This window comes from Vibrio misgurnus, assembly GCF_029635775.1.
In the GTDB taxonomy this organism is placed as follows: Bacteria; Pseudomonadota; Gammaproteobacteria; order Enterobacterales; family Vibrionaceae; genus Vibrio; species Vibrio chanodichtyis.
Map to the genome: position 1 here is coordinate 230687 of NZ_CP113241.1, position 461373 is coordinate 692059.

392 protein-coding genes, 31 tRNA genes, 3 rRNA genes, 12 pseudogenes and 1 riboswitch (2 of these 439 only partly in view) are annotated in these 461373 nt (G+C 47.3%); of the genes and pseudogenes, 291 read left to right on the plus strand and 147 right to left on the minus strand.

What is annotated here, in order from left to right:
- A protein-coding gene (rpoC, locus tag OOK74_RS01080) for a DNA-directed RNA polymerase subunit beta' (protein ID WP_274723605.1) crosses the window boundary here: on the plus strand, positions 1-510 show its final stretch. 3696 nt of this gene lie to the left of the window's left edge; 510 of the gene's 4206 nt are visible here — the last part of the coding sequence; its start codon lies beyond the left edge, outside the window; the stop codon is at positions 508-510.
- A gap of 93 nt (positions 511-603) precedes the next feature.
- On the opposite strand, the gene rsd is transcribed toward rpoC, so the two are convergent.
- Complete coding sequence (gene rsd / locus OOK74_RS01085) at positions 604-1092, minus strand: sigma D regulator (protein WP_274723604.1); 489 nt, start codon at positions 1090-1092, stop codon at positions 604-606.
- A gap of 177 nt (positions 1093-1269) precedes the next feature.
- Between rsd and nudC the strand changes: the two genes are divergently transcribed.
- The 4 genes from nudC to OOK74_RS01105 all read left to right on the plus strand — a co-directional run bounded on the left by nudC (position 1270) and on the right by OOK74_RS01105 (position 5168).
- Entirely contained in the window at positions 1270-2061 is a 792-nt protein-coding gene (gene nudC, locus OOK74_RS01090) for an NAD(+) diphosphatase (RefSeq protein ID WP_278182952.1), read from the plus strand.
- A gap of 263 nt (positions 2062-2324) precedes the next feature.
- Positions 2325-3395, plus strand: coding sequence for a uroporphyrinogen decarboxylase (hemE, locus tag OOK74_RS01095; protein WP_274723602.1), 1071 nt, complete (start codon positions 2325-2327; stop codon positions 3393-3395).
- Between the two features lie 95 nt (positions 3396-3490).
- Entirely contained in the window at positions 3491-4126 is a 636-nt protein-coding gene (locus OOK74_RS01100) for a TetR/AcrR family transcriptional regulator (protein ID WP_274723613.1), read from the plus strand.
- A gap of 82 nt (positions 4127-4208) precedes the next feature.
- Complete coding sequence (locus OOK74_RS01105) at positions 4209-5168, plus strand: DHH family phosphoesterase (protein ID WP_278182953.1); 960 nt, start codon at positions 4209-4211, stop codon at positions 5166-5168.
- Here the strand turns inward: OOK74_RS01105 and OOK74_RS01110 are convergent.
- From OOK74_RS01110 to rsgA, 6 genes are all read right to left on the minus strand, one after another.
- Complete coding sequence (locus OOK74_RS01110; protein WP_277208191.1) at positions 5165-6313, minus strand: murein hydrolase activator EnvC family protein; 1149 nt, start codon at positions 6311-6313, stop codon at positions 5165-5167. The two genes, OOK74_RS01105 and OOK74_RS01110, sit on opposite strands and share 4 nt — an antisense overlap.
- A 175-nt stretch (positions 6314-6488) precedes the next feature.
- Positions 6489-8021, minus strand: a complete 1533-nt coding sequence (gene gpmM / locus OOK74_RS01115) for a 2,3-bisphosphoglycerate-independent phosphoglycerate mutase (protein WP_278182954.1) — start codon at positions 8019-8021, stop codon at positions 6489-6491.
- Between the two features lie 155 nt (positions 8022-8176).
- Complete coding sequence (locus OOK74_RS01120; protein ID WP_278182955.1) at positions 8177-9064, minus strand: DMT family transporter; 888 nt, start codon at positions 9062-9064, stop codon at positions 8177-8179.
- Positions 9065-9208: 144 nt separating this feature from the next.
- A complete protein-coding gene (locus OOK74_RS01125) occupies positions 9209-10624 on the minus strand; it encodes an SLC13 family permease (RefSeq protein ID WP_274723597.1) in 1416 nt (471 codons plus the stop codon).
- 166 nt (positions 10625-10790) lie between these two features.
- Positions 10791-11648, minus strand: a complete 858-nt coding sequence (gene asd, locus OOK74_RS01130) for an archaetidylserine decarboxylase (protein ID WP_278182956.1) — start codon at positions 11646-11648, stop codon at positions 10791-10793.
- 95 nt (positions 11649-11743) lie between these two features.
- Positions 11744-12805, minus strand: coding sequence for a small ribosomal subunit biogenesis GTPase RsgA (rsgA, locus tag OOK74_RS01135; protein WP_278182957.1), 1062 nt, complete (start codon positions 12803-12805; stop codon positions 11744-11746).
- Between the two features lie 120 nt (positions 12806-12925).
- Between rsgA and orn the strand changes: the two genes are divergently transcribed.
- The 10 genes from orn (at position 12926) to OOK74_RS01185 (ending at position 15124) form a co-directional block, all read left to right on the plus strand.
- Positions 12926-13471 carry an oligoribonuclease gene (gene orn, locus OOK74_RS01140; RefSeq protein ID WP_278182958.1) on the plus strand — a complete coding sequence of 182 codons (546 nt, stop codon included), beginning with the start codon at positions 12926-12928 and terminating at the stop codon, positions 13469-13471.
- A 158-nt stretch (positions 13472-13629) separates the two neighbouring features.
- Positions 13630-13705: transfer RNA gene (locus OOK74_RS01145), tRNA-Gly, on the plus strand.
- Positions 13706-13868: 163 nt separating this feature from the next.
- Positions 13869-13945, plus strand: a tRNA-Met gene (locus tag OOK74_RS01150).
- A gap of 35 nt (positions 13946-13980) precedes the next feature.
- Positions 13981-14056, plus strand: a tRNA-Gly gene (locus OOK74_RS01155).
- A gap of 164 nt (positions 14057-14220) precedes the next feature.
- A tRNA-Met gene (locus OOK74_RS01160) sits at positions 14221-14297 on the plus strand.
- Positions 14298-14332: 35 nt separating this feature from the next.
- Positions 14333-14408, plus strand: a tRNA-Gly gene (locus OOK74_RS01165).
- Positions 14409-14572: 164 nt separating this feature from the next.
- Positions 14573-14649, plus strand: a tRNA-Met gene (locus OOK74_RS01170).
- A gap of 35 nt (positions 14650-14684) precedes the next feature.
- Positions 14685-14760: transfer RNA gene (locus tag OOK74_RS01175), tRNA-Gly, on the plus strand.
- Positions 14761-14917: 157 nt separating this feature from the next.
- A tRNA-Gly gene (locus OOK74_RS01180) sits at positions 14918-15006 on the plus strand.
- Positions 15007-15047: 41 nt separating this feature from the next.
- Positions 15048-15124: transfer RNA gene (locus OOK74_RS01185), tRNA-Met, on the plus strand.
- Between the two features lie 565 nt (positions 15125-15689).
- Here OOK74_RS01185 and queG read toward each other — a convergent pair.
- Complete coding sequence (queG, locus tag OOK74_RS01190; protein WP_278182959.1) at positions 15690-16799, minus strand: tRNA epoxyqueuosine(34) reductase QueG; 1110 nt, start codon at positions 16797-16799, stop codon at positions 15690-15692.
- Between the two features lie 197 nt (positions 16800-16996).
- On the opposite strand from queG, the gene tsaE reads away from it, so the two are divergent.
- The 9 genes from tsaE to OOK74_RS01235 all read left to right on the plus strand — a co-directional run bounded on the left by tsaE (position 16997) and on the right by OOK74_RS01235 (position 26287).
- Positions 16997-17461 (plus strand): tRNA (adenosine(37)-N6)-threonylcarbamoyltransferase complex ATPase subunit type 1 TsaE, encoded by a 465-nt coding sequence (gene tsaE, locus OOK74_RS01195; protein WP_274723647.1) that lies wholly within the window; start codon positions 16997-16999, stop codon positions 17459-17461.
- Complete coding sequence (locus tag OOK74_RS01200; RefSeq protein WP_278182960.1) at positions 17455-19176, plus strand: N-acetylmuramoyl-L-alanine amidase; 1722 nt, start codon at positions 17455-17457, stop codon at positions 19174-19176. Before tsaE ends, OOK74_RS01200 begins: the two co-directional genes overlap by 7 nt.
- Before the next feature lie 6 nt (positions 19177-19182).
- Positions 19183-21132, plus strand: coding sequence for a DNA mismatch repair endonuclease MutL (gene mutL / locus OOK74_RS01205; protein WP_278182961.1), 1950 nt, complete (start codon positions 19183-19185; stop codon positions 21130-21132).
- A complete protein-coding gene (miaA, locus tag OOK74_RS01210) occupies positions 21129-22076 on the plus strand; it encodes a tRNA (adenosine(37)-N6)-dimethylallyltransferase MiaA (protein WP_274723644.1) in 948 nt (315 codons plus the stop codon). Before mutL ends, miaA begins: the two co-directional genes overlap by 4 nt.
- Positions 22077-22246: 170 nt before the next feature.
- Positions 22247-22510 (plus strand): RNA chaperone Hfq, encoded by a 264-nt coding sequence (gene hfq, locus OOK74_RS01215; RefSeq protein WP_166013800.1) that lies wholly within the window; start codon positions 22247-22249, stop codon positions 22508-22510.
- A 32-nt stretch (positions 22511-22542) separates the two neighbouring features.
- On the plus strand, positions 22543-23844 hold the full coding sequence (gene hflX, locus OOK74_RS01220) for a ribosome rescue GTPase HflX (RefSeq protein ID WP_274723643.1): 1302 nt from the start codon (positions 22543-22545) through the stop codon (positions 23842-23844).
- A gap of 27 nt (positions 23845-23871) precedes the next feature.
- The gene (hflK, locus tag OOK74_RS01225; protein WP_278182962.1) at positions 23872-25059 is read left to right on the plus strand and encodes an FtsH protease activity modulator HflK; all 1188 of its coding nucleotides are present in this window, start codon (positions 23872-23874) and stop codon (positions 25057-25059) included.
- 2 nt (positions 25060-25061) lie between these two features.
- Entirely contained in the window at positions 25062-26042 is a 981-nt protein-coding gene (gene hflC / locus OOK74_RS01230; RefSeq protein ID WP_277208220.1) for a protease modulator HflC, read from the plus strand.
- Between the two features lie 56 nt (positions 26043-26098).
- Entirely contained in the window at positions 26099-26287 is a 189-nt protein-coding gene (locus tag OOK74_RS01235; protein ID WP_166013796.1) for a DUF2065 domain-containing protein, read from the plus strand.
- 39 nt (positions 26288-26326) lie between these two features.
- On the opposite strand, the gene OOK74_RS01240 is transcribed toward OOK74_RS01235, so the two are convergent.
- Together OOK74_RS01240 and OOK74_RS01245 are read right to left on the minus strand one after the other, a co-directional pair.
- On the minus strand, positions 26327-26554 hold the full coding sequence (locus tag OOK74_RS01240; protein ID WP_166013795.1) for a SlyX family protein: 228 nt from the start codon (positions 26552-26554) through the stop codon (positions 26327-26329).
- 3 nt (positions 26555-26557) lie between these two features.
- A complete protein-coding gene (locus OOK74_RS01245; protein WP_278182963.1) occupies positions 26558-27538 on the minus strand; it encodes a WD40 repeat domain-containing protein in 981 nt (326 codons plus the stop codon).
- Between the two features lie 140 nt (positions 27539-27678).
- Here OOK74_RS01245 and fkpA point away from each other — a divergent pair, with 140 nt between their 5' ends.
- The 13 genes from fkpA (at position 27679) to rplI (ending at position 36683) form a co-directional block, all read left to right on the plus strand.
- Complete coding sequence (gene fkpA, locus OOK74_RS01250; RefSeq protein WP_274723639.1) at positions 27679-28443, plus strand: FKBP-type peptidyl-prolyl cis-trans isomerase; 765 nt, start codon at positions 27679-27681, stop codon at positions 28441-28443.
- A gap of 191 nt (positions 28444-28634) precedes the next feature.
- Positions 28635-29351, plus strand: coding sequence for a helix-turn-helix transcriptional regulator (locus OOK74_RS01255; RefSeq protein ID WP_206212118.1), 717 nt, complete (start codon positions 28635-28637; stop codon positions 29349-29351).
- A complete protein-coding gene (gene tusD / locus OOK74_RS01260) occupies positions 29348-29743 on the plus strand; it encodes a sulfurtransferase complex subunit TusD (RefSeq protein ID WP_274723638.1) in 396 nt (131 codons plus the stop codon). Before OOK74_RS01255 ends, tusD begins: the two co-directional genes overlap by 4 nt.
- A complete protein-coding gene (gene tusC / locus OOK74_RS01265; RefSeq protein WP_277208230.1) occupies positions 29740-30096 on the plus strand; it encodes a sulfurtransferase complex subunit TusC in 357 nt (118 codons plus the stop codon). The genes tusD and tusC overlap by 4 nt, the downstream gene beginning before the upstream one ends.
- A 9-nt stretch (positions 30097-30105) precedes the next feature.
- Positions 30106-30381: a sulfurtransferase complex subunit TusB gene (gene tusB, locus OOK74_RS01270; protein WP_166013789.1), complete on the plus strand. Its 276-nt coding sequence runs from the start codon at positions 30106-30108 to the stop codon at positions 30379-30381.
- A gap of 184 nt (positions 30382-30565) precedes the next feature.
- Positions 30566-30940, plus strand: coding sequence for a 30S ribosomal protein S12 (gene rpsL, locus OOK74_RS01275; RefSeq protein WP_000201237.1), 375 nt, complete (start codon positions 30566-30568; stop codon positions 30938-30940).
- Positions 30941-31058: 118 nt separating this feature from the next.
- Complete coding sequence (gene rpsG / locus OOK74_RS01280; RefSeq protein ID WP_166013788.1) at positions 31059-31529, plus strand: 30S ribosomal protein S7; 471 nt, start codon at positions 31059-31061, stop codon at positions 31527-31529.
- A gap of 75 nt (positions 31530-31604) precedes the next feature.
- Entirely contained in the window at positions 31605-33701 is a 2097-nt protein-coding gene (fusA, locus tag OOK74_RS01285; RefSeq protein ID WP_274723635.1) for an elongation factor G, read from the plus strand.
- A gap of 121 nt (positions 33702-33822) precedes the next feature.
- On the plus strand, positions 33823-35007 hold the full coding sequence (tuf, locus tag OOK74_RS01290; protein WP_278182950.1) for an elongation factor Tu: 1185 nt from the start codon (positions 33823-33825) through the stop codon (positions 35005-35007).
- Between the two features lie 271 nt (positions 35008-35278).
- Positions 35279-35647 carry a 30S ribosomal protein S6 gene (rpsF, locus tag OOK74_RS01295; protein ID WP_001216670.1) on the plus strand — a complete coding sequence of 123 codons (369 nt, stop codon included), beginning with the start codon at positions 35279-35281 and terminating at the stop codon, positions 35645-35647.
- A gap of 7 nt (positions 35648-35654) precedes the next feature.
- Positions 35655-35957, plus strand: a complete 303-nt coding sequence (gene priB / locus OOK74_RS01300; protein ID WP_166014989.1) for a primosomal replication protein N — start codon at positions 35655-35657, stop codon at positions 35955-35957.
- A 15-nt stretch (positions 35958-35972) separates the two neighbouring features.
- On the plus strand, positions 35973-36200 hold the full coding sequence (gene rpsR, locus OOK74_RS01305) for a 30S ribosomal protein S18 (RefSeq protein ID WP_000090472.1): 228 nt from the start codon (positions 35973-35975) through the stop codon (positions 36198-36200).
- A 33-nt stretch (positions 36201-36233) separates the two neighbouring features.
- Positions 36234-36683 carry a 50S ribosomal protein L9 gene (rplI, locus tag OOK74_RS01310; protein WP_166013785.1) on the plus strand — a complete coding sequence of 150 codons (450 nt, stop codon included), beginning with the start codon at positions 36234-36236 and terminating at the stop codon, positions 36681-36683.
- Positions 36684-36735: 52 nt separating this feature from the next.
- Here the strand turns inward: rplI and OOK74_RS01315 are convergent, their stop codons facing one another.
- The gene (locus tag OOK74_RS01315) at positions 36736-37497 is read right to left on the minus strand and encodes a DUF481 domain-containing protein (RefSeq protein ID WP_406708015.1); all 762 of its coding nucleotides are present in this window, start codon (positions 37495-37497) and stop codon (positions 36736-36738) included.
- A 170-nt stretch (positions 37498-37667) separates the two neighbouring features.
- Between OOK74_RS01315 and OOK74_RS01320 the strand changes: the two genes are divergently transcribed.
- From OOK74_RS01320 to pgi, 3 genes are all read left to right on the plus strand, one after another.
- A complete protein-coding gene (locus tag OOK74_RS01320) occupies positions 37668-39074 on the plus strand; it encodes a replicative DNA helicase (RefSeq protein WP_274723651.1) in 1407 nt (468 codons plus the stop codon).
- A 13-nt stretch (positions 39075-39087) separates the two neighbouring features.
- Complete coding sequence (gene alr / locus OOK74_RS01325; RefSeq protein WP_274723660.1) at positions 39088-40173, plus strand: alanine racemase; 1086 nt, start codon at positions 39088-39090, stop codon at positions 40171-40173.
- A 339-nt stretch (positions 40174-40512) separates the two neighbouring features.
- Entirely contained in the window at positions 40513-42165 is a 1653-nt protein-coding gene (gene pgi, locus OOK74_RS01330; RefSeq protein WP_274723652.1) for a glucose-6-phosphate isomerase, read from the plus strand.
- A gap of 150 nt (positions 42166-42315) precedes the next feature.
- Here pgi and OOK74_RS01335 read toward each other — a convergent pair whose 3' ends face one another.
- The gene (locus OOK74_RS01335; RefSeq protein ID WP_166013781.1) at positions 42316-42777 is read right to left on the minus strand and encodes a chemotaxis protein CheX; all 462 of its coding nucleotides are present in this window, start codon (positions 42775-42777) and stop codon (positions 42316-42318) included.
- A gap of 9 nt (positions 42778-42786) precedes the next feature.
- Positions 42787-43251 carry a zinc uptake transcriptional repressor Zur gene (gene zur / locus OOK74_RS01340; protein WP_274723653.1) on the minus strand — a complete coding sequence of 155 codons (465 nt, stop codon included), beginning with the start codon at positions 43249-43251 and terminating at the stop codon, positions 42787-42789.
- A gap of 43 nt (positions 43252-43294) precedes the next feature.
- Between zur and OOK74_RS01345 the strand changes: the two genes are divergently transcribed.
- The 11 genes from OOK74_RS01345 to OOK74_RS01395 all read left to right on the plus strand — a co-directional run bounded on the left by OOK74_RS01345 (position 43295) and on the right by OOK74_RS01395 (position 55659).
- A complete protein-coding gene (locus OOK74_RS01345; protein ID WP_274723654.1) occupies positions 43295-43474 on the plus strand; it encodes a hypothetical protein in 180 nt (59 codons plus the stop codon).
- Positions 43475-43575: 101 nt separating this feature from the next.
- Positions 43576-44559 (plus strand): tRNA dihydrouridine(20/20a) synthase DusA, encoded by a 984-nt coding sequence (gene dusA / locus OOK74_RS01350; protein ID WP_278182966.1) that lies wholly within the window; start codon positions 43576-43578, stop codon positions 44557-44559.
- 120 nt (positions 44560-44679) lie between these two features.
- Positions 44680-45345, plus strand: a complete 666-nt coding sequence (locus tag OOK74_RS01355; RefSeq protein ID WP_274723656.1) for a TIGR04219 family outer membrane beta-barrel protein — start codon at positions 44680-44682, stop codon at positions 45343-45345.
- Positions 45346-45546: 201 nt separating this feature from the next.
- Complete coding sequence (locus tag OOK74_RS01360) at positions 45547-47364, plus strand: assimilatory sulfite reductase (NADPH) flavoprotein subunit (RefSeq protein WP_278182967.1); 1818 nt, start codon at positions 45547-45549, stop codon at positions 47362-47364.
- Positions 47364-49097: an assimilatory sulfite reductase (NADPH) hemoprotein subunit gene (cysI, locus tag OOK74_RS01365; RefSeq protein WP_278182968.1), complete on the plus strand. Its 1734-nt coding sequence runs from the start codon at positions 47364-47366 to the stop codon at positions 49095-49097. Before OOK74_RS01360 ends, cysI begins: the two co-directional genes overlap by 1 nt.
- A complete protein-coding gene (locus OOK74_RS01370; RefSeq protein WP_274723659.1) occupies positions 49090-49851 on the plus strand; it encodes a phosphoadenylyl-sulfate reductase in 762 nt (253 codons plus the stop codon). Before cysI ends, OOK74_RS01370 begins: the two co-directional genes overlap by 8 nt.
- 580 nt (positions 49852-50431) lie before the next feature.
- Positions 50432-51974 (plus strand): 16S ribosomal RNA (locus OOK74_RS01375).
- 67 nt (positions 51975-52041) lie between these two features.
- Positions 52042-52117: transfer RNA gene (locus OOK74_RS01380), tRNA-Glu, on the plus strand.
- Positions 52118-52418: 301 nt separating this feature from the next.
- A 23S ribosomal RNA gene (locus OOK74_RS01385) occupies positions 52419-55305 on the plus strand.
- A gap of 128 nt (positions 55306-55433) precedes the next feature.
- Positions 55434-55549: ribosomal RNA gene (gene rrf / locus OOK74_RS01390) — 5S ribosomal RNA — on the plus strand.
- Together the 16S, 23S and 5S rRNA genes with 2 tRNA genes alongside form the textbook arrangement of a ribosomal RNA operon.
- Positions 55550-55582: 33 nt before the next feature.
- A tRNA-Asp gene (locus tag OOK74_RS01395) sits at positions 55583-55659 on the plus strand.
- Between the two features lie 238 nt (positions 55660-55897).
- On the opposite strand, the gene OOK74_RS01400 is transcribed toward OOK74_RS01395, so the two are convergent.
- Positions 55898-57232 carry a cation:proton antiporter gene (locus tag OOK74_RS01400; RefSeq protein ID WP_274723509.1) on the minus strand — a complete coding sequence of 445 codons (1335 nt, stop codon included), beginning with the start codon at positions 57230-57232 and terminating at the stop codon, positions 55898-55900.
- 191 nt (positions 57233-57423) lie between these two features.
- Here OOK74_RS01400 and metH point away from each other — a divergent pair, with 191 nt between their 5' ends.
- Entirely contained in the window at positions 57424-61104 is a 3681-nt protein-coding gene (metH, locus tag OOK74_RS01405; protein WP_274723508.1) for a methionine synthase, read from the plus strand.
- A gap of 59 nt (positions 61105-61163) precedes the next feature.
- Here the strand turns inward: metH and lysC are convergent, their stop codons facing one another.
- The 5 genes from lysC to OOK74_RS01430 form a co-directional block, all read right to left on the minus strand.
- A complete protein-coding gene (gene lysC, locus OOK74_RS01410; RefSeq protein WP_274723507.1) occupies positions 61164-62516 on the minus strand; it encodes a lysine-sensitive aspartokinase 3 in 1353 nt (450 codons plus the stop codon).
- A gap of 110 nt (positions 62517-62626) precedes the next feature.
- A riboswitch (Lysine riboswitch) is annotated at positions 62627-62804 on the minus strand.
- A 161-nt stretch (positions 62805-62965) separates the two neighbouring features.
- Entirely contained in the window at positions 62966-64729 is a 1764-nt protein-coding gene (locus OOK74_RS01415; RefSeq protein WP_278182969.1) for a PglL family O-oligosaccharyltransferase, read from the minus strand.
- A 63-nt stretch (positions 64730-64792) separates the two neighbouring features.
- Positions 64793-67615, minus strand: a complete 2823-nt coding sequence (gene uvrA, locus OOK74_RS01420; RefSeq protein WP_278182970.1) for an excinuclease ABC subunit UvrA — start codon at positions 67613-67615, stop codon at positions 64793-64795.
- A 159-nt stretch (positions 67616-67774) separates the two neighbouring features.
- Positions 67775-68647 carry a UTP--glucose-1-phosphate uridylyltransferase GalU gene (gene galU / locus OOK74_RS01425; protein WP_277207138.1) on the minus strand — a complete coding sequence of 291 codons (873 nt, stop codon included), beginning with the start codon at positions 68645-68647 and terminating at the stop codon, positions 67775-67777.
- Between the two features lie 374 nt (positions 68648-69021).
- Positions 69022-69666, minus strand: a complete 645-nt coding sequence (locus tag OOK74_RS01430) for a LuxR C-terminal-related transcriptional regulator (RefSeq protein WP_278182971.1) — start codon at positions 69664-69666, stop codon at positions 69022-69024.
- Positions 69667-69956: 290 nt separating this feature from the next.
- Here OOK74_RS01430 and OOK74_RS01435 point away from each other — a divergent pair, with 290 nt between their 5' ends.
- From OOK74_RS01435 to OOK74_RS01570, 28 genes are all read left to right on the plus strand, one after another.
- Entirely contained in the window at positions 69957-70490 is a 534-nt protein-coding gene (locus OOK74_RS01435; RefSeq protein ID WP_274723504.1) for a single-stranded DNA-binding protein, read from the plus strand.
- Between the two features lie 124 nt (positions 70491-70614).
- On the plus strand, positions 70615-72627 hold the full coding sequence (gene csrD / locus OOK74_RS01440; RefSeq protein WP_274723503.1) for an RNase E specificity factor CsrD: 2013 nt from the start codon (positions 70615-70617) through the stop codon (positions 72625-72627).
- A 13-nt stretch (positions 72628-72640) separates the two neighbouring features.
- Positions 72641-74098, plus strand: a complete 1458-nt coding sequence (locus tag OOK74_RS01445; protein WP_278182972.1) for an MSHA biogenesis protein MshI — start codon at positions 72641-72643, stop codon at positions 74096-74098.
- Entirely contained in the window at positions 74095-74745 is a 651-nt protein-coding gene (locus OOK74_RS01450; RefSeq protein ID WP_274723501.1) for a type IV pilus inner membrane component PilO, read from the plus strand. The genes OOK74_RS01445 and OOK74_RS01450 overlap by 4 nt, the downstream gene beginning before the upstream one ends.
- A gap of 7 nt (positions 74746-74752) precedes the next feature.
- Positions 74753-75055 carry an MSHA biogenesis protein MshK gene (locus tag OOK74_RS01455; RefSeq protein WP_278183245.1) on the plus strand — a complete coding sequence of 101 codons (303 nt, stop codon included), beginning with the start codon at positions 74753-74755 and terminating at the stop codon, positions 75053-75055.
- Between the two features lie 14 nt (positions 75056-75069).
- A complete protein-coding gene (gene mshL, locus OOK74_RS01460) occupies positions 75070-76731 on the plus strand; it encodes a pilus (MSHA type) biogenesis protein MshL (protein ID WP_278182973.1) in 1662 nt (553 codons plus the stop codon).
- Between the two features lie 4 nt (positions 76732-76735).
- Positions 76736-77581: an ExeA family protein gene (locus OOK74_RS01465; protein ID WP_277207133.1), complete on the plus strand. Its 846-nt coding sequence runs from the start codon at positions 76736-76738 to the stop codon at positions 77579-77581.
- Positions 77578-78663, plus strand: coding sequence for a tetratricopeptide repeat protein (locus OOK74_RS01470; RefSeq protein ID WP_278182974.1), 1086 nt, complete (start codon positions 77578-77580; stop codon positions 78661-78663). The genes OOK74_RS01465 and OOK74_RS01470 overlap by 4 nt, the downstream gene beginning before the upstream one ends.
- Entirely contained in the window at positions 78653-80380 is a 1728-nt protein-coding gene (gene mshE, locus OOK74_RS01475) for an MSHA fimbrial ATPase MshE (protein WP_278182975.1), read from the plus strand. The genes OOK74_RS01470 and mshE overlap by 11 nt, the downstream gene beginning before the upstream one ends.
- Before the next feature lie 8 nt (positions 80381-80388).
- Positions 80389-81612: a type II secretion system F family protein gene (locus tag OOK74_RS01480; protein ID WP_278182976.1), complete on the plus strand. Its 1224-nt coding sequence runs from the start codon at positions 80389-80391 to the stop codon at positions 81610-81612.
- Positions 81612-82061: an MSHA biogenesis protein MshF gene (locus OOK74_RS01485; protein ID WP_274723495.1), complete on the plus strand. Its 450-nt coding sequence runs from the start codon at positions 81612-81614 to the stop codon at positions 82059-82061. Before OOK74_RS01480 ends, OOK74_RS01485 begins: the two co-directional genes overlap by 1 nt.
- Before the next feature lie 80 nt (positions 82062-82141).
- Positions 82142-82690, plus strand: a complete 549-nt coding sequence (locus OOK74_RS01490; protein ID WP_274723494.1) for a prepilin-type N-terminal cleavage/methylation domain-containing protein — start codon at positions 82142-82144, stop codon at positions 82688-82690.
- A gap of 53 nt (positions 82691-82743) precedes the next feature.
- Positions 82744-83187 carry a type II secretion system protein gene (locus tag OOK74_RS01495; protein WP_278182977.1) on the plus strand — a complete coding sequence of 148 codons (444 nt, stop codon included), beginning with the start codon at positions 82744-82746 and terminating at the stop codon, positions 83185-83187.
- A 69-nt stretch (positions 83188-83256) separates the two neighbouring features.
- Positions 83257-83745 carry a type II secretion system protein gene (locus tag OOK74_RS01500; RefSeq protein ID WP_278182978.1) on the plus strand — a complete coding sequence of 163 codons (489 nt, stop codon included), beginning with the start codon at positions 83257-83259 and terminating at the stop codon, positions 83743-83745.
- Positions 83742-84320: a type IV pilus modification PilV family protein gene (locus OOK74_RS01505; protein ID WP_278182979.1), complete on the plus strand. Its 579-nt coding sequence runs from the start codon at positions 83742-83744 to the stop codon at positions 84318-84320. Before OOK74_RS01500 ends, OOK74_RS01505 begins: the two co-directional genes overlap by 4 nt.
- Positions 84320-85024: a PilW family protein gene (locus OOK74_RS01510; protein WP_278182980.1), complete on the plus strand. Its 705-nt coding sequence runs from the start codon at positions 84320-84322 to the stop codon at positions 85022-85024. Before OOK74_RS01505 ends, OOK74_RS01510 begins: the two co-directional genes overlap by 1 nt.
- Positions 85014-85439 (plus strand): MSHA biogenesis protein MshP, encoded by a 426-nt coding sequence (locus OOK74_RS01515; protein WP_278182981.1) that lies wholly within the window; start codon positions 85014-85016, stop codon positions 85437-85439. The genes OOK74_RS01510 and OOK74_RS01515 overlap by 11 nt, the downstream gene beginning before the upstream one ends.
- Before the next feature lie 8 nt (positions 85440-85447).
- Entirely contained in the window at positions 85448-88963 is a 3516-nt protein-coding gene (locus tag OOK74_RS01520; RefSeq protein WP_278182982.1) for a DUF6701 domain-containing protein, read from the plus strand.
- A 151-nt stretch (positions 88964-89114) separates the two neighbouring features.
- Positions 89115-90158 (plus strand): rod shape-determining protein, encoded by a 1044-nt coding sequence (locus OOK74_RS01525; RefSeq protein WP_000473772.1) that lies wholly within the window; start codon positions 89115-89117, stop codon positions 90156-90158.
- Between the two features lie 56 nt (positions 90159-90214).
- Positions 90215-91102, plus strand: coding sequence for a rod shape-determining protein MreC (gene mreC / locus OOK74_RS01530; RefSeq protein ID WP_274723487.1), 888 nt, complete (start codon positions 90215-90217; stop codon positions 91100-91102).
- Positions 91089-91577: a rod shape-determining protein MreD gene (gene mreD, locus OOK74_RS01535; RefSeq protein WP_278182983.1), complete on the plus strand. Its 489-nt coding sequence runs from the start codon at positions 91089-91091 to the stop codon at positions 91575-91577. The genes mreC and mreD overlap by 14 nt, the downstream gene beginning before the upstream one ends.
- 59 nt (positions 91578-91636) lie before the next feature.
- Positions 91637-92137: a Maf family protein gene (locus OOK74_RS01540; RefSeq protein ID WP_274723510.1), complete on the plus strand. Its 501-nt coding sequence runs from the start codon at positions 91637-91639 to the stop codon at positions 92135-92137.
- Between the two features lie 25 nt (positions 92138-92162).
- A complete protein-coding gene (gene rng / locus OOK74_RS01545) occupies positions 92163-93632 on the plus strand; it encodes a ribonuclease G (RefSeq protein WP_166013751.1) in 1470 nt (489 codons plus the stop codon).
- An 8-nt stretch (positions 93633-93640) separates the two neighbouring features.
- Positions 93641-97516, plus strand: coding sequence for a YhdP family protein (locus OOK74_RS01550; protein ID WP_278182984.1), 3876 nt, complete (start codon positions 93641-93643; stop codon positions 97514-97516).
- Between the two features lie 8 nt (positions 97517-97524).
- A complete protein-coding gene (locus tag OOK74_RS01555; RefSeq protein ID WP_278182985.1) occupies positions 97525-98367 on the plus strand; it encodes a carbon-nitrogen hydrolase family protein in 843 nt (280 codons plus the stop codon).
- Complete coding sequence (tldD, locus tag OOK74_RS01560) at positions 98348-99793, plus strand: metalloprotease TldD (RefSeq protein ID WP_274723483.1); 1446 nt, start codon at positions 98348-98350, stop codon at positions 99791-99793. The genes OOK74_RS01555 and tldD overlap by 20 nt, the downstream gene beginning before the upstream one ends.
- 206 nt (positions 99794-99999) lie before the next feature.
- Positions 100000-100422 carry a ribonuclease E inhibitor RraB gene (rraB, locus tag OOK74_RS01565; RefSeq protein ID WP_274723482.1) on the plus strand — a complete coding sequence of 141 codons (423 nt, stop codon included), beginning with the start codon at positions 100000-100002 and terminating at the stop codon, positions 100420-100422.
- 146 nt (positions 100423-100568) lie between these two features.
- Positions 100569-101384 (plus strand): glycosyl hydrolase 2 galactose-binding domain-containing protein, encoded by an 816-nt coding sequence (locus tag OOK74_RS01570; RefSeq protein ID WP_278182986.1) that lies wholly within the window; start codon positions 100569-100571, stop codon positions 101382-101384.
- Between the two features lie 188 nt (positions 101385-101572).
- Here the strand turns inward: OOK74_RS01570 and OOK74_RS01575 are convergent, their stop codons facing one another.
- The 5 genes from OOK74_RS01575 to argR all read right to left on the minus strand — a co-directional run bounded on the left by OOK74_RS01575 (position 101573) and on the right by argR (position 107287).
- Entirely contained in the window at positions 101573-101956 is a 384-nt protein-coding gene (locus OOK74_RS01575) for a DUF2061 domain-containing protein (RefSeq protein WP_274723480.1), read from the minus strand.
- Positions 101957-102105: 149 nt separating this feature from the next.
- Positions 102106-102543, minus strand: coding sequence for a universal stress protein (locus OOK74_RS01580; protein ID WP_274723479.1), 438 nt, complete (start codon positions 102541-102543; stop codon positions 102106-102108).
- Positions 102544-102632: 89 nt separating this feature from the next.
- Positions 102633-105215: a TRAP transporter permease gene (locus OOK74_RS01585; RefSeq protein WP_278182987.1), complete on the minus strand. Its 2583-nt coding sequence runs from the start codon at positions 105213-105215 to the stop codon at positions 102633-102635.
- A gap of 308 nt (positions 105216-105523) precedes the next feature.
- Positions 105524-106492, minus strand: coding sequence for a TAXI family TRAP transporter solute-binding subunit (locus OOK74_RS01590; RefSeq protein WP_274723477.1), 969 nt, complete (start codon positions 106490-106492; stop codon positions 105524-105526).
- Positions 106493-106816: 324 nt separating this feature from the next.
- On the minus strand, positions 106817-107287 hold the full coding sequence (gene argR / locus OOK74_RS01595; RefSeq protein ID WP_274723476.1) for a transcriptional regulator ArgR: 471 nt from the start codon (positions 107285-107287) through the stop codon (positions 106817-106819).
- A 324-nt stretch (positions 107288-107611) separates the two neighbouring features.
- Between argR and mdh the strand changes: the two genes are divergently transcribed.
- Positions 107612-108547, plus strand: coding sequence for a malate dehydrogenase (gene mdh, locus OOK74_RS01600; RefSeq protein ID WP_278182988.1), 936 nt, complete (start codon positions 107612-107614; stop codon positions 108545-108547).
- Between the two features lie 180 nt (positions 108548-108727).
- Here the strand turns inward: mdh and ispB are convergent, their stop codons facing one another.
- On the minus strand, positions 108728-109699 hold the full coding sequence (ispB, locus tag OOK74_RS01605) for an octaprenyl diphosphate synthase (protein WP_274723474.1): 972 nt from the start codon (positions 109697-109699) through the stop codon (positions 108728-108730).
- A 266-nt stretch (positions 109700-109965) separates the two neighbouring features.
- Between ispB and rplU the strand changes: the two genes are divergently transcribed.
- The 6 genes from rplU (at position 109966) to folA (ending at position 113815) form a co-directional block, all read left to right on the plus strand.
- A complete protein-coding gene (gene rplU / locus OOK74_RS01610) occupies positions 109966-110277 on the plus strand; it encodes a 50S ribosomal protein L21 (protein ID WP_045569813.1) in 312 nt (103 codons plus the stop codon).
- Positions 110278-110297: 20 nt separating this feature from the next.
- Positions 110298-110558, plus strand: a complete 261-nt coding sequence (gene rpmA / locus OOK74_RS01615; RefSeq protein ID WP_166013735.1) for a 50S ribosomal protein L27 — start codon at positions 110298-110300, stop codon at positions 110556-110558.
- 201 nt (positions 110559-110759) lie between these two features.
- Positions 110760-111932, plus strand: coding sequence for an Obg family GTPase CgtA (gene cgtA, locus OOK74_RS01620; protein ID WP_274723473.1), 1173 nt, complete (start codon positions 110760-110762; stop codon positions 111930-111932).
- Positions 111933-112057: 125 nt separating this feature from the next.
- Positions 112058-112819, plus strand: coding sequence for a threonine/serine exporter family protein (locus OOK74_RS01625; RefSeq protein ID WP_277207115.1), 762 nt, complete (start codon positions 112058-112060; stop codon positions 112817-112819).
- Entirely contained in the window at positions 112819-113292 is a 474-nt protein-coding gene (locus OOK74_RS01630) for a threonine/serine exporter family protein (RefSeq protein WP_274723471.1), read from the plus strand. The genes OOK74_RS01625 and OOK74_RS01630 overlap by 1 nt, the downstream gene beginning before the upstream one ends.
- A gap of 37 nt (positions 113293-113329) precedes the next feature.
- Complete coding sequence (folA, locus tag OOK74_RS01635; RefSeq protein ID WP_274723470.1) at positions 113330-113815, plus strand: type 3 dihydrofolate reductase; 486 nt, start codon at positions 113330-113332, stop codon at positions 113813-113815.
- A gap of 89 nt (positions 113816-113904) precedes the next feature.
- Here folA and OOK74_RS01640 read toward each other — a convergent pair whose 3' ends face one another.
- The 6 genes from OOK74_RS01640 to lptD all read right to left on the minus strand — a co-directional run bounded on the left by OOK74_RS01640 (position 113905) and on the right by lptD (position 120670).
- A complete protein-coding gene (locus OOK74_RS01640; RefSeq protein WP_274723469.1) occupies positions 113905-114708 on the minus strand; it encodes a symmetrical bis(5'-nucleosyl)-tetraphosphatase in 804 nt (267 codons plus the stop codon).
- A 10-nt stretch (positions 114709-114718) separates the two neighbouring features.
- Positions 114719-115099: a Co2+/Mg2+ efflux protein ApaG gene (gene apaG, locus OOK74_RS01645; protein ID WP_274723468.1), complete on the minus strand. Its 381-nt coding sequence runs from the start codon at positions 115097-115099 to the stop codon at positions 114719-114721.
- Between the two features lie 71 nt (positions 115100-115170).
- On the minus strand, positions 115171-115986 hold the full coding sequence (gene rsmA, locus OOK74_RS01650; protein ID WP_166013728.1) for a 16S rRNA (adenine(1518)-N(6)/adenine(1519)-N(6))-dimethyltransferase RsmA: 816 nt from the start codon (positions 115984-115986) through the stop codon (positions 115171-115173).
- Positions 115983-116993, minus strand: coding sequence for a 4-hydroxythreonine-4-phosphate dehydrogenase PdxA (gene pdxA / locus OOK74_RS01655; protein WP_278182989.1), 1011 nt, complete (start codon positions 116991-116993; stop codon positions 115983-115985). Before pdxA ends, rsmA begins: the two co-directional genes overlap by 4 nt.
- The gene (gene surA / locus OOK74_RS01660; RefSeq protein ID WP_278182990.1) at positions 116983-118278 is read right to left on the minus strand and encodes a peptidylprolyl isomerase SurA; all 1296 of its coding nucleotides are present in this window, start codon (positions 118276-118278) and stop codon (positions 116983-116985) included. The genes pdxA and surA overlap by 11 nt, the downstream gene beginning before the upstream one ends.
- Before the next feature lie 49 nt (positions 118279-118327).
- Positions 118328-120670, minus strand: coding sequence for an LPS assembly protein LptD (gene lptD, locus OOK74_RS01665; protein ID WP_278182991.1), 2343 nt, complete (start codon positions 120668-120670; stop codon positions 118328-118330).
- A 160-nt stretch (positions 120671-120830) separates the two neighbouring features.
- Here lptD and djlA point away from each other — a divergent pair, with 160 nt between their 5' ends.
- Positions 120831-121697: a co-chaperone DjlA gene (djlA, locus tag OOK74_RS01670; protein WP_277207107.1), complete on the plus strand. Its 867-nt coding sequence runs from the start codon at positions 120831-120833 to the stop codon at positions 121695-121697.
- Between the two features lie 268 nt (positions 121698-121965).
- Here the strand turns inward: djlA and OOK74_RS01675 are convergent.
- The 13 genes from OOK74_RS01675 to mutY form a co-directional block, all read right to left on the minus strand.
- Positions 121966-122041, minus strand: a tRNA-Asn gene (locus tag OOK74_RS01675).
- An 18-nt stretch (positions 122042-122059) separates the two neighbouring features.
- Positions 122060-122135: transfer RNA gene (locus OOK74_RS01680), tRNA-Thr, on the minus strand.
- Positions 122136-122163: 28 nt separating this feature from the next.
- Positions 122164-122239 (minus strand) — tRNA-Asn (locus tag OOK74_RS01685).
- A gap of 18 nt (positions 122240-122257) precedes the next feature.
- A tRNA-Thr gene (locus tag OOK74_RS01690) sits at positions 122258-122333 on the minus strand.
- Positions 122334-122371: 38 nt separating this feature from the next.
- A tRNA-Phe gene (locus OOK74_RS01695) sits at positions 122372-122447 on the minus strand.
- A 242-nt stretch (positions 122448-122689) separates the two neighbouring features.
- A complete protein-coding gene (locus tag OOK74_RS01700) occupies positions 122690-124315 on the minus strand; it encodes a methyl-accepting chemotaxis protein (protein WP_278182992.1) in 1626 nt (541 codons plus the stop codon).
- A 221-nt stretch (positions 124316-124536) separates the two neighbouring features.
- Positions 124537-124612 (minus strand) — tRNA-Asn (locus tag OOK74_RS01705).
- A 15-nt stretch (positions 124613-124627) separates the two neighbouring features.
- A tRNA-Phe gene (locus OOK74_RS01710) sits at positions 124628-124703 on the minus strand.
- Positions 124704-124713: 10 nt separating this feature from the next.
- Positions 124714-124789 (minus strand) — tRNA-Thr (locus OOK74_RS01715).
- A gap of 48 nt (positions 124790-124837) precedes the next feature.
- Positions 124838-124913 (minus strand) — tRNA-Phe (locus OOK74_RS01720).
- Between the two features lie 108 nt (positions 124914-125021).
- Entirely contained in the window at positions 125022-126149 is a 1128-nt protein-coding gene (mltC, locus tag OOK74_RS01725; RefSeq protein WP_274723634.1) for a membrane-bound lytic murein transglycosylase MltC, read from the minus strand.
- Positions 126150-126250: 101 nt separating this feature from the next.
- Positions 126251-126523, minus strand: a complete 273-nt coding sequence (locus tag OOK74_RS01730) for an oxidative damage protection protein (protein ID WP_278182993.1) — start codon at positions 126521-126523, stop codon at positions 126251-126253.
- Complete coding sequence (gene mutY, locus OOK74_RS01735; RefSeq protein ID WP_278182994.1) at positions 126524-127597, minus strand: A/G-specific adenine glycosylase; 1074 nt, start codon at positions 127595-127597, stop codon at positions 126524-126526. It abuts the gene before it with no gap.
- A 183-nt stretch (positions 127598-127780) separates the two neighbouring features.
- On the opposite strand from mutY, the gene trmB reads away from it, so the two are divergent.
- Together trmB and glsB are read left to right on the plus strand one after the other, a co-directional pair.
- Entirely contained in the window at positions 127781-128500 is a 720-nt protein-coding gene (gene trmB / locus OOK74_RS01740; RefSeq protein ID WP_277208422.1) for a tRNA (guanosine(46)-N7)-methyltransferase TrmB, read from the plus strand.
- A 232-nt stretch (positions 128501-128732) separates the two neighbouring features.
- Positions 128733-129653, plus strand: coding sequence for a glutaminase B (glsB, locus tag OOK74_RS01745; protein WP_278182995.1), 921 nt, complete (start codon positions 128733-128735; stop codon positions 129651-129653).
- A gap of 121 nt (positions 129654-129774) precedes the next feature.
- On the opposite strand, the gene hemW is transcribed toward glsB, so the two are convergent.
- The 6 genes from hemW to OOK74_RS01775 form a co-directional block, all read right to left on the minus strand.
- Positions 129775-130950: a radical SAM family heme chaperone HemW gene (gene hemW, locus OOK74_RS01750; RefSeq protein ID WP_278182996.1), complete on the minus strand. Its 1176-nt coding sequence runs from the start codon at positions 130948-130950 to the stop codon at positions 129775-129777.
- Positions 130944-131546, minus strand: a complete 603-nt coding sequence (locus OOK74_RS01755; protein WP_278182997.1) for an XTP/dITP diphosphatase — start codon at positions 131544-131546, stop codon at positions 130944-130946. Before OOK74_RS01755 ends, hemW begins: the two co-directional genes overlap by 7 nt.
- An 84-nt stretch (positions 131547-131630) precedes the next feature.
- A complete protein-coding gene (gene yggU, locus OOK74_RS01760) occupies positions 131631-131921 on the minus strand; it encodes a DUF167 family protein YggU (protein WP_278182998.1) in 291 nt (96 codons plus the stop codon).
- Positions 131921-132478 (minus strand): YggT family protein, encoded by a 558-nt coding sequence (locus OOK74_RS01765; RefSeq protein ID WP_274723627.1) that lies wholly within the window; start codon positions 132476-132478, stop codon positions 131921-131923. The genes yggU and OOK74_RS01765 overlap by 1 nt, the downstream gene beginning before the upstream one ends.
- 56 nt (positions 132479-132534) lie before the next feature.
- Positions 132535-133353, minus strand: a complete 819-nt coding sequence (gene proC, locus OOK74_RS01770; protein WP_278182999.1) for a pyrroline-5-carboxylate reductase — start codon at positions 133351-133353, stop codon at positions 132535-132537.
- A 56-nt stretch (positions 133354-133409) separates the two neighbouring features.
- Complete coding sequence (locus tag OOK74_RS01775; RefSeq protein WP_274723625.1) at positions 133410-134117, minus strand: YggS family pyridoxal phosphate-dependent enzyme; 708 nt, start codon at positions 134115-134117, stop codon at positions 133410-133412.
- Positions 134118-134142: 25 nt separating this feature from the next.
- Between OOK74_RS01775 and OOK74_RS01780 the strand changes: the two genes are divergently transcribed.
- The 4 genes from OOK74_RS01780 to tyrS (OOK74_RS01795) all read left to right on the plus strand — a co-directional run bounded on the left by OOK74_RS01780 (position 134143) and on the right by tyrS (OOK74_RS01795) (position 138584).
- On the plus strand, positions 134143-135180 hold the full coding sequence (locus OOK74_RS01780; RefSeq protein ID WP_278183000.1) for a type IV pilus twitching motility protein PilT: 1038 nt from the start codon (positions 134143-134145) through the stop codon (positions 135178-135180).
- A gap of 13 nt (positions 135181-135193) precedes the next feature.
- Positions 135194-136300, plus strand: coding sequence for a PilT/PilU family type 4a pilus ATPase (locus OOK74_RS01785; RefSeq protein WP_274723623.1), 1107 nt, complete (start codon positions 135194-135196; stop codon positions 136298-136300).
- 78 nt (positions 136301-136378) lie between these two features.
- Entirely contained in the window at positions 136379-137176 is a 798-nt protein-coding gene (locus tag OOK74_RS01790) for a helix-turn-helix transcriptional regulator (protein WP_278183001.1), read from the plus strand.
- 121 nt (positions 137177-137297) lie between these two features.
- On the plus strand, positions 137298-138584 hold the full coding sequence (tyrS, locus tag OOK74_RS01795) for a tyrosine--tRNA ligase (protein ID WP_278183002.1): 1287 nt from the start codon (positions 137298-137300) through the stop codon (positions 138582-138584).
- A 57-nt stretch (positions 138585-138641) separates the two neighbouring features.
- Here the strand turns inward: tyrS (OOK74_RS01795) and ruvX are convergent, their stop codons facing one another.
- The 8 genes from ruvX to OOK74_RS01835 all read right to left on the minus strand — a co-directional run bounded on the left by ruvX (position 138642) and on the right by OOK74_RS01835 (position 144493).
- Positions 138642-139064 carry a Holliday junction resolvase RuvX gene (gene ruvX / locus OOK74_RS01800; protein ID WP_274723620.1) on the minus strand — a complete coding sequence of 141 codons (423 nt, stop codon included), beginning with the start codon at positions 139062-139064 and terminating at the stop codon, positions 138642-138644.
- 69 nt (positions 139065-139133) lie between these two features.
- Positions 139134-139697, minus strand: a complete 564-nt coding sequence (locus OOK74_RS01805) for a YqgE/AlgH family protein (RefSeq protein WP_278183003.1) — start codon at positions 139695-139697, stop codon at positions 139134-139136.
- A 34-nt stretch (positions 139698-139731) separates the two neighbouring features.
- Positions 139732-140688 carry a glutathione synthase gene (gene gshB / locus OOK74_RS01810; protein ID WP_166013706.1) on the minus strand — a complete coding sequence of 319 codons (957 nt, stop codon included), beginning with the start codon at positions 140686-140688 and terminating at the stop codon, positions 139732-139734.
- 13 nt (positions 140689-140701) lie between these two features.
- Complete coding sequence (gene rsmE / locus OOK74_RS01815; protein ID WP_278183004.1) at positions 140702-141433, minus strand: 16S rRNA (uracil(1498)-N(3))-methyltransferase; 732 nt, start codon at positions 141431-141433, stop codon at positions 140702-140704.
- Between the two features lie 93 nt (positions 141434-141526).
- Positions 141527-142222 carry an endonuclease I family protein gene (locus OOK74_RS01820; RefSeq protein ID WP_278183005.1) on the minus strand — a complete coding sequence of 232 codons (696 nt, stop codon included), beginning with the start codon at positions 142220-142222 and terminating at the stop codon, positions 141527-141529.
- Positions 142223-142377: 155 nt separating this feature from the next.
- Entirely contained in the window at positions 142378-142869 is a 492-nt protein-coding gene (locus OOK74_RS01825; RefSeq protein WP_278183006.1) for a SprT family zinc-dependent metalloprotease, read from the minus strand.
- A 135-nt stretch (positions 142870-143004) separates the two neighbouring features.
- Positions 143005-144162 carry a methionine adenosyltransferase gene (gene metK / locus OOK74_RS01830; RefSeq protein ID WP_274723615.1) on the minus strand — a complete coding sequence of 386 codons (1158 nt, stop codon included), beginning with the start codon at positions 144160-144162 and terminating at the stop codon, positions 143005-143007.
- Between the two features lie 151 nt (positions 144163-144313).
- A complete protein-coding gene (locus OOK74_RS01835; protein WP_274723614.1) occupies positions 144314-144493 on the minus strand; it encodes a hypothetical protein in 180 nt (59 codons plus the stop codon).
- Positions 144494-144528: 35 nt separating this feature from the next.
- On the opposite strand from OOK74_RS01835, the gene tkt reads away from it, so the two are divergent.
- A complete protein-coding gene (gene tkt, locus OOK74_RS01840) occupies positions 144529-146526 on the plus strand; it encodes a transketolase (RefSeq protein WP_278183007.1) in 1998 nt (665 codons plus the stop codon).
- An 87-nt stretch (positions 146527-146613) separates the two neighbouring features.
- On the opposite strand, the gene OOK74_RS01845 is transcribed toward tkt, so the two are convergent.
- Positions 146614-147510, minus strand: a complete 897-nt coding sequence (locus tag OOK74_RS01845) for a LysR family transcriptional regulator (RefSeq protein ID WP_278183008.1) — start codon at positions 147508-147510, stop codon at positions 146614-146616.
- 159 nt (positions 147511-147669) lie between these two features.
- On the opposite strand from OOK74_RS01845, the gene OOK74_RS01850 reads away from it, so the two are divergent.
- The 7 genes from OOK74_RS01850 (at position 147670) to OOK74_RS01880 (ending at position 156486) form a co-directional block, all read left to right on the plus strand.
- On the plus strand, positions 147670-149703 hold the full coding sequence (locus OOK74_RS01850; RefSeq protein WP_278183009.1) for a TonB-dependent receptor domain-containing protein: 2034 nt from the start codon (positions 147670-147672) through the stop codon (positions 149701-149703).
- A gap of 50 nt (positions 149704-149753) precedes the next feature.
- Positions 149754-150701, plus strand: coding sequence for a siderophore ABC transporter substrate-binding protein (locus OOK74_RS01855; RefSeq protein WP_278183010.1), 948 nt, complete (start codon positions 149754-149756; stop codon positions 150699-150701).
- Positions 150702-150813: 112 nt separating this feature from the next.
- On the plus strand, positions 150814-151839 hold the full coding sequence (gene epd / locus OOK74_RS01860) for an erythrose-4-phosphate dehydrogenase (RefSeq protein ID WP_278183011.1): 1026 nt from the start codon (positions 150814-150816) through the stop codon (positions 151837-151839).
- Positions 151840-151986: 147 nt separating this feature from the next.
- Positions 151987-153150 (plus strand): phosphoglycerate kinase, encoded by a 1164-nt coding sequence (locus tag OOK74_RS01865; protein WP_274722349.1) that lies wholly within the window; start codon positions 151987-151989, stop codon positions 153148-153150.
- 155 nt (positions 153151-153305) lie between these two features.
- Positions 153306-154382 (plus strand): class II fructose-bisphosphate aldolase, encoded by a 1077-nt coding sequence (gene fbaA / locus OOK74_RS01870; RefSeq protein ID WP_277208031.1) that lies wholly within the window; start codon positions 153306-153308, stop codon positions 154380-154382.
- 291 nt (positions 154383-154673) lie between these two features.
- Positions 154674-155537 (plus strand): small-conductance mechanosensitive channel MscS, encoded by an 864-nt coding sequence (gene mscS, locus OOK74_RS01875; protein WP_274722351.1) that lies wholly within the window; start codon positions 154674-154676, stop codon positions 155535-155537.
- A gap of 253 nt (positions 155538-155790) precedes the next feature.
- The gene (locus OOK74_RS01880; RefSeq protein WP_278183012.1) at positions 155791-156486 is read left to right on the plus strand and encodes an oxidative stress defense protein; all 696 of its coding nucleotides are present in this window, start codon (positions 155791-155793) and stop codon (positions 156484-156486) included.
- 112 nt (positions 156487-156598) lie between these two features.
- Here OOK74_RS01880 and pykF read toward each other — a convergent pair whose 3' ends face one another.
- Positions 156599-158011 (minus strand): pyruvate kinase PykF, encoded by a 1413-nt coding sequence (gene pykF / locus OOK74_RS01885; protein WP_166013691.1) that lies wholly within the window; start codon positions 158009-158011, stop codon positions 156599-156601.
- A gap of 428 nt (positions 158012-158439) precedes the next feature.
- On the opposite strand from pykF, the gene OOK74_RS01890 reads away from it, so the two are divergent.
- Both OOK74_RS01890 and glmS read left to right on the plus strand, forming a co-directional pair.
- Positions 158440-159210 (plus strand): DeoR/GlpR family DNA-binding transcription regulator, encoded by a 771-nt coding sequence (locus OOK74_RS01890; protein WP_278183013.1) that lies wholly within the window; start codon positions 158440-158442, stop codon positions 159208-159210.
- A 62-nt stretch (positions 159211-159272) separates the two neighbouring features.
- On the plus strand, positions 159273-161105 hold the full coding sequence (gene glmS, locus OOK74_RS01895; RefSeq protein WP_278183014.1) for a glutamine--fructose-6-phosphate transaminase (isomerizing): 1833 nt from the start codon (positions 159273-159275) through the stop codon (positions 161103-161105).
- 203 nt (positions 161106-161308) lie between these two features.
- Here glmS and OOK74_RS01900 read toward each other — a convergent pair.
- Positions 161309-161410, minus strand: a pseudogene (locus tag OOK74_RS01900) (IS3 family transposase); the annotation flags it as partial.
- A 409-nt stretch (positions 161411-161819) separates the two neighbouring features.
- On the opposite strand from OOK74_RS01900, the gene OOK74_RS01905 reads away from it, so the two are divergent.
- Genes OOK74_RS01905 through OOK74_RS01915 form a run of 3 tightly spaced genes read left to right on the plus strand, consistent with a single transcriptional unit; the run spans position 161820 to position 164456 of the window.
- A complete protein-coding gene (locus tag OOK74_RS01905; RefSeq protein ID WP_278183015.1) occupies positions 161820-162731 on the plus strand; it encodes an OmpG porin family protein in 912 nt (303 codons plus the stop codon).
- Positions 162732-162788: 57 nt separating this feature from the next.
- Positions 162789-164084 (plus strand): hypothetical protein, encoded by a 1296-nt coding sequence (locus OOK74_RS01910; RefSeq protein ID WP_278183016.1) that lies wholly within the window; start codon positions 162789-162791, stop codon positions 164082-164084.
- Positions 164085-164099: 15 nt separating this feature from the next.
- The gene (locus tag OOK74_RS01915) at positions 164100-164456 is read left to right on the plus strand and encodes a DUF2799 domain-containing protein (RefSeq protein WP_278183017.1); all 357 of its coding nucleotides are present in this window, start codon (positions 164100-164102) and stop codon (positions 164454-164456) included.
- A gap of 188 nt (positions 164457-164644) precedes the next feature.
- On the opposite strand, the pseudogene OOK74_RS01920 reads toward OOK74_RS01915, so the two are convergent.
- A pseudogene (locus OOK74_RS01920) lies at positions 164645-164984 on the minus strand (IS66 family transposase); the annotation flags it as partial.
- Between OOK74_RS01920 and OOK74_RS01925 the strand changes: the two are divergent.
- The 5 genes and pseudogenes from OOK74_RS01925 to OOK74_RS01945 form a co-directional block, all read left to right on the plus strand.
- Positions 164983-165281 (plus strand): annotated as a pseudogene (locus OOK74_RS01925) (IS66 family transposase); the annotation flags it as partial. The pseudogenes OOK74_RS01920 and OOK74_RS01925 overlap by 2 nt on opposite strands.
- 39 nt (positions 165282-165320) lie before the next feature.
- A pseudogene (locus tag OOK74_RS01930) lies at positions 165321-165524 on the plus strand (IS66 family transposase); the annotation flags it as partial.
- Positions 165525-165598: 74 nt separating this feature from the next.
- Positions 165599-166776 (plus strand): IS3 family transposase gene (locus tag OOK74_RS01935; protein WP_274723735.1). Its coding sequence is split into 2 segments (ribosomal slippage): positions 165599-165857 and positions 165857-166776, totalling 1179 coding nucleotides; the frame shifts between segments, so codons are not numbered across the junction.
- Positions 166777-166785: 9 nt separating this feature from the next.
- A pseudogene (locus OOK74_RS01940) lies at positions 166786-167178 on the plus strand (IS66 family transposase); the annotation flags it as partial.
- A 40-nt stretch (positions 167179-167218) separates the two neighbouring features.
- Positions 167219-167377: pseudogene (locus tag OOK74_RS01945) on the plus strand (IS5/IS1182 family transposase); the annotation flags it as partial.
- A gap of 95 nt (positions 167378-167472) precedes the next feature.
- Here the strand turns inward: OOK74_RS01945 and OOK74_RS01950 are convergent.
- On the minus strand, positions 167473-168981 hold the full coding sequence (locus OOK74_RS01950; RefSeq protein ID WP_278183018.1) for a glycoside hydrolase family 32 protein: 1509 nt from the start codon (positions 168979-168981) through the stop codon (positions 167473-167475).
- Positions 168982-169055: 74 nt separating this feature from the next.
- The gene (locus tag OOK74_RS01955; RefSeq protein ID WP_278183019.1) at positions 169056-170525 is read right to left on the minus strand and encodes a glycoside hydrolase family 32 protein; all 1470 of its coding nucleotides are present in this window, start codon (positions 170523-170525) and stop codon (positions 169056-169058) included.
- Between the two features lie 405 nt (positions 170526-170930).
- On the opposite strand from OOK74_RS01955, the pseudogene OOK74_RS15025 reads away from it, so the two are divergent.
- The 9 genes and pseudogenes from OOK74_RS15025 to cscK all read left to right on the plus strand — a co-directional run.
- Positions 170931-171044: pseudogene (locus tag OOK74_RS15025) on the plus strand (DDE-type integrase/transposase/recombinase); the annotation flags it as partial.
- Between the two features lie 4 nt (positions 171045-171048).
- A pseudogene (locus tag OOK74_RS01960) lies at positions 171049-171261 on the plus strand (transposase domain-containing protein); the annotation flags it as partial.
- 209 nt (positions 171262-171470) lie between these two features.
- Positions 171471-172460, plus strand: a complete 990-nt coding sequence (locus OOK74_RS01965; RefSeq protein WP_278183020.1) for a LacI family DNA-binding transcriptional regulator — start codon at positions 171471-171473, stop codon at positions 172458-172460.
- Positions 172460-173731 (plus strand): ABC transporter substrate-binding protein, encoded by a 1272-nt coding sequence (locus OOK74_RS01970; RefSeq protein ID WP_278183021.1) that lies wholly within the window; start codon positions 172460-172462, stop codon positions 173729-173731. Before OOK74_RS01965 ends, OOK74_RS01970 begins: the two co-directional genes overlap by 1 nt.
- Before the next feature lie 55 nt (positions 173732-173786).
- Positions 173787-174662, plus strand: coding sequence for a carbohydrate ABC transporter permease (locus OOK74_RS01975; RefSeq protein ID WP_278183022.1), 876 nt, complete (start codon positions 173787-173789; stop codon positions 174660-174662).
- 12 nt (positions 174663-174674) lie between these two features.
- Positions 174675-175499, plus strand: a complete 825-nt coding sequence (locus tag OOK74_RS01980) for a carbohydrate ABC transporter permease (protein ID WP_278183023.1) — start codon at positions 174675-174677, stop codon at positions 175497-175499.
- Positions 175500-175506: 7 nt separating this feature from the next.
- Complete coding sequence (locus tag OOK74_RS01985; protein ID WP_278183024.1) at positions 175507-176949, plus strand: glycoside hydrolase family 32 protein; 1443 nt, start codon at positions 175507-175509, stop codon at positions 176947-176949.
- Positions 176950-176964: 15 nt separating this feature from the next.
- Entirely contained in the window at positions 176965-178056 is a 1092-nt protein-coding gene (locus OOK74_RS01990) for an ABC transporter ATP-binding protein (RefSeq protein WP_278183246.1), read from the plus strand.
- 64 nt (positions 178057-178120) lie between these two features.
- A complete protein-coding gene (cscK, locus tag OOK74_RS01995; protein ID WP_278183247.1) occupies positions 178121-179038 on the plus strand; it encodes a fructokinase in 918 nt (305 codons plus the stop codon).
- 531 nt (positions 179039-179569) lie between these two features.
- Here cscK and OOK74_RS02000 read toward each other — a convergent pair.
- The 6 genes from OOK74_RS02000 to rpsU form a co-directional block, all read right to left on the minus strand.
- Entirely contained in the window at positions 179570-181330 is a 1761-nt protein-coding gene (locus OOK74_RS02000; RefSeq protein ID WP_278183025.1) for a bifunctional lysophospholipid acyltransferase family protein/GNAT family N-acetyltransferase, read from the minus strand.
- Between the two features lie 266 nt (positions 181331-181596).
- Positions 181597-181672, minus strand: a tRNA-Ile gene (locus OOK74_RS02005).
- A gap of 145 nt (positions 181673-181817) precedes the next feature.
- Positions 181818-183695, minus strand: coding sequence for an RNA polymerase sigma factor RpoD (gene rpoD / locus OOK74_RS02010; protein WP_274722356.1), 1878 nt, complete (start codon positions 183693-183695; stop codon positions 181818-181820).
- 98 nt (positions 183696-183793) lie between these two features.
- Complete coding sequence (dnaG, locus tag OOK74_RS02015) at positions 183794-185557, minus strand: DNA primase (protein ID WP_278183026.1); 1764 nt, start codon at positions 185555-185557, stop codon at positions 183794-183796.
- A gap of 91 nt (positions 185558-185648) precedes the next feature.
- Entirely contained in the window at positions 185649-186092 is a 444-nt protein-coding gene (locus OOK74_RS02020; protein WP_274722358.1) for a GatB/YqeY domain-containing protein, read from the minus strand.
- Between the two features lie 29 nt (positions 186093-186121).
- The gene (gene rpsU / locus OOK74_RS02025; protein ID WP_166013671.1) at positions 186122-186337 is read right to left on the minus strand and encodes a 30S ribosomal protein S21; all 216 of its coding nucleotides are present in this window, start codon (positions 186335-186337) and stop codon (positions 186122-186124) included.
- Between the two features lie 239 nt (positions 186338-186576).
- On the opposite strand from rpsU, the gene tsaD reads away from it, so the two are divergent.
- A complete protein-coding gene (gene tsaD / locus OOK74_RS02035; RefSeq protein WP_274722359.1) occupies positions 186577-187596 on the plus strand; it encodes a tRNA (adenosine(37)-N6)-threonylcarbamoyltransferase complex transferase subunit TsaD in 1020 nt (339 codons plus the stop codon).
- Positions 187597-187621: 25 nt separating this feature from the next.
- Here the strand turns inward: tsaD and plsY are convergent, their stop codons facing one another.
- Complete coding sequence (gene plsY / locus OOK74_RS02040; RefSeq protein ID WP_274722360.1) at positions 187622-188224, minus strand: glycerol-3-phosphate 1-O-acyltransferase PlsY; 603 nt, start codon at positions 188222-188224, stop codon at positions 187622-187624.
- 186 nt (positions 188225-188410) lie between these two features.
- On the opposite strand from plsY, the gene folB reads away from it, so the two are divergent.
- The 12 genes and pseudogenes from folB to rpoS all read left to right on the plus strand — a co-directional run bounded on the left by folB (position 188411) and on the right by rpoS (position 196151).
- Positions 188411-188764, plus strand: a complete 354-nt coding sequence (folB, locus tag OOK74_RS02045) for a bifunctional dihydroneopterin aldolase/7,8-dihydroneopterin epimerase (RefSeq protein WP_166013666.1) — start codon at positions 188411-188413, stop codon at positions 188762-188764.
- A complete protein-coding gene (folK, locus tag OOK74_RS02050) occupies positions 188761-189267 on the plus strand; it encodes a 2-amino-4-hydroxy-6-hydroxymethyldihydropteridine diphosphokinase (protein ID WP_278183027.1) in 507 nt (168 codons plus the stop codon). Before folB ends, folK (OOK74_RS02050) begins: the two co-directional genes overlap by 4 nt.
- Positions 189264-190067, plus strand: coding sequence for an undecaprenyl-diphosphate phosphatase (locus OOK74_RS02055; RefSeq protein WP_274722362.1), 804 nt, complete (start codon positions 189264-189266; stop codon positions 190065-190067). Before folK (OOK74_RS02050) ends, OOK74_RS02055 begins: the two co-directional genes overlap by 4 nt.
- A gap of 102 nt (positions 190068-190169) precedes the next feature.
- Positions 190170-190454 (plus strand): cell division protein FtsB, encoded by a 285-nt coding sequence (gene ftsB / locus OOK74_RS02060; RefSeq protein ID WP_278183028.1) that lies wholly within the window; start codon positions 190170-190172, stop codon positions 190452-190454.
- A complete protein-coding gene (ispD, locus tag OOK74_RS02065) occupies positions 190451-191149 on the plus strand; it encodes a 2-C-methyl-D-erythritol 4-phosphate cytidylyltransferase (RefSeq protein WP_278183029.1) in 699 nt (232 codons plus the stop codon). Before ftsB ends, ispD begins: the two co-directional genes overlap by 4 nt.
- Entirely contained in the window at positions 191146-191622 is a 477-nt protein-coding gene (ispF, locus tag OOK74_RS02070) for a 2-C-methyl-D-erythritol 2,4-cyclodiphosphate synthase (RefSeq protein WP_274722365.1), read from the plus strand. Before ispD ends, ispF begins: the two co-directional genes overlap by 4 nt.
- Positions 191623-191677: 55 nt before the next feature.
- Positions 191678-192763 carry a tRNA pseudouridine(13) synthase TruD gene (gene truD / locus OOK74_RS02075; RefSeq protein WP_278183030.1) on the plus strand — a complete coding sequence of 362 codons (1086 nt, stop codon included), beginning with the start codon at positions 191678-191680 and terminating at the stop codon, positions 192761-192763.
- Position 192764: 1 nt separating this feature from the next.
- A complete protein-coding gene (gene surE, locus OOK74_RS02080; RefSeq protein WP_274722367.1) occupies positions 192765-193517 on the plus strand; it encodes a 5'/3'-nucleotidase SurE in 753 nt (250 codons plus the stop codon).
- The gene (locus OOK74_RS02085; protein WP_277207482.1) at positions 193510-194136 is read left to right on the plus strand and encodes a protein-L-isoaspartate(D-aspartate) O-methyltransferase; all 627 of its coding nucleotides are present in this window, start codon (positions 193510-193512) and stop codon (positions 194134-194136) included. Before surE ends, OOK74_RS02085 begins: the two co-directional genes overlap by 8 nt.
- Positions 194136-194475: pseudogene (locus tag OOK74_RS15060) on the plus strand (LysM peptidoglycan-binding domain-containing protein); the annotation flags it as partial. The gene OOK74_RS02085 and the pseudogene OOK74_RS15060, both read left to right, overlap by 1 nt.
- A 98-nt stretch (positions 194476-194573) precedes the next feature.
- Positions 194574-195071 (plus strand): annotated as a pseudogene (locus OOK74_RS15065) (peptidoglycan DD-metalloendopeptidase family protein); the annotation flags it as partial.
- A 72-nt stretch (positions 195072-195143) separates the two neighbouring features.
- Positions 195144-196151 carry an RNA polymerase sigma factor RpoS gene (gene rpoS / locus OOK74_RS02095; RefSeq protein WP_277207478.1) on the plus strand — a complete coding sequence of 336 codons (1008 nt, stop codon included), beginning with the start codon at positions 195144-195146 and terminating at the stop codon, positions 196149-196151.
- A gap of 245 nt (positions 196152-196396) precedes the next feature.
- Here the strand turns inward: rpoS and mutS are convergent, their stop codons facing one another.
- Both mutS and cysM read right to left on the minus strand, forming a co-directional pair.
- Positions 196397-198982 (minus strand): DNA mismatch repair protein MutS, encoded by a 2586-nt coding sequence (mutS, locus tag OOK74_RS02100; protein WP_278183032.1) that lies wholly within the window; start codon positions 198980-198982, stop codon positions 196397-196399.
- Between the two features lie 151 nt (positions 198983-199133).
- A complete protein-coding gene (gene cysM / locus OOK74_RS02105) occupies positions 199134-200024 on the minus strand; it encodes a cysteine synthase CysM (protein ID WP_278183033.1) in 891 nt (296 codons plus the stop codon).
- Positions 200025-200229: 205 nt separating this feature from the next.
- Here cysM and cysP point away from each other — a divergent pair, with 205 nt between their 5' ends.
- The 26 genes from cysP to luxS all read left to right on the plus strand — a co-directional run bounded on the left by cysP (position 200230) and on the right by luxS (position 222589).
- Positions 200230-201231 (plus strand): thiosulfate ABC transporter substrate-binding protein CysP, encoded by a 1002-nt coding sequence (cysP, locus tag OOK74_RS02110; protein ID WP_274722374.1) that lies wholly within the window; start codon positions 200230-200232, stop codon positions 201229-201231.
- Positions 201232-201301: 70 nt separating this feature from the next.
- Positions 201302-202150, plus strand: coding sequence for a sulfate/thiosulfate ABC transporter permease CysT (cysT, locus tag OOK74_RS02115; protein WP_278183034.1), 849 nt, complete (start codon positions 201302-201304; stop codon positions 202148-202150).
- 11 nt (positions 202151-202161) lie between these two features.
- The gene (gene cysW / locus OOK74_RS02120; RefSeq protein ID WP_274722376.1) at positions 202162-203025 is read left to right on the plus strand and encodes a sulfate ABC transporter permease subunit CysW; all 864 of its coding nucleotides are present in this window, start codon (positions 202162-202164) and stop codon (positions 203023-203025) included.
- Complete coding sequence (locus tag OOK74_RS02125; RefSeq protein ID WP_278183035.1) at positions 203022-204152, plus strand: sulfate/molybdate ABC transporter ATP-binding protein; 1131 nt, start codon at positions 203022-203024, stop codon at positions 204150-204152. Before cysW ends, OOK74_RS02125 begins: the two co-directional genes overlap by 4 nt.
- Positions 204153-204266: 114 nt before the next feature.
- The gene (locus OOK74_RS02130; protein ID WP_274722378.1) at positions 204267-204773 is read left to right on the plus strand and encodes a CinA family protein; all 507 of its coding nucleotides are present in this window, start codon (positions 204267-204269) and stop codon (positions 204771-204773) included.
- A gap of 130 nt (positions 204774-204903) precedes the next feature.
- Entirely contained in the window at positions 204904-205965 is a 1062-nt protein-coding gene (gene recA, locus OOK74_RS02135) for a recombinase RecA (protein ID WP_278183036.1), read from the plus strand.
- A gap of 113 nt (positions 205966-206078) precedes the next feature.
- Positions 206079-206537: a recombination regulator RecX gene (gene recX, locus OOK74_RS02140; protein WP_274722380.1), complete on the plus strand. Its 459-nt coding sequence runs from the start codon at positions 206079-206081 to the stop codon at positions 206535-206537.
- 212 nt (positions 206538-206749) lie between these two features.
- Positions 206750-209332 (plus strand): alanine--tRNA ligase, encoded by a 2583-nt coding sequence (gene alaS / locus OOK74_RS02145; RefSeq protein WP_278183037.1) that lies wholly within the window; start codon positions 206750-206752, stop codon positions 209330-209332.
- A 204-nt stretch (positions 209333-209536) separates the two neighbouring features.
- Positions 209537-210724: an aspartate kinase gene (locus OOK74_RS02150; protein ID WP_274722382.1), complete on the plus strand. Its 1188-nt coding sequence runs from the start codon at positions 209537-209539 to the stop codon at positions 210722-210724.
- Positions 210725-210815: 91 nt separating this feature from the next.
- Positions 210816-211013: a carbon storage regulator CsrA gene (csrA, locus tag OOK74_RS02155; RefSeq protein ID WP_000906485.1), complete on the plus strand. Its 198-nt coding sequence runs from the start codon at positions 210816-210818 to the stop codon at positions 211011-211013.
- A 181-nt stretch (positions 211014-211194) separates the two neighbouring features.
- Positions 211195-211287: transfer RNA gene (locus OOK74_RS02160), tRNA-Ser, on the plus strand.
- A gap of 32 nt (positions 211288-211319) precedes the next feature.
- Positions 211320-211396: transfer RNA gene (locus OOK74_RS02165), tRNA-Arg, on the plus strand.
- Between the two features lie 22 nt (positions 211397-211418).
- Positions 211419-211511, plus strand: a tRNA-Ser gene (locus OOK74_RS02170).
- A 65-nt stretch (positions 211512-211576) separates the two neighbouring features.
- Positions 211577-211653, plus strand: a tRNA-Arg gene (locus OOK74_RS02175).
- A gap of 86 nt (positions 211654-211739) precedes the next feature.
- Positions 211740-211816: transfer RNA gene (locus tag OOK74_RS02180), tRNA-Arg, on the plus strand.
- 82 nt (positions 211817-211898) lie between these two features.
- Positions 211899-211975, plus strand: a tRNA-Arg gene (locus OOK74_RS02185).
- An 86-nt stretch (positions 211976-212061) separates the two neighbouring features.
- Positions 212062-212138 (plus strand) — tRNA-Arg (locus tag OOK74_RS02190).
- 82 nt (positions 212139-212220) lie between these two features.
- Positions 212221-212297 (plus strand) — tRNA-Arg (locus OOK74_RS02195).
- 443 nt (positions 212298-212740) lie between these two features.
- Positions 212741-212995 (plus strand): oxaloacetate decarboxylase subunit gamma, encoded by a 255-nt coding sequence (locus tag OOK74_RS02200; protein WP_278183038.1) that lies wholly within the window; start codon positions 212741-212743, stop codon positions 212993-212995.
- A 26-nt stretch (positions 212996-213021) separates the two neighbouring features.
- Positions 213022-214803, plus strand: a complete 1782-nt coding sequence (gene oadA, locus OOK74_RS02205; protein WP_278183039.1) for a sodium-extruding oxaloacetate decarboxylase subunit alpha — start codon at positions 213022-213024, stop codon at positions 214801-214803.
- 9 nt (positions 214804-214812) lie between these two features.
- Positions 214813-215943 (plus strand): sodium ion-translocating decarboxylase subunit beta, encoded by a 1131-nt coding sequence (locus OOK74_RS02210; protein WP_278183040.1) that lies wholly within the window; start codon positions 214813-214815, stop codon positions 215941-215943.
- Between the two features lie 120 nt (positions 215944-216063).
- Positions 216064-217014 carry an NADP-dependent oxidoreductase gene (locus OOK74_RS02215; protein ID WP_278183041.1) on the plus strand — a complete coding sequence of 317 codons (951 nt, stop codon included), beginning with the start codon at positions 216064-216066 and terminating at the stop codon, positions 217012-217014.
- Positions 217008-217469, plus strand: a complete 462-nt coding sequence (locus OOK74_RS02220; RefSeq protein WP_278183042.1) for a YqaA family protein — start codon at positions 217008-217010, stop codon at positions 217467-217469. Before OOK74_RS02215 ends, OOK74_RS02220 begins: the two co-directional genes overlap by 7 nt.
- Positions 217470-217478: 9 nt before the next feature.
- Entirely contained in the window at positions 217479-220334 is a 2856-nt protein-coding gene (locus OOK74_RS02225) for a M16 family metallopeptidase (protein WP_278183248.1), read from the plus strand.
- 110 nt (positions 220335-220444) lie between these two features.
- Positions 220445-222019 (plus strand): glutamate--cysteine ligase, encoded by a 1575-nt coding sequence (gene gshA, locus OOK74_RS02230; protein WP_278183043.1) that lies wholly within the window; start codon positions 220445-220447, stop codon positions 222017-222019.
- Positions 222020-222070: 51 nt separating this feature from the next.
- Positions 222071-222589 (plus strand): S-ribosylhomocysteine lyase, encoded by a 519-nt coding sequence (luxS, locus tag OOK74_RS02235; protein ID WP_274722389.1) that lies wholly within the window; start codon positions 222071-222073, stop codon positions 222587-222589.
- A gap of 87 nt (positions 222590-222676) precedes the next feature.
- Here the strand turns inward: luxS and OOK74_RS02240 are convergent, their stop codons facing one another.
- Together OOK74_RS02240 and OOK74_RS02245 are read right to left on the minus strand one after the other, a co-directional pair.
- Entirely contained in the window at positions 222677-223954 is a 1278-nt protein-coding gene (locus tag OOK74_RS02240; RefSeq protein WP_274722390.1) for an HlyC/CorC family transporter, read from the minus strand.
- A gap of 83 nt (positions 223955-224037) precedes the next feature.
- Positions 224038-224832: a cytochrome C assembly family protein gene (locus tag OOK74_RS02245; RefSeq protein WP_278183044.1), complete on the minus strand. Its 795-nt coding sequence runs from the start codon at positions 224830-224832 to the stop codon at positions 224038-224040.
- A 335-nt stretch (positions 224833-225167) separates the two neighbouring features.
- Here OOK74_RS02245 and ffh point away from each other — a divergent pair, with 335 nt between their 5' ends.
- The 5 genes from ffh to rplS all read left to right on the plus strand — a co-directional run bounded on the left by ffh (position 225168) and on the right by rplS (position 228782).
- A complete protein-coding gene (ffh, locus tag OOK74_RS02250) occupies positions 225168-226550 on the plus strand; it encodes a signal recognition particle protein (protein WP_278183045.1) in 1383 nt (460 codons plus the stop codon).
- 236 nt (positions 226551-226786) lie between these two features.
- A complete protein-coding gene (gene rpsP / locus OOK74_RS02255; protein WP_166013634.1) occupies positions 226787-227035 on the plus strand; it encodes a 30S ribosomal protein S16 in 249 nt (82 codons plus the stop codon).
- Between the two features lie 27 nt (positions 227036-227062).
- Positions 227063-227617 (plus strand): ribosome maturation factor RimM, encoded by a 555-nt coding sequence (rimM, locus tag OOK74_RS02260; protein WP_274722392.1) that lies wholly within the window; start codon positions 227063-227065, stop codon positions 227615-227617.
- A gap of 26 nt (positions 227618-227643) precedes the next feature.
- Entirely contained in the window at positions 227644-228387 is a 744-nt protein-coding gene (gene trmD / locus OOK74_RS02265) for a tRNA (guanosine(37)-N1)-methyltransferase TrmD (protein ID WP_274722393.1), read from the plus strand.
- Between the two features lie 41 nt (positions 228388-228428).
- Positions 228429-228782 (plus strand): 50S ribosomal protein L19, encoded by a 354-nt coding sequence (gene rplS, locus OOK74_RS02270; protein ID WP_274722394.1) that lies wholly within the window; start codon positions 228429-228431, stop codon positions 228780-228782.
- A 146-nt stretch (positions 228783-228928) separates the two neighbouring features.
- Here the strand turns inward: rplS and degS are convergent, their stop codons facing one another.
- The 3 genes from degS to zapG all read right to left on the minus strand — a co-directional run bounded on the left by degS (position 228929) and on the right by zapG (position 232112).
- Positions 228929-229990, minus strand: coding sequence for an outer membrane-stress sensor serine endopeptidase DegS (degS, locus tag OOK74_RS02275; protein WP_278183046.1), 1062 nt, complete (start codon positions 229988-229990; stop codon positions 228929-228931).
- A gap of 178 nt (positions 229991-230168) precedes the next feature.
- Entirely contained in the window at positions 230169-231536 is a 1368-nt protein-coding gene (locus OOK74_RS02280) for a Do family serine endopeptidase (RefSeq protein WP_166013629.1), read from the minus strand.
- A gap of 132 nt (positions 231537-231668) precedes the next feature.
- The gene (zapG, locus tag OOK74_RS02285; protein WP_274722397.1) at positions 231669-232112 is read right to left on the minus strand and encodes a Z-ring associated protein ZapG; all 444 of its coding nucleotides are present in this window, start codon (positions 232110-232112) and stop codon (positions 231669-231671) included.
- Positions 232113-232526: 414 nt separating this feature from the next.
- On the opposite strand from zapG, the gene rplM reads away from it, so the two are divergent.
- The 7 genes from rplM (at position 232527) to sspB (ending at position 237559) form a co-directional block, all read left to right on the plus strand.
- Positions 232527-232955: a 50S ribosomal protein L13 gene (rplM, locus tag OOK74_RS02290; protein WP_000847599.1), complete on the plus strand. Its 429-nt coding sequence runs from the start codon at positions 232527-232529 to the stop codon at positions 232953-232955.
- A gap of 15 nt (positions 232956-232970) precedes the next feature.
- Entirely contained in the window at positions 232971-233363 is a 393-nt protein-coding gene (gene rpsI, locus OOK74_RS02295; RefSeq protein ID WP_000829823.1) for a 30S ribosomal protein S9, read from the plus strand.
- A gap of 372 nt (positions 233364-233735) precedes the next feature.
- Positions 233736-234329, plus strand: coding sequence for a ubiquinol-cytochrome c reductase iron-sulfur subunit (gene petA, locus OOK74_RS02300; protein WP_274722398.1), 594 nt, complete (start codon positions 233736-233738; stop codon positions 234327-234329).
- On the plus strand, positions 234329-235591 hold the full coding sequence (locus OOK74_RS02305; protein WP_274722399.1) for a cytochrome b: 1263 nt from the start codon (positions 234329-234331) through the stop codon (positions 235589-235591). Before petA ends, OOK74_RS02305 begins: the two co-directional genes overlap by 1 nt.
- Complete coding sequence (locus OOK74_RS02310) at positions 235591-236328, plus strand: cytochrome c1 (protein ID WP_274722400.1); 738 nt, start codon at positions 235591-235593, stop codon at positions 236326-236328. Before OOK74_RS02305 ends, OOK74_RS02310 begins: the two co-directional genes overlap by 1 nt.
- A 98-nt stretch (positions 236329-236426) precedes the next feature.
- Positions 236427-237062 (plus strand): stringent starvation protein SspA, encoded by a 636-nt coding sequence (sspA, locus tag OOK74_RS02315; RefSeq protein ID WP_166013623.1) that lies wholly within the window; start codon positions 236427-236429, stop codon positions 237060-237062.
- 11 nt (positions 237063-237073) lie between these two features.
- Positions 237074-237559, plus strand: a complete 486-nt coding sequence (gene sspB, locus OOK74_RS02320) for a ClpXP protease specificity-enhancing factor (protein WP_274722401.1) — start codon at positions 237074-237076, stop codon at positions 237557-237559.
- 116 nt (positions 237560-237675) lie between these two features.
- Here the strand turns inward: sspB and OOK74_RS02325 are convergent, their stop codons facing one another.
- Genes OOK74_RS02325 through OOK74_RS02340 form a run of 4 tightly spaced genes read right to left on the minus strand, consistent with a single transcriptional unit; the run spans position 237676 to position 241002 of the window.
- On the minus strand, positions 237676-238245 hold the full coding sequence (locus OOK74_RS02325; protein ID WP_274722402.1) for a BON domain-containing protein: 570 nt from the start codon (positions 238243-238245) through the stop codon (positions 237676-237678).
- A gap of 2 nt (positions 238246-238247) precedes the next feature.
- Complete coding sequence (locus OOK74_RS02330; protein WP_274722403.1) at positions 238248-238838, minus strand: phosphoheptose isomerase; 591 nt, start codon at positions 238836-238838, stop codon at positions 238248-238250.
- A gap of 3 nt (positions 238839-238841) precedes the next feature.
- On the minus strand, positions 238842-239210 hold the full coding sequence (locus tag OOK74_RS02335; protein WP_166013619.1) for a YraN family protein: 369 nt from the start codon (positions 239208-239210) through the stop codon (positions 238842-238844).
- Complete coding sequence (locus tag OOK74_RS02340; protein ID WP_278183047.1) at positions 239197-241002, minus strand: penicillin-binding protein activator; 1806 nt, start codon at positions 241000-241002, stop codon at positions 239197-239199. The genes OOK74_RS02335 and OOK74_RS02340 overlap by 14 nt, the downstream gene beginning before the upstream one ends.
- A 65-nt stretch (positions 241003-241067) precedes the next feature.
- Between OOK74_RS02340 and rsmI the strand changes: the two genes are divergently transcribed.
- Complete coding sequence (gene rsmI, locus OOK74_RS02345) at positions 241068-241934, plus strand: 16S rRNA (cytidine(1402)-2'-O)-methyltransferase (RefSeq protein ID WP_278183048.1); 867 nt, start codon at positions 241068-241070, stop codon at positions 241932-241934.
- A 94-nt stretch (positions 241935-242028) separates the two neighbouring features.
- Here the strand turns inward: rsmI and OOK74_RS02350 are convergent, their stop codons facing one another.
- Positions 242029-242646, minus strand: a complete 618-nt coding sequence (locus tag OOK74_RS02350) for a LuxR/HapR/OpaR family quorum-sensing transcriptional regulator (RefSeq protein ID WP_274722406.1) — start codon at positions 242644-242646, stop codon at positions 242029-242031.
- Between the two features lie 312 nt (positions 242647-242958).
- Here OOK74_RS02350 and hpt point away from each other — a divergent pair, with 312 nt between their 5' ends.
- Positions 242959-243492, plus strand: coding sequence for a hypoxanthine phosphoribosyltransferase (gene hpt, locus OOK74_RS02355; RefSeq protein WP_274722407.1), 534 nt, complete (start codon positions 242959-242961; stop codon positions 243490-243492).
- Between the two features lie 70 nt (positions 243493-243562).
- Here the strand turns inward: hpt and can are convergent, their stop codons facing one another.
- Positions 243563-244231: a carbonate dehydratase gene (gene can / locus OOK74_RS02360; RefSeq protein WP_274722408.1), complete on the minus strand. Its 669-nt coding sequence runs from the start codon at positions 244229-244231 to the stop codon at positions 243563-243565.
- A gap of 253 nt (positions 244232-244484) precedes the next feature.
- Between can and OOK74_RS02365 the strand changes: the two genes are divergently transcribed.
- Together OOK74_RS02365 and OOK74_RS02370 are read left to right on the plus strand one after the other, a co-directional pair.
- Entirely contained in the window at positions 244485-245402 is a 918-nt protein-coding gene (locus OOK74_RS02365; RefSeq protein ID WP_166013614.1) for an ABC transporter ATP-binding protein, read from the plus strand.
- Between the two features lie 5 nt (positions 245403-245407).
- The gene (locus tag OOK74_RS02370; RefSeq protein ID WP_278183049.1) at positions 245408-246178 is read left to right on the plus strand and encodes an ABC transporter permease; all 771 of its coding nucleotides are present in this window, start codon (positions 245408-245410) and stop codon (positions 246176-246178) included.
- 80 nt (positions 246179-246258) lie between these two features.
- Here OOK74_RS02370 and panC read toward each other — a convergent pair whose 3' ends face one another.
- The 7 genes from panC to sfsA form a co-directional block, all read right to left on the minus strand.
- On the minus strand, positions 246259-247140 hold the full coding sequence (gene panC, locus OOK74_RS02375) for a pantoate--beta-alanine ligase (protein ID WP_278183050.1): 882 nt from the start codon (positions 247138-247140) through the stop codon (positions 246259-246261).
- Positions 247141-247150: 10 nt separating this feature from the next.
- Positions 247151-247945: a 3-methyl-2-oxobutanoate hydroxymethyltransferase gene (gene panB / locus OOK74_RS02380; protein WP_166013611.1), complete on the minus strand. Its 795-nt coding sequence runs from the start codon at positions 247943-247945 to the stop codon at positions 247151-247153.
- Between the two features lie 2 nt (positions 247946-247947).
- Complete coding sequence (gene folK, locus OOK74_RS02385; protein ID WP_278183051.1) at positions 247948-248451, minus strand: 2-amino-4-hydroxy-6-hydroxymethyldihydropteridine diphosphokinase; 504 nt, start codon at positions 248449-248451, stop codon at positions 247948-247950.
- The gene (gene pcnB, locus OOK74_RS02390; RefSeq protein ID WP_278183052.1) at positions 248448-249818 is read right to left on the minus strand and encodes a polynucleotide adenylyltransferase PcnB; all 1371 of its coding nucleotides are present in this window, start codon (positions 249816-249818) and stop codon (positions 248448-248450) included. Before pcnB ends, folK (OOK74_RS02385) begins: the two co-directional genes overlap by 4 nt.
- Positions 249819-249907: 89 nt before the next feature.
- Positions 249908-250798, minus strand: coding sequence for a tRNA glutamyl-Q(34) synthetase GluQRS (gene gluQRS, locus OOK74_RS02395; protein WP_278183053.1), 891 nt, complete (start codon positions 250796-250798; stop codon positions 249908-249910).
- A gap of 87 nt (positions 250799-250885) precedes the next feature.
- Positions 250886-251332 carry an RNA polymerase-binding protein DksA gene (gene dksA / locus OOK74_RS02400; RefSeq protein ID WP_166013607.1) on the minus strand — a complete coding sequence of 149 codons (447 nt, stop codon included), beginning with the start codon at positions 251330-251332 and terminating at the stop codon, positions 250886-250888.
- 124 nt (positions 251333-251456) lie between these two features.
- Positions 251457-252191 (minus strand): DNA/RNA nuclease SfsA, encoded by a 735-nt coding sequence (sfsA, locus tag OOK74_RS02405; protein WP_278183054.1) that lies wholly within the window; start codon positions 252189-252191, stop codon positions 251457-251459.
- A gap of 63 nt (positions 252192-252254) precedes the next feature.
- Between sfsA and hrpB the strand changes: the two genes are divergently transcribed.
- The 10 genes from hrpB to OOK74_RS02455 all read left to right on the plus strand — a co-directional run bounded on the left by hrpB (position 252255) and on the right by OOK74_RS02455 (position 268629).
- Entirely contained in the window at positions 252255-254717 is a 2463-nt protein-coding gene (gene hrpB, locus OOK74_RS02410) for an ATP-dependent helicase HrpB (RefSeq protein ID WP_278183055.1), read from the plus strand.
- A 10-nt stretch (positions 254718-254727) separates the two neighbouring features.
- Positions 254728-257061 carry a penicillin-binding protein 1B gene (gene mrcB, locus OOK74_RS02415; RefSeq protein ID WP_278183056.1) on the plus strand — a complete coding sequence of 778 codons (2334 nt, stop codon included), beginning with the start codon at positions 254728-254730 and terminating at the stop codon, positions 257059-257061.
- A 111-nt stretch (positions 257062-257172) separates the two neighbouring features.
- Positions 257173-259494 (plus strand): patatin-like phospholipase family protein, encoded by a 2322-nt coding sequence (locus OOK74_RS02420; RefSeq protein ID WP_278183249.1) that lies wholly within the window; start codon positions 257173-257175, stop codon positions 259492-259494.
- Positions 259495-259783: 289 nt separating this feature from the next.
- Entirely contained in the window at positions 259784-262381 is a 2598-nt protein-coding gene (gene acnB / locus OOK74_RS02425; protein WP_277206339.1) for a bifunctional aconitate hydratase 2/2-methylisocitrate dehydratase, read from the plus strand.
- A 157-nt stretch (positions 262382-262538) separates the two neighbouring features.
- Entirely contained in the window at positions 262539-262910 is a 372-nt protein-coding gene (locus OOK74_RS02430; RefSeq protein ID WP_274722418.1) for a YacL family protein, read from the plus strand.
- Between the two features lie 244 nt (positions 262911-263154).
- A complete protein-coding gene (glnK, locus tag OOK74_RS02435) occupies positions 263155-263493 on the plus strand; it encodes a P-II family nitrogen regulator (RefSeq protein ID WP_166013602.1) in 339 nt (112 codons plus the stop codon).
- 23 nt (positions 263494-263516) lie between these two features.
- Positions 263517-264746: an ammonium transporter gene (locus OOK74_RS02440; protein WP_274722419.1), complete on the plus strand. Its 1230-nt coding sequence runs from the start codon at positions 263517-263519 to the stop codon at positions 264744-264746.
- Positions 264747-264874: 128 nt separating this feature from the next.
- Positions 264875-265888 carry a Fe(3+) ABC transporter substrate-binding protein gene (locus OOK74_RS02445; protein ID WP_274722420.1) on the plus strand — a complete coding sequence of 338 codons (1014 nt, stop codon included), beginning with the start codon at positions 264875-264877 and terminating at the stop codon, positions 265886-265888.
- Between the two features lie 84 nt (positions 265889-265972).
- Complete coding sequence (locus OOK74_RS02450; protein WP_274722421.1) at positions 265973-267598, plus strand: ABC transporter permease; 1626 nt, start codon at positions 265973-265975, stop codon at positions 267596-267598.
- Positions 267598-268629: an ABC transporter ATP-binding protein gene (locus OOK74_RS02455; RefSeq protein WP_274722422.1), complete on the plus strand. Its 1032-nt coding sequence runs from the start codon at positions 267598-267600 to the stop codon at positions 268627-268629. The genes OOK74_RS02450 and OOK74_RS02455 overlap by 1 nt, the downstream gene beginning before the upstream one ends.
- Positions 268630-268868: 239 nt before the next feature.
- Here the strand turns inward: OOK74_RS02455 and OOK74_RS02460 are convergent, their stop codons facing one another.
- The 13 genes from OOK74_RS02460 to OOK74_RS02520 all read right to left on the minus strand — a co-directional run bounded on the left by OOK74_RS02460 (position 268869) and on the right by OOK74_RS02520 (position 289893).
- The gene (locus OOK74_RS02460; RefSeq protein ID WP_277206334.1) at positions 268869-270281 is read right to left on the minus strand and encodes a phosphoglucomutase/phosphomannomutase family protein; all 1413 of its coding nucleotides are present in this window, start codon (positions 270279-270281) and stop codon (positions 268869-268871) included.
- A gap of 113 nt (positions 270282-270394) precedes the next feature.
- Complete coding sequence (locus OOK74_RS02465; RefSeq protein ID WP_278183057.1) at positions 270395-272800, minus strand: glycoside hydrolase family 94 protein; 2406 nt, start codon at positions 272798-272800, stop codon at positions 270395-270397.
- Positions 272801-272945: 145 nt separating this feature from the next.
- A complete protein-coding gene (locus OOK74_RS02470; protein WP_278183059.1) occupies positions 272946-274862 on the minus strand; it encodes a beta-N-acetylhexosaminidase in 1917 nt (638 codons plus the stop codon).
- Entirely contained in the window at positions 274859-275743 is an 885-nt protein-coding gene (locus OOK74_RS02475) for a glucosamine kinase nucleotide-binding domain-containing protein (protein ID WP_274722426.1), read from the minus strand. Before OOK74_RS02475 ends, OOK74_RS02470 begins: the two co-directional genes overlap by 4 nt.
- Positions 275740-277461 carry a glycoside hydrolase family 9 protein gene (locus tag OOK74_RS02480; RefSeq protein ID WP_277206331.1) on the minus strand — a complete coding sequence of 574 codons (1722 nt, stop codon included), beginning with the start codon at positions 277459-277461 and terminating at the stop codon, positions 275740-275742. Before OOK74_RS02480 ends, OOK74_RS02475 begins: the two co-directional genes overlap by 4 nt.
- A 76-nt stretch (positions 277462-277537) precedes the next feature.
- Positions 277538-278533, minus strand: coding sequence for an ABC transporter ATP-binding protein (locus OOK74_RS02485; RefSeq protein ID WP_166013593.1), 996 nt, complete (start codon positions 278531-278533; stop codon positions 277538-277540).
- A gap of 42 nt (positions 278534-278575) precedes the next feature.
- Entirely contained in the window at positions 278576-279559 is a 984-nt protein-coding gene (locus OOK74_RS02490; RefSeq protein WP_274722429.1) for an ABC transporter ATP-binding protein, read from the minus strand.
- A gap of 2 nt (positions 279560-279561) precedes the next feature.
- Positions 279562-280587, minus strand: a complete 1026-nt coding sequence (locus OOK74_RS02495; protein ID WP_274722430.1) for an ABC transporter permease — start codon at positions 280585-280587, stop codon at positions 279562-279564.
- A 2-nt stretch (positions 280588-280589) separates the two neighbouring features.
- Positions 280590-281576: an ABC transporter permease gene (locus OOK74_RS02500; RefSeq protein ID WP_274722431.1), complete on the minus strand. Its 987-nt coding sequence runs from the start codon at positions 281574-281576 to the stop codon at positions 280590-280592.
- A gap of 185 nt (positions 281577-281761) precedes the next feature.
- Positions 281762-283432: an ABC transporter substrate-binding protein gene (locus tag OOK74_RS02505; protein WP_274722432.1), complete on the minus strand. Its 1671-nt coding sequence runs from the start codon at positions 283430-283432 to the stop codon at positions 281762-281764.
- 677 nt (positions 283433-284109) lie between these two features.
- Positions 284110-287502 carry a response regulator gene (locus OOK74_RS02510; protein ID WP_278183060.1) on the minus strand — a complete coding sequence of 1131 codons (3393 nt, stop codon included), beginning with the start codon at positions 287500-287502 and terminating at the stop codon, positions 284110-284112.
- A 208-nt stretch (positions 287503-287710) separates the two neighbouring features.
- Complete coding sequence (gene rsmC, locus OOK74_RS02515) at positions 287711-288733, minus strand: 16S rRNA (guanine(1207)-N(2))-methyltransferase RsmC (RefSeq protein WP_278183061.1); 1023 nt, start codon at positions 288731-288733, stop codon at positions 287711-287713.
- Between the two features lie 74 nt (positions 288734-288807).
- Positions 288808-289893 carry an AI-2E family transporter gene (locus OOK74_RS02520; RefSeq protein ID WP_278183062.1) on the minus strand — a complete coding sequence of 362 codons (1086 nt, stop codon included), beginning with the start codon at positions 289891-289893 and terminating at the stop codon, positions 288808-288810.
- Positions 289894-289928: 35 nt separating this feature from the next.
- Here OOK74_RS02520 and OOK74_RS02525 point away from each other — a divergent pair, with 35 nt between their 5' ends.
- On the plus strand, positions 289929-290084 hold the full coding sequence (locus OOK74_RS02525) for a hypothetical protein (protein WP_278183063.1): 156 nt from the start codon (positions 289929-289931) through the stop codon (positions 290082-290084).
- Between the two features lie 112 nt (positions 290085-290196).
- Here OOK74_RS02525 and hemL read toward each other — a convergent pair whose 3' ends face one another.
- Complete coding sequence (hemL, locus tag OOK74_RS02530; RefSeq protein ID WP_278183064.1) at positions 290197-291489, minus strand: glutamate-1-semialdehyde 2,1-aminomutase; 1293 nt, start codon at positions 291487-291489, stop codon at positions 290197-290199.
- Positions 291490-291767: 278 nt separating this feature from the next.
- Here hemL and erpA point away from each other — a divergent pair, with 278 nt between their 5' ends.
- Positions 291768-292109 (plus strand): iron-sulfur cluster insertion protein ErpA, encoded by a 342-nt coding sequence (gene erpA, locus OOK74_RS02535; protein WP_166013584.1) that lies wholly within the window; start codon positions 291768-291770, stop codon positions 292107-292109.
- A gap of 229 nt (positions 292110-292338) precedes the next feature.
- On the opposite strand, the gene shyC is transcribed toward erpA, so the two are convergent.
- Positions 292339-293637 carry a peptidoglycan DD-endopeptidase ShyC gene (gene shyC / locus OOK74_RS02540; protein ID WP_278183065.1) on the minus strand — a complete coding sequence of 433 codons (1299 nt, stop codon included), beginning with the start codon at positions 293635-293637 and terminating at the stop codon, positions 292339-292341.
- Between the two features lie 130 nt (positions 293638-293767).
- Between shyC and tyrS (OOK74_RS02545) the strand changes: the two genes are divergently transcribed.
- The gene (gene tyrS, locus OOK74_RS02545; protein ID WP_277206327.1) at positions 293768-294955 is read left to right on the plus strand and encodes a tyrosine--tRNA ligase; all 1188 of its coding nucleotides are present in this window, start codon (positions 293768-293770) and stop codon (positions 294953-294955) included.
- Positions 294956-295149: 194 nt separating this feature from the next.
- On the opposite strand, the gene dacB is transcribed toward tyrS (OOK74_RS02545), so the two are convergent.
- Together dacB and OOK74_RS02555 are read right to left on the minus strand one after the other, a co-directional pair.
- On the minus strand, positions 295150-296595 hold the full coding sequence (gene dacB / locus OOK74_RS02550) for a serine-type D-Ala-D-Ala carboxypeptidase (RefSeq protein ID WP_278183066.1): 1446 nt from the start codon (positions 296593-296595) through the stop codon (positions 295150-295152).
- A 97-nt stretch (positions 296596-296692) separates the two neighbouring features.
- A complete protein-coding gene (locus OOK74_RS02555) occupies positions 296693-297700 on the minus strand; it encodes a porin (protein ID WP_278183067.1) in 1008 nt (335 codons plus the stop codon).
- Between the two features lie 562 nt (positions 297701-298262).
- On the opposite strand from OOK74_RS02555, the gene greA reads away from it, so the two are divergent.
- Positions 298263-298736, plus strand: coding sequence for a transcription elongation factor GreA (greA, locus tag OOK74_RS02560; protein WP_274722524.1), 474 nt, complete (start codon positions 298263-298265; stop codon positions 298734-298736).
- Positions 298737-298798: 62 nt separating this feature from the next.
- Here greA and yhbY read toward each other — a convergent pair whose 3' ends face one another.
- Positions 298799-299095, minus strand: a complete 297-nt coding sequence (gene yhbY, locus OOK74_RS02565) for a ribosome assembly RNA-binding protein YhbY (RefSeq protein WP_274722442.1) — start codon at positions 299093-299095, stop codon at positions 298799-298801.
- A gap of 119 nt (positions 299096-299214) precedes the next feature.
- On the opposite strand from yhbY, the gene rlmE reads away from it, so the two are divergent.
- The 18 genes from rlmE (at position 299215) to OOK74_RS02655 (ending at position 319539) form a co-directional block, all read left to right on the plus strand.
- Positions 299215-299844: a 23S rRNA (uridine(2552)-2'-O)-methyltransferase RlmE gene (gene rlmE / locus OOK74_RS02570; RefSeq protein ID WP_278183068.1), complete on the plus strand. Its 630-nt coding sequence runs from the start codon at positions 299215-299217 to the stop codon at positions 299842-299844.
- A 109-nt stretch (positions 299845-299953) separates the two neighbouring features.
- Positions 299954-301909 carry an ATP-dependent zinc metalloprotease FtsH gene (gene ftsH, locus OOK74_RS02575; protein WP_278183069.1) on the plus strand — a complete coding sequence of 652 codons (1956 nt, stop codon included), beginning with the start codon at positions 299954-299956 and terminating at the stop codon, positions 301907-301909.
- A gap of 70 nt (positions 301910-301979) precedes the next feature.
- Entirely contained in the window at positions 301980-302813 is an 834-nt protein-coding gene (gene folP, locus OOK74_RS02580) for a dihydropteroate synthase (protein ID WP_278183070.1), read from the plus strand.
- A gap of 25 nt (positions 302814-302838) precedes the next feature.
- Positions 302839-304179, plus strand: a complete 1341-nt coding sequence (gene glmM / locus OOK74_RS02585) for a phosphoglucosamine mutase (RefSeq protein ID WP_274722445.1) — start codon at positions 302839-302841, stop codon at positions 304177-304179.
- Positions 304180-304435: 256 nt separating this feature from the next.
- Positions 304436-304771, plus strand: a complete 336-nt coding sequence (secG, locus tag OOK74_RS02590) for a preprotein translocase subunit SecG (protein WP_166014977.1) — start codon at positions 304436-304438, stop codon at positions 304769-304771.
- Positions 304772-304800: 29 nt separating this feature from the next.
- Positions 304801-304884: transfer RNA gene (locus OOK74_RS02595), tRNA-Leu, on the plus strand.
- A 53-nt stretch (positions 304885-304937) separates the two neighbouring features.
- Positions 304938-305014: transfer RNA gene (locus tag OOK74_RS02600), tRNA-Met, on the plus strand.
- Between the two features lie 207 nt (positions 305015-305221).
- The gene (gene rimP / locus OOK74_RS02605) at positions 305222-305677 is read left to right on the plus strand and encodes a ribosome maturation factor RimP (protein WP_166013575.1); all 456 of its coding nucleotides are present in this window, start codon (positions 305222-305224) and stop codon (positions 305675-305677) included.
- Positions 305678-305695: 18 nt separating this feature from the next.
- Positions 305696-307183 (plus strand): transcription termination factor NusA, encoded by a 1488-nt coding sequence (nusA, locus tag OOK74_RS02610; protein ID WP_166013574.1) that lies wholly within the window; start codon positions 305696-305698, stop codon positions 307181-307183.
- Between the two features lie 23 nt (positions 307184-307206).
- Complete coding sequence (gene infB, locus OOK74_RS02615) at positions 307207-309903, plus strand: translation initiation factor IF-2 (protein ID WP_278183071.1); 2697 nt, start codon at positions 307207-307209, stop codon at positions 309901-309903.
- A gap of 101 nt (positions 309904-310004) precedes the next feature.
- Positions 310005-310403, plus strand: coding sequence for a 30S ribosome-binding factor RbfA (rbfA, locus tag OOK74_RS02620; protein ID WP_166013572.1), 399 nt, complete (start codon positions 310005-310007; stop codon positions 310401-310403).
- A complete protein-coding gene (gene truB, locus OOK74_RS02625) occupies positions 310403-311341 on the plus strand; it encodes a tRNA pseudouridine(55) synthase TruB (RefSeq protein WP_274722447.1) in 939 nt (312 codons plus the stop codon). Before rbfA ends, truB begins: the two co-directional genes overlap by 1 nt.
- 443 nt (positions 311342-311784) lie before the next feature.
- Entirely contained in the window at positions 311785-313623 is a 1839-nt protein-coding gene (locus OOK74_RS02630) for a metallophosphoesterase family protein (RefSeq protein ID WP_278183072.1), read from the plus strand.
- 291 nt (positions 313624-313914) lie between these two features.
- Positions 313915-314184: a 30S ribosomal protein S15 gene (gene rpsO, locus OOK74_RS02635; protein ID WP_000055655.1), complete on the plus strand. Its 270-nt coding sequence runs from the start codon at positions 313915-313917 to the stop codon at positions 314182-314184.
- Between the two features lie 313 nt (positions 314185-314497).
- The gene (pnp, locus tag OOK74_RS02640; protein WP_278183073.1) at positions 314498-316627 is read left to right on the plus strand and encodes a polyribonucleotide nucleotidyltransferase; all 2130 of its coding nucleotides are present in this window, start codon (positions 314498-314500) and stop codon (positions 316625-316627) included.
- Positions 316628-316740: 113 nt separating this feature from the next.
- Positions 316741-317652: a lipoprotein NlpI gene (gene nlpI, locus OOK74_RS02645; protein WP_278183074.1), complete on the plus strand. Its 912-nt coding sequence runs from the start codon at positions 316741-316743 to the stop codon at positions 317650-317652.
- A gap of 97 nt (positions 317653-317749) precedes the next feature.
- The gene (locus tag OOK74_RS02650; RefSeq protein ID WP_277206318.1) at positions 317750-318163 is read left to right on the plus strand and encodes a MarR family winged helix-turn-helix transcriptional regulator; all 414 of its coding nucleotides are present in this window, start codon (positions 317750-317752) and stop codon (positions 318161-318163) included.
- 38 nt (positions 318164-318201) lie between these two features.
- Positions 318202-319539 carry an MATE family efflux transporter gene (locus tag OOK74_RS02655; protein WP_278183075.1) on the plus strand — a complete coding sequence of 446 codons (1338 nt, stop codon included), beginning with the start codon at positions 318202-318204 and terminating at the stop codon, positions 319537-319539.
- Positions 319540-319642: 103 nt separating this feature from the next.
- Here the strand turns inward: OOK74_RS02655 and OOK74_RS02660 are convergent, their stop codons facing one another.
- From OOK74_RS02660 to OOK74_RS02670, 3 genes are all read right to left on the minus strand, one after another.
- Complete coding sequence (locus tag OOK74_RS02660) at positions 319643-320521, minus strand: U32 family peptidase (protein WP_274722453.1); 879 nt, start codon at positions 320519-320521, stop codon at positions 319643-319645.
- A 12-nt stretch (positions 320522-320533) separates the two neighbouring features.
- The gene (gene ubiU, locus OOK74_RS02665; RefSeq protein WP_278183076.1) at positions 320534-321547 is read right to left on the minus strand and encodes a ubiquinone anaerobic biosynthesis protein UbiU; all 1014 of its coding nucleotides are present in this window, start codon (positions 321545-321547) and stop codon (positions 320534-320536) included.
- Between the two features lie 107 nt (positions 321548-321654).
- Positions 321655-323709: a bifunctional diguanylate cyclase/phosphodiesterase gene (locus OOK74_RS02670; RefSeq protein ID WP_278183077.1), complete on the minus strand. Its 2055-nt coding sequence runs from the start codon at positions 323707-323709 to the stop codon at positions 321655-321657.
- Positions 323710-324021: 312 nt separating this feature from the next.
- On the opposite strand from OOK74_RS02670, the gene ubiT reads away from it, so the two are divergent.
- From ubiT to rimI, 4 genes and pseudogenes are all read left to right on the plus strand, one after another.
- Complete coding sequence (gene ubiT, locus OOK74_RS02675; protein WP_166013563.1) at positions 324022-324549, plus strand: ubiquinone anaerobic biosynthesis accessory factor UbiT; 528 nt, start codon at positions 324022-324024, stop codon at positions 324547-324549.
- Positions 324533-325036, plus strand: coding sequence for a GNAT family N-acetyltransferase (locus tag OOK74_RS02680; protein ID WP_274722456.1), 504 nt, complete (start codon positions 324533-324535; stop codon positions 325034-325036). The genes ubiT and OOK74_RS02680 overlap by 17 nt, the downstream gene beginning before the upstream one ends.
- A gap of 119 nt (positions 325037-325155) precedes the next feature.
- Positions 325156-325560, plus strand: a pseudogene (locus OOK74_RS02685) (DNA polymerase III subunit psi); the annotation flags it as partial.
- 71 nt (positions 325561-325631) lie between these two features.
- A complete protein-coding gene (gene rimI, locus OOK74_RS02690; protein WP_278183078.1) occupies positions 325632-326081 on the plus strand; it encodes a ribosomal protein S18-alanine N-acetyltransferase in 450 nt (149 codons plus the stop codon).
- On the opposite strand, the pseudogene OOK74_RS02695 reads toward rimI, so the two are convergent.
- Positions 326070-328127 (minus strand): annotated as a pseudogene (locus OOK74_RS02695) (putative bifunctional diguanylate cyclase/phosphodiesterase). The gene rimI and the pseudogene OOK74_RS02695 sit on opposite strands and share 12 nt — an antisense overlap.
- Before the next feature lie 733 nt (positions 328128-328860).
- Here OOK74_RS02695 and OOK74_RS02700 point away from each other — a divergent pair.
- The 4 genes from OOK74_RS02700 (at position 328861) to prfC (ending at position 334054) form a co-directional block, all read left to right on the plus strand.
- Positions 328861-330471 (plus strand): methyl-accepting chemotaxis protein, encoded by a 1611-nt coding sequence (locus tag OOK74_RS02700; protein WP_278183079.1) that lies wholly within the window; start codon positions 328861-328863, stop codon positions 330469-330471.
- A gap of 147 nt (positions 330472-330618) precedes the next feature.
- The gene (locus OOK74_RS02705) at positions 330619-331698 is read left to right on the plus strand and encodes a porin (protein WP_274722459.1); all 1080 of its coding nucleotides are present in this window, start codon (positions 330619-330621) and stop codon (positions 331696-331698) included.
- Between the two features lie 12 nt (positions 331699-331710).
- The gene (locus tag OOK74_RS02710) at positions 331711-332121 is read left to right on the plus strand and encodes a type 2 periplasmic-binding domain-containing protein (protein ID WP_274722460.1); all 411 of its coding nucleotides are present in this window, start codon (positions 331711-331713) and stop codon (positions 332119-332121) included.
- A 343-nt stretch (positions 332122-332464) separates the two neighbouring features.
- Entirely contained in the window at positions 332465-334054 is a 1590-nt protein-coding gene (gene prfC / locus OOK74_RS02715; protein ID WP_278183080.1) for a peptide chain release factor 3, read from the plus strand.
- Between the two features lie 155 nt (positions 334055-334209).
- Here prfC and srmB read toward each other — a convergent pair whose 3' ends face one another.
- The gene (gene srmB, locus OOK74_RS02720; protein ID WP_278183081.1) at positions 334210-335460 is read right to left on the minus strand and encodes an ATP-dependent RNA helicase SrmB; all 1251 of its coding nucleotides are present in this window, start codon (positions 335458-335460) and stop codon (positions 334210-334212) included.
- An 87-nt stretch (positions 335461-335547) separates the two neighbouring features.
- Complete coding sequence (locus OOK74_RS02725; RefSeq protein WP_278183082.1) at positions 335548-336270, minus strand: tRNA1(Val) (adenine(37)-N6)-methyltransferase; 723 nt, start codon at positions 336268-336270, stop codon at positions 335548-335550.
- 307 nt (positions 336271-336577) lie between these two features.
- Between OOK74_RS02725 and brnQ the strand changes: the two genes are divergently transcribed.
- The 4 genes from brnQ to vpsR all read left to right on the plus strand — a co-directional run bounded on the left by brnQ (position 336578) and on the right by vpsR (position 342420).
- Positions 336578-337891 carry a branched-chain amino acid transport system II carrier protein gene (gene brnQ, locus OOK74_RS02730; protein WP_278183083.1) on the plus strand — a complete coding sequence of 438 codons (1314 nt, stop codon included), beginning with the start codon at positions 336578-336580 and terminating at the stop codon, positions 337889-337891.
- A gap of 170 nt (positions 337892-338061) precedes the next feature.
- Positions 338062-339160 (plus strand): peptide chain release factor 2 gene (gene prfB / locus OOK74_RS02735; RefSeq protein ID WP_166013554.1). Its coding sequence is split into 2 segments (ribosomal slippage): positions 338062-338136 and positions 338138-339160, totalling 1098 coding nucleotides; the frame shifts between segments, so codons are not numbered across the junction.
- Between the two features lie 31 nt (positions 339161-339191).
- A complete protein-coding gene (gene lysS / locus OOK74_RS02740; RefSeq protein ID WP_274722465.1) occupies positions 339192-340724 on the plus strand; it encodes a lysine--tRNA ligase in 1533 nt (510 codons plus the stop codon).
- 352 nt (positions 340725-341076) lie between these two features.
- Complete coding sequence (gene vpsR / locus OOK74_RS02745; RefSeq protein ID WP_274722466.1) at positions 341077-342420, plus strand: cyclic-di-GMP-binding transcriptional regulator VpsR; 1344 nt, start codon at positions 341077-341079, stop codon at positions 342418-342420.
- 167 nt (positions 342421-342587) lie between these two features.
- Here the strand turns inward: vpsR and mutH are convergent, their stop codons facing one another.
- A complete protein-coding gene (gene mutH / locus OOK74_RS02750) occupies positions 342588-343253 on the minus strand; it encodes a DNA mismatch repair endonuclease MutH (RefSeq protein WP_166013551.1) in 666 nt (221 codons plus the stop codon).
- A gap of 675 nt (positions 343254-343928) precedes the next feature.
- On the opposite strand from mutH, the gene rppH reads away from it, so the two are divergent.
- Genes rppH through OOK74_RS02775 form a run of 5 tightly spaced genes read left to right on the plus strand, consistent with a single transcriptional unit; the run spans position 343929 to position 349224 of the window.
- Complete coding sequence (gene rppH / locus OOK74_RS02755; protein WP_166013550.1) at positions 343929-344447, plus strand: RNA pyrophosphohydrolase; 519 nt, start codon at positions 343929-343931, stop codon at positions 344445-344447.
- Positions 344448-344452: 5 nt separating this feature from the next.
- The gene (gene ptsP, locus OOK74_RS02760) at positions 344453-346699 is read left to right on the plus strand and encodes a phosphoenolpyruvate--protein phosphotransferase (RefSeq protein ID WP_277206282.1); all 2247 of its coding nucleotides are present in this window, start codon (positions 344453-344455) and stop codon (positions 346697-346699) included.
- A gap of 9 nt (positions 346700-346708) precedes the next feature.
- Positions 346709-347503 (plus strand): sulfite exporter TauE/SafE family protein, encoded by a 795-nt coding sequence (locus tag OOK74_RS02765; protein ID WP_277206281.1) that lies wholly within the window; start codon positions 346709-346711, stop codon positions 347501-347503.
- A gap of 44 nt (positions 347504-347547) precedes the next feature.
- Positions 347548-348363, plus strand: a complete 816-nt coding sequence (lgt, locus tag OOK74_RS02770) for a prolipoprotein diacylglyceryl transferase (RefSeq protein ID WP_277206280.1) — start codon at positions 347548-347550, stop codon at positions 348361-348363.
- A gap of 9 nt (positions 348364-348372) precedes the next feature.
- Positions 348373-349224 carry a thymidylate synthase gene (locus OOK74_RS02775; RefSeq protein WP_278183084.1) on the plus strand — a complete coding sequence of 284 codons (852 nt, stop codon included), beginning with the start codon at positions 348373-348375 and terminating at the stop codon, positions 349222-349224.
- A 100-nt stretch (positions 349225-349324) separates the two neighbouring features.
- Here OOK74_RS02775 and OOK74_RS02780 read toward each other — a convergent pair whose 3' ends face one another.
- A complete protein-coding gene (locus OOK74_RS02780) occupies positions 349325-350473 on the minus strand; it encodes a Na/Pi symporter (protein ID WP_278183085.1) in 1149 nt (382 codons plus the stop codon).
- Positions 350474-350879: 406 nt separating this feature from the next.
- On the opposite strand from OOK74_RS02780, the gene nhaR reads away from it, so the two are divergent.
- The gene (nhaR, locus tag OOK74_RS02785) at positions 350880-351770 is read left to right on the plus strand and encodes a transcriptional activator NhaR (protein WP_278183086.1); all 891 of its coding nucleotides are present in this window, start codon (positions 350880-350882) and stop codon (positions 351768-351770) included.
- 132 nt (positions 351771-351902) lie between these two features.
- Here the strand turns inward: nhaR and rpsT are convergent, their stop codons facing one another.
- The gene (rpsT, locus tag OOK74_RS02790; RefSeq protein WP_166013544.1) at positions 351903-352163 is read right to left on the minus strand and encodes a 30S ribosomal protein S20; all 261 of its coding nucleotides are present in this window, start codon (positions 352161-352163) and stop codon (positions 351903-351905) included.
- Between the two features lie 257 nt (positions 352164-352420).
- Here rpsT and murJ point away from each other — a divergent pair, with 257 nt between their 5' ends.
- From murJ to ispH, 5 genes are all read left to right on the plus strand, one after another.
- Positions 352421-353983, plus strand: a complete 1563-nt coding sequence (murJ, locus tag OOK74_RS02795) for a murein biosynthesis integral membrane protein MurJ (RefSeq protein WP_319946305.1) — start codon at positions 352421-352423, stop codon at positions 353981-353983.
- A gap of 68 nt (positions 353984-354051) precedes the next feature.
- Positions 354052-355020 (plus strand): bifunctional riboflavin kinase/FAD synthetase, encoded by a 969-nt coding sequence (ribF, locus tag OOK74_RS02800; protein WP_278183087.1) that lies wholly within the window; start codon positions 354052-354054, stop codon positions 355018-355020.
- A 30-nt stretch (positions 355021-355050) separates the two neighbouring features.
- Positions 355051-357900, plus strand: a complete 2850-nt coding sequence (gene ileS, locus OOK74_RS02805; RefSeq protein ID WP_277206277.1) for an isoleucine--tRNA ligase — start codon at positions 355051-355053, stop codon at positions 357898-357900.
- A gap of 15 nt (positions 357901-357915) precedes the next feature.
- A complete protein-coding gene (lspA, locus tag OOK74_RS02810) occupies positions 357916-358431 on the plus strand; it encodes a signal peptidase II (RefSeq protein WP_278183088.1) in 516 nt (171 codons plus the stop codon).
- A 170-nt stretch (positions 358432-358601) separates the two neighbouring features.
- Positions 358602-359564 (plus strand): 4-hydroxy-3-methylbut-2-enyl diphosphate reductase, encoded by a 963-nt coding sequence (gene ispH, locus OOK74_RS02815; RefSeq protein ID WP_274722477.1) that lies wholly within the window; start codon positions 358602-358604, stop codon positions 359562-359564.
- A 76-nt stretch (positions 359565-359640) separates the two neighbouring features.
- Here the strand turns inward: ispH and OOK74_RS02820 are convergent, their stop codons facing one another.
- The 4 genes from OOK74_RS02820 to OOK74_RS02835 form a co-directional block, all read right to left on the minus strand.
- Entirely contained in the window at positions 359641-360840 is a 1200-nt protein-coding gene (locus tag OOK74_RS02820; protein WP_278183089.1) for an HD-GYP domain-containing protein, read from the minus strand.
- 86 nt (positions 360841-360926) lie between these two features.
- Complete coding sequence (chrA, locus tag OOK74_RS02825; protein WP_278183090.1) at positions 360927-362069, minus strand: chromate efflux transporter; 1143 nt, start codon at positions 362067-362069, stop codon at positions 360927-360929.
- Positions 362070-362177: 108 nt separating this feature from the next.
- Positions 362178-363116, minus strand: coding sequence for a CorA family divalent cation transporter (locus tag OOK74_RS02830; RefSeq protein WP_278183091.1), 939 nt, complete (start codon positions 363114-363116; stop codon positions 362178-362180).
- 103 nt (positions 363117-363219) lie between these two features.
- Positions 363220-364671 (minus strand): RimK family ATP-grasp domain-containing protein, encoded by a 1452-nt coding sequence (locus tag OOK74_RS02835; protein WP_274722481.1) that lies wholly within the window; start codon positions 364669-364671, stop codon positions 363220-363222.
- A 76-nt stretch (positions 364672-364747) separates the two neighbouring features.
- Here OOK74_RS02835 and OOK74_RS02840 point away from each other — a divergent pair, with 76 nt between their 5' ends.
- Entirely contained in the window at positions 364748-365848 is a 1101-nt protein-coding gene (locus tag OOK74_RS02840) for a GNAT family N-acetyltransferase/peptidase C39 family protein (RefSeq protein WP_278183092.1), read from the plus strand.
- A gap of 136 nt (positions 365849-365984) precedes the next feature.
- On the opposite strand, the gene dapD is transcribed toward OOK74_RS02840, so the two are convergent.
- The 3 genes from dapD to OOK74_RS02855 all read right to left on the minus strand — a co-directional run bounded on the left by dapD (position 365985) and on the right by OOK74_RS02855 (position 368855).
- Complete coding sequence (dapD, locus tag OOK74_RS02845; protein WP_278183093.1) at positions 365985-367016, minus strand: 2,3,4,5-tetrahydropyridine-2,6-dicarboxylate N-succinyltransferase; 1032 nt, start codon at positions 367014-367016, stop codon at positions 365985-365987.
- Positions 367017-367512: 496 nt separating this feature from the next.
- A complete protein-coding gene (locus OOK74_RS02850; protein WP_274722484.1) occupies positions 367513-367824 on the minus strand; it encodes a YebG family protein in 312 nt (103 codons plus the stop codon).
- Between the two features lie 104 nt (positions 367825-367928).
- The gene (locus tag OOK74_RS02855; protein ID WP_277206271.1) at positions 367929-368855 is read right to left on the minus strand and encodes a LysR family transcriptional regulator; all 927 of its coding nucleotides are present in this window, start codon (positions 368853-368855) and stop codon (positions 367929-367931) included.
- A 110-nt stretch (positions 368856-368965) separates the two neighbouring features.
- Between OOK74_RS02855 and OOK74_RS02860 the strand changes: the two genes are divergently transcribed.
- From OOK74_RS02860 to recD, 4 genes are all read left to right on the plus strand, one after another.
- Positions 368966-369934, plus strand: coding sequence for a TDT family transporter (locus OOK74_RS02860; protein WP_278183094.1), 969 nt, complete (start codon positions 368966-368968; stop codon positions 369932-369934).
- A 215-nt stretch (positions 369935-370149) separates the two neighbouring features.
- Positions 370150-373590, plus strand: a complete 3441-nt coding sequence (recC, locus tag OOK74_RS02865) for an exodeoxyribonuclease V subunit gamma (RefSeq protein ID WP_278183095.1) — start codon at positions 370150-370152, stop codon at positions 373588-373590.
- A gap of 282 nt (positions 373591-373872) precedes the next feature.
- Positions 373873-377532 (plus strand): exodeoxyribonuclease V subunit beta, encoded by a 3660-nt coding sequence (recB, locus tag OOK74_RS02870; RefSeq protein ID WP_278183096.1) that lies wholly within the window; start codon positions 373873-373875, stop codon positions 377530-377532.
- Positions 377529-379667, plus strand: a complete 2139-nt coding sequence (recD, locus tag OOK74_RS02875; RefSeq protein WP_278183097.1) for an exodeoxyribonuclease V subunit alpha — start codon at positions 377529-377531, stop codon at positions 379665-379667. The genes recB and recD overlap by 4 nt, the downstream gene beginning before the upstream one ends.
- A gap of 29 nt (positions 379668-379696) precedes the next feature.
- Here the strand turns inward: recD and OOK74_RS02880 are convergent, their stop codons facing one another.
- On the minus strand, positions 379697-379882 hold the full coding sequence (locus OOK74_RS02880) for a hypothetical protein (RefSeq protein WP_278183098.1): 186 nt from the start codon (positions 379880-379882) through the stop codon (positions 379697-379699).
- A 268-nt stretch (positions 379883-380150) separates the two neighbouring features.
- Entirely contained in the window at positions 380151-381488 is a 1338-nt protein-coding gene (gene argA, locus OOK74_RS02885; RefSeq protein WP_277206265.1) for an amino-acid N-acetyltransferase, read from the minus strand.
- Positions 381489-381768: 280 nt separating this feature from the next.
- Between argA and mltA the strand changes: the two genes are divergently transcribed.
- The 3 genes from mltA (at position 381769) to csdE (ending at position 384238) form a co-directional block, all read left to right on the plus strand.
- Positions 381769-382875: a murein transglycosylase A gene (mltA, locus tag OOK74_RS02890; RefSeq protein WP_278183099.1), complete on the plus strand. Its 1107-nt coding sequence runs from the start codon at positions 381769-381771 to the stop codon at positions 382873-382875.
- A 110-nt stretch (positions 382876-382985) separates the two neighbouring features.
- Complete coding sequence (gene tcdA / locus OOK74_RS02895; protein WP_277206263.1) at positions 382986-383810, plus strand: tRNA cyclic N6-threonylcarbamoyladenosine(37) synthase TcdA; 825 nt, start codon at positions 382986-382988, stop codon at positions 383808-383810.
- A complete protein-coding gene (gene csdE / locus OOK74_RS02900; RefSeq protein ID WP_278183100.1) occupies positions 383807-384238 on the plus strand; it encodes a cysteine desulfurase sulfur acceptor subunit CsdE in 432 nt (143 codons plus the stop codon). The genes tcdA and csdE overlap by 4 nt, the downstream gene beginning before the upstream one ends.
- A gap of 102 nt (positions 384239-384340) precedes the next feature.
- On the opposite strand, the gene csdA is transcribed toward csdE, so the two are convergent.
- From csdA to OOK74_RS02955, 11 genes are all read right to left on the minus strand, one after another.
- The gene (gene csdA, locus OOK74_RS02905; RefSeq protein ID WP_278183101.1) at positions 384341-385552 is read right to left on the minus strand and encodes a cysteine desulfurase CsdA; all 1212 of its coding nucleotides are present in this window, start codon (positions 385550-385552) and stop codon (positions 384341-384343) included.
- Positions 385539-386144 (minus strand): DJ-1 family glyoxalase III, encoded by a 606-nt coding sequence (locus OOK74_RS02910; protein ID WP_278183102.1) that lies wholly within the window; start codon positions 386142-386144, stop codon positions 385539-385541. Before OOK74_RS02910 ends, csdA begins: the two co-directional genes overlap by 14 nt.
- Before the next feature lie 2 nt (positions 386145-386146).
- A complete protein-coding gene (gene panE / locus OOK74_RS02915; RefSeq protein ID WP_278183103.1) occupies positions 386147-387031 on the minus strand; it encodes a 2-dehydropantoate 2-reductase in 885 nt (294 codons plus the stop codon).
- Positions 387032-387132: 101 nt separating this feature from the next.
- A complete protein-coding gene (locus tag OOK74_RS02920) occupies positions 387133-387891 on the minus strand; it encodes an outer membrane protein OmpK (RefSeq protein WP_274722498.1) in 759 nt (252 codons plus the stop codon).
- Between the two features lie 493 nt (positions 387892-388384).
- Positions 388385-391672: an ExeM/NucH family extracellular endonuclease gene (locus OOK74_RS02925; RefSeq protein WP_278183104.1), complete on the minus strand. Its 3288-nt coding sequence runs from the start codon at positions 391670-391672 to the stop codon at positions 388385-388387.
- A 24-nt stretch (positions 391673-391696) separates the two neighbouring features.
- Complete coding sequence (locus OOK74_RS02930; RefSeq protein ID WP_278183105.1) at positions 391697-392791, minus strand: porin; 1095 nt, start codon at positions 392789-392791, stop codon at positions 391697-391699.
- Between the two features lie 394 nt (positions 392792-393185).
- A complete protein-coding gene (locus tag OOK74_RS02935; protein ID WP_278183106.1) occupies positions 393186-395177 on the minus strand; it encodes a bifunctional metallophosphatase/5'-nucleotidase in 1992 nt (663 codons plus the stop codon).
- 131 nt (positions 395178-395308) lie between these two features.
- On the minus strand, positions 395309-396688 hold the full coding sequence (locus OOK74_RS02940) for an AmpG family muropeptide MFS transporter (protein ID WP_347403814.1): 1380 nt from the start codon (positions 396686-396688) through the stop codon (positions 395309-395311).
- Between the two features lie 64 nt (positions 396689-396752).
- A complete protein-coding gene (locus OOK74_RS02945; protein ID WP_274722499.1) occupies positions 396753-397301 on the minus strand; it encodes a peptidylprolyl isomerase in 549 nt (182 codons plus the stop codon).
- A complete protein-coding gene (locus OOK74_RS02950; protein WP_278183107.1) occupies positions 397294-397869 on the minus strand; it encodes a YajG family lipoprotein in 576 nt (191 codons plus the stop codon). The genes OOK74_RS02945 and OOK74_RS02950 overlap by 8 nt, the downstream gene beginning before the upstream one ends.
- A 40-nt stretch (positions 397870-397909) precedes the next feature.
- On the minus strand, positions 397910-399040 hold the full coding sequence (locus tag OOK74_RS02955) for a methyltransferase (protein ID WP_278183108.1): 1131 nt from the start codon (positions 399038-399040) through the stop codon (positions 397910-397912).
- Positions 399041-399204: 164 nt separating this feature from the next.
- On the opposite strand from OOK74_RS02955, the gene OOK74_RS02960 reads away from it, so the two are divergent.
- The 12 genes from OOK74_RS02960 (at position 399205) to OOK74_RS03015 (ending at position 410863) form a co-directional block, all read left to right on the plus strand.
- A complete protein-coding gene (locus tag OOK74_RS02960) occupies positions 399205-399537 on the plus strand; it encodes a BolA family protein (protein WP_274722502.1) in 333 nt (110 codons plus the stop codon).
- 484 nt (positions 399538-400021) lie between these two features.
- Positions 400022-401362, plus strand: a complete 1341-nt coding sequence (locus tag OOK74_RS02965) for a Na(+)-translocating NADH-quinone reductase subunit A (protein ID WP_277206254.1) — start codon at positions 400022-400024, stop codon at positions 401360-401362.
- 5 nt (positions 401363-401367) lie between these two features.
- Positions 401368-402615: an NADH:ubiquinone reductase (Na(+)-transporting) subunit B gene (locus OOK74_RS02970; protein ID WP_274722504.1), complete on the plus strand. Its 1248-nt coding sequence runs from the start codon at positions 401368-401370 to the stop codon at positions 402613-402615.
- On the plus strand, positions 402602-403375 hold the full coding sequence (locus OOK74_RS02975) for a Na(+)-translocating NADH-quinone reductase subunit C (RefSeq protein WP_278183109.1): 774 nt from the start codon (positions 402602-402604) through the stop codon (positions 403373-403375). The genes OOK74_RS02970 and OOK74_RS02975 overlap by 14 nt, the downstream gene beginning before the upstream one ends.
- Positions 403375-404007 (plus strand): NADH:ubiquinone reductase (Na(+)-transporting) subunit D, encoded by a 633-nt coding sequence (locus tag OOK74_RS02980; RefSeq protein WP_274722505.1) that lies wholly within the window; start codon positions 403375-403377, stop codon positions 404005-404007. Before OOK74_RS02975 ends, OOK74_RS02980 begins: the two co-directional genes overlap by 1 nt.
- Before the next feature lie 7 nt (positions 404008-404014).
- Entirely contained in the window at positions 404015-404611 is a 597-nt protein-coding gene (nqrE, locus tag OOK74_RS02985; protein WP_166013508.1) for an NADH:ubiquinone reductase (Na(+)-transporting) subunit E, read from the plus strand.
- Between the two features lie 33 nt (positions 404612-404644).
- Complete coding sequence (gene nqrF, locus OOK74_RS02990; RefSeq protein WP_166013507.1) at positions 404645-405871, plus strand: NADH:ubiquinone reductase (Na(+)-transporting) subunit F; 1227 nt, start codon at positions 404645-404647, stop codon at positions 405869-405871.
- Between the two features lie 148 nt (positions 405872-406019).
- A complete protein-coding gene (locus tag OOK74_RS02995; protein ID WP_277206252.1) occupies positions 406020-407024 on the plus strand; it encodes an FAD:protein FMN transferase in 1005 nt (334 codons plus the stop codon).
- Between the two features lie 20 nt (positions 407025-407044).
- A complete protein-coding gene (gene nqrM, locus OOK74_RS03000) occupies positions 407045-407278 on the plus strand; it encodes a (Na+)-NQR maturation NqrM (RefSeq protein WP_001091359.1) in 234 nt (77 codons plus the stop codon).
- 110 nt (positions 407279-407388) lie between these two features.
- A complete protein-coding gene (gene dinB / locus OOK74_RS03005) occupies positions 407389-408462 on the plus strand; it encodes a DNA polymerase IV (protein ID WP_278183110.1) in 1074 nt (357 codons plus the stop codon).
- Between the two features lie 99 nt (positions 408463-408561).
- The gene (locus tag OOK74_RS03010) at positions 408562-409305 is read left to right on the plus strand and encodes a DUF2884 family protein (RefSeq protein ID WP_277206250.1); all 744 of its coding nucleotides are present in this window, start codon (positions 408562-408564) and stop codon (positions 409303-409305) included.
- A gap of 202 nt (positions 409306-409507) precedes the next feature.
- Positions 409508-410863: a sodium-dependent transporter gene (locus OOK74_RS03015; protein WP_274722512.1), complete on the plus strand. Its 1356-nt coding sequence runs from the start codon at positions 409508-409510 to the stop codon at positions 410861-410863.
- Positions 410864-410991: 128 nt separating this feature from the next.
- Here the strand turns inward: OOK74_RS03015 and rimK are convergent, their stop codons facing one another.
- From rimK to OOK74_RS03030, 3 genes are all read right to left on the minus strand, one after another.
- Positions 410992-411897: a 30S ribosomal protein S6--L-glutamate ligase gene (gene rimK / locus OOK74_RS03020; RefSeq protein WP_166013502.1), complete on the minus strand. Its 906-nt coding sequence runs from the start codon at positions 411895-411897 to the stop codon at positions 410992-410994.
- On the minus strand, positions 411894-412337 hold the full coding sequence (locus OOK74_RS03025) for an ATP-dependent zinc protease family protein (protein WP_274722513.1): 444 nt from the start codon (positions 412335-412337) through the stop codon (positions 411894-411896). The genes rimK and OOK74_RS03025 overlap by 4 nt, the downstream gene beginning before the upstream one ends.
- Positions 412338-412571: 234 nt before the next feature.
- Positions 412572-414044, minus strand: a complete 1473-nt coding sequence (locus OOK74_RS03030; RefSeq protein WP_278183111.1) for an aminoacyl-histidine dipeptidase — start codon at positions 414042-414044, stop codon at positions 412572-412574.
- A 460-nt stretch (positions 414045-414504) separates the two neighbouring features.
- On the opposite strand from OOK74_RS03030, the gene vcdP reads away from it, so the two are divergent.
- The 15 genes from vcdP to pgpA all read left to right on the plus strand — a co-directional run bounded on the left by vcdP (position 414505) and on the right by pgpA (position 427374).
- A complete protein-coding gene (vcdP, locus tag OOK74_RS15145) occupies positions 414505-414594 on the plus strand; it encodes a small protein VcdP (protein ID WP_488356474.1) in 90 nt (29 codons plus the stop codon).
- 341 nt (positions 414595-414935) lie between these two features.
- Positions 414936-416228 carry an NCS2 family permease gene (locus OOK74_RS03035; RefSeq protein ID WP_166013499.1) on the plus strand — a complete coding sequence of 431 codons (1293 nt, stop codon included), beginning with the start codon at positions 414936-414938 and terminating at the stop codon, positions 416226-416228.
- A gap of 35 nt (positions 416229-416263) precedes the next feature.
- Positions 416264-416728, plus strand: coding sequence for a xanthine phosphoribosyltransferase (gene gpt / locus OOK74_RS03040; protein WP_166013498.1), 465 nt, complete (start codon positions 416264-416266; stop codon positions 416726-416728).
- Between the two features lie 106 nt (positions 416729-416834).
- Positions 416835-418082 carry an esterase FrsA gene (gene frsA / locus OOK74_RS03045; RefSeq protein WP_274722515.1) on the plus strand — a complete coding sequence of 416 codons (1248 nt, stop codon included), beginning with the start codon at positions 416835-416837 and terminating at the stop codon, positions 418080-418082.
- A gap of 102 nt (positions 418083-418184) precedes the next feature.
- Positions 418185-418574 (plus strand): sigma factor-binding protein Crl, encoded by a 390-nt coding sequence (gene crl, locus OOK74_RS03050; RefSeq protein WP_166013496.1) that lies wholly within the window; start codon positions 418185-418187, stop codon positions 418572-418574.
- Positions 418575-418733: 159 nt separating this feature from the next.
- The gene (proB, locus tag OOK74_RS03055; RefSeq protein WP_274722516.1) at positions 418734-419867 is read left to right on the plus strand and encodes a glutamate 5-kinase; all 1134 of its coding nucleotides are present in this window, start codon (positions 418734-418736) and stop codon (positions 419865-419867) included.
- A gap of 11 nt (positions 419868-419878) precedes the next feature.
- Entirely contained in the window at positions 419879-421129 is a 1251-nt protein-coding gene (locus OOK74_RS03060; RefSeq protein ID WP_278183251.1) for a glutamate-5-semialdehyde dehydrogenase, read from the plus strand.
- Between the two features lie 102 nt (positions 421130-421231).
- Positions 421232-421681 carry a transcriptional regulator NrdR gene (gene nrdR, locus OOK74_RS03065; protein ID WP_278183112.1) on the plus strand — a complete coding sequence of 150 codons (450 nt, stop codon included), beginning with the start codon at positions 421232-421234 and terminating at the stop codon, positions 421679-421681.
- A 12-nt stretch (positions 421682-421693) separates the two neighbouring features.
- Complete coding sequence (ribD, locus tag OOK74_RS03070) at positions 421694-422797, plus strand: bifunctional diaminohydroxyphosphoribosylaminopyrimidine deaminase/5-amino-6-(5-phosphoribosylamino)uracil reductase RibD (protein WP_278183113.1); 1104 nt, start codon at positions 421694-421696, stop codon at positions 422795-422797.
- Between the two features lie 4 nt (positions 422798-422801).
- The gene (locus OOK74_RS03075; protein ID WP_274722518.1) at positions 422802-423455 is read left to right on the plus strand and encodes a riboflavin synthase; all 654 of its coding nucleotides are present in this window, start codon (positions 422802-422804) and stop codon (positions 423453-423455) included.
- Positions 423456-423490: 35 nt separating this feature from the next.
- Complete coding sequence (ribBA, locus tag OOK74_RS03080) at positions 423491-424600, plus strand: bifunctional 3,4-dihydroxy-2-butanone-4-phosphate synthase/GTP cyclohydrolase II (RefSeq protein ID WP_274722519.1); 1110 nt, start codon at positions 423491-423493, stop codon at positions 424598-424600.
- A 267-nt stretch (positions 424601-424867) separates the two neighbouring features.
- On the plus strand, positions 424868-425338 hold the full coding sequence (ribH, locus tag OOK74_RS03085; protein ID WP_166013489.1) for a 6,7-dimethyl-8-ribityllumazine synthase: 471 nt from the start codon (positions 424868-424870) through the stop codon (positions 425336-425338).
- Positions 425338-425808, plus strand: a complete 471-nt coding sequence (gene nusB / locus OOK74_RS03090) for a transcription antitermination factor NusB (protein WP_166013488.1) — start codon at positions 425338-425340, stop codon at positions 425806-425808. The genes ribH and nusB overlap by 1 nt, the downstream gene beginning before the upstream one ends.
- 88 nt (positions 425809-425896) lie before the next feature.
- A complete protein-coding gene (gene thiL / locus OOK74_RS03095) occupies positions 425897-426871 on the plus strand; it encodes a thiamine-phosphate kinase (protein ID WP_278183114.1) in 975 nt (324 codons plus the stop codon).
- Entirely contained in the window at positions 426868-427374 is a 507-nt protein-coding gene (gene pgpA, locus OOK74_RS03100) for a phosphatidylglycerophosphatase A (RefSeq protein WP_274722521.1), read from the plus strand. Before thiL ends, pgpA begins: the two co-directional genes overlap by 4 nt.
- A 50-nt stretch (positions 427375-427424) precedes the next feature.
- Here the strand turns inward: pgpA and OOK74_RS03105 are convergent, their stop codons facing one another.
- From OOK74_RS03105 to map, 3 genes are all read right to left on the minus strand, one after another.
- The gene (locus OOK74_RS03105; protein WP_277206239.1) at positions 427425-427811 is read right to left on the minus strand and encodes a DUF3461 family protein; all 387 of its coding nucleotides are present in this window, start codon (positions 427809-427811) and stop codon (positions 427425-427427) included.
- 226 nt (positions 427812-428037) lie between these two features.
- The gene (gene glnD / locus OOK74_RS03110; RefSeq protein WP_278183115.1) at positions 428038-430668 is read right to left on the minus strand and encodes a bifunctional uridylyltransferase/uridylyl-removing protein GlnD; all 2631 of its coding nucleotides are present in this window, start codon (positions 430666-430668) and stop codon (positions 428038-428040) included.
- 104 nt (positions 430669-430772) lie between these two features.
- Positions 430773-431615, minus strand: a complete 843-nt coding sequence (gene map / locus OOK74_RS03115; protein WP_274722119.1) for a type I methionyl aminopeptidase — start codon at positions 431613-431615, stop codon at positions 430773-430775.
- Positions 431616-431979: 364 nt separating this feature from the next.
- On the opposite strand from map, the gene rpsB reads away from it, so the two are divergent.
- From rpsB to OOK74_RS03215, 20 genes are all read left to right on the plus strand, one after another.
- Positions 431980-432708 (plus strand): 30S ribosomal protein S2, encoded by a 729-nt coding sequence (rpsB, locus tag OOK74_RS03120; protein ID WP_166013482.1) that lies wholly within the window; start codon positions 431980-431982, stop codon positions 432706-432708.
- A 152-nt stretch (positions 432709-432860) separates the two neighbouring features.
- Positions 432861-433703: a translation elongation factor Ts gene (gene tsf / locus OOK74_RS03125; protein ID WP_274722120.1), complete on the plus strand. Its 843-nt coding sequence runs from the start codon at positions 432861-432863 to the stop codon at positions 433701-433703.
- A 184-nt stretch (positions 433704-433887) separates the two neighbouring features.
- Positions 433888-434619 (plus strand): UMP kinase, encoded by a 732-nt coding sequence (gene pyrH, locus OOK74_RS03130; protein WP_274722121.1) that lies wholly within the window; start codon positions 433888-433890, stop codon positions 434617-434619.
- A gap of 53 nt (positions 434620-434672) precedes the next feature.
- Complete coding sequence (frr, locus tag OOK74_RS03135) at positions 434673-435230, plus strand: ribosome recycling factor (protein ID WP_166013479.1); 558 nt, start codon at positions 434673-434675, stop codon at positions 435228-435230.
- A 91-nt stretch (positions 435231-435321) separates the two neighbouring features.
- A complete protein-coding gene (gene uppS / locus OOK74_RS03140) occupies positions 435322-436074 on the plus strand; it encodes a polyprenyl diphosphate synthase (protein WP_278183116.1) in 753 nt (250 codons plus the stop codon).
- Between the two features lie 17 nt (positions 436075-436091).
- Entirely contained in the window at positions 436092-436934 is an 843-nt protein-coding gene (locus tag OOK74_RS03145; RefSeq protein ID WP_274722123.1) for a phosphatidate cytidylyltransferase, read from the plus strand.
- A 48-nt stretch (positions 436935-436982) separates the two neighbouring features.
- Entirely contained in the window at positions 436983-438191 is a 1209-nt protein-coding gene (gene ispC / locus OOK74_RS03150; protein ID WP_278183117.1) for a 1-deoxy-D-xylulose-5-phosphate reductoisomerase, read from the plus strand.
- Positions 438188-439546, plus strand: coding sequence for a sigma E protease regulator RseP (rseP, locus tag OOK74_RS03155; RefSeq protein WP_278183118.1), 1359 nt, complete (start codon positions 438188-438190; stop codon positions 439544-439546). Before ispC ends, rseP begins: the two co-directional genes overlap by 4 nt.
- A 48-nt stretch (positions 439547-439594) precedes the next feature.
- Positions 439595-442009 carry an outer membrane protein assembly factor BamA gene (gene bamA / locus OOK74_RS03160; RefSeq protein WP_278183119.1) on the plus strand — a complete coding sequence of 805 codons (2415 nt, stop codon included), beginning with the start codon at positions 439595-439597 and terminating at the stop codon, positions 442007-442009.
- 14 nt (positions 442010-442023) lie between these two features.
- On the plus strand, positions 442024-442533 hold the full coding sequence (locus OOK74_RS03165) for an OmpH family outer membrane protein (protein ID WP_274722127.1): 510 nt from the start codon (positions 442024-442026) through the stop codon (positions 442531-442533).
- A 9-nt stretch (positions 442534-442542) separates the two neighbouring features.
- Positions 442543-443595, plus strand: a complete 1053-nt coding sequence (gene lpxD / locus OOK74_RS03170) for a UDP-3-O-(3-hydroxymyristoyl)glucosamine N-acyltransferase (protein WP_278183252.1) — start codon at positions 442543-442545, stop codon at positions 443593-443595.
- A 108-nt stretch (positions 443596-443703) separates the two neighbouring features.
- Complete coding sequence (gene fabZ / locus OOK74_RS03175; protein WP_206212105.1) at positions 443704-444135, plus strand: 3-hydroxyacyl-ACP dehydratase FabZ; 432 nt, start codon at positions 443704-443706, stop codon at positions 444133-444135.
- A 1-nt stretch (position 444136) separates the two neighbouring features.
- Complete coding sequence (gene lpxA, locus OOK74_RS03180) at positions 444137-444925, plus strand: acyl-ACP--UDP-N-acetylglucosamine O-acyltransferase (RefSeq protein WP_277206232.1); 789 nt, start codon at positions 444137-444139, stop codon at positions 444923-444925.
- A gap of 160 nt (positions 444926-445085) precedes the next feature.
- Positions 445086-446231, plus strand: coding sequence for a lipid-A-disaccharide synthase (gene lpxB / locus OOK74_RS03185; protein ID WP_277206231.1), 1146 nt, complete (start codon positions 445086-445088; stop codon positions 446229-446231).
- A gap of 18 nt (positions 446232-446249) precedes the next feature.
- Positions 446250-446870, plus strand: a complete 621-nt coding sequence (rnhB, locus tag OOK74_RS03190; protein WP_277206230.1) for a ribonuclease HII — start codon at positions 446250-446252, stop codon at positions 446868-446870.
- Positions 446871-447068: 198 nt separating this feature from the next.
- Complete coding sequence (dnaE, locus tag OOK74_RS03195) at positions 447069-450548, plus strand: DNA polymerase III subunit alpha (protein WP_278183120.1); 3480 nt, start codon at positions 447069-447071, stop codon at positions 450546-450548.
- 54 nt (positions 450549-450602) lie between these two features.
- The gene (accA, locus tag OOK74_RS03200; protein ID WP_166013468.1) at positions 450603-451562 is read left to right on the plus strand and encodes an acetyl-CoA carboxylase carboxyl transferase subunit alpha; all 960 of its coding nucleotides are present in this window, start codon (positions 450603-450605) and stop codon (positions 451560-451562) included.
- Between the two features lie 117 nt (positions 451563-451679).
- Complete coding sequence (gene tilS, locus OOK74_RS03205) at positions 451680-452984, plus strand: tRNA lysidine(34) synthetase TilS (protein WP_278183121.1); 1305 nt, start codon at positions 451680-451682, stop codon at positions 452982-452984.
- A 172-nt stretch (positions 452985-453156) separates the two neighbouring features.
- Positions 453157-453495, plus strand: coding sequence for a nitrogen regulatory protein P-II (gene glnB, locus OOK74_RS03210; protein ID WP_000717796.1), 339 nt, complete (start codon positions 453157-453159; stop codon positions 453493-453495).
- A gap of 192 nt (positions 453496-453687) precedes the next feature.
- Positions 453688-454557 carry an endonuclease/exonuclease/phosphatase family protein gene (locus OOK74_RS03215; protein WP_274722133.1) on the plus strand — a complete coding sequence of 290 codons (870 nt, stop codon included), beginning with the start codon at positions 453688-453690 and terminating at the stop codon, positions 454555-454557.
- Here the strand turns inward: OOK74_RS03215 and OOK74_RS03220 are convergent.
- Both OOK74_RS03220 and gloB read right to left on the minus strand, forming a co-directional pair.
- Positions 454554-456143, minus strand: a complete 1590-nt coding sequence (locus tag OOK74_RS03220; protein ID WP_274722134.1) for a LysM peptidoglycan-binding domain-containing protein — start codon at positions 456141-456143, stop codon at positions 454554-454556. The two genes, OOK74_RS03215 and OOK74_RS03220, sit on opposite strands and share 4 nt — an antisense overlap.
- A gap of 70 nt (positions 456144-456213) precedes the next feature.
- On the minus strand, positions 456214-456990 hold the full coding sequence (gene gloB / locus OOK74_RS03225) for a hydroxyacylglutathione hydrolase (RefSeq protein ID WP_274722135.1): 777 nt from the start codon (positions 456988-456990) through the stop codon (positions 456214-456216).
- Positions 456991-457026: 36 nt separating this feature from the next.
- Between gloB and OOK74_RS03230 the strand changes: the two genes are divergently transcribed.
- Complete coding sequence (locus OOK74_RS03230; protein ID WP_274722136.1) at positions 457027-457764, plus strand: methyltransferase domain-containing protein; 738 nt, start codon at positions 457027-457029, stop codon at positions 457762-457764.
- 50 nt (positions 457765-457814) lie between these two features.
- Here the strand turns inward: OOK74_RS03230 and rnhA are convergent, their stop codons facing one another.
- The gene (rnhA, locus tag OOK74_RS03235; protein ID WP_274722137.1) at positions 457815-458285 is read right to left on the minus strand and encodes a ribonuclease HI; all 471 of its coding nucleotides are present in this window, start codon (positions 458283-458285) and stop codon (positions 457815-457817) included.
- Positions 458286-458341: 56 nt separating this feature from the next.
- Between rnhA and dnaQ the strand changes: the two genes are divergently transcribed.
- The 4 genes from dnaQ to OOK74_RS03255 form a co-directional block, all read left to right on the plus strand.
- Positions 458342-459085 (plus strand): DNA polymerase III subunit epsilon, encoded by a 744-nt coding sequence (dnaQ, locus tag OOK74_RS03240; protein WP_274722138.1) that lies wholly within the window; start codon positions 458342-458344, stop codon positions 459083-459085.
- Positions 459086-459093: 8 nt separating this feature from the next.
- Positions 459094-460353: a TIGR03503 family protein gene (locus tag OOK74_RS03245; RefSeq protein WP_274722139.1), complete on the plus strand. Its 1260-nt coding sequence runs from the start codon at positions 459094-459096 to the stop codon at positions 460351-460353.
- Positions 460354-460660: 307 nt separating this feature from the next.
- Positions 460661-461236 carry a D-sedoheptulose 7-phosphate isomerase gene (lpcA, locus tag OOK74_RS03250; RefSeq protein ID WP_166013459.1) on the plus strand — a complete coding sequence of 192 codons (576 nt, stop codon included), beginning with the start codon at positions 460661-460663 and terminating at the stop codon, positions 461234-461236.
- 78 nt (positions 461237-461314) lie between these two features.
- Positions 461315-461373, plus strand: the 5' portion of a protein-coding gene (locus OOK74_RS03255) for a class II glutamine amidotransferase (protein WP_274722140.1). Its footprint extends 721 nt past the window's final position; the window shows 59 of its 780 coding nt (coding positions 1-59); it begins with the start codon at positions 461315-461317; its stop codon lies off the right edge, out of view.

Here is a 461373-nt window from a genome sequence, read left to right on the forward strand (position 1 = left end):
GCTAACGAAGTTCAGGAAGTTTACCGTCTACAAGGCGTTAAGATTAACGATAAGCACATCGAGACTATCGTTCGTCAAATGCTGCGTAAGTGTACGATCACCTTCGCGGGTGACTCAGAGTTCTTGCCTGGCGAGACACTTGAGTACTCACAAGTGAAGATCGCGAACCGTAAACTGGAAGAAGAAGGCAAAGAGCCAGCTCGTTTCGAGCGTGAGCTGCTGGGTATTACCAAAGCATCTCTGGCGACGGAATCCTTCATCTCGGCAGCATCGTTCCAAGAAACCACTCGCGTTCTAACGGAAGCGGCGGTATCTGGTAAGCGTGACGATCTGCGTGGCCTGAAAGAGAACGTGATCGTTGGTCGTCTGATCCCGGCGGGTACTGGTTTTGCCTACCACCAAGATCGTCAAGCTAAACGTGCACAACAACAGCAAGGTCCATCGGCTGAACAAGCCTCAGACAACCTCGCTGCACTGCTCAATGCAGGTTTCTCTTCTGACGACGAGTAAGTCATCAAACCATGCAAAAAGGCACCTTCGGGTGCCTTTTTTTATACGCTGGAGAACTATTTTAATATGGAGATGTGGATCTTTGCTGGGCGTTTACGCTCCGGGTGGTAGGGCGAGGCTATCTACGATTAACTGGATTAAACGATCTTCTAATGAAAAGCGTACTTCGAGCACTTCGCCGACTTTCGATAGATCACGATCCAATTCGAGCAATTCATCATATTCGGTTACGGTGGCGTATTGATCATTAAAATTGAGCAGCGGCTCAGTGGTAGCAATGATTTCCCGATACAGTTGATTGATCTCGTCGGTGGCTTTAAAGCCCGTCGCTTGCCATTGGTTCATTACCATGTGGTAAATTTTGAAATGGCCTTCAGAAATGTAATCTACTAACTCTTGGCAAAAATAGAGCAGTGCCTGCGGCGAGGGAAGTTCTGAGATGGTGGTTTTGGTCGAACAAGGTTGTAAGGCCGCCAGTTTACAATATTCCACGATGACATGCTGTCGGTTATCCAACCAATGATCAATGATATCGCTCGAACCACCCCATTGATCTTGGACGTGTTTAAATTTATTTAGCATGATCGTGTCCTCATGATCGGATCGTTAATGGCGATCTTTCATTTTCCAGTAATATCAATTAGATATCACAACTCCCTTCACAACAACGCTCGACAATAATTCTTATGTTGATAAATTGTGGTGAGAATTTAGATTGCCAGTAAAATGATTGGACTGCAAGTAATCAGGAGAAACAGAGTGGAAAAGAGTGACGGCAAGAACGCTTATTGGTGCGTTGTCTCAGGCAGCGACATTTGGTTGGTGGATGGGCAAATTCCTTACGGTACTGCACAGCAATGGCAGTTGCCATCCCGCCATGCGATCTTAGTTGATCACTACCAAAATTCTCCAGTCTATTGGTTGAACGCCGCGGATGTTGAGCAAGATCATCCTCTGAGTTCACTGCGAGAATTGATAAGTGTGGATCAAGCCCTATTCCTAGCGGCGAGCAAAGCAGTGCAATATGGTCACATGAGTCAAACCTTACGCTTCTGCCCACAGTGTGGTGGCCGAAATTATCTTAATCATCAAGAGTTGGCAATGCAGTGCCATGATTGCCGAACCTTGCATTATCCTCGTATTTTTCCATGCATTATTGTCGCAGTGCGTAAATCGCAGCAGATCTTACTGGCCCAGCATCCACGTCATCGCAATGGCATGTATACAGTGATAGCAGGATTTGTTGAGGTCGGTGAAACCCTTGAGCAGTGTGTAGCACGCGAAGTTTTGGAAGAAACCGGAATTGAAGTGATCAATATTCGCTACTTTGGCAGTCAGCCGTGGGCTTTTCCATCCAGTATGATGATGGCTTTTTTAGCTGATTATCACCGTGGTGAACTCAAGCCAGACTACAGTGAATTGAGTGATGCCAATTGGTTTGAACTTGATAAGCTACCACCGGTTGCACCATCAGGTACCATTGCTCGTGCTTTGATTGAGCAAACGCTAGCGGATATTCGTCACGAGATAACCGCCACCAATAAGGATTAAAAAAGATAAAAAAGGATAAAAAAAACCCTCCGGTGAAGGAGGGGGTAAGTAAGATGTCGTTATGAGATGTTGGGTCGTCGACCCAGTTTATGGTTATAGTTTTCGCTAGCGAACAAATTTTTAACACTGTTACGCGTTGGACGCAATTTAAGCATCCATTTAAACGTTAATAACTTGATCTCGCTTGCAAAGCCAACCGCTTTTGTCGTAAACGGTGTTAGAATAGCCGTCAAACTTAAGAAGCCAAATAAGTGGAAATCAGCATGACAGAATTAAAAAACGATCGCTATCTGCGTGCGCTGCTCAAGCAGCCAGTCGATTACACCCCTGTATGGATGATGCGCCAAGCGGGTCGTTATCTTCCTGAATACCGTGCTACTCGCGCTCAAGCGGGAGATTTTATGGCGCTGTGTAAAAATGCTGAGTTGGCTTCTGAAGTCACATTACAGCCGCTACGCCGCTTTCCGCTTGATGCAGCGATTTTGTTCTCCGATATTTTGACCATTCCAGATGCGATGGGGCTTGGGCTGCGTTTTGCCGCCGGTGAAGGCCCAGTGTTTGAGCGTCCGATCACCTGTAAAGCGGATGTCGATAAAATTGGCATTCCCGATCCGGAAGGCGAATTGCAGTATGTGATGAATGCGGTACGCCAAATTCGTAAAGATTTGCAAGGTGCCGTGCCACTGATTGGTTTTTCCGGCAGTCCTTGGACCTTGGCAACTTATATGGTGGAAGGCGGCAGCTCAAAAGCGTTCACTAAAATCAAAAACATGATGTACAGCTCACCTGCGCTGCTGCATACGTTATTAGACAAATTGGCCGATAGCGTGATTGATTATCTCAATGCACAAATCAAAGCCGGAGCCCAAGCGGTGATGGTGTTTGATACTTGGGGCGGAGTATTAACCCCACGCGACTACCAGCTATTCTCCTTGCAGTATATGCACAAAATTGTCGATGGCTTAATCCGTGAAAATGAAGGCCGACGTGTGCCGGTGACCCTGTTTACCAAAAATGGTGGCATGTGGCTTGAGCAGATCGCGGCAACCGGCTGTGATGCGGTCGGTCTCGATTGGACCATCAATATTGCCGATGCCAAAGCTCGAGTGGGTGATAAAGTCGCTTTGCAAGGCAATATGGATCCTTCGATTTTGTATGCTCCAGCACCACGAATTCGTGAAGAAGTGGCGAGTATTTTGGCTGGTTTCGGTCATGGCGCTACCGGACATGTGTTTAATTTGGGACACGGTATTCATCTTGATGTGCCACCTGAGAACGCGGGTGTGTTTGTCGAAGCGGTACATGAGCTTTCCAAACCTTATCACCAAGCATAATCCAGCACAGCGTCTGCATAGCAGGCGCTGTGCTCATTTTGCGCCAGTATGCTTTATACTTGGCGTATCTTAATCGATAGATGACCCCCATGATGATCAAAACCAAGGTTCGCATCGTGCATGCTGCGCTTGAGCTGTTTAATCAGCTTGGTGAGCGCAATATCACCACTAACCACATTGCCGCTCATATGGAGATCAGCCCTGGCAATCTGTATTACCACTTTCGTAATAAGCAGGAGATAGTGCGTGATATTTTTGCGCTCTACGCCACCGAGTTACTTGAGCGTTTTACCCCTGACCAAGGGCAATATGAGAGCCTCGCCCTACTGAAACGATATTTAGATTCCATTTTTACCTTGATGTGGAAATACCGTTTTTTTTACGCTAATTTGCCGGAAATTTTGCAGCGTGATGAAAAGTTGCACGACGAGTATATTCAGGTGCAAGAGCAGTTACAGACCAATTTAATTGATATTGTGCGCCATTTCGTGAATTTGCAGTTGTTGCAATTAAGCGAAGAGGAGATGCCTAAATTAGTGCGTACTTTGCATTTGATTGCCTCAAGTTGGCTTAGCTATCAAGCCGCGATGTCACACAAAACTCAAATCACCGAACAGGTGATCCATCAAGGTATGCTGCAGATGATCTCCGTGGTCAAGCCTTGCGCGACGAAAGCTGGACGTGAGCAACTGCAATGGCTCGAGGATGGCGTGCGCGCCATGCATGCTTGAGCATGAGTTATAACCAATCTGTCTTGGGCAAAATCCCGCTCACTTGCTAACGTCTTAGCGATTGTGCGAAGAGGCGAAGAGCATGGATTACGATGTGTTTAATGGCGATGCCGATGGCATTTTGTCACTGGTGCAGTGGCGTTTAGCCAATCCTAAATCAACTCGATTGGTGACCGGGGTGAAGCGTGATATTGCTTTACTGGATCGGCTTGATGTTACCCAAGGTGATGCGCTGGTGGTATTGGATCTCTCCATGGCCAAAAATCAGCGTGGTGTGCAGCGTGCATTGCAAGCTGGGGCGAGTGTGTTTTATGCCGACCATCATCAGCCCGGTGATATTCCTACCCATTCTGCCCTGCAAGCGCATATAGATACCGATGCCAATGTTTGTACCGCGCTGATCATCGATCGTCTACTGGCTGGACGTTTTCGAGAGTGGGCAATTGCCGCGGCGTTTGGTGATAATTTGCACCGAGTTGCGCAGGCTTTGGCCGAGCAAGTGGGATTGGATGCCGAGCAAACTGCAGCGCTCTGTGAGTTAGGAACGTTGATTAACTATAATGGCTATGGACGTAGGGTGTCTGAGCTGCATTTTGCACCAGATAGGCTATATCAAACCTTGCTCTCTTACCAGACGCCATGGGCGGTATTGGCCGATCTCAACTCGCCTTTCTATCAATTACGCAGCGCCTATCAGCAAGATTTGGCGTTTGCGCTGGCTCAGCCGATTTATGCACAGAGCCCAAACTTAACAGTGGTGGTGTTACCGGATTGTGCTGCAGCGCAGCGAGTCAGTGGTACTTTGGCCAATTATTTGGCTAATCAGGATGAGCAGCGTGCGCATTTGATCGTGATTGATGCCGATGAGCAGCACTACACGCTATCGCTGCGAGCCCCATTGGGTAATCAACGAGGAGCGGGAGCCTTGTGCGCGCAGTTTGCCTCAGGGGGAGGCCGCGAATCGGCTGGCGGTATTAACCAGTTGCCACATGCACAGTTGGATGAGTTTATACGGCAGATCACGCGCTATTACGCGCGTTAACGCACTAACCACTGAGTCGGATTTTCAGCGCGGCTATTGCGGCGAATTTCAAAATAGAGTGACGCGCGAGATTGGCCACCGGTATCACCCGCCAGGGCAATGGTTTCTCCCGCGATGACTTTATCGCCCTCTTTTTTGAGTAGAGTTTGGTTGAACCCATACAGCGTCATGTCACCTTTACCGTGGTCGAGCAGCACAACAAGACCATAACCACGCAGATATTCGGCAAACACTATGGTGCCGGGATACACGGCTTTGACTTCTTGACCATAGTTCGCTTCGATCACTAGGCCTTTCCAGTCGATTTGTCCGGTTTGTCGCTCACCAAAATGATGCAAAGGTCGGCCTTTAATTGGCCACGGCAATTTGCCTCGCTGATTGGCGATCCCATTCATCAGCACCGCATTACGTTTGGCGGCTTTGGCAATTTCGGCTTTTAAACGGGTTTCATTACGCTGCAGCTCCGCCAGATACACCTTATCACCAGAGATACTGCTCTCGATTTTTTTCACCGTCTGCTTACGTTCATTTTGGGTTTTGGCCAACTGATCTCTTTGCTGGGTTTGCTGCGCGAGCAATTTTTCGATTTGTTCACGATCACGTTGCCTTTGCTGCTGGCTGGCATTGAGTTCGGCTTGGGTTTTTTGGAGATCAGCGATGGCTTGGGTGCGTTTTTTTGCCAAGTGTTGATAGTACTGACTGATACGATCTTCATCCGCATTACGATGAAAAAACGGGCTACTACTGAGTGATCGCTTAGTGAGGTAATAGGTTTGCAATAGGTGCTCAAGTTGCTCGGCTTGTTGCTGTTGCTGAGTTTGCAATGCTTGGATGTTGCTGTTGATCTGAGCAATATTGCGATTGGTATTATCAAGATCGGTTTTGGTTTTACTGATCTGCCGTTCAATGCCGTTAATGCCAAGCTCTTGCTGCTTCAACGTTTGTTGTAATTGATCCAGTGATTTTTGTTGCTGGCTGAGTGCTTGTTGTTGGCGCGAAATTTCATTTTTGACACCAGACAATTCCTGATTGGTTGCGGCGGTAAGAGATGGTGTGACGATCAATAATAGACAAGCGAGCGCTCGACGGATCAAGCAGCGAGCTTGGAAGTCACGGAAAATCGCGGGCAGCGCAGTTGGTGTCATGGAGTGGGATCTGGCATTGGTGGATTGAGATTGATGACTCAGTATACCCAAAGCTAGGCATCAGGCGAGCCTGCGATGTCAAAAGTTTGCAATTCTGCGGGTAATTTCTATCGGCTTAATATGCAAAAACGCCCTGAAGATCCAGGGCGTTGAGGATTTTTGCTATCTGCTGTACTTAGCGGTACAGCACTTGGCCTGACATATCGGCCGGAATGTCCATCTCTAACAGAGACAACATGGTTGGCGCGAGATCTGACAGCTTACCGTTGTCTTTCAGGCTCAGCGTTTGATTACCCACATAGATCAGTGGGACAGGCAAGCTGGTATGCGCAGTGTGTACACCGCCGGTTTCTGGGTCGATCATCATTTCCGCGTTACCGTGGTCAGCGGTGATCAGCAGTTGACCATCCACTTCTTTGATCGCTTCAACCACACGGCCAATACACTCATCGACCGCCTCACACGCTTTCACCGCGGCATCATACACACCAGTATGGCCGACCATGTCGCCGTTTGGATAGTTACAGATGATCGCATCGTATTTACCCGATTTGATCGCCGCGACCAGTTTGTCAGTCAGCTCTTTTGAGCTCATTTCTGGTTGCAGATCATAGGTCGCCACTTTTGGTGAAGCCACCAATTGACGCTCTTCGCCTGGGAATTCGTTTTCTACGCCACCGTTGAAGAAGAAGGTCACGTGGGCATATTTCTCAGTTTCAGAGATGCGTAGCTGAGTTTTACCCGCTTTTGATAGCCATTCACCGTAAGTATTTTCCAGTGAGGCTGGGCCAAACGCACACTTCAGTGGAATGTCTGCGGCGTATTGAGTCAGCATCACAAAATTAAGCGCAGGGTAAGATTTACGGTTAAAACCAGTGAAATCAGGTACAAAGGTACGCGTGATTTGACGCGCGCGGTCAGCACGGTAGTTCATAAACAGCAGCGCATCGCCATCTTGCATCGCGGCGGATTCTTGGCCAGCCGCACGAATTTCAGTCGCTTTCACGAATTCGTCGTTTTCTTCACGAGCGTATGCTGCTTGTAGCGCTTCAACCGCAGAGTCACAAGTCAATTCACCTTGTGCCAGCGTGAGCAGATCGTAGGCTTTTTCCACGCGATCCCAGTTGTTGTCTCGGTCCATTGCGTAGTAACGGCCCACGATAGAAGCAATACGGCCTTTGCCTAGTTTGGCAAATAGATCTTGGAAGCGTTGCAGTGATGCTTGTGCGCTACGTGGTGGCGTGTCACGGCCATCAAGGAAGCAGTGCAGATAAATCTTTTCTGCGCCGCGGGCTGCTGCCATTTCTACGGCGGCATAGATGTGATCTTCGTGCGAGTGTACGCCACCTGGAGACATCAAACCCATCAGGTGAACGGCTTTACCTGCCGCGACCGCTTTATCAATTGCAGCCACCAGAACTTCGTTTTGTTGGAATTCACCATCCATGATCGCTTTGGTGATGCGAGTTAGGTCTTGGTAAACAATACGGCCAGCACCGATGTTGGTGTGACCCACTTCTGAGTTACCCATTTGACCATCAGGCAGACCTACGTCCATACCTGAAGCTGAAATCAGAGTGTGAGGGTTGTTGGCCATTAGGCTATCCATCACAGGTGTACGCGCATTGTTGATCGCATTATTTGCGTTGTCTTCGCGGTAACCCCAACCGTCTAGGATCACCAGAGCCATTGGCTTCTTAGCTGACATAGTTCTAACCTCGTCAAAATCAAAATAACTGAAACATAAAATTAGCGTAATTTTACTACAATTCAGGCGCTTTGCATCCCGTTAAGATCAATGATTCTCTCTATCATTGCAAGTAAATGTAGCCTATTGATCAATATGGACATTAAGTATCGACATTAGGTTACCAATAAGCCAGTGCCCGCTACGGCAATGATGGCGCCTAACCAAGCATAGCGGTTTGGGCGCTGTTTGCTGTACCACCACAGTAGTGGTAGCAACATTATGGGGGTGGTGGAAGAGAGTAACGCGACCATGCCGACGTTACCCTCACGCAAGGCATACAAGATCAACGTCATGCCGATTGCCATTGCCATCAAGCCGTTGAGAGCGGTGATAAGAAAAATTGAGAAGGTGATAGGTTGGCTCGGCCGAGCGATTGACACGCCAGTGAGGTAGAGTACTGTGTGCGCCGCAAAGGCGGTGATCATGCGTATTGCTGAGGCCGCGATTGGATCAATTGCGGTTTGCATCACCGGTTTGGCAATGATCCCGCCAAGGGCTTGGCATAGTGCGGCGATGAGCCCTAAGCTAATGCCAATCCAGAGAGGGCCATTAACATTATCGAGATGGGTGGCCGCTTGCTGACGGCGACCAAAGAAAATTGCCAGTAGCACCCCAGCAAATACTAGGCTTGAACCGAGCAACTCTTGCCCTGTCATGCTTTCGCTAAACAGAAAATACCCCAGTAGTGCAGAAAATACCGCATGACAGGAAAACAGCAGCCCAGATTGTCTTGGCCCCATGCGATTAAGGCAAGCGAACAGCGCGGTATCGCCGATAAAAATCCCAATCAATCCTGATAGCATCATTGCTGGGATCGCTTCGTGGGTGACTGTCGGCCAACCGCCGGAAAAGATGGCAAAGATAATCAGGATGATGGAGGTGCACCCCATCCGCCAACGGCTATAAGCAAATGGACCGAGATGTTTGGCGGGAGTGATAGAAAGTAAACTGGTGAGAGCCCAAAGCGCGGCGGCAGCCAGTGCCAGCCATTCGTAACCCATGACATTATCCTTAGCGGTTTTTGGGCTCTCAATATGCCATTTGCGATCTGTAAAACAAAGTGAATTTCAGCGTTGGCGGTACAGTATGACCTTGCTGCGTGAAGCGTTGCAGCAAGGTCTCCGTACCCGCGTTCTCTGTCATGCTTATCCGAGCATGAATGCCACCAGATAGACAATGCCCAGTCCAACGATACCGAGGATCAGCCCGGTTTTGGCCATATCTTTGCTTTCAATAAGACCGGTCGAATAGGCGAGCGAGTTAGGGGGCGTTGACACGGGTAAAATCATCCCAAGTGATGCGGAGAAAGCCACGACCACTAACAGCGCTTGTAGGCCGCCAATTTGCTCAAGACTGCTCATTGAAGTGCCAATCGCGGCCGCGATCGGCATGATCAAGTTGGCGGTGGCGGTATTTGACATAAAATTGGCCATTAGCCAACAGACCAGAGACAGCACAATCACAATCAGCATTGGAGAGAGTGATTGGTAGTCGATCGCGTGGGCTAACGCTTGGGCAAGGCCGGTTTGTTCAAGGCCGATGCCAATAGCGATCCCACCAGCCACTAACCACAAAACATCCCAGTTGATCTGTTTCAGCTCTTCTTTGCCCATAATGCCAGTCAGAGTAAACATCGCCAGTGGAATAATCGCCACCACATAAGTGTTCATGCCATGCCAGGTGGTGGTCATCCACAATACGATGGTGATGGCGAAGGTGAAGTACACCAGCATCGCACGCCAGCCACGTTGAAATTCACCTTTCAGCTTGAGCGTCATAGTGGCTTGTGAAGAGGGGAATAGCTTTTGGAGCAGGAACCAAGCAATGGTCAGTTGTACCAATACAAACGGTAAACCCATCATCATCCAAGATAGAAAATCAATGCTATTTTCACCGGTCAAATATTGCAGCGCAATCGCGTTAGGCGGGGTACCAATCGGGGTGGCAATACCACCGGTATTGGCGGCGATCGGAATGCACAATACCAGAGCTTTGATGCCTAAATCACCTTTCGGTGCTGAGGCGACGATCGGGCCAAGTAGCGCCAACATCATCACCGTGGTGGCGGTGTTGGACATAAACATTGAGAAAACAGAAGTGATCAACATTAAGCCGAGCATGATGTATTTCGGTTGGTGGCCAAACGGTTTCAGCAGTACCCGCGCTAAGTTGTTGTCCAATTCGTATTTGGATGCCGCGATGGCTAAGGCGAATCCACCCATGAACAGAATGATGATCGGTGAGGAAAAGGCGCTGAAAATGTCGGTGTATTTCAGCAATTCACCGAGTGGATGGGCAGGATCGGCGGCGCGAAATCCATGTAACCCTTTATCGGAAATCATGATCAGTTCTAGGGCAATGATCAGAATCGAAGTGGCAAAAACAGGAACCGGCTCTAACACCCACAGCAGGGCGGCAAGTAGGAAAATGGCTAATAAACGGTGCTGCACCAAGGTTAATTCTTGGATTGGAATGGCATCAATCGGCATCAGCAATACGCCAAGCGGCAGTAAGAAACAAATCAGCAGTTTGACGAGCAGACCTCGTTGCAGTGGCGGCATTGGCATTTCCTCTTAACTTAAGTTGAATGCCTAGAGTACGCGACGGTCATTGAGCGGTCTTAGAGGGGGGTTAAAATTTTGTCTTTTGCAGTCGACAACAGTGCAGATGTGTGGCGAACTTCAAAAGTCCACCCTCCTATCGAGGCAGGAAGGTGGAGAGATAAGATTAAGCTTGTGCGGCGTAAGGCTGACCCATCCGAGTCGTCACACCATGTGCCATACTCTCATCAAAGTGGATGGCTTGTTTGGCAAACAGGTTGATCACGGTTGAACCGAGTTTAAAGCGACCCATTTCTTGACCTTTGGTCAAGATCACCGCTTGATTACCCTCGGCTGGATAATCCCAACGGTAGACGCTGTTACCACGCGGTGGGGTGACCGTGCCTGCCCATACCAGTTCAATGCTGCCGACAATGGTCGCACCGACCAGTACTTGAGCCATTGGGCCAAACGCCGTATCAAAAATGCACACGACACGCTCGTTGCGCGCGAACAGATTGGGTACATTTTCTGTCGTCAGTGGATTGACAGAAAACAGATCGCCCGGCACGTAGATCATCTGACGTAACGTGCCATCACATGGCATATGGACTCGATGATAATCACTCGGTGATAGATACAGAGTCGCAAAATCCCCATCCTCAAACTCAGCAGCCAGCTCTGCATCGCCGCCTAATAATTCTTGGGCGGAGAATGTATGACCTTTGGCTTGGATCAGTTTACCTTCTTCGATAGGGCCAAATTGGCTGACACGCGCATCGGCAGGATGCGTGATCACTTGTTCGCCTTCTGCGATTGGGCGAGCGCCAGCTTTGAGCTCACGTACAAAGAAGTCATTAAACGTCTTAAAATAAGTGGGATCAGAGTGTAAAGCCTCGTCCATATTGACGTGATACTGTTTGATGAACCAGCGGATGATGGCGGTGGTTAGGCGGCCTGCACGCGCAGATGCCAGCTTACCGACCAAACGGGTCAGGCCATGTTGTGGGATCCAATATTGAAGTCCAACTTTTATCTTATCCATGGTTTACATTCCAATACGTGAGTGATGGGCGCAAGATGTTACTGAAAATCCGCGTGACTGTCAGTAGGTGCACTAAACTTACTAACAATTTGCCATTACAGATCGGCTTTTTTACTGCGCGAATACTGTCGATTGGCTTTATTTTCGGTCATGCTCTGTACGATACGGTGATAGTTTTCGAAACGTTGTGCACTGATTTCGCCTTTAGTCAGCGCAGCACGTAACAAGCAGCCTGGATCATCTCCATGTTTACAATCACGGAATTTGCAGCCACCTAAATAGGGCCGAAATTCGACATAGGCGGTGGTGACATCTTCGGTGGCGAGGTGCCATAGGCCAAATTCACGCACTCCTGGTGAGTCAATCAAATTACCACCACTAGGGATATGGTAAAGCCGAGCCGCGGTTGTAGTATGTTGCCCTAAACCTGATGTTGCAGAAATCGCGCCTTCTTCTACATACTCTTCTAGCTCCGGAAGCAGCGCATTGACCAGACTCGATTTGCCGACCCCCGATTGACCAACAAACACATTGGTGCGATCACGCAGTGTCGCTTCAAGATCAGTGATACCTTCACCGGTGACTTTACTTACGTACAGTACGTTATAACCAATGGCCCGGTAATCATTAAGCCAAGTGGTATATTGTGCACGCAGCTCAGGGCTGAGTAGATCGATTTTATTGAGCACAATTAATGGCGCAATGCCTAAGGTTTCGGCGGCAATTAAGTAGCGATCGATAATATTCAAAGAGAGTTCGGGCAACACCGACGAGACAATCACCATCTGATCGACATTCGCAGCGACGGGTTTGAGTCCATCATAATAGTCCGGGCGTACCAACACAGAGCTGCGCGTTTCCACCGCCTCAACCACACCAGAAATTCCGGCTAGCGTTTCTGCACCTGGCCGCCACAGTACTTTGTCGCCAGAGACTAAGCTTTCGATCCCACGTCGTAAATTGCAGCGGTGAATGACACCCGTTGCAGGATCTTCAATATCCGCATGTTGACCAAAGCGGGTGATCACTAACCCAGATTGAGCATTGCCGAGTAGCGTCTCATCCCAAACGATAGACTCTTCTTGCTTGAGTTTTTTGTGTTGGTTGCTTCTAACTCGGCGGACTTGGCCTTGAGTGAGCTTTTTCTTTTTTGCCACAGTGTTCTACTTACTCTCTGCTAGATAGGGGGTATCAAATCTCAATGTGATACGTATCCTGTCGATCGGAATTTGGGTATAGTACCTCTTTTGTGAATAAACCCCTATAGGCGCACTATTATGTCTTTTAGCGATCAGAATCTGATTTGGATTGATTTAGAAATGACAGGGCTGGATCCTGACAGCCACAAAATCATTGAGATGGCGACCATTGTGACCGATAGCGAGTTAAATATCTTGGCGGAAGGCCCGGTGATCGCGATTCATCAACTAGACGCAGAATTGGCCAAAATGGATGAGTGGTGCACCAGCACGCATACCGCGAGCGGTTTAGTGGCGCGAGTAAAAGACAGCCAAGTTAATGAACAGCAAGCAGTGGCGTTGACCATCGATTTTCTCAAGCAGTGGGTGCCGGAAGGCAAATCACCGATCTGTGGCAACAGTATTGGTCAAGATCGACGCTTCCTTTATCGCCATATGCCGGATTTAGAAGCGTATTTCCATTACCGTTATATCGATGTCAGCACGATTAAAGAACTGACTCGCCGTTGGCAGCCTGAGATCCTCAGGCAGTTCAGTAAAACGGGTAGTCACCTCGCATTGGATGATATTCGCGAGTCGATCGCTGAGCTTCAGTTTTACCGTAAAACGGTATTTCAGATTTAAAACTGCGTTTTTCGCCCCTCAAAGCGCATAAAACTTCAACGCTTTGTCTGCTTTTTCGGCGCTTGAAAAAAAAAAGAGTTTTTTTCTCAAGAAGCTCTTGCATCACCAGAAAATGCTCTTATAATTCGCAGCCCTAAACGACGGAAAACGTTGTTGATGCGACACTAGCTCAGTTGGTAGAGCGCAACCTTGCCAAGGTTGAGGTCACGAGTTCGAACCTCGTGTGTCGCTCCAAATTTAAAGTTGTCAGCGTACTTAACGATGAATGCGCCACTCGCTCAGTTGATGAGCGCAACCTTGCCAAGGTTGAGGTCACGCCTTTTGTTTTAAAGCAGTGAACCTCGTGTGTCGCTCCAAATTAAAGCTCTCACGGTGCTTAACGGTGACACAACATGGACGCGGGATGGAGCAGCTTGGTAGCTCGTCGGGCTCATAACCCGAAGGTCGTTGGTTCAAATCCAGCTCCCGCAACCAAATTCTAGCGCAGATGCTACGGCGTCTCGATGAATGCGACACTAGCTCAGTTGGTAGAGCGCAACCTTGCCAAGGTTGAGGTCACGAGTTCGAACCTCGTGTGTCGCTCCAAATTTAAAGTTGTCAGCGTACTTAACGATGAATGCGACACTCGCTCAGTTGATGAGCACAACCTTACCAAGGTTGAGGTCACGCCTTTTTGTTTTAAAGCAGTGAACCTCGTGTGTCGCTCCAAATTAAAGCTCTCACGGTGCTTAACGGTGACACAACATGGACGCGGGATGGAGCAGCTTGGTAGCTCGTCGGGCTCATAACCCGAAGGTCGTTGGTTCAAATCCAGCTCCCGCAACCAAATTCTAGCGCAGATGCTACGGCGTCTCGATGAATGCGACACTAGCTCAGTTGGTAGAGCGCAACCTTGCCAAGGTTGAGGTCACGAGTTCGAACCTCGTGTGTCGCTCCAAATTTAAAGTTGTCAGCGTACTTAACGATGAATGCGCCACTCGCTCAGTTGATGAGCGCAACCTTACCAAGGTTGAGGTCACGCCTTTTTGTTTTAAAGCAGTGAACCTCGTGTGTGACTCCAAATTAAAGCTCTCACGGTGCTTAACGGTGACACAACATGGACGCGGGATGGAGCAGCTTGGTAGCTCGTCGGGCTCATAACCCGAAGGTCGTTGGTTCAAATCCAGCTCCCGCAACCAAATTCTAGCGCAGATGCTACGGCGTCTCGATGAATGCGACACTAGCTCAGTTGGTAGAGCGCAACCTTGCCAAGGTTGAGGTCACGAGTTCGAACCTCGTGTGTCGCTCCAAATTAAAGCTCTCACAGTGCTTAACGGTGAATGTGCCACTCGCTCAGTTGATGAGCGCAACCTTACCAAGGTTGAGGTCACGCCTTTTTGTTTTAAAGCAGTGAACCTCGTGTGTCGCTCCAAATCTAAAGTTATCAGCGTACTTAACGATGAATGCGCCACTCGCTCAGTTGGTAGAGCGCAACCTTGCCAAGGTTGAGGTCACGCCTTTTTATTTTAAAGCAGTGAACCTCGTGTGTGGCTCCAAATTAAAGCTCTCACGGTGCTTAACGGTGACACAACATGGACGCGGGATGGAGCAGCTTGGTAGCTCGTCGGGCTCATAACCCGAAGGTCGTTGGTTCAAATCCAGCTCCCGCAACCAAATTCTAGATAAGAGACTGTGCTTTAAGCGCAGTCCTTTCTTTTTTAGGGTGTTAAGTTTTTGGCTAGCCCCCTTTTCTATAATGCTGAGAAGCATCATCTCAGATGAGGCCAATTGAACCATTGTTCAATCTAGTCACTCTCATCTCTTGAATAATTTTTTAAATCACCAGAAGTCTGTTGGATATCAGCAGATTCGGCCTACTTTACCTTATTCATTAACAGACTTATCCACAAAAATGAGATGTGGATAAAGTTGTTCATAAACTATCTATCATGACGTTTTCAGTTGACATCCTTAAGGATCTTTGATTGTTCAGTTGAAATCGACCCGATGAGCATTGCCTTAATTCATTGTTTTTATTTGATTTATTGTGGCTTTTGGCGATGGGTTATCAAATTTGAAGATCATTGCCGTATAAAAAGTTGATCCTGGTCATTTCCAAGAGCTGTGATTAACTTTATTTCGTGATAGAAAACGGCGTCTAATTAAAAATGTTGTCCACATTACGCAAATTGGGATGGGCATCAAACAATCATGGCTTTGATTGTTGGATTCACTCTATTTAGGCATCCCGTGGCAGGCCTTTTTCAATAATACGAATTAAACGTTGATATTGGCGTGAGGTTGATGTTTTTTGGCCCTGTTCAGCCAAAGCCCAAGCAATGTGTTCATCCAATAGTGGATTCTGTCCCTGATGTCGTTCTAATGTTTCCACAATACGTGGAGAATAAGGGGCATTGCCCATAGCAATAATTAAGTTGCGTCGCCATTGTTGATGGCCTATACGCCGGATGGCCGAGCCTTCCATTTGCTTGAGAAATGTCGCTTCATCCCACTCAAATAAGTTCACCAAGTCAGGTTCAATGAGGCTTGGCCGACGATGAAAATCACTTTGCTGAGTTAATGGTGCAAAACGATTCCAAGGGCAAACTAACTGGCAATCATCACAGCCATAAATTCGGTTGCCGATCGGACGGCGAAACTCAAGCGGAATCACACCCGAATATTCAATGGTGAGATACGAGATGCAGCGCCGTGCATCGACGACACCTTCTGCGATGATTGCGTTGGTCGGGCAACTGGTCATGCAGGCGGTGCATTTACCACACTGATTCTCGCTCGGTTGATCAACCGGTAAGGGAATATCGACTAACAGCTCACCGAGAAACGACCAAGAACCACTGTCTTTATCTAAGATCAGCGAGTGTTTGCCGCTCCAACCTAATCCAGCTTTTTGTGCCAATGGCCGTTCAAGGATGGGTGCAGAGTCAACAAAAGGGCGATAACTGAGTTGCCCTACTTCTTGTTCAATTTTTTCGCCGAGTTTTTTCAGTTGGTTGCGCATTAGCTTATGATAGTCGCGCCCGAGCGCGTAGCGGCTGATATACGCCTGAGAGGGATCGCGCAAGTTAGCAGCAAACTGTGCTTGAGGTGGCAAGTAATTGATCCGAGCGCTGATCACGCGCAGAGTACCAGGTAGTAATTCAGCTGGACGAGCGCGCAGCATACCATGTCTGGCCATCCAATCCATCTCACCGTGATACCCAGCATCGAGCCAAGCTTGTAGCGCGGGTTCATGCTCACGCAAATCGACATCACAAATCCCAACTTTTTCAAAGCCGAGTTGGATCGCCCATTGCTTGATTTTGTCTGCCAGTTGTTGGTAGTCCATCACGGGGTCTCACGATAAGGGCCGAGGATCTTAGCGGATCTTGTCCGCTTGTTCTAGCGTTAATCTCAGGTGCCCTAACCAGTATATTTTTCGGTTTGTTAACAGAACAGATCTTGTCTCTCAATTCCAACCCAGTTTACTATTCCGGTTCTTTTGATTTCTTTATAGTCAGTCATGACCTTGTTGAGAAAAGCGTAATGAATAGCAAGATTTTTCCCCTAAACGATGAGCAAGCTACATTGGAATTAGGTCGTGCGCTGGCCGCGCTCTGTTCACAACAAACGACGCTTTATCTGCATGGTGATCTTGGTGCCGGAAAGACTACCTTTAGTCGTGGTTTTATTCGGGCATTAGGCCACCAAGGCAATGTAAAAAGCCCTACCTATACTCTGGTGGAGCCTTATCAATTAGGTGAGTGGCAGGTTTATCACTTTGATCTTTATCGCTTAGCGGATCCAGAAGAACTCGAATTTATGGGGATCCGTGATTATTTTACTGACGATGCGATTTGCTTAGTTGAATGGCCAGAGCAAGGTTACGGGCTGCTCCCTAAGGCTGATCTTGACCTTGATTTACGTTATGACGGAGAGCGGCGCATTGCCACGCTGACGGCTAATAATGAATATGGATGTGACCTTTTGAGTCAGTTGGAGTTATGTTGAACGTTCGTCGTTTGGTTTTGCTACTGTGTGGATGGGTGTTATTCAGCATCGCGCCTCAAACTTGGGCTAATAGTCTAGAGGGGGTGCGAGTTTGGCCTTCGCCTGATGAAACGCGAGTAGTTTTGGATGTGACATCCGAAGCCGATTTTAGCTATTTTACTCTTAGTTCACCTGAGCGTTTGGTGATCGATCTCAAGCAGAGTTCTTCGCGTGCCAAGTTGCCTGTCAATGTGACGGACAGTGGCATTTTATCTCGGATCCGCGCCTCCACACCGCCAGAGAAAAGTTCATTTCGGTTGGTGTTTGAACTTAAGCAGAAAACAACTCCCAGTTTATTTAAATTAGCTCCAACTCCAGGTGGTCAGTATGGACATCGACTAGTGATCGATCTGCCACACGGAAAAGCCAATCAGGACCGTGTGGTTAGCACGCCGAGTACCACTGCGGTACAAGTGAGTAAAGATGCCTCTCAGCTGCTTGGTAATGAAGATATTGTGGTAGCGATTGATGCCGGTCACGGTGGTGAAGATCCAGGTTCCATTGGTCCAACTCGTAAATATGAAAAAAATGTCAACTTAATCATCTCTAAGAAGCTGGCCGATCAATTGAATACGGTGCCTGGCATGAAAGCGGTGTTGACCCGTCGTGGCGACTATTCGGTAAATTTAAATAAACGCACGGAAATCGCGCGCAGCAGCAAAGCGCATATTTTAGTCTCGATCCATGCTGATGCATTCCATACACCTCAGCCTCGTGGCGGTTCAGTGTTTGTGCTCAATACACGCCGCGCTAATACGGAAATTGCGCGTTGGGTTGAAAATCATGAGCAACAATCCGAGTTGCTTGGTGGGGCAGGGGAAGTACTATCGAAAACCAATAATGACCGCAACGTGAGTCAGACCTTGCTTGATTTGCAATTTAGCCATTCGCAGAAAGAGGGCTATAAGCTGGCGACCAATATTTTGCGTGAAATGGGTAAGGTCGCTCATCTGCATAAAACAGAGCCGGTGAATGCCAGCCTCGCAGTATTAAAATCACCTGACATTCCATCGGTACTGGTTGAAACCGGATTTATCTCTAATCCGGCCGAAGAGCAGTTGCTGTTCCAGCGTAGCCATCAAGATAAATTAGCTCGCGCGTTAGCTAAAGCGATTGTGCAGTATTTTGAAGCCAATCCACCAGAAGGTACGTTGTTTGCTAACCGTGGTAAAACGCAAATCCACCAAGTGCAGCGCGGCGAGTCATTAGGAGTGATCGCCAATCGATATGGTGTCACGGTAGATGCGCTCAAGCAGGCGAATAAACTTAAATCGGCAACGATTGCGGCGGGACAGAAACTGACGATCCCTGCGTCAGCCTCGGCAAAACCGATCGCTGTCCCAGTTGTGACCAATCCGGTCGAAACGGAAACCATTATCCATGTGGTGAAAGCGGGAGATTTTCTCGGTAAGCTGGCAAGCACTTATAAAGTGTCGGTTGCGGCGATTAAAAACCAGAATAATCTCAAATCGGATACCTTGGTTCTTGGCCAAAAGTTAAATATTACCGTGAGTTTACAAGATAAGCCGCTGCGTAAGCATAAAGTCCAGCGCGGTGACAATCTGAGTAAAATCGCTGACCACTATAACGTCAGCATTGCCAATATCCGCCAAGCTAATCAGTTACGCTCCGATCAACTGGCTGTGGGGCAGCAACTGATCATCCCGAATAAATAACTGATTATGACGATTCGTATTCTGCCCGCTCGTTTAGCCAACCAAATTGCCGCCGGTGAAGTGGTGGAAAGGCCCGCTTCCGTAGTCAAAGAGCTGGTGGAAAACAGCTTAGATGCTGGCGCAACCCGAATTGAGATTGAGATTGAGAAAGGGGGGGCTAAGCTGATCCGGATCCGAGATAACGGCTCTGGAATTGATAAAGAGGAGCTTGGCCTAGCGCTAAGTCGACATGCAACCTCGAAGATCCATACCTTAGATGATCTGGAAGCGATCATGAGTCTGGGATTTCGCGGTGAAGCATTAGCCAGTATCAGCTCCGTCTCCCGCTTGACCTTAACATCGCGGACTGAGGCGCAGCAGGAAGCGTGGGCGGCATACAGTGAAGGTCGAGATATGGCAGTGAGGTTACAGCCCGCCGCTCATCCGGTCGGCACAACGGTAGAAGTGTTGGATCTGTTTTTTAATACTCCGGCTCGCCGCAAATTTTTGCGCACAGAAAAAACCGAATTTACCCATATTGATGAGCTGCTCAAACGGATTGCGTTGAGTCGATTTGATGTGAGTTTTATGTTGCGCCACAACGGAAAAGTGGTGCGTCAATACCGCGCCGCCACCACTTTAGCCCAGCAGGAAAAGCGTTTAGCGGCAGTTTGTGGTAATTCGTTTGTGCAGCATATGCTGCGTATTGAGCTTGAACATCAAGGCCTTAAGCTACACGGTTGGATCGCCAGCCCACAGGGGGCTCGCCAGCAGAGTGATTTACAATACTGCTATGTTAATGGTCGCATGATGCGCGATAAGCTGATCAATCATGCGATTCGACAAAGCTACGAGACCAGTTTACGCGCCGATCAATTTGCAGCCTATGTACTGTTTATTGAGCTGGATCCTTTGCATGTCGATGTCAACGTGCATCCGGCCAAGCATGAAGTGCGTTTCCACCAAGCGCGTCTGGTGCATGATTTCATCTATCAAGCGTTAAGCAGCGCCTTAGTCCAAACCGCGCAAGTGATCGCCGCCTCGCTCAATGATGGCGCATTTCATGCGCCAAGTGCAGAAAAAACATCCCCGCAGATTGGACTCAACAGCGAAACTTCACTGACTGAAAGGGTTACTCAAGCAGTAGATAATGTGCCAAGTTATCCGCGTAAAGCAGTGCCAGAAGGTGAAAATGAAAGCCGGAGTAGCGCTTATCCGTTAAAAGAGCATGCTGTAGCCAATCCTTGGGTTATTGCATCAAATACTCGTGCTACACGGTTTGAGAAAAATCACCCGCCAACGGTAACTCAATCTGAAGTAGCGGTATATCAAACCTTGTTGCAAACGCCCAATTTAGCAGCCGAAGCCCACTCAGCGGCAACCAATGTGGATCCCTCTCAGGCGGCGGTGGCGATTGAAAAATTAGGTAAAGCGATCCAAGTGGTTGAAAGGCAGTATCTGCTGATGAATAGCCCTGTCGGCTGCGTGCTGGTTTCACTGGTTCAAGCCGAGCAGCTTAAGCTGCGTGGCTTACTCAATCCACAGTATGGAGCACTCAAAGCCCAGCCGCTGCTGGTGCCATTAGTGCTTAAATTAAATGACCTTGAATGGCAAGCGGTACAAACCTATTGGCAATCATTGCAGCAATTGGGCATTGAACTGAAAACACGCGCCCACCATTCGATTATGGTGATGGCGGTCCCTCAGCCATTACGCCAGCAAAATTTACAGCAATTACTGCCGGATCTGTTATCTTACGCGGCGAGCCGTCACCACAGCGAGCCTTTGCCATATCAAGCACTTGCTGAGTGGTTGGTCCAACGTATCGTGTTAGAAAAAACCGACTACACTTTAGCTGAGGCGATCAGCTTGATCGCCGAACTGGAACAGCTATGGCAAGGTGGCTTGCCTTATCATGACCCGCATTTTATTACGTTGGTGGACTTTTCCGCCTCAATTACAGCATTACATTCATGACTCAACAGTTACCCCTCGCCCTTTTTTTAATGGGTCCAACGGCTTCTGGTAAAACCGATTTAGCTATTCGCTTACGTCAGAAATATCCGGTGGAGATCATCAGTGTCGATTCCGCTCTAATTTATCGCGGAATGGATATTGGCACCGCTAAACCGGATGCAGCCGAGCTTGCACTGGCTCCACATCGCTTGATCGATATTCTTGATCCGAGTGAAGCCTATTCTGCAGCCGATTTTCGGCGCGATGCGCTGCAAGCCATGGCAGAGATTGTCGCACAAGGCAAAATCCCGCTATTGGTCGGGGGCACTATGCTCTATTTTAAGGCATTGATTGAAGGCTTATCGCCTTTACCTGCGGCCAACCCTGAAATCCGCCAACAGATCGAACAACAAGCCTTAACCTTAGGTTGGCCAGCCTTGCATGCTCAGTTGCAACAGATCGATCCAGTCTCAGCTGAGCGAATTCATCCCAACGATCCACAAAGATTGTCGCGGGCACTGGAAGTTTATCGAATTTCGGGTAAAACTCTTACCGAGCTAACGCAAACTAAAGGGGAAGCGATTCCCTATCGAGTGCTACAGTTTGCGATTGCTCCCAAGGAAAGAGCCGAACTCCATCGGCGGATTGAACTTCGTTTTGCGAAAATGGTCCAATCAGGGTTCGAAGACGAGGTTAAAGCTCTGTATGCAAGAGATGATCTGCATCCTGATCTTCCTTCGATCCGCTGTGTCGGCTATCGGCAAATGTGGGATTATTTAGACGGTCAGGCAACGCTTGATGAGGCGATTTATCGTGGCATCTGTGCCACCCGTCAATTGGCCAAGCGACAGATCACCTGGTTACGCAGCTGGGATGATTTAACTTGGTTAGATAGCGAAAACGTAGACCAAGCCGTTGAAACGCTCTCGAATGCGATAGCGTCCAACGAAATAAGCTGTGTATAATGTGATCGCTTTTGCGTGTGTACCCCGGAAAGGATCCGCTATTGGTACTCGATTGAGCATTGATAGCAACGGGAATTTTGATTGGTTTAGCTCAGATGCAAGGCTGCATATAATTCTGCTGCACCGCTAGCTAAATAATTACTAGAAAAGACAAAATAAGGAAAAATAAAATGGCTAAGGGGCAATCTCTACAAGACCCATTTCTGAATGCGCTACGTCGTGAACGCATTCCGGTCTCTATCTACCTTGTGAATGGCATCAAGCTGCAAGGTCAGATTGAATCGTTTGATCAATTTGTGATCCTGCTGAAAAACACCGTAAACCAAATGGTTTATAAGCATGCTATTTCGACTGTGGTTCCTGCTCGTCCAGTGAGCCACCACAGTGGCGATCGTCCAGCGACAGATCGTCCAGCTGAGAAATCAGAAGAGTAATTCTTTGCACCATTATTTAAGGAGTTGATCGCTTGTTTGACCGTTATGAAGCCGGTGAGCGAGCCGTACTTGTTCATGTCAACTTCACGCAACAGGGGGAAGATCTGAGCGAATGTAAAATGCTCGTATCTTCTGCAGGGGTGACCACGCTGCAAGTGGTAACAGGCAGTCGTCAAACCCCTCACCCTAAATATTTCGTTGGTGAGGGCAAAGCCCAAGAAATCGCCGAAGCCGTCCAACTCAATGAAGCCAACGTGGTCATTTTTAACCACGCGCTTTCTCCTGCTCAAGAACGTAACCTCGAAAGATTGTGTCAGTGTCGGGTCATCGATCGTACTGGCCTGATCCTCGATATCTTTGCTCAACGTGCCCGTACCCATGAAGGTAAGCTCCAAGTCGAGTTGGCGCAGCTGCGCCATATTTCAACGCGCTTAATTCGGGGGTGGACCCACTTAGAAAGACAAAAAGGTGGGATTGGTTTGCGTGGGCCGGGGGAAACTCAGCTTGAAACGGACCGACGTTTATTGCGTGAACGGATCAAAGCTATTTTGCGTCGCTTAGAAAAAGTGGCCAAACAGCGTGAACAAGGGCGTCGAGCGCGTAGCCGAGCCGAGATTCCAACCATCTCGTTGGTGGGATATACCAACGCAGGGAAATCGACCCTGTTTAATCGTATTACTGAAGCGGGTGTGTACGCCGCCGATCAACTGTTTGCCACCCTAGATCCAACCTTACGTAGAATAGATTTGGCGGACGTTGGGCCTGCGGTATTGGCTGATACTGTGGGCTTTATTCGTCATTTGCCACATGACTTGGTGGCGGCCTTTAAAGCAACGTTACAAGAGACGCAAGAAGCTGACATTTTGTTACATGTTGTTGATGCCAGTGATGAACGCTTTCGTGAGAATATCCAAGCGGTAGAGACGGTTCTACAAGAAATCGATGCGCATGACGTCCCCACGCTGTTGGTGATGAATAAAATCGATAACTTAGAACAAGCCACTCCGCGTATTGAACGGGATGACGAAGGAGTACCCAAAGCCGTATGGATTTCTGCCATGCAGGGATCTGGCATTGAGCTACTGTTTCAAGCATTGAGTGAACGTTTAGCCAGCCAAGTGGTGGAGCATCGTCTGCGTATTCCGCCACAACATCAAGGGCGTATCCGTAGCCTATTTTTCCAAATGAAGTGTATTCAACAGGAAGAATATGATCCGGAAGGCAATTTACTGATCACTGTTCGTATGCAGCAAGTTGATTGGGCTAAACTAGAGAAACGAGAGCAAGCAGACTTAAGTGACTTTATCGTCACAGAAAGGACTGCTAGAGTATAACGTCATATCAAATGATGGAGTTTTCTAATGGCGTGGAATGAGCCTGGTAATAATAACGGCAACAATGGCCGCGATAATGACCCATGGGGGAACAACAATCGCGGTAACAAAGGTGGCCGAGATCAAGGACCACCCGATTTAGACGAAGTGTTTAATAAAATCAGTCAAAAATTGGGCGGAAAATTTGGTGGTAAAGGCGGTAAAGGTCCTTCGCTGGCAGGTGGTAGTGCGATTGGTTTTGGCGTGATAGCGGCCATTTCTGTCGCCATATGGTTCTTTACCGGTTTTTACACCATTGGTGAAGCTGAGCGTGGCGTGGTGTCACGACTTGGAAAATATGATCGAATTGTTGATCCTGGCTTGAACTGGCGTCCACGCTTTATTGATGAAGTGACCCCAGTTAACGTGCAAGCGATTCGTTCACTGCGAGCATCGGGTCTTATGCTGACCAAAGATGAAAACGTGGTGACGGTCTCGATGGATGTGCAGTATCGAATTGCTGATCCCTATAAGTATTTGTACAAAGTGACCAATGCGGATGATAGTTTACGTCAAGCGACTGATTCAGCGCTGCGTGCTGTGGTCGGTGATGCACTGATGGACAGTATTTTAACCAGTGGTCGTCAGCAAATTCGCCAAAGTACTCAACAGACGCTCAATCAAATTATCGATGGCTATGATATGGGCCTGATGATTGTTGACGTTAACTTCCAATCTGCACGTCCGCCTGAGCAAGTAAAAGATGCGTTTGATGATGCGATTGCTGCGCGTGAAGATGAAGAGCGTTTTATTCGTGAAGCAGAAGCGTACAAAAACGAAATTTTACCAAAAGCGACTGGTCGTTCGGAGCGTTTGAAGAAAGAAGCGCAAGGTTATAACGAGCGTATCATCAATGAGGCCTTAGGTCAGGTTGCTCAATTTGAAAAGCTGTTACCTGAATATCTAGCGGCACCGAAAGTCACTCGTGATCGTCTGTATTTGGATACCATGGAAGAGGTGTACAGCAATACCTCGAAAGTGCTGATCGATTCTAAATCGAGCGGCAATCTGTTGTACTTACCGATTGATAAGCTTGTTGGACAAGAGACGAATAAAGCCGAGCCACGTGCCAGTAAATCGTCATCAGCGTACGATAAAATCGAGCTTGAGTCGCCAACGACGGATACCAATACCGACACTTCGTCACGCAGCACTACACGTCAAGGGAGATACTAAGAATGCGTAAGTTATTAATCCCTAGTATCGTTCTGATCATGGCGGCATTGTTAATGTCGATGTTCGTGATCCCAGAGGGAGAGCGTGGCATTGTGATCCGTTTTGGCCGAGTGTTGAAAGACACCAATGATATGTCAAAGATTTACGAGCCGGGCCTGCATTTCAAAATGCCAATGTTTGATCGTGTGAAAACATTAGATGCACGGATCCAAACCATGGATAGCCGTACCGATCGCTTTGTTACGTCAGAGAAAAAAGATGTGATCATCGATTCGTACGTGAAATGGCGTATTGAAGATTTTGGTCAATATTACTTGGCAACTGGTGGCGGTAATGCGTTAACGGCGGAAGCGTTACTTGAGCGTAAAGTCACCGATGTATTGCGTTCGGAAATTGGATCTCGTGAGATCAAACAAATTGTTTCTGGTCCGCGTAATGGGGCGATTTTACCGGAGAATCCTGATTCTTCTGAAATCACTACCGAAGCGGCGCGAGAAGCTTTGGAGATTGATGGTCAGCGTGATCAAATCATGGCTAACGTACTGCAAGATACACGACAAAGTGCGATGAAAGATTTGGGTGTGTATGTGGTCGACTTTAGAATGAAGAAGATCAATCTACCTGATGAGATCAGTGAATCGATTTACCGCCGTATGCGCGCTGAACGTGAATCAGTGGCTCGTAAACACCGTTCACAAGGTCGTGAAAAAGCCGAAGTGATCCGTGCTCAAGCCGAGCTTGAAGTGGCTACGATTCTCGCGGAGGCCGATAAAACCGCTCGTGTAACCCGTGGTGCGGCAGATGCAGAAGCGGCGAAGATCTACTCGGATGCCTATAAGAAAGATCCGGAGTTTTTCAGCTTCTTACGCTCATTACGTGCCTATGAAAAATCATTTAATAGCAAAAATGACATTCTGGTATTGGATCCAAGCAGCGAGTTCTTCCAATACATGAATAATGCGAAAGGCGCTGCTGCCAAGTAAGCATTCGCTAACTTTATTCAAGGCTCCGTAAGGGGCCTTTGTTATTTGGAGGCAATATGTCACAGACACTTTGGGTTGCACTGGGTTTAGTGCTGATTGTGGAAGGGTTAGGGCCATTATTAGCGCCGAGAGGATGGCGTCAGATGGTGGCACAATTGAGCCTACAATCCGATCATCAATTGCGCCGGATCGGCGGTTGTTTGGTGGTCGCAGGCACTGTGATTGCCTACGTTTTCGCTCGATAAGATCGGCGAATTACGTAGGCTGTAGCCAAGCTTATTGCATCAGTAGTGTGGTGGCGGTGTTTCTTGAGCGGGATCGGCCAAATTTGAGCTATCGATATTTTTCACTTTGCCGACCATATATTGCATCTGATCCTGCATCTTACTGATCAACAGTTGTTGTTGAGTCAGGGCATCATTTAGCATCTCAATGGTTTGATCTTGAAAGGCCAACTTGCACTCTAAATCTTCAATTTGTATTTGAAGTTGGGTTAGCGATGTCTGTTGCATTGATTAGTTCTCCACTCGCCAAGCTTGGGCGATGCCGGCTGAGCTGCCTGATACAGCACGTTGCTGGCGATCAAAACTGGCATCATACACGACAGCTTGAGCTGGTCCGCCATCTTTTTTGGCCTGTGAATTGAAGCTGGCGATTTTTTTACCATCTTGGGTATTCCATACTTCCACTTGCCCTGATGGGATTCCCGTGATCAGTCTTTTTCCATCATCGGCAAAGCGTGCGCTAGAAAAAATCAGTTGGCGGCGCAAACTGCGCAGCGCTATTGGTTCACGCTCGGTAGAGAGGTCCCAAATTAACGCTTGGTTGCCACTATCGGAAGTGAAAGCGAGCTTACCATCGCGTTGCAAAGTTACCCGATTGACCCGTTGTTGATGTTCAAATTGTCGAATAATTTGCCCGCTTTGGGTATCCCATAAGTAAGCGTGGCGATCATTGCCACCAGAAAGCGCATAGCGTCCGTTAGCGGAAAGCGCGACGGAATTGACTTTTTCGCGGTGGGCGAGGAACTCCATGCGCCGCCCAGTGACTAAGTCCACGTAAATGGCTTTGCCATTGGTTAAACCGAGTAGCACTTGTTCGCCATTATTAGCGATGTCGACATCACGGATCTGACCATCTGTAATAGACCAAAGCCCTTTGGCTTGAGCCCAGGCAAGATCCCATATGGCGAAGTTATTCTGACTGGCCGTGATGGCATAGCGACCGTTATCCGCGATGCGGATCACAGAAACGGGATTGGCTTGCGGATCTTGTGCGCCAAGCTTGGCGAGTAATTGTACTTGCTGCAGATCCCATAGCATCAGTTGTTGCTGTCGGGAATAAATCAGCGCGAAGCGGCCATCGCGGCTGAGGCCAAAGGCGGTGGCGCCTTCGGGGGCGAGGTTCCATTGCTGCTCGGCTTGGTTTGCAAAAAAACAACCGTTTAAGATAAGGATGATAAGTAAGGTGCCGAATGAGTGATAAATTCTTCGCATCAAGTTCGAATTATCCGTTTGTTGTGTAAAGACAATCATGCAACATATCGCTATATTGGTACAACTCTTAGTTGTACACCAGTGACTTACTGGTTTTTGTACACAATACCAAAACGAATACCTCACAATTGGAGAACCCGATGAAATCACTTTTTAAAGTGTCACTGCTGGCTGCGACCGTTATGCTCGCGGTTGGTTGTCAGAAAGAAGAAGCTGCAAAGACTGAGACGGCAGCCATCGTCAAAACGGTCGAATTAAAGTCAGAAGATGATAAAGCGGCTTATGCAATTGGTGTATCATTCGCCAATTACCTGAAAACCAGCATTGAAAAGCCAAGTGAAATTGGCATTGTACTTAACAAAGATTTGGTTCTTAAAGGTATTGAACAGGTGTTTACCGGTTCACCAGAAATGACTGAAGAAGAGACTCGTGCCGCGCTTGAAGCGCTGGACAAGCGTGTCGCGGAAACCATGCAAGCCAAAGCGGCTGAGAAAGCGGCTGAAAGTAAGCAAAAAGGTGATGAGTTCCGTGCTCAATTTGAGAAAGAGTCTGGTGTGGTAAAAACCGAATCAGGTTTGTTGTATCAAGTTCTGACTCCTGCTGAAGGTGACAAACCAAAAGATACCGATGTTGTACAAGTTCACTACAAAGGAACTTTGACCGATGGCACTCAATTCGACAGCTCTTATGAGCGTGGTGAGCCTGCGACTTTCCCGCTTAATCGCGTGATCCCAGGATGGACTGAAGGTGTGCAGCTCATGCCTGTGGGCTCGAAGTTCAAGCTGGTCATCCCACCTGAGATGGCTTACGGTGAGCAAGACACCCCAACCATTCCTGCCAACTCGACGCTGGTGTTCGAAGTTGAACTACTGAAGATTGAAAACGGTGCTAACGCAGCACAATAAATCGCTGTGTTCTGCTCGTGAGATCTATCTTATTAGGCCTGACTTTGTTCAGGCCTTTTATATGCGCTTAATCGAGTAATAATTTGTGCTAAATCACTTGTTGGTGATATTGCCGAATCGTAGTTTAAAATTTTCTGATAAACTTACAGCAATTTGTTGATTTTCCGTTCTAGGGTTTAAGCACAGTGACAATGACAGAAACCATGAATGTTGATTTATTGCTGGAGATGGAATCGGTGCACGTTAAGCCATTTAGCGAGCACGATAAAGTCATCCTGCGTTCTTATGAGGCGGTGGTCGATGGCATCGCGAGCCTGATTGGCCCATTTTGTGAAATCGTCCTGCATTCACTGGAGGATTTGAATACCTCGGCGATCAAAATTGCCAACGGTGAGAACACTGGCCGCCAAGTCGGTTCACCGATCACCGATATGGCGCTAAAAATGTTGCGTGATATTGAAGGTTCAGAGCGTAATTTTTCGCGTTCTTATTTCACGCGTGCCAAAGGTGGCGTGTTGATGAAATCGATCACGGTTGCGATTCGTAACGGTGATAATCGCGTGATTGGTTTATTGTGCATTAACGTCAATCTCGATGCGCCTTTTTCACAAGTGTTGAAATCGTTTATGCCGACTCAAGAAGCCCAAGAAGCGGCATCGTCTGTCAATTTTGCTAGCGATGTCGAAGAGTTGGTGGATCAAACGGTCGAGCGGACTATAGAAGAAATTAATGCCGATAAATCGGTGTCGAACAATACCAAGAATCGCCAAATTGTGATGGCGCTGTTTGATAAAGGTATTTTTGATATTAAAGATGCGATTAACCGAGTGGCAGATCGGCTCAATATCTCCAAACATACGGTGTATCTGTATATTCGCCAGCGTAAAACTGAGGATGATGAGAAGTGAAAGCGCTCACTTACACCTTAGTGGTCAACGGGCCACAATACGGTACTCAATCAGCGCGTAACGCCTATCTGTTCGCTCAAGCTCTGCTGGCGAAAGGGCATGTGTTAAAGAGCGTATTTTTTTACCAAGATGGGGTGCTGAATGGCTCAGCAACCCACGTTCCAGCGAACGATGAGTTTGATCTACTGCAAGCTTGGCAAAGCCTTGCTGTTGATCATCAAGTACAGTTAGAAACCTGTGTCGCTGCTGCGCTGCGTCGCGGGGTGGTGAGTGAGCAAGAAGCTTCGCAACACAGTTTAGCTAGCCATAACCTCGCCGCTCATTTCACTCAAGCAGGATTAGGTAGCTTGGCACAAGCTTTATTACAACAAGATCGAGTGGTGCAGTTTTGAATCATATCGCTTGGGTATTTCACACCGCCCCTCACGGTACTGCCGCAGGACGAGAAGGATTGGATGCTATTTTGGCGGCCTCTGCTTACAGTGAGCAGCAAGCCTTATTTTTCGTCGGTGAAGGGGTATTGCAGTTAGTTAAACATCAGCAACCGGAAGCGATTTTAAGCCGCGACTATATTGCCGCGTTTAAGCTATTGGATTTGTACGACATTGAAACACGTTATGTGTGCGAGCAGAGCTTGCAGCGTTGGGGGCTTAGCCCGCAAGATCTGCTGCTTGATGTGCAAGTGGTTGCGCCACAACAGTTGGCGTGTTTATTGCGTGGTTACCATCAACACCTGACTTTTTAAGGAACCTCAATGCTGCATATTATCAAGCACCTAGAAAAAATCCCCTTAGTCAGTGCGTACCTGTTACCGGGCGATGTGGTGATACTGACCGAAAACGCGGTTTACGCAGCGGCGCTGCAATCGCCTTATCGCGCCTATTTAATGCCTGAGATTCAATACTCAGCTCTGCGCGAGGATCTTGCGGCGCGTGGTTGGCAAACCAAAGTTGATGCTCATGTTGAGGTGATCACGATGAGTGATTGGGTTGATTTGACCGCAAGCCATGAAAAATCAATCACATGGTGATAACTTTATTATTTATGTTGCGCAGTTCAGTCTCACACTAGGTTGGACCGGAAAAAAGATCTGTATATTTCTTGACACCCCCCACACTACTGCATAGAATTTTGCGTCCCTATTTGTGCAATCTGTTTGTGCGGAAGGGATAGATTTTTCACAAGCTTACTTTAAGTCAATCAGGAGCTAGTTAATGGCAACTATTAACCAGTTGGTTCGTAAGCCACGTGCTAAGCAAGTTGTTAAAAGCAACGTGCCAGCACTAGCTGCGTGCCCACAAAAACGTGGTGTATGTACTCGTGTTTACACAACTACACCTAAAAAACCTAACTCGGCACTTCGTAAAGTATGTCGTGTACGTCTAACTAACGGTTTTGAAGTTACTTCATACATCGGTGGTGAAGGTCACAACCTACAAGAGCACAGTGTTGTACTGATCCGTGGCGGTCGTGTTAAAGACCTTCCAGGTGTTCGTTACCACACCGTTCGCGGCGCACTTGACTGTGCTGGCGTGAACGACCGTAAACAAGCTCGTTCTAAGTACGGTGTGAAGCGTCCTAAGTCTTAATGCCCCTCTTGTTACAAGAGAAGCGTTAAGTAAGGCCAAACACTAAAATTAAATTTTAATTTTGAAGAAACTGCAAAGTTTTGGATAACCTGAAGAATAAGACAACGGAGAATATTCCATGCCACGTCGTCGCGTCATTGGTCAGCGTAAGATCCTTCCAGATCCAAAGTTCAAATCTGAACTGCTGGCAAAATTCGTTAACATCCTTATGGTTGACGGTAAAAAATCTACTGCAGAGAAAATCGTTTACACTGCACTAGACACCATGGCTGAGAAGTCTGGTAAAGATCACTTAGCTGTATTTGAAGAAGCTCTTGAAAATGTTCGCCCAGCGGTAGAAGTTAAATCTCGCCGTGTAGGTGGTTCAACTTACCAAGTTCCAGTTGAAGTACGTCAAGTACGTCGTAATGCTCTGGCAATGCGTTGGTTGGTTGAAGCTGCGCGTAAGCGTGGTGAAAAATCTATGGCTGCTCGTCTGGCTGCTGAAATGCTGGATGCGTCAGAAAACAAAGGTTCTGCTGTTAAGAAACGTGAAGACGTTCACCGTATGGCAGAAGCGAACAAAGCGTTCGCTCATTACCGCTGGTAATACCTTCTGTGCTGCGAGGCTCTCTCGCAGCACATTTCTATTTTCTAAGGTTGACCTTAGTAAGAGGATACAATCGTGGCTCGTAAAACGCCTATTGAGCGCTACCGTAATATCGGTATTTGTGCTCACGTAGATGCAGGAAAAACAACCACTACTGAGCGTATTCTGTTCTACACTGGCCTCTCTCACAAAATTGGCGAAGTTCACGACGGCGCTGCGACTATGGACTGGATGGTCCAAGAGCAAGAGCGTGGTATTACCATTACCTCTGCCGCAACAACCACCTTCTGGCGTGGTATGGAAGCACAATTCCAAGAACATCGCATCAACATCATTGATACCCCTGGACACGTTGACTTTACGATCGAAGTAGAGCGTTCTCTTCGTGTGCTTGATGGTGCAGTGGTCGTATTCTGTGGCACATCTGGTGTTGAACCGCAGTCTGAAACCGTTTGGCGTCAAGCTGACAAATACGGCGTTCCACGCATGGTATTCGTCAACAAAATGGACCGTGCAGGTGCAGATTTCTTACGCGTAGTAGGCCAAATTAAACATCGTCTTGGTGCGAACCCAGTTCCAATCCAGCTTAACATTGGTGCAGAAGAAGAGTTCAAAGGTGTCATCGACCTTATCAAGATGAAAGCCATCAACTGGAATGAAGCCGATCAGGGCATGAGCTTCACTTATGAAGACATTCCGGCCGACATGCAAGAGCTTGCCCAAGAGTGGCGTAACCACCTTGTGGAAGCGGCTGCCGAAGCCAGTGAAGAATTGATGGATAAATACCTTGAAGATGGTGAACTCACTGAACTAGAGATCAAACAAGCTCTACGTCAGCGTACTATCAATAACGAAATTGTTCTTGCTACCTGTGGTAGTGCATTTAAGAACAAAGGCGTGCAAGCGGTTTTGGATGCAGTGATTGAATATCTACCGTCACCGACCGATGTACCAGCGATCAAGGGCACTGATGATCGAGAAAATGCGGTTGAGCGTCATGCTGACGACAATGAGCCATTTTCTTCACTCGCGTTTAAAATTGCTACCGATCCATTCGTTGGTTCACTGACCTTTATTCGTGTCTACTCTGGAGTGGTTAACTCGGGTGATGCGGTTTACAACTCAGTGAAGCAGAAGAAAGAACGCTTTGGCCGTATCGTACAGATGCATGCTAATAAGCGTGATGAAATCAAAGAGATTCGTGCAGGCGACATCGCAGCCGCCATCGGCCTGAAAGATGTCACCACCGGTGATACTTTATGTGATCCGAATCATGTTGTGATTTTGGAGCGTATGGAGTTCCCTGAGCCAGTGATCCAAATCGCGGTCGAGCCTCGCTCGAAAGCGGATCAGGAGAAGATGGGTGTTGCGCTGGGTAAACTTGCGGCAGAAGATCCATCATTCCGAGTGGAAACTGATGGTGAAACTGGTCAGACACTGATTTCTGGTATGGGTGAACTTCACCTAGATATTATCGTCGATCGCATGAAACGTGAGTTTGGTGTGGATTGTAACGTCGGCAAACCTCAGGTGGCTTACCGTGAAACCATTCGTGGTAAATCGGAAGTGGAAGGCAAATTTGTTCGTCAGTCTGGTGGTCGTGGTCAATACGGTCACGTATGGCTGAAAATTGAACCTTCTGAGCCTGGTCAAGGTTTTGTCTTCGTTGACGCAATCGCGGGTGGGGTGATTCCTAAAGAATTTATCAACCCTGTTGCGAAAGGCATCGAGGAGCAAATGAACAACGGTGTGTTAGCTGGCTATCCAGTTCTGGATGTTAAAGCGACCCTGTTTGATGGTTCATTCCACGATGTCGACTCCAGCGAAATGGCATTTAAAATCGCTGGTTCTATGGCATTCAAGAAAGGTACGCTTGAAGCGGATCCTGTTCTTCTTGAGCCGTTAATGAAAGTTGAAATCACCACGCCAGAAGATTGGATGGGTGATGTTGTTGGTGACCTAAACCGTCGTCGTGGCATCATTGAAGGTATGGATGACGGCCCTGCGGGACTGAAAATTATCCATGCTAAAGTACCTCTTTCTGAAATGTTTGGTTATGCAACTGACCTGCGTTCTGCCACACAAGGCCGTGCTTCTTACTCTATGGAGTTTGCTGAGTACGCTGATGTGCCGAAAAATATTGCCGATGCAATTATTGCAGAGCGTGGTTAACCGTTGTTTGGTTAATAACGAATCTATTGCGCTGATGTGAGTTGGCGCATAAAATAGCAATTTCTGGCGCGCCTTGGGTATGCTTACCCAAAGCGAATCATAACTAGGAAGGAACACGATCGTGTCTAAAGAAAAATTTGAACGTACGAAACCGCACGTAAACGTTGGTACTATCGGCCACGTTGACCACGGTAAAACAACTCTAACTGCAGCTATCTGTACTGTACTTGCAAAAGTATACGGCGGTAAAGCGCGTGACTTCGCGTCAATCGACAACGCACCAGAAGAGCGTGAGCGTGGTATTACTATCAATACTTCTCACGTAGAGTACGATACACCAAACCGTCACTACGCACACGTAGACTGTCCAGGACACGCGGATTATGTTAAGAACATGATCACTGGTGCTGCACAGATGGACGGCGGTATCCTAGTAGTAGCTGCGACAGATGGTCCAATGCCACAAACTCGTGAGCACATCCTGCTGGGTCGTCAAGTAGGTATCCCTTACATCATCGTATTCATGAACAAATGTGACATGGTTGATGACGAAGAGCTACTAGAGCTGGTTGAAATGGAAGTACGTGAGCTGCTTTCTGAGTACGATTTCCCAGGTGATGACCTGCCAGTAATCCAAGGTTCAGCACTGGGCGCGCTAAATGGCGAAGAGCAGTGGGAAGCGAAGATTGTTGAGCTAGCAGAAGCACTGGATTCATACATTCCAGAGCCAGAGCGTGCAGTAGACATGGCATTCCTGATGCCAATCGAAGACGTATTCTCAATCCAAGGCCGTGGTACTGTAGTAACTGGTCGTATCGAGCGCGGCATCCTGAAAGTGGGTGACGAAGTTGCGATCGTAGGTATCAAAGACACAGTAACGACTACCTGTACTGGTGTAGAAATGTTCCGTAAACTGCTTGACGAAGGTCGTGCAGGTGAGAACGTTGGTGCCCTGCTGCGTGGTACTAAGCGTGATGACGTAGAGCGTGGACAAGTACTGGCGAAGCCAGGTTCAATCACTCCACACACTAAGTTCGAGTCAGAAGTATACGTACTGTCAAAAGATGAAGGTGGCCGTCATACTCCATTCTTCAAAGGTTACCGTCCACAGTTCTACTTCCGTACAACTGACGTAACAGGCAGCATCGAGCTACCAGAAGGCGTAGAAATGGTAATGCCAGGCGACAACATCCAAATGGTAGTTGACCTGATTGCACCAATCGCGATGGACGAAGGTCTACGCTTTGCGATCCGTGAAGGCGGTCGTACAGTAGGTGCTGGTGTTGTAGCGAAGATCATCGCTTAATTGCGTTAATCTTGCCGCGCAATGCTGCATCGAAAAAGGGGAGCTTCGGCTGCCCTTTTTCATTTTTTGTGGTAACCATTTTATCGTTCACTCCTCCCGAATTTACGGATTGCATCACACCATCAAAACCACACATCAATTCCCTTGCTAAAGCTGCTTTCTTTCTGTACTATTCTCGCTCCTTAATTCTCGGTCAATTATCATTAGTTCCTTGCTTCCTCTGGATGACCGGGCCAACTCTGGAAGCTGAATAATCCGTAAGGAGCAAATAATGCGTCATTACGAAATCGTATTCATGGTGCACCCAGATCAAAGCGAGCAAGTTGCTGGCATGATCGAACGTTACACTGGTTCAATCACTGAAGCGGGCGGTAAAATCCACCGTTTAGAAGATTGGGGTCGTCGTCAACTGGCTTACCCAATCAACAAACTGCACAAAGCTCACTACGTTCTGATGAACGTTGAAGCTGACCAAGCAGTGGTTGATGAACTAGAAACTGCTTTCCGTTTCAACGATGCAGTTCTACGTAACATGATCATGCGTACTAAAGCTGCTATCACTGAACCTTCAATCATGCTGAAAGCTCGTGAAGAGCGTGTAAAGCGTGACGAAGTGAAATTCGACGCAGACGTTGAGTAATGATTCGCTGACCAATCGAATCGAGTTAAGTGGCATTGTCGCAAAAGCTCCGGTTCGAAGCCAAAGCCCATCGGGTGTTAAACATTGCCATTTTTGGCTAGAGCATCGCTCTACGATGGTTGAAGCTAACCTCCCAAGACAAGTGTTTTGTCGCTTGGCGGTGGTGGTCAGTGAGGCAGGGTCAACAACATTAACTCAAAATTTAGTACAAGGCAGTAGCATTTTGGTAAGCGGTTTTTTAGCTTACCAAACCAGCCGAAATGGCGTAGGTAAATTAGTGCTGCATGCCGACAAAATTTCTCATATATAGATCAGGAGATAGCCCATGGCTCGTTTCTTCCGTCGTCGTAAATTCTGCCGTTTTACAGCAGAAGGCGTACAAGAGATTGATTACAAAGACGTAGCAACTCTCAAGAACTACATCACTGAAGCTGGTAAAATCGTTCCTAGCCGTATCACTGGCACAAGCGCTAAATATCAGCGTCAGCTAGCTCGTGCGATCAAACGTTCTCGCTACCTAGCTCTACTGCCATACACTGACAAACATCAGTAATCGGCACCGTTTATTAAGAAAGAGGATTAAGCAATGCAAGTTATTCTACTTGATAAAATCGGTAATCTAGGCAGCCTTGGCGATACTGTAAACGTTAAATCTGGTTACGCTCGTAACTTCCTTATCCCACAAGGTAAGGCAGTAATGGCAACTAAAGCTAACGTTGCAATGTTTGAAAGCCGTCGTGCAGAGTTAGAAGCAAAAGTTGCTGAGCAACTGACTGCTGCTCAAGCTCGTGCTGACCAAGTTAACGCTCTGGAAGCAGTGGTAATTGCTTCTAAAGCTGGTGACGAAGGTAAACTGTTCGGTTCTATCGGTACTCGTGATATCGCTGATGCAATCACTGCAGCTGGCGTTAAAGTATCTAAGAGCGAAGTTCGCCTGCCTGAAGGCGCTCTGCGCAATGTTGGCGAATTCGAAGTTAGCGTTCAACTTCACTCTGAAGTGTTTGCAACTGCGAAAGTTCAAGTTGTTGCTGAGTAATTTCAGTTATTGACGAATATGAAAACACCAGCTTCGGCTGGTGTTTTTTTGCTTAAAATTGGAAACGTAGATTAACCGAAAATACGCTGTCCTCTTTACTCAATCCCTCTGGTACGCGGTTGTGAAATTGGCGGGACTGGCGAATTTTCAATGCGATATTGTCGGTGATTTTATTGGTGACACTCAGATCGCTATCGACGCTGGTGTTACTCCCTCCTGATACCATAGTCAATTCTGCCGCGAAGCATAAATTGGCTAATGCTTGCCATTCACTTTTCAAATTACCACGAAAAATCCCTTCATTGACTTGATCGGGGAACACGATATCGTTTTTATCAATCTCATCTTGGTTGGGTTTTTGATAGCGGAAACCGGGGCCGACTTCTACCTCTAGTGTAAAATCTTCTGTATAAACAAATTGATAACCGAGACCAGCCGAGAGCGTGTAGTCTTTGAAATAAGCACTATAACGTGAATCAGTGCCATAGAAGCTGGCGTATAAATAGGTTTTCGGACCCAGTTTATAGTCGGTTTGTAACGCATAAGTGGATTGGTGCTTATTGGCTTTACCATTTTTATCCAGCTTATAAAATTTCCATTCGCCATAGGTACGATGACGGCCTGAGGTATACTCCGATTTCACCCGAGAAGTTAATGATTGTGAATCGGTGTTGCCTGTATGGGCTTGATAGCCAAATTCAACATGGTGACTCCAAGGGGAGGGCAGTCTGATATCGCTGTTTGATTTAGCTGGCTCGGCGAGCGCAGGAAAGCAGAGTGCGAGACTCGTCCAAGTTAACCATTTGGGGAACACGATCACCTCTTCTACGTTTAGGGTGGTGGCATAGTAAAAACTCATGGTTGAGTTTGAGTCAACTCAAGGTCAATTCTGAACACTCGATACACAAACTTTCTTTGCCTTAATTACAAATCATGGATTCTCGTTATAATGACGGACATTCAAAAGTTACTTAAAGCGAAGTCATGGCAGATCCACGTACTGATAAACGAAACCGTAAAACTTCTGATGCACAAGTCGATGCTATCAAAGTTCCTCCCCATTCGTTAGAGGCAGAGCAATCCGTCATTGGTGGTTTGCTGTTGGATAATGAGCGTTGGGATACGGTCTCTGAGCATGTGGTGACGCAGGATTTCTATAGTCGTCCACATCGTCTGATTTTTGATGGGGTGAAATCGATTCTCGAGGCAAGCAAGCCGCTGGATTTAATCACGTTATCGGAATATCTAGAGCAACGCGAGCAATTAGAGGATGTCGGCGGTTTTGCTTATCTTGCCGATTTAGCCAAAAATACTCCAAGTGCGGCCAATATTAATGCTTATGCAGAAATTGTCGCTCAGCGTGCGCTGGTGCGCAATCTGATTGGAGTTGCCAATGAAATTGCAGATGCGGGTTACGATCCTCAGGGACGTAACGCCGAAGATCTCCTCGATCTCGCCGAAAGTAAAGTGTTTGCGATTGCTGAAGCGCGCACCAGTGAAAATGAAGGCCCGAAAAATGTCGATAGCATTTTAGAGCGCACCTTAGAGCGGATTGAGCTGCTGTATAAAATGCCACAGGATGGTGTGACTGGGGTGAATACCGGTTTTACCGATCTGAATAAGAAAACCGCTGGTTTACAAGGCTCGGATCTGGTGATTGTCGCTGCGCGTCCCTCAATGGGGAAAACCACTTTTGCGATGAACTTGTGTGAAAACGCCGCTATGGAGCAAGATAAGCCAGTGCTGATCTTCTCGCTGGAGATGCCAGCGGAGCAGATCATGATGCGGATGTTGGCCTCCTTGTCGCGCGTCGATCAAACTAAAATTCGTACCGGTCAGCTCGATGATGAAGATTGGGCTCGTATCTCGTCGACCATGGGTATTCTCATGGAGAAGAAGAATATGTACATTGACGACAGTTCTGGTTTGACCCCCACTGAAGTGCGTTCACGCGCGCGGCGTGTTGCTCGTGAACATGGTGGTTTATCGCTGATCATGGTCGACTATTTACAATTAATGCGTGTCCCTGCGTTAACCGATAACCGGACACTGGAAATTGCCGAAATTTCTCGCTCACTGAAGGCATTAGCGAAAGAATTGAATGTACCTGTGGTGGCACTCTCGCAGCTCAACCGTTCTTTGGAGCAACGGGCCGATAAACGCCCAGTTAACTCAGATTTACGTGAATCAGGTTCGATTGAGCAGGATGCCGATTTGATTATGTTTATCTATCGTGATGAGGTTTACCATCCTGATAGCCCATTAAAAGGCACTGCAGAAATCATTCTCGGTAAGCAGCGTAATGGCCCGATAGGCTCGGTGCGCCTTACTTTCCAAGGACAATATTCTCGCTTCGACAACTATGCTGGACCTGCATTTGACGATGAATAATTCAATGAACTACATGAAGGCGGCCACGGCCTATATCAATCTTGATGCGTTGCTGCACAATTTACAGCGTGTTAAGCAACAAGCTCCAACCAGTAAAATTATGGCGGTGGTTAAAGCCAATGGTTATGGTCATGGCTTGCGGCAGATTGCGCGATTTGCCTTAGGGGCCGATGCGTTTGGGGTCGCTCGGATTGAAGAGGCCTTACAACTGCGCGCCAGTGGTGTGGTTAAACCGATCTTGTTACTTGAGGGTTTTTATTCATCCGGTGATTTACCCGTATTGGTTACCAACAATATTCAAACCGTGGTGCATTGCGAAGAGCAGCTACAAGCCTTGGAACAAGCTCAGCTCGAAACACCGGTGATGGTGTGGCTAAAGATTGATAGTGGCATGCATCGTTTAGGGGTTCGTCCTGAGCAATATGCGGATTTTGTCGCTCGTTTGCATCAGTGCCAGAACGTCGCTAAGCCCTTACGCTATATGAGCCATTTCGGTTGTGCGGATGAGTTAGATCAATCGACCACTGCCGACCAAATTGAGCTGTTTTTAGCGCTTACCAATGGTTTCCGTGGCGAGCGATCACTGGCTGCCTCAGCTGGATTGCTTGCTTGGCCACAAAGTCAACTGGAATGGGTGAGGCCGGGAATCATCATGTACGGTGTGTCGCCTTTTGCGGAAAAGAGCGCTGCTGAGCTTGGCTATCAGCCAGTGATGACTTTAAAGTCACATTTGATTGCTGTTCGTGATGTCAAAGCGGGTGAAAAAGTGGGCTATGGTGGGATTTGGACCTGTCAGAATGATACCAAAATCGGAGTGATTGCGATTGGTTATGGTGATGGTTATCCACGTACCGCGCCCAATGGTACCCCGGTGGTGGTTAATGGTCGCCGAGTACCGCTTGCTGGGCGAGTTTCGATGGATATGTTAACCGTTGATTTAGGTGCGGATGCCACCGATTGTGTTGGCGATGAAGCGATACTATGGGGCAACGAATTGCCAGTTGAAGAAGTGGCGGCGCATATTGGTACCTTGGGTTATGAGTTGGTGACCAAGCTGACTTCGCGGGTAGAAATGTCTTATTTTGGTGCTGGCAGTTAGTGGCCGTTTTCAGCTTAGCGAGCTAGCCGAGTGAAGGCTTACCGACAGTGACTGAGTGTCTGTGAGTAAAGCGTATTGGCAAGGTATCCGTTTAAGGGTAAGGTGAGCAAAGCACAGCACCAGATAAAAATGAGCCATGGTCAGTGGTTACGTGACCTATCGCAAAGTGGGTGGCGATCACTTCACTCATAATCAGGCTCAAAAATAAATGCGCTATGATTCCTAAACGAAAAACGCATTTTTAACCTATTCTTTTTTTGCTTAAATCGGGGATTCCAGCGGTAGAGTGAAACCTGCCGTTCGATGGAATAAAACCACAGAAACATCGGGATAGATGCCATGTTGAAAAATATCAATCCAACGCAAACTCAAGCTTGGAAAGCGCTGACCGCGCATTTTGAATCCGCTCAGGATATGGACCTCAAAGCACTTTTTGCGCAAGACAGTGAGCGTTTTGCCAAATATTCAGCCTGCTTTGGTAACGATATTCTGGTCGACTATTCGAAGAACCTTGTCAATGCGGAAACCATGCAACACCTGTTTGCATTGGCCAAGCAAACCGATCTGCAGTCAGCCATTACCGCGATGTTTAAAGGTGAAGCGATCAACCAAACTGAAGATCGTGCGGTATTGCACACGGCACTGCGTAATCGCAGCAACTCTCCTGTGCTGGTGAACGGTGAAGATGTGATGCCAGCCGTTAATGCGGTGTTGGCTAAGATGAAAGCGTTCTCTGAGCGTGTGATTGGTGGCGATTGGAAAGGCTTTACCGGTAAAGCGATCACTGATGTGGTGAATATTGGTATCGGTGGTTCAGATTTAGGGCCTTACATGGTGACAGAGGCACTGGTGCCTTATAAGAATCATTTGACCATGCATTTTGTGTCTAACGTTGATGGCACACACATGGCGGAAACCCTGAAAAAAGTCGATCCAGAAACCACGCTATTTTTGGTCGCGTCAAAAACGTTTACCACTCAAGAAACTATGACCAATGCGCACACCGCGCGTGACTGGTTCTTGCAAGCGGCGGGCGATCAAGCCCACGTGGCAAAACACTTTGCGGCCCTGTCGACCAATGGTAAAGCGGTGGCTGAATTTGGCATCGATACTGACAATATGTTCGAATTCTGGGATTGGGTTGGTGGCCGTTATTCACTATGGTCAGCGATTGGTTTATCGATCGTGCTATCGATTGGTTACGATAATTTCATTGAGTTGCTGACTGGCGCTCATGAGATCGATCAGCATTTTGTCAATACTCCATTCGAAAGTAACATCCCGGTTATTCTGGCCTTGATCGGCATTTGGTATAACAACTTCCACGGTGCCGAGTCAGAAGCGATTCTGCCTTACGATCAATATCTGCACCGTTTTGCTGCCTACTTCCAACAAGGCAACATGGAATCAAATGGTAAATACGTTGACCGTGATGGCAATCCAGTGACATACCAAACGGGTCCAATCATTTGGGGTGAGCCAGGAACTAATGGTCAGCACGCTTTCTACCAACTGATCCATCAAGGTACTAAGCTGATCCCATGTGATTTCATCGCACCAGCGCTAAGCCATAATCCGGTAAGTGATCACCACCAAAAACTGATGTCCAATTTCTTTGCGCAAACTGAAGCGCTGGCATTTGGTAAGTCAGCACAAGCGGTACAAGCAGAACTGGAAAACAGCGGTAAATCGGCGGCTGAAATTGCGGCCTTGGTTCCGTTCAAAGTGTTTGAAGGTAACCGTCCAACCAACTCGATTCTGGTTAAACAGATCACACCTCGCACTTTAGGTAATCTGATTGCGATGTACGAACACAAAATCTTCGTACAAGGGGTGATTTTGAATATCTTCAGTTTTGATCAATGGGGTGTTGAGCTGGGTAAACAGTTGGCAAACCAGATCCTGCCAGAGCTGACCGACAATACTGCCGTCGCTTCCCATGACAGTTCTACCAACGGATTGATCAATGCATTTAAAGCGTTTCGTGCTTAAGATCGCGAATTAAATATTGATTAATGTTAAGGCCTTAGTTTGTGACTAAGGCCTTTTTATTGGAAGTCGCGATCGTTATCTGGTGCGTAGTACGTACTGCGTAATTGCTATGTTCGATAGGCTATTTTGAGTCATCCGTTCACGTTTTAATTATTCGAAACAGATCTCAATAAACGCATTACCCCAAGGTGAAGAAAAGGGCATCAGAATGATTGAACCCTCGCATTGATGGCAGATGGTATGGCCTCGGCCTGAAACCACCACCGGTGTTGCCATATCAAACTCAAAGCCGCTTTCAGCTAAAATTCGCTTGGCTCCACCCGTTACCATATTGGTGATTTCACCCACCATATCGGTCACCTCTTCATTGATACCATTTGGCCGTTCACCGAGCATATTGTGCATGATTTCCAGTGCCAGGCTTTCATCAAAGGTGATCGACATCGATCCACGGGTAGTTGGACCGATCATGCCGATCAGGCCCGAGACATCACCACGAGCAATTTCATCTTTCTTGATCCGTGGTTTTTGTGGCTTCAACTCAAGAGAGGCCATTGTTTTTAGCACATTCATTAAAGATGCTAAAAACGGGTTTACAAATTCAGCGCGCATAACTTTCTTCTACTGTGACTGATTTTCTTTTGAGAGACAGTTTTGACAAACTCCATGTGATTCGATGACATGGTTGCTTATTTTAAAACCGTGTTTCTCTGCATTATTCGCTAGCAAGGCGACTAGAGTATCATCTCGAGACTCAATCACGTTACCACACTGGTCACAAATCAATAGATGTGAAAAATGCTTATGGGCGTTACATGAACCGCAAGAAATAAAGCTATTGGTGGACTCTACTCGGTGAATAAATCCCTGGGCGAGCAAAAAATCCAATGCCCGATATACCGTTGGTGGTTTAGCTTGTGGCTCACTTTTCTTGAGATCTTCCAGTAGCTCATAGGCGCTGGATGAGCGTTTGCTGGCACAGATCAATTCAAACACGGTTTTCCGCTGTGCAGTCAAACGAACGCCTCTTGCGGCACATATTTCTTCAATTTGTTTGGTTAGCTTGTGCTCCAAAACCATCACCATTACTGTTGTGCGTTAGTCATTATGTACTCGATCGAGACGAAGCATGTTGAGCGGAAAAATAGCGGTTATACAAAATAAAGCGCTCAATCAACTCATCTTGTTGAATAGACGTAAATTACCCTATCTGGATAAAAAACGATACTGTAATCCCAGATTGATGGCGGTAAAGACAGTGTTGCTTATTGCCGATCTGGCAGTGAATGATGCTGGGTTGATTGTTTGAACAAGGCTTGGCACTTAGCCTAAGATACGATTAAAATGCCGGACTTTGATTTTTTGCCACCGTGCGGTGGTTATTTCTGACCGAAATGGGGACGTTCACCTATGACTCACTCATGCAGGCTCTCAGTTGCTCCGATGCTCGATTGGACCGATCGCCACTGCCGTTATTTCCATCGTTTGCTCTCTGCGCAAACCTTGCTGTACACCGAAATGGTGACGACGGGGGCGATCATTCATGGCCGTGGCGATTTTTTGGCTTATAACCAAGAAGAACATCCGGTAGCGCTGCAGTTTGGTGGCTCGAATCCACAAGATTTAGCGCAGTGTGCCAAGCTTGCCCAACAGCGTGGTTATGATGAAATTAACCTCAATGTTGGTTGTCCGTCTGATCGAGTGCAAAATGGTCGCTTTGGTGCCTGTTTGATGGCCGATCCGGATTTAGTTGCGGAATGTGTCGCTGCCATGCGTGCGGTGGTGGATATTCCAGTCACCGTCAAAACTCGAATCGGCATTGATGAGCAAGACTCGTATGAGTTTTTAACCCAATTTATTGCGACGGTGGCTGAAAAAGGTGGCTGTGAGCAGTTTACTATTCATGCGCGCAAAGCGTGGTTGAGTGGTTTAAGCCCCAAAGAGAACCGCGAAATTCCACCATTGGATTATTCGAGAGCGTATCAAATCAAACGTGATTTCCCACATTTGACGATTGCGGTGAATGGTGGGGTGAAAACCTTAGCGGAAGCACAGCAGCATCTGCAGTATTTAGATGGGGTTATGATCGGTCGTGAGGCGTATCAAAATCCGTATATTTTAGCTGAAGTGGATCAGCAGATTTTTGGTCTGGACACGCCAGTTAAAAAACGCTCACAAGTGATCCATGAAATGATGCCTTATATTGAGCAACAATTATCCCAAGGTACTCATCTTGGCCATATGACGCGTCATATGTTGGGGCTGTTTCAGAACATGCCGGGTGCGCGTCAGTGGCGACGTCATATCAGTGAGAATGCTCATAAGCCCGGGGCTGGATTAGAGGTCGTTGAGCAAGCGTTGGCGAAAATTCCATACCAAGAATTGGGCGTATAAAAACGTTTGATGGCAAACGATGTTCTTTTTTCGGCAGCCGTTTGGTTTGTGTTACCATCGCCAACCTTAACGATCTTTTAGCTTGATTATCTTTAACTGAAACATAACGGAGCATCGCTCATGAACCACACTGCATCGGTAGCGCTCGTCACGGGATTGATGATTGCGCCCATTTCGGCCTTTGCTGCTGACTCTTTCTATAAGACTTCAGTAGGCGCAGAGATGTGGCTAACCAGTACAAAAATTGATGATACTCGCCGTGATGATGCGAACGCGCCAAGTCTGCAGATTGCGTTTGAGCATGGTTTTCCATACTGGCCGAATGTCAGTTTACGTTATACCAACTTGGAGGCGGATTTCGTTGCTTTCGATAAGTTGGATTACACTTTCTACTATCGAGTGTTAAATCGCGAGCAGATGAAGTTTGATGCGGGTATTACGCTCAGCCAATATACCAACAGCGATTATCGCGCGCCGGATGTTCATCGTTACGATTTCGATCAAGTGAGTTTTAACTGGTACGCTAATGCGCAAATCGCGATTCCGCGCACGCCACTCGCGGTGATTGGTCAATTTGATTTTGGTAATAATAGCGATCTTAAATCCGCTGATGTGATGGCTGGATTACAGTACCAAGTGCCGATTGCGGCTGGCGATTTAGCCTTCAAAGCCGGCTATCGTGTGGTTGACCTTGAGTTTACTGAATTGGCCAAATCATCGGCCAATATGTCAGAATCGTTGGTGTTTGTGGATGGCTGGTTCCTCGGTGCGCAATTCAGTTTCTAATCAACACTAGAATAATTTGCCCGCTAATCTATAGTAAATGAGCCTTTCAACGGCTCATTTTTGCTGTTTACTCTCCTTCATTTTCAACCCTCCCTGCGATTTTTTAAGCCAAAAAGTTATAAAGCATTCATATCGATTCTTTCTTGTTATTAAAAACAGTGATTACTCTGTCGTCATATAATCAACAAGGAAGTGGTGACAATGTCGGTAGCCAATCTCTCTCCATCCCTTAAAGGGCTCGCGAGTCCGTTAAATGACTCACAACTCAATCAACTCCAACAAAGCGTGACCCAACTGAACTCTCAGCAATTAGCGTGGGTAAGCGGTTATTTGTGGGGATTGAGCCAATCCAATCCGCTTGATACGCGACCAATGTCTGCTGCGCCGACGACTCCGGTTGCAGTAGCGGCTAAGCTGACGATCATCTTTGCTTCGCAGACGGGGAATGCAAAAGGCGTTGCTCAAGCGCTGTTGAAACAGGCGCAAGCCGCAGGTATCCAAGCCGAGTTATTTGACGCGGGCGATTACAAAGGCAAAGACTTAGCCAAGGAAACCCATGTGATTGTGGTCGCCTCCACCAATGGGGAAGGCGAAGCTCCGGATAATGCACTAGCACTGCATGAGTTTCTCAAATCGAAAAAAGCGCCCAAGCTGGCTAATCTTAAATATGCGGTATTAGGACTGGGTGATTCGAGTTATCAGTTTTTCTGCCAAACCGGTAAAGATTTTGATCAGTTTTTAGCAAAACTGGGTGCACAACGTTTGGTTGAGCGCTTGGATGCGGATGTGGATTATCAGGCCGTGGCGACACAGTGGTGTGCTCAAGTTATTGCTGTTTTGCAGCAAGAAGGCTCTGCCGTGCCCGCCGAGAGGTCTAGTGCCGCCACGAGCCAAGTAGCCACGCATGATTACACCAAACAACATCCTTATCCGGCCAGTTTGTTGACCAGCCAAAAAATCACCGGTCGTGATTCGGACAAAGAAGTCCGTCATATTGAAATTGATTTGGCCGATTCAGGCATCACTTATCAACCGGGAGATGCGTTAGGCGTGTGGTATGAGAACCGTCCCCAACTGGTGAATGCACTGCTTGATAGCGTAGGGTTGTCTGGCCATGAACCCGTACAAGTGGACGGCGAAACGATGTCACTCCACTTAGCATTGACTCGGCATTATGAAATTACCGCCGCCAATCCGCAGTTGGTGGCGCAATATGCCGAGTTGGCGCAGAGTCCAAAGCTTCAATCTTTAACTCAAAATAAAGAGGCGCTGCGTGAATACGCGACTCGCACACAAGTGATTGATGTGTTGCGCGAAGAAAAAGTCACACTTTCTGCTACTCAGTTTCTCTCACTGCTGCGTCGTTTAACCCCACGGCTTTATTCGATTGCATCTAGCCAAAGTGAAGTGGGTGAAGAAGTGCATCTCACGGTTGGGGTGGTTGAGTATGAGCATGGGGGAGAGCTGCGTTTTGGTGGCGCATCCAGTTTCTTAGCGCATCAGTTAGAAGAGGGGGCGGCAGTGAAAGTCTTCGTGGAACACAATAACCACTTCAAGCTGCCGAGTGATGATCATGCGCCGCTGATCATGGTGGGGCCGGGGACGGGGATTGCGCCTTTTCGCAGTTTTATTCAAGAACGCGAAAGCCGTGGTGCAGCAGGGAAAAACTGGTTGCTGTTTGGCGATCGTACCTTTACCCAAGATTTTTTGTACCAAGTGGAGTGGCAAAAATACCTCAAATCTGGGGTGCTGAATCGGTTAGATGTCGCTTTTAGCCGTGATCAGCCGGAAAAAGTCTATGTACAGCATCGCTTATTAGAACAAGCTGAGCTGGTATGGCAATGGTTACAAGAAGGTGCTTACTTCTACGTGTGTGGTGACGCATCACGGATGGCGAAAGATGTCCACCAAACGCTGATCATTATTGTTGAGCAGCAAGGTGGCTTGAGCCGTGAGCAAGCGGAAGAGTATGTCAGTGAACTGCGTAAAGCAAAACGTTATCAAAGGGATGTCTACTAATGAGCGCAAATCAAAACCCATCAGTACAAGAGGTGCTTGGCGAAGTGCTCGGCCCATGGTCGGATAATGAACGCCTAAAGCGCGAGAGTCATTTTCTACGCGGGACGATCGAGCAAGATCTGCAAGATCGCATTACGGGCGGCTTTAGCGCGGACAACTTCCAGCTCATCCGCTTTCATGGCATGTATCAGCAAGATGATCGTGATATCCGTGCTGAGCGTAGCAAGCAAAAGCTTGAGCCTTTGCACAATGTCATGCTCCGTGCGCGTATGCCTGGGGGGATTATTACTCCTCACCAGTGGCTCGCGATCGATAAGTTCGCAACTGAACATACTCTGTACGGCAGTATCCGTTTAACCACACGACAAACGTTTCAGTTTCACGGTGTGCTTAAGCCGAATATCAAACTGATGCATCAAACCTTAAACAGCATTGGTATTGATTCGATTGCCACCGCTGGGGATGTCAATCGTAACGTATTGTGCACCTCTAACCCGGTGGAGTCTGAACTGCATCAACAAGCCTATGAGTGGGCGAAAAAGATCAGTGAGCATCTACTGCCGAAAACCCGCGCTTATGCTGAAATTTGGTTGGATGGTGAAAAAGTTGAAGGGCCGGATGAAGAGCCGATCTTAGGTGCAAATTATCTACCGCGTAAGTTTAAAACCACTGTTGTGATCCCACCACACAATGATGTGGATGTGCACGCCAATGACCTGAATTTTGTGGCGATTGGTGAACAGGGTCAGCTGGTGGGCTTTAACGTGCTGGTGGGTGGCGGCCTTGCCATGACGCACGGCGATACTTCAACCTATCCGCGTCGTGCTGATGACTTTGGTTTTATTCCTCTGGAGAAAACGTTGGCGGTGGCGGCGGCGGTGGTTAGTACGCAACGCGATTGGGGTAACCGTTCTAACCGTAAAAATGCCAAAACCAAGTACACCTTAGATCGCGTCGGGGTTGAGGTATTTAAAGCCGAAGTTGAAAAACGCGCGGGAATTGCGTTTGCGCCAAGCCGCGCTTACGAGTTTACCAGTCGTGGCGATCGGATTGGTTGGGTGGCGGGCATCGATGGTAAACATCATTTAACCCTGTTTATTGAGAATGGTCGTTTGTTGGATTTTCCGGGTAAGCCACTGAAAACCGGTGTAGCGGAAATAGCGAGGGTGCATCAAGGCGATTTTCGCATGACCGCTAACCAAAACTTGATAGTGGCTGGTGTGGCAGCGGATCAGAAAGCGCTGATTGAACAGATCGCTCGTCGTCATGGCTTGATCGACGATGGGGTCAGTGAGCAGCGCATTCATTCTATGGCGTGTGTGTCCTTCCCTACCTGTCCGCTGGCTATGGCGGAGGCAGAGCGTTTTCTTCCCTCTTTTGTCACCGAAGTGGAAGGGATTTTGGCGAAACACGCGTTACCCAAAGAAGAGAAGATTATTTTGCGTGTCACGGGCTGTCCGAATGGCTGTGGTCGTGCCATGTTGGCGGAAATTGGCCTAGTCGGTAAAGCTCCGGGGCGCTACAACCTTCACTTAGGCGGCAATCGAAATGGAACGCGCATTCCTAAGATGTATAAAGAGAACATTACCGACGTACAAATTCTTCAGGAAATTGATGAGTTGGTGGGACGTTGGGCTCGCGAGCGTCTTGATGGGGAAGGATTTGGTGATTTCACCATCCGCGCCGGAATTATCGCAGAGGTGATCATCTCGAAGAGGGATTTCTATGCCTAACTATACCGTTCCAACCCTAGAAGAGTTACTGACGTTAAATAAGGTGCAGCAAACGCTGCGCCTAACGCAAATCAATCAGGATTTAGAATCCCTAACCGCGCAACAGCGAGTCGTATGGGCACTAGATAATCTGCAAGGTAACTATGCGCTGTCATCAAGCTTTGGTATTCAAGCCGCAGTCATGCTGCATCTGCTGACCACAGTGAAAAGTGACATTCCTGTGGTCGTGACTGATACGGGGTATTTATTTGCCGAAACCTATCAGTTTATTGATCAGCTTACCGAACGCCTCAAACTGAACCTAAAAGTTTACTCCGCACCAATATCTGGCGCTTGGCAGGAAGCGCGTTACGGTAAATTGTGGCAGCAAGGCGTTGAAGGTATCGAGCGCTACAATCAGATCAATAAAGTCGAACCGATGCGCAGAGCGTTGGATGAACTTAACATAGGGACGTGGTTCTCAGGTTTACGCCGTGCGCAGTCACAGTCACGAGCAAGTCTACCGATCCTATCGGTACAAAATGGTGTATTTAAATTCCTGCCTGTGATCGATTGGACCAATAAAGAGGTGCACTATTATCTCAAGGATAATGATCTGCCTTACCATCCACTTTGGGACCAAGGTTATCTTTCGGTTGGCGATACACACACTACACAGAAATGGCAACCGGGGATGAGTGAAGAGCAAACTCGCTTCTTTGGTTTAAAGCGTGAGTGTGGTTTACACGAAGATAGCCACGATTCAAACCTATAGTAGGAGAGCAGATTAAGGTCGCGAATCAATTCAGAAAGACAATGGGGAGGTAAATCTACGTTTTATATCTCAGAAAAGCCCATGTTTGTGGATAACTTGTGTTTAATCTATGAGTAAAGTGGGATAAATAAGCCTTTGTGCGTAAGTTAAGCGCTTGAGCGTTATTTTTGTATTTTTTCTCAAAAAACACTTGCCAGTGTGAAGTTGATCTCTATAATGCGACCTCACTGACACGGCAGACGCCGCAAGGCTTCAGAGCCAGTCAGTGAGGTAAAACGCTTCGATGCAAAAAGATGAAAAAAGTGTTTGACACTGATGATTATCTCGCTAGAATGCACAGCCTCTTCGGTAAGAAAGCCGAAGCAGAACGCTCTTTAACAATATAAACCAATCAATCTGTGTGGGCACTCGTTGATGATAATCTCAAAAAGATTAATCGATGAACTGAGTGACCAAACGAGACGAAAGTCTTGGCACAGTCAATTCATTATCGTTCTGTTGGAGCGATAATAGCTTTGAATTACTAAGGTAATTTAAAGTCAGTATTCATTGAGCCGAAGCGAAAGCTTCAAAAAACTTTTAATTGAAGAGTTTGATCATGGCTCAGATTGAACGCTGGCGGCAGGCCTAACACATGCAAGTCGAGCGGCAGCACAGAGGAACTTGTTCCTTGGGTGGCGAGCGGCGGACGGGTGAGTAATGCCTGGGAAATTGCCCTGATGTGGGGGATAACCATTGGAAACGATGGCTAATACCGCATGATGCCTACGGGCCAAAGAGGGGGACCTTCGGGCCTCTCGCGTCAGGATATGCCCAGGTGGGATTAGCTAGTTGGTGAGGTAATGGCTCACCAAGGCGACGATCCCTAGCTGGTCTGAGAGGATGATCAGCCACACTGGAACTGAGACACGGTCCAGACTCCTACGGGAGGCAGCAGTGGGGAATATTGCACAATGGGCGCAAGCCTGATGCAGCCATGCCGCGTGTATGAAGAAGGCCTTCGGGTTGTAAAGTACTTTCAGTCGTGAGGAAGGTTGTAGTGTGAATAGCACTATGATTTGACGTTAGCGACAGAAGAAGCACCGGCTAACTCCGTGCCAGCAGCCGCGGTAATACGGAGGGTGCGAGCGTTAATCGGAATTACTGGGCGTAAAGCGCATGCAGGTGGTTTGTTAAGTCAGATGTGAAAGCCCTGGGCTCAACCTAGGAGTTGCATTTGAAACTGACAAGCTAGAGTACTGTAGAGGGGGGTAGAATTTCAGGTGTAGCGGTGAAATGCGTAGAGATCTGAAGGAATACCGGTGGCGAAGGCGGCCCCCTGGACAGATACTGACACTCAGATGCGAAAGCGTGGGGAGCAAACAGGATTAGATACCCTGGTAGTCCACGCCGTAAACGATGTCTACTTGGAGGTTGTGGCCTTGAGCCGTGGCTTTCGGAGCTAACGCGTTAAGTAGACCGCCTGGGGAGTACGGTCGCAAGATTAAAACTCAAATGAATTGACGGGGGCCCGCACAAGCGGTGGAGCATGTGGTTTAATTCGATGCAACGCGAAGAACCTTACCTACTCTTGACATCCTCAGAAGAGACTGGAGACAGTCTTGTGCCTTCGGGAACTGAGAGACAGGTGCTGCATGGCTGTCGTCAGCTCGTGTTGTGAAATGTTGGGTTAAGTCCCGCAACGAGCGCAACCCTTATCCTTGTTTGCCAGCACGTAATGGTGGGAACTCCAGGGAGACTGCCGGTGATAAACCGGAGGAAGGTGGGGACGACGTCAAGTCATCATGGCCCTTACGAGTAGGGCTACACACGTGCTACAATGGCGTATACAGAGGGCAGCGATACCGCGAGGTGGAGCGAATCTCAGAAAGTACGTCGTAGTCCGGATTGGAGTCTGCAACTCGACTCCATGAAGTCGGAATCGCTAGTAATCGCAAATCAGAATGTTGCGGTGAATACGTTCCCGGGCCTTGTACACACCGCCCGTCACACCATGGGAGTGGGCTGCAAAAGAAGCAGGTAGTTTAACCTTCGGGAGGACGCTTGCCACTTTGTGGTTCATGACTGGGGTGAAGTCGTAACAAGGTAGCGCTAGGGGAACCTGGCGCTGGATCACCTCCTTACACGATGATTATCGTGATGAGTGTCCACACAGATTGATATGGTTTAGATTAGAGAAGCAAACATAGTGTCCCGTTCGTCTAGAGGCCTAGGACACCGCCCTTTCACGGCGGTAACAGGGGTTCGACTCCCCTACGGGATACCATCTTTAAGCGTTTTCGCTGAGAATGTTTAAAAATGGTTCCTGTTTTCTTTTAGTAGAAAGCGAATCTTGCTCTTTAACAATTTGGAAAGCTGACAAAACAACAATTTATTGTTGTTTGTAAAGTTCTCAATGTTTATCGAAAGATAAACACCAACAACACATTCAAGTGTGCTTGGTATCGAATAAGACTTAGGTCTTGTTCAAATTTGAGTCCGGCAAAATCTGTCTCGCACTCATGAAAATTAAACGCGAGACAACTTAGGTTGTTTAAACAACAACCCGAAACTCCTTCGGGTTGTATGGTTAAGTGACTAAGCGTACACGGTGGATGCCTGGGCAGTCAGAGGCGATGAAGGACGTACTAACTTGCGATAAGCGCAGATGAGGCAGTAAGAGCCGTTTGAGTCTGCGATTTCCGAATGGGGAAACCCAGCTGCATAAGCAGTTATCACTAGATGAATACATAGTCTAGTGAGGCAAACCGGGGGAACTGAAACATCTAAGTACCCCGAGGAGAAGAAATCAACCGAGATTCCGGTAGTAGCGGCGAGCGAACCTGGATTAGCCCTTAAGCACTCGTTGAAGTAGGTGAACAAGCTGGAAAGCTTGGCGAAACAGGGTGATAGCCCCGTAACCGACGCTTCATCGAGCGTGAAATCGAGTAGGGCGGGACACGTGATATCCTGTCTGAATATGGGGGGACCATCCTCCAAGGCTAAATACTCCTGACTGACCGATAGTGAACCAGTACCGTGAGGGAAAGGCGAAAAGAACCCCTGTGAGGGGAGTGAAATAGAACCTGAAACCGTGTACGTACAAGCAGTAGGAGCACCTTCGTGGTGTGACTGCGTACCTTTTGTATAATGGGTCAGCGACTTATATTCAGTGGCAAGGTTAACCGAATAGGGGAGCCGTAGGGAAACCGAGTCTTAACTGGGCGTTCAGTCTCTGGATATAGACCCGAAACCGGGTGATCTAGCCATGGGCAGGTTGAAGGTTGAGTAACATCAACTGGAGGACCGAACCGACTAATGTTGAAAAATTAGCGGATGACTTGTGGCTAGGGGTGAAAGGCCAATCAAACTCGGAGATAGCTGGTTCTCCCCGAAAGCTATTTAGGTAGCGCCTCGGACGAATACTACTGGGGGTAGAGCACTGTTAAGGCTAGGGGGTCATCCCGACTTACCAACCCTTTGCAAACTCCGAATACCAGTAAGTACTATCCGGGAGACACACGGCGGGTGCTAACGTCCGTCGTGGAGAGGGAAACAACCCAGACCGCCAGCTAAGGTCCCAAAGTATTGCTAAGTGGGAAACGATGTGGGAAGGCTCAGACAGCTAGGATGTTGGCTTAGAAGCAGCCATCATTTAAAGAAAGCGTAATAGCTCACTAGTCGAGTCGGCCTGCGCGGAAGATGTAACGGGGCTAAGCAATACACCGAAGCTGCGGCAATATCTTTTAGATATTGGGTAGGGGAGCGTTCTGTAAGCCGTTGAAGGTGAACTGTAAGGTTTGCTGGAGGTATCAGAAGTGCGAATGCTGACATGAGTAACGACAAAGGGGGTGAAAAACCTCCTCGCCGGAAGACCAAGGGTTCCTGTCCAACGTTAATCGGGGCAGGGTGAGTCGACCCCTAAGGTGAGGCCGAAAGGCGTAATCGATGGGAAACGGGTTAATATTCCCGTACTTTTGACTATTGCGATGGGGGGACGGAGAAGGCTAGGTGGGCCAGGCGACGGTTGTCCTGGTTCAAGTGCGTAGGCTAGAGAGTTAGGCAAATCCGGCTCTCTGTTAGGCTGAGACACGACGTCGAGCTGCTACGGCAGTGAAGTCATTGATGCCCTGCTTCCAGGAAAAGCCTCTAAGCTTCAGATAGTCAGAAATCGTACCCCAAACCGACACAGGTGGTCGGGTAGAGAATACCAAGGCGCTTGAGAGAACTCGGGTGAAGGAACTAGGCAAAATGGTACCGTAACTTCGGGAGAAGGTACGCTCTTGATGGTGAAGTCCCTTGCGGATGGAGCTGACGAGAGTCGCAGATACCAGGTGGCTGCAACTGTTTATTAAAAACACAGCACTGTGCAAAATCGCAAGATGACGTATACGGTGTGACGCCTGCCCGGTGCCGGAAGGTTAATTGATGGGGTTAGCGCAAGCGAAGCTCTTGATCGAAGCCCCGGTAAACGGCGGCCGTAACTATAACGGTCCTAAGGTAGCGAAATTCCTTGTCGGGTAAGTTCCGACCTGCACGAATGGCGTAATGATGGCCACGCTGTCTCCACCCGAGACTCAGTGAAATTGAAATCGCTGTGAAGATGCAGTGTACCCGCGGCTAGACGGAAAGACCCCGTGAACCTTTACTACAGCTTGGCACTGAACATTGAACCTACATGTGTAGGATAGGTGGGAGGCTATGAATCGATGACGCTAGTTGTCGTGGAGCCGTCCTTGAAATACCACCCTTGTATGTTTGATGTTCTAACTTAGGCCCCTAATCGGGGTTGAGGACAGTGCCTGGTGGGTAGTTTGACTGGGGCGGTCTCCTCCCAAAGAGTAACGGAGGAGCACGAAGGTGGGCTAATCACGGTTGGACATCGTGAGGTTAGTGCAATGGCATAAGCCCGCTTAACTGCGAGAATGACGGTTCGAGCAGGTGCGAAAGCAGGTCATAGTGATCCGGTGGTTCTGAATGGAAGGGCCATCGCTCAACGGATAAAAGGTACTCCGGGGATAACAGGCTGATACCGCCCAAGAGTTCATATCGACGGCGGTGTTTGGCACCTCGATGTCGGCTCATCACATCCTGGGGCTGAAGTCGGTCCCAAGGGTATGGCTGTTCGCCATTTAAAGTGGTACGCGAGCTGGGTTTAGAACGTCGTGAGACAGTTCGGTCCCTATCTGCCGTGGGCGTTGGAAGATTGAAGGGGGCTGCTCCTAGTACGAGAGGACCGGAGTGGACGAACCTCTGGTGTTCGGGTTGTGTCGCCAGACGCATTGCCCGGTAGCTAAGTTCGGAATTGATAACCGCTGAAAGCATCTAAGCGGGAAGCGAGCCCTGAGATGAGTCTTCCCTGACGGTTTAACCGTCCTAAAGGGTTGTTCGAGACTAGAACGTTGATAGGCAGGGTGTGTAAGCGTTGTGAGGCGTTGAGCTAACCTGTACTAATTGCCCGTGAGGCTTAACCATACAACACCCAAGGGGTTTTGATGGACTCAAAGTTAAGCGCATAAGAATGTGTGTGAGAATGAAGACAGCTTTCCAGAATTGTTGGTTTTCACTTTTTAAGAAAAAGTGAAATCAAAAACAGAATTTTGCTTGGCGACCATAGCGTTTTGGACCCACCTGATTCCATTCCGAACTCAGAAGTGAAACGAAACAGCGTCGATGGTAGTGTGGGGTTTCCCCATGTGAGAGTAGAACATCGCCAGGCTTTTAATTTAGCACCAAGCGCTAACCAGACAGCGGAGCGGTAGTTCAGTTGGTTAGAATACCGGCCTGTCACGCCGGGGGTCGCGGGTTCGAGTCCCGTCCGCTCCGCCACTTATTATGAAACCCAGTCTTCGGACTGGGTTTTTTGCTATTGGCTCTCCACTATTTGGTCAGTGATGTATTGGGTTATCTGGCCTTATCTCCTTATTTTACCGCTCAGCTTCCCCTCCGTCAGTGCATCATGCGTGCCCCTTTCATCCGAGTAATAAAAAACCGATGCACAAGGCATCGGTTTGGTGGTGGGATGGTTTAATCCTGAGCTGGCTAGAGTATCTATTCAAGGATTCGCTCAGCCATGATGTTCCTGCTGAACAGATATCGGGGCATCTTCGCGATTGATTTCAGTTTGCATCGCTCGCTCTGCTTGCTTGGCTTGCTCAATCATTGGGGTAATGGTTGAACCTTGGATCAAGATTGAAAATACGACCACTGAGTAGGTCATGACCATGATCAGCTCTTTTACCTCAATCAATTTTTCTGGAATGACCAAAATACCCGATGGTATTGAAAGAGCCATCGCTAAAGCCAGTCCACCACGTAGGCCGCCCCAAGTTAGAATACGCACCGACCAAGGGTTGTAGTTGCGGTAGCGTTTAAAGCCGATATAAGGCACTAATACGCTGAGATAGCGTCCACACAGTACTAATGGAATGGCAAACACCATCAAAATTAAGTCTTCGCGGTGGAATTCAAACAGCAACATTGACATACCAATCAGTAGAAATAGCAGACCATTTAGAAATTCATCAACCAGTTCCCAAAAATGGTCGAGGTGATCGACGCTCTCTTTTGAAAAGCCAATAAAGCGTGTCCAGTTACCAATCATGATCCCGGAGACCACCATCGCCAGTGGTCCCGAGACATGGATGATATCGGCGAATACATAGCCAGCAGTAGGGATGCCAATCGTGAGCAGCAGTTCCATCGAATGATCATTGGTGGCAGAGATAAGATAGTGGAATACCAATCCTAATAATGCCCCGTAAATCATTCCACCAATCGCTTCTTGCACAAACAGCAAGCTAACACTGCCGATGGTTGGCGTTTGATCGCCAAAAGCGATGGTAAAAATAGTGACGAAGATAACCAAGCCAAAACCATCATTGAATAGCGATTCTCCTTCGATTTGGGTGGCTATTCGTTTGGGGGCTTTTAGCTTCTTAACAATAGCCAGCACTGCGATGGGGTCGGTGGGTGAAATGAGTGCACCAAACAAAAGGCAGTACACCAGATCAAGTGGGATGCCGATTAATCGGCAGAAGCCATATAAAGCGAAGCCAATAAAGAAGGTGGAAAATAGCGTGGCGCCGAGTGCGAGTATGGTAATTTCCCATTTTTGATCTTTAAGGTTGGGTAATTTAATACCTAAACCGCCAGCAAACAGCAGAAAGCCTAAAATGCCTTTGAGCAGAAAGTTCTCAAAGTTAATTTTGGTTACAATGTCGGTAGCGATTTGATTGAGATGAAACCAGTCGTTTTGACCGGCAATCAACAGCAGCAATGACAAAATCATCGAGCCGGCGGTGATCGCAATAGTAGTCTGCATTTTGCTGATCTTGCTATTTAAAAATGCGATCAGCATGGCGGCTGCAGAAAGGAAGCACAGGGTGTAGTAAACGGACATTTTGCTCTCAGTGTATGTAACAACTTGTAAATTAAATTGTGTTTCTGGGTTGGATAAATAGCAAATATTTTTTATCACTTAAGTTTTTACCCACCGTACACGCTATCTATTTTTTCTTAAGTTTTAGCCATCTAGATTTCTGAATTGTGTGTGATAGGATGTGATCACAGCATAAGGAATAGGGCGGTATTGTGGGACAGGAAGTAAGACAACAACTCGAGCAACAATTGAAGCAGCGTATCCTGATCATCGATGGTGGTATGGGGACGATGATTCAAAGCTATCAATTACAAGAGGCAGACTATCGTGGTGAACAATTTGCAAATTGGCACTGTGATTTAAAAGGGAATAATGACCTCTTAGTGCTGACCCAGCCGCAGATCATTAAAGAAATCCACACCGCGTATTTGGCTGCGGGAGCGGATATTCTGGAAACCAACACATTTAATGCCACTACGATTGCCATGGCGGACTATGACATGCAATCCGTTAGCGAAGAGATTAACTTCGCCGCGGCGCAATTAGCACGACAAGTCGCCGATGAGTGGACCGCACGACAGCCCGATAAGCCGCGTTTTGTGGCTGGTGTTCTTGGGCCAACCAATCGCACTTGTTCAATCTCCCCCGATGTGAATGATCCTGGTTTTCGTAATGTGACATTTGATCAGTTGGTTGAGGCGTATGCGCAATCTACTCGCGCGTTGATCAAAGGTGGTTGCGATCTGATTTTGATTGAAACCATTTTTGATACGCTCAATGCCAAAGCGTGTGCATTTGCCGTCGATAGTGTATTTGAAGAGCTCGCCATTACTTTACCGGTCATGATCTCCGGTACCATCACCGACGCCTCGGGACGAACCCTTTCTGGGCAGACGACCGAAGCTTTCTATAATGCGTTACGCCATGTGCGACCCATTTCGTTTGGTTTGAACTGTGCGTTAGGTCCAGACGAGCTGCGCCAGTATGTGGAAGAGTTGTCGCGCATTGCCGAGTGCTATGTTTCGGCACACCCGAATGCGGGTTTGCCTAACGCATTTGGCGAATATGATCTCTCGCCAGATGAGATGGCCGAGCATATTGTTGAATGGGCGCAAGCCGGCTTTTTGAACTTAGTTGGAGGTTGTTGTGGTACCACTCCGCAGCATATTGCCGCAATGGCTAAAGCTCTAGATGGTGTGAGACCAAGGGTTTTACCAGATCTAAAAGTGGAATGTCGCCTCTCGGGTTTAGAGCCGCTCAATATTGGCCCTGAAACCTTATTTGTGAATATTGGTGAGCGCACTAATGTCACTGGTTCGGCGCGTTTTAAACGTCTGATCAAGGAAGAACAATACGATCAAGCCTTGGATGTGGCCCGTGAACAAGTGGCAAACGGCGCACAAATTATCGACATCAATATGGATGAAGGTATGTTGGATGCGCAAGCCTGTATGGTGCGCTTCCTAAATTTGTGCGCGGCTGAGCCGGAAATTTGCAAAGTGCCGGTGATGGTTGACTCCTCGAAGTGGGAGGTGATTGAGGCTGGGCTGAAATGTATTCAAGGCAAAGGGATTGTGAACTCGATTTCGCTTAAAGAGGGCGAAGAAAAGTTTATTGCGCAAGCTAAACTGGTGCGTCGTTACGGTGCTGCGGTCATTGTGATGGCATTTGATGAAGTGGGTCAGGCCGATACTCGCGAGCGCAAATTGGCCATCTGTCGCCGTGCATATCGGATCTTAGTCGATGAGGTGGGCTTTCCTGCGGAAGATATCATCTTTGACCCCAATATCTTTGCTGTTGCCACTGGGATTGATGAACACAACAACTATGCGGTGGATTTTATTGAGGCGGTTGCCGATATCAAACGTGATCTACCCTATGCGATGATTTCTGGTGGCGTATCTAACGTCTCTTTCTCTTTCCGTGGCAACAACTATGTGCGTGAAGCGATCCATGCGGTGTTTCTCTATCACTGTTTTAAACATGGTATGGATATGGGGATTGTCAACGCCGGCCAGTTGGAAATTTACGATAACGTGCCGAGTAAACTGCGTAATGCGGTGGAAGATGTGATCCTCAATCGGCGTAACGATGCGACCGAGCGACTGCTGGAGATTGCTGAAGCGTATCGAGACAACAGTGTCGGCAAAGAGGAGGATAGTGCCGCACTGGAGTGGCGTAGTTGGCCAGTGGCTAAGCGTCTTGAGCATGCTCTGGTGAAAGGGATTACCGAATTTATTGTGCAAGATACGGAAGATGCCCGTCAGCAAGCAAGTAAGCCGATCGAGGTGATCGAAGGGCCGCTGATGGATGGTATGAACGTTGTGGGTGACTTGTTCGGCGAAGGAAAAATGTTCCTGCCTCAAGTGGTTAAATCCGCCCGAGTCATGAAGCAAGCGGTAGCTTACCTTGAACCTTTCATTAATGCCCAAAAAAATAGCAGTAGCTCGAACGGTAAAATCTTACTCGCCACGGTCAAGGGCGATGTGCATGACATTGGCAAAAACATCGTTGGAGTGGTTTTGCAGTGTAATAATTTCGAGATTATTGACTTAGGTGTGATGGTCTCTTGTGAGCAGATCCTCAAAGTCGCGCGTGAGCAGCAGGTCGATATTATTGGCTTATCGGGTTTGATCACACCCTCATTAGATGAAATGGTGCATGTCGCGAAAGAGATGGAGCGACAAGGTTTTACTATTCCATTGTTAATTGGTGGCGCAACCACGTCAAAAGCTCATACTGCGGTTAAGATTGAGCAGAATTATCATGCGCCAGTGGTGTACGTGAATAACGCATCACGCGCGGTTGGGGTGTGTACTTCGCTGCTTTCTGATGATCAGCGGGCTGGATTTGTTGAACGTTTGGATCTGGATTATCAGCGCACGCGTGAGCAACATGCACGCAAGATGCCCAAATCAGCGCCAGTGACCTTAGTACAAGCAAGGGGCAATAAGGCGCAGTTAGACTGGGCAAGCTACACGCCGCCAGCTCCCGCTAAACCTGGTGTGCATGTGTTTGAAAACATTGCGTTAGCAACGCTACGTCCTTATATCGACTGGACACCTTTCTTTATGACTTGGTCGCTGATGGGCAAATACCCTGCAATTTTGGAGCATGAAGAAGTCGGTGAAGAAGCGAAACGTCTGTTTCATGATGCCAATGCTTTGCTTGATACAGTAGAGCGAGAAGGGCAATTGAAAGCCAGTGGTATGTGTGCTCTGTTCCCTGCGGCGAGTGTCGGTGATGATATTGAGGTATATCATGATGAATCGCGCACCCAAGTGGCTTATCGACTGCATCACTTGCGCCAGCAAACGGAAAAGCCCAAGGGCGCGAATTACTGCTTATCGGATTACATTGCGCCGAAAGAGAGTGGTCAGCGTGATTGGATTGGCGCATTTGCGGTAACGGGTGGTATTGGCGAGCGAGCCTTAGCCGATGCCTATAAAGCACAAGGCGATGATTATAATGCGATCATGATCCAAGCGGTGGCCGATCGTTTGGCGGAAGCCTTCGCCGAATATCTGCATGAAAAAGTGCGTAAAGAGATTTGGGGTTATGCCAGCCATGAAAATCTCTCTAATGATGAGTTGATCCGTGAGCGTTATCAGGGCATTCGCCCAGCACCGGGTTATCCCGCTTGTCCTGAGCATACCGAAAAGGGCACCTTGTGGCAGATGTTGCATGTTGAACAAACCATTGGCATGTCACTGACTTCGAGCTATGCCATGTGGCCAGGTGCTTCAGTCTCGGGATGGTATTTTTCACATCCTGATGCGCGTTATTTTGCGGTGGCGCAGATCCAGCAAGATCAGCTACACAGTTATGCTGAGCGCAAAGGTTGGAGTTTACAGCAAGCTGAGCAGTGGTTAGCGCCTAACTTAGAGGTGTAATTAGCGAGCGGTTGAATTGTGAGAGGCCACCGGATGTGGCCTCTCATTTTTTTATGAGATTATTTTTCAAATAGCTCAGTGTGTAGTTTTTGCACCGCTTGCTTGGCGACGGCTTCAGGTAATAAGAAACACAGATTGTGTGCGCTGGCCCCGTAGCAGATCATACGCAAGTTATAATCTTCCAACACGCTGAACACTTGTTTAGCGTAGCCACGGCTCTCTTTCATCTTGTTGCCAATCAGCGCAATTAAACACAAATTGTATTCGACTTCGACGCTGCACAACGCTTCTAGCTCTGCTCGAACTGCTTCTGGTAGTTCAGGCGCGCCACCAGAGGTATCGGTTTTATCTAAGGTGAGTGACACACTGATCTCAGAGGTGGTGATCAGGTCTACCGACAGTTTATGTTTAGCCAGAATCTCAAATACCTTAGCTAGGAAGCCGTAGGCATGGAACATCTGCGCACTACGCAGCGTCACCATGGTTTGGTTGCAGCGCAGTGCCAGGGCACGATACAAGGGGGCGCTTGTTACCTGTTGCCGGATCCAAGTGCCGCCTTTTTCAGGCTCTTTCGACGAGCCTACAAATACCGGAATACCGTGCCGTACTGCGGGTAACAAGGTCGATGGATGCAGAATTTTTGCGCCAAAATTGGCCATCTCTGACGCTTCACTAAAACTGATCTCGGCAATCGGTGCGGCTTTAGATGCAATACGTGGATCGGTACTGTAGATCCCTGGCACATCGGTCCAAATTTCCAAGCCGCAAGCTTGCACCGCTTCCGCAATCAACGCGGCAGAGTAGTCACTGCCCCCGCGGCCTAAAGTAGTGGTATTCCCTTGTGCATCGGAGCCAATAAAACCTTGTGTGATCACCACATGTTGCTGACAAAGTGGGAGCAATTTTTGTTGAGCCAACGCAGCCATTTCCGTTAACTGTGGCTCAGCTTTGCCGTAGTGACTGTCGGTGCGTAGTACTTCACGAATATCAAAACGTACCGCATTGACACCCCGTTCGCACATCAATTGGGTCAAAATATAGGTGGAGATCAATTCACCACTGGCGACCAACTGATCGGTTAATTTTTTGTTGGGATGTGATGCCGCGGCTTCGGCGGCACTGGCTACCGTATCTAATACCTCTTTGACTTGTTGTTCGACCCGAGTGGGATCTGCCAGTTGGTCGATGATCACATAATGGATATCGGTCAGTTGTTGTAAAATCGCTCGACGGCGATCGGCGGATGCCACGCCATTGGCCAGCTCAACCAATAAATTGGTGACCCCAGAACAGGCACTACTGACCACTAAACGGGTTTGTGGATTATTTTCAATGATGGCCGAACAACGGCTCATCGCTTCAAAGTTGGCGACACTAGTACCACCAAATTTGGCGACGTTAAATGTGCTCACGGCAATTCTCCCAGACTTCCTGAAAAACGAGTTGTTGGTAAACCCAACGTCCAATGTTGTGAAGAGAGTGTTGTTATAGAGCAAAATAGAGGGGTGACAATAGAAAGGTGTCCCTTCGAAGCTCTTCATCAGATCCGAACTGATGACAGTTGAAGGGATTCAGCCCATTCAACCGATAAACCAAAGCCGCAACTTTGATTCACCTCGGCACTACTCCCCCTGAATGTTCTGTTTTGGAGTTGAGGCTCCACAAAACATCTGCCTGGGTAGTGCTCCTCTTCTGCTAGATAGCGCATTCATTGAACGGTGTTGGTCAAATATTGTCAACGATAAATTGTGCTTCAAGTGCAAATAAACATAACATTTCAGTGACAATGATTTGCCGTTTCAAGATGCTGCCAAGGTTTGCGGTGAGGTTATCACCGCAAGTTGGGATGGAGTGAAACCACTTATGGTGTTGCTTGTGATGGTGCGACTGTCGTTACTGATGAGCGATACTGAATATGACTGAAATCCTGATTGGGAAATAGAAACTCTGCCTCAGTACAGATTTGCTGAGCACGACTGTTATCACCTAATCCTTGGTAGGCCAAAATTAAATTACTGTAAAAAGTAGGGCGTGGTTGATGTTGAATCACTTGATGTGACCACTGCACATAAGGTTCAATCAACTGTGGTTTTTGTTCATGCAAGCCAATGTGCAGATAAGTACTGTAAATATCCCAGTCCAATCGGTCTTGCCAAACTATCGGATTGGTCACCAGCTTGAGTAGCTCGGGATCTCGCGGTTGCGATTGCTCAAATTGAGTAAGTATATAATTGGTTTGCAATGCGCTAACCATATACAAGCTGGTGATAATCGGCATCACTAAGCTCAGCATACGCAGTAGTGATTGACTGATAAGACTGAAATTGGCCAGTCGGTAACGCGCGACCCGCTGATCAACCCAATAGATCAAGATAATGAAAGTGATCCAGTGAATGGCCGAGTGATAAAATGGATACTCCAATTGTGCATGTAAAGTGATCGGCACCAACAGTGCCAGCATCGCTAAGCGCGTACCGCGTTTGGCGGAATAAATGCGCAGCATACACGCACAGGCTGCCAATAAAATCCCCAGAACTGGCAGCATTCCTCCTTCAACGCCCCAATACAACAGTTCATTATGTGGATGATCCATGGCGGCAAGGCCGGCTGGGTAGTGGCTATTAAGTTGATGCTGGCGAGCGGTATACAGCAGATATTGTGCTTCAAATTTTCCATAACCATAACCAGTGAAGGGTTTTTCGATGATCATATCGATGGCTTGTGGAAAGGTGTAACGGCGTGGGCTTTCGAGATCGGTTTTATTGGCTACCCAATCAGCGCTGTTTTGACTATGCATCGCCGCAAAGCCGGCGCATAGCCCGAGCCCAATCGCAAGTAACCAGAGAGTAAAGCGTTGGCGAGAGGCGAATCTGTATAGGTAAGCGGCGATCAAAATAATACTGATTAAACTGGCAATCCAGCCGGTACGCGAGGCCAGTACGAGTAATAACGGCACCGTGAGTATTGGTGTGATATACAACATTCCCATTTTACTGAGATGGGCGTCGTACTTCTCCGGTTGCCGTGCGAGTAGATAGCCTGAAAGCGCTAGCCCGGTCGCTAAAAAGCTCGCCATGACGTTGGGTTGTTGAAAAATACCATAAGGACGATTGGCCACACTGTCATAGCCAAATGGATTGCCGGGCGCTAAGTAAAAATATTGCACTAAACCAATCATGGCTTCAATGAGACTGGCGAGCAGAATAAACCACAGCAGTCGCTGCTTATGTTTATTGCTGAAGCGAAATTGTTGCAGTACCACAAATAGCAGTAATCCAGTCCACAGTCCGATCAGGCGGTTGATACTGTGTAATCCATCGGCATCGCTATAGGTGATCGGTAACGTCAGCAGCACACAACTGATAGTCAGGCCAATCGTCAGTTTTGAATAACGCAGTGCTTGATTATTGGCGAGTTGATATAAACCAATCGCGAGCGTAATACTGAGCGCAATCCAAGTGGTATTGTTAAACGCGAGCGCGAGTCCAACCCCTCCTGGATTGGGCATAAAGAAATGCATTGCGACTAGATAGACTAGCGCCAAACAAAATAGAAAGGGTTTATTGAGCGGCAGGCTAGGCGTGTGAGGCTCTAGCCGAGTGCCGCTTAACAGCAAAATTGCCATGCAGTTTACCTTAATAACAAACCAGCCCTGGATGGGCTGGTTTGGTTACTTTAGCTTTTTTTTCTAATTCAACAAAGGCTTGAGGAAGCGTGCTGTGTGTGAATTCTCGACCAAACTCACCTCTTCAGGGGTGCCTTGCGCAATAATTAGCCCTCCGCCTTGGCCGCCTTCTGGGCCTAAATCAACGATCCAGTCGGCAGTTTTGATCACATCTAGGTTGTGTTCAATCACCACGACTGTATTGCCGTGATCGCGTAAGCGATGCAGGACATTGAGCAGTTGTTGAATATCGTGGAAATGAAGACCAGTCGTTGGTTCATCGAGAATATATAAGGTTTGGCCAGTATCGCGTTTGGAAAGCTCACGCGCGAGCTTCACCCGCTGTGCTTCACCACCTGAAAGTGTGGTGGCCGACTGACCTAGCCGAATATAAGAGAGTCCGACATCGATCAAGGTTTGCAGCTTACGGGCAATTACAGGAACCGGATCAAAAAATTCCCGCGCATCTTCTACCGTCATATCCAGCACATGATCAATGGTTTTGCCTTTATAGTGCACTTCCAGCGTTTCACGGTTATAGCGCTTGCCTTTACACACATCACAAGGGACATACACATCCGGTAGGAAGTGCATTTCAACTTTGATCACCCCATCACCCTGACACGCTTCACAGCGACCACCCCGCACGTTGAAACTAAAGCGCCCCGGTTGGTAACCGCGCGCACGGGATTCTTGAGTACCCGCAAACAGTTCACGGATCGGGGTAAAGATCCCAGTATAGGTTGCAGGGTTAGAGCGTGGCGTTCGGCCGATTGGGCTTTGATCAATTTCGATCACTTTATCAAAATGTTCCAGCCCTTGAATCGAAGCATAAGCTGCCGGCATGGCAGTGGTTGCGCCATTGAGTGCGGTATGGGCAATCTTAAAGAAAGTGTCGTTGATCAGCGTCGATTTACCTGAGCCAGAAACGCCAGTTACACAGGTAAATAAGCCCACCGGGATCGACAGATCGACATTTTTTAAGTTATTGCCAGCCGCACCTTTTAATTCAACGGTTTTGCTCGCATCACGTGGCGTTCGCTGTGCGGGTAGCGCAATTTTTTTTGCCCCGCTGAGGTACTGGCCGGTGAGTGAATTGGGGTTAGCAATGATCTCATCCACATTGCCTTGTGCGACCACATTGCCGCCATGTACCCCCGCCCCAGGGCCAATATCAATCACATGATCTGCCATGCGGATCGCATCTTCATCATGCTCAACCACTAACACCGTATTACCTAGGTTGCGTAGATGAGTTAGGGTTTGCAGTAAGCGTTCGTTATCACGCTGGTGGAGGCCAATCGAAGGTTCATCAAGCACATACATTACCCCGACCAGCCCAGCTCCGATCTGGCTTGCCAAACGGATACGCTGCGCTTCACCGCCAGATAAGGTTTCGGCACTGCGTGATAGGTTTAAGTAATTGAGGCCCACGTTAACCAAAAATTGCAGACGATCATTGATCTCTTTCATCACTTTTTCGGCGATTTGCGCGCGTTGGCCTTCCAAGGAGAGTTGCTGGAAAAAATTCAGCGCATCGGCAATGCTGAACTCAACAATTTGTGGCAGCGCGGTATCATTGATAAACACATTACGTGCTTCGATTTTTAAGCGCGTACCGCCACAGCTACTGCATGGCTTATTGGCAATATATTTGGCTAAGTCTTCGCGTACCGAGTTGGATTCCGTATCGCGATAACGGCGTTCTAAATTGTGCAAAATCCCTTCAAAGGGATGCTTTTTCAGGCGGAGATCACCGCGATCATTAACGTACTTAAATTCAATTTCAGTACGACCAGAGCCATCAAGAATGATCGATTGAATTTTTTTGCTCAGTTTATTGAATGGGGTATGCAGATCGAAAGCGTAGTGTTCCGCGAGTGCGGTTAACATTTGAAAGTAATAGAAGTTCTTTTGATCCCATCCACGAATGGCACCTTGTGCCAGACTTAAATTGGCATCTTGCAGTACACGATCGGGGTCAAAATATTGTTGTACACCTAGGCCATCACATGTCGGGCAAGCGCCGGCTGGGTTATTAAAAGAGAACAGGCGCGGCTCCAGCTCGCGCATACTGTAACCACAATGTGGGCAGGCGAAATTGGCGGAAAAAATCTGCTCTTCACCCTCACCTTCCATTGGTGCGATGACGACTATGCCCCCAGACAGAGTGAGCGCGGTTTCAAATGATTCGGCTAAGCGCTGCTGTAGATCACTACGCACTTTAAAGCGATCAACAATCACTTCAATGGTGTGTTTTTTGTGTAATTCCAGCGCGGGGGGATCGGTGAGATCACAGGTTTCGCCATCAATCCGCGCACGAATAAAGCCTTGTGCAGCGAGATTTTCTAAGGTTTTTACGTGCTCGCCTTTACGCTCTTTGACTATGGTGGCGAGCAGCATCATTTTGCTGCCTTCCGGTAACTCTAACACCTTATCGACCATTTGGCTGATGGTTTGCGCTTTAAGTGGTACTTGATGTTCAGGGCAGCGTGGTTCACCGACCCGTGCATAGAGTAGACGCAAGTAGTCATAAATTTCAGTGATCGTACCGACGGTGGAGCGTGGGTTGTGTGAGGTGGACTTTTGTTCTATCGAAATCGCGGGCGATAATCCTTCAATGTGGTCAACATCTGGCTTTTCCATTAACGAGAGAAATTGACGAGCGTAAGCGGAAAGCGATTCGACATAGCGCCGTTGGCCTTCGGCATACAGCGTATCAAACGCGAGAGATGATTTGCCTGAGCCGGAAAGGCCAGTGATCACGATTAGCTTATCGCGAGGAATGGTCAGATTGATGTTTTTGAGATTATGGGTACGAGCGCCGCGTACTTCGATTTTGTCCATCAGGTGTGCTCTTTGCTTAACACGAAGTGCAGCAAGTATTGCATAGCGTGAACAAAGTGCAAGTGAATACTGGATAAAAAAACAGTCATGTATATCGTAAAAAAGCCTACTCATATTGCGGTGAGTAGGCTGACAATATTCGCGGTGTACTTGCTATAATTACTGCGCTTTTTGGGTCAGTTTTTTGGCTAGTTCAATTTTTTGTGCGTTTTGCTTATACATGTTTTCATAGCAGAAGTTGGTGGCCTCGATATAGCCTTCAACGCTACCGCAGTCGAAACGTCGACCTTTAAATTTATAGGCTAACACACAGCCGGATTTCGCTTGTTTGAGTAGGGCGTCAGTGATTTGGATCTCGCCGCCTTTGCCGGGTTCGGTTTGTTCGATCAGATCAAAAATATCTGGAGTCAGGATATACCGGCCGATAATCGCCAGATTACTTGGTGCGGTACCCGGTTCTGGTTTTTCGACCATATTATCGACTCGGAACAGATCATCTTTGATCATTTCGCCAGCGATCACGCCATATTTGTGGGTTTCATTTTCGGGTACTTCTTGTACCGCAACAATCGAGCAGCGGAACTGCTTGTACAGTGCAACCATCTGCATCAGTACCCCTTGCTGTTCATTGACACACAAGTCATCAGCCAGTACCACCGCAAACGGTTCGTCACCCACCAGCTCTTTACCGGTTAAAATTGCATGCCCTAAGCCTTTCATTTCACGTTGGCGAATGAAGGTAAAATTAGCACTTTCAATGATGTGACGGATATCAATTAGCAGATCTTCTTTATTGGTGCCGCGGATCTGATGCTCTAACTCATAGTTCATGTCAAAGTGATCCATGATCGATTGTTTACCTCGACCTGTCACAATACACATCCCCGTGATCCCGGCTTGAATCGCCTCATCAACCCCATATTCAATCAGTGGCTTGTTGACGATTGGCATCATCTCTTTAGGCATTGACTTAGTTGCAGGTAGAAAGCGGGTCCCGTAACCTGCCGCCGGAAATAGACACTTTTTAATCATAATTTCGATCCATGGTGTGCTAGGAAAAATAATTTCGACTCTACCATTTCTTATTCACCACTGCATTACGTTGCTGCGATAGGTGCCAAAAATGTGTGTAAAGTCTTACTGTTGCCACATATTATGCGTAGACTAACTGGTACGAAATATCAAATTACCGACTCTATCAAACTGTCCACTGTGGTTAATCCGCACATATTTGGGTATCCCCTTCCTACTTGAAGCTGCAGCGGTGTTGGCTAGGTTCGTTCACTCCAATCACATAGTTTGTCTATGCTCATAGGAATCAATCACTTGCCGCCTACCTGCAACTCGAAGTGGTTTGGGTATAGCTCTCGGCAGAGCCTCACATTCCTGATTGAATGAGATAAATATCACAATATATTTTGGTTCACCCAAGCAATTGCTTTGACGCGGTTTTTGACATTTAACTTCTTAAATATTTGATATAAATGTGATTTAACCGTGAACTCACTGATAAATAAACTTTCAGCAATTTGCATATTGGATGCACCAGTTTGTAAGCTGCGCAGAATTTGAATTTCACGAGCGGTGAGATCGACGGTCGCTTGTGTTTGATGAGTTTGGAATGCATAACGATAGTAGTGCAATAATTGACTGCTCACATGGCGCGGTAACCAATTTTGACCATTGATAATTTCACCTAGCCCATGGGCAATGAAATCAGTTTCATCACTGGCATAAAACAGCCCCTTCAAGTTACCAAAAGTTAGTAGTTCGTCAGTTTTTAAGCGCTTAGCTACGTTAAATAAAATCGTTTCAAAGTAGGGACTGGTGAGTTTCAGTGGTCCAAGTTGCTGGCGAATTTGGCCGCTCTGCCGATGGTCGAGCAGCAGAATTTTATGCTTATCAGATTGAAAGTCTTGCAATAAACGTGGTGGCTCAATAATAGGAATCGGCAAATCCAGTGTGGTGATTGCCGCCTGAATAGCAGGGTCTAAATCCTGTGGCTGAGGGGTGAGTAAGTAAATAGTGCGGGCGTAATTGGCTCGTTGCATGATGATTACCTACCTATACTGATATGAAATAGTGCCATTAATATGACCAAAAAAAGGTGCTGATGCTATGTGAACAGAGTAATTTGCGGAGCACCTCTATCGCGTAAGTAATCGATAGGTTTGTCAGTGAGTTGTTTTGGTGAAATGGTCTTAAGAAGCAAAATTTGTGAAACGGAGATTCATGTTGTGCTCAGCATAATCGGGGAATTCGATTGGTTCAGCCGACAAAACGGTGGTATCCTTGTCGACTACTTAAAATCAATAGATATGACCTGATTACGGAGCAAAACATGGCAAGCCGTGGCGTGAACAAAGTAATTTTGATTGGTAACTTAGGCCAAGATCCTGAAGTGCGTTATATGCCAAGTGGTGGCGCGGTAGCGAATATTACCATTGCGACTTCTGAAAGCTGGCGTGATAAAACGACCGGTGAACAGAAGGAAAAAACCGAATGGCACCGTGTGACGCTGTATGGAAAATTGGCAGAAGTTGCAGGTGAATATTTGCGTAAAGGCTCTCAAGTTTATATTGAAGGTCAATTGCAAACGCGTAAATGGCAAGATCAGAATGGTCAAGATCGTTACTCTACCGATATCGTGGTGCAAGGCTATAACGGGATCATGCAGATGCTTGGTGGCCGTGCACAACAAGGCGGTATGCCAGCCCAAGGTGGTATGAATCCTCCTGCGCAGCAAGGTAACTGGGGGCAACCACAGCAGCCGGTTAAACAGTCTCAACCGATCCAGCAACCTGCGCCGCAACAATATGCTCAGCCGCAATATAATGAGCCCCCGATCGATTTTGATGATGACATCCCATTCTAGGGGTGTGATTGACGAAAAAAGCCGCGAATTTCGCGGCTTTTTTATATAGTTATCTCAATTGGTTGTAATATAAATAGCTTGGGACTGGACTCCCAGTTGCAGCGCACAAGGAACATAGTACGAAATGAGGTATACACCGACATTAAAATTGAGTACTCGGCTCGTCGCGTTTGTGACCATGACGGTGATCAGCGCCATGTTTATCCTTTTTATTGGCGGGATATTATCTTTTCAGCGCCTCGGTCAGGAATATCTCAATCACTATCTGCAGGGTATTGTTGAGGTCGTCGATAAAGAGCTGGATGATCCTGATGCGCTACACGCTATGCCACATTGGATGCCGAAGATGCTGCAAGCCAGTGGCATTATTGAAATGCAACTTAGTTCTCAAACCACGGTTGTGTATCGTTTTAACGATGCAGATGCCAGTATTGACAGCACTCGTGTATCTCTAGTTACGCTGCCACTCAAACGCCACCCCGCTTATGTAGCACATTTTAAGGCTATTCCCCCCTATCTCAGTTATGCAGACTCTCCACAAGCGATGTGGTCGACTTCACTTGCCATCTTGTTGATTATATTGTTCCTACAGCGAGGGGTTAAGTGGTTAAAAGAACAACTATTCGGCTCCGAGCTTTTAGAAGAGCGTGGGCGAATGATTTTAGCTGGACGGGTTGAGCAGCATGCAAAAGGTGATCCTCGAGAATGGCCTTATACCGCTAGCGAAGCGATCGACCGCTTGATTGAAGAGTTGCAGGATGCTCGTCAAGAGCGTAGCCGCTTTGATACTTTCATTCGCAGCCAAACTTTTTTAGATCAATTAACCGGCACCGCGAATCGAGTGTTGTATGACAGCAAACTGGAATCCGCTTTGCTAGAGAGTGGCGCGCATGGTGGAGTGATGATGCTGCGGCTCGACGATCTAGAGTCGGCACGCGAAGATAGTTCGAAATTGTCAGTCGATGAGCTGATCGTAGAAGTCGGTCAGTGTTTGTCTAATATCGTACAGCGCTACCCAGATGCGATTTTATCTCGTTATTACGATGATGTATTCGCGCTGTTTATTCCTCATCAAGGGAGTAAAGAGGTGGCGCAGGTTGCTTCTCAAGCCGTCAAATTGATCGAGCGTCTTGTGCCACCAGAGCCGCTCAGTGAAGACAATTGGTTCCATATTGGTGTGACCATGTACCATGAAGGGGAGCGGCGTGGGCGGATCATTGATGAGATGGAGACCTCGCTTAAAAGTGCCCAATTACAGGGGGTTAATGCATGGAGTCGTTTTCAAAAACCGCAGCAGTTACCAGAAAGTCGCGGCAGTGTGCGGTGGCGTACTCTGTTTGAGCAAGCGCTGCAGCCTGATGCAATTTTATTATATCGTCAGGCCTGTTATCTCACTGCGGCTAATAGCGAACGTGAGTTGGTGCATTACGAATTGTTTGCCCGTATTCAAGATCCACAACATGGCATTCTGAAAGCTTCTCGTTTTAGTTCGGCGTTAGAAACGGTCGGTTATGAGGCGATGTTGGATCGCGCAGTTTTATGCAGCGTAGTGCATTTTATTAAGCAAACTGAGAACTGTGATCCTCTATCCATTAATTTACACGTTGTTCCATTTAGCAATAGAAGATATGCTCGCTGGATAACTAATGAACTGATGCAAATGCCATTTTCTTTGCGTTCGCGGCTCTCATTTGAGTTTTCTGAAGCGCACCTAATTAAGCATTTGGATTATATGCGCCCGATTGTGCGCATGTTAACTGGGTTAGGTTGTCAGGTAGTGGTTGGGCAAGCGGGCAGAACCATTGTTAGCACACACTACATCAAAGAGCTAAAAATTAATTATCTTAAACTGCATCGCAGTTTGATTAAAAAAATAGACCAACGTTACGAGAATCAACTGTTTATACGCAGTTTGGTTGGCGTGTGTAGTGGAACACAAACGGAGGTGATCGCGGTAGGGGTTGAAACACCACAGGAGTGGCAATCTTTACAGATGTTAGGAGTGAAAGGTGTGCAGGGACGACTATTTGATGAAGAGCGTCAGATGTTGCCGCTTCCATCGACAGAGCCAGCCAAATGCTCTCCTGCGATCTCTTTGACTCCCGTCAGTAAACGTAATCGATGGCGAATCAAATAACAGTGGCTGGAGAATGAAAATACCAAGCTGGACCAACCCATTAGGTTGGATAGGAAAATTATTTACTGCAAAAACGACTGCTCAGCAACTGTACGTCATGGTACAGCCAGAAAGTTTATTTTTTACCGCCGATGATCTGCCGCCGATCCCTGCTCAGCCGTTAAACCAGCAAAATTGGCAATCGGTGCTAGTGCAAACTTTACAGCAGCATGCGATTCATGATGTGCAAATACATCTGGTGCTTCATTCACAGCTTTATCAAACTTATCAAATCGATCAGCCCAATCTACCTCGTGAAGAGTGGTCTGCGGCATTGCCATTCTTGCTTAAAGACATGCTCAGTGAAAAAGTGACTGAGGTGGTGGCCGATGCGCATCTATTGCCTGATAGCGGTAAAGTACAGGCTTATGTGATCAATAAGCGCGTCATTCTGGAATTACAAAGCATGGCGCTAGCCGCGGGCTTAACGCTCGGCAAAATCATTCCCGAGCAAGCCATTTGGGGTTTAACGGGTGGCGAGCTTAGCCATTTTTTATTACTGCATCGAAGCTTAGGTGGCAGTTTTAAGCTGGATGCTTTTATTGATCGACAATGCAGCTTCCAGCGTACTTTGCGTGGAATTAGTGCACCAGTTACCGATAACGCGGCCAGCGCTTTGCAATTAGATAGTTTGGCGCTCGAATTACAACGCTCGATTGATTATCTGTCGGCGCAATTTAAAGGCGGTGCTTTACAGCAGCTCAAAGTGTGCTGCGATGGCGAAGATAGCCAAGCCTTACTCGCAGGACTGAATGAACGGTTAAGCGTTAGGGCTTCGGGGCTGGCAGGTGATGCCGCTTTATGCGGCGAGCAGTTAGCGCGTTATGTACGTCATGTATCGCAAGAATCGATCAATTTTTATCAATCGCATCTCAAACCTAAACGAGACCAATTTAGCTTAACCAACCTATTACTGGTTTGGTTGGCGGTCAGCACGCTGTGCTTATTTGGTTATGCCGGTATTGAATACCAAAATGCGCTAGCTCGCCAACAAGCACAAGCATTGTTGCAGCTAAATCAATCGTTGACGGAGCAAGCAGTGACCTTGCGTCAGCAAGCTGCAGCCCATCTTCCTTCGCCGGTGAAATTAGCGGCGATTGAACGGCTCAAAAAACAAATCACCGCCCAACAGCAAGTGCAACAAGCGATGGCGCAATTTGATGTGACCCAGCAAGCTGGTTACAGCGGAGTATTAAATTCGTTAGCGCAATTGGCTCGGCGTGATATCTCTTTAAACCGGATTGTGTTGGATGCTGTGCAGCTTAATGTGCAAGGATTAGCGCGCGATCCTGCGGCGATCCCTAATTGGATCAATCAGTTTAAACAAGAGGTAACCTTGTTAGGACGCAGCTTTGAACAATTGAAAATTGGCCGCAATGAGCAGGATATCATCACCTTTGAACTTAATTCTCAGCGCGGGGAGCGTAAATGATGTCTTATTGGCAAACCGTGGTGCGCCAGTTTTCAGCTCTTTCACTACGCGAAAAAGGCTTGATCGCGCTATGTGGTACGGTGTTGTTGGTGGTGGTATGGCTGATTGGATTGATTGAACCGGCTTTAAAGCAGGGACAAGCACACCAATTGCAGATGCAAAATTTACTCACCAATAACCAGCAACTGCAAAATGAAATGACGATACTGCAAGCCAAATTGGCGCGTAATCCAGATCACAATTTGGATCTGGAATTAGCCCAGCTGACGCGGCAAAGTCAAGATCTGGCTTTGCAACTTGCCGAGCAAATGACCGCTATGGTGGCGCCGTCCGAGATGCCGAATTTATTGGATAATGTGCTTAGGCAAAGCCAAGCGCTTAAATTGATCGCTTTAGAATCGTTACCAGCTGAACCGATCGTTCGTTCTAGCGATCCCAGTGTCAAATCAGACTACTATCTGCATCCGGTGCGCATGGAGTTGACCGGATCTTATTTTGCGATCCGTGATTATTTACAAGCTTTGGAAGCTTTGCCAGTCAAATATTATTGGCGCCGTTTTCACTATCAAGTTGAACGCTATCCACAAGCCAGGATGATCCTCGAAGTCTATACCTTGGGGAGTCGAGAGGAGTTTATTGGTGGTTAAATATGTAATGTTATTGGCGTTAATCGTGGTGAGTCAGAGTTATGCCAGCCAAGATCCCACTGCACCACTTGGTTGGCAGACGTCGAGCAAAGGAGATGCACTAACACCGCGTTATCGAGTACCAAGTCTGCAAAGTATTGTCTGTACTGAAGGAAAAAGTTGCTACGCAATTCTTGAGCAACAGGTGGTAGCTCAAGGGGATGTCTTGAATGGTTATCGGGTAGCGGCCATCCAACCCAATCAAGTCAAACTCACCCGAGAAGGGAAGGCTTGGCAATTAGCGCTCTTCGCTCTCGATATAAAACAATAAGGTAAGAAAGTCTTATGCGTAAAATCGTACTTGCTGCAGTGGTGACCTCGTTGATGGGATGTTCGATGGGACATCGCGATCCTATTGAAGCGAAGCAAGCACTAAACCAAGCTATTAACGAAACCAGCAGCCGTCAGATTGACCAATTACCTGCGTCAGTCGAAGCGGATCTGATGCCCAATATCGATTCAATCGCCGCTTTGCCTCCGAGAACCTTATCGCGCTTTCGGATCCAAGCCAAAGAAGTGGAAGCGAAAGCCTTTTTTACCAGCTTGATTCAGGGCACTGAATACAGCGCCGCGATCCATCCAGCGGTCACCGGGCGAATTACCCTCAATCTTAGTGATGTCACCTTAGATGAAGTGCTCGCTGTCATGCGTGATTTGTATGGCTTTGATGTGATTAAACAAGGCAAGGTGATCCAAGTTTATCCGGCAGGGCTTCGTACCGTGACCCTGCCGGTTGATTATCTGCAATTTAAACGTACTGGCCGCTCACTCACTGCGATCACGACTGGAACGACCACCAATACCGACACCAATAGTTCAGATTCCAACTCTTCGAACAGCCGTTACTCGGATAGTTATTCAAGAAACTCAAATTCAAGCCGAACCGATGCGCGTGGCGGCACTGAAATTGAAACGACCAATGAAAGTGATTTTTGGCCTCAGCTAGAGCAAGCGGTTGGTCAGTTGTTGGGGCGTCAAGCCGGACAAACGGTGATTGCGAATCCACAGGCTGGAGTGATCACTTTGCGCGCCTATCCTGATGAAATTCGTCAAGTTACCGAGTTTTTAGGTATCGCTCAGCAGCGTATGCAGCGCCAAGTGATTCTAGAAGCGAAAATTTTGGAAGTCACACTTAGTGATGGTTATCAACAGGGGATCAACTGGAGTAAAGCATTCTCTTCTAATGGCACCAATTACCAAATTGGCAGTGGTACGATTACGCAAGACAGTAATGGTAATCCGATCACTTCGGTGCTACCCGGTTTAGATACTATTGGCACTTTACTGGGCGGGCAGTCCAATGTGGTGGTCTCTAGTGGTAGTTTTGATGCGGTGATCAGCTTTATGGGTACTCAAGGTGATTTGAATGTACTTTCTAGCCCACGCGTAACCGCGGCAAATAACCAAAAAGCGGTGATCAAAGTCGGTACTGACGAATATTACGTGACCGACTTATCTAGCGTGGTGGGCAGTGGTGATAATGCTCAAGCTTCTCCGGATATTACTTTGACGCCATTTTTCTCGGGTATTTCATTGGATGTCACGCCACAAATTGATGATAGCGGCAATGTGTTGCTGCATGTCCATCCTGCGGTGATTGAAGTAGAACAGCAGACCAAACGTATTACTTATAACAACCAGCAAATTGAATTGCCGTTAGCCAAAAGTTCGATCCGTGAATCGGACTCGGTGATCCGTGCGAAAGACGGTGATGTGGTAGTGATCGGTGGCTTGATGAAGTCGCACACTCTAGATCGTGTTTCTAAAGTACCATTTTTCGGTGATGTGCCTGGCTTAGGTCATCTGTTTCGTAATACCTCGAAGCAAACTCAAAAGACCGAATTGGTGATTTTGCTTAAACCGACGGTAGTTGGGGTCAACACGTGGCAAAAAGAGTTAGAACGTTCACGCAGTTTGTTACAGGAATGGTTCCCAGATAACCAGTAACATTATGTATTTAAAACACTTTAATCTTGAACGTTTTCCGTTTCATCTCACTCCTGATACGCAGCTGTTTTTGGGGTTAGCCCCACATTTTGAAGCAATTCAAGTCCTCAGTGCTGCGATCACTATGGGGGAGGGGGTCACTAAGTTAACCGGAGAAGTTGGTACGGGCAAAACCATGGTATGTCGAATGTTACTGACACACTTAGGGGCTGATGTGGCACTGATTTATCTGCCTAATCCAATGCTGGATGCGATTGCGCTGCAGCAAGCGGTGGCGGCCGAATTACAGTTGGAGCTGTCGCCGAACGCACAAATGGTTGAGCAAATTCAAACCCGCTTGATTGAGTTACACCAGCAGGGGAAACGAATTGTGGCACTAGTTGATGAAGCTCAGGCGTTATCGGATGAGGCGTTAGAAACACTGCGGCTATTTGGTAATTTAGAGACTGAGCAGGCCAAATTATTACAGATTATTTTGATCGGACAGCCGGAGCTAGATACGCGTTTGGCTCAGCACCATTTGCGTCAATTTCGTCAGCGGATCACGTTTAATGTTCAGTTGCGACCATTGACCCAAGCCGAGACGATCATTTATATCGAGAGTCGTTTAAGTAAAGCTCAAGCACCTTGCTCTCTGTTTAGTGTCGCGCTGAAAAAAGCCGTTTGGCATGCATCACAAGGTATTCCGCGCTTGATCAATCAAATTTGTCATAAAGCTTTATTACTGGCTTGGTATGAATTAAGTCCAAGAGTTAAGCGGCACCATTTATTGGCGGCGATCGATGATACCTATGACAGTTGTAAACCGAGATTTAAGACCCCAGTCTTGTGGGGATGGAGTCAACCATGAGTGTGGTCAATCAAGCCTTGGCGCAAAGTGTTAAGCATAGCAAGTTAGGTCTGGATAATATCGAGCGGATCAAGGTCGAGCAACGCAAAGCTCGCCCGGCTTGGTTATGGGTGCTGGCAGGTTTTAGCGTTAGTTTGGCACTCGGTGGCTGGTCAGTTTCATGGCAATCTCCAGATCTGATGGCGACTTCACTTGATCTGCCGGTGCCACAAGCGAGGCCTTCTCCTACGCAAAAGACCACTCAGCAAGTGGTGGCTCTTTATAACGCGCCGGTCCTCAACTCCAGTGTAGTTAATCCGCCTGAGCTGTTGCCACCAGTTGAATCGCAGCCCTTGCCTGCGCTCGACGTGGTGCAAACATCGCCAGCTAAGGTGAAGAATAGCCAACCCTCGGTGCAATTGGCCGCGAATACTGCACCGCCTACTGTGGAGGCGTCTTCAGTTGCTGTGGTGACCAAACCGGTAATGATCGTACAACAAGTGGCACTGACCGCTGAGCAATTGGCCGAACAACAGGTGCAACGTGCGCAAAAAGCGTTAGCGAATCAGGACTTTCAAGCCGCCGTTAACGCTTATGCACAAGCGCTGCGTTATACCCCAAATGATGAAACCACGCGGCAAAAATTGGCGGCGTTGTATTATGGCAAAGGCGATGGGCGCAAAGCGTTTGATCTGCTGCAAGCGGGCATTGAACGTAACCCTGATGGTGAAATGCTGCGTTTAGCCTTGGCTAAGTGGCTGAGCAGAGAAAAGCAGGAGGCGGCTGCATTAGTGCCGTTGGCCTATTTACCCTCTCAGCCATCGGTCGAATATTTAGCCCTGCGTGCTGGATTAGCGCAGAAAACTAAACAAAATCACATGGCATTACAAAGCTACCAAAAGTTGACCGAACAAGATCCTAATAATGGGCGTTGGTGGCTCGGTTTAGCGATACAGCAAGAGCGAACCCAGCAGTGGGCTGCAGCGCAGTATGCCTATCAACAAGCGCTTAATAAAGTCGGCCTGTCTAGCCAATCTCATACATTTATTCATCAGCGTTTGCAGCAACTAAGTCGTGCCGAGGAGATGCCCAGTGCCCATTAATAAATTGCGTAAACGGCTTGGCGACTTATTGGTTGACGAGGGGATTATCAGTGAAGCGCAGCTTGAACAAGCGTTGAGTGCGCAAAAAAGCACTGGACGTCGTTTGGGTGACAATTTGATTGCGCTTGGTTTTTTAACCGAAAGCCAACTGCTGAACTTTTTGGCGCAGCAACTCGATTTACCGGTGATTGATTTAAGCCGAGCCAGTGTTGATATTGATGCGGTGCCACTACTGCCTGAAGTGCATGCGCGCCGTTTACGCGCACTGGTGATTGGTCGTCAAGGTGACACTTTGCGTATTGCGATGAGCGATCCGGCGGATTTGTTTGCGCAAGAAGCACTGCTCAACCAATTGCCTGAGTATCGTTTTGAGTTTGTGATCGCTCCTGAAAAACAGTTGGTTGAGGGGTTTGACCGTTTTTATCGGCGCACCAAAGAGATTATGTCATTTGCTGAGCAGTTACATGCTGAGCACCAAACTAACGATAGTTTTGATTTTGAAATCACCGATGCAGATAGCGATGAAGTGACAGTGGTCAAGCTGATCAACTCGCTCTTTGAAGATGCGATTCAAGTTGGCGCATCAGATATCCATATTGAACCGGATGCCAATGTACTGCGTTTACGGCAGCGGATTGATGGTATTTTGCATGAAACCTTGCTGCATGAGGTCAATATTGCCTCGGCATTAGTGCTGCGCTTAAAGCTGATGGCTAACTTAGATATTTCAGAGAAACGTTTGCCACAAGATGGACGCTTTCATCTGCGAGTTAAGGGGCAAGCGGTCGATATTCGGATGTCCACCATGCCGATCCAACATGGCGAATCGGTGGTGATGCGCCTACTCAATCAATCGGCTGGGGTACGTAAGCTAGAAGAGTCCGGCATTCCTGCACATCTGTTGCTGCGTCTTCGTCAACAGCTTAAGCGACCGCATGGAATGATTTTGGTGACCGGGCCGACGGGGTCAGGAAAAACTACTACCTTATATGGTGCTTTGAGTGAGCTGAACACCGCGGGCAAAAAAATCATTACCGCCGAAGATCCGGTCGAATATCGCATTGCACGGGTTAACCAAGTGCAGGTGAACCCGAAAATTAACCTCGATTTCTCAAGCTTATTACGCACTTTCCTGCGCCAAGACCCCGATATTATTTTGGTCGGCGAGATGCGCGATCAAGAAACGGTGGAAATAGGTTTACGTGCCGCATTAACTGGCCACTTAGTGTTAAGTACCTTACACACCAATGATGCGGTCGATAGTGCACTGCGCCTACTTGATATGGGCGCGCCTGGTTATTTGGTTGCCAGTGCGGTGCGCGCAGTGATTGCTCAGCGTTTGGTGCGCCGAATTTGCCCAGATTGCAGTCGGCCAGATGAGGTCGATGAGGCACATCGTCAATGGCTGGTGAGCCGCTTTCCTAATCAAGTCAATGCCAACTTTATGCGTGGTCGTGGTTGCCAAAACTGTAATTTAACCGGTTATCGCGGTCGGATCGGGGTATTTGAAATGCTCGAACTGGATCAGCCGATGATGGATTGCTTACGCGCCAATGATGCGGTGGCGTTTTCTCATACGGCACGCAGCAATGCCAATTATAAACCGCTGCTGGCCTCGGCAATGGAATTGGCGCTGCAAGGTACGGTCAGCTTGGATGAAGTGATGTCGCTGGGTGAAGGTGACTCTTCAGGCTTGATTGAACCGCTATATCTGTAGGAGCTGGCATGACGACTTTCTATTACCAAGGACGTGATACCAATGGCAGTAAAGCGGCTGGATTGCTGGAAGCTGCCAGTGAAGATTTGGCTGCGGACATATTGCTGAATAAAGGCATCGTCCCTACTTCGATTACTGCTCAAGCGGCCAAACGTGGTTTGAATGTCAATTGGCAAGTGTGGCTGACACCAGCGGTGCCGTTAGAAGTATTGGTGATGTTTTGTCGACAAATGTACAGCTTAACCAAGGCTGGAGTGCCGTTGCTGCGTTCAATGCATGGTTTAACTCAGCACTGCCATAATAAACAGCTTAAGCAGGCGCTGGAATCGGTGTGCCATGAGTTGACCAATGGTCGGAATCTTTCTGCATCGATGCAGTTGCACTCCGCTATCTTCAGTCCGCTGTTTGTGTCCATGATCCAGGTTGGTGAAAATACCGGCCGATTAGATCAAGCTTTGTTGCAACTGGCAAACTATTACGAGCAAGAGGTAGAGACTCGTAAGCGGATCAAAACTGCGCTGCGTTATCCGATATTTGTGATTAGTTTTGTGGTGATTGCAATGTTTATCCTCAACGTGAAAGTGATCCCGCAATTTACCAGTATGTTTAGTCGTTTTGGGGCAGAACTGCCGCTTGCGACGCGAATTTTGATCGCCACTTCCGATTTTTTTGTGAATTATTGGGGCTGGTTGTTAGCTGTTATCGCAGGATTGTTTTTGGTATTTCGCGGGTGGGTCAATACTCGTGAGGGACGAATTAAGTGGGATTCCATGCGGCTGCGCATGCCAATTGTTGGCGAGCTGGTTAATCGTGCTCAGTTATCGCGTTTTGCGCGCACTTTTTCACTGATGCTCTCCGCTGGCGTGCCACTCAACCAGTCGTTAGCCCTGTCGGCTGAGGCGATGGATAATAAGTTTCTTGAACAGTGTATCTTGGAGATGAAAAGCCAGATTGAATCCGGAGTTGCGATTTCAGCCACCGCCATTAACGCGAATATTTTTACTCCGTTAGTGATCCAGATGATCACGGTGGGTGAAGAGACAGGCCGCATCGATCAGCTATTGCTGGAAGTCTCCGATTTTTATGATCGCGAAGTGGATTATGACCTCAAAACCTTGACCGCAAGAATTGAGCCGATCCTGTTGGTATTGGTCGCAGGCATGGTGCTGGTGTTGGCGCTGGGCATCTTCCTACCGATGTGGGGCATGATGGATGCCATCAAAGGTCGCTGATGAAGCATGGCCTTCTGCGTGCTCGCTTAGTGGTTTGGTGGCTATTGCTGCTGATTTTATTGACGGCGTTGTTGGCGGCTTGGCGCGCGGTGTGGGTCGATACCGCACAAACCGCAATCGACATTACCCGCTTACGGATGATTGAACGGGCCAATCTTTATAAACAGCAGTGGCTGCTGCAAGGCCGGCCGAATAGATTGCCGATTGAACAGGATCAAATTGTTATCCAGCATGGATGGGTTTTCCCCAAGCGAGAGCAAACGGTGGATTGTGAAGCTGTGTTGAGCTTGCTCTATCCGCAGCGCACCTTGCTCAATCAGTGGCCGAGAGTAACCGGAATCGATTTAGCCGATGGTTATCGATGTCACTATCAATATGGTGAACGAGAGTACATCGAGGTCGAGTTGAACGGTCGTCACTTTGCGGTCGACATCAAACTTTTAATGTAGGTTTTTTCTTACATTGCCAGGTCTTATTGTTTAGAAAGGTGCGTATAATGTACGCCATACGTTGATAGTGAGTTAACAATATGCAGAAAATGCAGCAAGGCTTTTCATTAGTGGAGTTGGTAATCGTGATTGTGGTGGTCGGGTTACTGGCTGTCGCGGCTTTGCCTCGTTTTCTCGATGTCACTGATGAAGCGAAAAAAGCCAGCATTGAAGGAGTCGCCGGTGGTTTTGCAACTGGGGTGCTGTCGGCACGTGCGCAATGGGAAGCGAAAGCACGACCAACCGTCAACCAATATCCATCGATTAACTATGATGGGGTGGAATTTTGGTTAACCCGTTCAGCCACTGACGGCTATCGTGATGGTTACCCGCTTGGGCTCAATACCGATAATTCGAGCTACCCCACCACGATTACCGATCAAGCCTGTATTGATTTGATGGAGAATTTGCTGCAAAACCCGCCGCAAGTAGGAACCTCGGCGCAAGTGGCGGACAGTATTAATTATAAATATGCCGCGCTAGCCGATGCCAGTGCCGTGACTTGTACTTATCGGCAAAATGAGCGCGGCAGCCAACATCAATTTGTGTATGAAATTAAAACCGGTCGAGTGACCGTCACTTTGCAGTAATGCTTTAAGCATTCATCTTGAAATATTCACCTTTAAAAAGAGAGAGCGTAATAATGAAAAAACACAGTGGTTTCACCCTGATTGAATTGGTGGTGGTGATTGTCATTTTGGGTATTTTGGCTGTGACTGCCGCGCCCCGTTTCCTAAACTTGCAACAAGATGCGCGTAAAGCATCGCTGCAAGGCTTAAAAGGCGCGATTGATGGCGCAGCCGGGATTGTGTATGGCAAAGCGGCGATTGATGGTAAAGAGACGGCTTCAAATGAAAGCGTTGATAATATTAGTATTGTGTATGGTTATCCGGCAGCAACATCGACGGGTATTGGTAATGCGGTAGTGGGGCTCGATTCTGATTGGAAAATGAGTGTTTCTGGTGGAAGTGCCACTATTACCTTTAAAGATAGTACCAATGATAACTGCTATGTACAGTACACTCAAGCGACTAGTACTGCAGTGGATACTGCGGCTAAAGCTGAAGTATTTGCCACAGGCTGTTAATCACAGCAGCAAAAATAAAGTCAGCTTCGCTGACTTTATTTTTACGCAAACCTCGGTATGTCTTGAGCTATGACTCGCTATAAAGCCTTTACCCTGATTGAACTGCTGGTGGTGATTATTCTGCTCGGGGTACTTTCTGCCTATGCTGCCAGCCGCTTGATTGGGGTCGGCAGCTTTGCGGCGTTTACTGCCCAAGAGCAGGCGATCTCGATTATTCGCCAAATTCAAGTCAGTCGCATGCAATCCAATCTGGCCGACAGTGAGCTACTGGCCAATGGCCATTATGTGTTGGCGATCCATAGTCATTGTTTAGGCTCGGTCGCGGGCTGCAATAGTGCTAGCACTGAGCGGCGTAGTGATGTGCTGCGTGCCGAACCGCTCAGCTTTACCACCCAACCCAGCTTAATCAATCAAAGTTTAGCGTTTGATTTGCTAGGCAATCCACAAGATCCAGCGACACCGACATCGGGAGTGACGATTACTCTCCGTGCACCAGACAGCTCGGCCGCGTTATGCATTAACGCGCAAGGTTATATCGCCAAAGGGGCGTGCCAATGAAACATAGCAACGGCTTTACCTTGATTGAAAGCATAGTCGCGATTGTGATCATGGGCTTTGCCATGCTGGTGCTTACTAGTTTGTTATACCCACAGGTTGAACGTTCTGCCACGCCACATTATCAAATGCGTGCCGCCCATTTAGGTCAAAGCGTGATGAGCCAGATTTTGGCACGGGGCTTTGATCAGCAGAGTGATTTTGATGGCGGCGAGTGGCGTTGTGGTGAAACTAAACCGAATACCACTACTGTTAAGTTGTGTTCAGCAACGCTTGGTCGTGATGCCGGTGAGGGCTCGCCCGCCGAGTTTAATGATGTGGATGATTATATCGGCTGCTGGTACGCCGATGATGCGAGCCGCTGCGGCTCGCAAACACAGCATTACCCGATGAGCAATATTCTCGGTGATGAGATTATCGCTAACTATCGTCATTTTTCCGTGTTGATCGATGTCTCGTATGTCGATCAGGCCTTTGCGCCGGTCAACCAGATAACCGACCTGAAACGGATTGAGCTGGTGGTGGATACCGATCGTTACGGTCGGTATGCCTTTGTCGCTTATCGAGGGAATTATTGATGCCAACGCGCGGTTTTACCCTGATTGAAATGATCTTAACCATCATCATCGGTTCGATTTTAGTGCTTGGCATCGCCGGTTTTGTTGAGCTGGGCAGCCGAGGTTATGCCGATACGGTCGCTCGCCAGCGCATCCAAACTCAAGCCAAATTTGTGCTAGAAAAAATGACGCGTGAACTGCGCCATGCGGTACCCAATAGCTTTGCCATTACCCAAAGCAGCAGCCAGCAGCAGTGCTTAAGTTTTTATCCGATTGTTTATTCGGGTTTCTATCATTTAGAGGCCAAAGATAGCAAACAACTATCGTTTGTGGTTGGTAACCACACGGGCGGTAGTGCTGGGTTGGATTTTACTGGGCTAAAGATGATGATTAACCCGACCCATTACAGCGAATTTGATTCTGATACGACGATCACTCTGAGCGGTAGTGCAACCAAAATCAGTTTAGCGAAGCCGCTGGCCAGTCAATCGGTCGGTCAGCGTTTCTATCTGTACCGTGATGTGGTGGCCTATTGCCTTAACTTGACGACGAACATGATGACTCGTAATGGCATACCAGTGGCCGATAGTGTAGTTGCTGGTCAATTTAGTTACGCAGACCCAACCTTACAGCGCGGTGGCGTGGTGCATTTATCGCTTGGTATTGCGCAAAATGGCGAGCGCAGTGATTTTGAACAGGATGTGCAGGTACTCAATGTCCCGTAATATCAAAAAACAGGCTGGCAATTTGTACATTGTGGCGATCTTCGTGATTGTGGTGATGGGTTTGCTGGCGGCTGCGTTAAGCCGGATTGAGTGGTCAAATCAGGATGCTTTATCGCGCGATGTGCTGGGAACGCAGGCATGGTTTGCCGCCCATTCATTAAATGAGTTGGCGTTAACCCAATTTTATCCGCTCAATGCTTCATCGGCGGTGAGTTCGAACTGTGCCGATAACGCAGCGCTACAAACGGCAATGGATCGCTTGATTGCCGAGTATCCCGGCTGTTCGGTATCGGTGAGTTGTCGAACGCTAGGTGAACTGGATAACCAAAGCCTATTTCAACTCGAAAATCTTGTTCGCTGTGGCTCAGGACTGCATCAGGTTGAAAGAGCACAACAAGTGGTGGTGAAGGAGTGAGGATGTCAATGAAATGGATGATTGGTGGGTTAATTCTATTTTTGTTGTTACCCGTGACTTATGCCGCCGATGATTTCTCAGCACTAGAAAGAGCCTTTAATACCCCAGTGCAAACCTGGCGTAATGCGGAGATGGGAATATTAACCTTAGGTGGTGATACGCGGATTTATGGTTTCAATGATGAAGATAAGGATTCGGATGACCAAATTAAAATTAAACTAAACAGTATTGCTGATAATGATGCTTGGAAAAAGTTTTGTCATATTGGTTATGTGGAAAATAAGCCTCCAGGTTACCGATGTGAGACTGATGTAGTAGATAACATTATTAATTTCGATACGATACCTAAGTTTGATGTTGATTTTAATGATGTTGAAAATATAACAATGATTAATTCATCTATTATAGACAGAGAATTTACATCCATAATTGATGAGTTTGAATTGCCTATTGTTGCTGGTGATTATAATAAGATCAGCATTAGAGGTAGTGGTATTGTCACTTTTCCAATTGGTGATTTTAAGATAAAAAATCTTGAGTTGGGCAATGCAATAAAGGTTATTTTTCCTGAGGGTTCAAATTATGAGATTAATCAAATGTCCACTAGCTCATGGTCAGTTCAAGATAAAATATCACTCACTTCTTATGCCAATAGTTTAACAGTCAAAGATGTCACATTTTCTAATGCTGAACTTTATTTAGAAAAAGGCCATAATCGCTTTGAACGTTTAACTGTAACCAATAGCTCTATTTTAAAAGTGCATGCTGATGCGACTATTTTTTTAATGGAGTTAAATATTAGCAATAGCGCTAATGTTTTTTTCGATGGAAAGCGTAGTCGTCTAAACTTTAAAGCGAAACAATATACACTTTCTGATAGTGCGAGTAAGGTGTATTTTTCTAACGGCATATATCATATATACAATTACAATAATGGTAGTGGTCAAAATGAAAGTTTATATCAAGGTGATGTGACAATAGTTTCTAATCGAGTTAGGTTGTCTGGAAGCTATAAAAAAGAAATTCAGCGAATAAAAATATTTGCCCTAGATGATAAAAATGGTTCTGAGGCTAATTTTGAGATATTAGGTAGTGCAAATATATGCGTCAATGCTTTTAGTCGTAGACGTATTTCTATAACAGAAAATGGAGAGATTATTGGTTCGGTGATTGCCGATCAGATACAAATGGGTGGCAGTGGTAGAATAAGATACTATCCAGGTAGCGCTTGTTCAGAAGCGGAAGTGAATCCGAATAACTACCAACTGCAATTGACTCCTGTGGTGAATTACAGCTTAATTTGCCAGCCGCAGCAACTGCAGTTTCAGGTGCTCGATAGCAATAATCAACCGACCGGAAGCTTTACTGGCACCATTGATATCACCCCTAGTAACGCCAATTTAACCCCAGTGAGCGGTAAAGGCTCTGGCAGCGATGGTCGCTACACTCCCAACTCAGCGGGTGAATTGTGGCTAGATTTACGTGTTCCCCAAGGCTCAGGCAGTCAAACTCTGACCATTAGCGGCACGCTTAATCCGCAAGGGAGCAGCAATTCAGTGACCGGTACTTATCACTTTGTGCCTTATAAATTCGCTACCGAAGAGCAATATGTGATTGCCAATAAACCGCAAAAGGTCGAGGTGAAAGTACTGGCTTGCAATGATGATGGTGACGTGGTGGATGTTAACTACAGTGGCACGCCGCAAGTCAGTTCGGCTTGGGTTGCCCCGACATCTGATGTGGCGCAGGGAGATCTGACTTTCACACCCGTGTTTACTCAAGGGGTTGCCAATAGTGAACTGACGATGGAAGACTCAGGCCACAAAACGGTGGCATTGGAAGATGCCAGTTTTGATTGCTCAACGTTGGGAGATGATTGCCCAATCGAGGACAACACAACCCTAAAAGGCAGTTTTGAGGTTTATGCTCGCCCGTGGACCTTGGCAATTTGTTCACCGAGTGGTCATGAGATGAATGGCGATATTATTGATCAAGAGAGTGTCGGTTTTGCTGCTGCCGGTGCGGCATTTGATCTGCATCTTCGACCGCTGCGCTGGGTGAGTAATTCCGGCGATAAGAGTGATCCGCTAACCGGTGGCAATGCTATTGAAACGTCAGAATATTGTAACTCTCCCATCACACAAAACTTTTTTTCTGGTATGGCATCGTTAGAGACCAAAGTGCAACTCACTCATCAGGTGGCTCAACCTGAGGGAGGATATGATGGTGAGCTGAAGGGTACGCTTGAACAGTTCAATACCGCCGGAAAAGAGAATGTGCCATTTAATGGATTAAGCTGGAGTGAGGTGGGTGTTTTGCGGGTCAATGCTGATATTGATGGCACCTATCTTGGCATGAAAGTGAATCAAGGCTATCGCAATATTGGTCGTTTTTATCCGGCTTATTTCAAATTGACTGAATCGAAGTGGTGGATTGATGATCAGAATAATATCGCTTATCTATCTCAACCGTATAATAAAGCACAGTTTGTTATTGTTCCTTATGCTTTAGACGGCGGCAGGGTAAAAAACTATGCCGATTTTGGTAGTGAGGTTATCGCGCAAATTGATGGGTTAGATGATGAAAAATATCCGAGTCGATTGCTGGTCGATATTGCATCGGGTAAATGGTTGAAAGATGCTGATGATACCACACAATGGTCTGTTATTTTGGGTAAAGAATATAAGAATGCTGCAGTATTTAATCGTAAATATCAATTAACAGAATCTGGATCAGATAAATTAACGGTGGAAGGTAAACAGTTCTCTATGGTTGATGGTCCGTTTAATATTCCGTCGCAGTCTTTAATATTCGATGAACAATCAACACGCACACATTTTGGTTTAACAGTTGAAGGAGTTGATCCGGTCGAAGCGCGTGTGAATATTGAGCAACGTAAACCAGAGATTGAGTGTATAAACTATGTTGATGAGCAGCAGCTCAATAGCTGTCAGCTTACCTTTCCTGTTCAACCTCCTGCTCGCTATGGACGGATGGTGATGGATGATGTGGGCGGTACCTCGGTGAGTAAGATTGCTATCCCATTGCGGGTCGAATATTGGCAGGGCAGTCGATTTACCACTAATCTCGCTGATTCTGGATCGGTTTACGCCACGCTTGATAATTACATCTGTAAACAAACGCTGTGGCCGTCACCCAGTAGCCCGTCAAATGCCAAACTGAGCGGCTCCGATACGCAACCATGGACTAAGGTTTCGCAAGGGCAGAGTAAGCAGCTAGTGGCAGAACCTCATGCCACCGAAGATACTCAAGGGTTACGCGAACAAATCCGTTTTTGGCTGCGTCTGGATAATGATCAAACTAACCTTGAGGATAACAAGCGCTCTCCTCAGGTGGGAGAAGAGGGAGTCAACTGCGGCACGCAATACACTTCCCAACCTTGGCTACAGTATAACTGGTTTGCGCGTGGCGATGAGGATCCATCGGCAGTGGTCACATTTGGGATCCATCGCGGTAACGATAAGATCATTTTCCGTGGTGAAACACGACTGAGTGGTCAGTAATCGGTGATTTTTACTCACTCCAGTTAGGAATCTGTTAGAAATTGCGGGTTTCACTCCATGTTTATGGATCAACGCCTTGCTGTGATGGCAAGGCGTTGGTACATTTAGTGCAATTTTTATCTTCTCATTTCTTGCAGGACGAACGAAGAATATGTTCAAAAAACTTCGTGGCATGTTTTCTAACGACCTATCGATCGATTTAGGCACCGCCAATACACTTATTTATGTTAAAGGACAGGGGATTGTTCTTGATGAACCTTCTGTCGTTGCTATCCGTCAAGACAAAGGCCGTGGCGGTAAAACCGTTGCTGCTGTGGGGCACGCTGCCAAGCAAATGCTCGGTCGAACTCCTGGCAATATTTCAGCCATTCGACCAATGAAAGATGGTGTGATTGCTGATTTCTATGTCACTGAAAAAATGCTGCAGCATTTTATTCGTCAAGTACATGACAACAGCGTGTTGAAACCAAGCCCACGAGTTTTAGTGTGTGTGCCTTGTGGTTCAACTCAAGTTGAGCGTCGTGCGATCCGTGAATCGGCACTCGGTGCGGGTGCACGTGAAGTGTACCTAATTGATGAGCCAATGGCCGCAGCGATTGGTGCTGGTCTGCGTGTTTCTGAGCCAACCGGTTCTATGGTGATTGATATTGGTGGTGGTACCACTGAAGTAGCGGTGATCTCGCTAAATGGCGTGGTTTACTCATCATCAGTTCGTATCGGTGGTGATCGCTTTGATGAAGCGATTATTAATTATGTGCGCCGTAATTACGGTAGCTTAATTGGTGAAGCGACCGCAGAAAAAATCAAACACGAGATTGGTTCTGCGTATCCGGGCGATGACGTGCAAGAAATTGAAGTGCGTGGTCGTAACCTAGCGGAAGGTGTACCACGTAGCTTTACCCTGAACTCCAATGAAATTCTTGAAGCGCTGCAAGAACCTCTGACCGGGATTGTCTCTGCGGTGATGGTGGCATTAGAGCAATGCCCACCAGAGTTGGCTTCTGACATTTCTGAAAATGGCATGGTGCTGACCGGTGGTGGTGCGCTACTAAAAGATCTCGATCGTTTGCTGATGGAAGAAACTGGTATTCCCGTAGTGATTGCCGATGATCCACTGACTTGCGTTGCTCGTGGTGGTGGTAAAGCTTTAGAAATGATCGACATGCACGGTGGCGATCTGTTTAGCGAAGAATAAACCATAGTGTCGTGCCCACTGCATGGCACTTTGCTCAGCGCTAGGACGGTTATTGCATGAAGCCTATCTTTGGTCGAGGACCCTCTCTGCAGCTGCGGCTATTTTTTGCAGTTATGCTATCAGCCAGCCTTATGCTGGCTGATAGTCGTTTAGGTGCATTCTCTCATGTGCGCTTTCTGCTCAATAGTCTAGTTGCACCGATCCAGTATGCCGCGGATTTACCGCGGGTACTGTTTGATGATTTTTATGATAGTGTCAGCTCGCATCAGTTGTTACGGGAAAATAGCCAACGTTTGAAACGAGAAGTGTTGACCCTAAAAAGTGATTTGTTGCTGCTAGAACAGTACAAAGAAGAGAACCAACGGTTACGAAAGTTGCTTGGCTCATCATTTTCACGTGATGAAAAAAAAGTGGTGGCAGAAGTGATGGCGGTCGATACCACGCCTTATCGTTATCAGGTGGTGATCGATAAAGGTCGCGCCGACGGGGTATATGAAGGTCAGCCGATCATTAACGAAAAAGGCATTGTCGGTCAGGTCACGTTTGTGGCCGCACATAATAGCCGAGTCTTGTTGCTGATCGATCCGAATACCGCGATCCCAGTGCAGAATATTCGCAATGACATTCGAGTGATCGCTTCGGGTAACGGACAAATCGATCAGATCCAACTGGAGCATATTGCGACCAGTACCGATATTGAAGTTGGTGATATGCTGGTTACCTCCGGTTTGGGTGGGGTTTATCCAGAAGGGTATCCGGTAGCGATTGTCTCGCAAGTCGATAAAGATACTCGCCGCGAATTTGCTTCGATCAAAGCTAAGCCAGTGGTGGATTTTGATCGCTTACGTTATTTGCTACTCATCTGGCCAAACGAAGATCGTTTGCAGAAAGTCATGCAGGCTGATCCGCAGTTATTAGAGGAAGAGAGCCATGATCAGCAGTGATATTAAAGGCCGCATGGTCATCGTTATCTCATTTTTATTAGCGCTGATTTTACAAACCATACCATGGCCGGGAATGTTAGACCTATTTCGTCCGCCTTGGTTGCTACTGGTGTGCTGTTACTGGGTGCTGGCACTACCGTACCGAGTTAATGTGGGTAGTGCTTTGGTGATTGGATTACTGTGGGATCTGCTGCTCGGTTCAACATTAGGGATCCGTGGCATGATGATGGCGATCATCATCTATCTGGTGGCGATGAACTTTTTAGTGCTGCGTAATATGGCACTTTGGCAACAAGCGATAGTGATTGGCTTACTATCGGCTGGCTTGGAAACGTTGATTTTTTGTGGCGAATATATGATCCAAGACGTGACATTCAACCCCTTATCACTGTGGAGTAGTGTTGTCGCCTGTATACTTTGGCCGTGGATGTTTTTATTACTGCGCCGGGTTCGACGCCATTGGCATGTTAAATGATAAGTTCAAAATTAGTTCTAGCCTCGGCTTCGCCAAGGCGGCGTGAATTGTTAGCCCAGATCGGCTATCAGTTTGAGATTGTGCAGCCTGATGTCGAAGAAATACGTAGCGCAGCAGAGTCGCCAGCCCAGTATGTTGAGCGGCTATCACGCGATAAAGCATTAGCTGGTGCGGCGTTGGTGGAAGCGGGAGCATTGGTGATCGGTGCTGATACGATAGTGGTTAAAGATCACCAAGTGCTCGAAAAACCACGTGATTTCGCCGATGCGCAACGTATGTTACGGCTACTCTCGGGCAGTCAACACCAGGTATTGACCGCGGTGAGCGTAGCGCAAAATGGTGTCACCCATTCGGTGGTGGTCATCACTAATGTGTGGTTTAAAACTTTGTCAGAACCAGAAATACAAGCTTATTGGCAAAGTGGTGAGCCCTGCGATAAAGCTGGCAGTTACGGTATCCAGGGATTGGGTGGACGATTTGTTACTAGGATTGAAGGCAATTACCATGCGGTAGTGGGATTGCCACTCTACGAAACTGACCAGCTTCTGCACAAATTCTAATCATATTAATCATTGAGGTGCGCTCATGAGTGCAGAGTTGCTGTTAAACATCACCCCGAGTGAAACGCGCGTGGCGATGATTGAAGGAGGACTCCTTCAGGAAATTCATATTGAACGTGAAGCGAAACGCGGCCTCGTCGGCAATATTTACAAAGGCAAAGTCAGCCGGGTACTACCGGGTATGCAAGCGGCATTTGTTGATATTGGTCTGGATAAAGCGGCATTTTTACACGCCTCAGATATCGTTCCGCACACCGAATGTGTCGCGGAAAGTGAGAAGCAACAGTTTCAAGTACGTGATATTTCTGAGTTAGTGCGCCAAGGTCAAGATATCGTCGTCCAAGTGGTGAAAGATCCGCTCGGCACTAAAGGCGCACGTTTAACCACCGATATTACCCTACCTTCTCGTTACCTAGTGTTTATGCCGGGAGCCAGTCATGTTGGTGTTTCGCAGCGCATTGAAAGCGAAGTTGAGCGTGAACGGTTAAAGAAAATTGTTTCCCACTATTGTGATGAGCATGGTGGATTCATTATTCGTACTGCCGCTGAAGGTGCGAACGAAAAAGAGCTGACTCAGGATGCGGTGTTTCTTAAGCGTTTGTGGTCAAAAGTCATTGAACGACGTGGTAAATACAAAAACCGTTCAATGTTGTATGGCGAACTCGGCTTGGCACAGCGTATCTTACGCGATTTTGTCGGCACCGAAATTACCAAAATTTTGGTGGATTCGCGGCAAGAGTTCGAAAATCTCAAAGAGTTTACTTCGGAATACGTGCCAGAGCTGACCGCTAAGCTCGATCTTTATCATGGCGATAAGCCGATTTTTGATATGTACGATACCGAAAATGAGATCCAACGTTCCCTCGAACGTAAAGTCGAACTCAAATCTGGCGGTTATCTGATCATTGATCAAACTGAGGCGATGACCACGATTGATATCAACACCGGAGCGTTTGTTGGGCGGCGCAATTTAGAAGAGACGATTTTTAACACCAATGTTGAAGCGACTCAGGCGATTGCTCGGCAACTGCGTTTGCGCAATCTAGGTGGCATCATCATTATCGACTTTATTGATATGGCGTCGGATGAGCACCGTAAGCGAGTACTAACTTCTTTAGAAGCCGCACTGATCAAAGATCGGGTGAAAACCAACATCAATGGCTTTACTCAGCTTGGGTTGGTGGAGATGACGCGCAAAAGAACCCGAGAAAGTATTGAGCACGTGCTTTGTTCTGGCTGTCCAACCTGTGAAGGGCGTGGCAGTGTTAAAACAGTGGAAACGGTGTGCTTTGAGGTTCTGCGTGAAATTACCCGCGTCAACCGCGCTTACGATGCTGATCAATTTGTGGTTTATGCATCGCCGGCAGTGGCGGAAACCTTGCAAGGTGAAGAGTCACACGCATTGGCCGAATTGGAAGTGTTTATTGGTAAGGCGGTGCGGATCCAAGCCGAGCCGCTCTACAGTCAAGAACAGTTTGACGTAGTGATGATGTAGGGCATCGGGTGATTTCGACAGTAACCCGCTTTGGGCGGATTTTTATGTGGCTGCTGGTCAGCCTGCTGATTGTGCTCGCTTTGGCGGTCACTGCGCTGCGTATTTGCTTGCCGCAGATGAACCGTTTTCAAGCTGAGATCCAAGATTGGTTGAACCAAAACTCGTCAGTACAACTGGCAATTGCTGATGTACAGGGTTACTGGCGTAACACTCATCCTTCGCTATCTTTGCAAACCCTACAAGTCCACTGGCCGGATAGTAATGATATTCAGCTCAATGCGAGCAGTATTGAGCTTGAATTCGATCTGTGGCAATCGCTGTGGCAGCGTCAGCCAGTGATTGCTGAACTCACCATCAATGGTATGGTGCTTGATCTGCGGGCGATTGATTGGCTCGCGTTACAGCAAAATGCCAATCCTGAACAGTCAGCGCAAGGGCGTGGAATTCAGCAGTTGGATGATTTATTACTGCGCCAATTGGATGATTTCACTCTCAAAAATTCAGCGATTCTCTATCGTACCTTCGCTGGCGATTTGCGTCAGTTGGATATTGAAAAATTGCGTTGGCAAAATAGTGGCCAGCGTCATTTTGCCGAAGGTGAAGTCAGCATTGCTGGCACTAACATTAACTCCTTGTTAGTGAGTGCTAATTTTATCGATCACGGTTCACTGCGTGATATTTCCGGCGATTTCTATGCCAGTGCCGATAAAGTCCGCGTGTTGCCTTGGTTGACTCGCTATCTGAAAGATCAAACTGGGATTCAAAAAGGTCAGCTTAGTTTTCATGCGTGGGCAAGTTTAGAGCGCAGTCGTCCTGTCGATGGCTATCTGGAACTGAAACCTTCCGAATTACTATGGCATAACGGCGAGCAGCAACATGAACTGCTGCTTGAATCAGGCATTGTGCAATTAACTCCGAGCGAATCGGGTTGGCAAGTGAATGCCCACTCACTACGCTTGCGCAGTGATGATCAACCGTGGCCAGTGATGGATATGGCGCTCGATTGGCAGCCACAGCAGTGGCGGCTCAATCTCTCGCAGCTTAATATTGAGAGCTTATTACCGCTGGCTAAACTGATCCCTGAATCGACCACACTCAACCACTGGTTAGCGACGCTACAACCCAAAGGCGTGTTGGAAGATGTGCGAATTGCTAAACGCCAAACCTTGGAGTCGTTACGCTATTCCGCGACGCTTAGTGATGGTGGTATGGCGCAGTGGGATTTACTGCCGCAAGTGAATTTCCTGCAAGCACAGATCCAAGGCTCGCTGAGTGAGGCACGAGTACAGGCCACTTTGGTCGATGATGTTCTAGAGTATGGCGAAGTTTTTCAAGCGCCACTCAATATTCGCCAAGGTGAGGTGGATATTGTTTGGCAGCAGGGGCAACACGGTTGGTCGCTGTGGGCGGATAAAGTTACCGTGGCTACCCCAGATTTGCAGGCAATTGGCGAGTTTCGCCTCGATTTTCCAAATCAGGCAAGCCCATTTCTCTCTTTCTACCTTGAAGCGGATCTGTTCAATGCTGGCGAAACTTGGCGTTATCTGCCGACCTTGGCACTTGGTCAATCACTGACCGATTATCTCTCAAGTGCGATTCAAGCGGGGCGGGTCAATACGGCAAAACTGGTGTGGTATGGTGCGCTCGACCAATTTCCTTATCAAAAGAATAACGGTATTTTTCAGGCGTGGGTCGGTTTAAAACAGGCCAAATTTGCCTTTGATACTGCTTGGCCTGCGATCACCGATTTGCAGCTGGATTTGCTGTTTGAAAATGCGGCGATGCATTTGGACTCGCGCGCGGCGACCTTGATGGAGGTGAGCGCTGAGCGGGTCACCGGTCGGATCCCAGAGTTGGCCGAATTCGGACACATCGAAATTGAAGCGATTGCCAGTGCCAAACAAGGTAATGCGATCCGCGATTATATGATGGCGACCCCTTTAGTGGATTCGGTGGGGGCAGCATTGACCACGATTCAGATCAAAGGTCCGGTGCGATCACAATTTCAGCTCAATATTCCGTTTCATAGCGGAGCTGAGCCGCGAGCTTGGGGCTTTGCTGAGCTAGCCGATAATGCGGTGGATATTGAGACTCCACCCATGAGCTTAGAAGCGGTCTCTGGAAAAATTGAATTTGATAATGACCGAGTCAGTGCTGCGGGTCTGCAAGCGCGCTTACTCAATCAACCAGTATCGATTGATTTTAAAGGGGAAGAGGCTAAACGGGGTTATGCAGTCAATATTGATCTGCTCGGTGATTGGGAAGTTAAACCGCTGCGCCCGTTGGTTGGCGAACAGTGGTTGAGCCGAATTAAAGGCCATGCGCCTTGGCAGGCTAGTGTCGATATTCAGCTTAATGATGTGGGCTTTACCTATCAACTGGATGGCAAAGCGGATCTGAGACGGTTAGAAAGTCGCTACCCATTTCCACTCAACAAAGCGCTCAAAGCTAAGGGGCAAGCGTTATTGCAAGCCTCTGGTAACCAAGAAATGGTATCGGCAAGGCTGCAATTACCCCAAGCAAAATATCAGGCAGAAATTGACTTGACCCCAGCGGTTCCAGAGTTAAAAGCGACCAATTTAGTGCTGGGCCAAGGGAGTTTTAAAATCAGCCCAGTGGTAGGACACCATGTTCAACTGCGCAGTCAAAGTTTTAATCTTGATAAGTGGTTAGCCATTCTCAGCGAACAATCTGCAGTGAAAACGGCACCATCTAAGCTGGCCAGTTTAAATACCCCAACCATACCGATGCCAGAACGAATTGAAGCATCGGTCAGCGATCTGACCCTTGCGGGTTTAGAGTGGCATGATGTTGATTTCAATGCGCGGCGTAAAGATCTTGGCTGGCTGCTTGAGCTCGATAGCCAAGAGATCAAAGGTCAAGCCAACTACCTTGAACCCTACGATTTAACGATTGCCTTGGAGCGTTTACACCTGTTTTTACCTCAATTGGAGTTAGATAAAGAGCGGCTGCTGGTTGATGTTGAACGGCAGAAGTTACCGCTGATCTCAGATTTTGACCGCCAGTTCCATCAACTGATGCCGAACTTGACCCTGACCATCAAGGATTTTTGGTTGCAGGGCTATAAAATTGGTCAAGCCAGTGTCGATTTTCAGCGCCAAGGGGATACGCTGCTGTGGAAGAGTATTGACTTCACCAGTGGGGCTAACCAATTGCACGTGAATGGTACTTGGACATTGACCGAAAAAACCAGTCATACGCAAATGAATTTGGATATGCAAGGGGATAACAACAGCGATCTGATGGCACGGTTTGGAATTAACTCCGGGATCCAACGTGCCCCGTTTGAGATCAAGGCCAACACCCAATGGGATGGTGCACCGTGGTCAATGCAGATCCATACCCTACAGGGCAAAGTAGAGACTAAGCTTGGTAAAGGGGTGATTTCCGATGTCGGTGGCGCGGCAAGATTGCTGGGGTTATTTAGCCTAGATTCGATTTTACGCAAAATGCAGCTCGATTTTAGCGATGTATTTGATAAAGGGATGGCGTTTAATTCGATAACCGGCAGCGGTGACATTGCACAAGGGGTATTTGTCACCAATAACATTAAAATGGATGCTACGGCGGGAGAGATGAAGATCAAAGGCTTGGCCGATCTTAACTCCCGTACGGTAGATGCTGAAGTTAACTTCGTGCCGGATATTACCTCCGGGATCCCAGTGCTCACCGCTTTTGCGGTAACACCACAAACTGCGCTGTATGTGCTGGCCATTACTACAGTGATTTCACCCGTAGTGGAAGTGTTTACTCAGGTCAATTATCAAGTACAAGGGCCGCTCGATTCACCGACCGTGAAAGAGCTTTCGCGTAGTAAAGGTGAATTTAAGTTGCCAGAAACGCTACGTAACTTGGCGAAATAGGGAAATTTATGCAACGGGTTGGTCTGGTTCAAATGACCTCAGGATCAGAGGTCAGTGATAATCTGGGTTATCTGCACCAGCAGGTTGAACGGCTGGCCAGACAAGGTGCACAGTGGATAGTGACCCCGGAAAATGCACTGCTGTTTGGTCGGCGTGAGCAATATCATCAGCAAGCCGAACCGCTAGGCAATGGTCCAATCCAGCAGGCTGTAGCCGCTTTAGCGAAACAGTATGAGGTATGGCTGCTGATCGGCAGTATGCCAATTCGCCGTGCCAACGGGGTTACCACCAGTTGTCTGCTGTGGAATGCACAAGGTGAATGCGTGGCGGTTTACGACAAACTGCATATGTTTGATGTGGATGTTGCCGATGATCACCAGCATTATCGTGAATCTGAAACCTTTACCCCGGGGCAACAAGTGGTGGTCGCGCCAACGCCATTTGGTCAACTGGGCTTATCAATTTGTTATGATGTGCGGTTTCCGCACTTGTACCACGAGTTACGTCGTCAAGGGGCGCAGGTTTTATTGGTTCCTGCGGCTTTCACCGCGGTGACCGGTCAAGCGCATTGGCAAGTGTTGCTGCGCGCCCGAGCGATTGAAAATCAATGTTGGGTAATCGCAGTGGGGCAGACCGGCCGCCACCCTTGTGGGCGAGAAACCTGGGGTCATTCGATGGTGATTAGTCCATGGGGTGAAGTGATTGCTGATTTAGGTGCTGCGGCACACAGTAAAGTGGTAGAGTTCGATCTCGCGACACTCGATTCTGTAAGATGCACGATGCCGATCACTCAGCACACGCGTTTTACCCATCAATTAATAGAGAACACTGATGACGATCAACCAAATTGAAACGGCACTGCTCACCCCTGCTGGGCTGAGTGAACAAGATATTGCCGCTACGCTGTCCAGTATTGCGACTCGCCAGATTGATTATGCGGATATCTATTTTCAATCCAGCTGGCATGAATCGCTGGTGCTGGAAGACAGCATTATTAAAGATGGCTCATTCAATATTGATTGTGGCGTTGGGGTGCGTGCCGTCAGTGGTGAAAAAACCGGTTTTGCTTATGCGGATCAAATTCAGTTAGAAGGACTGAAACAGAGCGCGATTGCGGCGCGCGGTATTGCTCAGCAAGGGCAGAATTTAACGGTCCAAGCGTTCAAACGTGGGCCAAATCCGCAGTTTTATCAGGCAGAGAATCCGCTGGAAAGCTGGCATAAGCAGCAAAAAACCGAATTGCTACAACAGCTTGATGCTTATATTCGCAGCAAAGAGCCGTTGATCACTGAAGTGTCGATTAGCTTAAGTGGTGTACATGAGCAGATGCTGGTTGCTGCGACCGATGGTACTTACGCTGGCGATATTCGCCCCTTGGTGCGCTTATCGATTAGTGTGTTGGCGCAAAAAGGCGATCGCCGTGAGCGTGGTAGCGCTGGTGGTGGTGGCCGTTTTGGTTACGACTATTTCTTATCACAGCAAGCGGGAAAATCCATTGCGTTTGCTTTTGCCGATGAAGCGATCCGCCAAGCGTTGGTCAATCTTGAAGCGGTGGCGGCTCCTGCTGGCACTATGCCGGTCGTATTAGGCTCCGGTTGGCCGGGGGTGCTGCTGCATGAAGCGGTCGGTCACGGACTAGAAGGTGATTTCAACCGTAAAGGCTCGTCAGTTTTTGCGGGCAAAGTTGGGCAAAAAGTCACCTCTGATCTATGTACTATTGTCGATGATGGCACGCTCAAAGATCTGCGCGGCTCACTCAATGTCGATGATGAAGGGGTGAGTGGGCAATATAATGTGTTGATCAAAAACGGTATTTTGCAAGGGTATCTCCAAGATAAGCTCAATGCGCGCTTGATGGGCGTTGCCCCTACGGGGAATGGTCGTCGTGAGTCTTACGCGCATTTGCCGATGCCACGTATGACCAATACTTACATGCTGCCCGGTCAGCACACGCCAGAAGAGATCATCGCCTCGGTCAAAAAAGGCATTTATGCACCGAACTTTGGTGGTGGGCAGGTGGATATCACCTCCGGTAAGTTCGTGTTTTCGGCATCGGAAGCTTACTTGATTGAAAATGGCAAAATTACCCGTCCAATCAAAGGAGCCACGTTAATTGGTTCCGGCATTGAAGCGATGCAACAGGTGTCGATGGTGGGTAATGATCTTGCCCTTGATCGCGGGGTTGGTGTGTGCGGCAAAGCTGGGCAAAGTGTGCCGGTCGGGGTTGGTCAACCGACGCTTAAATTGGATTCATTGACGGTGGGTGGTACCGAATAGCTTTTACGATAACCGTTCACCTTGAAGTAGTGTTGGTGTGGGCTAGGTGATCTGGCCCTAATCACATTGTTTATCTAGGCTTATTTACTTGTTGTTCATCTGCAACTTCATGGGGTTTGCGGATAAATGCGGCTAGAAATTCGCATCAATCCATGCGATAGTGCGCCGCACAAATTTTTGATCCTTTTTACTATCTGGAGCACATTATGTCTCACCAAGATGATTATTTATCGGTAGAAGAGTTAATCGAGATTCAAAAGGAAGAGACGCGCGATATTATTCAAGCGCTGCTTGAAGATGGCAGTGATCCAGATGCCTTATATGAGATCGAGCACCATCTGTTTGCCGAAGAGTTCGATAAGCTAGAGCAAGCGGCAGTAGAAGCGTTCAAAATGGGCTTCGAAGTGGTTGAAGCGGAAGAAACCGAAGATGAAGATGGCAATAAACTGCTGTGTTTTGATGCCATGATGCAAACGGCGTTGGATGCGAATCTTATCGATGAACAAGTGGCCAAACTGGTTAATCTCGCCGAGAAGTTCGATATTATTTACGACGGTTGGGGCACCTACTATGAGGGCGAAGACGCTCTGTTTGGTGATGAAGACCAAGATGAAGATGATGAGAATTAAGTTTCAAATCACTGATACCAGCCGCATGGCTGGTATTTTTTTGACTGAGATAGCTTGCTGTGGGCGGTAATGGCTGTGCCACATCGGCGCGGCAATCGATTAAACTTCGGGTATAATACAAGCAAATCAACCGCAATTGGAACGCTATGCAATTCTCTCTCGCCGGCCCTTGGCAACTTTCCCCACTGACGGATCTCTCTATCCCCCAAGATGATATTACGTTTCCTGCTCCGTTAAGTCTTGTGTTACCCGCTACCTGCAGCGAGACCGAGATCGTTCAGCAAGAGTGGCATTTGATGCATGATATTGAGGTTGATGAGGCGCTACTGAGCTTTGTGGCGATTGATGTGGTATTAGCTGGGATTGAACACTATGCCGAGGTTCGTCTGAACGGCGTGGCACTGTTTGACTGTGACGGCTCACAAGCGGTATATCGTAAAGAGATTCGCCAATGGTTACAGTTGGGGCGTAACCGATTTGAAATTTTGTTTTTACACGCCGATGATGAGTCGTTGTTGGATGAACCGGTTGCGGCGCAATGTCGTTTGGATCAGCCAGCCAGCTTTGTTGAGCATCAGCCCTTAGTTCATGATCCGCGTGTTGGGATCTGGCAAGCGCCTTACTTACAAGGTTTGCGTCATTTGCGCCTAACCCATGTTTCTACTGAACAAGTTTGGCATCATGGCGGCTGTGAGTTGTTGGTCAACCTGTTTTTTACCACTTATGCCTCAGGGCTGGTGGCAGCGGCAGTTAAATTTGATGGGCGTACTTATCAAGTGCCAATTGATATGCGTAGCAATCATGCCAGCGTACTATTTCAAGTCGATGCACCGAAAATTTATGATCAAGCTCAGCCTAATGCACAAGATCTGTATTCGATCTCCGTGCAGCTCGATGGGCAAACCCAGCATTTTCAACTGGCGTTAAGTGAAGCGCATTGTGTGAGCCATTTTCCGTTATAACGATGCACGTTTGCATCTCGATTAAGGCTATCAACCCGATAGCCTGATATCCCCTTCCTACTTGAAGCTACAATGGTGTTGGTTAGGTTCGTTCACCCCAATCACATCGTTTGCCTATGCTCATGAGCACTCACTTGCCGCCTACCTGCGGCTCCAAGTTATTTGGGTATAAAACCTGTTCGTGTGATTTAATGCGAGCAGCCTAAATGCCGAGCATGTTTAGTTTGCCAAACTTTTTCGTGCAAGTAATAGGCACAAGTATTGATGCTAGGCTCAATCATCGCCATCACTCCACCCACCAACCAACTGCCGGTCAATAAATAAGCTACCCCAAACGCAACTGTAAAGTGAATAGCGGCAAAGCTGATGGTTTTGATGCGGGTATCCGCTGCAAAGCGCTGTAAAGTGACCGAGTTTAACCAAGTTTTTTCGTGGAAATAGAAGGCAACGGTATTGACCATCGGCTCTAACATTGCAATTAAGCTACCCAGTAGCACATCACCGGTCAGTAGATAGGCGACCGTAAATGCGATGGTAAAATGTATGGCGGCAAAACTTAAGGTCTTTTTCATAATCTCATCCACCTGATGTTGAGTGATGTAATAATTATTGATAACTATTCTCATTAATTCAAGGTGGAAAAACCAATCAATCTGATAGGTTTTGATCAATAAAAAAGGCGCATATTGCGCCTTGATTAAGCCGTGACATTCGGTGTGATTTAACCTTGTGGCTTGACGACCAACACATTGACGGGGGAGTGCTCAACCACTTTGCTCGCTACGGATCCGAGCATAACTTTATCAATTCGTGAGCGCTTGTGGCTTGGCATGACAATCAGATCCACGCCTAAACGCTCAGCGTAATCGAGAATAGTGGTGTAAGGTTTTCCTTCCGCGATATGCAGCTGGTAATGCTGTGACGGCTCAATATGCTGTTCAGCAAACGCTTTGAGTTGGTTATACACATCATGCTTCATCTGTGCTGCGGCATCTTTGGGAAAATAGGTTGCCACCATCGACATATGAATGCCAGGTAATACGTTGAGTAAGTGCAGTTCGGCATTAGCATGTTTAGCGTGCCAAAGAGCAAGTTGCAGCGCTTTATCGGCAAAGCCTTGTTCATTCAAATCCACTGGTACAAGAATATGTTTATACATGGCACTCTCTATGGTTTATGGCCGATCTTGGTCGCTTTGGCTGCCAAGATCGGGCTGCGCTAATGAATTAGCTGGTTAGGTGATCAGATTCAGGCATATTGCTGCTGATCCTGCCGCTTTAGCCGCCGTTTTTGATTCCATGCGAGCAGCATTGTCAGTAATAGTGCTGGAATAAAGACCCACTCTTTCATTGGGCGATCACTGGCGACCACCACTGAGCGAATTTCCCAATCAAAGTCGATGCCTGCCGCTTCCGCTGGACTGCCAAATTCGACCATTTCTACCAGCATGCGATTTTTCTGGTTAATCAGAGTCAGTCCCATTGAGGCGATCCGCTGCGGTGCGCCAACTGCGCGATCGTCAAACGGGAGTTGCACGGTTTTAGAACTGTATTCACCTTTAATATTTTCACCCGCCACCACCAGACGTATCGGTTGACCCACTGGTGCTTGCTCGACAATTTGCTCTAATTTGGTACCGGCATACATCACTTGAGCTGGATAGATCATGTCCCACCAGAAGCCAGGGCGGAAGAAACTAAAGGTCAGCACCAGCAAGGCGATCACTTCCCACCATTTGGTTTTGGTTAGCCACCAGCCTTGCGTCGCGGCGGAAAACAGCAACATCGCAGTGATCGAGGAGATAATCGTCAGTAACAAATGCCACCAACTATGGATTCCCATCAGCAGTAGTTGAGTGTTAAACACAAACATAAATGGCAGGATTGCGGTGCGAATGTCGTAAGTAAAGCCTTGAATACCAGTGCGGATCGGATCGGATTTGGCTATCGCTGCTGCGGCAAAAGCCGCTAAGCCGACCGGCGGCGTATCATCGGCCAAAATCCCGAAATAGAACACAAACAGATGTACGGCGATCAGTGGAATGATCAAACCATGCTCAGCGCCTAAGGTCACAATCACTGGGGCCATCAAGGTTGAAACCACGATGTAGTTGGCGGTGGTTGGCAGGCCCATACCTAAAATCAAACTGATCACGGCGGTAAAAAGCAGCATCAACAGCAGATTGCCACCAGAGATAAATTCAACAAAATCGGTCATTACCAGTCCAATCCCGGTGAGCGTGACCACGCCAACCACGGTTCCCGCCGCCGCGGTTGCCACTCCGATCCCAATCATATTACGAGCACCAGAGACCAAGCTTTCTAATAAATCGCTGATGCCTTGCTTAGCCGCGGCAGTTAGCTTACCGGTGCGGTTAAATAGTGCCATTAGTGGACGCTGGGTGAGTAGAATGAACACCATAAACATGCTGGCCCAGAATGCCGATAAGCCTGGAGAGAAGCGTTCGACCATTAAGCACCACACTAAAACCACAATCGGTAACAAGTAGTGCAGACCTGATTTGAGCGTGGGAGCGACATCGGGGACGAACTGTAAATCCTCATCAAGAGCTAAGCCTTGCTGGGCATAAGGCGCAGAGATTTTGACTAGCCCGACATAGGTGATGAGCAATACGATGGCTAGCAGCGGTGTTGCCGCCGCGCCAAAGGCTTGTTTGGTCCAGCCAATGCCGTAGTAAACTAAGCCGCTAATGAGGCATAAGCCGAGGATCGTGGCGCTCAATGCGAGCAGTTTTTCGGTGAGTGTGGATTGATGAAGGCGTGGTAGACCTTGCATCTGCGCTTTACATGCTTCGAGGTGCACGATGTAAATCAGCGCGATGTAGGAGATCAGCGCCGGTAGAATGGCGGCTTTGATCACTTCGACATAAGAAATACCGACATATTCCACCATTAAGAAAGCGGCAGCACCCATGATAGGTGGGGTGAGCTGGCCATTGGTTGAGGCCGCCACTTCGACCGCCCCTGCCTTACTGCCAGGAAATCCAACGCGTTTCATCAATGGAATGGTAAAGGTGCCCGTGGTCACCACGTTGGCAATTGAAGATCCTGAGACTAAGCCAGACAGGCCGGAGGCAACCACTGCTGCTTTAGCAGGGCCACCACGCATATGGCCGAGCATTGAAAATGCGACTTTAATAAAATAAGCCCCAGCGCCAGCTCGTTCGAGCATGGCGCCAAACAGCACAAACAGAAAAACAAACGAAGTTGAGACCCCGAGAGCGACGCCAAATACCCCTTCGGTGGTTAGCCATAAATGTGACATCGCTTTATTCAAGCTGGCTCCTTTATGCGCGACCACATCCGGCATATAAGGGCCAAAAAAGGTGTAGCATAAAAACAGGGCCGCCACCATCATCAGCGGTGGGCCTAACGCGCGGCGAGTGGCTTCCAGCAGCAGTAACATTCCGACTCCCGCCGTCAGTACATCCCATGAGGTTGGTGCGCCAGAACGGCCGGCTAATTGGCTGTAAAACAAATAGATGTAAGCGGCGGAGAAACTGCCGGCTAGCGCTAAAAGCCAATCGATCCACGGGATATGATCGCGCGGTGAGTGCTTCATCGCAGGGTAGGCAGTGAAAGCGAGAAACACCGCAAAAGTTAAATGAATCGATCGCGCTTGGGTATCGTTGAGGATGCCAATATTGAAGATAAACGGCAGCGGTGACGCGTACCAAAGTTGGAACAGCGACCAACTCAGTAGTACCAACCACAGCACTTTTCCGGCGAAGCCTCGTGGAGCTCTGGCTCCGGTTTCGGCTTGTGCCACCATTTGTTGCACCTCTGGTGACGGTGTTGTCGTTTGCATCATGCACCTTATCCTTATTCTTGATCTTCCATAAGCTTATGATCGGCACGGTGATGTATCCCCTTGCTACTTGAAGCTGCAGCGGTGTTGGCTACGTTTGTTCCCCCCAATCACATAGTTTGCCTATGCTCATGGGGACTCACTCACTTGCCGCCTACCTGTCACTCCAAGTTGTTTGGGTATAGTACCGAAAAGCTGCAGCACCAAAACAAAACGTGATGCTAATGAGGAGGCGATCGCCTCCTCTTTTTTATTGAAATTATGTCGGTGAAAGGTGGTGTTCGATTGCCATCGGCCACCACCGTAAAGGATTACTTCAGCAACCCAACTTCTTTGTAATATTTAATCGCGCCAGGGTGGAGCGGGATCGAGTTACCCGCCGTGACCATGTCCTCTTTTTTCAGGTTGGCAAACGCTGGGTGTAGACGAATAAAGGTATCGAAGTTGTCAAACACCGCTTTGGTCACGTTGTACACCACCGCTTCAGAGACATCTTCGCTGGTGACTAAGGTAGCGGCAACCCCAAAACTTTTCACTGCTTGATCGGTACCGTTGTACATACCCGCTGGCACTTCGGTGTAAGCATAGTAAGGGTTATTCGCGACGATTTTTTCGATTTCAGGACCAGTGGCGGGTACTAATTTTGCGCCACAAGAGGTTGCGGCTTCTTTGATCGATCCATTCGGGTGACCAACCATGTAAATAAAGGCATCAATCTTATTATCACACAGTGCTTGTGAGCGCTCAGAACCTTTCAATTCTGCTGCGAGTTTAAAGCTGTTATTGGTCCATCCAAAGGCATCCATCACCACTTGCATGGTGGCGCGATCGCCAGAGCCAGGGTTACCAATATTTACTCGTTTACCGGCCAGATCTTTGACATTTTCAATGCCAGAATCCGCACGAGCAATGATATTGAACGGTTCGGTGTGCAGTGAGAATACCGCGCGTAATTTTTTGTATGGGCCTTGCTCGGAGAGTTCACTGGTACCGTTATAGCCATGATACTGCCAGTCGGATTGAACAATCCCGAAATCTAACTCACCAGAGCGAATAGTATTGACGTTGTAGATTGAACCGCCTGTAGACTCTACCGAACAACGAATGTTGTGATCTTTACGATCCTTGTTGACCAATCGACAGATCGCGCCACCCGTTGGGTAATAGACCCCAGTGACTGAACCTGTACCTATGGTAATAAAATCTTGTGCGCAGGCGATCCCTGAGCCGATAACTGTGGCAGCGATTGCGCCAAGTTTGATGATATGAGTGAGTGACATGAATTTCCCTTCCTTGATTGGTGATATATCCCCAAGTGCCGCATGGCGATAGCTTTCCTGCCTGAGAAACCTTGCGTTATGCGACCAAAATCGTGCTAATGCTCTGGCAGCATACCAAAAAAACTACCGAGAATTACATTGTTGTTAAGAATTAGCGGGCGATTAACGTATTTATTGGTGAGCAAAATAGGCCATGAATTGCAGTTATAATTGTTTTATTTCATGTGGTTATGGAATCTTGTCGCTAAGCGAGAATGTTCCTAAGATGTGATTTTGGTCACATGGCAAAAGGTGACCAAAATCATCGGTTCAGTAAGCAGTGCGCTAGCCTGCGTATTCGAACAGTTCACACACTGAACGGAATAACTCTTGCACCGGAACATCAATTGTTGGGGTGATGAAAATGGTGTCATCACCAGCGACCACGCCAAGAATACCTTCTGATTTGCCTAATGAATCGAGTAAACGTGCGATCAATTGTGCAGCGCCAGGGCCCGTTCGGATCACTACTAAGGCATTGTTGTAATCGACATCCAGCACCAGCTCGCGTAGTGAGCTGCTCACCGTCGGTACACCCAGTTCAGCGGGTAAGCAGTAGACCATCTCCATCTTGGCGTTGCGAGTACGTACCGCACCAAATTTGGTTAACATACGTGATACTTTGGATTGATTGATATTTTCAAAGCCTTCATTTTTCAGCGCTTCGACAATATCGCCTTGTGAGCCAAAACGTTCTTCTTTTAATAGGGCTTTGAAGGCTCGAACTAGGTTATCTTGTTTATCTACGTTACGCATGATTCTTCTTAATAGAGTTAAATGACCGATTTGTGCATATTCTCGCATATCTATGCATGATATACCAAATGATGCGCTAAATTTGCCCTCTCTGTCACTGTAAATATTTTTTATATTGGGTTAAATCAGGCGATAACTCTTTGTGTAAGTTGAACATTGACTGATAATCGCCTTCTATGCTGACACATCTTTTAGCCGTGTTGCGTGAACTCGCAAAGCTGACGTTAAGTGATTGTAATCAGATAGTGGTTACTATAGCGTTTGATAGTCAGATACCGAATTACCCTACAAACTTATAAGAGATTACTCTCAAGGAGATTTACGATGAAAGTTGCTGTTATTGGTGCCGCTGGCGGTATTGGTCAGGCTCTTGCACTGTTACTCAAAAATCGTCTTCCAGCGGGCTCTGATTTGGCGCTGTACGATATTGCGCCTGTTACGCCGGGTGTGGCGGCGGATCTGAGTCATATCCCGACGCCTGTTACGGTGCAAGGTTATGCGGGTGAAGATCCTACTCCAGCGCTCGACGGAGCAGATGTGGTTTTGGTTTCGGCCGGTGTGGCGCGTAAACCTGGGATGGATCGTGCGGATCTATTTAATGTCAATGCCGGCATTGTCAGAGCATTGGCCGAAAAAATCGCAGTGGTGTGCCCAACCGCGTGTGTTGGCATTATCACCAATCCAGTTAACACCACCGTGCCGATTGCTGCCGAAGTGCTGAAAAAAGCTGGTGTGTATGACAAGCGTAAATTGTTTGGTATTACGACCTTAGATGTGATCCGCTCAGAAACGTTTGTCGCAGCTTTGCAGAACAAAGATCCAGGCCAAGTGCGTGTCCCTGTGATTGGTGGCCACTCTGGTGTGACCATTTTACCGCTGCTGTCACAAGTTGAAGGGATGAATTTGACTGAGCAAGAAGTGGCTGCACTGACCAAGCGGATCCAAAATGCTGGTACCGAAGTGGTAGAAGCCAAAGCGGGTGGCGGTTCTGCAACTCTTTCGATGGGGCAGGCAGCATGCCGTTTTGGTTTGGCCTTAGTGAAAGCGTTACAAGGTGAAGCTGATGTGGTTGAGTATGCGTATGTGGAAGGTAAGGGCGAGTATGCTCCGTTCTTTGCTCAACCGATCAAGCTCGGTAAACATGGCGTAGAGCAACTGTTAGACATCGGCCCATTGAGTGCGTATGAGCAAGCGGCGCTAGATGGTATGCTGGAGACGCTCAACAGTGATATTCAAATTGGGGTTAAGTTCGTTAAGTAAATAACACTCAGTGTCGATTGAACTTATTGATTGAAAATACCGCTCGTGATGAGCGGTATTTTTTTGTGCAAGCTTAATGTAGATGGTGCTTGACTCTGCAGCTCAGCAGCATTGAATCGCGCTTCGTCATTTCAATGTCACGTGAGCTTATCTCCTAGACAGGATGTGATAAACCACGCTTTATTTGCTGCGATTGACCGCCATATGCGCGAGCGCAATCAGCGCTTGCTTATACTCGCTGTCGGGTAACACGGCCAATTGTGCAATCGCTTTGTCCGCTTCATGTTGAGCTTTGCTGATGGTGTATTGCAAAGCGCCAGTTTGCTCCATTACCGCTAAAATTTGTTCGAGACGTGATAGACCATTGGCTTGTTCGATCGCGGCACGGATCATTGCCGCTTGCTCGGGCTCTGCGTGCTGCATCGCATACAGCAGTGGCAGCGTCGGTTTGCCTTCGGCCAGATCATCACCGACATTTTTACCCATCTCTTCACCGTCGGCGGTGTAATCCATCACATCATCAATTAATTGGAATGCAGTGCCGAGATACTTACCGTAATTTTGCATTGCCAGCTCTACTTGCGGTGAAGCATCACACAAAATCGCGCCAATTTGCGTTGCTGCTTCAAACAGACGGGCGGTTTTAGAGTAAATCACCTGCATATAGTTAGCTTCAGTGGTGTCAGGGTTGTTACAGTTCATCAATTGCTGAACTTCCCCTTCCGCGATCACATTCACCGCATCACTCATCAGCTTGAGGATCTTTAACGATCCTAATTCGGTCATCATCTGAAAAGAGCGGGTATAAATAAAATCGCCGACTAACACGCTCGCGGCATTGCCAAACGCCGCATTCGCGGTCGCTTTGCCACGGCGCAGATCGGATTCGTCAACCACGTCATCATGCAACAGGGTCGCAGTATGAATAAATTCTACAAAAGCGGCGGCGGTCGTATGATGAGAGCCTTGGTAACCGAGAGCTCTGGCGGATAAGACCGCTAACAATGGACGTAACCTTTTACCACCACCACTGATGATATAGAAACCAAGTTGGTTGATGAGGGAGACGTCAGAATTGAGTTGAGCGTGAATCGTTTCGTTCACTTTTGCCATGTCATTGGCAGTAAGCGCTTGGATAGCTTTAAAATCCATCGTAAATCCGGCTGATATAAGAGCGTATAAGGCATTTAGTCTTCTGGAATCGCTGCATAATACACTAAAAATTATTGATTAATACATGGCTTAAAGGCATGATTGCGGCACTTTTGTTTGGCGATTAGCTTTTCGCCACTTTTTTCAAAATATGGCTTGTCATAGGCACATCATTCACGTAGAATCTGCGCCCTATTGATGATTAGTTTAGCGCACACCCTTATCGCAAATGTAGCATAGGCTGTGCGGAAAGAGCGGAGTAAAATATGTACGCTGTTTTCCAATCTGGTGGTAAACAACACCGTGTAAGCGAAGGTCAAACCCTTCGTTTAGAGAAATTAGACGTTGAAACTGGCGCAACTGTAGAATTTGATAAAGTTCTGCTGGTTGCTAACGGCGAAGACATTAAAGTAGGTGCTCCTCTTCTTGAGGGCGGTAAAGTAGTTGCTGAAGTGGTACAACACGGTCGTGGCGATAAAGTAAAAATCGTTAAGTTCCGTCGTCGTAAGCACTCTCGTAAGCAACAAGGTCACCGTCAGTGGTTCACAGAAGTGAAAATCACTGGTATCAACGCTTAAGTTATTAGGAGAGTTCAACAATGGCACACAAAAAAGCTGGTGGTTCTACTCGTAACGGCCGCGATTCAGAAAGCAAACGTCTAGGTGTTAAGCGTTTCGGTGGTGAATCTGTACTTGCAGGTAACATCATCGTTCGTCAACGTGGTACTAAGTTCCACGCTGGTACTAACGTAGGCATCGGTAAAGACCACACTCTATTCGCTCTATCTGATGGTAAAGTGAAGTTCGAGGTTAAAGGTTCTAAAAACCGTAAATTCGTTAGCATCGAAACAGCTGAATAAGCAACGTTTCTTGATGAATTCAAAAGCCCTGCCGTTTGGTGGGGTTTTTTATTTATCAAAAGTGTGGTCGACCCTAGACCCTAGACCCTAGACCCTAGACCTGAATGCAGCCTGATCCAAGCAGGTGATTATTTTCTGGGATCTACGTTCTCAGGTTTACTAGACTGATTAAGATTTCCCACGACATTGAGTGGAGGAAAAATGAAATTTGTTGATGAAGCGGTAATTAAAGTCCAAGCGGGCGACGGCGGTAACGGTGTTGTTAGCTTTTGGCGCGAAAAATTTGTCACCAATGGCGGCCCTGATGGCGGCGATGGTGGTGACGGCGGCGATGTTTACATGCTGGCCGATGAAAACCTTAATACATTGATCGACTACCGTTTCCAGCGCTTCTATGAAGCAGAGCGTGGTAAAAATGGTGGCGGCGGTAACTGTACTGGCAAATGTGGTAAAGACAAAGTGCTACGCGTGCCAGTCGGTACTCGTGCGGTGGACATTCACACCAATGAAATCATAGGTGAAGTGGCTGAGCATGGCAAAAAAGTCATGATCGCGAAAGGTGGCTGGCACGGTTTGGGTAATGCCCGTTTTAAATCGTCAGTCAATCGCTCTCCACGCCAAAAAACCATGGGTACCAAAGGTGAAGTCCGCGATATTCGCTTAGAGCTGTTGCTGCTGGCGGATGTGGGTATGCTCGGTATGCCAAATGCGGGTAAATCGACCTTTATTCGTGCGGTTTCGGCTGCGAAACCTAAAGTGGCGGACTATCCGTTTACCACTTTGGTGCCAAGCTTAGGCGTCGTTAGCGTATTGCCAGAAAAGAGCTTTGTGGTGGCCGATATTCCGGGCTTGATTGAAGGCGCGGCAGAAGGGGCCGGTTTAGGTATCCGCTTCTTGAAGCACCTTGAACGCTGCCGAGTATTGCTGCATGTGATCGATATTATGCCGATTGATCAAAGTGATCCTGCGCATAATGCCTTGACCATTATTGATGAGCTCGAGCAGTACAGTGAAAAACTGGCCAGCAAACCACGTTGGTTGGTGTTCAACAAAGTCGATCTGATACCGGAAGATCAAGCCGACCAAATCATCCAAGACATCATTGATGCTTTGGCATGGGAAGGCGAATACTTCAAGATTTCAGCGGCTAACCGTCAAGGGACCAAAGAGCTTTGCATGAAGCTGGCTGAATTTATGGATACCTTGCCAAAAGAGACATCACAGCCAAGCGAAGCCGAAAAAGTCGATTTCACCTGGGATTATCATCAAAAAGATGGTTTGGCTGGTCGTGAAGTGATCACCGAAGATGATGACGATTGGGATGATTGGGACGACGAAGAAGATGACGGCCACGTTATCTATGTACGTGACTAAATCACCGAACGTTAATGCCGCAACTTTGTTGCGGCTTTTTTGTGTCTAAATCATATTTCTCGCTCGCCGTTTCAGGCACACTAAGTGCCACTTTTGGACGTTGTTAGGTGTTTAGGAAAGGAATCATGGAAGCCAAACAGAGAGCCGTTTCTCGTTTGATTGCCCAGGCAGGGCAGATGTTATTAGCGCATGGCGCAGAAAGTACCTTAGTCGGCGATATTATGCGCCGAATTGGTCTCGCCAGTGGTATGAGTGAAGTCGAAGTGTCTCTTTCGGCTAGCTCTTTGGTGGTCACCACCGTTTATCATGAGCATTGCATCACGACCACCAGACGTAGCCCAGATCGCGGCATCAACATGCGCGTGGTGACCCAGATCCAACGGATCTGCATCATGATGGAAAAGGGCGTGCTTGATTACCGTTTCGCTCAGAAAAAAATCAATCAAATTAGTCCGGCACGCTATAACCGCTGGTTAGTGGTGGTGATGATTGGTTTGTCATGTGCAGCATTTAGCCGTTTAGCGGGCGGTGATTGGATGGTATTTATGATCACTTTGATCGCATCCAGTGTTGGAATGATCGTGCGTCAAGAGATCGGGCATCGCCAATTCAACCCACTACTCAATTTTACTGCGACCGCTTTTGTCACCTCGGTGATTTCGGCGCAAGCGGTGGTTTATCAATTGGGTAATAAACCGACCATAGTGATGGCTTCGTCAGTATTGATGCTGGTGCCCGGTTTTCCTCTGATTAATGCGGTGGCTGATATGCTCAAAGGCTATATCAATATGGGGATTGCGCGCTTTGCGATGGCCAGTTTACTGACGTTAGCGACCTCACTTGGGATTGTGGCAGCAATGAGCGTGACAGGGATCTGGGGGTGGTAATGTTAAGTTGGGATCTAGGGTTGGGATTGCTCAACGATATGTTTTTTGCAGCAATACCAGCGGTTGGCTTTGCGTTGGTGTTTAATGTGCCGCAACCAGCGTTGAAGTACTGTGCTCTTGGCGGTGCACTGGGTCATGGCTCGCGCTACTTGATGATGCAGTTTGGGATGCCGATTGAATGGGCAAGCTTTTTTGCCGCGACCCTGGTGGGTATGGTTGGGGTTTATTGGTCACGGCGCTTTCTCGCTCACCCCAAGGTCTTCACAGTGGCGGCACTGATTCCTATGGTGCCAGGGGTGTTTGCTTTTAAGGCGATGATTGCATTAGTTGAAATGAATCAGCTTGGCTTTTCGGTCCAACTGATGGAAGCATTATCGGAAAATTTTCTCAAAGCGATGTTTATCATCGTCGGTTTAGCGATTGGCCTTGCTGTGCCTGGGCTACTTTTTTATCGCCGTAAACCGATTATTTAATGGCTAGTAGATTGCTAGCGTAAAAGGTAACCCAAAAATGATGATCAGTATGATTGCCGCCATGGCAGAGCAGCGCGTGATTGGTAAAGACAATCAGATGCCGTGGCATTTACCCGCCGATTTTGCTTGGTTTAAACGTTGTACTCTAGGCAAACCGGTGATCATGGGCCGTAAAACTTACCAATCGATTGGTCGACCTTTACCGGGGCGGCACAATATTGTGATTTCGCGCGATGCGAACTTACAGATTGAGGGGGTGGATGTGGTCACTTCAATCGACGCGGCATTAGCCAAAGCCGGAGCGGTTGACGAAATCATGATCATTGGCGGTGGCAGCTTATATGCAGCGTGTTTACCGTTAGCCGATAAATTGTATCTCACGCAAATTCATGCCGATCTCGAGGGTGATACGCAATTTCCAGAGTGGGGCAGTGAGTGGCTAGAGTGTTATCGTGAGCACTATGCGGCCGATTTAAATAATGCTTATGCGATGGATTTTGTGATTTACCAACGCAGATCTTGAGCCAGCTCAATCGCTAACCACCGGTTTATTAAGGGTTAATATTGATCGATTCAACTCCCCCCGCTGATGGGCGGGGGAAGAATTTGGCGTTAGCGCGCGGCTTGGGTAAAGTAGCGTTTATCTTCCCAGCGCAGCATGGTTAAACTGCCCCCCCATACGCAGCCAGTGTCAAGTCCAATCACCTCTTGGCTGGCATAGCCTTCCAAAGCCGCCCAATGGCCAAAAATCACTGTTTTTTCCAGCTTGATCCGTTGAGGTAATTGAAACCAAGGCAATAAGTGACCGTCAGTCACTTGTGAGGGAGGGAGCTTACAGTGCATATCTAACCGACCATCGGGGTAGCAAAATCGCATCCGCGTAAAGGCATTGATGATATAACGCAGGCGATCGAAGCCTTGTAACGCTACGTGCCATGCGTCCGGCTGATCGTGATACATCTGCGTAATCAGGTTAGGCCATTGTGGGCCGCGTAACACTTGTGCGACCTCTTGTGCGGCTTGGCGTGCCGTGGCTAAATCCCATTGTGGGGAAACTCCGGCATGGCACACCACAAATTCGGCATGTTCCGCTAGTAATGGTTGTTGGCGTAGCCAATCGAGTAATAATGGCGCATCTGGTGCAGCAAAAATCGCTTGAGTTTGATCGCGGCGTTTAGCGGGGTGATTGCCGAGCGCCACCGAAAGCAAATGCAAATCATGATTGCCGAGCACGACTTGCGCGGCCTCACCTAATTGGTAGGCGAAGCGTAATGTCTCGAGTGATTTCGGCCCTCTAGCCACTAAGTCACCCGCAAACCATAGTCGATCTTGGCTTGGATCAAACTGGACTTGATCGAGTAGCAGTTGTAGCTCGTCAAAACAGCCTTGAATATCTCCGACGATGTAATTGGCCACACAAACTCCGTTAATTCAATACATGAGGAACCGCGAGGCGAAAGGGTTCAATCTCGACCGTGAACGATTCACCTTGTGCATCGACCATTAAATAGTGCCCCTGCATCACCCCGATAGGCGTCTCTAATACAGTGCCACTGCTATAGGTGTATTCATCATTGGTGGCAATATAGGGCTGTTCGCCAACCACCCCTTCACCTTCTACTGCAATCTGTTTGCCATTGGCATCGGTGATCAGCCAACGACGACCTAATAGCTGTACCGTTTGCGGGCTGAGATTTTTAATCGTGATCAGATAAACAAACACAAAGCGTTGATATTCAGGGTTAGACTGCTGCTCAACGTAGCGAGTCTGAACCTGAATTTTGATGCAGGGAAGCGAAACATCCATGAGCGATTCCTCGGTTGAGTGGGATCTCTACGCTGATAAAGCAAGGACGACTAATGTCGTCCTTGCTTTAATTATGCGTGAGTTGACGGCTGTGCATCAAGCCAGTTGGCGAGTGCCACAAACTGGGCCAAGGTCAAATTCTCAGGTCGCATACTCGGCTCGATACCGAGTTGTTGCAGGGTTTCTGGTTCGACTAAGCCTTTGTAGCAGTTACGCACGGTTTTACGACGTTGGTTAAAGCCTTCACGCACTACCCGATCTAGCCAAGTTAGGCTGGTCGCTGGGTGTGGTAAATCTTCATACGGCACTAAGCGCACCACCGCAGAATCAACTTTTGGTGGCGGTACAAACGCGGTAGGTGGCACTTCAAGTACTGGCACCACTTTGCAGTAGTATTGCGCCATCACTGTTAGGCGGCCATACGCTTTACTGTTTGGGCCTGCAGCTAAACGGTTGACCACCTCTTTTTGCAGCATAAAGTGCATATCTTGAATATCACGATGGAATTCAAAAAGGTGGAACATCAGTGGCGTTGAGATGTTGTATGGCAAGTTACCAAAGATACGCAGTTTATGGTTAGGTTTAACCAATTGCTTGAAGTCGAAACGCATCGCATCGCCTTCATGGATGGTCAGTTTGCTCGCCAACTCAGGGTGATTGCGTAAACGCTCTGCCAGATCGCGGTCAAGTTCGATCACGGTGAACTTATCGACTTCACGCCCTACTGGCTCTGTGATCGCTCCCAATCCTGGGCCGATCTCTACCAAGTTTTGTCCAGGCTGTGGATTAATTGCCGACACAATTCCATCAATGATGTAAGGATCATTAAGGAAGTTTTGACCAAAGCGTTTGCGCGCTTTGTGCCCTAAGTGGACATCATTTCTCATAGTGTTCTCGAAGTTATTGCGCTTTTTTTATCAACTAATTCAATTGCGTAAGCTAATGCCGTCCATAAGCTTCCTGTATCAGCTTGTCCGGTGGCGGCCAGATCGAGCGCCGTACCATGGTCAACTGATGTGCGGATAAAGGGCAGACCTAAGGTAATATTTACCGAACGACCAAACCCTTTATATTTAAGCACTGGCAGGACTTGATCGTGGTACATACCAAGGATCGCATCTGCTTGCTGTAAGTATTTTTCACTAAAAATGGTATCGGCTGGCATTGGGCCAACCAATTGCATGCCATATTGCTCACGCAAACGCTGTAGGGTAGGAGTGATAGTTTCAATCTCCTCCATGCCTAATACACCGTCTTCACCTGCGTGGGGGTTTAAACCACACACGTAAATTTTCGGCTCAGCAATGGCAAATTTCTCGACTAAATCCTTGTGGAGAATGTGAATGATCTGCTCTAGACGTTCACAGGTTATCGCTTGTGGCACTGCAGCTAACGGGAGATGAGTCGTGACTAAAGCGGTACGTAAGCCTTCTGTAGCCAGCATCATCACCACTAGAGGGGTATTGGACTGTTCAGCAAAAAATTCAGTGTGACCGCTAAACGCGACCCCCGCTCGGTTGATCATCCCCTTGTGCACAGGGCCGGTGACAATAGCATCAAATTCGCCATTCATACAGCCTTTTGCCGCTCTTTGCAGCGTTTTTAATACATAATGGCCGTTAGCGGGGTTGAGTTGGCCGGCGATGACGGGCTCAGCGAGTGGGATATGCTCAACCCATAGCGTGCCTGCTTGATGTGGTAAAGCTGGATGATCAGCTTGATAATCAAGCAGTTTTACTTCAATTCCCAGCAGGGCAGCACGTTGACTGAGCAAAGCTTTGTCGGCACACACCACCAGTTGATGTGGCCAATCGTGAGTAGACAGTGCGAGCGCTAAATCTGGGCCAATTCCCGCCGGCTCACCGGCGGTCACGATAATCCGCTTACAGCTCATCCTTATCGTCCTTCAATACTTCAACAAAGGCGCTGGCACGTAGCTCTTGCAGCCATGCGCTCGCTTCTTCATTGAACTTACGATTGAACAAAATGCGGTATGCACGGTTTTTCAGCGCAGCATCGGTGCGATCCACTTCTCGGCGATCCAGCACTTCGACAATATGCCAGCCATGTACGGTTTGAAAAGGCGCACTGATTTGACCTACCGGTAAGGTTTCGACTTGGTGTTTAAATTCAGGCACATACAGATCTGGCGTTTGATAGCCCAATTCACCTTTTTGTGCGGCTGAACCTGGATCTTGGCTATATTGTTGCGCTAGTTCGGCAAAGGTGGCTTCGCCACTGTTAATCCGCTGGATCAATTCATTGAGCTGTTTTTGCGCCCCTTCATCACTGAGAATAATAGTCGGTTTGATGAGGATATGGCGCGCGTTCACTTCGGTGACGGCGACGGTTTCTAAGCCTTTCACATCATCAATTTTTAGAATGTGGAAGCCACCACCGCTGCGAAATGGGCCAATAATGCTGCCTTTATTTTGCAGTTTGATTTGATCGGCAAAAATGGTCGGCATCTCTTCTTTGCGCATCCAACCCCAATCACCACCTTGTAATGCCTTAGGTCCTTTCGAATAGGTGTAAGCCAACTGGGCAAAATCAGCCCCATTTTGCAACTCGTCGACCAGTTGCTTGGCTAACGTTTCTACTTGAGCTTTTTCTTGCCCATCTTCAACGCGCAGTTGGATATGGCTGATTTTATATTGCACCGTCGCATCGGTTTCTTGCGCCAGCAGCTCGGCTAGGGTATCCACTTCAGCGGGCAAGATATTGATCCGACGACGAACCAGAGCGTTGCGTGCTTCACTGGCCGCCATCTCTTTACGGACTTGTTCACGAAATTCCGGGTAAGTCAGGCCTTCTTGGGCGATGGCAGCAATCAGTTGTTCTTGAGTCTGCTGGTTATTGCTGGCGATCTCTTTGATCGCTTCATTTAAGCGGCTATCATCAATTTTCACCCCAACCCGGTCGGCTTCTTGCTGCTGCAAAGTATCAATGATCAGCTTTTCGAGCACTTGCTCGCGTAGCACACTTTCTACAGGCAATGCTTGATGACTTTGTTTGGCATTGGCTTTTACCGTTTTGAGTGCACCATCGACATCACTTTGTAAGATCACGCCGCTATTGACGATGACCGCAACGCTATCGAGTGCTTGTGGTTGTGCGTGAGCGTTGAACAAAGTCAGTGCACTGATAACGCTAATTAGTGTGGGTTTCCACAATTTCATGGGCAGTCCTATCTGAAAGTTTTAGCCTGAATCCGCTCAGGCGAATAAATTAGTTATTAAGGAAGAATGGTCGACCATAGCCGAGTGAATTACCAGCGCTATCAACATTCGTCATGCTTGAACCAGCTCCGATACTGGTCCCAAAACCAATAATGCCGATATTGAAGCTAAAGTTGTTTTCATAGATCGGGCTCGCGTAAGGGTCGGTCACAAAGTTACCATTCCAGCTTTTCAGTTGGTTGCTGTAGGTAAAGCCCATGTACCAACAATCTGAGGTATAGGTGAGGTTAGCTAACCACTCTAACGCTTGCTGGGTAGTTAGGTCATAATAATATTGACCACTGGCTTTCCAGCGTCGATTAATCTGATAACCCGCCAGCAGCCCAGCCTGGGAAATTCCATCTTTGGTTATATCATCAATATTGGCAATGCTATCCCCAACCGTATTGCGGATGTAATCTTTGGCAACATAGCGGTAGTTGCCTTGCAGGTAGCCGTCAGTAAAGCGGTACTCTAAGGTACTGTTGCCCAGTTGAATATCTTGGGTATCAATATCGTATTGGATGCCGCCGTGGTAGAACAGATAATCGGCAAAGTTAAAGTCCATCTCGACCGCCCATGCCGAATAGCTCGACTCTTGATCGCCATTGCTATTGGAGGGGTTGAGTTTACTGTCGAGGTAGAAAATTTGACCAAATGCGATGTTGAGCCGCTCTTTGTAAGAGTCATCAAAAAAGCGGCTTGAGGCACCGTAGCTAATTTGGTTAGCTGACTTAATGTGGTCGACCCCGCTGTATTTGCGGCTACGGAACAACCCGTAATAGTCAGTTTGCAGCATGGTCGAATCGTAGAGAGCGATATTGCTCTGATCTTGCTCTGGTACGAACAGATACTGAATTCTTGGTTCAAGCGTCTGGGTATAGCTATCTAACAGGATAGTATCGCGCTCCAGTACAATACCGGCACCCGTTCGAAATTCTGGGATCACCCGAGTGACACTCTCTTCGAGTTTGCTATCGGTGGTGTTATCCAAATCTTGTTGATAATAAGTACCGAGCAAACGTGCTTCGGTGGTCCAGTTACCCCAAGTATTGCTGAACGGCATTTTTAAACCCGGTTCAACATGAACCCGAGTCGCTGAAGGTTTACCTTTAGCATCGGTTTCAAAGCGCGAAATATGGCTGATCAAATCAAGATCCAAGTATTTCATCAGCTCTGGGGCGTAATAGTTATAGCTCAGTTGCGGCATTAACCGATAGGGTAAGTTGGTGCTGGTGGTATCATTGGTCAGCAATTGAAAATCACGCACTAACAGTGACGAATCCCAGTTTTGGGTACGATAGGTCGCGCGCCCTTCTTGGATTAATTGACCATCTTCACGTTTACCGATCCCCGAATCTAAATCAGAGAAATAGTTGATATCGCTGACTTTTGAGTAATCAATCTCAAACTTCCATGCCTGTTGGAAAATCCCACTGTGCTCATATTGCACCGCCCAACGATTGCCTTGCTCGACATAGAGTTTATCGTCGGGTAAAAATTCAGCCTTAATTTGACCACGCCCAAAATCACTCAAATAGCGGAATTGGCTATTTAATTGCGTGCCGCGCTTTTGCATGTAGATGAAGGTGGTTTCTAAATCGTAATTGGGCGCTAAGTTCCAATAAATCGGCACTTCAAGCTCATAACCATTGCGAGAGCCATAAGAGGCGGTCGGGTACAGAAAGCCGGTTTTACGGGTATCGCCAATTGGCACCGTCAAATAAGGCAGATAGAAAATCGGTACATTTTGCACTTCAAGGCGTGGATTGTAGAAAGTGGCAATCTCTTCATCTTGGTCAACATCAATGCTGGAAGCGCGCATACGCCAAGCATTATCCCCATCTGGGCATGAGGTTATCGAACCATCTTCAATTTCGTACACGGTTTTACCGGTTTTAGACACAAACACCGCTTCACCTCGTCCCGGTTCGCATAAGAACTGGTAACGGGTATTTTCGAGCGTCATTTGATCGGTATTGAGATGGTTGGTGGCTCGGGTCGAGTGGGTTTTGATTTGGCCATCGCTAAACTGTACATTACCTTCAGCGACCACTAAGTTCTCTTGCTGATGCAAAGTGACATTGTCGGCGGCAATTCGCTTGTTACCTTGCACCACCACCACATTGCCCGAATAGGTTGCTTGCTGACCATTGATTGCCTCTAGCTTATCCGCTTCGACATTGATAGGCTGTTGGCCTGGATTAGTAGGCTCTGGCGGATTAATTAAGCACTGCTCACCACTGAGCTGTGGAGTGTGATGGTCATCGACACCTGCTTCTGCTTGTATCTGAGGTGCAAATAGCGCAGCGCTAATTGAGGCGGCTAAAAATGTGCGGGAGAAGCATGACATTAGGTTGTACTATCCTGTTGAGCTTAATGGCCTGTTGAACTGGATGGATTCCGAACTTAGGAGCCTGAAACATAGACGTTCCTTATCATAAAGGAAATTGACGCATCCGCCACTATCAGACCGCTTCACTCCAGAAAAATTCATAGATTGAGAGCACATAATGCATATTTTTGGAAAAATATTGGGCGCTTTTTTTGGCTTCCTATTTGGGGGACCTTTCGGCGCAATTTTTGGGATCTTCCTTGGTCATCAATTTGATAAAGCTCGTCGTTTAAATCAGGCTGGTTTTCAACCTGGTGCTGGCGCTTTTGGCGGAGGCCCCAGCCAAGCGGAGCGGCAAGAGCAATTTTTTAAAGCCGCTTTCTCGGTAATGGGGCACGTCGCCAAAGCGAAAGGGCAGGTAACTCAACAAGAAATTCAGCTTGCGACCATTATGATGGATCGCATGAACTTAACCAGCGAACAAAAACGGGCAGCACAAGAGGCTTTTCGTGAGGGGAAAGAGGCTGATTTTCCTCTCGAACCGGTGCTAGAAAGGTTGAAGATTGCTAGCGCTGGGCGCTTTGATTTATTACAGTTTTTCCTTGAGCTGCAAATCTCTGCCGCATTTGCCGATGGGGATATTGATCCTAATGAGCGCAATGTATTGCACCGTATTGCGCGTGGGTTAGGTTTTTCGGCGGATCAGCTTGAGCGGCGTTTGCGTATGCAAGAAGCGGCGTTTCGCTTTCAGCAAGGTGGCGGTTTTGGCGGTGCGGGTTCACAGCAGCAAAACCAGCGAGGCCAGCAGTGGCAAGCTTCTTCAGCGCGAGATCATCTTGCCGATGCTTATGAATTGCTTGGCGTTACCGACAGCAGTAGCGCGCAAGAGATCAAGCGGGCTTATCGTAAGCTGATGAATGAACACCATCCGGATAAATTGATGGCCAAAGGTTTACCACCGGAAATGATGAATATGGCGAAAGAAAAATCACAGCAGATCCAATCCGCCTATGAGTTAATCCGCAAACAGCGTGACATTAAGTAACTTGCAGTTTCAACGAAGGTAAAAAAGGCAAATCATTCGGTTTGCCTTTTTTTATCGGCGCAAATGATGGGTAGGAGATGAGGGCGAGTATTTGTGATGGATATACTCTTCTTACTGGAAGCTGCAGTGGTGTTGGCTAGGTTAGTCACCCCAATCACATCGTTGGCCTATGCTCACTCACTGGCTCACCGTCTTCCTGCAACTGCAAGTTGTTTGGCTATAAGTTGCAGATAAAATAAAACCCAGTCAAAGACTGGGTTTTGAAAGGTGGCTCCTCCTGCTGGGCTCGAACCAGCGACCTGCGGATTAACAGTCCGTCGCTCTACCGACTGAGCTAAGGAGGAATTGTTCTTTTTATTTAATGGTGCCGACTACCGGAATCGAACTGGTGACCTACTGATTACAAGTCAGTTGCTCTACCTACTGAGCTAAGTCGGCAACTCAACTTGCAAAGCAAGCTGAAAATTGGCTCCTCCTGCTGGGCTCGAACCAGCGACCTGCGGATTAACAGTCCGTCGCTCTACCGACTGAGCTAAGGAGGAATTATTCTTTTTATTTAATGGTGCCGACTACCGGAATCGAACTGGTGACCTACTGATTACAAGTCAGTTGCTCTACCTACTGAGCTAAGTCGGCACATTGATTATTGCTGGTAGCACCAACAATTAAAATTGTGGTGCCCGGAGGCGGAATCGAACCACCGACACGAGGATTTTCAATCCTCTGCTCTACCGACTGAGCTATCCGGGCGATGGGGTGTATTAAAAGGGTTTTCGTGGTGGCCGTCAACATGAAAATATAAAAAAAGTGTTGTTTGATGTTTTTCTATACTTAATGGCCTGTTTTTGTCCATTTAGATCGCCAGTTTGTGGCTAAATCGGCAATCAAAGTGCGCTAGGCATCGGTATTTTCTGCGTTAAAAAGTGAAGAAAATTAAAAAAGCACGTAACGAGACGTGCTTATTCCACATGGTTTATTGCTAATTTTGGTGGTTAACGGGTCACGGAAAAGTGGCCTGCCCACTGTTCTAACTCATTTGCAAGCTGAGTTAAAGTTTGCGCGCTGTTGTGGCTTTGGGTGACCACGCGGCTTAACTCGCAGCCACTTTCTTCAATCATATTAATCCGCAACGCAATATCATCGCTGACTTGGGTTTGCTCGGCCGCCGCGGTGGCAATTTGGTGGCTCATCGACGATACGCTTTCTAGCGCACTGACAATTAAGGCGAGAGCTGCCGTCGCGTTTTCAGATTCTTGCACGCTATTGCGGCTAGTTTGTCCGCACACTTGGATGGTTTGAATCGCATTGCGTGAGCCAGCCTGTAGATTGTGGATCATCTGCTGGATCTCTTTGGTACTGGTTTGTGTGCGTCCCGCTAAGTTACGCACTTCATCGGCGACCACCGCAAAGCCTCTACCTTGTTCTCCGGCTCGTGCTGCTTCAATCGCCGCATTTAACGCCAGTAAGTTGGTTTGTTCCGCAATATCGCCAATCACATCGAGCACCCTGACAATATTATTCACATCCTGATCCAGCTCGGCCACCGCGGTACTCGCAGTTTGTAATTGGGTCGCCAAACCTTGAATATTGAGCACAGTATTGTGGATCAACTGTTGGGTATGCTGACTTTGCTGATCTGCCTGATCGGTATTTAATGCCGTATCACGAGCCGAATCGGCGACTTGATTGGCCGAAGAGGCCATTTCCGTCATCGCAGTGGCAATCATTGCGGTTGATTGCTGCTGGCTATGGGTTAATTGCGCAATGCTGTGCGCTCGAGTTCCGGTGTCAGCCAGTTCGCTGCGTAGCGCCGCCATCGTTTGTTCCAGTTTAGTGACTAAATCCGCCAATGAGCCACTCATCTGCTGCACTGCGCCATAAATACTCTCTTTCGGTGCTTTGGCGGCAAATTGACGACGAATATGCCCTTGCGCTACCGCTTGTACTGCACTACGAACTTCATTCGGCTCACCTCCAATGATCAGTAGGATCTTATGCATCGCCAGTAGCAGTAGCGACAAAATTCCTAGCGCGATCACCACACACAAACTTAATTGCCACTGTGCAGTAGACCAAAAACGGGCGTTGACTTCGTTGAGGCCAATCCCAGTACCCACCACCCATCCCCAGTGTGGTGTTTTACGAGCGATGGAGAGTTTTTCTTCAATCGAGCCGTCAGCTTGTGGCTGGGTCCAAGTGTATTCCACTAATCTGCCCGATTGATTACGTAGCACATCTTGGATTAAGCGACCCACACTGTTGCCTTGCCCATCTTTAAAATCATGGAAGCTGGTGCCGTGCAGTTGTGGGTCGAGTGGGGTGGCGACAAAGGTCATATTGTGATCGGCCACATACACATATTCATTATTTTTGTACAGATTGTTACGCATGATACGCGTGGCAAGCGCTTTGGCTTCAGGCTCTGACAGTGTGCCCTCTTGAGCCATTTTTTCGACTTCAGTCAGAATGCTATAGGCACTATTAAACAGTTCGGTGACACGGGCTTGGTTATCGAGATTACTCGCGACCCGTAAAGTCCATAATCCTGTTGCGCTCAGAGTGAGTAGCGCAATCAGGATCAAGGCTGATAATAAGTAAGCTTGAGATTTTAGTTTCATGGTGCGACCGATAGGGAATGGTGTAAGAAGATTAAGTTTTTATGACATTTTTATGTCAAAGGGATAGTAATCAGTCAGCTTATTTATTGATACGAACTAAGTTCAAAAGTATGAGTTGGATTAAATTTTCGCTTCAAAATAAGTTGAGAGGCAAGGTATTACAGTGGTGGGGGTAAATGGCAGATAAAGAAAAACCCAGTCAAAGACTGGGTTTTGAAAAGTGGCTCCTCCTGCTGGGCTCGAACCAGCGACCTGCGGATTAACAGTCCGTCGCTCTACCGACTGAGCTAAGGAGGAACAATCTTTAAATAGTGGTGCCTCGAGGCGGAATCGAACCACCGACACGAGGATTTTCAATCCTCTGCTCTACCGACTGAGCTATCGAGGCAAATTTTAAGTGGTGCCGGCTGCCGGAGTCGAACTGGCGACCTACTGATTACAAGTCAGTTGCTCTACCTACTGAGCTAAGCCGGCACACGTAACCTTTGCTGTTTGTGTCTTACACCAACAATCTAAAATTCGTGGTGCCCGGAGGCGGAATCGAACCACCGACACGAGGATTTTCAATCCTCTGCTCTACCGACTGAGCTATCCGGGCAACGGAGCGCTATTAAACGTATTTTCCTTTACTTCGTCAACCTGTTTTTTGAAAAAATTCGCCAAATCAGTTTGTTTGCAGATAATTTAAACAAAGCTAGGCCAGTTATTAGCCAGCATTAAATTCTTTCTTAAATTGAGTCACTTTTTCTAGGTAACGGCGTGCTTCGGCGTTGGGATGTTTTTTGGTCAGCGCCCAATAGACTTGATTGGGTTGTAAGCCATTAAGATCACGCATCGCACGCTGGCGATCTTTGCTAAAGGTATTTAATACCCCGCCAGTGCCACCGTTATAAGCCGAAATCATGCTGTATTCGAGCGAGGTTGGATGGCGAACATCTTTCAAATAGCGATTTTTTAAAATGTAAAAATAGGCGGTTCCGGTATCAATATTGTTTTCGGGGTTAAACAGGTACTCAGGCGTCGGTTCGCCGGAACGATTTTTAACCAGTTTAAACACATCGCGACCGGCGGTTTTCGGCACCACTTGCATTAGCCCATAAGCATTGGCCCAACTGACCGCATAGGGGTTGAAGCTACTTTCGGTTTTAATGATCGCATAGATCAGATCTTCCGGAATATCGTACTTTTGTGCCGCGCGGCGCACGATATTGGCGTATTTATAACCACGGATCTCCACTTGATCTTTAACCATCGGGATCTCGACGTAGTAGGCTTTTTTGAAATCCACTTGTTTCACTTTCAGATGTTTGGCGATCAGATAATCGGCATAGCGCTGGGCGCGCCATGACCACTGGATCGCTTGCCCATCTTGATCGAGTACTTGTTGGTACAAAAAGGGCTGGCCTTTCAGTTGAATATCTTTCGAGGAGAATAGGTCAACATTGGCCGGATCATCTGGGGTGAGTAAGGTGGTGATGATCGCATTACGTAAATGTGCTTTCGGATCGGTAGGGGAAACGGTTTCGACGATGATCCGCCCTTCGCTGAAATTCACTTCTGCGCGGCTGAGGTAATTATCTATGTATTTGACGTAATTGTTTTTGCCGGCGATTTTGAGCTCGCGGCGTCCCCAGCGTTTTTCAATATTGCCAGAGAAACTATTGATCAATGCATCTAACGCGGCGGTATCTTTCTCAAACTGGCCGGGAAGTTGCGCTAAGTTCTTAGCGAAGCGGTTAGTGGGTTGGTAATCCACGTCGTAAATTTTCTCAATAAATTCACGACTACAGCCACTCAATAATAGTGTGGTGATACATAGCACTAACGTTCTCATGCGCCTCCTAAAGCGAACTTTCGCTACTCCTGATGCGAAAATGACATCATAACCAATTGGTATGATGTCATTTTTTATCGGCAGATGAAATGCGAAATTTGTTACTTGCTCGGCGGAGTATAACCTTCGATGTGGACTTCTTTGCCTTCAAACAAGAAGTTGATCATTTCTTGTTCAAGCAGTTTACGGTGCTCGGGATCCATCATATTGAGCTTTTTCTCATTGATTAACATGGTTTGTTTGCTTTGCCATTGCGCCCAAGCTTCTTGACAAATGTTATCGAAAATACGTTTGCCTAATTCACCGGGGTAGAGCTGGAAATCTAAGCCAGCAGCTTGTTTATTGAGTCGGGTACAAAATACGGTGCGAGCCATTCACGCTTCCTCTTTAATGTGGCGATCAATGTCGAATGGTAAGCTGTGCAGCAGTTGTTTGACTGGCGCAGCCAAACCAATCGCATCGGGTTGAGTTAAGTTATACCAAAGACCTTTGCAGCCTTCCATGATGATGTCTGGTTTGCGCTTTAATTGCAGCAAGATCGGCGTAATATCCAGATGATAGTGGCTAAAAGTGTGGCGAAAGGCGATCAGCGTTTGTTGCTCGCTGATGGTGTGATCATCAATCGCCCGCTGATCGAGGCGGGTTTGAATATTGGCGCTGTCCGATTGTGGGAAGCAGTAGAGGCCGCCCCAAATGCCGCTTTGCGGGCGTTGTTCAAGCCACACGGCATTATCGTGATAGAGCATAACAAACCAAGTGGCTTTGACTGGCTTGTCGTTTTTCGGTTTTTTGCCCGGATAATCTTGCGGATTGCCTTGCTGTTTAGCCACACAAAACGAGGCCACTGGGCATAGACTGCATTTAGGTTTGCTGCGGGTGCAGATCAGCGCGCCCATATCCATCATAGCTTGGTTGTATTTATCGACATCCACTTGAGGGGTATGCATTTGGGCGTAATGCCACAATTGATTTTCAACGCTTTTCTGCCCCGGCCAACCTTCCACGGCAAAGCAGCGTGCCAAGGTGCGTTTTACATTGCCATCTAAAATGGCATGCGGTTTTTGATACACCGAAGAGAGTACCGCAGCTGCGGTGGAGCGGCCAACGCCGGGTAGCGCATTCATCTGCTCTAAATCGGTGGGAAACTCACCGCCATATTCACTCACGACCATTTGCGCCGCTTTGTGCAGGTTGCGCGCTCTGGCGTAGTAGCCAAGTCCGGTCCAAAAATGCAGCACTTCATCTTGCTCTGCCTTGGCCAACGCTTGCACGGTTGGGAAGCGCTCTAAAAAGCGCGCAAAATAGGGGATCACGGTCGCGACTTGGGTCTGCTGTAACATGATTTCAGATAACCAAACGCGATACGCATTTTTGTGTTGCTGCCACGGCAGATTTTTGCGGCCGTAGGCGTCATACCAAGTAAGGATCGCTTGTGCGAAAGGGGTCACGACTTGCTCATTATGGTTGTTTAATGTTGATGGTAAAATTGCACCACAGATCGAGGATGAAGTACAACCGACAAATCATAAGGATATTGAGATGGGATGTTTGATGAGTGCGAATAACACTTGCACCGTTGGCGATTCTTTGGATAATTCCCGCTCTGATTTAGCAATGGGCAGGCAATACAAATGAGCGAAGTGATCACCCAGGAATTCACCGAAGATGGCAAAGTGCTGCGTCGGATCCGTAGCTTTGTGCGTCGTGAAGGTCGTTTGACCAAAGGCCAGGAAGCCGCAATGAAAGAGTGCTGGCCAACCATGGGCATTGATTACCAGCCAGAGTTATTGGATTGGCAACAGGTGTTTGGCAACACCAATCCAGTTGTGCTGGAAATTGGTTTTGGCATGGGCGCGTCACTGGTTGAAATGGCGAAAAACGCACCGCACAAAAATTTCATCGGTATTGAAGTACACAGCCCTGGTGTGGGCGCTTGTTTGGCCTCAGCGCGTGAAGCGGGCGTGACCAATCTACGTGTTATGTGCCACGATGCGGTTGAAGTGTTTGCTCATATGATCCCAGATAATAGCCTGCATACTTTGCAACTGTTCTTCCCAGATCCTTGGCACAAAAAGCGTCACCATAAACGCCGTATTGTGCAGCTTGAATTTGCTGAAATGGTGCGTCAAAAATTGATCATCGGCAGTGGTGTCTTCCACATGGCGACCGACTGGGAAAACTACGCCGAACATATGATTGAAGTGATGGATCAAGCGCCTGGTTTTGCTAACTTGGCCAGCGAAGGCAGTTACATCCCGCGTCCTGATGAGCGTCCGCTGACCAAATTCGAGCAGCGCGGCCATCGCCTCGGCCATGGGGTGTGGGATATCAAGTACCAACGCACCGCTTAAATATCCTTGCCACTTGACGCTGCAGCGGTGTTGGCGATGTTCATTCACCCCAATTACATAGTCTGTCTATGCTGATGGGGATGAACTCACTTGCCACCTACCTGCAACTTCAAGTCGTTTAGGTATGGAAATTTTGCTTAAGCCAACATCTGATGTTGGCTTTTTTGACCCTTATCCTCCGGCTACTATCTGCTAAGGTAGTGAGAGCTAAACCCATCTTAAAGAGCCAATCATGAAGCCAAGCGCAGAGATTTTAGCCAGCATTGTTGAAGAGGTTCGCCCCCTCACTCGCCAAGGCAAAGTGGCCGATTACATTCCCGCGCTCGGTAAAGTATCGCGCGATAAATTAGCCATTGCGGTATTCACCAATCAAGGTGAAGTGATCAGCGCGGGCGATGCGCAAGAAAGGTTTTCGATTCAGTCGATTTCCAAAGTACTGAGTCTCACTTTGGCGATGGGCTTGTATCAGCCCGCTGAGTTGTGGTGCCGTGTCGGTAAGGAGCCATCGGGTCAGGCGTTTAACTCTTTAATTCAGCTCGAAATGGAGCAAGGCATTCCGCGTAATCCATTTATTAACGCAGGGGCGATTGTGGTCAGCGATATGCTACACAGTCGCTTGTCGGCTCCGCGCCAGCGTTTGTTGGAGTTTGTTCGGCAACTGAGTGGCGAGCCGCAAATTGCGTATGACAAAGTAGTGGCGGCTTCGGAGATGATGCATAGCGATCGTAATGCGGCGATTGCCTATTTGATGCGTTCATTTGGTAACTTTGACAATGAAGTGATCCCCGTGCTGCACAACTATTTTCATGCCTGCGCTTTGAAAATGAGCTGTGTTGAATTGGCGCAAACCTTCAGCTATCTGGCTAATAAAGGGGTTTCGGTAGTGACAGGGCAGAGCGTGATCACTGCGACGCAAAGTAAACAAATGAATGCCCTACTCGCGACCTGTGGGTTGTACGATGGTGCCGGTGAGTTTGCTTATCGAGTTGGCATGCCCGGCAAATCTGGGGTTGGCGGTGGCATTGTTGCGGTGGTACCTGGTGAGATGACCATCGCAGTATGGTCTCCGGCATTGGATCCATCGGGTAACTCGCTTGCCGGCACTCGCGCGTTAGAGTTACTCGCGCAGCGGATTGGTCGTTCAATTTTTTAAGCTATCCCCTTGCTACTTGAAGCCGCAGCGGTGTTGGCAGCATTCGCTCACCCCAATCACATAGTGTATCTATGCTTATGGGGATTAAAGATAAAAACCAAGAGGCGCACGCGCCTCTTTCTTATTCTTCGTCATCGGCCATAAAGGCGGCAAGCAGATCATTGAGAAACAGTTTACCCTTTTGGGTGATTTGCCAGTGCAGTTCATCTTCACTGAGATAACCTTCACTGAGCGCCCACTCGATGGTGGGGCGGATCACTTCAAGCGTGAGTCCGGTTCGGGCCGTAAAATCGGCTTTGGGACACGCTTCAATTAAGCGAAAACGGTTCATAAAGAACTCAAACGGCTTGTCTTGATCGGCCACCCACTGCTCACTATCCAAATACGCTTTGGTCAAATTATTGAGCGCGGCCAAATAACCGCGTGGATGCTTAGTTTTGCTGGTTCGGAGAATACGCCCATCCGCAAAACTTAATTTGCCATGCGCACCACAGCCAATCCCGAGATAGTCGCCAAAACGCCAATAATTGAGATTATGTTGACACTGATAGCCCGGTTTGCTGTAACCCGAAATCTCATACTGCACATAACCGGCATCACTCAGTTTTTGATGGCCAAGCTCGAAAATATCCCACAGTGCATCTTCATCCGGTAGCTGTGGCGGCTTGGAGTAAAACAGGGTGTTGGGTTCAATCGTCAATTGATACCAAGATAGGTGAGGTGGATTGAGCGCAATCGCTTGATCCAGATCGGCAAGTGCCTGCTCAGTGGTTTGATCCGGTAGGCCATGCATCAGATCTAAATTAAAGCTATTTAAGCCAATTTGGTGAGCCAATTGTGCGGCGCGAACCGCCTCTTGCTGACCGTGAATACGCCCTAAACGTGCTAATTTTTCTGGAGCAAAGCTTTGTACCCCAATCGAAATCCGTGTAACGCCTGCACGGCGATAAGCGGCAAAGCGCTGCGCTTCTATGGTGCCAGGGTTGGCTTCCATAGTGATTTCGATGGCCGGATCAAAGGCAATCCGTTTGGCGACCTGTTGCAGTAAATCGGCGATCCCCTCGGCAGAGATCAGGCTCGGTGTTCCACCGCCAATAAAGATGGAGTGCAGTAAGCGATCATCGGTTTTGAGTTGGTAGCGTTCAATATCACGATCCAGATCGTCAAGCAGCGCCGCCAAATAGTCTTGTTCAGGGATCTCGCCTTTTTGTGCGTGCGAGTTGAAATCGCAGTATGGGCATTTTTGCACACACCACGGAATATGGATGTATAAGCTTAGCAGCGGAGGCGTTAGCATGTGTGCTGCTCTTGCAATGCGGCGAACAATTTTTGCAGCGCCTGCGCTCGGTGTGACAACTGCTTTTTACGCGCTGGCTCTAGCTCGGCAGATGCGCAGTTGTGCTCAGCCACCCAGAAGATCGGATCGTAACCAAAGCCATTGCTGCCGTGTGGCGTGGTGAGAATTTTGCCTTCCCATTTACCGTGACAAACGATAGGCGTTGGATCATCGGCGTGGCGCATCAACACCAACACGCAGTGAAAACGCGCACTGCGCTCTGACTCTGGCACACCTTGCATCGCGGCTAACAGTTTGTTGAGGTTGTCGCTATCACTGGCATTTTCACCGGCATAGCGTGCGGAATAAATGCCGGGCGCGCCGTGCAGATAATCCACTTCCAAACCGGAATCATCCGCAATCGCTGGCAAACCGGTCATTTTCGCGGCGTGGCGCGCTTTGATGATCGCATTTTCGATAAAGGTCGTACCGGTTTCGGCCGCTTCGGTCAGGTTAAATTCGCTTTGTGCGATCACATCAAAGCCAAAGTCGGCCAATAAATCGGCCATTTCACGCACTTTACCTTGATTGCCGGTAGCTAAAACGATCTTTTTCATGTTGTTCTCTGTATTCAATATTTGCTTGGCCGAGCGCGTCGGCGTGGCGTATTCGATAAAAACTCCCTCAAGGAGGGAGTCGGATTAGGCGATTAAGCTGGCAATTTCGCTCGGGATTTGACTGGGCTGTAGGATGCGCACTTGCTTATGTCGCCCCTGTTCGCCTTTTTCAATCAGTACCGAGCCTTTTGCTACTTTGCACTGCTTGGCGAGAAACTTGCCCAAGTGGGCATTGGCTTTACCATCAACGGGCGGAGCGGTGATGGCGATTTTTAGCTCATCACCATGCACGCCAACAATCGTGTCGCGGCTGGCTTTGGGTTGAATATAGAGCCGCAGCAGTAAATCTTGCCCTTCTCGCCACGCAGCAACCATTATAGCTGATACCAAATCGGGCCAATCAGATCGCCGATTAAGAAATTGGCAAATTGCAGCGCGATAAACAACACCAGTACGCTGAAATCAAAACCGCCCATCGCGGGTAGAATGCGACGGATCGGTGCGAGCATCGGTTCCGTCAATTGGTGGAACACGTATTCAATCGGGCTACGGCCTTGGCTGACCCAACTGAGGATCGCGCGGATCAACAAGACCCAGAACAGTAAGCCGCCGGCCGCTTTAATCAAAGAGAGCAAACCTAGGTAGAGGAAGTCGGCACTGAAAGAGACTGCACCGCTAGAGGCAATCAGCACCAAGGCGACGTATTTCAGCACGCACAGCAGATAGGCAAACAGTACGGTAGCCAAATCAATACTGCCGAGCGATGGGATCATGCGGCGCAAGGGGCCAACCACTGGCTGAGTCACCTTGACGATAAATTGTGAAAACGGATTGTAGAAATCCGCGCGTGCGGCTTGCAGCCAAATGCGCAAAATGACCACCATAATATAGAGATCAAACAGCGTATTGATAAGAAAGCTCATTGAATTCATAAATTGCCCTTAGTGATTTGGCGGTCGCTCATTGAAGAGGCGAAACCGTTGGAATATTAAAACAGTTGTTCCATTTCTTGTGCACGTGCGACGGCCGCTTGCATCGCTTTGGCAACAATCTCGCTCAGTTGGTGATCGTTAAAAGTCTGGATCGCTTGTGCTGTCGTACCACCTTTTGAGGTGACTTGTTCACGCAAGGTGGCCAGTGAGAGCTCTGGATTGGCTTTGACCATTGCTGCTGCGCCGAGTGCCGATTGTTGCACTAATAGGCGGGCTGTTGCTTGATCAAAGCCTTGCGCCATCGCTTCTTGTTGCATGGCTTGCATAAATAAGAAGAAATAAGCCGGAGCACTGCCCGCCGCGGCAATCACGCTGTTGATGGCGGATTCTTTTTCTACCCAGCATACTTCACCGACGCTTTGCATCAGTTGCGTGGTAAAGGTTTTATCGGCTTGGCTCACCGAATCCGGCGCGTATAAGCCGCTCATGCCAAGGTTTACCAAAGATGGGGTATTGGGCATCACGCGCACGACATTAAGCTCAGTGGCGAGCATTTGATTAAGGCGCTGCACGCTAATGCCTGCGGCAATCGAAATCACCAATTTGCCTGAGAAATCGACGTTTTGTAGCGGTTTACACACCTCGGCCATTAGCTGCGGTTTAACCGCTAATACCACAACATCCGCGTGTTGCGCTGCGGCTAGGTTATCGCTGGTGGTGCGAATGCCGTATTGCGTTTCTAAAGGCTGACGGCGAGTTAATGATGGCGCGCTAGCCACAATTTGAGTTGCGGGGTAGCCGCTTGCAATTAAGCCAGCAATAATGGCGTGTGCCATGTTACCGGCACCAATAAAGGCAATACTTCTGTGTTCCATTCGATGCTCTCAATGTTTAACTGCTCACCCAGTATCATCGCCGGGCGGATTCTCGCTTAAGCGCGCGGGTAATCTCGCTCGCCAAAAATGGCGGTGCCAATCCGTACCATAGTGCTACCTGCGGCAATTGCGGCAGGCATATCGCCACTCATTCCCATCGATAAGGTATCAATGTGCGGATATTTTTGCGCCAGTTGCTGCTGTAACTGTGCCAATTGGGTGAATGCCGCCAATTGGGCTGGGTAATCGGTCACGTTTTCCGGAATCGACATCAATCCTCTTAAAGTGAGGTTTGGTAGACCAGAAATCAATTCAGCGAGTGTAAATAATTGCTGCGGTTCGATACCCGATTTTGAGGCTTCACCGCTGGTATTGACTTGGATCAGCACTTGCAATGGCGGCAGATGCGCAGGGCGCTGTTGATTGAGGCGCAGGGCAATTTTGTCGCGCTCAATGCTCTGTACCCAGTCAAAATGCTCAGCCACTAAGCGGGTTTTATTGGATTGGAGTGGACCAATAAAGTGCCATTCTAGTGCCAACTGTGGATGATGTTCGGCAAAATAGCGGATTTTATCCACCCCTTCCTGTACATAGTTTTCACCAAAGCAGCGTTGACCGGCTTCGGTGGCGGCCACAATCGCCGCGACAGGTTTGGTTTTACTTACCGCGAGAAGTTGCACAGAGCTTCGAGCGCGGCCACATTTTTGTTGCGCGCTTGCGATCTGTGCCGTGATATGTTCAATGTTTTGTTGAATACTACGCATAGCCAGACTTTATTAAGGAATTTAAATGGATATCGCCGAGTTACTGGAGTTCAGTGTAAAGCATAACGCATCCGATCTACACCTTTCCGCAGGTGTTCCACCTATGGTACGGATTGATGGCGAAGTTAGGAAGCTTGGCGTGCCGGCTTTTAGTCATTCTGAGGTGCATCGCTTGGTGTTTGAAATCATGAATGATGCCCAGCGCAGTGAGTATGAAGAGAAACTGGAAGTCGATTTCTCCTTTGAGTTGCCGAATGTGGGGCGCTTTCGGGTCAACGCATTCCATCAAGCGCGTGGCGCTTCGGCGGTATTTCGTACCATTCCAAGCGTGATCCCCAGCTTAGAGCAGCTCGAGGCTCCAGAAATTTTCAGCAAAATCGCCAATTATGAAAAAGGCTTAGTCTTGGTGACTGGGCCAACCGGATCGGGCAAATCAACCACGTTGGCGGCAATGGTCGATTACGTCAATGCTCACCATAACAAGCATATTTTAACCATTGAAGATCCGATTGAGTTTGTGCACAGCAACAACAAATGTTTGATTAATCAACGTGAAGTTCATCGTGATACCCACAGTTTTAAAAATGCGCTGCGCTCGGCGCTGCGTGAAGATCCGGATGTGATTTTAGTCGGAGAGCTGCGCGATCAAGAAACCATCAGTTTGGCGCTCACCGCAGCAGAAACTGGGCACTTGGTGTTTGGTACTTTGCACACCAGCTCGGCGGCCAAAACCATTGACCGGATCATCGATGTTTTCCCAGGCAGTGATAAAGATATGGTGCGCTCCATGCTCTCGGAATCGCTGCGTGCGGTCATTGCACAGAATCTGCTCAAACGGGTCGGCGGTGGGCGGATCGCTTGTCATGAGATCATGTTGGCTACGCCTGCGATCCGCAATTTGATCCGCGAAGATAAAGTGGCGCAGATGTATTCGATTATTCAAACTGGCGCGGCACATGGTATGCAAACCATGGAGCAAAATGCCAGACAGCTGATCGCCCGTGGAGTGGTCGATGCTGAGCAAGCACAGCACAAAATCGAAATGGATTTAAAAGGATTTTAAGCAGGGAAACACGATGGATTTAAATCAATATCTGGATGGTATGCTGACGCATAAAGCATCGGATCTGTACATTACCGTGGGCGCACCGATGTTATATCGGGTTGATGGCGAACTGCGCGCACAAGGTGAAGTGCTCAATATGGCACAGGTGACCACGTTGCTGAATGCGATGATGGATGACGCGCGGCAAGCCGAATTTAAGCAGACTCGTGAAGCGAACTTTGCCGTGGTACGCGACAGTGGTCGATTTCGGGTCAGTGCTTTTTTTCAGCGTGAGCTGCCGGGGGCGGTGATCCGCCGTATTGAAACCCAGATCCCGACTTTTGAAGAGCTTAACTTGCCGGCGGTGCTACAAAATTTGGCGATTGCCAAACGCGGTTTAGTGCTGGTGGTTGGGGCCACGGGCTCAGGTAAATCGACCACTATGGCGGCGATGACCGGTTATCGGAATCAGCATCGTACTGGGCACATTTTAACCGTGGAAGATCCGATTGAGTTTGTGCATGAGCATCAGCGCTGCATCGTCACTCAACGTGAAGTGGGGCTGGATACCGAAAGTTATGAAGTGGCGCTGAAAAACTCGCTACGCCAAGCGCCAGATATGATCTTGATTGGTGAAATCCGTAGCCGAGAGACGATGGAATACGCGATGACTTTTGCCGAAACCGGTCATTTGTGTATGGCCACTTTGCACGCCAACAATGCCAACCAAGCCTTAGAGCGCATTTTGCATTTGGTGCCTAAAGAGCAGCGCGAGCAATTTTTACTCGACTTATCGCTCAATCTCAAAGGGGTGATTGGTCAACAGTTGCTGCGTGATAAGCACGGCCAAGGCCGGCATGGGGTGTTTGAAATTTTGCTCAATAGTCCGCGCATTGCTGATTTAATTCGGCGTGGTGAGCTGCATGAGCTGAAAACTACTATGGCGCGCTCGCAAGAAATTGGTATGCAGACCTTTGATCAAGCGCTGTATCAATTGGTGGTGGATGACAAAATCAATGAGCAAGATGCGCTACACAGCGCTGATTCGGCCAACGATCTGCGTTTGATGCTCAAAACCAAGCGTGGCACTCACTACTCAAGTGGTGCTCTGCACAATGTGCAAATTGATATGGAATAACATGATCATTGGGGTAGTCGATCCGAGAGTGATTGAGCATACTGCGCTTGGATTATTGTCAATCAAGGTGAATGTACCGTGCAGGTGACCACTCAAGAATATCTAGCCTTAGGTGAAGCGATTGCCGCGCTGAAAACGGCGCAATTTACCTCACGCTTGGTCGCATGGTTGGCGAAGATCGCCGATTTTGATTGTGCGGTGATCTTGGGTTATCGCCGCAACAAACACCCGATCTATCTGTATGATTCCCTGTCTAGCCAACGTGAGTTGCTGTTTCAACGTTATTTGACTTACGCTTATCTCGATGATCCTTTCTATGTGGCACTTGAACAAGAGTCACGTTCAGGCGTGTTTCATCTTGCCGATCTGCAACCTCTTAATGCGCAGCAACAAGCCTATCAACATCAGTTTTATGCGCAAACCGGTTGGCAAGATGAAGTGAGTCTGTTGGTCAAGCTGGATGGCGATCGTTCGATTGTGGTGTATCTCGGCTGCTTCACCGCGCGCTCTTTTCCACGCCAACAGATTGCCGCATTGCAACAGCGGTTTACTGTATTGGAAGCCTTATGTCAGCAGCACTGGCAGCAACAGCCACTGTGGTTAGCGGAAAGCGGTCAGCCCAGCCAAGAGTTACGTGCTTGGGTTGAGCAGGCGATCCACAGCTTCGGTGCGCAGCGTTTAAGTCGGCGTGAGCAACAAATTACCACACTGTTGATCCAAGGTTTCGATTCACAAGAGATTGCCGATCAACTCGCGATCAGCCACGGCACGGTCAAAAATCATCGCAAACGGATTTATGCTCAATTGCATGTCAGCTCGTTAAGTGAGCTGTTTCAACTGTTTCTCAATCATCTGATTGGTAGCACCTCGCAGTAAGGCGAGCGGCTTATCATGGTTTGTTGCTGGCAACGCTTAATCACTCAGATTGTCCCTTTAGGGACATCGCGTTCGGCGTTTAAAGTTGGTTACTCTGTGGATGAACACTTTCGGAGGCCAAATGAATTCAGCACAACTGTTTGATGATTTACAACAGCGCGGTTTGATCGCGCAAAGTACCCCGCTTGAGGCGCTGATTGAGCGCTTTGCCACACCGCAAGTCTTGTACTGTGGCTTTGATCCAACGGCGGGCAGTTTGCATATTGGTCATTTAGTGCCGTTGCTGATGCTTAAACGCTTTCAACAGGCAGGACACCAAACACTGGCTTTGATCGGTGGGGCAACCGGCATGATTGGCGATCCGAGCTTTAAAGCCAATGAGCGGGTACTGAATAGTGCGGCAACGGTTGAGCAGTGGGTGGGCGATTTAAGTCAGCAAATCAGCCAGATCATGAGTGGTCAGCGCTCAGATCAGAACCGCATGCCACTGATCACGGTCAACAATGCGGACTGGATCAGCCAGATCAATCTGATCGATTTTTTCCGCGATGTGGGTAAGCATTTTTCGGTCAATAGCATGATCAACCGTGAGTCGGTGAAACAGCGTTTAGCCCGCCCCGATCAAGGTATCTCATTTACCGAGTTCAGTTATTCTTTGCTACAGTCCTACGACTTTGCTCATCTTAATCGTGAGTTTGCTTGTGTGTTGCAAATCGGTGGCAATGATCAATGGGGGAACATTGTCAGTGGGATTGATTTAACCCGTCGCCTCAATGGGACGGAAGTGTATGGTTTAACTCTGCCGCTGATCACCAAATCTGATGGGACTAAATTTGGTAAAACCGAAACGGGCGCTGTGTGGTTAGAGAGCAGTAAAACCTCACCGTACCGTTTTTACCAGTTTTGGCTCAACAGTGATGATGCCGATGTGTACCGCTTCTTGGCCTATTACACTTTTTTGAGCATGGCGCAGATTGAGAACATTCGCCAAGCCGATACGCAGTGTGCTGGTAAACCGCAGGCGCAGCAGATTTTGGCGGAGCAGGTGACGCGTTTAGTGCATGGTGAACAAGGTTTAGCTGCCGCGCAGCGCATCACTCAAGCGATGTTTAGTGGTGATTTAAGCACTCTCAGTTTAAGTGAGCTGCGCCAGTTAGAGCAAGATGGTCTACCTTGTGTGGCTGCATCGCGCACCGATACGTTACTCGATTTGTTGCTCAGCTCAGGCTTAGCCAGCTCTAAGCGTCAAGCGCGCGAGTGGTTAGCGCAAGGGGCGATTCGGGTTAATGGTGAGCGAGTAGCGCAAGAGGGCGTGTTATCCGGCTTTGCGCTGTTTGATCAATATTATGTGTTGCAACGGGGCAAAAAGCAGTTTGCCTTGATCAAATTGGCAGGCTTAGCCGAGTAATATTCATCAGCGGCTATACCCATCCTACTTCAAGTTGTTTAGGTATAGAGTGGGGCATTAGCCCCACTGTTGTTCAAACCAACTTTCTAAAATGATCACCGCGGATTGGCAATCGACATTGCCTTTGCTCAGCGCTTTGTAGCCGCCCATCGCAAACAGCTCGGCGCGCGCTTCGGTGGTGGAAAGGCGCTCATCATGCAGCTCAACCGGTAAACCAAAGCGACCATGCAAACGCTGGGCAAATTTTTTGGCGCGCGGGGTGATGGTTTGCAGATCGTTGCCATGCAGATCGGTGGGTAGGCCAACAATCAGTAAATTGGGTTGCCACTCTTTGATTTGCTTGGCAATGTCATCCCAATTGGGAATGCCGTCATTAGCCTTAAAGGCTTTTAAGGGCGATGCGGTGCCAGTAATTTCTTGGCCTATCGCACTGCCAATACTTTTGGTGCCGTAATCAAACGCCATAATAGTACGTGACATGGGAATTTCTCTTGCCGTCAATCTTGCTTGCTGTAAATAGAAGGCCACCCTTGGTGGCCATTGTCTCAGTTAGGCGTGGCCTGCATCGCTAGATAATTGCGCTGGCGAAATGCCGAGTTTTTGGATCGCTTTTTGCCATTTTTGATGGATAGGCGTGTTAAAAATCAGTTCAGGATCCGCTTCGATGGTCAGCCAAGCGTTCTCTTTCAACTCCATTTCTAATTGACCGCTTGTCCAACCGGAATAACCGAGCGCCACGATGTAGTTTTCAGGTTCAGCATCAGTTCCCAGCACAGTGAGAATATCTTTCGAGGTGGTGACTACGATCTGATCGGTCATGTTAAGGCTCGCTTCGTAATGATCGCGTGGTCGATGCAGAATAAACCCACGATCTTCAGCGACCGGACCACCATTGAACACTGGCTGATTGAGGCTGGCTTGCTGAGAGAGCGGATAAGCCGGTTCAATCTCAACCTGCTTGAGCATGCCACCGACCGTCACATCGAGCGGCGCGTTGATCATCAGCCCCATCGCACCCTCTTCATTGTGTTCACACAGATAAATCACACTGCGCTTGAAGTAAGGATCCTTCATGCTCGGCATTGCGATCAGAAAATGATTGCTAAGATTCATTCAGGTTGCACCTCTCTCTGATTGCACGGCTGGGTCACATCGCGCTCGCTTTTAGGCGGCGCTCAATCGCATCCATCAGTTTGCCGGTGATGGAAATGTCGTATGCCGCTTCAATTTCACGAATACAAGTTGGGCTAGTGACATTAATCTCGGTCAGCTTATCGCCAATCACATCGAGACCGACAAACAGTAACCCTTTCTCTTTGAGGGTCGGCGCGACCGCCAGGGCAATTTTTTTATCGGTTTCACTCAGCGGGCGCGGTTCTCCACGCCCACCTGCCGCTAAGTTGCCACGCGTTTCGCCTTGTGCTGGAATACGTGCTAAGCAGTATGGCATTGGCTCACCATCGACCACTAAAATGCGTTTATCCCCATTGCTGATGTCCGGCACAAAGGTCTGCGCCATGCAGTAGTTTTGACCGAGGTTGGTTAAGGTTTCAATGATCACCGAAAGGTTAGGATCGCCCTGCTTAACGCGGAAAATCGAGCTGCCACCCATACCGTCGAGCGGTTTGAGGATCACATCGCCATGTTGCTGATAAAAGGCTTTAATTTTTTCAGCTTTGCGGGTGACTAACGTGGTTGGCGTCAGTTCTGGGAACCAAGCGGTAAACAGTTTTTCATTACAATCGCGCAGACTTTGTGGCTTATTGACCACGAGCACGCCATCGTCTTCGGCCCGCTCCAAAATGTAAGTCGCGTAGATGTATTCGGTATCAAATGGGGGATCTTTACGCATTAAGATCGCATCCAACTCCGATAAGGCGATGGTTTGCTCGGATTTGATCTGATACCAGCCGCTCGGATCTTCTTTTAGCTCGACGACCTTGGTATCGGCCAATGCTACCCCTTGCTCTAAGTGGAGATCATTCATTTCCATATAATGGATTTCATAACCGCGCCGCTGAGCCTCTAGCATCATGGCAAAGCTGGAATCTTTTTTGATGTTAATGGACGCAATCGGGTCCATTACAATGCCGAGTTTAATCATGGTTTATCTCCAGTTAGCCAAGATCGCCGAAACGAACTTGTAATGCGGTAATCGCGGTTAGGGCCGCGGTTTCAGTACGTAGCACGCGTGGCCCTAACAAGGTTTCTTCAAATTGGTAGCGGCGAGTCATCTCGATTTCTTCGCTCGATAAGCCGCCTTCAGGACCGATCAACAAACGCACTTGCTGGACAGGGGGCGGTAAGGTGTTGATCGAGTATTTAGCGCGCGGATGTAAGTTGAGTTTCAGCGCTGTGGTTGGCTCGGCGCACCATGCCTCAAGATCCATGATCGGGCGGATTTCTGGCACCGTGTTACGACCACACTGCTCACAGGCGCTGATGGCGATTTTCTGCCACTGCTGGAGTTTTTTCTCAAAACGTTTTTCATCCAGCTTCACGCCGCAACGTTCGGATAATAGCGGCGTGATCGTGGTGACGCCCAACTCCACCGATTTTTGGATGGTGAACTCCATCTTATCGCCGCGTGACATCACTTGGCCAAGATGTAAATCGAGCGGCGATTCTATGCTGTTCTCGACCCGCTCAGTGATCTCCACCAGCACCTGTTTTTTGCTGACTTCACTGATCACGGCTGGAAATTCAGCGCCATAGCCATCGAATAGCAGTACTTCTTGTCCAGCTTGCATTCGCAACACTCGACCGATGTGTCCGGCTGCATCTTCACTCAGAGCAAGGATGCCAAGCTGGTGGATCGGTTGTGGATGATAAATTCGAGGGGTGCGCATACGGATATTTCCTAATCATTAAGCAAGCTCATCTGGCTTTTAACATGGATGCTTGCTAGGCAAAATACAAGGGGGAAGGCGAGATTGTACCGATCAGTTTGGGCACTGCTCACGGACAAAACGGTTGGCGTTGCCTTGCACTTTGGCTATGCGTCGATCGCGTTCACACTCCCACTCACTAACTGGATATTGGTTGTTCCATGCTTGCATCAACTGACTTTGTGCTTTGGAGAGCGTAAATGCATACCGTTCGCTCATGTACAAGTAAGTGCGTGCAATCGCTCCGCGGGCGCGTTCGGGAGGCATCGCCTTACGTGCTTTAAAGTTAATTTGCATTTCACACTGGCCGTAAGTTGCACCCTCCACCCCATACCATTGACTGAAATTAAAGTTGGAACGATCGCCATTGATTTCACCGATCGCCGGAGTCAGATTGTGCAGATCTGCTTCCATTTGATTGAACTCAGGACTGGTGCGCGCGCAGTTTTTGCGCCCACCTTGCTGCCAGCATTGCAGTTGATGGCCAAATTGCCAAGCGGGTACCACATGTTCCCACTCAATACGTGCGGCACGATTGGCTTGTTTACGCACTTGATAGCCGCAGCCGTCTAAATCTGGGATGCCTTGTTTGCCTTGCCAGCGGATCTCACAACCACAGTAAAATGAAATCGGATGATCGCGATAAATTTTCAGCGCTTCAATTTTTGCGCCACTAAAGGAATTGGGGGCGGCTAGCGTGAGCAGCGGTAAGCTGGCAATCAACGCCGTCAATAAACGAGCAATCAGCATAAAAGACTTAGAAAAGTAGGTTTACTACCAGTTTATCACTCATAAATTGACTCTGTCGCTGATACTTTTATTAGTTGTTGGCGCCAATAGCGCGATTGACTGGCCATATGCTGAGTTAGCCTGTGGCTGATTGGCAGGGAAGAGATGCCGCTATGTTAGCTTGGTTGGTAAATCAGCGTGTGTTGGCAGTTTTGGCAGCGATAGGTGGCTTTACCGCGCAGCACTTTATTGTGGCGGCGAATGGTCAGTGGGTATTCGCGGCAGGCGCAGCGGTAATTGAACATATTACCTTGCACGGAAGCTACCGAAAAGGTGTGGGTAGTGCTCGGTTCAAGTTTAAAAACTTGCCGCATGATTTGTTGCCACTGAGTGCCATGCGGGCGTACTCGGCCATATAATTGATAAGTGATCAGGTGGGCGATTTCGTGTGGGATCACTTGTCCAAGAAAGTCGGTGACATTTTCAGCGAACAATACCGGATTGAGGCGGATTTCCCAGCGCTGTAAGTAGGCTTTACCAGCGGCGCGGCCACGCAAACGGTAATTGAGCTGTGGGATTTTAAATGGGTGTTGCAAAGCTTCGCTGGCGGTGGCGATACATTGTTGGATTTTCTGCTCAGCTTGAGCGTGCAGCTCAAAACTTACCATTTGCGACTATGTTCCATTCACTATGACTCACTTGCTGATTCGCATTGCATAAAAAAGGCCCTTTCCTGAGAAAGAGCCTCCAACGATATTGAGATTATCGCGGTAGATCAGCGATCAATCCTGAGTGATCAATCTTTACTTCAGACCAGCGAAGTCACGCAGTAGCGCAGCTTTGTCCGTCGCTTCCCAAGGAAACTCTTCACGACCAAAGTGGCCGTAAGCGGCTGTTTTCTTGTAGATAGGTTGCAGCAGATTCAGCATCTCTTGCAGGCCATATGGACGCAGATCGAAGAATTGACGCACCGCTTCGATGATGATTTCTTGCGATACTTTTTCAGTACCGAAGGTTTCTACCATGATTGAAGTCGGATCCGCTACACCGATTGCGTAAGAAAGTTGGATCTCACAGCGATCAGCCATCCCCGCCGCCACGATGTTTTTCGCAACATAACGAGCTGCATAAGCTGCTGAACGGTCAACTTTCGAAGGATCCTTACCAGAGAAAGCACCACCACCGTGACGTGCTGCGCCGCCGTAGGTATCAACGATGATTTTACGTCCAGTCAGACCGCAGTCACCCATCGGGCCACCGATCACGAAGCGACCGGTTGGGTTGATGAAGTATTTGGTCTCTTGGCTCAGCCATTCTGCTGGCAAAACGGGCTTGATGATCTCTTCCATGACTGCTTCACGCAGATCTGTGGTCGAGATGGAGTCACAGTGTTGAGTCGACAGAACCACAGCATCGATACCGACGATCTTGCCTTGGTCATACTGGAAAGTGACCTGAGATTTTGCATCCGGACGCAGCCATGGCAGAGTGCCATTTTTACGCACTTCAGCTTGACGTTGCATCAGACGGTGAGCATAGGTGATCGGTGCTGGCATCAGCACTTCAGTTTCGTTGGTGGCATAACCAAACATGATGCCTTGGTCGCCTGCGCCTTGCTCTTTAGGATCAGATTTATCAACCCCTTGGTTGATATCTGGCGATTGTTTACCGATGGTGTTCAGTACGGCACAAGAGTTGGCATCAAAGCCCATGTCTGAGTGTACGTAGCCAATCTCGCTAACGGTTTGACGGGTTAACTCTTCAATGTCTACCCAAGCTGAAGTGGTGATTTCACCACCGACCATGACCATGCCGGTTTTGACGTAAGTTTCGCAAGCAACACGAGCTTTCGGGTCTTGCTCAAGAATTGCGTCTAAAACCGCATCAGAGATCTGGTCTGCAATTTTATCTGGATGGCCTTCTGATACTGATTCTGAAGTAAACAGGTGCTTAATCGCCATGATAGCTCCAATATTTGTGGTTATTCGGTAACGACGTATCTCTTGGCTACTTGCGGTTGCAAGTCGCTTGAGTATCAACGGTCGCTAGCGACCAATTTCGTACATTTTGTAGGCGTTTCTACATCTAGACGGCTATTCTAGTGGCGAGAGCTCAAATTACAAGCTCTTTTTCTGTTTCGCCGCTAGCCAAACGTTTGCTCAAAAAAGTTCGCTTTGCCACTACAAACCAACAATGTGCTAAAAACTGTGACAAAATCGGAGTAAACCACCAGTAAATCGTTTGCAGCAGCAGGGGGGCTTTGCGACAATAGCCGCCATTCAGTTTCCGCATTTTTCCATTTCGCTTACTTCCATTTAGGAGTTGACATGTCTTCTCGCAAACAACTTGCCAATGCTATCCGCGCCCTGAGCATGGATGGCGTTCAAAAAGCTAATTCTGGCCACCCAGGTGCCCCAATGGGCATGGCGGACATCGCCGAAGTGCTGTGGCGTTCACACTTAAACCACAACCCAAGCAATCCAAATTGGGCTGACCGTGACCGCTTTATTCTGTCTAACGGCCACGGCTCAATGCTGATTTACTCACTGCTGCATCTTACTGGCTATGAGCTGTCGATTGAGGATTTGCAAAACTTCCGTCAACTGCACTCCAAAACACCGGGTCACCCAGAGTACGGTTACGCACCGGGCATCGAAACTACTACTGGCCCACTAGGCCAAGGCATCACCAATGCCGTAGGTATGGCGATTGCTGAAAAAGCACTGGCTGCACAGTTCAACAAACCGGGTCACGACATCGTTGACCACTTCACTTATGTATTCATGGGTGATGGCTGTTTGATGGAAGGTATCTCGCATGAAGCGTGTTCACTAGCTGGTACGCTGGGTCTGGGTAAACTGATTGCGTTCTGGGATGACAACGGTATTTCTATCGATGGTCACGTAGAAGGCTGGTTCTCTGACGATACACCAAAACGTTTTGAAGCTTATGGCTGGCAGGTCATCCCAGCGGTTGACGGTCACGATGCGGAAGCGATTAACGCGGCAATTGAGGCGGCGAAAGCGGACACGTCTCGCCCAACGCTGATTTGTACTAAAACCATCATCGGTTTTGGCTCGCCAAACAAAGCCGGCTCACACGACTGTCACGGTGCACCACTGGGCAACGATGAAATCAAAGCTGCCCGTGAATTCTTGGGTTGGCAATACGCGCCGTTTGAAATCCCGGCAGATATTTATGCTAAGTGGGATGCTAAAGCCGCGGGCGCCAGCAAGGAAGCCGCTTGGGATGCGAAATTCGCCGCTTACGCCAAAGCTTACCCAGCCGAAGCTGCTGAGTATAAACGCCGCGTAGCGGGCGAGCTGCCAGCGAATTGGGAAGCCGCAACCAGCGAAATTATCGCCAATCTGCAAGCCAACCCTGCCAACATTGCATCGCGTAAAGCATCACAAAATGCGCTGGAAGCGTTCGGCAAACTGCTGCCAGAATTTATGGGTGGCTCTGCTGACCTCGCACCATCTAACCTCACCATGTGGTCTGGCTCTAAGTCACTAACCCGCGAAGATTTCTCAGGCAACTACATCCACTATGGGGTGCGTGAGTTTGGTATGACCGCCATCATCAACGGTATTGCGCTGCACGGTGGCTTTGTGCCTTACGGTGCGACTTTCTTGATGTTTATGGAATACGCGCGTAACGCGATGCGGATGGCGGCACTGATGAAAGTGCAAAACATCCAAGTCTACACCCATGACTCGATTGGTCTCGGCGAAGATGGCCCAACCCATCAACCGGTAGAGCAAATCGCTTCTTTGCGTCTGACACCAAACATGAGCACATGGCGTCCATGTGACCAAGTCGAATCGGCCGTAGCGTGGAAACTGGCGATTGAGCGTAAAGATGCGCCATCGGCGCTGATTTTCTCGCGTCAAAATCTCGCGCAGCAACCACGTAGCGCAGAGCAAGTGGCGAACATCGCCAAAGGCGGTTACATCCTCAAAGATTGCGCAGGCCAGCCTGAGCTTATCCTGATTGCGACCGGCTCTGAAGTGGAACTCGCAGTGGCGGCTTACGAGCAACTGAGCGCAGAAGGCAAAGCGGTGCGTGTGGTCTCTATGCCATCAACCGACGCGTTTGATAAACAAGAGGTAGCCTACCGTGAAGCGGTTTTGCCATCGGCCGTGACTCAGCGTATCGCGATTGAAGCCGGGATTGCTGACTTCTGGTACAAGTATGTTGGCTTAAATGGCCGCATCATCGGCATGACCAGCTTTGGTGAATCGGCCCCTGCTGAGCAACTGTTCAAACTGTTTGGTTTCACCAGCGAAAATGTAGTGAAACAAGCGAAAGAGCTGTTGGCGTAATGGTGCGATAGCCAAGCATGTTTGATCAAAAAATCCCGCTTAGGCGGGATTTTTGTTGGGCGCGCTAAAAATCTTGTGGGTTGCTAATTAGTGCCATTCATCAGGTATTGCTTGGCGTAGCGCATCGATAAATAGGCGCAATCGAAGCGGATGACGGCCGAGTGGATAAAAGCAATTGATTTCGGTCGGGGGAGATTGCCAACCATCAACACAATTGATCAGGCTACCCGGATGGGCCTTTTCAAAACCACGGGCAAACCAAGTCGGCAGTAAACCGATGCCACGCCCTTTGGCAATTGCATCTGCTTGCATGGCAAGGTTGTCACTTTGCAAGCGAGTTTCGAGTGCTGGTAATGCATAGCTCCCCAATTGCGGGTGGTGCAGTTCAAGCTCAGTTTGACGATAAGCAATAAAATCAATCCACGGATGCTGGATCAGATCGCGGGGGTGATGTGGTTTATCTCGTTGGGCTAAATATTGTGGAGAGGTATACGCGGCATAGCGCCAGTAGCCAAGCCGCTCTTTGCGATAGTTGCTTGGCACTGCATGATCGATCCAAATGATTAAATCCGGTTCGAATGCTTGATCGCGATATTGAAATTGGCTGAGTAGACGGATCTTTAGCGTGGCATGCTGGCGCATAAATTCATCTAACACTTGGCTGAGCCAGCCGCGGATCAAATTCGGATGCACCACCAAAGTTAACTCGCCACTAACTTGATTGTTCAACTCTTGTAGCGCTTCTTGGCTTTTATGGGCGAGTTCGAGCAGTTGCTCGGAATAAATAGCAAACACTTCACCCGCTTTGGTGAGAGTTAAGCGATTGCCTTGACGCATTAATAAACTTTGCCCTAAATCCTCTTCTAGCTGGCTTAGGCGGCGGCTAAGCGTTGATTTAGGCAGATCAAGAGATTTTGCCGTAGCCGTCAGACTTTTATGTTGACACAGTGCGTAAAACGCCCGGACGGCATTGAGATCTTGCATAAACCACTCCTAAACAGCGCATGCGACAACGGAACGATAAGATTGTTCCATTTATGGCCCCAAGTATTCCACATTTTTACCTATCCTGAAAACGCTTTGTGTGAATAATTCTCATCCAGATATTGAGAATTATTATTATTTGATTTTAAGGAAAATAACATGTCCAGATGGATCCCATCTAAAGTTGCCGTGGCGGTTACGATTGGTTTATTAACTCCGTTTTCAGTCAGTGCACAAGATCAGTCAGAAAAAAGCACCGAAACCATGGTAGTTACCGCTTCGGGGTTTGAGCAGAGTATGAAAGAGGCTCCGGCAAGTATCAGTGTGATCAGCCGAGAAGATCTCGAAAAAGGTTCTTATACCAGTATTGTAGATGCAGTATCGAATATCCCCGGCGTTTATGTAACGGGTGGTGGGAACAGTCAAGATATCAGCATTCGAGGTATGGCGGCTTCTTATACTCTGTATATGATCGATGGGCGTCCGATTTCCGCAGGTCGTTCGGTGAATACCAATGGCCAAGATGGCGGTAAGCAAATTTCTCTACCACCACTTTCTATGATCGAACGAATCGAAGTGATCCGTGGCCCGATGTCGTCATTGTATGGTTCAGAAGCCATGGGTGGGGTGATTAATATCATTACCCGCAAAGGTTCGGCACAATGGGGCGGCTCAATCACCACCGAATATACCAAGAGCCTCAATGACATTAATAATGACAATCAAACGGTCAATTTATTTGTTGCCGGACCGCTGATCCCTGATTTATTGAGCATGAAAGTAAATGGCTCATGGTATGGCGCTGATGAAAGTGATTATGTCGGTGGTACTGATTTTGCTGAAAGTACACCAGAAGTCAAACGTCGTCAGGGTGGTGTTGCTTTGGTATTAACTCCTGACGAGCATAATGAATTTACTGTGAGTTATGATAATTCACGGCAGAATACTATGCATACTGAAGGTAAAAGTACCGCAAGCAGTACCAGTGAATATATCTATCAAAAAGACACCTATCTTATTTCATATAATGGTAAATATGACGATCTTTTTGTTGATGCCTATGTGCAACATGACATCTCTGAAAATGTTCAAGATCAAACTAAACAAGAAAAAATGACCATATTGAATACTCAAGGATCTTATTTCTGGGGTGATCATGTGGTGACTGTTGGTGGGCAATATAAAAAAGAACAGTTCGTTGATGAAAGTAATGGTTTGTTAACCTCAAATATTCCAGGGGCGGTGCGAGAAACCGATCGTTGGATTGCTGCCTTATACGCAGAGGCAGATTGGCGCGTGCTGGATGATTTATCAATCACGACCGGCCTGCGCTATGATGATGATCAATTATTTGGTGGTCACATTTCTCCTCGTATTTATGGGGTTTATACACTAACGCCAGAATGGACAGTTAAGGGGGGGGTCTCTACGGGCTATAAACAGCCGTCATTAGCCAGTGCCACTGAAGGTTTTGGTCGTGGAAGTGGTGGTAGTGGATCTCCAGCTTCTCATCCAAGAGCATTAATTATTGGCAACTCAGATTTAAAACCTGAAAAAAGTATTAACTACGAATTAGGATTTAATTTCGATCAAATAGCATGGGGATTGAATAGTAATATCAATCTCTTCTATACCGAATTTAAAGATAAAATTTCAGAAGAACGTTTATGCGAAAGTCCTAACGGAGATAGAAATAATCCTGATACTTGGGCTTGTGGATTTGGAGGAAATAATTATTTCTTCCTAAGTACCTACAAAAATATCGATGAAGCGGTGATGAAAGGTGTTGAGTTTTCAGTTAATTATCGTTTGACGCAAGATATTAAATTAACCGCTAGCTATACCTATACCGACTCAGAACAAAAAACCGGCGATTTTAAAGGTGAGCCACTCAATAAAATGCCAGAACATATGTTGAATCTAGCCGCTGATTGGCAAGCTTCAGAGAATTTAAGTTTGTGGTTGAAAAATAATATCCGCAGTGAAACGTCGGATTATTTAAGTCGCACCTCAATGTATGAAGGAACACCAGGCTATGGCACGGTTGATATTGGTCTGATGTATCAATTATCCAATCGTTTAAGAGCTAAAGCTGCTATCTACAACCTTGGCAACAAAGAAATTACCGATGAGACCTATGGCGTTGTGCTGGATGGGCGCAATTTGAACCTTGGCTTAACGGTGGATTTCTAATTCAGCATTTGGCGTCCTATTGGGCGTCAAATTTTTTAATAGGATATAAAATGAAAAAATGTCTTACTTTATTTTGGATGGCTATGTTGGCCAGCATCTCATTAGCACACGCTTACCCAGTGACGATCGCTCACCAACAGGGCACATTAGAACTGAACAGCCAACCAAGCAAAGTCGTGGTGTTTGATTTAGCCACGCTGGATTCACTTGATGCGCTAGGGGTTGAGGTTACGGCTGTGGCCAAAGGGGTATGGCCGGAGTATTTACAAAAGTACGATGGCGAACAGTACCCTAAAGTGGGTACTTTGTTTGAGCCAGACTACGAAGCAGTGCAAGCATTACAACCGGATCTGATTATTATTGCCGGCCGCTCGCGTGGGGCATACCAAAAATTGAGCCATATCGCACCAACGATTGATCTCAGCATTGATCCTGCTCAGTTCGTCGAGGACGTAAAGCATAACTTGGATCTGTTAGGGCAAATTTTTAATCGCAGTGATAAGGCCAAGCAACTGATCACTACGCTCGATAGTGAAGTGGCTGCCCTGCAGGCAAAAGGTCAACAGCAAGGTAGCGGTTTAGTACTGTTTACTGTGCGTGGTAACGTGATGTTACATGCACCTGGCGATCGTTTTGGCATGTTGTATGAATTAACTGGATTGCGCTCTGTTGTTGAGCCGATGGCGGCAACCACGACAGAAGAAGCGCGACCACAGCCGGGATCACCGGAAGCAAAAGCCGCGGCACAAGCACGTGAGCAGCGCTTACGTGAGGCGATGGCTAAACAGCCAGATTGGCTGATCGTACTGGATCGTGGCGCTGCAACCGGTGGAGAAGCTGAAGCGCAGAAAACATTGGCGGAGAATCGTCAAATTGCTCAGTCAAGCGCCTGGCAGCAAGGCCAAGTCTATTACCTCAACCCGACGGAGTGGTATATCGTGACTGGCGGCTATCGCAGCCTGATGAAAACAATTAATCAGTTGCAGCAGCGATTCTAATTGACCTTGATACCAGATTGGGCTGGCTTTCCAGCCCTTTTTATTGCGTGAAGGGATGAATCCCAACCATTTTGCCGTTACCATCGCTTGCTCAAGAAAAGGAACCAGCACAATGTTAAAAGTGGCGATTAACGGGTTTGGACGTATTGGACGTAACGTTCTGCGCGCAATTTATGAAAGTGGTAAACACCAACAAATTCAGGTTGTGGCGGTGAATGAACTGGCCAAACCTGAAGCGATGGCACATCTTCTGCAATACGACACCACCCATGGTCGTTTCGCGAAAAAAATCACTCATGATCAGCAGCATATTTATGTGCATCACCAGCGTGGTGAATATGATGCGATCCGCATTCTGCATCAGGCCGAAATCCCACTGTTACCGTGGCACGATTTAGAGGTCGATTTGGTGTTTGATTGTACGGGTGTTTATGGCTGTCAGCACGATGGTCAGCAGCATCTTGATGCTGGCGCGAAGTTAGTGCTGTTTTCTCACCCCGGAGGCAGCGATCTGGATAATACGATTATCTATGGCGTCAACCATCATACTTTGACCGCGCAGCATAAAATTGTCTCTAGTGGCTCTTGTACCACTAACTGTATTGTGCCGATCATCAAAGTATTGGATGACGCATTTGAGATTGATTCGGGCACGATTACCACCATTCATTCTTCAATGAATGATCAGCCGGTCATCGATGCCTACCATAACGATTTGCGCCGAACTCGTGCTGCCAGCCAGTCAATTATTCCGGTCGATACCAAGCTGCATAAGGGTATTGAAAGAATATTTCCGAAATTTTCTAACAAGTTTGAAGCGATTTCGGTACGAGTGCCGACGGTAAATGTGACCGCGATGGATTTAAGTGTCACAATTAAATCAAATGTGAAAGTTAATGACGTAAATCAAACCATGATTAACGCATCTCAGTGTACATTACGGGGCATTGTTGACTATACTGAAGCGCCTTTGGTCTCCATTGATTTTAACCATGATCCACACAGTGCGATTGTGGATGGAACGCAAACAAGGGTCAGTAACGGGCATTTAGTCAAAATGCTCGTTTGGTGTGATAACGAATGGGGCTTTGCCAACCGGATGTTAGATACCGCTTTGGCAATGCAGGCCACGCAGTAACGGCCAGCAGATACTTCAAATCAGGTTTGGATATTGAAACCAGAGGAACGCATCCCCATATCGGTAAACAGCTAAGAATTTACCGGCTCGGCAGGGTCGCCGAGTTGCAGAATTTTCATTTCTTTAAATAGTTTGAGAGGACAAATCATGTCTGTAATCAAGATGATTGACCTGGATTTAGCAGGTAAACGCGTATTTATCCGTGCTGATCTGAACGTACCAGTAAAAGACGGTAAAGTGACTTCTGATGCACGTATTCTTGCGTCGCTACCAACCATTAAGCACTGCCTAGCGGCAGGCGCGAAAGTAATGGTAACTTCTCACTTAGGTCGTCCAACTGAAGGTGAATACGCTGAGGAGTTCTCTCTACTACCAGTAGTTAACTACCTAAATGAAGCGCTCGATTGCGAAGTTCGTCTAGTAAAAGATTACCTAGACGGCGTTGAGCTGAACGCAGGTGAACTGGTTGTGCTAGAAAACGTTCGCTTCAACAAAGGCGAAAAGAAAAACGAAGAAGCACTGTCTAAGAAATACGCTGCACTATGTGACGTATTTGTGATGGATGCCTTTGGTACTGCACACCGCGCGCAAGCGTCTACTCACGGTGTCGGTATGTTCGCTTCTATCGCTTGTGCTGGTCCTCTGTTGGCGGGTGAGCTGGAAGCGCTGGGCAAAGCAATGGACAAACCTGCTCGTCCAATGGTGGCGATTGTTGGTGGTTCAAAAGTATCAACTAAATTGACTGTACTTGAGTCACTATCAAAAATTGCTGACCAATTAGTGGTTGGTGGTGGTATCGCGAATACCTTCATCGCAGCTGCAGGCAACAACGTAGGTAAGTCTCTGTACGAAGCAGACCTTGTTGAAACAGCGAAAAAACTGATGAAAGATTGCGCGATTCCAGTTGCGACTGACGTAGCGTGTGCTAAAGCTTTTGATGAAAATGCAGAAGCAGAAATCAAACACGTGTCTGAAGTTCAAGACGACGACATGATTTTTGACTTAGGTCCAAACTCAACCGCTGAACTGGCTGAAATCCTGAAAAACGCCAAGACTATCCTGTGGAATGGTCCAGTTGGTGTATTTGAATTCAAAAACTTTGAAGCGGGTACGCGCGGTATTGCTGAAGCAATCGCGAAATCAGAAGGCTTCTCTGTTGCTGGTGGTGGTGACACTCTGGCTGCGATCGACAAGTTCGGTATTAAAGCGGATGTTTCTTACATCTCAACTGGCGGCGGCGCATTCCTTGAGTTCGTAGAAGGTAAAAAACTGCCTGCAGTAGAAATGCTGGAAGCACGTGCTAAAGCGTAATGATTAAACGAAAGCGGGAGCAATACTCCCGCTTTCTTGTTTGCTGCACTGTGAGCATTTGTTTGCTAGAATGCCGCGTTTGGTGAGCAAACGTTTGCAAGAATTGAAACTTACCGTTTTTATTTTTTAAAACGACAGAAAATAGGATTCCATCCATGTCTAAGATCTTTGATTTTGTAAAACCTGGTGTTATCTCTGGTGATGACGTACAGAAAGTATTTGAAGTAGCGAAACAAAATGGCTTCGCACTTCCAGCAGTAAACGTAGTAAACACTGACTCAATCAACGGTGTTCTGGAAGCGGCTGCGAAAGTTAAAGCGCCAGTAGTGGTACAGTTCTCTAACGGCGGTGCATCTTTCTTCGCTGGTAAAGGCGTGAAACTTGAAGGTCAAGGTGCTGCAATCTTGGGTGCTATCGCTGGTGCGAAATACGTACACGCAGTAGCTGAAGCTTACGGTGTTCCAGTGATCCTACACACTGACCACGCAGCGAAGAAACTGCTGCCATGGATCGACGGTCTACTGGATGCGGGTGAAAAATACTTCGCTGAAACCGGTAAGCCTCTGTTCTCTTCACACATGATTGACCTGTCTGAAGAGTCTCTAGAAGAGAACATCGAAATCTGTGCTAAATACCTAGCGCGTATGGAAAAAATGGGTATGACTCTAGAGTTTGAACTAGGTTGTACTGGTGGTGAAGAAGACGGCGTAGACAACTCTCACATGGATCAGTCTGAGCTATACACTTCTCCAGAAGACGTTGCTTACGCTTATGAGAAACTGATCCCAATCAGCCATCGTTTCACTATCGCGGCCTCTTTCGGTAACGTGCACGGTGTTTACCAAGCTGGTAACGTTGTTCTAACTCCAACTATCCTACGTGATTCTCAAGTTTACTGCTCTGAGAAATTTGGTATCGCTCCAAACGCACTGAACTTCGTATTCCACGGTGGTTCTGGTTCTTCTGAAGCAGAAATCAAAGAGTCTATCAGCTACGGTGTGATCAAAATGAACATCGATACTGATACTCAGTGGGCAACTTGGGATGGTATTCGTAAATACGAAGCGAAGAACCACGATTACCTACAAGGTCAAATCGGTAACCCAACTGGCGAATCTGCACCGAACAAAAAGTTCTACGATCCACGCGTATGGCTGCGTGCCGGTCAAGCGGAAATGGTCGCACGCTTAGAAAAAGCGTTTGCTGACCTCAACGCGATTGACGTGTTGTAATTATTATTCAGCTCGTTAAGTAACATGAAGAAGCCCGCCTTGTGCGGGTTTCTTTTTTTATGCTCTGATGGTGATCAGTGGCAGAGTGATAAAATATTGTTTAACCTGTAACAGAAGCCCAGCAAGCTCGACATAAGTGCTGGTTTGGTCATTTTTAGCCAATTTTGACTTTATCAACATCCGCGTTTGCTTTATCGTGCCGGCGATCTGACATTTAGTGGTGGTATACGAACTCACGTTGAGCTCTGAGCATGGCTACTAAATTTTCATTCATTATGAGAGGAAAACACTATGGCGGTTGAATCGATTGGTGTCGAAGCACCTATCGTTGAGAGTTTTAATCAGGTAAATACTTGGTTAATCAATAATTCAGATCTTTTAATTCAGTACGGCGTGAACATTATTTCTGCGATTTTAATCCTGTTTATCGGTAACCTAGTGGTTAAAGCGGTGGCAGGCAGTGTAGCTGGCGTATTGAAAAAGAAAGAAATGGACAAGGCGGTGGTCGATTTCATCCACGGCTTGGTGCGTTACACGCTGTTTGTGATTGTGTTAATTGCTGCTTTAAGTCGTATCGGCGTACAAACCGCATCTGTGGTTGCTGTGATTGGTGCGGCAGGCTTAGCGATTGGTCTTGCCTTGCAAGGTTCGCTATCTAACTTTGCCGCTGGGGTGTTGATTGTGGCATTCCGTCCATTTAAATCGGGTGATTATGTGGAAATCGCTGGTGTGGCTGGCTCGGTCGAATCGATTTTAATTTTCCAAACTGTATTAAAAACCCCTGATAATAAAGTAGTTATTGTACCTAATGCTTCTGTGATTGGTGGTGCGATCACTAACTATTCACGCAATCCAACTCGTCGGGTGGATATGGTGATTGGCGTTTCTTACAAGTCTGATCTGCAAAAAACCAAGCGGGTTTTGCGTGAAACCTTGGAAAAAGATGCGCGGATCCTTAAAGATCCCGACATCACTATTGGCGTGCTGACTTTAGCCGATTCATCGATCAATTTTGTGGTGCGTCCATGGTGTAAAACCGAAGATTATTGGAAGGTTTACTACGATTCGATGCAAGCGATCAAAGAAGCGCTGGATGCCAACGGTATCGAAATTCCATTCCCACAAATGGATGTGCATCTTAACAAGATCAACTAATAGTTAGTTGAGTATCAAAGCGAGCGCTGCTATTGGATTGTGGCGTGATCAGCAAAAGCGGAGTGAATACTCCGCTTTTTTATCGCTGATAGTTTGAGTTACTCAGCCCAATCGGTGAAATAACCGTGATGCTAAGAGCCTATTGCTGCAATCATTGAACGAGTCAAATTTGTGTGATTTTTACCCATCATAACAGACGTTGTCTGCTGCTTGGCTTATGATGTTGCTAGGTAATCACATAAGGATCGAGACAATGAAATTATTCGCACCAGTGGTTTTACTGCTTTCGCTACTCTCACCTCCGCTGTTGGCTCAAGAATGGGATTTTCCACATATCTCAACCATTGGATACGGTGAAGTGAGTGTGAGCCCGGATATGGCTGAATTTTCAGTCAAGGTGGTGGAATCAACCATGAATGCTGAGCAAGCTAAAGCGGCAGTTGATAAAGCGGTGAGTGAGTTTACGGCTAAATTGCTTAAATCTGGTGTTACGCAGCAGAATATTTCGAGTTCTAATTTGTATATTAATCCGCAATACCACTATCCAACCAATGGCAAACCAGAGTTGGTTGGCTATCAGGCTTCTCGCTCAATGACGGTAAGAGTAGAGGATTTGAGCAAGCTGAATCAATATCTCGATATCGCCTTAGAGTCAGGCATCAACCAAGTCAATCGGATTCAATTGAAAGTGCGTGATCAAGATAAGTATCAACAACAAGCACGTATGGCTGCGATTGAAGATGCAAAACAAAAAGCCCAATCTCTGGCTAAAGGTTTTGAACGGCGTTTAGAAGGCGTTTGGCGAGTTGAATATAATACGCCGAGCGTTGAACCGATCATGATGCGAGCGGCGAATGTGAGTGAAAAAATTGATGTGTCTGATACTTATCAGGATTCCAGTTTGCTGATCCGTGATCGAGTGGACGTGGTATATAAATTGGCCCATTAATGCTGGGCAAACATCAGCAATAAAAAATATCAGTAATAAAAAAGGAGCCGAGAGGCTCCTTTTCAACGATATCATTCACCACTTCCGCGCCGAGTAGGCGTGGGGGAATGAATTACAGTACGTGTACTGAAGTTGTGTTAGTAGTGCCAGAAGCAACCAGTGCACCAGAAACCATTACCACGATGTCGCCTTTCTTACCTAGGCCAGATTGCAGCGCAATATCTTTACCCAAGTGGTAGAACGCGTCAGTGTTATCAATTGCATCCACAACCACTGGAGTAACACCTTTACACAGTACTAGCTGCGCTGCAGTTTTCTTGTTGGTGGTTACCGCGATGATGTTCGCCGTTGGGAAGTATTTACGGATAGAACGAGCAGATTTACCTGCATCTGTCGCCACGATGATCAGTGGTGCCGCTAGTTTCTCTGCGGTGTCTACTGCACTTTTACATACTGCTTCAGTGATACGCAGACGTGGGCTATCCAGACGTGAACCCAGCTCAGCTTTCAGTACTGAATCAGTACGGTTAGCGATTTGCGCCATGATCTTCACTGCTTCTACTGGGTACTTACCTTTAGCGGTTTCACCAGACAGCATCACTGCATCAGTACCGTCCATGATCGCGTTAGCTACGTCACCCGCTTCAGCACGAGTTGGACGTGGGTTCTTGATCATAGAATCCAGCATTTGAGTCGCGGTGATAACCATTTTACGTGCACGGTTACATTTTTCGATCATCATCTTCTGGGCGAAGATAACTTCTTCCGCTGGGATTTCAACACCTAGGTCACCACGAGCAACCATGATGCCGTCAGACAGCTCAAGGATCTCATCGAAGTTGTCCAAGCCTTCTTGGTTTTCGATTTTAGAGATGATTTGGATGTTTTGGCCGCCGTGTGCTGCCAGAACTTCACGGATTTCTTTAACGTCTGAACCTTTACGGATGAAAGAAGCAGCAACGAAATCAACGCCTTGCTCACAACCGAATTTCAGGTCATTTTTGTCTTTTTCAGACAGTGCTGGCAGATTTACAGAAACACCTGGCAGGTTAACCCCTTTGTTCTCACCCAACGCACCGTTGTTTAGAACTTTACATTTAACTTCAGTCTCTGTGGTCGCCAGAACTTCCATTTCGATTAGACCGTCGTCAACCAGGATATGGTTACCTACGTTCAGATCTTTAGCAAAGCCAGTGTAAGTCACGGCTACGCGATCTTTGTTACCAATAACGGCAGTGTCAGTGGTGAACGTGAACTCTTGGCCAGCAACTAAATCAACATCGTCACCGTTTTCCAGTTTGATAGTACGGATCTCTGGGCCTTTAGTATCCAGTAGGATCGCCAGTTGTTTACCGGTTACTTCCATTACTTTACGGAAGTTAGCGATACGAGCACCGTGCTCAACGTAGTCGCCGTGAGAGAAGTTCAGGCGCATTACGTTCATACCTGAGTTAACCAGTTCGGTTAGTTTCTCTACTGACTCAGTTTTTGGGCCAATCGTACATACGATTTTGGTCTTTTTCATGGAAGAGTTTCTCCGATAAACAAAATGATTTTGAAGTTGGTTGTGGATTCTGAAGTGTTCGCGGCGCGGGCAACTTTGCTTCATTCATTGCCAAGTCTAGCTCACCAGTTTACGGCACTCCAAAACTGAAAGTCTTTCAACAGATTTAGTCATTTTATGACTGACTGTTTGATCAAAAATGGCAGAAAAATCGCCACTTAACCCGAATATAGCGCGGATTGATGACGTATTTTTTACTCAATTCTGTAATTTTGTTTCTTTTCGAGCGCGAATTCTACCATTGAATGGCGTCAATATCACTGTTTAAGAATTGTCTTAGGACAAGGTTTTAGCGTGAAATATTAATTTTTTGGATCGAAATAAATAGACTTGTTTGTTTCGTTGTAATTATACTTTGTTTCGATTCGTAACTTTATTTGTGTTTTATAATGTCAAAACGAAATACACAGCTGAGAAGGCACACGATAGTCAAACTGGTTAACGAGCAAGGAGAGGTGAGTGTTGAGGCGCTCTCTGCTCAGTTTGAAACCTCAGAGGTGACGATTCGTAAAGACCTAGCGTCACTAGAGAAAAATGGTCAACTATTGCGCCGCTATGGCGGGGCGATCTCATTACCGAAAGACGTGATGCACGATGCACTGAATGAAAAAGTTTCAACTCGAAAGTTATCGTTGGCTAAAGCAGCAGCCAAATTGATCCGTGACCACAATCGAATTGTGATTGATAGCGGTAGTACTACAGCGGCATTAATTCAGCAATTGAATGAAAAACGCGGCTTAGTAGTGATGACCAATTCGTTGTATGTTGCTAATGCACTCAATGAATTAGAAAGCGAGCCAACTTTGCTGATGACGGGAGGAACTTGGGATACCCATTCTGAGTCTTTCCAAGGCAAAGTGGCGGAATCGGTACTGCGCTCTTACGATTTTGATCAGTTGTTTATTGGCGCAGATGGCATCGATCTCGACCGTGGCACGACCACCTTCAATGAGTTGGTCGGGTTAAGCAATGTGATGGCAGAAGTTTCCCGTGAAGTGATTGTGATGATTGAATCGGACAAGGTTGGGCGCAAAATTCCCAACTTAGAACTCAGTTGGGACAATATTGACGTGTTAGTGACCGATCATGAATTGAGTGATGAATTTACCAAACAGATTGAATCTCACCAAGTGCGAGTGATTCGTGCCAGTGTGAAATAAGGTATCCCTGAGCGCGATCCCTTGGGTAACCGCGCGATGACATAACAATATGGAGTAAAAACATGTGTGGAATTGTTGGTGCGGTTGCACAACGCGATGTTGCTGAAATTTTAGTACAAGGATTACGTCGTCTGGAATACCGTGGTTATGACTCAGCCGGTATTGCGGTAGTAGATAGTGATAACCAGCTCACTCGTTTGCGCCGTTTAGGTAAAGTACAAGAGTTGGCCGATGCGGTAGAGGCGGCACCAGTGGCTGGTGGCACAGGTATTGCGCACACTCGTTGGGCAACGCATGGTGAGCCTTCAGAAATCAATGCTCATCCACACATCTCTGGCGATATTACTGTGGTGCATAATGGCATCATTGAAAATCATGAAATGCTGCGTTCGATGTTACAACAGCGTGGCTATGTATTTGTGTCACAAACCGACACTGAAGTGATTGCCCATTTGGTTGAATGGGAATTACGTAGTGCCAGCAGTTTATTAGCTGCGGTACAAGCAACAGTAAAGCAGCTGAGCGGCGCTTATGGCACAGTCGTGATGGATAGCCAAGATCCGTCGCATTTGGTGGTGGCGCGTTCTGGAAGCCCGATTGTTATTGGATTTGGCATTGGTGAAAACTTCCTTGCATCAGATCAATTGGCCCTACTCAATGTCACGCGGCGTTTTATGTATCTTGAAGAAGGCGATGTTGCCGAGGTTACGCGCCGCGACGTTCGCGTATTTGATGCAGCCGGTAATCAGGTCGTGCGTTCAATCAGTGAATCCAATCTTGAACAGGACGCCGCGGATAAAGGGCATCACCGTCACTACATGCAAAAAGAAATTTTCGAGCAGCCCAAAGCCCTGATGAATACGATGGAAGGGCGTATCACCCAAAATAGCGTGGTGGTAGACAGTATTGGGGTCAACGCGGCGCAGATTTTAGCGCAAGTTGAGCATGTGCAGATTGTCGCCTGTGGTACTTCCTATAACGCGGGTATGACGGCACGTTACTGGTTTGAATCTCTGGCAGGGGTGAGCTGTGATGTGGAAATTGCCTCTGAATTTCGTTATCGCAAGTTTGTCACCCGCCCCAATAGTTTACTCATCACCTTGTCTCAGTCAGGAGAAACGGCTGATACCTTAGCGGCGCTGCGACTTGCCAAACAGAAAGGCTACATGGCGGCGATGACTATTTGTAATGTTGCTGGTTCATCGTTAGTGCGTGAATCGGATTTTGCCTTTATGACCCGTGCCGGAACTGAAATTGGTGTGGCTTCAACCAAGGCCTTTACTACCCAACTGGTCACACTATTGATGCTGGTCACGGCACTGGGTAAGCAGCAACAGCATATCGGCCCTGAATTGGAGGCGCAGATCGTGCAAGCCTTGCATCAACTGCCTAAACAGATTGAAACCGCTCTGTCATTTGAAAAGCAGATCGAAACCCTAGCGCAAGATTTTGCCGATAAGCACCATACTTTATTTTTAGGGCGCGGCGAATACTACCCGATCGCGGTCGAAGCTTCGCTGAAACTCAAGGAGATCTCCTATATTCACGCTGAAGCTTATGCTGCCGGTGAGTTAAAGCATGGACCGCTGGCTTTGATTGACGCTGATATGCCAGTGGTGGTGGTGGCACCGAGTAACGAATTGCTTGAGAAGCTTAAATCCAATATCGAAGAAGTGCGGGCGCGTGGCGGTCTACTCTACGTCTTTGCCGATCAAGACGCGGGTTTTGTGGAGGACGAGACCATGAAAATTATCGCTATGCCACACGTAAGTGAAGTCGTTGCACCAATCTATTACACTATACCAATGCAGTTGCTTTCTTACCATGTGGCTTTAATCAAAGGCACTGATGTCGATCAGCCCCGTAACCTAGCCAAAGCCGTCACGGTAGAATAGGGCGTTTTGAGCGTAAGCCTCCCCCTGTAGGAGAGGAATAAAGTTTCATACTAAGTAATAGAGATTCATACTAAGTATTAAAGTATCATCCTGAAATGGCGGTAATCGACATGGTTGCTGCCATTTTTATATCATCATACCATGTGCGTCTCATGTCTCATGTCTCATGTCTCATGTTGGGTGGAGAAGTATGGATCAGAAACAATACCCATATCGTGCATAATCCGAACAACACGCTTACGATTAACGCTATGGCCCTTTTTAGCCAGCTTAGCTCGAATATACCGACTGCTCATCATGCGGTACTACAGATATTGATCGCGACTTGAATGCCGCTCTTAATATTCGTGGTCAAGGTATTCTGGAATTAAAGGCGGCAGGACGGTCGTCTCTGCTTATGAAAGCTGCGTAAGTCTCGATACTATCAAGCAAACGGCTAACGAAATAAGAAGCATCGCCCGATAGAGCGGTGAGAAGTCACCTGACTGTATCGTGAAATCAACAAAGCTAATTGTATTCATACTGCAATGTAACAACTATTGATTGTTACATCACAGACACTGTTTTTTCTCTCTCCAATAGTGCACATCAATAAACAATTACTTCCTCCTATGATTGCTAACTTTTATACATTTCGTACTCTTATTCTCATCGGATTGATATTCCGAATGACCAATTAAATACATAAAATCAACCTATTTATTGAGACTCGCCATGAAACAAAAGCACATTGTTACATCCATAGCTATGACGGCTATGTTTACGGTTTCTCCTTTAGCGTTTGCCACTCTAACGGGTAGTATTGACCTTAGAAATGAAACTGAAATTACCCGTTTTGACAATCCTTTACAGGCTGATCGAGGCTATCAAAAATGGGAGGTTGCTGGTTTCTTTCAAGACCAATACAAGCACCCAGGCTGGTTTGGAGGATTCTACTTGATGAGAGAAGATGGCTTTGAAGGTCAGTGGGGCAACCAGACTTACAATGGCGGTAACAGTGTTAATGAGCTGTATCTTGGTAAATTTAATGATGCTTCTTGGGGGAACTGGGGGGCAGAAGTTATGATTGGCCACGAATCAGGGCCTGATGCCTATAAGATCCGACCAAAAGCATTTGCATGGTATCCAATTACCGATCAGCTTCACTTATCAGGCTACGCAATGTACGTCATCCAAGATACTCGCTTGAACGAAGATGAACAAGAAATGCAGATGATGACAGAGTTAGAAGTTGAGCCAAAACTTGAATATCGTATAAGCGAAGAGTTTGGTGTTAATTTCAGCTTGTACTGGAGAGATCGTCATCAAGATTTACCTAAGACTTGGAATGCTGATAGAACCGAACAAGAATTCGCACTTAAGCCTGGTGTTTACTTTAATTATGGAACATTAAAGACAACACTTTGGACCGAATTTGGGACCTGGGAACTAACATCCCCAAGTGAAAAATTAAAAGCATATGACTTCTGGAGAATCGGTTCTACGGCCGACTACCCAATGGCTAATTACCTCACCTTTACTAGTGAACTTGGTTATCAAAATAATTATAACACGGAAGGTCCTTGGGATAGGGCTTCAGACGCTTATGAGTTGTTCTTTAAATTAGGTTTTAGATATTTATTCTAATTTTTTAATAACTTTAAAAAATCAAATTATAATTCACTGATTACAAAAGGTAGTTATATGAAAAATAGCCTATTAACTATGAGTGTATTTGCTGCATCTTTATTAGTTGGATGCAAAAACGATAAAATTGAACAAGTTCAAGTTGCCGAAACTATTACCATGCAATCCATTATTCAGCATGGTGATTACGCAGCACTTGCTGAATGGTATACCAATACCAATCCACTTATTGACCATGGTAACGGTAGCTATACACTTAACTTTCTGAATGAGCCAGGACAGGGATATGCACGATTTAGAAGACAAGACGGTGGTCATATCGATTTGACGAAATTTATCAATGGTTCATTAATTGTTGATCTAAACATATCCTCGTGGGGAGATGCAGGTAAGGATAAAGCCTATGTAAAAATATTTATGGGTAATGAGTCTATTCCTAAAGATGCGCCATATGAAATTTCAGACACTCAATTGCCAAAATTGGAAACATGGTATCGTTGTACGTTGCCTATAAATTTTATGACAACGTTTGATGAACTTGCCGGTACGAATGACAATGGTTTAAGTCCGTGGGACCTATTAAGCTTTGGTGCTCACTACAGTAATATGAATAATATGCGTTATTCATTTAAAAATATAATTATTAGTCAAGAAGCACCAGTAGATACTTCTGATGTATCTTGCCTGGAATCTGGAGATGAGTCTGATATCCCACCAGTTATTACTGAAGTGCCAAATATTCCAAATAATGGTATATCAATGGCTGAGCTATTAACTAATAAATATTATACAAATTTCACGGCGGATTGGGGGCAAAATGAATTTTCTAAAGGAGATTTGACTACAGGTGAAATTAGTGTTGATTTTACTGGTGAAAAAAATAACGCAGTAGCTCGATTTGACTCTCGTAATTTAAACTTCGATTTTACAGGTTATGGAAATGGCTCATTATTTATCGATATAACAGTAGAGAGCTATGGTGTCAATAATGATGGTAAACCTTATGATGATGCCTATACGCCTTATGTTAAGATTTTCATTAAGGATGAAAGCTCTCCGGGCTTTGTTGAGATACATAATGTCGACCCAAGCAATCCTGACAGCATTAATTGGGATGAGCGTGTGAGCGTAGGGATTAAAAATCGATGCATTATTCCATTAAATAAAATTACCTCAGAATCACAACTAACCAATTCTGATAATTCAAATGTGTCTCCTTGGGATTTTATATCTTTTAGTGGTCATTTTGGAAATCTCAACGGGATGAAATATAAAGTGGAGAACATATATTTATCACCAAGTATTCCATCAGATGTTGGTGGGAATAATAATGGTATTAAGTGTTATCGTTAAATAAGGCATAGCGTTATGGTAAAATATTTAATATTGTTGTTTTTTTTCTGTTCATCATTTGGTTGTTCTTCTGTAGCCTTAAACGATTTATACTCATTTGGAGAGCAGCAGGCTCTTGCTGGAGAAAGAAAATTAGAAAGATTAGATGTAAAAAAACGAACGTTACGTCAGTCATTTAGCGTTGAAGATTATAAAGAATATCTTAATGGCTACACTAATGGCCTGATTAAGTTTTGTACCTCGAAAAATGCAAAGGAATTAGGGTCGGCTGGCCTAATTTATAATGATATTTGTGAGAATGTTGCGCCAGATTTTAAGAGTATTTATTTAGAATCTTATGAATTAATGACAGGTGTTGGCATTGAACAATAATTATCGTAATAGTTTATATATCAAGGTAATCTATTATAATATTAATTGATGTGTATAATTAGAATAGCGTTGTTGATCAAATAAGCTTGACGATCAACAACGCTATACATGGCGAGCTCTTAACGGCTCAAGTAAGGACGTTCTGTTCCTCTAAAGTATGCGCCCCATGATCTCACGGGGCGATATTGTTAGTGTTTGAAGTTCCAAGGTAGGAGTGCATTGATATCTGGCTCAGTTTTCGCTAACTCCTGCATGCACTTGGCCATGTAGTCGTAGAGGATAAGAGCCCATTCACTTTTGCGGTTTCAACAATGTTGTAAAGCATTGCGCTCGCCTCAGCTCCATTAGGATTGGTCGAGAAGAACCAATTTTTTCTGCCAATGACTAGCGGTTTAATGGCGCGTTCAGCTTGTCGCTCTTCTACCGAGGCTCTTTTTAACCTCGACTCTATGCCATAAAGCTTTTGGATTTTTGCCAATGCGCTATCCGATTTGCCTTTGCCTGCAGCTTTTTCGCCTCCATGAACCTATTGCCGAAACGGGAATTTGGCCAAGCCATCACCTACGCCAGAAGTCAGTGGCCGAAGTTGCTGATCTATCTAAAGAATGGGCATCTAAGCCTTGATAACAATGTGGCGGAGCGAGATATCCACCATTCACGACGGGGCGAAAAAACGGGATGTTCTCGATCTCAGTCGGTGGAGCAAAAGGCCGTGCTAATCTGTATAGTTTGGTGATGACATGTCAAGCCAACGACATCAACCCGTATTATGACTTTCGGCGGCGTTGTTGCCTAAATAAGTTGAACCTTTTCCAAGTTTTGTGATCTGATCCCTTGTGACGGTAAGAGCGGTGGTGACATGGGCAAAGTGATGGTTACGGTGCTTATGATGGATTAACCCAAGTCACCAATGTCGGTTGCTTCGCTCACGCACGTCGTAAGTTCATGGATGCGAAGAAGCTTCAGGGTAAAGGAAAATCAGGTAAGGCAGATATCGCACTAGCGAAAATCCAAAAGCTGTACGCACTTGAATCTCGATTAAAACTCGCTTCGGCTGAAGAGCGTTGGTCTGTAGTGGTACGGTGAATTTGGTCACTTAATTAGAGGTGATATTATCATCTCATAAGTTAATAGGTGACATTATGACAAAACGTACAAGACGGCTATTTAGTGCCGAATTCAAACTGGAAGCGGCACAATTAGTGCTTGATCAAAACTACTCAGTGACTGAAGCGGCTCAAGCCATGAATGTAGGTAAATCTACGATGGATAAGTGGGTTCGCCAATTAAAACAAGAGCGCCAAGGCAAAGCACCCAAAGCGTCACCAATGACGCCTGAGCAAATTGAAATTCGTGAATTAAAAAAGAAGCTCGCTCGTCTTGAAGAGCATAATGAAATATTAAAAAAAGCCACGGCTCTCTTGATGTCGGACTCACTGAACAATTCTTGATGATCAAGAAACTCAAGCAGAGCCACAGCATAAAAACATTATGCGAAGTCTTCAATGTTCATCGAAGCAGTTATAACTATTGGCTGAAACGGCCAACAGAAATAAAGGCGGAAACCGTAAAACTTCGTAGTTTGATTAGCGAAGCTTATACGGCAAGCAATGGTTCTGCAGGAGCAAGAACCATTGCTGATATTGTAACAAACCAAGGCGTGAGTCTGAGTCGTTACCGAGCAGCAAAGCTGATGAAAACGCTGGGATTAGTGAGTTGCCAAGTCCCAAAACATCGTTACCGTAAAGCCTCACAAGAGCATATTGAAATCCCGAATCACTTAGATCGTCAGTTTGCTGTCACGGCACCAAATGAAGTCTGGGTGGGTGACGTGACCTATATTTGGACGGGAAATCGTTGGATGTATTTAGCAGTAGTCATCGACCTTTTTGCTCGAAAAGTGATTGGTTGGGCAATGTCAGTATCACCTGATACACGATTAACAGGCAAAGCGCTTTCGATGGCTTATGAGTCTCGTGGAAAGCCTAAAGGCGTCATGTTCCACAGTGATCAAGGCAGTCACTATACGAGTCGTCAATACCGTCAATTACTGTGGCGTTTTCAAATAAAACAAAGTTTATCTCGCCGAGGAAATTGCTGGGATAATGCGCCGATGGAGCGCTTCTTTAGAAGCTTGAAAACGGAATGGGTTCCAACAGTAGGTTATCGTAGCTTTGCAGAGGCTCAACAAGAGATCATCCGCTACATTATTGGATATTATAGCCAGCTCAGGCCGCATCAGTATAACGGTGGCTTGACACCCAATGAGTCAGAACGATTGTATTGGGAAAACTCTAAAACCGTGGCCAATTTTAGTTGACCACTACAGTCTGAGAGACAATCCAGTGCCAAACCCATGCTGGATGACCTCTATGACTGGTTAACCTCGCAGAAAGTCATTGAATCGAGTCCTCTTGGTAAAGCCATCAAGTACACCTTGGGTCAGTGGCCTAAGCTGATACGCTATGTTGAAGATGGGCATTTATCTATCGATAACAATCGAGCGGAAAGAGCAATTAAGTCACTGGTTATTGGGAGAAAAAACTGGTTATTCGCCAACAATCCAAACGGTGCCGATGCGAGTGCGCTGTTGTACAGTATCATCGAGACAGCAAAAGCTAACGGGCTAATACTCTACGATTACATGGTGAAATGTATGAAAGAGTTGGCAAAGTCAGAGCCTGATATCGACTCACTTCTTCCCTGGAACTTCTCACACTGAAACTCAAACACCCCGTGGGATCATGGGGCGGATACGCTGTTCCACTACAGAGACAGCGATGTATCGAGTGAAGCAGTTGTTAGGTGGGCGATTAAGTCTGAGAAACTACAATGCTCAGGTTGGTGAAACTTACGCCATGATTAAAGCGCTGAACAAACTTACAGGGCTTGGTATGCCTGAAACTCAGTGTGTTGTATAAGAATCAATCAATTGCAGGCAGTTTGGTTCTCTGACCGAATTACGCAACAAAGCCTGTTCAAGCCTGTATCCTCAATTCGATTGGGTATATATGTTTTAATTTGAACTAAATGAAATGTTAGATAATTTAATTGGACTTTGATAAGTAAATAATCCCCATTCTTTATCGGCACTTGATGGTAAACGACTAGTAAATGCGACCTTGTTATTAATATAAACAGTAATGATATTGCCTTCTGAATAGAGCGTGATGGAATATTCATTTGGTGGAAATATAAAATCTATGCTGCTGATGACACTCGCAATGCTTAAATTATTAACAAATAAATTTATTTTGTTTGTTTTATGATTAAACTCTAGTTTTGTATTACCTTGGCGAGGTGTTTTTCCATCCAGAGAAAAGATAAAACCATAATGGTCAATTGTACCACTTGAACCAACCGTCATACTTAATCTTGATGTTTTTCCAATCACTGGTGAAAAGCTTATCGATTCGTATCCATCTCCGCTGAAGAGTATATCACTATGATTAAGTGCAATGCTTGAAGATTGCTTAATCGTATTTAAGGCTATGGATTTATTGGTCAACTCTCGATACGTATCTGGCTCGCGAGCAAACAACTCACCATTATCGGCTTGGTATACTTCATGGGTTACCAAGTTACCTGCCCATTCATAATCACCGGCATCACTATTAAATTTTTTAGTACCTACCCAACCAGTAACAATATGAGTTGAACCGAAGTTCTCAATTCTTGCTGCGTATTGCCCAGGACCATCGAAGAGGTGTTGGTTAGGCTTTGTCCACGTTGTTTCATCAATAGTTGCATTTAAATTATTGGTGTAGACGTAATAAAGAGTTCGTTCATTTCCGTTCCCTTGTCTAGAGAAGGATAAATACCAATAATCACCTATTTTGATGAGTGTCGGGCACTCCATATTCCAATTTATGTCATTCGAAGAGTAAAATACTGTTCTATTTCCCCAACTGACGAGATCCGTGGATGTATATCTGGCAAGAATTGGTTTGTCAGTTGTAGAATCCCTTGTGGTTATGATCATCCAATATTCATTGAATTCAGGGATGAATAGTACATATGGATCTCTAAAGTCATTATGTCCACCATAGAATCCATGATCAGGGTGTTTAGTCCAATTTAACTTATCAGTTGATGTAGCATGCTGGATAACCTCATGGTTCGGAAGTTGATCGCTTCTCCCATTCCATCCAGTGTAATAAGCATGATAAAGGCCATCATTATCTTTGATTATACTTCCTGTACCTAACGCAAGATCAGTAGAATGGTTGTCATTAACAAATGGAATTACGGTTCCATGAAACTCCCAATCAACAAGATTTTTAGTTGTCATTAAATTATATGGATGAAATCCAATCTGCCCATCGCGACTATCGTGAAGATAGAATATATTCATTTGACCATCATCCCAAAATGGCATTGGATCTCCAACATAGCCAAAAAACGGTTTAGGATAAATACCGCTAAAGTGAGAGGTAGATATAGTAGGAATATTTGTACTGTTATTATCACTTCCACATCCTGAAATTAATAAAGTACTGCATAATACGAGTAGATGACTTCTCATTATTTTCTCACAAAACAGATAAAAATGTAAAAATAAATAAAAGGTGCAATTAATTGCACCTTTTATTTATTTGTCTATTTGGTTGAAATGAACAGATCACTGAATTCAACATTTGAATTCTTTGAAAATATTCCCCATGTACGGTCTTGCATCCGATACATCCTAGTGCTCAATGCAATCTCATTATCTATGTACATCACCATGATACTATCATCGATATATATGGTGAATTTGGAGTTATCTTTTAGTTTATGATTGATAGTAATCTGAGGTTCAAACTCATCTATACGATCAAGAGGAACGTTGTAAAAAAATATTTTATCCTTCGATTTATCAAAGGTGATATGCAACCGACCACGGTCTTGAATAACATTAAATGTAATACCAAATTGATTATTAAACCATCCAGAGGTGGTTATCGTACCCTCAATTTTCGTTATACCTTCAATTTTGCCAAAAGAAGTTACCTGATAGTTATCTTTTTTAAACTTTAGAGCATTCTCATTAGGGTTAGTTGTTGAAGATACCTTAGGAGTTGAGGTTGACTGAAAGTATTGTTCTACTTGTGCTGGCGCTTGAGTATAAAGTTGTCCATCTTTTTCCTGTCTCAGTTGATGAATAACAAGGTTTCCCGCCCAGGCAAAATCTCCATTATCTTGATATAATTGCTTTGATGGGGTCCATCCTGCAACATAAAGATGCCCATTCATTTGCTCTAGCTTACCGGCATAGAAACCACGCCCATCGACGGCAGGGTTTGCTGGTTTACGAAATGGACCATTTGGATTATCTGCTATCCGATATTGGGTAACGCGGTCTGGCCATTGATCAGAAAATGATAAATACCAGAAATTACCGTACCGAATTAGCGTTGGACACTCTAAGTTTGTGTCTCGAGTAATCATATCATTTTCAAATAAAATACCTTCGTCTTTCCAGTGAATTAAGTCTGTGGAAGTGAGCTTTGCAATAACACCGCGTCCATTCTGACGAGCGGTAACCAACATCCAATACTTATTTTCTTCCTCTATATAGAGAACGTGTGGATCTCGAAAGTCATTTTTTTCATAACGATTTGGAGCAAAAAATTTATGATTAGGATGCTTTGTCCAATTTTGCATATCGGAACTCGTCGCATGCATGATCGCTTCATAAGGGTCGAGGTTTTTATTATGAGCAGTATAGAACGCGTGATAGGTATCACCGACCTTAATCACGGATCCAGTACCTAAGGCTAATTCCTGCGATTGTAAATCTTCGACATATGGGATGACTTCACCTTGATCGACATAGCTCGTGAAGTCCTTTGTACTTGTTCTATGCCAAGGATGAAAACCTTCAGAGCCAAAGCGAGCGTCATCCAAATAAAAAATCTCTAAGGTTCCGTCATTATTAAAAGGCATCGGGTCTCCTACCCAGCTACTTCCAAATCTTGGATATAGGTGCTCGACTATGCTCGATGCATTACTTTTTTCTGCTATAGCACTTAGAGATATGCATGATAGTGCGGCACCAGTTGCGATGAGTAGGTTAAGCTTTTTCATGTGATTACCTTTCACAATGTGAAGATTAAAATGTAGCGATTTATACGATGTAGTTATGCGAAAAAAATGAAACAGATACCAATAACAATTTTTAGAACATTGATAATAGATAGGTAACACGGGTATTTTCACAATGAATTGTGATGAAACATGCAAACCTTGTTACATTTGTCTATCGTAGGCAGCCCATCGGCGATGGCCTCGAGCATTTTTCAAGATTTTTTACGACAATATTGGCACAGATCATGCGCCGTTATGCAAGATGTTTTACTAGCAACGGCTAACGTAATCTGGCAGATCACAGTTCCGAAGATGCACGACTCTTTGGCAGAATGACGCCTGACCGGTGGTAACTGTGCACCAGTAAGGGATTGATTTTATAAGTCTACAGAGCAAGAACATTCGGTTATCGTTCATAGTGACAGAGGTAGTCAGTACTGTTCAAAAGATTATCGAGACATCATAACGGGTTATAATCTAAAGCAAAGTATGAGTAGGAAAGGAAATTGTTGGGATCACATGCACGGCAGGGCGAAAAAACTGGATGTTCTCGACCTCGGTCGGTGGAGCAAAAGCCAGTGCTAATCTGTATAGCTTGGTCATGACATGTCGAGCCCACGACATCAACCCGTATTATGACTTTCGGCCTCTGTTCACTGGGCTTTCAAAGTGCACTCATGCCAATGATATATCGGATCTGATGCCATGGAATGTTGAACTCAGTGGCGTGGAATGAAGCGTCACGGGTTTACTTACCGCTTACTACTCTTAACCATAAATTTCCCTTAGCAGCATATCGATGTAACAATAATCCACTGTTACATCACAAAACCTTTTTCATTGTGCGTTGTTACAGCAATAAATCACTTAGTTACATACCTTCGGGCTTTTTTGTTTTCAATGCATTTATATAATCAAGTTAACTTCAGAGCTGGACTAAATCATATGGCTACCGTTAGGGATATCGCAGCACACGTAGGTGTATCCATTGCCACTGTGTCTCGAGCATTAAATGAACCCAACAAAGTATCACCAGAAACATTAAAAGTGGTTGAGCGCGCTATTAATGAACTGAGTTACGAGAAAAAATTGCCGGTAAAAAAACGGACTAATTTATTTGGGGTGATATTCCCGAATATCTCAAATCCATTCTTTTCTGAACTTCTTGAAGTGATTGAAAATGAAGCATTTCACCATGGACGCTGTGTTTTATTTTTCAATAGTAGACACAATTTAAGACAAGAAAAACTGTACCTACAAGAGTGTGAAAACCATGAAGTTGATGGCGTTTTTTTAGTTCCACACTGTTTAGATGAAGATTATTTAAATCAAATTAAGAATTACAAATTTAGTACGGTTTTACTTACTCAAATTTCAGCAGTTCTTCCATCTATAGCCGTAGATCACAAAGAAGGTGGTAGATTGGCTGCAAACCACCTCATGTCCCTAGGGAATACAAAAATCGGCTATGTTGGACCAATAAATGATAAGGAAGACAAGCTTACTGGATTTAAAGAAATACTTGCCTACCGAAATATAGAGATCACGCCTGAGCAGATGTTTGATACCGAAGCCGGTAATAACATTCAGGATTATGTTTCAGGCTTAATTAGTAAGGAAGGTAAAGTATCGGTGAGTGCTATATTTTGTGTCAACGATGTATTTGCACAGCAGGTAATAGAGGCTTTTTTAGCTAGAGGTATTCGTGTCCCTGATTATGTCGTTGTTGTTGGATTCGATAACTCATTGACATCGAAAATACTTAACATATCTAGTGTATCACAGCCAATGAGAGAAATAGCACATGTTGGGTTTGAAGAGATGCTACTTCAAATGAAAGCTACCGATAAGAAAGCATCCTATACACCTCAATTACTTCTCCCTAGATTAGTTCTTAGAGGCAGTTCAATTCAAATAATAAAGGAATATCAATAATGATCAAAAAAACCTTACCAATTATTACTGGTATGCTAACAGCTAGTCTATCTTACGCGGCTTTTGCGCAAGAAATTACTGCATGGGTAGTAGATGGCGAATCGGAACGCCCCTATTTTATACAGCTAGAGAAAGTATTTAATGCACAATTTTCCTCTGAAAATTTGAAGGTCAAAATCCAACCAATTCCGGGTTATGACGATGCAATCCGAGCCGCATGGATGTCTGGTGATCTCCCAGATCTGATAATGGTTGATGGCCCAAATATGGCGAACTATGTTTGGTCAGGCATGCTGAAACCATTAAATGAAATGTTTCAAGGTGAGGTGCTTGAGCAAATGTTACCAGGCCTTATTGCCCAAGGAACTTATGGACCAGACAAAAAAATATATATGCTTGGTCAAGGTGACTCATCAGTAGCACTTTGGGGCAATAAAAAATATTTAGATGAAGCCGGTATTAAAATCCCTCAAACACCTGATGAAGCCTGGGATTATAAAGAATTTACAGAAGTATTAAGTAAACTGAAAAATGTGAAAGGTGTTAAGTGGCCATTAGATTTTAAACTTAACTACGGTGGTGAATGGAATACTTATGGTTATTATCCATTTATCAAGTCAAATGGTGGTGACATCATTGATCAAAAAACATGGGTTGCGAATGGCACGATTAACTCGGATAAAACCATTGATGCTGTCATGAAAATGTACACATGGCAGCGTCAAGGATTTTTAGTTCCGAGCACGGCTGGTGACAACCGGTTTTTTGGTGATAAAACCGCCGCACTGTCATGGGTTGGTAACTGGATGTGGCGCGCTCATTCTGAGTCATTGGGTAATGACTTGGTTATGATCCCCGCACCAAAGTTTGGAGAAAGAGCCTATGCGCCAAATGGTGGATGGGGATGGGCTGTTCCATCATCAACAAAAAAAGATGCTGATATAGCGAAATTTCTCAATTTTGCATTTTCAAAAGAGCAAGTTGCAGAATGGAGTAAGACAACAGGTTATATTCCTGCACGAATAGATTCTATGGAATTAACGCCAGTATTTGCTGAAGGTGGTACTGCTCACGTCATGGCTCTTCAAGCAAAACAAATTGCTGTAGTTCGTCCGGTTCATCCTGCCTATCCCGTTATTACTAGTGAGTTTGGTAAGGCGTTGAAGAATATCTTTGATGGAGCAGATCCTAAGGCTGCTCTCAACAGAGCTGCAATGGTCATTGATGACGATATTGAAGACAATATGGGTTATCCACCATTTGATAAGTAAGTAAATTTAATTTGGGAGCAGGATTTCTGCTCCCTATATCAAAGTAGAATTAATCATGAAATCATATAAGCGTTACATCCCTGAAATAGGTATGCTGCTTCCGGCTATTATTTTGTTAGCGGTGTTTGTATTTATACCTTTTTTCTTGTCTGGTTACTTTTCATTTACCAATGAACGATTGATTCCTAGACCAATTCCAACGCAATGGGTAGGGCTTAGAAATTATGAGCGAGTATTAACAGACCCTGAGTTTTGGGCTTCTGTTAAGAATACTATTTATTTTGCTGTTATTGTAATTCCTGTTCAATTAACGATTTCGTTAGGAAGTGCAATGTTGCTTAATAGTAAAATAAAAGGTATCGCATTGTTTAGAAGTGTGGCTATTCTACCCATGCTAACACCAATGACAGTCATTGTCGCAATTTGGGCTGTTATTTTTCAAACCCCTGATGGACTTTTAAATGGGGCTTATCAATGGCTCACTCAATCCAACGGTTATATTGATTGGTTAGGTGATTCAAATGTCGCTATGCTGTCGATTATTATGCTTTCCGTTTGGGCTTCATTCCCATTTCAAATGCTTATTTATTTGGCAGGTTTGCAAGAAATTCCAAAAGACAGGTATGAAGCAGCTTCCATAGATGGTTTTAGTAACTGGGATAAATTCAGATATATCACATTGCCTGGTTTAAGGAATACCAATATATTTGTGGTTATAATTACAACAATTGGTGCATTAAGCTTGTTTACTCAGGTCAATATATTAACAGGTGGTGGCCCTAATGGGGCAACAATGACCATTGTTCAGTATATGTTTTCTAACGGGTATTCATCTCAGAAAATAGGTTATGCATCATCGATTTCAGTTATTTTCTTTGTCGTAGTTGCAACGCTTGGTCTTATTCAGCGCCGGCTAATGAAAACCGAGTAATTGAGGTATTTTATGCGAGCTTTACAGTATTTTTTTGCGGTATTTTTGGGGTTGATTATTTTAATTCCATTAATGATGACAGTCACCATTAGTTTAAATCCAGATAATACTAATATTTTGGCTACCATGGGGACATGGGAGAGTTTTATTCCACAAGTATTTTCTATGAATAACTTTATTGCTGTATGGTCAGATCCTTATCATCCATTTGGAGGCTATTTATTTAATACAGCATTTATCACGGCAACAACCTTAACATTATCATTATTGATTAACTCAATGGCAGCCTTTTCATTAGCATGGGGAGAGGGCAAATGGCGCAAGGTTGTTATCGCTGCAATCATTTCAGTTTTGGCTATTCCTGGTGAGAGTTTGGTTTTACCTCAACTCTTAATGGTTAGCCGTGCTGGTTTGATTGATACATATGCAGTACAGATCCTTCCCGCATTGTCGAATGCATTTTTCATTTTCTTATTTTATCAATTCTTTAGCAAAATCCCTAGGGATCTCATTGATGCAGCAAAAGTTGATGGCTTTAGCCTATTCAAAACATATTGGCATATTGGTTTGCCATCTTCAAAGCCAGTATGTGTCACTGTGGCTATTTTGCACTTCATTGGTATTTGGAACAGTTATTTGTGGCCAATTATGGTCACTCGAGGGCCAGAAGTTCGTCCTCTGTCGGTAGCAATGTCGGCATACTTCGGAAGTAATCAAACCTATTGGGGTAACGTTATGGCGTTTGCCGTATGTATGGCACTGCCTGTCATTATTTTCTTCCTTATTGTTCAACGTCAGTTTATTGCCAGCATCACAGGCTCAGCAGTTAAAGGGTAAGTCATTTATGTCTCTTATTGAAAAATTCAAACCATCTATACACTTTTCACCAGCATTCGGCTGGATAAATGATCCTAACGGGCTTGTTTATTCACAAGGAAAATGGCATTTGTTCTATCAATACTACCCCATGAGTACAGTTTGGGGCCCAATGCACTGGGGACATGCTATTAGTAAAGATCTGGTGAATTGGAAGCATAACCCAATAGCACTCGCTCCCGATCAGCACGGCTATATGTTTTCTGGCTCAGCGATCATAGATAACAAAAATGTATCGGGTCTGTTTGATCAAGAGTCTGAAAATAACTTGATTCTTTACTATACGGCGAGTATGCCAAGACACCAAATATGTCCTGAAGACTTACAAACTCAGTGTTTGGCGTTTAGTAAAGATGGTGGTCAAACATGGGATAAATATGAGAAGAACCCAATCCTTCCAAACCCTGATTTGCTTTGCTACCGAGACCCTAAAGTGGTTTGGGTGGAAAGTGCCAATCATTGGGTCATGGTGTTGACTCATGGACAAACAGTTGGAATTTACAAGTCAAAGAATCTACTCTCTTGGGAGTATTGCTCTGAGTTTGGAGAAACCGAGGGGCATCATAGCCAAGGCCCTTGGGAGTGTCCTGATCTTTTCCCATTAAAAATGTCAGATGGTGAAATTAAATGGATATTGATAGTGGGCATCGGTCCACATGATACCGATTCTAACTACGGTCAAACGCCTAGTACTCAATATTTTATTGGTGACTTTGACGGAGAAGTTTTCACTAACTCAAATCCAGAAAATAAAGTCCTTTGGCTTGATAATGGTTGTGATTACTACGCGACGCAAAGTTATTTCAATGCACCGGAAGGTAAGCGGATCGGTATTTCCTGGATGAGTAATTGGAAATATGCTCGTAACACAGATACGAAATCATTCCGAGGTAGTATGACTCTTCCAAAAGAATTTCAGCTTGTACGAAATCTAGAAGGTGAACTTGTTCTAGCCCAGCACTTTTTTATTGAAAATAACCTGCATTTTACTCAGCCAGTTTTGGCTCAATCTAGCAATATTCAGATTGAGTCTGATGTATATAAAATTAACGCAACGCTATCTTTGAGTATAAATCAAGTTGTAACCTTGTCTTTATTTGGTTTAAGCAAGCCGAGTTTAGAAATTAAGAGAACAGTATCAGGTATTGAAGTTCGTAGTATTCGAGAATATTTCGGTACTGATGAGGTTATGAAAAAAGAATTCCCACATGATTATACCGTTAATCATAAGTGTGTAGGCACCGAAATCAGTGTAGATATTATTGTCGATAAGGGGGCTGTCGAGCTTCTACTCGATGATGGTAAATTTAGTATGACGCAGCTTCATTACCCAGATAAATTAGACGGAAACGTGAATCTTGGTGGCCAAGGATGGATGGATGTTATCGTTGCAAATCAGAAAATTAAATAAAGATAGGTGAATATGATGGCAGACTTAACGCTTCGTAATGTAAATAAATTTTTTGATGATATACAGACTATCCATAATGTTGACTTAGATATTAAAGATGGTGAATTTGTTGTTTTTGTTGGTCCATCGGGCTGTGGTAAATCCACCTTACTTAGATTAATCGCCGGTCTTGAGACCATTTCGAGTGGTGAAATCGAAATTGGCAACCGAGTCGTGAATGATCTCGATCCCTCTAAACGAGGCATTGCTATGGTGTTCCAGTCATATGCGCTTTATCCACACATGACCGTACGTCAGAATATGAGCATTGGGCTTAAAGTGTCTGGTGTCGAAAAGCACGAAATTGAGCGCAAGGTGAATGATGCAGCAAAAATCCTTCAATTAGACGAATTAATGGATCGTAAACCGTCCCAACTTTCTGGCGGCCAACGCCAACGTGTAGCGATCGGTCGTGCTATCGTTCGCAACCCTGATGTGTTTCTTTTTGATGAGCCTTTATCAAATTTAGATGCCGAACTTAGGGTTCAGATGCGCCTTGAAATATCGGCACTTCATGAACAGTTAGGGAGTACCATGGTATACGTTACGCATGACCAAGTTGAAGCAATGACCATGGCAGATAAAATCGTTGTTTTGCGTGCGGGTAAAGTGGTGCAAGTTGGTACACCGATGGAACTTTACCATCGTCCAGTGAATCAGTTTGTTGCAGGGTTTATCGGCTCTCCAAAAATGAATTTCATCCCGATTATCCTTGAAGAGCAAAATGGTAAAGAAGTTTTTATGAAAACAACTGATGGCGAGATCTTGAAGTTAACGCTAGATAAATATCAAAAACTAGACGATTTACCTTATTCAATGGGTATTCGCCCTGAACATATAGGTCTTGGTGATACACACTCCGTTGCCCTGGATTTAACCGTAAATGCTGTAGAGCTTTTGGGAGGAACTAGTTTTGTTCATGCCAGCCAAGGTAACTCAAAAGAGTTGGTGATTGAGGTTAAATCAGATCTCGTGCCTGAAAAGTATACGACCGCGCGCTTTTCTTTCTGTCCTTCAATGTGCCATTTATTTGATCATAAAGGGCATGCTATTGCATTGAAGCGCTAATTTAACCAAGTTTTAGGGGAACTATAGTATCCCCTTATTTTATTTCTTAAATTAGGTGGTAATGATGAATAAGGTTTGGGTTACTGGTGATGCCGTTGTTGATTTAATTCCGGACTCTGAATGTTCATATCTGAAATGTCCTGGAGGTGCACCTGCAAATGTTGCCGTCGCGATTGCAAGGTTAGAAGGGAAAGCTTCCTTTTTGGGCCGTGTTGGAGACGATCCTCTAGGTCGATTTCTGCTGAAGACATTAAAAAACGAAGGTGTTGATACACAAAAATTGTTATTGGATGCAAGCCAAAGAACGTCAACAGTCATTGTTGATTTAGATGACACTGGTGAGCGAAGCTTTACTTTTATGGTAAAACCGAGCGCGGATCAATTTTTCCATCGAGATGATATTCCAGAGTTCAACGCTGGGGAATGGTTGCATTTTTGCTCAATAGCATTGGCAAATGAACCAAGTCGTTCGGCTACGTTTGAGGCAGCTAAAAAGTTAAAAACAAAAGGCGGATTTATCAGTTTTGATCCAAATCTTCGAGAAGAAGTCTGGTCAAAGGCGGATGAAATTAAACCTACAATTTTGAAAGCAATTGAACTCGCAGATGTCGTTAAATTTTCAGATGATGAGCTGATGTTTTTAACTGATTGCAGTGACCTTCAACAGTCATTAGAAAAATTGGCACTCTCTCCACAAAAATTAGTTGTTGTAACTCAAGGGGCTAAAGGAGCCTTAGTTGTATTTAATGGGCAGCAAAAACTGATTACTGGCACGGCAGTTACTCCTGTAGATACAACAGGTGCAGGCGACGCTTTTGTTGGTGGAATGCTTGCACAACTATCAAGATCAGGCATATGGAATGAATGGGCCGCTATCGAGAAGGCGATCTCATGGGGTAATGCGTGTGGTGCACTTGCAACGACCCAGAAGGGGGCAATGACAGCACTACCGACATTAAATCAATTGAAAAAACGCTTTTAACGCCTATAAGTAGGATTACCGATGAGAGTATAAAAGTCTGTGTAAGTAGCATAGTAATCCCCGAGTAACTGCTCACCCGCAACATATTGATAATAGATGGCAAATGCGTATTGGTGAGTTCTTTAGCATGAAGATCTATCCAAGTGGGGCTACAGCCACTCACTTCAGCTTAATTCGCTAGATGGTATAGATAGTGCGATAACGCAAGATGCTCTCGGTGAGCAGTTACATTCCCGATATCTACCAAAGAAATAGGAATTGCCAGTAGCATATAAATTATAACCGATGACAACTACCGATGAACTTGCTTACGTGATGCTCTGACGGTTGGTTTTCTCGGCTGCTCTCAAAAAATAAGCGGTTAATTAACTTCACATACCAATAAGACACAATGTGTTGACATCGTGCCTTTTTCTCCGGAGGCATTATGCGCCAAGAGCAAAAGCGCGTGCACAGGGCATCAGTCATTAAGCAACCAAAACAAAGCCAACCGTCCATCACGCCAAGATCGGTTGCTCTTAGCGTGGTGGTTTAAATTTCACTGAAATACTGATGAGTTATCTGGTAATCCTTTGCTTGCTGTTGCCCCATATAGCGTGCCAGTGTTTTGTGCGGAACGTTGCGCAAATCGACTACAATCAAGCCATCCAGTGCATTATTGAACGCCGGATCAACGTTAAAACTGACTAATTTACCGTTGAGACCGAGATATTGACGCAATAAGACCGGAACGCCTTTGCCTTCATCTATCCGCGCAATAACCCGTGACAGTAATTGTAAATCAGCCAGTGAGCTTAATAAGTTTGCGTTCCATTGCGCCTGCCCAATCGGAAGTGGATTGCTGGCGATGACTAACTGCGCTTGTTCGGCGTCGTAATAGTGCAGCGTCATGGTGTCGGTGAGCAAACGTCGTGCTTGCTCACTGTAATCATTACTGATGCTCACAGGGCCAAACAGATGGGTATAGTGTGGATGGCGACTAATATAAGTCCCAATGCCTTTCCACAGCAGCAGGAGTGCGGTCATGCTTTTTTGGTAATGACCATCAATCACGGAGCGCCCCATTTCAATTGCATTACCCATATTACTGAGAAAGCGTTGATCATAGTGGAAAAGCGTTCTGGAATAGAGGCCTTCAATCCCTTTGTGGTGCAATAGCTGATCAACCAGGCCGAGGCGATATGCACCAACGAGTTGCTGCTGTTCTCTATCCCAAATAAAGAGATGCCAATAATCACGATCAAACAGATCAATGTCTAAGGTTTGACCGGTTCCTTCACCGACAGCGCGGAAATTCAATTCACGAATACGGCCAATTTCATGCATTAGCGCAGGAATGTTTTCGGCTTTAGTACAGTACACATCAAATTGATTATGCCGCAACATATGGTCTGCATAAGGCAACTGAGCAATGTCTTCGAGCAGATCCTCGATTGGCAGACGCGGTGCCACCGCTGGTAGCGAGTGATCGCTTTCGGTTTTATTTCTCACCGGTGAGTGCTTTAAAAGATAGGTGTTAAGTCGTAAATAGTTGACCAATTGTTGATCGCACAGATGCTGCACTTCATGGTAGGTAATCGCCTCACCAATTGCGATATTAATTTGAGTATGCTGCTTGTTTAATAACTCGCGCCCCAGCATAAGGGTACGCAGTAGTGGGTGAATTTTTCCGGCCAGATAAAATGGTGTCGAGTTATGGCCATCGATATAAATCGGCACAGTGTGAGCATGATGCTTTTTGACTAAACGGCTCACCGATTGGCTCCACTCTTTATCTTCTAAGCGGCCTTGTTTCGAGTCGACGAGTTGCGAGACTTCACCAGCAGGAAACATCAGTAGTACTCCGCCTTGATCAAGGTGCTTATGCGCTTGTCGTAGCGCATGTAAATTGGCACAGGCAGCGTCAGTGGTAGCAAAAACATCAACCCCAATAAAAAGTGGGGCTAACTCTGGTACCTGGGTTAAGTATTGATTAGCGAGGATCTTGACATCGGAGCGCACGCTCAGGAGTAGTTCCGCCAAAATTACGCCTTCGACACAGCCTAAAGGATGGTTAGCAACGACTAAGGTTGCGCCGTGTGATGGGATGTTGGTTCGCTCGCCGCGGATGACGTGGTAGTCGATGCCAAGCGCTTCTAAACTAAAGCGTAAAAATTCACGAGGATCAGCGTTGACTGGACGCTGGGCATAAAAATGATTGAGTCGCTTTAATCCGGTAGCCCATTCCACCAAGTGTTCGCCGACACCAAACGGAGTTTTACGTGGCAAAATGAATGGAGATCTAGCAAGCATAGCAACCTCGGGTGTAATGGTTTACTAAGAGGCTAGTGCTGGGATATTGCAAAATGGCGACAGTCTGATGAGCTTTTTATTGCGCCTTCTGATGACGAGCATGAATCCTAGACTTTACCCATGGTGCCGTCTCCCTGTCCTTCAGAGTGGGGAGGATGCCACTAAATCTTGGAAATCGTGCGACCAGAGTGCGGGGTTTACCTGACCCAAAATCGTCAGGTACAAAAAAGGTTAATAAACACTATGCTTACTAACCTTATGGAATTTGGTGGCCCCTCCCAGGCTTGAACTGGGGACCAAGCGATTATGAGTCGCCTGCTCTAACCACTGAGCTAAGGGGCCGAATAGGTGTCAGATTATAGGGGATGGGGCTAGGTGTGTCTAGCCAAACCCCGAGCAATAATGCTTACAATTTATTCACTTAGCTGATGTGAAAAACAAAAGGTGAGCTAAAGCTCACCTTTTAAATCCATCACTTGAAATGCGCTTACTCATCTAAGAAGCTGCGCAGAACTTCTGAGCGGCTTGGATGGCGTAACTTGCGTAGCGCTTTGGCTTCGATTTGACGGATCCGTTCACGGGTTACATCAAATTGTTTGCCCACTTCTTCTAGCGTGTGGTCGGTGTTCATGTCGATACCAAAACGCATCCGTAGCACTTTTGCTTCACGTGGTGTTAAACCAGCCAGTACATCTCGGGTTGCAGCGCGAAGGCTGGTCGCTGTCGCTGAATCCAGCGGCAGTTCGAGCGTGGTATCTTCGATAAAATCACCCAAATGTGAATCTTCATCATCACCAATTGGCGTCTCCATTGAGATTGGCTCTTTGGCAATTTTCAGCACTTTGCGGATCTTATCTTCTGGCATTTGCATGCGCTCTGCCAACTCTTCTGGCAGTGGCTCACGGCCCATCTCTTGCAACATTTGACGTGAGATTCGATTCAGTTTGTTGATCGTTTCGATCATGTGTACTGGAATACGAATCGTACGTGCTTGGTCGGCAATCGAACGAGTGATCGCTTGACGGATCCACCAAGTTGCATAAGTTGAGAACTTATAGCCACGGCGGTATTCAAATTTATCCACCGCTTTCATTAGACCGATGTTACCTTCCTGGATCAGATCCAAGAATTGCAGACCACGGTTGGTGTATTTCTTGGCAATTGAAATAACCAAACGTAAGTTTGCTTCAACCATCTCTTTCTTCGCACGACGAGCTTTGGCTTCACCAATTGACATGCGACGACTGATATCTTTGATGCGTTCAACCGAGAGTGAAGTCTCTTGTTCGATCATCTTCAACTTCTGGATTGAACGACGGATATCTTCTTCTTGCTCACGGATTTTGGCGACATAAGGCTTATCCGAAGCGAGAACCGTATCCAGCCACTCTTCATTCGATTCATTGCCTGTAAATAGGGCAATAAACGATTTCTTGGGCATCTTGGCGATTTCAACCACGGCCTTCATTGCCAAACGTTCTTGAGTGCGAACGCGGTCCATTGAAGTACGCAGAGTGTTAACTAAATGATCAAACTGTTTTGGTGTCAGGCGAAATTCGCGGAAGATATCCAAAACCAGGCCTGATGCTTCTGCACTTTGCTGGCTATCGTGACCAAATTCGTTAACTGCTAATTGCAGGTTTTGGAATTTGTTACGCAGTTCGTTAAATTTTTCACGAGCAAGTTCAGGGTCAATACCGACATCTTCTTCGCTATCGCTACTTTCACCGTCGCCGTTTTCATCTTCGTCCTCTTCCTCATCTTCTACGATCGTATCGTCTTCGTCGGCGAGATCGGCTTCAGTAAGTTCGGAACCAATGTGTGTTGCGGTCGGAGCCCCTGTTTCCATGTTATCTGGATCGACGAAGCCCGAGATGAGATCGGTCAGACGCAGTTCTTCGGCTTGAACGCGATCAAACTGCTCAAGAATATAAGGAATGGTGCCCGGATATTCAGCAATCGCACTTTGAACTTGGTTAATACCATCTTCAATGCGTTTGGCGATATCAATTTCACCTTCACGTGTCAAAAGCTCAACCGTACCCATTTCACGCATATACATACGGACTGGATCGGTGGTGCGGCCGATTTCACTCTCTACGCTAGAAAGTGCGGCAGCAGCTGCTTCGGCAGCGTCTTCATCAGTGATAGTCGTATCATCACTGAGGGCAAGATCATCGGCATCAGGAGCGGTTTCCACCACCTTAATACCCATGTCATTGATCATCTGAATAATATCTTCCACTTGCTCTGAATCAACGATTTCAGCAGGTAAGTGGTCATTTACTTCGGCGTAGGTCAGATAGCCCTGTTCCTTGCCACGAAGGACAAGTTGTTTAAGCTGTGACTGCGGATTTTGATCCATAGACGGTATCCAACTTCGTATCTGGTGAAGGAATAAGTATGCGCAATGCAAACCACGTATACTAACAAATTTATTCTTTGCTGACTATCTCAACAGAGTTACGCTTTTAAGCCTTGTAAGATCAAGTCTTGTAGCTCTCTTTTCTCTTCGGTTGATAAACCGACACTTCGCCCTTTCGCCTGCAAATTTTCAATTTGTTTTTCTACGCACTGGGCAAGAATTTTGTCCAATGAGTCTAAAAAAAGTTCTTCTTGATTGTCCTCAACAAGAGGGATATCCCAACTTGCTAGACGAGACAGAAGCTTCTCATTTTTTGTATCTCGCCAATGTTCGAGCAATTGACCTGTAGTGATATGGGGATATTGTTGACATTTTTCAAGTACTTCATTCAAGGTCTCCAGACCCGGAAGTTGTAAATGTCGCACACTGGTGAGATCCGGTACCAATTGAGCATAGCTCGGTTTTTGAATTAGCAGCGCAATAACATCACGCATCGGTGTACGTTTTATGACTTTATGTGGCGCGGAACGCTGTTCTGGATAACGCACTTTTTTGCGCCGCAGTTGGTGATCAAACCCGGTTCGCTCATCGAGTAGTTTTTCAAGGATCTCTTGTAAAAAAGGATCCGGAATTTTATTGATGAGTGGGGTGGCGAGTGCCCGTAGTGCAGATTTGCCCTCATGGCTACCTAAGTTGATTTGGTGAAGCTCAATTAAGTTATCAAATAGGTATTGCGAAAGAGGCGTGGCATTGGCAACTTGCTGTTCAAACTGAGCCGTACCGTATTGACGTACATAGCTATCTGGGTCTTCGCCATCGGGTAAAAAGAGGAATTTAAGAATATTGCCACTTTTAAGATAGTCTAATGCGTTTTCTAGGGCGCGCCATGCGGCATCACGTCCGGCTCGGTCACCATCGTAACAGCAGATCACTTGGTTAGTTTGACGAAATAGCAGTTGTAAATGATCGCCAGTGGTCGAGGTGCCGAGTGAGGCAACCGAATAATCCACGCCATATTGGGCCAGCGCGACGACATCCATATAGCCTTCGACGACTAAGATTTGTGGTGGTTCTCGATAGGCTTGCAGCACTTCATACAAGCCGTACAACTCTTTGCCTTTATGGAAAATCGGCGTTTCTGGCGAGTTCAGATACTTTGGCGTGCCTTGTTCGGTAATCCGGCCACCAAAGCCGATCACGCGACCGCGTCGGTCACGGATTGGGAACATGACACGGCCACGAAAGCGGTCATAGCGTCGCCCATTATCATTCTCAATCAGCATGCCAGCGGTCACTAGCATCTCTTCGCTAGAACGCTGTTGACCAAAATTGCGCCGCACTAAATCCCATTCATCGGCGACATAGCCAATGCCAAATTTTTGGACGATTTCACCCGATAAACCACGATTTTTTAGGTAATCAATCGCATGTTTATTGGTCGATACTTTGAGTTGCTGACGGTAAAATTGTGCGATGCTAGCCATCAGATCATATAGGCTGCGTTTCTCGTCACTTTTTATCGTTGGGGTTTGTTTAGCAAATGGGCTGGAAGGTGTCCGTTCTTCACGCTGAACTTCAAGACCTATGGTTGACGCGAGCTCTTCAATCGCTTCCGGAAACTCCATGCGCTCATATTCCATGACGAAATCGATGGCATTGCCATGCGCACCACAACCGAAGCAGTGGTAAAACTGTTTTTCCTGACTAACACTGAAAGAAGGGGTCTTTTCATTGTGAAAAGGGCAGCAAGCACCGTAGTTTTTGCCTTTTTTCTTGAGTTTTACGCGTACGTCAATCACGTCGACAATATCGAGTCGAGCAAGGAGATCATCAATAAAACTGCGTGGGATGTGTCCTGCCATAAATCTCTGCATGTGCCGAAAATGAGAGGGTCAAAGACAAACAAGCCGTGCGTTCCAAAGGATTGCACGGCTTGTTGTAATTGGGTTGGGATTAAGCCAGTTTAGCGCGGACCAAACCGCTTACTTTACCCATATCTGCACGCCCTTGAATATGCGGTTTGAGTACAGCCATCACTTTGCCCATGTCTTGCATGCCTGAGGCGGCTGATTGGGCAATCGCACTGTTGATCAGTGCGCTCACTTCATCATCGCTCAAAGGTTGAGGCATAAAATCCTCAAGTACGGTGATCTCTGCTTTCTCCGCATCAGCCAAGTCTTGACGACCCGCTGCTTCGTATTGGCTTACAGAGTCGCGACGCTGTTTCACCATTTTGGTTAGCACGCCAACAATATCGTCATCGCTCAGAGTGATCTGCTCGTCGACTTCACGTTGTTTAATAGCGGCCAACGCTAAACGGATAGTGCCAAGGCGTAATTTATCCTTGGCTTTCATCGCTAGTTTTTGCTCTTCTTTGAGATTATCAATTAGAGCCATAACAGATTCCTTAGTTTAGGAAGTTGTTATTAGTACAGACGAACGCGACGTGCGTTTTCGCGAGCAAGCTTCTTAGCGTGACGCTTTTGAGCTGCTGCTTTAGCGCGTTTGCGAACGGTAGTTGGTTTTTCGTAGTGCTCACGACGACGCACTTCAGAAAGGATACCTGCTTTTTCGCAAGAGCGTTTGAAACGACGCAGTGCTACGTCGAACGGTTCGTTATCACGTACTTTAACTACTGGCATATGCCTTTCACCTCAGGGGTTAATTCGTTAATGCTGATATTTGATGACTTAAGCAGCAAGAATTCTTGCCCACCTAGTCGATAACCAGCTAGATCAAAATGGTGCGAAATTTTAATCTGATCACCTCAGCTTTGTAAAGCACTTTGTCGCTTACATTGTGGACAAGGTTTGTTTGTCGCGCCAAGGCAAGGTAACATGACGCCATCTTTGATTTTAGATGGCGGCGTGCTGAGAAAACTATGCGCATTATTGGTATTGAAACCTCGTGTGACGAAACGGGGATCGCGATTTACGATGACGAACAAGGTCTGTTGGCGCATCAGCTTTACAGTCAGGTTAAGCTGCATGCCGATTACGGCGGTGTGGTGCCTGAATTGGCTTCGCGTGACCATGTTAAAAAGACCATTCCGCTGATTAAAGCAGCGATGGCGCAAGCCAATGTGACGCCGCAAGATATCGATGGGGTGGCATTTACGGCAGGTCCCGGTTTAGTGGGGGCGCTGTTGGTGGGTGCAACGATTGGCCGCAGTTTAGCTTACGCATGGAATGTGCCGGCGGTACCGGTTCACCATATGGAAGGGCATCTGTTGGCTCCGATGTTGGAAGATAATCCGCCGCCTTTTCCTTTCGTAGCGTTATTGGTATCTGGCGGCCATACCATGCTAGTGGAAGTCAAAAATATCGGCGAATACCGAATTTTAGGCGAGTCAATTGATGATGCCGCCGGTGAAGCGTTTGATAAAACCGCTAAGCTGATGGGGCTAGATTATCCTGGCGGACCGTTATTGGCCAAGTTGGCTGAGCAAGGCACGCCTGGGCGTTTTAAATTCCCACGGCCAATGACTGATCGTCCAGGTCTGGATATGAGTTTCTCTGGCTTAAAAACCTTTACTGCGAATACGATAGCCGCAAATGAGAATGATCCACAGACACGCGCTGATATTGCTTACGCCTTCCAAGAGGCGGTGTGCGATACCTTGGTGATTAAGTGTAAACGAGCTTTAGAGCAAACTGGTCTAAAACGGATCGTGATCGCAGGTGGCGTGAGTGCTAACCAACAACTGCGTGCTGATTTGGGCAAACTGGCTCAAAAAATCGGCGGTGCAGTGTATTACCCACGTACCGAGTTTTGTACCGATAATGGTGCGATGATTGCGTATGCGGGCATGCAACGTTTGAAAAATGGTGATGTGTGTGAGCTCGCTTTACAAGCTCGTCCACGTTGGCCGATTGATCAGTTAACACCGATCCAAAAATAAGCCCGCATAGCTAACCCGTAGTGACTCAAACTTGCGGGCTTTTTTTCTCGCCGACTTTGGGCTCTGTGCCCGCCAATAGGCGCTTTAGGTTTTGGTGGTGGCGTAACACGATTAAGCAACACAGCATCGCCACCGCCAGAGTGTATTGCGGTTTAATCAGCCAAGTGTACAGCGGGGCCAGCAGTACGGTCACTAATGCGGCTAATGATGAGTAACGAAACACCAGCATCACCACTAACCATGTCACCACGACCATTGCGGTTAAATCCAGCCCAATTGGAGCAATGGCCCCTAAAGCCGTTGCCACTCCTTTACCACCTTTAAAGTGGAAAAAAATCGGGTACATATGTCCCAGGCAGGCGGCGATGGCCACCAAACCCAACATCAGCGGATCAATATTCAGAAAGTAGCTACCCCATACGGGGATGGTGCCTTTGAGCATGTCACACAGGAGCACGGCGATCGCGGCTTTTTTTCCACCAATGCGTAGTACATTGGTGGCACCGGGATTGTGGGACCCCACATGACGCGGATCGGCCAGCCCTAGCACACGGCAGATCAACACGGCACTGGAAATCGATCCCAGTAGATAGGCAAAAATGATCATGCACAGCGCCAATGGAGTCATAACAGCCTCAAAGTACGTATTTCGAAAACTTTGCTCGAATAACGGTTGCTATTGCCTGCTCAATAATAAAAACCTTTTAGGATTTAGCATCTTGAACAGGTTGGGTATATCATATCGTGATTAAGCGGATAGTACGATTTTTTCAGCGGTTTGGGTATCCGACCTGTGGATAGGAAATGATGAAGCATGGATAAAGTGTTTATTGAACAGTTGCAAGTGATCACCACCATTGGTGTTTACGACTGGGAACAGCAGATTAAGCAAAAGTTAGTGCTGGATCTGGAAATGGCGCACGATAATCGCCCCGCAGGTAACAGTGACGATGTTAAGGATGCGTTGGATTACGCACAAGTGAGCCAAGCGGTGATTGAACATGTTGAGCAAGGCCGTTTTTTGTTGGTTGAGCGAGTGGCAGAAGAAGTGGCACAACTGATCATGACCCGTTTCTCGGTACCTTGGATCCGGATCCGTTTGACCAAACCCGGCGCAGTACCGCAAGCCAAAGGGGTCGGCGTGGTCATTGAGCGATCGCGTGGATGATCACCGCCTATATTGGGGTTGGCTCTAATCAACAGCGTCATCAATCGATAGAAGCTGGAGTGCGTGAGCTGAGTGCGCTGGGTCATCAATTGCGCATTTCAACCATTTACCAGTCGCCATCGTTTGGGTTTGCTGGACAGGATTTTTTTAACTTAGTGGTTGAAATACAAACACCATTATCACTCTTAGAATTGCAGGCGCAGTTGAAAGCGATTGAGCTGCGTCATGGCCGCTTACTCAATGCACAAAAGTATCAAGATCGAACATTGGATCTTGATATAGTGTTGTACGGTGATTGGGTGTCGGAGTGTAAGCCAATTCTACCGCGCCCCGACATCTATTGTTACCCGTTCGTGATTCAACCGTTATATGAGCTCTGTCCACAGCGAGTGATCGTTGGTGATGGCCGTACTGTCGAGCAGATCTGGCAGCAAGCGCAGGATTTAGCTTCCTTGACCCGAGTACCACTCTGGTTTTCTATTGATGAGAAGAAACAGTCATGAGTTATTTTGAGTCGTTCATTCTAGCTTTAATTCAAGGTTTTACTGAGTTTTTACCCATTTCTAGCTCCGCGCACTTGATCTTGCCCTCAGCGGTTTTCGGTTGGGCCGATCAAGGTTTGGCGTTTGATGTGGCGGTACATGTTGGCACGTTAGCCGCAGTCGTGATCTACTTTCGTAAAGAAGTGGTCTGTTTATTAGCTGCCTTTTTGGCCTCGATTTTTAAAGGTGATCGCAGTAAAGAGGCTAAATTAGCTTGGTTGATTGTACTTGCGACCATCCCAGCTTGTGTGCTGGGTTTGCTCATGAAGGATATTGTTGAGCTCTATTTGCGTAGTGCTTGGATTATTGCTATCACCACCATAGTGTTTGGCTTGCTGCTGTGGCATGCCGATAAACATGCCGCGTTAAGTGCCGATGAATATCAAACCAATTGGCAAAAAGCACTGTTGATTGGTCTGGCCCAAGCGGTGGCGTTGATCCCTGGTACTTCGCGTTCTGGGGCCACGATAACGGCGGCTTTATATCTGGGCTTTACTCGTGAGGCGGCGGCGCGTTTTTCATTTTTAATGTCGATTCCGATCATTGTGCTGGCCGGTAGCTATCTTGGCCTTAAGCTGTTTACCAGCGGTGAGCCGATCCACGTTGGCTTCTTGCTGACCGGGATCATCACTTCATTTATCAGTGCTTACTTGTGTATTCATTTCTTTTTGAAGCTCATTTCACGTATGGGCATGACTCCGTTTGTGCTGTATCGCTTAGCGCTGGGGATTGGCTTATTGGCATTTTTATCAACCCAATAATCAGCCAGTACGCTCATGTGCTGAGCTTTATGGTATAAATGAGCCAGAGATAACCGACGTCAAGCTTGGGCGTCGGATTGCAATAATAAAGATGGATAGGTTATGCGAGTGTTTGCTTTGACCCTGAGCTTATTATTAGTTTGGCTGTTTTATACCCTGCTGTGGGGTAAAAACGGGGTGATGGATTTTCGGGCCGTCAACGCAGAAATTGAGGTGCAACAGTTGGTCAATGCTAACCTTCATCTGCGCAATCAAGAGATGTTTGCTGAAATTGACGATCTACGCCAAGGGCTAGATGCGATTGAAGAACGTGCTCGTAACGAACTCGGCATGGTCAAACAAGGGGAAACCTTTTATCGCATCATCGGCGAGGAGTCACGTCGATGAATAAGCTGATTGCAGTTGTACCCGCAGCGGGTGTCGGCAGCCGTATGCAAGCAGATCGGCCGAAACAGTATTTGAGTCTGCTAGGTAAAACGGTCCTTGAGCATACGATTGACGGTTTACTCGCTCATCCACAGATCGATCAAGTCGTCGTCGCGCTCAGCGCAGACGACCCCTATTTTTCGCACTTAGCACTGGCGCGTGATCCGCGCGTGATCCGGGTTGATGGTGGTCAGCAACGCGCCGATTCGGTATTAGCTGCGCTGGACTATGTATGTCAGCACCAGCTCAGTCAATGGGTGTTAGTGCATGATGCGGCACGCCCTTGTGTTACCCACGCAGATATTAGTCAACTGATCCGCTTGGCTTTAACCCATCCGGTTGGTGCCATTCTTGCCGCTCCAGTGCGTGATACCATGAAGCGTAGCGATCATTTACAGCAGATTGAACATACCGTGGATCGGACCGCACTATGGCATGCACTGACGCCACAAATGTTTCGTGCCCAAGGACTGCGTGAGGCGTTACACGCCGCTTTGCAACAGCAGGTCACGATCACCGATGAAGCCTCGGCATTTGAATGGCGCGGTGAAAAGCCCGCGTTAGTGACTGGCCGAGCGGATAACCTCAAAATTACTCAACCCGAAGATCTTGCATTAGCCGAGTTTTATTTAAGGCGCAATAAGGAAAAATTATGATCAGAATTGGCCACGGCTTTGATGTGCATCGTTTTGGTGGTGAAGGCCCGATTATTATTGGTGGGGTTAGCATCCCTTATGCGCAGGGTTTGATCGCCCATTCTGATGGTGATGTCGCGCTGCACGCATTATGCGACGCCTTATTAGGTGCGATTGCCGCTGGTGATATTGGTCGTCATTTCCCTGATACCGACGATAAATGGCAAGGGGCGGATAGCCGTGAGCTACTCAAAGATGTTTACCGCCGTGTACGACAACAAGGCTATGTGTTGGGCAATGCCGATGTGACGATTATTGCCCAAGCGCCGAAAATGGCCCCTTATATTCAAGCGATGTGTGCGGCGATTGCCGAAGATCTGCAAACCGATGTGAGCCGCATTAATGTTAAGGCGACCACCACTGAAAAATTGGGTTTTACCGGACGTAAAGAAGGTATTGCCTGTGAAGCGGTAGTGCTGTTACAGCAAGCTTAATCTATCGCTAATCTTATTTATCGATCAGCATGCGTCGATTTATTGTGGAATTAAAATGACCGATATTCTCGCTCCTCTGGCTTATTTATGCGGCAAGCCAACCGCAAGCGCTAAACTCAAAGTATTACCTGAACATTTTCAAGTTAGCGAAGTGTTGGGTTATCCGTTAACCGGCAGTGGTGAACACTTGATGGTGCGCATTCGTAAGACGGGTGAGAACACCAGTTTTGTGGTTAACGAGCTAGCCAAAGCGTGTGGTGTACCTTCACGGGCGGTAAGCTGGGCTGGGTTAAAAGATCGCCATGCGGTCACTGAGCAGTGGCTGAGCGTACATCTGCCCAAAGGGGAGACACCCGATTTTTCGGCTTTTCTAGCTCAATATCCATCGATTGAAATCCTACAAGTGACTCGCCATGATAAAAAACTGCGCCCGGGCGATTTGCTGGGCAATGATTTTGTGATCACCTTGTCTGAAGTGAGTGATGTGGCTGCGGTGGTGAGCCGTCTGGAGAGGGTTGCCAAGTTCGGTGTGCCTAATTATTTTGGCAGTCAACGTTTTGGCCGTCATGGCAATAATCTTAGTGAAGCACGCCGTTGGGGGCGCGACAATGTACGCTCGCGTAATCAAAATCAGCGCAGTTTGTATCTTTCTGCGGCTCGGGCATGGATTTTTAATCAGATTGTCTCGAAGCGGATTGAGCAAGACCTATTTTCCCATTTTATGGTCGGCGATATTGCACTGGAACAGCAGCAACTGTGCCAGGTACAAGGTGATTTAGCGCAGTGGGATCAGCGCTTACAAGCCGAGCAAGTGGCGATTTCTGCCGCGTTAGCGGGTGATAATGCGCTACCGACGACAGATCAAGCTTTACAGCTGGAGCAAACACAACTGGATGCCGAGCCTGATTTAATGGCACTGATCCGGGCTAATCGTATGCGTCATGATCGCCGTGCCATCGCCTTGCATGCGCAAAATTTAAGCTGGCAGGTAGAGCAAGATCAGATCACCTTGCACTTTACGCTCGATGCTGGCAGTTTTGCCACCTCACTCGTTCGTGAATTGGTCGAAGAGATCCCGGTTGAGCGTCACTATGCTCAAGCGGATCAGTCAGCTAACCACGATGCTGACAGCGAGGAATAACGTGAAAATTCTGCTCAGTAATGATGATGGTGTGTACGCTCAAGGCTTACACACATTGGCTGATGCTCTGCGTGATTTAGCCGAAATCGTGATCGTGGCGCCGGATCGTAACCGCAGTGGTGCTTCTAACTCATTGACTTTAGAGCAGCCATTACGTGTTTCAACTATCGCGCCTAACACCTATTCAGTGCAGGGCACGCCGACTGATTGTGTGCATTTTGCATTGAATGAGCTAATGAAAGATGAGTTACCGGATTTGGTGCTTAGCGGCATCAATCATGGGGCGAATCTCGGCGATGATGTGCTCTATTCGGGGACGGTCGCGGCGGCGATGGAAGGTCACTTACTTGGCGTGCAAGCTATCGCTTTTTCGCTGGTCGGCAATACCCATTTTGCCACGGCGGCTCATGTTGTGCGCCAGTTGGTTGAGCAGCATTTAGCGCATCCGATCCCGACTCATCGCTTACTTAACGTCAATATTCCAGATCTGCCTGTGTCGCAAATACAAGGCGTGCAAGTCACGCGCTTAGGTGCGCGTCATCACGCAGAAAGTATGATAAAGCAGCAAGATCCGCGTGGGCATGATATTTATTGGCTTGGCCCTCCGGGTAAAGAGCAAGATGCGGGAGTGGGCACCGATTTTTATGCGATTGAACGGGGTTGGGTGTCATTGACACCGCTGCAAGTCGATTTAACCGCACACGAATCATTACTCAGTATGGATCATTGGTTACAGGAAAAGGTGAATGGCTAACCCAAAAGCCGACAGACTGATTCAATTTTTAACTGAGCAGGGGATCACTTCGCGCCCGGTTTTGGAGGCTATCCATACCCTGCCACGCGAGTGTTTCGTTGCACCAGCTATGATGCATCAAGCTTATGACAATAACGCACTACCGATTGGCCAAGGCCAGACTATTTCGCAGCCTTATATCGTCGCAAAAATGACCGAACTGCTGGCCTTAACTCCAGAGACTAGAGTGTTGGAAATTGGTACCGGTTCCGGTTATCAGACTGCGGTGCTCGCCAAATTGGTTAACCATGTTTTTACAGTTGAACGGATCAAAACGTTGCAGTGGGAGGCCAAACGGCGTCTCAAACAGCTCGACATCTATAACATCTCTACCAAACATAGTGATGGTTGGCTGGGCTGGTCTGCTCGCGCCCCGTTTGATGCTATTTTAGTGACGGCAGCGGCAGCAAAAGTACCACAGGGCTTATTAGAACAGCTTGCCGAGGGTGGACGTATGGTGATCCCGATCGGCGAGCATGAGCAGCATTTGTACAAAATTGTCCGTCGTGGTCAGCAGTTTATCGGTGAGCGGCTAGAAGCGGTGCGCTTTGTCCCTTTAGTGGCAGGAGATCTTACCTGATGCTGGTTTACCCTTTGCGAACCATGCTGTTGCTACTGTGCAGTCTATTATTTGGCTGCGCAGCGCATACACCAGCCCCGGTTGCTGGATTGGGTAAAAATTACAATAGTATTGAACGTGGTAGTTATCGCGGCAGCTACTATGAGGTGAAAAAAGGCGATACGCTCTATTTCATTGCTTACGTGACCGATAAAGATGTTAATGAACTGATCCGTTTTAATAATCTCGCGCCACCTTACACGATTCATCCTGGCCAAAAGCTCAAATTGTGGCTGCCCAGTTATACCGCACCAGCTTATGGCGGAACCGGTGGTGCCGCTGTGGTAGCGGCCGCTGCCACTCGTAGCACGTCACCCGCTCAAGCAACAGCGGTTAACCGACCTACCCAATCTGTGACCTCAAACGCAAATTCCCCAAGCACGACCAAGAAAACAACAAATAATCAACATTTAACCGCTAAGGAGCCGGTTAAAGCGGTTGATAAAAAACAAGTAAAGGAGTATGTTAAACCAGCTGGTAAACAAAATGTTAACATTGTCGCAGCAAGTTCTAAACCTTCGAATGATAAAATAGCCAAGTGGTTATGGCCGACGAAAGGCAGAGTGATTAGCAATTTCTCTGCTGGTGATCAAGGCAATAAAGGCATCGACATCGCAGGTCAACGTGGTCAAGCAATTATTGCCACTGCGAATGGAACGGTAGTTTATTCAGGTAACGCACTCCGTGGTTACGGTAACCTGATTATCATCAAGCACAATGAGCAGTACTTAAGTGCCTATGCGCACAATGAACAGTTGCTAGCAAAAGAAGGACAAACTGTGCAAGCCGGGCAGAAAATTGCCACCATGGGTAGCTCAGGCGCTGCCGATGTGCGTTTGCATTTTGAGATCCGTTATCAAGGCAAGTCAGTGAATCCTAAACGTTACTTACCTTAACTCTATTTGCTAAGGTCATGCTGCAAAGTTTGTATCTCGCAATGACCCATTAAGTTGCCAGGGGAGGCTGCTATGAGTGTCAGTAATACTGTAACCAAAATAGAAGAGTTTGATTTTGAAGATGAAGCTCTGGAAGAGCTCACAACCGATGATGAACTCACCAATGATGAAGCATCCACCACTGCGGAAAGCTCCAGTGAGGATGTTCGTGAAGAATTTGATGCATCAACCAAAAACCTTGATGCAACACAAATGTACCTCAGCGAGATTGGTTTTTCACCACTGCTGACTGCCGAAGAAGAAGTACTGTATGCTCGTCGTGCATTACGTGGCGATGAAGCGGCACGTAACCGCATGATTGAAAGTAACTTGCGCTTAGTGGTGAAAATTTCCCGTCGTTACAGTAACCGCGGACTCGCGCTGCTCGATCTGATTGAAGAGGGAAATCTTGGCTTGATTCGAGCGGTTGAAAAATTTGACCCCGAACGTGGTTTTCGCTTTTCAACCTATGCCACTTGGTGGATCCGTCAGACCATCGAACGGGCGTTAATGAACCAGACTCGCACTATTCGTCTGCCGATCCATGTGGTCAAAGAGCTGAATATTTACCTACGTACCGCTCGTGAGTTATCGCAGCGCCTTGACCACGAACCTACGCCAGAAGATATTGCTCTCGAACTCAATAAGCCAGTCGATGACGTGACCAAAATGTTGCGTCTTAATGAGCGTATCAGCTCGGTGGATATCCCGATTGGTGGCGATGGTGACAAAGCATTACTGGATATTTTGCCTGATTCGCATACCGCAGATCCGGAGTTTTCCACACAAGATGATGATATTCGCGAATCATTGCTCAATTGGCTTGATGAGTTAAATCCAAAGCAAAAAGAGGTGTTAGCGCGCCGCTTTGGTCTGCTTGGCTATGAGCCATCGACCTTGGAAGAGGTGGGACGTGAGATCAACCTAACCCGTGAGCGGGTGCGTCAAATCCAAGTGGAAGGTTTACGTCGTCTGCGGGAGATTTTGGTCAAACAAGGGCTGAATATGGAAGCGCTGTTTAATGTTGAATATGACAACTAACCCTGCCGTGCTGACGGAGATAATCACTGATTGAGGTTGTGATTAATCAGGGGCGTTTGCTTAGTTGTATCGCCACTATCAATAATAGAGGTGATTGCCAATCGCAATCGATAGTTGGATCAAGGCACTCTTTCGAGTGCCTTTTTGTTGCCTGGCGCCCTTATAACTACAGCCAAAGGTTATCGATCGCCGTATGTCGCCAAGAAGGGGTTCTCCGTGCCGTTGTTCTTGGCGGTATGATTGGCTTAGAGCAGTTTTTTCAGTTGATAGAGCAGATCGAGCGCTTGGCGTGGTGTTAATTGATCCGGATCGATGCTAGTTAATGACTGCTCTACCGCACTTGGTTCAGGGATTAAACTGAGTTGATTGGCAATATCAACCCGATTCGATGGGGTGCTGAGTGGCTGGTGGCTCAATTGTTCCAGTTGCTGCAGTTTGTTGCGTGCATTGCGGATCACTGCTTTGGGAACACCAGCCAGTCCGGCAACCGCCAAACCGTACGATTTACTCGCGGCACCCTCTTGTACGGCATGCATAAATGCAATGCTGTCACCATGTTCGACCGCATCTAAATGCACGTTGGCCAGATGAGGTAATACATTCGGCAGCTCGGTCAACTCAAAATAGTGAGTAGCAAATAGCGTCATGGCACCGATTTGTTTGGCTAACCACTCTGCGCTAGCCCATGCCAGTGATAAGCCATCATAGGTACTGGTACCGCGTCCGATTTCATCCATCAACACTAAGCTGTGTGGCGTGGCGTTGTGCAGAATATTGGCAGTTTCGGTCATCTCAACCATAAAGGTCGAGCGGCCAGAGGCAAGGTCATCCGATGCGCCAATCCGAGTAAAAATACGATCCAGTGGGCCAATCACCGCATGTTCTGCCGGTACATAACTACCAATGTGGGCCAGTAGAGCAATTAACGCGGTTTGGCGCATATAGGTCGATTTACCGCCCATGTTAGGACCGGTAATGATCAGCATACGGCGTTCGGCATGCAGCTCAATCGGGTTCGCGATAAAAGGCTGATCCATCACTTGCTCGACCACGGGATGGCGACCGGCTTGAATCGAAATCCCGGCTGTCTGCACTAGGGTTGGGCGTTGATAATCTAAACTATCGGCTCGTTCCGCTAAGTTTTGCAGCACATCCAATTGGGCAATCGCGGCGGCGAGATCTTGAAACTGCTCAAGATGTGGCAGGAGCAGATCAAACAGTTGTTCCCAAAGCTGTTTTTCGACTGCTAAGGCGCGTGATTTTGAGTTGAGCACTTTATCTTCATGCAATTTCAACTCTTCAATGATGTAACGCTCGGCATTTTTTAACGTTTGGCGCCGCACATAATGGGGTGGCACTAAATGGCTTTGGCCACGGCTAACCTGAATGTAGAAACCGTGGACATTGTTGTAGCCGACTTTGAGGCTATCAATGCCGTGGCGATCGCGCTCTTCGGCTTCTAAACGTTGCAAAAACTCGGTAGCACCATTGGCCAAATCACGCCATTCATCCAGCTCGGCACTATAACCATCGGCGATCACACCACCATCACGGATCACCACCGGTGGATTGGGCTTAATCGCTTTTTCTAACAGCTCGCACACCTCATGCATCGGTTGAGCTTGTTTGGCTAAGCCGATCAGATGCGGTTCGGTCAGTTCCGTTAGCAGGCTGCTGAGCTGTGGCAATTGCTGCATGGCATGACGTAGCCGAGCTAAATCACGTGGCCGTGCAGAGCGTAGGGCTAAGCGGGCTAAAATGCGTTCAATATCGCCAATTTGCTGTAATACAGGGCTAATTTCTGCGAATAATAGACTTTGTTTTAACTCGCCGATCGCATCCAGTCTTTGATTCAAGATGGCAAAATCGCGCATTGGCTGATGGATCCAGCGCTTAAGCATCCGGCTGCCCATTGGCGTTGCACAATGATCCAGCACATCGGCTAAGGTGTTATCGGTGCTACCTGATAAGTTATGGGTTAATTCGAGGTTGCGGCGAGTTGCCGCATCTAAAATCACCGATTGATCTTGGCGATCCCACGTTAGGGAGCGAATATGCGGCAGCGCAGTACGTTGGGTATCTTTCACATATTGGATCAAGCAGCCAGCGGCACATAATCCGAGCTGGGCTTGTTCAACGCCAAAGCCGACTAAATCACGAGTACCAAATTGCTGATTAAGCTGCTGCTTGGCGGTTTGTAATTCAAATTCCCAAATCGGACGGCGGCGATTGCCTTGGCGATTCGCCATCAAGTGTACGGGAGCAAAATCTTCTGCAAATAAGAGTTCGCGCGGTGCGGTGCGTTGCAATTCCGCCGCCATCTCTTCTTCGCTTTGTGGCTCACTCAACTGAAAGCGACCGGAGGTAATGTCCATGGTCGCGTAACCAAATCGACCATTGTGATGGTAAATCGCGGCGATCAGGTTATCGACTCGCTCACTGAGCAGTGCCTCATCGGTTACCGTACCGGGTGTAACAATGCGCACGACTTGGCGCTCGACTGGCCCTTTACTGGTGGCCGGATCGCCGATCTGTTCGCAAATCGCGACCGACTCACCCATCTGGACCAATTTGGCTAAATAGCCTTCCACCGCATGAAAGGGGACGCCCGCCATCGGGATAGGCTCACCGGCAGAAGCGCCGCGTTTGGTTAATGAGATATCCAAGAGTTCAGAGGCGCGTTTGGCATCATCGTAAAACAGCTCATAAAAGTCACCCATACGATAAAACAGTAAAATATCGGGGTTTTCCGCCTTGAGTCTTAAATATTGCTGCATCATCGGGGTGTGGTGCGAAAGAGACTCGCTCGGTGAGGCGTTCGATTTCATCATAATCTTATATCGCTGCTTATCATCATTGGCGGATACCGAGTGCGGTATTATCACTCGCTGCATCATGGATCACTTAAAGGCTACAGAGCATAGCAAACCTTATCAGGGCGGAGCAATTAAGCTGTGGTGAGCTTGATGCCAAGGCAACCTATTATCCAGTGAAGAGTCCTGATGAGAGGTAACGATCACCGCGATCGCAGACGATAGCCACGACCACCGAGCCCGGATGTTGCTCGGCGATTTGCAACGCGGCATACACCGCACCACCAGAGCTTACGCCTGCACAAATCCCCTCTTCTCTGGCGAGCGCTCGCGCAGTTTGTTCGGCATCGTGTTGAGTAATATCAAGAATGCTATCGACCCGTGCCGCTTCAAAAATACGTGGCAAATAGGCGGCTGGCCAACGGCGAATGCCGGCAATCGCACTGCCTTCTGCCGGTTGTAAGCCGATGATCTGGATCTGAGGGTTTTGCTGTTTCAGATAGCGTGACACGCCCATAATGGTACCCGTGGTACCCATGCTCGAGACAAAATGGGTGATTTTGCCTTGGCTTTGCTGCCAAATTTCTGGGCCAGTTGAGCGAAAGTGAGCATCAGGATTATCGAAATTATTGAATTGATCGAGCACTTTACCGCGGCCGGCATGTTGCATTTGCTGTGCTAAATCGCGCGCCCCTTCCATTCCCTGCTCTTTACTGACCAAAATCAACTGCGCGCCGTAGGCTTGCATCGCATCTTTGCGCTCTTGGGTGGCGTTATCCGGCATGATCAAAATAATCGAATAACCTTTAATGGCGGCAGCCATGGCTAAGGCAATGCCAGTATTGCCGCTGGTGGCTTCAATAATAGTGTCACCAGGCTGTAAATGCCCACGCGCTTCTGCTTGTACTATCATATTTAAAGCTGGCCGGTCTTTGACTGAACCGGCGGGATTATTGCCTTCTAATTTGACCAGCACGGTTGAACTGCCGGTGGTTAAACGTTGTAAACGTACCAGCGGAGTGTGGCCTACATAATCTTCAATAGTGGGAAATTCAGACACCGGGTGATCCTTCTTTGGCTATCTCGTACTTGTCGCAGTATAAGAATTGATGTCGAGCAGGCATACAATTTATTGCTAGGAATTATTCCAAAACGTTCTATTAACACTCTTTTTTATAAATGGAATTCCTCCTAATCTAGGCTGCATAAGGAAGCCATTTAGGCATCATGATTTTCGAGTCGATCACATTTTGGAGGCGATCACTATGAAGCGAATCAAATTGAGCATCAGCGCAGTATTATTGGCGAACTCGCTGCAAGCTTTGGCGGCAGAGCAAACCCTACTCAATTCCTCTTACGATATTTCGCGTGAATTGTTTGCTGCGTATAACCCAGTGTTTGCCGAGCATTGGCAGCAAACTACCGGTAACACGGTCGAAATCAAGCAGTCTCACGCCGGCTCATCGGCGCAAGCGCGCTCTATTTTGCAAGGGCTAGCGGCGGATGTAGTGACGTTTAACCAAGTGACCGATGTACAAGTTTTACATGATAAGGGGCAGTTGTTGCCTGATAACTGGCAAAGTTTACTGCCGAATGGCAGCTCACCTTACTACTCGACGACCGCTTTTTTAGTGCGCAAAGGCAATCCTAAGAATATTCACGATTGGGATGATTTGGTGCGTGATGAGGTAAAAAGTGTGTTTCCGAATCCGAAAACTTCAGGTAACGCGCGTTATACCTATCTAGCTGCGCTCGGCTATGCGCAAAAAGCATTTGGTAAAGAGAACCAAATCCAGCAAGACCAGTTTTTAAAAAAATTTCTGGCCAATGTTGCGGTGTTTGATACCGGTGGCCGTGGTGCCACTACCTCTTTTGTTGAGCGTGGGATTGGTGATGTGCTGATCACCTTTGAATCGGAAGTGAATAATATCCGTCAGCAATATGGTGCGGATGATTACCAAGTGGTGGTGCCGAAAACCTCGATTTTGGCAGAGTTTCCCGTCGCTGTGGTGGAAAAAGTGGCCAAGCGTAATGGCACTTATCAGGTGGCGACCGAATACGTTACCTATCTGTACAGTGAGCCTGCACAGCGTTTATTGGCACAGTTCAACTACCGAGTGCACGATGCCAAGGTACAAGCTGAATTTGCGCAACGTTTTCCTGCGGTTGAACTACTGAGCGTTGAGCAGATCATCGGCAGTTGGGATCACGCGATGCAAAGCCAATTTGCTAATGGCGCTAAATTGGATCAATTACAACGTCGTTAATCAATATTGCGAGTGGTTGCTCAATCAATGGGCAGCCATTATCGCTGCTTGATGGATATAAAGAGGTTTTATGGGGCATACGCTTGTACATCGTCCGCGTCAGCAACGAGTTTTACCCGGTTTTGCACTAAGTTTGGGTGTCTCTCTGTTGTTTGTCAGCTTGATCCTGCTGCTGCCCGCCACTGGGCTTATCATGCAAACTAGTAATATGAGCTTGAGTGAGTATTGGCAAGTGATTGCGGACCCTCGTGTGGTGGCCAGTTATAAAGTGACGGTGATCTGCGCCTTGCTCGCTTCACTGTTTAACGGTGGGTTTGGTTTACTACTCGCTTGGGTGTTGGTGCGCTATCAATTCCCCGGTAAACGAATTTTAGATGCTCTGGTCGACTTGCCTTTTGCTCTGCCGACCGCAGTGGCAGGGATCACGCTAGCCACCTTGTATTCCACTAATGGTTGGTTAGGTAGTTGGCTGGATCCGCTAGGAATCAAGGTGGCCTATACCCCGCTTGGCATTATAGTTGCGATGGTCTTTACCAGCATTCCCTTTGTGGTGCGCACCTTACAGCCGGTGCTGGAAGAAATTTCCCACGAAGAAGAAGAGGCGGGCATGACCTTAGGCGCGTCCGATTGGGCCGTTTTCGGCAAAGTGATTTTTCCCGCGTTAAAACCGGCCTTGTTGGTTGGCATCGCGTTGTCATTTACTCGTAGCCTTGGTGAATTCGGAGCGGTGATTTTTATTGCTGGCAACATGCCTTATGTCAGTGAAATCACCTCACTGATGATTTTTGTGCGCTTACAGGAGTTTGATTTTCCTGCTGCGAGCGCGATTGCATCGGTGGTATTACTGACCTCGCTGTTACTACTACTGATGATTAATCTTTGGCAAGGCGCTTATCTGCGCCGTATTCATGGACGATAAGGAAGCAGGCAATGGCAGACTATCAGCCTTTACGTGTCGGTGATAAGCCGTGGGTCAAATGGAGTTTGATTACTCTGGTGCTGTTATTGGTGACCTTATTGTTGCTGATCCCACTACTGAGCATTTTCCAACAAGCGTTGGCAAATGGGGTGGAGGCTTATTTCGGTTATTTTAATGATCCCGATACCCGTCATGCGATGGGCTTAACACTGCTGGTAGCGCTACTCACGGTGCCGATCAATTTGGTGTTTGGGGTGTTGCTCTCTTGGTTGGTGACCCGTTTTGAATTTGTTGGCCGTAAATTTTTCATCACTTTGATTGATATCCCGTTTGCCGTTTCTCCGGTGGTGGCTGGGTTACTCTACCTGTTGCTTTATGGCAGTAGCGGCTGGTTAGGCGCATGGCTATATGAGCATGATTGGCAAATTATGTTTGCTTGGCCGGGGATTGTCTTGGTCACCGTTTTTGTCACTTGCCCATTTGTGGCACGTGAATTAATTCCTTTGATGCAGCAGCAAGGACGTAGCGATGAAGAGGCCGCAGTCATTTTAGGCGCATCATGGTGGCAACTGTTTCGCCGCGTCACCTTGCCTAATATCAAATGGGCGCTGATTTATGGGGTGATCCTAACTAACGCGCGCGCGGTAGGCGAGTTTGGTGCCGTGGCGGTGGTTTCTGGCAATATTCGCGGTGAAACCAACACCTTACCTTTGCATGTGCAACTGCTGTATGAGGATTATCAATCACAAGCGGCATTTGCCAGCGCTTCGCTATTGGCGTTTATCGCCCTATTAACCCTATTACTGAAAGCTTTGGTCGAGTGGCGTCAAGAACGGCTGCAGATGGCCGAGCAACATCAGCAAGGAGCCCTATGAGCATTCGTCTTGATAATATTGCTAAACATTTTGGTCAGTTTCAGGCGCTAGCCCCACTTTCACTGCAGATTGAAGAGGGCGAGATGATTGGCTTATTAGGGCCATCTGGCTCAGGCAAAACCACGTTACTGCGCATTATCGCGGGTTTGGAAGGAGCTGACAGCGGCACGATCCATTTTCGAGATCGTGATGTGACCAATCTGCACGTTCGCGATCGCCGAGTCGGTTTTGTGTTTCAAAACTACGCGCTATTTAGGCATATGACGGTGGCGGATAACGTGGCGTTTGGTTTGCAAGTCATGGATCGTGCGGTGCGGCCTAATTCGAGTGAAATTCAACGACGGGTCAAACAACTGTTGGAAATCGTGCAACTTGGCCATTTGGCACAGCGTTATCCCGAGCAGTTGTCTGGTGGCCAAAAGCAGCGCATTGCACTGGCTAGAGCCTTAGCAACTAAGCCAGAAGTACTGTTGCTGGATGAGCCGTTTGGCGCATTGGATGCGAAAGTGCGTAAAGATCTGCGCCGCTGGCTGCGTAGCCTACACGATGAGTTAGGCTTTACCAGTGTATTTGTGACTCACGATCAGGATGAGGCTTTGGAGCTTTCCGATCGCGTGGTGGTGATGAGTCATGGACGGATTGAGCAGATAGACTCACCGATTGCGCTGTATGCGCAACCCAATAGCCGTTTTGTGTTTGATTTTTTAGGTAATGTTAATCAGTTTACCGCTGAGTGGCAGCATGGCCGCTGGGTTAACGGAGCCGCCTTTATTCAGCCGCCCGCCAGTGAAGCGACATGTCAAAATGGCTTACTGTATGTGCGTAGCCATGAGTTGGTTCTTGCGGATAAACCCAATAGCCAAGCTTTGTTACCGTTTGAGGTGGTCTCAATTAATCCGGTTGGAGCAGAAGTGCGAGTTGAATTGGCACCCATCGGTTGGCACAGCGCTGAATTATGGGAAGCCAAACTGTCACATCGTGAATTAACCGAAAAAGGTTTGCATCGCGGTCAGCCAGTGTTTGCGACTCCGCAGATTGGCTACTTTTTTGCTAGTGAAGGGCAAGCTAGCCCGAGCGTGTTGCGCTGGCCGTTTTTGGCGGCGGGTAGCTTGATGTTTGAAATTTGATCGACCAAGCCAGAGTGCCCAAGGGCGCTCTTTTTGTCATCGGCGATTGCAATTCATCGGCAAGTCGGTAGGTTAGCCTTGGTTTTTACATCGGCAATAACAGATGAGGGTATCATGCAGACACTTTATGCCAGCAGCCAGCAATTGGGGCGGTTACTGGAGCAGCGCCAGCACATTTTAGCGACCGCAGAGTCCTGCACGGGGGGAGGCGTTGCTTACTTAATCACGGAGGTGGCGGGCAGTTCCGCATGGTTTGATCGCAGTTTTGTCACTTACAGTAATCAGGCCAAGCAAGAAATGCTCGGCGTGCAGCCCGCGACGTTAGCTTTGCATGGCGCGGTCTCTGAGCCGACAGTGCAAGAGATGGTGCTCGGTGCACTGCAACATTCACATGCCACCTTAGCGGTAGCAATCAGTGGGATTGCTGGGCCTGGTGGTGGTAGTCCAGAAAAGCCAGTGGGTACGGTTTGCTTTGGCTTTGCGGACCAGTTTGGTTGGCTTAAGCTAGAAACTTGCCATTTTGTTGGTGATCGCCAGCAAGTACGTCAACAAGCGATCGAGCATGTGTTTGACCAACTGATGGTTCATCTGCAGCTCGAGGATTGCGAAAACGTTAACTAAGGCAAACTTTTTTCATACAGATCTAGACACTGTACAAATCAACAGTATAATGAGCCGCAACATAACCAATCAGTGTCGAGCCGATTTCGACGCAATACCCACTCACCTGAGTGACTATCCGGAGAGAGTAATGGACGAGAATAAACAAAAGGCACTTGCGGCTGCCCTTGGTCAAATTGAAAAACAATTTGGTAAAGGTTCCATCATGCGTTTAGGTGATAACCGCACGATGGATGTAGAAACCATATCGACCGGCTCATTGTCTCTGGATATCGCCTTAGGTGCGGGTGGTTTGCCGATGGGACGTATTGTTGAGATTTTCGGCCCAGAATCTTCCGGTAAAACCACTCTAACTTTGGAACTGATTGCCGCGGCGCAACGCGAAAGCAAAACCTGTGCTTTTATCGATGCTGAGCACGCTTTGGATCCGGTATATGCCAAAAAGCTGGGCGTGAATATTGATGAGTTACTGGTTTCTCAGCCAGATACTGGCGAACAAGCGCTAGAGATTTGTGATGCTTTAGCTCGCTCTGGTGCGGTGGATGTGATTGTGGTCGACTCTGTCGCAGCCTTGACACCAAAAGCGGAAATTGAAGGTGAGATGGGCGACAGCCACATGGGTCTGCAAGCGCGCATGCTGTCACAAGCGATGCGCAAGCTAACCGGTAACCTCAAGCAGTCCAACTGTATGTGTATCTTTATCAACCAGATTCGGATGAAGATTGGGGTAATGTTTGGCAACCCAGAAACCACCACCGGTGGTAACGCATTGAAATTTTACGCTTCGGTTCGTTTAGATATTCGTCGTACTGGTGCCATCAAAGAAGGTGATGAAGTCGTCGGTAACGAAACTCGGATCAAAGTGGTGAAGAATAAGATTGCTGCACCTTTTAAAGAAGCCCATACGCAAATCATGTATGGCCAAGGTTTTAACCGCGAAGGTGAATTAATTGATCTTGGCGTTAAGCATAAAATGGTTGAAAAATCAGGTGCTTGGTATAGTTGTAATGGCGATAAAATTGGCCAAGGGAAAGCGAACGCTTGTAAATATCTGAAAGAGAATCCAGTGATCGCTAGTGCGCTAGACAAAAAGCTGCGTGATATGTTGCTAAACCCAGAAAATATGCAATTGACCGAGGAAACCTCTGCGGCCGTTGATGAGGCAGAATTTGGTGCTGCCGAAGAGTTTTAAACTCGCGGCTAAGTGGCTGTCATTTTAGCGCTTAAGTTTTACTGAAATAAGCCCTGCATCGCAGGGCTTATTTTTTGCGGCCCAAGTGGCAACCTGCACTACTGGAGACAATAATGAGTTCGGCGTTATCCGCTTGTCGGCACAATGCATTACAGCTACTGAGTCGCCGCGATCATGGTCAATATGAATTGCAGCAAAAATTAGCTCTGAAAGGGCATCCAACCGATGTGATTGAGCAGGTGATTAACGATTGTTTAGCGTTGGGCTATCTGGATGATGCGCGTTATGCGGCAAGCCAAGTACGGCAAACCATGAGTAAAGGTTATGGTGAGCGCCACGTGCGTCAACAGCTCAAACAAAAGCGGATTGAGTCAGCGATGATTGATCAAGCTTTAGCCGAGCAGCAAGTCGATTGGTTTGCGCAGGCCAAATGGGTTGCCCACAAAAAATTCCCACTTGGGGGGAGTGTCGAACGCCAACAATATGCGAAACAAGTTCGTTATCTGCAATATCGAGGTTTTGACTTTGAGCAGATCCGCTACGCACTGCAATCTAATGAGGGAGATGAATAGTTGTTACTGGGTAGTGGTGCGGATTTAGCACCAAGCCAATCATTCACTTGTGACTTGCTGCTTTATTTCAATTTTCATTTCAATCTTCGATTTAGGGACCACTCTTGTTAAATTCAACTCAATAGGTTGTTAACCACAAGAAACTAGGCGAACGGTTATCCTTGCTTTACAATAGCGCAAAATTCTAACTTGAGTATTTCAGGAAGAGCTGCATGTTTATGAGCACGGATGAGGTGCGCCGCGCGTTCCTCGCATTCTTTGAAAGCAAAGGACACCAAATTGTAGAAAGTTCTTCATTGGTGCCAGCTAACGATCCGACCCTGCTGTTTACCAACGCAGGTATGAACCAATTTAAAGACTGTTTCTTGGGCTTGGAAAAGCGCGCCTACACTCGCGCGACAACCGCCCAACGTTGTGTCCGCGCTGGCGGTAAACACAATGATTTAGAAAACGTCGGTTTCACCGCACGTCACCATACCTTCTTCGAAATGCTAGGCAATTTCAGCTTTGGTGACTATTTCAAAGAAGATGCTATCCAATATGCCTGGGAGTTTCTGACCGAAGTTCTACAACTGCCCAAAGATCGTTTGTTGGTCACCGTATACCAAACCGATGACGAAGCGTTTGATATTTGGCATCAAAAAATGGGTATTCCGGCTGAGCGTATTATTCGTATCGGCGATAAACCTGGTGGTAAGAAATTTGATTCAGATAACTTCTGGCAGATGGGCGATACAGGCCCTTGTGGTCCATGTACTGAGATTTTTTATGATCATGGTGATCACATCTGGGGTGGGCCTCCTGGTTCGCCTGAAGAAGATGGCGACCGCTTCATCGAAATCTGGAATAACGTGTTCATGCAATTTAACCGTCATGCTGATGGCACGATGGAACCCCTGCCTAAACCATCGGTTGATACCGGCATGGGTATTGAGCGTATTTCTGCGATTATGCAGGGCGTGCACTCTAACTACGAAATTGATGTATTCCAAACCCTGATCAAAGCCGCTGCGGATGCGATCGGCTACCAAGATTTGACCAACCAATCTCTGCGTGTTGTGGCGGACCACATCCGTTCTTGCGCATTTTTGATTGTGGATGGGGTGATGCCGTCTAATGAAGGTCGTGGTTATGTACTACGCCGCATTATCCGTCGTGCAGTACGTCATGGTAACAAGCTTGGTGCACAAGGCGCTTTCTTCCACACTTTAGTCGGGCCTTTGGCGCAAGTGATGGGCAGTGCTGGCGTTGAACTGAAAAAACAACAAGCCTTAGTGGAAAAAGTCCTGCGTATTGAAGAAGAGAACTTTGGTCGTACGTTGGATCGCGGCATGAGCATTCTTAATAGCGCTTTAGATCAACTCTCTGGCCAAGTGCTGGATGGTGAGACCGTGTTTAAATTGTACGACACTTACGGTTTCCCAGCGGATTTAACCAATGATGTGGCGCGTGAGCGTGGCTTTAGCATTGATGAAGCTGGTTTTGAGCAAGCGATGGAAGAGCAGCGTCAACGCGCTCGTGAAGCCGGTCAGTTTGGTACCGACTATAATTCGCTGATCAAATCGGCAACCTCGACTGAATTTTGTGGCTACACCGCGAGTTGTGGTCAAAGTGTGGTGCAGGAAATCTTTGTGCAAGGTGCACAAGTTGCTGCGTTGTCGGCAGGTGATAGTGCGATCATCGTATTGGATAACACGCCGTTTTATGCAGAGTCGGGTGGGCAATGTGGTGATACGGGTGTACTGAAAACCGACGCGGGTATTTTCCATGTACAAGATACGCATAAGCTAGGAAATGCGATTGCGCACCACGGCGTGCTAGCCGAAGGTGTTCTGGCGCAAGGCGATCACGTTGCTGCGATGGTTGATGAACAGCGCCGTATCGCGATTTCGCTGAACCACTCGGCAACCCACTTATTGCATGCAGCGCTACGTAACGTGCTGGGTGAACATGTGGCGCAGAAAGGTTCTCTGGTGCGTGCGGAAACACTGCGCTTTGACTTTTCACATCTTGAAGCGATGAGTGCGGCAGAGATCAAACAAGTTGAACGTCTGGTTAACCAGCAGATCCGCCGTAACCATAATATCGCAACCCAGATCATGAATATTGAGGAAGCGAAAGCCAAAGGGGCGATGGCACTGTTTGGTGAGAAATATGATGACCAAGTGCGTGTACTGTCGATGGGTGATTTCTCCACTGAACTGTGTGGTGGTATCCATGCCAGCAATACCGGTAATATTGGCCTGTTTAAAATCATCTCAGAAGGTGGGATTGCAGCGGGTATCCGTCGGATTGAAGCGGTGACGGGTGAAGGTGCATTAGATTACCTCGAAGCGCAGCAAACACAGCATGATGCCAAAGTGTCTGAAATGGCGGCAAAAGCTAAATTGCTTGAGAAAGATATCCAGCATTTGAAAGATAAGCTGGCAGTGCAAGAGAGCGCAGGCCTGATTAATCAAGTCAAACAAATCGCTGGGATTAATGTGTTGATTGCACAGCTTAATGGTGCGGATAACAAAGCACTGCGTGGTATGGTTGATGATCTTAAAAACCGACTGGGTAGCGGGATTATCATGCTTGGCAACGTGGCCGAAGATAAAGTGGGCCTGATTGCCGGTGTGACCAATGATTTGACCCATAAAGTCAAAGCTGGGGAACTGGTCAACATGGTGGCACTACAAATTGGTGGTAAGGGCGGTGGCCGCCCTGACATGGCTCAAGCTGGAGGAACCGATGCGCAGGCTCTACCTACGGCCTTAGAGTCGGTAGACGCTTGGATTACTGAGCGTCTATAACCACGACAAATAAATGACGCTCAATCAATATGTTATTGATTGGGCGTTATTTTATTAAGTCAACCAAGTGATCTGATTGGTGTAAGTGAGATGTGGCCAATGAGGCGCTTGGTTTTATTTTAGTAACGATCAAATGAGATCTGATAATCGAATCCGATCAAATTTGATCCCAATAAGACTTTGGTCTTGGGAAGGTGAATACTGGTGAAAAAGCCCCTTATCGTGCAAAAGTTCGGTGGAACTTCGGTGGGTTCAATAGAAACAATGCAAACCGTAGCCGAACACATCATTAAGGCGAAAAATGATGGCAATCAAGTTGTCGTAGTGGTTTCTGCTATGGCAGGGGATACCAATCGACTGGTGGGTTTAGCTCAGCAAGTAGATAGTGTACCAAACGCTAGAGAACTTGATGTTTTGCTCTCTGCTGGTGAGCAGGTGTCAATGGCCTTAGTGGCCATGACACTGCACAAAATGGGCTATGCAGCCCGCTCACTAACCGGAGCTCAAGCGAATATTGTGACGGATAATCAACACAATAACGCAACGATTAAGCAGATTGATACTCGAAAGATAACAGAGCTGCTAGAACAAGATTTTATTGTAATAGTCGCTGGTTTTCAGGGTGTTAATGAAAATGGGGATATCACCACGCTCGGCCGCGGTGGTTCAGATACCAGTGCGGTGACCTTGGCGGGTGCGCTTAATGCTGATGAGTGCCAAATCTTCACTGATGTTGATGGTGTATACACTTGTGATCCACGAGTGGTACCCACGGCGCGAAAATTGGATGTGATTGATTTTCCATCCATGGAAGAAATGGCACGTAAAGGCGCGAAAGTACTACATCTGCCCTGTGTCCAGTATGCTTGGAAAAATGCGGTACCACTACGTGTACTTTCTACCTTTGAAGATAATCAAGGCAGCTTGATTAAGGGTGATACCAGTACACATGCTATCTGTGGTATCGCAATTCAAAGAGACATGGTTTTAGTTGCGCTCAGTAATGAATCTTTGGCAGGGATTATTAAGCAGTGTCAAATGCTGGGGATTGAAGTTTGCACTATCATTGAAGAAGGTGATGACAGTGCGTTAGTGATTAAGCAAGATGCTTATGCCAAGTTGCGATTAGTGTGCGCTGAGAAAATCCGCAATTCAGAGCCAGTGAGTCTAATCACTAAGGTTGGCCTACAGGCTCGTGGGTTAGTGGAACATGCTCGGGCAACCTTAGCCGAACATGGTATTGCTGTGCGTTATGTCTCGGCTGAGCAACAATCATCTATGCTAATGTTGGATCCTGCGAATGTGGATCGTGCGGCAAATATTCTGCACGAGACTTATGTCGTATCAGCGATCTCTCAAGAGTTTGGGGTAGAACAAACTTTTTTAGGTTAAACCGCTACCCTTGAGAGTTTACGATGTGACAACTTTTGATGGATAATAGTTTGGTTGCAAGAAAATACAGAGATTACTCAAGGAGCTAAGAATGCTTATTTTGACTCGCCGTGTTGGCGAAACCCTGATGATCGGTGATGAAGTGACCGTGACGGTATTGGGTGTAAAAGGTAACCAAGTCCGTATCGGTGTTAATGCACCGAAAGAAGTGTCTGTGCACCGTGAAGAAATCTACATGCGCATTCAAGCAGAAAAAGGTAATGGTGGCGTTGCTTCAGGCAACTACTAATTATCACAGCAAGGTCGGCTTATCACGCCGACCTTTTTGTTTATCCGCGTGTTTTTACGGATAAAGTGTAAATTCTCAGCGCTTTGGTTAATTTACCAACGGTTGAGTGGTTTAACCCATTTTTTGCCAAGAAAGTGTTTGACATATTTTTGGTAAATCGTAATATGTGCCTCCGCAAGACGGTGAGGTGGCCGAGAGGCTGAAGGCGCTCCCCTGCTAAGGGAGTATACGGTTTATAGCCGTATCGAGGGTTCGAATCCCTCCTTCACCGCCATTCTTGCACTGCTTATTTCGATAAGCCACAGCGCGTCCGTAGCTCAGCTGGATAGAGTACCTGGCTACGAACCAGGCGGTCAGAGGTTCGAATCCTCTCGGACGCGCCATATTCTTCTGGAATATGTAAGTGGTGAGGTGGCCGAGAGGCTGAAGGCGCTCCCCTGCTAAGGGAGTATACGGTTTATAGCCGTATCGAGGGTTCGAATCCCTCCCTCACCGCCATTTGTTGGCCGATGGTCAATTTTTTTGTTCCAGAGAAAATATTTGTGATATAGTTCACAGCTTGCGCGCTCGTAGCTCAGCTGGATAGAGTACCTGGCTACGAACCAGGCGGTCAGAGGTTCGAATCCTCTCGAGCGCGCCATTATTTAACACTTCTGATAATTTGGGAGTGGATTGTGAAACCTGCGATTGCGCAAGCAATCATGGCTTAAACAATCAAAAGCCTGCGCGTCCGTAGCTCAGCTGGATAGAGTACCTGGCTACGAACCAGGCGGTCAGAGGTTCGAATCCTCTCGGACGCGCCATTATTTTCTGTTTAAGAGCTAGTCTTATTCAGAACTAAGGGTAATTCCCTGCTAGTGAAATAGCGAATCATTACTCAATTGCGCGCTCGTAGCTCAGCTGGATAGAGTACCTGGCTACGAACCAGGCGGTCAGAGGTTCGAATCCTCTCGAGCGCGCCATTATTTAACACTTCTGATGATTTGGGAGTGGATTGTGAAACCTGCGATTGCGCAAGCAATCATGGCTTAAACAATCAAAAGCCTGCGCGTCCGTAGCTCAGCTGGATAGAGTACCTGGCTACGAACCAGGCGGTCAGAGGTTCGAATCCTCTCGGACGCGCCATTATTTTCCGTTTAAGAGCTAGTCTTATTCAGAACTAAGGGTAATTCCCTGCTAGTGAAATAGCGAATCATTACTCAATTGCGCGCTCGTAGCTCAGCTGGATAGAGTACCTGGCTACGAACCAGGCGGTCAGAGGTTCGAATCCTCTCGAGCGCGCCATATTATAAGCCCTGCATGAAAATGCAGGGCTTTTTACATCTTTCAAACCTACATCTTTCAAACTGACATCTTTCAAACTGACATCTTGCAAAGACAGTGTCGTACTTTAAGCAACAACCTCCTGTTTTGTAGAAGATATTTTTCTCTCTATTAACTTCATCGCATTATTTGCCCATTTTTCACGTTAGCTTGATTGAAATGAAGGAAAATCGATCTCTTCGTTATTGTTTAAGCCCGTTATCCGGGTTGCAGTGCAGTGAATAGAAAATGCAGGCTACTGATTTGCTACGATTGCGATGATTTTTTGCTCTAATTTGTGGTCTAGGCAAAAGAGTGCGGGTAAGCAAATTGACAATAATGGTGCAGTCGAGATAATTCGTCCCTTCTGCTCGGCGATCACGCTGGTGAGTAGAATAATGTCAGGATGACAAAAAGGAAGCAACATGACACATATTGGAAGTTTACTGATTGATGCCGCTACGTTAATGGCAACGGGAATGGTGGTGGTATTTCTGTTTCTTACCATCCTCGTATATTTAGTCCAACTGATGTCTCGATTGATACCTCAAGAGGTCATTGAGTCAGTTGTAACCTCCAACCACCGTCAAACCGTTCAACCGATAACCGATGGCGTGAGCCCACAAGTCGTGGCGGCTATTTCTGCTGCGGTGCATCAGCACCGTGCTGCGCAACAGTAAATCAGGATTAAAAGGAGTTAATCAACATGGCTAAACCACTTGCTATCACCGATGTGGTCCTGCGTGACGCACATCAATCACTTTTTGCTACGCGAATGCGTATTGACGATATGCTGCCAATCGCGGCTGAATTGGATAAGATTGGCTACTGGTCTTTGGAAACCTGGGGCGGAGCAACCTTTGATGCTTGCATTCGTTTTTTAGGCGAAGATCCTTGGCAGCGTTTGCGCGCTTTAAAAAAAGCCATGCCCAATACGCCAATGCAGATGTTGCTGCGTGGGCAAAATCTGCTTGGCTATCGGCATTATGCCGATGATGTGGTCACTAAATTTGTTGAGCGTGCGCATGCCAATGGTATGGATGTCTTTCGTATTTTTGATGCGATGAATGATGTACGCAACTTTGAACAGGCAGTAAAAGCCACTATTGAAGTTGGCGCGCATGCTCAAGGCACTTTGTCTTACACCACCAGTCCAGTGCACAATACCGAAACGTGGGTTGATTTGGCCAAACGTTTAGAAGATCTCGGCTGTCATTCTTTATGCATCAAAGATATGTCTGGCTTACTCAAGCCCTATGAAGCTGAAGAGCTGATCTCGCGGATCAAACAATCTTGTGCGGTGCCATTAGCATTGCATTGTCATGCCACTACTGGTTTATCTACTGCAACGGCGATCAAAGCTGTTGAGGCGGGGATTGATATTCTCGATACCTCGATTTCATCGATGAGCCAAACCTATGGCCATACTGCGACGGAAACTGTGGTGGCTATGTTACAAGGCACGGATCGTGATACTCAGTTGAAATTGGAACAATTGCAGCCGATTGCGACTTATTTTCGAACCGTGCGTAAAAAATACGCCAAATTTGAAGGCCAGCTAAAAGGGGTCGATTCGCGGATCCTGATCGCTCAAGTGCCAGGTGGTATGCTGACTAATATGGAGGGGCAGTTAAAAGAGCAAGGTGCTGCTCATCGGTTAGATGAGGTGCTTGATGAGATCCCTCGTGTACGTCAAGATCTTGGCTTTATTCCTTTAGTCACCCCTACCTCACAAATTGTCGGCACCCAAGCAGTGATCAATGTGTTGGCGGGTGAGCGCTACAAAAGTATTACCAAAGAGACGGCCGGTGTTTTGAAAGGTGAATATGGTGCCACCCCTGCTAGCGTTAATGCTGAGCTGCAAGCACGTGTATTAGAGGGGCAAGCGGCGATCACCTGTCGACCGGCGGATAGATTACCGGCTGAGTTGGATCAATTAACCAAGCAGTTAGTTAAAAAAGCACAAGAAGAAAGCATCACCTTAGCCGATTCTCAGGTTGAGGATGTATTGATCTATGCGCTATTCCCGCAAGTTGGCCTTAAGTTTTTAAAAAATCGCCATAATCCAGCAGCGTTTGAACCCGCTCCAGATAAAAAACCAGCCCCTGCTGTTGCGGCATCTAACACCGCCACTCAGGTCGAGGCCTATAGTGTCAAAGTCGATGGTGTGGTATATGAGGTGGAAGTTGGCCCACAAGGTCAGCTCACTTCAATTGCCGCCGCTGCGCAAACTCAAACGGCGCCGCAACCTATCAGTACCAACGCCGCTCAAACGCGAGAAACCATCACCGCTCCCTTAGCGGGCACGATTTTTAAAATCCAAGTTGAATCTGGAGCTGAAGTTGCACAAGGTGATGTGTTGATTGTGTTAGAAGCGATGAAAATGGAAACGGAAATTCGTGCGCTGCGTGACGGCGTGGTACAGCAGCTGCTGGTCAAATCTGGCGATAGCGTACAAGTCGGTACACCGTTAGTGAGTTTGGTGTAAGGGCGGATCATGGAGAGATTTATCACCTTATGGCAGCAAACTGGGCTTGCCAACTTTGCGTTTGGGCAAATCATTATGATTATGGTTGGCTGTGGTTTGCTGTTCTTAGCGATTCGCAAGGGTTTTGAGCCACTATTACTGCTACCGATTGGTTTTGGTGCGGTGTTAGCCAATATCCCTAATGCTGGGTTTACCGAACCTGGTGGTTTGCTGTATTACGTTTACTATATCGGTATTGAGTCAGGCATATTTCCGTTGCTGATTTTTATGGGCGTCGGTGCGATGACTGACTTTGGCGCTTTGATTGCCAATCCTAAAACCTTATGGTTAGGCGCAGCGGCACAGTTTGGTATTTTTGCTACCTTATTTGGTGCGATTTTGCTTAATTTTGTGCCGGGTATTGAATTTAGCTTGGCCGATGCCGCCTCGATTGCGATTATCGGTGGTGCGGATGGCCCAACCGCGATCTTTTTGTCTAGTCAGCTAGCGCCAGATTTGCTCGGCGCGATTGCGGTGGCAGCTTATAGCTATATGGCATTAGTGCCGCTGATCCAGCCGCCGATCATGAAAGCATTAACCACTCCTGAAGAGCGCAATATCACCATGGCTCAATTGCGCCATGTCGGAAAAACCGAGAAGATCGTATTCCCACTCTTGGTATTACTGATGGCGATCCTCTTTTTGCCGACCGCGACCCCTTTAATCGGCATGTTCTGTTTAGGCAATTTAATGCGCGAAGCTGGGGTGGTGGATCGCTTGTCAAAAACGGCGCAAAATGAGTTGATCAATATTGTCACCATCTTTCTTGGTCTGGGGGTTGGCTCAAAACTGCAAGCGGATAACTTTTTGAATGTGCAAACCTTAGGCATTCTGGTATTAGGTGCGATCGCATTTAGTATTGGCACCGCAACTGGGGTGATCATGGCTAAAATTCTCAATAAATGCTCCAAAGAGGCGATCAATCCACTGATTGGTGCTGCTGGGGTTTCCGCTGTTCCTATGGCTGCACGAGTGGTGAATAAGGTTGGCTTAGCTGCGAATCCACAAAACTTTTTGTTGATGCATGCGATGGGGCCGAATGTGGCAGGTGTGTTAGGCTCTGCGGTTGCTGCAGGTATTTTGTTAGCTTTGGCAGGTTAACTTAGCATCAACTCTGCTAGGTTAAGTCTTGCGCTGCAGTATTAAGGTATTAAAAAATAGGTATATATTCAAAAGGATGCTTCGGCATCCTTTTTTATGGATCGGCTCGGGAGAGTGGAAATGGAAAATAAACAAATTGTCATCCCCCAATTTGGCGGTTCAGAGGTATTGGCGATGCATACCACTGCAATACCTACCCCAAAAAGTGGTGAAGTGTTAGTCAAAGTCGCTTTCGCCAGTATCAATCCTATCGATGTGAAAACACGTGCGGGTTTAGGCTGGGCTGCTGCACAGAATAAAGACCGACTCCCTTGGACGCCAGGATATGATATTGCAGGGCGAGTGATCGCGCTCGGTGATGGGGTTCGCCGTTTTAACTTGCGTGATAACGTGGCGGGTTTTATTGGCTTTCCACTGCGTGGAGGGGGTTATAGTCAGTATGTTTGTGTTGCGGAATCTGAACTCAGTCTCGTGCCAGATAGCGTGACTTTAGAAGCCGCTGCCGCGTTACCGTTAGCCGGACAAACCGCAGCGCAGGCACTGAGCAAAGCTCAGTTACAAGAAGGTGAGCGAGTTTTGATTTTAGCGGGAGCCGGTGGCGTTGGGCATATTGCGGTACAGATCGCGCTGGCGGCGAAAGCGCAGGTTTTTACCACCTGTAGTGAAGCCAATTTAGATTTTCTGGCCACGCTCGGCGCTCATGCCATCAACTATCAATTTGCGCCGGTGTCGCAGCGCCTACAAGATGTTGACGTGTTGATCGATTTAGTCGGCGGTGATGTCGCGTTAGATGCGCTTAAATGTTTAAACGACCATGCTCGCGTGGTCACAGTGCCAACGTTAAGTGCTGAGCTGATTTGCGAAAAAGCTAAACTGCTCGGTTTCCAAGCCAGCGGTATGTTGGTGGATCCTAATCCTGAACAGCTCGATACCATGTTGTATATGATGAGTGTCGGTTTACTGCATTTGGAAATTCAGCACATTTACCCGTTAGCGGAAGCCAGTTTGGCTCATGCCCAGATTGAAACTGGCCATACCCGAGGCAAGTTACTGCTCGATATGAAATGTTAGTGTGGCTGCAAGATGTCAGCGCACCACTGACCACGCAGCTTGCTGAATCACCACTGGGTCTACTGTTTTGGAGTGGTTTTCTTAGTGCCACTTTATTACCGGGTGGATCAGAAGCGGCGCTGTTGGCCAGCTTAGCGCTGGCTGAGCATCCGGTTTGGTTGATTGTGTTGATTGCGACTGCAGGTAATACCTTAGGCGGCATGACTAACTATGGGTTAGGTTTATGGTTGCCCCATCGAACTGATTCTCAAAAACAAGGTCATAAAGCCAAGTTATGGCTACAACGTTATGGATATTGGGCGTTATTAGCAAGTTGGTTACCGATCATTGGTGATCCACTCTGTTTAGCCGCCGGTTGGTTGCGTTTCAGGGCCATCCCTGTATGTTTGATGATTTTGATCGGTAAAGGGCTGCGCTATTCACTGCTGGCAGCCTTATATTACGGCGTATGGTAAGGATAAATGATGAGAAAAATTGGCAGCTATGGGTTATTGCTGTGGCTATTGGCTGGATGTAGTGCTTCTGAATCATGGTGGCCACATTTTTCTTCGCTGCCGCAAGGTGTCACCCTAATTGAACAAGTGCCGGCCCAGCCGGGTAAGGTGATGATCCCGTATAGCAAATATCGCTTAGATAATGGACTAACGGTGATCTTGGCGCCGGATCACTCCGATCCACTGGTGCATGTGGATGTGACTTATCATGTTGGCTCCGCTCGTGAAGAGATTGGTAAATCAGGTTTTGCTCATTTCTTTGAACATATGATGTTTCAAGGTTCACAGCATGTGGGCGATCAGCAACATTTTCGTTTGATCACCGAAGCCGGTGGTACTCTCAATGGCACCACTAATCGTGATCGCACCAACTATTTTGAAACGGTGCCAGCCAACCAGTTGGAAAAAGTGTTATGGCTGGAAGCGGATCGCATGGGCTTTTTGCTCTCAGCGGTCTCGCAGCGTAAGTTTGAAATTCAGCGCGATACCGTCAAAAATGAGCGCGCTCAGAACTACGATAACCGTCCTTATGGCCTGATGTGGGAGAGAATGGGCGAAGCACTGTATGCCGAAGGGCATCCTTATTCTTGGCAAACGATAGGTTATGTCAGCGATTTAGATCGGGTTGATGTTAATGATCTGAAAGCCTTTTTCTTGCGTTGGTATGGGCCAAACAACGCCGTCTTAACCCTAGGTGGTGATTTAGATGTTCAACAGACCTTGGCTTGGGTGCAAAAATATTTTGGCTCGATTGAGCAAGGTCCAGAAGTAGTTGATGCGCCGAAACAGCCCGCGCGCTTAAGCGAAGATCGTTTTATTACGTTAGAAGATCGCGTGCAGCAGCCAATGCTGTTGATTGGTTGGCCAACTCAATATTTAGGCGCGGATGATCAGGTGGCACTGGATGTACTGGCGAATGTCTTAGGCAGTGGTAATAACAGTTTGTTGTACCAAGAACTGGTGAAAACGCAAAAAGCGGTCGATGCCGGAGCATTCCAAGATTGTGCTGAATTGGCCTGTACCTTTTATGTTTATGCCATGGCACCGGCTGGTGAGGCCGGTCAATTGGCTCCACTCTACCAACAAACCTTGCAAGTGCTGCAAAAATTTAAGCAGCAAGGTGTTACAACTCAGCGCTTAGAGCAGATCATTGGCTCACAAGAGGCGAATGCGGTATTTGCGCTAGAAAGTGTGCAAGGCAAAGTGAGCCAATTGGCCGCTAATCAAATTTTCTTCAAGCAACCGGATCGGATTGCCAGCCAGTTAGAGCAGTTGCGAGCGGTGACGCCACAAGCGGTGCAGCAGGTTTTTGGTCATTATCTTGATGATCAACCGAAAGTGACCTTAAGTGTGGTCGCTAAAGGCAAAACCGACTTTGCGGTGCGTGCGGCGACCTTTACCACACCGGCGCGTCAGCTACCGGAATACCAAAAAATTACTGAGCAGCAGTTGGCTTATCGACAAGTGAAAGATGATTTTGATCGTGCGCACATACCTGCGGTGGCAGAGCCGGTTCAAGCACATCTGCCGATGTTGTATCGGGTCGATTTTGATAATGGTGTACAGTTACTCGGCACCCAAACCGATGAAACGCCGACTGTTTTGATGGAAATTCAGTTGCCTGCGGGCGAACGTCAGGTGGCGATTGGTAAAGAAGGATTAGCCAATTTAACCGCCAGCTTGCTGCAAGAGGGTAGTCAGCAGCGTAGTGCAGAGGCGATACAGGCGCAATTGGATCAACTGGGTTCGAGTGTGCAAGTGTCGGCTGGGGCTTATTCAACCAGCATTGTGGTCTCGAGTTTAAGTCATAATTTAGCGGCCACCTTACAAGTGGTGAAAGAGATGCTGCTGACCCCGGCGTTTAACCACAGCGATTTTGTGCGTCTACAGCAACAGATGCTGCAGGGTTTGGTGTATCAGCATCAGCAACCGAGTTGGCTAGCCTCGCAGGCGACACGCCAAGTGTTGTGGGGAGAGAGCTTGTTTGCTCGCTCAGGTGAGGGCAGTGAAGCATCGGTTGCCGAGTTGACCTTGCAAGATGTGCAGCGGTTTTACCGTCAGCATTACACCCCTCATGGGGCACAAATTGCGGTAGTGGGAGATATCAGTGCAGCAGAGATTACACAGCAGTTGCAGTTTATCGCAGATTGGCAAGGTCAGCCTGCACCACTGATCCAGCCACAGACCATCCCTCATTTGACTCAGCAAAAAATCTATTTGGTTGATAAGCCAGGAGCACCGCAGAGTATCATTCGTATGGTGCGCCAAGGCCTCCCGTTTGATGCCACTGGTGAACTCTATTTAACTCAGTTGGCCAACTTTAATCTGGCGGGTAACTTTAATAGCCGTATCAACCAAAACCTGCGTGAAGATAAAGGTTATACCTATGGTGCGGGAAGCTATTTTGCCAGCAATCGTGAAGTTGGGGCGATCGTATTTAATGCGCCAGTACGAGCCGATGTTACGCTGGATGCCATCCAAGAAATGATCAAAGAGATGCGTCAATTCAGCCAAACGGGGATCAGTGAGCCGGAGATGGCCTTTTTACGTTTAGCCGTTGGGCAACAAGAGGCGTTGCTGTATGAAACTCCGGCGCAAAAAGCGCAACTGATTGCGAATATTTTGACCTACAGTTTAGATCGGGATTATTTGCAGCAGCGTAATCAGATAGTCAAAAGTGTTGAGCGTACTGCGCTCAATCAGTTGGCGGCGCAATGGTTTAATCCAGATGATTATCAGATCATTGTCGTCGGTGATAGTCAGCGGCTTAAACCGCAGCTACAAAAGTTAGGTATTGCCCTAGAAGAGCTTGAAATCCTCCGTTAGAGGACACATTTATTAGTCGGGCACAGTTTGCCCCTACTCGCTATGCCGCGTAATGGTTCGATATCACTGGCGGCATTCGATCATAACTACCGATATAAGTGAAGCGTATTTTGAGTAAATTTGCCGAGCGACTACAAACAGTTGCAAACAAACCAGAAGTCTTTCAAAACTTTGGCCGTGGCTTGGAGCGCGAATCTTTGCGTTACACACCAGACGGCGCTCTTACGCAAACACCACACCCAGCAGCGCTGGGCTCGGCATTAACTCATCGCTGGATCACCACCGATTTTGCTGAATCATTGTTGGAGTTTATTACTCCGGTTTCTCATGATGTGGATACACTACTGGCTCAGATGGCGGATATTCACCATTTCGCACAAAGCAAATTGGGTGAGGAAAAGCTATGGCCGCTCTCGATGCCTTGTTATGTCGGCAGTGAAGAGGGTATCGAGCTGGCGCAATATGGTTCATCGAATACCGGCAAAATGAAAACCTTGTACCGTGAAGGCCTTAAGCGCCGTTATGGTAGCCTGATGCAGATCATCTCTGGCGTTCATTTTAATTTTTCCTTCCCTACTAGTTTTTGGGATGCATTATTGGGCGAGCAAGATCCACAAACTCGCCAAGCCAGCCAATCGGCTGCTTATTTTGGGGTGATCCGCAACTACTACCGTTTCGGCTGGTTAATCCCTTATCTGTTTGGTGCCTCACCGGCGCTGTGCTCTTCATTCTTACAAGGGCGTAAAACCGATCTGCCGTTTGAGTCGCTGGGTAACACGTTATATCTGCCTTATGCGACTTCATTGCGCCTCAGTGATCTTGGCTATACCAACAGCGCGCAAAGTGTGCTGCAAATTGGTTTCAATAGCATAGAGCAGTATCTGCAAGGAGTGAATGAAGCGATCCGTACTCCATCGCAACAGTTTGCCAAACTTGGGGTTAAGGTTGAGGGACAATATCATCAGCTCAACAGCAATGTACTGCAAATTGAAAATGAGCTGTATGCGCCAATTCGTCCCAAACGAGTGACGCAAAGTGGTGAGCGACCTTCGCAAGCGTTAGCTCGTGCTGGCGTCGAGTACATCGAAGTGCGTTCACTGGATGTCAATCCGTTTAGTCCGATTGGTATCGACGAAGATCAAGTACGTTTTCTCGACCTCTTTTTAGCTTGGTGTGCGCTATCGGATTCCGATCCGATGGGCAATTGTGAACTTGCCTGTTGGCGTGATAACTGGCGCAAAGTGGTGTTAGAAGGGCGTAAACCTGGTTTAGAGCTACAAATTGGTTGTCATGGTGAAGTGCTGACTTTGCAAACTTGGGCCAAGCGGGTGTTTGCTGATTTACGTGCTATAGCACAAACCATGGATGCTGCGCTAGGTGGGCAAGCTTACCAAGTCGTATGTGACAAGCTAGAAGGTTGGATTGATAATCCAGAGCTGACTTTATCAGCACAGATTTTGGCGCAAATTAAACAGCATGGCGGTTTGGGCAAAACCGGTTGTGCGCTCGGTAATCAATATCGCGCGGAGAATTTGCAGCATCACTACCAATATTATTCACTCGATGTGATGGAACAGGAAGTATGCCGCTCTACGCAAGCTCAAGCAGAGGTTGAAGCTAAAGATACGCTCAGTTTCGATGCTTACTTAACGCAATATTTTGCGTACTTGCAGGAGACGGTTTAAGGTTAGTTGGCAAATGGCGCGTGACTAACGCGCCAATCAGGGAGCAAAGTAATGCCATTATTAGACAGTTTCACGGTTGATCATACTCGTATGCAGGCACCTGCGGTGCGGGTGGCTAAAACGATGCAAACCCCCAAAGGGGATACTATTACGGTGTTTGATCTGCGGTTTACCTTGCCCAATCAGGACATTTTGTCTGAGCGGGGTATTCATACTCTAGAGCACTTGTATGCCGGATTTATGCGTCAGCATTTAAATGGCCGCGAGGTGGAAATCATCGATATTTCGCCTATGGGCTGTCGTACCGGTTTTTATATGAGCTTGATTGGTGCGCCTAGCGAGCAGCAAGTGGCGACGGCTTGGTTAGCGTCCATGCACGATGTGCTGAAAGTCGCAAGCCAAGCGCATATCCCTGAGTTAAATCGATACCAATGTGGCACGGCAGCAATGCACTCACTGGCAGAAGCACAAGCGATTGCCCAGCAAGTGATTACCGCTGGTATTGCCGTGAACCGTAATGAAGAGTTGGCACTACCGGAAGCGATGCTTCATCAGCTAAACGCTAACTAAATTCGGCTTGAGTTTGCTTGATATATGAAAAAGCCCGAACTTTTGGTTCGGGCTTTTTGTTGCTTATTTTCGTTGGTTTGCGAGTGGTTACACCAAGCCAGCTTTAGTTTTCTTGGGATAGACTTTAACCAGCTTGATCCGGTTCTCTTCTAACTCCAAGATCTCCATCTTATGCTGCGCTACTTTGACACTCAGGTGACTGGCTGGGATCTCTTCAAGATGCTCCAAAATTAAGCCATTCAGTGTTCTTGGGCCGTCGGTCGGCAGTTTCCACTTTAAGCTCTTATTAATGTCACGAATGTTGGCGCTGCCTTCAATTAAGAAGCTGCCATCTCCTTGTGGGGTAATTTCATCGGCTAAACTGGGTGACATCGAGGTGGTAAATTCACCGACAATCTCTTCTAAAATATCTTCTAGCGTAGTTAAGCCAATGATTTCCCCATATTCATCGACGATCAGACCAATTCGCTCTTTATTCCGTTGAAACTTAACCAACTGGACATTAAGCGGGGTTCCTTCTGGAATAAAATATATTTCATCCGCAGCACGCAAGAGCATCTCTTTATTAAAGTCGTTTTTCTCTAACATAAAGCGTGCCGCTTCGCGCAAGCGCAGGATACCGACCACTTCATCGATTTTGTCGCGATACAGCACGATGCGTCCGTGTGGTGAGTGGACCAACTGACGCACGATCGATTTCCAATCATCATTGATATTGATCCCGCTGATCTCATTGCGTGGGATCATGATGTCATTGACCGTGACATGTTCAAGATCGAGGATCGATAGCAACATATCTTGGTGACGACGAGGGATCAGATTGCCTGCTTCATTGACCACAGTACGCAACTCTTCCGAGCTGAGATGATCGCCTTTGCTATGCGGTGAAATACCAAGGACACGGATCAAACCATTAGTGATTACATTGACGAATACCACCAAAGGTGAGAATAGCTTCATCAGTACCGACAGTAATACGCTACTGGTGTAAGAAACCCGCTCAGGATATAGCGCAGCTAAGGTTTTTGGTGTCACTTCTGCAAAGACCAGAATCACCAAAGTCAGCGCCCCGGTGGCAATCGCAACCCCCAAATCACCGTACAGACGCATACCGATAATGGTCGCAATCGCTGAGGCGAGAATATTGACCAGGTTATTACCAATTAGGATTAAACCGATCAAACGATCTGGACGAGCCAATAGCTTTTCTACCCGCTGTGCGCCTTTATGGCCACTGTTGGCTAAATGCTTCAAACGGTAGCGATTGAGGGCCATCATGCCGGTTTCAGAACTGGAGAAGTAGGCAGAAATAATAATAAGACACGCGAGTAGCGCAAATAAGATACCCGTTGATATGTCGTCCAAAACGCTAATTTTCCTTATGGTAGAGTGCTAATAAAATTAAAAAATAAAACCGAATCAGATCAATGCCCGATTGATACCGCTTATTAGCGTAAAATGATTTCGCGTACAAAACGGCTACCGAAATACGCCAAAGTGAGTAAGGTGGCTCCGGCTATCGCAAACCATGTTACTTTTTTACCTCGCCAACCTTTACGGTAGTGTCCCCAGAGCAAAACCGAATACACTATCCAAGCGACAAATGACAAAATACCTTTGTGCGCTTTACCTTGTGCAAACATGTCCTGAACAAAGATAAAGCCAGTTAATAATGTTCCGGTCAATAATAAGTTACCAATCAAAATAATCTTAAATAGTTGGCGCTCGACCATCAATAGTGGTGGCAAGTTAGGATTATTCAACAAGACTTTTTTGCTCTTTAGCTTATGGTCAAGCCAAGCTAGCTGCAACGCATATAGCGCACCGATGGTTAAGGTCGAATAAGAAAACAAAGCCAAAGAAATGTGCAGTAATAATTTAGGGTCACTCTCTAAGTGAGTAATAAAGCTGCTCGGTAGAAAGGTAGCGGCACAAAGATTTAGTGCCGAGAAGCTGTAGGCAACGGGCAGTAAAAACCAAAGCCGAGCCTTGAACATGGCTAAACTCATTACCAAAGAGACAATAAAACTGATCAGCGACGCGACATTGAGGATACTTAAATTTTGTCCACTACCATGCAGGATCAAATCACTGAGTAACCAAGCATGAAACAGCAGTGCAATTGCGGCACTGATAAATACGGTTTTAGCTCGGATCCCGGTTTGCTTGACCAGTCCAGGTACGATATTCGCAATCGATAAGAGATATAGCATCGTCGAGACAATCGCGATTAAGTTTTCCATACCTGCCACATAGATAAAGGTTAAGTGGGCGAATTATACCTTGCTCTTAGTAAATGGGCTACTTTGGAAATGCGCTGTTTTTGATATACCCTTCCTACTTAAAGCTGCAGCGGTGTTGGCTACGTTCGTTCACCCCAATCACATAGTTTGCCTATGCTTATGGCGACTCACTCACTAGCCTCCTACCTGCAACTTCAAGTGGTTTGGGTATAGGTGAGACAAAAGGTCGGGTAATTTACGATTCGTGAATCTCAGCCATCAGCAACGGGTATGCCTGCCCGTTTGTCTAAGGTATACTCACGCCAATTTACCGCCGCTTAGCGCAGAGAAAAAAGATGTTTGAGAATTTAACCGATCGCTTATCCAAAACGCTGAAAAATATCAGCGGCAAAGGTCGTCTTACCGAAGACAATATTAAAGATACCCTGCGCGAAGTGCGTATGGCATTGTTAGAAGCTGACGTTGCGCTACCTGTGGTGCGTGATTTTGTGCAGCGAGTCAAAGAAGGCGCTGTGGGTGTTGAGGTTTCTAAATCACTCACTCCGGGCCAAGAGTTCATTAAGATCGTTCGTCAGCAGCTTGAAGCTGTGATGGGTGAATCGAATCAAGCGCTGAATCTCGCGGCTCAGCCACCGGCGGTTATTCTGATGGCCGGTTTACAAGGTGCCGGTAAAACCACCTCGGTGGGTAAACTATCCAAGCTTCTTAAAGAGCGAGAAAAGAAAAAAGTGCTGGTGGTTTCCGCCGACGTTTATCGCCCCGCGGCGATCAAACAGTTGGAAACGCTAGCTAATGATTTAGGTGTCGATTTCTTCCCATCAACGCCGGATCAAAAACCGATTGATATTGCTAACGCTGCGATTGATCACGCCAAGAAAAAATTCTACGACGTATTGATTGTCGATACGGCTGGTCGTTTGGCGATTGATGAGCAGATGATGGCGGAAATCCAGGCGCTGCATAAAGCCATCAACCCAGTCGAAACCTTGTTTGTGGTCGATGCGATGACCGGTCAAGATGCAGCCAATACCGCCAAAGCGTTTGGTGATGCACTGCCGTTGACTGGGGTTATTCTGACCAAAGTTGATGGTGATGCCCGTGGTGGTGCTGCACTATCGGTACGTCATATCACGGGTAAGCCAATTAAATTCTTGGGGGTCGGTGAAAAAACCGATGCACTAGAACCATTCCATCCAGATCGGATTGCATCACGTATTCTCGGTATGGGTGATGTGCTGTCCTTGATTGAAGATTTGCAGCGTAATGTTGATCAGCAACAAGCGGAAAAGCTCGCGAAAAAGTTCAAAGAAAAGAAAGGCTTTGATTTAGAAGATTTCCGTGAACAGCTCGGCCAGATGAAAAATATGGGCGGCATGATGGGCATGCTCGATAAATTACCTGGTATGTCGCAATTACCAGTCGATATGAAAGATAAAGTCGATGATCGGGTCTTTAAGCAGATGGAAGCGATGATCAGTTCAATGACCATGAAAGAGCGTCAGCATCCTGAGTTGATCAAAGGTTCACGTAAAAAGCGCATTGCTGCGGGCTCTGGTACTCAAGTGCAAGATGTGAACCGTCTGCTTAAGCAATTTACTCAGATGCAAAAAATGATGAAAAAAATGCAGCAGGGCGGCATGAAAGGCATGATGCGTAACATGCAAGGCCTGATGGGTGGTGGTCGTGGTGGTTTGGGCGGCGGTTTCTTTGGTCGTTAATGACACTATCACCAGCGGAGTAGATGAAGCATTAACCTTTCAATCTGTTAGCTGAATCACAGTAATGGCGCGCGCTTTTTGCTGGTGAAAAAGTAGCTAAACCCCTTGCAAAGCCTCGCAATAAGAGTAGAATTCCGAGGCTTTATTTTGGCACGAGACCCCAAACTGATTTTGTGAAAATTTTTGCAAGCCGGTTTTCGGGGTTAATTTTATTTTTGAAAAGCAAAGAGGACGACATGGTAACCATTCGTTTGGCACGTCACGGCGCGAAAAAGCGTCCATTTTATCAAATCGTTGTAGCAGACAGCCGCAACTCAGCAACTGGCCGTTTCATCGAGAAAGTTGGTTTCTTTAACCCGACTGCTGCTGGCCAAGAAGAAGGCCTGCGCCTGGATCTGGATCGCGTGAACCACTGGGTTTCACAAGGCGCATCTATGTCTGACCGCGTAGCGCAACTAGTTAAAACCGCTCAAAAAGCGGCTTAATTATTACAATTAAGTAATCACTAGTTTATGTCGATGAAAGGTAAAGAAACGATGAGCAAGCAACACGAAAAATTGGTTGTGGGAAAATTAGGTTCTTCTTACGGCATTCGTGGCTGGCTTAAAGCTTTTTCCTACACAGACAATCCAGAAAGTATTTTCGATTACAGCCCTTGGTTCATTGAACAAAAGGGTGAGTGGGTAGAGTACAAAGTAGAAGGCTGGAAACGCCACAACAAAGGTTGGGTAGTGAAACTTCAAGGGCTTGATGTTCGTGAAGATGCACACCTGCTGACTAACTTTGAAATCGCAATTGACCCCGCATCATTACCAGAATTGTCAGGAGATGAGTTCTACTGGCGTGAATTGTTTGGTATGCAAGTGGTGACCACCAGCGGTTATGACCTTGGCGTTGTAACTGACATGATGGAAACCGGCTCCAACGATGTTCTCGTAGTGAAAGCGAATCTGAAAGATGCTTTCGGCCAAAAGGAACGGTTGATCCCGTTTCTTGAAGAGCAAGTGATCAAAGTTGTTGATCGCCAAGCTCAACGGATCGAAGTTGACTGGGATCCTGCGTTTTAACTCAAAAATCGAATAAGCGAGGAAACATGTGGGTTGGCATTGTTAGCCTATTTCCTGAAATGTTCCGCAGCGTTACCGATTTTGGAGTAACAGGTCAGGCGGTGAAAAAAGGGTTATTGTCAGTTGAGACTTGGAATCCACGTGATTTCGCTCATGACAAGCGTCGCACAGTCGATGATAAACCCTACGGTGGCGGTCCAGGCATGTTGATGATGGTGCAACCTTTGCGCGATGCCATCCATGCGGCGAAACAAGCGTCACCGGGTAAGACGAAAGTGATTTATCTCTCTCCACAAGGTCGTAAACTCGACCAACAAGGTGTGGAAGAGCTGGCGCAAAGCCAGAATTTAATTCTGATTTGCGGTCGCTATGAAGGGGTAGATGAACGGATTATTGAATCGGAGGTTGACGAAGAATGGTCAATCGGCGATTTCGTAATGACCGGCGGCGAACTGCCAGCCATGACGTTGATTGACTCAGTCTCGCGGTTTATACCGGGAGTGCTAGGGGATTTTGCGTCAGCAGAAGAAGATTCTTTTGCCAATGGTCTGTTAGATTGTCCGCACTACACGCGTCCTGAAGTATTGGATGGAAAAGAGGTACCCTCAGTACTGAAATCTGGCAATCATGAGGACATTCGTCGCTGGCGACTGAAACAGTCGTTAGGCCGAACCTGGCTAAGAAGACCGGAGCTCCTGGAAAACCTAGCTCTGACTGACGAACAGGAACAATTACTGGTTGAGTTTATTAAACAGGCTCAGCATCAGTAACCTATTAAATTTAGTATCAGTTTATTCTAGGAATTTAGACAATGAGTAACATCATCAAGGCTCTAGAACAAGAGCAAATGAAACAAAACCTGCCTCAATTTGCACCAGGCGACACTGTTGTGGTTCAAGTTAAGGTAAAAGAAGGTGACCGTGAGCGTCTACAGGCTTTCGAAGGCATCGTAATCGCAATCCGTAACCGTGGTCTGCACTCAGCATTCACCGTTCGTAAAATTTCTAACGGCGAAGGTGTTGAGCGTACGTTCCAAACTCACTCTCCAGTAGTTGATAGCATCGAAGTTAAGCGTCGCGGTGCAGTACGTCGTGCCAAACTGTACTACCTGCGTGACCTGTCTGGTAAAGCTGCTCGTATCAAAGAGAAGCTGGCTAAGAAGTAATGCTAGAACTCTCGTTCTCGTAGTAAAAAGCGGAGCCCAAGGGCTCCGCTTTTTTGTATTGAGTGATGATTGTTTATTGATGATGGTTGCTTGATATTCATGCTTAACCATTTAAATTTTGGCGGTGCTAGACGCGAAACTGCAAGCTATTCGCGGGCATCTTCACCAATTGTCACTGGCACCACCATTTCTTGGCCTTTACGCAGCAAAGTCAAATCGACCACGGTGCCTGGTCTAAGATCGGTCACGGTATCGGTTACATTTTGCCGGCCATTAATTTTTTTACCATCAATTTTGAGCAGGATATCTTGCTCTAATAGGCCGGCTTGTGCCGCGGGTCCCGTGGGATCCACGCCTAAAATGATGATCCCACCCACATGTTCATTGCCCAGTAAGCGTGAGGTCATTGAATTAATATCTTGTCCATCTACCCCAATATAGCCGCGGATCACCCGCCCATCGGCAATGATTTTGGTCATGATTTTGCTGGCGAGAGCGTAAGGAATCGCAAATGAAATGCCATAGGTTTCAAAATCGGTAGCTTGTTGGAAAGAGGCGGTATTGATCCCAACTAATTCCCCTTCGGTATTCACCAAGGCTCCTCCAGAGTTGCCTTCATTGATCGCCGCATCAGTTTGAATGAATGCTTGTCGTCCATCAGCGCTGATCGATGAACGACCGGTGGCTGAAATAATCCCAAATGTGGTGGTTTGCCCTAAATTATAAGGATTACCAATTGCTAACACCACATCACCCACTTGGGGATGATAATCGGGATTGAGTGGAATGACTGGCAACCCAGTCCCTTCGACGCGCAATATTGCGATATCAGTGCGGCGATCTTTTCCAACCAGCTGCGCTGCTGCGGCTCGGCCATCTTGTAGTGCCACCACAATTTGATCGGCTTGAGCCACGACATGATAGTTGGTAATGATATAGCCCTTTTCACTGACAATTACCCCTGAGCCTAAACCTTGAATCGACAGTTTGCGGTGATCGCTTTCGCTGTATTTACGGTTATAAATATTGACGACTGCAGGGGCGGCATTGCGCACCGCTTGATTAAACGATATCTGTAATGCGCTGATATGACGCGGTTGAGAATTGACGACAGGGAGTAGTTTGGCACGTAATGAGGGGGTTAGCCCAATGATGATGATTGCGACAAATACCCCAAGGCTGATTGAGCGAACCCAAAATTTCAGCATAGTTTCCCCAACTCAAATTTAGATAAATGACGGACGGTAAGTGGTCAAGAATAACACTGGAAGTGCATTTCGCCAAAGTGACATCGAAAACGTTTATGGTCTCGTTTTTCTGGTTAATGCTGGTGTGAAGAGTACGGACTGCGTTACCGCTGAATGAGCGGTAACGCAGGGCTGAAGTTTAACGAACGACCAGATACAGGGTCCGTTCGCCACGTTGAATATTTAATGCCAGAATATTCGGCGATTTTTCCATGATGGCACGCAACTCGGCAATGTTTTTTACCCGCTTACGGTTTACACCGATAATGATGTCATCTTTTTGTAGTTGGTAAGACTCAGCCGCCGACCCTTTTTGTACCTCGGTGACTTTAACCCCTTGAATTGGATCGCTGTCATCCGTGTTACTGAGCTCTGCACCGCTTAGACCTTGGTGCAGTGATTCGGCTTTGGTTTTTGCATTTTGCTGTTCATCGAGCGTAACGGAAACACTCTGGTTTTTACCATCGCGTAATATGCCAAGAGTAATGGTTTTACCGGCACCTAAGGTGGCCACTTTAGCGCGCAGTTCCGAGAAGGTATCAACCGGTTTACCATTGAGTGAGGTAATGATATCGCCGGCTTTGATACCCGCTTTATCCGCTGCACTATTGGCGACCACTTGACTGACAAACGCACCTTTAGAGGATTCATAACCGAGCGCATCGGCTAGCTCAGAGCTGATTTCGCCTCCTTGCACTCCCAGCATGCCGCGTTTGACTTCACCAAACTCCAAAATTTGATCGGTGAGGTTTTTCATCATATTCGAAGGAATGGCAAAGCCGATCCCGACGTTACCGCCATTGGGGCCTAGAATCGCGGTGTTAATTCCGATCAACTCACCATTGAGATTGACCAGTGCCCCGCCTGAGTTGCCGCTATTGATGGCGGCATCCGTTTGAATGAAATTTTCAAAATTTTCGATATTTAAGCCACTGCGCCCAAGCGCGGAGATAATGCCAGAGGTGACGGTTTGCCCTAAACCAAATGGGTTACCAATCGCTACGGCAAAGTCTCCGACCCGTAGCACATCTGAGTCGGCAATTTTAATTTCGGTGAGATTTTTTGCTTTGCTGAGTTTGAGCAACGCGACATCGGACATAGCATCGCCACCGACCAGTTCGGCATCAAACTCCCGGCCATCATGCAGTTTAACGCGAATTTTTTCTGCACTATTGATGACATGATAGTTGGTGACTACATAACCTTTCTCAGCACTAATAATGACGCCTGAGCCAAGTCCACGAAATGGACGTTCTTGCAGTTGTTCGGTTGGAAAATCAGGGCCGAAGAAAAAACGAAATTGATCCGGCAGGCGCTGTTTTGATACTTGAGTGCCTTCCACTGCAATACTGACTACCGCTGGGGTGACTTTTTCCAGCATCGGCGCAAGACTCGGTATTTGCGATCCATTGACAGAAAGGGGAAGGGCTGCGCTGGCAGGTAACGGTGAAAGTATCGTGCCCAAGCTAAGAGATAGAGCAGTTAAAATAAGCAAAGGTTTTTTCATCATAAACTCCTCAACAAATACACATTTGGCTGAAATAGAAAATAGGTCTATTTCCACAAACATCAACCAATAATCTGTGAGTTATGACTCAAAAACCTTTGCAAAGTTCACCATGCTCTGAGGTGAATAAAATTAACTGGCTTTGGTATTATTGACTAAGTCGGCTGAGTGAATAATCGCTTTGGTTTCACCACGCAGCAAACCACTTGCACCTAAAGCATAATCTTTCGGCGGCTGTTCTAACGTTTCGGGTTGTTTATTCTCTTGCTCTTTTTGCTGGGCGAGTCGACTAAACGGATTATCTTGCTCTGGCAAATGAGGGATTAAATCGCTGGCGGTTTTTGCCATATGCTGATAGAGCTTAGTGTAATCCTTACCTAGAGTGTCGAGCATTTCGGCTGTCTGTGCAAAATGGTCAGCCAGTTCTTGACGCTGCTGTTCTAAACTAAATTTGGCGCTATCGAGTTCTTTTTGCAGATTCTTCTGCGTTTTGTATTGAGGCGTCATTAAACGAGTGATCAGCACTCCGACTATTATCCCCACTAGCAATCCAGCAATAGTATAAATCCAAGGCATAAGAGCTCCTTATTGTTGTTATCTAACATGTTTTTTACCTGTCGGTTACACATGTGCGAGGGACATGTTACTATGAGAGCCTAGTACGATAAAGCAAAATGCATGTGGTTGATTTTGCGTTTACCACTTTTCTTATCACTGTAGCAGAGCAATATGACAGCAAAGCCGCGCTACCCCAAATATTTACTTTAAACCTCAGCATGGCATATTGAATGGCTATGGTTTTTTTTGTGATTTTATACAAAAAGAGATGATTTTTTCTGCTCCCTTCTCTATAATCCTGCGACCCACCGTTACTGCAGGTCCTTTGTGACCGAGAGTGCCACCCACTCGAAGGGGTGATGACTGGGCTCTTAGACAGTGGGAGCGAAAGCTCCTTGAAGTGTAAATTTAAATTAACGGGTTATTATTAGCATGAAAACTTTCGTTGCTAAACCAGAAACTGTAAAACGTGACTGGTACGTTGTAGACGCTGAAGGTAAAACTCTTGGCCGTCTAGCAAGTGAAATTGCATCTCGCCTACGTGGCAAACATAAAGCTGAATACACTCCACACGTTGACACTGGTGATTACATCATCGTTGTTAATGCGGAGAAAGTTACTGTTACTGGTAACAAAGCTAAGAACAAAATGTACCACCGTCACTCTGAGTTCCCAGGTGGCCTGAAATCATTCAGCTTCGAGAAGCTGATTGAGCGTAAGCCAGAAATGGTACTTGAGTTAGCGGTTAAAGGTATGTTGCCAAAAGGTCCTCTAGGCCGTGCTATGTACCGTAAGCTAAAAGTTTACGCTGGCGCTGAGCACAACCATGCTGCTCAACAACCAAAAGTACTGGACATCTAATCGGGGATTTCGGAAATGGCAGAGAATCAATACTACGGCACTGGCCGTCGCAAAAGCTCAGCTGCTCGTGTTTTTATCAAACCAGGCAGCGGCAACATCGTAATCAACAAGCGTAGTCTTGAAGAGTACTTCGGTCGTCCAACTTCTTGCATGGTTGTTAAACAACCTCTTGAACTGGTTGACATGGTAGAAAAACTGGATCTGTACATCACTGTTAAAGGTGGTGGTATTTCTGGTCAAGCTGGTGCTATCCGTCACGGTATCACTCGCGCTCTGATGGAATACGATGAGTCTCTACGTCCTGTTCTACGTGCTGCTGGCTACGTTACTCGTGACGCTCGTCGCGTTGAACGTAAGAAAGTGGGTCTACGTAAAGCACGTCGTCGTCCACAGTTCTCTAAGCGTTAATTTTCCTGTTTGGAAAAATACGCTCCAGTGTTACTGGATGTGGTTCAAAAACCCGGCTATTTGGCCGGGTTTTTTACATTTCAGCGATAAGCCCACGGTTTATTGCTTGGTAGCGAATTGTCGCCACTGTTTTTTTCGTACTCATCCTCTCCTCCATGCTCATTATGCTTTATCCGGCACGCGATTATTCCTTTTGTGATGCTTCCAGCGTTCTCAATCGATGCGTGTTGCAAAAAGGTAGCTTCACCTTGTTAAATATTAACTGTTTATTTATGATTTGTTATCAAGGTGATTCTATAGCCCGTGTTGGTTAGCCTTACTCTTTAAATGGAATTAGCCGGATCGATTGGAAGCCAATGGGAGAATGTCTGGATGAGTAATGCACCTCTAAATTCAGGTCGTAGACGATTTCTGACCGCCACCACCGCTGTTGTTGGTGGCTTAGGAGTGGCTGCGGTCGCAGTACCTTTTATCAAATCATGGAATCCGAGTGCTAAAGCCAAAGCCGCAGGAGCTCCGGTTGAGGTTGAAATCGGCAAGCTGGAAGAAGGGCAAATGATCCGAGTCGAGTGGCGCGGCAAACCGGTTTGGATAGTTCGCCGCTCTGGCGCGATTATTGAAGATCTAAAAAATCACGCCAACCAATTACGTGATGCCAATTCACAGCAGTTACAACAGCCCACTTATGCTCAAAATATTTACCGCTCAATTAAGCCTGAATATTTTATTGCGGTAGGGATTTGTACTCACTTGGGGTGCTCACCAACGTATTTACCGGACTCTTTTTCTGAGCAAGTCCAAGGCGTGAAGTCCGGTTTTTTCTGCCCCTGTCATGGCTCCAAATTTGATATGGCGGGCCGTGTTTTTCAAGCGGTTCCTGCGCCATTAAATCTAGTGATCCCACCACATATGTACCTAAGTGATACTCGGGTGGTAATTGGTCTTGATGCAACAGGAGAGGCATAATGCAAGCTCTACTGGATTGGGTAGAAAAACGTCTACCGGTTATCAATGCGTATAGAAAGCATCTGTCTGAATATCCGATGCCTAAAAACTTTAACTTTTGGTACTTGTTTGGTTCGTTGGCGATGTTGGTACTGGTTAACCAGCTTTTAACGGGGATCTGGTTAACCATGAACTACGTGCCTTCAGGCGAAGGAGCGTTTGCATCAGTCGAATACATTATGCGTGATGTGGAGTATGGTTGGTTGCTGCGTTATATGCATTCGACCGGGGCTTCCGCATTTTTTATTGTGATTTATCTGCACATGTTTCGAGGTTTGATTTATGGCTCTTATCAGCAGCCTCGTGAATTATTGTGGATCTTTGGCATGCTGATCTTCTTGGTATTGATGGCTGAAGCGTTTATGGGCTATCTGCTCCCTTGGGGACAAATGTCTTATTGGGGGGCACAGGTTATCATCTCGCTATTTGGTGCAATTCCGATCATTGGTGATGATTTAACACTGTGGATCCGCGGTGATTATGTTATTTCGGGCGCCACGCTTAACCGTTTCTTTGCGTTACACGTGATTGGATTACCAATAGTGCTACTACTGCTGATTGGGTTGCACGTTTTGGCACTGCATGAAGTGGGTTCCAATAATCCTGATGGAATTGAAACTAAATTGGCTAAAGGTTCGCAGGGTGAGGGCTATCAACCGCAATTCAAGTTTCATCACGACTACACCAAGAAATATGACATTGTGGATTCCATTCCCTTTCACCCTTATGGCACGGTCAAAGACTTAATCGGTGTGGCTGGTTTCTTGTTTTTGTTTTGTTATGTGCTGTTTTTCAATCCGGAAATGGGAGGGTATTTCCTTGAACCACCTAACTTTGAAGCGGCTAATCCACTGAAAACGCCAGAGCATATCGCTCCGGTGTGGTATTTCACCCCATTTTACGCCATTTTGCGTGCCGTGCCGGATAAGCTAATCGGTGTGATGGCGATGGGGGCATCGATTGTCATGTTGTTTTTATTACCTTGGTTGGATCGCTGTAAGGTGCGTTCTTATCGTTATCGTAGCAAATTCCATTTATTCAATATTGCCCAGTTTACGGTCAGTTTCATTGCATTGGGCATGTTAGGTGCGTTACCTGCAACACCTACTTATACCTTGTTGGCGCAGATTTTTAGCTTGGGCTATTTCATGTTCTTTGTGTTGCTGTTTTTCTATAGTAAGAATGAAGTGACTAAGCCATTACCGACCAGAGTGACCTACTAATGAAAATATGGATTGTAGTGTGGCTGGCTCTATGGCCATCATTGGTGATGGCGGCAGGAGCTAATATTCATTTAGATAAAGCGAATAATCAATTAAGCGATCAAGCTTCGCTACAAAATGGTGCCAAGTTATTTATCAACTATTGTTTTGGTTGCCATTCGACCCAGTACCAACGTTATCAAAGAGTTGCCGATGATCTTGGCATCCCGGCCGATTTAATGAAGCAACACTTAATATTCAATCCAGCCACTAAAATTGGTGATGTGATGGAAAATGCAATTCCGGAGTCATCCGCAGCTAAGTGGTTTGGGGCGCCGCCTCCGGATTTAACCTTAGTGGCGCGGGTACGAGGCACTGACTGGCTCTATACTTATCTGCGTACTTTTTATGTTGACCCATCACGCCCATTTGGCGTTAATAACTTAGTCTTTCCCAGCGTTGGTATGCCGCATGTGCTGGAAGAGTTGCAGGGTACTCCTGAGCCGATTTATGCCAGCAAAGTTGTTGATGGCAATCCGGTTATGCATGTGGTTGGGATCAAATCGCGTGGTAATGGTGAGTTAAGTGAAGGGGAATACAATCAAGCGGTGCGAGATTTGGTCAATTTTCTCGCATACTCTAGTGAGCCTATCAAGTTAGAGCGGCAAAAACTCGGTTGGTGGGTGATGGGCTTTTTAGTACTTTTCAGCTTAGTCGTGATTGCGCTCAAGAAAGAGTATTGGCGTGATGTGCACTAATTGTGCTATTATGTCGCGCTAATTTCCGATTGTTAACTCATCAATGGAGGCTATAGCCTCCATTGTTTTTTATCCCCGCATCTGTACTGGAGGGCTCCATGGCTGTAGCTGCCAACAAACGTTCTGTGATGACTCTGTTTTCAAGTGCATCCGACATGTATAGCCATCAGGTTCGCATTGTGCTGGCTGAAAAAGGTGTCAGTTTTGAAGTTGAGTTGGTTGATGAGAATAACCTCCCAGCGGAACTGATCGAGCTGAATCCTTATAAAACCGTACCTACTTTGGTGGATCGTGAGCTAGCTCTGTATGATTCCAAAATCATTATGGAATACTTAGATGAGCGTTTTCCACACCCACCGCTAATGCCGGTTTATCCGGTTGCACGTGGTAACAGCCGTTTGATGATCTACCGTATTGAACGCAACTGGTACTCATTGGCAGAGAAAGTGGTCAACGGTTCACCTGAAGTGGCTGAGCAAGCCCGCAATAAATTGCGTAATGACTTGCTGACTTTAGGTCCAGTGTTCGCTGAGTTTGAATACTTTATGAGTGAAGAATTCAGTTTAATTGATTGCTACTTGGCTCCACTGCTGTGGCGTTTACCTGTACTGGGCATTGATTTGATTGGTCCTGGTTCTAAAGAGCTAAAAGTGTACATGAACCGTGTATTTGAGCGTGATTCATTCCTGGCTTCGCTGACGGAAGCTGAACGCGAGATGCGTCTGGCTCGCTAATGGATGCCGGAATGGATAGTGATCAAATGACACCGCGTCGACCTTACTTGCTGCGTGCATTTTATGACTGGCTGCTGGAAAACGAGCTTACGCCACATTTGGTGGTGGATGCCACGTTACCAAGAGTTAAAGTGCCACTCGAATATGTGCAAGATGGGCAAATTATTCTCAATGTCGCTCCGCGCGCGGTCAGCCATTTAGACCTCAGTAACGACGAAGTGACCTTTAATGCTCGATTTGGTGGGCGGCCTCATCGCGTTATTGTGCCAATTTATGCGGTGCAGGCGATTTATGCACGTGAAAATGGTGCAGGGACGATGTTTGAGCCTGAATCAGCTTATATCGACTCACTAGAGCTTGAAGAGTTTGACGCACCAGCCTCGTTAGCTGGGCTAGAGAGTCCATTGGCTGATGACAGTGATGAGCATACTCGCGATGAGAGTAGTGATGAGCCACCTCGTCCAAAAGGCAAACCAAGCTTACGTGTTGTGAAATAAACGTGTCGTGAAGTCATCAAGCGTAACATGTAAAAGGCAGCGAGAATCGCTGCCTTTTTTGTCGCCATCCGAAACGGGTTGATTATTTATCTCGCTAACCGCTTGGTCCGATCGGCTTACTGAGCGTAATCAAATGCTCTGACCACTTGTTTTACACCAATAATATTTCTTGCTACCTCTATCGCAATATCAGCATGTTCAGCGGATACGTAGCCAAACAGATACACCACGCGGTCTTCGGTCACTACCTTCACTTTGATCCCGTTGAGCTCGGATTTGGTCAGTAACGCGGATTTAACTTTAGTGGTGATCCAGCTGTCATTGCTGATTTCTCCGACCGACAGCGGCGCTTTGATCTGGATTTGATTATGCAACTCTTTGACATCTTTCAGTTGCCGAGCTTGCGCGATAAATTGCTCTAAGGTTGCTTCAGTGCTGGATTGACCAAGTAATACCACGGTACCTCGATAAGCCACCGCTGAGATGCGCGTCTCTTTGCGATAGGGCTCTTTATTGGCAAGTCCTGCGACTTCTAACTCTAGGTTATTATCTTGCCAGATCTCCTTAGTGCTGCGCGGATCGGTCACCATATTGGCGGTGGTTGCGGCACCTGCGATGAATAATCCAGCACAACCGGTTAAGGTGACAAGCATGCTGGCCAAGAGAACAAGTTTAATACTTTTCATAATCACTCTACATGGGCTGGGAATAATACTTGGTCAATCAAATCACATAGGCAGTGTAGCGTCACCATGTGAACCTCGTGGATGCGCGCGGTACGGTGTGAGGGAATACGAATTTCCACATCATTTTCACCGAGTAGTCCCGCCATTTCGCCGCCATCTTTACCGGTAAGCGCAATAATCGTCATATCACGAGTGACGGCCGCTTCCATTGCTTTAATGATATTTTTGCTATTACCACTGGTCGAAATGGCTAATAAAATATCGCCAGGTTGACCAAATGCCCGCACCTGTTTAGAAAAGACTTCTTGGTAGTGGTAGTCGTTAGCCACTGCGGTTAAGGTGGTATTATCCGCGGTCAGAGCCATCGCTGGTAAACTTGGGCGTTCGGTTTCAAAGCGATTGATTAGGCAAGACACAAACTGTTGCGCGTTGACAGATGAACCACCGTTACCACAACAGAGAATTTTGTGGCCATTAAGTAAGCTTGCCACCATCGCTTGCGCTGCATGCATAATTGCATCTGGTAACGCTTCGGCTGCGGCAATTTGAATTTGAATACTTTCGGTAAAACTGTCTTTAATGCTATCGAGCATTGTCTATCCTTCAGTTATCGCGTTTTTTAACCATTCGATATGTTGCCCTTGCTGATGAATCGCAACCACATCAAAACGAAAATCCGCACTGTGACTATTTATGTTATTGGCGAGCATCCACCAATTTGCTGCTTTGATCAAGCGATCACGTTTGCTGCGGGTGATGGTTTCTGCGGCATGACCGTGTTGGCGATTGGCGCGATAACGGACTTCAACAAATACCCAAGTGGCACCTTGGCGCATCACCAAATCTAATTCGCCGCAGCGATAATTGACATTTTGGCTGACCAGTTTTAATCCTTGGCGGCATAGGTGCTGTGCCGCCATCTGTTCATAGTGGTTGCCTTGGGCGCGAGAGTTAGCGAACTCCATGCTCCGCCCAACTGATTTCGCGTTGTACCACACACTGATCATCAATGCTCAGTACACCGGTTTGGCCATCAAGGGTATAACCTTCGACGATTTTCATTTGTGGAAGTTCCACCATCAGTTGATACGCATCCATTCCGAGTGCTTGTAAGCGGCGCTCGGCATTTGAGCTGTCCGGCCAAATTTGAGTCAGTTGCTGCTGGAGGCTTGGCGATGGATGGATCAGCAGTGGAATATCGCTGTAGGTGACACCGGATAAATCTTCATACTGACGGCCACCGGCATTGCTGTTGGAGTTAGAAAACAGCTTTGGAGGACGAGTGTCTGGGTTGATCGCGACTTCAATGAACGGTTTGATTAAGGTGAGATCGGCGCTGTTGGCAACAATATACACCGCATCGATATCGCGGCGGCTCCGCGGCTGACTTTCTAAGCCAATACCAAGCAGCGATTCGATCTGAGCAATATTTTGCTGGCTATCTTGTAAGCCAAAAATTGAATTGATATTGCGTTGTAATTGACGCTTATCACCAAACAGATTAACCGCCACTTTATTGTTACTAAAGTGTCGCCACTCTTGATTAAAGGCTTCCACCACACGCTGCCCATAAGCATTTTGTGGCGCTAAAATCAGCGGATAGCGGTAGCCTTGGCTGAACAAATGTTTAGCGGCTTGTGCCACCTCTTGCTCTGGTGATAAAGCCAGATAACACGCGCCAGCAGTGGTATCGATATTATCCGGAATATTTAACGCTAACATTGGGATCGTTTGGCCACGGCTTTGTTGCAAGCGTTGTAATTGCTCAATATTGTCTTTAATTAATGGCCCGACCACAAAATCAATGTTCTGGTTGGTCAGGGTGGCATCCACCGATGCTAGTGATTCGGCATTGGTATCAATGATGGTTAAAGTGGCGTCCGTTGCGCGTTCAGCATCATTCATCATCGCAAACACGAAACCATCACGAATAAATTGCGCCTGTTTGGCAAATTTGCCGGTTAAAGGCAGCAGTAATGCGGTATGGGTTGGTTTGACAATATTGAGTGCCAAAATATCGCTGATGGCTTTAGGGGTATATTTTGCTGCCGGATGTTGTGGGTTTTCGGCCAGCCAGCGCTGCAAGGTGTTTTGTAGCTGTGGCAGATTGCTGCCCAGCGTTTTCATATAGATGGTTAATTGTAACCAGCCGCTTAGTTGTGTTTCATTGGGGCCCACGGCAAGGCGAGTCAGATTGTTTGCCGAATAGTGATTCAAGCTAGCCCAGATTTGATCGGCTAACGCTTCTTGCTCACGGTTTGATGACATCTCATACAGCGCGATCAATTCACGAGTGGAGTCAAACGGGCGATCTAGCGCGGTAAAAATATCGGCGCGTAATTGGTAATATTGTTGCCATTGAACCTGTGGTAATGACCAGTTCGCTTGGAAATTTAATTGGCGGAGCGCTTCTTGATACTGTTCGCTATTCACCAGTAATTGTGCGCGCAGCAGTTGCCATTGTGCTTGCTGAGTTTCGGTCAACGGTTGTTTGGCAAGGCGGATGATCAATAATTGCGCTTGCTCGGGATTGTTTTCGGCAATCGCGGCTTTGAGGGCCATCAACAACCAATCATTTTGTTGCGTACCTTGGCTGGCATCGGCACGCATTAAGTAGGTTTGTGCGGTTAACAGTGGTGGTGCGGCAATATCGACCACATCCGGTGACGAAGGTTGAGTCGAGCAGGCCGATAACACGATTGATAATGCAATCGGAGTCAATATGCGTGGTACACTGCGTCGCTGATGGTGGTTCATAGCCATGATTCTTTCGTTAGTCCGTAAGTTGTCTCTATATTAATCGTTGATGTGATGGTAAACAAATGACAGATACTAAAACCGTGCCAAATGGTGCACCAACTCTTTATATTGTGCCAACCCCGATTGGTAATTTGGGTGACATCACACAACGAGCCTTAGAGGTGTTAGCCCAAGTCGATATGATTGCCGCGGAAGATACTCGTCATACGGGTAAATTATTAGCGCACTTTAATATCAGCACCAAAACTTTTGCTCTGCATGATCATAATGAGCAGCAAAAAGCCCAGTTTTTAGTCGATAAGCTGCAATCGGGCATGTCGATTGCGCTGGTATCCGATGCTGGCACACCACTGATTAGCGATCCAGGTTATCATTTGGTCAATCAATGCCGTCAAGCTGGGGTCAAAGTTGTGCCACTTCCTGGCCCTTGTGCGGTGATCACGGCGTTAAGTGCAGCTGGTCTTCCGTCCGATTGCTTTAGTTTTGAGGGTTTTTTACCGGCTAAGAGTAAAGCACGTAAAGATAAGCTACTTGAAATCGCTAAAGTCACGCGCACTTGTATTTTTTATGAGTCACCGCATCGGATCTGCGACGCCCTGCAAGATATGCAAGAGGTACTGGGCGGTGAGCGTCAGGTGGTTTTGGCGCGCGAGTTAACCAAGACTTTTGAAACCATTCAAGGTATGCCATTGGCACAATTGATCACCTGGATTGCTGAAGATGATAACCGCAAAAAAGGCGAAATGGTGCTGTTAGTGCATGGTTATCGGGCGGCTGGTGAGCAGACTCTGCCAGATGATGCATTGCGCACCTTAACTCTGCTCAGCAAAGAGCTGCCACTCAAAAAAGCGGCGGCGCTTGTCGCCGAAATTCATCAGTTGAAGAAAAATGCACTGTATAAATGGGGCCTAGAGAATTTGGGTGAATAATTTCAACTAATTGATTTTATTTAGATTAGGCCGATGCTTAACGCGTCGGCCTGTTATTTACGGTTTAGACAATCAAGCTTTAAAGTTTTAGCTGTCAAACCTTGGTTTTATAGATACATAGCATATTGAGATAGCTATCAACCAGTTTATACATCGCATCTTGCGCACCAACGCGGTTGATCTGCAGAAACAGTGAGTAAAAGATGCCATGAAACAGGCTGGTGATATGTTCAACATCATGCTTTTCACATAATTCACCACGTTGCATCGCTTTGCTAAACATATTTTTGATCAGCAATTGATTCGTTCGGTTAGTGGCAACGAATAGCGGCCACACTTCCTCGCGGGTTGATGTACTCCATTCAAACAATACTTTTAGCCAGTGGCAATCGGTGATTGCCAGTTGCACCATCTGTTTGCACAAATTTTGTAGGTTGCTTTTCACATCTAAATCCAAATCGATGTGATCGGTGAGGAAATTCGAATACTGCTGAACCACAAAATTGAGCACATCATCCACCAGATCTTCACGAGTCGGGAAGTAATTAAACACGGTTGCCACCGAGACCTGGGCAATTTCTGCAATGTCAGCATGACCCGCGCGGCCTATCCCACGCTTTGCAAACACTTCTAAGGCGATTTCCATCAGTTGCAGTTTACGTTTATGAGGGGCCAAGCGAGTTCGCTGGGGTTTTTCTATTGATGTATCCATACCAAAAGGTCCTTGCCAATGAGACGATTGATTGAGCATCTTGCTCTAATAGTTATTGTGTCATTTATTAATAAATGCCTAATGAGTGTAATGGTGCATATATGTGAGGTCAATCGTCACCGGATTGAAATGCGCAGTAATAGTGATTTTTGGTCGGTTGTAACATCGCTTGGCTTGAGTGAAATCATCAGCGCGCAGAGAATCGAGTGTGAAACGATTAACAGCTTTTGAGGGAAATGCTACTATGCACGCCTGCCAATAGGCACCCGTAAAATCAGCGATGCTGATATCGCGCAACATAACGAGAATGGTATGAAACACACAGTTGAAGTCATGATTTCTGAGCAGCAAGTTGCTCAGCGCATTGTCGAGTTAGGCCAACAAATTACCAAGCACTACCAAGGCAGTGAAGATTTAGTGTTAGTCGGCTTGCTTCGTGGTTCGTTTGTATTTATGGCCGATCTCGCTCGTCAAATTGATCTGACTCACCAAGTGGATTTTATGACCGCTTCAAGCTACGGCAACAGTATGCACAGTTCACGTGATGTGCGGATCCTGAAAGATTTGGACGATGATATTAAAGGCAAAGATGTGCTGTTAGTGGAAGATATTATCGATACTGGCAATACGCTGAGCAAAGTCAAAGAAATTTTGGCACTGCGTGAGCCGAAGTCGATCGCGATTTGTACTTTGCTCGATAAGCCAACGCGTCGTGAAGTGGATGTCGCTGTGGATTGGGTTGGTTTTGAAATTCCCGATGAATTTGTAGTAGGCGTGGGTATCGACTACGCGCAGAAATATCGCCATCTGCCTTATATTGGTAAAGTGGTGCCAGTTGCCGAGTAATCATTGAATTTAACCGCCATAACGCCCACTCAGTCAGTGGGCGTATGAGTTAAGCCATATCGTTAATCTGTCAGCGACACAGCAAACGATGCTGTGGATTGAGAATTTTCTCTAACGCTTGGTGATAGTTGCGCTCTACTGCATCGCGTGAGTCACAAGCCACCCCTAAATACTCCAAACGGCCATCGCCAATACCATACACGAAACCGTGCACTTCGACTGATTGTCCACGTTCCCAAGCATTTTGTAGCACAGTCGAGTTGGCCAAGTTATACACTTGCTCGGCAACGTTAATTTCGGCTAATTTATCCGAGCGATCTTCCGCTGGCATTTGCTCCAGATAATGGCGATGTTTGAGATAGTAATCACGAATATGCAGCAACCAGTTATTAATTAAACCGAGTTGTGGATTATCAATTGCCGCAGTCACCCCACCACAGCCATAGTGGCCACAAACAATAATATGTTTAACTTGCAGTACATCCACCGCATATTGCACCACGGATAAGCAGTTGAGATCCGTATGGATCACCTGATTAGCCACATTACGGTGGACAAACAGTTCACCAGAATAGAGACCGGTGAGTCGCTCGGCAGGCACTCGGCTATCGGCACATCCGATCCACAAAAAATCCGGGTCTTGCCCTCTGGCTAGTTTGGCAAAATATTCCGGATTTTCGGCTTTGATTGACTCTGACCATTTTGAGTTATTCTCAAAAAGCTGTTTAATTTCTGGCATCTTATTTCCCTTAGATTGTTAGCCACAATATACACAATCTCACCCATGCTAGCTCACCTAATTTGTGGGTTGATTCACTGCTCTGACGTGTTTTGGTAGCCTTCGCCTAAACTCAGTGTAGGCATGATACTGCCAGTAGTGAGTGTTTTTAGGCTGACGGAAGCAAGAAATGCTCGCCTTTCACAGGTTAAGGGTTGAAAAAACGCCATTAAAGCGCAACATCACGACGGTCATCAGTAAAAAGGTTGCAGTTATGTACGCACTGGAAATACAACAGCTCACAAAAACCTATGCCGGTGGCTTTGAGGCGCTCAAAGGCATCAGCTTGCAGGTTCAACAAGGGGATTTTTATGCACTACTGGGGCCTAATGGGGCGGGTAAATCGACCACCATTGGTATTATTGCATCGCTGGTGAATAAAACGTCTGGCCAGGTCTCTGTGTTTGGTTACGATCTCGATACTCAGCTTGAGCGAGCTAAGCAGCAGCTTGGCCTAGTACCACAAGAATTTAACTTTAACCCGTTTGAGACGGTTGAACAGATCGTGTTGCAGCAAGCGGGCTATTATGGTGTGCCCAAAGCGCTGGCTAAGCAACGGGCGAAAAAATATCTGACTCAGCTCGACTTGTGGGAAAAACGTAGTGAGCGGGCCCGCCATCTTTCTGGGGGTATGAAGCGCCGTTTGATGATCGCCCGTGCGTTAATGCATGAGCCGCAACTGCTGATCCTCGATGAACCGACGGCAGGGGTGGATATTGAGCTACGCCGCTCGATGTGGGAGTTTCTGCAGCAGATTAACCAGCAGGGCGTCACCATCATTCTGACTACACATTATCTGGAAGAAGCCGAAACGCTGTGCCGCAATATTGGCATTATTCAGCGTGGTGAATTAATTGAAAACACTAGCATGAAAGATCTGCTTGGTAAGCTGGATGTGGAGACCTTTGTGTTGGATATCGATGGTCAGCAGACGATTGCGCCACTGCAAGGGGTGATCAAACAGCAACTGGTGCAAGGCTCGCTGGAGATTGAATTGGAAAAGAGCCAAGGCATTAACCATGTGTTTAGCCAATTGACTGAGCAAGGGGTTAAGGTGCTGTCGATGCGTAACAAGGTCAATCGCCTAGAAGAGTTGTTTGTCAGTATCGTTAATAATGCGAAGCGAGGCTAACCCGTATGTATCAAATTTATTGGACCGCATTTCGCAGTTTATTAAGTAAAGAAATTCACCGTTTTATGCGGATTTGGGTGCAAACCCTAGTGCCACCTGCGATCACCATGACGCTCTATTTCATTATTTTTGGTAATTTGATTGGCTCAAGGATTGGCGAGATGAACGGCTTTAGCTATATGGAGTACATTGTACCCGGGCTTATTATGATGTCAGTCATCACCAACTCTTACTCCAATGTGGCGGCTTCTTTTTTCAGTGCTAAGTTTCAAAAGAACATTGAAGAGTTGTTGGTCGCTCCGGTGCCCAATTATGTGATTATTGCCGGATATGTGATGGGCGGTGTGGCGCGCGGTTTATTAGTCGGGGCAATGGTGACCGCCGTTTCGCTGCTGTTTGTTGATCTGCGGGTCGAGCATTGGGGCGTGATTTGTGCCACGGTATTTTTAACTTCGGTGGTGTTTGCGCTCGGAGGATTGATTAACGCGGTATTTGCCAAAACTTTTGATGATATCTCGATCATTCCGACCTTTGTGCTGACGCCGTTGACTTATCTGGGTGGGGTATTCTATTCCATAAGTCTGTTGCCGGAGTTTTGGCAAGGGGTATCGCAGATCAACCCGATCGTCTATATGGTCAATGCATTCCGTTATGGCTTTCTTGGTATGTCGGATGTCGATATTAGCACTTCGTTTGCGGTATTAGTGGCTTTTGTGCTGGTGCTGTATGCGGTGGCGCACTATTTAGTGACCAAAGGTAAAGGGCTGCGCAGCTAGGCTTCACTTTTTATTAATGCTTGCGTCGTTAGCGAAAAAAGGTCAACCGAGGTTGACCTTTTTGCTACGAGGATGAGGGATTATTCTTCTTCAGCGCTGGCTTTATTTTCGATTTGCAGGTCAAGCACTTGGTTATCGATCAAGCGTACTTTACCAAGAAAAGCCGACATCAAGATCACCGCTTGTTTACTCTCATGGCTGATCGGTAATAGTGTTTGCGCATCACGGATGAAAATTTCATCAGGCTCTAAATCAGCGGCGCGTAACTGGTCCACTGCATCTTGGATCACCGATGGATAATCGCTGCGTCCACCACGGATCGCACTGTTGATCCAACGCATAGTGCGCGCTAAGACTGGCGCGCGTTGACGTTCATCCAGCGTCAGCAAATTATTACGTGAACTCATCGCTAGGCCATCTAATTCACGCACGGTTGCTACGCCAACAATTTCAATATCCAGACACAGATCTTCGACCATCTGGCGGATCACTGCCAATTGCTGGAAATCTTTCTCGCCAAAGCAAGCCACATCGGGTTGTATGATGTTAAACAGCTTAGTGACAATCGTTGCCACGCCACGGAAATGTCCGGGACGAGAAGCGCCTTCCAGCATATACGATAGCCCTGGTACTTCGACCGAGGTCTGCTTATCCAACCCTTGCGGATAGAGAGTTTCTGCGGTTGGGGTAAATACCAGATCAACCCCTTCACCATTGAGTTTGCTCAAATCCTCTTCCAGGGTGCGTGGGTAGTTTTTTAAATCTTCTGCCCTGTCAAACTGCATTGGGTTGACGAAAATACTGACCACCACCACATCGGCTAACTCACGGGCTTTGCGCACCAGCGTTAAATGGCCTTCATGTAAATTACCCATAGTCGGCACAAACGCGACACGGCGACCTTCACGTTTCAATTGTTTGATCTGCTCGCGAACAACAGCTAGGTCTGCAAATACTTGCATCTATGACTCCTTAGGCAATAGTGTGGGCGAGATCGGGAAATGCGCCACTGGCCACATCTTCGATATATTGGGTAACCGCTTGACGGATATCACCGGTTTCGGCCAAGAAATTTTTCGAGAATTTAGGCATGTAGTTGGCGGAAATACCAAACATGTCATGCATAACCAGAATTTGGCCATCGGTGCCATTCCCAGCGCCAATGCCAATCACGGGTACATCCAAAATTTGGGTGATCCGTTTGGCGAGATCGGCCGGTACACACTCTAACAGGATGATTTGTGCCCCGGCTTCTTGCAGCGCGATAGCATCACGCACCATACGATCCGCTTTATCTTGCTCACGGCCTTGTACTTTGTAGCCACCGAAAATATTAACCGATTGTGGCGTTAAGCCTAAGTGAGCACAGACCGGGACGGCACGTTCAGTCAACATTTTTACGGTGTCGACTAACCAATCGCCGCCTTCAATTTTTACCATATTCGCCCCAGCACGAACCAGTTTCGCAGCATTATCACACGCTTGTTCAGGCGTGGTGTAGCTCATAAACGGCATATCAGCCATCAATAGGCAGTTGGGGCTACCTTTACGTACACAACGGGTGTGGTAAGCAATATCTTCCACCGTGACAGGCAAGGTATCCGCCTCACCTTGTAACACCATGCCCAGTGAATCGCCTACCAACAAGAGTGGCATGTCTAGGCTCTCAAATAATTGAGCAAAACTTGCATCATAAGCGGTGGATGTAGCAAATTTGCGACCCTCTTGCTTCCATTTCATCAGGTCGTTTATGGTTATTTTTTTCATGTTTAGTCCTTACTCGACATTGGCGAGTGCCAAACTCTGAGCCCATTAAGCGGCACTTGTTGCAGTAACGTTTGGATCTCAGTCCCGTCAGGGAGGGTTAAATTGGGTGCAATTTCTGCGAGCGGATAGAGCACAAATTCACGCACTTTCATTCCATAGTGGGGAATGGTGAGACGCTCACTCTCTATCACTTGATTGCCATAAAGCACAATATCAAGATCGAGGGTTCTTGGCCCCCAGCGCTGATTTTTACGCACGCGTCCCTGCTGCAGCTCAATGCGTTGTGTGCTATCGAGCAATTCCAGTGGGGTTAATTCGGTTTCGATGGCCGCCACCGCATTGATGTAATCGGGCTGATTTTGCGGCCCCATTGGGGTACTGCTATAGAGCGATGAAGCCGCGATTAAGCGCGACTTCGGTAATTGAGTAAGCTGGTGGATGGCCTGTTGGGCTTGGGTGACCGGATCGCCCAAGTTACTGCCAATCGCAATGTAAGCAAGGATCATTCGCTAGGTTTACTCTTTGATTTATTGCGTGATGGTTTACGACGTCGCGCGCTGGATTTGCTGCCCGGCGCATTGCCAACATCGGCCACCATCGCTTGACGCATATTACGCCCTGCGTTTTGGAAAGTCGCCCACCATTCGGCCAATTGTTTGGTTTCACCGCCTTCAATTTCACCACGCATCTCTAAGAAATCAAAGCCAGCGCGGAATTTACTCAGTTCTAACAGGCGAAACGCACGTTTACTGCTGCGCCGCGGTAGGCGTTGCTGTAACTGCCAAATATCGCGGATGGTAGTGGTGTGACGGCGTGGAATGGCGATACGTTTAACCACTTCATCCAAAATGCGGTTGCTGGCTTCAGTGATCGCATCAAATTCATTGAGCTTGAGCGAACCCATTAAGTTATTGGCCAGCTCTATCATCGGATACCACAACATTGCAGCAAACATAAAGGCTGGGTTGATGCGCAGATCTTGTTCTAGTCGAATATCGGTGGCATCCAGCACTAAATCGAGCATCTGCTCGGTTGGTGAACTGTGATCTTCGGTAAAATATGCCGCGACAGTTGGGAACAGCTGTTGGAATAGCTGGTATTCACGCATCAAGTGGTAGGTTTCTAAGCCATGACCCGCTTGCAGCATTTTCAGCGACTCTTCATATAGACGTGCAGCTGGAATATCGCGCAGCAAAGGTGCTAGTTGCTCAATCGGCGCAGCGGTATCTTCCTCAATATCAAAATCGAGTTTAACCGCAAAACGTACCGCGCGCAGCATGCGTACCGGATCTTCACGGTAGCGAGTTTGCGGATCACCAATCAGGCGCACTAAGCGATCGTCGAGATCTTCCATGCCACCGGCATAGTCGTGGATGCTGTAGTCGGCAATATTGTAATACATCGCATTGATGGTGAAATCGCGTCGTTCCGCATCTTGATCTATCGTGCCGTAGACATTGTCACGCAGCAGCATGCCCGCTTCAGATTGTGCGGCAATCTGTTGGCTTGAATTGGATTCTTGGTGATGACCACGAAACGTCGCCACTTCAATAATGTCACGTCCAAACATGATATGGGCCAGACGAAAACGTCGCCCAATCAGCCGACAGTTGCGAAACAGTTGGCGCAATTGTTCAGGGGTAGCATTGGTGGCGACATCAAAATCTTTTGGTTTGCCACCAAGCAGTAAATCACGCACTCCACCGCCGACGAGAAACGCGGCAAACCCTGCCGCATGCAGGCGATAGAGCACTTTTAGTGCATTGTCGCTGATCTGCTTACGTGAGACTGGGTGTTCCTGACGCGGAATGATAGTCAAAGCTAAGTCTGGATATGTGTGAGTGTTACTCAATTCAAAATCGTTATTATTCATGTGCTTCTGACAATGATGGCGGTGACCGCTGTAAGCGCTACGTAGCTTAACTTGACGCTCAAGCGGACGGAATTTGCTGCAATAATAGCTTAAGCCGGACCATTTGAGAATCTTGGTGTGATCTCGATCGCTGCGGGTAGCTGACTTAGCTGCCAATGGTGGCAGCCCCAGGTGAGCATTTGCTCCAGATTGGCATCGCAAAAATCGGCTGGTAGTTCAAAGCCTAAAAACTGCATGGCCTGCACCAGAGTTGGCTTTGGTTGCAAAGGATCAATCGCCGGTGCGTGATTCTGTTTGGACAGTTTATTGCCGTTACCATCGATTGCCAAAGGTAAATGCAAGTAGCTGACCGGTTTTTGTTCTAACGTGTGATACAAGCTGATTTGTCGTCCGGTTGGCTCAATCAAATCGGCACCGCGTACCACCTGAGTCACCCCTTGCTCAATATCATCAATCACTACCGCAAGGTTGTAAGCAAACAGGCCATCACGACGTTTGATGATGAAGTCTTCTTGCGCTAACGCTGAAGGTATAGTGATGGTGCCATGTTTCAAATCAATGAACTGCAGCACCGGATTATCCATGTGTAATCGAATGGCGCAGTCGTGATGTTGCCGCGGTGGATGGCGTTGGCAGTGGCCGTTATAAAATCCGCCCATTGCCTTAACCGCTTGGCGGGTGCACTGACAGTAATAGGCTTGACCACTGGCGAGCCATTGATCGATCTGCTGCTGGTATAGCGCGTGGCGCTGGCTTTGGTACACCACCGTTTGATCCCAATGCAGACCATACGCCTCCAAAGTGCGCAGAATATGCGCGGCAGCGCCGGGCATTTCCCTGGGTGGATCAAGATCTTCAATCCTTACCAGCCATTGACCTTGTGCGGCCTTGGCTTGGAAATAGCTCCCTAGCGCGGCGATTAACGATCCAAAGTGTAATGGGCCAGAAGGCGAGGGGGCGAAGCGACCAATATAGTTCATGGGGCGATTAACCTGTCGTTTGGCAATTATGCCAATAAACAACAAAAGGGAGCTGCGGCTCCCTTTTTCTTTTCTTGCGGCTGGATGTTAGCCAAGCATTTGCTTTTCTTTGATTTCAGCCAGTGTTTTGCAATCAATACACAGATCCGCCGTTGGGCGCGCTTCTAAACGGCGCGTACCAATTTCAACGCCGCATGATTCGCAGTAACCGAAATCCTCTTCTTTAATTTTATCGAGTGTTTTTTCGATTTTTTTGATCAAACGGCGTTCGCGATCACGGTTACGCAACTCTAAGCTGAACTCTTCTTCTTGAGAAGCTCGGTCAACAGGGTCTGGAAAGTTGGCCGCTTCGTCTTGCATATGGTGTACCGTGCGGTCCACTTCTTCTCTCAGTTGGTTACGCCACGCTTCTAAAATTTTTGTAAAATGCGTGATTTGCGCCGGTGACATATACTCTTCACCCGGCTGCATTTGATATGGCTCAACACCTGCAATGGCTAGGATGCCCAGCGTTTTCTTTTTAGACTCTGTCATACAGATCTCCTACTAACCCTAGTCAACTGCGCGAGCAGTTCATTTTAAGGCGGGTATCTATAGCAAAAAGAAGTGGGGGAGGCAAACAATCGAAGCTAAAGTTATCGTCAATGTGAACAGACCATCAATTTTTTACTATTTGATGGGCAAATTTAAGTTGCGACGCGATTCGAATTTGATGCTCTGAAAGTGATGCTTGGTAACATAGCACTTCCACTCCGGCTTCTTGTGCCGCTTTTAATAACTGTGAATAGTTGGGGTCTATATGGAGGGCGGGAGCGACTTTTTCAATCCCTGAATGTAAAACAGAAAAGAAAAGGATCGCACGCTGACCTTGTTTGGCCATTTGCGCCAGCTCGCGCAGATGTTTTTGACCTCGGGTCGTGACGCTATCTGGAAAGTAACCTTGTCCTGGTCCGCCTTGTTCGCTATCCAATAAGGTGACGCTTTTGACTTCGATAAAGCAGTCTGGGCGGGAATCTGCACTGAGCAAAATATCGATCCGACTATTTTCATCGCCATATTTTACTTCGGTGCGCAGCTGCTCATAACCTTGCAACTGGGCAATCTCTCCAGCCAAAATCGCCTCTACCACTAAGTGGTTTGCCCGCGCAGTATTGACGCAAATCCAATCGCCCGTTTGGGTTTCGGTTAATTCCCAGCTTTGTGGGTATTTGCGTTTAGGATTGTCGGAGGTGGAAAACCACACACTGCTGCCAGGCTCAGCACATCCGGTCATCGCCCCAGTATTGGCACAGTGAATGGTGATCTGCGAGCCGTCAGCGAGCGCGATATCGGCTAAAAAGCGTTGGTAGCGTCTGATCAAGGTCGCTTTTTGTAACGGTGGTGAAAAGTGCATGTCTCGGCTTAGATGTTTTTTTATGTACAATGGCGCGGTCATTAAAGCATACAGGAACCCACCTTGTCACAACTGCCGATTGTCGCGCTGATGCCTAAGCTGCTAGACAGCCTTAGTCAATCCGCGCAACTTATCCTAAAGGCCGCGCCGGGCGCGGGTAAATCGACCTACTTTCCGTTGCAATTGCTGCAAGCTGGCTTATGCAACGGCAAGATAATCATGCTTGAGCCAAGACGCTTGGCGGCGCGCAATATTGCGCGCTATTTGGCGCAGCAGTTAGGGGAAGAAGTTGGGCAGCGAGTCGGCTATCGAGTCCGCGGCGAAACCCGAGTAAGCCGCTCAACTCAGCTAGAGATTGTGACCGAAGGCATTATGACGCGGATGCTGCAAAACGATCCGGAGCTAGATGGCATCGAGGTACTGATTTTTGATGAGTTTCATGAGCGCAGTATTCACGCTGATACGGCCTTGGCGCTCGCGCTCGAAGTGCAAGCCGCTTTGCGTGAAGATTTAAAAATTGTGGTGATGTCGGCCACCTTAGATCAAGCCGCGCTGCAAAATTTATTGCCTCAAGCGCGGTATGTAGAATCGCAAGGGCGCGGTTTTCCGATCGAGATCCGCTACCAGCCTCTGCGTACTGATGAACGCTTGGTTGCTGCAATGCAGCGGCATATTCGGCATTTATTGCAGCATGAAACCGGTTCACTGTTGGCCTTTTTGCCCGGAGCGGCGAGCATTCACCAACTCAGCGAGCAACTGAGCGATTTATCCGCTCACATTGAGATTTGTCCATTGTATGGACAGATGGCATTTGCCGCTCAGCAGCGTGCGATTGCGCCTGCGGCTGCCGGGCGGCGCAAAGTGGTACTGGCGACCAATATTGCTGAAACCTCGCTGACCATTGAGGGGATCCGTATTGTGATCGACAGTGGGCTTGAACGCAGTGCGCGTTTTGATCTCAAAACCGGCATCACTCGGCTAGAGCAAGTGCGCATTGCTCAATCATCGGCTGAGCAGCGCGCCGGACGGGCTGGGCGTTTAGAGCCTGGGATTTGCGTGCGTTTATACAGTGAAGCGCAGCTTAAGCAGCAGCCTTGGCTCGCGGAGCCAGAAATTCTCCATACCGATTTAGCGCCGTTAGTGTTAGAGCTGGCACAATGGGGCGCCCCCGCGACCGATTTAGCGTGGTTGGATCTGCCGCCTGAGCGTGCTTTAGCGCAAGCGCAGCAACTGCTGCAACGGCTCGGATTATTGGATGAGCGCGCTCAATTGACTCAGGCCGGAAAAGACGCACATCAACTAGGGGTTGAGCCTAGAATTGCGGCGATGTTACTGAATGCGCAACGGTTAGGTGAGGTGGCTTTACAAAGTAGCTTAGCATTAGCGGTGTTGTTGGAAGAGCCAGAGCGGCAAGTGGTGGATGTGCAGCACAGCTTGCATCGTTGGCAGCAAGGTCACCATCCGCAGCGTAAGCTATTGTACCAGCGTGCGCAAAGCTTGGCTGCTAAGTTGGATACGGTGTTTTCGCTGGCGATGGTCGAAGAAGCGTGGCTTGGTTTAGTGGCGTGTTTGGCGTTTCCGGATCGGATCGCCCAACAGCGCGCTCAGCAGCCGGGGCAGTTTTTACTGGCCAATGGTCATGGTGCTTGGCTGGCGGTGGATGAAAATTTAGCAGCTGCCGACTATTTGGTTGCGTTGGATTTGCTGCGTAGCCAAGGTCAAGCCAGTCAAATTTTCAGTGCGCTTAGCTTGTCGATCAACGCGCTTGAGCAGTGGTTGCCACAATTAATCGGTTGTGTTGAACAAGTTGACTGGGATGAGAAAGCGGGGCGATTGAGCGCGCAACGGCAGTGGCGGATTGATCAACTCATCGTGCGCCGTGAACATCTCCCTGCGCCAGATCAACAACAAATGACCGAAGCTTTACTGAACTATGTTCGGCGTAAAGGGCTCAATGTGTTAGCGTGGAACGAAGCGGCGAGTGAGTGGTTGGCACGTGCTCGTTGTGCGGCGGCGTGGTTACCGGAAGAGGATTGGCCACAATTGCACGATAAAGCGCTGCTGGCACAACTGGATGATTGGTTAGCGCCTTATCTCGTGGGTGTGACTTCGGTGCAAGCTTTACAACATGTCGCGGTATTAGAAGCCCTTAAGCATTATCTTGGTTGGTCGCTTACTCAGCAATTGGATCAATGGTTGCCAACCCATTATCAGTTGCCGACCGGTCAGCAGCAGAAAATCCGTTACCAGCTCGGCATGGATCCTATGTTGTCGGTACGCATGCAGCACGTGTTTGGTGAGCACAGCTCACCGCGAGTTGCGAAAGGGACTAAAGCGGTGGTGATGGAATTGCTGTCCCCAGCCCAGCGCCCTTTGCAAGTGACGCGCGATCTGGCCAGTTTTTGGGCTGGAGCTTATCGGCAAGTACAAAAAGAGATGAAGGGTCGCTACCCGAAACATGTGTGGCCAGATGATCCGGCAAACCACGTCGCCACCACCCAAACCAAACGACATTTCAACCCATGATCAGATACCGATGACCAAAAAAAGTAGTAACTCGCCGCGTGGCCGCACTGCGCGCCGTGGCAAAAAGAGCTCTTCCTCAAGACTGCGCCTTTGGCTGACTAAACTGTGGGCCATCTCTTGGAAAGTCGCCTTAGCGTGCGCAGCGCTATTGCTGTTTATCGGAATTTATTTAGATTCGATGATCAAACAGCGCTTTGATGGGCAATTGTTTGATTTACCGACGGTCGTTTATGCACGGATTTTGACCTTAGAGCCCGGCAGTGGGCTCAGCTTGCCAGAGCTGCGCAATGAACTGGATGTGCTCAATTACCGTAAAGTGGCCCAGCCGCGCTTGGCCGGTGAATACTCATCATCAGCCACGCGGATTGAGCTGATCCGTCGCCCTTTCGAATTTGCCGATGGCCCAGAGCCCGATCGCCGCGTCATGTTGACGTTTGCCGATGATGGCTTGCGCAGCATTGAGGCTTTAGAGCAAAAACGGCAACTCGGCTATTTACGTTTAGAGCCTAAACTGATGGGCATGCTGGAAAAAAACTCGCCGGAACAGCGACTTTTCTTAGCTCGTGAGCAATTTCCTGAAGTGCTAGTCGATGCTTTGCTGGTGACCGAAGATCGTGATTTTTATCAGCATGATGGTGTGTCGCCATTGGCGATTGCTCGGGCAATGCTGGTTAACCTCAAAGCTGGGCGTACGGTACAAGGCGGCAGTACGCTGACTCAGCAATTGGCGAAAAATATTTTCCTGTCGAGTGATCGCACCTTGTGGCGTAAGTTGCGTGAAGCGTATATCGCGCTGATCATCGATCACCGTTATAGCAAAGATCGCATTCTGGAAGCCTATTTGAATGAAGTTTATCTAGGGCAAAGTGGTGGCGATGCCATCCACGGTTTTGGTTTAGCATCACGACTCTACTTTGGTCAGCCACTGCAAGAGCTGCGGATTGATCAACTGGCGCTGTTGGTGGGGATGGTTAAAGGCCCGTCATATTACAATCCACTGCGCTTTGCTCAGCGCGCGCGCGAACGGCGTGATTTAGTGCTCAAGTTGATGATGCAGAACGATATTTTGACCGCCGCACAATATCAGCAAGCGGTCACTCGTCCACTTGATGTGCAGAAAAATGCGCAAATTGCCAGCCGTCAGCCGGCTTATTTCCAACAAGTGTCGATCGAGTTAAAGCAGAAGTTAGGTGATAAGTTTAAAGCCGACTCAGGCTTGCGGGTGTTTACTTCGCTCGATCCAGTGTCGCAAAGTAAGTTAGAGCAGGCGATCCAACAGCAGATCCCGCAGTTGGCAAAAACTGCTGGCCAAGATTTGGAAGCGGCTGCGATTGCGGTTGATCGCAACAGTGGCGAGATCCGCGCCATGGTGGGTGGTAAGCGTACCGGTTATGATGGTTTTAACCGGGTACTGAATGCCAGCCGTCAAATCGGCTCGCTGGTTAAACCAGCGGTATACCTCACTGCCTTAGCGCATCCGGATCAGTACCATTTAGCCACGACCCTAGAAGATAAACCGATCACTTTAAAAGGTAGCCAAGGTACTGCGTGGACGCCGCGTAACTATGATCGTCAATATCGCGGTGCCGTGCCGCTTTATCTCGCGTTAGCTCAATCGCTCAATGTGCCGACGGTGCAGTTGGGGATGCAGCTTGGCATTGAGCAAGTGGCGACCACGTTGGAAAAATTGGGGGTTAAACGGGATGAGATCCGCCCAGTCCCTTCGATGCTACTCGGATCATTTTCGCTGACCCCATATCAAGTGGCACAAATGTACCAAACCTTGACCAACTCGGGGCAAAAAGCGCCACTCTCTGCGCTGCGTTCGGTACTCGATGTACAAGGCAATGTGCTGTATCAATCTTTGCCGAAAGTCTCCCCAGCCGTGGATCAGCAAGCGGCATGGCTCACCACTTATGCGCTTAAGCAAGGGGTACAACAAGGAACCGGGCGCGCTTTACACGCTCAATTTGCGCACGCGGGTTTGGCTGGTAAAACCGGTACCACCAATGATAACCGTGATAGTTGGTTTGTCGGCGTGGATGGCCGCGAAGTGACTACCATTTGGTTGGGGCGTGATGATAACCAATCCACCAAATTAACCGGATCCAGCGGCGCGTTACGAGTGTATGCGCAGTATTTGCAATACCGTATCCCGCAACCATTACAGCTACCCTGGCCGCAAGGGATCAGCACTTTTGGGTTTGCTCAGCAGGCGCAAGGTGGCCTAACCCTTGATTGTGATAACGCGTTTAAACTGCCGATTTGGGATCCGCAACAAAAGTTCAAGCAGCAGTGCGATAATCGCCCGACGGAATGGATCAAAAATCTGTTTCAATGGTAGTTTCTTGCTTGGCTCACTGCGCTTAATTGATGCATGTCTTGCCGTTGTTTGGTGAGCGTTTGGCGTTTATAGTGATTTGATTCTTAAGAATTTCGAGGGTAATTCAGCGTGATGAGATGGGCGGCATTATTCAGCATGGTGGTGGGGATTGGGCTGACGCCTGCGCTGCTCGCACAACCGATACTCGGACAACCAATACTCGAACAACCTATAGAAGCTAAGCTCGTGTCGCGTCCTAAAATCGCCTTAGTATTGGCTGGCGGTGGTGCAAAAGGGGCGGCGCACATGGGGGTGATCAAAGCGCTGGAAGAGTTGCAGGTGCCGATCGATATCATCACTGGTACCAGCATGGGGGCTTATGTCGGTGGTCTGTATGCTACAGGCATGAGTGCACAAGAGATTGAAGCCTTGATTTATAGCGTGGATTGGAACCGCGGTTATCGCGATCGGGTTGATCGTAGTCAGCGCAGTCTGCGTGATAAAGAGTATGAAGACCGCTATCAAATTACTACCGACCTCGGTTTGCACTGGGGGGAGGTGCGTGCCCCCAAAGGGGTTGTGCAAGGGCAAAATATGCTGCGCATGCTACGCGAAACCACGGGTAATCTGCCGGCGTTTGAGTCATTCGATCAATTGGTGATCCCTTATCGTGCGGTGGCGACCGATATCATTAATCTGCAAGAAGTGGTGTTGGATAAAGGCTTTCTGGTCGATGCGATGATGGCCAGTATGTCAGTGCCTGGCGCACTGCCGCCTTATGAGATTGATGGTTTGTGGCTCGTCGATGGTGGCGTGACCAATAATATGCCGGTTGATGTTGCTCGTGCGATGGGTGCGGATATTATCATCGCGGTTGACATCAGTACCGATTATAAAAGCCAAGCCGATTTCACCAACCTGTTTACGGTAGCGGATCAACTGTCCAACTATCTAGTCCGGCGTAGCACTGAAAAACAGAGTGATCATCTGCATCCGCAAGATCTGTTATTGCGTCCATCGGTGGGCAAAATGGAGACCACCGAGTTTGCTAAAATGCCGGATGCCTTTGCCATGGGCTATCACGTGGCGCAACAGCAGCGTGAGTTCTTACAGCGTATCGCGCTCAATAGCGCACAGTATCAAGCGTATCTTGAGGCCAAACAGCAACGGCGCAAAACTTTACGCTATGGCGATCAGATCCACATCGATCACATTGTGCTGCACAATGACAGCCACTACAGCGATCGACTGCTTCTCAATCGACTCAATTTAGCCCCCGATCAAACATTCAGCCAAGAGCAAATAGAAACCCGTATTGAAGATCTCTATGCGTTAGATCGCTTTGAATTGGTGCGCTATCAATATCAGCAGCAAGGTACCACCCAACAATTAGCGATTGATGTACGAGAAAAATCCTGGGGGCCGAACTATGTCAATTTTCGATTTTTTCTTGAGGATGATTTCACAACCAATAGCCAATACGCTCTGGGGGTTTCGACCAATTTTACCGACATCAATCCCCACGGCGCGGAATTGACCCTCAATTTAGAAATGGGCACCGACAAGCTAGTGGAAGCGCAGCTGTATTCGCCTTTTTTATCGGAACAGAAAATTTTTACCACCGCAGCTTTGGCCTACAGTAACGAGACTCGCAACGCCCCATTAACCGGATTTAATGATACTTCGTTGAGCGCAACCAAAAATTATTTGCCAGTGACCTACTCAGAATGGGTGGCCGAAATGGCGTTGGGGTATCAGGTTGAATTATGGCGCGAGTTGAAAGTAGGGCTGCGCTATAGCCAAGGTGATGGTGAAGCCTCTTCTTTACCGGTTTTCGGTGACTTTGCCTTCCAACGGCGTGGGCTATTTTTTGATTACCGCCACGACACCTTGGATGATTTTATTCTGCCTCAGCAAGGGCTCTATTTTAATTTGGGATACTTAGTTTCCAAAGACAGTTTTGATGGGAGTAATCCATTGTCTGACACGATGACACCATCAGATACTGTGTCTGAGTTATCCGCCCGCTTGGTGGCTGCACATACTGTGGCTCGCCACACTTTGGTGGCTAATTTGGATATGGGGGTGGTGAAAAGTGAGCATTCATCAACGCCAATCGACCCGAAAAGCATTGGGGGTTTTCTTAATTTATCCGGTATTCCACGTAATAGCCTGATTGGTCAGAACAAAGTTTACGGTAATCTCATTTACCGTTACCGCTGGTTTGATAATGATTTCGGGATGTTTACCTCACCAGTCTATTTAGGCGCTTCGCTAGAGTATGGGGGGGTATGGTCAGACCCAGATCTGCGTTTGAAAGAGGCGCCCTTGTATCGTGCCAGTTCACTGTTTGCTGGGGTCAATTCACCGATTGGGCCAATCATGTTTGGCTATGGGCGCACTGAACAACATTATGATTCAGTGTATTTTATTATCGGAACCACGTTTAAATAAGCATATCTTGCGTGGTGGATGATTGGACGCGGCTTGCGAGCAAGTTCAGATGTGGATGATAAGTTGCGTTGATTAGCCGGTGACTTTGATGAGTAAGTTGCTATGTGGGTCAAAATGGTGAGATTTTAATTGCAAGTTAAACTTGCTATTCTGACCCCACTGTTTGGCGCTCTTGCGCACGGTTGCTCTGTCAAACGGAGTGATAGCAAGCGTGAGGGAGCGTCAAATTTCCAAGGATGTTCGCGGGTATTGTGATCAACGACGCGAACCGCAATGAGAGGAAAATGTCGTGCTTGAAGCCTACCGTAAACACGTCGCAGAGCGTGCTGCTGAAGGGGTCGTTCCAAGAGCTCTAGATGCAGAACAAGTTGCTGGACTTGTTGAGTTACTCAAAAATCCGCCGCAAGGTGAAGAAGCTTTTGTGCTTGATTTACTTGAAAATCGAATTCCACCGGGCGTGGATGAGGCGGCGTATGTCAAAGCCGGATTCTTAACCGCTGTCACCCAAGGTAAGGTGAGCTCTCCTTTAATCAGCCGTGCCAAAGCGGCTGAATTACTCGGTACGATGCAAGGTGGTTACAATATCGAACCATTGATTGCATTGCTGGATGACGCCGCTCTTGCGCCGATCGCGGCCAAAGCGCTGTCACATACGCTGTTGATGTTTGACAACTTCTACGATGTACAACAAAAAGCCAAAGCGGGTAACCCGTTTGCTCAGCAGGTGCTGCAATCATGGGCGGATGCCGAGTGGTTCTTATCCAAGCCCGCGTTAGCTGAAAAAGTCACGCTAACGGTGTTTAAAGTCAGTGGCGAAACCAACACCGACGATCTCTCACCTGCACCGGATGCTTGGTCACGTCCAGATATTCCGGTACATGCTCTCGCCATGCTCAAAAATGCGCGTGAAGGGATCGAACCTGATGTGCCGGGCAAAGTGGGCCCGATTCAGCAAATCGAGGCGCTTAAAGCGAAAGGTCATCAACTGGTGTATGTCGGAGATGTGGTTGGTACCGGCTCATCGCGCAAATCGGCCACCAACTCGGTGCTGTGGTTTATGGGCGATGATCTACCTAACGTGCCCAATAAGCGCACTGGTGGGTATGTGCTGGGGGGTAAAATCGCGCCAATTTTCTTTAATACCATGGAAGATGCCGGAGCCTTACCGATTGAAGTCGATGTGTCTAAGCTTAAGATGGGCGATGTGATTGATCTCTACCCATTGGCGGGCAAAGTCTGTGATCACCAAACCGGAGCAGTATTAGCCACCTTTAAGCTAAAAACCGAGGTGCTTATTGATGAAGTACGTGCTGGTGGCCGCATTCCGCTGATTGTTGGCCGTGGTTTAACCGATAAAGCGCGCCATGCCTTAGGTTTAGAGCCTTCAAGCGAGTTTCGTCGCCCTGTTGCGGTTGCCGATAGCGGTAAAGGCTATACGCTGGCTCAAAAAATGGTCGGTAAAGCTTGCGGCGTCGCCGGTATTCGTCCGGGCACTTATTGTGAGCCTAAAATGACCACCGTTGGCTCACAAGATACCACTGGCCCTATGACGCGTGATGAACTGAAAGATTTGGCTTGTCTTGGTTTTTCGGCTGATCTGGTGATGCAGTCTTTCTGCCACACTTCGGCCTACCCGAAACCGGTGGATGTGCAAACCCACCATACACTACCGGATTTTATTATGAACCGTGGCGGAGTCTCGTTGCGTCCCGGTGATGGCGTGATCCATTCTTGGCTGAACCGAATGCTACTGCCAGACACGGTCGGCACTGGTGGCGATTCGCATACCCGTTTCCCGCTGGGGATCTCTTTTCCTGCCGGCTCCGGCTTGGTGGCATTTGCTGCAGCAACGGGAGTCATGCCATTAGATATGCCTGAGTCGATTTTAGTGCGTTTTAAAGGTCAAATGCAGCCGGGGATCACCTTGCGTGATTTGGTGCACGCAATCCCTTATTACGGCATTCAACAAGGTCTGTTGACCGTCGAGAAATCCGGTAAGATCAATGAGTTTTCTGGGCGGATTCTTGAGATCGAAGGGGTAGAACATCTGACCGTTGAACAGGCGTTTGAACTATCAGATGCTTCGGCGGAACGTTCTGCGGCCGGTTGTACGGTAAAACTATCACCGGCTTCGATTACCGAATATCTGCAATCCAACATTGTGATGCTGAAGTGGATGATCGCGGAAGGCTATGGCGATGTGCGTACTATTGAACGCCGGATTGAAGCGATGCAGGCTTGGTTAGCCAATCCGGTACTGATGGAAGCAGATCAGGATGCGCAATACGCTCATGTGATTGAGATTGATCTAGCCGAGATTAAACAGCCAATCTTGTGTGCCCCGAATGATCCGGATGATGCGCGGTTGCTGTCAGATTGTGCTGGCACCGCCATCAATGAAGTGTTCATCGGTTCTTGTATGACCAATATTGGCCACTTCCGTGCGGCAGGCAAATTACTGGAGCAGTTCAATGGTCAATTACACACCCGACTGTGGGTCGCTCCGCCTACCAAGATGGATCGAGATCAGCTGATCGAAGAGGGCTATTACGGTATTTTTGGCCGAGCCGGAGTGCGCATTGAAACGCCGGGATGTTCGCTGTGTATGGGTAACCAAGCCCGAGTGGCGGACAACGCTACGGTGATTTCAACCTCAACGCGTAACTTCCCTAACCGGTTGGGCAGTGGCGCTAACGTCTATCTTGCTTCGGCAGAATTGGCCGCAGTGGGGGCGATTTTAGGACGGATCCCAACCCTGGCTGAGTATATGCAGTATGCCAAACAGATTGATGCAACGGCGGCAGATACCTACCGCTACCTTAATTTCCATCTGATGGGGCAATACACCAGTAAAGCCAACGCGGTTATTTTGCAACAACCCGCTTAAGCGTAAACGTAAGTTCTGCTATCAAAGCCGCGCTAGTCGCGGCTTTATTTTGCTGTACGTTTTCAAGGTATGATGAAACTTGGTCAAACCGGACTTTTCCCCTCACTCAGCGCTTTGCGATATACTTAAGCCATGATGTATCGAGCGGGAGAGCCGCATGGAATTTGAATTTATTAAGAACACCTTGTTAGGCGAGTATGCGGTCCGCTGTAGTATGGATCATCAAATTGTTGGCCGTTGGTTGCAAGAAGAGATTGGTCAAGATCAAGGCAAACTTAAACAAATTTTTGCTTTGATTGAGCAAGCGGCCGATTCACCAAGCCAAGAGTGGCTTTGGACTGGGCGTGAAATTTCTCTTATGGTGCAAGGTGATGAGATCACGGTGCAAGATAATGCCCTGGCTTATGACACCGAGCATGAATTAGAGAGTGATTTCTTTTTGTATGACAGTGAAAGTATCGCTACTTGTGGGCGAGAAGACTTTCTTGCGTTGCTGACCCAGTGGCAGAGCTTTATTCAGTCGCGCTGATTGCAACGCCAATCATTAAAGTGCCAATCATTAAATTTTCAATCATCAAAACCTTAGCCATCAAAATTGGCGGCTGAGGTTAAATCGTGTGCATTATTGTAGGGAAAAGGCTGCACCAAATGAGTGCAGCCTTTTGTTTTTTTAGAATGCTTGTGGTTTTTATTGTTTAAAATCATGGCGTTAAAAGTTGGCACGCGGCTTGGATAATCAATAGCAAATCGACGACTGTTTCGGAGAGGAAGAGATGAAACTGATTAGCGCTATTATTAAACCATTCAAGTTGGATGATGTTCGTGAAGCATTGGCGGACGTGGGTATCGAAGGGATGACAGTGTCTGAAGTCAAAGGCTTTGGGCGGCAGAAAGGGCACACCGAGCTGTATCGTGGTGCGGAGTATCAGGTCGATTTTTTACCTAAGGTAAAAATTGAGATCGCAACCCAAAGCGACAATGTCGATCGGGTACTTGAAGCCATTATCAAAGCGGCGCACACCGGAAAAATCGGTGATGGCAAAATCTTTGTCTATGACCTGAGCCATGCGGTGCGTATTCGTACCGGTGAAATGGATTCAGAAGCCCTTTAACCTCAAGGATGAGAGATTGAATTATGGAATTATCAACCACAGTGACTGAGCTGCGTTATGCGCTCGACACGTTTTTCTTCCTGATTTCAGGAGCGTTAGTAATGTGGATGGCGGCGGGATTTGCCATGCTCGAAGCGGGGTTAGTGCGCTCGAAGAATACCACTGAAATTCTGACCAAAAACTTTGTGCTGTATGCGATTGCGTGTACCACTTATTTAGTGGTCGGCTACAACATTATGTATCTTGATAATACTGAAGGTGGTTGGTTACCCTCTCTCGGAACACTGATTGGCTCACAAGCTGAGGGGGCAGATCACTCACTAGAGGCGGATTTCTTCTTTCAAGTCGTGTTTGTTGCCACATCGATGTCGGTGGTTTCTGGTGCCGTCGCGGAACGGATGAAGCTGTGGGCATTCTTGATCTTCTCGGTGATTTTGACCGCGTTCATTTATCCTATTGAAGGTTACTGGACTTGGGGTGGCGGTTTCCTTGCCGAGGCCGGTTTTAGCGATTTTGCTGGTTCTGGTATCGTACATTTAGCTGGTGCTTCGGCAGCATTGGCGGGAGTGTTGTTGCTCGGAGCTCGTAAAGGTAAATACGGTAAAAATGGTGAAATTCACCCGATCCCTGGCTCGAACATGCCATTGGCAACCTTAGGTACATTTATTTTGTGGCTGGGTTGGTTTGGCTTCAACGGTGGCTCACAATTGATGCTCTCCGATTTTGAAAATGCGACGGCGGTGGGCAAGGTGTTCCTCAATACTAATGCCGCGGCAGCCGCAGGGGCGATTGCAGCACTACTAGTATGTAAAACCACTTGGGGTAAAGCAGATTTAACAATGATCCTCAATGGTACGCTGGCTGGATTGGTCGCGATCACCGCCGATCCTTTGTCGCCCTCGCCACTGTATGCCGTAGCGATTGGTGCCGTCGCTGGTGTATTGGTGGTATTTAGTATCATCGCGCTTGATAAGCTGAAAATTGATGATCCGGTGGGCGCGATTTCGGTACATGGTGTATGTGGCTTATTTGGTTTACTTGCGGTGCCAATCAGTAATGCAGAGGTGACATTGGGCGCCCAGTTACTTGGTGCGGTGGTGATTTTTGCTTGGGTATTTAGTGCCAGTCTAGTGGTGTGGTCCATTATCAAAGCAACAATGGGGATCCGTGTCTCAGAAGAAGAAGAGATGGAAGGGATGGATATGCACGATTGTGGCGTTGTTGCCTACCCAGAGTTTGTAAATAACAAATAATTCATTGATTATTATCACTAATAAAACAAAACCTACCAGAGTGGTAGGTTTTGTTTTTCAATTGGAAATTTCCATACTATTATATTATTGATAATCATTATCAATAATAAGTCTAAGGGAAACTTTCAATGAAAAAACTGCTCAGCTTATCTGTCCTCACTCTTAGCTCATTGGCTTCTGGTGCCTTTGCTGCTCAACATGTGAATGTTTACTCTTATCGCCAACCATTCTTGGTTGAACCTATGTTTCAGGAGTTCACCAAACAAACGGGCATCAAAGTTAATGTTAAATTTGCCAAAGAAGGCATTGCCGAGAAACTTGCTCAAGAAGGTGAATATAGTCCTGCCGATGTGATCTTAACGGCTGAGTTTAGCCGTCTGTTTGAGTTAACCGAAAAAGGTCTGACTCAGCCACTTGATAGCCGAGTGATTGAACAGAATATTCCGGCTCAATACCGTGATAGTGGTGATGAGTGGTTTGCCTTGACGCAACGTACGCGCAGTGTCTACTCATCTCGTGAGCGTGTTGGTAAATTAGGTAACGATTTTGATTATATGGATCTCGCCAAGCCCGAGTTTAAAGGAAAAATTTGTACTCGTAGTGGTAAGCACCCATACAATATTGCCCTTGTCGCCTCTATCATTGCGCACCATGGTGAAGCACAAGCCAAAACTTGGCTAGAAGGCGTTAAGGCAAACTTGGCTCGTAAACCACAAGGTAATGATCGTGACCAAATTCGTGCAATTAAAGAGGGACTGTGTGATCTGTCGTTAGGCAACAGTTATTATTTAGGTGCAATGCTCAATGATGCGCAACAAAAATCTTGGGCAGAAGCTGTGTATATCAATTTTCCTGGTCAAAATGCACAAGGTACTCATGTGAATGTGAGTGGCATGGCAATGGCGAAATTCGCGCCAAATCGTGATAATGCGATTAAACTTATGGAATTTTTAAGTGATGCAACAGCTCAACAAATGTATGCACAAGTCAATTATGAATACCCAGTGAAAGAGGGGGTTCAACGTTCGACTTTAGTGGCGTCATGGGGCGAATTCAATATCGATCAGCTCGCTCTGGAAAAAATTGCAGACTACAACTCGGCGGCTATCAAGCTAATTGATGAAGTCAAGTTTGACCTGTAAGTGAAATCAGGGGTATAAGGTACCCCTATTTTATTTGCGTGATGCAGCGCGTTAATCGCTGTTCAAGCCTTGTATTGTTAGGCAATGAAAGAAAAATATTTTACTTGGAAAATGAGCAGTTTTGCATTGGCTATCCTGCTTATTTTGCCCATTCTCTCGATCTTCTATAGTGCATTTGGTAGCAGTGGTGAGGTTTTTGCTCATTTACTGGCGACGGTAATGCCAACTTATATTTTTAATACCTCAGTGTTAACGGTGGCGGTATTACTACTGACGCTATTGTTAGGGGTACCTTGTGCTTGGCTCATTGCCATGTGTCAATTACCGGGTGAACGCTGGTTACAATGGGCGCTAGTGCTACCGTTAGCTATGCCTGCTTATATTATTGGTTATCTATTTACCGATTGGTTTGATTATGCCGGACCGGTTCAAATCGCTTTACGTGACTGGACTGGCTGGCAAGCCGGTAGCTATTGGTTTCCAAATATCCGTAGTTTAGGTGGTGCGAGTGTAGTGCTCGCTTTGGTTCTTTATCCTTACGTTTATTTACTTTGTCGGGCTGCATTCATGGAACAGAATGTCACGCTGCTTCAATCCGCCCGTTTGTTAAGATGCTCTCCGTGGCAAAGCTTCTGGCGCATCTCATTACCATTAGCTCGTCCTGCTATTGCAGTCGGTTTATCTTTAGTTGCAATGGAAACGATTGGCGATTTTGGCACGGTAAGTTTATTTGCGGTCAATACGTTAACCACAGCTGTCTATGACACTTGGCTTGGTTATTCAAGTCTTAGTGCGGCAGCCAAAATTTCGGCGCTGATGTTAGTTGTGCTGTTATTGTTGCTTAGCAGTGAGCGTTACAGCCGTCGGCGACAAAAACTCTACCAAAACCAATTTAATAGTCATGATGAATATCGCTACACCTTAAAAGGTTGGCGTTTATGGGTAGCTTTAACTTGGTGCTGGGGACTGGTGGCCATCGCCTTTATTGTGCCGTTATTACAATTGATCAGTTACAGTGGGACTTACTTTGCACAAAGTTGGACGGTGCAGTTTAGAGAGTACGCCCTGAATAGTTTTATGGTTTCGATGAGTGCGGCAGTGATTGCAGTATTAGTGGCTTTGATTACCAATTTTTATGTCCGTTTACAAAATAACCGTTCCAGCGAGGTGCTGATGCGTCTTTCTTCGCTGGGCTATGCGGTGCCAGGAACTGTGTTAGCGATTGGTATTTTGGTGCCTGTCTTGGCACTGGATCATCTAATCAATGATATTGCAAAACTGATGCAGTGGCAGCGTCCTGGGTTAATCTTCTCTGGGAGTTTATTTGCGATTGTCTTTGCATTAGTGGTGCGCTTTTCTGCTGTTGCGATTGGTAGTATTGAAAGCAGTTTAAGCAAAATCTCTCCGTCCTTAGACATGGCGGCGCGTACCATGGGGTGTCATGCTAATCAAATGCTTATGCGAGTACATCTACCCCTGATTCGGCGTGGAGCGTTAATTGCGGGATTATTGGTTTTTATTGAGTCGATGAAGGAGTTGAATGCATCGATTCTATTGCGCCCGTTTAACTTCGAAACACTGGCAACTTATGTTTATAGCTACGCCTCCGATGAACGTTTAGAGCTGGCGGCGTTGCCAGCGATTTTGTTGGTGTTGGTGGGGCTGATCCCTCTGGTTATGGTTAACCGTTCTTTGGAGCAAAAGCACTGATGAGCTGTGCGTTATTGATTGAAAACCTGACTTGCCAATATGATTCGCAAACCGTATTGAAATCATTGTCACTACAAGTTAATCCGGGTGAAATCGTTTGTCTGCTGGGAGCGAGTGGTTGTGGTAAAACCACGTTATTAAAATCGATTGCAGGTCTTATACCTTTAGCGGCAGGACGACTGAGTCTTAATTGTGTGACGTTAGATGATGGTGAGCATTGGCTACCACCCGAACAGCGTAATATCGGGATGATTTTCCAAGATTATGCATTATTTCCTCATTTGACGGTGGCGCAGAATGTTGCTTTTGGCTTGAATCGTATGCCGGCGGTGCAAAAGCAGGCTAAAGTCTGCGAGATGCTCTCTCTGGTCCATCTGAATGATTTTGCTGATCGCTATCCGCATCAGCTTTCGGGAGGACAGCAGCAGCGTGTCGCGATTGCTCGGGCTTTGGCCTATAAACCGGATTTATTACTGCTTGATGAGCCGTTTTCAAATATTGATACTCAAGTCCGTCATGAGCTAATGATTGAAATCCGTAAAATCTTTAAACAGCAAGGGGTGACGGCCATTTTTGTCACGCACTCACGGGAAGAAGCATTTACTTTTGCTGATAAAATGGCAGTAATGAATCGCGGTGTCATTGAGCAGTTTGGTAGTGCGGTGGATCTTTACTATCAACCATCGAGTCAGTTTGTCGCTGATTTTCTTGGTGGGGGGAGCTATTTAGAGGCTAGACGGATCAGCGAAACCGAATACCAAACCCGACTTGGGATAGTTGAGGCGATAGCTCGTCAACCCATTGACTTAGCGGCCACCTGTAAATTACTGCTGCGTCCGCAGCAGGTTCAGATCCACGCGGCACAAACTAGCCAAGTGACGGTAACTGAACTGCAATTTATGGGTGACCATTGTCGCTATCTAGTGGACGCCTATGGCACGCAATTGATCGCGACTTCATCACAAGCCTTAGGCGTCGGGCAGGCGGTCGAGGTGCATATTGATACTCAGGGAGTGCTCGCTTTCGCTTAATCTACGCTGGAAAAAAGCCCGGCCAAAAGACCGGGCAAGTGTCGTTCAGTACTGAGGGGACTTAACCTCAGCGATGAGAACCACTCGGTGATATTCCCTTCCTACTTGAAGCTGCTGTGGTGTTGGAGACGTTCGTTCACCCCAATCACATAGTTTGCCTATGCTCATGGGGACTCACTCACTTGCTGCCTACCCGCAGCTCCAAGTTGTTTGGGTATAGTTATAACTAGGCTTATTGGTTATAACGCCAAGAAGGCTTTCATCTGTTGAAGAACACGCTCTGCAGTGGGTTGATCGGCCATTTCGGCAAAAATACGCAGCAAAGGCTCAGTGCCAGAGAAACGGGCAATCACCCAGCCGCCATTTTTGAAATAGACTTTCGCCCCATCTTCGTAACTGACCTTGTCGATTGCAAACTCAAACTCAGGCAGTTTTTTCTCAATGTATACTTTGCGGTAAATCTCATCGCGCTGGGCCGGCTTAAATTTACAATCGCCTTCTGCAGTGTAGGCATAGCCGTAACGAGCGTAGATCTCGCTTAATAGCTCAGAGAGTTTTTTACCGGTGACGCTGATCATTTCAACCAATAGGCTTGAGGCAAACACGCCATCTTTCCCTTTAATATGACCACGGATGGTTAGACCGCCAGAGCTTTCACCACCGATCAGTGAATCGTCCGCTTCCATTTGTGACGAGATGTGCTTAAAGCCGACTGGGACTTCAAAACACTGCTCACCATGATCGGCGGCGATTTTATCGAGTAAGTGGGTGGTGGCAATGTTACGGACGACCGAACCCTTCCAACCTTTATACTCCAGTAGATAGTAGTAAAGCAGGATCAGCACTTCATTCGGATGAATAAAGTTGCCTTGCTCATCAATAATGCCTAATCGGTCAGCATCGCCATCGGTGCCAATCCCCAGATCATAACCTTCATGTTTCACCAAATGTTTTAAACGATACAAGGTGGCTGCACTGGGCGATGGCATTAGCCCTCCGAAATCGGGGTTTTTACCATCATTAATCACATCCACATCACAGCGGCCATTGATCAGTACGGTTTGCAGCGCATTTTTAGCAACGCCAAACATCGGATCGATCAATACGCGCAGATTGGCTTGTTTGATCGCCTCAATATCAATCGCATTAATGATGCTATCGACGAATTCGTTCATCGGGTTGATGATCTTGATCTGCTTATCGTTAACCGCTTGTTCAAAATCGATCCATTGGACATCTTGTTGGCTCATGGTCGCGATTTGCTGTTCAATCTTTTGCGTGATCACTTCATCGGCATCACGGCCACCGCGAATAAAGACTTTAATTCCATTGTAATCGGCTGGGTTATGCGAAGCGGTGATACAAGCTGAATACGCACAATCCATCTCTTTGGCTTTAAACATCACCACCGGTGTGGGTACAAATTTATCAATAAAGCTCACCACAATACCATTCGCGGCTAATACTTCGGCAAACCAGCGTCCGGCTTTATCGGATAAAAAGCGGCGGTCATAGCCAATCACGAAGCCTTGTGCTGCCACTTGTTCATGTTGAATGATGTTCGCCAAAGCTTGAGCCACCAAACGCACATTATCTTTAGTGAATTCCTCACCAATAAACGCACGCCAGCCGCCAGTACCAAATTTAATCATTTTCTCTCCCTATTCCTTTGCCTGTTGTCATTGTCGGGGGCGCTGACAACGGGTTTGGACATAAAACGTTTAGGTATTAGAAAACGGGCACTCAGCGAATGCCCGAAAATCGGTTAACCCAGAATCACCACCACTTGATTGATGCTGCCTGCGGCTTGAACCGGCACAGCACCTTCAATCGCTTGGCCATTGAGCGTGATCGATTGCACACCTTTTGATACGCCGTGTGGGTTTTCCACTTTGATTTGGTAAGTCGCATCACGCCACTCACGAGTCACTTCAAAACCGGGCCATGAAGTTGGGATACAAGGATCAATTTCCAGTCCAGCAAAGCCCGCTTTGATACCTAACATGTAGTTGGTGACCGCGTGATACGCCCAGCCAGAAGTACCGGTTAACCACGGGTGGTTAGCGCGGCCATGATCTTGGTGATCGCGGCCCATAATGAACTGCACGTAAGAGTACGGTTCGGCAATCCGAGTCTCGATGATGTCGTTTTGGTTGTATGGGTTGAGTGCGTCATACAGTTCCATCGCACGATCGCCACGCCCCAGTTTCGCTTCAGCCACCCACGCCCATGGGTTTGGATGCGAGAAGATCGCGCCGTTCTCTTTCACGCCTTGGTAAACACGAGTCACGAAACCAATGTCATCATTTGGCGTTGCGAATGAGGGGGCATTCAGATGTAGGCCGTATTTGGAGAACAGATATTGGTAGACCGCATCCATCGCTTTGATGCCGCGTTCATGGCTGACTGTGCCAGAGAGCACCGCCAATGAGTTAGACTCTAAGTGCACCTTACCTTCGACTTGATCAAAGGTACCGATCTTGTCACCATTTTTGGTCAGGCCACGGATGTACCATTCACCTTGCTCATCCCACAAGTGAGTTTCACATGCATTACGCACACCGTCCGCCATCGCTTGATACTTGTCGGTCGCCGCTTGATCATTACGATAACGTGACAGCTCAAGGAACGCTTCCAATGCCCAGAAATGTAGGAACGAGACCATAGATGACTCACCGCCACCTAAGTTTAAGCAGTCATTCCAGTCGGCACGTAAGCCTTTACAAATCCCGGTTTGGCCAACGTATTCAGCCGAGAAGTCCAATGCGGCCATCATATGCTGATACACACTAGCGTTACCGCCATCAGCATAAGGGATCTCTTCATCGATAAACGCAAAATCGCCGGTTTCTTTCACATAGCTGAGGATGGTCGGCACTATCCACAGGTGATCGTCCGAGCAGGTATCTTTGATGCCGTGGATCTTGTCGTCATCCGATGGGGTTGGTACCACGGTAGGTGATTTAGACGGTTTGACATCCGCTTTCGCCGGATCGAACCAATCAGGATCAAACAAGTGCAAGCCATAACCCGCTTTCACTTGGCCGCGCAGTAGGTCAACCAAGCGTTTACGCGTCATGGTTGGGTTAGTGTGCGGGACGGAGATCGCATCTTGCGCGGTATCGCGGTAGCCAAGACCGGTACGGCCGCCAACTTCAATGAAAGAAGCAAACCGTGACCATACTACACAAGTTTCTGCTTGGTAGAGGGTCCAAGCGTTGATCATGGTATCCAGTCCTGGATTTGGCGATTTTACTTGGAACTTAGCACAGCGCTCATCCCAGTGGGCTTTAATGCCGGCAAACGCTGCATCGACTTGAGTGAGGTCTTGGTATTTGGCACGCAGTTTCGCACCATTACCTTTACCAACCCCAAGAATTACCGCGAAGCGTACTTTTTCACCAGGTTGCAGCACAAATTGTTTATGCAGTGCGCCACAGTGGTTGTAGCAGGTTTGCGCGCTGTTAGAGCATCGACCTTGGGCAACCGCAATTGGGTTAGCTTCATCACGGTACATGCCAAGGAACTGGTCACGTTGACCGTCGTAGCTGTCGGCATCAAAGGTTGCAGTTAAGTAGTAGAAACCTAAGAAATCATCGGTGTTGTAATACAGATCATATTCGATCACGCCATCTTGGAACGAAGTGCCCGCAGAGTAGAGTGACATCTGGTGGTTTTGGTTATCCGATTTGATGTGGCTGAAAGAGAACTCAACGTAGTTAAACGCACTGATGGTACGCACTTCATTCGAGGTGTTTTCAATCACCACATCCCATACTTCGGCATCTTCACCTTTGGGGACGAACAGCGTTTTAGTCGCGTGGATCCCGTTGTAGTCACACTTGAATTTTGAGTATGACAAGCCGTGACGCACTTCGTATTTGGCTTGCTCAAGGCTTTTCGCCACTGGTTGCCAAGATATTGACCAAAAATCACCGCTCGCATCATCACGCAGATACACGTAATGACCAGGGCGATCTTGGGTAAAGTTAGGGCGGAACTTGGTCACGCGATTGTACTCAGGCGAGTGGTAGAACGAATAACCTCCCGCGTTATGAGAAATCACAGTACAAAACTTTTCTGTACCGAGATAGTTAGTCCAAGGGGCGGGTACGTCAGGGCGAGTGATGACGTATTCGCGTTGTTCATTATCGAAATAACCGTATTTCATGGTGCTTTCCTTTTAAACTAGCTGCGTTGGGCAGCTAAAACCTATGCTAGTGAAAACTTATGCTGAGTAAAAATTTATGCTGAGTAAAAAAAGGGTTGATAAGCCCACGACAATTCGAGACAACTCACATCGTCGTGGTCTTTGGTTACTCTTTCCAAGGTGCGCGATAAGTGATGTTTTGCTTATCGAGCAGCGGCAAATGCCCCTTTAGGCGCGCCAAATAATCTAACCAGTTACGTTGCGATTTTTCGGTCCAGCCCCCCTCGGCTAAAGCGGTTAAACGCGGGTAGAGCATATATTCCATCCGCTCAGGGTTATTGATCAGCTCACACCACAAGGCGCACTGGGTGCCGAGGATCCGTTTGCGTAGTGGGTCATCGATTGCAATATCGGCCAGCGGTTCATAACCGTAAGCACGCTCTAGCGGTGTGACGCCAGCCCAATCCACGCCCAGCTCTTCTGGGGCGAAATCTTGGGTCATATCGAGATAAGTGAATTGCCCTGGTTGCAAGATCACATCAAAGCCAAGCTTGGCGCATTGCAAAGCCGCCTGTTCGGATAACCAAGCGTAAATGATGGTGTCTTTGCTGACTTTATCGCCATGGTGGGCCTCTTCCCAGCCCACCATGCGCTTACCCAAACTTTTCAGTTTCTGTTCGGCATAACGCAGCAGGTGGCCTTGGAGCTCTTTGGGATCGGTATAACCTTGCTGTTGCATTAACGCTTGGCATTTAGGGCTATCGACCCACACGCCATTAGGAACTTCGTCGGCACCAATATGGATCAACGGACTTGGGAACAGATCGGCGACTTCTTGCAGCACAATATCTAAAAATTGATAAGTTCCCGGTAAAGCTGGCGAGAGCACATTATCGGTATAGTTTTGAATACTGCGATATTGAGAGCGATCTTCATCGTCGACTAACCATTCCGGCAGCGCTTTAATCGCGGCTCGGCAATGGCCAGGAATATCAATCTCAGGAATAACCGTGATACCGCGTTGCTCGGCATATTCGATCACTGAGCGGATCTCATCTTGGGTATAAAACCCGCCATGCCGTTCGGTCAATAAACTGTATTGAGGTTCGAGCACTTCATCCATACCGCGCCATGCGCCGATAGCGGTTAATTGAGGCAGGCGTTTGATCTCAATGCGCCAGCCTTCATCATCGGTGAGGTGCCAATGGAACACATTAAATTTGTAGTGTGCCAGTTGGTTGATCACTCGTTTCACTTGTTCTAACGAGTGAAAATGGCGTGCGCAATCGAGCATCATGCCGCGATATTTGAAACGTGGCGCATCGACGATTTTGACCAATGGGAAGCGTAAGTGGTCCGCTTGAGGCTGGGCCAGTTGTAATAAGGTGGCGCTGGCATGAATAAAGCCGCTATGGCTGCCTGCTTCAATGCTGATCCCTTGCGTATCAATCTGCAGTTGATAGTGACCGTCATCGAGAGTGGGATTGCTGCGATAAACAATATCACTGTGCCCAATCGCACTTAGGCCAACCCCATGTAAAGTTTGTAGTTCTTCAGCGAACCAGTGCGCGGCACGCTCAGCCAGATCGGAGTGCAAAGCGATCTGACTCGAACTGCTGATAACAAACTCGCCCTTAACTCGTTGCAGTGAGTTGGGCTTGGGGATCACGCACAGCTCGGCTGCGGTCACCGCAGGGATCTGGCTGCGCTCACGGTATGGAGAGGCGAGTACGATCGGGTTAACCGCCACTTCGATGCGTTCTGCCGATTGTCGGTCATTACGTTGTACGAAAGCGTGGGCGATACCATTGTCATAAAAATGATACGGCGCGGTTTTAATGATGAACTCACAATAAAAGTGACCATTGGCGGGCAGCACAGGCTCAGTGGGCACCAGTGAACATAAGCTGCCGACTTGGGTCAGTTGACCATGGGAGACGCTGGCTGGCTGAATATAGCGGTCAATCACAAAGTGCAGTGACCAGTCATGCAGATCTTGATCGCTCAAATTGTGCAAGGTTAAGCCAAAACGACAATCTGGCTGTTGTTCGGAGAGCACCGCAAATTCAATTCGATAACTCATAAACCATCCTTATACAGGTTGTGCTCGGGTTTTCCGGCAAACATTAATCCACCTTCGATAGCATCCGCTTGGGGGGCGACTAGCCATTGTTGGACTGGTGGCGATAACCAATCATGCAGGCGTTCAGCAATGCTACCCATCAGGCAGATCTGCTCTGCGCCTTTGCGATGCAGCGCGATTAGTAACATTTCGATATCCGCCGCCGTTTGCTTGAGTAGCTCGATCGCGAGCTCATCTCCGGCATACGCATGGCTGAAAATTTGTGGTGAAAACTGGGCATAATCGCAAGGTAGTGCGGTTTTGGACCAAGTGACGATCGCATCCAGATCATGTTGAAAATGGTCCATCACCACTTCACACAGTGGAGTGTGTGGGCGGATCTCATCTTGCGCGAGCAGAACCTGCTGAATGAGGCGCAGCCCCATTACGGCACCGCTGCCTTGATCTGAGATGGGAAATTCACGACCGCCGACCACATATGACTGACCATGTTTAAGCAGTAAGCCACATGACCCAGTACCCGCTATCATGATTGCTCCGTCATGGCCCAAATGTGCACCAAGGCAAGCGCCATAAGCATCCGTGTTTAGGGTCATTGAAGCAAAAGGGTGGGCTTGTTGCATAAAAGCATGCCATGCGTTTTTTTGTTCTGCGCCAGCTAACGCCAATCCAACATGCATGTTAGCGAATGCCTGCTCACTTAATCCACCTTGCTGGGCCGCGAGAGTAATGGCATCGATCACCGCTTGCAGCGCCCGATCGACCCCTAACAAAATGTTGGCGCTGCCACTTTTCGCTTCGCCGATCGATTGACCTTGCGCATCGCGGATCCTGGCTCGACAAGAGGTGCCGCCACCATCAACTCCAACGTAGTAAGTCATTCGGTCACCTCCGCAGTGGTGAAGTGATCAAATTGAGTCATGATCGCCAGCAGATACCAAGCACCATGCGGGATCCACTGTTCACCCCAGCGCCAGTTTTGCAGCAGATCGTGTTTTTGCTCATCAGGGTTGAACGCGATATCGCGCGGATCATCAAATCCGGCGGTGATCCCGTTACACACCCCGCCTTTGGCATTGAAAAAGCCCAAATGAGGCAGATAGTCTGGGTTATTTTGGCCATGACCATCGAGCATGCACATGTCGTAAGGGTTAAGGCCAACAATCCAGTTCAGTGCATTTTGTGCCCAAACTTGCAGTGATTGGGCAACGCTCGGCGTCAAATGAGGCTGGGCGAGGTAGGCCATGCTAGCCAGTGAGGCTAAGCGGGCATTTTCACCTTGCCACCAGTAACCACTCTCGTTGTCTTGTGCGATAAAAAAGCTGCTGCGTTTTGGGCTAGTGACGCCTTTCACGTACTGGCGTGGATAACCAAATGGGTTGGTGACTTGCGCGGTGATCGTCAGTTCAAATTGACAAGCTTGCTCGACCACGCGTTGCTGCTGGGCATAGTAAGCGGTATCGGTTTCGATATTGAGGTATTCACACAGGGCAATGACCGGTAGGCCCGCATCGGAAGGATGAAAGTAAGGGCGAACTCCATCACAGGTCGCCGACCAGTAATGGGTCATTTGCTGATCGCAGGTTTGACGCTGAGCCAAACGCTGTGCCCATTCACGCGCTTGCGTGAGATATGCATGGTTGTCGGTGCTACGGTACAGCTCACAACAGGCGAGAAGTGCGCAATATTCATCAATGATGTTTTCTACTCCATCATCGAGATATTGGCTATTGTGCTGTTTAAGGTGCCAATAACCCGTTTCTGCCGCCTGTAAATATTGCGTTTGGTTAAACTCACCATGGGTATCTAAGCGTGCTGCCGCGGCGAGCGCAGCAATCGCGATTCCGCCACCTTGACGAAATCCAGCTTGATAAGCGGCAGATTTATCGCCTTTTTGCGTCGCATAAGCGCAAATCTCTCGCTGTTTAGTGTCTTTGCTCCAGCGATCAAATACCGTCATATAGAAAAAGCCTGCCGAATCTTGCATTCGGAGCAAGAAGTCAGCGCCAAACAAGGCTTCATCGGTTAGGCGCGTGCGAGAAAATGGCGCAAAATCCGCGTGGTGTTGTAACACCGCTAGCCCTTTGAGCATGTTCCACACCACCATAGGTGTTTGCTGTGGATTCAAATAGTTAGCGTAAGAAAGGTGACTGAGATACTTACTGACGTCACCGGAAGCATCGTACCAGCCGCCATGCACATCGGCAGTGGTTGATGTGCCGAGCAGCGGTACGTGCTTGTCTTGTTGATCAAACTGCCCTGAGCAGCGCTGCGATTTGAAGTAGTGCAGCACATCGGAAAAGGTACGCTGCATCAGCACGCCTTGCCCAATGCTAAAGATGGCAGATTGAGTGTGCTCAAGGCGCAAATAGTAGTCGCCTGGAGTGGTAAAATCGGAAAAATCGATACGATGAAACTGTCCCTGATGCCAGCTATCCACGCTACCGTGCTGCTCGATAACAAGCGTGGCAACGGTTTGATGGCTACGAGCGCAAACCAAAAGCACACAGTCATCCATTAACTGTGTTTGGCCACATAGCAAAACTGCTTGCTTGGCACCTTTGGTTTCATAGCCAATGTGGTTGGTCAGTAACTGCATTCATGTTCTCCACTGGATGGATGGAGCTGGCTCCTGGCAGGATCAGGAGCCAGCTCGGTGGTTATTTTTGAGCTTGTTATTTTTCGAACAGATAACAACGTACAAAGTGGTTGTCAGAGAGCTGAGTTACTTCCGGTAGCGCTTCACGGCACTTCGCACTGGCGTGTAAGCAGCGTCCAGCGAAAGGACAGCCGACAGAATCTGGCGTCCACAACGGGATCTCACCTTTATTGCCTTCCAGTTTTTCATGGATGGATTTTTTCGGATCCGGTACGGCAGAAACCAGCAGTTTGGTATAAGGATGCTGAGGATCGTGAATGATCGCATCGGTATCCCCCCATTCCACCATGTGTCCGACATACATCACCGCCAAGTCTTCCGCGATGTAACGTGCGGTGGCGATATCGTGGGTGATGTATAGCAGCGACATCTGCCGCTCAAACTTCATCTCTTCCATCAGGTTGAGAACGCCCGCTCGAATCGACACATCCAGCATTGAGGTTGGTTCGTCAGCCAGTACCACTTCTGCGCCTACCGCAATGTTACGTGCCAAGTTGACCCGCTGCCGTTGACCACCCGAGAGTTGGTGTGGGTATTTGGCTGCCGTTTCTTTTGGTGGGATAAGGCCCACTTGCTCCAGCAGTTCATAAACCCGCTCTTCTAGCTCTTTTTTATTGCCCGGTGTGACCTTTTTGTGGATCAACAGGGGGCGAGCGATATGGTGGAAAATGGTATGGGTTGGGTTGAGTGAGCCAAACGGATCTTGCCATACCATCTGCACACCTTCGCGGTAGTGCATCAGATCGTCACGTGATGTGATGTCTTGAATGTCACGGCCTTTGTACTCAATGGTGCCCGAGGTTGGCGCGTACATCTTGGCGATCATTTTGGCGGTGGTCGATTTGCCTGAGCCTGACTCACCTACTACCGATAAACCGCGGCTTTTGTACATTTTGAATGACACGTCGTTAATCGCACGCATCATAGGTTGTTTGAGTGCGTTACTGTTGATCGGAAAATCTTTAACCAGATTTTTCCCCTCAACCAGTAATTCGCCAAATGATTTGCTCATAATTGTCTCCAGAAATTCTTTGCTACTGCTTAACCTTGCGCCTTAAGCTTTGATGGTCGCATTCGGTTGGGCGTAGAGATGGCAATTAGAAAAACGGCCATGCTCAATTTGACGCAGTGCGGTCGGTATCTTAGTGCAAGCCTCATGAACTCGGTCACAGCGAGCTTGGAAACGGCAACCTTGTGGAATTTCCAGCAGGTTGAGTGGGTTTCCAGGGATCCCTGTGAGCTTGGTTTTGGGTCCGGTTAACGGTGGAAAAGAGCTACCAAGACCTTTGGTGTAAGGATGGAAAGGGCTTTCCAGAATCTGTTTTGAAGGAGCAACTTCAATCAATTCACCTGAGTACATGATGCCGATGCGGTCAGAGAACTCGACCATCAGTGACAAGTCATGAGTAATAAATAAGATAGAGAAACCAAATTCTTCTTTTAACGCATATATTTTTTGCAGAATTTCACGCTGTACCACCACATCTAAAGCGGTGGTCGGCTCATCCATAATGATCATTTTCGGATTGAGCGCGAGAGCAATAGCAATCACCAAGCGTTGTCGCATACCGCCCGAAAACTGGTGCGGATAGTCATTGAGTCGGCTGGGATGGATATCGACGATCTCTAACAGACCTTCTGCGCGCCGTTTTGCTTGTTCACGTGTCATGTTGGTGTGACGCATGATCACATCGCAAAATTGCTCTTCCATGGTCAGCACTGGGTTGAGTGCATTCATTGCGCTTTGAAACACCATCGACATTTCTTTCCAGCGGAAGGATTGCATCCGTTCATCGCTGTATTTGAGGATATCTTCACCGTTGAAGATCACCTCACCACCGGTGATAAATGCGGGCGGCTTATGCAGGCGCATCAGCGAGAAGGCGACGGTTGATTTACCACAGCCAGATTCACCAGCCAGACCAAATACTTCGCCTGGGGCTAAATCAAAGCTGACATTGTTACAAGCTCGTACATCACCCGCATCGGTAATGTAGTCGACGCATAAGTTGCGGATTGAGATTAATGGTGCAGTCATGATTATTGATCTCCGCTACAAAGTGCATTTTGTTGTGCTAGGTCTGGTTGACGGGCTTTTTTGTCTTGCTTAGCCAGATTTTTCCAACGCTTCATACCTTTGTGTGAACGCAATTGTGGGTTGGCAATTTCATCAACCGCAAAGTTGAGCAGCGCTAGGCCAGTTACCAGCAGGGTTAAAGAGATACAAGGAGCAAGCAGTTCCCACCAAGCGCCAATCAGCATCGACGATGAGGTTTGTACGTTGTAAAGCATGATGCCCCAACTGATGGTGTTAGGATCGCCCAGTCCTAAGAAGGAGATGGTGGCTTCCATCATGATCGCGTACATCACCGAGCCGATAAAACTAGCGCCAACAATTGAAATTAGGTTAGGTAGAATTTCAATGAAGATAATGCGCCATGACGATTCACCGAGTACTTCTGCGGCTTTTACGAACTCTTTTTCACGCAGTGCCATGGTCTGTGACCGTACGACCCGTGCGCCCCACGCCCAGGAGGTACAGCCAATAATTAACGCAATAGTTAGCGGTCCCGCCTCGCCGATAAAGGCGGCTAATACAAACAGCAGCGGGTATTGTGGGATCACCAGCATGATGTTCATCGCGGCGGTTAGGAAGTCATCGATTTTCCCACCAAAATATCCAGCGGAAATGCCGATTACAGTGGCTAAGAAACACACCGTGATCCCCGCGCCAAAACCGACCGCGAGTGATACACGAGCCCCATAGGCGACTTGTGACCAAACATCGCGCCCCATGCGAGTGGTGCCTAGCACGTGATCTGCTTTTTTAGATATGGCCAGCGTACGACGATCGGTGGCTAAGTTTTCTGCTATCCAACCATCGGGATTAGCTTGTGCAGCTTTGACTACAAACGCAGGGTACTCATGAGGATTACCGGTGCGTTTATCTGGCGCAAAAGAGGTGATAACTGGGGCCGCTAGTGCGATAAACAGGAACATGCTTAAGATGGTGACACCAATCATCGCCATGCGGTTGCCACGTAAGAGTTTCCAAAGTGCTTTCATGATTATTTACCTCCCTTGCGTAAGCGAGGGTCTAGAACAACGTATAACATGTCAGCCAGTAGGTTAAAGAACAGCATGAACAGGGTCATGATAAGTAGCTGGCCTTGTAAAACTTGATAGTCACGAGCCGTAATGGCGTTAAACAGTACAGTACCTAAGCCTGGGTAGTTAAAGATGATTTCAATAATCAACTGACCACCAATCGCCATACCGAGTGACATGGAAAGGGCGGTCACACTTGGCAGTAGCGCGTTACGTGCGGCGTAGTTGAATACCACGCGGTTTTCGCTTAAGCCTTTGCCTTTCGCCATAGTGATGTAGTCTTCTGCGAGCAGGTTAATCATGTTGTTACGCATGTTGACTAAGAAACCGCCGATTTGCACAATTGAAGCACAGACCAGTGGCAATACCGCGTGATAGCCGACATCTTTAATAAATGCCCAGTTAGTCCAATCGGGTATGGTGCCCGGAGTGTAGGCGTAGCCGGTTGGGAACCAGCGTAAACCTATCGCGAAGGTAAACATCGCCAGCATAGCGATAACCACTTGTGGCACGGCTTGAATAACCAAGGTACCTGGTGTGATGAAGGTGTCATAACTGCTACCTCGTTTCCATGCGGCAAAGATACCGAGCACCGAACCGATAGAGAAAGAGATGATCACCGCCGTACCAGCAAGGAACAGCGACCAACCAAATGCACCACCCAGTAACTCATTGACACTTAATGGGTAAAATTTGATCGAAGTACCCAGTTCCCAAGTCAAGATGCTTTTGATGTATGTCACATACTGAACATACCAAGGGCCATCAACAAAGCCTAAAAGTTGTTTCATGGCTTCGATGCGCTCAGGTGTCACTTGTGCTGTGGCATGAGCAAACATCATAGTTACCGGATCACCCGGCATGGCACGAGGAATAATAAAGTTTAATGTTGCTGCAACCAGCAACGCGGCAAAATAGAACGACAATCGTCTTAAAAAGTAACCCATAACTTACACCTTACTCACCCAGTTTTGTCCTGTCTCTGGTTTCAGGTCTCGCCCCTAGCGAATTTGAGAGCGAGAAATCCCCTGACGACGAGCGCCATATGTTTGCTTAGCAGCCAATTAGCTTAACAACCAAAGGGGATTTAGATAGGCGGCGCACAGCGTGCGCCGCAAGAAATGAACGTGTATTACTTAACTGGTTTCAGATCCAGTACATGCAGTAGACGCTCTGGGATACCAGCCCAAATGCTTGGACGGCCCTGTGGATTTTCTTCACTCCACCAACCAGTAAAGCGAGTGGTGTTGTATTGGTACATCCACGCACCAGACATTACTGGGATAGTTACTTGATTTTCAGCAATAATCTTCTGAATACCGTGTGCAATAGCTAGCTGCTCATTTTTGTCTGCAGTTTTGTAGAAACTGTCGAGCAAGCTGTCGAGTTTCTTATCTGCGAAGTAGTGCATCGCGAAACGAGGCATACCGTCACCAGATTGCAGAGCTGAGTTGTAGCCGCTATTCCAGTAAGTGTGTGGATCAGCACCGTGGAAGTAGTTGGTGTACGCCACATCGTAAGTACCATCCAGCATTGCTTGGTTATAAACCGCAAATTCTGGTGTACGAGCACGCGCTTTGATACCCACTTCTTGGAGCTGTTCAACGGCTAGTTGCACTGTGTTATTAAAGTCAGTCCAGCCGTTAGGTGATTGGATCAGCAGTTCGAAAGATTTGCCAGATGGAGTTTCTACGAAACCGTCACCATTGACATCTTTGAAGCCCGCTTTTGCTAACAGTTTTTTAGAGCCTTCAACGTCATAGGTGTTGAAGCCTTTATATTTTTTGTGGGTCGCTTCATCAGACCATGCTTCGAATGCATAGCCTAGACCTGATGCGAAGTCATTGACAGTACCGCTGCCGTAGAAAGCGATGTCAATGATGGTTTGACGGTCAAGCGCCATTGAGAACGCACGACGGAAGTCTACGTTAGTCAAAGCTTCTTTCTTCGCAGGATCTGGGTTTTTGAAGTTCACCATGAACGACTGAGTACCCGCTGCTGGATACCAGTAGTGGTGATTAGGATTCGCTGCCGCATAAGTGCGATCGATATCTGGAATGAATGAAGAGGTCCAATCCAGTTCAGAGTTTACGATTTTGCCCAATAATTGGTCGTTGTTTGCGATTTGTGGTACACGCAGACAGTCAACCTCTAGGTTAGCGTTATCCCAGTAGTTCGGGTTACGACATTGAATGTACAGCTGTGGGGTGAAGGTATCGATCACGGTGAAAGGACCAGTGCCCACTGGGTTTTCATTGGTGAAAGTGGTTGGATCTTTAACATCTTTCCATACGTGCTCAGCAACGATAGGGATCAATGAAATTTCATAAGGTACGTTAGAGTTTGCTTCCGACAGGCTAAAGCGCACTTGGTACTCGTTTACTTTCTCAACTTTAGTAACCCACTTGTTGATACCACGTTGATCCAGTTCAGGTTTTGCTTTCAACAAATTGAAAGAATACACCACATCGTCAGCGGTGAAAGCTTCACCATCAGACCACTTAACCCCTTTACGGATATCAAAGGTGACACTCATCAAGTCATCAGACATTTTTAAGTTTTCCGCTAAACGGAAGACTGGAGTGTTACCTTTCATTTCATTAAAGACCACCAGTGGCTCATAGATGAAATCTGTAGTGGTACGCAGGTTAGTCGCTAGGTACGGGTTAAAGTTACGTACCATTGTAGGGTAGAAATCTGGCACGATAGTTAGCTCACTACGAGCAAAGGCTGGAGCTGAAACACTGGTTGCTGCTGCGATTACTGCTGCGGCTAGTGCGGTTTTTTTAATATTGGCAAGCATAGCTGTTCCTTACTAGTTGCTTTCATTTCACTAATGGATGGAATGTTATCAATTGATAAACACTCTCCAAGACCTACCTCATGATGATGCCCCGTCGGAGGGAGGGGGTAAATGAGTGGCCTGTAGGCCTTTGGCAGGAGTAAGAAAACACCTTACCAAGAAATTTATCAATTCGATTTCCCGTTAAAAACGTCAAAAGCATTGCTTGTCACGTTATTAACGTCAATATGCCTTGTGGTGAGTGTTTTTTATGCAAAATTTGTTGGGTGATTCGCGTCGCAAAAGCCAAACGGGTTACTGTTGTTAGTTAGTGATTACTTCTGTTGTATTCTCTTTAAATATTAGCGTTTGAGTGGTTTTTTTATTAACGAGATCTTGCTCACTAGCCCGATGTTCCGTTAATTTAACCGATGAAATTAATTCTGGCGAATTGTTGTGACCCCCTTCGCAATCTCAAACAAAGAGCAATGCTCCCCCTTAGCTGAGCGATGGCTTGCGTGTTTTTTTCGTCGTTTTGGTGAGGGTGAGGGCCGTGATTGTTACGTTTTTTTGTGATGTAAAGTAAGTGGCAAATATAGCATTTAGAGTCATTTCCAACCTTAGCCTGTTGGCCTACGGCTCGATAATTGCTGATAAAAAAAACCCACCATGTGGTGGGTTGAAATGATATCGGCTGATTAATCGCTGCTGGTGAGCAGCTTTTGTAACTTATCGCGCTGCATTTCAATATGAGCCCGTTCCGGACCTGATTCTTTGCAGTGTTCTAAGATGTAATCCAGCGAGTTGAGTACGGTTCTCCAACGTGGTGTTCTTGGTAGGGTTTCGATACGTAGGTATTTATCCAAGGTGCGAGTTTGTAAGGTACTACGGTCAAGATAGACACGCCATAAACCGCTTTGTTCAGCAAAGGTGAATTTGCTTTGCCCAGAAACTCTCTCCCAATAATTGAGCGCACTGGTCATCGCTTCGACTAATACTGCGCGCATCAAATCTTGTTTCGATTGATACTCACCAGTCGCTTTGTCGGCGAGCCGAGTAAACTCGCCACCGAGCTCTTTGAGTTTTTGCAGTTTGTCTTTATCTCCCTCAAAGGCATAGCTAGACAGCGCCTCTACTGCAGTCTCTAAATTGTAGATCCGCGCGGCGTTGATACTGCCACCGACATTAAAAATGTACATCGCTTGCAGGCCGGAACCTTGTGGTAAGCGCAGCACATCGGCCGAGAGGTGTTGGCGTACATCTTCAACATAAACATCAATGTTACCGCAGTAATGCTCTTGATCAATCGAGAGGTATTTAGGGGCGATCAATTCTTCAGCATTTGAGCGTTTAAGCTGCTCTGGCGTGCGTCTAAATAGGCGAGCGGCCGCTTCATTGGCAAAACGTACTTTATGTTCTTCATTGACACATAAAATTGCTTCGGGAGCCGATTCGAGCTGTTCCAATAAGCGTCCTTGAGTTTCCAGTAAACTGGCTTCGACCATAGCTCGATGCTTGAGCTCTTGTTGTAACTGTGCATTTTCAATCCGGCGTAACTCGGCCTTACTGGCGGTCAGATGAGCCATAATTCGCGCCGCGAGCTCTTGCTTATTAAACGGTTTACATAAGTAGTCATTTGCACCAGCATCAAAGCCACGCACTCGATCATCAGGCTGGTTGAGTGCGGTGAGCATGATGATTGGCAACTCGGCATGATCGTAGTCTTGTCTTAATTTTTCACAAACTTGATAGCCACTCATCCCTGGCATCATGATGTCGAGCAATACCAGCTCTGGTTTTTCAGCTTGTACCGCATCCAGTACTTGGTGTCCATCTTGGACGGTATGCACTCGATAACCTTCAATACGTAAAAAACTGTCTAATACTCTTAGATTGACAGGTTCATCATCAGCGACCAGCAGCAGTGGCCCATGTTCATTTTCCGGTAATGAACTCTGCTCTGGTAGCTCTGGGTCAACCAGATCAGGGGCTTGGAAGTGCGACAGTTCTATAACGTCCGCTTGTTCGATCTCAGCTTGAGTGGCTAATGGCAGGGTAAAGCTGAAAGTGGTTCCGACCATTGGTTGACTGCTAACATACAAGGTGCCATCCATTAGCTCGATCAACTGGCGGCTGATCGATAATCCTAAGCCTGCACCTTGGCGGTAGCGACTGGCGTCTTGACCGGCTTGGATCAGGGGTTCGAAAATCTGCTCAAGTTGATCGGCTGGAATGCCTTGCCCGGTATCCACCACTTGTACACGTACCTTATCTTCCATACAGGTGGTCGAAATGACAATTTTGCCTTCGGAAGTGTACTTAATTGCATTACCAATCAAGTTGTACAGAACTTGCTCTAAGCGTTGGGGGTCGACGGACACCCAGACTGGTTGATCTGGCACTTGGTTGATGATCCGTAAGGTTTTTTTGCCGAGTAAATGATGCGAGAGTTCAAGTACTAAGCGAGTGGATCTCGACAAATCGACGGCACATCGTTGAATGTCTAACGCGCCATAGCGCATTTTATGATAATCAAGCAGATCATCGACTAGGGTTGCTAAGCGCTGGCCACTACTAATAATGATATCAAGCTGATATTTATGTGCTGCCGTTAATGGGCCATTGGCACCAGACACTAACGCCTCGGCAATGCCGATCATGCCATGTAACGGGGTGCGTAACTCGTGTGAGGTGGTGGCAAGAAATTCATCTTTCAGCTTGTTAGCCAGTTGTAGCTCATCATTTTGTTTACGAATGATCAGCAGATTACTTTCCAACTCTTTATTTTGTGCTTTGATCAGGGTGATTTTGTCACGGATCGAACGTTGCATTCGTTCAAAACTGACCGCTAAACGGCCAATTTCATCTTTACGTTCGGTGTTGATCATCGCTTCATCCAAATCGCCCGCCGAGACGCGTTCTGCCGCCCAGGTTAGTTTCAATAATGGCGAAGTAATGAAGTTTGACAGGTAATGCGACGCGATAATCACTAATACAATTGCGGTCAGCATCGCTAACACAAACAATTTTTCTAGCTGGCGTATACCAGCAAACGCTTCTTTTTCTGGCAACTCAACCACGAGTGCCCAGTGAATACTTTTCAGATTAATGGGGGTATAGGCAGCAATAATATTTGCTCCCTCGGTGTTGGTATAAGTGCCAACTGAACGTTGTCCTGATAAGGCTAAATCGACCACTTGCTTACTTTTTTCAACCGCCATATCCGCCGTAGTCAGGGTTCGAGATCGATGATCTTGACCGACTAAGATAGTTTGCATTGTTGGGTGGTTATTGCCGTCGGCAATCAATTTAGTAATCGCATTACTCGGTAGGCGGAACATCGCATAACTGTGCAGGTAGCCTTGCTGGATGATAGGCGCACCTAGCCAAGCGTACTGTTGACCATTTTGTGGTTCAAAATCAGAGATCACCACCGGAGTGAAATCTTCATTGGCTTGGCGCTGTTCACTGACCATTTGTTCGAGGCGTTTAAAAGTTTGGCCAAGTAGGGTGGCTTGGTCTTTTCCGGTGAGTAAGTTGGTGCCAAAGTTATCGTGTTTGTAGATTGAATAGACCACGTTACCGTCAATATCGACCAACAAAATATCATCAAAATCGGAACGTTTAAGTAACTCCAAATATGCCCAGTGATAACGCTTATGCAGTAGGCGGTAACGTTCACTGCCTACATAGGCGCTCGACTGTGGTAGTACTGAGGTTTTGATCTGATCGCCAGAGCCAGGGATATAGCGCTGTTGGGCATGTTCACGCGCCCCTTCAATCGTGATGTCTAAGCGTTGAAATGCATTGACCAGACCATAAAAACGCCCGCCACTGGCGTAGGCGAGCTCAGAGCGCACAAAGCCCATCACTTCCGACTCTTTCGCCAACATGTAATCAATCACTTGTTGCTGTTTGGTATCTCGTACTGAAACAAGGTAAGAGGTACTTTGCTGTTCGAGATCTTGACTGTGTGAACGCAGAAAAAACAGCGCGGTAATCGTCAGTGGAATGATGCTCAGTGTCAGAAACGCAGCCATCAGCGTATTCTGTAGGCGCTTGAATTTTTGTTTTCGATAGAACCTAAACATAATTAAGACGTTACTTCTTGGTCAAACTCAATGGCGTTGGTCAGCCATGAGTGAGTGGATGATAAGAAACAATGAAAGTAACGAAATTAACGAGTTTTTTTACTTTGACAAGTAAGTCCAAGCTAAAGCGTGGGGATAGGCACAAAAAAGGCCAGAGCAAGGCCGTTTTTAGGCGAACTTTTCGTCAAAAACGGCAAAATAGGCGACGTTATTTTTTTGCGTGATAGATGGTAAATTTGCTGGTTTTGGCTGCAATATCACACTGGCCAAAGGCTTGTTCAATGATTGGTGGATATTTTAAAAAGCTGTTGGCGACCACCCACAGTGAGCCTTGATTGGCGAGGTGATTGACCGAGTGTGCCAATAACTGTTCAGTCGCGCCATAACTGGTTTGCAAGCCGGAGTGGAAAGGCGGATTGGTGACAATCGCTTGGTAATCACAGCCCGCATTAGAAAGCATATCAGAGGGATAGACCTTGCCGTGTAGCTGGTTGGCGCGCAGCGTTTCTTGACTAGAGCGAATCGCCAGTGCGCTGATATCGGTCATCTCCAGCTCAATTGCTGGGTTGAGAGTGGCCATGACGCAGCCTAATACACCAGCCCCGCAGCCAACATCAATCACTTTGCCACTTAACGCCGGTAAGGTATCTAGCAACAGTCGACTACCAAGGTCAAATTCACCATGGCTAAACACCCCTGGTAGGCTGCGAATCGTCAGATCATGCCCTTGATAGTGAACGGTATAAGATTTAAACCACTGGTCGAGCTCAAAGGCGGCCGGAGTATTAACGCATTGTCCCCAATAAAATGAGCAGCGACGTGCCGAATCGTATTTGTGGATCGGGCCGTAAGCGGCGAACATTTTTTCAATGCTTTTGACCCCAGAGCGATTTTCACCGACCACGATAATTTCGGTGCCGGTGCCGAGTTTAGCCAGCAACATCGCCAGCAGATATTCCGCTTCTTGCTTGGCTTTCGGCCAATAGAGCAAAATTAAATCAGCCTTGACCTCATCAGTGAGCTGTTCACCAAAATAACAGTCGATGGCAGCGTGCTGCTCAAGCTGTGAAAAATAGCCGTAATGCGTTGTGAACACCGCAACTGAAGCACAATGTTCACGCAGTTGGAGTGGAAACAGATCTTCTACTTCACCGGCAACCAACACATGCTTATCGGCAAAATAGTCGAGTTGACGAAGGGCAATTTCACTTGGGGCAGTATAAGGTTGCATGGCACGCTCTAGAGCAGAAAAAAGGGGGCCGATTTTCGCACACTCAGCCCGCTGAATGAAGTGTTAACTTTGGATCAACTGTTGTCTTGTTGATCCAAAAAGCTGCGAAACTCTTCTTCGTAAAGATTAAACAGCACTATGGTGATGGCAAAGATCAGGGGACCATAAATTAAGCCAATCAAACCAAACAACTGGAGTCCGCCAAGCAGGGAGAAAAAGATCATCAGCGTATTCATGCCGGCACTGCCTTGCATTAATAAAGGGCGCAGCAAATTATCAATTGAACCCACTATGATCACGCACCATATGGCAAGGAAAATTCCCCAGTTAGTGTCGCCAGTTAACAACAAATACAGTGTGGCTGGGATCCAGATTAACGCAGTACCGATCACGGGAATGAAAGAGGCGAAGCCCATCATGGTACCCCAAAATAGTCCGGGGAATCCGGCGAGCCACATGCCCAGTCCACCGGCTAAGCCTTGAGCGATCGCGGTTAAAAACGAGCCCATCACCGCTGACTTAGAGACATTTTCAATTTCTGTCAGTAAGCGATCTTCTTGGCTGCGTGATAGTGGCAAGATATGACGGATAGCACTGATGATCTGATCGTGGTCACGCAGCAAGAAAAACAGCACAAACAGCATCAGGAAAAAACTCATGATAAAGCTGGTGGTATCCCCGACAATTTTGGCGCTAATACTCACCAAATTACTACCAAATGCAGTAGCAAATTGGCCAATTCGCTGCGCGATTTGTTGCGAGCTAATCTCTTCAAAGGGCAAATATTGATTGATTAAATCGAGCCCTTTAACCACCCATGGGTGATTGAATAACTCCTGAATACCGCCATGCGAGACCCAAGTGTAAAGGTTTTGCGAAAATTTCGATCCTTGTTGTACCAGCGCGCCAAAAATAAAACCGAGCGGGATCACCACAATTACGGTCAGCACAATACAAGATAACAGTGCGGCAAGATTGGGGTGTGAGCGCAATTTACTTTCAAACCAGCTATGGATCGGAAACATCAATAAAGAGAGGATGAACGCCATCACAATCGAATTGATATAAGGTTCAACCAACCAGTAACAAGCGAGTGCCGCCGCCAGCAGTGCCACTACTAATACACGATGACGGGAGGTTAATGGAATTTTTTCTGACACAGAATTTATCCGGTTAAAGGAGTGTTAAGGCTATAATGAGGCCAATCGCGCTGCTTAGCAATCGAGAGGTGGATATGGGCTGTTGTGATAACAATGAGTGTAGTGGCAAGTCAGCAAAACGTAAGTCAATTCCGTGGCTGGCTTTGGTGATTGGTGCTTTAGTGCTGGTGAGCCTGTATTACTGGCAGTAAAGCTGGTTTACCCGTACACAAGTCGATAAAAAGGCAGCCGATCGGCTGCCTTAGTCATCTATAGCGGGTTATCTACAGTTATTTATAGATTTAGCCATCGATGGTGTATGGCTTAAGCCTGCGCGGCTAGGATTGCAAAGCTGCGATCGGCTGCTTCCAGCGTAGCGGCAATTTCTCTGCTGCCATGTGCCAATGAGGTAAAGCTTGCTTCAAAGGCAGAAGGCGCGAGGTAAACGCCATGCTCTAACATCAAATGGAAGAAGCGTTTGAAACGTTCCACATCGCAACGGGCCACGTCTTCATAGCAGGTTACTTGCTGCTGCTCGGTAAAGAAGAAGCCAAACATGCCACCGACTTGATGGACTAACAGCGGAATGCCGTGTTGATCAGCCAGTGATTTGAAACCATCCGCCAGTTGTTTGGTGATTTCAGCGAGGCGTTTTTCATTGCCTTCTTCACGCAGCAGATTAAGGCACGCATAACCAGCGGCCATCGCAATCGGGTTACCCGATAGGGTGCCGGCTTGGTAAACCGGGCCCGTTGGCGCAATGTACTGCATGATTTCACGTCGACCACCAAACGCACCGACGGGCATTCCGCCACCAATCACTTTACCTAATGTGGTTAAGTCGGGCTTGATGTTGTAATAAGCCTGCGCACCGCCTAGTGCCACGCGAAAACCAGTCATTACTTCATCAAAAATCAGTAGTGCGCCGTGTTGGTCACAAATCTCGCGCAGCCCTTGATGGAAACCTTCCTCGGGTGGGATACAGTTCATATTACCCGCTACAGGCTCAACAATAATACAGGCGATTTTACCGGGATTGGCGGCGAAAAGCTGGCGCACAGAGTCTAAATCGTTAAAACGAGCGGTTAAAGTATGCTTAGCAAAATCTTCTGGAACACCGGGAGAGCTTGGTTGACCCAAGGTCAGCGCACCCGATCCGGCTTTGACTAATAAGCTATCGGCATGGCCGTGGTAACAACCTTCAAACTTGATGATTTTGTCGCGGCCGGTGTAACCCCGCGCGAGGCGAATCGCACTCATGGTCGCTTCCGTACCTGAGTTAACCATGCGCAGTTGTTCCATCGATGGCACTAACTCAGAGACTAATTCTGCCATGGTGATTTCCATGGCGGTTGGTGCGCCAAAACTTAAACCGCGCTGCGCCGCTTGCATCACCGCATCACGGATCGCGGCATGGTTATGGCCAAGGATCATCGGTCCCCATGAACCAACATAATCAATGTAGGCTTTGCCATCGGCATCAAAAATCAGCGCGCCGTCAGCTCGTTCAATAAAAATTGGCGAACCACCAACTCCGTTAAAGGCACGCACTGGCGAGTTTACTCCGCCAGGAATGGTGGTTTGTGCCTTTTGATATAACTCGGCGGATTTGGTCATGTTATTTTCCTCTTATGATCAATCGGACCAATTTGGGGGGCATTGTACGCCGATGCTCCATAGGGTGAAATATTTTCGCTACATTTTTACCGAAGTTGTCGATCAATCATCGTAAGTCTACTTGTCATGCAGCGATTTCCGTCAGCAAATCCATTTCGATTAAGGCTAATACTTGAACGCTTAACTCAGGTATTAGATAATCGCGCCATTATTACTATGAGATGTGTGGCGCACCCTTGACGGGTTAGCGTGGCACGTTGCACGAATGAGAGGTCATCGTGAGCGAAGTTACTATTCCATTATCCTTTTCTGACGCGGCAGCAAGCCGGGTCAAGGCATTGATTGCTGAAGAAGAAAATCCATCGCTAATGCTGCGTGTTTACATTACTGGTGGCGGTTGTAGCGGTTTCCAGTACGGTTTTACTTTTGATGAAACGGTCAATGAAGGCGATACCACGATTGATAACAGTGGTGTGATCTTGGTGGTTGATCCGATGAGTTTGCAGTATTTGATTGGTGGGGTGGTTGACTATACTGAAGGGCTGGAAGGGTCGAGATTTTTCGTCAATAACCCAAATGCCACCACTACCTGTGGCTGTGGTGCATCATTTAGCGTTTAATTGTGCGCGCTATCGAGCCGCAATATGACTAACAACGAAGAGGGCCAGTCGTGTTTTGACTGGCCCTCTTTTTATCGATGGTTATCCCCTTCCTACTTGAAGCTGCAGCGGTGTTGGCTACGTTGCTTCACCCCAATCACATAGTTTACCTATGCTCATGGGGACTCATTCACTTGCCGCCTACCTGCAACTCCAAGTTGTTTGGGTATAGTTATCGAGGGTTTTAATGCTACTGCTTGGCATACAGCAACTGGCTGTAGCGTTCGAGTTTGGCCATGCGCTGCTTGGCATTGGCAATAAAGGTCTCTTTGGCTTTGCCTTTCAATGATTGAGCCTGCGGTAACTCGACCGTTCTTGGGTTTTTGTGTACGCCATTGACCAAAAATTCATAATGCAAATGCGGACCAGTGACGCGACCAGTGCCGCCTAAAGTCCCAATTGTTTGATTTTGTTTGACTCGTTGACCAGTTTTCACCATACGTCGTTGTAAGTGCAGGTATTTGGTCAGGTAAGTGCTGTTATGCCGAATATAAACATAGTTACCGTTAAATTGGTTGTAGCTCGATTTTTCCACCACGCCATCCCCCGCGGCCCAAATTGGGGTACCAACCGGAGCCACATAGTCGGTACCACGGTGTGCAGCGACTTGGCCAGTGACCGGATGCAAACGCCGCGGATTAAAATTCGATGAGACACGGCGAAAATCAACCGGTGAGCGCAAAAAGGCTTTTTTCATCGCACGACCATCTTGGTCGTAATAGTTACCCGTGTTGTCATCCAAAATGGTGGTAAAGGTTGTGCCTTGGTTGGTAAAGGTGGCAGCAATAATATTGCCGCGTCCAATCACGCTACCCTCAACAATTTTTTCTTGATAGAGCAATTTGAAGTGATCACCAGCGCGAATATCGAGTGCAAAATCGATATCCCAGCCAAACAGATTGGCCAACTCCATAATTTGGTTGGCGCTTAATCCTGCTGCTACGCCCGCATTCCAGAAATTAGAGGTGATCTCTGCTTCGGCATAGTTGAGTTGGAAAAACACCTCTTTCTTATCAAATTCGGAGCTGAAACCCGAATCTGAACGCGTCACCACAAAGCTTTCGTAAGGGCTAATGGTACGTTTGAGTTGCACCAACTGATCATTTTCATCAAAACCGAATTTCAATTCATCCTTCGGCATGAGTCTAGATAATTGACTATTGATATCACTGTTGCTTGAGGTTAGCTCATGCAGCAAACGTGACGAGAGTCCAGCGCGTTGAAATAGTACTGCGGCACTTTCGCCATTGCGGACTTGGTGCGTTTCCCAGCGCAGCATCGCGGTTGAGATCGGCGTCTCTTGCTCTAGGTTAGCAAACAGTTGGTTATCGAGCTCTATCGGGTAATGACGCCCAACTTCTAATTGACTGTTCGATTGACGTAAGCCATCAGAGTTGGGCAGAAAAAACACCGCGAATACGATGATGGCGCTAAATGCGGTGATTAACACGCGGTGTAGCCAAGGCAGACGATTGAAAAGAGAAAGCATATTCAGTTCAAATTCATTTAATTATTAACAAAATCGCTGCCCGCTAGTCTAACTGGTTTCAAAATGCATCGCTATTCAAGTAAGATGTCCCACTAGCATATTTTTGCCAAATCTGTGGGAGTGAACAAGAATGGCGAGTATTGAAGCGGCTTTGGCTGAGATTAAACGTGGTGTTGAAGAGCTGATCCCAGAAGAAGAGCTGATGGCTAAGCTCAAAGAAAATCGTCCACTACGCATTAAATTGGGCGCGGATCCAACGGCTCCGGATATTCACTTAGGTCATACGGTTATCCTCAATAAGCTGCGTACTTTCCAGGATTTAGGCCATGATGTGACGTTTCTGATTGGTGATTTTACCGGTATGGTTGGTGATCCGACTGGTAAAAATACCACTCGTCCACCGCTGACCCGCGAAGATGTATTGCGCAATGCGGAAACCTATAAGCAGCAAGTGTTTAAGATCCTTGATCCAGCAAAAACCAAAATTCAATTCAATTCAGAATGGTTATCGCAGCTCGGCGCAGAAGGGATGATCCGACTCGCTTCGAATCAAACGGTAGCACGTATGCTGGAACGGGATGATTTTAAAAAGCGCTACCACAATGGCCAGCCGATTGCGATTCATGAGTTTATGTATCCTTTGCTACAAGGTTATGACTCAGTGGCGATGGAAACTGATGTCGAGCTTGGCGGTACCGATCAGAAGTTCAACCTGCTGATGGGACGCGAGTTGCAAAAATCCCATGGTCAAAAACCACAAGTGGTATTGATGATGCCGCTGCTGGTTGGGCTGGATGGCGAGAAAAAAATGTCGAAGTCCGCGCACAACTATATTGGGGTGAGCGAAGCGCCGAACGAAATGTTTGGCAAAATCATGTCGATCTCTGATGATCTGATGTGGAGCTACTACGAACTACTCTCTTTCCGTCCGTTAGAGCAAATTGCTCAGTTCAAAGCGGATGTGACGCAAGGCACCAACCCGCGTGATATTAAGATCCTACTCGCGAAAGAGATCATTGCCCGTTTCCATAGCGAAGCGGATGCTGAAGCGGCAGAGCAAGAATTCATCAATCGTTTCCAAAAAGGCGCGATGCCAGAGGAAATGCCAGAGTTTAGTTTTGCGGCTGGGATTGCGATCTCTAATCTGCTTAAAGAGGCGGGGCTAGTGGCTTCTACCTCGGATGCGCTGCGCATGATCAAGCAAGGGGCCGTGAAGCAAGACGGTGAGAAGCTCGAAGATGCCAAATTAGTCCCTGCTTGTGGCACTGCGGTTTACCAAGTGGGTAAGCGCAAGTTTGCCCGTGTGACCATTCAGTAATATAACTATTCAGTAATATGACCATTGAGTTGTAGTCAGCTACTTGCTTACATCGAAAAAAGCGCCAATCGGCGCTTTTTTTATCGCCGCCGTTTGAGTGGCTAAGTCCATTGATTAAGCCCATTGATTAAGTTTACTGACTAAGCTAGCGCGCCTTGAGCACTGTAGTGGTCACACGGTGAGTCAGCTCAGCTTTATGGCGCATTGTCCTGTGAGCGATCCCACTCAATCAGTTGTTGGTAAAGCTCACTTTCAAATTGCACAATCGGCGCTTCCACTACTACGGTAGGCTGAGCTGGGGGCGGAAAATAATCCGTGATAAATTGAACAAACAGAGTGGTTGGACGCTGCTGTTGATCGACGATAAAGCCAGCCATGTTATAGGTGCCATACAGCGAACCACTTTTGGCTTTAATTTGACCGCTGACGAGTGGGCTACGCATACTGCGTCGATATTGCAAGGTGCCAGATTGCCCAGCGCTAGGCAGCATAGCAATCAAACCAAGTTCGGCATCATGTTGATAAATATAGCGCAGAATCTCTAGCATCACTTGTGGCCGGATCCGGTTATTGCGCGACAGACCTGAGCCATCCGCCAACGGGCTATCTTGTAAGTCAATCCCGGCTCTGGAGTACAAAATCTGTTTAATCGCTTGCGTGCCGTTGGCAAAACTGCCTGGTTGCAGATAAAAATGCTGACCTAAAGTTTTGGTTAAGCTATCGGCAATCAAGTTGTCGGATTTTTGCAGCATGAGGGGCAATAATTCAGCCAGAGGCGCGGATTGATGTTGCGCCACGCGTTCAAGTGGTGCAAATGGCGGAGTGCCAATCTTAACTTGGCCTTTGAGCTTAATATTTAACTGCCCGAGTAGGCGATACACGATGCGCTGGGTATACAGACCCGTATCTTGTACCGCTAATTTCAAGGCTAATGGTTTATCGCGCTGCACTAGACAGCCGGCTAATTGATAGTGGTTTTCAGGGCTAGTGGTGAGCTCTAAATCGCAGCGTAGGCTTTCTTGCTGCGCTTGGCTGACACTGATGGTTTGTGACTGCACATGTACAGGATGGTGCTCCGGTACATAGACACGGGTTTTGCCTTGCGGCTCTGTATAAATCGAGGCTTGAATACAGTTGCTGTCTAAATTGATCGCACTGACCGGTGCACTATAGCAGACGCCGAGAATGTCCCACGGCCAGCCAACCGCACGTTGATAGCCGCTAAATGCGCTATCATCCAGCCATAAATCACCGTCGATCTGCCCGCCACTGTGCACTTTAAGCTGCTGGAGTAGCGCGTTAATATCGGCGCTGGTCAGGGTTGGATCTCCGGAAAAATGAATCGCCCAATCTTGTTTCGCGCGCAGCAGTTCGGTACTAAAGCGAAACTCATCGCCCAATTCCAGCTTGGCTGCCAGTGCGGTTAATATTTTAAGGGTGCTGGCGGGTGGATAATATCCATCGGCGTTGAGCGCAAGCGTGGGCTGCGTAGCGTGAATTGGCTCAATCAGTAGCGCATAACGTGTACCAGCCGGAAGCTTATGGACTGCGCCACTCAACGGGTTTTGCGCGCGTAGTGGCGTACCGCCAAGCAGTAAACTGAGCAGCAGTAGCCTAATTAAGATAACGCGCCAACCCATAACTCAAACTTCCAAGCACCATTGAATTTGCAGTATAGCCAGATAAAAAAACGCCTGCTAGTAAGCAGGCGTTAAGCATGTGACCTTAAGTCAGCAATTAGAAGTCGTAACGTAGGCCGATTGCCAGTTCGTCTTCTGCATTGATTTTAGTCGCTACAGTGTTACCACCAGCTTTGCCTAACACATCACCAGAATCAATCATATTGAAGTTGTATGAGATGTAAGTGCGGAAGTTTGGCTTGAAGAAGTAAGTTGCGTCGATAGCAAAGTTATTTGCTGAAGTTTCGCTGTTAGTTTCGGCATTATTATAGGTAGTGGTAAATTTAGCTTGACCTAATTTATAAGCTGCTGCTAATTCATAACCTGTATAATCGCCATTAGTTGCCGCTTTTTCACCATCAGTGAATACACCAGCAAAGTAGAAATCAGCGATTGCGTAAGAAGCTGCCAGCATATACTGGTTAGCTTTGTCTTGGTCTGCATAACCGGCACCGATATTTAAACCAGTGTCACCCAATGCATAGATTGCAGATAGAGAGTAGCCATCTTTACCGTTATCGATAAAATCTGTTTTATTTGTATTATCGCTGCGGTCAGCAAAACGGTAGCTTGCTTTGATACCTAGGTCCGCAAATTGACCTTTATACGCCAGCATATTGTCTGTGCGATCAGCTACAGCAATTTTATCCGCTGCCGAGTTACCGTGGTAAGCCATGATATCGGTAAAGTCAGTGATCACACCCAGTGCGCCATCGTTTTTACCGTAAGTCACTTCACCGAATGTACCGCCGATTCCTGCATAGGTGTAACGGTTGTCTAGTTTAGAACCGTCTTCGTCATTCTTATAAATTTCTGAGTCATTAGTAGTGAATTCACCTTCGTAGAAACCGACACCATACAGGCTGTCGTTGATCGCTACTTTACCGAGGAAGTTTAGACGCACGCGAGTTTTGTCTTCCGCTTTACCATCTTTTACAGACAGACGCGCTTCAGCACGGCCACCCATGTTCAAAGAGGTGCCATCTTGGTTGTAGAGTTCGCTAGCGTTTACACCGGTAGCCACTGCAGCAGCTGAAACAGCAAGAGCAATAAGAGTCTTGTTCATATTATTAAGTCCTAATTTATTGTCCATAAATTTGATTTTTATACGACGTAAGCCACGTCACACGAAATTGACTCACCATCAAGCCGGACCAATCTGCGGTATGGGGGTATACAACCACACAGTCTAGCGAAATTGATGTTGTCGCCGATTTCGTGGTTGTTTTTTTACTCCCAAAGTTCCGCTATTGGTTAGTAAAATGATATAAATCAGACTTATGAACACTGTTTTATTGTTGATAAAAAAATATCAAGATGATGTTTTTATTAATTTTTTATTAAATTTTGTCGTTCAAAAAAAATATTGTTTTAGCGGTGTTTTTTATTTTTTTTTATCAGATTTGAGTAAATTGACGACAATTCAACTGTGTGGACGATCACAGATAAAATGGTCAAATCACCATTGGCGTAAATTCGCCTCGCAAATCTTGAATTTGGATGATTTCACTCTTAACTTTGTTTACACTTTCGGGTAATCCAAATGGTTCAACCCTGACCTGACTCGCTTTAGGATGTTGGGGATGTTTTTTATTGTCCAAAGCAACACTTTGGCGCAGAGGTAGATGATGGAAAAAGTTCCAATGACATTGCGTGGCGAACAACTGCTACGTGAAGAGCTTGATCGGCTATTAAAGCTGAGACCGAAAATTACGCAAGCGATTGCCGAAGCTCGCGAGCTTGGTGATCTGAAAGAGAATGCGGAATACCATGCCGCTCGCGAAGAGCAGGGGATCTGTGAAGCGCAAATTCGTGATATCGAATATAAGCTATCGGTAGCGCAAGTGATCGATGTGACCAAAATGGACAACAGTGGCAAAGTGATTTTTGGTGCCACGGTTACTGTGATTGATGTCGATAGTGACGAAGAGAAAACTTACCAAATCGTTGGTGATGATGAAGCCGATATCAAATCAGGCCGTATTTCGGTTAACTCACCGATTGCTCGTGGTTTGATTGGCAAGTTTGAAGGCGATGAAGTGGCGATTGCGACTCCAGGTGGCGATAAGCTGTTGGAAATTGATCGCGTTGAGTATCGTTAATTCGATGCCCAATAAGGAAAAAGGTCGCGATTGCGACCTTTTTTGTGGATCCTGCGGCTAATTTATTTGCGCGGTAATTCGATTTTACGTTGCGGTGATTGGCGATAAAGTACCAATACTTTACCAATCACTTGTACTTTTTCGGCACCAGTTTCGCGAACAATAGCATCAACAATCAATAGTTTAGTTTCACGATCTTCTGAAACCACTTTGATTTTAATCAGTTCGTGGTGATCAAGCGCAATTTCGATTTCCGCCAGCACAGCTTCTGTTAATCCGTTTGCGCCCATTAACACAACGGGTTTTAAGTTGTGTGCCAAGCCTTTCAGATGCTGTTTTTGTTTGTTGCTTAGGTTCATTACGCGGCCAAATTTATTTAATATTAGGGTTGAAAACCGTCATTTTAGCGCCATCTATTCGAGAAGACTATATTTTCTACCATACTTTCTCAGATCGTGGTGACTTAGTTAGGAATATAATGAGTAAACAGAAACACTCAGCCAGCTCAACTCGCTGGTTAAAAGAGCATTTTGATGACAAGTACGCTAACGAGGCGAGAAAAAAAGGTTATCGTTCACGTGCGATCTTCAAAATAGAAGAGATCCAAAACAAAGATAAACTGCTCAAACCCGGCATGACGGTGGTCGATCTAGGTGCCGCACCGGGGGGCTGGTCGCAGTTTTCTGCCAAAGTGGTGGGAGATAGTGGGCGGGTGATCGCCTGTGACCTGCTACCGATGCAGTCGATCGCTGGCGTCTCTTTCCTGCAAGGGGACTTTCGGGAAGAAGCGGTATTGAATGCCTTGCTTGAGCGCATTCAGCCAGACATGGTGGATGTGGTGATGTCGGATATGGCGCCGAATATGGCTGGCAATCTATCGGTTGATCAACCGCGCGCGATGTATCTGGTTGAGTTAGCACTGGATATGTGTCGACAAGTTCTGGCTCCCGATGGTAGTTTTGTGGTGAAAGTGTTCCAAGGCGAGGGTTTTGATGACTATGTCAAGGCCGTGCGCGATCTGTTTAAAGTGGTGAAAATTCGTAAACCCGATTCCTCACGAGCCCGTTCACGAGAAGTTTTTATCGTGGCGACTGGTTACAAAGGTTAACTATTTCACCCTTGGGTGTCCAAGTAGAGTCTATAGCCGCTAGTGATAAACTGTAGTACCCTATTTTTCAATTACAATTAGTTATCGAGAGGCTTACACCTTGAGTGACATGGCAAAAAATTTAATTCTGTGGCTGGTGATTGCGGTCGTTTTAATGTCGGTATTCCAGAGCTTCGGCCCAAGTGAAAACAGTGGCAGAGCGGTTGACTACACCACCTTCGTAAAAGAAGTGGGTCAAGGCCAGATTCAGGAAGCACAATTCAACAACGGTGAAATTACTTTCATGCGTCGTGGTGGTGGTAGCCGTTATGTAACTTACATGCCGGTTTATGATCAAAAGCTGCTCGATGACTTGATTAATCAAGACGTTAAAGTACAAGGTACGCCACCAGAAGAGCAAAGCTTACTCGGCACCATTTTTATCTCATGGTTCCCGATGATTCTGCTGATTGGGGTGTGGATCTTCTTCATGCGTCAAATGCAAGGCGGTGGCGGTAAAGGCGCCATGTCGTTTGGCAAAAGTAAAGCACGCATGATGAGTGAAGAGCAGATCAAAACCACCTTTAATGATGTGGCTGGCTGTGATGAAGCTAAAGAAGATGTGAAAGAGCTGGTCGATTACCTGCGTGATCCTAGCCGCTTCCAAAAACTCGGTGGTAAAATTCCAACTGGGGTTCTGATGGTGGGGCCTCCTGGTACTGGTAAAACACTGCTAGCCAAAGCGATTGCCGGTGAAGCGAAAGTACCGTTCTTTACTATTTCCGGCTCTGATTTCGTTGAAATGTTTGTCGGTGTCGGTGCATCGCGTGTGCGTGACATGTTTGAACAAGCCAAGAAAGCCTCACCGTGTATCATCTTTATTGATGAAATCGATGCGGTCGGCCGTCAACGTGGCGCGGGTGTCGGTGGTGGTCATGATGAACGTGAACAAACCCTCAACCAAATGCTGGTTGAAATGGATGGTTTCGAAGGTAATGAAGGCATCATCGTGATTGCGGCTACCAACCGTCCAGATGTACTTGACCCTGCTCTATTGCGTCCGGGACGTTTCGACCGTCAAGTGGTGGTCGGATTGCCGGATGTGCGTGGCCGTGAACAGATCCTTAAAGTGCATATGCGTAAAGTGCCTTTGGCCGATGATGTACAGCCTGCATTGATTGCGCGTGGTACTCCTGGTTTCTCTGGTGCCGATTTGGCTAACCTAGTTAACGAAGCCGCACTGTTTGCCGCTCGCGGTGATAAACGTAACGTGTCGATGGTTGAGTTTGAACTGGCGAAAGACAAAATCATGATGGGTGCCGAGCGCCGTTCGATGGTGATGTCGGAAGAAGTCAAAGAGTCTACCGCTTATCATGAAGCCGGTCATGCGGTGGTTGGTCGTTTAGTACCCGAACATGATCCAGTGTATAAAGTGTCGATCATTCCACGTGGCCGAGCGCTAGGGGTGACCATGTATCTGCCGGAGCAAGATCGCGTCAGCATGTCGAAGCAGCATCTGGAATCGATGATCTCTAGCCTATATGGTGGCCGTCTTGCTGAAGAGCTGATCTATGGCAAAGATAAAGTGTCAACCGGTGCTTCGAATGATATTGAACGTGCCACTGAAATTGCACGCAAAATGGTGACCCAGTGGGGCTTCTCGGAAAAACTTGGCCCGATGCTATATGCCGAAGATGAAGGTGAAGTGTTCCTTGGTCGTAGCGTGACTCAGACTAAGCATATGTCGGATGACACGGCTAAGTTGATTGATGATGAAATTCGTATTTTGATCGACCGCAACTATGAACGTGCACGTCAAATCATTAGCGATAACATGGACATCATGCATGCGATGAAAGATGCGTTGATGAAATATGAAACCATCGATGCCGGTCAAATTGATGACTTAATGGCTCGTAAAGCGGTGATCCGTGAACCTGCGGGTTGGGGCGATCACGCTAAAGCGGCTACTGAAGTCAAGGCAGCACCCGCTGTGGCAAGTGATTCAGATAGCGCTACTCCGGAAGAATCGGTCGATCCTCAACCGGATGCCAGCGCATCGAGTGATAACAAAGACGCACAATAAACGCGTTGTTAATCCTAAACCCCGACTTGTTCGGGGTTTTGTGTTTGCAAGGGAGGGAAAATTTATCCATATGAAAATTAGCTATGCCAATAAGCAGCTTGATCTGCACTCTCCAGTCGTGATGGGGATTTTAAATACCACGCCAGACTCTTTTTCTGACGGCGGATGTTATGTGGATCTCGACCTCGCGCTGACTCGCGCACAGCAGATGATCAACGCGGGGGCGGCGATCATTGATATTGGCGGTGAGTCGACTCGTCCTGGTGCGCCAGAAGTCACCTTAGCTGATGAATTGCAGCGCGTGATCCCGTTGGTGCAAGCGATCCGTGCGCGAGACTCACAAGTGTGGATCTCGATTGATACCAGTAAAGCGGAAGTGATGCGCCAAGCTATCGCCGCCGGTGCCGACTTGATTAATGATATCCGTGCCTTACAGGAGCCACAGGCGTTAGAAGTCGTGGCGCAAGCGCAAGTGCCAGTGTGCATTATGCATATGCAAGGCCAACCGCGCACCATGCAACAAGATCCGCACTATCACCATTTGATTGAAGAGGTTAGTCAATTTCTGGCTGAGCGGATTGCTATCTGTGAAGCGAGTGGTATTAAGCGTGAGAATATTATCTTAGATCCCGGTTTTGGCTTTGGAAAATCGATCCAACACAATTATCATTTGCTCGCTCACCTAGAGCATTTTCATCGTTTCGGATTGCCGGTTTTGGCGGGAATGTCCCGTAAATCAATGATCTTTAAAACGCTGAATAAGCAACCTGCAGAGTGTGTCGCAGGGAGCGTCGCGTGTGCGACCCTTGCCGCACAGAAAGGGGCGCAAATCATTCGGGTACATGATGTTGAAGCAACAATTGACGCACTGAAAATGGTGCAGATGATGCACAGCAATCAGTAAAAATAATAAATTAAAGGGAACGCAAATGTCTGATAAAAGACGTTATTTTGGCACTGATGGGGTGCGTGGCAAAGTTGGCCAGTACCCGATTACACCTGATTTTGTACTTAAGCTTGGCTGGGCGGCTGGACGTGTTTTGGCAAAACAAGGCACCAAAAAAGTCATCATAGGTAAAGATACGCGGATTTCTGGCTATATGCTGGAGTCGGCCTTGGAAGCGGGGCTGGCAGCGGCGGGATTAAAAGCCACCTTTACCGGACCAATGCCGACCCCTGCGGTTGCGTATCTGACTCAAACTTTCCGCGCTGAAGCGGGGATCGTCATTTCGGCATCGCATAATCCTTATTATGACAACGGGATTAAATTCTTCTCTTATCAAGGCACCAAACTGCCGGATGAGATTGAATTAGCGATTGAAGCCGAGATGGATAAAGAGATTGAATGTGTTGAATCGGCTGAGTTGGGTAAAGCGACTCGCATGGTGGATGCCGCGGGGCGCTATATCGAATTTTGTAAAAGCACCTTTCCTTCTCAACTCAGTTTGTCGGGATTGAAAGTGGTGGTTGATTGCGCGCATGGTGCAACCTACCACATTGCACCGAATGTGTTCCGCGAGCTGGGTGCTGAGGTGATTGCGATTGGTGTTGAGCCGAATGGCTTAAATATCAATGATCAAGTCGGTGCCACTGATGTGCGTGCTTTGCAACAACGGGTGGTCGCAGAGCAAGCGGATCTTGGCCTTGCTTTTGATGGGGATGGCGATCGCATCATTATGGTTGACCATCTGGGTAATAAAGTCGATGGTGACCAAATTGCCTACATCATTGCGCGCGATGCATTGCGCCGTGGTGAACTCAAAGGTGGCGTGGTCGGAACCCTAATGACCAACCTTGGGATGGAAAATGGCTTAAAACAGCTCGGTATTCCGTTTGTGCGTGCTGCGGTCGGTGATCGCTACGTGATGGAAAAACTGCTCGAAAAAGGCTGGAAAATTGGCGCAGAAAATTCAGGTCATGTGATTTTACTGGATAAAGTCACCACTGGAGATGCAATTGTGGCTGGCTTGCAAGTGCTCGCTTCGGTCGTCGGCAGTGAAATGACCCTGCATGATCTTGCCAAAGGTATGACACTTTACCCACAAGTGCTGGAAAATGTTCGTTTTGCTGGTGACAATAACCCGCTGCAAGCCTCTGCCGTTAAAGCGGTGGTTGCGCAAGTTGAAGCGGAACTCGGTTCGAAAGGGCGTGTGTTACTGCGTAAATCGGGCACAGAACCGCTACTGCGCGTGATGGTAGAAGGTGAAGATGCCGAGTTGGTGCAACAATCTGCTCTGAAAATTGCCCAAGCGGTCAAGGATAACTGCTAAGCAGGATGGATTGGTGATGATTCCTAGCCGATTGATTTTGCGCTAGGAATTATCGCAATGCTTAAAAAATCGCGCTTGTGCGAGTTTTTTAAGCGATCAAAGCGAAAAGTGATTTTTTTAGAAAATTCCGCTTGTCAGCTCCAGAACCATTGGGTAGTATTGCGTCCGCTTTCGGAGAGAAAGGTCGCTGGCTTTGTTCGAATCGTCAATGATAAGAATGGCGCTAGCTCAACAAATATGAACATAGGTGGAAGTAATGTTTACAGTTCTACTTGTGATTTACCTGTTGGCAGCGGTTGCTATTATTGGCCTAGTGTTGATTCAGCAAGGTAAAGGCGCAGATATGGGAGCCTCATTCGGTGCCGGCGCGTCAAACACTGTGTTTGGTGCTGGTGGCTCAGGTAACTTCCTAACCCGAATGACTGCAATTTTTGCAACAGTATTCTTTGTTATTAGTTTGGTGCTGGGCAATATGTCTACGCATAAAACTGAATCACAATGGGTTGACCCGTCACAAGGTCAAGTGATTCAACAAACTAGTGATACAGTGAGTGAAGCGCCTGCTAAGAGCAGTGACGAAATTCCTCACTAAGCTGTCAGTAATACGATAGCGCAAGATATGCCGAGATGGTGAAATTGGTAGACACACTAGCATGAGGTGCTAGCGCCTTAGGTGTGAGGGTTCGAGTCCCTCTCTCGGCACCATATTTACAAACTTGTAAATCACCTTGTTGAGCGTATAATGCTCGCAAGTCGGACGCGGGGTGGAGCAGCTTGGTAGCTCGTCGGGCTCATAACCCGAAGGTCGTTGGTTCAAATCCAGCCCCCGCAACCATCTCTCTTTAGCTAGAGAGACAAGTTTGGCAGTGTTAACCTCACTGCAGTTGAGAAGCGATTCTCAATTTATCAGGGTCCAGCAATAAAAAACCCCGACTTAATCGGGGTTTTTTATTATCTGAATTTCCTTTTCGGGAAGATTTGGATGTTTGCTTGGAATTTAAATTGGGCTCTCAGCCCTTTTTTTGTTTCTGGAGTGGTTTAGATGACGGGTTTAGAAAGACAACTTACTGAAATGCTTGAAGCTCCGGTAGTTGCTGCTGGTTATGAGTTGGTCGGATTAGAGTTCGTACGTGCGGGAGAACACTCCACACTGCGTCTTTTTATCGATCATGCCAACGGTATCAACGTGGATGACTGTGCGGCAGTGAGTCACCAGGTGAGTGCCGTTTTGGATGTTGAAGATCCGATTTCGGTCGTTTACTACCTCGAAGTCTCTTCACCGGGTCTGGAAAGACCACTCTTTAAAGCAGCACATTATGAGCAGTTTATTGGTCACGAGGTCAGCATCGTTTTGAAGATGGCTGTTGGCAACCGTCGCAAGTGGAAAGGTGTTATCCAATCAATTGATGGAGAGACTGTTTCTGTGCTGGTTGATGGGCAAGCGGAAGAGTTTGCTCTCAGCAACATTTCAAAAGCTAACCTGATCCCTAAATTTTAAGTCTTTGAGGCTAGAACAATGAGTAAAGAAATTTTAGCGGTAGTTGAGGCGGTTTCTAACGAGAAAGCGGTACCTCGTGAGCGTATTTTTGAAGCGCTAGAAACTGCGTTAGCGACTTCAACTAAAAAGAAGTATGAAATTGAGGTCGATGTACGTGTTGCTATCGATCGTAAAACGGGTGCCTTCGAAACTTTCCGTCGTTGGTTAGTAGTCGAAAACGTTGAGAACCCAACCAAAGAGATCTCATTTGACGCGGCAAGCTATGATGATGAATCAGTACAATTGGGTGATTACATTGAAGATGAAATTCAATCAGTAACCTTCGACCGTATTACCACTCAAACCGCTAAACAAGTGATCGTACAAAAAGTACGTGAAGCTGAGCGGGCACAGATTGTTGAACAATTCATCGATAACGAAGGTGAGTTGGTTACCGGTGTGGTGAAAAAAGTGAACCGTGAAACGGTGATCTTGGATCTTGGTAACAATGCTGAAGCCGTGATCCTGCGTGAAGACCAACTGCCGCGTGAAAACTTCCGCGCTGGTGACCGCGTGCGTGGTTTGCTGTTTAAAGTGGCTCCAGAAGCGCGTGGTTTCCAACTGTTTATTACTCGTTCTAAGCCTGAAATGTTGACCGAGTTGTTCCGCGTTGAAGTGCCTGAAATCGGTGAAGAGCTGATTGAGCTGAAAGCGGCTGCGCGTGATCCTGGTTCGCGTGCCAAAATTGCAGTGAAAAGCAATGATAAACGTATTGACCCAGTGGGTGCTTGCGTTGGTATGCGTGGTGCGCGTGTACAAGCGGTTTCTGGTGAACTCGGTGGTGAGCGTATTGATATTGTGTTGTGGGACGATAACCCAGCGCAATTTGTCATTAATGCGATGGCACCTGCGGATGTAGCTTCAATCATTATGGATGAAGATACCCATTCAATGGATATCGCGGTGGAAGCCGATAATCTTGCACAAGCGATTGGTCGTAACGGACAAAACGTTCGTCTTGCTTCACAACTGACCGGTTGGGAACTGAACGTTATGACGGTTGCCGATCTGCAGAAGAAACACCAAGAAGAGTCAATGGCATCGATCGAAAACTTCATGAAGTATCTCGATATCGAGCAAGATTTTGCTGAGCTATTGGTTGAAGAGGGTTTCTCAACCCTAGAAGAAGTTGCTTACGTACCAATGAATGAGCTGTTAGATGTTGATGGCTTAGATGAAGATTTGGCTGAAGAGTTACGTAGCCGCGCTAAACAAGCGCTAACCACGCTTGCGCTTGCGCAAGAAGAATCGTTCGAAGGTCTTGAGCCAGCAGAAGATTTGCTAGCACTAGCAGGACTTGAGCGCGAAATGGCATTCAAACTGGCAGCGAAAGGTGTTGCGACACTAGAAGATCTCGCTGACCAAGGTGTGGATGATTTAGAAGGTATTGAAGGTCTAACTGAGCAACGTGCGGGTGAGCTGATTATGGCGGCTCGTAACATTTGTTGGTTCGGTGAAGACGCATAATTTCAGCAAGGGGAGGAAGCGGCATGACACAAATTACCGTTAAAGCACTGAGTGAAGAAATTGGTACACCAGTAGACCGCTTATTAGAGCAACTTGCTGATGCAGGAATGAACAAAGCCGTTGCCGATCATATCTCGGAAGATGAGAAGCAGAAGTTGCTGACTCATTTACGTAAAGAGCACGGCGACGCGACCGGCAGTGAGCCAACGCGTTTGACACTGCAGCGTAAAACCCGCAGCACACTAAGCGTAAGCGCAGGTGGCGGTAAAAGTAAGGATGTTCAGATCGAAGTGCGCAAGAAACGTACCTATGTTAAGCGCAGTTCTATTGAAGATGATGCGGCTCGTGAAGCGGAAGAAGCCGCAATGCGTGTCGCGGAAGAGCAAGCTATCCGTGAAGCGGAAGAAGCTGCACAACGCGCGGCAGCAGAAAAAGCCAAACGTGATGCAGAAGAAGCCGTTAAGCGCGAAGCTGAGGCCAAACGTGTTGCTGAAGAAAAAGCGAAGCGTGAATCGCAAGCTACCGCACAACCACGTTCTGACCAAGATAAATTGAAGCAAGAAGCAGCGCGCAAAGAAGCCGAGGCGTTAAAACGCCGCCAGGAAGAAGAAGCAAGACGTAAGGCCGAAGAGGAAAGTCGCCGTCAACTTGAAAAAGTACGCGAATTGGCTGAAAAGAATGGTGAGCGCTGGTCTGCTGAAAAAGAGACAGTAGGTGATATGCAAGAAAATACCGATTACCATGTAACCACTTCGCAATATGCTCGCGAAGCGGAAGATGCGGCAGACCTTCACGAAGAAGGTGCTCGTCGCCGTTCGACAAAAGCGAACAAGAGAAAGATGTCTTCGCGTGATGATAACCAAGAACGTGATTCTCGTCCTCGTGGTGGCAAAGCGGGTCGTAAAGGCCGCATCCATAAACCAATGTCTATGCAGCACGGTTTTGATAAAACGGCTGTAGTTGCTAAAGCAGATGTTGTGGTTGGCGAAACCATCATCGTTTCTGAACTGGCACAAAAAATGTCAGTAAAAGCAACTGAAGTGATTAAAATCATGATGAAGATGGGCGCCATGGCGACCATTAACCAAGTGATCGATCAGGAAACTGCACAACTGGTTGCTGAAGAAATGGGTCACAAGGTGGTGATTCGTAAAGAAAACGAATTAGAAGAAGCGGTTCTTTTGGATCGTGACGACAAGTTCGAAGAAGTTTCTCGCGCACCAGTGGTGACCATTATGGGCCACGTTGACCACGGTAAAACCTCAACACTGGACTACATTCGTCGTACCCACGTGGCCTCTGGTGAAGCGGGTGGTATTACCCAGCACATCGGTGCTTACCACGTAGAAACGCCGAATGGCATGATCACCTTCCTTGACACTCCTGGACACGCCGCGTTTACCGCCATGCGTGCTCGTGGTGCGAAAGCGACCGATATCGTTGTGCTAGTGGTTGCGGCAGACGATGGTGTAATGCCACAGACGGTTGAAGCGATCCAACACGCGAAAGCGGCGGGTGTACCGCTGATTGTTGCAGTGAACAAGATCGATAAAGAAGCGGCGAACCCAGATAACGTAAAAACCGAACTGGCGCAGTACAATGTTATGCCTGAAGAGTGGGGCGGCGATAACATGTTCGTCCACATCTCAGCGAAACAAGGTACCAACATTGAAGGCCTACTTGAAGCTATTCTGCTACAAGCTGAAGTTCTTGAACTGAAAGCGGTTGAGCAAGGTATGGCATCAGGTGTGGTGATCGAATCACGTCTTGATAAAGGCCGTGGCCCAGTGGCGACCGTTCTGGTTCAGTCTGGTACTCTGCATAAGGGTGACATTGTTCTGTGTGGTCAAGAGTATGGCCGCGTACGTGCAATGCGTGATGAAGTGGGCAATGAAGTTGAAAAAGCTGGCCCATCAATTCCTGTTGAGATCCTTGGTCTGTCTGGTGTACCCGCTGCCGGTGATGAAGCGACAGTGGTTCGTGACGAGCGTAAAGCGCGTGAAGTGGCTAACTACCGTGCTGGTAAGTTCCGCGAAGTGAAACTGGCTCGTCAGCAGAAATCTAAACTGGAGAACATGTTCTCCAACATGACTGCTGGTGATGTGGCTGAATTGAACATCGTTCTGAAAGCGGACGTACAAGGTTCGGTAGAAGCGATTTCTGATTCATTACGCAGACTTTCGACTGAAGAAGTGAAAGTGAACATCGTTGGTTCTGGTGTTGGTGGTATCACTGAAACAGATGCGGTGCTTGCGGCGGCTTCAAATGCTATCGTGGTAGGCTTTAACGTTCGTGCTGATGCTTCAGCGCGTCGTACCCTTGATTCTGAAAATATTGATCTGCGTTACTACTCAATCATTTACCAATTGATTGATGAAGTGAAACAGGCGATGAGCGGTATGCTTTCTCCTGAATTCAGACAAGAGATCATCGGTCTAGCTGAAGTTCGTGATGTGTTTAAATCACCGAAACTGGGTGCGATTGCCGGCTGTATGGTTACCGAAGGTGTCATCAAACGTAATGCTCCGATCCGTGTACTGCGTGATAACGTAGTTATTTACGAAGGTGAACTGGAATCTCTGCGTCGCTTCAAAGATGACGTGGCAGAAGTTAAGAATGGTTACGAGTGTGGTATCGGCGTTAAGAACTATAATGATGTTCGCATGGGTGACCAAATCGAAGTCTTTGAGACTATCGAAGTAAAACGTACCATCGACTAATCAACTACTGTTGCATTAATCAAGGCAATGTTGGTTGTTGAATACACCATGGGGGGCTGGTCAAAACCATCCCCCCATTCTTTCTATTAGTGAGAATAGATATGCCGAAAGAATTTAGCCGCACTCAGCGTGTGGCACAGCAATTACAAAAAGAACTGGCGATGATCCTGCAACGTGAAGTGCGCGATTCTCGCTTGGGTATGGTGACCATTTCTGATGTGGAAGTATCACGCGATCTGGCTTATGCCAAAGTGTTTGTGACCTTCCTGTGCATTGGTGAGCAGACGCCAGAATCTTGCCTAGCCGCGCTGCGTGAGCACGAAGTTGCAGTACGTATGCTTCTTGGTAAGCAGATCCGCCTACGTTTAACGCCAGAAATTCGTTTCTATTACGACAACACTTTGGTGGAAGGTATGCGCATGTCGAACCTTGTGACTGAAGTCGTGAATACTGACAAGCGTCGTATGCACGAAGCGGGTCGTGATGAGGACGAAGCGTAATGGCTCGTCGACGTAAAGGTCGGATTGTTCACGGGGTGATCTTGTTGGACAAACCGACAGGGATCTCTTCTAACGACGCTTTGCAAAAAGTTAAACGTCTCTATGGGGCAGAAAAAGCCGGTCATACTGGTGCGCTCGATCCATTAGCAACCGGCATGCTGCCGATTTGCCTTGGCGAAGCGACTAAGTTTTCGCAATTTCTGCTCGATTCCGATAAGCGTTATCGAGTGATTGCGAAACTGGGCGAACGCACCGACACTTCAGATTCTGATGGTCAAGTGGTGCAAACTCGCCCGGTTAATGTCGAGCGGGATACGCTACTCGCGAGTATCGCCAAGTTTCGTGGCGAGACGGCTCAAGTGCCATCGATGTTCTCAGCCTTGAAACATCAAGGTCGTCCACTGTACGAATATGCTCGTCAGGGCATTGAAGTGCCGCGTGAAGCGCGCAACATTACCGTGTATGAGATTGAGCTGCATCGTTTTGAAGGCGATGAAGTGGAGATGGAAGTGCACTGCTCGAAAGGGACTTATATCCGCACTATCGTTGATGATCTCGGTGAAATGCTCGGCTGTGGCGCACACGTGACTATGCTACGTCGGATCGGGGTCGCGAATTATCCGTATGCCAGAATGGTGACCTTAGAGCAACTACAAGAGTGGGTTGAGCAAGCTCAGCGTGAAGAAAAAACCGTGGCAGAGGTGCTCGATCCGCTGTTATTGCCGATGGATACTGCAGTAGAGGCATTACCGGAAGTCAATGTGATTGCTGAGCTGATCCCGTTGGTGCAACATGGCCAAGCGGTACAGGTCGCTGGCGCGCCAACCGAAGGTATGGTGCGGATTACTGGCGGCGAGCATAAATTGTTTCTCGGGATTGGTGAAATTGACGATCATGGCCGAATTGCCCCGAAACGTTTAGTGGTGTACGGAGAATAATCCTTTCGCTGTGAAGCCATAGAAATTTGTGTTGTTGTCTAAACTTAAGTCTTCGCGATCTGACGCTAAATCGTTCTAATATCATTTCTTATGAGGTGATAAAGTGAATAAAAATTAAATCAGGTTTTGATGACGTTTATAAATCTTCACTAAAATGACGATTGAAGCTAAGTTTCAATCGTCATTTTTCATTATGATTAATCTGGTTTTAGATTTTTAATTATATATATTATTTGTATAAAAGCACGTGTAAATAATTCCATGATTCAATCTTTATTGTATGTGTTATGGATTTTATGTCATTTGAAATTTTTATTCTTTAGGTTTTGTTATTTATATTGTCTATATCTTGTATTATAAATGTCATTTCTACTTAATAAAAACACAATCAAATTTGGATAATGTAGTAAGCATGATGTGATTTCAATTAGGGAATAATAAACATGCTTAGCTTTAAAAAGGTTTCTTTAAGTATTGCTATTACGGCTGCATTGTTATCTGGGTGTAATAATGATAGTAAAGATACATATTCCAATGATTCTATTAAAATTGGTATAGTAACAGACACTCATTTATATGATGCTAGTATGGGTGCTGATATTGATGGAGAGTTCTTTCAATCTGCAATATCTAGTGATCGTAAAGCCTTTTTACAAAGCCAAGAATTGCTAGATAATGCAATTCAAGAAATGATTAATAATGATATTAAAGTTATTTTGGTTCCTGGTGACCTGACTAAAGATGGTGAGAGGATTAACCATAATAAAGTACGAGAAAGTCTGCAGTACGCTAAAGATAAAGGCATTAAAGTTTATGTGGTACCAGGTAACCACGATATGAATAATCCCTATGGATTTAAAGAGTCTTTGACGCAAACCCCGACTGCCAAAGGCGCTGTATATTTGGAAGGGAATGAGCATGGTATTGATCCTGGCACCATGGCGCCACACATGACTAATGCTACTGGTGAGCCTTTATTTATGGAAAATTGGGATGTTTTTTATCATGATTTTGGCTTCAGTGAAGCGGTCTCTCGTGATCCAAATTCTTTCTCATTTGTGGCAGAACCTATTGATGGTGTTCAAATTTTAGTCATTGATGCAATTACTTCCTCTATTAAAGATGTTCAAAAACACTGGCAAAGTGATAATTCTGATTATGGTAAAACGGGTGGTTCTTTGCTAACGCCTGAGCGTGCTGAAACTTTAGAGTGGATCCAGAATAGGGCGAGAGAAGCAAAAGCTCAGGGCAAGATTCTGCTTGCGATGAGCCATGCTGGAGTAGTTGAACACTTTCCCAGTAAGAGCGCATTAATTCCTGGTTATGTGATTGACGGTGAAAAAACCTCTTTTCATGATAATATTGATGTAACACCCTATACCGAAGAATTCACAAACATCTATACTGGTGAACAAAGTCAATCAATTTATACAAGCGCTAGTGAATATGTATCAAAAATATTAGCTCAATCCGGTGTGAATATTGTTTTTACAGGCCATTTTCATGCCAATGATATTGCAAAACGTCAATATGAAGATGGTAGTTGGATTTATGATATTCAAACTGGGGCATCGGTAAGTTACCCTGCGCCTTATCGTTCAGTTCTCGTTGATATTAAAAATAAAACAATTACCACTGATGTCGATAATACCACGGTAATGGAATCTGTTCCTGATGCAGATTTGATTGGATTAGTCGATGGCCTCAGTGAAAATATTTTTGCTGCATTGGGGGTCGATGTGGATGGCCCACTGCTGGAGATCCTTGATAACTCGCTTACCAAGAAACCAGTCGCGCAAACTATGTTGGATGTTTATAAACGTGAGAACTGTACCAAACTAATATGTTCAGATGACGAATGGAAATCTAGCTTTGAAGCGGAGGTATTAGCAGGATCTAATTTATCATGGGATGATCTCTATGATACAACCCTTAGCCAGTTAATTGGTGCTGTGCTCAAGGCGCATTACCATGGCGATGAAGCTAATTCAGTGCAAATTGATCATAAGATGCGTTTTGTGTTGAACTGGGCCCGTGAATATGGTCAAAAACATAATGTCAGTAAGCAAGTGTTTGCAGATGAAGTTTCTAATATCAATGAATTAGCGCTTTCTTACGAGTGGAATCCAAGTAAAGATCTCAGTGGTATACTTGGTGATAAAACACTGGCTCCGATTTATGGTCTGCTTGGCACAGTTGGTGAGGGGATTATCTATGATCCTGTGCCTGATATTCATATTCAGATTGACTTGACTAACGGTAAATTTGAAAGCCTTAACTGATTATTCGCTTTTCCTTTCGATCCCCTCCGCTCATCTGATGATGAGCGGATATTTTATTTGTACAGCCAAAGTTTGCTAAAACGTGAGCGGTAAAATTCCTTACCCCCTTTTTAGTCTCTTGTTGCCTATCTTTATCTTCTGCTCACGGGGACTACTACCGTTGCCCTCGCATCGAGTGAGACATTCCGCTTGTGCGGTTCGGGAATCTTCCCTATAATTCGCGCTTCTCGTGTCGGCTGAATCAGAGATTGGCTGACACAAACTTAAACCTTAACTCTTTAGGAGAGAATTATGTCTCTGAATGCAGAAACTAAAGCAGCAATCGTTGCTGAATACGCACGTTGTGAAAATGACACTGGTTCACCAGAAGTACAAGTAGCTCTACTGACTGCTTCTATCAACCACCTACAAGGTCACTTCCAAGCACACAAAGGCGATCACCACAGCCGTCGTGGTCTGCTGCGTATGGTTTCAAGCCGTCGTAAGCTGCTGGACTACCTGAAAGGTAAAGATCTTTCTCGTTACCAAGATCTGATCAAACGTCTAGGCCTGCGTCGTTAATTCGTCGCTGTACTGCACAGTTTGTATAGAAAAGGGGCTTACGCCCCTTTTTTGCTGCCTAAATTCGCTATCTAATTAGCTATCCTTTCGCTAAGTAGTTTATACTAGCCGCCGTTCAGTCTATGTGGCTGAACAAGTTTGTGCTCACGGCATTACAGTCACCGCAGTCGACCAAAAGGTCGCGGCTATTAAAAACAGACTGCTCTCTCAAGAATATCCCTAAGTATCCAGTCTTTTTTTACTAGTCGCGATTAGTAGTGCTTTGAGTATTGATGATTTAATTTCAGGCAAGTCCTGAAGATAAGGAATACTCATGTTCGAAAAACCAGTAGTAAAAACGTTTCAGTACGGTAACCACACCGTTACTTTAGAAACGGGTGTTATGGCTCGCCAAGCAACCGCAGCCGTAATGGCCACCATGGATGACACTTCAGTGTTCGTCAGCGTGGTAGGTAAAAAAGAAGCGGTAGTCGGCCAAGACTTCTTCCCACTGACCGTAAACTACCAAGAGCGTACTTACGCGGCAGGTAAAATCCCAGGTGGTTTCTTCAAGCGTGAAGGTCGTCCATCGGAAGGTGAAACCCTGACTGCACGTCTGATTGACCGTCCAATTCGTCCTCTGTTTCCAGATGGTTTCACGAACGAAGTGCAAGTGATTGCAACCGTAGTATCAGTAAATCCAGATGTGCAACCAGATATGGTGGCGATGATCGGTACTTCTGCTGCGCTGGCGATTTCTGGTCTGCCATTCAATGGCCCAATCGGTGCGGCACGTGTTGGTCACATTGATGGTCAATTAGTGCTTAACCCAAGTGAAAAAGAGCTGAAGCAGTCTCGTCTGGATCTGGTGGTTGCGGGTACTGAAGGTGCGGTGCTGATGGTTGAATCAGAAGCACAGATCCTGAGCGAAGAAGAGATGCTGGCGGCTGTGGTATTTGGTCATGATCAACAGCAAGCCGTGATCAACGCGATCAATGAATTTGCCGCTGAAGTTGCGACTCCGGCATGGCAATGGACTGCACCAGTTGAAAACACTGAGCTGAAAGGCAAAGTGGCGGCTTTAGCTGAAGCGCGTCTGGTTGAAGCGTACCAAATCACTGAGAAAATGGCGCGTTATGATCGCATCCATACCATCAGTGCAGAAGTGACGGCGGCTCTGCTGGCTGAAAACGAAGCTTTAGATACTAAAGAAATTCACACCATTTTCCACGATCTGGAAAAAACCGTTGTTCGTCGCAGCATCATCGCGGGTAACCCACGTATTGATGGCCGTGAAAAAGACATGGTTCGTGCGCTTGACGTTCGTACTGGCGTATTGCCACGTACTCACGGCTCTGCTCTGTTCACCCGTGGTGAAACTCAGGCGCTGGTGACTGCAACGTTGGGTACACAACGTGATGCGCAAATCATCGACGAGCTGACTGGCGAGAAGAAAGATCACTTCCTGCTGCATTACAACTTCCCTCCATACTGTGTGGGTGAAACTGGCTTTGTGGGTTCTCCTAAGCGTCGTGAAATCGGTCACGGCCGTTTGGCCAAGCGTGGTATTGCAGCGGTAATGCCATCGGCAGATGAATTCCCGTACACTGTACGTGTTGTGTCTGAAATCACTGAATCAAACGGTTCATCTTCTATGGCTTCTGTGTGTGGTTCATCGCTAGCGCTGATGGATGCTGGTGTGCCAATTAAGGCTTCTGTTGCGGGTATCGCAATGGGTCTAGTAAAAGAAGACAATGATTTCGTTGTACTGTCAGACATTCTGGGCGATGAAGATCACCTAGGTGATATGGACTTTAAAGTTGCGGGTACTGCAACGGGTGTTACTGCACTGCAGATGGACATCAAGATTGAAGGTATCACCAAAGAGATCATGCAAATTGCACTGAACCAAGCCAAAGGTGCTCGTCTGCACATTCTGTCGGTGATGGATCAAGCGATCGCGACTGCGCGTAATGATATCTCTGAATTTGCTCCACGCATCCACACCATGAAGATCAGTGTTGAGAAAATCAAAGACGTGATCGGTAAAGGTGGTGCAGTGATTCGTCAACTGACTGAAGAAACTGGCACTACGATTGAGATCGAAGATGACGGTACGATCAAGATCGCAGCGACTGATGGTGATCAAGCGAAAGAAGCGATCCGTCGTATTCAAGAGATCACCGCTGAAGTTGAAGTGGGCGTGATCTACACCGGTAAAGTGGCTCGCCTGGCTGATTTTGGTGCGTTTGTGACTATTCTGCCTGGTAAAGATGGTCTGGTACATATTTCGCAAATCGCTGACAAGCGTGTTGAAAAAGTGTCAGACTACCTGACTGAAGGTCAAGAAGTTCAAGTGAAAGTTCTTGAAATTGACCGTCAAGGCCGTGTTCGTCTGAGCATGAAAGAAGCGGTTGAAACTTCAGCCGAAGCAGTAGAGCCAGCGGCACCTGCTGCAGAATAATTTACCGTTGATGGTAAAAACAACACGGCTTTTCTTTTCATAGCCAAAGCGTGTTATAAAGGGGAGCGTTATTCGCTCCCTTTTTTTATGCGAAATCCACAGGAGTATGATGAGTGAAATGGTTTCGATTACCGATCGCGCTACTAGGATTGGCGGTACTGTCTGGCTGTGCTGCGCAGCATAAATCGGCCACTCAGTGGTTGTATCCACCGATGGCGGTACCACTACAAGCCTCAGTACAACAGGAAGTGCAAATTGCTCGACTCAGCCAATTATTGCTAAGAACAGATCTTGATGCAGAACTGCGCGCTAAGATGTTGTTTGAACGTGGGAATAATTATGACAGCGTTGGCTTACGTGAATTGGCTCAGCTCGATTTTACTCAATCGTTGGCGCTCAATCCGGCGCAGCCTGATGTGTTTAATCTGCTTGGGGTGTATTACACCGAAGCTGGGGAATTTGATGCTGCGTATGAAGCTTTTGATTCAACGCTAGAATTAGACCCAAGTAATGAGTATGCGGTGCGTAACCGGGCGATTGCTCTTTACTATGGTGAGCGGCCACAATTGGCGCTGGAAGAGATCACTAAGCATTATCAACAAGACCCTAATGATCCTTTTCGTGCGATCTGGTTATACATCATCGAAAGTGATGTGAATCCAGAGCAAGCGCGTATCGACCTACAGCAACGTTATCAGCAGCATGATGAGCAGTGGGGCTGGGTGTTAGCTGGCTTAATGTTGGATCAACTCCCAGAAGAGATTGCGTTTAAAGCGATTATCGCCGGCTCTCGTGAAAATGATCTGTTAGCCCAAAGGTTAACCGAAGCCTATTTCTACCTTGGCAAGCGTTATCAAATGCAAGGCGAACTGGCGCAAGCACTATCCTTGTATAAGCTGGCTATCTCTTTCAATGTGTATGAATACGTAGAGCACCGTTATGCCTTTCTTGAGCTAGGGCGTATCTTCCAGGAAGTGCGTGAAGAGCGTTTAGCTACCTCGAAAGCCGAGTCATCGACTCCTTAGGGTGATCTTCTTATCATAAAAAGCCGCCAATCGCGGCTTTTTTTATGCCTGTCATTTTGCTAATATAGTTAGCCTTGCTAATTATGTGGTGCAATTTATGTTGGAAACTAATCTTGAGAAAATGGAACGTTTTTCGGCTAAGGTGTGGCGCAAATATGCCAAAGAGGATCCTTTTGCCCAGCTCAGTTTCAATGAGTACGACTATTTGAAAGTGCTGCAGAATTCCCCGCAAGCGATTCGTTTAACCGATTTGGCTCAGGCATTAGAAGTCAGTAAGCCTTCGGCATCTAATATGCTTAAAAAGCTTGAGCGGCGAGGCTTGGTCAAGCGAATTTGTTGCGCGGAAGATGCCCGTGCTCAGTTGTTTGAGCTGACAGAGCAGGCCGAGCAGAATTTGGCTTATGAAGCGCGAGTCTATCAAACTTTAGCCCAGCAAGTGGCGCAGGGGTTGTCTGCTGAAGAAGTGGTGATCCTCGATTTGCTGCTCGGCAAAGCATTGCGCCAAGCGTAATTTTTATTAGATAAACTAACTAAGTAAGACGTATGGTTATGATGAATCGATCTATTTACCGACAGTTTGTTCGCTATACCATTCCTACGGTCGCGGCGATGCTGGTTAATGGTCTGTACCAAGTGGTGGACGGTATCTTTATTGGCCACTATGTTGGTGCGCAAGGGTTGGCTGGGATTAATGTGGCTTGGCCGGTGATCGGTACCATTTTGGGGATCGGCATGTTAGTGGGCGTCGGCACTGGAGCGCTGGCTTCGATCAAGCAAGGACAAGGTGATGCGGAGAGTGCAAAACGCACCCTGGCGACGGGCTTAACCAGTTTACTGCTGCTAGCGCCTTTAGTGGCCTTGATCTTATGGTGGATGGCGGATGATTTTTTGCATTGGCAAGGTGCACAAGGGCGGGTATTTGAATTAGGCCAACAATATTTACAAGTGTTGTTGGTCGGCTGCGTGTTTACCTTGGGCTCCATTGCGATGCCATTTCTGCTGCGTAACGATAATAGTCCCAATTTGGCGACCTTACTGATGGTGATTGGTGCGCTGAGCAATATTGCGCTCGATTATCTGTTTATTGCTTGGCTCAATTGGGAGCTGACGGGAGCTGCGATTGCCACTACTTTGGCACAATCGATTGTGAGCTTGCTCGGCTTAGCGTATTTCTTCTCCAAACGTGCCAAAACCCGTTTAACCCGCCACTGTCTTAAGTTGGAGTGGCGCACGTTACCTAAGATTTTAACCATTGGCGCTTCGAGCTTTTTTATGTACGCCTATGGTTCAACCATGGTCGCGCTGCACAACACCTTGATGATTGAATATGGTGATCCGGTCATGGTAGGGGCTTACGCGGTGATGGGCTACATAGTGACGATTTATTATCTGACGGTCGAGGGGATTGCTAATGGTATGCAGCCGCTGGCCAGTTACCATTTTGGTGCGCGTAACTATGGCCATATTCGGCAATTATTACGCTTGGCGATGAGTATTGCGGTGCTGGGCGGTATGCTATTTGTCATGCTACTTAATCTGTTTCCTGAACAGGCGATTGCGATTTTTAACTCTAGCGACCGTGATCTGATGGCCGGTGCGCAGATGGGGATAAAATTACACCTATTTGCTATGTATCTGGATGGTTTTTTGGTGGTGAGTGCGGCGTATTATCAATCGATCAATCGCGGTGGTAAGGCGATGTTTATTACGCTTGGCAATATGTCGATTATGTTGCCATTTTTGCTGATTTTGCCACTATTTTTCGGTTTGACTGGAGTATGGATTGCGCTGCCAATCTCCAATATTGTGCTGGCTACGGTGGTGGCAATCATGCTGTGGCGTGATGTGCAGCGCTTGGGTAATGCTGAGCAAGTTTGCCCAGTATAACTGTGTTCAAACCCACTCAGCGGGCACCTGTCCGCTGAATGGGTCGTTAAGTTTAGTGGCTAGCGAAGCTTAGTAGATAGCTAAGCTTAATAGGTAGCTAAGCTTAGTCGTTTTTAATCGCCAAGCCGGCTAACTGATGCCAATAACCATTACATTGGTGCTGGGTGATCACTTGTGGTTTTTGCCCATGCTGATTGGCTTTGAACTGCTGGAGATGCTGAAAGGTTTCGACGCCAAGTGGGCTTAAACGCACCACATCGACTAATCCAGCCATGCTGGGCAAATCATTCACCAAGTTATAGCAATAACCCGATTGGGTCTGAATACCATTGAGGTTAAACACTGATTGTCCTTCTTGGCTTGCCACCTGAATACCGGTTGGGTAACGAATACAGCAGGTTTCACACTCATCTTTGGCGCGGTTTTCTGCTCGTGCCGTGAAACAGCGTGCGGAATAAGCCAGCGGAAGGTAGCCATGGCTAAATACTTCGACTTCAAACTTGCCGATAATGCCTAGCTGATCACACTGTTGCAAGGTATTGACTAACCAGTCGCGTGATAATTCCACCGGCATACACCAGCGGATCATACCTTGCTTTAAAAACAGCTTTAATGTGTGTGCGTTATAGGTGTTGATGGCGGGGCCGACGATAAAAGGAATGCCTTTTTCGTGTGCCATTTGTACCGCGGAGACATCATTAGCTTCAATCGCAAAATCACCGTTATCGATGTATTTTTTCATCAGGTTGATTTCGCTGGGAGCTTCAAGCAGAGCCATGGTGGAGAGCACCACTTGTTTACCCGCTGCTGAAAGGGATTTGGCAATCTCCAACCAGTGCTGTGGCTTGAGTTCACGCCGTTTCGAACACACCGTTTCGCCAAGATAAATGATATCGGCTTGGCTCGCTTCGGCTTGGGCATAGAAACGGTCGATGTCTTGTTTGGGCCAAAAATAGAGTAGAGGACCTAATGCATACTTCATAATCGTGTGACCTTATTGCCATTGACGGTGATAAGCACCGAGTGTGGTTTGCGTTCCTTCCGACACATTGGCCAGTGCCGCATCCCATTGGGGCTCGACCTGATAATGGGTTGGATTGGCCAGATAACGATCAAGCGCGGCGCGCCATGTGCGAGTCACTTGCTCGACGTAGGCAGGACTGCGTTGGCGTCCTTCAATTTTTACTGACGCGACATTGGCAGCAAACAGCTCAGGCAGCAAAGATAAAGTATTTAAACTGGTCGGCTCTTCTAAGGCATGGTAACACTTACTTTGCGTATCGATTTCGGCGATAAAGCGACCCTTACATAGGGTTGGATAACCGGCATTTTCTCCAGCTGCATACTTATCAATCAGGATCTCGTTTAAGCGAGACTCAAGCCCTGATTCAGTTTCTTGCCAGCGTACATATTTGGCTGGCGAGCATGCTCCGACGGTATTGGGTGACTCACCAGTCAGATAAGATGAGAGATAGCAGCGCCCTTCGGACATGATGCACAAACTACCAAAGGCAAACACTTCCAGCTCGACACCTTGTGGAATATTACGCGAAAGCTGCTTAACCTGATGGATCGACAGCACACGCGGTAGCACGACCCGTTTGACGTTAAAATTCTGATGATAAAACTCAACCGCTTTAACGTTAGTGGCTGATGCTTGCACAGACAGATGCAGCTCAAGGTGTGGATATTTGCGCGCCGCGTACTCTAGTACGGCAATATCGGCGATGATTAAGGCATCGACGCCAAGATCGGCGGCTTGATCGACGGCGGTAGTCCAGCGTTCAAAACCATGTGGATGAGCAAAGGTATTGAGCGCAATATGAATTTTTTTGCGGTGATCGTGCACATATTGCACGGCTTTTTCGAGTTTCTTGCCGCTAAAATTAAGACCGGCAAAATGGCGAGCATTGGTATCATCTTTAAAACCGATGTAAACCGCATCGGCACCGCAATCAATCGCTGTTTTCAGGGCCGGCAAATTTCCGGCCGGACAGAGAAGTTCCATAGCGTAAGGCTCTGAATTCAGGGAATAGTGTTTGCATTCTAGGCAGGATTAAGCGCAGCAGATTTGATATAAGGCAGGTTTCCGATAATCAAAACCAAATTACCCCCTTAGAGGGATTTGTGATGACGACGATTTTGGGCAAATAGTTCTTCCACTTCATGTTTTGGCTGTGGACGATAAAAATGGAAGCCTTGGATCGAATGGCAGTTGAGGTTAGAAAGTAAAGTCGCTTGCTGCTGGGTTTCAACCCCTTCCGCGACTACAGTTAAACTCAGCGAACGGCCTAAGTTGATGATGTTTTCTATCACTGTCAACTGCTTAGGTAGAGTATCGATATCACTGATGAATGCGCGGTCAATTTTTAGTTCATCAATCGGGAAGCGAGCTAAGTAGGCTAGCGATGAATAACCGGTGCCAAAATCATCGATGGATAAGCTAAAGCCTAATTTTTTAATCGCATTGAGCATTTGTAGCGTGTGTTCGCTATCACTCATCACCGCACTTTCGGTTAGCTCAAAAGTGATGCAATTTGGATCTAACCCACTGGTGCGCAGCAGTTTTTCTAAGTAGTCAATTAACTGCGGATTGCCAAATTGTTCTGGTGAGATATTGATGGCGACCCGCCCCGGCAAAATGCCTTGTAGCTTCCAGCGTTTAACGGTTGCGAACACTTCACGCATCACCACGCGACCTAAGTGTTCAATCAAGCCTGCTTTTTCTGCCACTGGAATAAAGGAGCTTGGGCTGATATAGCCCTCAACGGGATGCTTCCAACGCACCAGTGCTTCAGCACCATTGATACTGAAATCGCGTGCGTTGACTTTCGGCTGATACCAGACTTCTAAACCATTTTGCTGCAGTGCTTTTTGCAGTTCAATTTCCAACCACAGACGCATACGTGCTTCTTTGTTCATCTGATCATTAAATTTGATCAGGCGATTGCGACCACGTTCTTTGGCTTCATACATTGCAGTATCGGCATTTTGTAGCAGTACCCGCGCATCATTACCATCTTGCGGATAGCGTACGCTACCAATTGAACAGGCTAAGCGCTTACTAAAATGGTGCAGATCAAAAGGCTGATTAATCAAAGAGATAATTCGCTCTGCCAACATTTCTGCGGAACGATGATGCTCCGGTTCGGGTAAAATTAGTCCAAATTCATCACCGCCCAAATGGCCCAAAATCGCTTGTTGTGGCAGCAGACGCTTTAAGCGTGCGGCGACTTCTTTAATCACCTTATCACCAATATGATGACCTAGTGAGTCATTGATATTTTTAAAATTATCGATATCCAGATACAACATCACCAGCGGGGTTTCGTTGTGGATACACTGTTGTAAACGCTTAGTAAAACCGTGGCGATTATACAGACCAGTTAGGCTATCGAGATGGGCATCGACCTGAGCGGTGGTTGAAAATGGTTTGGGGGTATCATCAGCACTTTGTAATAAAATCAATTGTGCTTGATTGCCGAGCAGTGAGGCATGCTTGGCATGCAGTTGCACTTGGTGCTCAAAGCCACATCTAGGTCCGGTCAGACAGACGAGGGGCCTTTCGGTCAGTTGAGTGGCCAATTGGTTGGAAAAAACGGTTTTGGTTTTTTCATCGATAAACAGGCGTGATAGGTTTTCACCTAACAGTTTTTGCGGATCCTCAAAGCCCAGTAAACGTGCGGCCGAGGGATTGGCGGAGAGAATGCTGTCGTTCTCGACCATCAGCAAACCATCGGGCAATAGACTGGTTAGTAACGCATAGTTAGTTTCAGACTCTTGCAAACTGCGCGCTAAAATCTGTTTTTCTGAGCTATCGAGTGCGTGAAACACGATGTATTGTACTTGCTCGTTGACCACCAGCGGTGACAGTGAAAAGTGCAAACTGGTTTCGAGGTCTATTTCGCTCAGCGTTAGCTCGGATTCGATGTGTTGATTATTAAAAGCTCGTTCATAGAAGGGTTTGAGGTGGTTGTAAAAATGTTCGCCTAACACTTGCTTATCACTCATGCCCACCATCTCTTCACATGGTAGGCCAGCAATATCACCATAGCGCTGATTGACCATCACATACTGGTGTTGATCATCAAGGATGGCAAAAAAGAACGGACTATGTGACGTAATTTTTGCAAACCAGTGCTGGAGTTGGGATAGGGCTTGAACTGACATCAAGTGATTACCAACGGTCCATACGCAGTGACATTTATGTGATCCCTTCTAAGTTGAGCCTAATATTGGCGGTAGTTGATACCGGCTGATGCAGATTATGCTGTTCATCATGGCTTGGTTTCAACAATCGCAATTAGCACTGATGGTCAGAATGTTACACTCCGATCTGATAACTGAGTCACTATAACCGCGATTGCTAGCATAGAGAAGCTTCTCAGCCTCAAGTTATTTTTTTGATACATAACAGGAATCGGTAGCCTGACATCCAGTATGATGCGCGTAGACAGACTAACAAGGTAACGGATAACGCTCGTGTTAAACAAGATTCGCACTCAACTGGTTCAGAACGCGGCTTCAATTTTGCGATCTCCAATCCATTTATTGCCTCAAAACGTTCAAAAAAAAGCCTTGCTTGATGCAATGAGTTTAGTATTTCGCGAGGCATTACAAGACGGAGATTTTGAGTTTTTGGAAGATAAATGGCTGAAAGTCGAAATAAAAGATCTCGATTTGCGTTGGTTTATCAGCTATCAAAACGATAAATTGGTGGTGGCGGATAGCCCTGTCGAGCAGGATGTCAGCTTTAGCGCTGAGTTAAATGATTTAGTGCTGATCGCGGGACGTAAAGAAGATCCCGACACGCTATTTTTCCAACGCCGTCTTTCGATTGAAGGCGATACCGAACTTGGATTAGAAGTCAAAAACCTGATGGATAGCGTGGATCTGCAACAATTACCTAAACCTTTACAGATTTTACTTCACCAGTTAGCCGATTTTGTGCATAAAGGGATGTCAGTAGCGAACTCATCCCAAGAGGTTATTAATGCTTATTCGAACTGAAGCTCCCGCCGATATTCTGGTGGTCGATCAACTGCTCAAAGAGGTTTTTGCCACCGAGGCGGAAGCCAATTTGGTAATGGCACTGCGTGAAAATGGGCGGCGTACCTTATCGTTAGTCGCTTGCGATGATGAGGGGGAAATTGTCGGTCATGTGCTATTTAGCCCAGTAACGGTCGCCGGTGAAGATTTGAATTGGCAAGGCTTAGCGCCTTTGGCGGTTAAGCAAGCATATCGTCGTCAAGGGATTGGTGCCGAGTTGGTCAAAGAAGGGTTAAGTTCACTCGGTGAGCTAGGTTATCCGGCTTGTGTAGTGCTTGGTGATCCAGCTTATTATGCTCGGTTAGGTTTTGAAGATGCGGCTCAATATCAGCTCTATTGTCCTTGGGAAGTGCCGCAAGGTGCATTTCGCGTGGTGGGATTGTGGGAACGAGAATTAGACGGTCGTCATGGCTTGATTGAATATTGTCCAGAATTTGCCAGCGTTTAGTCGTTTATCATCGACCTAGCCGTAGAGAAAGGAGCTTTTGAGCTCCTTTTTTGATTAGCGCTTGAGTCGGTTATCCTCGGTTTGTTAGCATGGTCACTCAAGTTAGTTGCGAGGCATGCATGTTTTCTTCTTCACACTATTTATCCGCGATGGGCATTCAACAATGGGATTTGATCCATCCTGAACGCTTGAGCGGTTTTCAAGTGACTGCGCAGCGATTGGATCCGGATTGTCGATTGTTGCTGGTAGCCAATCAGCCTCCACAAGATGCGGAAATTGTATTGTTAGAGCGTATTCTTAGTAGTTTTAAGCTAGAACTGGCAATGGTACGTTATATTCAACCGACTCAACTCAAACAACTGGCTTATCAAGACCTTGAGTGGATCTGGTTTGCTGGCTGTGAACCTATGGTTCACCAAGCACAAAAACAGCTACACTCACCTCGTTTGAGTGAGATTGCCGGCAATACTCAATATCGCCGCGCTCTGTGGCAACAAATTTGTCGTTATCAAGCTGCTGCCACTCAAACCACCACGCAAGCAATCACCACGCAAGCCAGCGCGACTCAGGCACTGAACATCCAAGGAACTCATATATGACGCCACGGTTTAGCGCGATGCAAACTGAACATTTGCAGGCCATTTGGCACATTGAATGCCGTGCTCATTCGCATCCTTGGGCCGAATCTTTAGTGCGTGATCTCTCTAGCCGAGGAGCCTGTCATCAAGTGATGCTGGTTGAACAACAGGTAGTGGGGTATTTCTATGCCCAGAATATCGTCGGTGAAGTGACGCTACTCAATATTGCGATAGATCCCGCCCAGCAAGGTAAGGGTTATGGTAAGCAACTGTTAGAGCATTTTATTGAGCAGTGTGAGCAACAACAGGCGGAAAGCGCTTGGCTTGAAGTACGTGAAAGCAATCAGCGCGCTTTTCAGCTGTATCAACAGGCAGGTTTTAATGAGATTGATCGGCGGATTAACTATTACCCTGCCGCTAATGGTAAAAGTGAAGATGCAATCATCATGAGTTATCTATTTTTTTGAGCTATCCATGCTGAGCGGTAAGAGGTCGATTTGTGCATAGCTATTGCTGATAAAGCGCTGCGCGATCTCATCTGCCCGTAGCGGTTTGTCAAATAAGTAGCCTTGAAATTGCTTGCAGCCAAGCTTTTTAAGGGCGGCAAGCTCGCAAACATCCTCAACACCTTCCGCGATGACTTCTAAGTCCAGTTTCCGTGCAATCGCCAAAATAGTATCGACGATGGCTTGATCGTTATCATCGAGATGAAGCCGATTAACGAAAGAGCGATCGATTTTCAAAGCATCGATCGCCAAGTCTTTTAGATAACGTAGTGAAGAGTAACCGGTACCAAAATCATCAATCGAGATACTGATCTGACTCTCTTTGAGTTTGGCCATTTTTTGCAGCGCATTTTCCACGTTTTCCAGCAGTAACCCTTCGGTGATCTCAAACTCAATCTGTTCGCCAGTGATCCCTGTTTGCTGGAGGATATGCTTCACCTGTTCGATAAACGAATCTTGTGCAAATTGTAATGGGCTAATATTGATGGCTAAGCGGCGAAAATGCGCGGGTAGAATGCCCTGTTTTTTCCATTGGGCGTATTGATAGCACGCTTGTTCGATGATCCAGTGACCAATTGACAAAATCAGTCCGGTTTCTTCGGCAATCGGCATAAATATCCCTGGTGAGAGTAAACCGCGTTTAGGATGATGCCAGCGGATCAGCGCTTCCACGCCAATCAACTGACCGTGTTCATCCACTTGTGGCTGATAATAAAGCTCTAATTGATGCTGTTTAAGCGCTTCATGCAGCCCTTTTTCGATCTCTAGAAAAGACTCCACCTGTGCCTGCATCTCTGGCTCATAGAAGACAAATTTATTGCGGCCACTGGCTTTAGCTCGGTACAGGGCAGTGTCGGCCTGACGTAGTACATCAATATTACGGCATCCAAGCGCTGGGAAAATCGCGATGCCAATACTCGCGGTACAATAAAGTTGGTGATCATCAACGCTGTATGAGTTGGAGATCAGCTTAAGCAGCTGTTTAGCGAGTTTTTCAGCTTTATTGGGCGATAAATAAGGGATCAACACCACAAACTCATCACCGCCAATCCGAGCGGATAAATAGGCATTTTGCGCCCAAATGTCCATGCGTTGCGCCACCGCTTTGAGCAGTTGATCGCCAATTGTGTGACCAAGTGAATCATTAATAGTTTTAAAACGATCGAGGTCGAGATAAAACAACACGCCAGTGGTGTGTGAGTTTTCGGCGGTTTCAATCGCATCCGTCAGTTTTTGCAGCAATAAACGACGGTTGGCCAAGCCGGTTAAACTATCGTAATAAGCAAGCTGGTTGAGCTTGGATTCTGCCAATTCTTTTTCTTGCCACATGGATTGAAAGGTGGAAGCCAACTCACTGAGTTCATCATTCTGCTTGAGCCGAGCCGGTAATGGTGCGCGTTGTGTATCATTGAGTGAGTTGACTCAACTGATCAGCATAGTGAGTGGCAATGAGAGCTTTTGATAGAAAAAAATCAGCAAAATCGAAGTCAGTAAGATATTTCGCAACAGATCAAACAACAAATCATGGGTGGTTCTCGCGATAAACATTCTGGCCAGTGAAAAACCATCAATATAGAAGCTCAGTTTTCCAACCACCTGATCCGAGTTAGGTTGATGGAGATCCATACTAAAAACCGAGACCTCTGGGGTTAGATAACCCGCCAGTACACTGACTAATCGGGTTTCTTCACAAGCATCGCGCGCGGTATTGGTCATCACATCACCAAAATCATCGACAATTTCGACTTTGGAGATACCAGGATCAAGCATCAAGGTGGTTGCCACTTGCTCCGCTTGCAGATTATTTAAGTTATACGCAGCTTGGCTGGCATTTTTATAACTCTGCGCCAGCTTAATGTTGTAGTACTCCTGTACCTTAGCTTGTTCATCGTGTAGGTCGGCTAAGGTGTGGTAGAGACTAAAACAGAGCCCTAATAGCACCGAAACTAAAAAGACACTTTTAGCTTGTTTAAACGCCAAAGAATGAAATTTGCGAAATTGGGTCATCGGTTGAGCTCGTGATTAGTCTCATTCTAAAGTTATAGCCGAAGTTGAGAAAGTTATGTCAATCATCCCCAAAATATGAAACAAAGCACTTACTGGTCGGATATGTTGCACCAAGTTGCATTCTTAGTGTTTCGTACGAAAAGAGTATTTTTATGCCTCGTCGATCCATATGATTTGGTGCCCACGTTTATACCCAAATAACTTGGAGTTGCAGGTTGGCGGCAAGTGAGTCCTTATGAACATAGGCAAAGTATGTGATTGGAGTGAACGAACGTATCCAACACCGCTGCAGCTTCAAGTAGGAAGGGTAAAAGTAAAAGCAGGGGGGCTGCATGAGTTGAAGAGTAATTAATATCGCTATTGAGGAAATATGATGCAACCGTTGAGCATATTTCAATTAATTTATAGCCAAATGATTCATAGGAAATATTACATAATTTAATTTTGATTAAATAGACATGTCTAATTGCTGTTGTTTTTAGTGTTTAATTTTCGGAATATCCGAAAGCATTTGTCTTGTGAATGTCACGGTTGTTGATTTATATATTTTTTCGAGTTTTGGTAATGAATTGATAGTTAATCATTGATGATTTTAATGGTCATATTCCATTGGTTTTATAATCAGGCGTGCATTATTTTTCTTTTTGAATTAAGTGGTTATTTTAACGTTTGCTATTTACCTTGCTGAGTAATCGCTCTATTATGAGCCAAATATGGATATAGGTGGTCTCAAATGTTAACTATTAGATCGAAAGTAATATTAACCAATGGTTTGGCGTTGATTCTTTTGATTGCGCTGTCATTTATGGTTACTAATGTTATGCAACGTAATACGTCAGTGGTCAATGGAATTGATAGTACAGGTTATCCCAGTCTAAGCCTTTCATCGGCTAATCTTTCCTTACTAAAAGAAGCATTTGAAAGATTTAATATAGCGGTCACACTTGGTGATGATGAGTTATTGGAAATCAATGATGCCGTTAGGCTTGAAATTATTAATAACCTCAAGCAACTTGAGAGTATGCAGCCTGAATATGCAGCAACCGTTATTCAGTTGAGTCGTCAGACAGGACAGTATTTCTCTGCCGCTGCTAACCTAGCTCGCTCAATCATTGATGGTGGGGTTGACTTAACCAATGCCACAGCGACAGCGCAGCAGAATAACCAACATTTTGAAGCGCTAAAATCTGATTTTGAAGCCTTTTATGATCTTAACCGTAATAGCTTAACCAGTACGATACAAAATCTGGCGGTGCAAAATGAGAATACGGCTAGATTTATCCAATTAGCTTGTGTGATCAGTTTGATTTTGATTGCGGGATTAGCTCTGTATATTGTTAATGGTATCCGCAATGATTTGCGTTTGATTACTGAAAAAATGCGCGACATCTCAACGGGTGATGGTGATCTCAGAGCTAGACTCGAATATCACAAGCAAGATGAGTTGAAAGATTTGGTCAACTATTTCAATCAATTTGTTGGCAAGCTGAATGACAACATTAGTCAAGTGATCCGCAATACCCAAACTCTATCTGATATTTCTAGTCATTTATTGGCCGCCAATCAGACGGCGAGCCAAGTTTCAGAACAGCAGTTGGCCGCAATGGATGAAGTTGCAAATGCGATAATGCAAATGACTCATGTATCTGCCGATATTTCCGGTAATGCTCAGGATACCGCTCAAGCCGTGAGCCGTTCCATGACGCTGTCGCAAGAAGGGGCAACAATGGTAAATCAAACGCTATCTGCGTTAGATTTACTGGTGAATGATGTTCAACAAACCTCTAGTGTTGTCTCTGAACTTAATGACAGCACTCGTAATGCGGAATCAATTCTGTTGGCCATTAACGCTATTGCTGAACAAACCAATTTACTGGCCTTAAATGCGGCGATTGAAGCGGCTCGCGCTGGTGAGCAAGGTCGTGGTTTTGCGGTGGTCGCTGATGAAGTACGTACCCTTGCTGGCCGTACCCAAAGTTCAACTCAAGAGATCCAGACGGTACTGGTGAACTTACAGTCTAAAGCTGATACCGCGATGGAGATTATTCGCGGTAGTTTGGTTAATACAGAATTATGTGATGAAAAATGCAATCAGGCTGAATTGACAATTAAAAATGTGGCAGAAAATATGAGTGATATTGATCAAAGAAATATCCTGATTGCTGCCGCGACCGAAGAGCAAGTCCAAACCAATAAAGAAATGGAAGCGCATTTATTGAATCTTCAAAATATGTCGCAACAGACAGTAAATAGTCTTAAGCAGGTTGATGATATGGTTCAAGAAATTGAACGAGTCAAAGAGGCTTTGATTTCTGTATCACAACAGTTTAAAACCCATGACTGATATCAATATGTAAATATTCACCAGGTTAATTTCTGGCGAATATTTAATGTCACATGTTTAAAATGTTAGCAATGTGTATATAAACGCATGCGGTATCGTCATGCCTTATTATTGTGATTTTTATTCAAAAAAATAGAAAGGGAAATAATGAAAAAGAGCAATTTGGCCATTATTGTGGCATTGGCTTTGTCTGCGCCTTATTCAATGGCTGCCTCAGTGGGAAATATGAATGTCAGCGGTTTTGGCAGTGTTGGGGTTGGTATTGCCAACAATGACGCAGGCTATGCTGGTTATGAAAATAAAGTGGATTATAAACAAGACTCGCTACTCGGTTTGCAATTTGACTTCCAAGTAAATGACCGAGCTAAGGTTACTACACAACTGGTGGCGAATGGTCGTTATGATTTTGACCCGACAGTTGAAGTGGCGTATTTAAGTTACGATCTCGATTTTGCCACCGTACGTGGTGGTAAACTGCGTACTCCATTCTTTATGTATTCCGATTATTTAGATGTCGGTTATGCTTACCCTATGCTGCGTCCATCGCAAGAGATCTATGAGTTATTGATCATCAGTAACTTTACAGGGATTGATGCTTTAATACCTATTAAGCTAGGTAATACCACGTTGCAGTTACAACCCTTTACTGGTGTCAGCCAAGTTGAAGAACGTGATTCAACCTTAGGTAGTCAAGTCGATATTAAGGATGCCTTTGGTCTAACCGCGAACTGGTACATTGATGACTGGACACTGCGTGGTTCATACACTCAGGCAAGAACTGAAGAGCATGAAAACCTGATGGTGTCTGATAAAAAGTCAACTTTTGCCTCATTCGGGCTGCAATATAATGACGGTGCTTTACTGTTTAATACCGAAGGTATGTTGATGAAGTTATCTGGGAAATACCCTGATGTACAGGCGGTATCGGCTCTACTCGGTTACCAATTTGGAGCATTTACGCCTTATGTCGCTAGTGCTTGGGTGAAGTCTACGGATAATGATCAACGCACTAATCCTGTAGAATCAATCTTCTCTATGAAGCGTACCTCATACTCGGCTGGTATGCGTTGGGATTTAGCTCCGAAGGTTGCATTGAAAACTGAAGTAACATATGCCGATTTCCACGGTACAGTTGGCGGTATTACATCTAATGTAGATCTATCATCATTTAAACCGCTATATGACGACTCTCTTGTCTACTCTGTATCTCTCGACTTTGTATTTTAAGGAATCAGCACAATGAAAAAAACCATTCTGGGTCTGTTAGTGATGGGCTTGAGTTGTGCCGCTCAAGCGGGTGTGGTAGTGATTGGCCACCCTCAAGGTATTGATGCCATCTCGGCAGATGCGGTGAAACAGCTGTACTTAGGTAAAGATCAGCAATTAGCCAATGGCTCTGCTGCGCAGTTGTTTGAACTTAGCGAAGGCAGTGCTGAGCGGGTTGAGTTTCACGGCAAAACCACAGGCCGTAACGATGCGCAGCTGCAATCAAATTGGTCACGTTTAGTGTTTACGGGTAAAGCGGTTGCGCCGGTTATCGTTGCTGATTCTGCAGCGATGATTTCAGCAGTAAAGAGCCAACCGAACGCGATTGGTTATATCGATGAAGCGGCGGTAACAGCAGAGGTTAAAGTCCTGCTCAAGCTGTAAATAGCGCTTAACATTACGTGTTAGCTTACCAGCCCCACCTTATTTTTAGGCGGGGCTTATTTATTCAATAAGGATGTAATTTTACTACTACGACACGAACTCTTTGGCTTGCAGTGGGCAGTTTTCGACGAGTCAACTCTCGTTGTGTGCTGAGTAGGATATTGCAATATTAACCTTGATTGAGCATGAATGATGATCGATTGGGCAAGCATAGATTGTGTATAACCGCAAGATCAGCGAAAATAGCCGCTAATTACGATTCCCACGATGGATTTGATCGGTGCCGTGCCCAGTGCTGAGCTAAATGGCGATCAATCTATGCATAAACCAAAAGAATTTATCCATGGCAAACCAAGAATTTCTTAATGAAATCAATAAGCGCCGCACTTTTGCGATCATTTCGCACCCAGATGCGGGTAAAACCACGATTACTGAAAAAGTATTGTTGTTCGGACGTGCAATTCAAGTCGCCGGTACTGTAAAAGGTCGTGGCTCCAACCAGCATGCCAAATCAGACTGGATGGAAATGGAAAAAGAGCGGGGTATTTCGGTTACCACCTCGGTGATGCAGTTTCCATACGGTGATTCACTGGTCAACCTGCTGGATACCCCAGGACACGAAGACTTTTCTGAAGATACCTATCGTACTCTAACGGCTGTCGACTCATGTTTGATGGTGATTGATGCGGCCAAAGGGGTTGAAGATCGTACCCGTAAATTGATGGAAGTGACGCGTCTGCGTGATACGCCTATCGTTACTTTTATGAATAAGTTGGACCGTGAGATCCGTGACCCGATGGAACTGATGGACGAAGTGGAAAATGAGCTAAAGATTGCTTGTGCTCCCATCACTTGGCCGATTGGTTGCGGCAAAGAGTTCAAAGGTGTTTACCATATCTCTCGCGATGAAACGATTTTGTACACTAGTGGTCAAGGCCACACTATTCAAGATCAGCGTATTATTAAAGGGTTAGATAATCCTGAGTTAGATCAAGCGATCGGTGAAGAGTTGGCCGAGCAGCTGCGCGAAGAGCTGGAACTGGTGGTGGGGGCTTCCCACCAATTTGATCATGAGCTGTTTTTACAAGGTGAACTGACCCCTGTGTTTTTTGGTACTGCGCTGGGTAACTTTGGCGTGGATCATATGCTAGATGGCTTGACGCAATGGGCTCCGGCTCCGATGCCACGTCAAGCGGCAGAGCGAGTGGTTGAGGCCAGCGAAGAGAAATTCAGTGGCTTTGTGTTTAAAATTCAAGCCAATATGGATCCGAAACACCGTGACCGCATTGCTTTTGTGCGCATTGTGTCTGGCACCTACAAGCAAGGCATGAAGATGAACCATGTACGCTTGGCGAAACAAGTTAATATTTCTGATGCGGTAACCTTTATGGCTGGCGACCGTGCCCGTGCTGAAGAGGCGTTTGCTGGGGATATTATTGGCTTACACAACCACGGTACTATCCAGATTGGTGATACTTTTACCCAAGGTGAAACGCTTAAATTTACCGGTATCCCTAACTTTGCACCTGAGCTATTCCGCCGCATCCGTCTGCGCGATCCGCTCAAGCAAAAGCAGTTGCTCAAAGGTTTAGTGCAACTGTCTGAAGAAGGTGCGGTACAGGTTTTCCGCCCACTGCAAAATAACGATTTGATCGTTGGTGCGGTCGGTGTGCTGCAGTTTGATGTGGTGGTGTCGCGTCTTAAATCAGAATATAACGTTGAGGCCATTTATGAAGGCGTTAACGTGGCGACTGCGCGCTGGGTCGACTGTGATGATGTGAAGAAGTTTGAAGAGTTCAAACGCAAAAACCAGAGTAACCTAGCGCTGGATGGTGGCGATAACCTAGCCTACATTGCGCCGACTATGGTTAACCTTAACTTAGCTCAGGAGCGTTCACCAGAGGTGGTGTTCCGCGCTACGCGTGAGCATTAATCCTGAGCATGATTGACTAAGTTGCGCGTTGTATAATTCGTAGCTTAGTGACTAAATTGCAGTGATAAAAAAGCCGATGATGAATCATCGGCTTTTTTACTAGAGATTTTTACTAGCGGTTTATTGACTAGCGAGTTAACGGCTCAAGCGGGTGGCTATTTCTTTTTGGCCTTTTTGACTTTGCCAGTGCTTTTTTTCTTAGCCGTGCTTTTATCCGCTGGTTTCTTGCTGTCTTTTTTCTTTTTCTTGAACACCGGTTTTTTATGTTTAGGGCGTAGGCCATCAACAAAGCGCTCTTTGACTTCCTCTTTGATGTAGCGCTCAACGCGCGCCATCATCGGCTGATCATGCGCTTCAACCAGTGAAATCGCGATGCCTTTTTTGCCGGCACGCGCGGTGCGGCCAATACGGTGTAAGTAAACATCGGCACTGCGTGGTAGGTCAAAGTTAATCACGTGGCTGATGTCTGGCACGTCGATGCCACGCGCAGCAACATCGGTCGCGAGTAGAATGTTGATTGAACCATCACGGAAACGACTGATCGCATTGTTACGGCGATCTTGAGGCATTTCACCTTGGATCCACACGCAAGGGATCTGGGCTTTTTCTAATTCTGCACGTATTTCTGCCAGGCGTTCACGTGTTTTGAAAAATACAATCGAACGCTCGGCTTGTTCGGTGAGGATTTTTTTCAGCAGCTCGACTTTATGTGGCATATCATCAGCGCGATGATACCACTGAGAGATCTTTTTACGCTCGCGACGTGGCGGTTCGGCATCGACATGCGCTGGGTTTTTCAGCAGATCGGCAGTAAAGCCTTCGACGCCACGCCCTTCCAAAGTGGCAGAGAATAGCAGAGTCTGTTTACGCCAGCGGCATTCGGTTGAAAGACGATCCACTGTTGGACCAAAGCCCATATCCAGCATGCGATCCGCTTCATCGAGGATTAACCATTCAATGGCACGGCAATCAAAGCGTTCGGCATCAATATATTCTAAAAGACGGCCAGGTGTTGCGACCACGATATCTTGGGTTTTCGCCAAAATGTCCGCGTGCTCTTGGTACTGAACACCACCGGTAATGGTGAAAATATTGAGATGGGTATTTTTAGCTAGAGTTTGGATTTGATCGGCAACTTGCATCGCCAGCTCACGGGTTGGCGTTAAAACCAAAATCCGCGCAGGGCCTGCTTTACGGCGTGGAAAATCGAGCAAATATTGCAGCGCAGGAATCGCAAAGGCTGCGGTTTTGCCGGTACCCGTTGGAGCCGAGGCTAAGACATCACGTCCATCCAGAGCTTGCGGGATCGCTTCAGCCTGAACTTGGGTTGGGCGGCTAAAGCCCATATCATCGATCGCTTCAAGCAGCACCGGATCGAGTTCGAGATCGGCAAAAGTTTTAATCACAAATAATTACTCCACAAGCGTTGAAAGGCTCTGTCTTAAAACAGGCCGCACATTATAGATGGATCACACTTTAGATCACATCTTTAATTACGTCATCTTCAGATAAAAATCGCGTGTCAGTTGGCAAAACGGCTCACTGTAAGCGCCATGCTGCTGGATCACCAGCTCGGTGGCTTGGCTGATACAAGGTGAGCGGTGCAGCTCAAACAGTAACCGATGGACCGGTTTGCTGGCAGTTGCTTGAACCTGACAATAGCGTCCCAGATAAAGTCCTGCCTGTTGGGCTAACGCGATAAATTGCTCGCCTTCGCTTTTTGGCAGAATAAAACTCGCTACGCCGTCTGAGGTTAGTAACTGAGGCAAGCGTGCAATTAATGCTGGATGACTCAAACCGAGCGTGTGGCGAGCGGTGGCGCGAACCGGTTGTTGTGCGTTTGCACCACTAGTGAAATAAGGTGGATTACAAATAATCGCCGCAAAACGTGTCAGCGGTTGCCAATCGAGAATATCGGCCTGTTGGCTTGTAATGCGTGCTGCCCAAGGGCTGTTTTTGCGATTGAGTTCAGTGGCTTGATAGGCGCTAACTTCAATATCGATGGCTGTGATGACAGCCAGAGAGAAACGCTGTGCGCACATTAAACTCAACAGTCCAGTGCCACAACCAATATCCAGAATTGTTGCCGGTGGAGTGCTAAAGGCCCAACTTCCGAGCAGTACCCCATCGGTACTGACGGGCATGCCACATTGCCCCTCTTGGATACTGAATTGTTTAAATTGAAAGCTTTTATTGATTAATTTATTGGTTTTCATCGTAAATTTGCTGCCAAACATGAGTTAAGCGAAAAGCTCTTTCGGAGAGATGATTCATAATATTTTATTCTGTTGGTTGGTGAAAAAACAAGCGCATAAATCAGTTTGTCGTGCTGGTTTTCTTGCGGCAGATAGCACATGTCACTGGGTTATTGTGCTAATTATAAATTATTGTGGCGTTTTTTGCTTTGCGGTTGCGAAATAGCAGCACATTGGTCATTATTCGGCAACACAGGTTAGGGTTAAATTTTACTAAGCTGTGAGATGCATACACAACATTCATTACATTTATAAATAAGGGTTATCTGTGAAGCAGACGTTAAAACTAGCAGATATTTTAGCTTTGGGCTTTATGCTGTTCGCCTTCTTTCTTGGCGCAGGCAATATCATTTTTCCACCACTCGCGGGCCAATTAGCGGGTGAGTATATTACTCCAGCCATGCTTGGCTTTTTAGTGACTGCCGTGGGTTTACCGCTGATCACCATTATTGCGATTGCGGTAGCCGGAGGAAGTTGGGAGCATCTGACCAAAGATTTACCAGCTAAAGCCTCGCTGCTGATGGCGGCCTTGATCCTGATTGTGATTGGTCCTGCCTTCGCCGCACCTCGTACTGGTTTGGTGGCCTATGAAATGGCGGTAAAACCATTTTTTGTTGAGAGCACTCAATCTTATTTAACCATTTTCTCCGTGCTATTTTTTGCGGTAGCGATGTTCTTTTCATGGTCGCAAGGTAAGTTGGTCGATCTGATCGGTAAGCTACTGACACCAGCATTGTTTATTGGTTTGGCGATTCTTGCGCTTGGGGTATTCATCAATCCACAAGGTGAAATGATTGCCGCACAAGGTGACTACCTAACGCAGCCGCTGACTAAAGGTTTCTTGGAAGGCTACAACACCATGGATACCTTTGCATCATTGATGTTTGGTATTTTGATTGTTGATGCTCTACGTAGCAAAGGGATCACTGAGCGTAGTGCGATTACTCGTTACTTGATCTCCTCTGCCGTGATTGCGGCGATCGGCCTAGCGCTGGTATACGGCTCACTGTTCTATCTGGGCGCGACCAGTGCCAGTGTTGCTGCTGGTGCGAATAACGGCGGTGCGATTTTGAGCCAATATGTGCAAGCCTTATTTGGTGCTAACGGCCAATACGTCTTGTCAGTGATTGTGCTGTTGGCCTGTCTGACGACGGCGGTTGGCTTGATCTCAGCCTGTGCGGATTTCTTTAGCAAACACACTAAGCTTTCGTACAAGCAGTGGGTTGTGATCAATGGTGTGGCGTGTGGTGTGGTCGCTAACGTAGGTTTAGCACAATTGATCACTCTATCGATTCCGGTACTGTTTGCACTATACCCAGTTGCGATTGCCTTGGTTGCTCTGACGTTTGTGCGTCACAAACTGCCGAATCCGCGTATCGCGTATCGGGTTGTGCTATCCGTTGCTCTGCTGGTGGCCTTGCTCGATGCGGCAAAAGTCGCGGGGTTTGATGTAGCGCTGTTCGATTTCTTACCTTTCTTTGAGTACGGAATGGGCTGGCTGTTACCTACTTGTGTGACGATGATCAGTATGTTCTTCGTATCGGCTCAAGTATCTCCGTCACTTGAGCAAGAGTTGGCATAAGCTGATTAAAGGTTGAATGGAGCGGAGGCAATAGCTTCCGCTTTTTTTATGTCTGGATTAGGTGCTTTCTTGCTATTCACCGGCAGAGATTGCGTATTTTTTCCTGTATCTTCATCACGTTTTTCAGTAGAATTCCGCGGTTAATTTCTATCCATAACTCATAAGCCAACATGTTTGAAATCAATCCTATTAAAAACCGCCTGCAGGATGTGTCTGAGCGCACAAATATCCTGAGGGGGTATCTTTGACTATGATGCCAAGAAAGAGCGTCTTGAAGAAGTCAATGCCGAATTAGAACAGCCGGATGTCTGGACTCAGCCTGAGCGTGCGCAAGCCCTCGGTAAAGAGCGCTCAGCACTTGAAGCGGTGGTCGAGACTATCGATCAACTGGATCGTGGTGTTGAAGATGTTGATGGTCTGCTGGAACTGGCGATTGAAGCGGAAGATCAAGAGACGTTCGATGAAATCGGTCCTGAGCTTGATGAACTAGAAGCTAAGCTTGAGCAGCTAGAGTTTCGTCGTATGTTTGCCGGCGATCATGACTCCTCCGACTGCTACCTCGATTTGCAAGCTGGCTCTGGTGGTACTGAAGCGCAAGATTGGACGTCGATGCTGCTGCGTATGTATTTACGTTGGGCGGATGCCAAAGGTTTTAAAACAGAAGTTATTGAGGTTTCAGAAGGTGATGTGGCTGGTTTGAAATCGGCCACGGTGCGTATCATTGGTGATTATGCTTATGGTTGGCTGCGTACCGAAACCGGCGTACACCGTTTAGTACGTAAATCACCGTTTGACTCTGGCGGTCGCCGCCACACTTCATTTGCTTCGGCGTTTATTTACCCTGAAGTTGATGAAAATATCGATGTCGATATTAACCCGGCCGATCTGCGTATTGACGTGTATCGAGCTTCGGGCGCTGGTGGTCAGCACGTTAACACCACCGAATCAGCGGTACGGATCACCCACGTTCCAACCAACACCGTGGTACAGTGTCAAAACGATCGCTCGCAGCATAAAAACAAAGATCAAGCGATGAAGCAACTGCGCGCCAAGCTGTTTGAGCTGGAACTGCAAAAACAGAACGCGGAAAAGCAGGCCAATGAAGATGCCAAATCAGACATTGGTTGGGGTAGCCAAATTCGTTCTTACGTGCTGGATGATTCGCGGATCAAGGATTTACGTACAGGCATTGAAAACCGCAACACGCAAGCGGTACTCGATGGTGACTTAGACAAATTTATTGAAGCTAGCCTGAAATCAGGCCTATAAGCTTTTTACCGACTACACAAGGTATATGCCAATGACTGATGCTGTTCAAAATGAGATGAATCACGAGCACAATGCGCAAGAAGAAAACAAACTGATTGCAGAGCGTCGTAGCAAGTTGGATCACATCCGCAAGGAGTGTAAAGCCAACGGGCACCCTAACTCGTTCCGTCGTGATAGCCTCGCGGGCGATCTGCAGAGTATGTTTGGTGACAAGACCAAAGAAGAGCTAGAAGCGTTAAATCACGTGGTGTCTATCGCTGGTCGAGTGATGGCAAAACGCGGTCCATTCTTGGTGATTCAAGAAACCTCTGGCCGTATTCAGGCTTATGCTGCCAAAGAAGTGCAACAACAGTTAAAAGACCAGTATCAAGGTCTCGACATCGGTGACATCATCGGTGTGCAAGGTGCGCTGCACAAATCAGGCAAAGGTGATTTGTATGTCAATATGGAACAATTCCAACTGCTGACTAAAGCACTGCGCCCACTGCCAGAGAAATTCCACGGTCTGACTGACCAAGAAACCCGTTATCGTCAGCGTTATGTGGATTTGATCGTCAACGAAGATTCACGCAACGCGTTTATCATTCGTTCTAAACTGGTATCTGCCATTCGTAACTTTATGATTTCAAAAGGTTACTTGGAAGTTGAAACCCCAATGATGCACGTGATCCCAGGCGGTGCCTCGGCACGTCCTTTTGTGACTCATCACAATGCATTAGATATGGATATGTACCTACGTATCGCCCCTGAACTGTACCTAAAACGTCTGGTAGTGGGTGGTTTTGATCGCGTATTTGAGATCAACCGTAACTTCCGTAATGAAGGTCTGTCACCGCGCCATAATCCAGAATTCACTATGATGGAATTCTACCAAGCTTATGCAGATTATCAGGATCTGATGGATCTTACCGAAGAGATGCTTAGCTCGGTTGCGCTGCAAGTGCTTGGTACCACGTCACTACCATACGGTGAGCATGTGGTTGAATTTGGTGGCAAATACACGCGGATGAGCATGCTGGAGGCGATCAAACACTACAATCCGAACCACGCTGAGATTCAGGCGTTGGATTACGATAAAGTGCAAGATCGTGAGCATATGGTAGCGATCGCTAAATCGGTGCGCGTCGAAGTTGAACCGTTTTGGACTTGTGGTCAACTGTTAGAAGAAATCTTCGGTGAAACCGCAGAGCCTAAACTGATGCAACCGACCTTCATTACTGGCTACCCAGCAGATATTTCACCGCTGGCGCGCCGTAATGATGATTTCCCATTTATCACTGATCGTTTTGAATTTTTCATTGGCGGCCGTGAAGTGGCGAATGGTTTCTCTGAGCTGAATGATGCGCAAGATCAAGATGCGCGCTTCAAAGCTCAAGTGGATGCGAAAGATGCCGGTGATGATGAAGCGATGTTCTATGATGCGGACTATGTACGCGCACTCGAGCACGGTTTGCCGCCAACCGCCGGTCAAGGGATCGGTATTGACCGCTTGGCGATGCTGTTTACCAATACTCATACTATCCGTGATGTGATTTTGTTCCCGGCCATGCGCCCGCAGCAATAATCGCTGATTGTGATTGATAAAGCCGCTTAATTCGCGGCTTTTTTTATACCGCTCACCAGTAATATGGCCGGGAACAGGCTTGATTTGCCACAGTGAAGAATGCCAAATTATCCGTTTGTCATGATCGAGTTAAGTCAATTGACGAAAATATCACCCAATATCACTAATGATTTGATCTCCGATATTATGTGAACTCACACAAACGTTGACTGGAAAGTTTAGTATTTATAATTCAGTCTTATTTATGAAACAGACGGCAATCTAAAGTCTGGTTAATGTAGTCTATGTGACAAGTGGCAGATGTGGGCTGGTTGGCTTGCATTACAATGATAAATATAAGGAATGTTGTTTCATGAGCACTCATTTCCGTATGGATTCAGTACCGGGCTCACTGATTGTGGTGGGTGGCAGTTATGAACCTTGGCTTGCTGTATTAGAAAATGTGGGTTGGCGCTGTACCCAAGTGGCGGATTTACGTAAAGCAGATACGTTGTTTGTTGAAACAGGGCCATGTATTGGGATTGTCGATTTAACCCATGATGAGTTTAGCCTGAACGGGATTGCTAATCTGGTCAGTAGCCATAAACAAGTACGTTGGCTGGCATTTATTCGTGAAGCGCAGTTAGGCTCAGATACGATTTGCCAATTTATCGTTAATTTTTGTATTGATTTTTTTACCGCGCCGATCCCTGATGCTCAATTGCTCGGTACCATCGGTCATCAGTTGGGGATGCTCAAGCTGGAAAAAAAGGTGTGGCCGCATTTTGGCTCGGCGGGCAACCTTGGTTTGATTGGTGAATCGATGCCACTCAAGCGTCTGCGTGATCAAATCAAACGGATTGGACCGACTGATGTCAGTATTTTGATCTACGGTGAAAGTGGCACGGGTAAAGAAACCGTGGCTAAAGCGATCCACAAAACCTCATCACGCGCTAAAAAGCCTTTTATTTCCGTTAACTGCCGAGCAATGTCCGAACGGCGCTTAGAAAGTGAGCTGTTTGGGATTGGCGAGCAGGATGACGTTCAGCAGTCCCTTTTGTTACAAGCTGACGGTGGAACTTTGCTGTTGAATGATATTTTAACGCTACCGAAAAGCCAGCAACTTAATTTGTTGCGCTTTTTACAAGAAGGGACGGTTGAGACTCGCCAAGGCGTTCTGACGGTGGATGTGCGAATTTTGGCCGCCAATTCATCGGATATCGAAAAAGCGCTGATTGATGGGGATTTTAACGAAGAGTTGTATCACTACATCAATGTGCTGCGGATTAATGTGCCGAGCCTCAAAGAGCGTGCGCCAGATATTGTGTTATTGGCCAAATATTTTCTGCAGGAGTATTCCAAACAGCACAACGCGCAAGCGCGCAGTTTTTCAGAAGATGCAGTACGCAGTTTAACCCGTTACTCGTGGCCGGGTAATGTGCGTGAACTGATGAATCATATTAAACGTGCAGTACTGATGTCTGATAGCGTGGTATTGGATGAGTCGCAGCTCGATCTTCCCAAGCGTGGTGAGGGGCGGCGCAGTTTAAAAAACATCCGTGAACGTTCCGAGCGAGATGCACTATTGCTGGTGTTGGAGTCTAACTTTGGGCAAGTTTCCACGGCAGCCAAAGAGCTTGGCGTGTCGCGTGCGACTATGTATCGCTTGCTCAATAAGCATAATTTGATCACTGATGATAATCTCTCCGCACGTTGATTTAATCAGAGTTTGGCGAGGAGCTGCATAGATGCATAGATGCATAGATGCAGTGTATTGTGATCGTCGATGTTAACTGGGGGCTGGTGTAACCGCCCCCATTGCAACACAAATATCCACGCCCCTGTTAGCGAGGTGTGTAATAACTGGCTAGGAGTATTAACCGGTTAGGCGTAGTAACGTTGTAAAATTTGCGCGGTGAATTGAGTGCGTAAGTAGAAACCGCGTGGCAAGGTTTTAATCGGCCGTCCATTAATGCCGTAAGCCTCAGTAAGAGCTCGTCCATTGGCGGCTTTCGGACGTAGTTGCAGTACTTCACCATGTTTGGCGGTGATTTGCGCCACATTTCCGAGCACAATCAACTCCATTAACTCTTCCCAATCGGCTTTGAGCTGAGCTTCTTCATCTTGATTAGGGCTCCACAGTAGTGCTGAGCCAACACGGCGATCCGCGAGGGGGATTTCTCGCTCACCTTGCACAGGGATCCACAGGACTTTTGATAGCTTATTGCGCACATGGCTCTGCTCCCAAGTTAAGCCATGCACTCCAGTCAGCGGTGCCACACACACAAAGGTGGTTTCGAGTGGTTTGCCTGAATGGCTGATCGGAATACTTTTTAACTCAATACCTAGGTGAGCAAAATCTTGCTCTGGGCGGCTGCCCGCGCTGGCCCCTAAATGCCATTCCAGCAGTTGCCCCACCCAACCTTTATCTTTGCGTAAATCAGGTGGTACCACCATACCGGCTTCTGCGGCCAATTCTGCAAAGCTAAGTCCGGCAATTTGTTCTGCTCGCAACAGGAGTTCGGATTGAGAAGTGGGGGTTGGTTTCATACGCTGGCTTGGTTTGGGGTAATCGGCCAGATTGTACCAATTTTGTTGCGGATTGACATGGATAAACACCGTTCAAATAGCGTATTGAGTCAGGTTAGATCACATGCTGCCTAGGCTGAGCCGAGCGCAGCAGTTTCGCTCAATCACTATTGATGCTTAGGTTATCCACAGCCTAGGTGTTGATCATCAAGCATACTAACCAACTGGTTTTATACACAGTATTGTTAAGTAGACCAATCTGAGCGTTACGCTGGATCTCTCGACTATCTGCTGTAGAGATAATCATGTTTAGCCTCAATTGATGGATCTTTAACCTCTGGTCGGGCTGTTTGATTCGGTGGTCGTGTTCTCTGTTTGTTTTCGGTGCGTAATTTAATTAACCTTTTGTTTTTATGTGTTTTTTGTTTTTGATTGGCTGTTTTTATTGGTTGCTATTCCGTTAAAAAAAAATTTTTTTGCACAACCTCAAAGTTTTTTCACATGGTTATTCACAGAAAACGTGCATAAATGTGCGGAATGTCTCGTAAAGTTGTTGATAACTTAGTTTTTAAGCCGGATTTAGTTTTTTTCGCCGATTTACCGATAAATATCGAAGGAATCACAATAGTAAGTTTGCTCCGTTTGGGGATATGTGGAAAAATCAGCGCAATTAAACAAGTTACTAGAGGTTTGCCAGTGATCGATGGCGATGGTTACCGACTGAATGTCGGGATTGTGATCTGTAACAACCATGGTCAGGTTTTCTGGGCAAAACGATACGGGCAACACTCATGGCAGTTCCCACAAGGCGGGATTGATGATGGAGAATCTCCAGAACAGGCCATGTATCGTGAATTGTACGAAGAGGTTGGGCTGACCAAGAAAGACGTTAAAGTGATTGCGACCAGTCGTCATTGGCTGCGTTATAAGTTACCCAAGCGTTTGGTGCGTTGGGATTCGCAACCGGTCTGTATCGGACAAAAACAGAAATGGTTCTTGCTGCGTTTAGAATGTGATGAATCGAGAATCAACATGCAACGTGGTAGTTCGCCTGAGTTTGATGGTTGGCGCTGGGTAAGTTACTGGTACCCAGTTAGGCAAGTGGTATCGTTTAAGCGTGATGTGTATCGTCGCGCTATGAAAGAGTTTGTTTCATTGGCGATGCCATTTAAAGAGCGAAAAGTGAAGGGTAAACGCAACACTTATAGAGGTTAAGCCGCATGCTTTCTCAGCTAAGGGATATAGTAGAGCAAGTTTCAAAGGTCGAAGATGTCCATCAAGCCTTGGATATTTTTGTCAAGCAGACGTGTGAAGCGATGAACACGGAATGCTGTACGGTCTACTTAGCTAACGAAGAGATGCATCGTTTAGAGCTGATGGCAACTCAAGGGCTGAAGTTCAAAGGCGATAAAATTCACATTGATTTTGATGAAGGTTTGGTCGGTTTAGTCAAGCGTAGCGCTGAGCCGATTAATCTGGCTGAAGCATCAAAGCATCCTAATTTCAAATATTTTAAGCAACTCGGTGAAGAGGTGTATCACTCTTTCCTGGGGACGCCGATCATCTATCGCAAACAAGTGCTTGGCGTCTTGGTGGTGCAGCAAAAGTCGCCTCGTTTGTTTAGCGAAATGGAAGTTTCTTTTTTAGTCACCCTTGCCGCCCAGTTGGCGGTGCTCGTTGCCCACGCTCAAACTCAAGGCCAGTGGCGTTTATCGAAAAAACAACCTGCAATCACTGGGGTTGCGGCTTCTTCTGGCGTCGCGATTGGTGAGTTTTGGTGGGATGATACTCAACCCGATCTGGCCGAAGTGTTACCAGCCTCAACCCTTGATATTGATCTTGAGCAGGGGCGTATCGCGTTAGCGGTTGAGAGTGCGCTGGCTGACTTTCGGCATATGCGTAAAAAACTCGATAATGACATCAACAAAGAAGCGTTGGCTATCTTTGATTTATTTACTCACCTGCTCAATGATCCAATGTTGCGCAAAGATCTCAAAGCGCAGATCCAAAAAGGCGATCGGGCAGATTGGGCGCTGCGCCAAGTGGTGGAAAGTTATTCAAACCGTTTTGCGCGCATGTCCGATGTTTATCTGCGTGAACGGGCGCAAGATATTCGTGAATTAGGCCAGCGCTTACTGTTTTTCTTGCTCAATACTGAGACAAGCGAGCCAAAAATCGATAAACCCGTGATCTTGGTGGTTCGAGAGCTGACTGCAACCGTTTTAGCCGCGTTACCGAAAGACAAGTTGTTAGCGGTCGTTTCACTGGAAGGGGCTGCGAATTCCCATGCCGCGATTTTATCGCGTGCATTAGGCATCCCTGCGGTGATGGGAGTCTCGGTCAACCTGCGTGATATCAATACCAAGCAAGGTATTGTCGATGGTTATCGTGGCAAGTTATTTATTACCCCATCGAAAAGCATTCTGAATGAATATCGCACCTTGGCCAGTGAAGAGCGTGAGTTGGCACAGATGGTCAATGAGGCGATCCATGAGCCTGCAGTAACGTTAGATGGTGCAAGAATTGAGCTATTATTGAATGCCGGACTTAACGCTGACACTAGCAGTGTGATTAATCAAGGTGTTGATGGGGTTGGGCTGTATCGCACCGAAATCTCGTTCTTATTGCAGCATCGTTTTCCTTCCGAGCAAGAGCAAACGCAACAATACCGCCAAGTGTTAAATATGTACCCTCATCAATCGGTGGTGATGCGTACCCTCGATATTGGTGGTGATAAACCTTTGCCCTATTTGCCAATTGAAGAGGATAATCCATTTCTTGGTTGGCGTGGCATTCGCTTCACCTTAGATCACCCTGACATTTTCATTATTCAGTTGCGTTCCATGATCAAAGCGAGCGCAGAATCTGGCAATTTATCCATTTTGCTGCCGATGATTTCGGGCGCGAAAGAGCTGGATGATGCGCTGAAGTTTATCGATCAAGCCTATCAAGAGGTTTCACAGTTGGATCCGCGCGTGGTGAGGCCGAAAATTGGCATCATGCTTGAAGTGCCTTCCATGCTCTATTTATTACCGCTGATCGCTGACAAAATTGATTTTGTATCGGTTGGCAGCAATGATTTAACCCAATACTTACTGGCCGTGGATCGTAACAATGCGCGAGTGGCGGATGTGTATGAATCGATGCATCCAGCGGTGGTGATGGCGCTCAAACAGATCCAAGTCACTTGTGCCATTCATCGTATTCCGGTGTGTGTTTGTGGTGAGTTAGCCGGCGATCCGATAGGGGCTTTACTGCTGATAGGGCTTGGTTATACCACCTTAAGTATGAATGCTTCGAATATCGCCAAGGTAAAATATTTGGTGCGTCATTCGCAATTGGCTGAACTCAAGCAACTTGCCGAACAAGCAGTAAGCCAACCCTATGGACGTACAATCTACAATATGATGGTGTCGTATATCGAACAGCAGGGATTTGCAGATTTTGTGCGTGCAGGTAAACAATAGGAACCGAATGTGAATCTTGAACTCTTAGCATTACTGTTGCTATTAGGTGCTGTGGTCGGGGTGTTGGCTGGTTTGCTCGGGATTGGCGGTGGTTTATTGGTTGTCCCTGTGCTGTTATTTTTATTGCCCTCCGCTGGTATTGCGCTGGATATGGTGATGCAAGTGGCTTTAGCTACTTCGTTAGCGACCATTATTGTCACTTCTGGCTCGGCGGCGCTCAATCATCTCAAGCTGGGTAATGTTGATCTGTTTGTGGTCAAATGGTTAATGCCAGGGGTGGTGATCGGCGGCTTTGGCGGCGCGCTGCTAGCTGAACTGATCCCCAGTCAATATCTGCCCAAGGTATTTGGGGGAATCGTCTTGGTATTGAGTTGGCAAATGTTTCGTTCGATCCATCTCTCGCATGATTATCCAATGCCCAATGCTTTACTGACCACGCTATGTGGCACAGGGATCGGTGTGGTTTCAAGTTTGGCAGGGATCGGTGGTGGCTCGTTATCGGTGCCGTTTTTAAATCGACATGGCATTGAGATGAAAAAAGCGGTTGGCTGTTCTTCAGTCTGTGGCTTTGCGATTGCCATTGCGGGCATGGCGGGGTTTATTTGGCAAGGTTATCAGCTCAAAAATTTGCCACCATACAGTATTGGTTATGTTTATCTGCCCGCTTTGCTGGCGATTGCGACGACCTCAATCCTGACCACGCGGATTGGTGCTAAGCTCGCCAGTCAAATACCGACGGCACAGTTGAAGAAGTTATTTGCGATTTTTTTAATGTGTGTTGCTGTGACCATGTTATTTCAATAACGCCATAAATCATGGCATTACTATTTTACAAGAGAAGGTTTGTTATGCCCGAGGGTTACCTGCAGTTTCCTAATATTGACCCAGTACTGTTTTCTATCGGCCCGCTGGCGGTGCGTTGGTATGGTTTAATGTATCTGGTCGGTTTTTTATTTGCGATGTGGTTGGCGAATCGTCGCGCCGATCGGCCAGCTAGTGGTTGGAGCCGTGAACAAGTCTCCGATCTGTTGTTTGCTGGTTTTCTCGGTGTGGTGGTTGGTGGGCGAGTCGGTTATGTACTGTTTTACAATTTCGATCTGTTCCTTGCCGACCCAATCTATCTGTTTCAAATCTGGACCGGTGGTATGTCATTCCACGGTGGCTTACTGGGTGTGATCGCTGCGATGGCCTGGTATGCCCACAAAAACCAGCGCACTTTCTTTGGCGTGGCTGATTTTGTTGCGCCCTTAGTGCCATTTGGATTGGGCATGGGGCGGATTGGCAACTTTATGAACAGTGAATTGTGGGGACGGGTAACGGATGTGCCTTGGGCCTTTGTATTCCCCAATGGGGGACCGCTGCCACGTCATCCTTCGCAGCTTTATGAGTTTGCTTTAGAGGGGGTGGTACTGTTTTTGATCCTCAATTGGTTTATCGCCAAACCGCGTCCGCTTGGTAGTGTGTCTGGCTTGTTTTTAGCCGGCTATGGTAGTTTCCGTTTCTTAGTGGAATATGTGCGTGAGCCGGATGCGCAGTTAGGTCTGTTTGGTGGCTTCATTTCGATGGGGCAAATCCTCTCTTTACCGATGGTGATCATCGGGATGTTGATGGTGGTGTGGTCTTACAAACGTGGTCGCTATCAAGATCGTGTCGTAGCAAAATAGGGTAGTTAGGTGAAACAATATTTAGAACTTTGTCAGCGCATCGTCGATCAAGGTGTTTGGGTTGAAAATGAACGCACTGGCAAACGGTGTTTAACCGTGATTAACGCCGATTTGACTTATGATGTTGCCAATAATCAGTTTCCACTGGTGACAACCCGTAAGAGTTTTTGGAAAGCGGCGGTCGCGGAATTACTGGGCTACATTCGTGGCTATGATAACGCCGCCGATTTTCGTCAGTTAGGCACCAAAACTTGGGATGCTAATGCGAACTTGAATCAAGCTTGGTTGAGTAATCCTTATCGTAAAGGTGAGGATGATATGGGACGAGTTTATGGAGTACAGGGTCGAGCATGGGCTAAACCTGATGGCGGGCATATCGACCAATTGCAAAAAATTGTCGATGATTTGACGCGTGGAGTGGATGACCGAGGTGAGATCCTCAATTTTTACAACCCTGGTGAGTTTCACATGGGCTGTTTGCGTCCCTGTATGTACAGCCATCACTTTTCGTTATTAGGGGATACCTTATATCTCAATAGTACTCAGCGTTCGTGTGATGTCCCGCTTGGGCTCAATTTCAACATGGTTCAAGTTTATGTGTTGTTGGCCTTAATGGCGCAGATCACCGGTAAAAAACCAGGTATGGCTTACCATAAGATCGTCAATGCTCATATTTATCAAGATCAGTTAGCCTTGATGCGTGATGTGCAGCTTAAACGTGATCCACTCGCTGCGCCTCAGTTCCATATCAATCCTGAGATCAAAACGCTGCATGATTTGGAAACTTGGGTCACTTTGGATGATTTTGAGGTAACGGGATACCAGTTCCATGACTCGATTCAATATCCGTTTTCGGTCTAAAGGCAACACAGGCTAGAGCAATAAATTGTGTTTGAGATCGCCAAACAGCAAAAGCGCCCAAATTATGGGCGCTTTTTTATCCATCGATACTCAATAAGGCTTAAGCGGTTAAAGCGAGGATTGCACCTGGAATGACCACAAATACACCCAGTAAGTAGGCAAGCACCACCATTTTATTTTTACATGCCCAAGTTGAAATCAGCTCAGCCCCTTTGATCGGCAGTTCGCGCAGGAATGGAATACCATAGATCACTACAGTTGCCAGTAAATTAAAGCATAAGTGCACTAAAGCAATTTGTAGAGCAAATACCGCAAACTCACCAGAGACCGCTGTTGCCGCAAGTAGTGCGGTGATACAAGTACCGATATTGGCACCTAGCGTGAATGGGTAGATTTCACGGATCTTTAATACACCAGAACCGACCAGAGGTACCATCAGGCTGGTTGTCGTTGACGAAGATTGTACTAGTACCGTTACTACAGTACCTGATGCAATTCCGTGCAGCGGACCACGGCCAATCGCATTTTGTAAGATTTCACGGGCTCGGCCTACCATCAGGCTTTTCATCAGTTTACCCATTACGGTAATCGCCACAAAAATGGTCGCAATACCGAGCACAATAAGCGCAACTCCACCTAATGGATAACCCAGAAACGCAAGTTGGCTTTCAAGAGTGCTGAGTACAGGCTTAGTGACCGGTTTAATGAAGTCTAAGCCTTTCATGCTCATATCGCCGGTTGCCAGCAATGGTGATACCAACCAGTGTGACACTTTGGCTAAGATGCCAAACATCATTTCGAGAGGTAGGAAAATCACGACCGCTAACAGGTTGAAAAAATCGTGGATAGTGGCACTGGCGAACGCGCGGCGGAATTCCTCTTTACAACGCACGTGACCTAGGCTGACCAAGGTATTGGTAACGGTAGTACCAATATTAGCTCCCATCACCATTGGAATCGCTGTCTCAACCGGTAAACCACCGGCGACTAAGCCAACAATAATCGAAGTGACGGTACTTGAGGATTGGATCAGGGCGGTGGCCACTAAACCAATCATTAATCCCGCAACTGGGTGTGAAGCAAATTCAAACAGAACTTTAGCTTGATCGCCAGTCGCCCATTTAAAACCACTGCCGACCATCGCGACAGCAAGAAGTAGTAGATACAGCATGAAAGCCAAGTTTGCCCAACGCAGGCTCTTCGTCGTCAGCGAAATTGACGCTGTTGGGGAAGTTGCTTGGTTTATCATCATTTTCTCCGTGGACCGTTATTTAAAGGTGCGGTCGGTTATTCAATTCGAGGCCGATGGTAGAGTGGAAATATTTCACTAATATGACACTTTGGTGTAATCGGTAATTAATTGATCCAATCTTGCCGCTGACTTAAAAGCTTAGCCAATTTGATTTTTTTATCTTGCTGATTTTAAAGGGATAGCAAGCGCTGGTAAGGGATGCGCTCGAATGGGGAGATCGGCAATAAAGTTGCAATAAGTCGAATAAAGCCAAGTGTTACATTTCATAATATGACGATTGGTTGATTTTTGTTGTGGAAAAATTCAGTGTTATTTGTTGTTTTATTCGGTTTATCCGAATTTATTGTGATAACAGAACGCATCTGTTATAAAACGGTTTGGTTTTTATTGGGTGCCACAAGCCATGTCTCATCTTAATTACAATCACCTCTATTACTTCTGGATGGTATGCAAGCAAGGCTCGGTGACTAAGGCGGCAGATGCCTTATTTTTAACGCCACAAACGGTTACCGGACAGATTAAAGCCCTCGAAGATCGTCTTGATGGCAAATTAACCAAGCGCAATGGTCGTAGCATTGAAGCCACGGAGTTGGGGCAATTGGTGTTTAAATATGCTGATCGCATGTTTGGCTTGAGTTATGAAATGTTAGATATCGTCAACTACAGCCAACGTTCCAACGTATTGTTTGATATTGGGGTGGCGGATGCTTTATCAAAAAGATTGGTGAGTAAAATTTTGCTCACTTCAATGCCTAACGATAATCGGATCCACTTACGTTGTTTCGAATCGACTCACGAAATGTTGTTAGAGCAGCTCGCGCAGCATAAATTGGATATGATCTTGTCTGATTGCCCTGTTGATTCAAGCCAAAGTCCGGGTTTGTTTAGTAAAAAACTCGGTGAAAGCCGAATGAGTTTCTTTAGTTTTGGTGACGTAGACTTAGTGCCTTTTCCTGCGATCTTAGAACATAAAAAGTTACTGTTGCCTGGCAGTCGTACCGCTATGGGGCGCAAAGTAAGGCAATGGTTTGATCGACAAGGATTACAACCGAATATCCTCGGTGAATTTGATGACTCGGCGTTAATGAAGGCATTTGCGATTTACCATAGTAATGCGGTATTTATGGCACCATCATTTTATGTGTCCGAAGTCGATGCTGAATCGTCACTCAAGCTGATTGGTCATGTCGATGAGATCAAAGAAGAGTATTATGTGATTTTTGCCGAGCGCATGATCCAACATCCGGCGGTAAAAAATGTGTGTGATGCGGATTTTAGCAACTTGTTTTTATAGTCATCGAGAGTGATGAATGGCTATTTGATCGGCATTCGATTAGCCATGTCGTTACTGTGCTGGCCACTGAATAAATTACAGCAATAAAAAAACCGGCATTAAGCCGGTTTTTATTGCTGGTTTAAAACTCAATTACAGAGCTTTGATCGCAGCAGCAAAGCGAGACTTGTGACGAGCAGCTTTGTTCTTGTGAACAAGGCCTTTAGTCGCCATACGGTCTAGGATTGGTGTAACTACTGCGAATGCAGCAGTTGCAGCTTCTTTGTCGCCAGCAGCGATTGCAGCAACAGTTTTCTTCATGTAAGTGCGCATCATAGAACGACGGCTAGCATTGTGCTGGCGACGTTTCTCAGCTTGGATAGCGCGCTTCTTAGCAGATTTGTTATTTGCCAAGGGTCTAACTCCCAAAAACATAGTTCGGTGACATTTTAAGGGCGGGAAATATCCCCGATTTGCTCTTTAATGTCAAATGATTTGTGCAAAAACCCAACTGAACCAAACAAACTTGGTATCGGAGAGCCTTCGCGGTTAAGATGGCGGGGATTCTATCAGCATTTTTTTACCAATGCTAATACTTATCTGATCTCACGATGACATTCTTATGCTTTCGAATCAGATAATTTGGTTTTGACTGTTTGTTCGAGGTTACTGTGAGTAAACGCTTACTCAAGTCAGGCATGATTGTTAGTGCTATGACTTTGATTTCTCGTGTTTTAGGTTTAGTACGTGATGTGGTGGTGGCCAATTTGATGGGGGCAGGCGCGAGCGCTGACGTGTTCTTTTTTGCCAATCGAATTCCCAATTTCTTACGCCGATTATTTGCTGAAGGGGCTTTCTCTCAAGCCTTTGTACCAGTATTAACCGAGTATCATGCCTCGGGCGATATGCATAAAACCCGCGAATTGATTGCACGAGTCTCTGGAACCTTAGGTGTTTTAGTAACAATTGTCACGTTGATTGGGGTGCTTGGATCCGGTGCGGTGACCGCACTCTTTGGTGCTGGTTGGTTTCTCGATTGGCTCAATGATGGTCCCGCGGCGGGCAAATTTGAGTTAGCCAGTCTACTTTTGAAAATTACTTTTCCCTATTTATGGTTTATTACCTTTGTTGCCCTATCAGGGGCGATTTTAAACACATTAGGTAAGTTTGCGGTCGCTTCTTTTACCCCCGTTTTCTTAAATGTGATGATGATACTCTGTGCTTGGTATCTCTCGCCCAATCTGGCACAGCCTGAGATTGGATTGGCAATTGGTGTGTTTTTAGGTGGTTTAGTTCAGTTTTTATTTCAATTGCCTTTTTTGATCAAAGCTGGTGTGCTGGTTAAGCCGAAATGGGCGTGGCGCGATCCTGGGGTGGTGAAAATTCGCACACTGATGATCCCAGCGTTGTTTGGGGTATCGGTCAGTCAAATTAACCTGCTGTTTGATTCTTTTGTGGCCAGTTTTCTGCAGACCGGCTCAATCAGTTGGCTGTACTATTCTGATCGTTTATTGGAATTTCCTCTGGGCTTATTTGGAATTGCGATCGCCACCGTGATTCTACCAGCGTTGTCGCGCAAACATGTCAATGCCCATAGTGCAGGGTTTGCCCATACCATGGATTGGGGGATTCGTATGGTGATGTTTCTTGGCATTCCGGCCATGCTTGGTTTGATGGTGTTGGCTAAACCCATGTTGATGGTGCTGTTTATGCGCGGTGAATTTACCGCCAATGATGTACAACAAGCCTCTTATTCACTGCTGGCTTATTCATCGGGTTTGCTGAGTTTTATGCTGATCAAAATATTAGCGCCTGGTTATTATTCGCGGCAGGACATCAAAACCCCAGTACGTTATGGCATTATTGCCATGCTCAGCAATATTGTACTCAACGCGATTTTTGCTTGGTTTTATGGTTATGTCGGATTAGCCATTGCAACTTCTATGTCAGCTTTACTTAATATGACTCTACTTTATGGTGGTTTGCACCGACAAGGTGTGTATCAACTTACCAGCCAAACATTGTGGTTTGTGTTGCGTTTAATTATCGCGGGGGCCGTCATGACTGGGATTATGTTATGGCAGCAAGCCAGTATGGCCACGTGGTTGAGTTGGGGAATTAGCCAGCGCGCGTTAATCCTCAGTGGGCTAATTGTGCTTGGCGCTGCGAGCTATTTGGCGGTTTTACTGTTACTAGGCATACGTCTCAAACACTTAAAAGCGGCGACAGAGTAGTGAGTTTTAGGTATAATCCGCCAGTTTCGCTCCACGAGAACTCAAATATAGGTTTTAAGCATTTCCCGATGGAATTAATACGCGGTATTCATAACATTCAATCTCACCATCATGGCTGTGTGCTGACGATTGGTAATTTTGATGGGGTTCATCTCGGCCATCAACAAGTGCTTAATCAGGTGGTACAACGAGCAAAACAGATGGGATTACCCGCAGTGGTGATGACCTTCGAACCTCAACCTTTAGAGTTGTTTGCTAAACAGCAAGCTCCAGCGCGCCTGACTCGGCTGCGCGATAAGCTTGTACAATTGAGTAAACTTGGGGTAGATCGGTTGTTGTGTGTGAATTTTAATCACCACTTCGCCGAGTGGAATGCTGAGCGCTTTATTGCTGACTTGTTGGTGGCTCGTTTGGGTGTTAAGTTTCTGGTGGTTGGTGATGACTTTTGCTTCGGTCAACAGCGCAAAGGTGACTTCGCTCTGTTACAGCAAGCTGGGCAAACATTCGGTTTTGAAGTCGTCAGCACGCAAAGTTTCTGTTGGCAACAACAACGAGTCAGCAGCACGGCAATTCGTGAGGCGTTAGCTGCGGATCAGTTATCGCAAGCGGCAGCGATGTTGGGGCGTAATTACAGTATTAGTGGCCGTGTCTCGCATGGGCAAAAACTGGGCCGGACTATCGGTTTTCCTACGGCCAATATTCCGCTTAAGCGTTGTGTTTCCCCTGTGTCTGGTGTGTATGTGGTTGAAGCGTACGGTCTAGATACGATGCCGATTGCTGGGGTGGCCAATATTGGTTCTCGGCCAACCGTGAATGGGGTGCGCCAACAGCTTGAAGTGCATTTTTTTGACTTTCACGGCAACCTATATGGCAAGCAGTTGGAAGTCGCGCTATTACATAAACTACGTGATGAGCGCAAATTCGCCTCTTTTGAGGCATTAAAACAACAAATTGAATTGGATGCTGAAGCCGCAAGGGTGTGGCTGCTGCAGCTTAAGGGTTGTTCGGTTGATTCCACCCAACAACATCATGTCTAACTTCGCCCAATATAACGGAATTAAGAATCGATGAGTGATTATAAAGATACCCTGAACCTTCCTGAAACAGGGTTTCCAATGCGCGGTGATCTGGCCAAGCGTGAGCCAGAAATGTTGCAACGTTGGTATCAACAAGATCTGTACGGTGCGATCCGTCAGGCTAAAAAAGGCAAAAAATCTTTCGTATTGCACGATGGCCCTCCGTATGCCAACGGTGATATTCACATTGGCCACGCTCTGAACAAGATTCTTAAAGACGCGATTATTAAATCGAAAACCCTTTCTGGCTTTGATGCGCCTTATATTCCGGGCTGGGATTGCCACGGTCTACCGATCGAATTGATGGTAGAGAAAAAAGTTGGCAAGCCAGGGCAAAAAATCACCGCAGCTGAATTTCGTGAAAAATGTCGTGCATACGCGGCAGGTCAAGTTGAAGGTCAAAAAGAGAGCTTCAAACGGCTCGGTATTTTGGGCGAGTGGGATAAGCCTTACCGCACCATGGATTTTATCACTGAAGCCAACATTATCCGTGCATTGGGTAAAATTGCCGATAATGGTCATTTGCTCAAAGGTTTTAAACCAGTTCACTGGTGTACCGATTGTGGTTCAGCACTGGCTGAAGCGGAAGTGGAGTACAAAAACAAAGTCTCGCCTTCGATTGATGTGCGCTTTAAAGCCGCTGACGAAGCCGCGCTACTGGCTAAGTTTGACCTTAAAGCGGGCCATGAAGGTCAAGGTGATGTGTCGATTGTTATTTGGACTACCACACCTTGGACCTTGCCGGCTAACCGCGCAGTGTGTCTGCGTGCAGATTTAGAATACGTATTGATCCAAGTGGAAGGTGAGCAACCAGAGCGGATTATTGTCGCCTCTGAACTGGCCAAATCGGTGATGGATCGTGCGGGCATTCAGCATTTCCATAACCTTGGTTTCGCAAGTGGTGCCGATCTGGAATTAGCCCAGTTCCAACATCCATTCTATGCCTTTACCGTACCGGCTATTTTAGGCGATCACGTGACCACCGATTCTGGTACGGGTGTGGTACATACTGCGCCGGGTCATGGTCAAGAAGACTTTGCGGTTGGTCAACACTACGGTTTGGAAGTCGCCAACCCAGTCGGTTCAAATGGTGTCTATCTGGCCGATACTGAACTGTTTGCCGGTCAGCATGTATTTAAAGCCAATGATTCAGTGTTAGAGGTGCTCAAAGAGCGCGGCGCACTGCTGCATCATCACGCGTATGAGCACAGTTACCCACACTGTTGGCGTCACAAAACGCCGATCATCTTCCGTGCCACACCGCAATGGTTTGTCTCGATGGAGCAAGCAGGTCTGCGTGAACAAGCACTGAGCGCGATCAAAGGTGTGCAATGGATGCCGGATTGGGGTCAAAGCCGAATTGAAGGCATGGTTGCTGGTCGCCCTGAGTGGTGTATTTCACGGCAGCGTACTTGGGGCGTGCCGATTGCTCTCTTTGTTCATAAAGAAACCGCGGAACTGCACCCTAACAGCGCTGAGCTGATTGAGAAAGTGGCACAACTGGTTGAGCAAAAAGGTATTCAAGCATGGTGGGATCTAGATACTGCGGAGCTACTGGGCGCAGAAGATGCGGCCAACTATGAGAAGGTACTGGATACTCTAGACGTATGGTTTGACTCTGGTGTGACTCACTCTGCCGTGGTGGATGCGCGGAGCGAATTCAATGGCGCACAAGCGGATATGTACCTAGAAGGTTCCGATCAACACCGTGGTTGGTTCCAATCCTCACTGATCTCTTCTATCGCAATGAAAGGTCAAGCACCTTACAAAGAAGTGTTAACGCACGGTTTCGTGGTTGATGGTCACGGTCGTAAAATGTCGAAATCGGTGGGTAACGTGGTTGCGCCGCAAGATGTGACCAATAAGCTCGGTGCGGACATTCTGCGTCTGTGGGTTGCTTCCACCGATTATACCGGTGAAGTGGCGGTTTCCGACGAGATCCTTAAGCGTTCAGCAGATGCCTATCGTCGTATTCGTAATACCGCGCGTTTTTTCCTGGCTAACTTAAATGGCTTTAATCCACGCACCGATATTGTACCGGTTGCCGAGATGGTAGCGTTAGATCGCTGGGCAGTTGGCCGTGCACTCGCTGCACAGCAAGAGATCATCCAAGCTTATCAAGATTATAACCTGCATACCGTGGTACAACGTTTGATGAACTTCTGTTCAATCGAGATGGGCTCCTTCTATCTTGATGTGATCAAAGATCGTCAATACACCGCCAAGCGTGGTGGCCATGCGCAGCGTAGTTGTCAAACCGCTTTGTTCTTCATTGTTGAAGCACTGGTGCGTTGGATGGCGCCAATTATGTCGTTTACGGCGGATGAAATTTGGAATGCGATGCCAGCACAACAAGCCGATGGCAGCCAACGTGATCAGTTTGTGTTTACTAGCGAATGGTTTGATGGCTTATTTGGTTTGGCGGAAGGTGAAGAGCTTAATAACGCATTTTGGGATGAAATCCAGCAAGTGCGTGGCGCGGTGAATAAGCTGCTAGAAAATGCACGTAACGAAAAGCGGATCGGTGGTTCATTGCAAGCCGAATTGGTGTTGTTTGCCGATCAAGCATTGGCAAGCAAGCTTGCGAAACTGGGTGATGAGCTACGCTTTGTGCTGCTGACATCACAAGCGGTGGTTAAACCATTGGCAGAGAAAGGTGATGCTGCACAGGCAACTGAAATTGATGGCTTGTGGTTGCAAGTGAACAAAACTGAAGCTGAGAAGTGTGATCGCTGCTGGCATCATACCCCTGATGTAGGCATGCTAGCTGGACATACCACTATTTGTGGCCGCTGTGTGACTAACGTTGAGGGTGAAGGTGAAGTTCGTCAATTTGCGTAACTTAGGCTGAGCATCATGTCAAATTTGCCACTGAGTGTTAAACAATCCGGATTGCGCTGGCTATGGCTAGCGCTGCTGATGTTCATTGCTGATATTACGATTAAGTGGGTCGTGATGAACAATATGGGTTATGGCTGGGGGAATCGCATTGAGATCCTCCCATTCTTTAACCTACTGTATGTGCATAATTACGGTGCCGCATTTAGTTTTCTGAGCGATCAGCAAGGTTGGCAGCGTTGGCTGTTTACTGGCATCGCTTTTGCGGTGACCGGAATGCTCACCTACTGGATGCGTCGTCTACCGGCCAGTGATAAGTGGAATAATATCGCTTATGCGCTGATTATTGGTGGTGCACTCGGTAATGTATTCGACCGTGTTGTGCATGGTTTTGTGGTCGACTATCTCGATTTTTATTGGGCTAGCTACCATTGGCCAGCCTTTAATTTAGCCGATAGTGCGATCTGTATCGGAGCTGCGATGATTATTCTCGATAGTTTTCGATCTGATAAAAAAGCACCACCACAGCCTTAAGCTGTACTGCCTAGTTGTCGGTTGATTACGGTGAATAACCATAAGCGCTGTCCGTTGATTCGGAGAGCGCTTTTTATTATAAAGGCTGGGATTTGATGTAGGCTTCAGCATGGCATGGAGATTTTTTCTGCTAAAAGGTTTGGTCTACAATCCCTCCATAACGATGAGCAATGAGCAAGCCAATGAAAATATTGTTAGCTAACCCTCGCGGTTTCTGCGCCGGTGTCGATCGTGCGATCAGCATTGTTGAACGCGCGCTTGAACTTTATCAGCCGCCGATTTATGTACGCCATGAAGTGGTGCATAACCGCTTTGTGGTTGAAGGGTTAAAGCAGCGCGGCGCTTGTTTTGTTGAGGAATTAAATGAAGTTCCTGACCATAATATCGTAATTTTTTCGGCTCATGGCGTTTCACAAGCTGTGCGCCAAGAAGCCAAAGAGCGTTCACTGACGGTATTTGATGCCACTTGCCCACTGGTGACCAAAGTGCATATGGAGGTGGCGCGTGCCAGCCGTAAACACATGGAAGTCGTGTTGATTGGCCATGCAGGGCATCCAGAAGTAGAAGGCACTATGGGGCAATATGTCAGTGACTCGGGTGGCATGTATCTGGTCGAAAAACCAGAAGATGTATTGTCACTACAAGCGAAGGTGAAAGATCCGAATCATCTGCATTATGTGAGTCAAACTACGCTATCGGTCGATGAGACGGCGGACGTGATTGACGAACTGCGCCGAGTGTTTCCGCACATTCAAGGGCCACGTAAGGATGACATTTGTTATGCCACCCAAAACCGCCAAGATGCAGTACGGTTATTGGCGGCACAAGTGGATGTGATGGTGGTGGTCGGTTCGAAAAACTCTTCTAATTCAACGCGTTTGAAAGAGTTGGCTGAAAAACTTGGCACACCAAGTTATTTAATTGATTGTCCGCAAGATATTGATCCGCAATGGTTTGAACAGGCGAAGATGGTCGGGGTTACGGCTGGCGCCTCTGCGCCACAACAATTAGTCGATCAAATTTTGCATCGCATCAAAGCGCTCGGTGCCAACTCGGTGGAGGAGGTGCTCGGGCGTGAAGAGAATATGTTTTTTGAAGTACCCAAAGAGCTACAAATTAAAGCTCTGGATTAGTCTGATTTGAGCTTAATTTGAACACATACGGCTCCCATCTAGGGAGCCGTATGCTTAAATGCTGGTAGCTTAGGGTTTAAAGCAAAGTTGCATTTGGAGTAGAAGATGGTGCTGTATCCATATCCGTGGTTGCCTCACCATCTTTCGGATCTAAATCAGGAAATCGTCCGACAATCGCCTTCAACTCTTCTTGGTTCTCACGTAACGCATTGACACAGTCACGATCTAATTTGCCTTCGCTGACCATTTTTTCAAGTTCTAACAAAGTATGAGTGATTGATTGCGCTTGCTGGTAAGGACGGTGCGCCGTTAGAGCATCAAAAATATTGGCGACGGCCACAATACGTGCCGGAATGGGGATCTGCTCACGAGTGAGACCAAACGGATAACCACTCCCATCTAAAAACTCGTGGTGGTAAGCCATGATTTCACGCAGTACCGCAAGGCAAGGATGGTGGGGAGTGCCGAGCTTTTCAATCACATTATTCAGTAACTCGATCCCATGTTCAATGTGACGATAAATCTGCAGCCTTTCACTGCTGGCGAGCGATGGATTTTTTTGTAGCAAATCGGCAGGTAACGCTAACTTACCGAGATCATGGCAAGTAGCAAATTGGCTGATATTCTCGATCAACCCATCATCAAGTGCATATTGCTCAGCAATATCAAGGGCAATGATGCGCACATAGCGGCGAATGCGCTCTTTGTGTTGCTTTATGTATTGCCAATGATCCGGTGAGTTGGATTTCATCTGCTCGACATTTTTGATCAGATAATGAACTAGTGCGTATTCACAGCAGACGGCTTGCTGGAGTAAGTCAATATAGGCTTGTAACCGTTCAATTACTTGTGGGGTAAAGTAGTACTCTTTTGATGAGTTAAAGAACAGGAAACCGATAAAAGCCTGTTGGTGAAAAATGGGTTTAGTGAAGGATGAGCGATACTGGCGTTCGAGTAGCCAATCATTATGGCGAGTTTGACTGTGCAACTGCTGTGGCATGTCATCAATAATGCGTACCGTCTGAGTCTGTTTAATCTGTTGCAGTGAAGGCAAATCGGCAAGCGCAAATTCATAATGCACAAAATCATGACTGACCAGAGAGCTATCGGCGTAGGTCTTGATCGAGTCCTTTTTTTTGTCATACAGCGAGAAGGAAATTCTTTTAATATCAGGAAGTTCAACGGCTATTTTTTCAAGCATGTTGACGAAGTAAGTATTTAACGAACCCACAGATGGATAATAACGCAACTGCCCGATTGGGGGTTGGATGTACATGTTACCGCCCTTTGCTTGCCTATCATATACTCAGTTTAGACAAGCTTTGGCGGGTTGACGACTGGCACTGACACTTTTCTTTTACACTAGACAAGGCCGCGAATTAAGCCAAACAGTAGAGCGCCGATGACCATGGCAAACAAAGGTACTCGTAGCGTTTTAAACAGAAAAAATCCAACCATAATAGCTGACCAGTCGAGAGGATTGTATACCGTGGTACTCCAAATCGGTTGATAAAGTGCTGCTAATAGCAAACCGACAACACAGGCATTTACGCCATGCATCGCTCCGACAATTTTCGGGCGCTGGGCCAGATTAGACCAGTGCTTTAATACCCCTAATAGCAGTAAAAAACCGGGCAGAAATATCGCTAAGGTGGCGGTTAAAGCCGCTGTGATCGGCATCTCTGGGTGTAGCAGATAACCAAGATAAGTCGCTAAGGTGAACATCGGGCCGGGTACCGCTTGTGCTGCTGCATAGCCAGTGAGGAATTGATCGCTTGAGAGGGTATCAGTAAAGGTACTCTGTAGTAGAGGTAGTACGACATGCCCGCCACCGAATACCAAACTACCAGCTTGGAAAAAATCGCTAAACAGTGTAAGCCATGGTGATCCCGCGGCGCAAATAGGTAGTCCGAATAATAATAGGGCGAAAAAGATCAATGGTTGCCAAGCAGGAGTAAAGTTGGCTGATGATGTCTGAGCTGTAGGTGCTAAATAAGCTTGGCCAACCAGCGCCGCCAGTAGTAATAGCGCCAATTGACTCGGTAAACTTGGCGCTAAACTGATGGTCACTGCAGTGACAATACATAGCGCTCCCGTAAGGCGTTGTTGGCAAAAGTTGCGGTACATGGTCAAACACGCATCAGCTACGACTATAATCGCGAGCAGTTTTAAACCATGGGTGATGTCCGCAAATAAAGGTGTTTGCCATAGATGGCGACTCAAGCCAGCCAACAGGAGCATGATCAATACGGAGGGCAGCGTGAAGCCGAGAAATGCCGCCCAAGCTCCAGCAATCCCGCCACGATGATAGCCAATCGCAAAGCCAACTTGGCTGGAACTGGGACCAGGTAAAAATTGGCTTAAGGCGATAAATTGTGCGTATTGTTGTTCACTCAGCCAGCCTAATTTATCCACAAAAGTGTGACGAAAGTAACCAAGATGTGCCGCTGGGCCTCCAAAACTCACCCAACCTAGTGCAAAAAAAGTTTTAAAAATAGATAACATAGGAGGAGAACCAGTATTGAATAGGTTTGCTAGCGCTAATAGAGCGGTCATCGACAAAATCTCTATCTTACATTTTATCGATGACAAGCTGATGACACGGAACTAAGGCTATTTATTTTCGAAAAAACGTAGTCGACGCAGTATCAACAGTTCCAAACCGAAAATCAGCATCAGTCCGGCACAAAATAGCCCAAAGGCAAGAGGGGAGTCGGTACCAGGAATTCCACCAACGTTTACCCCAAGTAAACCAGTTAAGAAACTGGTGGGTAGAAAAATTGCAGCAATCACCGAAAATAAATAGGTATTTTGGTTCATTTTTTCAGCATGATACTGGCGTAACTCACCTTTGATGATTTCTAGCTCGCTCAAAAAGAAGTCGAGCGTTTCGTTAATTCGCGTCACGGTGTTGACACTGTGGCGTAGGCGCAAATGTTGGTTTTGTGCCAGCGTCATTTCACTGTTGAGATAATCATCTAAAGCGTATTGTTGTGGCTTGATGAAACGTTTGAGTTTGAGTAGTGATTTGTGGGTTTGCATTAAATCGCTGCTGAGTTCTAGCTCATCATCAAATTGAGTGATTTTCTCTTCAATTTGATCCAGATAGATGTCGATATTTTTGTTGATCTCATCGACCACCCGTACGATCAGCTCTGCCAAGCCGGCTGGGCCTTGGCCTTGCTCTAAAGCTTCACGTACCGTGCTGATAGCTTTAGATGCTGTTTTACGGGTTGAAATTAATACACCGCGGTAATACAGCAAGCGAATACTGAGCATATCGGCCGGATCGGCATTGCCACTTAAATTTACTCCGCGCAAGATCAGCAAAAAGTTTTGTTCATCATATTGCTCAAACAGTGGGCGGGTATCTTCGGCCAATAAGCTATCAACAATTGACGCTGGAATTTGTTGACCGATTAACCATTCACGTAGCCCTACGGCATCGCGTTGGCAGTGGTACCAATCTCCCGCTTGTAGGTTTTGTAATTGAGTAGGATGACGTTGTGGAACAGCACCGTTAAAACGCCAATGATCGATAATAAACTCCATAGTGACTCTCATTCTCTCTCTAAGATAGGCAAGAAAGTAGCAATCCAGTGCTGAAGAGTCAAAGCCCGGATGGTGATCCGGGCTGATTGAGCGATTGAGCTGCCTAGAAACCCCGCATCTGAATGCGACGTAAAAATTCAGTCATTACCCGGTCATAAAGCAGATCACCTAAGAATCCATCTTCGACATGGTGGTCGATACTTGGGTTATCGTTGACTTCAATCACATAGACTTGACCATCAATTTCTTTGAGGTCAACCCCATACAGGCCACCACCAATTAGGTTGGCCGCTTTCACCGCGACATCCACTACGCTCTTTGGTACCTGCTTGAGATCGAGGGTTTCAAAACCACCAGCCGTGACTCGGCCGCTGTTGTGGTGCTGATAAATTTGCCAGTGACCGCGACTCATCATGTACTTACAGGCAAAAATAGCTTGCCGATTCATTACGCCAATGCGCCAGTCAAAATCGGTCGGCATAAACGCTTGGGCTAAAATTAGCGCACTTTTTTCAAACAGAGTCTCGGCTTCTTTTTCTAGCTCTTGCTCATTACGCACTTTCACTACCCCGCGTGAGAAAGCGCCATCTGGAATTTTTAGCACCATAGGAAAATCCAGTTGTTCCATCAAACCGGTTTTCCATTCGGGGTCAAAGCTGCGGATGATCACGCTTTTCGGGGTCGGGACCTTATTGGTTTCTAACAGCTCAGTTAAAAACACTTTATTGGTGCATTTCATGATCGATTCGGAATCATCCATCACCACTAACCCCATTTTTTCAGCGGTTTTGGCAAAGCGATAGGTGTAGTTGCTGATGTTGGTGGTGGCGCGAATAAACAGGCCGTCAAACTCACCCAGTCGAGATAAGTCATCCGGTGAAAGGGTTTCTAAGTTCATGCCTAAGCGGTTGGCTGCACGATGAAAACGTTTCAGCGCCGAAGCGTCAGATGGCGGCATTTTTTCGTCAGGATCAACCAACATTGCGATGTCATAGCGGTATTTTTTCTCTTGCTTGGGTCGTCGCCAGACTTTGGTCGAGAACATTTCCAGTGATTCAATAAAGAAATCTTGCTCGGGATCGGCCAAGTCTTGGAATGGGAAAGGTACAATTTTAATGATCTGCCATTGGCCTTGATATTTGTGCATTTCCAATTCAATCACCGGCACCATGAACTCTTCAAACAGCCGGCGTGCGAGTTTTTCCAAGCCTTTTTGTGGCGTGCGACCAAAGTAAATTTTGGTGCTAATGATCTCTTCGCTACTGCTTAGCTTGTGCATTTTGATCAGCCCTGAAGAGAGGAAAAACGGCTGATTAATATCATTGATGGCCATGACGCGTGGAATGACGCGATGGCCGCGAGCTTCTGCCATTAGTGAGACATAGTAACCACTACTCATGTAGCCGTAATCGCGGCACAGGTTGACCACCTGTACACTGCGCTGATTAAATTTCCAATCGGTATCGAGATACTGATCGACACTCACCACTTGTTCAGAAGGGAAGTATTGTCGCCAGTCACTGACCTGATCGGTCACGATTAAAAGGTTAGCCATCAGTATATTCTTCCTTGCGATAGGTCTATTATTTGATTGGTAATCTGGTCAATCCACACACGATTAAGGATGTAGAATGGACATTCGTCTTGCTACTAGCGCTGATCTCAATGCGCTTAATGCGTTAGAACAACAGTTGTTTGACGGGGACCGAATCTCTCCTCGTCAAATGAAGCGTTTTTTGCATTCGGACCATGCCGTGTTGTTTGTGGCGGATGCCGGCGACCAACTGGCTGGATATGCACTGTTGCTTTTTCATCAAGGGACACAGCTATCAAGATTGTATTCGATTGCCGTTAAGCCTGAGTTCAGAGGGCGGAGGATTGCGCAAAGTCTGGTTGAACAGTGCGAGCGTGCTGCTCTTGATCAAGGCTCGACTACATTACGGCTGGAAGTGCGTGAAGACAATACCGCCGCATTAAAATTATATGAAAAGATGGGTTATAAAACCTTGAAGCTGCTCATCCATTATTATGATGATTTATGCGATGGACGACGGATGCAAAAACGGCTAACACCCTTAGAATCCAAAGTACTACTGCCAATGCCGTTATATGTACAAACCACGCCTTTTACTTGTGGTGCCGCTTGCTTATTAATGAGCTTTTCTTGTTTGGATGCGCAGTTTGAACCAACTCGTACTCAAGAAATGCAGTTATGGCGTGAATCGACCACCATTTTTATGGCCGCAGGCCACGGTGGTTGCAGTGGACAAGGTTTGGCGTTGGCGGCGACGCGACGCGGTTATCATGTTGAGTTGTGGAATCAGTCTAAATCGACCCCATTTATTGATAGTGTGCGTGATCCAAATAAAAAACAGATCATTGAGTTAGTGCATCAAGATTTTTGTCAGCAACTGGCCGAGCAAGATGTGAGCATGATTGATGCGCCGCCTTCACAACAGCAGCTTGAAGCATGGGTAAGGCAGGGGGCTTGTGTGCTGCTGTTGATCAGCACCTATCGCTTTGATGGTAAGAAAGAGCCGCACTGGATTGTGCTGAGTGGCTTGAGTGATAAATTCTTCTTTTTTCATGATCCGCATGCCGAATCGGAAGATCATGCCGTGGGGTCGGGATACATCCCCGTCGGGAAAGCAGCGTTAGCACAAATCATCGGCTTTGGTAAACAAAAGCAGATTGCTTGTGTGGTGATCACCCCGCGTCAAGCGCAGGAATAGAAAAGAGCACCGTACGTGTACCATCACGCAAATGGCTTGGATTGCCAAGCCATTGTCGTGCTGGGTGTCGCTAAATCAGTCGCACTGAGCTAACACCATATTTGCAGGCCGATGATCGATCAAGCTCAGCGTTCGATCAGTTATTTTTGTGCAGTTCGCTGTTGAGTTCGACCGCTGATTTATTGGCGAGACATTCAATTTGTCCGGTCAGCGAATTACGACGGAACAACAGATCAGAAACGCCAGCTAGATCGCGCGCTTTAATAATATCGACTTGGTTGCCCTCTTTATCCAGCATACGCACCTTGGTTCCCGCCGTGACATATAGACCCGATTCAACGGTGCAGCGATCGCCGAGTGGGAAACCTAAGCCTGCGTTGGCGCCGAGCAGTGAGTTTTCCCCAATCGAGATCACCACTTTGCCGCCACCAGACAGTGTACCCATGATTGATGCGCCACCGCCGATGTCTGAGCCATTACCGACCACGACACCAGCAGAGATACGACCTTCCACCATGCTCACACCAGTGGTGCCCGCATTAAAGTTGATAAAGCCTTCATGCATTACCGTCGTACCTTCGCCAACATGAGCGCCAAGGCGTACCCGTGAAGTATCGGCGATACGGGTGCCGGTTGGGACCACGTAGTCGACCATTTTCGGGAATTTATCGACACAATCAATCGTTAACACTTGGCCTGCCAGACGCGCTTCAATTTGGCGCTCCGCTAGCTCTGGCAGATCAATCGGGCCTTGGTTGGTCCATGCGATGTTGTGCAGTAGGCCGAAAATGCCCTCCAGCACGGTGCCGTGTGGCTGCACCAGACGGTGTGAGATCAGTTGTAGCTTGAGGTAACCTTCAGCCACGCTTTGTGGCTTGTCGTCACTGGCCAGAATTACCAGTACCAGAGGCTGATGACTATTCGCCGCTTTATCGGCAAATGCAGCACTGGCCGCTTGTTGATGAGCAGCGAACACGGCGGCTAATGCCTGACTTTGTGCGGCGCTGATGTCTAGTGCTTGATTGCCTGCTTGGTAGTCTACGATCGCAGCCAATTCGGCAACCAAAGCATCGCTAGGCGCCAGAATCGGGGTTGGGAAGAAGGCTTCAATAATTTTTCCATCACGATTTTTGGTCGCGGTTGCTAGACCTAAAGCAAAGTACGCCATGTGTATTCTCCATAATCAAAGGTGAGTTGAGCATCTATACCCTTCCTACTTGAAGATGCAGCGGTATTGGCGACGTTCGTTCACCCCAATCACATAGTTTGTCTATGCTCATGGGGACTTACTCACTTACTGCCTACCTGCAACTCCAAGTTGTTTGGGTATACTGCTCAACCGATCGGTTGTTTATCATCATAAAGAGTGGATGAGCTGGATAAAAGAGCGTACTGGTAATCCGTCGGTAAAAGGATACCTTTTGTCTTTTTAAAGAGATATTGCGTTATCCCCTTCTTACTTGAAGCTGCAGTGGTGTTGACTACGTTCGTTCACCCCAATCACATCGTTTATCTATGCTCATGGGGATGAACTCTCTTGCCGCCTACCTGCAACTCCAAGTCGTTTGGGTATAAAAAGAATCCCGTTCATTTTTCGCATCGTTGCGTTGATGAGCCAATCTCAGCCAATAAAAAACCGCTGGCTTAAGCAGCGGTTTTCTCGATTAGGCAGCGTCGTCAACCGACTCATCTTCATCACTGTCTACAACTGCTTTCGGCTTTTTGCCGGTTACGGTTGGAGCCGGTTTACGTTTGGCTCCCAGTGCGCACAATACGTCTTCTTTGTTTTGCGCCAAGAACATCGCTAGCTCTTCTTGCTTGGTTTCATCTTCGATCAGAGCACTTTTACCGAGCAATTCGAATAGCTCGTCTGCCATATCCAGCATTTTGTCATAAGCGTCAGCTTCGGCTTTCGAGGTAAAAGTCATTTTCTCTTCTCCGTTGCGCTCTACCACGTACTTCACGATAACAGCCATGGTTAATCCTCTAGTTTGGTCGCGAAAAATAACTGGCTGTTTATACAGTTTTTGGTCACTAAAGTCCAGTGACGAGCACTAAAATGGGCGTTGAGTCATATCCCTTACTTTGTGGCTGGATCGAGTTGCAACAAGGGGCTGTGGTTGGCCCATTGTGGGCAAAATTCAATGAACTGGCGCAGTAGTGGGGTCTGGTATTTCTCTTTATGTACCAACATCCAGAACCGACGTTGCATATCAAGCGGTACATTGAGGATCACCACGCGACCATCTTGTTGCGGCGTGTTGGCCGCTAAGCGAGATAAACAGCCTAGCCCTAAACCGGAGCAGACACTGTTGATCAGCGCTTCGGTGGTATTGAGCTCAAACGCTTCAATCCAGTGTTCGATGCGTGGCGCAATCACGCGTAAGAAGAACTCACGTGAGCCTGAACCCGCCTCACGCAGTACCCAGTGAGAGTGTTCAAAATCACTCATCACCAAACGCTGTTGCTGCGCAAGGGGATGATCCGGCGCGCAGATAATACACATCTCATCTTGGCTAAATGGCGTTGAGATCAGTTCGGGATGTAGCGTTTTGCCTTCAATCAGACCGATATCAAGCTCGTAATCGACCAGCTTTTGGCACACTTGTGCCGAATTGGAAATAAATAGGCTTTGTGAAGGATGCGGATGCAGTTGACGAAAGGCGCTGATCAAATAGGGGGCAATTTGATTGCCAACCGTATCGCTGGCCCCAATCCGCAGTTTGCCGGTTAGGTTCTGCTGCTCATCAAATAGGCGGTCGATATCGTTAGCACGTTGCAACAATTCATCGGCTAAGGGCAACAATTTTTGCCCTTCCTGATTGAGCACTAAACGGTTATTGACCCGATCAAACAGAGCATGGCCGAGCTGTTTTTCCAGCTCAGACAGCGCCACACTGACTGCTGCTTTAGACAGATACAGCACCTGAGCGGCGATGGTCAGACTTTTGTGTTGCGTAATGGTGGTAAACACCCGCAATTGTTTGAGTGATATATGGCTAGCCATGATTGATGTTTAGTTTTATTGAACATGTGTTAGAAATAATTAGATAGTTGAAAACAAAGTGCAAGCGTAAGATGCGCCTATTCATCGTTTACCAACCATAGAGAGACAGTATGATTCGAGCCGCAAAAGCAAAAGTGATGGGAGCACCGACCCCAATGGCGGGTTTGGCACTCGGGATTGCGAGTTTGGGCTGGTGTTGGGAAAACATGCTTGCGGCCAACGGGATCGCGCAGTGGACGGGGGCCGCACTGGCCAGTATTTTACTGCTGATCCTCGCTTTCAAATTTTTATGGCATGGTCATTTACTGCGCCAAGATCTCGCGCATCCGGTGGTGGGCAGTGTGGTGCCTACCTTTGCGATGGCAACCATGGTGGTATCGGCGTCACTTGGTCACTTTTACCCGCTGGCGGGAGATGCGTTGTGGCTATTGGCGGTCGGTTTACACCTTCTATTTTTGGTGAGCTTTGTGTATCACCGCAGCCAAGCATTTGAGCTACATCATATGGTGCCGAGTTGGTTTGTTCCGCCGGTGGGAATTATTGTGGCGGATGTAGCGTTTTCCGGTAATCCATTGCTCGCCCCGATTGCGCACATTGCTTTACTGTTTGGCATGCTGGCTTACGCGGTGATGCTGCCGATGATGATCTATCGCTTTATTTTTACCCAAGAAATTCCAGATGCCGCGAAACCGACATTAGCGATCATGGCGGCACCGGCCAGCCTCTCTCTAGCGGGTTATTTGACGGTAGTGACTGAACCTTCACCGGTCATTGTTGCACTGTTGTTTGGCATTGCGGTATTGATGACGGCGATTATCTACTTGGCGTTCACCCGTTTACTGCGGCTCCCCTTCAGCCCTGGTTACGCGGCTTTTACCTTCCCGATGGTGATTGGTGCTACTGCGCTGTTTAAAATGGCGCAGTGGATGGAAAATATCGGCGTGGCCGAGCGTTATGTGGCGCAAGTGCATGGTTTGGCGAGTTTAGAGCTGATAGTCGCCACTGTGGTGGTGAGCTATGTGGCAATCCGTTATCTGGTGTTTTATCAACCACACAAAGTGTTAGTGGGTTCTCGTTAACCCCCCTGCCTACTTGAAGTTGCAGTGTTGGCGACGTTGGTTCACCCCCATCACATAGTTTGCCTATGCTCGTGGGGACTCACTCACTTGCCGCCTACCGGCAACTCCAAGTGGTTTGGCTATATATTGAGATCGAGCCCCACGCTTTTTTATCCTTCCTGACATGCACTTATGCTACTCTCCGCTGATGATGAGCCGAGCAGCATGAGTGCATTGTGTTTACTGTCTACCACTCCAACCACCTTGAAACGCTGAAAATCCTACTGGTGCATTTGATCAAGCATGAGCCTTTGTCCGATCCCTTGCAGGCGGAATGCATTTTGGTGCAAAGCCCCGGCATGTCGCAATGGCTGAAAATGGCACTGGCCAGTGAATTGGGCGTCGCGGCCAACTTAGAGTTTCCGCTGCCAGCGACGTTTATCTGGCAGATGTTTACTCAAGTGTTGCCTGATGTGCCAGCGCGTAGCGCGTTCAATAAAGAAGCGATGAGCTGGCGCTTGATGGAACTCTTGCCCAAGCTGCTGGATCGCGTTGAATTTGAGCCGCTGCAACGCTATTTACAAGAGGATAGCGATGATTCAAAACGCTTTCAGCTCGCGGAAAAAATTGCCGATATTTTCGATGGTTACTTGGTGTATCGTCCCGACTGGATTTTAAGTTGGCAAGCGGGAGAAGAGGTGGCCGAGCTTGCCGATCAGCACCCGTGGCAAGCGATTTTGTGGCGTGAACTGTACGCTAGCACTCGTGAGCAGGGACATTCGATCTATCATCGTGCCAATCTCTATCAACGCTTTATTGATCAGTTAGCGAGCGGCGAGCTGGATCGCAATCAATGGCCAAAGCGTTTGTTCATCTTCGGCATTTCTGCGCTCCCCCCGCGTTATATTGATGCGCTGCACGCGATGGGTGAGCATATCGATGTGCACTTGATGCTGAGCAACCCGTGTCAGCACTATTGGGGGGATATTCGTGACCGCAAATATCTGGCGCGGGTAGCGGCGCAAAAACGCCAGCAAATGCATATACATGGCGAGCAAGTTACGATCGGCAGTGAAGTTTCGCCGCTCAAAGGCGATCTAGAAAGCTATCTGCACCAGTCGCTGCATCTGAGCCACGCGGTGGGCAATAGTTTGCTCGCATCAATGGGGAAAATGGGGCGCGATAACCTCGCGCTACTCGCACAGCATCAACCATCGGAATTAGAGCTATTTATTGAAGTGGAACGTGATTCGTTGCTGCATCATATTCAAGCCGATATTTTGCATTTGCAAGAGCATCAAGACGATGCCAAGTTCGCCACTAGCCAGCATAAACCGAGCATTTTGGCACAGGATGATTCCCTGCAGATTTCGCTATGCCACAGTCCGATCCGTGAAGTTGAAGTGCTACACGATCGACTGCTGGCGGAATTTGAACGTGATCCGAGCTTAAAACCGCGCGATGTGATCGTGATGGTGCCAGACATTAACGCTTACGCACCTTATATTCAGGCGGTGTTTGGTAATGCGCCCGGCGAGCGCTTTATTCCATTTTCAATTTCTGATCGCAGCGCCGATCAAGAAAGCCCAATCTTAACCGCCTTTTTGCAACTGCTCGCGCTGCCACAATCGCGCTGTCTGGCTTCTGAATTACTTGAACTGCTTGAAACGCCTGCCATCATGGCTCGCTTTGCGATTGATGAAGAAGAGTTCGTCACCGCTAAGCGCTGGGTGGAAGAAGCGGGCATTCGCTGGGGATTAAATAGCGCCACCGGAGCCGAGTTTGATCTGCCCGCCAGCGAACAAAATACTTGGCAGTTTGGTATCGAGCGGATGTTACTCGGTTACGCGATGCCGGCGGAAGCCGGGTTGTATGAGCTGGCAGGTCAGTGGCTTGCGCCTTACAACCCAGTGCAAGGCATGAGTGCTGAGCTGGCGGGTAAGTTGGCCAACTTTATCACTACGCTCAGTGAGCTGCGTAGCCAACTGGCGCAAACTCAAACCATGGAGCAGTGGCGTTATTGGCTCAATCAATTGTTGGAGCGCTGTTTTAGTGTCGATTTGCAAGGTGAGCTGGCACTGAAAACCATTCGTGATAGCTTGGTCAATCTAAAGCAGCAATTGGCTGATGCGGGCTACCAAGCGGAGATTTCACCTGCGATTATTCGCCAAGTGTTGAGCGATAAACTCTCCGCCACGCGGATCAGCCAGCGTTTTTTAGCCGGCCAAGTCAACTTCTGTACCTTGATGCCGATGCGCTCGATCCCATTTGCTAAAGTCTGCCTATTGGGCATGAATGATGGCGTTTATCCGCCGAATGAAATGGCCGAAGGGTTTGATCTGCGTAATATGCAGCGCCGAGTCGGCGACCGCTCGCGGCGCGAAGAGTCGCGTTACCTATTTTTAGAAGCGCTGTTATCGGCCAAACAGCAGCTTTACATCAGTTATGTCGGGCGTTCAATTCAAGATAACCGCGAGTGCATGCCCTCGGTATTGGTCAGCGAATTGCTGGAATATTGCGAGCAAAATTACTGTTTAGCGGGCGATGAACATTTAACCAGTGATGATTCTGGCCGCCGCTTGGTGGCGCACTTAACCACTGAGGCGGCGATGGTGCCGTTTAGTCCGCAGGCGTTTATCGCTGGCAGTTTCGCCCGTGAATGGTTACCTGCCGCCCGTCGGCAAGGCCAGCGTCGGGCTGATTTTCTGACCCCACTCAGTGATTATCGCTTGGAAGTGAGCTGGCCACTTGAGCTGGAGCTGGTTGAGTTACAACGTTTTTGGCGTTTGCCGGTTGAGTATTTTTTCAAGCGCCGTTTAAAAGTGAGCTTTGAGCCGCCACTGGCGATGCTCGACGATGATGAACCGTTTGCCCTCAATGGGCTGAGCGCCTATCAGTTGCGTGATGAGTTGGTGGAAAAATTGCTCACGTGCCGTACTGCTGCCGAGCGTGATCACTGCGTCGCGCAGTTTGCTAAACAGCAGCGCGCACAAGGCAAATTGCCGATGGCGGCGTTTGGTGAACTTGAATTAGCACAAAGTGCTGAGCAGGCGGCAGCGCTGGCCGAGAAAATTGGCTTTTTGTGCCACCAACCCCTTGCTGATACGGAAATCAACCTCCGTTTGCAGCCATTTGCCGATGATCGCGTCGTATTGCTGCGTGGTTGGTTGGTCAAGCGTTATCAATCGGGCTTAGTGCGTGCGCGCAGTGGCGCGATCCGCTCTGAAGACTTATTGGCTGCTTGGATGGATCATCTCTGTTTAGCGGCAAGTGATCAGGCGGTCACCACCCATCTGATCGGTTATCAGCGTAAAGAGGGGGTACAACATCAGATCCTGCCGCCACTCAATGATGCACAGCAAGCCAAGGCACTGCTGAGCGAGCTGGTGGCGCTGTTTTGCCAAGGTATGGATCAGCCATTGGCCTATTTTCCGAAAACGGCGTTAGCCTGTGTGGAAGCGGGCTTTTCTCGTGGTAAATATCAGCCTGATGAAGCGAAATCCTACAAAAAAATGGCCGACACCTTTAACGACAGTTATTACCTCAAAGGTGAAGGGGATAATCGTTACATCGCGCGCATCTGGCCGCAATGGAGTGATGAATTGGCTAGCGCACTCTATTCATTAGCGATGGGCGTGCTGCAAACTGCGCGCTTGCAAGTGCAAGATGCAGGGTAAGTTCAATCATCAAGTGCTGAAAAAGCAATTAAGGTAGGAAGTGAGTGGCCGCCAGAAAATCATTATTGGTGTAGGGCGTTCGCTGTACGGCCACGGGTCAGAGGGACCACAATTCTTGTGCAACCCAGTAATGGGTTAACCTGCGCGCAGTGTAAAGTGCTGCTTCGGCTGGTGCCGTGAAGTGGATCCCATAAGCTCATACTCAATAACGGTTTTGGGTTGAGCGCAGAGAAATATTTGTCTTGCGTCACATCTGTGTGGAAAGGATAAGGATTAAGGCTGATGAGTGCCGATTCAAATAAGTTAGCGGTTACGCTGGATACGTTGCGTTTTCCCTTGCATGGGGCTCGCTTGATTGAAGCGTCGGCCGGAACTGGAAAAACTTACACCATTGCCGGACTTTATCTGCGGCTGGTACTTGGCCATGGCAGCGGTGAGACGCGTCACGCTCAGCCGCTCAGCGTGGATCAAATTCTGGTGGTGACCTTTACCGCTGCTGCGACCGCCGAGCTGCGTGATCGTATCCGTCGTCGCTTGCACGATGCTCGCCTCGCTTTTGCACGCGGTGCCAGTGACGATCCGCTGATCCACTCCTTACTTGAGGAGTTTACCGATCACAGCTTAGCGGTGTCTTTATTGCTTAATGCTGAGCGGCAGATGGACGAAGCGGCGATTTTCACCATCCACGGTTTTTGCCAACGTATGCTGACCCAAAATGCCTTTGAATCGGGCAGTCGCTTTGCAAACGAATTCATCACGGATGAAAGTCGCCTTAAAGCGCAAGTGGTGGCCGATTATTGGCGCCGACAATTTTATCCGCTGCCGATGGCTCTGGCGAATGAAGTGCATCGCCTATGGCCAGCTCCCTCTGCACTGTTGGCTGAGATTGCGGGTTATCTTTCTGGGCCGCCGGTCAAACTGACCACGCCATTAATGACAGGAGATTTGGCCGCACTGCAACAAGCGCAGATGGCGCGTATTGGCGAAATAAAGCAGCGCTGGTTAAGTGAGAGTGATGAGATAGCCGCAGTATTAGCCAGCTCGGATCTGCATAAAAATAGCCAAAATGCGCTGCTGCGCCGGGTGCCGATTCTGGATAGTTGGGCACACAGTGAAACGCAAGATCTGCACGTGCCCTCAGAGCTTGAAGAGTTCACTCAAAGCGGGCTGCTGGCGAAATCGAAGCAAGGCAATCCGCCACAATTAGCGCTGTTTGAACGGATAGAAGCGTTTGTTGCCGAGCCAGTATCACTCAAAACCCCGCTGTTGGTGCATGCGATCCACCACTGTCGCCTGTGGCTGGCACAAGCCAAATCTGCGCAACATTGGCTCTCGTTTGATGATCTACTGACCCAACTCAGCGCGGCGTTAGATCAGGATCAGCAAGGGTTGCTTGGGGAGCGGATCCGCGCGCTTTATCCGGTGGCGATGATCGATGAATTCCAAGACACCGACCCGCTGCAATACAGCATTTTCAGCCGCTTGTATCTTGAGCATCCGCACTGCGGCTGGCTGATGATTGGTGATCCGAAACAGGCGATTTACGCTTTCCGTGGCGCGGATATTTTCACTTACATCAAAGCGCGCAATCAGGTGAGTGCTCACTATACTTTGGGCACTAACTGGCGCTCCAGCACCGCGATGGTGGCGGCGGTTAACCACGTGTTCAGCTCGGCCAGCGATCCGTTTATTTACCGTCACGATATTCCATTTTTACCGGTGGCGGCGAGCCCGAGTGCCGATCTGCGCCACTGGACACTGGCAGGGCAAGTGCAGCCGGCTTTGACCTATTGGTGGCCACAAGATGTTGAGAAACCGCACAGTAAAACCGACTACTACGCGCAAATGGCCGAGGCCTGTGCCGCGCAGATCCAGCATATTTTAAGCGCTTCGGCGGCGGGTGAGGCCAGCTTTGAACACGGTACTGTTGATCGCGGTACTGCGATTGATGCGGGTGATTTAGCGGTGCTGGTGCGCACCGGTAATGAAGCGCGTATGGTGCGCGATGCGCTTAGCCAACAAGGCATCGCTAGCGTTTATTTGTCTAACCGTGACAGCGTGTTTGCCAGTGAGGTAGCGCAAGATGTGCAACGCTTGCTGCTGGCGGTGTGGCAACCGGAAGATGAGCGTTTATTGCGCGCCGCCGTTGCTTCGCATCTGTTTGCGTTAACCGCCAGCGAGCTGGATGGATTGAATAACGATGAAAACCAGTGGGAGCAGTTGATTGCCGAGTTTCGCCACTATCGCTGGTTGTGGAGTGAGCGCGGTGTGCTGCCAATGTTACGAGCAGTATTGACCCTGCGCCATATTGCCGAACGTTGGTTAGCGGAAACGGAAGGTGAGCGTTGGCTGACCGATTACCTGCATCTCAGTGAATTGTTGCAGCAGGCGACGCGTGATATTGATAGCGATCAGGGCTTGCTGCGTTTTCTGACTCAAGCGATGGCCGATGCACAGTTAGGACTTGGCGCCAGTGATGAGCAGATCCAGCGGCTTGAGTCTGAGCGCCGCTTGGTGCAGATCGTCACCATTCATAAATCGAAAGGGCTTGAATATCCGCTGGTCTTTTTGCCATTTGCAATGAGCTATCGCGAGAGTAGCGAGGGTAAATATTACGATGCCGAGTCGGCCACGACTTGGGTTGATTTAACCGGTAATCAGGAGGCGTTAGCCAAAGCCGATCAAGAACGCTTAGCGGAAGATTTACGTTTGCTGTATGTGGCGTTAACTCGAGCAGTGTATGGCTGCTTTATTGGTATCGCCCCACTGCGTAATGGAAATTCGAGCCAAGAGCCAACCTCGGCTCATCGCAGCGCGATGGGATATCTGTTGCAAGATGGCCAGCCGGGTGGGATTGCCGATCTAGAGCAAGCGCTGCTCAAACAGTGTGAGCATCTGCCGGATGTGGTCATGCAATTTCCACCGCCGCCGCGGGTTGAGCAAGCGTATCAACCACCCCAATTGGACGAGCGCGAACTGACTGCTCGCGAGTTAAGCCAAGCCATCGATCGTCGTTGGCGAGTCACCAGTTACTCAGGCTTGGTAATGCAATCGAGCCATGCTCGCTCTGATCCGATGCAAGAGATCCCTCTGCTTGACGTGGGCGGTTTTGATCTCGACAGTGCACAAGAGGATAGCGCGCAACAGCGAGATGGCGCGGCGCTTGAATCGGTCGAACGTTCGATTTTCAATTTCCCACGTGGCGCACGTCCCGGTACTTTCTTGCATTCGTTGTTTGAAGAGGTCGATTTTCAGCAATCGGCGCACAGTGCAGCCAATACGCAAATTATTCTGGATTTAATCGAAAGTGAGCAGATTGATGCAGAGTGGCTGCCGGTGCTGCAACAGTTGATCGATACCGTATTAAGCACGCCACTCGATGGCAAAGCGCTGCGTTTACAGCAGATCACGGCGGCCCAGCGGCTAGCAGAATTGGAGTTTTTACTGCCGATAGAAGGTTTAGATGCCGCCAGCCTCAATCGGATTATTCAGCGCCATGATCCGCTTTCCGCGCAAGCGGGCGATCTCAATTTTCATACGGTGCAAGGCATGCTGAAAGGTTTTATCGATCTGGTGGTGCAATATCAAGGGCGTTATTACGTGCTGGATTGGAAATCTAACCATTTGGGTGACGATCCTGCGGCTTATCATCCACAGCGTTTGGGCAGTGCTATGGCCGAACACCGTTACGATCTGCAATACCAGATTTACGCGTTAGCCCTGCACCGATTTTTGCGTAGCCGTTTAGCGGATTACGACTATCAACAACATTTCGGCGGAGTGTTTTATCTGTTTTTACGCGGTATGGATGGCAGCACCGAGCAAGGTGTGTTTCATACCAAGCCAAGTTTGGCTTTGTTAAATGAGTTGGATGGATTGATTGCCGGGCGCGAGCTGGCACAAAGAGCCAGTAAAGCCGGGCAGATGGAGCTTGATTTATGATGTTTTGGCAGAGTGAAATCGCGCAGCGTTTGCAGGCCCAAGGCGCGCTACGTCCTTTGGATGTGCAGTTTGCTCGCTTTATCGCGAAACAAGCCGCATTGGCTGGGCACAGTGCGGCAGAAAGTGAGCTGTTGAGCGTCCTGTCTGCTGCACTGAGTGCTGAGTTAGGTCGTGGTCATATTTGTTTACCGTTGAACGATGCGCATGGCCATCGCTGCGATTTAGCGGTGCTGATCGGGTGGTATGGCGCAGCAAGTGTGCCGCACCGCGAGCGCTGGTTGGCGTTGGATTGGTCAGCGCTATTGCAAGCTTCCCCTCTTGTTGGGCACAAAGGTGAAGCGGTTCCTTTAATGTTTGATGGCACAAGGCTGTATCTGCATCGCTACTGGCATTATGAAACTCAGTTGGCTGCCCGCCTGACTGAATTGGCGACCCCTTGTCGTTTAACCAGCAGCGAATTGGCTCGTTTACGCGCGCAGCTTGATATCTTATTTGCTCGCGACTACGTCGGCTTATGGCAGGCTTTGCAAGCTTCCTCATCCTCGTCGCTCACCGCGGTTGAACGTATTCAATGGCTAAGTGATCGGTTAGATATTGTTGCACCACAATTGCTCGATTGGTCAGCGATTGAAGCGGTGCTGGCAAAGGCGCAGCGCGCCGCGGATTTGCAAGCGTTAGATCAACTGATTGCGCCTGAGCACTGCCTAAATTGGCAAAAAGTCGCCGCTGCTGTAGCGCTGACCCGCCGTTTTGCGGTGATTTCTGGTGGCCCAGGCACGGGCAAAACCACCACCGTAGCTAAGTTATTGGCGGCACTGATCAGCCAGAGTCTCGCGCAAGGTAAAGTACCGGAGATTAAATTGATTGCGCCTACTGGCAAAGCGGCGGCACGTTTAACTGAATCGATGGGTAAAGCCATCAGTCAGTTGGCGATTGAGCCGGCGATCGCTGCCGCAATCCCCAGCAGTTCCAGTACCATTCACCGTTTGTTAGGGGCGATCCCAGGCAGTGCCGAGTTTCGCCATCATGCGCACAATCCACTGCATCTGGATTTATTGGTGCTCGATGAAGCCTCGATGGTCGATTTACCCTTGATGGTCAAATTGTTAGAAGCGCTGCCTAAACATGCTCGCTTGATTTTGCTCGGCGATAAAGATCAGTTAGCCTCGGTTGAGGCTGGTGCCGTCTTAGGGGATATTTGCAGTTTCATCAGCCAAGGTTATAGCGCAGAGCAGGGTACGCAACTGGCGGCATTGACTGGCTTTACCACTTTGAAGCCTGCGGCGAGTCATGCCGTGAATCCACTGGCGGATTGTCTGTGCATGCTGCAAAAAAGCTACCGCTTTGATGCGCGTTCAGGGATTGGGCAGTTGGCCAAAGCGATCAATAGCGGTGTGCCAGCGCGAGTTAACGCAGTGTGGCAGCAGCAGTTTAGTGATATCGAGCATTTTGCTTTAAGCGGTACCCATTATCAGCAACTGTTGCACACCTTAGTACAAGCGTATCGCCCCTATTTAAGCTTGATCCAATCTCCTCATTTAAATTCAGCGGCGTTGCCAGCCAGTACTCCAGATATGCTCACGTTGGCCAAAGCCGCACTGGATGCCTTTAGTCGCTGTCGATTACTGTGCGCATTGCGCGAAGGTGATTTTGGGGTGGCAGGCTTAAATACTCGCATTGAACGCGCACTCAATGCGCATAAGCTGATCAAAAGCCAAGAAGAAATTTGGTATCACGGACGACCAATTATGGTCACGCGTAACGATCATGGCTTGGGGCTCTACAATGGTGATATTGGTTTGTGTTTGCGCGATGATGGGGATGAGCTGCGTCGACTCAAAGTCTATTTTGAACTGCCCGATGGCAGCATCAAGGCGGTGTTGCCGAGCCGAGTTCCTCAGCATGAAACCGCTTATGCGATGACAATTCATAAATCGCAAGGCAGTGAATTTGATTTAACGTTGTTGATCTTACCGCCAGAGCATAGCCCGATTTTGACCCGCGAGCTGGTGTATACCGGCGTCACACGAGCTAAACAGCAACTGAAATTGTATTGCGAACCGTCAGTGTTACAGCGGGCGATTAAACTGAGTACCCAAAGGGCGAGTGGTTTAGTGGTGCGTTTACAGCAGTAAATGCTCCGCCAATCCGTGGCGGTAGGGCATTAAAGATTGGAGAACGCTTTGGTAAAGGTGATATTACGGATTTGGTGGCGTTGACAAGCTTCGGTCAGCATCATCTTAAGGCTCTCAGAGGCGGGAAATACACAATGCACATGCACGCCAGCCAGAAAATCAGCGTCTGCCATATCCCAAAAACTTTGTAGCGAGTTACAAATAACAGTTTTCATTGACGATTTGCTCTTAGGTACTGAATTTAGTAGTAAAAGCAATCCATGCGTGGCGCTAACCACAAGATGAGAGTGATCACATCACCCAGTGTTCAAGCGCCTAATCCTAACGACTTGATTGAACGGTATTTAATCAAGTTGGCGCATTTTAGCGATCTTGCGCACAAAATAAAAGCAAAAACGCACAAAAAAACGGCAGTAATTACCGTTTGATTATTTATGCATTTCATTGCCTTTATGGCGTCTGATGAGAGGCGGCATACTCGATTCAAAGCGCGAGCATTAAAATTTTAGAGCGACGTTGATAGTTATACAGACGCTGTTTTGCCACTGGCAGCGCTTCGACATCCACCTCATTAAAACCTTGTTCACGAAACCAGTGAGTACTGTGTGTGGTGAGCACAAACAGATCATCGATACCCATCTGTTTGGCTTGCTGTTTACTGTGCAGCAGTAAATGCAAGCCACGATGGCCATCACGGTATTCCGGATGGATCGCCATGCACGCCATTTCCGCCATGCGCTCTTCAGGATAAGGGTAGAGTGCCGAACAGCCGATGATTAAACCATCTTTGTCAATAATGGTGAATTTATGGATCTCTTGCTCTAGCTGCTCACGGGAGCGGCGGACCAGAATCCCTTGCTCTTCAAGTGGGCGGATCAGATCGAAAATCCCACCAATATCATCGATGGTGGCTTGGCGGATCTGCTCAGCACTGGCCATCACAATTTGCGTACCGATCCCGTCAAATGAAAACAGCTCTTGCAGCAATGCGCCATCTTGTTGATAACTGACTAAGTGGCTGCGCGGTACACCCGCTCGGCAGGCTTTTAAAGCGGCACGCAAGAAGCGTAGGGTACTAAAGCAATCTTCATCATTGGCCGGGCACTCTTGCGCCATTTTTTCCACTAGCCGTTCAACATCACTGGGAAATAATTCAGCAATCGCATTGCCTTTGCTATCAATGATGCCTTGCTGTGGACAAAAACCGATCAGCTTATCGGCTTTGAGCTTAATCGCGACTTGAGTGGCGACTTCTTCGGAAAGCAGGTTAAAACACTCGCCGGTGACTGAGCTGGCGATAGGGCCGAGCAGAACAATTGAGCCTAAATCCAGCATGCGATTGATGCCTTCCACATCAATCCGGCGGATCCGCCCACTGTGGCAGTAATCGACGCCTTCATCGATCCCGAGTGGTTGCGAAATAATAAAGTTACCGCTGACCACGTTAAGCTGCGCCCCCGCCATCGGCGTATTGTTAAGATTCATTGAAAGACGCGCGGTGATGGCGTGTTGCAGTTGTCCGGCCGCTTGCATCACTAAACTTAGCGAGGATTCATCGGTGATGCGCACGCCTTTGTGATACGGAGTATCACGATGATTTTTTTCAAGAATTTTATTGATTTGTGGCCGAGCACCGTGCACCAACACAATTTTTACGCCAAGGCTATGCAGCAGGGCAATATCGCTAATGATATTGGCGAAATTACTATCGGCAATCGCCTCACCACCGAGCATGACCACCATGGTTTTGCCACGATGGGCATTCACATACGGCGCTGATTGACGAAATCCTTTGACGAGAGCGGTGCTACGAATTTTCACGGCTAAACATTCCATTTGTTTAAATATGCTAAAATAATGACTTTTTATTCTTCGTTCGGCAAGTTTTTTATCTACTTGGGCGTTAGCTCCGATTTCAGGAGTTGCCGCGTGTAGATTAATCGGAATAAAAAACAGAGATATGACAATCGGCGATGGGTTATCGAGATACGGGTTCAATTGTTAGAAAGTGCAAAAAATCATCGTGATTGGTCTAAGGTTAATTGCACTGTTCAACTGAGTTTGTCATGCTCTTGGCAAATTCAAACTATGGGTTAATTTTGTGAGTAAACGTCTTCTTTCTGTGCTGAGCTTAGGGCTGTTATTTGGTTGTGCTCAACCAAATACCGATCGTGCTCAGCAGTATCACCAAGCTCATTTCCCGCACATTTTAAATCGAGTGGATGTGGTGGAATCCAATACGCCGCGTGACTACACCGAATTCAGCAAACAGAGTGAGCAGGTGGTGCAAGGCTCTGCTTCTATGGCAAAAATCTATCAACCCTTGTATCAGCAGTTGAATGAGTGGGTATTACAAAGTGGCGATCCGACCACGTTGGGGCAGTTTGGTATTCAGGCTGCGCAGTTCGGTGGTGGTGATAAGCAAGGTAATGTGTTGTTTACGGGGTATTTTTCGCCAGTCATGGAGCTGCGTCATCAAGCTGATGATGTCTTCAAATACCCAGTGTATGGATTGCCTAATTGCCAGCAAAATTGTCCAACCCGAGCCGAAATTTATCAAGGTGCGTTAGAGGGGCAAGGCTTAGAGCTTGGCTATGCGGCTAACTTAATTGATCCGTTTATCATGGAAGTGCAGGGCAGTGGCTTTGTCCATTTTGAAGATGATGACACCTTGGAGTATTTTGCTTACGCCGGTAAAAACAACAAAGCTTATGTAAGCATAGGTAAAGTGCTGATTGAGCGTGGTTTGGTGGCGCGTGAGCAGATGTCGCTGAAAGCGATCAAAGATTGGGTGCTAGCGAATGATGAAGCCACAGTACGTGAACTGCTGGAACAAAATCCTTCATTTGTTTTCTTTCAACCGCGCGCGGCGGCTCCGGTAACCGGTAGTGCTGGTATCCCACTGTTGCCGATGGCCTCGGTCGCTGGTGATCGCTCAATTTTGCCGATGGGGACGCCGATTTTGGCTGAAGTACCGCTACTGAATGCCGATGGCACTTGGTCTGGTGCACATCAGTTACGTTTATTGATTGTGCTTGATACCGGCGGTGCGGTGAAACAAAACCATCTCGACTTATATCATGGCATGGGGCCGCGTGCTGGCTTGGAGGCGGGGCACTATAAGCATTTTGGTCGGGTGTGGAAGCTGGGGTTAGATAACTCGCCCACTCAAGCGCCATGGGCTTTACCGCCAGAAAAGCAGCAATAGGTTCTGCCGTTAGCTGCTTAGTCTGTGGTGATCGCGAGCAAACTGGACATTTTTATGTAGAGTGCGTATAAATCGCACTCTTTATTTTTCAGCTAGAGTGGAAATGCGTTATGCGTGAACTGGATACTGCAGCCTCCGACAATTACAACCAACGGTTTGGTGGTACGCGCCGTTTGTATGGTTATGACCAAGTTGACATTTTACGTGCCGCGCACGTGTGTGTGATTGGGATTGGTGGTGTCGGTTCATGGGCGGTTGAAGCTTTGGCGCGAACCGGAATTGGTGAGCTGACCTTGATTGATATGGATGATGTCTGTGTGACCAATATCAATCGGCAAATCCATGCCATGACGGGTACGATTGGCAAGAGCAAAATCGAAGTGATGGCGGAGCGAGTAAAACTCATTAACCCTGAGTGTAAAGTCAATTTGATTGATGATTTTATCACCCCGGATAACCAGCATGTTTATCTAAGCCAATCGTTTGATTATGTGTTGGATGCGATTGATAGCTTAAAAGCCAAGGCGGCACTGTTGGCGTATTGTCGCAGTAATAAAATTAAGGTGATCACTATCGGTGGGGCGGGCGGGCAAACTGATCCAACGCAAATCACGGTGGCCGATTTGACCAAGACTATTCAAGATCCGCTGGCGAAAAAACTTAAAGATCGCTTGCGTCAGCAGCACAACTTTCCGACCAATTCCGCGCGTAAATTTGGGATTGATTGTGTGTTCTCGACTGAGCAACTTAAATACCCGCAAGCGGATGGTTCGGTATGTGCCAGCAAATCCAGCGCACAAGGCCCGAAACGGATGGATTGTGCCAGCGGGTTTGGCGCTGCGACGGTAGTGACGGCTACCTTTGGTTTTGTCGCAGTGGCACGTATTGTTGATAAGTTGCTGAAAAAGCATCAAGTAAAGGCGATAACTCAATGAGTCCATTTACAGCCCATCCGTTTGGGGATGTCATCACGGCTCAAACCATCTTAGAGACTTTGCAAACTTTGCACGGTTGGGAAAACCGCTATCGGCAGATCATCCAATGGGGCAAATTGCTGCCCGTGATGCCTGATGCACTGAAAAGTGAGCAAGTTCTCGTCTCTGGTTGTGAAAGCGAAGTGTGGTTAGTGGCAGAGCGGCAAGGTGAGCCGTGGTTTTTCTGCGCCGATTCCGATGCACGGATTGTGCGCGGTTTGATTGCGATTGTGCTGGCGGCGCTCAATGGCAAAACCTCAGCACAGATCCGCGTATTTTCGATGGATGACTACTTTGCTGAGCTTGGTTTGCTGACGCATTTAAGCCCATCACGCGGTAATGGTTTGCAAGCGATAGTCGCGTCCATGCAAGCCAAAGCGCTCAATTAATCGAATTCGTGCTGTTTAATGAAAATAGCCTCATGATGATGAGGCTATTTGGCTAATGGTATTAATTGCGAATGACGCTAAGTCTGCCAATAACACAGACCTTTACAGCAGATCGACCGCTTTATGGATCGCGGCGATCAAACGCTCTACTTCTTGTCGATTGTTATACACCCCGAAAGAAATCCGCACCGTGCCTTTGACGCCAAATGCATCCATTAACGGGTGGGCGCAATGGTGCCCCGCACGCACGGCAATCCCTTGCTGATCGAGCAAAGTGGCCAGATCCTGATGATGCACACCCTCCATCACTAAACTCAGCACACTGGCGTTGGGTTGATAACCAAGTACGCGGATCCCCTCGATCGATGAGATAGCTTGGTAAGCCTGCTGCTGCAACTGGTGTAAATGCTCTTCAACAGCCACACGGTCAAGACTCTGATACCAAGCGATCGCGGTGGCGAGAGCAATCGCTCCTGCGACATTCGGCGTGCCGGCCTCAAATTTGCCGGGCAGTCCAGTGAAGGTGGTGCCAGCAAACGAGACTTTCTCCACCATCTTCCCACCGCCGTGCCAAGGTGGCATCGCTTCTAAAAGCGCCGTTTTGCCATACAACACCCCAATCCCAGCCGGAGCATACAGTTTATGACCGGAGAACACGTAAAAATCCGCATCCAAACGGCTGACATCTACCGCTTCATGGACAATGCCTTGCGCGCCATCGACCACTACTACTGCGCCTTGTTGATGCGCGGCTTGGATCACCGCTTCAATCGGCTGACGAGTTCCCGTGACATTGGTGATATGGGCGAGAGCGACAATTTTGCAGCGTGGCGACAGCAATTGCGCAAAGGCGGCAAAGCCAAATTCGCCATTAGGCGTCATCGGGATTTTGACCACTTTGGCGCCGGTTTGCTCGGCGACCATCTGCCACGGCACAATATTAGCGTGGTGTTCGGTTTCACTGACCAGAATCTCATCGCCGACTTGCAATGTGCTGCGCGCATAACTTTGCGCAATCAGATTGAGCGCTTCGGTCGCACCGCGGGTCCAGATAATATTTTTGCTGCTTGGCGCACCAATAAACTGTGCGACTTGCTCACGCGCCGCTTCAAATTGGCTGGTGGCTTGCGCGGTTAAACTGTGGCTACCGCGATGTACATTGGCGTTGTGCTGGCTGTAATAGTGACTGAGTGCATCAATCACAGATTGTGGTTTTTGGCTGGTGGCTGCGCTATCGAGGTAGACTAATGGGCTACCGTTGACAGTTTGGTGCAGCGCCGGAAATTGCGCGCGGATTGCATCAAGATTGAGCATCAATAAAACCTAACAGTTCGGTCAGTTGTTGAGAGTGAAGTACTATCGGTGCGGAAACGTGTTGAGCCAGCTCTGTACCAGCCAGTAGCGCAATGATGGCGAGAGCAAACTCTAGCGCAGTACCCGGCCCTTGACTGGTGAGTAAATGTTGTGTGGCAGAGTAACAGACTCGTTGACGACTTAACTGTGCGGCTGGGATTTGCTCAAAAAAGTTGGGGTGACAGGTCATCTTAGCGCCACGCCATTTCTGCTGTGTGGCCAGAACTAATGCCGGTGTGGCGCAAATTGCAGCCACCAATTTACCTTGTTGCTGAAATTGGTCGATCAGTGTGAGTAGCTCGGCGTTACGGGCAAAGGTTTGTGCTCCCTCAAGGCCACCTGGCAGTGCTAGCGCATCAAAATCCTCGCTTGAGACAGTGGCGAGGGTTTGCTGAGCCATCAGCATAATCCCCCGTGAACCAAGGATGGCTAAATCTTCACCCAGTGCGGCCATCGTCACCTTAAAACCCGCGCGGATTAAAGTGTCGACCATGATGATGGTTTCCATCTCTTCGCTACCGTGGGTGATGGGCACTAAAATTCGTTTACTCATACTTAACTCCAACTCTGCTCTCGCTGTTTGATTCGCGTATACAGTTTGTGATTGACCGGGGTGGCAATCCCATGCTGCTTGGCTTTAGCGACTACGTAACCGTTAATAAAGTCTATCTCAGTTGGTCGCTGGTGAAAAATATCTTGCTGCATGGAAGAGTAATTCGCTGCGGTGGCATTGATCACCTGATAAACCGATGTGCGTAGCGCGGCATCGTCAAAGGCGATCGACTCTGCCCGCATCACCGCAGTGACTTCATCTAAAATCGCGGTGATAGTCGGGGTAAATTCAGCTGCCGCTAATGCACCATTTTGGCATTGATGAATAGCGGTGAGCGGATTTATTGCACAATTGATCGCAAGTTTATGCCATAGCGCAGGTTGAAGATCTGGATTCCATGTCACTGGCGCGAGTGCGTGCTGTAAAACCTCAGCAATAAAATCGCAGCGTGCTCCGAGAGGATTATTGGCACCGATTTGGGTTTGACCTAAACCAGTATGGCGGACTTGGTTTATCGTCGTTTTGAGTGCGCCATGAGTTGTGGTGGCGAGCAGAATTGGGAAATCGGCGATTGAGTAATGTAAAGCTTCGACGGCCCCCATGCCGTTGTGCATAAACAGTAAGATGGTTTCACGTTGGAGATGGGCTAATAACGGGGTTAAGGCAGCAGCCACTTGCCATGCTTTAACCGTGATCAGCACTAGATCGGCGTTGGCGAGAGCGGCTAGATTTTGATTGTTAAAGGTTACGGGTTGGCCATCATCGAGTTGCAGTGTGACTTGTGCTTGAGGTTGACGGCTCCATAATGAAACTTGATGCCCCGCACCATGCAAATGCAGCGCCCATAAAGCCCCCACCGCCCCCGGGCCAAGTACCACGATATTCATCTTTATTCCCTAGCCAATATTTAATGTGCCAAGGATAGCGACGAGTGCTTGGAAAGCAATAAAAAATGGCGCGAAGTCGCGCCATTTAGAAATATTTTTGTTTAAAAATTGTACTGAAGACGATAGATAACAAGGTCTTGGTAGTTTTTACGACCGAGTTTGTTGACTGTGTAACGATACAGTAGGCCAGCAGACCAATCTTGATGGAAGTTCCATAATGCGTTCACTGCACCATTAAGACCCCAATCACCACCTTGTACTGCGGCATATTCATCATTACGAGCAAACTCATATTCTCCCCAGGTAGAGAACGTGAAGTTTTGGTTTGCAATATCAGTATTGTAGAAGCCTACCCAACCTACCATACCGCCATTATTGCCGCTGTTACCATTTTCCGTATTCACTTGGTGCACACCGATAAAGGGAGTGAAGCCCCAGCCGTTACCTTTTAGACCAGTGTAACCAATACCTGCTACACGGTTTTGTTCGTGTAGTGTTGGCCCTTTGTCTTTATCTGTATTGTAGATTTGTGCATATAACGATACGCCAGATTCAGTCAGATTGTAGTGAATAGTCCCTTTTGCTGATGCACCACGATCATCACCCGCACGATCAACACCTTCGTAGTCATAAAATCCGTAGATTTGTCCCCAATCAAAAACCGCCCCACCTTCAATGCCGATAACGGCTTGATTACGATCTGAAATGGTTTGACCAAAGTTAGAAGCATCATTACCGAAGCCGTGATCCCAAACTTGGTAGTCAGCATAGGCACTACCGAAACCAAATAAGTATTCAGCTTGTGCAGGAATAGCTGTAACAGTAGCAATAGCAGTGAGGGCTAATAATGATTTACGCATAAGGGGAACTCTCTTTAAGTGTGTTGTAGATGGCAGCCGCTGTACTGCAGCTCGTTCAACTGGCGGGCATAATAGCGATAAAAATCGCAATTAAAAGTGATAACTTATGCAAACGACGTTCAATTTAGTGACGCTGATCTCATTTTTTGGTTTTGATATTTAATGTTATGAATAATCTTATCGGATTGAAATTTTATTGTGATCTGTATCTGGTTTTGATGGCCTGGCGTGGTAGTTCTCAATAAAGAGATCGTTTGCGTCAATTCATGCAGATCCTCCACAGTGTTTTTTGCTTGCTGATGAGTATTGTGCTTTCTGAGAAAGATGGAATTAGGCACGGTAGACCAGAGCTGTTTTTCTTGAAAGGTGGAAAGGATGCGATAGCTAGACAATAAAAAGTAAAAAAGGCTCAATTACTATGTAACTGAGCCTTTTAGAAAACTACATCAACGGAATTGATGCTTGTTAGGTTTATTCTACGATGTAAAACTTATTAAAATTTTGAGTGTTTACGACGACGTAAAAAACCAGATGTTAATAAAAACAGGAATCCTAACATACCTAGCGAGCCACCGCCGCCGGTATTGTCATAACTAGGGATTGTGACTTTACCTACACCGATACTATCTTTATTTGTGACCTCGATTGATAATTGTTTGCTTGAACCAGCTACTTCCGACCAATAACTGCTCGTATCAGATACTTTTGCTGTTGAAATAGCATCTTGTGTCGCCTCTTCACGCATTAGGTACATTCGAACGGTGTATTCACCACGTGGAAGGTTTACCACGTTAAAATTCACTGTTTGCATACCATCTTTTTTCAGTTCAACCACAGGTATTTGAGGTTTATCATTCGATTTGAGGCCACTTGTGATCACTAAATACGCTTTGTCCCCTTTTTTTGCTTCTGCTGTTACAACGAAAGGAATGTCAACACGGCTACTGTCTGGCACAAAACGGATGAGATTGGTTCCTGTTTCCGCATGTTTGTATGATAGAGCCATCAATATAGGGTCGTGATCTGATGAACGGAAAGCTGTTGCTATAGGATTTGTATAATCCTTATCTGTTTTATGGAACTTACCTGGTTCTGTGCCTGCATACCGCTTTTGGTAATCAAATAACGGCATTTCTGAGCTGTTGATGTTCCAATCAATCGCATCAACGACGCGAGATTTCAAACTAGAACTCACCAAGATATGATCCAGTGAACCAATTTCATCATTGAATGAGTAGCTCCAACTAGGTTGACGATCATATTTTTCATCCATCATGTGTACGGCATTGGTATAACCATAACTACGAGTAATTACAGCACCATTAGCTCCATACTGAGGTTGATTACCAATCCAAGTATCACGAGCAGCATGCAAGATTTTGGATGTTGGGTTACTAGTTAGAACCAACATTGCATCTTCTTGAGCATAGGAATTTAAATCGCCCATAATAACGCGATCATTGTTTGGATAACGTTTTTCTAGTTGCTCACCGAGCTGCACTGCTCCAGCAATGCGAAAGTTTTCGCAGTTGCCTTGTTTATCAACATCAATAGGAGAGTTGTTATTATCAATATTTTGATAATCTTCCCAGCATGCAGAACCTTTAGACTTCAAATGATTAACAGAAATTGTCAGTTTTTTCCCCGTATTATGAACAAAGAAAGTACCTGTTAATGAATCGCGTTGATAAGCTCGACCACTGCCAATTAGCTCACCTTTATTATTAGTAAGCACATTGCCATCGGCATCAGTTATAGCAGGTGCTTCTTGACGTGGTAGAGGTATAATATCTACTTCATCTAAGGTCACTTTACTAGGACGATAAATTAGACCTGTGGTGATGGCATCCGAACCAATAGTATCATCGGCAGAGATCAATCGATCATTATTCGTATCAATTGCTACAAATGTATAACGATTACCAATGTATTTAGCCGTATGTCTTTGTGAATAACGATCTTCGGTATATTTTTCATTGAGTGCATCAACGAGCTCTTTGATTGCACCGTAGTGACCAAAACCATTATTTTCAACTTCCATTAGTCCAATAATATCGGCATTCATAGCATAGATCGCTTCAACTAATTTGGCTTTTTGCAAATCAAATTCAATTTGGCTTTCTGCTCCACGATTTAAGCCGTGTTTATTGTAGTCTCCTTTAAATGGAGAATTAAAAAAGTTCAATACATTTTTTGAACCAAGGCGCAATACAAATTCATCTGTGGCAACGTTAGTTTTAAGTGAAGGGGCAGACTGACGAGCACTATTATTTGGTTTGAAATTTGCTTTTGTTACATTAAATTCAGCGGTTGATGGTAGAATTAAACGATATTCATTAAAACTATAATCAAGTACACCAATCATATTCACGACACTATCATTGACCCGAATAGCATTACTGTTTGGATCACTATTCCAAGCTGGGAAATAAGGTATTTCACCATCTTTGGCTTTTGTATCACTTTCCACATAGATTCGCCGATCTAGATTTTCACTTATCGCGATTTTTGATGCATCTGACCCGGCAGGAGCCAACTGGTTTGGTTGCATATTGGGTCTTTCATAAGCCAGAACCATATTATTACGGTTTACAGGGGCATATTCAAAACTGAAGGTGCGACTAACACGCATGTTTTGATTGCCCTCTAAGTCTGGATTCATATCTTCGGGTAAGCTGACTAACATACCCTCATAACGCTCTAATGTTGCACGGAACCGAGGGGTATCAGTATCTGTGTCAAACTCAGGCATAACTATAATCGGTGTCGGATCAATATTCGTTACAACAGGATCGGTAACTTGGAATTTACTAATGGTCGTTTTTAGTTGGGTTCGACCAAAAGACTCTTCGACTTTACCGCGAAAACAGAGTGTTTGACCAACATGGTCTGATTTTGCCCCATCAAATAGTACAAATAACCCATCTGAGGTTTTTGGATTGCCATCACCATGTTTATCTTGAATATAATAACCTTTAGTTAATCCTGTGGTAGCACCAACTACAATACCTTCAACAAAATATTCATTATCACTAATGTATTTATTATTTTCCACATCCACCATTGGTGAATGCCAGCTATCACCTTGAATGGTATAAATAGGTGTTAGTATAGCATTTTCACATACACCGACTTCTGGAACCGGAGGATTGACTGCTCCCGATAAGCCAGAACCTAAATCTGCAGGAGTATTTACAGGGTGCTCAGTCCAATCGTTAGGTATAAATTGTTGGCTAGGCTTAGACAATAGACCAGTATTGCGTACAAAGGTTTTATCTTTACCCCATTCTACACCTGACTGAGTTCCAACGTAATCGTGAACTTTATTTCTTAACTCTGTTTTCTTTGCTTCATCACTAATAGAACATGTCGAATTCGAACTACATGCAGCAGTAACAGGGTATGCAATAAAAAGAGTGTCATCGCCATTAAATTGAAGATCCACTACTTTTATTTGTGTTCCTGGTGGTATTACATTTTTAATGGATGAATCGAGTTTTGAGTGATGCAATACTAAAGATTGCCCAGCACCAAGAGTGACCATATCTAATAGACTTATTTCTTGGAATGATGGATTACCACTATTATTCCTACCATCCATATATAAAGCAGTGTCGCTAAAGGTGTGAGGTTGAGTGCCAATATTGGTAATTTCTATGGCTTTATTATTAGATGAGCCTTCAATATAGCGGGCAATGACAATATCATTAATATCGGCAAAAGTGGGTGCGGTTAACGAACCACCAATCGCTAAAGCGAGCAGAGATATTTTATGTTTCATGGGTATTTCCTTTACAAAATTGAATTAGAAAAAGACTTTCGCTTTTGCGTAAACATCTTGATAGCTTTCACCGATGTTGCCTTCTATCTCAATCACTGAAGAACGGCTTGGTTTATAGCGAACGCCAATCGTTTGATAGGTTCGGCTGCGGCCAATTTTTTCCCACAGTACCTCGTCACCTGCCCATAGAGGATCATTACGATCCCAAGCTTGATATTCTTCATAGTTAAGTGAGCCAACCACATCCCAGCGCTCATTCAGACTGTATTGTGCTGATACTAATCCACCTTTATTTTTATGCTCTTGATAGCGTTTACATACCTCTTCTTTTGGATCAACCCAAGGATCTGAGGTGGTTGTACATTCACCGATTTGTTCATACTCGATGAAACCGTTAACACCAATTAAGAGCTGTTCGGTTAGGGCGTATCTGGCACCAATACCATAAATCTGGGCTTTACCGTACTTGGACTCGCCAGCTGAGCCATTGCGTTTTTCTGCCCCTAACACTAAAGAAAATGCATCACCAAAATACCCGAGGTAACCATTGGTAATATTGCCCTGTGCTGAACCTGAAGAGGATTCGCCACGATAGCTGTATGAGATCCCCATGGCGAAATTGTGATATTGACCTTCATATTTAATCGTTTTGTCTTGATCTCCCGCTTCACCGGTTTCTGCGCCAGTATCAAAGGTCAGATCACCGAATGCATCGTAGTCGTCAAATGCTGTGTCAGTCACCCCAAATTCAATATAGTGATATTGGTTTAAACGATAGCCTAACCAAGCTTTATCGATATGTAAGGCCATATCACCTGAGCCACCGCGCCAATTTTCACGTTCATAATCCAGTTCAACTCGATAATCGAAGATTCCTTGCTTACCTTTAGCGCCTAGAGTAGCCATTGAATCATCAATAAAAGAGTCATCAGAATGATATTGCTTAAATTTAGGCTTTGTACCTAAGTAGCCACCAACACCGACTTCACCAAAAACGTCTATGTAATCACCATTATCAGCGGTATAAACGCGAGCTGCATGGCTCGATGCAGATAATGCTAAAAACACAGCGGACAGCGCTAAAGGTAACGCTAAATTTCGAGAGTTTATTCCCCACATGCTATTTTCCTTATTATTAGCCAGAATGAAAAGTGACCAAAATCACAGGTGGATATAATACTATCAAAAAATGACATTTTTATTGTGATGGCTAGCCCAATAATATTGACCATCAAAACTTGACATGAATTTTTTACTTAAAAAACAATCGGTTATATTTTTTGTTGTGATCGATGTATCCTTAGTGGGTGTTTTTTTATGATTTGCATCTCAATTTGATGCTTGGTGATCTTGGTAAGCAAACGATAAAGTGATAACTGGTTCACGTATGTGAAATTTAATTATTTATTATCATTAAAATTTGGAAAAATGAAGTTGCCTAAAATTGTAAATAGAAAAGCGTTATTGCCAGATAATAGCAATAACGCTTGTCCGAAGGTTTGTATATTTAGATTTAGTTGATGCGATTAAGTGTGACAACGGAATAAGGCAATGCTTCTAGGATTGGTTGCTGTTCTGCAATGTATTTGATTACAGCTTGTGCATCGGTATTGCATACCACATTATCAGCCTTACAATTTAAAGCTTGCGATTGATAATGTACCTGATAGCGACCTTCTACTTGTTCGATATGACTTACGGGAAAGGCAGTCAATTTTCCTTCTACATAAGCGAGATCGATGCGGTTAGTATTTTTTTTCTGGGCATCATAAAGTGGTGTCCAGCCATCATTACCTGTTGCGTTATAACTATTCATTGCTACGTTATATAATTTATCGTCTTCCAGAGCGATCCAATCTGGATTGTCTAAAGTCCCCTTATTGAGTTCAATTAAGCTTAATTCACCGGCTTGTTGTGCAACTGTTTCGTTGAATACATAACGTAAATTTCCGCCATAAGGAAATTTACCTGCGTGGGCGGTTGCTGGTAGAGTTTCTGTAACCACTTTGGTGATTAGCGTTTTTATCACGGAACCTTTCACTGGTACCACTGACATAAAATTAGCAAAGGGCAGCATTTCAAGAGTCACATCTCCCTGACGATATTCTCCTTCAGCAATATTGGTACGTATACCACCCGCTCCAGTCAAAGAAAAATCGACTTTCAGACCTGTTACTTGAGTTACTTCATCACTTGTTGCCCAATAATACTGCCCAAGGGCAACAATTGGAGCGACTCGCGAGCCGTGTTGATCTGAATTATTGTCTCCTGGACGGCGAGCGTGACGAATTTCTTGGGGTACATTAGCAATGACTTCGCCGTACGCCTTTTCTACAGCTGGTTTGTAGTTTTCATCAATATGGCGACGCAATACGACTTCTTCAGACACTACTGCGATATTACGCTGACGCTCAATAAATTTAATTGCTTTGCTGCGTTCTGTGGCATTAAAAGCACTATCAGCATTACGGTTAGCTTGATGGTAAAATTCATCATTACTTAGTAGAGTGTTATGGCCTGCACAAGATAGTAGCTGTCCATTCTCGTCAAAAGACACATTGGTTTTGCCTATGGCTTGAGCGAATTCACCAGCTTGTACCACACAGGTTTTGTTGGTGCCATCAGGATTAGTTATAAGTTGTGCGTAAATCCCATTACTACCAAGTCCTAGATTGGAAAAGTCACCAAGCAAAGAGTGTGAGTGGCCACCAACAATAAGATCAATACCATTAACTTTGCTCGCAATATCAAGATCGATGGCATTACCAACATGAGTTAAGGCAATAATTTTATTGATACCAAGAGCATGTAATTCATCAATTGTATCTTGAGTAGATTTTATCATATCAAAAAATTGTACATCCCCTGTATTTGGCGCAATATTTGGCATGTCATCGAGAACAATACCAAAGACAGCAACCAAAGATTTACTCTCCGGGAGTTGATTTATATTATCAATTCGTTGCTTATTAAATCCATCAAAAGCATAGATAATGTAGGGCTTTAAGTTGGTCTGATCTTTTAGATCTTTATCTAGGCTGGTATCTATATTTGCAGCAAGTACTGGAAAGTTAATGCGATTTAAGAATTCATTGAGTTTGTGGTTGTTTAAATCAAACTCATGATTACCTAGTGCCATAGCATCAATACCCATGCGGCTTAAAATGTCCGCATTCATTGATCCTTCATTAAGTTTAAAATAAGCACTGCCTTGCCAAGCATCACCACCGTGTAAAAACAACATACTTTGATTATCTTGTTCAGCCTGCTGACGATATTTATTGGCTTTCGATAAGATTCTAGGATGACCTCCAAACTCATTGTAAATACGCTGTTTATCCTGGTAAAAGCTTGATCGTACTGCATCAAAACTCGAGTGAGTATCATTAATATGGGCAATCATCAGATCAAAGTTAGCTGGTGGTTGGGTAGTTAAATTAGGCTGATAGCAGCCAAACAAAGCGAGAGCAATAGTGCTGGTAAGTAATCCACGATAAAGTCGCATGACCTATCTCCTTATTCTGCTAAGTGTCACGAACGGAGTGTAATCTAATGATAAATTAACAAAATTACCGTGATGCAAGATGGATTCTTTAGCTGGTAATTAAAGATGCTGAGCATTCACTAATCGTTATTTTATTTCCTTGTGTCGATGGCGGAGTTCTGGGGGGGGTTGGCGCGCTGCAGCATTTGGTTAAAGTCATGGCGTAGTGAATAGAGCATGATGAGGCTCGGGATCACCATTACCGCAGTCAAAATAAAGAACAGTGACCAGTCATTCAGATAGTCGGCTAATTCGCCGCTTAATGACGCTAGGGTGGTTCGGCCCAAGTTGCCCAGTGAAGCGAGCAGGGCATATTGGGTGGCCGAAAACGCTTGGCCGGTCATCAGGGTGAGGAAAGAAACAAACGCCACGGTCGAGAACGCTGAGGTAAAATTGTCCACCACTAAAGTGGCGAAGAACAGTGATTCACTCGGGCCGACTTTGGCCAGCCAAGCAAACATCAAGTTACTCGATGCCATGGCGATACCGCCAATCATTAAGCCGCGCACGAGACCAAATTTGATGTTGACTAAACTGCCAAGCAGAGTGAAGAAAATCGTGATCCCCCAACCGAGCAATTTCGAGTAGTAACCAATCTGTTCATTGCTAAAGCCGATTTCTTTATAAAACGCAATCGACATTCGGCCGAGGAACGCTTCGCCAATTTTAAACAGGAAGACAAACAGCAGTAGGGTGAGCGCTACGCGTAAGCCATTATTGCGGAAAAAATCGATGAAGGGTTCTAATACGGTGACGCTGAGCCAGCGCAGCAGCCGATTATTGACCACCTGTTGGTGGCGCGCTTCGGCCAATTGTTGTAGGTGATCGCGATCGCTGTGTGGCTCTTGGACCAAGCAAGTAAATAACATCAGAACCCCGACCACGGCGGCCATGATCAAATACACCCCATTCCAACCAATACGATCTGCATTGGCAAAGGCGAAATAGCCGGGCAGTGAATAGCCAGTCCACCAACCGATCACGGTCATTGCAGACGCTTGTGGCAGTTTAGTCGATTCGGCTGTGGCAAAGGTGTCGATTCGAAATGCGTCAATCGCGATATCTTGAGTCGAAGAGGCGATCGCAATAGCGAGAGCTAGCAATGAAGTCAGTATTAAATTATCGGCGGGATTGACCCCCGCGATCAGCAAGGTGCAGCTCAACACCACCAGCTGGCAAAATAAAATCCAACTGCGACGCTGGCCAAGCCTGTGATGCAGGATAGGTAATTTGACCCGATCAACCAAAGGCGCCCACAAAAAATTGATCGCATACACCACAAATACGCTACCAAAATAGCCAATTGCGGTGCGGCTCAGTCCGGCATCTTTCAACCAGCCAGTCATGTTGGAACCAATTAATACCCATGGGAAACCGCTGGCACAACCAAGCATGAATACCCAGAGTAAACGTCGGTCAAAATAGCTAACCACAAGTTGTTGCCAGGTAGATGAATGGGGTTGTTGAGCCATACGGCATCCTTTTATGAGTGGTGATGAGGGAAGTGGCACTCCCAAGGTAAGGGAGTGCGCGGCTTTAAGGTAAACGAGAGACTTTGTTGATCACGATAGGCGTGATCGGCACATTTTGCATCTGACCTTGAGTTTTGGTTGGCTGAGCGGCCATCAACTGAATTACATCAAAGCCTTCAACCACTTGACCAAATACCGCATAACCCGGTGGTTGAGCGGCGTAATTGAGGAAGTCATTATCCACCAGATTGATGTAAAACTGGCGAGTGGCCGAATTTGGATTTTGCGTACGCGCCATCGCAATAGTCGCAGTATTGTTACCTAGCCCATTGTTTGCTTCGTTGCTAATCGGTGAATAAGTCGGCAATGGTTTGAGATTGGCATCAAAACCGCCACCTTGCGCCATAAAGCCTGGGATCACGCGATGAAATTGGCTGCCCACATAACTGCCGTCATCGACATAACGCAAGAAATTCGCCACCGAGATTGGTGCCTGCTGTTGATTGAGTTCAATGGTAAAATTACCCAGTGTGGTTTCAACCGCCACTTTAGGGCCGGCCCACACACAACTGCTCACTAACGCGGCGGCGGCCAGCAGCCATGACTTAGCCATTGAAGCGCTCCTGCATGTAGTTTTGCAGCTCGGTATCGTTGGCGATCTCTTTGAGAACCACATTGAGCACGTCGTTGAGTACGGTTTCGATCTCATCATTGGATGCGCTTAACACGCCAGTGCGTTTGGCGGTGCCGTGGTAGCTTTTGACCAGTTTGCCTTTTGGCGTTTCGGCCGTCACTTCTAACGTCACGCTGCCATCCATCTGATTTTCTATGATCGAATGCTTCACCGACACCAAAAGCTCTTGAATCTCCAGCTTGATGGTATTTTCACTGTTGACGCTCAGACGAAAACCTTGTGAGCCTAATTGTTCAGCCAAAGCATTCTCTAATGCGATGCGCACATTTTGGCGAGGATGAATCGGTTCAATGTTATTGCGACCACTATCGACCAAAGCGACATATTGTGCCGAACGCACATCTTTGCTGACCAAAGCAAAACTGCTGTTGGTGACGATCGCGTTTTGGCTTAAGGTTGCTTGAGGAGCTAGGTTAATTTGGCTTTGCTTGGGAGCCGCGCAAGCGGTCAGTAACGCGATTGAAGCCGCAAGAACCAGTTTTTTCATGGTTAATTCCTTTCGTTTTATTATGCACACGCCACAAGGCTTAAGATTTAATCGCCTGTAAGATAACAAATTTACTGTTATTGGCGATCACTCTAACATGATTTTTACCGAACAATCTCGCCAGTTTGACATCGTAGCCAAGGTGACGATTGCCGATCACCCATAATTTACCGCCTTTTTTCAGCACATGTTGTGCATCACAGAACATTTGCCAAGCGATGTGATCGGTAATGGTCTGCTGTTGATGAAATGGTGGATTACACACAATCATCGAGCTGCTGTGGGCAGCAAAGCCATCCAAACAGTTATTGGTGATGCACTGGATTGGCCTTTCGCCAAGATTTTCTCGTAGATTGCTCAGCGCTGCCGCGGTCGCCATAAAACTCTCATCGACACAGGTAATGGCGGCTTGCGGGTTGAGTTGCCCAAGTCGAACCGATAGCACACCATTGCCGCAGCCCAGATCAATAAAATCTTCCAGCGTGGGATCGGCGGGCAAATGCTCCAGCATAAATCTTGCACCGAGATCTAAGCTTTCACCCGAATAAACATTGGCTAAGTTGTTCAGTGTGATGGCGTAAGGTTCGACATGCCAACGGCAGGTTTTACTCACCTCGACAATCGATTCGACATTTGGCTGACTAAACACTAAACGGTGTTTTTTCCACGCCAGTGACGTGGTGGTCACGCCTAAGTGTTTTTCAAATAAATTGAGGGTCGATGTGTGGATCTCTTTGGCTTTATTGACCGCAATAATCGAGGTGCTCGCTGGTAGAGCCTGACGCAGTTGGCTTAAGATCCACACCAAGTGACGGTTACTTTTCGGCAGTTGCAATAACACCAGATCGACATCGCTGGGCGGCGTATCCATCGTGGTCAGTAACGTGATGGGCGGGCGCTGATTGTGGTGCAGATTGGCAAGGGTGGCTTGCTGAGCAATATATGAATCGCTCATCATGCTCACTCGGTGTTGTTGGGCAAACCAACAGCTCAATGCACCGAAGTGGTCGTTGATGATGAGAATATGACGATGTGCAGGCAAACCCAGTTGTTCAACGTGTTGGATCAGGTACTCATCACCCGCATCCCAAGCTTGTAGGGTGTCATTATTACGCTTGGGGTATCGATGAAGAGTGAGCGTTTGCTCAAACAAGGTAAGCTCGGTTTTCATATTGCTCGTAATTCTAGTAAATTGGCAGGGCATTGTCTCAGATGATGCTAAAACCGCAAACCAAAACCTAGATTTTAGCATTCGAAAACTCCCTGTGAGATCGCTATGGTCTATTCTCTATTTGTCATGTTGTCGACACGCTTGTGCTCAACAAGGAAAGCGAAATGATTCAAGATGTTATTGAAATGAAATTGCGTAGTGAATTTCAACCACTGTTTCTCAAAGTGATTAATGAAAGTGATATGCATAATGTGCCGCGAGGTTCGGAGAGCCATTTCAAGGTCATAGTGGTGAGTGAGCGCTTTATTGGTTTACGCCCGATTGCTTGCCACCGTCTGGTTAACCAAACCTTAGCCGATGAGTTAGCCAATCACATTCACGCTTTGGCGATTCATACTTATACTACTGAGCAGTGGCAACAGTTGAATCAAGTGATCCCAGAAAGTCCGATGTGTTTAGGTGGGTCTAAACTGGGTGGATTGAACAATCCGCTTTAACCAAGTGTTGCACTAATGGATACTGGGTGCTTTTTAAGCACGGCTTTAACGCTAATCAAACAAGCGAGTGGTGCTCAGTTTTAACGCAAGTTAAGTGAGGCGATTCGCACGGCCAATAAGCGAGTTGAAACGTTCGGAGAGTCAGTTTGTGCGATGCTTCAAAATAATGGTGATTTGTTCAGCGTTCACTGAGAGATCGATGGAAATAAAGCAGTGAACTAGGGGATTGGTCATGGCATCAAGTTCCCAAAAAATGCTAGACTTAAACACCTAACAAATCCCCCACATGATTTGTGACGGGGGTTTTAAAAGGATGTTGCGATTTTAATGGTGAATGCCATTAAAACGGACACAAACAATGTCGTGTCTACCGAGGTAAGGATTCCGCTAGCGTTGTTCAGTTGTAAGAACAAGGCAAACGGAGTGCGCCTCGAATTTGCGCAATTAAAGAATCTTTTTCCCGATAAAAGTAGTGCAAGTGCGTATGATTACAATAAAAAAGGGATTGGACCTTCCTATCGCAGGAACTCCTTCCCAGGTGATTAGTGATGGTAAAACCATCAAAAAAGTCGCCTTGCTTGGCGAAGAGTACGTTGGCATGCGGCCTACAATGCATGTTCGCGTAGGTGATGAAGTAAAAAAAGCTCAAATTCTTTTTGAAGACAAGAAGAATGTCGGCGTGAAATTTACTTCACCAGTCAGCGGCAAAGTAGTTGAAATTAATCGTGGTGCAAAACGTGCCCTTCAGTCAGTAGTGATTGAAGTTGCGGGCGATGCCCAAGTGACATTCAACAAGTTTGAAGCCTCTCAATTGGCGAGTTTGGATCGTGATGCGATCAAAACTCAGTTAATTGATTCAGGTCTTTGGACGGCTTTCCGTACTCGTCCGTTTAGCAAGGTTCCAGCGGTTAACTCCTCTTCTGCAGCCATTTTTGTTACCGCGATGGATACCAATCCATTAGCGGCTGAACCAACAGTGGTGATTAATGAGCAATCGCAAGCTTTCATTGCTGGACTTGATATCCTTTCCGCACTGACCACTGGCAAAGTGTACGTGTGTAAAAAAGGGACTAGTTTGCCACGCAGTCAACAGTCAAACGTTGAAGAGCATGTATTTGATGGCCCACATCCAGCTGGTCTGGCTGGCACACATATGCATTTCCTCTACCCTGTGAGTGCAAGTCATGTCGCGTGGAGCATTAACTATCAAGACGTGATTGCGATTGGCCAGTTGTTCCTGACAGGTGAGCTCTACACTCAACGTGTGGTTGCGTTGGCAGGTCCTGTGGTTAACAAACCGCGCTTGTTGCGTACAGTGATGGGGGCATCACTCGAGCAGTTGGTAGATAGTGAAATCATGCCAGGCGAAGTACGTATCATCTCAGGCTCTGTGTTGTCCGGTACTCAAGCTAGCGGACCTCATGCTTATCTTGGTCGTTACCACCTACAAGTTTCAGTCCTGCGTGAAGGGCGTGATAAAGAGCTGTTAGGTTGGGCGATGCCGGGTAAGAATAAGTTTTCAGTGACTCGTTCTTTCCTTGGTCACCTGTTCAAGAGCCAAGTGTTCAACATGACCACCACAACCAACGGTAGTGAGCGTGCTATGGTGCCGATTGGTAACTACGAAAAAATCATGCCATTGGATATCGAGCCAACTTTGTTGCTGCGTGATTTGTGTGCGGGTGATAGCGACAATGCGATTCGCTTAGGCGCTTTAGAGTTAGATGAAGAGGATTTGGCACTGTGTACTTTTGTTTGCCCGGGCAAATACGAGTATGGTCAGATCTTACGTGAGTGCTTAGACAAGATCGAGAAAGAAGGGTAATTTCCATGGGCCTTAAAAAGTTTCTTGAAGATATCGAGCATCATTTTGAGCCAGGCGGCAAACACGAAAGATGGTTTGCACTGTATGAAGCAACAGCAACACTGTTGTATACACCAGGCCAGGTCACCAGAAGAAGCTCACATGTTCGTGATTGCGTTGATCTAAAACGAATCATGATCATGGTGTGGCTTGCGGTATTCCCAGCCATGTTCTGGGGTATGTATAACGCAGGCGGTCAAGCCATTGCTGCGCTGAATCATCTTTATGCCGGTGATCAACTGGCTGCGATTGTAGCTGGTAACTGGCACTACTGGTTGACAGAAATGCTCGGTGGCATGCTGTCAAGCGATGCGGGCTGGGGCAGCAAAATGCTACTCGGTGCAACCTATTTCCTACCTATCTATGCCACGGTATTTTTGGTGGGTGGATTTTGGGAAGTGCTGTTCTGCATGGTGCGTAAGCATGAAGTAAACGAAGGTTTCTTCGTCACTTCGATTTTGTTTGCGCTCATCGTTCCACCTACACTGCCTTTATGGCAAGCTGCACTCGGTATCACCTTTGGTGTCGTAGTGGCGAAAGAGGTGTTTGGTGGTACTGGTCGTAACTTCCTAAACCCAGCGTTAGCCGGGCGTGCTTTCCTATTCTTTGCTTATCCAGCACAGATTTCCGGTGATTTAGTTTGGATCGCCGCAGATGGCTTTTCTGGTGCGACAGCACTTAGCCAGTGGGCACAAGGTGGTGCGGGTGCACTGATCAATAACGCAACCGGTCAAACCATTACTTGGATGGATGCTTTCATCGGTAACATTCCTGGTTCGATTGGTGAAGTGTCAACCTTGGCACTGATGATCGGTGCGGCCTTGATCGTCTACATGGGCATTGCTTCATGGCGTATTATCGGCGGTGTGATGATCGGTATGGTCCTATTGTCGACGCTATTTAATGTGATCGGCTCGGATAGCAACCCAATGTTCAATATGCCTTGGCATTGGCACCTTGTGTTAGGTGGCTTTGCATTTGGTATGTTCTTCATGGCGACCGATCCGGTATCGGCTTCCTTTACGAATAACGGCAAATGGGCTTACGGTATTTTGATTGGCGTGATGTGTGTGCTGATCCGTGTCGTTAACCCTGCTTATCCTGAAGGTATGATGCTGGCGATCCTATTCGCGAACCTATTTGCACCACTGTTTGACCATGTGGTTGTCGAAAGAAATATCAAGCGGAGATTAGCGCGCTATGGCAAGCAATAACGATAGCATTAAAAAGACGCTGTTTGTTGTTATCGCGTTGAGCCTTGTATGCTCAATCATCGTATCGACTGCAGCAGTCGGTCTGCGCGACCAGCAAAAAGAGAATGCAGTACTGGATAAGCAGAGCAAAATTCTGCAAGTAGCTGGGATTGAAGCAAAAGGCAGCAAGCAGATCATTGAACAGTTCAATAAGAGTATTGAGTCACGTTTAGTCGATTTCAACACGGGTGACTTTGTTGAAGGTGATGCTGCAAATTACGATCAACGTAAAGCCGCGAAAGAGGCGTCAGAATCAATCAAACTGACTGCCCAACAAGATAAAGCTAAAATTCAACGTCGTGCGAATGTTGGGGTGGTTTATCTGGTTAAAGATGGCGAGCAAACCAGTAAGGTGATTTTGCCCGTACATGGTAACGGCCTATGGTCAATGATGTACGCGTTTGTAGCAGTAGAAACTGACGGTAATACCATTGCCGGTTTGACTTACTATGAACAAGGTGAAACTCCAGGATTGGGTGGCGAAATTGAAAACCCAGCTTGGCGAGCTCAATGGGTAGGCAAAAAATTGTTTGATGACAACCACAAGCCTGCAATTAAAATCGTTAAAGGTGGTGCGCCAGAAGGTTCTGAGCATGGTGTTGATGGCCTATCAGGTGCAACCCTAACCGCCAACGGCGTTCAAGGTACATTTGACTTCTGGTTGGGTGATATGGGCTTTGGTCCTTTCCTCACAAAAGTACGCGACGGAGGTCTTAACTAATGTCTAGTGCAAAAGAGCTGAAAAAGAGTGTGTTGGCGCCAGTATTCGACAATAACCCAATTGCATTGCAAGTTTTAGGGGTTTGTTCGGCATTGGCAGTGACCACTAAGCTGGAAACGGCATTTGTAATGACATTAGCGGTAATCTTTGTTACTGCATTGTCTAACTTCTTCGTTTCGTTGATCCGTAACCATATTCCTAATAGTGTGCGTATTATCGTGCAAATGGCGATCATCGCTTCTTTGGTTATTTTGGTTGACCAACTGCTTAAAGCCTATCTTTATGATATTTCTAAGCAATTGTCGGTATTTGTTGGTTTGATTATCACCAACTGTATCGTAATGGGTCGTGCCGAAGCATTTGCAATGAAGTCTGCGCCTATCCCATCGTTGATTGATGGTATTGGCAATGGTTTAGGTTATGGTTTTGTGCTGATAACGGTGGCTTTCTTCCGCGAATTACTGGGATCCGGTAAATTGTTTGGCTTAGAAGTTCTGCCTTTAATCAGTAACGGTGGTTGGTATCAACCTAACGGTATGATGCTACTCGCACCTTCAGCGTTCTTCCTGATCGGTTTTATGATTTGGGCGATTCGTACCTTCAAACCAGAACAAGTTGAAGCGAAGGAGTAAGGTTGTCATGGAACATTATATTAGTCTGCTGGTGAAAGCGATTTTCATCGAGAACATGGCACTCGCTTTCTTCTTGGGGATGTGTACTTTCCTCGCGGTTTCGAAGAAAGTTAAGACCTCATTTGGTTTAGGTATTGCGGTTATTGTGGTGCTGACGATTGCAGTACCAGTTAACAATCTCGTTTACAACTTGGTGCTCAAACCTGATGCACTGGTTGCCGGCGTTGATCTTAGCTTCCTAAACTTTATCACTTTTATCGGTGTAATTGCTGCATTGGTACAGATTTTGGAAATGGTCCTCGATCGTTTTTTCCCACCTCTGTATAACGCACTGGGCATCTTCTTACCTTTGATCACAGTAAACTGTGCCATCTTTGGTGGTGTGTCTTTCATGGTGCAGCGTGACTACAACTTTGCTGAATCCGTGGTTTATGGTTTTGGTTCTGGGGTAGGCTGGATGCTGGCTATCGTCGCTCTTGCAGGTCTCCGTGAGAAAATGAAATATTCAGACGTTCCTCCAGGTCTACGTGGTTTGGGTATTACCTTTATCACCACTGGTCTGATGGCACTTGGTTTTATGTCTTTCTCTGGTGTTCAACTGTAAGCCGGGTAAACCGCAGCAATAAAGGAATAGTTAATGTCTACTATTATTTTTGGTGTAGTGATGTTTACCCTGATTATACTGGCTCTGGTTTTGGTGATTTTGTTTGCCAAATCTAAGCTAGTACCAACAGGTGACATTACAATTTCGATCAATGGCGATCCTGAAAAAGCGATCGTAACCCAACCGGGTGGCAAGTTACTGACAGCACTAGCTGGTGCTGGGGTGTTTGTTTCTTCGGCTTGTGGTGGTGGTGGTTCATGTGGCCAATGCCGTGTAAAAATCAAATCGGGTGGTGGTGATATTCTGCCAACTGAGCTGGATCACATCAGCAAAGGTGAAGCCCGTGAAGGTGAACGTCTAGCCTGTCAGGTGGCGATGAAAACCGATATGGAACTGGAATTACCAGAAGAGATCTTTGGCGTTAAGAAGTGGGAATGTACGGTTATCTCTAACGATAACAAAGCCACTTTCATCAAAGAGCTTAAGCTGCAAATTCCAGATGGTGAATCGGTACCTTTCCGTGCCGGTGGCTATATCCAAATTGAAGCTCCTGCACACCATGTTAAGTATGCGGATTTTGATGTACCAGAGATGTATCGTGATGATTGGGACAAGTATGATCTGTTCCGCTATGAATCGATCGTCAAAGAAGACATCATTCGTGCCTACTCAATGGCGAACTACCCAGAAGAGTTTGGCATCATTCTGCTTAACGTGCGTATTGCTACACCGCCGCCAAATAATCCAGATGCACCTCCTGGTCAAATGTCCTCTTACATTTGGTCACTAAAAGAGGGTGATAAGTGTACGATTTCAGGCCCATTCGGTGAGTTTTTCGCAAAAGATACCGATGCAGAAATGGTCTTTATCGGTGGTGGTGCTGGTATGGCGCCCATGCGTTCGCATATCTTTGACCAACTTAAGCGTTTGAAATCTAAGCGTAAAATGTCTTATTGGTACGGTGCGCGTTCTAAACGTGAAATGTTCTATGCAGAGGATTTTGATAGCCTAGCGGCTGAGAATGATAACTTTGTATGGCATTGTGCTCTGTCTGATCCTCTACCTGAAGATAACTGGACAGGTTACACCGGCTTTATCCATAACGTGTTGTACGAAAACTATCTACGCGATCATGATGCGCCAGAAGATTGTGAATACTACATGTGCGGACCACCAATGATGAATGCAGCGGTAATCAATATGCTGAAAAATCTAGGTGTAGAAGAAGAAAACATCCTGCTGGATGACTTCGGCGGTTAACCAATAACTCGCGCTATACTGATGGCTGGCTCATTAGAGTCAGCCATTGTTTTTTGCAAAGTGGATATTGAAAGTGTCGATTGCGAGCCGTTGAGCGATTCGAATGGCATTTCCCATATCAATCTTTAATTATCAAAGGAGTAAGCAAGTGAAAAATTGGCTTGTTGCATTCGCTGCTCTACTGTTGCTCGCGGGCTGTGAAAAGCCGATCGAGCAGGTGCATCTTAACGGTCCGACCATGGGCACCAGTTACAACATTAAATATATTGTGCAGCCGAATATCGCTGATTCCACTACTTTACAGGGTGAGATTGCCCGCTTGCTGGAACAAGTTAATCAGCAGATGTCGACTTACCGTAACGACTCTGAACTGAGCCGCTTTAATCAACATACCAGCGCTGAGCCATTTAATGTGTCGCTTGAAACTGCGACTGTGGTTAAAGAAGCGATCCGTCTTAATCGATTAACACAAGGCGCACTCGATGTCACGGTCGGTCCTTTGGTGAATCTTTGGGGTTTTGGTCCTGAAGCGCGGCCGGATATTGTGCCTTCTGATGAAGAGTTAAATGCACGTCGTGCCATGACAGGAATTGAGCATTTACGAGTTGAAGGTCATACGCTGACTAAAGTTATCCCACAACTGTATGTTGATCTGTCCACTATTGCGAAAGGTTGGGGAGTGGATGTGGTGGCTGATTATATGCAGGGACAAGGCATCAACAATTATATGGTTGAAATTGGTGGTGAAATTCGTCTCAAAGGGGTCAACCGCGAGGGAAAAGCTTGGCGAATTGCGATTGAAAAACCCACGGTAGAGCAGCGTAGTGTGCAAGAGATCATCGAACCTGGTGAGTATGCGGTTGCCACTTCGGGGGATTATCGCAATTATTTTGAGCAAGATGGAATTCGCTACTCGCATATTATTGATCCAATTACCGGGCGGCCGATCAACAATCGGGTGGTCTCGGTGACCGTGCTGGATAAATCCTGCATGACGGCCGATGGGTTAGCCACCGGGCTGATGGTGATGGGAGAAGAGCGTGCTATGGCGCTCGCGGAAGCACAACAAATACCGGCGCTGATCATTGTCAAGACCGATGGTGGCTTTAAAGAGTATGTATCAACGGCGTTTAAGCCATTTTTAAATCAATAGCCTAGAGTGAGCATAAAATAATGAATACCTTTCTGATTACTTTTGGTTTTTTCCTAGCCGTGATAGCGGCGATGGCGGTCGGCTACATTTTCCAACGTAAAGTTGTGAAAGGCAGCTGTGGAGGATTAGGCGCGGTTGGGATTGAAAAAGTATGTAACTGTCCTGAGCCTTGTGACGCCCGTAAAAAACGTGAAGCGAAAGCGGCTGCACGAGCAGAGCGTCTTGCGGCTTGGGAAAAAGATCGCATCGCATAAAGCGTATATTCAGTGCTACCCAAAGCTCGCTACGGCGAGCTTTTTTATGATTCGACTTTCCTTATTGCAGACTTACTTTTATACTGTGTAAATATACAGCTTGGTGAGTTATGCAACCTACAATTCGCAAGATTATTCATGTCGATATGGACTGCTTTTTTGCGGCAGTTGAAATGCGCGATAACCCAGCATATCGTGATATTCCGCTTGCCGTCGGCGGGCATGAGAAGCAACGCGGTGTGATCAGTACCTGTAACTATCAAGCGCGGCAGTTTGGAGTGCGCTCTGCAATGCCCACCGCTCAGGCGCTAAAACTGTGTCCACAATTGCATGTCGTGCCGGGGCGGATGTCGGTTTATAAACAGGTTTCACAACAAATTCGTACCATTTTCCAGCGTTACACTACAGTGATTGAACCGCTTTCGTTGGATGAGGCTTATCTTGATGTCAGTCATGCTACTGCCTATCAGGGGAGTGCGACATTGATCGCGGAGGCGATCCGGCGTGATATTTGGCAAGAGCTAAATCTTACCGCTTCAGCGGGGGTTGCACCGATCAAATTTCTGGCCAAAGTGGCCTCTGACATCAATAAGCCCAATGGATTGTATGTGGTGACGCCGGATCAGGTGCAAGCCATGGTTGATCGGCTACCGTTAGAGAAAATCCCCGGTGTGGGTAAGGTCGCGTTAGCAAAGCTCCATCAAGCCCAGCTTTATGTGGGTGCCGATGTCAGAAACGCAGATTATCGGCAGTTGCTGCATCAATTTGGTCGCTTAGGCGCATCATTATGGAAAAAGAGTCACGGGATTGATGAGCGAGAAGTGATCACTGAGCGTGAGCGAAAATCGGTTGGAGTCGAATATACCTTTAGTCACAATATCAACTCCTTGGCGGAATGTTGGCAGGTGATACAACAAAAGTTATATCCGGAACTCTGTGCTCGTCTTGAACGAGCTCATCCACAGCGAGCGATTATTAAGCAAGGTATTAAAGTTAAGTTTGCGGATTTTCAGCTCACGACTATCGAACATGTGCATCCGACGTTAGATTTGGACTATTTTCATACACTGCTTGAACAAGTGTTGCAGCGTCAACACGGGCGTAGCATTCGTTTGCTGGGGGTCAGTGTGATGCTAAAGTCGGAACTGCAGATGAAGCAGCTATCGATGTTTCCTAATCCATAACAAAGTTACCATCCGTCACTGATTTATTCTGACATTGGCTTGGCGTAGGATTCATCGCCATTAATTATTATCAGCCATAAAGCAGCCACAGAGAACACTATGAAAAAAATCATGTTATTTTTAGCGCTATTGATCAGTCCGGCGACTTGGGCTGCACAGTGCCGAGTCGATATTCAACATGAAGTGCACGTTAATTCGCAGCGTATTGCCATTTTACGTAGCAGTCATGATCAAGCGGTGCTAGATCAGCAAAACCATCTTGCGATTCAAGGTAAGAAAATAAATCTCACTGCCGAGCAGCAAGCTGCGCTGGCAGATTACCGTGTTCAGCTAACTCGCCTGCAACCTAAAGCACAGCACTGGGCTGATCAAGCACTGGTGCAGGCTAATCAATGGGTAGATGAAATCGCTAATTCTTTAGACGCACCACAAGCGTTCGACAACGTCAAACAAGCGATGGCGAGCTTGTGGGTAGAGATGCAAGCTGAGTATTTAAAAGACGGTGAGTTGGTGGTACCTGCTGCCACATTTGATGCAATGCAGCAGCGTTGGCAGCAACAGTTTGCTCAGGCTCAAGTGGTGCTTAGCCAGCAGTTGTTTGCCAGTGCATTTACCGTGATGGCGAGCCACATGCAGCAAGAGGGTGGTTTAGATCTCAATCAACTGAGCAAAAAGATGGCGGATTTAAAAGGTAAATTAGATACCGAGTTAAAGGCGAGTCACTCAAGTTTTGCCCAGCAAGCAGGTGAGTGGTGTGAAACGCTGAATCAGTTAACGTTGCAAGAGCAGCAATTGCATCAAAAGATCCCCCAATTAAAGGGTTATCAAATCTTCAGCCTCTAAGCTAGCCACCCCAATCACATAGTTTTCCTATGTGATTGGGGACTCACTTACTTGCTGCCTATCTGCAATTCCAAGTTGTTTGGCTATAAATGCGCACTGAGTGGTGGTTTTTTAAGCGAATGATTCTATTGATGATTGAGTCGATGGTCACTTTGTATTAATGTACTAGTTAACTAGTGTGTTGTTATGGTGAAGCGTCGATATGACACAAACAAATTCTCGTGAGACATTCAGCTCTCGTCTTGGTTTTATTCTTGCGGCTGCAGGAGCCGCAGTGGGTTTAGGCAATATTTGGGGCTTTCCAACCCAAGCTGCCAGCAATGGTGGTGGTGCGTTCTTGTTGGTCTATCTGATTATGATCTTCGTGGTCGCCTTTCCAATGCTGGTGGTGGAAATGGCGATCGGTCGTTACGGCCAAGCCAATCCGGTTGATAGCATGCGCTCGTTAACCAGCAATCCAATCACTAAAAAAATGGGTGGCTTCGTTGGCTGGTTAGGGTTAAGTGTGCCGAGCGCGGTGTTAGCGTTTTACAGCATTGTTGGCGGCTGGATCATCTGTTTCTTGTTTGGAGCGATGGCTGATTTGCTTGGCTTGGCAAGTGCGAGTGCATGGTTAAAAGGTTTTAGTGTCGAGCGTAACCTGTTTGGCACTATCCTGTTCTATATGCTGACAATTTTGATTGTACAAGGTGGCGTAAAACAGGGTATTGAACGTTGGTCAACCCGTTTGATGCCGGCACTATTTGTGCTGTTTGCCGTGCTGTTTGTGTACATCATGACTCAGCAAGGTGCGATGGAAGGTTTGCAGCACTATTTGATTCCTGATTTTGACAAAGTGTGGGATCGCAAACTGATCTTAGCCGCGATGGGACAAGGCTTCTTCTCGTTAACCATTGGTGGCTGCTCGATGTTGATCTATGGCTCTTATTTGAGTAAGCAGGAAAACCTGCCCAAAATGGCCATGAGTGTGACTTTGGTGGATACTGCGATCGCTTTTATTGCTGGTCTTGTGGTGTTACCAGCAATGTTTGTGGCGATGAATAAAGGGGTTGAAATTTACGCTGCCGATGGCTCATTACTGAGCTCTGACACCTTAGTTTTTACCGTATTACCTTTGATGTTTGATAGCTTAGGTACCCTAGGTCAGATTTTTGCGATGGTGTTTTTCTTGCTGTTGACCATTGCCGCACTGACCTCTTCCATCTCAATGTTGGAGTGTCCAGTGGCTCTAGTCGGAGAGCGTTTTAATACGCGCCGTACGCCGACCAGTTGGGCCTTGGGTGGTTTGATTGCGCTGGTCAGTGTGGTGATCGTGTATAACTTTGGCGCACTGTTTGGCTTAGTCGCGATGTTTGCCACGCAATATCTGCAACCGACCGCGGCGTTGATGTTCTGTCTATTTGGTGGCTGGGTATGGCATCGTGATAGCAAAATGCAAGAGCTGCAAGCGGGTTTCCCTGAGCTGAAACAGAGCCTGTTTGGTAAAATTTGGCCTTGGTATGTGAAATTTGTCTGCCCAATTCTGGTCGCCACGGTGATTTGGGCTTCTTTTGGCTAAATATGTTGAGTGGATAAGTGTGCGGTTGGCGGGTTTGACTGGTGAGCCGCCCACTGAGCAAGATTGGAGTGTAGAGTGGGGAAACGTGCTTTCCCCACCATCAACTGGCGTGCTATCGGTAATTGTCGCTAGCCTCGGCCGCGAGTTTTAGTACTTTTGCTGGCGGCATTTTTCTCAATGAATTCGACGATCATTCCTGCGATATCTTTACCGGTTGCCGCTTCAATCCCTTCTAAGCCCGGTGAGGAGTTCACTTCCATTACCAGTGGTCCACGAGCTGAACGCAGTAAATCGACTCCGGCGACATTTAGCCCCATAATTTTGGCGGCATCAATCGCGGTTTTACGCTCTTGAGGGGTAATTTTGACCAATGACGCGGTACCTCCGCGGTGTAGATTGGAGCGAAACTCGCCATCAGCACCTTGGCGTTTCATCGCGGCAATCACTTTTCCACCGATCACAAAGCAGCGAATATCGGCACCGCCCGCTTCTTTAATGTACTCTTGCACCATAATATTGGCCTTGAGTCCCATAAAAGCCTCAATCACACTTTCGGCTGCGGTACGGGTTTCGGCTAACACCACACCAATGCCTTGCGTGCCTTCCAATAGTTTGATCACCACCGGTGCGCCGCCCACCATATCCAGTAAGTCTTTTACATCGTCAGGTTTGCTAGCAAAACCGGTGATCGGCATGCCAATGCCTCGGCGAGATAACAACTGCATCGAGCGTAATTTGTCGCGCGAGCGGGTGATGGCCACGGATTCATTGGCCGGATATACCCCCATCATTTCGAATTGGCGCAGTACCGCAGTACCGTAGAAGGTGACCGAGGCACCAATGCGCGGAATAATGGCATCAAAGCCGGCTAATTCTTCGCCCCGGTAATGAATTTCCGGTTTATCCGAATTGATATTCATATAACAGCGTAAAGCGTCAATCACGCGAACTTCATGGCCCCGCTGTTGGCATGCTTCAATCAAACGCTTGGTGGAATACAGTGCAGCGTTACGTGACAGAATACCAATTTTCATTTATTCGGTTCCTCGAAAGGGATTAAAAACGATTGTGTCGGATCAACGATGATTCGATGATGCATAGCGGTGCGGCCTAACAACATCCGAAATGCCATATTTTCCCGGTTGGTTAAGGTGATCTCAATTGGCCATGTTTGGCCTCCAAAACTTACCTCGGTACGGATCACATAGCGTTGTTCTTGGTGACCGCCAGAATCGCGCACACTGCGTTGATCAATCACCTCGGCTTCACATACATTGACCAGTTCAACATTATTCTGCATTGGGTGGATCCAAAAACGCACCCATGGCATCGATCCTTTGTCGAAGCGCTCGATTTTGAACGCGTGCAAGCAAGACGTTCGGGCTCCGGTATCAATTTTGGCTTTAATCCGTGCAATACCTAACCCCGGAAGGCTGAGTTCTTCACGCCATCCGACCAGCATTTTTTGTTTCATTGCAATGTCATTCGTTGGAGAAATGCAGATACTGCCAAGGACCAGCAGTAACCTCTAAACAACCTGCATTTGGCAAGTTATCGCTTGAAGAGAGTCTGGTGAATAACTCTGGGAAATTCAAGGGGGCGAACTCTAGCAGCTAACCTTAAATTCAAGCTAATGAATTTAATTTTCCTTCTCGATAAAAAACTTTGATAAAAACTCGCCGAGTGGTGGGGCTCGGCGAGTTTACGATTAAGCTTTAAGTGGAATTTTGCTCAATAAGGCAACCATTTGTTGCCAGAAGAGATCAACGCTAGCGATATTCACTTTCTCATCCGGTGAATGTGGGTATTTGATGGTTGGACCGAACGACAGCATATCCATATCAGGATACGGTTTTTTGAATAGCCCGCACTCAAGGCCAGCGTGGATCACCATGATATTTGGCTTATGGCCGTAAATGTCGTCATACATATCACGGAAAATACCCATGATTTCTGAATCTGCATCCGGTTTCCAACCTGGGTAAGCTCCGGAAAACTCTAGCTTAGCCTCGGCCAGTTGAGCGATAGAACTCAGCATACTTTCCACTTGCTGACGGCCTGAGTCGATTAACGAGCGGATCAAACAGAGCACTTTAATCGATGAGGCTTCAGTGGTGATCACTCCCAAATTGAGAGAGGTTTCCACTACACCGGGAATCTCATCACTCATGCGGATCACCCCATTAGGGCAGGCATTGAGTGCGGCAATTAAGCGTTGCTGGGTGTGAGTGGTTAGCGCTGGCTGGTGAAGTGGTTTACTTTCAAGCAAAGTGACGAGACTGGTTTCAACCTTGCCCAATTCCGCGTTGAGTTGCTCAGTGTAGGCGCGGAACAAGGTTTCTAATTCGCTGACCCGATTTTCTGGCAGTGCAACAGTGACAAAAGCTTCACGCGGGATTGCGTTACGCAGACTACCACCCCGCAATTCGACCAGACGCAGCTCTAACTGTTGCGCATATCCCGCTAAAAAGCGCGCCATCAGTTTATTGGCATTACCACGCCCAGTGTGAATATCACAACCGGAATGACCGCCTTTTAACCCTTTTACGATCAGTTGGAGGCCTACATAGCCGGCAGGAATCGCTTCACGTTCAATTGGGAAAGAGAATTCGGCGTTCACACCGCCCGCACAACCCATATAGACTTCGCCCTCTTGCTCAGAATCCGTGTTGAGCAAAATATCGCCTTCTAACCAGTTGGCTTGCAAGCCAAATGCGCCGGTCATTCCCGCTTCTTCATCAATCGTGAGTAGTACTTCAATCGGGCCGTGCGCAATATCCTTTGCAGCCAATACCGCAAGGCAAGAGGCCATCCCGATACCGTTATCAGCGCCTAAAGTGGTGCCTTTCGCTGTGACCCATTCGCCATCAATATAAGGCTGGATCGGATCTTGGTTGAAATCATGCTCGGTGTCTTCATTTTTCTGCGGCACCATATCAATATGCGCTTGCAGCACCACGCCTTTACGATTTTCCATACCTGCGGTGGCCGGTTTTTTTATTAATACGTTACCGGTTTCATCACGCTGTACCGTTAAACCTTGCTGGGTGGCCCACTTGATAATGTATTGAGCTAACGCTTCTTCGTGTTTTGAGGGGTGGGCAATGGCACAAATAGACGCGAAAAAAGGCCAAATAGGATTGGATGATAGTTGGCCGATCTCGGTTTGAAACTCAGACATGCATGACTCCTTTATAGTAATTTCCCGAATGTTTTCTGACCTGTGTTGAGCGATGGTCAAAAATGGGCTTGCAGGCTAGAACTTTTGCGCCACAGCATAGCACTGCACTGAGCCTTGGTGTAGGTGCAAGCGGAGATAAACCCCGTGTTTACCTGTTTATGATTCATTTTTTGCAATTAACGGCAGGTTGTTTGATGGGTAACTAGTGCATCTTTATGCATTAAAATAGAGTGTTAATTTCATAAATCTGTAATTTAATTACCTTAATGACTTGATGGAGATCAATAATTACAGCTTTTGTGATTTTAACCCCCATTTTTGTTGTAATTAAATTTCTTGGTGCTATATTTATGTACAACTTCGCTAGCGAAGAGTAAATGCTCAAAGGATGAGTCCGAGTTATCGCCTCCATGGAACCGAGAAATCAACGAGACAATTTTTGATTTTAATGGTGATAGTAATGAATAAAGGTTTATCGTCAGTAATGTTCTGGAATCAACACTCTGTATATACCAGTGACTTTGCATACCCTTGTAGTTTTGGCTATTGAGTCGTTTCGGCGACAGAGGTGTGATGCTCGCATCTCGAACAGGTTTTGTTCACCCCTAAATTAGAATTTATTGGCAACCACGTTTGGTTGATATGATTCACCGCCACCTCCTCTGAGGTGGCGTTTTTTTATTCGAAAATCCCCGTTTGATGTTGATCGCACTCTTTTGTGCAGTGCTGTGATTGGCTTTATCTTTGGCTTGAACTTTACCTATTTCGCTTAGAAAACCCGCGTATCAGCAGAATTGTGTGTGGAATTTGTGAGTTGATAACTCTATAATCGCCGCCAATCGTTTACGCAACCGTTTACTTTTTCACCTTTTACCTTTAAAGGATTCGAACATGCTGGAGAAGCTTTTTAAACTCAGTGAATATCGCACCAACGTGCGTACTGAAGTCCTAGCTGGGGTCACCACTTTCCTGACCATGGCCTACATTATTTTTGTTAACCCAGCAATTTTGTCGGATGCCGGCATGGATCGCGGTGCGGTATTTGTCGCGACCTGTTTAGCTGCGGCAATTGGCTGCTTTATCATGGGCTTTGTGGCCAATTACCCGATCGCACAAGCTCCAGGTATGGGGCTGAATGCTTTCTTTACTTACGGTGTTGTGTTGGGTATGGGTTACACTTGGCAGGTGGCTTTGGCTGCGGTGTTCTGCTCTGGTGTGCTGTTCATCCTATTGAGCTTATTCAAAATTCGTGAGTGGATTATCAACTCGATTCCTCATTCATTGCGAACTGGTATTTCGGCCGGTATTGGTCTGTTCTTAGCGTTCATTGCGTTAAAAAATGCTGGGATTGTGGTGGATAACCCAGCCACACTCGTTTCTCTAGGTGACATCACCTCATTAAATGCAGTACTGGCTTCGATTGGCTTCTTTTTGACGATTGGACTGGTCTATCGCGGTGTGAAAGGGGCGGTCATGATCGCTATTTTAGCGATTACTGGACTTGGTTTAGTGCTCGGTGATGTGCAATGGGGTGGAGTTATGTCCACGCCACCAAGTCTTGCACCGACTTTTATGGAACTGGATTTCTCTTCTGTTTTTGAATTAGGCATGATTTCTGTCGTTTTTGCCTTCTTGTTTGTGGATCTGTTTGATACTGCTGGCACCTTGGTGGGAGTGGCAACCAAAGCCGATCTGCTTGACAAAGATGGCAAAATTCCACGTTTGAACCGTGCGCTGTTAGCGGATTCCACCGCGACATCGGTTGGGGCATTGCTTGGCACCTCGAACACCACCTCTTATGTGGAAAGTGTTTCAGGGGTTGCGGTTGGCGGTCGTACGGGGTTAACCGCCGTGGTGGTTGGCATTTTATTCTTGCTTGCATTATTCTTCTCGCCACTTGCGGGTATGATCCCAGCGTATGCCACTGCCGGGGCGCTGTTCTATGTTGCTATTCTGATGATGTCAGGCTTAGTGAGCATTGATTGGCGCGATCTAACCGAAGCGGCGCCGACCGTGGTCACCTGTTTGGTTATGCCGTTGACTTTCTCGATTGCGGAAGGTATTTCACTGGGCTTTATTGCTTATGCGGCGATCAAACTCTTCAGTGGTCAAGGGCGCAGCGTATCTCTCAGCGTATGGGTAATGGCCGCCATTTTTGTCATTAAATACATACTGGCTGTATAACAAAACGTTATAAAAATTCAATTTAGGTTTATCACATGAGCAAAAAATTCGTTATCACTTGGGATAATATGCAGCATTACTGCCGTGAACTTGCACAGCGTCAAATGCCAGCAGAACAATGGAAAGGGATCTTGGGCGTTAGCCGTGGTGGTTTGGTTCCTGCCGCTATTCTGGCTCGTGAATTGGGGATCCGCTATGTCGATACCGTGTGTATCTCTAGCTATGATCACGATCACCAGCGGGATATGACTATCCTTAAAGCTCCAGAGCATGATGGCGAAGGATTCCTCATCGTGGATGACTTGGTGGATAGCGGTGATACTGCACGTAAAATTCGTGAAATGTACCCTAAAGCCAAATTTGTCACTGTGTGTGCCAAGCCTGCCGGTAAAGATCTGGTCGATGAATACGTAGTGGATATTCCGCAAGATACTTGGATTGAGCAGCCTTGGGACATGGTATTGTCCTATGTTGAACCGGTGAATCGTAAGCAAAAATAGTCTTTTTGTGTAGAATGCTAAAATGACCCTTTCAAGGGTCATTTTTTTTGACTAATGTTAGCCAACTTTAGCCCAACTTAGCGCAACGTCAGTATCGAGGCTTATCATGTCACCAGCGATCAGTAAAAATCTGTCAGAGACTCTGTTTCAAAACCACAAACAAGCCAAAGAGACCTCAGCTCTTACCCAGTATATGCCGAGCAGTTTAGAGCTGTTGCAGGCGCAGCGTGAGCAATCTGCTCATGCTTGGTATCGTAATTTGCGTCGCTTACAGTGGGCTTGGCAAGGGGTTGATCCGGTTGAGCAAGAACAAATTTTGGCGCGAATTGCGTCATCTCAGCATTCACGGACTCATGATCAATGGCTAGACACTGTGATGGGCTATTGCAGTGGAAATTGGACTTATGAGTGGACGCGAGTTGGCATGCAGTATCAGAAACAAGCCGCTGAGTGCCAAGGTGATGATGCAGCGGAGCAGATGTTTGCTGCTGCGCTGCATTACAGCATTGCAGGCTACCCTTATCTGCGTAATGACAATCTTGCTTTGCAAGCACAGGTGTTGGCAAACAACGCCTATCAAGCCGCGGCTGAGTTAACCAGTCATGTGGTCAAGCGTTTAGAGTTTACTTACCAAAATAAAAAAATCGCTGGCTATTTGCATCTGCGCAATACCGACTCACCTAAACCCGTGGTGTTAGTCAGTGCCGGTTTAGACAGTTTGCAAACCGATATGTGGCGTCTATTTCGAGACTATTTAGTCAAGCGCGATATTGCCATGCTAACTATTGATATGCCTTCGCTGGGCAGCAGTTCACATTGGGCGTTGAGCGAGGATTCTTGCTGTTTGCACCAAGCGGTATTGAATCAATTAGCGGAATTACCTTGGGTCGACCATTTCCGCGTTGGGCTGATTGGCTTTCGGTTTGGTGGTAATGCCATGGCACGTCTGGCTTTTCTGGAAGCGGAGAAGGTAAAAGCGTGTGTCACGTTTGGCGCACCAATCCACGATATTTTCACCTCGCCGAATAAATTGGCAAGCATGCCAAAAATGTATTTGGATGTCTTAGCATCGCGCTTAGGTAAAAATGTGGTTGATATACCAAGTCTGGCAGGGCAATTGATGGCTTGGTCCCTTAAAGTTCAAGGGTTTATGTCTGGACGCAGAACTAAAACGCCGATATTGGCCCTTAGTTTAGAAGGCGACCCGATATCACCTTATTCCGACAATCAATTGCTGGCACTGTTTAGCCAAGGTGGGCAAGCTAAGAAAGTAAAAACTAAAACCATTTCACAGGGATATGAGCAATCCCTCGATTTAGCAATAAACTGGCTAGAAGATCAACTTTGCCAGTGACATTTGCCGAAAATTCATCAAGAGTAAGCTTTCAATCGCGAAGATTTGTTCGTCTAATCAATCAATAAACTGGATTTTGATTGTTGCTTATGGATATCAACTATGTCTGAGATGACCCCGAAAATAACCCACTATCGCCTACGTACCGCTTTAAAGGCGATAGGTCCCTATTTGCGTGAAGGCGAGTGTAGCGAGCAGCGCTACTTATTTGATTGCTTAGCGGTCTGTGTCAATGACAAGCGGCCACCCGAAAAACGCGAGTTTTGGGGCTGGTGGATGGAGTTAACCCCTCATCAGCAGGAAATGATGGCTTGCTATCACATCGGTCGTTATACCCAAGCTGGAGAGTGGGTCGCGGAGACGCTTCCTGAAGCGGCTTGTCAGCAAGTCAATTACACTCAGGTTGAGTTTCATAAAAAGCTAGTCAAAACGTTGCACGAACGTTTTGAGCTCAGTGTCACTCTTGCAAGTGCATCAGCACAGTTCGCTTAATCTCTATGCTCGGATAGCTAATGGTTAGAAAATGCTAATCAGTAGGACAGGCGAATACACAAGTAGAAAAAGGGGCTGAGGTCCCTTTTTCTACTTGTGCATTGGCGAGCGGATTGCTAAAACATCGTCTGTTCATCTTTTTTCTCAACATAAGCAATCATGACGACAAATCAATCAAGCGTAAAGGCGCCACAAACGATTGTGGTAAAGCTGGGAACCAGTGTTTTGACTGGCGGTACTCTGGCGTTGGATCGCGCTCATATGGTCGAGCTGGCTCGCCAATGCGCCGAACTTAAACAGCAAGGTCATTCGGTAGTGATCGTCACTTCGGGGGCGATTGCCGCAGGTCGCGAACATCTAGGTTATCCCGCGCTGCCCAACGCGATCTCTAGCAAGCAACTGCTAGCCGCGGTGGGGCAAAGTCGTTTGATTCAGGTATGGGAATCACTGTTTGCAATCTATGGTATTAAAATTGGGCAAATGTTGCTGACCCGAGCCGATCTCGATGATCGGGAGCGCTTTCTTAATGCGCGCGATACGATTAATGCGTTAGTGGAAAATGGCATTGTGCCAGTGGTGAACGAGAATGATGCGGTTGCCACCAATGAAATTAAAGTGGGTGACAACGACAACTTATCCGCTTTGGTTGGCATTTTATGTGGCGCAGATAAACTGCTGCTGCTGACGGATCAAAAAGGCTTGTTCACCGCCGATCCTCGTAAAGACCCGAACGCTCAACTGATCAAACAAGTGACCACCATTGATGATACGTTGCGTAAAATTGCCGGTGGTAGTGGTACCACACTCGGCACCGGCGGTATGGCGACCAAACTGCAAGCAGCGGATATTGCCCGCCGAGCTGGAATTGAAGTGATTATCGCCGCTGGTCGTGCACCGAATGTGATTTTTGATTCTTTGAGTGCTGAGCCGCAAGGCACGCGCTTTTTAGCTTTGGAAGAAGCGTTAGAAAACCGCAAACGCTGGATTTTGGCGGGTCCTGCGGCAGCGGGTGACATCGTGATTGATGATGGCGCTGCCAAAGCGGTGCTCAATAAAGGCAGTAGTCTACTTGCCAAAGGTGTGCTGCGGGTGCAGGGCCATTTTGCCCGCGGTGAAGTGGTGCGTGTGTTGGATAAGCAGCAGCATCTGATTGCGCGTGGCATCGTGGCTTATGCGCAAGATGAAGTGGCACAAATAGCCGGTAAACACAGCAAAGAGATCGTGGATATTTTAGGTTACGATCATGGTTTAGAAGTGATCCACCGTGATGATATGGTCGTGATTCAAGAATAAAGGAAACAATGATGGAGTTAACCGTACTCGGTAAAGCGGCCAAAGCGGCCTCTTTTCAGCTAGCCACGGCAAGCACGGCGCAAAAAAATCAGGCTTTGGCGATCATTGCCACCGAATTGGAAGCACAAAGCGCGCGTATTTTGGCTGCTAATGCCAAAGACATTGCGCTGGGGCGCGATGCGGGCTTATCGGAAGCGATGTTGGATCGCTTGCTACTCAACCCTGAGCGTTTGCAAGCGATGGCCAATGATGTGCGTAACGTGATCACACTGCACGATCCGGTCGGGAGCGAAATCGAAAGTCGAGTGCTGGAAAATGGCTTGGCGCTTGCTCGCCGCCGCGTACCACTGGGCGTGGTTGGGGTGATCTATGAAGCACGCCCCAACGTGACGATTGATATTGCAGCACTGTGTCTTAAAACCGGCAACGCGGCCATTTTGCGTGGCGGTAAAGAGACATTTTTCTCGAATATGGAACTGGTCAAAGTCATTCAAGCGGCCTTGGCTCAAGCCGATTTACCTGCAGCATCGGTGCAGTACATTGAAAAACCGGATCGTGAGTTGGTGACCCAACTGCTGAAAATGGATGATTACGTGGATATGATCATTCCGCGTGGCGGAGCTGGCCTACATAAAATGTGTAAAGAAAACAGCACAGTACCAGTGATTATCGGTGGCTTTGGGATCAGCCATATTTTCGTTGATCAAAGTGCCGATCTGGATAAATCGGTAGCGGTGATTGAAAATGCCAAAGTGCAGCGTCCATCGGCGTGTAATGCACTCGACACGCTATTGGTCCATCAAGCAATCGCTCAACCGTTGCTGGAAAAACTGATTGAGAAACTGAAAGGTAAAGTGGCGTTTGTAGCTGAGCCTAAAGCTAAGGCCTTGATGAGTTCTGCCAGTGATCTGCGTGATGCGCAAGTCGGCGATTTTGATACCGAATGGCTCAGTTACACCTTAGGGGTGAAAGTGGTGCAGGATGTACAAGAGGCGATCGAACATATGCGTGAGCACAATGCTAGCCATTCCGATGCGATTATGACCAACGATCTGTACAATGCCGAGCTGTTTATCAATAGCGCCGGCTCTGCTGCGGTCTACGTCAATGCCTCGACACGTTTTACCGACGGTGCCCAGTTTGGTTTGGGTGCAGAGGTCGCGGTATCGACTCAAAAATTGCATGCGCGTGGCCCAATGGGCTTGGAAGAGCTGACCAGCTATAAGTGGGTCGGTAAGGCCAATTACCTCTCACGCAGTTAACAAAATCGACGTAAACCGAGAATGTAAAGGGGCAGCATGCCCCTTTTTCTTTGGCTCTCTCCTCGACATCGGCTACACTGACTACCTTGTTATGGAGGTAATATGCATTGTCCTTTCTGTTCTGAAAATGATACCAAAGTGATCGATTCACGGCTGGTGGCTGATGGACACCAAGTGCGCCGTCGTCGTCAGTGTTTGGCTTGTAGTGAGCGTTTTACCACCTTTGAAAGCGCCGAATTAGTCATGCCGCGCGTGATCAAAACCAATGGTAACCGCGAGCCTTTCGATGAAGATAAAATGATTGGTGGTCTGCAACGTGCGCTAGAAAAGCGTCCAGTGAGTGCCGATGCGGTAGAGCTTGCGATCAGCACCATCAAGTCTAAGTTGCGCGCGACCTGTGAGCGTGAAGTGCCTAGCAAACTGATTGGTAATTTGGTGATGGAACAGCTGAAAGTGCTGGATAAAGTAGCCTATATTCGCTTTGCCTCGGTCTATCGCAGTTTTGAAGATGTGCGTGAATTTGGCGAAGAGATCGCTAAACTACAAGATTAATCCAGCGTGACTATGTCTATGTTTACCTCTTTTGATCATCAAATGATGTCCCACGCGCTGCAATTGGCTCAGCGTGGACGTTTTACTACCGCGCCGAATCCGAATGTTGGCTGTGTGATCACCCGCGATGCACAGATTGTCGGTGAAGGCTGGCATAAAAAAGCCGGAGAGCCACATGCGGAAGTGCATGCCATACGCCAAGCGGGCGAGCTTACTCGCGGTGCGACCGCTTATGTAACGCTTGAGCCATGCTCGCACTATGGGCGAACCCCACCTTGTGCCGAAGGTTTGATTAAGGCGGGAGTAGCGAAAGTGATCTGCGCGATGCAAGATCCTAATCCGCAAGTTGCAGGACGCGGCGTACAGATGCTGCGTGAGGCGGGGATTGAAGTGCAAGTGGGTCTGCTAGAAGCCGATGCGCGTGCATTGAACCGTGGTTTTCTCAAACGTATGCAGACGGGCATGCCTTATGTGCAGCTCAAAATGGCGGCGAGTCTCGATGGACAAACCGCGCTAGCCAATGGCCAAAGCCAGTGGATCACCTCTGTAGCGGCACGTAAAGATGTGCAAGTTTTTCGCGCGCAAGCCAGTGCGATTCTTTCTACCAGTCAAACCGTGCTTAGCGATAATGCCTCGTTGGCGGTACGTTGGCACGATTTACCGCCGTCGATACAAACGCAATATTCGGCAGCGGATTTACGTCAGCCAGTGCGTGTAATTTTGGATCGCCAGCATCAGTTATATCCTGAGTTAGCCTTATATCAAACTCGATCCCCCGTGCTGCGAGTGGCCAGCGAGAATGCCGACCTTTGTGTCGCCGCCGACCATGGCCAGCTTGATTTGCGCGAACTGTTGACTCAGTTGGCGCAGCAGCATCAGGTCAATCAAGTGTGGGTAGAAGCGGGTAGCCAATTGGCGAAATCCTTGATTGAGCAAAAATTGGTGGATGAAATTATTCTCTATTTAGCACCGAAACTGATGGGCAGCGATGGCCGTGGTTTATTTGGTGCACTGGGTTTGACGCAAATGGCCGAGTCCATTGAACTCAAAATTGAAGATTGTCGAATGGTTGGCAACGATCTGCGCATCATTGCCACCCCAACATCAAAAGATTAGCACTATGTTTACAGGAATTATTGAAGCGGTCGGCAAGCTGAGCGCGATCATCCCCAAAGGCAATGATGTCACCATCAGTGTTGAAGTTGGCAAGTTGGATATGGCCGATGTCAAATTGGGGGATAGTATTGCCACCAATGGGGTGTGTTTAACCGTGGTGGCGTTTGATCGGCGTAGTTTCAGTGCCGATTTATCGCTGGAAACGTTGAACAAATCCGGTTTTACCAATTACCAAGTCGGCGATCGGGTCAATTTGGAAAAAGCCATGTTACCGACCACTCGGTTTGGCGGTCACATCGTATCTGGACACGTTGATGGTGTCGGCGAAATTGTGGAACGTATTCCGGTTGGACGCGCGGTTGAACTGTGGGTGAATATGCCGGCCGAACTGAGCAAATACGTCGCCCAAAAAGGCTCGATCACCGTCGATGGGATCAGCTTAACGGTCAATGATCTGCGCAAAAATGCATTTAAACTGACGATTGTTCCTCATACCAGCGCGGAAACGACCATGGATCAGTTTCAAGTCGGTCGCCGAGTCAATCTGGAAGTCGATGTACTGGCCCGATATATGGAACGTTTGCTACAAGGCCAATCAGAAAGCGAACCTCAATCTCGCCTGACGATGGATTTTCTGCAGCAAAACGGTTTTGCTTAATCTCGGCACATACCGATAACGATAGGACAGACACCATGCCAATTAGCACTCCACAACAAATTATTGAAGATATTCGTCAGGGCAAAATGGTTATCCTGATGGATGATGAAGATCGTGAAAATGAAGGCGATCTGATCATGGCCGCTGAGCACATTACCCCAGAGGCGATCAATTTTATGGCGACCCATGGTCGCGGTCTGATCTGCTTAACCATGACCAAACAGCGTTGCCGCCATTTAGGATTAAATCCTATGGTGCAAGATAACAATGCCCAGTACACCACCAATTTCACCGTATCAATTGAAGCGGCAGAAGGGGTGACGACAGGCATTTCCGCTGCCGATCGCGCGCGCACCGTGCAAGCCGCGGTTGCTAAAGAGGCGGTAGCTGCCGATTTGGTTCAGCCGGGGCATATTTTCCCGCTGGCTGCGCAAGATGGTGGCGTGCTGACTCGCGCAGGGCACACGGAAGCCGGTTGTGATCTTGCTCGCCTCGCGGGTCTTGAGCCCGCATCGGTGATTGTTGAAATTCTCAACGATGACGGTACCATGGCACGTCGCCCTGATTTGGAAGTGTTTGCTGAAAAACATGGTTTGAAACTGGGCACGATTGCCGATCTGATTGAGTATCGTAATCACACTGAAACCACGATTGAGCGTGTCGCACAGTGCAAACTGCCGACTGAGTATGGCGAATTTGAGTTAGTGACTTACCGCGATATGATTGATCAGCAAATCCACTTCGCTTTGCGCAAAGGCGATATTGCCAGCGCGCCAACGTTGGTGCGCGTACATCTGCAAGATACCTTTACTGATCTGTTGCACAGCAACCGAGCGGCAGAGCGCAGTTGGCCACTGGCGACTGCGATGCAACGGATTGGTCAACAAGGCGGTGTGTTGGTGATCCTAGGCAGTGAAGAGTCGAGCGATCTGTTACTGCATCGGGTGAAAATGTTTGAGCTGCAAGATAAGGGTGAAGCCCCTGCGATGGCGAAAAAACAAGGTACTTCACGTCGGGTTGGCGTTGGTTCGCAAATCCTCGCCGATCTAGGGGTCACAGAGATGCGTCTGCTCTCTTCACCAAACAAAAAGTACCACGCATTGGGCGGTTTTGGTCTCAATGTGGTCGAGTACGTCTGCGAGTAATCGCTATTCCCTTGCTACTTGACGTTGTAGCTCTATTAGCGACGTTCGTTTATCCCAAGCATAGCGTCGGTCTATGCTCATGGGGATGAATTCAGTTGCCGTTTACCTACAACGTCAAGATATTTGGGGATATTTAATCGGCGTTTTGCCGCGTGCTGCCTTGAGAGCCGTGCGCGGTGTTAGCTCAAATTTATGTTAGATATTGCTCACAAAATTGTGCTAGAATCCGGCGATTCTCACTTGATGAATAGAGTTAAAGGAAAGCTTATGAAAGTTATCGAGGGTGGTTTCCCAGCACCAAAGGCGAAAATTGCGATTGTGATTTCTCGTTTCAACAGTTTTATCAATGAGAGCTTACTTTCTGGTGCGATCGATACTCTTAAGCGTCACGGTCAGATCAGTGATGACAACATTACGGTGGTGCGTTGCCCAGGTGCGGTTGAGCTGCCATTGGTTGCCCAGCGTGTGGCCAAAACTGGCGACTACGATGCGATTGTCTCTCTGGGTTGTGTTATCCGTGGTGGAACACCGCACTTTGACTATGTTTGCAGTGAAATGAATAAAGGTCTGGCCCAAGTGTCTCTGGAATTTAGTCTTCCGGTCGCATTTGGTGTATTGACTGTCGATACTATCGATCAAGCTATTGAACGCGCAGGAACCAAGGCTGGTAATAAGGGTGCTGAAGCAGCACTGAGCGCACTTGAGATGATTAATGTTCTTTCTGAAATTGATTCCTAATGGGGGCCAGTGTGAAACCAGCCGCACGTCGTAATGCACGTCAATTTGCGCTACAAGCAATTTATTCATGGCAAATTACTAAAGAGAATGTTGCGACTATTGAAGAGCAATTTCTAACCAGTGGTAAATACGATGAAGAACAACATCGTGCCGCTGAGCCAGCTCTTGCTGCTCCTGAAACCGATGTTTCTTATTTCCGTGATCTGTTGGCCGGTGTGGTACTGAACCACACTGAACTTGACAGCAAACTGCGTCCTTTTGTTTCTCGTCCAATGCAAGATCTGGACATGATGGAACTGGCGCTGCTGCGTTTGGCCATGTATGAAATGACACGTCGTGAAGATGTGCCTTACAAAGTGGTGATTAACGAGGCGATTGAACTGGCAAAAGTGTTTGCCGCAGAAGATAGCCATAAATTCGTTAACGGTGTGCTAGATAAAGCCGCACCGCACGTACGTAAGAAAGCGTAATTCGTTTTCCACCAGAAGGTCAGCAGTTGCTGACCTTTTTTCTTAATGAGCGGCCGCTTGTTGGCATGGCAACCAAAGAGTCGAGTGAATGTTGGGTGAATTTAATTTAATCGATAAATATTTTGCTAACCGGCAAACGCAACGTAAAGATGTGCACTTAGCGCTGGGTGATGACTGTGCGATTGTCAAAGTACCGGAAAATTCGCGTATTGCGATCAGTACCGATACCTTAGTCGCGGGCACTCATTTTTTGGCCGATGCCAATCCTGCTTGGGTGGCACATAAAGCATTAGCCTCTAACGTGAGCGATCTCGCGGCGATGGGCGCAACACCCGCTTGGGTATCACTGGCGCTGACTCTGCCGGAGATTGATGAAGCGTGGTTACAGCCATTCTGCGCGGCCTTTTTTGAGTTAGCCAATTATTACAATGTGCAGTTGATTGGCGGTGATACTACCAAAGGGCCACTTAGCATTACCCTCACCGTGCAAGGTTTCTTACCCAAAGAGCAAGCTATGCTACGTAGCGGGGCGAAAATCGGTGATTGGTTGTATGTCACAGGCGATCTGGGTGATAGCCTGGCTGGGTTAGAAGTAATTTTGCAGCCAGAAAAACGTCAGCGACCATTTGCCGATATTCTTGAGCAGCGCCATTATCTCTCCACACCGCGTATTGTTGCTGGGCAAGCCTTAGTGCATTTGGCTTCCTCTGCGATTGATATTTCTGATGGTTTGATCGCGGATCTGCCGCATATTTTACGCCGCTCAAATGTTGGAGCGAGTATTGATGTCAGCTTGCTGCCACTGTCGAAAGAGTTACTACAGTTTGTCGGTGATGTGACCACTGCACAGCAGTATGCGTTGAGCAGCGGCGAAGAGTACGAACTCTGTTTTACCATTCCTGAGCAAAACCGCGGTTCATTAGCTCATGCGCTAGCGCACTGTGGCACTAAAGTGACTTGTATTGGCCAAATTCGTCCCGCGGGTACTTTTGAGCTGCATAATCAAGGCAAAAAACTCGATTGGCAATTGGCTGGCTATGAGCATTTCAAGGGGAAAGTATGAGCGATCCACGCAGTAAAATATCCTTAAGCAATCCTTGGCATTTGCTGGCCACCGGCTTTGGTAGTGGCTTAGCACCAATGGTGCCCGGCACCATCGGCACCTTAGCGGCAGTGCCATTGTATCTGCTGCTCGCTCACCTGCCGCTGGCTTGGTATCTAGGCGTCATTGTGATCGCCAGTTGGGTGGGAATTAAAATTTGCCAAGTTACCTCTGATGATATGCAGGTACACGATCACGGCTCGATCGTGTGGGATGAGTTTGCTGGATTTTGGATCACCATGCTGATTGTACCGCTGTGGCAATTACCGGTGTTTGATTGGCGATGGCTGGTGGGCGGCTTTGTACTGTTTCGTTTTTTTGACATGCTTAAACCTTGGCCGATCAGTTGGTTGGATCAGCGGGTACATGGCGGCTTGGGCATAATGCTGGATGATATCGTCGCCGGTATTATGGCGGCGATCAGTCTAGGCTTGCTCGGTCATTGGGCGGGCTGGCTTAATTAATGGCTCGGTTCCCAGACCGGGAACCGGCCGTGTAATAAGTAGCTTTTAATTTAATTGGCTAACTTTTGTAAATCGGCTTCAATTTCGGCAATTTTGTGGGTGACGACCTGTTCTAAATGGCGTAAGTCATTGAGGATTTTCTGTTTTAAATCAATGTCACTCATCACTTGTGGTGAAGTGATCTTGTTCAGCTCATCGATCACCAGCGTCAAATTCCGATTAATCTCTGTCACTTGTTTGTATTGCTGATGGTTGCTATCGATCAGTAGCTTTTTGATTTGCCGTGGATATTTAAACTTAACACTTTTTGCAAATAACTCGCCTTTTTGCTTTTGGAAATAAATTTTTAGCACATCGGCGTGAGCCTCTTGACGCAGGGAATAGCGTTCAATTTGGCTCGGGTCATTGATACCCAAGCCAAGCAAATAGGGATACATAGGCGACCTCTTGGTTAACATCAAACGGCATTAACATTTCAACACTGCACCAGCTCGGGTCCCCAAGTGTACGCTGAATATGGCTGGTCAGCGGGATCGGGTTTGGCGCATGCGCTCTATTGACTCTAGCAGTCGCCGAACGAGAAAAGCGCTTTAATCGTCAAGTTGTGCTCAAGATCGCATCCAAATTCCGCTCACGTGGTAATAGCGGAGCTTGGGCTGGCTATTACTGAGCACTTGGCGCTAAATGAGCCACATTGTTGAACAGTGTTTCGCGTAGTTGCTGCTCTTCAGTGTCATTGAGACGGGTGCCTTGTGAGTTAGTCAGAATAAATAAATCTTCCGCTCGCTCGCCAATGGTGGTGATTTTGGCCGCGTGTAGGTCAAGATTGAGCTCGGCAAAGGTGGCGGCGACCGTGGCCAGTAATCCCGGAGTATCGAGTGCAACAAATTCGATTAAGGTGCGTTTTTTGCTTTTAGTCGGCAGAAAATCGACCTGAGTTTTGACTTTAAAGTGTTGTAAATTGCGCGGAATACGGTGTGTTTTTTGAGTGGTTGGGCGGCCATCTTCTAGCACATGCACGAGGTGGCGGATCAAGGCTTGTTGGCGTGATTCTTCAATTGCCCGCCCGTTATGATCCAGCACCATAAAGGTATCGAGCACATAACCATCTTTACTGGCCATGATCTGTGCGTCATGCACGTTAAGATTGCGCCGATCAAGCTCGGCTACCACGGTTGCAAATAACGCCGCTTGATCTTTGGTATAGATAAACACTTCAGTCCCACCACGGGTGGCTTTTTTGCTTAGTAATACCAGTGGCTGGTTGGGGTCACTATGGCGTAATAAATGGGCGCAGTGCCAGGCAATTTGTTGGTGGGTATGGCGCAGGAAATAATCGGCCTTAAAGCGCTGCCACAACACTTCAATTTCACGGCTAGTGAAGCCCTCTTTGCGCAATTGTGCCAGCGCCATTTGTTGATTGTGGCGAATACGCTCACGCACATCGACCGGATTTTCTAAACCACGGCGTAGAGCCCGTTGTGTGGAGTAGAACAGCTCGGCAAGTAGGGTACGTTTCCAACTGTTCCACAGCTCAGGGTTGGTGGCGCAGATATCGGCCACGGTCAGACACACCAAATATTCCAAACGTTCTTCATCGCGCACCTTTTTGGCAAACTCGATGATCACATCCGGATCGTAAATATCACGACGCTGAGCGGTGACTGACATTAATAGGTGATTTTTCACTAGCCAAGCGACTAGCTTCGCTTCCGGTTTTGATAGCCCGTGCTCAATACAGAAATCAAACGCTTCATTTGCACCAATCTCCGAGTGATCACCGCCGCGGCCCTTACCAATATCGTGGAAGATTGCCGCGAGGATCAATAACTCTTTTTTCTGAATTTTGGGGTAAATTTCACAGCAAATCGGGTGGCGATCGTGATTGTTTATGTCACTAAATAGATGAATATGTTTGAGTAGACGCATGCTGTGCTCATCCACCGTATAAACATGGAATAAATCAAACTGCATTTGGCCGACAATTTGATGCCATTGTGGCAAATAAGCGGCGAGTACCCCTAATTTGTGCATCTGGCTGAATGCTTTATGCAGCGCATTAGGATGACGCACTAGCTCGATAAATTTTTCTCGTGCGGCTGGAATGGTATGCAAAAATTTATTCAAACGGCGGCGAGCCGTGCGCAGTTGGCGCAGGGTGGCAGGGGCAACGGATTCGATGCTTGAATCATTAGCCATGTGCAAAAACATATCCAAAATGGTTTCAGGGCGCGCTTGGAACAGGGCTGGTTTGCGCGCTTCAATCAGATTGCCTCGGCGTTGAAAATCGTCATCAATCACCACGGCAGGTGCTTCTTCACCATTATTTAAGATCGCTTTATCAAAAATTTTCAGCAGCATCTTGTTGAGTTCGGCGACCCGGCGTAGGGTGCGGAAAAACTCTTTCATCATCATTTCTACGCCACGGTTACCTTCACCAAAGTAGCCGAGATGACGAGCGACTTGTACTTGATGAGCGAAGGTTAAGCGATTGTCGTAACGTTTGAGTTCAATGTGCAGTGCAAAGCGTACTCGCCATAGGAAATTTTGACACTCAACTAACTCACGATATTCTGCATCGGTGAGAAAACCAAAGCGGCTCATTTCATACAGCGAGGTAGCACCAAAATGGCGACGAGCGATCCAGCTTAAGGTGTGAATATCGCGCAGCCCACCCGGAGTTGATTTAATATCCGGCTCTAAATTGTAGGTGGTATCGTGATAGCGAGCATGACGTGTTTTCTGCTCTTGCACTTTAGCTTGGTAGAAAATCTCACTTGGCCAAAAGGATTCCGAGTGAATGACCATTTTTAGTTGATGAAAGGTGGCCGCACAGCCACAGAGTAAGCGTGCTTCTTGCAAATTGGTGGCGACGGTTAAATCGGTTTTGCCGATTTCCGCACACTGTTCAACGGTGCGTACCGCATGGCCGATCTCTAATTTTAGATCCCACAACAGGGTTAAAAACTGACTGATTTTATTGGCGACCGGCTCACTGAGTGGCTGCTGTGAAAGCACCAGCAAGTCAATATCTGACAGCGGATGCAGTTCTCCGCGTCCATAGCCACCGACTGCAATCAGGCTGACTTCGAGTAGTTGATCGAAGCCAAAAAATTGCCACAGGCGGTGCAGCAATAAATCCATATATTCTGAGCGGCCAAGTACAAGGTCGGTGATCGGATGATGATTGAAAAAAGCCTGTTTTTGATACTCAGTAAAACTTTCCAACTGTTGCTTTAAACTGTCAACGGTGAGTTGGTCGGGTTGAAAGGTCAGTGGTGATTGATACGGCATAGCGCGTCCATGCAGGCGTTAACACGAATGGTGTCAATCTAGCAGATGAGAGCCAATAAAAAAATATCCCTGACTGAGCAGGGATATTTTTAAGCCAGCACGAATTAAGCGTTATTTAGCAGTCGTGGTAGCGTTTCATCTTGGCGCAGGGTGAGAATTTCACAGCCATTCGCGGTGACCAAAATCGTGTGTTCCCACTGGGCTGACTTTTTGCCATCGGCGGTATAAACGGTCCAATTGTCTTGATCATCTAAGCGGCAACCAAACTTACCGGCGTTAATCATCGGTTCAATGGTGAAAATCATCCCTTCACGCAACACAGTGCGATCACTATTTTTGTAGTGCACCACTTGTGGCTCTTCATGGAATTCAGCGCCAATGCCATGGCCGCAATAATCACGGACGATAGAAAACTTAAAGCGTGGATTGTTTTTATTATTGGTCTTGATGTGTTTTTCGATTGCGGTACCAATCTCACCCAGTTGTAGCCCCGGTTTCACCAGTTTCAGCGCCAGATACAGACACTCTTGCGCGACATGGCACAGACGTTTGTCTTCAATCGAGGCTTCTCCAATTACAAACATTTTCGAGGTATCGCCGTGGTAGCCATCTTTAATCACGGTAATATCAATATTGAGAATATCGCCATCGCGCAATACCGCTGGACGCAATAGCTGGCCAAACTGGCTGTCTTGAGTAGCAGGAATGCCGTGACACACAATATGGTTGATTGAGGTACAGATCGATTTAGGAAAGCCGTGATAATTCAGTGGTGCCGGAATTGCGCCTTGCACTTCAGTAATGTACTGATGACATCTCTGATCTAATTCTTCGGTGGTTACGCCTGCTTGCACGTAAGGTTCAATCATTTCCAGAACCTCAGCAGCTAAGCGGCCAGCAACGCGCATTTTTTCAATTTCTACGGCATTCTTGATTTTTATAGACATCAGCTTTCTCTACTCACGGGTGAGCACACAAGGTGCGAGTGGCGCTATTGTAACAATGGACAGATGAAGCGCAAGGAGACAGGCTGAACTGAGCCAAAATCCTTGGTTAACTGAACGATGATCGCGAGTTAAAAAGTACTATTCAGCTTAACGGACGACAATTTTTACTAGCCACATTAGGCCAAAATATGGTATAAAGCGCGCCGGAATCCGGGTCCTTATTCTCCAGATTGGCGAAAAGGGTCGGGAGCCACAAACCTAATTATTTAAATCACACACATTTCGACACGCGTTCCGGGGTGCTCCAATTAAGGGGTCGGATACGTGGGGAATGTGGAGGCCTAACCCCATAGAGGATTTTAAAATGGCATCTGTATCAATGCGCGATATGATGAAAGCGGGCGTACACTTCGGTCACCAAACTCGTTACTGGAACCCAAAAATGAAGCAATTCATTTTCGGTGCTCGTAACCGCGTACACATCATCAACCTAGAAAAAACTGTACCTATGTTCAACGAAGCTCTGGCTGAGCTGGTAAAAGTTGGCGACAAAAAAGGTAAAGTTCTGTTTGTAGGTACTAAGCGCGCAGCGTCTGAGTCTGTTAAAGAAGCAGCTCTAGCAAGCAACCAATACTACGTTAACAACCGCTGGTTGGGCGGCATGCTGACTAACTGGAAAACAGTTCGTCAGTCAATCAAACGCCTGAAAGAGCTGGAAGTTCAATCTACTGACGGTACTTTTGAAAAGCTGACTAAGAAAGAAGCTCTAATGCGCACTCGCGAAATGGAGAAACTGGAAAAGTCTCTTGGTGGTATCAAAGATATGGGCGGCCTGCCTGATGCTCTGTTCGTTATCGACGCTGATCACGAGCACATCGCTATCAAAGAAGCGAACAACCTAGGTATTCCAGTATTTGCTGTTGTTGATACTAACTCTAACCCAGATGGCGTTGACTACATCATCCCAGGTAACGACGACGCGATCCGCGCTGTTCAACTGTACCTGAATGCAGCGGCTGAAGCGATCAACGAAGGTCGTAACAAAGACGTAGCTGCTGTAGCAGAAAAAGACGGTTTCGTAGAAGCGGAATAATCTCGGCTCTGAGTCAAACTTAGGTGCTATCTGCCACATTCGGCGTTATTCGCCATAATAGTGCAGCATAGACCAAGTTATAGTTAGCATTGGGGGCCGATAATGTAGGCCCTCAAATTTTATCCAATCCAGAATTAACTGAGGAATAGAGAATGGCTGTTACTGCTGCTCTAGTAAAAGAACTGCGCGAGCGTACTGGCGCGGGTATGATGGAATGTAAGAAAGCCCTTGTTGAAACTAACGGTGACATCGAGCTGGCAATCGAAAATATGCGTAAGAGTGGTGCTGCTAAAGCTGCTAAAAAAGCGGGCAACATCGCTGCTGAAGGCACCATCATCATCAAAGAAGGCGAAGGCGTTGCTGCTCTGGTTGAAGTTAACTGCCAAACTGACTTCGTAGCCAAAGACGGTAACTTTGTTGCATTTGCTAACCAAGTGGCTGACGCGGCTCTGGCTTCTAAAGCTTCTATCGAAGAACTACAAGCACAATTTGAAGAAACTCGCGTTGCTCTAGTTGCAAAAATTGGTGAAAACATCAACATCCGTCGCGTTCAGTACGTTGAAGGCGCTGCTCTGGCAACTTACCGCCACGGCGATCGTATTGGTGTTGTGGTTGCAGGCTCTGCGGATACTGAAACTCTGAAACACGTAGCAATGCACGTAGCGGCTTCTCGTCCAGAATTCCTGACGCCAGATGACGTTCCTGCTGAAGTGGTGGCTAAAGAGCGTGAAGTTCAAGTTGGTATCGCTATGAACGAAGGCAAGCCAAAAGAAATCGCAGAGAAAATGGTTGAAGGCCGTATGAAGAAATTCACTGGCGAAGTTTCTCTGACTGGTCAACCATTCGTTATGGAACCAAAGAAAACTGTTGGCGAAATTCTTGCGGATAAAGGTGTAACTGTTTCTGCATTCGTACGTCTAGAAGTAGGTGAAGGCATCGAGAAACAAGAAGGCCTAAGCTTTGCTGAAGAAGTAGCGATGGCGGTAAAAGGTTAATCCTAGCCGATTGCTCACTAAAAGACCGTGGCCATGGCTGCGGTCTTTTCACGACTATCTTTTCACGACGAATTGGTCGATGGTTAGCTATGATGTCGCGATTAATCGTGATGAATAGATTTAAGCGCTGGCTCAAGTCTATTCATGACTGTTAATCCTCAACTCTCTTTGGAAGGAAACTCCCATGACAACGAATCCTAAACCCGCTTATCAACGTATTCTGTTAAAACTCAGTGGTGAAGCGCTACAAGGCACGGAAGGTTTTGGTATTGATCCTACCGTACTTGATCGTATGGCTCAGGAAGTAAAAGAACTGGTTGAACTGGGCGTGCAAGTAGGACTGGTGATTGGTGGGGGTAACCTATTCCGTGGTGCTGGCCTGGCTAAAGCGGGAATGAACCGCGTGGTGGGTGACCATATGGGGATGCTGGCGACAGTAATGAATGGTTTGGCGATGCGTGATGCACTGCACCGAGCTTATGTGAATGCGCGTTTGATGTCAGCGATCCCACTCAATGGTGTGTGTGACGACTACAGCTGGTCTGATGCGATTCGTGAACTGCGTCAAGGCCGTGTGGTCATTTTTGCTGCAGGAACCGGTAACCCATTTTTCACCACTGACTCTGCGGCGTGTTTGCGTGGGATTGAGATTGAAGCAGATCTGGTTCTCAAAGCAACCAAAGTGGATGGGGTTTACAGTGCTGACCCGGTAGCCAACCCAGAAGCACAACTGTATGATAAGCTGACTTACAACGACGTGCTTGATAATGAGCTGAAAGTGATGGATTTGGCGGCGTTTACTCTAGCGCGTGACCATAAAATGCCGATTCGTGTGTTTAACATGAACAAGCCTGGCGCGCTGCGTCGTGTCGTGATGGGTGAAGCGGAAGGCACACTGATCAGCGATGCACAGTAATTGTCTTTGCAACCCAACGCTCTCAAAACGAAAACAAGAATTAAGGTGATATTGTGATTAATGAGATCAAAAAAGATGCGCAGCAGCGTATGGAGAAAAGTGTTGAAGCACTAAAAAATGGCCTATCGAAGATCCGTACTGGCCGTGCTCATCCAAGTTTATTGTCGGGTATTTCGGTTGATTACTACGGCGCTCCAACTCCACTTAATCAGGTTGCTAACGTGATTGCAGAAGATGCACGAACGCTGGCGATCACCGTGTTCGATCGCGATTTGACGCAAAAAGTTGAAAAAGCGATCTTGATGTCTGATCTGGGTTTGAACCCAATGTCAGCCGGTACCCTGATCCGTGTACCACTGCCACCACTGACCGAAGAGCGTCGTCGTGATCTGGTAAAAATCGTGCGTGGTGAAGCGGAAGGTGGCCGAGTTGCGGTGCGTAACATTCGTCGTGATGCGAACAACGATCTGAAAGGTCTACTGAAAGATAAAGAAGTTTCAGAAGATGATGAGCGTCGCGCACAAGAAGAAATTCAGAAGCTGACCGATGCGGCAGTGAAGAAGATTGATGAAGTTCTTGCGGCTAAAGAAAAAGAGCTGATGGAAGTTTAATCGTCTGATCTAGCGAACAAAACGCTGTGCTCGCAGCCCAGCGTTTTTTTATGCTACTCTTGCGCCTCTTTGATTGTTTATTGTGTTTCTTATGCAAAATCTATCTATTCCCAAGGAATTATTGCCTAAGCATATTGCTGTGATTATGGACGGCAATGGCCGCTGGGCGAAAGCACAGGGAAAACCGCGGATATTCGGTCATAAAAATGGCGTTACTGCGGTACGTAAAACCATTTCAGCCGCCGCTCGCCTTGGTATTCAAGCTATCACTCTATTTGCTTTTAGCCGTGAGAATTGGCGTCGCCCTGAGGAAGAGGTTGGGGTGCTGATGGAGCTCTTTATCACGGTGCTTTCCTCCGAGATTAAGAAACTGCATAAGAACAATTTGCGTCTGCGTGTGATCGGCGATAAAAGCCGCTTTAGCGATCATCTACAAGCCAAAATTGCGCAAGCTGAAGCGTTAACCGCCAACAATACTGGCATGGTGGTCAACATTGCCGCTAACTACGGTGGGCAGTGGGATATTTTGCAAGCCACTCAAGCGTTAGCCAATAAAGTGGCGCAAGGCGAGCTGATGCCGACTGAAATCGATGAGGCGATGATTCAGCAACATTTAACCATGGCCGATCTGCCAGAGGTTGATTTGCTGATCCGTACCAGCGGTGAGTGCCGAATTAGCAACTTTATGCTTTGGCAACTCGCTTATGCAGAATTGTATTTTACGCCAGTCTTCTGGCCTGAATTCGATGAAAACTGCCTAATTGAAGCAGTGACTTGGTTTGTTAACCGTGAACGCCGTTTCGGCTGTACCGGTGAACAAATCAAGGCATTGATGGAAAACTGAATATAGGACTTCTCAATTTGAAGCAGCGAATCATTACTGCGCTTGTTCTCGCGCCTTTGGTGATCTTGGGCATTATTTATTTGCCTTTATCGTGGTTTATGGTGGCACTTGCCGTGGTCACGTTACTTGGATTTTGGGAATGGACGCAGTTCGTTAACCAAACTTCGCGCCCATTATCTATGCTGCCTGCTTTGCTGTTTGGTGGACTTAGCCTTGCTTTGATCAATGTTGAATTACCGAGCATCAGCCAGATGGCCACTCCCCATTTGACCCTGTTGATGATCGGCAGTGTCTGGTGGGTAGTCTCGAGTCTTCTCGCGTTGACCTATCCTCGTTCGCGTCCCTGTTGGGAACCTTCGAGCAGTGTACGGCATGTATTTGGCCTGCTCACCCTGTTGCCTTTTTTCTGGAGCGTGGTGTTTTTACGCGCGCACTCTTACCTCAGCGATCCCTTTTATGGCGCGAAGTTAGTGCTGTTCGTCTGTTTTCTGGTCTGGGCGGCTGACAGTGGTGCTTATTTTGTCGGCAAAAGCTTCGGTAAACATAAAATGGCTCCCGCAGTCAGCCCGAATAAGACTATTGAAGGCTTAATCGGTGGGATTGTGATGGCGATGCTGGTCGGTTATTGGGCCGCCCAATGGTTTGCGATCCCATTCAGTTCCACTGTTAGCATGTTGCTGATCATTTTAATCACCGTAGTGATTTCGGTATTGGGTGATTTGGTTGAAAGCATGTTTAAACGAGTGTCTGGTATTAAAGACAGCAGCAATATTATTCCTGGGCATGGCGGCATTTTGGATCGAATTGATAGCCTAACGGCCGCGTTCCCAGTGTTTGCTCTACTCTATTTTTTATTCTAATCATCAGGCTGCTTAAGCAGCCTGCTGTGAATAACAGCGATCTTCACTATGCGTAAACTCACCATTTTAGGTGCCACCGGTTCAATTGGAGCCAGCACCCTCAAAGTGCTAGCACAAAATCCACAGCAGTTTTCGGTCGTCGCCTTAGTTGCTGGCGGCAATGTGGCCAAAATGTACCAACTGTGCTGCCAATGGCAACCTAAGTACGCAGTGATGGCCAGCGCCCAAGCGGCTGCAGAGTTACAACAATTACTCAAATCACAGCCGATGGCCACCGAGGTGTTGTACGGTGAATCCGCGATGTGCCAAGTGGCCGCGCTGGATGAGGTGGATACCGTGATGGCAGCGATTGTCGGCGCGGCGGGGTTATTGCCGACCATGGCGGCGGTCAAGGCGGGCAAGCGGGTACTGTTAGCCAATAAAGAAGCGTTGGTGATGTCTGGCCAACTGTTTATTGATGCTGTCGCTCAATCCGGTGCGGAGCTGATCCCGGTTGATAGCGAGCACCATGCCATTTTCCAATGTCTACCGAGTGAGATTCAAGTTGAGCTCGGACGCTGTGATTTACAGCAGCACGGTATTGAACATATTTTATTGACCGGTTCGGGTGGCCCATTTCGCTACAGTGATGTGGCACAGCTTGATCAAGTCACGCCTGAACAGGCGATCGCGCATCCAAACTGGTCCATGGGACCGAAAATCTCCGTCGACTCAGCGACCATGATGAACAAAGGTCTTGAGTATATTGAAGCGAAATGGCTGTTTAATACCTCGCGTGAGCAGCTTAAGGTGCTGATCCATCCTCAATCGGTGATCCATTCGATGGTACAGTACAAAGATGGCTCGGTACTGGCGCAGATGGGAGAGCCGGATATGGCCACGCCGATCGCTTATGCTTTAGCCTATCCGCAGCGCATTGCCGCCGGAGTACCAGCCCTTGATTTCACCCGCATACAACAATTGACGTTTATGGAGGTGGATTATGCTCGCTACCCTTGCTTGCAACTGGCGATGGAGGCTTGCTTTATCGGCCAGCATGCGACCACTACACTTAATGCCGCCAATGAAGTGGCGGTAGAGGCTTTTTTAAAGCAGCAGATTCGCTTTACCGACATCGCGCGGATCAATGAGCAGGTTTTATCTAAGGTTTGTGCAACCCACACGCCGTTCGATTACCGAGACTTGGAAAGCCTACTTGAGCTAGATACAATGGCCCGACATTTTGCCCACCAAGCCATAACAGAGCGCCAAGTATGAACGACATTCTCTGGAACTTTATCTCCTTTATCATCGCGTTGGGTATTTTAGTCGCGGTGCATGAATTTGGACATTTTTGGGTCGCGCGACGCTGCGGCGTTAAAGTGGAAAAATTTTCAATCGGCTTTGGTAAATCGATTTGGTCACGAACGGGTCGTGATGGTACCGAATATTCGCTGGCGATGATCCCACTCGGTGGCTACGTCAAGATGTTGGATGGTCGAGTGGATCAAGTCGCGGCAGAACAGCAAGGCATGGCGTTTGACCAACAATCGTTGTGGAAGCGCTCTGCGATTGTCAGTGCTGGACCATTGTTCAATTTTCTATTTGCCATCTTTGCCTACTGGCTGATGTTTATGATTGGTGTGCCCGCAGTGAAACCTGTGATTGGTGAAGTCACACCTTACTCAATCGCTGCGCAAGCGGGTCTCGAACCCGGCATGCAAATTAAAGCCGTTTCTGGTGTCAATACGCCAGATTGGGAGTCGGTCAATATGGGGCTGATCGGCCATATTGGCGATGCCAGTTTGACCTTGACCGTGACCAGCGCACAAGAAGTGGGTCATGAGCAAATCAAGACAATTAATCTGCGTGATTGGAACTTTGACCCTGAAACAGAGTCTGCTATGAGGGCACTTGGTTTTAAGCCGTTTACGCCGGAAATTTCTAACCAATTAGCCAATGTGACTGCCCAAGGGGCAGGTGAGCGGGCTGGGCTGCAAGCTGACGATATTTTGTTGCAAATTAATGGTCAGACGATCAGTGAATGGCAACAAGTGGTGACGGCTATTCAAAGTCACCCGAATACACCGATCGCCGTATTGGTACTGCGCGCGGAGCAGCAAGTTGAACTGTGGCTCACCCCCGATAGTCGAGAGCTTTCGCAAGGAAAAGTGATCGGTTTTGCGGGAATCGCACCTAAAGTCGCAGAATGGCCGCAAAACTATCGATTTGAATTGCAATTTGGTGTATTTGAGTCGCTTGGCAAAGCGGTTGAGAAAAGTGGCCAAGTGATCAATCTCACCGTTAGCATGTTAAAAAAACTGCTGGTCGGTGATGTGGGGCTAAATAACCTCAGCGGGCCAATTTCCATCGCCAAAGGGGCGGGGATGACCGCAGATTTTGGTTTTGTCTACTTTTTAGGCTTTTTAGCCCTGATCAGTATTAACCTTGGCATTATTAATTTGGTGCCGCTGCCGATGCTCGATGGTGGGCATTTGCTGTTTTTCATGATTGAAGCGGTGATCCGTCGCCCAGTACCAGAAAAGGTGCAGGAAATGGGTTACCGGATTGGTGGTGCCATCATTTTCTCTTTAATGGCCGTAGCAATCTTTAATGATTTTACTCGCCTGTGATCGATAAACATTAGGCAACCGTTGCAGTAAGGAAGAACTCAAAACAATATGGCGATGAAACAGATTCTACTCGCGACATTGCTCGCTACCAGCGTGTCAGCCAATGCGGCCGAAAAATTTGTGGTACAGGATATTCAAATCAACGGTCTACAGCGGGTCGCCTTGGGTGCGGCTTTGCTGAGGATGCCGGTGCGGGTTGGCGATAGTGTCGATACGCAAGATGTGGCGAATATCATTAAAGCGCTCTATTCCTCTGGTAACTTTGAAGATGTCAAAGTGCTGCGTAATGGCGATATTTTGGTCGTGCAAGTCAAAGAACGCCCGACGATTGCCAGCGTTTCATTTTCTGGTAACAAGGCGATCAAAGAAGAGCAGCTTAAGCAAAATCTAGAAGCTTCCAGTATTCGGGTTGGCGAAGCGTTAGATCGCACGACCTTGAGCAATATTGAAAAAGGCCTAGAAGATTTCTATTACAGTGTCGGTAAGTACAATGCGACGGTGCAAGCGGTGGTTACGCCACTACCGCGTAATCGTGCCGACCTTAAGTTTGTCTTTACCGAAGGGGTTTCTGCCAAGATCCAGCAAATCAACTTTATCGGCAACCAAGTGTTTAGCGATAAAGAGCTGCTGTCACGCTTTAACTTGAATGTGGATATTGCGTGGTGGAATTTCCTGTCCGATGACAAATATCAAAAGCAAGTGCTGGCTGGCGATATTGAAGCACTGCGCACCTACTACCTTGATCGCGGCTATCTAAAATTTCAGGTCGATAGTACGCAAGTGGCGATCTCGCCAGATAAGAAAGGCGTGTATATCACACTCAACCTCAATGAAGGCGAACCATACACAGTAAGCCAAGTACAGTTCCGTGGTGAACTGAAAGGCAAAGAGGCGGAGTTTAGCGCACTGATCCCGTTTGAGATCGGTGAAACTTATAACGGTTCGGCAGTGACACGTTTAGAAGAGAGCATCAAGAAAGTGCTTGGTGAGGCAGGGTATGCTTACCCACAAGTGCGGACCATTCCTGAATTTGATGATCAAACCCAGCAAGTCTCACTGGTAGTCGATGTTGAAGCCGGTAAGCGTATTTATGTGCGTGATATTCGGTTTGTCGGTAATAACAGCACTCGTGATGAAGTGTTGCGCCGCGAAATGCGCCAGATGGAAGGTGCGTGGCTCAACTCTAAAGACATTGAAACCGGTAAAGCGCGGATTAACCGGTTAGGTTTCTTTGAAACGGTGGATGTGCAGACGGTTCGTGTGCCGGGCAGTGAAGATCAGGTTGATTTGGTCTACAGCGTTAAAGAGGCGAACTCAGGCAATATTAACTTCGGCGTCGGTTACGGTACCGAATCTGGGGTCAGTTTCCAAATTGGTTTAGAACAAGACAATTTCTTAGGTTCAGGTAATCGGGTCGGCGTGAACGCGATGATCAACGATTATCAGAAAAACTTAACCTTAGAGTATCGCGATCCGTACTGGAACCTTGATGGGGTCAGTTTGGGTGGTAAGGTTTTCTACAATGAATTTGAAGCTTCTGAGGCGGGAATTGTTGACTATACCAATGAAAGTTATGGCGCGAGTTTGACTTGGGGCTTCCCATTTGATGAATTGAATCGTTTTGAATTTGGGATTGGTTATACCCACAACAAGATCGGTAATTTAACCCCGTATCTGCAAGTGGAGAAATTCCTGATCGCGCAAGCCAGTAACCTGGATGATGATGGTAATTTACTGACCAACGATTTTGATTTTAACTTGGCTTGGACACGTAACAACCTCAACAGTGGTTACTTCCCGACAGCCGGTAACTATCAGCGTCTGTTCTATAAAATGACCGTGCCGGGTTCGGATGCGCAGTATTTCAAATTGCAATACGATGTGCGCCAATACTTCCCGCTGACTAAAAAGCATGAGTTTGCTCTGTTGCTGCGTGGTCGGTTAGGTTATGGCAATGGCTATGGACAGACCGATGGTCAAGATAACCTATTCCCATTCTATGAGAACTTCTACGCCGGTGGCTTTACCTCTTTGCGTGGTTTTGGGTCAAACTCGGCAGGGCCGAAAGCGGTTTACCGTGATCATTCCGGTTCCAACAATGGTAGTGATACCGCAACCGATGATTCAGTCGGTGGTAATGCGATTGGCTTAGCCAGTATCGAGCTGATTGTACCAACCCCATTTGCCTCTGATGAGGCGCGCAACCAAATTCGTACCAGTGTGTTTGTTGATGCGGCTAGCGTATGGGATACCGAGTTCGATTATCGCGAGCGTGGTGCCGATTACGGTAACCAGTATTACTATGACTATTCAGATCCCACGAATTATCGCGCCTCGTATGGGGTGGCGCTGCAGTGGGTCTCACCAATGGGGCCGTTAGTGTTTGCATTGGCTAAACCGATTAAAAAGTATGAAGGCGATGACGAAGAATTCTTCACCTTCACGATTGGAAGAACCTTCTAGGAGAGGAACATAATTTGAACAATATGATGAAAGCAGCCGGATTGGGTTTGGTTATTTTGAGCTCATCGATGTTGGCGAATGCGGCGCAAGCGGCACAAAAAATTGGTTACATTAACACTGCCCAAGTGTTTCAGGCCCTGCCGCAGCGTGAAGTGGTTTTGCAAAAAATGCAAAATGAGTTCAAAGATAAAGCGGCAGAACTGCAATCTATTCAAGCCGATGCCAAAACCAAAATTGAAAAGCTCAAACGTGATGGTCAGTTAATGGGCCAAGATGAAATTGAAAAATTGCGGATTGAAATTGGTCAGTTAGACAGCAAATACAAGATCAAAGCCCAAGCGTTGGAAGAAGCATCAGCGCGTCGCGAAGCAGAAGAAAAACAAAAGCTGTTTAAAGTGATCCAAGATGCAGTAACTAAAGTGGCAGAGCAAGAAGGCTACGATGTGGTATTGGATACCAGCGCGATGCAATACGGTAAGCCAGAGCACAATTTGTCTGAAAAAGTTATTAAAGCCATTAAATAATCGAGCATGATGATCACACTAACTTTAGCCGAATTGGCTACTATCACCGCAGGGGAACTGTTCGGTGATCCGAATGCACAAGTCAGTGCCGTTGCGCCAATGGATAAGGCTCAGCAAGGTGATGTGACATTTTTGTCTAATCCCAAATACAGTAAACATTTAGCCGACTGTAAAGCGACCGTGGTCATGGTGAAAGCCAGTGAGCGAGAATTGTGCCCGAGTAACGCTTTAGTGGTGGCCGATCCTTATGTCGCGTTTGCCAAAGTGACTCAGGCGCTGGATTCGACCCCAGCGCCAGCCTGCGGAATTGCGCCGAGCGCGGTGATTGCCGAAGATGCAAAGTTAGGCCACAACGTTTCGATTGGAGCCAATGCGGTGATTGAATCCGGCGCTGAGCTTAGTGATAACGTGGTGATTGGCGCAGGCTGTTTTATTGGTCAGCAAGCTCGCTTAGGGGCGAACACTAAACTGTGGGCGAATGTCACCATCTATCATAAGGTAGAGATTGGCGCTGACTGTTTAATTCAGTCCGGCACTGTGATTGGTGCTGATGGCTTTGGTTACGCCAACCAACGTGGTGAATGGATCAAAATCCCACAGCTTGGCTCAGTGCGAATTGGTGATCGAGTCGAGATCGGCGCTTGTACCACGATTGACCGCGGTGCGTTAGATGATACCGTGATTGAAGATAACGTGATCATCGATAACCAACTGCAAATCGCCCATAATGTGCACATCGGATATGGTAGTGCTCTAGCTGGTGGTACGATTATTGCTGGCAGCACTCGCATCGGTAAGTATTGCATTATTGGTGGCGCGAGTGTGCTCAACGGGCATATCGAGATTGCGGATGGTGTGACCATTACTGGCATGGGTATGGTGATGCGTAGCATTGAGCAGAAAGGCATGTACTCTTCTGGTATTCCGCTGCAAACCAACAAAGAGTGGCGTAAAACTGCCGCTCGAGTGCATCGCATTGAAGATATGCATAAACGACTGAAAGCTTTGGAAAAAATTCTGGAACAATCCGCTGAAGAGCAGCCCGATAACTCCCAAGCTTAAACGGTTGGTTACTAAGGCTCGCAGATTGCGAGTCTTTTCGCTGTTGGGTATCCCCCTATTTATCTATTTATACACAGGATGATGATTTTGAATACTGATAAGAAAACGATGAATATCACTGAAATTCAATCGCTTCTGCCGCACCGCTATCCATTTTTGCTGATTGATCGTGTGACCGACTATCAAGAAGGTAAGTACCTAATTGGCCTAAAAAATGTGTCAGTGAATGAGCCTCAGTTTACCGGTCATTTTCCACAACTGCCGGTCTTCCCCGGAGTTCTGATTTTAGAAGCGATGGCGCAAGCTACCGGTCTTTTGGCGTTCAAAACCTTTGGCGCACCAAAAGAAAATGAACTGTACTATTTTGCTAGCATTGATGACGCCAAATTCCGCAAACCCGTTACCCCTGGCGATCAACTGATGATTGAAGTTGAATTTGTCAAAGAGCGCCGTGGTATTGCGCTGTTTAATGGTATTGCCAAGGTTGATGGTGATGTGGTTTGTTCCGCTCAACTTAAATGCGCACGTCGAGAGTTTTAATATGATCCACGAATCTGCCCAAATTCATCCTAGTGCGGTAGTCGAGCCTGGCGCGATTATTGGTGCCAACGTTAAAATTGGCCCATTCTGTTTTGTTGATAGCAAAGTAGAAATCGGTGAAGGTAGCGAATTGCTCTCCCATGTAGTGGTCAAAGGCCCGACCAAAATTGGTTGTTTCAACCGTATTTTCCAGTTTGCCTCGATAGGTGAAGCGTGTCAGGACTTGAAATACGCAGGTGAAGATACGCAACTGATTATTGGTGATCGCAATACTATCCGTGAAAGCGTGACCATGCATCGCGGTACAGTGCAAGATCAAGGGATCACCGTGGTGGGTAGCGATAACCTGTTTATGATCAATGCCCATGTGGCCCACGACTGTGTGATTGGGGATCGCTGTATTTTCGCCAATAATGCAACGTTAGCCGGACATGTCAAAATTGGTAATCAAGTGATTGTTGGTGGTATGTCGGCGATTCACCAGTTCTGCCAAATTGGCGACCACTGTATGCTTGGTGGTGGTTCGATTGTGGTGCAGGATGTGCCACCGTATGTGATGGCCCAAGGTAACCACTGCGCGCCATTTGGCATCAACGTGGAAGGTCTGAAGCGGCGTGGTTTTGAAAAAGCGGAAATTCATGCGATTCGTCGAGCGTACAAATCTTTGTACCGCAATGGCCTGACCTTAGATGCAGCTAAGGCAGAAATTGCTCAAGAAGCGGAGCAATATCCTAGCGTGCAGTTGTTCCTTGAGTTTCTGCAACAGTCACAGCGTGGCATTATTCGCTAACTCAACCGTTTGTTAGCTTAACCGCTTGCTAACTCGTGCTCTTTCATGAGTTGCACACTCTCACCGAGCTATAAAAAGATCGCTGCTTTGCTGCGGTCTTTTGCCTTTTTAGTCGGTAGCGAATAGGGTGTGGTATAGATAAAACGCCAGAGGAAATAGGATGAACAAACCATTACGGATCGGCATCGTCGCGGGTGAACTCTCCGGTGATACCTTAGGTGCTGGCTTGATCCAAGCGATACGTGCACGTTATCCAGAGGCTGAATTTGTTGGCATCGGTGGGCCGAAAATGATCGCGCTTGGCTGCCAATCTCTATTTGATATGGAAGAGTTGGCGGTGATGGGGCTGGTTGAAGTGCTGGGGCGTTTGCCACGGTTACTAAAAGTCAAAGCTGAATTGGTCAAATATTTCACCGCTAATCCGCCAGATGTGTTCGTCGGCATTGATGCACCGGATTTTAATTTACGCCTTGAGCTGAGCCTCAAACAAGCGGGCATTAAAACCGTGCATTACGTCAGTCCATCGGTGTGGGCTTGGCGACAAAATCGGATCCACGGTATTGCGGCAGCCACCGATTTAGTCCTCGCGTTTCTACCGTTTGAGAAAGCGTTTTACGATCGTTTTCAGGTGCCGTGCGAGTTTATTGGCCACACCTTAGCTGACTCGCTTCCACTACAGCCGGATCAATCAGCAGCGCGTCAGTTACTCGGCTTAGATCAGCAACGTCGTTGGTTAGCCGTATTGCCCGGCAGTCGTGGTGGTGAAATGAAGCTGCTGGCTGAGCCCTTTATCGCCACTTGTCAAAAACTGCATGCCCGTTATCCTGATCTTGGCTTTGTGGTCGCCTTAGTGAATGCCAAACGGCGTGCAGAGTTTGAACAGGCTTGGCAGCAAGTTGCTCCAGAGCTTAATTTTGTGTTGGTGGATGATACTGCGCGGGATGTGATCACCGCGGCTGACGTGGTGATGCTGGCTTCCGGCACTGTGGCCTTGGAGTGCATGTTGCTCAAGCGGCCAATGGTGGTCGGCTATCGTGTGAATGCCTTGACGGCTTGGCTGGCGAAACGGCTGCTGAAAACGCCTTATGTCTCATTGCCGAATATTTTGGCCGGTGAAGCGTTGGTCAAAGAGCTGCTGCAAGAGAATTGCACGGTCGACAATCTTTATCATGAAGTCAGCCGTTTGCTTGACAGTGATAATCAAGCTTTGATGAACAAATTTACCGAAATGCATCAATGGATCCGTAAAGATGCCGATCAACAAGCCGCGCAAGCCGTACTGCATTTGATTGAGCAACAAAATTAATAAGATTGAGAAACCAACATGGCCAAACAACCAAGCATTGAACTGCCTCCATTTCAGATCCCCACCGGCTATACCTTGATTGCTGGAGTAGACGAAGTTGGGCGTGGCCCTTTAGTCGGGGATGTGGTCACTGCCGCGGTGATCCTCGATCCCAATCAGCCGATCATCGGTTTGAATGATTCGAAAAAACTCAGCGAAAAAAAACGCTTAGCGCTGTTTCCCGAGATTCAGCAAAAAGCCTTAGCTTGGTCAATTGGTCGCTGTTCGCCGCAAGAGATTGATCAACTCAACATCTTGCAAGCGACGATGGTTGCAATGCAGCGTGCAGTGGCAGGGTTGGCGCTGCAGCCGGATTTAGTGTTGGTGGATGGTAATAAAGTGCCACAACTGCCGATGGATGCTCAAGCGGTGGTCAAAGGTGATTTGCGCGTAGCACAAATCAGTGCCGCTTCGATTTTAGCCAAAGTGATCCGCGATCAAGAGATGCAAGCGCTGGATGAGCAATATCCGCAATTTGGTTTTGCTCAGCACAAAGGCTACCCGACGGCTGCACATTTAGCCGCGATTGAGCAGCATGGCGTAATTGCCCAACACCGTACAAGCTTTGGTCCGGTAAAACGAGCCCTTGGCCGACAATAAGCAACTGAAAGCCAACGCAGATTAACGAATACCCTTGCTACTTGAAGCGGCAGCGGTGTTGGCTAGGTTGGTTCTCCTCAATCACATAGTTTATCGATGCTTATGGGGATTCACTCTCTTGCCGCCTATCTGCAACTCCAAGTCGTTTTGGTATAGAATAGGGCGCAATTGCGTTTCCCAAATTTGGATATTGCTTGCATGTCAGACCCAAAATTCATCCACTTACGTACCCACAGTGATTTTTCGATGGTGGATGGTTTGTCCAAAGTTTCGCCGTTGGTGAAAAAAGTCGCCGCCATGGGCATGCCCGCCATGGCATTGACCGACTTCACCAACCTATGCGGCTTAGTAAAATTTTACAGTACCGCCCATAACTGCGGGGTTAAGCCGATCATTGGCGCGGACTTCATGCTGCAATCGCAAGAGTTTGGTGACGAGCTGACCAAACTGACCCTGCTCGCCAAAGATAATCTCGGTTATAAAAACCTCACATTATTGATTTCTAAAGCCTATTTGCGAGGCCATGTCCAACATCAACCCGTGTTGGATAAAGCGTGGTTGGTGGAACACGCCGCAGGACTGATCGTGCTCTCAGGGGGTAAAAATGGTGAGATAGGGCGCGCGTTACTCAAAGGCAATCAACAGCAAGTTGCACAGTGTGTAGCGTTTTATCAGACTCACTTTGCCGATCATTTCTACCTCGAATTGATCCGTACCGGACGTGCCGATGAAGAGAGCTACCTACATTTTGCGCTAGAAGTGGCTGAACAGTATCAGTTGCCAGTGGTTGCGACCAATGAAGTGGTGTTTATCAGCGAAGAGTCGTTTGAAGCGCATGAAATTCGTGTCGCGATCCATGATGGCTACACGCTGGAAGATCCACGTCGGCCGAAAAATTACAGTCCGAAACAGTATTTGCGCAGTGAAGCGGAGATGTGTGAGCTGTTTGCTGATATCCCTGCCGCGTTGCAAAACAGTGTCGAGATTGCTAAGCGTTGTAACGTAACTGTCCGCTTAGGCGAATATTTCCTACCTAATTTCCCAACCGATGGTATGGCGATTGAAGATTTCTTAGTGATGAAATCTCGCCAAGGGTTGGAAGAGCGGCTCGAATTTCTGTTCCCGGATCCGCAAGTGCGTGCCGAGCGTCGCCCAGAGTATGATGAGCGATTACAAATTGAGCTGGATGTGATCAACCAGATGGGCTTTCCCGGCTACTTTTTGATCGTAATGGAGTTTATCCAGTGGTCAAAAGATAACGATATACCAGTGGGGCCGGGGCGCGGCTCGGGCGCGGGTTCATTGGTGGCGTATGCGCTGAAAATTACCGATCTGGACCCATTGGAATACGATCTGCTGTTCGAACGTTTCTTGAACCCTGAGCGGGTATCGATGCCTGACTTTGACGTCGATTTCTGTATGGATAAGCGTGACCAAGTGATTGATCACGTTGCCGAAATGTATGGTCGTGATGCGGTATCACAAATTATTACTTTCGGTACTATGGCTGCCAAAGCGGTGATCCGTGATGTGGGACGCGTGCTCGGTCATCCGTTTGGCTTTGTCGATCGGATTTCCAAATTAGTCCCGCCCGATCCGGGCATGACGCTGGAAAAAGCCTTTATCGCCGAGCCCGCGTTGCAAGAGCTGTATGACGCGGATGAAGAAGTTAAAGAGCTGATCGATAAGTGTCGCATTCTGGAAGGCTGTACCCGTAACGCCGGCAAACATGCTGGTGGGGTGGTGATTTCGCCGACTGCGATCACCGATTTTGCACCGATTTACTGCGATGCGGAGGGCAATTTCCCGGTCACTCAGTTTGATAAAAACGATGTTGAAACTGCAGGATTAGTCAAATTTGACTTTCTAGGCTTACGCACCCTGACCATTATTGATTGGGCGCTGGGCTTGATTAACCCACGCTTGCAAAAAAACGGTGCGGCACCAATCCGGATTGAAGCGATCCCACTCGACGATGCGCGTTCGTTCCGCAATCTGCAAGATGCTAAAACCACCGCGGTATTTCAGCTTGAATCACGCGGCATGAAAGAGCTGATCAAGCGGCTACAGCCGGACTGTTTTGAAGATATTATCGCTCTAGTGGCGCTGTTTCGTCCCGGGCCGCTGCAATCGGGGATGGTGGATAACTTTATCGACCGTAAACATGGCCGCGAAGCGATCTCGTATCCGGATGAAAAGTGGCAACATGAGTCGCTCAAAGAGATCTTAGAGCCAACCTACGGCATCATCCTCTATCAAGAGCAGGTGATGCAGATTGCTCAGGTCCTGTCGGGTTACACTTTGGGTGGGGCAGATATGCTGCGCCGTGCGATGGGTAAGAAAAAGCCAGAAGAGATGGCCAAGCAGCGGGCAGTATTCCAAGATGGTGCTGAACAAAATGGTGTCGATGGCGAACTGGCAATGAAAATCTTCGATCTGGTGGAGAAATTCGCCGGATATGGATTTAACAAATCGCACTCAGCCGCTTATGCTTTAGTTTCTTACCAAACCTTATGGTTAAAGACCCACTACCCGGCAGAATTCATGGCGGCGGTAATGACCGCCGATATGGACAACACCGAAAAAGTGGTCGGTTTGGTCGATGAGTGCAAAAACATGGGCTTAACCGTGTTGCCCCCCGATATTAACTCTGGTTTGTATCGTTTTAACGTCGATGATAATGGGGCGATTGTGTATGGTATCGGCGCGATTAAAGGGGTGGGTGAAGGTCCGATTGAAGCGATCCTCGCTGCGCGTCAGCAACAGGGTTATTTTAAAGATTTATTTGATTTCTGCGCGCGGATTGATCTGAAAAAGGTCAACAAGCGGGTGATTGAAAAATTGATTCTGGCAGGCGCGTTAGATAAATTAGGCCCGCACCGTGCGGCGATGATGGCATCGGTGGATGATGCGGTACGCGCAGCCAGCCAACATCACCAAGCCGAAGCATTTGGACAAGCGGATATGTTTGGCGTGCTGACCGATGCGCCAGAAGAGGTTGAGCAAAAATATACCCAAGCACCCGAATGGCCAGAAAAAGTGCGCTTAGAAGGCGAACGGGAAACACTGGGTCTGTATCTGACTGGGCATCCGGTGGATGAGTATCTCAAAGAGCTGAGCCAATACACCAGTTGTCGCTTGAATGAAGCGGCACCAACTCGCCGTGATCAGTCATTAACCGTCGCCGGTTTAGTCATAGCCGCGCGGGTGATGACCACCAAACGTGGCACGCGGATCGGTTTACTAACCTTAGATGATCGTTCTGGACGTATGGAAGTGATGCTGTACTCTGAAGCGTTGGATCGGTATGCAGATTGGTTAGAAAAAGATAAAATTCTGGTGGTTAGTGGACAGGTCAGCTTTGATGACTTCAATGGCGGGCTTAAAATGTCGGCGCGTGAACTGATGGACTTGGGTGGTGCACGTGAAAAATTTGCCCGTGGTTTATCGATTTCGATTTTACAGTCGCAGATTGATCCACTCTTTTTTGAGCGTTTTAGTCAGATACTGGAACCTCACCGCGCCGGAACTGTACCGGTCAATGTATACTACCAGCGCCCAGATGCACGAGCGCGCCTAACCTTAGGCACAGAGTGGCGAGTCACGCCCAGCGATACATTGTTAGACGAATTAAAGCAGCTACTTGGTCAGGATCAGGTAGAACTCGAATTTAACTAAAATTCAGCTAGTGCGCACTAAAGGTGGCCTGGCTGAGTCAGAAAGGATCGATAGATGAGCCTCAATTTTCTTGATTTTGAAAAACCGATAGTCGAACTGGAAACGAAAATTCAGGCGCTGCGTGATGTGTCTCGTCACAGTACGAGCCCATCGGTGGATCTCGACAAAGAACTCGAACAGCTTGAGAAAAAAAGCCTTGAGCTGAAAAAGAAAATTTTCAGTGATTTAGGGGCTTGGCAAGTGGCGCAATTAGCGCGTCATCCACAGCGTCCTTACACGCTGGATTACCTTAACCATATTTTCACTGAATTTGATGAGCTGGCTGGTGATCGTGCTTTCGCTGATGATAAAGCGATTGTCGGTGGCATTGCGCGGCTGGATGGTCGTGCGGTGATGGTGATTGGTCACCAGAAAGGCCGTGAAACCCGTGAAAAAGTGCGTCGCAACTTTGGCATGCCAAAACCGGAAGGTTACCGCAAAGCCCTGCGTTTAATGCAGATGGCTGAGCGTTTCAATATGCCGATCATTACCTTTATCGATACTGCGGGTGCATACCCTGGGGTGGGCGCGGAAGAGCGCGGTCAATCGGAAGCGATTGCGAGAAACCTCAAGGTGATGTCTGGTCTTAAAGTGCCGGTGATTTGTAACGTAGTTGGCGAAGGCGGCTCTGGTGGCGCGTTAGCGATTGGGGTTGGTGACTATGTGAATATGCTGCAATATTCGACCTATTCCGTTATTTCCCCCGAAGGTTGTGCCTCAATCTTATGGCGTGATTCTGATAAAGCCCCGCAAGCTGCCGAAGCGATGGGCTTGATTGCGCCACGCCTGAAAGAGCTGGAATTGATTGATGAAATTATTGCTGAACCACTGGGTGGCGCGCATCGTAACCATGTACAGACGGCACAAAATGTCAAAGCGACTTTGCTGCGTCAGTTAGCCGATCTCGATCAGCTGAATCCGCAAAACTTGCTTGAGCGCCGTTATCAGCGTTTGATGAATTACGGTTACTGTTGATGGCCGAGCCGTTAAGGCATCGCGTCTATAAACACAAGGGTTGGCGAGTGCCAGCCCTTTGGTTTTTCTAGGCTCAAGCGATACACTTGCGCCACGGTTTGGAATTCGGTGTAGCTTATGAGCGATCTCTATCTTCATTTTGTACAGCAAATGGCCCGTTATCCCTTTCGCCAATTGGTGCTGGCATTAAGTGGTGGGGTGGATTCTCGCGTGTTACTGGCACTTTTGGCCCGCGGGCGGGATGAATTTGGCTGGCAAGTGGCCGCCGTGCATGTGCATCATGGTCTGAGTCCACATGCCGATCAATGGGCGAAAAACTGCCAAATGTGGGCGCGTGAAGTGGCTGTGGAATGCCAAGTTGAATATGTGCAACTGGCGATTAATAGCGGTGATAGCATTGAACAGATGGCGCGTGAAGCGCGTTATCAAGCGTTGACTCCGTATATCGATAATGACACGTTGTTGTTGCTTGGTCAGCATGCCGATGATCAACTGGAAACCGTTTTGCTGGCCCTAAAACGTGGCAGTGGTCCGAAAGGGTTAGCGGCGATGGCTGCTTATGCCCCCTTTGGATTGGGACATCTAGCGCGTCCATTATTGATGGTGAGCCGTGAGCAGATTGAAGAGTACGCCGTGCAGCACTCATTGAGCTGGGTGACGGACGAAAGTAACCTTGATATTCGCTATGAGCGTAATTTTTTGCGTCATCAGGTAGCGCCGCTGCTGAGTCAGCGCTGGCCTGCGATCCGCCAAGCGGTGCAGCGTAGCGCCGAACTGTGTGCTGAGCAAGAGTCACTACTGCAAGAGCTGCTGCAGGAAAGGTTACACCAAGCGCAGGCGGCGGATGGTTCACTGGTGATTGCCGATTTGCTGAACTGCAGCCCAGCCATGCGCCGTCAACTGCTCCGTGCGTGGTTTGCTGATCAGCAATTGCCGATGCCAAGCCGGCAGCATACTGAACGACTGTGGCATGAGGTCGCGTTGGCCCGCCAAGATGCCAACCCACAATTAAAGCTTGATCATATCGAAGTGCGCCGTTTTCAGCAGCGCTTGTATGTGGTGCAACCTAGGCTTGATGTGACGGCTTGGCGCAGTGCCATCGTCGCCGATCAAGCGCTGAAGTTGCCACATGATTTAGGTTGGCTTACCTTGCAAAAAAATTCTGCGGGTTATCTCAAATGGCCGGAAGAGGTGAGTCAGTTGTGGGTCAGTTTTGACCCGCAGGGTTTGCAAGCTTGCCCGGTGGGGCGAGTGGGTGCTCGAAAACTGAAAAAACTGTATCAAGAATATGGGGTGCCGAGTTGGTTGCGGCGTCAAATCCCGATCTTGATGTATCAACAGCAAGTGGTTTGTGTCGCGGGCTTATTTGTCGATCGGGCGTGGAGTGGGCAAGAGGGTGAATTGATTTGGTCTAAGTCTTGAACTGGGATCTTTGAATCTATTGCTGTGATTGAAGAGCATCGCATAAGAGGCGAGGCGTGAATCAGACCATGCAGAGCATTGCAACACGAGCTAACCAGTATGGGCTTTTTATTGATTGTTGAGAATAGCTGACAGATAATGCCGAGCAGTGACAGTCGTTTAAGGGATGAACATGAAAAAAATTGAAGCCATTATTAAGCCATTTAAACTCGATGATGTGCGCGAGGCATTGGCCGAAGTTGGCATTACCGGAATGACCGTGTCTGAAGTCAAAGGATTTGGCCGTCAAAAAGGGCACACTGAGTTGTACCGTGGTGCAGAGTATATGGTGGATTTTCTGCCCAAGGTTAAGCTTGAGATCGTGGTGACGGATGATGTCGCGGATCGCTGTGTGGATACCATTATTGAAACCGCGCAAACCGGTAAAATAGGTGACGGTAAAATTTTCATCACTAGCGTTGAGCGTGTGGTACGTATTCGTACTGGTGAAGAAGATGAGGATGCGATCTAACCTTTCATCACCCGTTGATCAGATTGAGAATAAGGAGCTGCGGCTCCTTATTCTATTTTTCAGCTCCTACCATTTGAAAATCAGCTAAGTTTTGAACATAAGTTCAGTTTTTAAAATCGGTTGATTGGAAAATAAGCGCTGTGGCGATGGACAGTGTATTCTTGAATACCGGCTGTATTTTGAGGGCAAGATTTGAGCAAGCAATGCTACACGCGAGTATCGCTAGGGCTGTCACTGTTGGTGGCGGCAGGTGTGCTGGCTTTTTATCGCCTATTCACCATTCCTAACCAGCCAGAATTACTGGTGATCCAGCGCGATCAGATCAGTGAGTCGCTGCACTGTTATCAAGATGTTCAGCCACACAGCTTAGATCAACAGGGGCAGCTCAATCTTTTAGTTTGGAATATCTATAAGCAAAATCGCCCTGATTGGTCAACTGAGCTCAGCGCGCTGAGTGTTGATCGACAACTGCTTTTGTTACAAGAAGCCAATCTTAGCCCTGCATTCGAACAGTGGATCCGCCAACATGGTTGGGCGGGTACCCAAACGCGAGCATTTACCGTGTTTGGCGAAGCGGCTGGAGTGATCAATTTAGCCCAAGTTATGCCGAGCCTTGCGTGTGCTTATACCCAGCAAGAACCTTGGTTACGGCTACCGAAATCGGCGATTTATGCGCGTTATCCGCTCAGTAACCAGCAGCAGTTAGCGGTGGTGAATTTACATGCGGTGAACTTCAGTTATGGCACGAAGGAGTATCAGCAGCAGCTTGCCACGCTGCTGAAGCAGCTCGAGGCTTGGAGTGGGCCAATGATTGTGGCGGGGGATTTTAACAGTTGGAGTGAAGCACGCATGGCACTATTGCGCGCTAAATTACCAGTGCTTGGGTTACAAGCTGTCGCTTTTACGCCAGATCATCGTAGCCAATTTATTAATGGCTTGGCGTTGGATCATATTTTTTATCGTGGCTTGGTGCTTGAAAACGCACAAGCGCCCAAATCGGGCGCTTCTGATCATAATCCACTGCTGGTCAGTTTCCGTTTAGTCGATTCACCGAGCGACTAGGCACTGATTTTCGTGACATCAACATACAGTTTGAGTTGTTGGCCTGGGCGGAGATATTTTTGGTTGTTTAAGCCATTCCATTTAACAATATCGGCGGTTTTGACTTTGAATTTATTGGCAATGCTGCTCAACGAATCACCAGAGCGCACTTTATAGTTTACGGTGCGCATCACGCCAGTCGGTTTGGTATCCTTCCAAATCACCAATTTTTGTCCGCTACGCAGCGCATCTTTCGGTGCCATACCATTCCACTTGGCGAGCGATTGATAAGAGACATTGTATCGTTTGGCAATCGCCCACAGGCTTTCACCAGTATTGACGGTATGCGTAACTTGATATTGGCCACGTGGAGCGGCTTGAGTTTTTGCCAGCCGATTATTGACACTCAGCGCGTAAGCTTTTTCATCTTTGACTGAGGTTGGCACCAGTAAATGATCACCAATCCGAATTTGTGGGCTGGTCATTTGGTTGGCGGTTTTAATCACTTTGCTGGTGGTGTGGTATTTATTGGCAATGCTGCTGAGTGTGTCGCCCGCTTTTACCTGATAGCGCACCACCTTGATGCCCTTGCCACGGTTCTCTTCGATCGCTTGATGAAAGCGTTCAACGTTTTCAATCGGGATCAGTAATTGATGCGGCCCATTAGGGGCGGTGGCCCATTGATTATAGGCAGGGTTAAAGCTTTGCAGCTCTTTGACGGTCAGCCCGGCATATTGCGCGGCAATCGCCAGATCCAATTGCTCTTTCGGATCCACCAAACTCAACACTGGGCGGTTTGCGATGGGTGGAATCGAAAGGCCATAGCGCTCTTGATTGGCAATCACATCGGCTAATGCGAGCAGTTTTGGCACATAACTGCTGGTTTCTTTCGGTAAATTAAGTGAGAAAAAATCGATGGATTTTCCTGCTTGTTGATTGGCTTTGATCGCGCGCGCTACACGCCCTTCACCACTGTTATAAGCGGCAATCGCATGTTGCCAATCACCCTTAAAATGTTGATTGAGGACAGTCAAGTAATCGAGCGCTGCATCAGTAGCCGCTGCCACATCTCGTCTTCCGTCATACCAGAAATTTTGGGTCAGTCCATAGCGCTTGCCGGTGGCAGGCACAAACTGCCACAATCCGGCGGCACTGCCATGTGAATAGGCAAATGGGTCAAATGAGCTTTCGACAATCGGCAACAGAGCCAATTCCATCGGTAGGCCACGCTGCTCGACTTTTTCGGTGATCAGATACAAAAATGGCTCGGCACGGCTGGCAATGGCCTGCAAGTGACGGGGATTTTTAATAAACCATTCGCGGTAAGTATCGACACTCGGATCTTTTGGTATGCCAAGTGTTAACTGCATGGCAATACGTTGCCACACATCAGATTGTTGTTGTGGTGATAGCGTCACTTCTTCAACCACACTCTCCGTCACCTCAATCGAGAGCGAAGGATCGTGTGCTGGACGTACTTTTTTCACCTTGACCGCTGGCGCCGCTGGGTTTACCGCTTGCGCATCGGATGTGGTGGTATCCACTGGTTGGGGGGTTTGACAGCCGACCAGCAGCAATGCCAATACCCAACTGAATTTAACTCGCATGTAACACAGCCCTTATTATTCATGGCTGCTGATGATACTTGCCAGCCGCTAGGGGTGACAAGCGTAAACGTTAAAATTCATTCTTCCATTCACGCAATGCGCTAAAGATTGCGAGCGGATCGGTGCTGGCGGCTCGGTTGGCGACTGCGCGCATGACACTGGGCTGCTCGGTGCGCAAGAATGGGTTGATCAATTTTTCTCGGGCTAAGGTAGTGGGAAGTGTCGGTTGATTATCGGCGCGTAATCGACTGACTTCCGCACGATAAATACGCAAGTTTTCGTTATCTGGCTCTACGGCTAGAGCAAATGCCAGATTAGAGGCGGTGTATTCATGCGCGCTATACACTTGGGTTTGTTCGGGTAGCGCGAGTAGGCGGTTGAGCGAGGTAAACATCTGTTGCATGGTGCCTTCAAAGACCCGGCCACAGCCAGCGGAAAATAGTACATCACCACAAAATAGGTGCTCCTGACCAAGATAACCAAGCTGGCTAAGATAACCAAGGTGACCTAAGGTATGCCCCGGCAAGCCAATCACCGTAAAGGGGTGATCCAATAGTTCAATTTGATCGCCATCTTGCACTGGATGAGTTAAGCCTGCGATCGACTCCTGCTTTGGGCCGATGACAAGCGTATTGGGGAATAGCTGCACTAACTGGCTGATCCCCCCCATATGATCATGATGATGATGGGTAATTAATATCGCTTTTAGGTGTAATTGATGCTGGCTCAGATAGGTGATGACGGGCGCAGCGTCTCCCGGATCAACCACAATGCAGTCGCGTTGGTTATTTTGCAGCAGCCAGATGTAATTGTCGTTAAATGCGGGTATGCTTTTGATCTGTAACATGAGTTGTCTCCGGTTACCTTGATGAGGCGGTGAGCAATGAAACCAGCACGCAGTGATAAAGCGCTTGAAACTCCACACTCATGGTCGCAACTAAAAAATGGCGATTGGGTGAGCGAGTCAATCCAGACCCGTTTAGATGAATGGTGCCCTAAATTGTTTGGTTACCACATGTTAAAGCTCGGCGGTCTGAGTTGTGAGCTTGCCAGTTGTACCTGCAATATTCAACATCAAGTCCATCTCGATGTGAACAATCCACTGCATACCGTGATCGCCGATCGCTACCAATTGCCTTTTTTAGAAAAGAGCATTGATGTGGCGATTTTGGCCCATCAACTCGATTACAGCCATGACCCGCACGGTTTATTACGTGAGGTTGACCGAGTGTTGATTGATGATGGTTATATGATTATCACCGGTTTTAATCCGATCAGTTGGATTGGTCTGGCGAGTTTAATGCCTTGGCGTAAAAATAATTTACCGTGGAGTGGGCGGATGTTCACCCCTAATCGGATCAAAGATTGGCTGAGTGTGCTCAACTACCAAGTGGTGGCCTGTGAGCAATATGCCTTGTTGCCGATTCATAAATATCGCCCATTATGGACTTGGTTAGAAAACGGTTTGGGCGAGTCGAGCAGCGTATTGGGCAGTCTCTATTTTATTGTGGCCCGCAAGCGAACCTGTCCGCTCAAACCGCTGCGATCTCAATGGCGCTTGAAGCGTCGGTTGACTCCGCTTGGCGTCAATTACCGAGTCGACAGCAAATTGCAACAATGAGTCGTGACTCACTTTGATTGGTACGGTTTTAATTCAGTCAGTGTGGCGCATTATTTGGCTTCTGGCTGATAGCCGGTATCGTCGTCAGTGGGATTTTCCGCGGCTTGGCGAGCAAGCTCATCACACATTTCATTTTCGCGATGTCCCGCATGGCCTTTGACCCAGCGCCACTCAACTTGATGGCGTGCTGTTTCACGATCAAGGGCTTGCCACAGGTCGGCATTTTTAACCGGCTTTTTGTCCGCGGTTTTCCAGCTGCGCAGTTTCCAATTGTGGATCCATTGCGTAATACCTTGGCGAACATACTGACTATCCGTAGTGAGAATCACGCGGCAGGGTTCTCTAAGCGCTTGCAATGCCATGATCGCAGCCAGCATTTCCATCCGATTGTTGGTGGTGAGGCGATAACCGCCAGCCAGTGTTTTTTCAATTTGCTTATAGCGCATAACGACGCCGTAGCCGCCAGGTCCCGGATTGCCAAGGCAGGAGCCATCAGTGAAAATTTCCACCTGTTTGTTCATGATTTGATACTATTGGGTCACGCAAAGAATTGGCATAGTCTGACATAGATATCCTCATGAATACTAGCAACAATGCAGAATACCAACGCATCGTAGTCCTCGATACCGAAACCACCGGTATGAACCGCGAAGGCGGCCCCCATTATGAAGGGCATCGCATCATCGAAATTGGTGCAGTTGAAATCATCAACCGTAAACTGACCGGGCGGCATTTCCATGTCTATTTAAAACCGGATCGTGAGATCCAACTGGAAGCGATTGAAATTCACGGTATTACCGATGAATTTTTGCGTGATAAGCCACAGTACAAAGAGGTTCATGCCGAGTTTCTAGCCTTTATCAATGGCGCGGAGCTGGTGGCGCATAACGCACCGTTTGACGTCGGCTTTATGGATTATGAATTTGCCAAACTCGGTCCAACGACGGGCAAAACTAGCGATTTTTGTAAAGTGACCGATACCTTGGCGATGGCCAAGCGAATTTTTCCGGGTAAACGCAATAACTTAGATATTCTGTGTGAACGCTACGGGATCGATAATTCGCACCGAACGTTGCACGGCGCTTTGCTCGATGCGGAGATTTTGGCTGACGTTTATCTATTGATGACCGGTGGACAAACCTCATTGCAATTTTCATCAGCCACGCAAAATAGTGGCGATCTGAGCGCAGAATCACTAACCCGAGCTCGTACAGCACAAAAAGCATTAAAGGTTTTGTATGCCAGCGCCGATGAATTACAAGCACATCAAGATCGTTTAGATCTGGTGGCCAAAAGTGGCACTTGCCTGTGGCGTAATTAGGAGTGGTTATGTTGAGGATCCTCGCGTTAATAGTGGGATGTTGGATCAGTTTCAGTGGTTTTGCTAACCAGTCGTCGAGTCTGTCGCTGCTTGATAACCGATTTCGCGTCGATCCAAACATTTCGCAAATCACTTTTGTGATTTACCGCGAAAATAATTCACAACCTGTGGTGTTAGTACGCCCTGATGGGCGCAAATATTATCAGTGGCGTAATCCAGACCATGTCCGTTGGTATCAAGAGCCATCGATGGACATTATTTCGATTGATGATCCGATGCCAGGACCTTGGCAAGCGATTGGTAAAGTGACACCTAAAAACCACATCAAACTGATTTCAGATCTGCAATTGACCAGTGATGTCTTACCCAGCCGCGTGTTTCAAGGAGAAGAGCTAAAATTCACGGCTCGCTTAACCTCGAATGGGCAACCGCTATTGCTGCGGGATTTTTTAGATCGAGTACATCTTAAAGTCACCTTTACTAAATATATCGATAATGAAGAGTCATTGGCTAAAGAGGCGCGGCCGATCCCAGTTGTGATTGGCGAATTTGCCGATGATGGCCAGTTGCTGGATGAAAAGCCCGGTGATGGCGTGTTTACGGTTGCACTAATGATGGCGGTTGAACCGGGTAAATATCGGGTGCGTATTACCTCTGGTAATGGCGTATTCCTGCGCGCTCAAGAGCAACAAGTGTTGGTCTATCCTAATCCTATATTGACTACCTTTATTCAATCACGGGTCAGCGGCACGCCGCATCAAGTGATGCTCACCGGAGAGCAAGGTATGATTGAGCCCGGCTCATTATTGGCGCATATTGTTCATCGTCATCCTTACCAAGATGACTATCTGGTACAGGCTCAAGCGGAGAAAAGTGCCCTGACCACCAAGGTGACGATTCCTTATCAAGGGGAATTGGGTCATTATGCTTGGCATGGCAAAGTTTGGGCTACTGAGTTAGCTGCGCAGCGTGAACTCTATTTTCCGATCGCCGATCAGACTTACAGTGTGGTGGATGAGTTAAATCTGGCTGAGGTTCGCCGGATCCAGCAACAGGAAGAGGCGCTGCGTCTACAGCAGGAACAAGAGCTGCGCATGCTGCAAATGCGTGAAGCACAGCGCAGCCGTACCATCATCTACATTATGCTCGGAAATCTTGTAGTGTTGATGTTAGCCCTAACCGGCTGGTTTGTACTGCGCAAAATCAAACGTGAAAAAGTACAGCAGCCACCGATGCAATTGAATATGCCCAATAAAAACAGCAAGTGATGCTACCCATCGAGTTATCAGTGGGGCTGATCGGGTATCCCCTTTCTACTTGAAGCGGTAGCGGTGTTGGCTAGGTTCGTTCACCCTAATCACAACAGGGAGAGGTTATCTCCCTGTTGTTGTTTCAGCGGCTTAATCTCAACTGATCCGTGATGGATTGCCAGCTCGTGGTCAATCTTACCGTTTGATGCTCGACAGCTTGGCTGGTTTGGGTAAACTCATGTCAATTGAATCGCAGGACTGATTGTGCTTGGTTCGGATCAGCCTGAATCACTAAAAATGAAAATCACCATAAGAGAGATGCGTTATGTACCAGGATTTAATTCGTAATGAACTGAATGAAGCTGCTGAGGTTTTACAGCAATTTTTAAGCGATGATCATAACATTGCCCAAATTGCCGCCGCGGCGAAACTGATTGCGGATTCGTTTAAGCAAGGTGGCAAAGTGCTGTCTTGTGGTAATGGTGGATCCCATTGTGATGCCATGCATTTTGCGGAAGAGTTGACTGGCCGCTATCGTGAAAATCGCCCCGGTTATCCTGGGATCGCGATTTCAGATCCGAGCCACATCTCTTGTGTGAGTAACGATTTTGGATACGACTTTGTGTTCTCTCGCTATGTTGAAGCGGTTGGTAGCAAAGGCGATGTGCTGTTTGGTCTGTCGACGTCAGGCAATTCTGGCAATATTCTAAAAGCGATTGAAGCTGCACAAGCCAAAGGGATGAAAACCATTGCTCTGACTGGTAAAGATGGTGGCAAGATGGCTGGCGTGGCGGATATTGAGATCCGGGTTCCCCATTTTGGTTATGCTGACCGTATTCAAGAAGTGCATATTAAGATCATTCACATCATCATTCAGTTGATTGAAAAAGAGATGGCATAAGACTGAGCCGTGCTCAGCCATCATCGCTGGGTGCTTGGTTAAAGAAAGGATCAATTTTCATCAGGAGTGGTTTAAACCATGTGTGAATTGCTCGGCATGAGCGCGAATGTACCCACCGATATCTGTTTTAGTTTTAA

Bases quoted from the DNA above. Each gene is read 5' to 3' on its own strand.
- ribBA (WP_274722519.1), top strand. From the start codon at position 423,491: ATGCCAATTAGCACTCCACAACAAATTATTGAAGATATTCGTCAGGGC.
- zapG (WP_274722397.1), bottom strand. From the start codon at position 232,112: ATGCCTTGGATTTATACTATTGCTGGATTGCTAGTGGGGATAATAGTC.
- can (WP_274722408.1), bottom strand. From the start codon at position 244,231: ATGCCAGAAATTAAACAGCTTTTTGAGAATAACTCAAAATGGTCAGAG.
- ileS (WP_277206277.1), top strand. From the start codon at position 355,051: ATGAGTGATTATAAAGATACCCTGAACCTTCCTGAAACAGGGTTTCCA.
- fkpA (WP_274723639.1), top strand. From the start codon at position 27,679: ATGAAATCACTTTTTAAAGTGTCACTGCTGGCTGCGACCGTTATGCTC.
- OOK74_RS01400 (WP_274723509.1), bottom strand. From the start codon at position 57,232: ATGTCCGTTTACTACACCCTGTGCTTCCTTTCTGCAGCCGCCATGCTG.
- gshB (WP_166013706.1), bottom strand. From the start codon at position 140,688: ATGATTAAACTCGGCATTGTAATGGACCCGATTGCGTCCATTAACATC.
- folB (WP_166013666.1), top strand. From the start codon at position 188,411: ATGGATAAAGTGTTTATTGAACAGTTGCAAGTGATCACCACCATTGGT.
- csdE (WP_278183100.1), top strand. From the start codon at position 383,807: ATGAGTCCATTTACAGCCCATCCGTTTGGGGATGTCATCACGGCTCAA.
- yggU (WP_278182998.1), bottom strand. From the start codon at position 131,921: ATGGTTGCTGCGTGGCGAGAAGGGCAAGATTTACTGCTGCGGCTCTAT.
- OOK74_RS01785 (WP_274723623.1), top strand. From the start codon at position 135,194: ATGGATTTAAATCAATATCTGGATGGTATGCTGACGCATAAAGCATCG.
- dinB (WP_278183110.1), top strand. From the start codon at position 407,389: ATGCAACCTACAATTCGCAAGATTATTCATGTCGATATGGACTGCTTT.
- OOK74_RS02280 (WP_166013629.1), bottom strand. From the start codon at position 231,536: ATGAAAAAACCTTTGCTTATTTTAACTGCTCTATCTCTTAGCTTGGGC.
- secG (WP_166014977.1), top strand. From the start codon at position 304,436: ATGTTTACAGTTCTACTTGTGATTTACCTGTTGGCAGCGGTTGCTATT.
- lpxA (WP_277206232.1), top strand. From the start codon at position 444,137: ATGATCCACGAATCTGCCCAAATTCATCCTAGTGCGGTAGTCGAGCCT.
- rplM (WP_000847599.1), top strand. From the start codon at position 232,527: ATGAAAACTTTCGTTGCTAAACCAGAAACTGTAAAACGTGACTGGTAC.
- plsY (WP_274722360.1), bottom strand. From the start codon at position 188,224: ATGACTCCATTGGCGCTGTGCATGATCATTTTTGCCTATCTACTGGGA.
- uppS (WP_278183116.1), top strand. From the start codon at position 435,322: ATGCAAAATCTATCTATTCCCAAGGAATTATTGCCTAAGCATATTGCT.
- OOK74_RS02945 (WP_274722499.1), bottom strand. From the start codon at position 397,301: ATGGCTAAGTCATGGCTGCTGGCCGCCGCCGCGTTAGTGAGCAGTTGT.
- cysP (WP_274722374.1), top strand. From the start codon at position 200,230: ATGAAGCGAATCAAATTGAGCATCAGCGCAGTATTATTGGCGAACTCG.
- OOK74_RS01495 (WP_278182977.1), top strand. From the start codon at position 82,744: ATGAAAAAACACAGTGGTTTCACCCTGATTGAATTGGTGGTGGTGATT.
- tilS (WP_278183121.1), top strand. From the start codon at position 451,680: ATGAGCGATCTCTATCTTCATTTTGTACAGCAAATGGCCCGTTATCCC.
- OOK74_RS02460 (WP_277206334.1), bottom strand. From the start codon at position 270,281: ATGATTAAATTTGGTACTGGCGGCTGGCGTGCGTTTATTGGTGAGGAA.
- OOK74_RS01485 (WP_274723495.1), top strand. From the start codon at position 81,612: ATGAAGCATGGCCTTCTGCGTGCTCGCTTAGTGGTTTGGTGGCTATTG.
- hemW (WP_278182996.1), bottom strand. From the start codon at position 130,950: ATGCTAACGCCTCCGCTGCTAAGCTTATACATCCATATTCCGTGGTGT.
- asd (WP_278182956.1), bottom strand. From the start codon at position 11,648: ATGGATAAGATAAAAGTTGGACTTCAATATTGGATCCCACAACATGGC.
- ispH (WP_274722477.1), top strand. From the start codon at position 358,602: ATGAGCAAGCCAATGAAAATATTGTTAGCTAACCCTCGCGGTTTCTGC.
- OOK74_RS01970 (WP_278183021.1), top strand. From the start codon at position 172,460: ATGATCAAAAAAACCTTACCAATTATTACTGGTATGCTAACAGCTAGT.
- OOK74_RS02650 (WP_277206318.1), top strand. From the start codon at position 317,750: ATGTTGGAAACTAATCTTGAGAAAATGGAACGTTTTTCGGCTAAGGTG.
- vpsR (WP_274722466.1), top strand. From the start codon at position 341,077: ATGAGCACTCATTTCCGTATGGATTCAGTACCGGGCTCACTGATTGTG.
- OOK74_RS02880 (WP_278183098.1), bottom strand. From the start codon at position 379,882: ATGAAAACTGTTATTTGTAACTCGCTACAAAGTTTTTGGGATATGGCA.
- OOK74_RS02850 (WP_274722484.1), bottom strand. From the start codon at position 367,824: ATGGCTGTTATCGTGAAGTACGTGGTAGAGCGCAACGGAGAAGAGAAA.
- ispB (WP_274723474.1), bottom strand. From the start codon at position 109,699: ATGGATTTTAAAGCTATCCAAGCGCTTACTGCCAATGACATGGCAAAA.
- glmS (WP_278183014.1), top strand. From the start codon at position 159,273: ATGTGTGGAATTGTTGGTGCGGTTGCACAACGCGATGTTGCTGAAATT.
- rsmC (WP_278183061.1), bottom strand. From the start codon at position 288,733: ATGCAACCTTATACTGCCCCAAGTGAAATTGCCCTTCGTCAACTCGAC.
- OOK74_RS01235 (WP_166013796.1), top strand. From the start codon at position 26,099: ATGTCACAGACACTTTGGGTTGCACTGGGTTTAGTGCTGATTGTGGAA.
- OOK74_RS02510 (WP_278183060.1), bottom strand. From the start codon at position 287,502: ATGTTTAGGTTCTATCGAAAACAAAAATTCAAGCGCCTACAGAATACG.
- OOK74_RS02630 (WP_278183072.1), top strand. From the start codon at position 311,785: ATGCTTAGCTTTAAAAAGGTTTCTTTAAGTATTGCTATTACGGCTGCA.
- djlA (WP_277207107.1), top strand. From the start codon at position 120,831: ATGCATATTTTTGGAAAAATATTGGGCGCTTTTTTTGGCTTCCTATTT.
- OOK74_RS03035 (WP_166013499.1), top strand. From the start codon at position 414,936: ATGCTGGAGAAGCTTTTTAAACTCAGTGAATATCGCACCAACGTGCGT.
- OOK74_RS02955 (WP_278183108.1), bottom strand. From the start codon at position 399,040: ATGAAAACCGAGCTTACCTTGTTTGAGCAAACGCTCACTCTTCATCGA.
- OOK74_RS02055 (WP_274722362.1), top strand. From the start codon at position 189,264: ATGAGTTATTTTGAGTCGTTCATTCTAGCTTTAATTCAAGGTTTTACT.
- OOK74_RS01625 (WP_277207115.1), top strand. From the start codon at position 112,058: ATGGAAGCCAAACAGAGAGCCGTTTCTCGTTTGATTGCCCAGGCAGGG.
- OOK74_RS02420 (WP_278183249.1), top strand. From the start codon at position 257,173: ATGAGATGGGCGGCATTATTCAGCATGGTGGTGGGGATTGGGCTGACG.
- recB (WP_278183096.1), top strand. From the start codon at position 373,873: ATGAGTGCCGATTCAAATAAGTTAGCGGTTACGCTGGATACGTTGCGT.
- nusB (WP_166013488.1), top strand. From the start codon at position 425,338: ATGGGGGCCAGTGTGAAACCAGCCGCACGTCGTAATGCACGTCAATTT.
- mrcB (WP_278183056.1), top strand. From the start codon at position 254,728: ATGACCAAAAAAAGTAGTAACTCGCCGCGTGGCCGCACTGCGCGCCGT.
- rng (WP_166013751.1), top strand. From the start codon at position 92,163: ATGAGTGCAGAGTTGCTGTTAAACATCACCCCGAGTGAAACGCGCGTG.
- OOK74_RS01455 (WP_278183245.1), top strand. From the start codon at position 74,753: ATGTTATTGGCGTTAATCGTGGTGAGTCAGAGTTATGCCAGCCAAGAT.
- OOK74_RS01105 (WP_278182953.1), top strand. From the start codon at position 4,209: ATGGATTACGATGTGTTTAATGGCGATGCCGATGGCATTTTGTCACTG.
- rseP (WP_278183118.1), top strand. From the start codon at position 438,188: ATGAACGACATTCTCTGGAACTTTATCTCCTTTATCATCGCGTTGGGT.
- OOK74_RS01865 (WP_274722349.1), top strand. From the start codon at position 151,987: ATGTCTGTAATCAAGATGATTGACCTGGATTTAGCAGGTAAACGCGTA.
- OOK74_RS02350 (WP_274722406.1), bottom strand. From the start codon at position 242,646: ATGGATACATCAATAGAAAAACCCCAGCGAACTCGCTTGGCCCCTCAT.
- apaG (WP_274723468.1), bottom strand. From the start codon at position 115,099: ATGGATGTTTCGCTTCCCTGCATCAAAATTCAGGTTCAGACTCGCTAC.
- OOK74_RS01125 (WP_274723597.1), bottom strand. From the start codon at position 10,624: ATGCCGCCACTGCAACGAGGTCTGCTCGTCAAACTGCTGATTTGTTTC.
- OOK74_RS02980 (WP_274722505.1), top strand. From the start codon at position 403,375: ATGTCTAGTGCAAAAGAGCTGAAAAAGAGTGTGTTGGCGCCAGTATTC.
- csrA (WP_000906485.1), top strand. From the start codon at position 210,816: ATGCTTATTTTGACTCGCCGTGTTGGCGAAACCCTGATGATCGGTGAT.
- OOK74_RS03245 (WP_274722139.1), top strand. From the start codon at position 459,094: ATGTTGAGGATCCTCGCGTTAATAGTGGGATGTTGGATCAGTTTCAGT.
- OOK74_RS02835 (WP_274722481.1), bottom strand. From the start codon at position 364,671: ATGGCTAACCTTTTAATCGTGACCGATCAGGTCAGTGACTGGCGACAA.
- OOK74_RS02450 (WP_274722421.1), top strand. From the start codon at position 265,973: ATGAAAGAAAAATATTTTACTTGGAAAATGAGCAGTTTTGCATTGGCT.
- OOK74_RS01585 (WP_278182987.1), bottom strand. From the start codon at position 105,215: ATGATGCAAACGACAACACCGTCACCAGAGGTGCAACAAATGGTGGCA.
- OOK74_RS03075 (WP_274722518.1), top strand. From the start codon at position 422,802: ATGTTTACAGGAATTATTGAAGCGGTCGGCAAGCTGAGCGCGATCATC.
- OOK74_RS02000 (WP_278183025.1), bottom strand. From the start codon at position 181,330: ATGCTTGCTAGATCTCCATTCATTTTGCCACGTAAAACTCCGTTTGGT.
- hflK (WP_278182962.1), top strand. From the start codon at position 23,872: ATGGCGTGGAATGAGCCTGGTAATAATAACGGCAACAATGGCCGCGAT.
- OOK74_RS01515 (WP_278182981.1), top strand. From the start codon at position 85,014: ATGTCCCGTAATATCAAAAAACAGGCTGGCAATTTGTACATTGTGGCG.
- OOK74_RS01255 (WP_206212118.1), top strand. From the start codon at position 28,635: ATGACAGAAACCATGAATGTTGATTTATTGCTGGAGATGGAATCGGTG.
- glmM (WP_274722445.1), top strand. From the start codon at position 302,839: ATGTCTGATAAAAGACGTTATTTTGGCACTGATGGGGTGCGTGGCAAA.
- rplU (WP_045569813.1), top strand. From the start codon at position 109,966: ATGTACGCTGTTTTCCAATCTGGTGGTAAACAACACCGTGTAAGCGAA.
- OOK74_RS01765 (WP_274723627.1), bottom strand. From the start codon at position 132,478: ATGAATTCAATGAGCTTTCTTATCAATACGCTGTTTGATCTCTATATT.
- OOK74_RS01915 (WP_278183017.1), top strand. From the start codon at position 164,100: ATGGTAAAATATTTAATATTGTTGTTTTTTTTCTGTTCATCATTTGGT.
- OOK74_RS02455 (WP_274722422.1), top strand. From the start codon at position 267,598: ATGAGCTGTGCGTTATTGATTGAAAACCTGACTTGCCAATATGATTCG.
- shyC (WP_278183065.1), bottom strand. From the start codon at position 293,637: ATGCTTTCTCTTTTCAATCGTCTGCCTTGGCTACACCGCGTGTTAATC.
- sspB (WP_274722401.1), top strand. From the start codon at position 237,074: ATGGATAGTGATCAAATGACACCGCGTCGACCTTACTTGCTGCGTGCA.
- OOK74_RS02490 (WP_274722429.1), bottom strand. From the start codon at position 279,559: ATGACTGCACCATTAATCTCAATCCGCAACTTATGCGTCGACTACATT.
- gpt (WP_166013498.1), top strand. From the start codon at position 416,264: ATGAGCAAAAAATTCGTTATCACTTGGGATAATATGCAGCATTACTGC.
- nqrE (WP_166013508.1), top strand. From the start codon at position 404,015: ATGGAACATTATATTAGTCTGCTGGTGAAAGCGATTTTCATCGAGAAC.
- OOK74_RS01490 (WP_274723494.1), top strand. From the start codon at position 82,142: ATGCAGAAAATGCAGCAAGGCTTTTCATTAGTGGAGTTGGTAATCGTG.
- luxS (WP_274722389.1), top strand. From the start codon at position 222,071: ATGCCATTATTAGACAGTTTCACGGTTGATCATACTCGTATGCAGGCA.
- ptsP (WP_277206282.1), top strand. From the start codon at position 344,453: ATGCTTTCTCAGCTAAGGGATATAGTAGAGCAAGTTTCAAAGGTCGAA.
- OOK74_RS02480 (WP_277206331.1), bottom strand. From the start codon at position 277,461: ATGCAGTTACTGACCAACCACATTGGCTATGAAACCAAAGGTGCCAAG.
- OOK74_RS02310 (WP_274722400.1), top strand. From the start codon at position 235,591: ATGAAAATATGGATTGTAGTGTGGCTGGCTCTATGGCCATCATTGGTG.
- OOK74_RS01955 (WP_278183019.1), bottom strand. From the start codon at position 170,525: ATGAAAAAGCTTAACCTACTCATCGCAACTGGTGCCGCACTATCATGC.
- rplS (WP_274722394.1), top strand. From the start codon at position 228,429: ATGAGTAACATCATCAAGGCTCTAGAACAAGAGCAAATGAAACAAAAC.
- mutL (WP_278182961.1), top strand. From the start codon at position 19,183: ATGACGATTCGTATTCTGCCCGCTCGTTTAGCCAACCAAATTGCCGCC.
- OOK74_RS01825 (WP_278183006.1), bottom strand. From the start codon at position 142,869: ATGGTAAGTTTTGAGCTGCACGCTCAAGCTGAGCAGAAAATCCAACAA.
- tkt (WP_278183007.1), top strand. From the start codon at position 144,529: ATGTCTTCTCGCAAACAACTTGCCAATGCTATCCGCGCCCTGAGCATG.
- OOK74_RS02655 (WP_278183075.1), top strand. From the start codon at position 318,202: ATGATGAATCGATCTATTTACCGACAGTTTGTTCGCTATACCATTCCT.
- OOK74_RS01975 (WP_278183022.1), top strand. From the start codon at position 173,787: ATGAAATCATATAAGCGTTACATCCCTGAAATAGGTATGCTGCTTCCG.
- OOK74_RS02335 (WP_166013619.1), bottom strand. From the start codon at position 239,210: ATGGAGTTCGCTAACTCTCGCGCCCAAGGCAACCACTATGAACAGATG.
- lptD (WP_278182991.1), bottom strand. From the start codon at position 120,670: ATGTCATGCTTCTCCCGCACATTTTTAGCCGCCTCAATTAGCGCTGCG.
- miaA (WP_274723644.1), top strand. From the start codon at position 21,129: ATGACTCAACAGTTACCCCTCGCCCTTTTTTTAATGGGTCCAACGGCT.
- OOK74_RS01200 (WP_278182960.1), top strand. From the start codon at position 17,455: ATGTTGAACGTTCGTCGTTTGGTTTTGCTACTGTGTGGATGGGTGTTA.
- OOK74_RS02830 (WP_278183091.1), bottom strand. From the start codon at position 363,116: ATGGAGTTTATTATCGATCATTGGCGTTTTAACGGTGCTGTTCCACAA.
- map (WP_274722119.1), bottom strand. From the start codon at position 431,615: ATGTCTATAAAAATCAAGAATGCCGTAGAAATTGAAAAAATGCGCGTT.
- tcdA (WP_277206263.1), top strand. From the start codon at position 382,986: ATGCGTGAACTGGATACTGCAGCCTCCGACAATTACAACCAACGGTTT.
- OOK74_RS02475 (WP_274722426.1), bottom strand. From the start codon at position 275,743: ATGACTTACTACGTTGGAGTTGATGGTGGCGGCACCTCTTGTCGAGCC.
- OOK74_RS02465 (WP_278183057.1), bottom strand. From the start codon at position 272,800: ATGAAATACGGTTATTTCGATAATGAACAACGCGAATACGTCATCACT.
- OOK74_RS02220 (WP_278183042.1), top strand. From the start codon at position 217,008: ATGTTAGTGTGGCTGCAAGATGTCAGCGCACCACTGACCACGCAGCTT.
- csrD (WP_274723503.1), top strand. From the start codon at position 70,615: ATGAGGTATACACCGACATTAAAATTGAGTACTCGGCTCGTCGCGTTT.
- OOK74_RS01445 (WP_278182972.1), top strand. From the start codon at position 72,641: ATGAAAATACCAAGCTGGACCAACCCATTAGGTTGGATAGGAAAATTA.
- mshL (WP_278182973.1), top strand. From the start codon at position 75,070: ATGCGTAAAATCGTACTTGCTGCAGTGGTGACCTCGTTGATGGGATGT.
- tsaE (WP_274723647.1), top strand. From the start codon at position 16,997: ATGAATAGCAAGATTTTTCCCCTAAACGATGAGCAAGCTACATTGGAA.
- rraB (WP_274723482.1), top strand. From the start codon at position 100,000: ATGTCTCACCAAGATGATTATTTATCGGTAGAAGAGTTAATCGAGATT.
- OOK74_RS02840 (WP_278183092.1), top strand. From the start codon at position 364,748: ATGGACATTCGTCTTGCTACTAGCGCTGATCTCAATGCGCTTAATGCG.
- OOK74_RS01110 (WP_277208191.1), bottom strand. From the start codon at position 6,313: ATGACACCAACTGCGCTGCCCGCGATTTTCCGTGACTTCCAAGCTCGC.
- pgpA (WP_274722521.1), top strand. From the start codon at position 426,868: ATGAGCGATCCACGCAGTAAAATATCCTTAAGCAATCCTTGGCATTTG.
- metK (WP_274723615.1), bottom strand. From the start codon at position 144,162: ATGGCGATTAAGCACCTGTTTACTTCAGAATCAGTATCAGAAGGCCAT.
- OOK74_RS01435 (WP_274723504.1), top strand. From the start codon at position 69,957: ATGGCAAGCCGTGGCGTGAACAAAGTAATTTTGATTGGTAACTTAGGC.
- OOK74_RS02960 (WP_274722502.1), top strand. From the start codon at position 399,205: ATGATTCAAGATGTTATTGAAATGAAATTGCGTAGTGAATTTCAACCA.
- OOK74_RS01245 (WP_278182963.1), bottom strand. From the start codon at position 27,538: ATGCGAAGAATTTATCACTCATTCGGCACCTTACTTATCATCCTTATC.
- OOK74_RS01755 (WP_278182997.1), bottom strand. From the start codon at position 131,546: ATGAAAAAGATCGTTTTAGCTACCGGCAATCAAGGTAAAGTGCGTGAA.
- OOK74_RS01370 (WP_274723659.1), top strand. From the start codon at position 49,090: ATGCCTAACTATACCGTTCCAACCCTAGAAGAGTTACTGACGTTAAAT.
- recX (WP_274722380.1), top strand. From the start codon at position 206,079: ATGAGTTCGGCGTTATCCGCTTGTCGGCACAATGCATTACAGCTACTG.
- OOK74_RS03030 (WP_278183111.1), bottom strand. From the start codon at position 414,044: ATGTCTGAGTTTCAAACCGAGATCGGCCAACTATCATCCAATCCTATT.
- pdxA (WP_278182989.1), bottom strand. From the start codon at position 116,993: ATGAGCTGTAAGCGGATTATCGTGACCGCCGGTGAGCCGGCGGGAATT.
- hfq (WP_166013800.1), top strand. From the start codon at position 22,247: ATGGCTAAGGGGCAATCTCTACAAGACCCATTTCTGAATGCGCTACGT.
- ubiU (WP_278183076.1), bottom strand. From the start codon at position 321,547: ATGGAACTTCTCTGTCCGGCCGGAAATTTGCCGGCCCTGAAAACAGCG.
- ftsH (WP_278183069.1), top strand. From the start codon at position 299,954: ATGGCAAAAAATTTAATTCTGTGGCTGGTGATTGCGGTCGTTTTAATG.
- mreC (WP_274723487.1), top strand. From the start codon at position 90,215: ATGAAGCCTATCTTTGGTCGAGGACCCTCTCTGCAGCTGCGGCTATTT.
- OOK74_RS02215 (WP_278183041.1), top strand. From the start codon at position 216,064: ATGGAAAATAAACAAATTGTCATCCCCCAATTTGGCGGTTCAGAGGTA.
- OOK74_RS02705 (WP_274722459.1), top strand. From the start codon at position 330,619: ATGAAAAAGAGCAATTTGGCCATTATTGTGGCATTGGCTTTGTCTGCG.
- tyrS (WP_277206327.1), top strand. From the start codon at position 293,768: ATGGCGAGTATTGAAGCGGCTTTGGCTGAGATTAAACGTGGTGTTGAA.
- chrA (WP_278183090.1), bottom strand. From the start codon at position 362,069: ATGTTATCTATTTTTAAAACTTTTTTTGCACTAGGTTGGGTGAGTTTT.
- OOK74_RS02680 (WP_274722456.1), top strand. From the start codon at position 324,533: ATGCTTATTCGAACTGAAGCTCCCGCCGATATTCTGGTGGTCGATCAA.
- queG (WP_278182959.1), bottom strand. From the start codon at position 16,799: ATGGACTACCAACAACTGGCAGACAAAATCAAGCAATGGGCGATCCAA.
- OOK74_RS02670 (WP_278183077.1), bottom strand. From the start codon at position 323,709: ATGTCAGTTCAAGCCCTATCCCAACTCCAGCACTGGTTTGCAAAAATT.
- alr (WP_274723660.1), top strand. From the start codon at position 39,088: ATGAAGGCGGCCACGGCCTATATCAATCTTGATGCGTTGCTGCACAAT.
- OOK74_RS02910 (WP_278183102.1), bottom strand. From the start codon at position 386,144: ATGAGTAAACGAATTTTAGTGCCCATCACCCACGGTAGCGAAGAGATG.
- recA (WP_278183036.1), top strand. From the start codon at position 204,904: ATGGACGAGAATAAACAAAAGGCACTTGCGGCTGCCCTTGGTCAAATT.
- rplI (WP_166013785.1), top strand. From the start codon at position 36,234: ATGCAAGTTATTCTACTTGATAAAATCGGTAATCTAGGCAGCCTTGGC.
- OOK74_RS01980 (WP_278183023.1), top strand. From the start codon at position 174,675: ATGCGAGCTTTACAGTATTTTTTTGCGGTATTTTTGGGGTTGATTATT.
- OOK74_RS01480 (WP_278182976.1), top strand. From the start codon at position 80,389: ATGACGACTTTCTATTACCAAGGACGTGATACCAATGGCAGTAAAGCG.
- bamA (WP_278183119.1), top strand. From the start codon at position 439,595: ATGGCGATGAAACAGATTCTACTCGCGACATTGCTCGCTACCAGCGTG.
- OOK74_RS02950 (WP_278183107.1), bottom strand. From the start codon at position 397,869: ATGAAAAAACTGGTTCTTGCGGCTTCAATCGCGTTACTGACCGCTTGC.
- cscK (WP_278183247.1), top strand. From the start codon at position 178,121: ATGAATAAGGTTTGGGTTACTGGTGATGCCGTTGTTGATTTAATTCCG.
- fabZ (WP_206212105.1), top strand. From the start codon at position 443,704: ATGAATATCACTGAAATTCAATCGCTTCTGCCGCACCGCTATCCATTT.
- OOK74_RS02930 (WP_278183105.1), bottom strand. From the start codon at position 392,791: ATGTGGGGAATAAACTCTCGAAATTTAGCGTTACCTTTAGCGCTGTCC.
- ispF (WP_274722365.1), top strand. From the start codon at position 191,146: ATGATCAGAATTGGCCACGGCTTTGATGTGCATCGTTTTGGTGGTGAA.
- ftsB (WP_278183028.1), top strand. From the start codon at position 190,170: ATGCGAGTGTTTGCTTTGACCCTGAGCTTATTATTAGTTTGGCTGTTT.
- OOK74_RS02500 (WP_274722431.1), bottom strand. From the start codon at position 281,576: ATGGGTTACTTTTTAAGACGATTGTCGTTCTATTTTGCCGCGTTGCTG.
- OOK74_RS01950 (WP_278183018.1), bottom strand. From the start codon at position 168,981: ATGAGAAGTCATCTACTCGTATTATGCAGTACTTTATTAATTTCAGGA.
- yhbY (WP_274722442.1), bottom strand. From the start codon at position 299,095: ATGAACCTAAGCAACAAACAAAAACAGCATCTGAAAGGCTTGGCACAC.
- OOK74_RS01520 (WP_278182982.1), top strand. From the start codon at position 85,448: ATGAAATGGATGATTGGTGGGTTAATTCTATTTTTGTTGTTACCCGTG.
- OOK74_RS02555 (WP_278183067.1), bottom strand. From the start codon at position 297,700: ATGAACAAGACTCTTATTGCTCTTGCTGTTTCAGCTGCTGCAGTGGCT.
- OOK74_RS03010 (WP_277206250.1), top strand. From the start codon at position 408,562: ATGAAAAAAATCATGTTATTTTTAGCGCTATTGATCAGTCCGGCGACT.
- OOK74_RS03105 (WP_277206239.1), bottom strand. From the start codon at position 427,811: ATGTATCCCTATTTGCTTGGCTTGGGTATCAATGACCCGAGCCAAATT.
- OOK74_RS01120 (WP_278182955.1), bottom strand. From the start codon at position 9,064: ATGGGTTACGAATGGCTGGCACTGGCTGCCGCCGCGCTTTGGGCTCTC.
- OOK74_RS02305 (WP_274722399.1), top strand. From the start codon at position 234,329: ATGCAAGCTCTACTGGATTGGGTAGAAAAACGTCTACCGGTTATCAAT.
- OOK74_RS02430 (WP_274722418.1), top strand. From the start codon at position 262,539: ATGGAATTTGAATTTATTAAGAACACCTTGTTAGGCGAGTATGCGGTC.
- nusA (WP_166013574.1), top strand. From the start codon at position 305,696: ATGAGTAAAGAAATTTTAGCGGTAGTTGAGGCGGTTTCTAACGAGAAA.
- galU (WP_277207138.1), bottom strand. From the start codon at position 68,647: ATGATTAAAAAGTGTCTATTTCCGGCGGCAGGTTACGGGACCCGCTTT.
- pgi (WP_274723652.1), top strand. From the start codon at position 40,513: ATGTTGAAAAATATCAATCCAACGCAAACTCAAGCTTGGAAAGCGCTG.
- zur (WP_274723653.1), bottom strand. From the start codon at position 43,251: ATGGTGATGGTTTTGGAGCACAAGCTAACCAAACAAATTGAAGAAATA.
- OOK74_RS02495 (WP_274722430.1), bottom strand. From the start codon at position 280,587: ATGAAAGCACTTTGGAAACTCTTACGTGGCAACCGCATGGCGATGATT.
- pcnB (WP_278183052.1), bottom strand. From the start codon at position 249,818: ATGAATAATAACGATTTTGAATTGAGTAACACTCACACATATCCAGAC.
- OOK74_RS02445 (WP_274722420.1), top strand. From the start codon at position 264,875: ATGAAAAAACTGCTCAGCTTATCTGTCCTCACTCTTAGCTCATTGGCT.
- OOK74_RS01990 (WP_278183246.1), top strand. From the start codon at position 176,965: ATGGCAGACTTAACGCTTCGTAATGTAAATAAATTTTTTGATGATATA.
- prfC (WP_278183080.1), top strand. From the start codon at position 332,465: ATGGCAAACCAAGAATTTCTTAATGAAATCAATAAGCGCCGCACTTTT.
- rlmE (WP_278183068.1), top strand. From the start codon at position 299,215: ATGAGTAAACAGAAACACTCAGCCAGCTCAACTCGCTGGTTAAAAGAG.
- dusA (WP_278182966.1), top strand. From the start codon at position 43,576: ATGACTCACTCATGCAGGCTCTCAGTTGCTCCGATGCTCGATTGGACC.
- OOK74_RS01510 (WP_278182980.1), top strand. From the start codon at position 84,320: ATGCCAACGCGCGGTTTTACCCTGATTGAAATGATCTTAACCATCATC.
- OOK74_RS02330 (WP_274722403.1), bottom strand. From the start codon at position 238,838: ATGCTCGATAGCATTAAAGACAGTTTTACCGAAAGTATTCAAATTCAA.
- lpcA (WP_166013459.1), top strand. From the start codon at position 460,661: ATGTACCAGGATTTAATTCGTAATGAACTGAATGAAGCTGCTGAGGTT.
- OOK74_RS02125 (WP_278183035.1), top strand. From the start codon at position 203,022: ATGAGCATTCGTCTTGATAATATTGCTAAACATTTTGGTCAGTTTCAG.
- tsf (WP_274722120.1), top strand. From the start codon at position 432,861: ATGGCTGTTACTGCTGCTCTAGTAAAAGAACTGCGCGAGCGTACTGGC.
- OOK74_RS02440 (WP_274722419.1), top strand. From the start codon at position 263,517: ATGGAATTATCAACCACAGTGACTGAGCTGCGTTATGCGCTCGACACG.
- OOK74_RS02470 (WP_278183059.1), bottom strand. From the start codon at position 274,862: ATGAGTTATCGAATTGAATTTGCGGTGCTCTCCGAACAACAGCCAGAT.
- OOK74_RS02525 (WP_278183063.1), top strand. From the start codon at position 289,929: ATGAGGCCAATCGCGCTGCTTAGCAATCGAGAGGTGGATATGGGCTGT.
- cgtA (WP_274723473.1), top strand. From the start codon at position 110,760: ATGAAATTTGTTGATGAAGCGGTAATTAAAGTCCAAGCGGGCGACGGC.
- nqrF (WP_166013507.1), top strand. From the start codon at position 404,645: ATGTCTACTATTATTTTTGGTGTAGTGATGTTTACCCTGATTATACTG.
- proB (WP_274722516.1), top strand. From the start codon at position 418,734: ATGACGACAAATCAATCAAGCGTAAAGGCGCCACAAACGATTGTGGTA.
- OOK74_RS01850 (WP_278183009.1), top strand. From the start codon at position 147,670: ATGTCCAGATGGATCCCATCTAAAGTTGCCGTGGCGGTTACGATTGGT.
- rpsO (WP_000055655.1), top strand. From the start codon at position 313,915: ATGTCTCTGAATGCAGAAACTAAAGCAGCAATCGTTGCTGAATACGCA.
- rpsB (WP_166013482.1), top strand. From the start codon at position 431,980: ATGGCATCTGTATCAATGCGCGATATGATGAAAGCGGGCGTACACTTC.
- OOK74_RS01360 (WP_278182967.1), top strand. From the start codon at position 45,547: ATGTCGGTAGCCAATCTCTCTCCATCCCTTAAAGGGCTCGCGAGTCCG.
- OOK74_RS01985 (WP_278183024.1), top strand. From the start codon at position 175,507: ATGTCTCTTATTGAAAAATTCAAACCATCTATACACTTTTCACCAGCA.
- rnhB (WP_277206230.1), top strand. From the start codon at position 446,250: ATGGCCAAACAACCAAGCATTGAACTGCCTCCATTTCAGATCCCCACC.
- tusB (WP_166013789.1), top strand. From the start codon at position 30,106: ATGCTGCATATTATCAAGCACCTAGAAAAAATCCCCTTAGTCAGTGCG.
- OOK74_RS01730 (WP_278182993.1), bottom strand. From the start codon at position 126,523: ATGGCTCGCACCGTATTTTGTACCCGACTCAATAAACAAGCTGCTGGC.
- OOK74_RS02940 (WP_347403814.1), bottom strand. From the start codon at position 396,688: ATGGCTCAACAACCCCATTCATCTACCTGGCAACAACTTGTGGTTAGC.
- OOK74_RS02710 (WP_274722460.1), top strand. From the start codon at position 331,711: ATGAAAAAAACCATTCTGGGTCTGTTAGTGATGGGCTTGAGTTGTGCC.
- gluQRS (WP_278183053.1), bottom strand. From the start codon at position 250,798: ATGAACTATATTGGTCGCTTCGCCCCCTCGCCTTCTGGCCCATTACAC.
- folP (WP_278183070.1), top strand. From the start codon at position 301,980: ATGAAAATTAGCTATGCCAATAAGCAGCTTGATCTGCACTCTCCAGTC.
- tyrS (WP_278183002.1), top strand. From the start codon at position 137,298: ATGAATTCAGCACAACTGTTTGATGATTTACAACAGCGCGGTTTGATC.
- cysT (WP_278183034.1), top strand. From the start codon at position 201,302: ATGGGGCATACGCTTGTACATCGTCCGCGTCAGCAACGAGTTTTACCC.
- OOK74_RS01965 (WP_278183020.1), top strand. From the start codon at position 171,471: ATGGCTACCGTTAGGGATATCGCAGCACACGTAGGTGTATCCATTGCC.
- OOK74_RS03060 (WP_278183251.1), top strand. From the start codon at position 419,879: ATGGAGTTAACCGTACTCGGTAAAGCGGCCAAAGCGGCCTCTTTTCAG.
- hflC (WP_277208220.1), top strand. From the start codon at position 25,062: ATGCGTAAGTTATTAATCCCTAGTATCGTTCTGATCATGGCGGCATTG.
- gpmM (WP_278182954.1), bottom strand. From the start codon at position 8,021: ATGTCAGCTAAGAAGCCAATGGCTCTGGTGATCCTAGACGGTTGGGGT.
- OOK74_RS01780 (WP_278183000.1), top strand. From the start codon at position 134,143: ATGGATATCGCCGAGTTACTGGAGTTCAGTGTAAAGCATAACGCATCC.
- lysS (WP_274722465.1), top strand. From the start codon at position 339,192: ATGACTGATGCTGTTCAAAATGAGATGAATCACGAGCACAATGCGCAA.
- rsmA (WP_166013728.1), bottom strand. From the start codon at position 115,986: ATGAGAAATGATGTCCACTTAGGGCACAAAGCGCGCAAACGCTTTGGT.
- ffh (WP_278183045.1), top strand. From the start codon at position 225,168: ATGTTTGAGAATTTAACCGATCGCTTATCCAAAACGCTGAAAAATATC.
- OOK74_RS02970 (WP_274722504.1), top strand. From the start codon at position 401,368: ATGGGCCTTAAAAAGTTTCTTGAAGATATCGAGCATCATTTTGAGCCA.
- OOK74_RS03015 (WP_274722512.1), top strand. From the start codon at position 409,508: ATGACACAAACAAATTCTCGTGAGACATTCAGCTCTCGTCTTGGTTTT.
- epd (WP_278183011.1), top strand. From the start codon at position 150,814: ATGTTAAAAGTGGCGATTAACGGGTTTGGACGTATTGGACGTAACGTT.
- rsmI (WP_278183048.1), top strand. From the start codon at position 241,068: ATGACAGATACTAAAACCGTGCCAAATGGTGCACCAACTCTTTATATT.
- vcdP (WP_488356474.1), top strand. From the start codon at position 414,505: ATGAATAAAGGTTTATCGTCAGTAATGTTCTGGAATCAACACTCTGTA.
- ribH (WP_166013489.1), top strand. From the start codon at position 424,868: ATGAAAGTTATCGAGGGTGGTTTCCCAGCACCAAAGGCGAAAATTGCG.
- greA (WP_274722524.1), top strand. From the start codon at position 298,263: ATGGAAAAAGTTCCAATGACATTGCGTGGCGAACAACTGCTACGTGAA.
- rimP (WP_166013575.1), top strand. From the start codon at position 305,222: ATGACGGGTTTAGAAAGACAACTTACTGAAATGCTTGAAGCTCCGGTA.
- OOK74_RS01415 (WP_278182969.1), bottom strand. From the start codon at position 64,729: ATGGCAATTTTGCTGTTAAGCGGCACTCGGCTAGAGCCTCACACGCCT.
- OOK74_RS01465 (WP_277207133.1), top strand. From the start codon at position 76,736: ATGTATTTAAAACACTTTAATCTTGAACGTTTTCCGTTTCATCTCACT.
- OOK74_RS01890 (WP_278183013.1), top strand. From the start codon at position 158,440: ATGTCAAAACGAAATACACAGCTGAGAAGGCACACGATAGTCAAACTG.
- lpxB (WP_277206231.1), top strand. From the start codon at position 445,086: ATGAACAAACCATTACGGATCGGCATCGTCGCGGGTGAACTCTCCGGT.
- OOK74_RS02660 (WP_274722453.1), bottom strand. From the start codon at position 320,521: ATGAAGTATGCATTAGGTCCTCTACTCTATTTTTGGCCCAAACAAGAC.
- folA (WP_274723470.1), top strand. From the start codon at position 113,330: ATGATGATCAGTATGATTGCCGCCATGGCAGAGCAGCGCGTGATTGGT.
- OOK74_RS01845 (WP_278183008.1), bottom strand. From the start codon at position 147,510: ATGCAAGATCTCAATGCCGTCCGGGCGTTTTACGCACTGTGTCAACAT.
- OOK74_RS02700 (WP_278183079.1), top strand. From the start codon at position 328,861: ATGTTAACTATTAGATCGAAAGTAATATTAACCAATGGTTTGGCGTTG.
- lgt (WP_277206280.1), top strand. From the start codon at position 347,548: ATGCCCGAGGGTTACCTGCAGTTTCCTAATATTGACCCAGTACTGTTT.
- OOK74_RS02855 (WP_277206271.1), bottom strand. From the start codon at position 368,855: ATGGCTAGCCATATATCACTCAAACAATTGCGGGTGTTTACCACCATT.
- OOK74_RS01575 (WP_274723480.1), bottom strand. From the start codon at position 101,956: ATGAAAAAGACCTTAAGTTTTGCCGCCATACATTTTACCATCGCATTT.
- OOK74_RS01335 (WP_166013781.1), bottom strand. From the start codon at position 42,777: ATGCGCGCTGAATTTGTAAACCCGTTTTTAGCATCTTTAATGAATGTG.
- crl (WP_166013496.1), top strand. From the start codon at position 418,185: ATGTCTGAGATGACCCCGAAAATAACCCACTATCGCCTACGTACCGCT.
- lspA (WP_278183088.1), top strand. From the start codon at position 357,916: ATGTCAAATTTGCCACTGAGTGTTAAACAATCCGGATTGCGCTGGCTA.
- recD (WP_278183097.1), top strand. From the start codon at position 377,529: ATGATGTTTTGGCAGAGTGAAATCGCGCAGCGTTTGCAGGCCCAAGGC.
- rpsF (WP_001216670.1), top strand. From the start codon at position 35,279: ATGCGTCATTACGAAATCGTATTCATGGTGCACCCAGATCAAAGCGAG.
- sfsA (WP_278183054.1), bottom strand. From the start codon at position 252,191: ATGCACTTTTCACCACCGTTACAAAAAGCGACCTTGATCAGACGCTAC.
- truB (WP_274722447.1), top strand. From the start codon at position 310,403: ATGGCTCGTCGACGTAAAGGTCGGATTGTTCACGGGGTGATCTTGTTG.
- OOK74_RS02210 (WP_278183040.1), top strand. From the start codon at position 214,813: ATGGAGAGATTTATCACCTTATGGCAGCAAACTGGGCTTGCCAACTTT.
- folK (WP_278183051.1), bottom strand. From the start codon at position 248,451: ATGATCCTTGCTTACATTGCGATTGGCAGTAACTTGGGCGATCCGGTC.
- dacB (WP_278183066.1), bottom strand. From the start codon at position 296,595: ATGGGTTGGCGCGTTATCTTAATTAGGCTACTGCTGCTCAGTTTACTG.
- OOK74_RS02975 (WP_278183109.1), top strand. From the start codon at position 402,602: ATGGCAAGCAATAACGATAGCATTAAAAAGACGCTGTTTGTTGTTATC.
- lpxD (WP_278183252.1), top strand. From the start codon at position 442,543: ATGATCACACTAACTTTAGCCGAATTGGCTACTATCACCGCAGGGGAA.
- oadA (WP_278183039.1), top strand. From the start codon at position 213,022: ATGGCTAAACCACTTGCTATCACCGATGTGGTCCTGCGTGACGCACAT.
- ribF (WP_278183087.1), top strand. From the start codon at position 354,052: ATGGAATTAATACGCGGTATTCATAACATTCAATCTCACCATCATGGC.
- glsB (WP_278182995.1), top strand. From the start codon at position 128,733: ATGAAGCCAAGCGCAGAGATTTTAGCCAGCATTGTTGAAGAGGTTCGC.
- OOK74_RS01700 (WP_278182992.1), bottom strand. From the start codon at position 124,315: ATGAAACTAAAATCTCAAGCTTACTTATTATCAGCCTTGATCCTGATT.
- OOK74_RS02920 (WP_274722498.1), bottom strand. From the start codon at position 387,891: ATGCGTAAATCATTATTAGCCCTCACTGCTATTGCTACTGTTACAGCT.
- frsA (WP_274722515.1), top strand. From the start codon at position 416,835: ATGTCACCAGCGATCAGTAAAAATCTGTCAGAGACTCTGTTTCAAAAC.
- dapD (WP_278183093.1), bottom strand. From the start codon at position 367,016: ATGGCGTACTTTGCTTTAGGTCTAGCAACCGCGACCAAAAATCGTGAT.
- OOK74_RS02245 (WP_278183044.1), bottom strand. From the start codon at position 224,832: ATGGAAAACTTAATCGCGATTGTCTCGACGATGCTATATCTCTTATCG.
- OOK74_RS01470 (WP_278182974.1), top strand. From the start codon at position 77,578: ATGAGTGTGGTCAATCAAGCCTTGGCGCAAAGTGTTAAGCATAGCAAG.
- petA (WP_274722398.1), top strand. From the start codon at position 233,736: ATGAGTAATGCACCTCTAAATTCAGGTCGTAGACGATTTCTGACCGCC.
- hemE (WP_274723602.1), top strand. From the start codon at position 2,325: ATGACAGAATTAAAAAACGATCGCTATCTGCGTGCGCTGCTCAAGCAG.
- orn (WP_278182958.1), top strand. From the start codon at position 12,926: ATGTCTTTTAGCGATCAGAATCTGATTTGGATTGATTTAGAAATGACA.
- nqrM (WP_001091359.1), top strand. From the start codon at position 407,045: ATGAATACCTTTCTGATTACTTTTGGTTTTTTCCTAGCCGTGATAGCG.
- mreD (WP_278182983.1), top strand. From the start codon at position 91,089: ATGATCAGCAGTGATATTAAAGGCCGCATGGTCATCGTTATCTCATTT.
- OOK74_RS02130 (WP_274722378.1), top strand. From the start codon at position 204,267: ATGCAGACACTTTATGCCAGCAGCCAGCAATTGGGGCGGTTACTGGAG.
- infB (WP_278183071.1), top strand. From the start codon at position 307,207: ATGACACAAATTACCGTTAAAGCACTGAGTGAAGAAATTGGTACACCA.
- panE (WP_278183103.1), bottom strand. From the start codon at position 387,031: ATGAATATCGTGGTACTTGGCCCGGGGGCGGTGGGGGCTTTATGGGCG.
- csdA (WP_278183101.1), bottom strand. From the start codon at position 385,552: ATGCTCAATCTTGATGCAATCCGCGCGCAATTTCCGGCGCTGCACCAA.
- OOK74_RS01580 (WP_274723479.1), bottom strand. From the start codon at position 102,543: ATGTATAAACATATTCTTGTACCAGTGGATTTGAATGAACAAGGCTTT.
- rpsU (WP_166013671.1), bottom strand. From the start codon at position 186,337: ATGCCAGTAGTTAAAGTACGTGATAACGAACCGTTCGACGTAGCACTG.
- OOK74_RS01450 (WP_274723501.1), top strand. From the start codon at position 74,095: ATGATGTCTTATTGGCAAACCGTGGTGCGCCAGTTTTCAGCTCTTTCA.
- ribD (WP_278183113.1), top strand. From the start codon at position 421,694: ATGTCTATGTTTACCTCTTTTGATCATCAAATGATGTCCCACGCGCTG.
- OOK74_RS01570 (WP_278182986.1), top strand. From the start codon at position 100,569: ATGCAATTCTCTCTCGCCGGCCCTTGGCAACTTTCCCCACTGACGGAT.
- glnK (WP_166013602.1), top strand. From the start codon at position 263,155: ATGAAACTGATTAGCGCTATTATTAAACCATTCAAGTTGGATGATGTT.
- rsd (WP_274723604.1), bottom strand. From the start codon at position 1,092: ATGCTAAATAAATTTAAACACGTCCAAGATCAATGGGGTGGTTCGAGC.
- OOK74_RS02340 (WP_278183047.1), bottom strand. From the start codon at position 241,002: ATGAACCACCATCAGCGACGCAGTGTACCACGCATATTGACTCCGATT.
- rbfA (WP_166013572.1), top strand. From the start codon at position 310,005: ATGCCGAAAGAATTTAGCCGCACTCAGCGTGTGGCACAGCAATTACAA.
- hpt (WP_274722407.1), top strand. From the start codon at position 242,959: ATGAAACACACAGTTGAAGTCATGATTTCTGAGCAGCAAGTTGCTCAG.
- OOK74_RS02225 (WP_278183248.1), top strand. From the start codon at position 217,479: ATGAGAAAAATTGGCAGCTATGGGTTATTGCTGTGGCTATTGGCTGGA.
- OOK74_RS02085 (WP_277207482.1), top strand. From the start codon at position 193,510: ATGGCTAACCCAAAAGCCGACAGACTGATTCAATTTTTAACTGAGCAG.
- OOK74_RS01630 (WP_274723471.1), top strand. From the start codon at position 112,819: ATGTTAAGTTGGGATCTAGGGTTGGGATTGCTCAACGATATGTTTTTT.
- argR (WP_274723476.1), bottom strand. From the start codon at position 107,287: ATGCGTAACGTAGATAAACAAGATAACCTAGTTCGAGCCTTCAAAGCC.
- mutH (WP_166013551.1), bottom strand. From the start codon at position 343,253: ATGAAACCAACCCCCACTTCTCAATCCGAACTCCTGTTGCGAGCAGAA.
- OOK74_RS03220 (WP_274722134.1), bottom strand. From the start codon at position 456,143: ATGCGAGTTAAATTCAGTTGGGTATTGGCATTGCTGCTGGTCGGCTGT.
- hemL (WP_278183064.1), bottom strand. From the start codon at position 291,489: ATGACCAAATCCGCCGAGTTATATCAAAAGGCACAAACCACCATTCCT.
- OOK74_RS02725 (WP_278183082.1), bottom strand. From the start codon at position 336,270: ATGAAAACCAATAAATTAATCAATAAAAGCTTTCAATTTAAACAATTC.
- surA (WP_278182990.1), bottom strand. From the start codon at position 118,278: ATGAAATTGTGGAAACCCACACTAATTAGCGTTATCAGTGCACTGACT.
- OOK74_RS02485 (WP_166013593.1), bottom strand. From the start codon at position 278,533: ATGAGCAAATCATTTGGCGAATTACTGGTTGAGGGGAAAAATCTGGTT.
- OOK74_RS02200 (WP_278183038.1), top strand. From the start codon at position 212,741: ATGACACATATTGGAAGTTTACTGATTGATGCCGCTACGTTAATGGCA.
- rimI (WP_278183078.1), top strand. From the start codon at position 325,632: ATGACGCCACGGTTTAGCGCGATGCAAACTGAACATTTGCAGGCCATT.
- glnB (WP_000717796.1), top strand. From the start codon at position 453,157: ATGAAAAAAATTGAAGCCATTATTAAGCCATTTAAACTCGATGATGTG.
- rpsL (WP_000201237.1), top strand. From the start codon at position 30,566: ATGGCAACTATTAACCAGTTGGTTCGTAAGCCACGTGCTAAGCAAGTT.
- OOK74_RS02020 (WP_274722358.1), bottom strand. From the start codon at position 186,092: ATGGCTCTAATTGATAATCTCAAAGAAGAGCAAAAACTAGCGATGAAA.
- OOK74_RS02925 (WP_278183104.1), bottom strand. From the start codon at position 391,672: ATGAAACATAAAATATCTCTGCTCGCTTTAGCGATTGGTGGTTCGTTA.
- OOK74_RS01880 (WP_278183012.1), top strand. From the start codon at position 155,791: ATGAAATTATTCGCACCAGTGGTTTTACTGCTTTCGCTACTCTCACCT.
- OOK74_RS02505 (WP_274722432.1), bottom strand. From the start codon at position 283,432: ATGCTTGCCAATATTAAAAAAACCGCACTAGCCGCAGCAGTAATCGCA.
- OOK74_RS02860 (WP_278183094.1), top strand. From the start codon at position 368,966: ATGATTCGAGCCGCAAAAGCAAAAGTGATGGGAGCACCGACCCCAATG.
- rpoS (WP_277207478.1), top strand. From the start codon at position 195,144: ATGAGTGTCAGTAATACTGTAACCAAAATAGAAGAGTTTGATTTTGAA.
- thiL (WP_278183114.1), top strand. From the start codon at position 425,897: ATGTTGGGTGAATTTAATTTAATCGATAAATATTTTGCTAACCGGCAA.
- cysW (WP_274722376.1), top strand. From the start codon at position 202,162: ATGGCAGACTATCAGCCTTTACGTGTCGGTGATAAGCCGTGGGTCAAA.
- proC (WP_278182999.1), bottom strand. From the start codon at position 133,353: ATGGAACACAGAAGTATTGCCTTTATTGGTGCCGGTAACATGGCACAC.
- dksA (WP_166013607.1), bottom strand. From the start codon at position 251,332: ATGACAGAGTCTAAAAAGAAAACGCTGGGCATCCTAGCCATTGCAGGT.
- nrdR (WP_278183112.1), top strand. From the start codon at position 421,232: ATGCATTGTCCTTTCTGTTCTGAAAATGATACCAAAGTGATCGATTCA.
- rpoD (WP_274722356.1), bottom strand. From the start codon at position 183,695: ATGGATCAAAATCCGCAGTCACAGCTTAAACAACTTGTCCTTCGTGGC.
- OOK74_RS03025 (WP_274722513.1), bottom strand. From the start codon at position 412,337: ATGAAACAAAAAATGCTGGTCGGATGGCGTGAAGAACTCAGCCTTCCG.
- OOK74_RS01590 (WP_274723477.1), bottom strand. From the start codon at position 106,492: ATGTCACTCACTCATATCATCAAACTTGGCGCAATCGCTGCCACAGTT.
- uvrA (WP_278182970.1), bottom strand. From the start codon at position 67,615: ATGGACAAAATCGAAGTACGCGGCGCTCGTACCCATAATCTCAAAAAC.
- dnaE (WP_278183120.1), top strand. From the start codon at position 447,069: ATGTCAGACCCAAAATTCATCCACTTACGTACCCACAGTGATTTTTCG.
- OOK74_RS02820 (WP_278183089.1), bottom strand. From the start codon at position 360,840: ATGTACATCCAACCCCCAATCGGGCAGTTGCGTTATTATCCATCTGTG.
- OOK74_RS01805 (WP_278183003.1), bottom strand. From the start codon at position 139,697: ATGAATCTTAGCAATCATTTTCTGATCGCAATGCCGAGCATGAAGGAT.
- tsaD (WP_274722359.1), top strand. From the start codon at position 186,577: ATGCGCATTATTGGTATTGAAACCTCGTGTGACGAAACGGGGATCGCG.
- OOK74_RS03230 (WP_274722136.1), top strand. From the start codon at position 457,027: ATGAAACCAGCACGCAGTGATAAAGCGCTTGAAACTCCACACTCATGG.
- OOK74_RS02365 (WP_166013614.1), top strand. From the start codon at position 244,485: ATGTACGCACTGGAAATACAACAGCTCACAAAAACCTATGCCGGTGGC.
- OOK74_RS01910 (WP_278183016.1), top strand. From the start codon at position 162,789: ATGAAAAATAGCCTATTAACTATGAGTGTATTTGCTGCATCTTTATTA.
- OOK74_RS01505 (WP_278182979.1), top strand. From the start codon at position 83,742: ATGAAACATAGCAACGGCTTTACCTTGATTGAAAGCATAGTCGCGATT.
- OOK74_RS02780 (WP_278183085.1), bottom strand. From the start codon at position 350,473: ATGATAAACCAAGCAACTTCCCCAACAGCGTCAATTTCGCTGACGACG.
- ispD (WP_278183029.1), top strand. From the start codon at position 190,451: ATGAATAAGCTGATTGCAGTTGTACCCGCAGCGGGTGTCGGCAGCCGT.
- alaS (WP_278183037.1), top strand. From the start codon at position 206,750: ATGTTTATGAGCACGGATGAGGTGCGCCGCGCGTTCCTCGCATTCTTT.
- sspA (WP_166013623.1), top strand. From the start codon at position 236,427: ATGGCTGTAGCTGCCAACAAACGTTCTGTGATGACTCTGTTTTCAAGT.
- dnaG (WP_278183026.1), bottom strand. From the start codon at position 185,557: ATGGCAGGACACATCCCACGCAGTTTTATTGATGATCTCCTTGCTCGA.
- ispC (WP_278183117.1), top strand. From the start codon at position 436,983: ATGCGTAAACTCACCATTTTAGGTGCCACCGGTTCAATTGGAGCCAGC.
- rpsG (WP_166013788.1), top strand. From the start codon at position 31,059: ATGCCACGTCGTCGCGTCATTGGTCAGCGTAAGATCCTTCCAGATCCA.
- dnaQ (WP_274722138.1), top strand. From the start codon at position 458,342: ATGAATACTAGCAACAATGCAGAATACCAACGCATCGTAGTCCTCGAT.
- OOK74_RS01775 (WP_274723625.1), bottom strand. From the start codon at position 134,117: ATGCGTAGTATTCAACAAAACATTGAACATATCACGGCACAGATCGCA.
- pykF (WP_166013691.1), bottom strand. From the start codon at position 158,011: ATGAAAAAGACCAAAATCGTATGTACGATTGGCCCAAAAACTGAGTCA.
- OOK74_RS01355 (WP_274723656.1), top strand. From the start codon at position 44,680: ATGAACCACACTGCATCGGTAGCGCTCGTCACGGGATTGATGATTGCG.
- OOK74_RS01240 (WP_166013795.1), bottom strand. From the start codon at position 26,554: ATGCAACAGACATCGCTAACCCAACTTCAAATACAAATTGAAGATTTA.
- cysI (WP_278182968.1), top strand. From the start codon at position 47,364: ATGAGCGCAAATCAAAACCCATCAGTACAAGAGGTGCTTGGCGAAGTG.
- rpsR (WP_000090472.1), top strand. From the start codon at position 35,973: ATGGCTCGTTTCTTCCGTCGTCGTAAATTCTGCCGTTTTACAGCAGAA.
- mscS (WP_274722351.1), top strand. From the start codon at position 154,674: ATGGCGGTTGAATCGATTGGTGTCGAAGCACCTATCGTTGAGAGTTTT.
- OOK74_RS01555 (WP_278182985.1), top strand. From the start codon at position 97,525: ATGCAACGGGTTGGTCTGGTTCAAATGACCTCAGGATCAGAGGTCAGT.
- OOK74_RS01525 (WP_000473772.1), top strand. From the start codon at position 89,115: ATGTTCAAAAAACTTCGTGGCATGTTTTCTAACGACCTATCGATCGAT.
- OOK74_RS01835 (WP_274723614.1), bottom strand. From the start codon at position 144,493: ATGCGGAAACTGAATGGCGGCTATTGTCGCAAAGCCCCCCTGCTGCTG.
- rpsI (WP_000829823.1), top strand. From the start codon at position 232,971: ATGGCAGAGAATCAATACTACGGCACTGGCCGTCGCAAAAGCTCAGCT.
- rnhA (WP_274722137.1), bottom strand. From the start codon at position 458,285: ATGAACAAACAGGTGGAAATTTTCACTGATGGCTCCTGCCTTGGCAAT.
- OOK74_RS02965 (WP_277206254.1), top strand. From the start codon at position 400,022: ATGATTACAATAAAAAAGGGATTGGACCTTCCTATCGCAGGAACTCCT.
- gloB (WP_274722135.1), bottom strand. From the start codon at position 456,990: ATGTTACAGATCAAAAGCATACCCGCATTTAACGACAATTACATCTGG.
- OOK74_RS01905 (WP_278183015.1), top strand. From the start codon at position 161,820: ATGAAACAAAAGCACATTGTTACATCCATAGCTATGACGGCTATGTTT.
- glnD (WP_278183115.1), bottom strand. From the start codon at position 430,668: ATGCCGTATCAATCACCACTGACCTTTCAACCCGACCAACTCACCGTT.
- OOK74_RS01855 (WP_278183010.1), top strand. From the start codon at position 149,754: ATGAAAAAATGTCTTACTTTATTTTGGATGGCTATGTTGGCCAGCATC.
- rimM (WP_274722392.1), top strand. From the start codon at position 227,063: ATGTCGATGAAAGGTAAAGAAACGATGAGCAAGCAACACGAAAAATTG.
- trmB (WP_277208422.1), top strand. From the start codon at position 127,781: ATGAGCGAAGTGATCACCCAGGAATTCACCGAAGATGGCAAAGTGCTG.
- truD (WP_278183030.1), top strand. From the start codon at position 191,678: ATGACCGATATTCTCGCTCCTCTGGCTTATTTATGCGGCAAGCCAACC.
- mutS (WP_278183032.1), bottom strand. From the start codon at position 198,982: ATGATGAAATCGAACGCCTCACCGAGCGAGTCTCTTTCGCACCACACC.
- OOK74_RS02935 (WP_278183106.1), bottom strand. From the start codon at position 395,177: ATGCGACTTTATCGTGGATTACTTACCAGCACTATTGCTCTCGCTTTG.
- OOK74_RS01820 (WP_278183005.1), bottom strand. From the start codon at position 142,222: ATGCTGATTGCTCGTTTATTGACGGCGTTGATTGCCAGCTTACCGCTG.
- tldD (WP_274723483.1), top strand. From the start codon at position 98,348: ATGACGATCAACCAAATTGAAACGGCACTGCTCACCCCTGCTGGGCTG.
- panC (WP_278183050.1), bottom strand. From the start codon at position 247,140: ATGCAAGTATTTGCAGACCTAGCTGTTGTTCGCGAGCAGATCAAACAA.
- mltC (WP_274723634.1), bottom strand. From the start codon at position 126,149: ATGAGAACGTTAGTGCTATGTATCACCACACTATTATTGAGTGGCTGT.
- fbaA (WP_277208031.1), top strand. From the start codon at position 153,306: ATGTCTAAGATCTTTGATTTTGTAAAACCTGGTGTTATCTCTGGTGAT.
- ruvX (WP_274723620.1), bottom strand. From the start codon at position 139,064: ATGTCACGTACTATTATGGCGTTTGATTACGGCACCAAAAGTATTGGC.
- panB (WP_166013611.1), bottom strand. From the start codon at position 247,945: ATGAAAAAAATAACCATAAACGACCTGATGAAATGGAAGCAAGAGGGT.
- OOK74_RS02370 (WP_278183049.1), top strand. From the start codon at position 245,408: ATGTATCAAATTTATTGGACCGCATTTCGCAGTTTATTAAGTAAAGAA.
- OOK74_RS01320 (WP_274723651.1), top strand. From the start codon at position 37,668: ATGGCAGATCCACGTACTGATAAACGAAACCGTAAAACTTCTGATGCA.
- trmD (WP_274722393.1), top strand. From the start codon at position 227,644: ATGTGGGTTGGCATTGTTAGCCTATTTCCTGAAATGTTCCGCAGCGTT.
- nhaR (WP_278183086.1), top strand. From the start codon at position 350,880: ATGTCTCATCTTAATTACAATCACCTCTATTACTTCTGGATGGTATGC.
- pnp (WP_278183073.1), top strand. From the start codon at position 314,498: ATGTTCGAAAAACCAGTAGTAAAAACGTTTCAGTACGGTAACCACACC.
- OOK74_RS01345 (WP_274723654.1), top strand. From the start codon at position 43,295: ATGTTGAGCGGAAAAATAGCGGTTATACAAAATAAAGCGCTCAATCAA.
- accA (WP_166013468.1), top strand. From the start codon at position 450,603: ATGAGCCTCAATTTTCTTGATTTTGAAAAACCGATAGTCGAACTGGAA.
- pyrH (WP_274722121.1), top strand. From the start codon at position 433,888: ATGACAACGAATCCTAAACCCGCTTATCAACGTATTCTGTTAAAACTC.
- rpmA (WP_166013735.1), top strand. From the start codon at position 110,298: ATGGCACACAAAAAAGCTGGTGGTTCTACTCGTAACGGCCGCGATTCA.
- rimK (WP_166013502.1), bottom strand. From the start codon at position 411,897: ATGAAAATTGGTATTCTGTCACGTAACGCTGCACTGTATTCCACCAAG.
- rpsP (WP_166013634.1), top strand. From the start codon at position 226,787: ATGGTAACCATTCGTTTGGCACGTCACGGCGCGAAAAAGCGTCCATTT.
- folK (WP_278183027.1), top strand. From the start codon at position 188,761: ATGATCACCGCCTATATTGGGGTTGGCTCTAATCAACAGCGTCATCAA.
- OOK74_RS02325 (WP_274722402.1), bottom strand. From the start codon at position 238,245: ATGAAAAGTATTAAACTTGTTCTCTTGGCCAGCATGCTTGTCACCTTA.
- OOK74_RS01500 (WP_278182978.1), top strand. From the start codon at position 83,257: ATGACTCGCTATAAAGCCTTTACCCTGATTGAACTGCTGGTGGTGATT.
- mdh (WP_278182988.1), top strand. From the start codon at position 107,612: ATGAAAGTTGCTGTTATTGGTGCCGCTGGCGGTATTGGTCAGGCTCTT.
- rsmE (WP_278183004.1), bottom strand. From the start codon at position 141,433: ATGCGCACCCCTCGAATTTATCATCCACAACCGATCCACCAGCTTGGC.
- OOK74_RS01430 (WP_278182971.1), bottom strand. From the start codon at position 69,666: ATGCAACGAGCCAATTACGCCCGCACTATTTACTTACTCACCCCTCAG.
- degS (WP_278183046.1), bottom strand. From the start codon at position 229,990: ATGCTGAAATTTTGGGTTCGCTCAATCAGCCTTGGGGTATTTGTCGCA.